This is a genomic window from Rhizobium sp. TAL182 (genome assembly GCF_002117725.1).
In the GTDB taxonomy this organism is placed as follows: Bacteria; Pseudomonadota; Alphaproteobacteria; order Rhizobiales; family Rhizobiaceae; genus Rhizobium; species Rhizobium esperanzae.
In genome coordinates, this window is sequence record NZ_CP021024.1 from 2,702,585 (window position 1) to 3,147,568 (window position 444,984).

Genomic DNA, 444,984 nt, shown 5'->3' on the forward strand with positions numbered 1-444,984 from the left:
CAGAAGTATCTTGAGCCCGCCGGAACGCAGCCCGAGCCCATCCCGCTGAAAATCCGCCTGAAAAGCCACAGCCGCTATTCCCCCCTGCGCCTTACGGGCTCGACTCGGCCCTCCCCCCGGCGCGGCGGACGATAACCGAGAGGCTCATCCGCGTGAAGGGGACAAATATTCATATTACCTGTAATTGCAAAAATCCAGCGCCCGGCAGCGCCGATCGCCCCCGGCTTCCTCGCGATCAAGATCCCGGAAGAGCCGTCAGGCAACCGCCCGCTCCTTGCGCATGGACTGGATCTGCAGCAGCGTGTCGAGATTCTGGTTGACGCGGCAGTAGAACTCCTCGTCGATGAAGGGACGCAGCATGAAATCGTTGCCGCCGGCCTTCAGAAACCGCGCCGAAAGCAGCCGGTTCGAGGACGAGGAAACACCGATGATACGCAATTCGTGCGAGCCGATATGGGCCCGGATGCGCCGCGTCAGTTCAAATCCGTCGATATCGGGCATATTGTAATCGGTAATCATCAGACCGATATCGCGATTGACCTTCAGGGTCTCCAGCGCCTTGGCGCCGTTTTCGGCGGTGCTCACTCGGAAATTATAGCGCTTCAGCCGGCTCGACAGCAGCGCGCGCGCCGTCGCGCTGTCGTCGACGATCAGCACGTGATGGCGATGATTGGTCAGGAACCGGCAGATCGACTCCGCCAGAAGGTCGACGGCGAAAATATTGTCCTTGAGGATATAGTCGACGATGTCCTTGGCGATCAGCTTGTCGCGCATGCCTTCGTGGAAGGTGCCGGTAAAGACGATGGTCGGTATGGAGAGATCGACCAGATATTCCAGCGCCTCGCCGTTTTCGGCGCCGGGCAGGTTGATGTTCGAGATCGCCAGCGTGATCGGGTCGGAAGACTTGTCGTAGGAAAACTGCAGATCCTCGAAGCTCCGGCAGATCTCGACATCGATGTCGAACAGCTCCTTCAGGCGTTTGCTGATCATGGAGGTGAATACGTTCGAATCTTCCGCGACAATAATCCGCGCACCGGCAAACATTTCCCCGGAATATTGCATCCCCGAAATACCTAGAAACGCCATAAGCAAACCTTTGATGTAAATTCTGTCCCCGAGCCAATTCGATACATCAATTGATTTGAATAATTATTAATCAGCATCTGCCGCTGCGAAATGAACACGCGGCGAATGGTGCGCCTGCGATTTCTTTGCGGATATGATTAAGAGTCTGATTGAGAAAGCGAGATAGCGGACCAGCCTTCGTGTCATGAGCTTGATCATTGCAGCCTGGATGAACGTAGCGCATGCTGCTTCTATCATGTTGACGCCTGGTAGCGGGTGTCCAGATCATTCGATCTCTCCGCGTTTGTCGCACTAGAGTAATTTCCAGACATTCATGTTATGCGTCGTTGACGAATACCACATGAGACGTCCGATGCTGGAAACCAGATCAATAGCCTATGCTGTTGTCAGAACCCGAGGCCTTCTTAGCGTGCTGACGGTCTTGGCAGCGGGACTGCTCTCTGGTTGCGCCAGAATGCCGCCGGTATTCTCAGATGATGGCGCGACAATTTCATTCAAGGGTGAAAAGTTTAGGTATCGGGTTCCTGGTCAAACCGAAGTGTCTTGCGATTTTGATGATCAGCGAAAATTGGCAGTTTGTAACAGTGGCCTAACCTCCAAGTTGGTGGTGGCTGGGCTTCCCTTCCGTGGCGTCGTCTTAGTTGAATTCGATGGGCGGCGATTTAGGCCCGCCGAGCGTCGCTAAACGAGGTCCAAACTGGTTGCCGTCACGCTGCGGGCGATGCGGGTGTTCAGATGGTGGGGATACGCAGGCATTAATCAGACACTGACGGCAAACTCAGCGAGCGCCGGAAATGCGCCTCGATCTTGTGCAGCAATTCCGCACGCATCAGACGGTGAAGCGGACGGCGCCGACATTAGCTCGGCGATGTTCCATCTACACGACCGGCGGTCAGTCAATGATCTTCACATAGCACTCACGTAGCCTCATGCATTCTACGCGCAGCAACCGCTCCTTGCCGCCGCCGGTCCGCAGCAAGCTGCCGCTTTCTTGCTTTCTTCCGCCAGCCAGCGATCGCGCGGCTTACAGCTTGCCGGCCGTGGCGACAGCTCGACATGCACTGCGCCGGCGCGCAGAACCGGCGCCGCGGCACAATAAAGCTGCATCGGCCGCACGCCGTCGCTCACTTCGAAGGTAAGTTTGGCCGAACCGTCGAGCTGCACATGCTCCGTCACCTTGCGGACGATCGCATGGAATTTTCCGGCCGCCATATGCGTGCGCTCGCCCTCCTCGATGTCCCAGAGCTGGATGAATATCTCCGTCCATGCTTCCGGATTGGCGCCGCAATCAAGCGCCGAGAATTGGCCCGCCTTGACCTCGGTGATATGATAGCCCGGCTTCACCGGCCGGCCGTCATAGTGGAAAACCAATGGCGCGTCCTTGTCGCCGGAGAGCGCATCAAACAGCAGGCCGAGGCTGATCTCCTCCGCCTGAATTTTATTGTTGTCGATCGCATTCATCTGCGCTAATCCTCGTTTCAACGATTCAAGGATTATTGAAATATGGATCAACGTCAAGCCCTCGCCGCATTCGGCGCACTATCGCAGGAAACGCGCCTTCACATCATCCGCATGCTTGTCGTCTCGGGTCCTGACGGAATGGCGGCAGGCTCCATTGCCGACAAGGCGGAGGTTTCCCCTTCTAACGTCTCTTTTCATCTGAAGGAGCTGGAACGAGCTGGGCTAATCACTCAGCAGCGAGAATCCCGCTCGATCATCTACACGGCTAATTACGAAGCGCTCGGCGGCCTGATCCGTTTCCTGATGGAGGATTGCTGCGGCGGGAATGCCGAGATCTGCGCCCCCGCCGCCGCCGTTGCCGCATGCTGTGCACCTGCAACCAAGGAGGAACTGCAATGACCACGGACCGCGTTTACAATGTTCTCTTCCTCTGCACCGCCAATTCTTCGCGCTCGATCCTGGCGGAATCGATCCTCGAGACCGAGGGCAAGGGCCGGTTCAAGGCCTACTCCGCCGGCAGCCAGCCAAAGGGCGAGGTCAATCCTCTGGCGCTGAAGGAGTTGCAGGCGCTCGGTTATCCCGCAACCGGCTTTCGCTCGAAGAGCTGGGACGAGTTCGCCAAGCCCGACGCGCCGGAGATGGATTTCATCTTCACCGTCTGCGATACCGCCCATGGCGAAGCCTGCCCGGTCTGGATCGGTCACCCGATGACCGCCCACTGGGGCGTCGAGGATCCGGCCGCCGTCGAGGGCAGCGAGGTCGAGAAAGGCCGTGCGTTCGCACAGGCCGCCCGTTTTCTGAAAAACAGGATTATGGCCTTCCTAAGCCTGCCTTTATCCTCGATCGACAAACTGGCCCTGGAGCAGCACCTGCGCCAGATCGGCGCGATGGAAGGCACGACCGCAAAACCGGCAGGTGCCGGCTGATGGCTTCCTACGATCTATCGCGCCGACTGGTCGCAGAGACCCTCGGCACCGCCATGCTGGTCGCAACCGTGGTCGGTTCGGGCATCATGGCGGCATCGCTCACCGGGGATGTCGGGCTTGCCCTGCTCGGCAATACACTCGCGACCGGCGCAATCCTGGTCGTGCTGATCACCGTGCTGGGGCCGCTTTCCGGCGCCCATTTCAACCCGGCCGTCTCGTTGATCTTCGCAATGTCGGGTTCACTGCCCAAACGCGATCTCGGTTTCTATGTGCTGGCGCAGTTTGCCGGTGGCGTAGCCGGAACGATCTGCGCCCATCTGATGTTCAACCTGCCGCTCCTGGACCTGTCGAGCAAGATCCGCACCGGCGGCGCGCAATGGTTTTCCGAGGGTATCGCGACCTTCGGCCTCGTCGCGGTCATTCTCGCCGGCATCCGCTTCGAACAAAAGGCCGTCCCTTGGCTGGTCGGGCTCTATATCACCGCCGCCTATTGGTTCACCGCATCGACCTCGTTCGCTAATCCGGCCGTGGCTTTCGCCCGCTCCCTGACCGACACTTTCTCCGGCATTCGTCCGGTCGACCTTCCGGGTTTCTGGCTTGCTGAAATATCAGGTGCGGTCGCAGCCCTGCTCCTCTTCAACTGGCTGCTGCAGCCAACCGAGACATCCTCAACCCTATCCTCCGAGGCAAAATTATGAACGTCACTATCTATCACAATCCCGCTTGCGGCACCTCGCGCAACACGCTGGCGATGATCCGCAATGCCGGCATCGAGCCTGAGATCATCGAATACGTCAACACCCCGCCGTCGCGTGCGGAACTGGTCAAGATGATCGCCGATGCCGGCCTGACCGTGCGCCAGGCCTTGCGCGAGAAGGACACGCCCTACGCCGAACTCGGCCTCGGCAATCCCGCTCTGAGCAACGACCAGTTGCTCGACGCCATGCTCGCCCAGCCGATCCTGATCAACCGGCCCTTCGTCGTCACACCGTTCGGCACGCGGCTGTCGCGCCCGTCCGAGCTGGTCCTGGAAATCCTGCCGGAGACGCACAAGGGCGCCTTCACCAAGGAAGACGGCGAGAAGGTGCTCGATGCCGAAGGCAAGCGCATTGTCTGACCTTCCAGCCACTTCGCCGGCCCATCTTCACCAGCCGGATCTGGCGGCCTTGCGGCCGCCCTTCTCGATGCACATGCCGCGCATTCTCATCCTTTACGGCTCGCTCAGGGCCGTATCCTACAGCCGTCTGCTGGCACATGAGGCATCACGGCTGCTCGAGCATTTCGGCTGTGAGGTGCGGATCTTCGATCCCGAAGGCCTTCCCCTTCCCGATGGAGCGCCGGTCGCCCATCCGAAGGTGCAGGAATTGCGCGAGCTGTCAGCCTGGTCGGAAGGCCAGGTCTGGGTCAGCCCGGAGCGGCACGGCGCGATGACGGGGATCATGAAGGCGCAGATCGACTGGATACCGCTGTCGGTAGGCTCGGTGCGGCCGACGCAGGGCAAGACGCTTGCCGTCATGCAGGTATCCGGCGGGTCGCAGTCGTTCAATGCCGTGAACCAGATGCGCATCCTCGGCCGATGGATGCGGATGATCACCATTCCCAACCAGTCGTCGGTGGCAAAGGCTTTCCAGGAGTTCGACAGCGACGGACGCATGAAGCCGTCATCCTTTTACGACCGCGTCGTAGACGTCTGCGAGGAGCTGGTGAAATTCACATGGCTGACACGCGACGCCTCGGCCTATCTTACCGACCGCTACAGCGAACGCGGGGAAGAGGCCGATAAGCTCGAACGACGCGTTGGCGTCAAATCCATATGACGCCCGCCGGTTCCGAGCGGTCGTCGGTTGCCGCCATCCTCGCGCTCGGTCTGACGCAGATCATCGGCTACGGCACCCTCTACTACAGCTTCAGCATCCTCGCGCCCGACATGGCGCGCGGGCTCGATTGGTCGGCGCAATGGATCTTCGGCGCGCTGTCGGCGGCACTGCTGATCGGCGGCCTGGCAGCACCCGCCATGGGTATGTGGATCGATCGTTTCGGCGCGGGGCGGGTCATGACCGTTGGCTCGGCCATTGCGGCGGTCGCGCTTGCCGGCTGCGCCTTCGCTCCCGGCAAGGCCGCTTTCGTCGCTGCCCTGATCGCCGTCGAGACGACGTCGAACCTGGTGCAGTATGGCGCGGCCTTCGCCCTTCTCGTTCAGATCCGGCCGCGCGCGGCCCAGCGCAGCATCACCTATCTCACGCTGATCGGCGGTTTCGCCTCGACGATCTTCTGGCCGATCACCACCGCCCTGCACGCTCATCTCTCGTGGCAGAACGTCTACCTCCTCTTTGCCGCGCTCAATCTCCTCGTCTGCCTTCCCATTCACGCCTGGCTGGCCCGCGGCGCCGGCACCGCCGGCATGGGCGAGAAGAGCGGCACGGCGAAGCGAATCGAAGCCGGCCTCCCCACTGCGGCACGCAGGCCGGCCTTCATCCTGATGGTCACCGGCTTTGCGCTGCAAAGCTTCGTCAATGCGGCGCTTCTGGTCCATATGGTGCCCGTCATGTTGGCACTCGGGCTCGGCGCCATGGCCGTGATAGTCGGCACGCTTTTCGGCCCGTCGCAGGTGCTGAGCCGCTTCGTCAACATGGTCTTCGGCGGCGGCCTGCCGCAGCTCACGCTCGCTGTCATCTCCGCCGTGCTCCTGCCGGTGGCCCTTGTCATTCTCCTCCTCACGGCGCCATCCGTTGCCGGTGCAGTGGTCTTCGCCGTGATCTTCGGCCTGGGCTCCGGCCTCAGCAGCATCGTGCAGGGAACGCTGCCCTTGGCGCTCTTCGGAAGCGAGGGCTATGGTCAGCGGCAGGGGAAAGTGATGTCGGCGCGCCTCGCCGTCTCTTCGACGGCGCCTTTCGCGCTGGCCTTCCTGATGGGCAATATCGGCGTGTCCTGGTCGCTGTCGATCACCGCCGCGTTCGGCGCCGCATCCGTGGCGGCATTCCTCGCCATCCGGCCGCTGATGCGGACGTCGGCGCCGGCGCAAACGGCGCTGGCGCCCGGAGAGCCGTAGCTCCGTGGGGCCGCAGCCTTACTTGACGACCGCCGAGCCTTTGACGATGTCGATCGTCTCGCCGCCATCGAGCCCGATCCGGTCGCCGTCGGGTGTCGTCATGAAGCAGCCGGAGGAGCAGAGGCTTTCGGAAGCGCCGGCATCGACCACGACTTCGACGCGCTGTCCGCCCTCGGTGATGACGAGCACCACGGCTGCGGGATCGGTGTTGGTGATGGATGCGGCGTTGACCGCCGGCGCAGCAAGCAGCGGGACAAGCAAAAAGGCGACAAATCTTGCCATCATGTGCGGCGGCGCTGACGCGCCCTCCCCTCGAAAGATCGGTGCTGCCCTCGGCAGCGATCCCGATGGAAGGGATCATGCACATAGACCTGTGAATGATGGCTGAATACGCTGTTCAGCTCTCCGCTGCCCGCCCGCGCAGCTGGCGCACCGGCCGTTCTTCTTCCTCCACCGGTCTATCCTTGGAATTCTCATGGCCGTCATCATGCTCCTTAACCGCATTGGGAAGGACGAGGGCAGCCTCCCGATGGATGGTAAGGTCGCTCTGTGGCAGCGGGATTTCTATGCCTTCCGCCTTGAAGCGCTTGAGGATCTCGATCCTCAAATTGTTGCGCACCGTCAGACCGTCGCCCATGTCGGCGAGGAAGAAGCGAAGCTCGAAATCGAGCGAATAGGGGCCGAAGCGCAGGAATTCGACATGCGGCTCGGGATTGCGCATGACGAGCGGTATCTTCGCCGTCAACTCCAAGAGAATATCCATCACCTGTTGCGGATCGGCGTCGTAGCTGACGGAAACCGGGATTTCCGAGCGACCGATCTTGTTGCGATGCGTCCAGTTGCCGACGAGGCCGTTGATCAGTTCCGAATTCGGCACGATGATCGCCTGCTTGCGGAAAGTCTCGATCTCGGTAGCGCGCACCGAGATCCGCTTGACGATACCTTCGGCCGTGCCGGAGACGACGTGATCGCCGACCTTGAACGGCCGCTCGACCAGCAGGATCAGGCCTGACACGAAGTTGGAGACGATGTTCTGCAGGCCGAAACCAATACCGACCGAAAGCGCCGATGCGACAAGCGCGAAGCTCGACAGATCGATGCCGGCGGCGGAGACGCCGATGATCGCGGCAATGCCGACGCCGAGATAGCCAATGCCTGTCTTGACCGAGTTTCGCACGCCGAGATCGACATGGCTTCGCGCCATGACATTGCCGTCGAGCCAGCGCTGCAGCCAGCGCGTCAGCAGATAGACGCCGGCGAAGAGCAGGATGCCGGTGCAGATTCCGAGCAGCGAGATGCTGATGCCGCCGAGCTTGACCTCGGTGAACAGCCGGAAGGCGATAAGCTGCAGATCCTGTACATGGAAGCCCCAGAGCAGCAGGATCAACGGAATGCCGACGAGCAGCGCCACCGCATACATGGCAAGGCCAACGAGCAGGCCGACCTGGTCTATCGCCACCGGCCCGAGGTTGAAGCGCCGCGCCAGGAAGCGGGCGAAGAAGGTATCGCCGAAGCTCTCCTGCCGCGAGATCGCCTTGCCCGAGAGCAGGCCGACATACATGGTGGCGACGACCGCGCCGGTGATGATGAGCTGCGTAGCGACAAAGCGGGCAAGTCCGACGTAGCCGGCAAGCGCCGTAACGATCAAAGCGGCACCGACGACACGCAGGATGATTGCCATGCCCCGCGGCCAATGTCTGCCAGGCGCGTCGGGATCGCCGCTTCTCGCCAGCATCGGCTTGCTGAAGGAGACGGCGATCAGGATGATGCCGATGATCAGGGCAGCGATCAGGCTCCGAACGACGGTCAGCACCAGCGGTGAGCCCATCGCCTCGCTGACCGTGCCGAAGAGATAGTCGAGCCCGTTGACGACAGCCATCGCCGAGAGACAGTAGCCGATCGAGCGGGCGCCGAGATTGGAAAGCTTCACCAGCCGCCAGTGCGGTTCGCTCGGCGCGAAAATGGCGTTGACGAAGCGGCCGACGAAATAGACGAGACCGATCGTGCCGAACAGCGCGCCGATAACAGGCGCAATATCCGGCCGCAAAACATTGAAACTGTTAAGGAAGAAAAAGGAGGTAACAAGCAGGACCGCCAGCGCCAGCGTTCGGATCAGCGTCGACCAGAAGGCGATCGACAACCTGCCGATATAGGAGGGGTTCTCGACCGCCTCATCGCGGCGCAAATAGGAGCCGAACAGCCGGTAGCTGCCGGAAAGCAGGATGAGTGCTGAGGCGAGCGACAGGAAGATCGCGGCGAACAGTGGGAATCGCTTAAACTTCCAGACGAATGAGGCCCAGCTCGCCAAAGCCTGTGAGAATTCGCTGATCTCGTGCACGAAGGCGCTCGCGGCATCGTCAAGCACCGAGACGGAGATTTCCGTGCGCCTGAAAAGCGTATCGGCGAAAAGCTGCCGCCGCATCTCGATGATCTCGTTCATGAGCTTCGTCACGGCGATCGACAGGTTTTCGGCGTCACCGGTCACCGCATTGATCTGCGCGCGCTCGGCGGCAAGCGCGTTACGCTCGTCGGTGACGATCTGCGCCTCGGGCGGCTGCCCATCCTTCGGCGGCTCGCCGATCTCGGTCAGCCGGTTCTTGATCTGGTCGAAACGCGGTCTCAGGTTGACCGATATGGTGATGACGGCGCGGCTGAGCTCATCGGCCTTGGTCGCAAGCCCGACCAGCGCATCGTCATTATCGGCGTTCTCCTTGACGCTGTCCTGAAGCGAGCCAAGCTGGACCTTCGCCTTCTCGATCTCCTTCGCCGCCTGGGCCGAAGGCGTATCGACAAGCGGCGCCTCTGCTGCTGCCTGCGGCTGCGGTTCCTGCGCGAAGGCTGCTGCGCTCTCGAAATGCGCACCGGCGAGCGCCAGCGTCACAAGAAAAATGGTGCGAAGCAGGATGGATCTCAGCCGCAAAAAGGCCTCCGGAAAGGTTGTCATCGAAATTGAATGCTCGCTTTTCATCGCAAAGAAAGGCGACAGAAAGGCGGGAGATGCCTAAAGCGCCCTGCACCGAGCTTGTCCATGCAGCGCACGTTCGTCCAAACAGCTCAGAACCCCGCGCCGGGCTTGGAGAGATAGTCGAGTTCTGCTGCCGTCGATTCCCGCCCGAGCATGGCATTGCGGTGAGGAAAGCGCCCGTAGGCGGCGATTATCTCACGGTGTCGGATCGCATAATCGAGATATTCCTCGTCGCCGAGCGCGGTGAACAGGGCCACCGAACGGTCCTGCTCGTCGAGGTTCTCGGCATGTTCGAACGGCAGGTAGAAGAAGGTTCGGCAAGCATGTTCCACCGCCTGGTCGGCGCCGGCCGCAAGCGCAAGCTTCGCTTCGCGAAGCGCCAGCCCGTCGGTAGCAACGGCAAGCCCCGAGCCGCGATAGATGTTGCGGGGAAACTGATCGAGCACGATGACGGCCGCCAGCCGGCTCACCGGATCGGCCCGCCATTCATCGCCGACGCCTGCGGCAAGCGCCAGATGCGTATCGCGGAAAACATCCCGGATCTCGGCATCAAGTTCCGGCGGCGGACGAAACCATAGCTCGCGGCCGCATCGAACGAACCAGAAATCGTAGACCTCCCGGGGTGTGCGGATCGCCGTCATGCCTTCCTCCCGTAGCGTTAGGTTTGATGATGTTATGCCGGCAAGCTCTTGTAGAAATAGGACAAGGTGTGCCGTGTGGCCTCCTCATCCGCCCTACGGGCACCTTCTCCCCGCCGGGGAGAAGAGGGGATCGAGACATTGCCGCGAATCCCTTCTCCCCAGCGGGGGTCCGAAGGACGGGTCGAGACCGTGGCTCGACCCCGGTCGATGGCGGCAGCCGGATGAGGGGGCCACTCCCTTCATGATGTCCTCGCCTCTACCTATTTCTCCTCATGCAACGAAAATACCAGCATCGCCCTCGTCCCGTCATGCCCGGGATCATAAGCGAAATCCGACTTCAAGCTCGCGGCCATCGCCGTCAAAATCCGTGTGCCGAGCCCCGTCCCCCTGGCCGCGCCCTCTGGATCAAACCCCGCTCCATCATCCTCGACGATGACGCGCAATTGCCCGTCCGTCTGGTCGACAAAAACGCGGATCTCGCCCGAGACGCTGTCGGGATAGGCATATTTGAAAGCATTGGTGACGAGCTCGCTGACGATCAGCCCGAGCGTGATCACCTTGTCGGTCGCCAGATTGACCGGCTTTGCGGTCAGCACGATACGGTGCGGCCGCTTGTCGTCGCGCATCGAAGCTTCAAGCTCGGTTAGCAGACTGTTCAGATATTCATCGACCTGCACCGAACCGATCTGCCGGTTGGTGTAGAGCCGGCGATGCACGCTCGCGATCGCGTTGATACGCATCTGCGTTTCGTGCAGCGCGTCGATCGCCACCTGGTCCTTGGTCATGGAAGATTGCATGCGGATCAGCGCGCCGACAAGGCCGAGGCTGTTGGCGATGCGGTGATTGACTTCGGCCAGCAGCAACTCGGCATGATCGCGCTGCTGACGGATCACCTCCTGCGCCTGCGCCGTCTCGCGGCGGAAGCGCGCCCGCTCCAGCGCCTGTTCGAGAGCGGCGGCGAGCAGGTCGAAATAATCGGCCGAAATTCCCTTCAGCATGTAGTCATCGGCACCCGCCTTTAGCGCCGCGACCGCGATGCTGGTGTCGTCCGACCCCGTTGCATAAATGACCGGCGGATGATCCGGCACGGACGTGATGCAGGGCAGAATATCGAGTCCAGTCTCGCCGCTCAGGAGATGATCGAGCACGACGGCGTCGATGCCGCCCTCGGCGATCCGCGCAAGGCCGGCAGAACCATTCTGCGCCCACTCGACCGAAAAGCCGCGCCGCGCAAGGTTCTTCTGCATCAGGAGAGCGAGCCCCTCGTCGTCGTCGATATAGAGGATGTGGATCAAGGCATCCGCATCGCCGCTAGAATTGCTCATTCCGTCTCCCGGCGTTCTCTCTAAGCAACGACGGCCGCAAGGTCCGAGTCGTCAGCATGGGCACTGTCGTATTGCATTGCCCGCCTGAGGTAAACATCGCTCATCCCTCGCTCTTGTCGCAGGCGACGCTAGCTCTTCTGGAATTTCCGATGGCCGGAGACTTCGGCGCCCGCCTCCTTCGGCAATTGCAGGAAGCGCAGCGACGAGACGATGCCGATCGCTCCGACCACGACGAAGGCCCATCGGAAGTCGGCCAGAACGGGATTGTCGGCGCCTCTGAGAGCCGAGGAAATGTTGAGCGCGGCGGCGGCCACCGCAACGCCGAGCAGCATGGACATCTGCTGCAACATGCTCGACAGCGTCGAGGCTGAGCTTCGCTGCGCCGGGCCGATATCGGCAAAGGCGAGCGTGTTCAGCGCCGTGAACTCCATCGATCGCGACAGGCCGGCGAGAAAGAGCAGCGCATGGATGAAAAACGGCGGCGTGTCAGGCGTCAGGAAACCGCAGGCAACGATCGAAAGGGCTGCAATCAGCCCGTTGAGCCCGAGAACGGTACGGAAGCCGAAGAAGCGTAAGAGCGGCGTCGTCACCGCCTTCATGCTGAAATTGCCGAGAAAATAGACGAGCAGATAGGTGCCTGCGGCAATCGAGCTCAGCCCGAAGCCGAGCTGGAACAAGAGAGGCAGAAGGAAAGGCGTCGCGTTGATGGCCGTTCGGCAAGCCGTGCCCGCCGAGAGCGTCGACATCGAAAATGTCTGGACGCGGAAAGCCGAAAGATCCAGCAGCGGATTGTCGACGGCAAGGAAATGCCGCGTCGCCATGACCGATAGGACGATGCCGGCCGCGAGCATTGAGATGACCGGCCAAAGCCCGCCCTCCCATTTGGCTGAAAGCTCCAAGGCCGCGAGCAGCAGGGTCAATCCGGCCGCGCTCAGGATAAAGCCGCGAATATCCAGCCGACCGGGATCAGCCTCGCGCCGTTCGGGCACAAAACGCAGCACCAGCCCCATGCCGATGATGCCGATCGGAATGTTGATCAGGAAGTTCCAATGCCAGCTGGCATAGGTGGTGATGAAACCGCCGAGCACAGGGCCGACCACGGGGGCCGTCAGCGCCGGCCAGGTGATGAGCGCAATCGCCTGGACGAGTTCGGACTTGCGGGCGTTCTTCAGCACGATGATGCGCCCGACCGGAGTCATCAATGCGCTGCCCGCCCCCTGCAGCGCACGCCACAGCACGAATTCCGTGAGGCTGCCGGAGAGCCCGCAGAACAACGACGCGACCGTGAAGACGCCGATCGACGTCAGGAAGACACGCCGCGCCCCGAACCGGTCGCCGAGCCAGCCCGACAGCGGAATGAAGGCGGCCATCGTCAGCATATAAACGGTGATGCCAATGCTCATCGACACCGGCTGCACGCTGAAGCTCGCCGCCATCTGCGGCAGCGAGGTGGCGACGATCGTGCCGTCGAGGATCTGCATGAAGAAGGAAACGGCAACGACCAGCGCCACGATCTTCGCCTGGCGGCCGCCCGCCACCTCTTGCCCCTGCTCGCTCGTCTCTGCCGTGGTCATCGATCTGCCAATGGAAATTCCGGGTGTCGCGACAGGGAACGGAAAGGAAGCTGATCGGAGGTCCGCCGCGGGAGGCGCGTACAAACCGCGCACTGGCTGAATACGCCCGTTGCGTCAGTCCGGAAAGGCTAAATCTCGCACTGCGACGGAATATTCCCGATGCGGCCCGTCCACTCAAGAAAAAGGCCCCACCGAAGCGAGGCCAAGTTTGAACCGTTCCGGGAAAACAGGAGCGGCGTTGAGGTCCATATCCCGCGAGCTCTCCCGCAGCGAGGCCAGATTTCGCCGTATCGGTACGCTTGCGAATGAAATTTCCCCAGATCACCCGAAAGACCGCTCCTGGAGATAGGTGAACTACCTGTGCACTGCAGCAACGATTGTCACTTGCAATGTTTATAAAAATAGATATCACTAAACATATTGCTAAACATGATGAGTGAGGAGTTCATGTGAGCATTCTCTGAAATGGGTGAACGTGCGACGCTGGCGGGAGCCGGCCTTGGTTCTGGGAGGAACTTATGCAGAAAACATCGAAAGCCCTTTTGGGGCTGGCCACGGCGCTTGTCACGTCGTCGGCATTGCCCAATCTCGCCAAAGCCGATGAACTGACGCTGTGTTGGGCCGCCTGGGACCCCGCGAATGCGCTGGTCGAGCTATCGAAGGATTTCACCGCCAAGACTGGCACGCAGATGAAGTTCGAATTCGTTCCCTGGACGAGTTATGCCGACCGCTTCCTCAACGAGCTGAATTCCCATGGCAAGCTCTGCGACCTCATTATTGGCGACAGCCAGTGGATCGGCGGCTCGGCCGAGAACGGCCACTACGTCAAGCTCAACGACTTCTTCGACAAGGAAGGCATCAAGATGGATGACTTCGTGCCGGCGACGGTCGTCGGCTACTCGGAATGGCCGAAGAACACGCCGAACTACTGGGCGCTGCCGGCCATGGGCGATGTCGTCGGCTGGACCTATCGCAAGGACTGGTTCGAGAAGCCGGAACTGCAGAAGGAATTCAAGGCGAAATACGGCCACGATCTCGCGGCCCCGAAGACCTATGACGAGCTGAAGCATATCGCCGAGTTCTTCCAGAAGCGCCAGATCGACGGCAAGACCGTCTATGGCGCCTCGATCTATACCGAGCGCGGCTCCGAAGGCATCACCATGGGCGTGACCAACGTCCTCTACGACTGGGGCTTCCAGTACGACAATCCGAAGAAGCCTTATGACATGGAGGGCTTCGTCAACTCGGCCGACGCGGTCAAGGGCCTCGAATTCTACAAGTCGCTCTATGATTGCTGCACCCCGCCCGGCAGCTCCAACGTCTACATGGTCGAATCCGCCGACGCCTTCAAATCCGGACAGGTCGCCATGCAGATGAACTTCGCCTTCACCTGGCCTGGCCTCTACAAGGACGAGAAGGTTGGCGGCGACAGGATCGGCTTCTTCCCCAATCCGGCTGAAAAGGCGCATTTCGCCCAGCTCGGCGGCCAGGGCATCTCGGTGGTTTCCTACTCCGAGAAGCGCGACGCCGCCCTGCAATACATCAAGTGGTTCGCACAGCCCGATGTGCAGGCCAAATGGTGGGAGCTCGGCGGGTTTTCCTGCCTGAACTCCGTCGTTAACGCGCCGGATTTTGCCAAGAGCCAGCCCTATGCCCAGGCCTTCCTGGACTCGATGGCGATCGTCAAGGATTTCTGGGCCGAGCCGAGCTATGCTTCGCTGCTGCAGGCCATGCAGAAGCGCGTCCACAACTACGTGGTCGCGGGCAACGGTACCGCCAAGGAAGCGCTCGACGGCCTGGTGAAGGACTGGAGCGACGTGTTCAAGGACGACGGCAAGATCTAGTGTCGGACGACGGGACAGGCGGAATCCCTCCGCGCGCCATCCTCACCAGGATGGCGGCCCGGATCGGCAGACGAGCCGGGCCGCCAGATCTTCCAAATCGCAATAGACTGGGTGAAGAATTGACAATTTCCCATTCCTCCATTGTCGAGAAGGCGGCCGATGCGACAGCAAGGGCAACGCCGGTCTCGGTCGCCCGGCGCGTCCGCGGCCTCTCCGACAGGGCAATCGCCTGGCTGTTCATTGCGCCGGCCATCACATTGCTGCTGGCGATCAACATCTTCCCGCTGCTATGGGCGCTCTATCTCTCCTTCACCAATTACCGCGCCAATCGGCCGAATGCGCCGGTGCAGGGCGTCGGCCTCGGGAATTACGAGCGCGTCCTCAACGATCCCGACATCTGGCAGGCGATGCAGACCACCGCACATTTCGTCTTCTGGACGATCCTGCTGCAGACGGTGATCGGCTTCACGCTCGCCTACCTGATCGACCGCAAGTTTCGCGGCCATGCCTTCTGGACGACAATCATCCTAATCCCGATGATGCTGTCGCCCGCTGTGGTCGGCAATTTCTGGCGCTTTCTCTACGAGCCACAGATCGGGCTCTTCGCCTATGCCGTGTCGCTGGTCTCAGGCATTCCGACTTCCGATATCCAGATGCTCGGCAATGTCTCTTTGGCGCCCTGGGCGATCATCATCGTCGACACCTGGATGTGGACGCCCTATGTGATGCTGATCTGCCTCGCCGGCCTGCGCTCGATCCCTGACTATATCTACGAGGCGGCCGAGGTCGACCGCGCTTCGCCGGGGCGCCAGTTCTGGTCGATCACCGTCCCGATGGCCCTGCCCTTCATCATGCTCGCCGTGCTCTTCCGCGGCATCGAGAATTTCAAGATGTTCGACATGGTGACACTGCTCACCGGCGGCGGGCCAGGCTCGGTCACCGAAGTCGCCTCGATCACGCTTAAGCGCGCCGCGTTCGAAAGCTGGGCGACCGGCCGGGCCTCGGCCTTCGCCATCATCCTCTTCGTCGCGGTGTTCGGCCTCGCCAACATTTACGTCAAGGCATTGAACAAGGTGAAGCAACGATGAGTGCCGCTAACTCCGCCCATTCGGTCGTTGAACCGAGCCTGTCCAACAAGCGCATCGCCGGCACCATCGTCGTACTGTACGCGCTGATCACCCTCATCCCGCTCGTCTGGATCTTCCTGACCAGCATCAAGTCGCCGCCGGATTCGATCAGCTATCCACCCAAGATCGTCTTTACCCCGTCGCTCGAGGGCTATTGCAACCTGTTCACGACGCGCACCCGGCAGACGCCGGATTATATCGCCTCGCTGCCGGCGCCGGTCGGCACTTGCGATGAGGTGACGCGCAAGCGGAACATGGTGATAGCAGGCCCGTCGAATTTCGTGCCGCGCTTCGTCAATTCGCTTGTCATCGCCTTCGGCTCCACCTTCCTCGCGGTCTTCCTCGGCACGCTCGCCGCCTATGGCTTTTCCCGCTTCAAGGTGCCACTCGCCGACGACCTGCTGTTCTTCATCCTGTCGACGCGCATGATGCCCCCGATCGCCGTCGCCATCCCGATCTACCTCATGTATCGCGAGCTCGGCCTGTCGGACACGGCGCTCGGCATGATCCTGCTCTACACCGCGGTCAACGTCTCGCTCGCCGTCTGGCTGCTCAAGGGCTTCATCGACGAGATCCCGCGCGAATATGAGGAAGCGGCGATGATCGACGGCTATACGCGGCTGCAGGCCTTCCGCAAGGTCGTGCTGCCGCAGGCAACGACCGGCATCGCCGCCACCGCGATCTTTTGCCTGATCTTCGCCTGGAACGAATATGCGTTTGCCGCCCTGCTGACCTCAGGCGACGCCCAGACCGCACCGCCCTTCATCCCGACGATCATCGGTGAGGGCGGGCAGGACTGGCCGGCCGTTGCCGCCGGTACGACGATCTTCCTGATCCCGATCCTCGTCTTCACCATCCTTCTGCGCAAGCAGCTGCTGCGCGGCATCACCTTCGGAGCCGTCCGCAAATGAACCATCTGATCCAAACACGCACCCCTGCCCGTCCGAAACGGCCGTTCTTCCTGCGGCGCGGCCCGATGGAGGCCATCGCCACCGTGCTGATCGGCCTCGGCTTCCTGATGCTGTTCCAGCCCTTCCTGCTGGTGCTCTACACCTATTCGCTGGTCACCCTGCTTGCAGGCACCGTCATGTTCATCATCGTTTCGAAATTCGCGGAGTGAACCATGGCGGACATCCGGATTGAAAATCTCCGCAAGGAATTCGGCAGCTTCGTTGCCGTTCAGGATTCGAGCTTCACCGTCCATGACGGCGAGTTCCTGGCGCTGCTCGGTCCATCAGGCTGCGGCAAGACGACGACGCTTCGCATGATCGCCGGCCTCGAGCTGCCCTCGAGCGGCAAGATCTATCTCGACGGGGAGGACGTCACCTTCAACCGCGCCAGCGCCCGCGACATAGCCTTCGTCTTCCAGCTCTTTGCGCTCTACCCGCATATGAATGTGCGCAAGAATATCGGCTTCCCCTTGCTGTCACAGGGCATGCCCAAGGCCGAAATCCGTCAGCGCGTCGAAGAGACCGCGCGGCTCCTACAGATCGATCATATTCTCAACCGCTCAGTCTCCGGCCTTGCCGGCGGCGACCGGCAGCGTGTGGCGCTCGGCCGCGCCATCGTCCGGCGCCCGAAATGCTTCCTGATGGACGAGCCGCTCGGCACGCTCGACGCCGAGTTCCGCGAGGTCATGGTCCACGAGCTGCGCGAACTGCACAACCGCATCCATGCCACCACCGTCTACGTCACTCATGACCAGCACGAGGCAATGGCGATGGCCGACAAGATCGCCGTCATGAACCATGGCGTCATCGAGCAGTTCGGCACGCCGCAGGAGATCTATGCCAAGCCCGCGACCATGTATGTCGCCGATTTCATCGGCTCGCCGCCGATGAACTTCATGCGCTTCACCTCGGGCCTGAAAAGCGGCGACACGTCCATCGTGATCGATGGAGTCGATGTCGCTGTTCCCGAGATCCATCAGGACATGGCCGAGAGCGAGCTGGCGCTCGGCGTGCGGCCGGAGCATATCCGCTTCAGCGATGCGTCGCCCCTTCGCGGCGCCGTCTACGGCAGCGAATATCTCGGCACCAATCAGGTCGTGGCTGTCGAAACTCGGGGCAGCCTTATAAAGGCCCGCGTTCCCGCCAATCGCACCTTCCGGATCGGCGAGACCGTCGGCTTGGAATTCAACCCGGTAAAACTCACGCTCTTCGACTGCACGTCGGGCCGCGCGGTGCCATCGCAGCTTTATCAGGAGACCCGGCATGGCTGACGTCGTCCTTAGGAACCTCGCCAAGCGCTTCGGCGATACTCAAGCTTTGGCCGATCTCGATATGTCGATCCGCGACGGCGAATTCGTCGTGCTGCTCGGTCCCACAGGCGCCGGCAAGACCACGACGCTGCGGCTGATCGCCGGCTTGGAAAAGCCGGACAGCGGCCGCATCGAAATCGGTGGCCGCAATGTCGCCACTGAGGCGCCCGCCGAACGCGATGTCGCCTTCGTCTTCCAGCAATATTCGCTCTATCCGCACATGACGGTCTACGACAACCTCGCCTTCCCGCTGAAGGCGCCTGTGCGCAAGCTGAGCGCCGAGATGATCGACCGCCGCGTGCGCGAGGTCGCGCGCATGGTCCGGATCGACCATAAACTCGCCAACCGCTCGACCAGGCTTTCCGGCGGCGAGATGCAGCGTGTCGCGATCGGCCGGGCACTGGTGCGCCGGCCGGCGATCTATCTGATGGACGAGCCCCTGTCTTCGCTCGACGCCAAGCTGCGCGCCGAACTCCGCCTGGAGCTGAAGCGCATCCAGAAGGAGTTGGGCTCGACGCTGCTCTATGTCACCCACGACCAGGTGGAAGCCATGACCATGGCCGACCGTATCGGCATCGTTGCCGAGGGCCGGCTGATGCAGGTCGGAACGCCGCGCGAAATCTACAGCAATCCCGCCAACCTGCATGTCGCCGCCCGCCTCGGCCAGCCGCATATCAACCTTCTGCCGGCGGACCTGCTTCCCGGCGGTCAGCCGCCGGCTGGTACAAAAACAGTCGGCGCCCGCACCGAACATCTCGATATCATTGTCGGCAAGGACACCAATGCCGAGATCGACTGGATCGAGCATCTCGGCGACCAAAACCATCTCCATATTAGAGCTGGCAATCACAAGCTCGTCACACTTGCAGATCCATATCTGGCGATCGCGCCGGGCGACCGGATCAGCCTGACGCTGCGCGATCCGCTTTATTTCGATGCGGCTGGACAGCGCCTATCCTGACCGGCAAACACACATGACGACGGCATGAAAAACAAACAGACGGGTCTCAATCGATGAAACACTTTTTCAACCGCAGGGAAACCATCGTTACCGAAGCTCTGGACGGTCTGCTTTTGACGAGCGGCAACGGTCGTCTCGCCCGCCTCGACAGCTTTCCCGACATCAAGGTGATCCTGCGCGCGGACTGGGACAAGTCGAAGGTGGCGATCATCTCCGGCGGCGGCGCCGGCCATGAGCCTTCGCATGCTGGCTTCGTCGGCAAGGGCATGCTGACGGCAGCCGTCTCCGGCGAAATCTTTGCGTCCCCGAGTGTCGATGCCGTGCTGACGGCGATTCGCGCCGTGACGGGCCCTAAGGGCGCCCTGCTGATCGTCAAGAACTACACCGGCGACCGCCTGAATTTCGGCCTCGCCGCCGAAAAGGCGCGCGCCGAAGGCTTTGACGTCGAGATGGTCATCGTCGCCGACGACATCGCCATCCCCGGCATCAACCAGCCGCGCGGCGTCGCCGGCACGCTGTTCGTCCATAAGATCGTTGGCTATCACGCCGAAAGGGGCGAGGACCTGACAACGGTCACAGCCCAGGCCAGAAGTGCGGCTGGCGATATCGTCTCGCTCGGCATGTCTCTCTCCACCTGCAGCGTGCCCGGCCAGGCGCATGAGGACCGTCTCGGCGCTGATGAAGGCGAACTCGGCCTCGGCATCCATGGCGAGCCCGGCCTTGAGCGTATCGCCATGCAGCCAGTCGCCGATATCGTCGCCACCATGGTGGCGCGCCTGTCGCCTGCGCTGCGCGAGGGGGCAAGTCACGCCCTCCTCATCAACAATCTCGGCGCCGTGCCGCCGCTCGAAATGACCGTCATCGCCAATGCCGTGCTGTCCTCATCGCTTGGCCGCCGCATCCGGCTGATCATCGGCCCAGCGCCGATGATGACTGCGCTCAACATGAACGGTTTCTCGCTGTCGCTGATCCGGCTGGATGCCGCGCGTGAAGCGGCGCTGACGGCTACGGTCGAACCGCATGCCTGGGTGCCGGCCGTCGAGCTCCACGAGATCCAGATCATCGCCGCGCCGAAAACATCAGCCGGATTGAACGGCGCGGCAGTGGCCGGGGAGAACAGCCGCAACCGTCGCCTGATCACGGCGCTCTGTGAGCATCTGATTTCGCAGGAAAGCGAACTCAATAGGCTGGACGGCCGCGTCGGCGACGGCGATACCGGCTCGACGGTGGCGACGGGCGCCCGCAGCGTGCTTGCGCGCCTGGACATGCTGCCGCTCGACCGGCCGGCGGCAACGCTCGCCTCGCTTGGCGATATTCTCCGTACCAGCATGGGCGGATCGAGCGGCGTGCTGCTGTCGATCTTCTTCACAGCGGCGGCAAAGGCGATGGCCGACAAGGCCGATATATCGGCAGCCCTTCTTGCCGGGCTCGACAGGATGACGTTCTATGGTGGAGCCTCAGTCGGCGACCGGACGATGGTCGATGCGCTCTCACCTGCCCTGCAGGCGCTCGCATCCGGCGATGTCGGCGCAGCCGCAAAGGCAGCCGCAGCGGGTGCGGAGTCGACGAAGACGATGACGAAGGCGAGAGCCGGACGCGCCTCCTATGTCGGAGAAAGGGATCTGGCGGGGGTTGCCGATCCCGGTGCGGTCGCCGTTGCTGGCGCGTTCGGCGTGGTGGCAAGCCTGGCCTGAGCGGCGTAAAGTTTGAGAGCCGCGCGGGAGATGTGGCGACAGGGAGGACGGCAGTGCTGGCGGAACCGATGCTGGTGGCAGGATTGATCGAGGTGTGCCGCGCGACGATCGCGGAGAATACCGATCACCTTTGCGCGCTCGATCGCGCCATCGGCGATGGCGATCACGGAACCAATATGCGGCGCGGCTGCGAGGCGGTGAGCGCCGAGGGCGAGAGCCTGTCCAACCTGCCCTTCCCCGACGCGGTGGAAAAGATCGGCCTGGCGCTGGTGATGAATGTCGGCGGTGCGGCCGGCCCGCTTTACGGCACGTTGCTGATGGAGATCGGCCGCGAGCTTCGCAAAAGTGAGGAAGCGGCCGATTTTCCGCAGGTGCTGAAACACGCGATCGACGCGGTGGCAAGGCGCGGACGCGCCCATACGGGCGACAAGACCCTACTCGACGTACTCTATCCCGTACATGCGGCACTGGCGAAGCGATCACCACTCGGTGACATCGCCCGCAAGGCCGAACGTTCCGCCAATAGGACCGCCGCGATGAAGGCAATGCGCGGGCGTGCGGCTTATCTCGGCGACCGTTCGATCGGCCACGTCGATCCCGGCGCGTGGAGCTGCGCGTTGCTGACCACTGCGATCTGCCGCTATCTCGGGGAGCAGCGGCCCCAATGAATGCAAGGACCGACATGACTGCTAAGACCGCAAACGTGGGTATCGTGATCGTTTCCCACTCGCCGCTGGTGGCACGCGGCATAGCCGACATGGTGCGCCAGATGGTCGGCGACTGCGTGCCGCTCGCTTGGTCGGGCGGCAATGTCCACGGCGAACTCGGTACCGATGCTGGCGGCATCCTGAGGGCGATCGAAGCCGCCTGGTCCGATGCCGGCGTCGCCGTCTTCGTCGATCTCGGCGGCGCCGAAACCAACAGCGAGATGGCGATCGAAATGCTGGGGCTTCCCCGTTCGGCGCTCGTCTCCATTTGCAACGCGCCTTTGGTCGAAGGCGCCGTCATCGCTGCTGCCGAAGCGTCGGGGGGCGCGTCACTGGCCAAGGTCGTCGCTACAGCCGAGGAACTGTCCCCCTGATGACGAACGGATTGCGTATTGAAAAACAGGAGCCTGGTCCATTGCATGTGAACTGCCAGACGGAGGTGGAAGTCAAGCACGGCGTCGGGCTGCATGCCCGCCCCTCCGTCACCTTCACGCGGCTTGCCAAGTCCTTCCCTTGTTCGATCGAGGTCGCAGTCAACGGCAGCGACGTTTGGCTGAACGGCAAGAGCATCATCAAGATCATGAATGCGAGAATCCGCAAAGGGTCTGTCCTCCGGATCCGCGCCGACGGCATTCTCGCCGAAGAGGCGATCCGTGCGCTGAAGGAACTCATCGAGCGCAATTTCGATGAGGAAAAGAAACATGGCCGAACCGCTTAGGCTGAAAGCAAAGAGCGCATCCCCGGGCGTCGCATCCGGCCCGGCCTTTCTCGCGGAGGAGCCGAAAGCTCCTTCCGCCGCCGAGCGGCCGGACGCCGATCTCCCGCCTCAAATCGCCGGCGGATTCGGCGCGCTGGAAAAGGCGATCGATATCTCGATCGGCGAACTCGAGCGCCTTGCCGAGGGCGCCGATGCCGAAAGCCGCGATATCATCGATTTTCAGATCGAGGTGCTGCGAGATCCAACGATCGCGGAAGCGACCGGCGCGCGTATGGAAAAGGACCAGAACGTGGTCTTCGCCTGGGTCGCCACGCTCGACGCCTATATCAGCGAACTCGAAGCGGCCGACGAGGAACAGATGCGGGCGCGTGCCGTCGATATTCTCGACATCAAGAACCGTGTGCTCGGCGCGCTCGCCGGCACCCCGGTTGCCGATTTCCCGGCCGGCTCGGTCTTCGTCGGCAAGGACATGGAGCCAAGTCGCTTTCTCGCCCACGACTGGTCGAAAGGCGGCGGCATCGCGCTGTTTGCGGGCAGCACCGCCGGCCATGTCGCCCTGCTCGCACGGGCGAAATCCGTGCCGATGGTTGTCGCCACCGGGCGCTTTTCAGCCGCAGACGGCGATCCTGTCAGTGTGGATGGCGACGCCGGTGCGGTCATTCTGCAGGCGGGCGGCATGCTGATCCCGCCGCCGGCACCCACTCAAGTGCCTGCCGTCGACACGCAAACCGTAAGCGGCGAGCTCCGCACGGCGGACAGCGTGCCGATCCTCATCTCCATCAACATCAACGATCCCGCCGAGATCGACGCGCTCGATCCGGCAACAGCGGGCGTCGGCCTGATGCGCTCGGAATTTTCGGTCACTTCGCTCGCCGATGCCGCCAACGAGGAAAGGCAAGTGGCGATCTATCGCCGTGTGCTGGAACAGGCGGGGGAAAAGCCAGTGATCATAAGAATGCTCGACATCGGCGGCGATAAGCCGCTCACCGGCCTCGAAGACATGCTGATTCTCGAACCGGGCCTGCGCGGCATCCGGCTGCTGCTTGCCCGGCCGGAAATTGCCCGTGTGCAGGCCCGCGCCCTGCTGCGCGCCGCCGTCTACGGCAAGCTCTCGGTGATGCTGCCGATGGTGACTTTTCCCGAGGAAATCGACAGGATGCGCGAGATATTCCGGGAAGAAGCCGAAAGGCTCGGCCGCCGTTCGCTGCCACACCGGATGCCGCCGATCGGCATGATGGTTGAGGTACCATCGGCCGCATTGATGCTCGACACCTTCGGGTCGGCGGCGTTCTTCTCGTTCGGAACCAACGATCTCACACAGTATCTTGCCGCATCCGCCCGCGACGACATCAACGTCGATGCCGGCAAGGCCGCACCCGCCGTGCTCCGGCTTATTGCCCAGGCGGTGAAGCTTGCCGCCGGCAAGCCCGTTAGCATCTGCGGCGATATGGCCGGCGATCCCCGCTATCTCTCCGGGCTGCTCGCCGTTGGCCTCCGGCATTTTTCCGTGGCGCCGGCCCGGCGTCCCGCGATCAGCTCGGCAATCATCGGTCTCAATGCCGATGGCACAAAGGCAGCCGGAGAATAGAATGGCGCGCGAAGACACCGAAGACGCCATTATCGTCTACAAGTCCATTCTGGCGCAGATCATCGACAACAGGCCATCGGGCACGCGCCAGCGCCTGGCGACGGCGCTTGGCAAACATCGCAGCTTCGTTACCCAGATCACCAGTCCGACATATGCGACCCCGCTGCCGGCGCGCCATCTGGCAACCATCGTCCGTGTCTGCCATTTCAGCGCCGCTGAAGAGGAGCGCTTTCTCGAAGCCTATCAGGCTGCCCATCCCGGCAAGCTGCCGGATCTCGGCCATTCTGAGAAATTGCGGCACCTGTCGCTGATGGTGCCTGACTTCGGTGACGATCGCAAAAACCGCCTGCTCGAAGAGGCGATCTCCGATCTTGTGCAGAAGATCGTCGCGATTTCAGAAGCGAGTGAGCAGTGAACTGACGTGGCGTAATGCTTGGCTCTGGGAGGGGCTTGATGAAGAAGTTCATGAACACTGCGGAAACCATGGTCGCCGAAAGCGTCGAAGGCTTCGTGCGCGCCCATGAGGCCTTCGTGGTGTTCGGGGCCGAGCGCAAATGCATCCGCCGCCGCCACCTCACGTTGGGCAAGGTGGCGCTCATCTCAGGCGGCGGCGCCGGCCATGAACCGATGCATATCGGCTTCATCGGCCAGGGAATGCTGGATGCCGCCTGTGTCGGCCATATCTTCACCTCGCCGACACCGAGCCAGATCATTGCCGCCATTGAGGAGGCGGACACCGGCGCCGGCTGCCTGCTCGTGGTCAAGAATTACGATGGCGACCTGATGAATTTCGAAATGGCGATCGAGATGGCCGGCGACCGCCACAGCCTCGACATGGTCGTCGTCAGCGACGATATCGAGACGTCGAGAACAGGCGAAGGCCGCGGCCGGCGCGGCGTCGCCGGAACGCTGATCGTCGAAAAGCTCATAGGTGCCGCGGCCGAACGCGGAATGTCGCTTGCCGAATTGAAGCAGCTTGGCGAGGGATTGAACAGACGCTACCGCTCGATGGGTGTGGCCCTGAACGGCGTGACAGTGCCGCAGACCGAACGCAAGACATTTGCGCTCGGACCCGGCGAAATGGAAATGGGCGTCGGCATCCACGGCGAGCCCGGCCATGTCAGGCAGCCCTTCGCCGCCGCCGACGCCATCATCGGACATCTCTGCGAAACCATCGCCGATGACATCGCGGCAGCGCCGGGCATGCGAGCCCTGCTGTTCGTCAACGGCCTCGGCGGCACGCCGCCCGCCGAACTCTACCTCGCCTATAACAGCGCCCGCCGTTTCATCGAGGAAAGAGGCATTCCGATCGAGCGCTCGCTTGTTGGAACCTACGTCACCTCGCTCGACATGCAGGGGCTGTCTGTCACCCTTGCTTTGCTGACCGACGAGGAAATCGCTCTCTGGGACGCGCCGGTGGCGACGGCGGCACTGCGTTGGCCGTAACCGCAATCCAGAAATATCAGATGGAAAGCGGCGCCGAGGCCGCACCGCACCTGCCCTCCGCGGCAGCGGCAGCCAGCCGCCGATGCGAAACGCGCCGGTCGAGAGATAGACGAGGTCGAGCACGTGCCAGTCGGCATGGCTGAGCTCGCTGCGGGAAAGCACCGGCTGCGGATCGACCGTCAGCGCCCTTCAATACCGCTCATCCCAGAATGCGTCGAACCATCCGGCTCCTCCGGCGGCTTCACCGCTGCGACGGAGAAATTCGCCTAAGCCTGGGCCGACGGCACCGGCCTTTTCGAAACACCACTTGCACCGTTGCGATTTAATCGGATGCGATATATATAGTTATTAAAACCCCGGACAGGATAGAGCCATGATCACGTCTAAAACCGCAGAAAAGCCCGACACGGCTGCGCCCGCCTTCAACGAGGCCGGCAGCAGGAAGCTGTCGACCTTCCTGTGCTTCGCGGTCTATTCGGCCAATCTCGCCTTCGGCCGCGCCTACAAGCCGATCCTCGACGCGCTCGGCCTGACCTATACGCAGTATATTGCCATGGTGGCCCTCTGCGAGGAGGACAACCAGACGGTTAGCATGCTGGGAGAAAAGCTGTTCCTCGAATCCAACACGCTGACGCCCATTCTGAAGAAGCTGGAGTCGGCCGGCTTTATCACCCGCCACCGCGATCCCGCCGATGAACGCCAGGTGCGTGTCAGCCTGACGCCAGCGGGGCGCGATCTTCTCGAAACCAATCCCGGCTCAGCCCTGATCGACGCCACCGGCCTTGGCGACGATTTCCCCGTCGTGCAGAAATCAGTGACGCGGCTGCGCGACAACCTGCTACGGGCGCAGGCGGAGCTGCAAAAATCATGATCGCGGCACATGTCTTCGCCTAGTGACATGCCCGAGATCGCAATCGGTGCATTGATCGGGAATGGGAGCGTTCTTCTCGCCAGGCGAAGTTCGGAGCGCAGGATGCACCCGGATCGGTGGAGCCTGCCGGGCGGTCACGTCGAAGACGGCGAAGATGCCGAAACCACACTGCGCCGGGAATTGCTGGAGGAAATCGGCGTGACGCCGCAGCACTGGCTGTTGGCCGGAGAGTTCGCTTCGGAAAGCCCGCCCGGGGCATCCGCCACCTTCCATGTCTATCGCGTCGACCGATGGCAGGACTCTCCGCGACTTATCGGCGATGAACACACGGCGCTCAGATGGTTTACTGCCGCGGAGGTAGAACGCGAAACCGAACTGGCGCCGCCTCAGCTTGGTGAAATGCTCTTAAACCTGCTCAGACCGCAAACGAACCGGCAGGCATGATGACGGAAAAGAAGTGGCGCGCCCCTACAGAGCGCGCTGCCTTCCCTCCGCAAGCGCGTCTTCCTCCATCATCTCGGCCGCCTTGGCATACCCGCCACCCATTCCGTCGAGGAAATGCAGGTGCGAATCCGGCTGGCCCGACGGCACGAGGCAGGTCATCAGCGCATGCGATTGGCGGTGCAGCCCGAAATCGATCTCGCCGCGCGCCCGCGCTGCAACGAGCATGGCTTCGACGCTGTCGATCTGGTCCGGCGCGCAGTCCAGCGTCAGGCGCAGGCCGTCGTCGAACTTGCGGAAATCCGAATTGGAGGCGACCTCCGACCAGCGTTTCGCGCTGACTTGCTTCTCTCTTGCCATAACCGTCCTTCCGGAAAGCGGATGGGACCGGCGCGGCGCGGCATCGAAAACCGCGAGCACACGTCTTGCCAGCGCCGCAAAGATCTCCGGGCGCGTGTGGTCGCGCGGCTCGACCAACAACGACAGGATCTCGCCGCGCTGGCTCGGAAATGGCGCCGAGTCGCAGCTCAAGCCCGTCAGGTCAGGCCGCATCGCATAACGGCCGGGCTTCACCAGAAAGCGGCCATTCTTGATCTGCCGCTCCGCCCATTTGAGCCCGCCTCCGGCAAACATCGCATAGGTCGCGCTCTCGGAAGCGGCGTAGCGCGCGATCCTGACGTCGCGCCCGTTGGCACGGATTTCGCCAACGGTGACGAGCCCGACACGCAGGTCGAGATGAAGCTCGGCTTTGGCGAAGCCCGCGACGTCACGCAATGCCGAGGTCGCCGCCATGATGCCGTTCGCCGGCAAGGCGAAGGCTGCTCCGTCTCCGCGAAACACAAAGGGAAAATTGAACGAACCCCGGGCGTTGCCGAGGGCGGCGATGATCGATGCGCCGGCATAATTGACGTCTTCATAGCGTCCCGATCGGATCGCCGCGGTTGAGCTGACGACATCGGTGATGCCGATCAGCCAATCGTCAGGCAAAGGCTCGTAGACATCGGGATCGAGGACAAGCGAAAACTCGTCATAGGCCCGGCGCGGCTCCGCGTGGCTGTTGCTCATGGCATGTTCTCCGGATCGGCAGGTCTGGCTGCTGGCTCAGAAGCGGGTCTGCCGCCGATCGGCAGACCCCCGCTTGAAAGTGACGGCGCGAGGCCGGCCCTTCTTGTTCAGATAAGCTTGGTTTCGACGTCGATATTGCCGTGGACCGCCTTGGAGTAAGGGCAGATGTCATGGGCCGCCTCGATCAGTTCCTGTGCAATCTCACGGTCGATGTCAGCAAGGCTGACATTGAGCCGTGCACGCAGGAAGTAGGAGCCGTTATCGCCGTTGAGCGTAATTTCGGCATCGACCTCGGGACCGGCCGGCAAGGTGATCTTCCGCTGTGCGGCGGCGAGCTCGATGGCACCGATATAGCAGGCCGACCAGGCGGCCCCGAACAGGTTTTCGGCCGCCGGATGCGGCTGCGGCAGCTTGATGTCGAGCGTACCGTCGCTGCTGCGTGCATAGCCGTTGCGACCACCGGCGATGTGGGTCTTGCCGGCGAAAAGAAGCTTCTCAGTCATTGTCGTACCCTTTCGGTCTGATGATTTTTAACGTATCCGATTAAATCGGATGCGCGTTAATACGTCGAACCGAATCCGATGTCAACACCATTCCGATTTAATCGGATACGATTTATCTTGCCGGAAGATTGGGCCAGCCGCGCAGGCAGGCTGGACCGGTTGCGCATTCACGTCTTGTCCGGGAAGGAGGCCGCCTATAGGCTTGCCTCGAGGCTCGGGGGTCACGAGGAAGACGGAGAGTTGAGATGTCCTCCATAACCGAAGGCAATGCGGGACAATATGGCGACAGCCGCAAGCTCGCCGCCCGCGCCAGGCTCCATACCGAATATACCATCGCCGAAACGGGCTGGTTTCCATGGGTTGCCGCGCAACTGCCTTTGAAACCGGCAGATCGCGTTCTCGACGTCGGCTGCGGGCCGGCATGGTTCTGGGCGGCAACGGCGGGTCTGCTGCCGGAGAATCTGCAGCTGACGCTCGCCGACCTTTCGCCAGGCATGGTCGACGAGGCAGTGGCGCGCTGCGGCGCACTGCCCTTCGGTTCCGTTCGAGGCTGCCGAGCCGATGCCGCCACACTTCCCTTCGAAGACGGCGCCTTCGACCTCGTGATCGCCATGCATATGCTCTATCACCTGCCCGACCCCGCCGCCGGCATCGCGGAGATGGCGAGGGTGCTGAAACCGGGCGGCTTTCTCGCGGTCACCACCAACGGCATCGGCAATATGCGCGAGATCTATCGCCTGACGACCGTCTTCGGCAGCGCGCCGACCGATCCGGCAGCCGTAGCCTTTGGATATGACGCCGCCGAGCAAATGATGCGGACGCGATTCGGAAACGTCGCCATGTCGCAGTATCCGGCAAGCATGCGGATCACCGAACCCGAGGATGTCTTCCTGGCCCTGACCTCTTATCCGCCCGGCGAAGGCGCCGGCGAGCCTCAGCTCAGCGGTTTTCGCAGGGCGATCGCCGATGCCTTCAGGCAAGGCAGCGGCGCGCTCGATGTCAGCAAGGAGACCGGGCTGTTCCTCAGCAGGAAAACGGCCTGATCGGATCGCCGTCTTTCAGGAACGCGTCCGGCCGAGATCGCCGAGAACAGTGCCGGCGGTGAGCGTGAAGAATTCCCGGAGATTGCCTATCACGTAGCAACCGCCTCCACCCCCGAACGTATGCCGAGGAAGAAATCGACGAGAGGATGCGGCGCCTGGTCGTTGAAGCAGAGAGCAAGACCCGCGGTTGATTCCTGAGCAGCGCTTTCGCTGCGGGGAAACATGGCGGTTTCGTAGCTGGCGAGCGCCGCCTCGATATCGTCATGAGCGAGGATCGCCTGGGCCAGGTCCGCGCCGTCGCGCATGGCGAGATTGGCGCCCTCACCGGCGAAAGGAGACATCAGATGCGCGGCATCGCCGATCAGGGTGACACCGGCCCTGCGACCCCAGCGAAGGCCGACGGGCAAGGCAAAGAGCGGCCTTGCAACCAAAGGCGCCTCGCTCCCGGCGATGAGATCGACGAGCGACCGGTCCCAGTCATCGAACCGCGCCAGCACGTCTCCGAGCAGGCCTCCGGCCTTCGACATGACTTCGGCCGACCACTCGGCCGGCGCCTCGAAGGCAGCGTAGCTGCAGATCATATCGCCCGGCTCGCGGTGAGCCAGAATGCCCTTGCGTTCGGAAAGCGCCATCATCGTCCCCGTCCCGACGATCTCGGCCTGCTCCGGAAACCGGGCGGAGACCTCCGTCAAACGCGCTTCCGCAAAAGACAGGCCGGTATAGACCGGCTCGCTATCGGTCAGCAGCGGCCGCACCTTCGACCAGGCGCCGTCGGCGCCGATCAGCACGTCCGTCCGGACCGATAGCCCGTTCGCGAAGCTGACGATATAGGCGCCATCCGCCGCGGCAGCGACAGCAGTGGCGCGATGCCCCCACCGGATGATCCCTTCCGGCAGCGATGCGATCAGCATGGCCCGCAATTGGCCGCGCTCGACTTCGGGACGCAGATCGTTGCCGGCTTCCGCGAGATGCACCCTGCCCGCCTTGTCGAGAACGCGAAAGGCATCGCCTTCCTCTAGGACGATCTTGCGAAACTTCTCGTAGAGGCCGGCCGCCTCGAGCGCCATCTGGCCGGTCTCCACATGCATATCGAGCATGCCGCCCTGATGCCGCGCGGAGGGGGAGGCGTCGCTTTCGAAGATGCGCACATCCATTCCGTGGATATGCAGGATGCGGGCGAGTACAAGGCCGCCGAGGCCGGCGCCGAGAATGTTGATCATGCTTTCGTCTCCGCACGTCGTGTCGCAAGAACGCCATTGATCAGCACATCGAATCCCCAATCCAGCCGGTCGCCGCCGCCTGAAAGCAGATCGCCGCTGAGCCGCGTGATATTGGGCAGCGCCTCGGCATCGGCCACTTCGATCGCCACCGTCAGCGAGGAGAACTCCGATGGCGAGCGTGACGATGCCTTCCAGGCGGCCTTTTCGGCGGCCTGCGCCGTGGCGTAGAGCAGCAGCAGATCGACCGCCCATGCCGCATCGGCGTCCGGCACGCCACCCTCGTTCAGGAGCGCCAGAATCGTCTCGACAAGTGCGAGGTAGTTCGCTCCGCTCGGCATGGTCGACATTGCCATCCGCGCCAGTTCCGGATGCTCGAAAAGCACCGCCATATAGCTGCGAAGCGTGCCTTTCAGCCGGCCGCGCCAATCCGCTGACGAAGAAGGCACGGCAACGCCCGCAAGCAGCGCATCGAGGATCTCGGCGTGAAGATCCTCGGTGTCGCTGATATAAACGTAAAGCGACGCAGGCCCGGTATCGAGCACGGCGGCCACACGCCGCATCGTGACCTTCGCCAGTCCTTCCTGATGGAACAGGTGCAACGCTGCTTCAACGATCCCATCGCGGCTCAAAGCCGGCTTGCTCGGCCTCTCGCGCCGGCTCCCGGGCTGTCGCGCCATTGACCTATCTCCATTTACGAACATGTTCGTAACAAACATGTTCGTCAATGGATGTCAACCAGCAGAACCGGAGATCACCGTTCGAAACCTGACGGATTTGTGGGCTGTCGGCCGCTGCAGCGCCGGAGCGGCGCTCAGACCTTCTCTTTTTTCCTGGTCTTTTCCTTCGGTTCGACCGGCGCATCGGGCGTCGGCGCCAGAAGCTTGCGCAGCGATGCGATCTTGTCCTTCACCAGCGGCCGGAAGCGCGTCGCGCGATAGGGCATGTCGGCGGCGCCGTAGCCTTCCGGCCCGTCATCATTGCCGCGATGGATTTCCGCGAGCTTCACCCCGATGAACGTGCCGTCGACATAGTGGGTATATTCGCCCACCCAGCGGATCGTATAGATCTCGCCCTTACGGATCAGCTGGTCGATGCTGACATGCTTGAAGGTGTCGTTGATGCAGACCACCTTCTGGCCGACATGAAATTCATAGCTCATGGATCAAACTCTCAAACGGCAATCCGCCTCGCCGTTCTATAGCGCGCCCGGCGGCGGGGATGAACCCTTTTCTGCCGGCGGACGTCATGCAGCGTGACTGCGCCTCTCTCCGACAATGCCACAAGTTCAGTCGCAATAGACCTTGCCGCTCTTGCGGGAGCGCAGATCGAAGTGGAAGTGGTTCCAGTGTTCCGGGTTGCTGCCCGGCCCGAGCACCGTGTTGAAATAGCGGCAGCTATCGGTGCGTACCGCCTTCAAGAGCCGGCCCTCGCGATAGGAGAACAGGCCTTTCTTGCGCACGTCGATCGCGTGGCCGTTCTTCAGCACGAACTTGCCGACGTCGATAGCATTCCCGCGGGCGTGTTCCGACATCGGATTATATCTCTGCCGGCTGTTGTTCATGCGCCGGCAGGAATAGCCGCCGAGCGGCTGGATCGTCTTGATGCCGCTCCAGTAGCGAAAGCGGGCCGACGGCGCCAACTCGTTCTTCACCCACTTGGCGAAGGCGAGCGTCACCTGGCAATTCAGCGTCACCGCCGGCTGCACGCCGATATTGCCGGAAAGGCCCTTTAGCGAGACCGGATAAGGGACCTGGCAGGCCGGCCCTTGCGAGATCGGCGGCTTCTCGTCGAAGAGCACGCCCATACGCTTCAGTTCGCGCCGGCAGGCGAGCTCGGAAGCCGGCATGACGCTCGGGTCGACCGGTGCTGCGGGCTCGCTCATCATCGGATTGTTCGGCCGGAGCATCGCGACTTCTTCGCTCTCGTCCTCTTCGGGAACGCGGGTCGGCTCCAAGACAGGGCGGCCGTCATTCCAGGCGGGAGCTCGGCTCATCTCGGCCTGGGCTGCCGGCTGCGGCATTGCCCGGGGTGCGGACTGGCGCACTGGCTGATTGATCTGAGCCGGACTGTCGGTGCCGATGCCGTCGACGACAGGTTCGCTGGCGTTGCCCTCGGCGATCTGCTGCTGCTGTTCCTGCGCCAGCCCGACGACCGGTTCGGCCCCGAGCTCTTCATCCATGTTCACACCGCCGGACGGGACAGCAAGGTTCTGCGTGCCGCCCCAGTTGCCGTTCGGCTGGCCTGCCGCCAGCGCCTCGTCGCTGTCGATCATCGGCAGCTTGCGGCCATGGGATTCCGGCGCGGCCAGCGTCTGCGGCGCCTGTGCCGTGTGCCCGGCGCCGGCAAGGTTCGGCGTATCGAGATAATCGACCGAGCCCTGACTGCTGCCAACAGGCCCGCCGGAAACAGGATAAGAGGCCTGAGTTTCCGCCGGCGCAAGGCGCTCCGCACGCGCCATACGCGCGGCACCGCGAGACGGTGAAATCGAACTGACCCGGGTGCCATTGTCGACATTGGCCGGCGGCACCAGCCCATCGCTGATCGAACAGGTGGTCAGCGCCGCCGAGAGCAGCACGGGCAGGAAGGCTCGCCGCGGAAAGGAAACAAACGCCATACTCTTATCGCTTCCATGGGCCGGCCGCAGAGTGACCGAAAAAACTCGGTCCAATTTTAATTAAAAACGGTGAATGAAAACTTACCGGCACAATCTGAAGGCGGTGGGAATTGAAAAAGGCCGGTCGCCCGGCCTTTGATCTTTGCTGTTTTTCATGCTGCCCGTGTGTATCGGGTTTCGGTCGGACGCCCCGCCTCGCGCAGGCGGAAATTCGCAAGCAGCGTCTTCAGCTGCGTACTTTCGTCGGCAAGCGTGCGGCTGGCCGCCGTCGTCTCCTCGACCATCGCCGCGTTCTGCTGCGTCATCTGGTCCATGTGATTGACGGAGCTGTTGATCTCGTTGAGCCCCGTCGACTGCTCGCGCGCCGCCGTCGCGATCGAGGCGACATGGTCGTTCACCTGGTTGACTAGCGCTTCGATCTCCAGCAGCGCGTCACCCGTCGAGCGCACCAGCGCAACCCCGCCCTCGACTTCCGCAGCCGACCGGCTGATCAGTTCCTTGATCTCCTTGGCCGCATTGGCGGAACGCTGCGCAAGTTCGCGCACTTCCTGGGCGACGACGGCGAAGCCGCGGCCCGCCTCGCCGGCCCGCGCAGCCTCGACGCCGGCGTTCAGCGCCAGAAGATTCGTCTGGAAGGCAATCTCATCGATAACAGAGATGATCTGGTTGATGCGGCTCGAGGATTCCTCGATCCGGCCCATCGCGGTTACGGCGTTGCGGACGATGTCGCCGGAGCGGCCGGCGCTTGCTTTGGTTTCGGCCACCATCTCGCGCGCCTCGTTCGCCCGCTCGGATGCGGTCTTGACCGTCGCGGTGATTTCGTCGAGCGCTGCGGCCGTTTCTTCGAGTGCGGCCGCCTGCTGCTCCGTGCGCCTCGACAGATTACCGGTCGCCTCGCTGATGTCGGACGCGCTGTCGTTGACGACGCGGCTCGATTCGGCGATCGCATGGATGACGCCGTTCAGCGCATCGACGGCCGCGTTGAAGTCGCTGCGCAGTTTCGCGTAGTCGTCACCGATATCGCCGATCGAAACCGTCAGATCGCCGCTTGCAAGCTTCTCCAGGCCGACACCGAGCGCCTGCATCGCGCGGCTCTGCCGCTCGGAAGCCGAGCGCAGGCTCGCCTCGTTGCCACGGCGCTCGTCCTCGATCTGGCGCTGCCTTTCGTCTTCGCGTCCGCGCAATGCGCTACGCTCGTCGACAGAGTCGCGCAGAACCAGCAGCGCCTTGGCCATCTGGCCGATCTCGTCGCGACGGTCAGCGCCGGCGATCTCGACCGATGCTTCCTCGGCGGCAATCGCATTCATCGCCGTCTTCAGTCGGGCAATCGGCGCCGTCACACTGCGGACGATGGCATAGGCGATCGCGATGGTGGCGGCCGCGCCAAGCAGGCAGAGCGCTGCAGCCCAGATCGCATTCTGGCGATAGAGCGCCGCCAGGTCATCGGCATAGACGCCGGTGCCGACGATCCAGCCCCAAGGCTCGAAACCGGCGACATAGGAATATTTCAGCACCGGCTCGTCGGCGCCCGGCTTCGGCCAGTAATAATCAACGAAGCCCTTGCCGTCCTTCTTCACCTTGTTGACGAACTCGACGAACAGGAACTTGCCGGTCGGGTCCTTCATCTGGGAGATATCGGTGCCGTTCAGTTGCGGCTTGATCGGATGCATCACCATAGCGGGGCGCATGTCATTGATCCAGAAATAGCCGTCGGCGCCGTAGCGCATGGCGCCGATCACGTCCTTGGCGGCCGCCTGCGCCTGCTCACGGGTCATCGTACCAGCCTGTTCCATCTTGTAATATTTGTCGAAGATGCCGAGAGCTGTCGCCTCCATCTTCTCCAGCCCGGCCTTCCGCTCCGCTTCCAGCTCGGAATAGGAATAGTTCAGAAAGAAGACCATCGTCGCCGCGAGCACGGCAAGCGTGAAGCCGACGAGGCAGTAAAGACGGGTGGAAATCTTGACGTTACGCATGAGGGTTCCCGGCGATTCTTGGATATGAGACCGCTTTCATTGTGAACCACCGGAATTACTGGAGCGTAAAGTTTTATTAGAATGCGGTTAAATAACGTAAGGTGAAGTGGCGGTTGTAAAATTCAACCCGCTGAAATCGAATGAGATTTCAGCTCGATGACGGCCGCGATATTTGCACCGCCGCCTTCGCTGGCACCGAAAGGGATTGGTCCACGCAACGAGTTCGCCTAACGTGGCTGCAGAATCGTAACACCCAGCCTGAAGGAAACTTCCATGACCGATGCCGCCAAGCCGCGAGGCGAACTGACGCTGCGCACGCTCGCCATGCCGGGCGATGCCAATCCGGCCGGCGATATTTTCGGCGGCTGGGTCATGGCGCAGATGGACCTTGCCTCCGGTATTCGTGCCGCCGAGCGCGCCAAAGGCCGCGTCGTCACCGCCGCCGTCAAGGAAATGGCCTTCGAGCTGCCGGTCAAGATCGGCGATACGCTTTCGGTCTATACCGATATCGACCGCGTCGGGCGCACATCGATTACGCTGATCGTCGAAGCCTGGGCGCACCGCTCGCGTTATGCCAAGATGGAAAAGGTCACCGCCGCCACCTTCATCATGGTGGCACTCGACGAAGAGGGCAAGCCCAAGCAAGTCCCCGAGGAGTGACAGGCCGGGATCGACACCATGGAAACGGTCAGCTCGCCGGAGGTCTTCCTTCATATCAAGGTGGTGATGGGCATGGTCATCAGCCTTTCGCTCGCCAGGCTGTTGACCGGCGTGGCCGGTATCGTCCAACACCCGGCCAAGGCGCGGGTCTATGTCGTCCATCTCGGCTGGGCGCTGTCCTTGTTCCTCTTCATCATCCATATCTGGTGGTGGGAATATCGCCTGCAGGCCGTGCCCGTCATCGGCTTCGGCATCTATCTCTTCCTCGTCTGCTTCTGCAGCCTGTTCTTCCTGCTCTGCGCCCTGCTCTTCCCGGCGAGCCTCGATGAATATGGCGGCTACGAGGAATATTTCATTTCGCGGCGTAAATGGTTCTTCGGCGTCCTCGGCCTGATCTACGCCGTCGATATCCTCGACACGGCGATCAAAGGTCCGGAGCGCATCCTCTCGCTCGGCTGGGAATATCCCGCCCGTAACATCGTCTACATCCTGCTCTGCGCCCTCGCCGCCTGGACCGCGAACCGCCGCTTCCACACAATCTTCGTCATCGCCAACCTGCTCTACCAGGTGAGCTTCATCTTCAGGCTTTATGATGTGTTGGAGTGAGGCCCGGTCCCGCGAAGCGGGAGCGATCGATCCGGTGAATCGATTGCAGGGCCGAACGCCCTGAGCGAAAGCGAGGGGCCGGGCAGCGGCAAATTCTCAAACCTTGCTGGAAGGTCGCGCCCTCTCTCCAGCCTCATCCTGGAGGTGCCCCCGCAGGGGCCTCGAAGGACGGGGCTGGCCTCCGCTTCGCCGAGTCCGGATGCTGGCGTGACGCCAAGCCACCCGCCCCCGTGGTTCGAGACGGCCCTTCGGGCTCCTCACCATGAGGGCTGGTCGTCGTGCCGTCCCGCCCCTCTCACACCTTCAAAAACTGTGATCCCTTATCAAAGCCCAGCCCGGGAAATATCTTCCCCGTCAGATCGTCCACACCGACATCGAACTGCCGGTAGAGCATCGCCGCCGCCACCTCGCGCACGTCGGCCGTCGGCATCAGATCGCGGTCGTCGAGCAGCTGGCCATCGCCGATCCCCGGCCAGCGGCCGAGGATGCGGCCGCCGTTGATCGCGCCGCCGGCAAGGACAGCGCAGCCGCCGGTGCCGTGGTCGGTGCCGGCGGAGCCGTTCTGGCGAACGGTGCGGCCGAATTCCGTCATGGCAAGCACCACCGTCTTTGCCCAGATCTCGGGCCCGAGCGTCGTCTTCAGCGTGTTGATCGCCTGAGCGAGATCCCCTGCCGGTCGCTTGAATTGGCCGGCCTGGCCGATATGGGTGTCCCACCCGGTGATCGAGAAGCTGGCGATGCGGTAATCGCCCTTCAGCATGTTGGCCGCGAGCGCCGCGACGTCGCCGATCTTCTCGCCGCGCTCGCCGTCCGGCTCGATCATCATCGCAGCGCCGTCGGCGCGCGTCGCCTCGGCAAGTGCCTGGGCGAAGGGCGGATCACCGGCATAGAGCCGCGCCAGGAACTGCATCTCGTCACGCGCCGGCGCCAGATTGGAATCCGATGCCCAGACGTCGACATTGTTCGGCCCGGAGAGGATCAGCTCCGTCGACGTGTGGACGTCGATCGCCTTGCGCGCATCCGAGCGGGGGATGACAGCGAGCGCCCGGTTCAGCCAGCCAGTCTTTTCCTCGGCGACATGTTCGCCGCCGGATTCAAGCATGTCCTGCCCGTCGAAATGGCTGCGCTGGTCGCGATAGGGCGTCGACACAGCATGGACGAAGGCGAGCTCTCGGCTCTTCCAGAGCGGCATCAGGTCGGCGGCGGCGGGATTGAGGCCGAAATGCCCGTCGAGATCGAGAAGTCCGCTGTCCGGCGTCAGCGCCAGGGTCGGCCTGAGCGCGGCAAAACCGGCGTCGCCGTAAGGCTGCACCAGGTCGAGCCCGTCCATCGCGCCGCGCAGCACAATGGTAACGAAACGATTATCGCCCGGCATCGCCGCGAAGGTGACCGGCGTGAAGGCGGGGGCGGCGGCAAGACAGCAGGCCGAGGTCAGAAAGCCGCGGCGGGAAAGCAAGATCCGGTTCATTGGGAGCCTCCTATCGGCGGTTGAATTCCGGCGATGCCAGCACCAGCGTCAAACCGCTGACCTTGTTCGGCGCCTGCGACACCACGCGGATCGTCTCGTCGCGCGCGGCATCGGCAAGCGTCGATCTCAGGAACGCGCGCGGATCCTCGTCGCGGCCGAACTGCGCCGCGGCCCGCCTTGCCCAGGCCAGACGCTCGGCGAGCTGGCTGCCGGTGATCCAGGCGGAAAAGCCTTCCTCGAAACCGGCAGGGCTCGGCGGCAGCCAGATCGGCTGGCCCATGCGCTTCAGCGCCCCCTGCCCCAATGCCCGCGCCGCCCGAAAGGCCTTGAGCCGCTTGTCCCTCGCCTCTCCGGCGGGATCCGTCGTCACTGGCGCTCCCGCCATGCCAGGCGTATTAGCAGCCATATCGCCCTCGTCCGTTCCCTGCTGATTGGCTGCCAGGAAGCTGCCGACGACGCCGTTGACCGGCCCCGCATTCAGCGCCCTCAGACCGGCAACAACAAAATCGAACGGCTGGCGCGCCTTGGCGCCCTCGTTCTGCCAGGCGGCCGGATGGTCGAGCATGGCGGTGTAGACGGCGGTGAGGTCGCCATCCGTCTTCTTCCACGCGGCCGCCATATCAGAGACCATCCCCTCGTCTGGTTGGTCGGAGACGAAATGCACCGCGAGCTTGCGGCTGATATGCGCCGCCGTCTTCGGATGGACCGAGAGGTCGTCGAGCATGTCGAGATAATCCTCGCGCGAGCGCCGGCGCCCGCCATAACTGACGCCGAGCACCTGATGCTCGCCGGGCTCCGAAATGTTCGGCCGAAAGGCGATATCCATCTCCTTGCGGTCGATAGTGAGTCCCGTCAGCACCATGGCCGCGGCGGTAACATCCGCCTGGGTATAGCCGCTGCCGGCCCCGAGCGTGTGCAGTTCCAGGAGCTCGCGTCCGAGATTTTCGTTCAGCCCCTTGTTGCGCTTGACGCCGCCGGCCGAATCCGGCCCCAGCGAATCCGCCTGGTCGAGGTAGATCAGCATGGCGGGATGAGCGGTGGCGCTGCGCAGGAGATCGCCGAACCTGCCCGAAATGAACGGCCGGATTGCCTCGGCTTCGTAGAGCGGCACGATAAGGCGCATCGGCAGGCTCTTGTTGGCGCTGGTGGAGAAATGATCGGTCCAGAAGGTCGAAAGCCGCTCGTAAAAGCCGTGGGGCGACAGCACCGCCTGCATCAGCCGCAGGTTCGCATCGTGCTGAAACTGCTGCTGCGCCTGGCGCTGCACAGCCTTACGCATCTCGCGCCGCGTCGGATCGTCAGTGACCGTCTTGGCATCTTCCCGGATCTGCTTCAGCTGGTCCTGCAGGCTGAGGATCGCCCGGTGACGCATGTCGGGGCCGCCGAGCGGAAAATCCGGCGTTGCCGCCGCGCCTTTGGATAACTGCCCGATCAGCTCGTCCTTGCTTTGCGGCGCCACCTCGCCCGGCCGGAAACCATAACCGAACCGGATCGCCGCCATCGTCGGGAAAGAGAGGCTCATGCCCGATCACCTCCTGATCACTTGATGGTGACAGGCTGACAGCCGATTGCGACGGGAATCTGCAGGAAATGCGGCGATATCACGACATGGACGATTTGTAATCTACTGAAAAGGCTCAGGTTTCATGCGCGGAAGATGAAGGATGCTCCGATTTATTGTCGTAGGCGGCTTCAGTTTCAACCCGCCGACGGCCCCGGTCTTTCATTCAGCAAGCGCTTTCAAACGCGGCTCCCGCCAACGCCCCTCGCGATGAGGCTCTCTCTGGCCTTGGCGACATCCTCCAGCTTTCCTCATGCTGAGGTGCGCAGCCCGAAAAGGGCGGAGCCTCGAAGCACGCGCCTCAACGTTGCTCCTTGCATCTTTTCGCCGCCGCACCGCCTCTTCATCGCAACAGGCGCATCCGGCCGACCGTCTCAAGCTACCCTGCCCCGGCACGCCCACGCCACCGAAGCGAACGATCGCGGCCCATCCGGCTCGCCGGCCTCATAGGCGGCCCGAATGGCGGCGTCGACGGCCTTTTTCTTGTCCGGCTCGAGTCCCGCAACATACCTGCCGAGCGGCCCTTCGCCGGCTGCGATCGGCTGCCAATAATCGTCGAAGGAAAGATAGTCCATCCGCACCAGGAGCGAGGTTTCCTCGACATCGGAAAGGCCCTGCGCGATGAAGGTCTGTTTCATTTCCCCCGGCCGCATCATCGGCTGAAAACAATATCGGCGGCGCAGCGGCAGCGCGTCCTCGTCGAGCATGACGGCAGTATCCCACAGCATCCGCATGTTTGACATACCGCCGTAATGGTCCCAGACGGCGGCGGCGACCACGCCGCCGGGGCGGACGACGCGAGCCATCTCGGCCACCGCCTTGCCCGCCTCCGGCACGAAATGCAGCATCAGCAGCGAAATCGCCCTGTCGAAACGGCCGTCCTCGAAAGGCAAGGAGCAAGCATCCGCCTGTTGGAACGATATGCGTGGATCGGTATTGGCCCGTTTCGCCGCCTCGACGAAGACAGGAGAATAATCGATGGCGGCGATCTCCCGCAGGCCGGGCGTTTGCGCAAGCGTGAACGCCAGGCTGCCGGTGCCGCAGCCGACGTCGAGCACGCGATCGCCATCCGCCAGCCCGGCAAAATCGATGAGCATCGGCGCCAGCTTCCGGCTCCACCGGCCCATCAGCCGCTCATAACCATCCGCACTTTCGACATGAAAACTCGACGGCATTGAAGCCTCCTCCCCCAAAGGACCGTGGCTGATTATGAACGTGCCGCCGGCGGCCGCAAGCGGATAATCGCTGTCGGTCCGCCGGATCTCCTTCTCCCTCATCCTCGGCCCTGCGCCAAGGATCTGCCGCCCGTCAACCGCCGCGGAACGCGTCAGCCGCCAGCCTTGTGCAGAACGCTCCAATCAAACCCGCCTGCCCAATCGGCGTAACGGTGCCAGCCAACGTCAGGAAAATCGCGGCGAAGGGAGAGAATGTCGGCGTCGTAGCCGGTGCGGTCGAACCATTCATACATCAGCGCCGCATCCTCGCTCTGCTGCCGCATCGCGGCAATCGACAATTCCTGATAGCCGATCGGACGGCCGAGCACTTCCGACAGGACTTTCACCTGCTCCTCGCCGGACAATTCGTCACCGGCAATGTCGAAACGCCTGCCGAACACCTGTTCGCGCCGTTCGGTCAGGGCCGCAACGAAGGCGCCGATATCGGCAAGGCAGATCTGCTGCAACACGCGCCCGGGCGGCAGGGCTGCGGCGTAGACGCCCTGGCGCAGCCCGTCGATAGCCCACGCCGCCACGGTGTTTTCCATGAAGGCGACGGGCGCGCTGATCGTATAGGGAATGCCGAGCCCGGCAATATGCTGCTCGACCAGAAACTTGCTGTCGAAATGCGGAATGCCGGTCTTTCTGTCGGCGTCGGCGACGGAGGAATAAATCAGGTGCCCTATACCGGCAGCCTTCGCCTCATTCGCGGCGGTGATGCCCTGGCGGGTTTCCGCATCCGTCCCGGCCTCGTAGCTATTGCCCATCAGGAACATCGTGTCGACACCGCTCGCAGCCTGCGTCACCGACCCGGCATCGTCGAGATCACCGGCGACGACTTCGACTCCCGCCGCGGCCAGGCGCCTGGCGCTGTCGCTCTCCGGTCTACGGCAGATCGCCCTGACGCGGTGGCCCCGCGCCAGCAATGCGCGGGCGACCGCGCCGCCCTGCTGTCCGGTCGCGCCCGTTACCAACACGCTTCTTGGCTTGCTCATGTCTCTGCTCCTTGTCGTTTGGCGATGAGCCAGAGGTAAGACTTGCCGCATTGAACCATAATGGCCTAAGATTGAGAAACATCGTGCCACTGGTGAATACAATGCTCGATCTCAACGACATCGTCGTCTTCGCCCGTGTCGTCGAGGCCGGCAGCTTCACCGCCGCCGCCCGCCTGCTCGCCATGCCGAAGACGACGGTCAGCCGCCGTATCGCCGCGCTTGAGCGCGAGGTCGGCGTGCGGCTCCTGCAGCGGACCACCCGCAGCCTCAGGCTGACGGATGCGGGACGCCTCTATTACGAGGAGAGCAGTGAGGCGCTTCGCACCCTCGAGCAGGCGAACCTTCGGCTGGCCGAGGCGCGGGCCGAGCCAGCCGGCACGATCCGCATCTCCGCGCCCGTCGGCTTCGGCGGCCATTTCCTCGCCGCTGCGATCGTCGACTTCCTCGCGGCCTACCCGAAGACCAAGGTCGAACTGCGCCTGACCGACGACAGGCTCAATCTTATCGAGAACGGCATAGACCTCGCCTTCCGCACCGGCATTTTGGAAGATTCGACGCTGATCGCCCGCAAGCTCGGCTCGACCTACAGGATTCTCTGCGCCAGCCCGGACTATCTCGCCCGCTGCGGCACGCCCGGTCGGCCGGCGGACCTCACCGGCCACGACTGCGTCATCGCCGGTCCGTCGGCGGCCAATGTGCCCTGGGTGCTGGAGAGCGCGGACATCCGGGAAACAGTCACGGTATCGGGACGGTTCGCCGCCAACGAGATGCAGGCGGTCATGGCCGCTGCAATTGCCGGCTACGGTATCGCGCAACTGCCGCATGGCCTCGCCGAGGCCTGCATCGCGGACGGCCGACTGCGCCGCGTCCTTGATGATTACACGACGCCGACCGGCGGCCTGCATGTCGTCTACCCCAGCAGTCAGCACCTGTCGCCTTTGGTCAAGGCCTTCATCGACCTCGCCGCCACGCGGCTGAACGCGGGGAATGGCGCGAACGATGACCTGGCGGTCATATTGCCATAGATCCGTATGCCTCCCGTCACTGCCAAAGAAAATCCGGTCCGGTGCTCTGCGACGTCAGCTTGAGAGTGCCGTCCGGCTGAACGACATAGGTCTCGAAGACGCGGTAGCCGAACTGGCCGAGAAAGGTGTTCTTGACAACCGTTCCCGCGCGATACGGCGAATGAATCACCTTTCCGCCATAGGTGAGACTACCGGGAACCGCCTGCGGTTCGCCGGCCGCGCTGGCACAGGCTGTCAGCGCCGATAGAACGGCAATGAGCGCATGCTTCATCAGGCGACCTCGAGGTTGACATTGTTGCCAGACGCCTCGATCTCTTCGACAGCCGGGCGGTCAGAGGACGGCATTGCTGCCATCGAAGTCCCTGCGCAAAGCCTGTGCCCGCGAGAGCGCGCTGGCGATCCTGTCGTCGGTGAAGGGTTTGGGGATGATGTCGAGTGCACCTTCCATGCCATTTCCGACATTCTCCGGACTGCCGGTGACGAAGATGACATCGATGCCGTAGCGGTCGATCAGCCGGCGGGCAAGCTGCGCGCCGCTGACCCCGTCCGCGAGACTAAGATCGACGAGCGCGACGTCGCTTTTCGGAGCATAGGCGAGGGCCTGCTCAACGGTCGAAACCGGTCCGACGGTCTGGTGTCCGGCATCCTGCGCGATACGTTCGAGCTCCAGGGCGATGAGGCCCTCGTCTTCAACGATCATGACTTTCATGGATCCCTCCTCCAGGCTCGCCGGTGGACACATCCCCGGTCACCGTCCAAACGCAACTCCCGCTCGAAAGTTTCCCCCGCAAAGGAGGGACGTGCGAAAAATGGTAAGCAATTCGGTAAGGGCATCGGCAGCTACCGCTCGATGCTGCCGTTGCGCCGGATCTTCCGCTGCAGGAGTAGAATGCCGTAGAGCAACGCTTCGGCCGTCGGCGGGCAGCCGGGAACATAGATGTCGACCGGCACCACTCGGTCGCAGCCGCGCACGACGGAATAAGAATAATGGTAATAGCCGCCCCCATTGGCGCAGGAGCCCATGGAGATGACGTAGCGCGGTTCCGGCATCTGGTCATAAACCTTGCGCAGCGCAGGCGCCATCTTGTTGCACAGCGTACCTGCCACGATCATCAGGTCCGACTGCCTCGGGCTTCCGCGCGGGGCGACGCCGAAGCGCTCGACATCGTAGCGCGGCATGGACATCTGCATCATCTCGATGGCGCAGCAGGCAAGACCGAAGGTCATCCACATCAGCGAGCCGGTGCGCGCCCAGGTGATGAGTTCGTCGGTGCTGGTGACTAGAAAGCCTTTGTCGGCAAGCTCGGCATTGATCGTCCCCATCGTCGGGTCGCCCTGCCGCTGTTCACCGGGGAACTGGAAATTGCGCGGGGCCGAGTGCGGTTGCGTGAAGGACGGCATCGTCTTCTCCTGTGAGCCGACCTCAAACACAGCGCGCACGACAAAGTTCCAGCCGCGCCCGTCCCGGTACGATAACGGACGGGAGTTTTTTTCATAAGTTTTCCAAGATGCGGCGCTCAACGCCAAAGCGATCGCCCGCCCTATCACTGGCCCTTGTCGAGGAACCAGCCGATGGCAGCATCGTTCCGGCATCGGGAAAGCGGCAATTGCCGCACGGAGTGAATACGGGTGATTCCCTCCTCACCGTCCGTGTCGACCGTACAAGAATGAGAGCTGATCCTGAACGCGGCTCAGGATTTCCCCTTGGCGCTTTCCTCCCGGAACGCCGCTTCACCGGCATCGGAGACCTCGACCCATTTCTTGTCGGGCTCGGCGTCGGCAACGTAACTGTCGTGCCAGTTCCACCATTTGTAGGTCGGGGTCTGCGGATAGCCCGCAGGCGAATCCTCCCAGACTTCCTGGCGTCCGAGCGGCGTGATGTCGAGATAATTCCAGGTGCCGCCCATCTGCTCGTCGCCGCGGTTATTGACGAAATAGGTGCGGAAGATGCGCTCGCCGTCGCGGTAGAAGACATTGGTGCCGTGCCATTCGTCGACGCCGAAATCCTTGTCGAAGTCGTCGGTGATCGTCACCCACGGCATCGTCCAGCCCATCCGTTCCTTCAGCCGCGCTATGTCGGCCTGCGGCGCGCGCGAGGCGAAGACCAGCGTCGTGTCACGGGCGTTGAGATGGGCGACATGGGCGACCTGATCGGCAACCATCGAGCAGCCGCGGCAGGCATGCTCGGGCCAGCCGAAGACGCCGGGCTCGTAAAAAGCGCGGTAGACGATGAGCTGGTGCCGGCCTTCGAACAGGTCGAGCAGGCTGATCCTGCCTTTCGGCGCTTCGAAAGCATATTGCTTTTCGACGGCCATCCATGGCATGCGCCGCCGCTCGGCGGCAAGCGCGTCACGGGCACGCGTATGCGCCTTTTCCTTCACGAGAAGTTGCCTGTGAGCCGCCTCCCAGGCCGCCTGCGACACGACGGGCGGCCCCTGCATGGCCTGCCCGCCCTTTCCATTCCCGGCTGTTGCAGTCATCGCTTCAATCTCCTCTTTAGGGCGAGTTCCCGCGCCTCCTGTCCGAAAGCCGGTGCATCGCGATTGGTCGGAGATAGTTTCGCATCGGGCATCGAACAGTGGGAGTAACAACTGTGTCTGTTATCCCACGGCCAACGCAGTTGGTCCGTAGGCCAACGCAGTTGGTCCGTAGGCCAACGCAGTTGGTCCGTAGGCCAGCGCAGTTGGTCCGTAGGCCAGCGCAGTTGGTCCGTAGGCCAGCGCAGTTGGTCCGTAGGCCAGCGCAGTTGGTCCGCAGGCCAACGCAACGGCTCCGCCCGCGGTCGATGAAACCTCCTCAACCAACACAACAGTTGCCAAAAGCCACATGTTGACGGAAGCTTCACCACGGCCATTGGATCGCGTGACATGACGACAGAATCCACCTTCACGGAGCAGGCAAGGCATGGCAGCGCCAGGATCTGCCGCGGCTGCTGGGATCAGATGCATATGCCGATCCCGATCGGCGGCCCGCTCGCGCTTCCCTTCCGCGCCTTCGGCATCACCCGCAGCAAGATGAATCCCGATATCTGCACCATCTGCGAGCGCTCGTTCCAATATGTGAAGAAGCAGCGCCAGATCACCGTCGATGCCACCATCCTGTTCGCCGACATCAGGGGCTTTACCGATCTTTCCGAGCGTATCGAGGCGGTGCGCTTGAGCGAAATCGTCAGCCTGTTCCAGGATCGCTGCGCCCAGGCGATCTGGGCGCATGACGGCATCGTCAACAAGCAGATGGGCGACGGCCTGATGGCGATCTTCAATTTTCCGATCATCAGCAAGGATCACGCCGCCGCGGCGATCCTGGCGGCGCAGGCGATCCAGCGAAACTGCGCCGCCGCGCTGAATAGCCTGGCGCCCGACGCCCTGCCCGGCCGCTCCATCGGTGTCGGCGTCGGCATCCATTCCGGCGAGGTGCAGATCGGCGAATTCTCCAGCTTCCGCAGCGACTTCACCGCCATCGGCGGCGTCGTCAATCAGGCCGCGAGACTTGAATCCCAGGCAGCGGCCGGCGAGATCCTGATCTCGGCGGAAACGGCATCGAAAGCTCCCGACCGCACGGCAGGCGCCGAAACCCGCGTGCTTGCGCTGAAGGGCATCGAACAGCCGGTGCGGGCGAGCGTGCTGATCAAGCACTGAACGACGGCGATTGCCGCCTACCCAAAGCATCATCGCGCCGCCAACATGGCAGCCGCAGTTTCTCACGCTGTGATTGCGAAACAGAGTCGATTACCGGCCGGCTAATCCTCCGGAAACAAGCATCGCTTATCTCTAACCTATTTTAATAGCAGGCGTTTCTCATGGGCAGTTTTTCTCTGTATCACTGGTTGATCGTCTTGATCCTGTTCGGCGTGCCATTGTTCTTCGTCTTCAGAAAACCGCTGGTTGGGCCGAACCGCTTCGGCGACCGGCCGCAGGCCATGGGTTTCGGCCAGGCGATTGGAAGCTATTTCAAGAACTATGTGAACTTCAGCGGCAGAGCGAGCCGATCGGAATTCTGGTATTCGGCACTCTTCGTCTCTCTCGTCGCCATCGCTTTGCTTGTCGTAGATCGGAGCGAAACCTTGAACCGGATCTGGTCGCTGGCCACGTTTCTTCCGTGGATCGCCGTGGCCGCCCGACGCCTTCACGACGTCAACCGAAGCGGATGGTGGCAGCTTCTTGGACTATTAGTTCCCATTGGATCGATTGTCGTCCTCGTATGGTACTGCAGGGCGTCGACAGTGGATGATTCCAGGGAAGCCGTTTTTGCTTGAGCAAGGTGTCAGGATGGTCCTCGCGGCTTGAGCGGGTCCGAGGCACCGATCATCGTCGTTACGCGGACTGCGGGGTGCGCGGCCCACTTCTGACGGCATCCGGAAGGGACCGGCGAGGTTGGCAAAAGCCCGCCTCTGCCTCAGTACTTCATGTTCCGTAATTCAGGAAAATCATAGTAACGCAGCCGCTTGTCATGGCAGCGAGGGGCATTTTTTGACAGGTCCACAATCATGTTGTTTTTCAAGGTAAGGCCGATATAAGACCAGTTTGAGTTGCTCCGCTCCGTGGTGCGCGTGCAATAAGCATAGATCTGCTTTTCCGGATCAAGCAGAACGAGGCTGGAAATCTCGGCCTTCACGAAGTTCCCCGGTTTAATGGTTCCCCGCAGAGCGTCAACGTACTCGTGTCGGACTGCGCTGGAAGGCGGCCGCTGGGAGTCTGCGACGGATTGCGCCACCGCGGTTTGGCCGCCGCCAAGTGCCAGCAGGGCAGCGCCAGCAAGGAATTTGACCTTCATTCAGTTGAATCTCCCGTATCGAGGTCGATAGATCGGCCTTTTCCAAAAGGCTGTGGCTGCAAACGGCAACTCACAGCCCGTACTTCGAGGCTCCGCCCTGCGGGCCGCGCACCGCCGCATGAGGAAGGTTGGGAAGCCGCGCCGCCGCTCGCCAAAGCCTGGAGCGGCGACGCGGCCCGAGCCTTCGCGCTTGCGTCAGGTCTTCATGCCGTTCATCTCAGGAAACGGGTAGTAACGCAGCCGCTTGTCTTTGCAGCGATTATCATTCGCCGTCGCGCCTAGGATTTGGCCATCCGTGAAGGAGACGCCGAGATAGGCCCAGTCTCCCCAGCTGCGCTTGGGCACCACGCGTACACAGTAAGCATAGATCTTCTTTTCGGGATCAAGCAGCACAACGCTCGAAATGCGCGCCCAGACGACCTCACCCGCTTCGTGTCTATAACTTCTCTTGAATACGATGTTGATGAAGTTCTGCCGGACGTCATTCGAAGGAGGCCGCTGGGAATCTGCAACGGATTGCGACACAGGGGCGTTGCAGCCGGCCAGCATCAGCAGGGCAGCGCAAGCAAGGACTTTTATTATCATTCAGTTGGATCTCCCAGAATCGGAGCGTAATAAACGCCGCTCATTCCTACAAACACAGCGGGAACAATATTTGCAATACACGAAAATAAAACTTATTCACCCTGCGAATGTGACTGCGTAACCGTGGATATGGCTGAGTCACTCGACTTATACCGGAGGGTTCGAAATGGAGCTTGCGGTCCCATTCTCATCGTCGGCGATCGCCACGCCAGCTTCCAGCGCCGCGAGAATAAAAGCCTGTCGCACCGTCTCCGCCGGCATCCGCCCGGCAAGCCAGGCACGGCAAAAATCGATCGCCCTCTGCTGATGGACGCCGCCATTGACCGGCCAGTCGGAGACCAGTGCGTAAAGCGCGTCCTGCGGTGACCGGAGAACCAGCCGTTCGCCGGTATCAAGATCGATCGAAATCGGTTTTTTCCAAAAGGCGGAATGGTCGCTAATGGCAGTCGCACCCGAAGCTGAATGGACTGCAAAGTAACTGCGGAAAGCCGATCACGGTTCCACTGCGGGGTCGGGTGGGAGCGCGAAGAGAGCCGCATCCTGAGGTCCGGAAGCCGAAGGCTGGAGCCTCGAAGGGCGAGGCGGGTGCGCTCGCCCTGGCGGCCTGCGCGCCGTGCCATTAACCCGGCAGCTTGCAACCCTTGCTCATGCCGGCGGACTGCATAGCGGAAACCTTGCCTTTTGAGGCGGCAATTTCGCCTTCCTTGTCGCCTCCGGCAACGCTGCCAATCGGGACGCCAACGAGGAAGACACCAAAAGCGTCGCCGTTCGCCGCGCTGATCTGCTGCTTCGATAAGTCGTCCAGCTTGGCCCGCTCCTTCTTGAGTTCGGCAGCGAGAGCTTCGCAGCTGAGGTTCGTATAAGCCGCCATTGGAATATCGACCTGCACGATGGCGTCAGGACGTTTGGCGCAGCCGGAGAGTGCCGCCGTCGCCGCGCATGCGATGATGATCTTTTTCATGAATAGTCCCCAAATTCCCGCAATAGCTGTAACATTGCCGCCTGCCTTGCGGGAGGCAACGCGTCCTTCAACCACAGACTTTTTCTTTACTCGCTCAAGAGCTGATGCGAGCTCTCAGCACTCACCATTATTCACCAATCCGAACGATTCATTCGTTTCCCTTTTGTACTCTTTCCCTCTTCCCTTTCGCGCTGACTCTCTCCATATTCGCGCCATGGCCAAAGCTCCGAAAAAATCTCCGACCTCGAATGGTTTCGAGGAAGCCCCGCAATCGTCCTTTGAAGGCGCCCCCCTCTCCGGCTCCGTCGCCGATTGGGTGAAGCAGCTGGAGGCCGATGCAGAAGCCTCCGGCGTCGAGAGCCAGCGCGAGATTGCCTCGAAAGCGGGCAAGCACCGCAAGAAGGTGGAGAACGAAGCACGCAAGCATTCGGAAGCCGTCAGCGTCAACAAGAAGGCGACGGTGAGCAAGACCGCGCGCGGCGTCTCGATCGGCGGTTCCTCCGACCCGAAGACGCGCGCCGCCGCCGGCCTGAACCCGGTGGCGGGTCTCGACATTTCGCTCGAGGATGCCGGCAGCATCTCGCCCGGCGGAGTCACCGCCACCGTGGAGGCGCTATCGAAGCTGATCGAGAGCGGCAACCCGCTGCACAAGAACGGCAAGATCTGGACGCCGCACCGCCCTGCCCGCCCGGACAAATCCGAAGGCGGCATCACCATCCGCATGGACTCGGAGTACAAGCCGGCCGGCGACCAGCCGACGGCGATCCGCGATCTCGTCGAGGGCCTGCAGAATGGCGACCGCAGCCAGGTGCTGCTCGGCGTCACCGGCTCCGGCAAGACCTTCACCATGGCCAAGGTGATCGAGGAAACGCAGCGCCCGGCCGTCATCCTGGCGCCGAACAAGACCCTGGCCGCCCAGCTCTATTCCGAGTTCAAGAATTTCTTCCCCGACAATGCGGTGGAATATTTCGTTTCCTACTACGATTACTACCAGCCGGAAGCCTATGTGCCGCGCTCCGACACCTATATCGAGAAGGAAAGTTCGATCAACGAGCAGATCGACCGCATGCGCCACTCGGCGACGCGCTCGCTGCTCGAACGCGACGATTGCATCATCGTCGCCTCGGTCTCCTGTATCTATGGTATCGGCTCGGTCGAGACCTATACGGCCATGACCTTCCAGATGAATGTCGGCGACCGTCTGGACCAGCGCCAGCTGCTGGCCGATCTCGTCGCCCAGCAATATAAGCGCCGCGACATGGATTTCACCCGCGGCTCCTTCCGCGTTCGCGGTGACACCATTGAGATCTTCCCCGCCCACTTGGAAGACGCGGCCTGGCGCATAAGCATGTTCGGCGACGAGATCGACGCCATCACCGAGTTCGATCCGCTGACTGGCCAGAAGACCGGCGATCTGAAATCGGTGAAGATCTACGCCAATTCGCACTATGTCACCCCGCGCCCGACGCTGAACGGCGCCATCAAGGCGATCAAGGAGGAGCTGCGGCTGCGCCTTGCCGAACTGGAGAAGGCCGGCCGCCTCCTGGAGGCTCAGCGCCTGGAGCAGCGCACCCGCTACGATATCGAGATGCTGGAAGCCACCGGCTCCTGCCAGGGCATCGAGAACTATTCGCGCTACCTCACCGGCCGCGACCCCGGCGATCCGCCGCCGACGCTGTTCGAATATATCCCCGACAACGCCATCGTCTTCATCGACGAGAGCCATGTCACCGTGCCGCAGATCGGCGGCATGTATCGCGGCGACTTCCGCCGCAAGGCGACGCTGGCCGAATACGGCTTCCGCCTGCCCTCCTGCATGGACAACCGGCCGCTGCGCTTCGAGGAATGGGACGCCATGCGCCCCGACACGATCGCCGTCTCGGCCACACCAGGCAGCTGGGAGATGGAACAGTCGGGCGGCGTCTTCGCCGAACAGGTGATCCGCCCCACCGGCCTGATCGACCCGCCGGTCGAAGTCCGCTCCGCCCGCACCCAGGTCGACGACGTGCTCGGCGAGATTCGCGAGACCGCGGCCAAGGGCTACCGCACCCTCTGCACCGTGCTGACCAAGCGCATGGCCGAGGACCTGACCGAATATCTGCATGAGCAGGGCGTGCGCGTGCGCTACATGCACTCCGACATCGACACGCTGGAGCGTATCGAAATCATCCGCGACCTGCGCCTCGGCGCTTTCGACGTGCTCGTCGGCATCAACCTGCTGCGCGAGGGCCTCGACATTCCCGAATGCGGCTTCGTCGCCATCCTCGACGCCGACAAGGAAGGCTTCCTGCGCTCCGAGACCTCGCTGATCCAGACGATCGGCCGAGCCGCCCGTAACGTCGACGGCAAGGTCATCCTCTATGCCGACAACGTCACCGGCTCCATGCAGCGCGCCATGGACGAAACCGCCCGCCGCCGCGAAAAGCAGATGGCCTATAACCTCGAAAACGGCATCACCCCGGAATCGGTCAAAGCCAAGATCTCCGACATCCTCGACTCCGTCTACGAGCGCGACCACGTCCGCGCCGACATCTCGGGCGTCTCCGGTAAAGGCTTCGCCGACGGCGGCAACCTCGTCGGCAACAACCTGCAGGCCCATCTCAACGCGCTCGAAAAAAGCATGCGCGACGCCGCCGCCGACCTCGACTTCGAAAAAGCCGCCCGCCTCCGCGACGAAATCAAACGCCTCAAGGCCGTGGAACTTGCGGCGATGGACGATCCGATGGCGCGCGAAGAGTCGAAGGCGATGGAAGGAAAGGCCCGCGGCAAATCCCCTTCTCCCCAGCGGGGAGAAGGTGCCCGAAGGGCGGATGAGGGGGCCACACCCTCCTACTTCGCCAAGCCGACCCTCGACGAAATGGGCCACGACCCCACCACCCCCGCCGGCAAGAGCCTCTTCCGCAAGAACGACCTCGACGAGATGACGGTCGGCCGCACCGAAAAACCGGTGATCGGCCGCGTGCCGGAGAAGCCCGACGCCTCAAAGAGCACGAAGCGCTTCTCGCCACTGCTGGAAGGCCAGCCGGAACGCGACGACGACGTGCGGCCGGTGGTGCGCGGCCGCGTAGGCGCCGGGAGCTATGAGGATGCGGGCGAGCAGAAGCGCAAGGGGCGGACGAAGGGGAAGACTGGGCGGCCGGGGCGGTAGCTCAGCGGGCTGCTCGCAAAATTACTCTATTGCCGCTCCAACCGCCCTGCTGAACGCCTGTCTCGTCGTGGCGCATCAGAGGACCATTCTTCGAGCGTAACGAATCTTATCAACCGATTCTGCATACTCTCAATTGCCGAGCTATTTGTGTGGCGAGCTTTCAACTTCAGCCTCTCAAAATATTCTTTAGCAAGTATTTTCGCTTCATCCTGGCGCCGATGCTTCACCAATGCACCAATGTGCCCTTTTGACAATGTCACTATTGGGTATTCATCAATAGTAAGTGTTGGCTGCGCATCCATCAGATTCAGTGTCTTTACAGCAGTCTTTATAAGATCTTTTGTAGTTGAATCATAATATGGCCTCTGCTGCGCCAATCTTAATTGAAGGTCCGCAAGCGCATGAATCGCAAATGGATTTCCAGAAAAAGCTCGGATTGAATTCTGAAGCATCCCAATGGCAGGATCCAGTCGATTGATGCCGGCGAGATATAAGCCGTACTGAAGCCAAAAATGGCCATCAAGTTGGAATTCCACTTCGAAATCTGAGTATATTTCCGTACCCCTGCCCCCAGTACCGGACGATATTTCGGAAACAAAATCCTTATTTAGTATGAACTTGAAAAGATAGGAGTCCTGTCGAGAAACGCTTTTTATTATGGGCATTCTATATTTTACATATGTCTTTAATATCGCCTTAGTCACCTCCTGCATCTCGTCGAAAGACACCAAATCATCAAATATGTGTCGCATGTAAAGATCGTGCCGCGCCAAAAAACGCCCAGACTCCGATCGAGCAATAATTCCTTCGAGAGCCTCCAATGCTCTTTGAAACTCCCGCTTCGGCGCTAAATTTTGATAAGCTTCGAGCGCTAATTCCAGACTTACGCCTACCCGTGCAAGCGTAGAGATGCCGATAATAAGAAGAAGTTTTTTTGTGTCAGTATCGGGAAGACTGCGATATTCATCGGCGATGATTTCATTGAAATTTTTGGAGTCGGTTGCTTCTCTCAACGCAATTAGAAGCTGGCTTCTAGATCTCGTCAATTCCCGATATTGATCCGCCCTCTCCATCTTTCGGAAACGGGGAGCAGGAACATACTGCAGGATTTTCTCAATCAGAGGATCAAAATCATTGCGGCTAAATTTTTGGAAATCGGAAGTTATACACAGATCCGAATAGTACCTCCCGAGATGGTCGGACCACTCACTTTGCCTAGACGACGAAACGACCAGTATCCTCCCCGCATCCAGCGATAATATAGACTCCCGGAAGCCATCACCATAAAGGAATAAGTCGCCGACATATACAATCACCAGCCCATCATGAAGGCGATTCAGAAGCTTAAATGCCTTGGTCGTTGAAACGGCATCCTTACTCAATTCGTAGATTGGTGTATTCGGATTTTTAAGACCAAATTGAACTAGTGCCATCATGGTTGCGGTAGTTTTGCCACTGCCTGCCGGTCCCAGGACCGTAAACATTCGATCTGCCCGAGAAGCACAGCCAGACAACTCTTTCTCGATATCAGAGAATCCTTCTAGCTTCACTGGAATGTCAGAGGCTGCGATAGTCCAATCCGGGCTAAAACCTTGAAGAAATTGTCGCGCCTTTTGCGCAATGTCGGCCGACGATAGGCCTTTAACACGATTAAATGTATCAACCGCGTTTATCGGTCTTAAAAAATGAGCCGTCGCGATATCGTCGTGTGAGAGCGTCGATAAAACAGCCTCCGAATAGCCAGCGGTCTTCTCCAAAATATCAACTGATTTCAGCCCATCTGGAAACTGCGAAGCTAGCCAGGTCACAAAATCTTCTAATCTCCCATTGATATGAACCAAACCTTTCGCACGAAGGCTTTTCAGCTGAATCTCAGAGAGATCCTCGGGAGTTATAACAAAACCGCGTCCGGCTACAAATTTTCCGTCACGCTTAGCTCTCTCGATTTCGGCCTTGAATATGGGTTCTGATAGTGTAGTGCCTACAAAAACAGGGCATGCAGATATATAATCACTTCCAGCTCGTTGATACCAATGATGCTTACCCCCTATTAAAGCTCTAGAATATTCTTCTTCAGTAAAGATAAATCCATGCTCTTTCTTTAATATATCGCCATGGAGATGTACGACATGCAAAAATCTATCTGCCTCAAACTCAGACGCCGAATCAACCATACCATTGTAAAAACGCCGTATTTGAGCAGACCGGCTATTAATATTTTGCAAAGTATCATCAATATTAAATGTATACACCCGTTTCCACGTGTAATTAAACAGCCTCTTAAGGACGGAACAGTTCGACTGTATTCCTCCGAATATATACTTAAAATTTGCTGATCACTTAGGTATTCCCCCCTTACCGCATCCAATACATCTTTAAGGCTTTCGCCATCATAAGGAAGAGATGCACGGCGTGCCAATACTTCGGCTAGCTGCTTACCGACTTTAACATTGCCGCCCTTCGCGTTGCGGCTTCCAGCCGAAGCTCCGGCCCCCAGTATCAAAATTACGTCGCCGAATTCGATTTGCGTCTTGAGAAAGCTCGCATCAGCCGCTTCTATTTGCATTGACCACACCCCCATAATTCAACGCAACCTAGTCGAGTATTATTAAATTGTTCAAGCGATATCTGAGCTGTTCACGCTTTTAATTCAATCTCCTCGCTGCTCGAAAGCTTCAATGCTTCATTCGCTCACGCGGCTTCGTCAATGTCGCCCGGGATGGCGGCATTCATGCCTTCATTCTCGACACCTGCGTTCACCCGACATGCGCCACCGGGGCATCGCGACGCGGCTGATCAGGGAGGCCACGCGGAGCCCGCGAGCGCGGCGCCGAATGGCTGCATGTCGATTTCGAGCCGCACCTGACTTCCTTCTATCGCGCCTGCGGCTTCCGGCGCACCGAGTCCGGCCTCATCAAACTGGCCTAGCCACCTTACCCACCACCAATCCTCGCCTCCCCCTTCACCAGCGCAAAATAAATCCGCTCCACCCGACAGGCCGCACTTCGCGCGCTCACCTCATACCCGGCCGCCGGCCAGCCGCGGCGCGGGCTGCCGTCGGCTGATATCAGCCAGTACCAGCGCTCGTCGGAGCCGCTGAGATCGATCTTGAAGATCCGCCCCATGCAGGTTTCGCCGTCAAAGCCGATGAAATCGTCGCCAGGCTTTTCCTTCCAGGCGTGGCGCCATTTGCCCTTCGGCTTCTCGCCGCTGACTATCACCTCCCAGTCCTTCCAACCGTTATAGTTCGATCGCGCCGTCAGCGACCCGTCATAGGGCTTCTGGTCGAATTCCATGCAGGCTTCCAGGAAAACGGCGACGGACTCACAGACCGTTCTCCACGCATCGTCATCGCGGGATGTCAGCCTGTAGGCGAGCTCATCGGGCACATTGCCCAGTGCCTGGGCGATGGCGAAGACCACGCCTTCCCTGGTCGCCGGTCGGCCGTTCGCCGTGATGTCGAGATAGGTGCAGAGGAATTCCGCCACCTCGTCTGCGATCGCATTGATGACATCAGGCTTTCGGCGCTTGCCGATCTGATAGCCGCCGAAATCCCGGATCCGGCGCTGCGTCTGCCTGCGAAGGGCATTGTTGAGGAACGACCGTAACAGCGTTCCGGCATCGTCTGGCATGCGTCGTCCTCTCCTCGTGAGGATGTGTTTGCCGCATGGTTTCGTGAATGGCTCCCGCCCGAGCCGGTGAATCACAGCGATTCCGGAGGCAAGACCGCCACCGCCTTGCCTGACTTGCCCTAGAGCAGCGTCGGCTCCGGATCGTCCTCGACTTCTTCGATGATCTCAGGGCCGTCATTCCTGGGCGAGCCGACGCCCCGGCCGATCTTCCACATCGTCATCAACTCGGCCGGGAAAGGCCTCATCAGATCGTTCGGATCCGGCTCCGGCGACAGCCAGCGTTCATAATCCTCGCTATGCAGGATAACAGGCATGCGGTCATGGATCTCAGCCATCATCTCGTTCGGCTCGCAGGTGACGATGGCGAAGTTGCGGGTCGAAATGCCGTTCTCATCTTTCCAGCTTTCCCAGATGCCGGCGAGCGCGAAGGCGGAGCCGTCCTTCATCGCGATCGCATAGGGCTGCTTGTTCTTGCCCGTGCCATGAATGTCCTTCCACTCAAAGAAGCCGTTGATCGGCACCAGGCACCGGCGCGAACCATATGCCGCGCGAAACATGCCATTGGAAGCGATGCTCTCGCAGCGGACATTGACCGGCGGCGGCCGGCCGCCTGATTTGGCCCAGGAGGGCAGCAGACCCCAGCGTGCCGACGCGAAGATGGGGCCCGTTACATCAGGCTCGCGCACGACGTCCCTGATGATGATGGGGTAATTCAGCGACGGCGCGCCGTTCCATCGGGGAAAGCGATTTCCCAGCCCGTCAATATCCCCGCCCCTGACAGCAAATGGGAAATTGCAGATCAGCTCCTCAAGCGAGGTCTTGACGAATATGCGTCCGCACATGGAACCCTCTCTGCCGGTGGAATGTCAGATGTTCTCATTATGTTCCGGGGTGACAGGGTGTCAACGACGCCTCAGTTGCGCCCCTGCGGGAATGCCCGCGCCTCATATGTGTAACATGTGCTGCAGCTTCGAACCAATCCACCGTGATTGATCCGCAACCTCCCGGCCCTAGCTTCTGCTCTCGGCCGGCTCGAACGGAGAAAACCACCCATGCTGGAACTGCGCACCGACCCCTTCCCCGCCGCCGACGAACTGAACGCCCTCTTTTCTGCCGCTTGGGGCAGCCAGCACAGCCGGGATTTCGCCGAAATCCTCTCCCGCAGTCTCGCCCATATCGGCGCCTATAACGACGGCAAGCTCGTCGGGTTCGTCAATGTCGCCTGGGATGGCGGCCTTCATGCCTTCCTCCTCGATACGTCGGTCCATCCCGATATGCGGCGGCAGGGCATCGCGACGCGTATGGTCAGGCAGGCTACGAGCATCGCCCGTGAGCGCGGCGCTGAATGGCTGCATGTCGATTTCGAACCGCAGCTGACCGGCTTCTACCGCGCCTGCGGATTTATCCCGACTGCGGCGGGCCTCATCAAGCTCGCATGAGAGATTTCACCGGAAGCCGTCCGCAGGCGCAAGCCCGTCGTCAGGCGGGAAAGCGACGCCGATAGTCAGGGCGCCGACGCGCAATGCCATAGCGCGTCAGGCGAAGACAATTTTTCACGCTTGCACCGCGAGCTTATCTCCGCACAGGACGCTTATGAATTAAAAGACTACATACGACTTTTGGTTTGCAAATTCGAAGTCCTTCCGCAGTATTTCAGCCTTACTTTTTCGTTAAAAAATCAAGAAAAAATCACAATTTTTCATTGAAAACTTCATTTGTGATTGGCATAAATCCCCGAGAGGTTGTCGTCCGTTGAAACCAACAGTTCTTTCGCGCTCTTCTCAGGCAATTTCGCCAATTATTCCTTCGCGGTGAACAATGGCGATCACATCCTGACGAGCGCTGCCGAAGGGACGGATACGCTGACAGACGTCGAATTCGCCCGCTTTGCCGATGGCATCTACGATTTCGCCACGGAAAGCTTCACGCCCAAAAGCAACGCCGCGCCGACCAATATTCAGCTCTCGAAAACCGCCCTCTCCGAGGATACACCGATCTGGACCACGGTTGGTCTGCTCAGCGCCAAGGATGCCGACGGCGACACCCTCACCTACACGTTGCTCGACGGCGCCGACGATCACTTCCGGCTGAAGGGCAACCGCATCGTCAGCTCCAAGGCATTCGACTACGAGACGGCCAAGTCGCACACGATCAAGGTCGCCGTCTCCGACGGTAAGGTCACGGTCGCAAAGGAGATCACGATCAACGTGCTCGATGTCAACGAAGCCCCGGTCAACCAGGCGCCGATCAAGCTCTCGTTCTCGCGCAGTTCGATCTCCGAGAATGTCGCAATCGGCACCTCGGTCGGCCTTCTCTCAGCCGTCGATCCGGAAGGCGGCACGGTGAAGTGGCGGCTGATGGATGATGCCGACGGCATCTTCAAGCTCGTCGGCAACAAGATCCAAACGAAGGCTGCGATCGACTTCGAAAGCACCCACAGCCTGACCTTCACCGCCCAAGCCTATGACGCGGCCGGCAACATCACCAGCCACGACTTCACCCTCGGCGTGAAGGACATTTTTGAGCCGTCGAGCCTGCTGCACGATGCTTTGATCTAATCACGACTGGATTTCTGCCAGACGCCGATATGCGTCATGATCGGCTTTCAACGCCGGTGGGGCTCGCAGCCTTGCGAGCCCCACAGCGGCAATCTAAGGCGTTTGCCTGCCGCCACCAGCAGGAGATGCAGAGGGCGCAGCCACGTCGAGGCATCTCAGAAAATGCCGCTCCACCTCGATGCTCGTTTCGGCTATGATTCTCCGCCCATCGGAGGAGAGCCTACATGCGTCTACCCACCGTTATCCTCGCCCTCGCCATTTCGGCGTTCGCGGCCCTGCCCGCCTTGGCGGAGACCTACAAGACGCCGAAGGCGCTGCTCAAGGCGCTTTACAGCTACGACACCGACAGGAGCGATGCCGAGGCGCCCTCGCCCTATTCGATCTTCTTTTCCGACCATCTGAACAAGCTTCTCCAGGCCGATCTCGACAACACGCCCGAGGGTGATGTCGGCGCGGTCGATTTCGATCCAGTCATTGCAGGCCAGGACGGCGAGGCGAGCAACGTCAGGATCGGGCAACCGATCCTGTTGGACGACAAGGCCGAGGTGGAAGTGCAGTTCGACAACGGCAAGGAGGTGACGCTTTTCTACACCCTCGTGCGCGAGCATGGCGGCTGGAAGGTCGACGACATCGCTAATCAGCAGGGCGATAATCCCTGGAGCCTCAGTGCACTGCTGGGGGATGCGCAGTAAAACCGCAGGCGCTAAAGAGCGCCCTCATGGTGAGGAGGCCCAAGAGTCCGTCTCGAACCACGAGGGCGGGCGCGCGAACGCCTTAACTGCATTCCACAAGCCCTATGCAGAATCGAAGGCAATGGCGCCGGTGGCCGCCTCTGTCCTTCGCGGCTTCGCCCTGCGGGCTACGCACCTCGGGATGAGGCGGAACAAAGACGGCGCCAGGAACACCGGAGGCAGGCTCTGCGATCCTCTTCACCATGAGGGCTGATTGATGTGGCCTGCCGCTCCGCAAAATCCATGCCCGGCCACCGAAGCACCGCTCATCCCGTTTCGGCACGGAATCCCGATATGGCACATCGGCGCAAGTATCTGCTAACTTTTCGTCAAGTAACTGAATCTTCGGCATTTCCTGTCGTTATAAAGGTCATGCCACAATAATGGCGCTTGCATTTTGACCGAAATGATGGCACCAATCCACCTACTCGGGCATTTGCATGCCGGTGACTGGACTGATGTGGTATCTCTTCCGTTACGGAAGGGGCGCGGGAATACCCGCCTGCGTAGACGTTCTTTCCCCGTACGTGACTTCTCCGACTGACCCTTCGTCCCCAACCCCAATCGGGACGAAAGCTAAAGCCGTCCGCTTCCTCTCGGGGGCGCGGATAAACACAGACTAAGGGAAAAGGACTATCCCAATGGCCACCAAAGGCATCGTAAAATTCTTCAACCAGGACAAGGGTTTTGGTTTCATCACGCCGGACGGCGGCGCAAAGGACGTTTTCGTCCACATCTCCGCGCTGCAGGCTTCTGGCATCCAGTCGCTGCGCGAAGGCCAGCAGGTCACCTTCGACACCGAGCCGGACCGCATGGGCAAGGGCCCGAAGGCTGTCAACATCTCGGCTTCGTAAGCTAGATTATCGCTTCGGCGGCAGGAACGGCGCTCTGAAAGGGGCGCCGTTTTTGTTTGCCACGCTTGGATTTGTCGATCGCAAGGCCAGGTGTTATATGCGCCCTTAATGATGATCTCGCCGGAGCGGCGATGCAGGGCGCCAACATTGAGGCGCCGTGGCTACAAGGAACAATGGACCGTCGATGACTGAGAAGAGGCCGATATTTGCGGTGGCCCCGATGATCGACTGGACGGATCGGCATTGCCGTTATTTCCACCGCCAGATCAGCCGGCAGGCGCTGCTCTATACCGAGATGGTGGTGGCCGACGCCATCATCCATGGCCCGCGCGAGCGGTTGCTCGGCCACGACGCCGCGGAACATCCGCTGGCGCTGCAGCTTGGCGGATCGGATCCGGTCAAACTCGCCGAGGCGGTGAAAATCGCCGAACCCTATGGCTACGACGAGATCAACCTCAATGTCGGCTGCCCCTCCGACCGCGTGCAATCGGGCACCTTCGGCGCCTGCCTGATGCTGACGCCGGAGACGGTGGCCGAATGCGTCGCGGCGATGAAGGCGGTCGCGACCGCGCCCGTGACGGTGAAATGCCGGATCGGCGTCGACGAGCAGGAGCCGGAAGAGGCGTTGCCGGAACTCATCACCCGCGTTCTCGATGCCGGCGCCGATGCGATCTGGATCCATGCCCGCAAGGCCTGGCTGAAGGGCTTGAGCCCGAAGGAGAATCGCGAGATTCCGCCGCTCGACTACGAGATCGTCTACCGGATGAAACAGCGCTGGCCCGATGTGTTCATCGGCATCAACGGCGGCATCCGCACGCTCGACGAGGCCGCCCAGCACCTCGCCCATGTCGACGGCGTCATGCTCGGCCGGGCCGCTTACCAGAACGCGGCGATCCTCGCCGACGTCGACCGGCGCTTCTTCGGCGCGCCGGCGGCCGAGCCCGACTGGCAGGCGCTGTGCGACCGGATGATGGCCTATGCCGAGCGCCATATCGCCGGCGGCGGCCGGCTGCAACAGGTTGCCCGGCACATGGTCGGCCTCTTCACCGGCCTGCCCGGGGCGCGTCGCTATCGTCAAATCCTCTCCACCGACGCGGTAAAAAACGGTGCCGGACCGGAGGTGCTGGCGGCAGCCTTCGCCGCAGTGGATTTCTCCGGGACGGAGCCGGCGGCGGTCAGCGCCTGACGTAACGGAACGTTGTCTGTGTTTCCACCGGCAAGTGATGGCCGGCGCCTGGAGCGGGCCTTCTCAACGAGCCGGTCGCGGTCGCGCGCTCATTCGGTAAGTCGCGGCTGTCGGGCAACAGTCATCATAACCGCGGCATCGGCAGCAATATCTTCTTCTCGATCCGGCCGGCCACCGAAAACACCAGAATCTCCGTCTCTTTGCCGATCCTGCTGCCATCCATCAGTCTGACGATATCGTCGACGCCGCCGACCGGGCTGCCGTCGATGGCGAGGATGTAATCGCCCTCCTGCAGCCCGCCCTTTGCCGCCGGCCCCTCCGGTTCGACCCTGCGGACGCGGACGGATGTCGTTTGAACCGTACCGGCAGCAAGTGCGACCCGTAGCGGCAGCACGATCGTGTCGCCTGCTATGCCGATGAAGGCGCGCCTGACCTGACCATAGCGAAGAATCTCCGACACCACGAAATTGGCGGTGTTCGATGCAACGGCAAAGGCGATGCTCTGTGCGCCCTGGATGACGGCGGTGTTGACGCCGATAACCTCGCCGCCGGAAGAAACCAGCGGCCCGCCGGAATTACCCGGATTGAGCGCGGCATCGGTCTGGATGACATCCTCCATCAGCCGGCCGCTGGCCGCCCGCATCGACCGGCCCAGCGCCGAGACGATACCGGCAGTGACGGTCCATTCGAAGCCCAGCGGATTTCCGATCGCGATCGCGATATGGCCCCTGCGCAGGCGCTGGGAATCCCCGAGCCTCGCCCAGGCGCCGGTGCTGGCATTGGCGCGAATAAGAGCGATATCGGTATCGATATCCCGGCCGAGCACCCGACCTTCGGTGACGAATCCATCAGGCGTCGTGATGCGAACCACTTTGGCGTCGTCGACGACATGGCTGTTGGTAATGATCAGGCCGTCAGGCGAGACAGCGAATCCCGACCCGTGCCCCTGCCGGCCTCCCACCCGCTCGATCCGGCTGACCGCCGGGCCGACCGTGTCGATTGCTGCTGCGATCGACTGCGAATAGGCATCGACCAGCGCCCCGTCTTTCTGGGGCGCCATATCCTTATCCATGTAACCCATGTTCTGATCCTCAGGCGGCAGACGGCCGTCCCGCCGCCGGCAAAGCAATCGCGGATGCGATCGTCGCCATGACGTTGTTGTGAGGAATTAGATGGTTGGGCGTCGATCCCCGTTCAAGTGAGCGCCAGGCGCTGCATCCGGCGCAACATAATCCAAGGCGAAATACACCTACCCGAACGTATAGATTGCACGAACGGGAATAAAGTGGCTCATTGCGGACATTGCCCGTTAGTTCGGCCGCCTTCACTGCGCTGCCGAGCTACCGTGATCAAGGAATGTCGTAGCGCGAAGCAGTCGGGCAAGGACCGCCCCATTGCGTCGCCGCCACCGGTTAACAGGGCACTGCGCGTCCTGGAAACTGACCATGCAAACTTCTGTCATATCAATAGAGTAGAACGAGGCATTCAATAAGCACATCATCATATTGTCGATTCCATCCCCAGGCGCGACTCTCCTATTGGCGTCACGGCGCTCGTGGCGCTGCCGATCCCGCCTGCAGCAGCCTGTTTAGCCAATCCAACCCACAAGGAGCCATGAGATGAGCACAGTCACAACGAAGGACGGCGTCGAGATTTTCTACAAGGACTGGGGACCGAAGAGCGCCCAGCCGATCATGTTCCATCACGGCTGGCCGCTGTGCTCCGACGACTGGGACGCGCAGATGCTGTTCTTCCTCGACAAGGGTTACCGCGTCGTCGCCCATGATCGGCGTGGCCACGGCCGCTCCACCCAGGTGGCCGACGGCCACGACATGGATCATTACGCGGCCGATGCCGCAGCCGTCGTCGAGCATCTCGATCTCAGGAATACCGTCCATGTCGGCCATTCCACCGGCGGCGGCGAAGCGACCCACTATGTCGCCCGCCACGGCCAGCCGCAGGGCCGGGTCGCCAGGCTCGTCATAATAGGCGCCGTACCGCCGATTATGGTGAAAACCGATGCCAATCCCGGCGGCCTGCCGATCGAAGTCTTCGACGATCTGCGCAGGCAACTTGCGGCCAACCGCACCCAATTCTATCATGACCTTCCCGCCGGCCCGTTCTACAGCTTCAACCGGCCGGGGGCGAAAGTGTCGGAACCGGTCATCAACAATTGGTGGCGCCAGGGCATGATCGGCGGCGCCAAGGCGCATTACGACGGCATCAAGGCCTTCTCGGAAACCGACTTCACCGAAGACCTGAAGATCATCACCGTGCCGACCCTCGTCATGCATGGCGACGACGACCAGATCGTGCCGATCGCCGACTCCGCGCTGCTTTCGTCCAAGCTCCTGCAGAATGCGACGCTGAAGGTCTATGAGAAATTCCCGCACGGCATGTGCACGACCCATGCCGATATCATAAATCCCGACATCCTCGCCTTTATCAAAGGCTGATCCGACGTGTCGTCGGGCGCCGGCGAGGCGCCCGGCGGCCGCGCCGCTTTTTGGCAAAACGGTTTTATCATGAAACCGTTTTCGTCGATTTGCGTTTAGCGGCCATGAAAAGAGAACGTGAACCCTCATCAAAGGCTTACCGGCAGGATCGTTTCGAAAATACCGAGCGAGCCGCAAAGGAAACCATCGAGGCGGAGCAGCGGGCTCGCCGGGAAAAGACCAAACGCCTGAAAGAGCTGCGCCTGTCGCAGCTGGGCAGTAAGGATCCCGCGGCCAAATAGAGATCTTCTGCCCGCCTATTCAGTCCGATCGAGGCGCCGGTTGATTTCAGCTCCACCCCGGCGCCGCGTCTTGCCGCGGCTCCCATATTGTTCTGATTTCGGACGTTCGCCCATCTTGCGAAGCAAAGGCTGCGAAATTATCTTTTTTGCACAATAGCGATTCACGGCATCCCAAAAGGGCTGATTGCGATGTCAGACAAGCTTTTCAGCACGCGTGACGAACCACTCGCCTCCGCAGATCTCGATATTTGCAGGCGTGTACATGAAGCCCTGTGTAGCGGGCTTAATATTGATAGAGCAGGCGGGGAAGCCGATCGTCTCGGAGCCCTGATCATCGAGCTTTATCGGCAGGGGGTGCATGATGAAGACCAGCTTCGACTGCTTGCCGGCGGGAAGCGGGTCTGACGGCGCGTGTCAGTTTCCCCGCGACACCTCTGCCCGTGATCCTCGTTTCAGACGCACAAAGGGTGCGCTAACGCTCTGAATCTAATTATGTATCGGCTCGAAAATCTATTCCGATTTCGAGCCGATACGCTAGCCATTTTCGGTGATTTAGAGGCCGGTCGCCTCGGGACTCGTTGCTGTGGCCGAGGTTTCTGTTGAATCGACAGCCGGCGCCGACTCGGTCGTTCCCGATACTTCTTCCGTGCTGCCCGTCTCGGCTTCCGGCGTTTCCGCGGTCGCGCTAGGATCTGTCGTCTCGCTGCCCTCGGCGGTTTCGCCAGCCGGAGTCTCGGTTGCCGGAGTCTCCGTCGTCGGGGTCTCCGTCACCGGTTCTTCCGCGACCGGCGCCGCAGCCGCCAACGCGTCTCTCATCTGGTCGATCGTGCCGACAGCCGTGCCGATGCCGAGCGTGTCCTTGGCCCAGGCCAAAGCTTCGGGGGTGAGCGTGCCCGTCTTGGTCGCCGAAGCCAGTGCTGCCCTCAGAGCGGCGTCGCCGAGAACAGGATCGTCCGCCGGCGGGGCAACCCCGTTGGCCAGCTCATATTGAGCGTAAGCGGTAGCGTACGCCGCAATTGCAGCCATACGCGGATCCGCCGTCTTCATGAGGGCATGGAAATTGCGTTTCAAGGAATTGAGACCGGCAAGCTGTGCTGCGGGTTTCTTGGCCGACTTTTCCGCGGGCGCCTTGACGGAGGTCGTCTTCTTGGCGCCGCCCTTCGTGGTCACGCTCTGCTTGGTCGTATTCGCCTGGCCCGTCTTGCCGCTGGACTTGTTCGAGCCATGGCCGTTCTCCGTCTTCCCGCCTGAGCTGGAGCTTCCCTTTCCGCCGCCGCTGCTATGGCTGCCGCCGCCACTGCCACCGCCGTTGCCACCCCCGCCACCGCCGTGATCACCACCGCCACCCCCGTGACCACCACCGCCACCGCCGTTGCCGCCACCGCCACCACCTTTTGCGAAGGCGGGCGATGTATCGGTAAAGACGATGTTGAGGGGCGCAAGCGCAAGACTGGTGGATAGACAGAGAAGGCCGATGATTCTGGAGAGCTGCATGGTCGTCTTTCTGACATTAAGGTGACGCGTTACATGTCAGGCATTGAAGCAGCAGCTCCATAAGAACCAGTTTAAGATCTACTTGCAATTTGAACTTCCTCCAGATTCCGGTCGTCGATAGCGTCCCTTGCGCGCTTTCAGAGAGGTGTAGCGCAGGAGAACCGCCGATCGCAATGATTCGGCCGCGCAGTTCATTGCGTTAGCGAATGCGCACATAGTCGGGTCCTGACCCCAAGAGAAACTTATTTTCTCGGTCCGCGTTATCCCTCCATACTTCCGTGACTCGAGGTGAGTGACATGAACAGATTCGCCATCATTGCCCTATCGATAGCGACGGCATTCTCCGGGACGCCGGCTACGGCAGGCCCAGCCTTCGTGCCCAGTCCGGTACAACAGGCGGTGCAGCCAACGCCTGACGGCAGCGATGCCCGGATCATCGCGGTCGGCTGCAACAACTTCACGAACTGCCCAGGCCAGTTCGATAATGGTCGGAGGTGGTACCCGAGGCGCCACTACTACCGCGATCGCCACTACTACCGCGATCGCGACTACTATCGGGACGACCGCTATGGCTGGGACCGCCGCTACGATCGCAGATGGCGGCGTCACCACGACAATACCGGCGCCATTATCGGCGGCTTGGCGGCCGGTGCCATCATCGGCGGCATCATCGCCTCGCAGCCTCGCGCCGCCTACAGCTCGCGCGGATACAGCTCGCACGCCGAGTATTGCTACGCCCGCTATCGGTCGTACCGCGCCTGGGACAATACCTATCAGCCGAACTACGGCCCGCGCCGTCAGTGCCGGTAATCCAGCCTGTGGCGCTGCAGTAAGCCCCGCGTCACCGCGCGGGGCTTTGTGCTGTCGCGCAAGCCCTTCCCAGCGGCTCTCAGTCATGCTTGTCTAGCCAGGATCGAACCTTCCGAGCGGCTGCATTTGCAAGGTGACCTATGACCTCAGGAGACGCCGCAACACCCTCCGGCTGCGTGACCCTGCTTGCGCCGGATTTGGAAAACCTGTTGGGCTTCGAAGCAGCGCTTGCGGCCGGTTGGTCTCCCGACCCGCGCCGTGCCGGCGACCAAGCCTATATCGGCGGAGAACTCCAGCGGCTGCGCCAGGACAAATTGAAATTTCTCGACGATCTTAGTCCGGGCGACAGACAGCGCACCGTGTCCGGGTCGCCGCTGACGGTTCTTCTCTTCTGGATCTGGGATGGCGAATTCTGCGGCAGCATCAACCTCCGCTTTCTTCAGGGCACAGAGCAGCTGCCGCCCGAAGTCTCGGGCCATGTCGGATATTCGGTCGTGCCGTGGAAGCAGCGCAGCGGCCGCGCCACCGCAGCGCTCGGCCTCCTGCTCGATGTGGCGGCAAAACAAGGCCTCACCCGCCTCGTCGTTCTCTGTGACGAGGACAACGACGCCTCGCGGCGTGTGATCGAGCGCAACGGCGGGCAATTCTTCATGCGCGGTCCGCACCCTTCCGACAGGCCTAAGCGAACCAAACTCTATTTCTGGCTACATCCCGGACCGGCGCCTGAAAACACATCCGAGCGCTAGAGACGGACGGAGCAAGGCCGTCGCCCTTCTCCGTCCGTCCGATCAGCCCAGCTCGGGGTGGGCTGAGCACTCGATCAAAAGGCAGTCGCCGGCTTCGGCTTCTTCTCGGTCCATTGCGGCGGCGCGCCATATTTGGCGGCCACCATCCCGACCAGCCCAGGTTCGCGGCCGAAGGCGTCGCAGGCGACGTATTTCGGTTTTCCCCCGAGCCAGGATTTCATCCGCTGGCGCGAGGGAACCCGGAGGTCCAATCCCTTCGGCTCCCTGCCTGCAATCAGCATACGGGAAAATTCGCTGCTGAATTTCCCGGCAAGGGCGTAGGCATCGCCCACCTCGGAAACGCGCGGGTTGTTCTGCAGCGAATTCGCGCCCCGCGCCCAGACCATCGCCGCGCGCTGCGCGCCCGACTTGTCGACCGCCTCGGCCTCCACAGCCAGCCCGCCGAGCCCGACCGGCAGGCGCGGCACGCCGACCGGCAGCGCCAAGCCGGTGCCTACGGTTACGACAGTGGAAACCCCTGCCATTGTCTTGTTGGTTGGCACGATGTCGGTGACGACGGAGCGGATCGTCAGATCCGCGGGCTCGCCTGACGCCACCATCTGATACCGGTCCGTGAGGGAAATGCAGAGTGCCCGGTCGAGCGCATTGGAGACCATCGCCCGGTCTTCAGGCGACTTGATGCGAGTCGCGGCGCTGAAGGCGAAGCTCGTCGGTTCGATCGCGACCGTCTTTATCGGAGCGAGGCTGAGACCATCGACATAGACGCGCGATTTCGAGAGTTTGCCCTTGGCCGGCCCGAGATGAGAGTAGGACGTCAGCGTCCCGCCCTCCTTGAGCGGAACCGAGCTGCAGCCGGCAGCAGCCACGGCAAGCGCGAGCGGCAGGACTAGCGAAAAGGCCCTCGACACCCGTTTTGAAAGAAATGAAGTAAATCGATTGCTGCGCACTCCGCTTGGCCTCCGTCGCCGTTGATATCAGGCGAAGGTGGTGGCGAAGAATTGCCGCAGCATTACATTACTCGCGGCAACGCAGACTGCCGGAACAATTCGACCTATCCCAGTTGGATCGCCACCTCGGCCCCGGCAGCCCTGCGCTCGATGCGGACCTCGCCGCCGTGGTTCAGGACGATCTGCTTAACGAGGCTGAGGCCGAGCCCTGCCCCCTTACTTTTCGGGGTGACGCGGTAGAAGGGCTCGAACACCAGCTCCCGGTGCTCGGCCGCAATGCCCGGCCCCTCGTCTGCGACGCTGATCCGCCCGCCGCCGGCTGCCGACACAGAGACAGTGATCATGCCGCCGCCGCCGCCATGATCGATGGCGTTGCGCAGGAGGTTGCTTACCGCCCGCGGCAGGGCCGAAGGACTGCCCTTGCGTTTCAAGCTTTCGACCTCGCTCTGAAACGTGATCTGGTAACCGGCGCCGATCGCGAGCGGCGCAAGATCGGCCACCACGGTCCGGGCGATTTCGACCAGATCGACGGTCTCATGGAGATCGGTCGCCTGGTCGTTGCGCTCGAAATCGAGCAGCTGTTCGGCCGTCTCGGCCAGACGCGCGACGTCGTCGAGCAATCGCCGGCGCTCCTGCCCCTCGGCCGTTCCATCGATCCGCGTCTGCATGATGGCAATCGGCGTCCTCAGTTCATGCGCCGCATCGATCAGGAAGTGCTGCCGCTTGCGGTGCTCGTTTTCCAACCGGTCGAGCGCCTCGTTGAAGGCGATCACCAGCGGCGCGACCTCCCTCGGAATGCCTTCCAGCGGCAGGCGCGCATCGTAGCGGCGCGGTTCGATTTCCGATGCCTTGCGGGCAACTTCGCTGACGCTGGCAAGCCCGCGCCTGATGATCCTGGGAACCGCCAGAAAAACCGCGGGCAAGGCGACGGCAAACAGCGGCACGTAGATCGGATAAACCGCGCCCATCAGGGTAAGAACCGGCCAGCCTTTGTCGGCGACGCCGCCGAACAGCACCCGGAGTTCGCCGACCGGGGTCTCCGCGCTCTCGACCGAGGCGATCTCGTCCGTGCCGGCCGCCCCTCTGATGTCGGCCCCTTCGAACAGATAGGTCAGACGCGCAAGTTCGCTATAGGCTGCGGGAATTGTCCCATAGGATACGAAGGAGCCGTTCGTCGTGGCCGCGACATACCAGAGCCCGTCATATTCTCGTTTCAGCGCGTCGAGCTCCGGCGTATCTTTGACTTCGAGTCGCCCTTCGGCATCGAGTGAAACGGCCGGCGCCAGCACTGATGTGATATGGTCCTCCAGCGCGACATTCGGCGAGAGGATCGTCGCACCATAGAAGCAGAGCCCGATGGTGACGGCCGTCACCACGCCCGCGAAGACGAGGCTGAGCTGCCAGCTGAGCCGCCACCAGAGCGAAGGATTGGACTTGCTCCCCCCGCCAATCATTCTTCCCTCATGAGATAGCCGACGCCGCGGATATTGTGGATCGAAACCTCGGCCCCGGCATCGGTTAGCCGCTTTCGCAGCCGCGATATATGCGCATCGAGCGCATTCGACTGGATTTCTTCCTCATAATTGTAGACCGCCGCCTCCAGCGTCGAGCGCAGCACGGTCTTCTCCTTGCGCTTGGCGAGGGCGGCGAGCACCAGAAGCTCGCGCCGGGGCAGATCGAGCGGCGTATCGCCGACGGTAACGCTGAGATGTAAGGGATCGATCACCATCCGCCCGGCCGTGATCTTGAGTTCGGAAAGGTTCGGCTGCCGGCGCAGCACGGCCCTGAGCCGCGCCATCAGCTCTTCGACCAGAAACGGCTTGCCGAGATAGTCGTCGGCACCGAGATCGAGCCCTTCCACCCGCTGCTTCGGCTCGTTCAGCGCCGTCAGCACGATGATCGGCGTATCCCTCCCCGTTCGCCTGAGCTCCGGAATGAACCGCAGCCCCTCGCCATCAGGCAGGCGCCGGTCGAGCAGGATCGCATCATAGTGGTTCTGCCGCGTCAGCTCGACGGCATCGCCGAGATGCATTGTGTGATCCGTCACGATCCCATGCTTGCCGAGCGCCGCCGACAGCGCCCCGGCCAGCTCCCTCTCGTCCTCGATCAACAGAATCCGCATCGCCCACCATTCCTTGCGCCCAAGTTTCGGCCGCAAGGGTTGCAGCAACATTGCGGAACTTGAAAGGCAACCGGTCATGCTGCCGCAATTGTTGCAGCCGAGGATCGGGCATCCCAATCCAGGACGTCAGCATGATCCGCTTCAAATCCATCCTCCGTGTCCTCGAGACTTACTTCCTCTCCGCCTTCATCCTCGCCAGCCTGCTGGCGGGGCCGCTGGTTATATTGTTCGTGAGGTAGATCCGCTGGTGACCAATAAGCACGACCGGATATTTTTCGTAGAAAGTGAAAAAAGCGTCCCACCGTGTGGCCCCCTCATCTGCCTGCCGGCATCTTCTCCCCGCTGGGGAGAAGGGACCAAGCCGCACGACTCCCCTTTCAACCGAAATGTCGAAGGGGCGAGGCGCTGCCACGATTCCCCTTCTCCCCGCGGGGAGAAGGTAGCCCGAAGGGTCGGATGAGGTGGCCACACGGTAGATCTTTCAATTATCCTTTTCCTACGTCATGCGCCGGCCGCCATTCTCTCCCGCACCTCCAGAAACGCCGCCGTCAGCCGCGCCAGCACCGGCGAAGTCACCGTCCCGTTCGCCCCGCCGACCGGATCGACGATGTGGATCTGCCGGAGATCCTCCATGAACTCGTCCCAGAGCGGCTGTCCGCCCTCTTCCAGCAACTCGGCGCGAATGCTGAGATCCTCGCTCACCGGCAGGTGACGCCTGCCCCAGGCGCCGATCATGGCGAAGAGGGGAACGAGCTGGATTGCCGGTTCCGTCAGACTGTAGATTGCTTTCTGGCTATGGCTCGGATCGTCACGCTTGCTGATGAAGCCAAGCGAGAGCAGCCGCTTCAGCCGGGCCGCCAGGATATTGGAGGCGATCCCCTCCTCCGAATGAGTGAGCAGATCGCGGAAATGCCGGCGGTTGCCGAACATGATGTCGCGGATGATAATCAGACTCCATCGGTCGCCCAGCACCTCCATCGTCAGGTTGATCGGACAGCCGGACCGCAATTCTAAATCCACGAAGCATCTCCTATGAAAACCAGTTGCATTATAGGATCACTTGTGCGAGATAACAACTAGTTTCAATCAGCAATCAGATGGAGGAAAGCATGTCCAAGGTGCGCGTCGCAGGGTTTTCCGTTTCCGTGGATGGTTTCGGCGCCGGGCCGGAGCAAAGCTTGAATGATCCGCTCGGAAAGCGCGGGCCGGAAATGTTTCAGTGGTTCTTCCACACGCGCACCTTCCGCGCGATGATGGGTAAGGACGACGGTTCCACAGGCATCGACGAGGATTATGCATCCCGCGCCATGGCCAATTTCGGCGCCTTCATTCTCGGGCGCAACATGTTCGGCCCGATCCGCGGCGAATGGCCCGACGATGCCTGGAAAGGCTGGTGGGGTCCGAACCCGCCTTACCACGCGCCGACCTATATCCTCACCCATTATCCACGCGAACCGCTCGTCATGGAGGGCGGCACCACCTTCCACTTCGTCACCGGCGGCATTCATCAGGCGCTCGACCAGGCGAAGGCGGCGGCCGGCGATAAGGATGTGAAGATCGGCGGCGGAGTGGCGACCGTCCGCCAATATCTGCAGGCGGGTCTGATCGACGAGCTGCATTTCGCCGTTTCGCCCGTCGTGCTCGGTAAGGGCGAAGCGATGTTTGCAGGCATCGATCTTCCCGCGCTGGGCTTCCGCGTCACCGAGCATGTCGCCAGCGAAAAAGCCACCCATCTCGTGCTGGCGAAATAACCGAGCTATTGGTTCAGTCGGCGATCTCTCCAGCGTGAGCGGTGTCGGAAACACATTCGTCCCGACGCCTGGACGATGCGGCTGTCCAAGGTCATCTCGCCCAGCGTCAACAGCGTCACATTTTGCCCATGCTTTTCATGGCGTTTTCCATGTGCATCTTGCAGTCGTCCATCTTGTTGGCCGTCATGGAATCCTTAGCCATCATCATTTCCTTGGACGCCATTTCCTTCTTTTCCTTCATGGCCGGATCGGTCATGGCGTCCATGTCGGACTGCATTTTCATCATCGACGCCTCGTCGCATTTCATCATCGCATCCTGTGCAAGGACAGGCAGTGCGGATGCGGCGGCGACAACGATGGCTGCAGCTGTGCGTTTCAACATTGTATTCTCCTCCTTTTGGGCAGCGTTGCCCGTTGCAAATGGTGGAATGCAAGTTCCCAAGAACGTGCCGCGGCGCGGGATGAAGACATGCATAAATCAAGGACCTGAGATTATCCCGGCATCACCCGGTAGACGCATGCCATCCCCTCGACGCCCCGAAGCGGAGCCTCGAAAGCGACCAGCCTGTGGCCGGAGAGCAGCCGCCTGACGTCAGGCGCCGAAAACAGGGCTTCGGATAGACAGATCTCGCCGGCCTCGGCCAATGATTGCACCCGTGCCGCGACATTGACGGTCTGCCCGAAATAATCGAGGTTGTCGTTCAAGGTCACGGCGATCGACGGGCCGCAATGGGCGCCGATCTTCAGAATAATGCTGGGGTCGCCATGCTCCCCGTTGAAGCGTTCGATTTCCTCGAGCATGTGCAGAGCAGCCGAGATGGCGTCGCTCGGGCGGGAGAAGGCAGCCATCACCGCGTCGCCGATCGTCTTGACGATTGCGCCCGAATGCTCCTGTACGGTGGCGCCGAGCAAGGCGAAGTGTTCACGCACCAGTGCATAGGCATTGAGATCGCCGAGCCGCTGGTACATCGCGGTCGACCCCTTGAGATCGGTGAAAAGAAGCGTCACCTGGCGAATGCCGAGGCCCTCCCTTTCATCAACGCATTCGGAGCGAAACAGCCGCCGAAATGTCTGGCGCGCAAGCAGCATTCCGCCCGACATGTAAGGATCGAAATCGAGAACGGGCTTGATGGCCTGCGCCAGAATCTCGGGCGGCCAGTTGATGAGAAGCAGCGAGCCACGCACGGCAGCCGAGTTCTCGACTTCGACGATGACCGGGCCGGGCCGAACGGCTGAGGACGAAGGGCAAAAATGCCGACCGTCATACCCGATCCTGAGGAGTGCCGGCGCCGTAGCGGGCTCGCCTGCCACCGGCAGCGCAAAGCTCGCCTGGGTCTCGACATTGATGCCGGCGAGCGCACCCGGGCCGAGTTCAGCCCTGATCGTCGTGACCGAACCCGGTGCCAGGAAGGAAAGGCCGCGCACCAGCCCTTTCAGGACGTCGAGAAAGCGGACCTGCTGACCGGGCAGTCGCGCATCGCTGAGAAACCGTGCCTTCCAGTGAAAATCCTCGATCGAGAGCGAGCCGGGATCATGAAAAGACAGCCGGCGCAGCTGCGGCGACACTGTGAAGGTGACCTCGATGAAATCGTCGAGATCGGTTTCGCCGGAGACGTCGCACAGGCCGCAGACATAGTGAGTCTTCAGCGTCCTCAAGGCGCCGAAACTGTCGAGCACCATTCCGGATTGGGGACACACGACGTCCCAGCGCATCTCGAACAAACCGCTGCGCGTCGCATGGAGAAAGAGATCGATGCTTTCCGCCTCCGAAATGGCGCCGTCGTGCGCGAAGGCCAGCGGGTTGATGCGGTAGAGGGACAGATCGTCACCGCTGCGGATCAGGTTTTCGAATTTGGCGATGCCCCGCGGGCTCCAGGATCGGACCTGCCGGATCTCGGTCATCTTGCTCTCAAGGAGCCGTTCCTGAACGTCAGTCATCTGACGCCTCGCAAAGTTCGGCCGGGCCCTGCGACCGGGGATCGCCGCAATTATAGCAGACGCTCGTCCGTGCGGATCAATCGGAGCCTGGCCGAGCAGAAGTCTTACGGATTAGCCCGGAAAGGCGACGCTGGGGTTTTCAGAAGCTTTTCCCGCTCGACATCGCTTATCTCGGCATTCGCTATCTGCGACATCCGGACTGTGTCAGCGGACCATGACGCTCAGCAGTCTTGTTCTCGACCTGTCGTCAATTAAGCGTGTCCCTGCTTCGGCTGCTTTCGTGAAGAAATCCGTGTACTTGGCCGGTCGCTCATAGCAGTGCTCCGCAATGCGATTAGAAAATGCGAGGGATTATTCGTATTTTTGACGCAGCGCAAGAACCTCATCATTCCAAGGAGCCCTCCAATGACGACACTGACCACCGCGCCGCTCGCGCCTCTCCTCCTCCGCCTGTTCGCCTGAGCGGGCGCTCCGCAGCGAAGTCTGCACTTCTCTTGCGCTCAGGCACTCACTCCTACCGTCGTTCGCCCTCAACTGTGGGAACGACGCCGTGCGGTTGCCTCTCTTCTCCCCAGCGGCGAGAAGATGCCGGCAGGCAGATGAGGGGGCCACACGGCGCATCCTTCACTGCCTTGGCCACCGACGCCGATGTCCGCTTCCAGGGTTGCCGGGCTGCCCGCCACGACGACCACATCCATATTCAGATCGAGTGAGCGCATTCGAGCGCCAGCCCGGATCGGGCGCCGCAACCATCCGTGGCAGCGCCTCTTTCCAGCTGCCGGCCGATTGACTATTTTCGCTGTCCATATCCCTGAATGAGAGGTTTGCTTGTGAGTGTCGGCCTGATTGCCCTACTTGATGATGTCGCAGCGCTTGCAAAGGCGGCCGCTGCTTCCCTGGACGATGTCGTCGCTCAGGCGGGCAGAGCCGGCGCCAAAGCCGCCGGCGTCGTGATCGACGACGCTGCCGTCACGCCGCGTTATGTGACCGGCCTGTCGGCGGCGCGCGAACTGCCGATCATCGGGAAGATCGCCGTCGGCTCCCTCAAGAACAAACTTCTGTTCCTCCTGCCGGCAGCACTCGCCCTCAGCCTTCTCCTGCCGCAGGCAGTGACGCCGCTGCTGATGCTCGGTGGGCTCTACCTTTGCTACGAAGGCGCCGAAAAGGTCTACGAGCTGGTCGTGCCGCATGCCGCCCATGCCCACGAGGCGGAGCTCGAGACGATCAGCATCGATCCCAAAACCTTTGAGGACGAAAAGGTCGCAAGCGCCGTCAGGACCGACTTCATTCTGTCGGCCGAGATCATGGCGATCACGCTGGGCTCCCTGTCCGAGTCGGGGCTGGCGATGCAGGCGCTGGTTCTCGCCCTGGTCGGCACGATGATCACCGCCGCCGTTTACGGCGTCGTCGCGTTGATCGTGAAGGCGGACGACTTCGGCCTCTGGCTTGCCCAGCGCTCTTCCCGCTCGCGGACAGGGGCCTTCCCGCGCATGCTCGGACGCGGCCTTGTGCAGGGCATGCCCTATCTTCTCCAGGTGCTGGGTCTGATCGGGACGGCGGCGATGATCTGGGTCGGCGGCGGCATCATTGTGCACGGCGCCGAAAGCTTTGGCTTTGCCTGGCTGAGCCATCTGCTCCACGATGCCGGAGAAGGCGCCGCGCATGCAATGCCGGCCGTCGGCGGCGTGGTTTCCTGGCTGGTCCAAGCTGCTGGCTCAGGTCTCGTCGGCATCCTCCTCGGGCTTGCGGCCATCCCGGCCGTCGGCTACGCCGTTGCGCCCGCATGGCGGTGGTGCGCAGCACGCCTGCGCAGGATGAGGACTGCGTAAGCGCGGGACAGCAGATGTTGCTTACGTCGAAGCGCCGGCATCATCAACCGGCGTCCCTTTCATCATACGCACGCTGCGCCGCAAAAATTGCGTCCATGTTCTGCTCTGCCCAATGGCTGAGTGCCGAAACCGTATCCGTCAGCGTGCGCCCGAGCGGCGTCAGCGCATATTCGACGGTTACCGGCACGGTCGGAAAGATCGTGCGCGAGATCAGGCCATTGCGCTCGAGCCTTCTCAGTGTCAGCGACAGAACCTTCTGCGATATGCCCTTGATATCGCGCCGGATGTGATTGAAACGCACCGGCCCGCCTTGCAGCCGGTCGAGGATCAGCAGCGCCCATTTGTCCGCCAGGCAGTCCAGCACCAGCCGCGTCGGGCAGCGATCCTCATAAACATTGTAGCTCTGCTCTGTCGTCGTCATTCCATCCTCCCCTTCCCGCCCCGGGTTTCCCGCAGGAAACCAGGTGAGAAAAAAGTGCTCTCTTTTCCGATCCCGTTTTCTCTGTATGTATCCTATGGAAAGATAGTTTCCAACAGAAACCACGGAGAGTGATATGAGCAGCAAAATTCTGGTTCTCGGCGCGACGGGCACCGTCGGCCGACATGTGGTCGATCGGCTTTTGGCGAAGGGCGAAGCCGTCAAGGCCGCCTCTCGCGCCGGCAAGCCGGTAGCCGCCGCCGAGGGCGTCGCCTTCGACTATGCCAGGCCTGGAACTTTCGGCCCGGCCCTCGAGGGCGTCGACCGTGCCTATGTGTTGCTCGCCTCCGGCTATGTCGACTCCAAGGGCCTGCTGCTGCCGGTGATCGAAGCGGCCGCAGCCCGGAAGGTGAAGGTCGTGCTCCAAAGTGTCATCGGCGTCGATGCCGACGACTCCATTCCCTATCGCCAGGTCGAGATTGCGCTGGAAAAATCCGGCACGCCCTATGTCATCCTTCGCCCGAACTGGTTTTCCGACAACTTCCACACCTTCTGGAAACCAGGCATCGACCACGGCCAGATTGCGCTTCCCGCCGCCGAAGGCAAATCGAGCTTCATCGACGCCCGAGACATCGCGGCAAGCGGCGTGGCGGTGCTCACCTCCTCGTCTTTCGACGGCAAGGCCTTCAACCTGACCGGCCCGGAAGCGCTCTCCTATGCCGAAGCCGCCGCCATCCTCTCCGAAGCGATCGGCAAGCCCGTCACCTATAACGCCGTCTCCGACGAGTCCTTTATCGAAATGCTGACGGGGGCCGGCGTGCCGGCCGGCTATGCGAGCTTTCTCGCTTCAATCTTCTATCCCGTCCGCCAGAACTGGACAGCCATCGTGACCGGCGACGTCGAGACGCTGACCGGCAAGGCCCCGCGCTCGCTGAAGACCTACGCCGCTGATTACGCCGCGGCGCTGAAGGCGTAATCGCCACCCTGTCGTCGTCATGCTCGGCCTTGTGCCGAGCATCTGCAACCGGTGCAGCAGATCCTCCACGCAGGCCGAGGATAGCATCGAGAGTGGCGCTGCGGCACTTCTTCTATCGGGATGGAAAGCGGCAGCCGCAGCTCCGATCATGTCATCGCCGGACGAGGGCGGCCACCCCACCTCAGCAACTCAGGTGCTCGACATCAGCCGCCAGCGACAGCGACACTTATCGCAACGGCAGCTCGAAGCTCCGTTTCAGCGTTTCCATCGGCACATCGGTCTTGACGTTGAGGACGCTCGGAATGCGCGTCAGGTGGTCGGCCTGAAAACGCCAGTAGCTGTGCAGATCGGCAGTGACGATCCGAAGCACGGCATCGCACTCCCCCGCCGTCAGGTAGCATTCCATCACCTCCGGAAACCGCCTCACGGCTTCGGCAAACCGCAGCGTGACCTCGGCATCCTGGGTCTTGAACCACACACGGGCAAAAACCGTCAGCCCCGCCCCGACCTTTGCGGGATCCAGCACAGCGACATAGCGATCGATGATCCCTGCCTCTTCCAGCAACCGAACACGGCGCAGGCAGGGCGAGGGCGAAAGCCCCACCTCCCGTGCCAGCTCGACATTCGAAATGCGCCCGTCGCGCTGAAGGACGCGGAGAATATGGCGGTCGATCGCGTCCAGATGAACTGGCATTTTATATCCCATCAGATGCGCCACTGCGCCACAATATGCCAATCTTTCACAGTTTCCGGAATGTTTCGCAAGCTCATTGCGCACAACTTGGCCTATCGTTCCACCCAATCGATATGGAGAAGCTGATGGCAAGAAAAATAGAAAAAATCGTGCTCGCTTATTCGGGCGGGCTGGATACCTCAATCATCCTCAAATGGTTGCAGGAGGCTTACGAATGCGAGGTCGTGACCTTCACCGCCGATCTCGGTCAGGGCGAAGAACTCGAGCCGGCGCGGGCGAAGGCGGCAATGTTCGGGGTCAAGGATGTCCGCATCGTTGATCTACGTGAGGAATTCGTCCGCGACTTTCTCTTTCCGATGCTGCGGGCTAACACACTCTACGAGGGTCAGTATCTCCTCGGCAGCTCCATCGCCCGGCCGCTGATTGCCAAGCATCTGGTCGCCATAGCCAAGGAGATCGGCGCGGACGCCGTTGCCCACGGCGCGACAGGCAAGGGCAATGATCAGGTCCGCTTCGAACTGGCCGTCAATGCGCTCGATCCGTCAATCAAGATCATTGCTCCGTGGCGTCAATGGAACATCCGCTCCCGCACGCAGCTGCTGGAATATGCCGAGAAGCATCGGATCCCTGTCCCGAGCGACAAGCGTGGCGAGGCACCGTTCTCGATCGACGCCAACCTGCTGCACACTTCGACGGAAGGCAAAATTCTTGAAAATCCAGCGGAGGTCGCACCCGATCATATCTATCGGCGCACGATCGATCCTGTCGACGCTCCCGATGCCCCTGAGATCGTCACCGTCGGCTTCGAGAGCGGGGACCCTGTTGCCGTCAACGGCAAGGCAATGACACCGGCAGCCTTGCTGACTGAACTCAATGAATTGGGCGGCCGGCATGGCATCGGGCGGCTCGATCTGGTTGAAAACCGATTTATCGGCATGAAGTCGAGGGGCCTATACGAGACACCGGGAGGAGCGATCCTGCTTGCCGCGCATCGCGGAATTGAATCGATCACGCTCGATCGCGCCGCCGCGCACCTGAAGGACGAGATCATGCCACGCTACGCCGAGATGATCTACAACGGCTTCTGGTTCGCGCCCGAGCGGGAGATGCTGCAGGCCCTGATCGACCGAAGCCAGGTCTTCGTGAGCGGCGAAGTGGCGATGAGGCTCTATAAGGGAAGCGCCTCGGTCATCTCTCGCACGTCGCCCTCCTCACTCTATTCCTCAGACCTCGTCAGCTTCGAGGAAAGCTCCATCGCCTATGATCATCATGATGCCGAAGGCTTCATCAGGCTCAATGGATTGCGGCTCAAAAGTTGGGCGGTCCGCAATATACGGTGAGCGGCTGATCTTAACTCAGCAGCGCCATCTCTCAGCATCTGCCAATGCCTTCATCGAGGGCATTGCTCCCAACGCTTCAAGTGCTTGTTGGAGCGCACTATGCGGATCTCGCTCGCGGCCGAACCACTGCCCAATCCATGGGAAAAACCGAGGAAGCTAATTTCAAACGATTTTAAAAAGCTACGAAAAAGCTAATCGATTTTAATTTTATCATTCAAATTTTCTTGTTGCGGCGCGAGAGAATTTAACCATTAATTTCCGCAGGTGCTCAGTATGTTCGTTGGAGGAACCCGCATGACTGTGACATTTCCGCTGACCGAGAAGCGCGACGCCGAGGCGTTGCTGAAGCACTTGACGATGCACAAACTTAGCTGTCCGGGAAACTGCGTCGTATCGCTCAAGGTACATGTCGCCCACGTCTCATCCTCTCATACAACGGCACTCGGCACCGCCCGTACCGCCTGGTAGGGTTGAATGTTCCCAGCTTTGCCGGGGTGTCTGGGTTCTGATGGCGGCGGCGTTTGCCGCTGAGGCTCCTTCCCCCTCATCTGCCTGATCCAACTCTTCTGCCAGCGGAGGAAGCGGAGCCAGATGCTATCATTTCCTTCCTGTAGAAGAAGGAGGCAGGCGTCGACGTCTCACGAAAAATCTTGGAATACCAATCGCGGCTGACAGTCATTGCTGTGCCGGTAAAAATTCCTATTCTTGGCGCCGCCGATGGCGATGAAAAACCGGCGCTGCGGCCGCACGATAGGAAATTAGATCTCGTCATGACTATTCTGACACCACTGACCTATCTCAAACAAGGCGTGCTCGCTGCGGCCATGATGCTGGCGGCAATGATGACATTCCTGCCTCAGGCGCATGCAGAGCCATGCGAACAGGAAACTTTCGAACAGGCGACATACGTCGTTTGCACGCTGGAAGCAGGAAAAGCCGATCTGCGCCTGTTCTGGAAAGATGCCGATGGCGAACCATACCGCGCTTTTTCAAACCTCGCCGAAGCCCTTCGCTCCGAGGGGAAAACGCTGGCCTTTGCCGTCAACGCCGGAATGTACCGGGCCGACTTTTCGCCAATGGGACTGTATGTCGAGAACGGCGGGGAATTGAAACCTCTCAACACGGCAGGGGCCGGAGGCTCTGCCGGTCAGGTTCCGAATTTTTATAAGAGGCCGAACGGCGTGTTCTTTCTTGATGAAGCAGGCGCCGGCATACTTCCGACCGACGAATTTCTGAAGCGCGCCCCTAAGGTGCGGTTCGCCACGCAGTCCGGCCCAATGCTCGTCGTCGCTGGAAAGCTGAACCCGATCTTCATCTTCGGCTCGACAGACCGAACCCGCCGAAGCGGTGTCGGCATCTGCACAAGCGGCGCAGTTCGCTTCGCGATCAGCGAAGACAGCGTCAATTTCCACGATTTCGCACGACTCTTCCGCGACCGGCTGAAATGTCCCGACGCGTTGTTTCTCGATGGTGGACGCGGGGTCGGACTCTTCTATCCGGCAATGGGCCGCAACGACCGCTCCTGGCACGGCGGCTATGGCCCGATCTTCGGCCTTGTGGAATAGGACGCGAGGCATCCCGCGTTCATCGCGCTCCGCGGTCCCGTCACACGGCCTTTGAAATGAAGAAGCAGGCCACAGGCCCCTTGGACGGCGGCGGCCTGCAGGCAGCATGATGCGGATTTCGAAAGGATTGCATCTGACATCGTCACGGGCCGACCGGATCAATAGGCAAGCGGCAATTGCGGTCACCGCGCGATTAAGGCACGATGCGGTGCTTGAAGGAGAGCAGCAAGTGAACTCACGCTCATGCTGACAGGCTCATGTCATTGCGGCAAGGCGAGCTGGACGCTCCAAGGCGATCCTGGATCGATCACCGCGTGCAACTGTACCCTCTGCCGACGCTACGGCACGCTCTGGGCCTATGATTACGAAGGAGAGCGTATTGCGCTCACCGGCCAGACCGCCTCCTACACCCGCTCCGGCAGCGAGACGTCATCCCTCGAAATTTTGTTCTGCCCATCCTGCGCTTGCGTCTTGAGCTGGCGCGGTCTGCGCCTGCAAAAGGATGGCCGCCGCCGCATGGCGGTCAACATGCGGCTTGCACCTCCGGAACTCGTCGCCGATCTTCCCATCGATCACTTCGACGGGCTGGACACATTCAAAGACCTTCCCTCCGACGGGCGATGCGTACGCGATCTCTGGTTCTGACAGGCTGGCACCTGTCGGCCTCGGGCGGGCAATGGCGCCTCAACCGCGCCGAGCCGCCTCGATCGCCGCGACATCGATCTTTCTCATCGTCATCATCGCGTCAAAAGCACGCTTTGCCTGATCACCACCCGCCGAGAGTGCTTCTGAGAGGACGCGCGGAGTGATCTGCCAGGACAAACCCCATTTGTCCTTGCACCAGCCACACTCGCTTTCCTGGCCGCCATTCCCGACGATGGCGTTCCAGTAGCGATCGGTTTCTTCCTGATCCTCCGTAGCGATCTGAAACGAGAAGGCTTCACTGTGTTTGATTGCAGGGCCGCCGTTCAGACCGATGCAAGGGATACCCGCGACGGTGAATTCAACAACCAGAACGTCTTCCTGTTTACCTTCAGGATAATCTCCCGGCGCACGCGTGACAGCACCCACAGCGCTGTCGGGAAAGGTCGCGGCATAAAAGCGGGCGGCATCCTCAGCGTCTTTGTTGTACCATAGGCAGATCGTGTTCTTTGCCATTGCGCGGTCCTCTTGGTTTGCAATTCCCACTCAAATAAGAGGGAGATCGCCTTTCTCCAGCTCATGTAGGTTATTTCGGCAAAGGCTCTTCGGTTTGATCCACGCACACCCGGCACGCTTGCGGTGTTCGCATCGCAAAAAGCGTGTCAGACTGTGCAATCTGCGCATCGTCTGCGCGCCGATTGAAAGGGCCGAAGCCATGCACAAGTTCACCGTTACCCTCACCCGCGAAATCGAGGCGGATACAGCCGAGGAGGCAGCCTTGCTCCTGTACCAGGAACTTTCGAAGGGACCCGTCCCTGACCGCTACTCGGTCACCGACGAGACGAAGGTGACCACGGAGATAAACCTCGACCGGAACAAGGCTGATGAATTCGCCAGCATCGATCACACCGCCGATCCCGGCAACTGGTAAGGCCAGGCGTTCACAGGCACGGTCGCAACAAATCCCCTGCTTTACGCCGGGAGCGCAAGTGCGGTAGGTGCAGAATGCCGTTCCGGCGCGAACCCCGGATGCAAGCGGCCGCTCTACCGGAAATATGCCAGCCAAGGAAAACACGTGACCTCACCTGTCAAAATAGCCGTCGCCGGCGCGAACGGCCGCATGGGTCGCACCATACTGCCGCTGCTCGCGGCCGATCCGGCTTTTGCGGTCATCGGCGGCATCGGCCGTCCCGGCTCCGCCGGTGACGGGCTGATCGACCGTGGGGCAGCAATCGCAGCCGCCGACGTGATCCTGGATTTCACGACGGGAAATGCCGCTGCCGAACTCGCCGGCCTCTGCGCCTCTGCAGGCGGGCCGGCCCTGGTGATCGGAGCGACCGGTTTCGAGCCGGATGAGATCCAAAGGATCGCCGCCGCCGCCCGAACGATTCCGATCCTGCGCTCCGGCAACTTCTCCATTGGCGTCAACATCCTGGTCGGCCTCGTCGCCCAGGCGGCGCGCGCTCTTCCCGCGCATGGCTGGGATATCGAAATCCTCGAAGCCCACCACAACAGAAAGATCGATGCCCCGTCCGGTACGGCGCTGATGCTCGGCGAAGCGGCCGCCGAGGGGCGCGGCGTTTCCCTGGCATCTGTCGAGCGGCGCGGGCGTGACGGCGTCACCGGCGAGCGGCCGACCGGCGAGATCGGCTTCGCCGTCCTGCGCGCCGGCGGGCTCGTCGGAGAACACAGCGTCCTGTTCGCCGCCGCCGACGAAGTCGTGACGCTGTCGCATTCGGCTCTCGATCGCGGCATGTTCGCCCGCGGCGCGCTTGCCGCCGCCCGCTGGATCGCAGGGCGCGCACCCGGCGAATACAGCATGCGGGATGTGCTGGGCCTGACGGCTGAAAGCGCGAATAGAGAATGAACGGAGGCTTGAACCACCTCCTTGAATCAAGGTCTACACCGACGCATCCAGCCTATCGAGGATCGCCGCCGCGACGGCAACTTCGGTTCCGGCGAGGCCCACGGAACAGAACAGTGTTATCTCTTCGGGCGATCCTCGCCCCGCCGCTTTCCCGGCAATGATCTCGGCGAGGTCAACCAGACGGCCATCGCTGCCGGAGCCCGCCAAGAAAAAGGGCGATGGGTATGCGCGCGCCTGTTCGAGAGAATCCGTCGCGATCACGGCCGCGGCGTCGGCGACATCCAGGCCGAGTTCGTACCCGTGAAGCGTTTTCGGGCCGACAGTGTTGACGTGCGCGCCGGCCTTTAAATCGCCGGCGTGGAGGACGGGCGTTTGGCTTGTCGTTGCGCAGATGACGATGTCGGCGTCTTCAACGGCTTTCGAGACGCTGTCGACGGGCTCAACCTCGAGCCCCAGTGCGAGTTGCATCTCGCTTGCAAAGGCAACACGATTTTTCTCGTCACGGCTGTAAACGCGGGCGCGATTCGCGCCTGCGCGCCGCTGCCGACGATGCCGACGATCTTGGCGTCTGGCGCACCGAGATGCCGGATCGCGAGACCTCCGATCGCACCGGTCCTGAGGCTCCCGAGGCGCGATCCGAGAACGATGCCTTTGAGCTTGGCGTCGTCGGCCGACCATACGGCGACGATCTGCGCATGCTCGGGCCCATCGAATGTGTCGTAGACGCGAAAGCCCGCAAGCGGTTTCTCGCCCAGGATACCGCCAACGGTAAAAACGAGATCGCCTCGGTCAGCAAACGACACATGATGCCTCGGCGGCGAGATCAACCGGTTGGCGGCCCTGGCATGGAAGGCGGTCTCCAGCGCATCGATCGCGACCGCCATCAACCCGCTATCATCAAGATGCTTGTCCATCAGGATTTTCATCACGGCAACCTCCGATTCAGGCGGCATCCTGCAACCCCAATCCCGCTTGAGGTCAAGAGGCCGGATGGCCCGCCGCGCCGCGACGGCCTAACCCACCAGCCGCCGCGCCATCATGACATCGTCGATCTCCCGGCCATCCTCCAGCACGCCGCCGGGGATACGGCCGATCTCGGCAAAACCTTGCCGCTGGTAGAACCGTATCGCCGCCGAATTTTCGGCGCTGACGAAGAGTTCCAATTGACGGATGCCGATATGGCGCGCGTGATCGGAAATCGCCTCCAGCAGTTCGACGGCAAGGCCGGTTCCGCGCAGCTTGGCTCTGATATAGACCATGACGACCGTGGCCCGGTGGGCCATCTTGCTCGATCGCTGCCGAAACAGGCCCATGATGCCGACGGGTTCGCCCTTCTGAAAGGCGATGAAAACCGGCTCGTTCAGCCGATCGCGCCACTCCTGCAGAGACAGAATTTCCCAGTCTTCGTAGCGGCTTGCAAAGGAGGACGGCTCGGCACGAAGCGCTTCCAGACGGATATGCCGGAAAGCCTCCACCTCGTCTGCGCCTATGAGCTTGATCGTCACGCCGTCTGCATCCATCTCCACCTCCCGGACTATCGGAGATATGTCATCGCAGCCGGCTGCAGTGGATGCAACCCGGAAGCGCGAGTTCGATTGCCGCCTGGCCCTACCGCGGCCCCGCCAAGACTCAAGAGAGCCTCATTATGAGGTGCGATCCGCAGGATCGCCTCGAAGGACGAGGCGGGTCTGTCGGCGGGTGATGAATGCAAGAAGCGGCGTTGGGCCGCGTGCTTCGAGGCTCCGCCCTCCGGGTGCTGTGCGCCTCAGCATGAGGGAGGTTGGAGGATGCCGCTCCCTTGGAGTGGCAGGCGTTGGAGGATATCGCGCCCGACAAGTGGGAGGCCTGGGCGCGAACACTGCTCCAAACTCCCTCAGCCCTGAAGACATAGGAATTGGTGAGGGAGCAGAAGTAGTACCCGCAGCCGCCTCAAAGGAAGAGGCGCGCGGTACGCTGTTAAACAAAGGGCAGTGCCAACTCCACCTACTGCGCCGGCGTTCCCACCCGGCCGCCTTTGCGCACGCCTGATTGATCGGGCTGCGCCTCCGGCTGATTGCCAAGCCGCAGATCCCATTGGCTGGGAGGACGCATAGCGGGCTGATCTGTCCTCGGTTCGCGGGTCGACCGCACAATCAGATCATCCGGTTCGAAGGCCGTCTGATCGCCAGGCCTCTCCATCTGAACCGGTGCAATCTGATAGAAGACGACGAGAAGAATTATCCCGACTACCGAGCACACGAGCGCATAGAGAATGAAATATTTCAGTGCATATCCCTCGCTGATCGACAGAGCTGCCTTGATAGCAGCGCGAATGATATTGCCGACATTATTGATAGATACTTCAAAAGAAGGCAATAGATTTTAGACGATCTTTGAACATTTTCGAGAGCAGGCTGCATAAAATCAACATCTACTGGAGAAAATCGCTTAATTCCTCCCGCAGTGCTTGATTTATTCAATATCGCGACAAAGACGGCGAGCGATAAACCAACAGCTCAACCTCGCTTATATCGCATCCGGAATTCACGGGGGCTGCAGCCCTCGCGCTCACGAAAGACGCGAGAAAAATAGAACGGGTCTTCGATGCCGACCATGGCTGCGACGGTTTCGATCTTCTCGTCTGACGTGGCGAGCAGCTGCTTGGCATGGTCTATACGCGCCCGAAGCTGGAAGTCCTTGGGCGGCATGCCCGTTTCAGCGATGAATTTCCGCCGCAGCGTCGCCGGCGATATGCCGTGCTCCGCGGCAAACGAGGCAAGGTCGAGCGGCTGCAGCGCCCTGCCCCGCAGCGACTCGACGAGATCGCCGGTCGCGTCCTCGCCTTCGCGACCTGCAGCAGCGCTCGCCTGCCGCGCGGTGGCGATGACAATGCCATGGAGCGCCAATGCCGCCGAGGCCTGCCCGAGATGGCTGTCGTCGACGAGATCGGCATGCAGCCGCGCGAAGAGCCGCACCACCTCCTCGATCTGGCGTAACCTCACGAGTGGATGGCGCTCGCCAATCAGCCGCATCCGCAGGAAATCCCGTGTGAACGAGCCTTCGAACAGCGCCCAGCGCTCGTCCCATCCGGTGTCGTCGGGCCCATAGGAATGGAGACGGTTCGGAAACAGCCAGAAGAGCGCCGGCCCTTCCACGCGCTGGCGCCCGCCGACGGTTGTTTCGAGAAAGCCCTGCCCGCGCTCCACCAGCACGGCCGCAAAACTCGGCAGCTTCCTGTCCTTCACCGCATGGCGCGCATGCTGCCTGCCGCTGCCGATCACGGCAAGCCCGCCTGCCGCAGCGAGGGGAGATCGATAGATGGCGTCAGCTTCTCTCATGAGCGAAAAATCCAGCTGCAACTTTCCTCCATGGCGATTGGCTCACGTAACAAGCAAGCTGGAGGCAGGAAAAGTCAAAGCAGGAATGAATGAAATGTCAATTGCTGTGAATGCCGCCGGGATGGGAGTGACGCAAACGCCCCTCGCCGCCCATGGCAAAACAATCCCCGCTGAAAGGCTCGGCCCGCTCGCGCCGACCGATCCCGGTATCGGTATCGAGGCCATTCGCCGCCGCTATGAGGAGGATGGTTATGTCTGGCTGAAAGGCCTCCTGCCGCGCGCCGAAGTGATCGACTTCCGCCGTTGGGTCTTCACCCACCTCGCCGAAACCGGCCTGCTGGCGCTCGGCCATGATTTCGCACTCGGCATCGCGGCCGCCGAAGGCTTCGACTGGAATCTCGCCAACCGCCGCCTAATGTCGATCGTCCGCTCCGCCGCCTATGAAGGCTTCTGCGCCCAACCGCGACTCGTCCGCTTCATGGACGTCTTTGTCCAGGGCATCTCCTATCTCCATAAACGCAAGCTGATGCGTTATGTCCAACCCGGCACGGCGGTGGCCACGCCCGCCCATTACGATCTCGTCTATCTTCGCGGCGGCACCAGTCGCCTCGTCACCGCCTGGATCCCGATCGGCGACATCCCGGCCGAAATGGGCGGCCTCGTCTATCTCGAAGGCTCGCATGCGCTCGGCCGCAGGATGGAGGCGGAATTCCAGGCGAACAGCGGCACTCTCTCGCCGGAAGACCGGATCAGCGCCTATAACAATCACATGGCCGAAGGCGGCTGGATCTCCAAGGATCTTCCCGATATGGCCGAGCGCTTCGACGCCCGCTGGCTCGCCGCCGATTACGAGGTCGGCGACGTCGTGCTGCACTCCCCCTACATGATCCACGCCGCCACCAACAACGAGGACCGCGCCGGGCGCCTGCGCCTCTCCACCGACATCCGCTTCCAGAACGTCGCCGACGAAATCGACGCCCGCTGGAACAACCACTGGAGCCTGGGGGATATGCTGTAGGGCTTTGGCTCCGCGCCGCAATGCTTCAGCCGAAGCTATACCCGCCTGGGATCGATTTTTCGCGAACCAAGACAGCGACGGCGATATCGGCTAGACTTGCCGGGCCGGCAAGCTTGCCTGGAGGCGGTCCCCGGTGACCGGCGGGCGCTCGGCGCAGGGGGACCCCGCATGTCGGCAATCGCATCTTTGTTTCAGGAAGCCGCCCGGCTTGCGGCCGGATTTCGCGAGAGCGCGCCGGCCCGCCATGTCCCCCGGCACGACTACGCCGCCTCGCTCGCCACCTTCGATGAGCCGTTGCCGGCGGCCGGCGCCGATATGGCCGATGTCATCAGGCAGCTTGCCGCGGACGCCGAGCCCGGTCTGCATTTCACCACGGGCCCGCGCTTCTTCGGCTGGGTCATCGGCGGCTCTCATCCGGTCGGCGTCGCGGCCGATTTCCTGACCAGCGCCTGGGGCCAGAATGCCGGAAACCACGTCGCCGCCCCGGCCGCGGCTGCCGTCGAAACCATCGCGGCCAGATGGCTTCTTGACATCCTGCAGCTGCCAGCCGAAAGCTCTGTGGGCTTCGTCACGGGAGCCACAGTCGCCAATTTCACCTGCCTTGCCGCCGCCCGCGGCGAGGTGCTGCGCAAGGCAGGCTGGGATGCGGATGCCAAAGGCCTGTTCGGCGCGCCCGAGATCACCGTGCTGATCGGCGACGACGCCCACACGACGGTCTTCTCCGCACTGCAATTCCTCGGCCTCGGTCATGACCGCGTGCTGCGCCTTCCGACCGATCCAATGGGCCGGATCGATCCGGCCGCACTCGGCGACGCGCTTGCCCCGGTCAGCGGCCCCTGCATCGCCATCCTCCAGGCCGGGCAGATCAATACCGGCGGCTTCGACGATTTCATCCGCTTGATCCCGGCCCTTCGGGAAAAAGGCGCCTGGGTGCATGTCGACGGCGCCTTCGGCCTCTGGGCACAGGCATCAAAGAAATTCAGCCACCTCAGCCGCGGTGTCGCGGCGGCCGACAGCTGGGCGACGGATGGTCATAAATGGCTGCAAACGCCCTATGACTGCGGCTATGCAATCGTGCGCAACGAGCTTGCCCACCGCCGCGCCATGACGATCGCCGCAAGTTACCTGCCGCTCGCAGCCGAGGGCGAGCGCGATCCTTCCCATTACGTGCCGGAGCTTTCCCGGCGCGCCCGCGGCTTCGCCACCTGGGCAATGCTGAAACATCTCGGCCGCGATGGCATCGCCGCCCTCATCGACCAATGTTGCGCGTCGGCCCGCCTGCTGGGCGAGCATCTCCAGCGCGAACCAGGTATCACTATCTTAAACGAGATCACGCTGAACCAGCTCATCCTCCGCTTCGCCGCCGACCGCCCGGAAGATGAAAGCGACGCGATCACCCGCAAGACCATCGCAAAAATCCGCGACGACGCCACCCTCTTCGCCGGCGGCGCCAAATGGCGCGGCCGCGACGTCCTGCGCCTCTCCGTCACCAATTTCCAGACGACCGCAGACGAAGCCCGGCTGGCCGCTGACAGCATCATCGCTGCCTTCCGGAGTGTCAGCCGCGGCTGACGCCTGCGCTGACTGGCATTGTGTCGGGCCGGCCAATTCATTGTGTATGGCGCGATGCTGCCAGGTGCCCAGCCACCCGCCCCCGCCCCGGTCCTTCGAGGTTCCGGCCTCTGGCCTGAGGGGCCTCGAAGGACGAGGTCGGCCACCGCCGGCGCCGGCGAAGTTCCACACGCGGTAGCGGATCGGCTATTGACTCATCTCCGAGCAAAGGTACCGTCCTCTCTTCTGGATTGCGGATATGAAACCAGCACCCCCTCACTCGCTGTTCTCAACGGTCTCCCATGTCTCGACATCTCCCCGCGATTGCCGCTCTTCTCGCTCTGATCCCGGCCGCCTCCCATGCCAGCGAGGCACGTGGCGAATCCACGCCTCTTCCGGCGAAGGGCTGCGTGGAGGTCAGCGGGACTGCTCTGTCGGCAATAGCCAAAGGCCCGGCTTATGCGGCAGCGGAGATCAAATGCGGTGCAAAGCTGTCGCTGGTGCTTCGGCGCCAGACCGGAATGAACGGAAACCTCCCCGTCTGGACCGTGCTCGACCAGATAACGATCTCAAAACCGTCGCCCCGCCACGAGCTTCTGCAGCCGGCCTATTGCTCGTCCAGCCGGTTTCCCGACGTCGCCATCTTTGCGCTCGGCAGGATGGTGGAGCAACCGGATGGCTCCTATCGATCCGAGAATGTGGTCAAGGCCTGGCGGTTCGACATCAGGCGCGAAAGGCTGGCAGGCATTCCCGTCGACGGCGTGATATGTGCGTTGGACGGGGTTGATTGACCGTCGTCGTCCTCTCTCCGGCGTCATCCTGGGGCGCCCCGTAGGGGCCTCGATCGCCACCATGAGCTATTGGATTTACTGAATCAGCGGAAAGGTGAGATTTCCCGCTTCATCGTCGAACGGCAACGACCGAGCTGGTGCGGTAACGTGACAGCTGGACGCGGTTGGATTGGTTGCCGCCGAAGAGATAAACGTACTGGCGTCGTTGGTCGAAGTGGTCGAACAGGCTGACGTGGAAGCGCCTGCCGCTTCGAATGACAACGACATCTCCCCGCCTTGCCGAGCGGAAGAAGACGGGCTTGCCAAAGCTTTTCCAGGAAACTGCCATATTGGGATTGGGCGGCGGCTGGCGGGACGATCGTTTGGCGACGAAGGCGAGGAAGGCTCCGCACCACGACGTTCTGCGGGGATTGATACCGAGAAACGAAATGGAGCGTTCGTGCATGCGATTATATTTCGAAGCCGTGACGAGCATGTCGGCCTCACACGGCACGGCAAAAACCGTGAGGGCTATGACGAGAATAATTTTCATTGTTTCTCACCATTGTTTGAATAATTTGGAACATCCGAAATGTGGCGAAGAAAAAATCGCGGCCGGAACGTATATTTGAATCATGGCAGCAATTAGAAGCAATTTGACCGCGTATTTTTTCAGAATTTACAGAAACAAAACTTTACGTAGCCTGCAGAATCGCCATGAAAACAGGGAATCTGGCAGCATTCAAACGCTCCATTGGCGAAGCCGGACGATGGAAAGTTCGGTCCTGGAGCAACGAGATACCCGCGCAATGAGGATACTCACGGCGAGCCACCCACCGACACCTCACAAAGAGGCACAGGCAAGGCTATTAGCCGAGAGGCGATTTATATTTCAGGACCGCGTGGAATACTTGGATCTGCGCAAAAACTATTGCAGACCGGCTGCCTTCAATCTGGCCAGGCCGCGAAACTCAGGCTTTGGCTGAAATTGCACTCAGCTCCTCGAGATCGAGATCCCGTTCCAGCTCCTGCAGCGTCTCGTCATCTATATCACCGGCGCGATGGAGCCGAATGAGTTCCCGGCGTCCGGTTGCAACCGCCTCGAGAACGACATCGAAATGAGCATGGAGCACCGGGATATAATGTTCCGTTCTGGCGGCGTAATCCACGATCGCCGTGGCACGGCGCTGGTACCGTTCGAGCAATTGTGGGTGGATAAGATTTCCCTCGAGGTCGTATGCCAGGTTTTGAATGGTTCCAAGCTGCGCCTGCGCCATGGCGGCTTCGGCCTGACTCATTGTGAGACGCGCTCTCTCCGTCTCCGGCTCCACCAGTCGTGCCCAGGCAATAATCCGCCCCAAACTCGTTCCCTGGACGAGCACGGTTCCGACAATGACGGAAAAAGATGTTGCGAGGATGAAGTCGCGGCCGGGGAATTCTTCCGGCAGGCTGAGCGCCAGGGCGAGCGTCACCACACCGCGCACGCCGGCCCAGCTGAGGACGGTGGCGCCGCCGGCGCCCAGCGGCTTGGCGCGTTTGAACCCCAGCGGCGCGCGGATGACGACATCTGAGGCGAAGACCCACGCAAAGCGGGCGATCACGAGCGTCACGAGGATTGCCAGCATCGGCAGTCCCATGGTGGCGATCACTGTGGCGAAACCGCCGCCGCGCTCAACGACATCGCGCAGCGACAGCCCAATCAATGTGAATACAGAAGCTTCCATCAGGAAGATCATCACAGTCCAGAACGACGTGCCTCGCATGCGCGTTGCGGCCGAGAATACAGTGTGCTGGTGCCAGGAGGCGATCAGACCCGTAGTAACGGTGGCGATGACGCCGGAAACGTGCAGCAGTTCGCCGAGCAGATAGGAAATCCAGGCGAGCAGCACGGTGGCGGCGATGATGAGATATTCGTCGCCCAGGCGCCGGACGAATTTCACCCACGCCGTTCCGACAACGACGCCGACGACCGCGCCGCCGAGCGCCAGCACAAGGAAGCTGGCAGCCGCCTCCACCGCGCTAAAACTTCCCGTTGCGGCGGCGGCGACGGCAAAGCGAAAGAGAACCAGCCCGCTCGCATCGTTCAGCAAACTCTCGCCTTCCAGCAGTATCTGCAGCCGTCGCGGCAGCTTGACGCGCTCCAGCACGGCACGAGCCGACACCGCATCAGGCGGTGAAACGATCGCGCCAAGTGCTGCACAGGCGGCCCAGGGAAGTGACGGAAAGAGAAGATGGGTCACGACGGCGACGACGGCACAGGTGAAGAACACCGCTCCGACGGCCAGCGAGGCGATGCCGATCATATGGCGCCGCAGCCGCACGAGAGCAATGGCCCAGGCTCCGTCCATCAAGAGCGGCGGCAAGAAGATAACGAGCACCAGCCCGGGATCGACAGTAATCGCCGGCAGCCCGGGCACGAAGGCCAGCAGAGCGCCGCCGGCCAGCAGCGCCACGGACGGCGGCAATCCCAGCCTGTGGGCAGCGTAGTGCAGCGCGATGATTGCGAGCAACATCGCAATGACCAGCTCGAACAATTGAGTGGGTTCCATCTCGCTTGGCCCCGGCCTGATACTGATTTCGGATGCCTACTACATAATTTTCGGGACCGAAAACGATTCATTCTGACCGTCTTGCGGCAGCCATGCCGGACCGGCCTCCATGCTCGCTTCGTCGCGAAAAGTTTGCACCGGTACAAATTTACTTGCCCTTCTTCAATGCGGCATATGTTTCCGTCTGTAAGCAAGCGACGTGAGCGGGGAAACATGACTTCAGCACGTGCAGATAAGACCGGTGATGTCGCCAGCCGGACCGGCTTTGTCGGATTGGTCGTCGGCGCCGTCGGCGTCGTCTATGGTGATATCGGCACCAGCCCGCTTTACGCCTTTCGCGAGGCGCTCAGACCGTTCACGGCCGATGGCGTCCACGAATTCGAGATAATTGGTCTTATTTCGCTGATGATCTGGACGCTGACGATCATCGTGACCTTCAAATATGTGCTGTTCCTTCTCAGGGCGGACAATGACGGTGAAGGCGGTACACTCTCGCTTCTCGCCCTCCTGATGAAAAAGATGGGGCGAAACGTGCCCGTGCTGTTCTTCGCCGGCCTGATCGGATCGGCACTTTTCATCGGCGACGCGATGATCACGCCTGCCCTGTCGGTGATGTCCGCTCTCGAGGGCTTGAAGCTGATTACCCCAGCTTTCGCCGAATACGTTCCGCCTCTGTCGGCGGCGATCATGATCGTTCTGTTTGCCGCCCAGTCACGGGGGACCGCCGCTGTTTCGATGTTTTTCGGGCCGATAACGGTCTTGTGGTTCCTTGCCATGGCGGCAGGTGGCGTGATCCATATCGGCGACGATTGGAGGATTCTGGCCGCAATCAATCCTATCAACGCGCTCTCGTTCCTCGCTCATGCCGGCACCGTTGGGCTCATCGTCCTCGGCGCGGTCTTTCTGACAGTCACGGGCGCCGAAGCGCTTTATGCCGATCTCGGCCATTTCGGGCGACGCCCGATCCAGACGGCATGGTTCGTGCTCGTTTTTCCGGCATTGCTGCTGAATTACCTCGGGCAAGGCGCGCTCGTTCTCAGCCAACCCGCAGCGATCGCCGATCCGTTCTTTCTGATGTATCCCGATTGGGCCTTGCTGCCAGTGGTTCTTCTGGCGACGCTCGCAACCATCATCGCCAGCCAAGCCGTGATCACTGGCGCGTTTTCCTTGGCCCGCCAGGCGGTTCACCTCGGCTTTCTGCCACGGCTACGGATCAAGTTCACCTCGGAGACCAATACCGGCCAGATTTACGTGCCGAGTGTCAATCTCCTCCTGCTGACCGGCGTGCTGGTGCTGATCTTTTCCTTTGGCGACTCCGAGTCACTGGCAACGGCCTACGGCATCTCGGTGACTGGAGCCATGGTGATCACAACCATGCTGGCCTTCCAGTTCCTTCGCGCCGCTTGGGGATACTCCTTCATGCTTGCATCTGCAGTGCTTTTGCCGCTCTTCATCATCGAAGTCGTCTTCCTCGCGGCCAACCTGCTGAAAATCCACGACGGCGGCTGGGTTCCGGTCGCCCTGGCGCTGGCGATTATGATTTTGATGTGGACATGGACCCGCGGGCAGACCTACCTCAAGAGACTGCGGGCCAACAACGAGATTCCGCTCGATTCCTTCATTCGGTCGATCGAGCGGAAGTCGGACCATTCACCGGTTACCGTTCCGGGAACGGCGGTTTTTCTAACAAGCGTGCCGGACCGGACGCCGAACGTTCTGCTCCACAATCTCAAGCACAATCACGTGCTCCACGAACAGAACGTCATCCTGACTGTCTGGACCGAGGACGAACCCTATGTTCCCGACAACAGGCGCATCAAGATAAGCCAGCTCTCGCCGCGTTTCGTGCGTCTCGACATCACTTTCGGCTTCATGGACGATCCCGACGTCACCAGGGCGCTGGCTCTCTGCCGGGAGGGAGGCTTCAAGTTCGAGATCATGAAAACGTCCTTCTATCTCGGTCGCCGCAACCTCGTCAGGACGCCGAACACCGGCCTGCCCGGCTGGCAGGAACGCATATTCATGGCGCTGGAGGGCTTTGCCATCGATCCCTCCGATTACTTCAACCTGCCGTCAAACCGCGTCGTCGAGCTTGGCGAACAGGTTGCCATATAAAGTCTGATGGCCTCGCCCTGCTTCGCGCCGACAGCCTCGTCACCGTCGATCATTGCCGGGATTTAACTGGCAGTCCCGGCCTATCCCCCTTACACGCCAGATCTTGAGACAAAGGAGGACATATGAAGAGGCGGACTCTTGTACTTGGCGGCGCCGCGATTGCCGCATCGTCGGTTGTTGCGACGGCAAACTGGCCGCGGCGGCATGTCATGGCGGCAGCCAGGACATTCGACTGGAAGGGCACTGATTTTCTGAGCGGCGGCACCAAGTCTGTCGCCTTGGAAAAGCTGCCCGCGCCGCTGTTCCGCACTCGCCCGAATTGCGTCGTGACCATCGCCCAGACCCTTGGTCCCTGCCATGTCAACGACGTCCCGGCCCGCCAGGACATCTCGGAAGGAGAAGCCGGACTGCCGTTGCGGCTGGCCCTGCGTATCGTCCATGCAGCTGATTGCCGGCCGGTTGAAAATGCCGACATCGAAATCTGGCATACCGATCACCGTGGCATCTATTCCGGCCGAGAGGCTGCGAAGATGTGTACACTTGGTGATGCCAAGGCGATAAGCGGGCTCGCCTTTCGCGGCCGCCAGCTGACTGACAAGGCCGGGCAGGCAAGGTTTCTGACCGCCTATCCCGGATGGTATAGTGGCCGCACGCCGCATGTTCATTGCCGCATCCTCGTGGACGGCAAGGAGCTTCTCGTCAGCCAGGTCTATTTCGATGATGCCCTGAGCGACATCATCTATGGTGAGCATCCCGACTATCGTGGACGCCCCCGCCGCGATACGCGCAACGACGACGACGGCCTCATTCCGCAGGACGCCACCGATCACATCTTCGATTTTGAAAAATTTGATGGCGGCGTGCTTTCCGCCACGATTACGATCGGCCTCTCTTCCTGAGCCGATGGCGGCGAGCGACAGGAGAGCCCTTTCCCCGAACGCTGCTCGACGACCTCTGATGCCGCCACGGCTTCTCGCCGCAGCGGCGATGCGCCCGGCTATCCTCAGTGCAGCACGCCGTGTTGAAGCATAGAGACGATCAGCGGGTCAGCTTCTGAATGATGCAACGGCTGAGGCGTGATCTCATGGTGTGAAATTTCGCTGCCGTTCTCCGGGCCGGCAAGATCAGCGGCTTCGATGGTGACGCCGTGATCGCCGTTGCCAAGTGTCAACCCGTGCTTTTCGGCAGCCGCCCTGCCGAAGTGACGGAGCAGCAGCGTTTCATCCGATACACCGTTTTCCCAGATGGGATTGTCGTGGCGGGCGCCGACCTTATCCGCTGCAATCTTGTCGGCAGCAAGTTTCAGGTCGTTGTGGGATGTGAGCCCGGTGTCCGATACGAGGCTGATGCTCGCATCGGCGGCGGCGAGACTGTCGGCGCTTGCAAGCGTGGTAGGACCTTCTTCGATGATCGTGTTATCGCTGACGGGAAAGGTGCCTGCAGCGATGATCGAGGGGGAGATGCTGTATGGCGTGACATCGCTCGCGATGAAATTGTCATGGAAGGATCCGGATGCCGGCCGATCGACCTTCAATGCCGCCTGGGTCAGGTCATCGAAGAGGTTGCCGTAGATATCGATGCCCTCGCGAACATAGGTCGTCGTGCCGGCGGAGCTGACCGACACGCCCCAGACGCCGTCATGGATATAGTTGCCTGATATATCGTAGTTGCGTGTATCGCCCGTGTCGCCGAGACCGATGGCGTAAGACCAGCTGTAGCCGCCATAGCCGGATATATCGTTGTCATGGATGGCAATATCCGTGCCGGCTTGCGCGCTGATCCCGAAGCCGCCGCCGAGGATGGTGTTCCCCTCGATCACCGCGTCCACAGGCCGGATGAGCGTCAGTACTCCCTTCGGCGTCACCGCACCCGTCTGATCGAGATAATTGCCGGTGATGACGATGTTGCTGCTGTCGTTTAGCTGGACGGCATCCGCCGCAGTGCCGTGGGCGTTGGTGACGGTGTTGTTGAGGAGAGTGACGCCGTTGATCTTCTCAATCCAGATGCCGTCGCCGTTGACGTCGTTGATCGTACTGTTTTCAATGGTGATGTTGGAGCCGGTCCGGAAGGTGATGGAACCGGATTTGGACAATCCGGTATGATCGACCTCGACATTACGAACGGTCCAATTTGAGACATAACCACCATAGATGGCTGCGCCGCCGGTATCCGAGATCTTGATATTTTCGATGACGATGTTCGACGTATAGAGACTATGAATTGCATCATTGGGGCTATGAATGACAGGCGCGTCGCCGACCCCGTAGCTGCCGATGGTGATCGGGGCATCGACGGTGCCGGAATATTTCAGGTCGAGCTGGTCGTTATATACGGTGCCGGCCGCGAGCAGCACGCTGTCGCCCGGCTGTAGCTTTAGGTTTTCCACCGCCCAGAATGATGCAAAAGGCGTGTCCTCGCTGGTTCCGGCATTGGCGTTGGAGCCCGTCGCTGAATTCACATAATAGATTGTCATATCGCCTTGTTCTCGCATTGTCGCGCAACCGTCTGGCTCGGCTGCAACGAGTGGATCGGATGCGGTAGGGACTGAAGGCCATATCAAACACGACCTTCGATTGCCGTTACGGCGTCGACAGGCATTGGCCTGCCTTGCTCCAGAGAGGCGCCTTGCGGAGGCTGCGCCTGCGAGAATACAACCTTCGAGAAAATAATCTAGAGAACAGCGACTAAAAGGTGAATGAACGGTAACGTGCCATGCTGTCACGGAGGGTCGGGGCGAGGTTACGCGTACGGTCAACCCTCATTCGAACCGCCGCCCTCGTCCTTCGAGGCTTATGGGCACCTTAAGGTCGGGCGCGAAGCGTCGAAGGACGAGGGCGGGCGATCAGCCCGCCACCTAACTCAGCTCAGCAAGCCATCGAGATGGACGAAGACGGTCAGCGTATCCCCGTCGCTGTGATGCGAGGTCCCGTCATTGATCCCGTAGCTGAAGGATTCGCTCACGTGTCCGCCATGATCGGGGAGCTTCGTCTCATCAAGTGTATAGGCATAATTGCCTTCCCGGTCCACGTGGATGACGCCGTATTCGCCGGTCAGCGTTAGACCGTGCTTGCCGACGCTTTCGTCACCGAAGCGGCGGAGCGCCAGGGTCCCGTTGTCCGAGCTGTCGTTCTTGAGGAGATTACCGTGGTGCGCATCGCCGGTATCGGTGATGATCTTCAAATTGTCGTGGACGGCGACGACCGCCGGATCCACGTTCGCATCCGTCATTGTGGCAGCCTTGGCATCAGAACTCGCCAGCGCCGTCTCGACATTGGTGACCGTGTGGTTGTTGCTGATGGAAAAGGTGCGTGCGTCGGCGATAGCCGGCGATATGCTGGTCGCCTCTACGCCGCTCTCGACCGAATTGTTGTAAAAGGAGCCGGACGCCGGCCTGTCGACCTTCAGCGCCGCCTGCGTGAGGCCGTCGAAGACATTGTCGTGGACTTTGATATTCGCGCGGACATAGCTGGGGCTGTCGGCAGGATCGGTAATGACCACGCCCCATGCGCCGTCATGAATGTGATTTCCCGATATATCATAATCCCGCGTGTTGCCCTGATCACCGAGACCGATGGCGAAGGACCAGTCGTAACCGTGAAATCCCGATATGTCATTGTCGTGGATGGCGACGTTCTTGCCCGCTTGCGCGCTGATGCCGAAGCCGCCGCCGCTCAGAGTATTGTCCTCGACCACCGCGTTCACCGGCCTGATGAGCACAATGACGCCTTTAGGGCTATCGGCATGCGTCTGGTCGAGATGATTGCCCCGGATCACGATGTCGCTGCTGTCGTTCACCTGGACGGCATCGGCCCTGGCGCCGTGGCTGTTCGTCACGGTATTGTTGAGAAGTTTGACGCCCTCGACCTTTTCGATCCAGAAGCCGTCGCCCTTCCCGGCCGAGATCTTGCTGTTCTCGATCGTGATGTCCTTGCTATTGCGGAAATTCACGGAACCTACTTCGCGCGACAATCCCGCCTTGTCGACTTCCACATGGCGAACCGTCCAGTTCGAAACACTGCCGCCAGAGATGGCAGAACCACCGCTATTTGTTATCTTGAGGTTCTCGATAACAATGTTCGACGCATAAAGGCTATGAATGCCATCACCGCCACTATGGATGACGGGTGCCGCCCCCGTCCCGTAACTGCCGATCTTGATCGGCGCGCTCTCGCTGCCCGAATATTTGATATCGAATTGTTCGTTGAACACGCTCCCCTTGGCGAGCAGCACACTGTCGCCTGGTTTCAGTGCTAGGGATTCCACTTTGGACAAAGTCGCAAAAGCCGAGTTCTGGTTCGTCCCATCGTTGCGGTCGGAGCCAGTCGCTGAGTTCACATAGTAGATTGTCATATCGCCAATGTTGCCCTGTTCGTCGGATCGCTATGTCACCACTGAGACCGGCCGGGATCGGCCGATCGCCTGCGGCGGGGGCAACCGTCCACGGCAAGAAGGCGAGAAGATGTTATCAATGCGGCAGCGGACCGGTTTACGGGCTTTACTCCACAGGCAATGGCGCCGGGTCCGATAACGCGCTGAAAAGCTGCAACTAGAATCGAAAAACCAGCGACTTGAAGGCGAATAAATCGGAGAACGGCGGGGCGGCAGATATCTCTCCTTCAGGCTGCACCGCAGTGATTCTGCTCTCGCTTGCGCTCAAGCTACAGCGCCACGCATGCCGATCAGCCACATGGTGAGAAGACCCGAGGGGCCGTCTCGAATCATGGGGCGGGTGATCATCTCAGCGCCATTTCCCCCTCGCCTGCAAAGCCGAAGTCAGCGGCAGCCGCGCGGCGGCAATCGCCGGCAGGGCGCCGCCGAGTATGCCAATGGCAAGGCCCAGCAGGCCGGCGGTGAAGACCACGTCCGGAGTGACGTCGAGCTGAAAGGCCATCCTGGTATTGTTGGCGCCCATGGTGCTTGCCTGCCAACCGTCGAAAGCGAGCTTGGAGGCGAAGACACCGAGGCCGGTGCCGGCCACCGACAGGAGCACCGCCTCCACCCAGGTAGCGGCGAAGGCCGGCAGGCGGGCAAAGCCGAGGAGGCGCAGCGTCGCGATTTCGACGCTGCGGTCGGAAACCGAACTCATCATCGTATTCAAGGCGCCCGCCGCCGCACCAATCGCCATCAGCAGCGCGATCGGCCAGCCGAACAGGCGGATCAGGCTTTCGGTGCGCTCGGCCTGGCCGGCGTAGAGATCAGCCTCGGAAACGATTACGAGCGGCGCGCCGGGCAAGCCCGAAAGGCGATCACGCAATGCCGCCAGTGCTCTTGCGGGATTGCCTCCGCCGTCGAGCCGCACACGCAGGCTCTGCACTTGCCCCTGTCGGTCGAAAGCCGATTGCACCACCTCCAGATCCGCCCAGATCTCGGATTCAAAGGCGCTGCCGCCCGAAGTGAAATGCCCGACGATCCTCCAGTCGAGTGCGCCGAACCGGATCGTCTCGCCGACCGCAAAGCCGGGAAAGGTGTCGGCGATGCGGGCGCCGACGACGATCTCGCGCGCGCCTTGCGAAAACAGCCGCCCACGCGAAAGCCGCGCGCGTTCACGCAAGCCGGGGCCTGCCGGATCCATGCCTCTGAGCGACAACGTCTGCTCGACGCCTTCCCCTTGCCTGACATCGACGGGAACGACGGTTTCACGCGACAATGCCGGCCCGCCCGCGCCATCGCGCGCAATCCCGCCATCGCCGCTCATGGCCGCAAGGCTGCGGATTGCCTCGGCCGGCACCTCCGAACCAGTCTCCTGGTTGGTGCCGCCGCCGAGAATAACGGCAATAGCAGGCGAGCCGGCGCCGGCGAGCGCGGCCTCGAAGCCGCGCGCCATCGCCAGGAAACCTGAGAGCACCGCCACGACGAGGGCGACCGACAGTACCATCGACAACGAGATCCAGAGCCGCCGCGGCAGGCTGCCAAGGTTTACTCTGATCATGAGAAAGGTCTGCTTGAGTGTTGATGACATTGGGTTATCTCGCTCTGAAGGCGTTGACGATGGGCAGGCGCACGGCGATCACCGCAGGCAGCAGTCCGGTCAGCAGGCCGAGCCCCGCTATAATGGCGAGAGATTTCGCAAGCACGCTCGTGCCGAAGACGAGGCCGAACTCCGGTCCGATGGAAAAAGTCGCAAGCTTGGCGAGCACAAGTCCGCCTGCGCCGCCGACAAGAAAGATAAACAGTGTCTCGCCAAGAATGAGCGCGAGAATCCGCGGACTGGAAAAGCCGAGTACCTTCAAGACGCCGATCTCGAAACGCCGCTCCCTCACCGCAAAGAGCATAGTGTTGACCGCGATCATGAGGATGGTGACGAAGGCCGCTCCCACGACGAGGCTCACGATCAGGCTGATATCAGCGAATTGCCGGAGAAACGCTTCAAGGAACTGCTTTTCCGACTGCGTCCTCGTCTGCGCCGCCGAATTGGCGAATAGAGCATCGATCCGCGCTGCCAGCACACTTGGTGACACGCCCGGGCGCGGACGTACCACGAAAGCGTCAACCGTATCCTTGTCGCGCGCACGAGCCGCATTGAGGGCGTCGTAGCGGGTGAGCATGAAATACGTATCGGTGCTGGCATCCGCCCCCTCAAAAATACCCGCGATCGTGAAGCTCCAATTGCGGCTGCCGTCAGCCCTGGCAAGCTGCCCGGTAAAACCGATGCGCTGGCCGATCGACCAGCCCTCGGCTTCCGCCAGTGCCCTGCCGACCAGCACCCGATCACCGGCCTCTTCCAATGCCGCGATCAACTTCGGCGTCAGTTTGAGCTCGTCGCCGTTGGCCGCGGCGATCGCCTGTGGATCGACGGCACTGACGGCAACCACATTCTTTTGGACCTCGACGAAGCCCCGCATACGTGCGGTATAGGCGACTGCGGCGACATCGCCGTCGGCCGCGATCCGGTTGAGATAAGCAAGCGGCAGCGGCAGCCCGCGGCTCGATTTGTTGAAGACGCCGAGCAGATTGTCCCTGGCGCCGGCCGCGCCTTGGCTGCCGCTGACGAAGCTCGCCGCGAGCCCGTAGATCAGGAAGGCGATGCCGACTGAAAACATCAGCAAAATGGCGCGCAGCCGCTTGCGCCAGATATTGCGCCGCATGAGCTGGAAGAAGGTCATCGGCCCGCCCTTTCCTCGCTGACGAATTCACCCTTGTTGAGACGCAGCGTGCGCCGGGCAAAGGAAGCGGCCTCGGGATCATGCGTGACCATGATGATGGTCTTCTGAAGCTCGCGATTGAGAAAGCTCAGTATCTCCAGGATATCATCGGCCGATTTGCGATCGAGATCGCCGGTCGGCTCGTCGCAAAGAATAAGATCGGGATCGGTGACGATGGCGCGGGCAATGCCGACGCGCTGCTGCTGCCCGCCCGACATGCTCGACGGAAACTGCCGCTGGCGGCCCGCAAGTCCGACGAGATCCATGACCGTATCGACGCGAGCCCGCCGCTCCTTGCGGCCGAGCGGCTTCAACAGCAGCGGCAACTCGATATTCTCCGCCGCATTCAGCGGCGGCAACAGATTGTAAAACTGGAAGACGATGCCCATGGCATGTGCCCGCCAGACCGCCCTTGCTCCTTCGCCCATCTGCTCGAGACGGCTGCGGCCGACTCTGATTTCACCGTCATCCGGGCTGTCGATACCACCGAGCATGTTGAGCAATGTCGATTTCCCGGAGCCAGAGGGTCCCATGACAGCAACGAAATCGCCGCGCGGAATGGAGAGATCGAGCCCGGAAAAGATCGGAATTGTCTCCGCTCCGGTCCTGAAGGACTTCCTGACGCCAGCAAGGGCGATATAGGGTTCTGCGGTGTCGGTCATGGTTCTGCTCCTTGGTTGTTTATTCATCGGAGTCGCGGCGCCAAAAATGGAGAAGAGACCTGCCGCGCCCGGCACAGTTCTTTTCACCCACGTAGGCATCTGCATCCGCCGAACCCCCGTGGCCAGCCCCGTCCTTCGAGGCCTGCGAGCACCTCGGGATGAGGCTGGAGAAAGGTGCGGCCCGCAGCGCCCCTCATCCGGCTGCCGCCACCTTCCCCCCGCGAGCGGCGAGAAGGGGACATGCCGTGACCTCTCCGTGCCCAATTCACACTACGCGAGGCACGTCCCCTCTCCCCGTCAGAACGGGGAGAGGGTTAGGGTGAGGGGCAGCCATCGGCGCGATCCGATCAGCCCTCATCCTGAGATATGCAGGCCAGCGGCCGGAGCCTTGAGGGACGAGGCCGGGTGATGAGCCTCCTCGCCCACCACCAGCCGAATGCGCGCCGCCATTGCAGGCCGCATGCCCGGTGGCGGCGAAGAGGGCGACAGGCGCAATGTCACCGTGCCCTTCTCCTTGGAAATGACCGGCGCAATTTTCGCCACTTCGACCGTGAATGGTTTATCGGGGAATCCGTCGAGCACCGCCTCTCCTTTGAGACCCGGACGCAGCAGCGCCATATTGGCTTCGGCCACATCGGCATCGATGACCAGACTTGCGGTATCGGTGATGGCAAGCAGGCTTTCGTTCTCCCGCACGCTATCCGCGCGAGACAGCACGGTGTCGCCGACATGCGCATCAAGCCGCGTCACGGTGCCGGAAATTGGCGCCCGCACGGTCAGCGCCTCCATCTGCTCGCGCGCCCTGTCGATATCGAGCTTCGCTTTTTCGAGATCCTGCCTTGCCTGTGCCGCGGCATTCCCGGCCGTATCGAAGGCGGTGCGCGCCGCCTCCAGCGCCTCGGCCGACATAGCGTCGCGCCCAGCCAGCCGCTCTGCACGATCCAGCGAGGACCGCGCCTGGACGAGCGCAATATTCCCAGCCTCCAGCGCCAGCTCCGCCGCCCGCCCCGCTATATAAGCGCCTCGGAGCGCGAAACGTCCACCGGCATCATCAAGCCGAACGAGCACTTGGCCTGCCACGACCGGATCGCCCGCCTCCACCTCGATGGCGACGATCCGCCCCTCATATTTGGAAAAAACGGTGGCGATGTCGGGCGCCACGACATAACCGGAGCCCGTGATCTCGCGGCTTGGCGTACCCCGGTTCGGTGCGACGATGCCCGGAGTTGGCGTGGCGTCGTCAATCGCCGCGTTCTCAGGCAAAGCCGTGATTGGCAACGCCGCTCCACCAGCCGATAGAACTGCGTCACCGCCCATAAACTTTGCAAGGGTAGCGATCCGCTCCAGCGCATCCGGCCGATAAAGAAGAGCCACCGCCAGCGACACCACCCCCGCAAGGGCCAGTATCGCCGATACTCCCCGCCGCCGGGCTCTCCGCTCCGGCGGCTCAATCTCGAAGACCGTGGGCTCGACCGACAGCGATCTGAGCCTGGCGGCAAGGTGTCGTTCATGTTCCGATGTCGTGTTCATGCCGACAGAATGGCCGCCGGCGAAAAAACCGCGACCTGGAACATGTTTCAGGCATGCCTCGATCGCGATTGAGTACGTGGTGGCCGCACTATTGGCGGCCGTGACTGCGCATGCGCGCCTCACCCAACAACTGTATTGCCGTGTGGCACCCCCCTCTGCCCTGCCGGGCATCTCCCCCACAAGGGTGGAGATCGGCAAGAGCTTGACCATCGGTCCCTCTCAAACGGCATCGACAATTACAATGCTTTCGTTATTTTTGGGGCTTTAGTTGTTTGAGGAAGCTATCTCGCCCAGCCAATTTCCCCTTGTGGGGGAGATGCCCGGTAGGGCAGAGGGGGGTGTCCCACGGCACGCCCGCCACAACAATCGATGGCGAGTCCTACAGAAGAGCAAGGCCGGGTGGCCCCGCACCTCACCTCTTCCTCTGCCGCCAAGTCACCGGCGTCATATCGGTCACGCGCCGGAACTCCCGATTGAAATTCGACTTCGTCTGGAAGCCGACCTCGAACATCACCTCGGTTACCGATTTTTCGGTGGCGGAAAGCAGGCGGCAGGCCTCGCCGATCCTGTAGTCGTTGACATATTGCGAGACGTTCTTGTCCATCGTCCGGTTGATCGCCGCCGAGATCTGGCGGGCGGGGATTCCGGCCTTGCGGGCGAGCCGGTCGAGATTGAGATTGGCGTCGCGATAGAGCTTTTTTGCCTCCATCAGCGCGTCGACCATCGCGATCGTCTCCTTGTCCTCGCTGGTATCAGACCTCGGCGCCACCTCTGTTATTTCCGGCGGCACCCGGCTGCGGCTGGCGGCTGCCGCAGCAATGCCGAGGATAACGAGGGCGGCGAGATTTCCCACGCTGATCAGCGCCAGCGCCCGCTCGCTATGCGCCGAGATGAAATCGAGGAAGACGAAAGTATCGACAGCGGCCGAGAGACAAAGCGCGGCTGCCGTGAAGATGATTGCCCGATAGGCCGGCACGGCGCCTTCGAAGGGCGCGAGCCGCAACGCGTCCGCCCCCGGGCGCATCAATAGCAGGATCGTCACGGCGTAGCCGACGAAGACGAGCACCAGCGCCACGTCGATCGCGTCCCGCCAGAAGGTTACCAGCAGCAGGATGAGGATAGCGGGCACGGCATGCAGCCCGAGCCGCGCAGCAAGCGACCGCCGGCTCGTCCTCACCAGCCTGGAAACCCCGGCATAGGCAAGCGGCGGCACCACTGCTGCAATCACGGGCGCAACCAGCCCCACCCCCTGCACGCCATAGCCCCAACGCAGGCCGGAAAGCGCGGATTGCAGCGCCGAAACCAGGATCAGTGCCAGAAAAGGCAGGTTCGGCGCCACCTCCTCATCGCGCCTGAGAACAGTGGCGAAGAGGATGAGCAGCAGGAGAGCGACGACGAAGGGAAGCGGAATGAAGATCATGGGACTCCAAGATCGGAATGACGAACGGCGCCATCATCACCGAGTCCACCGCCCGGCGCGACCTCCATCATGTTTTAGGACATATTTTATGTGGGAATTTTTGGATTGGCGGCCGCGGGGTTCGAGCGAGCCATGAACGCCGGATCAGACGCGCTCCAGAAACGCAAGCACGCGGGCAGTGAGCAGCGCGGTCGCATCCGCGTCATATGCCGGAAGCGATCTGTCTGCGAAGTAGTGCTGGTCGCCGGGATAGAGGAAAAGCTCCGCGTCCGCGACCTTCGCTACAATCTCGCGAGCGGCATCGATGTCACCCTCGCCGACGAAGATCGGATCGTTGTCCATGCCGTGGATCTGGACCGGGACGCCCTCCGGCCAGGGTCCGAAGGCCCACTCGCCGCTGATCGGCAGGCAGGAATGGAAAAGCAGAGCCCCGCAGGCTCCAGGCCGCGTCTGTGCCAGCTTCTGCGCTGGCAGCACCCCAAATGAGAAGCCGGCATAGACCAGTTCGGGAGGCAGTTCGTCGGCGAGCCGGACGCCGTGTTCCCTGATGGCGTCGAATCCGATCTCGCCGACATAGGCGAGACCCTCCTCGATGCGATCGAACGTGCGTCCGTCAAACAGATCGGGCGTGTGAACGATGTGGCCCGCCGCCCTGATGTCGTCTGCGAAGGCACGCACTCCAGGGGTCAACCCTTGTGCGTGATGAAACAGCAAGATCTCAGCCATAAGGCGTCTCCCGTCGAGGTGTTGGCCCGCTCGATAAGAAAGTTCAGAGGAGTTCAGACTGGGCCTGCGGCAGTCATCTCAGGCGTCGCGCTCGGCCCCCCGATGAATATTTAAGGGGCTGCTCCGAAAAAGGCGAGCCGCGTAACGATCGTATATTGCGATTCCGATACCATCAGTGCCACGAAGACCAGCACCAGCACCGGCGGCATCAGGATGGCGTAGACGAGTGCCAGCCGCTCCCAGGCCATATGCATGAAGACCGCGACGATCAGCCCGGCCTTCAGCATCATGAACAGAAGGATCAGCGTCCATCTGAGATAACCCTGAATGCCGAAATAATCGACAAGGTAGGAAAAGGCGCTGAGCACGAAGAGCAAGCCCCAGACGAAGAGATAGAGCCGGATCGGATGCTGCTGTCCAGTGTGTGCTTGTGCATGCACCGTTTGGGTTTGGGCATGCGCCGTTGTCTCGCTCATGACGACCTCACCACAGATAGAAAAACGCGAAGATGAAGACCCAGACCAGGTCGACGAAGTGCCAGTAGAGGCCCATGATCTCGACGGCTTCGTAGCGGCCTTTCCGGCTGGTAAAAAAACCGCGCCGTTCCACGTCGAAATCGCCCCGCCAGACCTTTCGGGCGATGATGAGCAGGAAGATGACGCCGATCGTGACGTGGGTGCCGTGGAAGCCGGTGATCATGAAGAAGGTCGATCCGAACTGGGCTGCCCCCCACGGGTTCTCCCAGGGGCGCACGCCTTCGGTGATCAGCTTCGTCCATTCGAAAGCCTGCATGCTGACGAAGGTTGCGCCAAGAAGTGCCGTCAGCAGCATCAGTATCGCGGTCACCCGGCGGTCACGCCGATAGCCGAAATTGACCGCCATCGCCATGGTGCCGCTGCTGGAGATCAGCACGAAGGTCATGATCGCGATCAGGATCAGCGGCACATCCTGGCCGCCGATATGCAGCGCGAAGACCTCGCTCGGATTGGGCCAGGCGACGGGCGTCGACATGCGGGCAGTCATATAGGCGATCAGGAAACAGCCGAAGACGAAGGTGTCGCTGAGCAGAAAAATCCACATCATCGCCTTGCCCCAGGAGGCGGTCTTGAAGGCGCGCTGGTCCGAGCTGAAATCGGCCGCGACTCCGCGAAGGCCCGCGGGCCTGAGGTCTGCCTCGCCGTGTGTCTGGACAGAGTGTGCCATCTGCAAATCCCCTAGCTTATCAACGTGCGGCAGAGATCGACGAAATCATTCGCCCAGCCGGCAAAGAGCGCGAAGAGCAAAAGCCAGACGGCGAGCATGAAATGCGAATAGATGGCCGAAAGGTCGACGCTGAGCCGCAGTCTCTCCGGCGCGACATCGGCTGCGAACGCCTTGACCGTCGTATGCGCGAGGACGGCAAGCCCGCCCAAAATATGCAGCCCGTGCAGGCCGGTGAGCATATAGAAGAAGCTGTTGGCGGGATTGTCGGCCAGTACGTAGCCGGCCGCCGTCAGTTCCCGCCATGCCTGGATCTGCCCGGCGAGAAAGAAGACGGCAAGAGCAAGTCCTGTCGCAAGCGCCGGCCGCAGGCTTTCCATACGACCATGCTGTGCTTCACGTTTGGCCCATTGCAGCGCGGCGCTGCTCAAGGCCAGTGCCGCGGTGTTCACCCAGAGCAGCCGCGGAACCGGCATCCCCCACCAGTCCGCCGATGCCGCGCGCATGAAATAGGCGCTGACGGCAAGGCTGAAGACGGCGCCGACGACGCCGAGAAACACGAAGAGGCCGATTTTCACCGCAGGCACGGGCGCCCGGTCTACACCATGATGGTCCGGCAGCTGCACCGAGCCGGTTTCCAGCCAGGGCTTCGAGGTCAGCCGCTGCCCGGCCAGCCACCAGATCATGATGGCGGCGATGGCGGCGAGGAAGATCAGCACGACGCTCATGCCGGGACCTCTCGCGTCACGCCGTCGCTTGCCGGCACATTCTGCGGAATGAAATCTTCGGCCGCGCCGGGCACGCTATAATCATAGGCCCAGCGGTAGACGACGGGCAGATCCCTGCCCCAGTTACCGTGTGGGGGCGGCGTCTGCGGCGTCTGCCATTCGAGCGTCGTCGCCCGCCAAGGATTGCCGCCTGCCTCCCTGCCCCGGAAAAGGCTCCAGACCAGATTGAACAGGAAGACCATCTGCCCGGCCCCGACCACGAGCGCCATGACGGTGATGAAGATATTCAGCGTGTGGGCCGACGGTGGCACGAAGGCCGTTTCTCCCATCTCGAAGTACCGGCGCGGCACACCGAGCAGACCGAGATAATGCATCGGAAAGAAGATCGCATAGGTGCCGAGGAAGGTGATCCAGAAGTGGATATGGCCGAGTGTCTCGTCCAGCAGGCGTCCCGTCACCTTCGGATACCAGTGATAGATCGCCCCGAAGATAACAAGGATCGGCGCAACCCCCATGACCATGTGAAAATGCGCGACGACGAACATCGTATCCGACAGCGGCACGTCGACGACGACATTGCCGAGGAAGAGGCCGGTTAGGCCGCCATTGACGAAGGTGACGATGAAGGCGAGCGCAAAGAGCATCGGCAGCGTCAGATGGATATCGCCGCGCCACAGCGTCAGCACCCAGTTGTAGACTTTGATGGCCGTCGGGATGGCGATGATCAGCGTCGTGGTGGCGAAGAAGAAGCCGAAGGCCGGGTGCATGCCGCTGACATACATGTGGTGCGCCCAGACGACGAAACTCAAGCCCCCGATGATGACGATCGCCCAGACCATCATCCGGTAGCCGAAGATGTTCTTACGCGCGTGCGTGCTGATCAGATCCGAGACGATGCCGAAGGCCGGCAGCGCGACGATATAGACCTCCGGATGCCCGAAGAACCAGAACAGATGCTGGAACAGGATCGGGCTGCCGCCACCATGCTGCAGCTGCGTGCCCATCTCGACGATCGCGGGCATGAAAAAGCTGGTGCCGAGCACGCGGTCGAGCAGCATCATGACACAGGCGACGAAAAGGGCCGGAAAGGCCAAGAGTGCCATGACGGTCGCGGTGAAGATGCCCCAGACGGTGAGCGGCATCCGCATCAGCGTCATGCCGCGGGCGCGGCCCTGCAGCACTGTCACCACATAGTTCAGGCCGCCCATGGTGAAGCCGATGATGAAGACGATAAGCGAGGTGAGCATCAGCAGGATACCCCAGTCCTTGCCGCCTGGTGTGCCTGACAAAACGGATTGCGGCGGATAAAGCGTCCAGCCGGCCCCTGTCGGGCCGCCGGGCGCGAAAAAGCCGGCGACGAGGATCAGCACCGCAAGCAGATAGATCCAGTAGCTCAGCATGTTTGCATAGGGAAACACCATGTCGCGGGCGCCGACCATCAGCGGAATGAGGTAATTGCCGAAGCCGCCGAGGAAGAGCGCGGTGAGCAGATAGATCACCATGATCATGCCGTGCATGGTGATAAACTGATAATAGTGATCGGCATCGATGAAGGCGAAATAGCCGGGAAAGGCGAGCTGAATGCGCATTAGCCAGGAGAGCACCAGCGCCACCAGGCCGATCGAGATGGCGGTCAGCGAATATTGGACGGCAATGATCTTGGCGTCCTGGCTGAACACATATTTGGTCCACCAGCTGTGCGGATGATAAAGCTCGACATCCTCGACTTCGGCGGTCGGGATGACACCTGCGCTGCCAGACGGAATCTCGACCATGATATCTCCTCCTATACCCGCCGGTTGGTTAAACCGGCCCTGCGGCCTCCGGCCGTCTTCCGGCCAGTTCAGTTCGCCGGCGGCGGCTCTCCCGATGACGCCGTCAGCTGGGTGAATGTCTGCTGCTGCCCGAGCCAGGTCTGATAGTCCGCGTCGCTGTCGACAATAACGGTGCCGCGCATCTGCGGATGACCGACGCCGCAAAGTTCCGCACAGAGGATCTCGAACGTGCCCGTGCGCGTCGGTGTCAGCCAGAAATAGGTGACCATGCCTGGGATCATATCCATCTTCGCGCGGAACTCCGGCACGTAGAAATCATGGAGCACATCGACGGAGCGCAGCAATATGTGCACGGGCTTGCCGATCGGCAGATGAAGCTCGCCGCCTTCGACGATGATGTCATCGAGGCCGTTTGCATCATTTTTGTCGAGGCCCAGCGGATTGTCGGAAGTGACGTCACGCGTCTCGGCACGGCCGAGCTTTCCGTCCGCACCCGGCAGGCGGAAGCTCCACAGCCACTGCTGACTGACTACTTCGACCGATGCGGCATCGGCGGGTACTGTGATGAACTGGTTCCAGACGATCAGGCCGGGCGCCAGCATTGCCGCAACGCCAACCGCCGTTCCCGAGGCCAGAAGCAATTCCAGCCTGCGATTTTCAGGTTCATAATGCGCTCGATTGCCCGGTCTGTGGCGGAAGCGGAAGACGCAATAGGCCATGAAGGAAACCACTGCCACGAAGACGATGCCGGTGATCCAGAAGGTGATGACGAGCGTGTTGTCGATATAGCTCCAGTTGGACGCGATCGGCGTCCACCACCATGGGCTCAGCACATGGAACAGCACGGAGCCAACGACAACCAAGACGAGAACCAGCACAACAGCCATTTCCGCCCCTCCTGGACCGACCGACCGTGAAACCGCACTCCAAACGCGTCGAGTTTATTATCGCACAAATAGAAAATGTCGGCAATTACGGCGATTTAGGCATGCGCCGCTGCCGGCAAGCCGTCATTTGGAGTATTGCCTGTCATTGGGAATATTGTTTGAGATAGGCGATGAGATTGGTGATCTCCTGGTCATCCTTCACTCCTGCGAAGGCCATCTTGGTGCCCTTCACCTTGGCTTTCGGATTGTGCAGATAGTCGCGCAACGTCGCCTCGTCCCAGACGAGACCACCCTCGCCGGCCGCCTTCATCGCCGCAGAATAAGCAAAATCAGGATGCGTTCCGGCCTTTCGGCCGAACAGCTTGTTCAGTGACGGCCCCACCTTGTTCGTATCGGACTCGGCGACATGACAGGTGGCACATTTCTTGAAAACGATGGCGCCGGCCGTCGCATCCCCCTCCTGCGCTCCAGCGTCGAAAGGGAAAAGGGCAATGACGGATGCGGCGATCAGCAGAATAACACGGTAATCCACGGCAAACCCCATCCTCCTCAAGGTCGCCAGCCACTCTCACCCTCGGCCATCATTCGCGCGGTGGTGGTGGTTGCCATGGATTAAAGTTAGTCCTTTGCGGATGCAAGTCAATCGCTTCCACGATTGCTGCCACCTGGGCGCAAACCGATAGCCTGCGGCCCCGACACCAATACCGGATCCGAAACCCGGCCGGCATACGGTGATCTGCTGGAGAATGGCGCCGCGCCATCCAACTTATACTCCGATCGAAAGCGCCTCTTGCACCGCCAATTCGGCCATGGCAAGCGCCGCGTCGCGGGTTTTGGCGGCAGCGATGAAGCGGCCGTTATGGCAGAAGCTCGCGCCCTCGACGCCGCAGACCGCCTCCAACTCACTATTGGTAAGGCCGGCCCAGGCTGCCGGCAGATCGGCCCGGAGCTCGAACCCGTCGTCGCCACGGCGAATGCCGGTCACGCACCAATCCTTTTCGCGCGGGTGGACGACGAACAGCAGGTGATCGGCGCCGGCCTTGACGATCGCGGGACGGAAGGGCATCCCTCGCGGCAATTCCAGAATGCGCCCCTGCCCAGCAGCCTGGATCGCCCGATACACGATCGCCTCGGCCCGCAGTTTTGCGGCCCTCTGGGCGATCCCGGCATCGATGAAACTGCGGGCAATGGCCAGCGCCGCATGGAAGGCACGATCGTCAGCCTCGGGTTCCTCCGCATCGAATACCGGTTTCAGGGTCTCGAGCAGCGCCGGCAGCGTCAGGCCAGCCAAAGGCCCCGAGGGGCTGAGCGCGCCATTGTCGGTCAGGTCGATCGGCAGCACGAAACCGGTGTCGAAAGCCGTGTGCAGGGCCTCGACATGATGATCGGGAAGACCGGCAGCTGCGAGATATTCGCGGCCATAATGTTTCCAGATCAGGCCGAACGAGCTGTAGGGCTGGCCATCGTCGCGCAGCGGCGCGCCGCGCTGATGATGATCGAATATGCCGGCGGCAGGATCATAGGCTCCTCCGACATCATAGATGATCCGGTCCGGGGCTGGTGTGATCCATTCCGGCGCCCGGCTGCGGATCAGACGCGCCTGCGGGAAAAGCCGCGTCAGAATGACGCTCGACAGCAGCTCGTCGGCATGGAAACCACCGGAATGGGTAACGAGGAAATCGGGGCTCATCGAAGCTATGCGCCTTGTGGTTTGGCGGAGAATCCGCTTGCGGGTCTGAACGAGATAGCCGTTGCCGGCCGCTATCTCAACCCGCCTTCGCGCATTCTGCATAGTGTCGGAAGGTGACCGGGCAGCTTTGAAACGATATGTGTGGAGCAAAGGCCTAAGGCAGCGCCGGTCCCGGCTCTGCTGCAACGAGCGCGCGGCCCGCCGCTGCGCCGATGTGCAGGCAGATCAGCCCGATCACGGCGAGAGAATTGATCAAAAGGACCTCGGCGACGACGGCTGCCGAAAACGCGCCATCGCCGGACGGAAGCACTACCGTCGCTGCAAAGAGCACGGCTTCATACGCAACGAACCCGGTAATAAAGGCGCCGGCCATGGTGGCGGCAAGGCTGTCCTTACGGCGAACCGCGCCGAGTGATGCCACAAGCGATGCAAATGCGGCGATACCGATCGTCAGCCCCCAGGCAAAGCTGTCGAAGGTCTGGGGATAGTCGAGTATGAGATATCCGACCGTCTGGTTGGCAAGCCAGGCGAGCAGCACCGCCATTATCGCCATCTTCCGGGGAAGAACGACCGCCGAGACTGCCGCCAGGGCAACGAAAGGCGTGACGCAGGCAAAAAACAGGCTGAGAGCGACGCTGGCGCCAGCAATGACCGTGACCCAGGCGACGGCGAAACCGGGAGCTGCCGGACGCAAAGGAAGCTGATTTCGTTCGAGCATGTCTAAACTCCGTTCGACCGGACGCATACATTCCGGGAAATCATAAGCCAGTCCGGGAAAAAGGCCAACGAGTTCATGACGGCCGTCGCCACCTCGCCGCCTCCGTCATAAGGCATCCAGCGGGATCTTCAAATACCGGCGGCCGTTCTCCTCTGGTTCCGGCAGCCGGCCGCCGCGGATGTTGACCTGCAGCGCATGCAGCATCAGCTTCGGCTTGGGCAGCGTACGGTCGCGCGCTTGACGCAACGCCACGAAGCCGGCCTCGTCCATGCCTGAAATATGCGGATTGGCGCGCTTTTGGGCTGCGACCGTGCTTTCCCAGCGCGGGTGACGACCGCCCGGCTGATAATCATGGCCGGAAAAGAGGCGGGTCTCCTCGGGCAGCGACAGGATCGCCTGGATCGAGTGCCAGAGGGCGGCCGCACTGCCGCCCGGAAAATCCGCGCGCGCAGTCCCCGAATCCGGCGTGAACATCGTATCGTGCACGAAGGCGGCGTCGCCGACCACATAGGTCACCGATGCCAGCGTATGGCCGGGCGAAAACATCACACGGGCAGTAAGACCGCCGATTTCAAACGTGTCGCCGTCGGCAAACAGCCGGTCCCACTGCGAGCCGTCGGTCGCGAGCGCCGGCCAGTTATAGATCTCCTTCCAAAGCCTCTGCACATCGGTGACATGGACGCCGATCGCCGTCGGCGCGCCAGTCCTTTCGTTGAGATAATGGGCGGCGGAGAAGTGATCGGCATGCGGATGCGTGTCGAGGATCCACTCGACCGTCATCCGTTCGCTCTCGATGTAAGCAAGGATGGCATCGGCGTTCACCGTTCCCGTCGCGCCCGACATCTCGTCGAAATCGAGCACCGGATCGATGATGGCACAGCGTTTCGTCACCGGATCTGAAACGACATATTGCACGCTGCAGGTGCGGGGCTCGAAAAAGGCCCTCACCTGAAGCCGCCGGCTTGCCGCTTTTTCGAGCCAGCGGCGTGCGCCGGCAAGATCGAAGCCGAGGCCTTCGCCGAAGGTCTGGACATCCGCCGGCTTCATCCGCCCGTCGAGCACCTCGCCCAGCGCATAGAGCGTCAATGCCCTCGTGCCGCTCTTGCAATGGGCGAAGACCGGTCCCTTCGCCTCAGCCATGGCCGCCTGAAAGGCGCGGATATCGGCCTCGGTAATCTCATTGCCGTTCACCGGCACGAAACTGTAGGAAAGTCCGGCAGCGGCAGCGGAAATCTTTTCTGCAGCATTGCCTGGCTGGCCCGCCTCCTCGCCGTCGGGCCTGGCGTTGATGACGGCGGCGAAGCCCTCCTTGGCGAAATCGGCAAAATCGGCTGGATCGGGCTGCCCCGCCACCGATAGCCGCTCATTGACCCTCACGGGCATCATCGAAGCCTCCGCGCCGCCCTGATCACGCAGTATCGCACGTATAGCGGTACAATCTCACAAGTATATTGCCGAGCGCAAGAATAGAGGCGCCTGCTCTCGCGCTCGCCCGGCCCTTCAAAACGACAGCGTCGCCGCCCCTTGCTTGATCTCCGCATGCATGGCACTGGCGCCGACGATGACGACGCCGTCGAGCAGATCGTCATGCGCGTAACCTCCCGGCGGCGTGAAGGTTTCCCACAGGCCGAATGCGCCACCGGTCTCGACGGCCGTGGCATGGATGACGATTCTCGCGCCGAACGGCGTCTTCGCAATCCGCTCCCCGCCAGCCAAGAAACGACGGCATTTTTGAACTCGATATATCTACCTACCCCTACGGCGACATCTGATGAGGCTGACGTCCTTACGCCCGTGGTTCGTTGATCATTGCCTCGATATTGTATCCATCGGGATCGAGGACGAAGCAGGCATAATAGTTTCCGGCGTATTCCGGTCTCGGACCGGGCGCGCCGTTATCCCGCGCTCCGGCCAGAAGGGCCGCCTGATAAAAGGCCGCGACCTCCGTCCTGTCTCGCACCCGGAAAGCGACGTGCAGACGCGTGAGCGGCGGCTTGTCGTCGGTGCGCTGGATCTCGAACAGGCTGCCGCCGACATCGAAGGCCCAGAACACGCCCTCCTTACCGAAGGATCGGCGATAGCCAAGGGGCTCGAGAGCGCTTTCGTAGAATGCCTTGCTCTTCTCGAGGTCACTCACAGCGATGGTGATGTGATCGATCATCTCATCTCTCCCATTCCGTTCCTGTCATGATTGATGCTCTCCCTTCGAGCCTCTCACGCGCATCTCCCGATGGCAATGCGAACCGGCCGCAATCAGTCCTTGCTGCCGCTCGACATCGAATGTTCCGTCGGTTTATGGTCTGCGGGAAGGGACCGGATATGCGCTAATGCCTTACGCGATCAGCCTCAAATGTCTGAACGACACCGCCTCGCCGGTTTTCAAGCTCTGGGATGAAGCCGCAACATTCGAAGAGACGGCTTCGATGCGGGCTTTGAACTACCCGCCTCATATCACCCTCGCCGTTTATCAGGAGATTGCGGTCGACCGGTTGGCAGAGGCAGCCGAGCGTGTTTTCCGCATCCCCCCTGCCGTAACGTTAAGTTTTTCAGGCATCGGTTACTTTGAGAACGAATTCCTGGTCTTATGGGCGCGGCCGAACCACGACGAGCGGCTCTTCCAGCTGCATGCGGCGCTTCACTGGGAAATCGATCCCGTCCACTGTCACGAGCACTATCGGCCGCGCAATTGGGTGCCGCATTGCACGATCGCCACCAAAATCCCGAAGGCAAAATCGCAGGCGGCGATCAACTGGGCGAATCGGAACCGGATGAAATTCCGGGTGACTCTCGATGCCGCAGACTGCGTGAGATTTCCGCCCGTCGAAGTCCTGAGCGAAATCGGACTGGCGTCGCAATGATCGTGGACAGTGCCGGCGCTTTGGCGAGGCCCGCGCCTCTCAAAAGAACGCGGGCAGGGATGGGTCATAACGCGTTTGCCAAGCGCGGCTGCGTGAAGTCAATCCCGGCCCTGCAGGCGATCCATCACCTGGAGCAACAGATCGGCGCAAACCTTCGTCGGTTCGTCCTCAGCGCATTTCAGGTCGATCCGGGTATTTCCATCCTCGATCTGAAAACGGGCCGCCTTGGACAGCGGCGGCAGGCGATGATCGCGGTAACCACGGAAGCCCATGTCGCCTCTCGAGCCGTGCCACCGGTAGTCGGGGCGGTCTCGGGACTGCTCATCCGGCCCGTGACGCATCATCCTCTCATCATCAGGCGCAGGCGGGGGTGGCGATGCAGGCTCGTTCGCTGCGGGTGGCTCGCCGGCGGGTGGGGCGAGCGGTTGTTGGGCGAAGACGGTGGTGGCCGATGCTGCAAGGGCAAGACCGGATAGCAAGAGTCTTTGCATGGGATGTTCCTTTCAGAGAAGACGCATGCCTTAAACACCGCGGCGCGGCTTTAGTTCACGCCCCGTAGGCGCTTGTGATCGAAATCAGCAGCGCGGCTACGTTTGACGCCGTGCTGCGAGAGGAAGCGCCATGCGCTTGCCCACCGCTTCGAATTTGCCGACGCAGAGCTGACCAGAACTTCGTGCCGCTCAGGGTGCCAGCGCTTCTTTCGCCTCGCCTCTGCCTTGTTGCGCGACTATGCTCAACGCCGATTCGCTGTCCGCGACGAGGGCGTGCGGAAACGAGATATCGAAGGAGAAGACGATGACGGACGCCAAGAGCGGCATTACCGGGCTGCGGCCGCAAATCACCGTGGTGGGCGTCGGCGGCGGCGGCGGCAATGCGATCAACAATATGATCGCGGAAAAACTGGCAGGCGTCGAATTCGTCGCCGCCAACACCGATGCCCAGGTTCTTGCCACCTCCAAGGCATCGCGCCGCATCCAGCTCGGCGCCAATGTGACGGAGGGCCTCGGCGCCGGTTCCCTGCCGGAAATCGGACATGCGGCGGCAGAAGAATCGCTCGACGAGATCATGGATCACCTGGCAGGATCACACATGTGTTTCGTCACCGCCGGCATGGGCGGAGGAACGGGCACGGGCGCAGCCCCTGTTATCGCACGTGCCGCACGGTCGGCCGGCATCCTGACCGTTGGCGTCGTCACCAAGCCGTTTACGTTCGAAGGAAATCGCCGCATGCGGACGGCGGAGGCTGGCATCGAGGCGCTTCGTCAGGCTGCCGATACCGTTATCGTCATTCCCAATCAGAATCTCTTCCGCATCGCCGATGCGAAAACCACCTTCGCCGATGCCTTCATGACGGCCGACCGCGTGCTCTTTGCCGGCGTCGGCTGCATCACCGATCTCATCGTCAAGGAAGGTCTGATCAATCTTGATTTCGCCGACGTGAAGTCGGTCATGCAGGGCATGGGCCGCGCCATGATGGGCACCGGTGAAGCCGCCGGCGAAAGCCGGGCGATGAAGGCGGCGGAAGCGGCAATCGCAAACCCGCTTCTGGATGATATCTCGATGAAGGGCGCCAAAGGCGTGCTGATCTCGATCTCCGGCGGCTCGGATATGACCCTGTTCGAAGTGGACGAAGCGGCAAGCCGCATTCGCGACGAAGTGCAGGACGACGCCGATATCGTCGTCGGCGCGATTTTCGACCGCAGCCTCGACGGCAAATTCCGCGTCTCGGTGGTGGCAACCGGCCTGGAAGGAAACGCTCTATCCGCGTCCCCTTCTCACGCGCCCGCCGAACCGATTCAGACGCGCACGCTGCAGTAATACGGTCGCTGTTACCACGGCTCGCTCATGGCGGGGCTGCCGGATAAACGTTGCCCTGCCAGTGGGAATGGGCGGGGCAACGTCGGTACTCGGCCTGTGAAGGCCAATGGCACGAAGAGCATGCCCAAGGCGGCTAATAGGTGAAAAATTCCCGATAGCGGTGAACCAATTTAGCTGGCTGGTAAATAACGCGGATAACCCGTCACCCCAGCAAACTCCTGATCCTCGCCGCATCCTCCGCCGTCGCCGGATTATACACCACCATGCTCAAATCCGGCCGACCGTCCACCTGAAAGGCCGAATATTCGAAAGAGAGCAGCCCGAGCACTGGGTGCTTGATGTGCTTGGCGCCCTCGCCGTGGGTCCGCACGTCGTTGTCGCGCCACATGGCCAGGAATTCCGGGCTCTTGCGGCAGAGTTCGTTGACCAGCGGCTCCACCTCGGCGGCGGCACCGGCGCGCGCCGCATCCACCCGGAAGGCGGCGACGACGAAGCGGGCTACGCTTTCCCAGTCATATTGGGCGGCGCGCACACGCGGATCGAGGAAAATGAAGCGCAGCACGTTGCGCTCTTTCGGCGGCAGCGCGCCGTAATCGGTGAGCAGCACGGTCGCCGCCCGGTTCCAGGCGACGACGTCCCAGATCGCGGTGCGGATGAGCGCCGGGCACGGATCGAGCGCGTCGAGCACGCCCTGCAGGCGCGGCGTAACGCCTTCCTCTTTGCGATAGCGCACCTCCGGCAGGCGGCCGAGACTGATGAGGAAGAGGTGTTCGCGCTCGATATCGGTCAGCATCAGCGCCCGCGAGATCCGGTCGAGCACGTCGGCGGACGGCGCGCCGCCGCGACCCTGCTCCAGCCAAGTGTACCAGGTCGGGCTGATATTGGCGCGGCTCGCCACCTCCTCGCGGCGAAGCCCCGGCGTGCGGCGGCGCTCGCCGGCAAAGCCGAGGGCAGCGGGATCGAGCTTGGCGCGGCGGTCCTTGAGGTAGGCGCCCAGCCGATTCTCGGAGGTGACGAATTCGCTCATCCTGTTAGCCATTATACCATGATAAGATCACTACTTTACCATGATATCAGCCTGCTCGATATCTGTCTCCCGTCAAATCAGGAGATATCGACATGCGTGTATTCGTCACAGGAGCCACCGGCTGGGTCGGCTCGGCCGTCGTCAAGGAGTTGATCGCCGCCGGCCATCAGGTTCTCGGCCTCGCCCGCTCGGACAAGGGAGCGGCGGAACTGGCGGCCGCCGGCGCCGAGGTTCAGCGCGGCACACTCGACGACCTGGAGGGTTTGAAGCGCGGTGCAGCCGAGGCTGACGGCGTCATCCACACGGCATTCAACCATGATTTCTCGAATTTCGCCGAGAATTGCGCCGCCGACCGGCGCGCCATCGAGGCGCTCGGCGAAGCCCTCCGCGGCTCCAACCGACCGCTACTGGTCACTGCGGGACTCGGCCATGCGCCGGGCCGCATCGGCACGGAGAAGGACCCGCCGATGCCGACGACGCACACCTATCCCCGCGCCTCCGAAATCACTGCGGTGTCGCTTGTGGCCCGCGGCGTGCGCGCCTCCACCGTCCGGCTGCCGCCATCCGTGCACGGCCATGGCGATCACGGCTTCGTGCCGATCCTCATCGAGACGGCCCGGCAGAAAGGCGTCTCCGCCTATGTAGGCGACGGGGGCAACCGCTGGCCGGCCGTGCACCGGCGCGATGCCGCCCGCGTCTACCGCCTGGCGCTGGAGCGCGGCGCCGTGGGCGGTCCCTTCCTGGCGGTCGCAGAAGAGGGCGTACGGTTCCGGGAGATTGCCGAACTCATCGGCCGGCGGCTCAGCGTGCCGGCCGTCTCGCTGTCGCGGGAAGAGGCGGCGGAGCATTTCCGCTGGTTCGCAATGTTTGCCGGCTTCGACGTGCCGACCTCCAGCGCTCATACCCGCGCCCTCCTCGGCTGGCAGCCGACGGAGCCCGGCCTGCTTGCCGATATCGACCACCCGGCCTACTTCGGTGGGTAGCTTCAGCCTGAGGGGGAGAGATATCGCGCCAACGCTCACGAGAGCTTCATCCTGAAGTGACCCGAAGAGGCCCCGATGGATGGGCGGGTGGGCTGGCGGTGGATGGATGCAAGAAGCAATGTTGGAGCCGCGTCCTTCGAGGCTCCGGCCTTCCGCCTACGCACCTCAGGATAGGGAGCCGTGGAGAAGGCCGCACCGGTAGGAGGCGCTGCGGACACCACGTCAAATGAGGCGGCATTGGCGGGCGCCGCGCCGTCCAAGTGAGCCTCATCCTGAGCGTACCCCGCAGGGGCCTCGAAGGACGAGCCGGGCGCCTCAGCGCATCCGCCCCTCATTCATATCGGCGGGATCGTAGTTGATGTCCCAGTCCTTCTCGGGCTTCTTCTTGCCGGGCGGGTGCTTGTTCACCGTGGCGTCCTCGGAACCGGTGATCACGGTCGGCTTGGCGCTCGCCACACCGCTGGCTTTGCGGTGGGCCCGGGATTTGGCGAACTGGCCGGCTGCGTCTTTTTCGGGATTGGCCATGTCATTCGCCTTTCTGCTTCATCGCGTCGGAAATGTCGTTCATTTCGGGATCGCGATTGTTTTCGCCATTGGCGTCGCGGTTTTTGTCTGGGTCGTCCTTGGCTTTGAGATAACCGCGCGGCCTATTGCCCTTCGGTCCTTCCCAGCGGGGGGACTGGTCGGTCGTGCCGGGGGCGCCATCCTTGGGTGTCGTCATGCCCATCTTCGTTTCTCCTTGTTGAGTAGGGAAAACCGGAAACATGGCGAAGTGTTCCGGTATCACCGGATCGAGGCGAGCGTGGCGCAACAGAACGCGAGGAAGGTGACCGCGGCATTGGCGGCATGCGAATACTCCCACTGGCGGCGCAGGCTCTCCCAATGTTCCGGCTGCACGGTCCAGTTCTTCGTCGCCGCATTGGCCGGCCGGGTGAAGATCATAAAGATCCGGGTGAAGATCATAAAGATGAGGAGGTTGACCACGATCAGCACGGCGGCAGCGATCGACAGCACCATGGCCGCTCCATCGGCTCTGAGGGCCGCGGCGTTGCCGATATTCGCGAGAAAAGCGAGCGGCAGCATGAGGCCGACGATCCACCATCCGGCATAGGCCCGCTGAGCGATAAAATAATCCGCCTTCCCATGCCGATCTTGTTTGGGAGCGAGAGAAGGTGGGCGGCAGGCGCCAAGACCGCTAAGCCCGTGATGATGACGGCAAGGAATCTCATGTCTGAGGAACCGACAGCCGGACGAAGGGTTCCCCGAAAATATGGAACCGTGTCGGCTCCCATCGGTTGGTGAAAGGTCGTAAACCTTAAAAAGAGGAGCCGAACATGAGCAAGACCAACGTTCGTGAACTTCAAAAACGCGCCGAACAGCAGGTCAGGAACACCAGCGCCGGCGGCCACCTCGGCGGCACCTATTTCGGCCAGCAACCAGACGGAAAAACAGCGTCTGACACCACCAACGACAGCGCCAAGGCAAGGCCGAACGATGGGCGTAATTGAGGCGGGACGCCTTTCCTATCGCGTTTGCGGTGATGGGATAATTGCGAAAGGGCGCGCTATGGGGCACCTCCGCGGCTCGCCCCTTCCTCCGTCCCTGTTTAATCTTCGCCAAAAGCAACAGCGTATCGCAACGACCATGAGGAGACGCCCAGCCCGAAGGGGCGGAGAGCACCTTGCCGGGCTACCTTGAACGGAAACGCCCCTGCCCTAACTTTCGCGGACGGCTAGCCGACCATAGCGGGACTAAAGCGGAGGGGCGACGTGGCATCCTATTCGATTGACGAAGCGATCCGGGAGCTCACTCCGGTTCTCGGCAAGGCGGCGCCGGCGGGCGCCGTCAGCGGCGAGTGGATCGCCACCACCATGCAGGCCGGGCATTCCTCACGCACGGGCGGCTATCGCGATGCCGGAGGAACCCTTGTCAGCGAGGAATCGACCAAGCCGCTTGATATTATCGAGGATGTGATCGAGAAGCTCGATGCGGCCGCATCGCACCGCTTCAACAAGGTGGTGATCCGCTGGAAGAAGGCGAAGCTTCCCTTCATGCGCGGCGAGATCACCATCGACACTACCTATGATCAATCGATCGTTCCGCGCGGGCCCGACGACCCGGTCTATGAGGCGGCCGCGGCCACGCGGCGCGCCTTCTGGCAGACCCGCGGCGGCGTGCGGGAGGGCTTCGCTGCCAAGCGCGAAACGGCCAACGTCCATAACCAGACGAAATGGTTCGGCCCGCACCGCCGCATCCTTGCCGTCGATGCGCCGGAAAAGCTCATCCTCGCTACCGACGGCCTCTCCACTGCCTGGGCAGGCATTTCCGAGCCTGAAAATGGCGTCGAATGCGAGCTCTTCATGGAATTCGATCCTGCGACGCTGGATTCGACCGGAACGGCAAACTGGGCAAATCTCTTGATCAATCTCGGCGATCTCGTCGCTGACGGCCACCGCGTTGCCCGTGACGTTGAAAAACACGGCGCCATCCTCTTCTGCCGGCTGACGGAGGATTATGCGCCGCTGACCCGCATCATCCTGAGCTGCGACCCCAGCCGCATCGACGGCTTGCCCTTCGGCTCTGTGCCGCTGATCCGCGCGACACCGGTCGCCGAAGCTGAGATCGAAGGCCGCGACCCTGACGAGGACTGGGGGGCGACGGCGGCGCGCCAAGCGCTGGCCAAGCGGGGGATCAGACTTTAGAGCCGATCATTTCATCGACATGTCATGAAACTTCTTGTCCCGGATCGGCTTTCTACAACGAAGCCAAACAAGGAGCTCCAAATGTCCGGCGAAGCCGATAATGATAAAACCGCCATCGTTCCAGTTCTGAACCCGTCAGCAGCCGAACAAGCCGCCACTGCGTCCGTGCTCGAGGACATGCAGAAAGCAAGCCTGGAGAGCGGCCAGCCGGAGGCGGCGGCCGTGTTGTTCTCCTGGGAGATCGATCCGCCGGAACTCGCCAAACTGATCTCCGAGGCGATGACACTGCCGATAGTCCTGTGGTCGACGGGCATGACCCTGACCTATTCCCTTTGGCTGTCTTCGCTGCTTCCCGCACGCGAGACGATCGGCTCGATCAGGCAAAGCGCGGATTACGCTTAGCAACTTCAGCTGACTACGGCCACGCCCCTAGCCCCTGCAAGCTCCGCCTCTCCGCCCCCGTTCCACGGAATATTTGCGGAATGAAGGGCGGGTAGAGAATGCTGGTCGTGAGCACAGACCGCCTCAGCCAAACAAGAAGTCGCCCGAGTTGAAATTGGCAAGCCCGCCAAGGGTCGTGATGTTGTCGAATTCAGCGACCAGCACCGCGCCGCCGGCTGAACTTGGGTTCTGATCGTAGTAGACCGCCACATGGCCGAGATCCGTATTGTGGAATACGAACAACGCCCCTGTGGTTATGTTGCTGTAACCGTTGATGGTGCTCTGGACGGTTGCGTTCGTGACGCTCACGTCCGTTTTGACGCCAATCTCCGTTCCGGCAACATTGATCGTGCCGTTGTTTCCTACCTTCACATTGTCCACGCTTGTATTGTTGTTGCCGACGGCGAACTCGAACGTGCCGCCTCCGACGTCCAACTGGAACTTATCCACGGTTGTGCTATTCGTCCCAGCATTGAAGTCAGTCATATGGTTCGTGGTGGTGGCAAACTTTTGGAAAAAGAAGGTGTCATTTCCCACGCCCCCGGTCAGGGTGTTGTTGCCAACACCGCCGTTTAGGGTGTCGTTGCCGTCTTGGCCGAAAAGAGTGTCATCACCTCCCAGCCCGAACATCATATCGTTACCGCCACCGCCGTAGAGCACATCGTCGCCCGTTCCACCGGTCGGATTGTCCACTGAGTTGCCATTGCCACCGGTGATAATCGTGAACGTCTCGGTCTTTTCGAAGGCCGGTCCTATAGGATCTCCGGTCTGCGTTGCCGTTACCGTCACTGAAAATGTACCGTTCGTCGATAGCGCATCCGAACTAAGCGTATTGCCGGTTATTGAAAACAAGCCAGGGTTCGACTGCGAAGCAATGCTGAAGCTGAATCCACCCGTGTCGGGATCAGTCGCCGTCAGCAGACCACTGAACTCAAAACTATTGAAGTTGACGCTGTCCGCCGGGACGACAGGCGTCAGCTTGATGTCAGTCGGTGCCTGCCGAGCTGGTCCATCATCTGCGCCGGTGATGGCGACGACGATATTGTGGCTGGCGGTGCCGTCGAGCGAGCTGACGCTCAGCGTGTCGCTGACCGCGTCGCCCTGGTTGAGCGCCTGCGTCGCCGCCCGGCTGTTGTCGAGCGTATAGGTCCAGCTGCCGCTGGCGGCATCGAAGCTGAAGCTGCCATAGAGGCCGTTGAGTGAGGCCGGGGCGGCAAACACCGCCTCGCCGTCGTCGACATCGCTGACCGTCAGCTTGCCGGAGGCACTCGGATCGCCGCTGCCGGCCGCCCCCGCCTCGACCGTCGCCCGGTCGTCGGTGACCGTCGCATCGACGACGATCGAAGCCGCATCGTTGGCGCCGGTGATGGCGACGACGATATTGTGGCTGGCGGTGCCGTCGAGCGAGCTGACGCTCAGCGTGTCGCTGACCGCGTCGCCCTGGTTGAGCGCCTGCGTCGCCGCCCGGCTGTTGTCGAGCGTATAGGTCCAGCTGCCGCTGGCGGCATCGAAGCTGAAGCTGCCATAGATGCCGTTGAGCGAGGCCGGGGCGGCAAACACCGCCTCGCCGTCGTCGACATCGCTGACCGTCAGCTTGCCGGAGGCACTCGGATCGCCGCTGCCGGCCGCCCCCGCCTCGACCGTCGCCCGGTCGTCGCTGACCGTCGCATCGACGACGATCGCAGCCGCATCGTTGGCGCCGGTGATGGCGACGACGATATTGTGGCTGGCGGTGCCGTCGAGCGAGCTGACGCTCAGCGTGTCGCTGACCGCGTCGCCCTGGTTGAGCGCCTGCGTCGCCGCCCGGCTGTTGTCGAGCGTATAGGTCCAGCTGCCGCTGGCGGCATTGAAGGTGAAGCTGCCATAGATGCCGTTGAGCGAGGCCGGGGCGGCAAACACCGCCTCGCCGTCGTCGACATCGCTGACCGTCAGCTTGCCGGAGGCACTCGGATCGCCGCTGCCGGCCGCCCCCGCCTCGACCGTCGCCCGGTCGTCGCTGACCGTCGCATCGACGACGATCGAAGCCGCATCGTTGGCGCCGGTGATGGCGACGACGATATTGTGGCTGGCGGTGCCGTCGAGCGAGCTGACGCTCAGCGTGTCGCTGACCGCGTCGCCCTGGTTGAGCGCCTGCGTCGCCGCCCGGCTGTTGTCGAGCGTATAGGTCCAGCTGCCGCTGGCGGCATTGAAGCTGAAGCTGCCATAGAGGCCGTCGAGCGAGGCCGGGGCGGCAAACACCGCCTCGCCGTCGTCGACATCGCTGACCGTCAGCTTGCCGGAGGCACTCGGATCGCCGCTGCCGGCCGCCCCCGCCTCGACCGTCGCCCGGTCGTCGGTGACCGTCGCATCGACGACGATCGAAGCCGCATCGTTGGCGCCGGTGAGCGAGATCGAGACATTTGCCTCGCTCAACGTGCCATTGCCGAGCCGTATCGCGTAGACGAAACTATCTTTGAGGATCTCACCGGCAGACAGCGTGTTGATATCCGCGCCCGAGCCCGCGATGCCGCTTCCATCGCTAATACGGTATTCAATCTTTCCATTGTTGATCCTGACCCAATTGCCGAGCAGAGTCGTCTCCCAGGCAGATGCCCCATTCGCTCCGACGTCTTTCGCAAGAAGCTCATAGTCAGTGGTAATTGGATTGCCGTCTCCGTCTTCGACCGAGAAGAGGGATTTGGCATTCCCACCAAGATCGTTCGACATCACGTCAAGGGTTATGGTTTTGGTGGCCGCATTGTAGAGCTGGAGACTGAGCAGCTGATCTTCCGTCCAGATGTAAGAGTCATCCTTCGCCTGTGGCGTATTGGTGAAAGAAGTCGTGCTGCCACCGGTGCTTTGCGTAGCCATTAAAAAACCCCCATAACACAAAACAAGTAACCGGGAACTGATTCAAGACTATTCAGGCCAACACGGCACGCATGAACGCGCGGTCACCTCGGTATTGTCGAGGCAAACACCATTTTTCTTAAACAAGAACCGGAATACTCCCCACTCCTAATAAAGTGTTAACATATATACTGTGAAATGAAAGGCGATTTTCTTGCGACGGTTAATTTCTCCCCGAGTTCACTGCGAGAGAGGCCTCTTGTCAGCGCGGCACGCGTGACGGCGATCGCCGAGGCTGAAGTGGTAGACCTCGTCCTGACGGGCAATGGGGTGCGACGGCGCGCGAGCGCGTTGGCGAAGCGCAGGCTCAAACGTCAGAGCGTTTCCGCTTTCCTCGATCAGGTCAGCACCGGCTGAATCCATGCCGATCATTTCATCGACATGTCATGAAACTTCTTGTCCCGGATCGGCTTTCTACAACGAAGCCAAACAAGGAGCTCCAAATGTCCGGCGAAGCCGAAAATAATGCTAAAACCGCCATCCTTCCAGTTCAGAACCCGTCAGCAGCCGAACAAGCCGTCACTGCGTCCGTGCTCGAGGACATGCAGAAAACAAGCCTGGAGAGCGGCCAGCCGGAGGCGGCGGTCGTGTTGTTCTCCTGGGAGATCGATCCGCCGGAACTCGCCAAACTGATCTCCGAGATGATGACACTGCCGATGATCCTGTGGTCGACGGGCATGACCCTGACCTATTCCCTTTGGCTGTCTTCGCTGCTTCCCGCACGCGAGACGATCGGCTCGATCAGGCAAAGCGCGGATTACGCTTAGAATTGGGCCGATTGCGGCCGAGCACGCCCCCAGCTCCTGCAAGTCCCGCCTCCGCCCCCCGTTCCATCGAATATTTGCGGAATGACGGGCGGAGAGGTGACGAGCGGCTGTGCGGCGGCGCTCGTCAAGTCTGGCGCAATTGCATCATTCGTTGATGTCAGGCTCGACGACCCGAGCCAGATTGCGTAGCGACTCCTGCCAGCCGAGATAGCAGGCTTCGGGCGGGATGAGATCGGGCACGCCGGCCTGGGTGATATCCACCTCAGTGCCGACCGAGACTTTCTTGAGCGTCACTGTGACTTCCATTTCGCCCGGCAGGTTCGGGTCGTCGAACTTGTCCGTGTAACGAACGCGTTCGCCCGGGACGAGTTCACGAAATTCGCCGCCAAAGGCGTGGCTGTTGCCCGTGGTGAAGTTGCGGAAGGACATTCTGAAGGTGCCGCCGACGGCCGGCTCCAGGTGATGCACAGTGCAGAGGAAGCCGTTCGGCGGAAGCCATTTGGCGAGCGCATCGGCCTCGATGAAGGCCCGATAGACCTTCTCCGGGCTGGTGGCGAAAACGCGGTGCAGTCGTATGGTGCTTGGCATGGTCGTGATCCTTTAATGGACGGAATGAACGAGCTAAGGACGGACAAATCCTCACCGATCCGACACGGGATCGATCTTTTCTTCAAGAAAAATCACTCGGGGTATGCGTGTGTCAGCTCGGCATGCCCTCGAACTGCGGAAGATGGAGCGGCGTTGCCCAGGCCAACCGCCGTTTGGTGAACATCTCGATCCCCGGCTGTATCAACTCGGGCCGGTCGAGGCTGCCGAGTGTAACAAAGACAAGGCCAGGGAAACTTTCGAGGTTGCTGCTGAACAGCCTTGCGCCGCAATCGGGGCAGAAGTTGCGGTCAAGCCCCTTGCCGGAATCGGCAATGTAATGAAACGCTTTCGGCGTGCCGGCCATCAGCGTGAAATCATCCTGCGGCACGGCGAAGAAGGTGGCGGCCTCGCCGCCCGAGGCCTTCTTGCAATCCAGACAATGGCAGTCGGCGACAAAGGTCGGATCGGTATCCAAGGCGAACTGCACCGCACCGCAGGCGCATTTCCCGGTATATTTCCTGCTCATGCCTGGCGCCTTTCATCTGGTGTAGGAATGTCGGCAGGCGTTGCCATTGGACTCAGGCCGCGGCCTGCTCGCCCAACGCGTTGAGCAGCAGGCGGGCGGCCTGCTTCGACGAGGCCGGGTTCTGCCCAGTGATCAGCTGATCGTCCTGGACGACGTGTACGGCCCAGTCTTCCGTCGCCGAAAACTTCGCCCCCTGCTCTCTCAGCACGTCTTCGAGCAGATAGGGCACGACCTCGACGAGCTGCACGGCGGCCTCTTCGGAGTTGGTGAATCCGGTCACCGTCCGACCCTTTGCGATCGGCCCGCCGTCCGGCGCCTTGACCTTGGTCAGAATCCCCGGCGCGTGGCAGACGAGCGCCAGCGGTTTTCCCGCGGCAAGCGTCTCCTCGATCAAGGTGTGGGCGTTGTGGTCGTTCGTCAGGTCCCAGAGCGGACCATGCCCGCCGGGAAAGAACACGGTGTCGTAATCGGCCTGGTCGACGTCAGACAGCCTCAACGTGTTTGCGAGCGCAGCCGTGGCCACCGGGTCGCGTTCGAATCGGCGTGTGTCTTCCGTCTGAAACGCCGGCTCGTTGCTCTTCGGATCGAGCGGAGGCTGACCTCCTTTCGGCGAAGCGAGCACGATCTCGGCGCCGGCGTCACGGAAGACGAAATAAGGGGCGGCGAGCTCCTCGAGCCAGAATCCCGTTTTCCTGCCGGTGTTTCCCAGCTGGTCATGCGATGTGAGAACCATGAGAATTTTCATTGCCCAGCTCCTTCGGCCGGCCGGAGGACAAAGTCTCCCGCGCCCGGTTTAACGGTGAATACTGCCTGCAATCTCATGCTGAATGGGGAGAAATCATAGATCGACTGCACCCGCGATACAAGCTTTCCTTGCGCCAGCAGCAGGTGCCGCTTAACCCGCTCCTGCCAGCTCTGTGAGTTTTGGGGCTCGGCTGTATGAAGAAGGACGGATTGCCCATAGGATCGATGATATCGCGTTGGCTATTCCAGGGATCTGAAAAGTGAGCAAGCCGAATTACCGGGATATCGCCCGCCAGGCCGGCGTCGGGACTGCCACGGTCGAACGGGTCCTGAACGGGCGCGGCGGCGTGCGCCCGGAGCTGGTCGAAAAGGTGATTATTGCCGCCCGCTCTCTGGATTATCCCCGCAAGCTTCCGGACACCCATCGCGGCCTGCTGCGGATAGAGGTGCTGATGGTGCGTCCTGAAACGACCTTCTATCAGAGGCTCTCCGCAGCGTTCGAGAGAATCGCGGCAACCCTCGACCCGCTGGTCATCGTGCATCGCAGCTTTACCGAGGAGATGAAGCCGGAAGAAATCGCGCGCCGCATCTTGTCGGCCGGCCTGCGGCGCGCAAGCCTGATCCTGGCGGTGCCCAGCAACCCGGTGATCGGCGCGGCCGTCGAGAAGGTCAGCGCCCAAGGCTTGCCGGTAGTCCATGTCGTCACTCGCGCCTCGGAACATACAGGCGAATTCGTCGGCATCGACAATTATGCCGCCGGCCGGACGGCAGCGCTCTTCACCAGCCGAATGGCACGCTGGACCGGTCCCGTCTTTGCGATCTGTCATCCGATCTATCAGGTGCACCGCGATCGCATCCGCGGTTTTTCGGACTATTTTCTTGAGCACCCCGGCGCCACCAGCTTCCAGTGCCTGGGATTCGGTCTCGACGAAGAGTATCTCGGCGCTGAACTCCTGTCCTCAGCATTACGGATGTATCCTGACCTTGCAGGCCTCTACAATGCCGGCGGCGGCAATTCCGCGCTGATCGATGTGCTGCGGCGGCATGCGCGCGAACGCGGCATCTTCTTCGTCGGGCACGAGCTCACCGACTATACGCGCAGCGCCTTGCAGGACGGCATCATGGATGTGGTTCTCGACCAGGCACCCGAGGCGCAGGCCAGGCGATCGCTCGATCTGATCCTGCGCCGGATCGGTTTGACCGATATCGAGCCGGATCGGGCGCCCATCCGCTTCATAACAATTACCAAGGAAGCGCTTTGATCTAATTTGATCAAGAATGGCTTCGGCACGGCGGCGGTCTCCTGCTACTTTCAAGGCGGAGAGGAGAGCCGATGCGTCGACAGCTGCGACATCTCGGCGCGAATGCGCTCTCCTCCGATCAAGATGCATATGCGGGCCGACGGCTCCGTCCGCCCGAAGGAGAGAGCAATGGACGATCTGAAATTCGGCACGCGCAACAAGCGCGGCGACTGGGCGCCGAACCAGCCGGCCGAAACCGCCCCGCTGTTTGCGTTCCCGCTGCGGCTGATGGCGATCCTGAAATGGCTGCCGCATTACTTCTTTCCCTGGAACACGATTTTTGCCGCCTGCGCCGTCGCTTACTGGGCCTGGGTCATTCCGCCGGTGGAAACAATGCGCACGCTCGGCATCGGCTGGATCGCCTGGCTCTATGCCGTGAACGCGATCTGCGTTTTGCTGTTCTACGGCGCTTTCGAAGTGCATCTCTATGTGCTGAAGCGGCAGGAAAATCGTTTCAAATACAACGGAAAATTTCCGTCCGAGCAAAAGAACAAGGCCTTCTGGTTCGAGCGCCAGAACGTCGACAACATGCTGCGCACCTTCCTGTCGGGGGTGACGATCTGGACGGCGATCGAAGCTGCAATGCTCTGGGCCTACGCCAACGGTTACGCCCCCTGGTTGAGCTTCGCGGAGCACCCCTGGACACTTGCCCTCGTTGCGCTCGTCGTGCCGATCATTCACGAGTTCCACTTCTTCTGCATCCATAGGCTCATCCATACGCCCTTCCTCTATAAGTGGGTACACTCGGTCCACCACAACTCGGTCAATCCCTCGCCCTGGTCGTCGCTGTCGATGCATCCGGTCGAGCACCTGCTCTATCTCGGCACGGCGTTCTACCACCTGATCCTGCCGTCCAATCCGGTCATCATGCTCTACCAGCTGCATTATGCCGGCTTCGGCGCCATTCCCGGCCATGTGGGCTTCGACAAGGTCGAAATCGGCGGGGACAAGCTCATCGATAGCCACGCCTATGCGCATTACCTCCACCACAAATATTTCGAGGTGAACTACGGCGACGCCCTGATCCCGCTCGATAAGTGGTTCGGCACCTGGCACGACGGCTCGGCCGAAGGCGAGGCGCAGATGCAGGCGCGCTACCGCCGGCGCAAGGAAAAACTCGCCGCCCGCAAAGCGCGCATGGAAGTCACGGGAGCAGCCGAATGAGCTGGATTACTGCTTGCAAGCTCGACGACATCGAGCAGGAAGGCGCCATCCGTTTCGATCACGGCAGCCGCACCTACGCCATCTATCGCGGCCCCGACGACAGCGTCTATTGCACGGCCGGCCTCTGCACCCACGAGGCGATCCATCTCGCCGACGGACTGGTCATGGATTTCGAGGTCGAATGTCCGAAGCATTCCGGCGCCTTCGATTATCGCACCGGGGAAGCCTTGAGGCTGCCCGCCTGCGAGAATCTGAAAACCTATCCGACAGAGGTGATCGATGGAGAGGTTCGCGTGGCTCTGATCTGAGCCCGCAACACAGGCAGGCCTGAACAGCCTCCGGAATGGATCGGGCGGCCCGGCGCCCCTTGGGAGGAAAACATGAAATCAATCTGTGTGGCGGCCATCCTGGCCGCCCTGACGACGACTGCTGCCTCGGCCGAGACGATCGGCGTTTCGATGCAGAGTTTCGACAACAATTTCCAGACGCTGCTGCGCGAAGGGCTGCAGGCACGAGCCTCCAAGCTGAACGCCGTCAGCCTTCAGATCGAGGATGCGCAGACCGACGTCTCCAAACAGCGCAGCCAGGTCGATAACTTCATCGCATCGGGAGTGGACGCGATCATCATGACGCTGACCGATACATCGGCCGCCACCGGCATCAGCGAGGCCGCCCGAAAGGCGGGCATTCCGCTCGTCTACCTCAATCTCGAACCGGAAAATATCGACAGACTGCCCGAAAAGCAGGCCTATGTCGGTTCGAAAGAAACGGATTCCGGAAGGCTCGGCGCCGAAGCCGCCTGCGATCTGCTGAAGAAAGAGGGCAAGGCCAGCGACGCCCAGGCTTACATTCTGATGGGCGATCTCGCGCATCAGGCCTCGCGCGACCGGACCTCGTCCGTCAAGGCGACGCTTTCGGCAGGCGATTGCAAGGGCGTGACCATCGCCGACGAGCAGACCGCCGCCTGGACGCGCACGAACGCCATGGATCTGACCACGAACTGGCTCACGGCAGGTCGTCCGATCGACGTGATCTTCGCCAACAATGATGAGATGGCGCTGGGCGCCATTCAGGCGCTCAAGGCATCCGACGTGTCGATGGACGACGTCATCGTCGTCGGCATCGACGCGACGCAGGACGCACTGGCGGCGATGGCGGCGGGCGATCTTGACGTGACCGTCTTCCAGAACGCCAAACAGCAGGCGGCAAGCGCCGTCGACGCAGCCGTCGCGCTTGCCCACGGCAACAGCGTCGACAAGGAAGTATGGGTGCCCTTCGAACTGGTCACGCCCAAGAACATGACCGAATACGCCAAGAAGAACTGATCCCCCGGCCGGCATCTCCTCCTCACGAGCGCCGGCCGCTCTCTTTATGGAGTACGCCATGGACGGTATCGTCATCATCGGTGCGGGCGAGTCCGGAACCCGGGCGGCCTTCGCACTGCGCGAAGCAGGCTATCACGGATCCGTTACGCTGGTCGGAGCCGAACCGCATTTGCCCTACGAAAGGCCGCCTCTGTCGAAAGCCGTCGACCGTGCGGTGCAGATGAAGCTGATCTGTGCGGCAGATGCGCTTGATGCAGCGGGCATCACCTATCTCAAGGGGTTGTCCGCCGCCAAGCTGGATGCGGCCACCGCGACCGTGACGTTAAGCGACGGTCGGCTATTGCGTTATGAAAAGCTGCTTCTGGCGACTGGCGCGCGGCCAAGGCGGCTTGCCTGCCCCGGCGGAGAGCGCGCGCTCGACTTCCGGACCCATGCCGATGCCGAAGCGATCTTTTCCAATGTCGTCCCGGGCCACAGCGTCGCGATCATCGGGGCGGGACTGATCGGGATGGAGCTCGCAGCAGTGCTTCGCGGAATGGATGTATCGGTCAGCGTCATCGAAGCCGCGCCGAAACCTTTAGGCCGCGCCGTTCCCGCCCGCTTTGCCGAAAAGCTGCATGCCCGACACGCTGCCGAAGGTGTGCGTTTCCACCTCGATCGCGGCGTTGCGGCAATCGGCAATGACGGCGTCACCCTCAGCGACGGCAGCGTGGTCCCCGCCGATCTCATCGTCAGCGCCATCGGGGTCCTGCCCGAGACTGCCCTGGCGGAAGCGGCGGGGCTGGCAACAGGCAATGGAATTCTGACGGACCGGCATCTTCGCAGCAGCGCGCCGAAGATTTACGCGGCAGGCGATTGCGCGGCGGTCGCCCAACCAGGCGGAGGGCATGTCCGCTATGAAAGCTGGCGCAACGCCAGGGCGCAGGCCGAAACGGCAGCGCGGAACATGGCCGGCGCCGCCGAGACTTTTACCGCCATTCCGTGGTTCTGGTCGGACCAGTATGATCTTGGCCTTCAGGTGGCGGGGCTGCCGCAGCCCGGGCATCAGACGGTCCCACGTGCGACGGTGGCGGGCGAGCTTGAATTCTATCTCGACGAAGGCCGCCTCGTGGCCGCCGCAGGCCTCGGCATCGGCAACGGCCTGGCCAAGGATATCAAGCTTGCTGAGATCCTGATCGCAGCAGGCATCAGCCCCGCGGCTGCGGAACTCTCCGACCCGGGATTAAACCTCAAGACCCTTCTGAAAAGCGCGCGGGCCGCATGACGCAGAAGCTGCTGGTCTTTCAGTCGCTCTGGGCCATGGAGCGCCGGCACACGGACGGGTTCGAGCCCACACTCGATGAAAACGTCGCGATGATTTCCGATGCGGGCTTTGATGGCATCAGCGCGCACTACACCAACCGTGCGGATGTCATTCGGCACGAAGCCATCCGGGGCACGGGCTTGAAGATCGAAGCGGTCTGCTTCCCCCGCTGCGTCGAGGATTTGCGTCTGCCGCTGGAACTTGCTGCGACCTTTCCGGTCAGCCACATCAACCTGCAGCCCGATATCCGCCTCCGCCGTATCGAGGATTGCCTGCCGATTCTCGATGGCTGGATGCGGCTCGCCGAAGATACGGGTATTCCGGTATTCATCGAAACCCATCGCGACAGGATGACGACGGACCTGTTCTTTACGCTCGATCTGCTCGATCGACGTCCCGATTTGCCGTTGCTGGCCGATCTGTCGCATTTCCTGGTGGGTCGCGAATTCGCCTTTCCGGTTGATGAAGAAAATCACGCGCATGTCAGGCGCATCCTGCAGAATGCCCATGCTTTTCACGGCCGTGTCGCTTCCCGCGAGCAGGTGCAGATCGAAATCTCCTTTCCGCACCACCGGCCCTGGGTCGATCTCTTCCTGCAGTGGTGGGACTACGGCTTTCGCCATTGGCGATCACGCGCAGCCGATAACGCCGAGCTGGTCTTTACCTGCGAATTGGGGCCTAAACCCTATGCGATCACCGGCAGAGACGGTAACGACTCGACGGACAGATGGGCCGAAGCTCTCGCGCTGCGCCAGATGGTGCGCGAACTGTGGGCTGCCATTGCCTGAGCCGCAGCGCACGAACTTTTGATGGCGGCAGCCATTTCGTCAGACCAGTGCGCTCGCATCCACAGCCGCACGCGCATTGGCAGATGTTGGGGATTGTTAATCAGAAATGCCTAATGTATTTCTTGACGTGCACAAGTTGTGCGGCAGTTAAGTTGCTATAATATCTGGTATGACATCCAACTGGGGAGAGCCTCCGACATGGGGAAAATTCCTGCTGCCCGCTTGGCCCTCGAAAAAACGGAGGCGATAACTTCGGGCCTAATCGACCGGCTTTTGTTCTTTGATCGCGATTTCAACCCCGTTGAAAATTTGCTTGGCAATGCGCTGCCCGCTTCTGTCAAACCAGCCGCGTCTTTTTGGGAGCATTTCCCGGAGCTGGACAAATCGGCAATCATGCTCGCTTTCCGTTCACTGGATGACAGCGCCCAGCCTTTGCGAATAACAGGCGCACTCGGCGGATCACATGACCTGACGATCTATCGGATCGGTGATCTGTTTGCCGTGGTCCGATCCGAGGAGCAGGTTGACGACGAGCGCGCCACGCTTTTACATCTCGCCACCCACGATCCGCTGACCGGACTGCCGAACCGGCGCCAGTTCAGCGAGGACCTGACTGGGTTGTTGCAGGAGACCGCCGGATCGGGCGAAACTCTAGCATTGATGCAACTCGACCTGGACGATTTCAAGCCAGTAAATGACACGCTGGGGCATGCGGCTGGCGACAAACTTCTTCAGTCGGCTGCAAGGCGTATTCAATCCTGCCTTTCCAGCAATGACAGAGCCTATCGGTTGGCAGGTGACGAATTCACGGTGATATCCGTGGGCGCGGCCAAGGCGCACCGCTTGGCGGAAGATCTGGTTGCTGCGTTCAAAAAACCTTTCCTGATAAATGGCATCGCGGTCTTTGTCGGTACCAGCATCGGCATATCCAGTGCTCCACGGGACGGAACAAGTCCGGACCAGCTTATGAAGGCTTCTGATCTCGCGCTCTACACTGCCAAGAAAGAAGGACGCGGTCGGGCAAAGGCCTTCGACGTGACAATGCTTGAATTGCTGGAGCAACGGGAACTGCTGCGCCGCAGCCTGCGCATGGCGCTCGCCCAACAGCAATTCTATGTCGAATACCAGCCCATTGCCGAGGGCGACTGCATTGTCGGCTTCGAAGCGTTGCTGAGATGGCGCCACCCCCTGCTTGGAAAAATTCCCCCGGCGGTATTTATTCCGATGGCAGAGGCGGACGGGATGATGCCTGATATAGGCGCTTGGGTTTTGGAGCAGGCATGTCGTGAGGCCATGAAGTTGCCGGAGAACTACATAGTCGCCGTCAATCTGTCCGTGGCCGAATTCTTGACAAGCGGCCTCACCGACCGGATTTCCCAGACGCTGGACCTGGTCGGACTTCCGCCCGATCGTCTGGAGCTCGAAATAACGGAAAGCGTGCTGCTCGAGCGGACCGTCAACAACATCGATACGCTCAACACCCTTAACCTGCTGGGTATACGAATTTCGCTTGATGATTTCGGTATGGAATATTCTTCCCTGAGCTATCTGAAGACATTCCCTTTCGACACGATCAAAATCGACAAATATTTTATCACCGATCTCGAGACCGATCTGAAAAGCCAGGCAATTGTCCGCTGCATCGTGAACCTTGCACATGACCTCGACATGCAAGTGACAGCAGAGGGGGTCGAAACCTCTGGTCAGGCGGAATGGTTGCGCGGCGTGGGTTGCGACAGGCTTCAGGGCTATTTGGTCAGCAGACCGCTTCCCGTGGAGGCAATTGACGAATTCATAAGCCGGGCGGAAACATCCCAAAGCCAAGCTCGGCCGTAGGACGCGCACGACTTTCGCGCGGTTTTTGGATAAAAATGCAAATCTGACGCTCCAGACGGACGATTGGAGGGTGTATTGGAAGAGGAAGCATCACGCTTCGACGATCCGGCATTTTCGCCGATGGTATCGCTTGAGATGAATGTCGCGGTGTTCAAATCTCAATGGCAGTTTTGCGACGAGATCACCGAATATCTCTCCGACATTCTCGGCCAGGGTCACAGCGATCCCGCTCGCTACTCCAACTTTCTTTCGGTCGCGGCAAACGAGCTCATTGAATTTGCCTTCCGCGCGACGGACAGGAGGGGAAGGATAAGCTTCAGCCTCTATCGCAGCGCGACATTCAATCGGCTGAGAATTGCATTTCCTTACGAGGAAGAAATTGGCCGCAAGCATGCGAAGCCAAGATCATCAGGGAAAATACAGCCCTTCGACAGCGGGTCCGGCCACTTGGTCGCAAAGTCGGACAGGACTGCTTTGCTCGACAATTTGGCAGCAATTTTCGGCGCCGTGATCCGCGTCGAGAAAGACGACGCGGATGGGATCGAAATCATTGCGGATTTCCCCTCGGCCGAGGACTTCCAATGAGCCTTCTTCCCCTGTCCTTCACCGTGCGGTCTGATCCGACAAATCAGGAGCTCGTGCTGTCCGGCAAGATGCGGCCGGAAAGCGCCGCCGAGATTGCCGATGCCCTTGAGCTGGTACGGCAAGGTTTGGAAAGATACAGCGGTGTTGTTTATCTCAATGTCAAACGCCTGACGCACATCAATATGACGGCCTTCACCGCCCTGGCCGATGTCATCGCGGCAGGCTGCCGAACAAGGCCCGACCGGCAGATCAAGATCATTACGTCGAGCGTGATGGCATGGTCTGCCTCGCTGTTCGAAATGCTGGCGGCAGCGCAACCCAACCTCTCCGTCGAGGTCTACGATTCCGCCTTTTATCCGGGGCAAAGCTTTGTCGAGGACGAGAGCTTCATTCCCATTCTGCGCACGCAGACGAAAATGACATGGAGGCACGAACGCGAACTCTTGCCACGCCATGGTCTGCGCAACGGCCTGATCATGGCCGATATCTGTTGCGGCATTGGTGATTTCGCAGCTCTGGTACAACGCGAATTCAACCCGACGCGCCTTGTCGCACTGGACCACTCCGTACGCAGTCTCGACTATGCCCGCAAGGTCGCCACCGAGTTCGGCCTGGAAGGCATCGAGTACACTTATGGCGATGCGTCTCAGATGCTGCTTCGAGACAATCAATTCGAGTTCGTGACCTGCCGGCACTCGCTACAGATTTTCGACCGGCCCGAAATGCTCCTGCGGGAGCTTTATCGCATCTGCAAGCCCGGTGGTCGTGTCTACATCACGAACGAAAAGAATTCGCATTGCCTTGGCGAGCCACACTCGGAATCGATAAGATGGACTTACGAGGAGGTGGCGAAATTATTCAGGCACTTCGACATGGATGTCGAGATGGGACCGAAAAGCCGCCATCTGCTGCTCAATGCCGGATTCGACGACATCAAGGTCGACTGCTTTATGGTGACGAATCTTGACGGCGATCCCCAGGACTTTGCAGACATCATCGAAGCCTGGGAAAATGTCTATGCAGGCGAGATGGCCGTCCGCCGCGGCGACTCGCCGGATTTCATTCGCAGATTCCGGCAAGGATTCAAGGATCACGTCTTTGCCGCTCTTCACCCTAAGGGTTACGCAGGCTGGCCGATCTGGGCAGCCTCTGGTCGAAAGCCGCTGTAATGGACGGGGGATCATCGAAAGGACCGGTGGGACTGAGCTCATTTCGGGCGAAATTCATCCTGGTCGTCGGTGGAGCCGTTCTCTTCGACTTGCTGGTCAGCGGTGGCCTGGCGCTTTGGAATGTTCAGAGGCTGTCGCGTGACGCAACGCTCGAAGTCGGCCAGGGCCTCGAAGCCGCCAGCCAGGAATATATACGCACCTACGCCGATTCGACCGCAGCCCAGGTGAACCTGCTCCTGCGCCAGGTTCACAACGACGTCGACACTTTGGCAGGCGTGCTGCAGGCGCAGATCGACAACCCCGCCCGCAATTCCGATGTCGGCGCGGCGATCGCCCGCACGTCGCCTGGCAGCATCAGTCTGTCTTACGACGAGAAAGGGAAGTGGTCTCAGAACGCGCCCGGCTCCGCTTCGGTCGTCAGCGTCTGGGGTTACCTGCTCGGTGAGGACCATCAGCCGAAACCCGACATCAGGCGCGATATAGAGACAAGCGCGGTTCTCGATCTCGTTGCGCCGAGCCTGCTGCAGCACGGCGCTTCAAAGCTGCAGATGTATTACATCGGACCGAGGGAACGACCGATCTTCAGAACGGCACCCTACACCGACCAGGCTCAGACCTTCGACCGCCTTTATCCCGGGCACAACGAAGCTGATTTCTGGAACTTCTTTTTTCCTGGTCTGTATGAGTCCTGGCAGGGCTGGGCCAGGAACACGAAGACGCGACCGGTCGCAGACGATATCACACAGACGGCTCCTTATACCGATGCCATCACCGGCAAGCTGATCGTCAGTTTCTTTCATCCACTCTGGACCGCCGACCGGAAGGACGTCGCCGGAACGGCCGGCGCCGACATCACGCTCGACCAGCTCGCCCAGACGGTCGAAAACGTCAAGGTGGCCCAATCCGGCTTCGGATTCCTGGCAATGTCCGACGGAAACGTGGTCGCGATCAACAGCACCGGGGAAAAAACGCTCGGTCTGCGTTCCGCAAGCGGCGCGAGCGGAACAGGCGTGACCGGGCTGGAGCGTTCCTTGAAAGGAAGCGGCCAGCCTGCGATAGCGAAACTGGCGCTTGACCGGGAACAGGGCATTCAACATCTGCTGCTGCAGCGGGACGGCAACGAGGTCCCCTATATCGTCATCGTCAAGAAACTGCCCGCGACCAATCTCTGGTCCAGCGGCCCGGTTCGGCAAGAGGCTATGTTGCTGGGCGTGGTGGTGCCGGAACGGGAAATCGACGCCTCCCTCTATGCCGCCCAGGCGAAGATTTCCGAGGCCACCAACCGGATCGTGATCTATCAGATCCTGGCGATCTTGATGTCGCTGCTGATCGTGACGATCGCGGTGTTTGCGGCTTCGAAACGTATAACGAGCGGGATCAGCGCACTTGCGGGGGCCGCCAAGCGGATTCAGGCGCAGGACTATTCGGTCAGGGTGGCGATAACAAGCAAGGATGAGGTCGGCGCGGCCGGTGAGGCCTTCAACCGGATGGCCGAACAGATCAGCTATCATACTGAAAATCTCGAGCAACTCGTCGACGAACGAACCGCCCAGATCGAAGATCAGAAGGAAGAGATTTCGACGCTGAATGCGCAGCTCGAGCGAGAAAATCGTCGTCTGGGAACGGAGCTCGCCGTCGCCGAGAGAATCCAGCTCATGGTTTTGCCGCTGCAACAGGAGCTCGAGGAATTTCAGGACATCGAGATCGCCGCCTATATGCGACCTGCGGAAGAAGTCGGCGGCGATTATTACGACGTCTTGAAGAACGGAAAGCGGTTGAAGATCGGCATCGGCGACGTCACCGGCCACGGGCTCGAAAGCGGCGTGTTGATGCTGATGGTCCAGTCTGTCGCTCGCGCCCTTCAGGAAGCGGGGAACACCGACGCCGTCAAATTTCTGGCGAATCTAAACAGTGCCCTGTTCAAAAACATAGTCAGGACCAGGATCGACAAACATCTCACCCTGGCCTTTCTCGACTATGACGGCAAGGAGATGATCTTGTCGGGACAGCACGAGGAAGTTGTCATCGTGCGGTCGAACGGCGAGATCCAACGCATCGACACCATGGATCTCGGCATACCGATCGGATTGGAAGCCGATATTTCCGCCTTTATCAAGACCCGTGAAATCGCCTTCGAGAAGGGCGACCTCATACTCCTGCATACGGACGGCGTGACAGAAGCCGCAAACGATGCGGGAGAGCTGTTCGGCATCGAACGTCTCTGCAGCGAAGCACTTCGCTTGAAAGGTCAGAGTGCCGAGAAAGTCGTTTCTGAAATTGTCGCGACGCTGATGCTCTTCGTCGGATCGCAGAAGATCTATGACGACATCACGCTTCTCGCATTACGGCATAGGTGAGACATGGCGTCCACAATATACGGCATCGAATCTCTGGCGGACATCAGCCTGGATTCCGGTGCTCGCCTGACATTAAGCGATGGGCCGCTTCAGCTTAGATGGAAGCATTCGGGAATGACTTCGGACTTCATAGCGGAGATCATGGCGTTGCCCTACTCCCGGTCGAGGAAAGATTACCTGCAGGCGCATCATGATATTGGATACCTCAGCAACGAGCTGATCGAAAATGCGGTCAAATTCCGACGGCCTGGCGAGATCCTCATCGAAGCCGGCATAATCGATGGAAGCTTTCTTATCAGGGTGAAGAATGCCATCGACAGCGCGACAGCGTCTCGCTTTCAGCAGCTCCTGCATCGCCTTCAATCGAAGGAACCCGGTCTACTTCTTCTTGAGCAAATCGAAATCAACGCCATATCGCCGGAAAGCGGTTCCGGTTTGGGCCTGCTCACCCTTTTGAGCGATTACGATGCGAGAATGGCATGGACATTCGAAGAGAATAAGGACGAGCATATCATACTGACGACGACTGCAGCTGTGGCGATGCCCCCCTCCTCCAATCTGTGAGCGAAGAATGGAAATCAGCGACGAAAACTTCCGCGTGTGGGCGGAAAAAAACGAGGTGTATTTTGATGGCGTCTTCCGCCTGGCAGGCCCGGACGCCTATGCGCCGATCTATTCACTGATAACAGGCCTGCTCCATGAGGGGCACAAACAGGTGACGTTCAACCTGACGGGCCTTGAATTCCTGAATTCGTCGGGCATCAACCTCCTGGCGAAGCTGACAATCGAAGCCAGAAAGATGGGCGACCTCCTGCTCATCGTCAAAGGCACCAATCAACATCCGTGGCAGGCAAAATCCCTCCCGAATCTGAAGAAGCTGCACCCGCTGCTCGATTTGCGCCTGGCGTGATTTGCGGCAAACAACTCTCCTTCTTCATTCCTCTCTCGGGCTGACCCGCGGGAGATGCAGTCGCGCGCAATAATGCCAACGACCGCGGTGATGCCCCACCAGATCGACCCTCCCGCGTCGACCCCACCAGTTGGCCGCGACGAATAGCGGGTGCTCTGCTCCCACGTTGTCCTCGGGTCACAATCTGTGATCGTCTATCAGTGGACGAGCAACGGGAATTTTCTCCATGAAGCTGATGCTGCGGAGCACGATTTCTCACCCATCCGGATGATTGTAATCACTGGTCCGATCTATAGTTTAGAGCAGGTTTTTGGCGACGCCACGCGACTAGTCGACGATCGGGCTCGGATTTCGCGAAGAACTCTTTTTGCAAAGAGCATGCCCGAGCAAGCAGATGTGGCAGGTGTAAAGGAACTTTCGTGGCTGGACTAGCTTCGAATAGTCCGAATGATGTTTAAAGGTAACAACATGCGTAAAACAGTAGCAGTCGGCCTGGCAGCTCTGATTGCCATGTACCTTCTCGGCGGCACGAGCGCGAGACATGAGATCTTTCCTTGGCCGCAACTTTCCGCGGCGAAGAAAATGGTAACCGGAGAGCAGACGGCAGCTCCAAGCCGTTATACTTTCGACGATAAGGAACGACTCATTGCCGATGAATCAAAAACCGCTGTGACCTGCCCGACTCAAACTGATCGAACTGCTGTCCTACTCATTCTTGGCCAATCGAACGCGGCCAACTACGGTGGACAACGGCACCGATCGGATTATGGCGCTCGCGTTGTAAACGCCTTTGACAAACGGTGCTTCATCGCGGCGTCGCCGCTTCTTGGCTCGACCAATACCAAGGGAGAGTACTGGACGCTTCTTGGGAACAAATTGATCGCGTCGGGACAAAACGACAGCGTCGTCCTCGCACCTCTCGCATACGGCGGATCAGAGGTCGCACGATGGGCGACAGGCGGTGACCTCAATTCTATGCTTGTCGATACAATGAAACAGCTTCACGATTCCGGTTATCGGATAACGAGCGTCCTCTGGGTGCAAGGAGAGGCAGACCTCGTTCACGGCACCACCGGGGAAGCCTATCAAAAACATTTCATGTCGATGGTCGACACATTGCGTCAGCACGGCGTCGAAGCACCCGTTTACATCTCGATCGCATCGAAATGCCTGGAACCGAGCAACGGTGGCTTCAAGGAGCACATTCCCGACAATGCGATCGTACGGGCGCAACTGGCCCTATCAAGAAGTGGCCACGGTATCCGAGAAGGCGTCAATTCTGACGCGTTACTCGATGGAGACGACCGCTACGACGATTGCCACTTCGGGGGCACAGCCGGAGAGAAAGTGTCTCAGGCCTGGCTGAACCTTCTGCGTGGCGAGAGCCACCTGGAAAGCTCGCGATAGTCTTCCCTGAACCGGTTCTGGCGCCTTCGCGAGCTTCGACCATGGCCGCCCGCAGGTCGAATCCCGGATGCTTCTTCTGGGACCATAGCCGGGGCCCTTCGCCAGACCTCCGTCCGATGTGCAGAGCGCGATAGCAATCTATCCTCCAAGTCAGATCTCGTCGTGCAGTTGCACGGCATCTGGTCTCATTGGAGGAAACGATGCGGATAACAACTTTAGCGTCCCTGGCCGTGCTTTCGCTGACGCTTGCAGCAAGCCCGGCAACGATTGCGGGGCTCGACATGAGCGCACTGGCAAAGGACGGCGGGAACGGCGGCGGCAATGGTGGTGGCAACGGCGGCGGTAACGGCGGTGGCCACGGAAACGGTGGCGGCCACAACAGCGGTTCAAACCACGGCAATTCCAACTCGTCAGCCGTGAGAGGCAAATCGTCCGAGGCACCGGGCAAGTCCAAATCGGGCAAGTCAGACACCGCAACGACCAGCACCAAGGAGAAGAACCTGTCGGCGCAACTTGCGGGCCTGAATTCCTTGAAACGAAATTACAGGGCGTTGATGCATACATCGGACCCGCGCATGGCTGCCATATCGGCCTATGCCGTGGCTTATGCCCAGTATGAAATTGACAACGGTATCGAGCCTGCGGCCGACGATCCCCTGCTGGGCGATCAGGCGCTGGAGGACGCGTTGGCTTCCGCAACGAAAACCGGTCAGGTCAGCCCGACGGTCCTGGATGAAGCCAAGACTATTCTCGGGGTTGGCGATGCCGACGGCAAGATTGATCAGATCCGCACCTCGCTGGAAAACGCCGCGTCGGCGGCGCCAGACGAATAGCCACATGGCGAGATGTGAGAGGTGCGAAGCCGACTCTGGTAAGCTTCGCACCGAACTGAGAGCATTTCCGTTTCTGTCTGCGTCCGGAAATGCTCTATTTTTTTGCCAATTTTCCAGCGGTCCAAGCCTTCTTATCGGCCATTATGCATTGGCCAACTCAGCTTTCAGATCGGCGAAGGCCTCTCTCACATAGTCAGAAAGGGACTTTTGTCCCTGCTCTTCCGCCCAGCGGTCGATCGCAAGGCGCAACGCGCCGACAGACACCATCGCCACCACGCGCAGCGCCCGGCGTCGCTCCGCCTGCGGCCAGATTTCGCACAGCACCTCGAATGTCGCCTGCTCCATCTGCAGATATTTGGTCTGGTTGCTAGACGCAGCGTCTATTTCGGCGGCGATGGAGGCTATTCGACGCACTTTGCCGGGATCGGAAATCGCCTTGGCGCTCCGGACATCGCGCTTCTTGGAATCGGCGCTTATGCGCCGCGCTGGTTCATGAAACCGGTCCATATGGACCCTGCCGAAGCAGTCGTCGCGCACAAGGACTTGGGCGCAAAACTGAGCATCGGCATGCACTTCGGTACTTTTCAGCTCGCGGCCGAACCCTTTGAGCAGGCTCGGGCGAGCCTGCGGGAAGCCTTGGAGAAAGAGGGGGTAGATAAGGACAGTTTCGTCACCCTGCAGGAGGGAGAGACCCGTGTTTATGACATGGAACGCAGTGGGGAGGCCACTCTGAAATCAGGAGCGGGGCCGGCGCTCGAAGAGAATTCGAATATGCAACTTGACAACCCAGATAGTCGCTCATCCCAGTGCTCGTCATGGGGATCCAGAGCGCCCAAGTGCTTGGGCGCGGGAGACTCGCTTCCACCCCAGGTGAGTGGTGCCGACGCGCGGTGGCTGGATTCCTGTCACATCAGCCCTGAGGGACAGAAGAAGGGAGGAGAAGTGACGCCCCGCAGGGTCTCAAGGACGAGGCGGGTGCAACGACGGCGGGAAGGGCTACCACATCGTCAACGTTCTGTGTGCCGCCTCTCACCCCTCCAACTCAACAATCGCACATCCATACCCCCCAAGCTCCAGCCTCCCCATCACCCTCTTTTCCCCATCCAGCAGATCCCGCCCGGCTGGCACACCACCCACCGTCACAGCCTGATCCATATAATTCTGCACGAACAGCAGCCGCCGCTCTTCGTTCATCCTCATCGTCACCTCCACACCCTCCGGCAACCCGCCGACCAGCGGCTCGATGCCGGCTGGCGCAAACAGCCGTTCCGTCAGCGCCTCGGTCAGCTCCGGCGTGAGATAGGTGCCGAGATAGACCACCTGCCCCCTGCCGACCTTGCGGGAGGTCGCCATGGGCTGGCCTTCGGCGTAGCGGTTGGACCAGGCGGCGATGACTTCGACATCGGGGGCGATGGTGAGGTTTTCGTAGAAATGGCCGGCGGCCATTTCGCGGTTGCCGATCTTGAAGCGGCGGACGCGGCGATTGCTTTCGGCCGGTTTGTTCGGCGGGATGACGAGGCCGCCGGAGCGCTCCATCACGTCGAAGAGGCCGTTGGCGCCGGGGGCGGCGAGGCGGCCGAAATCTTCGACGCGCACGCCGGTCAGCTTGGAAAGCGCGGTGCCGGGAGCCGTCTCGCGGATGACGTGGTTGTCTTGCGTGCGGGTGCCGGTGCGCGCGCCGATGACGACAGTACCGCCTGATGCGGCGAAGGCTTCGAGCCTCGCCGTCCATTCGTCCTTCCACATCACCCAATGCGGCACATAGAAGAGCTTCAGCTTGGAAAGATCATCCTCGGGGTGGATGAAGCCGCAGGCAATACCGCGATCGTAGCAATGCTGATGCAGCAGGATCGCATCGTCCTGCGGGCTCGGCAGGCCGATCGGATAGGTCTTGTGGGCTTCCTGATTGTCGAAATCGGAGCCGGCGATGCCGACATCCATGCGCACATAGGTGCCGAGGATCTTCGGCTGCAGCGCCGTCATCTCGGTCGCGAAGCGCGTGGCCTCCTCATAGCGGTGGCGGCCGATATCGTCATGGTCGATGATGCCCATCCAATAGATCTCGGCGCCGAAATGGGCGGGCCGCCAGCGGAAGAACATCAGGCCGTCGGCGCCGTGGGCGACCGAGGAGAGCGCCATGCGGCGCAGTTCGCCCGGCTCCGGCGTCAGCGTGCAGAAGCCCGGCTGGCTGCCGAAGCCCGATTGCTGTTCGGGCACGATGTAATTGCCGGAAAAACCGCGGCAGATATCGAGGTGCAGCGCCTGCACCTTGGCGTGGTTGCCGAGCCGCATGAACTCGTCATAGAGCATCGGATAGATGTCGTAGCCGACGAAATTGAGATCCTTGCTGAACTGGCCGCGGAAATCGATGTCCCGCAAGCCGCCGAGATTGTGGAAGACGAACCAGGAAGGCTTCACCGCGCGCAAAATCTCCACCTGGTCGTGCTGGAAGCGCGCCGTCGAGAAGGCGAGGAAGCGGTGGTAATCCTGCAGATGGCCGGGGCTCGGGAAGGTCGGGCCGAATTCGATCGGCAGCACCACCTGATCGAAGCTGTCATAGGCCGTCGCCCAGAAATCGCCACCCCAGGCGGCGTTGAGCTTTGATATCTCGCGGTATTTATCGGCGAGGAAGGCCTGGAATTCGCTGAGCGTCGCTTGGGAAAAGCTCTCCGGCATGCTGGTGTTCAGCTCGTTATCGGTCTGCCAGCCGACGACATGGGGATTGTCGCGATAGTGCTCGGCCATCGCCCGGGTGATGCGCTTGCTGTGCTCGCGAAAGACAGGGCTTGCCGTATCGCAATGCTGGCGCGAGCCGTGGCTCATCGGTCGGCCCTTGCCGTCGACCCTTAAAATTTCAGGCTGTGCCGCCGTCAGCCAGCGCGGCGGCGTGGCCGTCGGCGTGCACATGATCGTATCGATGCCGTGGCGCCCGAGGATTGATATGGCGCGGTCGAAGAGATCGAAATCATAGGTGCCGAGCTTCGGCTCCAGAATGTGCCAGGCGAATTCGGCCATGCGCACGACATTGAAGCCGGCTTTCGCCATGCGCTCGGCATCGCGCTCCCAATAACTTTCGTCGACATGCTCGGGATAATGCGGCACACCGACGAGGAAGCGGTCGGTCTGGACGGTGTTCCATGCGGAGAGGGTCTTGTCGGACACGGGCGGTTCTTTCCTGATTATTTGTCGAGGATGGGCTTGCGGGCGCTGAGCGTGCGGCCGCCATCGGTGGTGAAGAGATAGAGCTCGTTCGCATCGAGCTTCAGCGCCACCTTCTGCCCGGCGGCGAAGGGCGCGACGTAAGAGAGCTGCGCGGTGATGTTGCCGGTGCCGCTTTCCGATGCGATGGTGCGGAGATTGCCGGCATCGACATAGAGAATGGTCTCGCGGCCGAGATGCTCGACGAGGCGGACCTCGCCATGGATGGCCCCTTCCTCGCTGCCCTCGGCCACCACCGAGATCGCCTCCGGCCGCACGCCGAGCGTCAGGCTGGAGCCCTGCACAAGCGACGTCGGCTGCGAGAGCTCCACCGTCAGCGGTGCAAGGCCGGGCGCGGAAACCATCACGCTGCGGCCGGAGACGGCGTCGATGGTGACGCCGAGGAAATTCATTCTGGGCGCGCCGAGAAAGCCGGCGACGAAGGGATTGTCGGGGTTGCGATAAAGCTCCAGTGGCGAGCCGACCTGCTCGATGATGCCCTTGTTCAACACGACGATGCGGCTTGCCATAGTCATCGCCTCCACCTGGTCGTGCGTGACATAGACCATGGTGGCGCCGAGCTCGGCATGCAGGCTGCTGAGTTCGACGCGCATCTGGGTTCTGAGCGCCGCATCGAGGTTCGACAGCGGCTCGTCGAACAGGAAAACCTCCGGCGAGCGGGTGATCGCCCGGCCGATCGCCACGCGCTGGCGCTGGCCGCCGGAAAGCTGCTTCGGGCGCTTGTCGAGCTGGTCGCTGATCCGGAGGATCTTGGCGGCGCGGGCAACGGCCGCATCGATCTCGGCCTTCGGGCGCTTGGCCATGCGCAGGCCAAAGCCCATGTTCTCCGCCACCGTCATATGCGGATAGAGCGCGTAGGACTGGAAGACCATGGCAATGCCGCGATCGCCCGGCTCCTGCCGCGTCACATCGCGGCCGTTGATCACGATTTGGCCGGAGGAGATGGTCTCCAGGCCGGCGATGCTCTTCAAGAGCGTGGACTTGCCGCAGCCCGATGGCCCGACCATGACGATGAACTCGCCCTGCGTCACGGAAAGATCGATGCCGCGCAGCGCGTGATAGGCGCCGTAATTCTTGTTGATCTCACGAAGTTCGAGGCTGGTCATGTCCTGGCCCTCTCTTGTTGAAACGGAAGACACCGGCTCATCCCTTCACCGCGCCCATGGTGAGGCCGGCGATGAAATGCCGCTGCATCAGGAAGAACATCACGACGGGCGGCACCGCGACCACGATCGTGCCTGCTGAAACCAGGTTCCAGGCCGAGACCCACTCGCCACGCAGATTGGCAAGGCCTGCCGTCACGGGCTTGACGCTGTCGCTGACGGTCAGCACCACGGCCCAGAAATAATCGTTCCAGACGAAGGTGAAGATCAGGATGGCAAGGGCGGCGAGCGCCGGCCGCACCAGCGGGATCACTACATGGATTAGCGTCTGGAACGGCGAGGCGCCCTCGGCGCGGGCCGCCTGGAACAGCTCATCCGGCAATGCGGCGATGAAATTGCGCATGAAGAGTGTCGCGAACCCCGTCTGGAAGGCGACGTGGAAGATGATCAGCGCCACGGTGGTATCGATCAGGTCGAGTCGCACCATCAGGTCGCGCACCGGGATCATCATGATCTGGTGCGGCAGGAAATTGCCGCCGACGAAGAGCGCGAAGATCAGAATGTTGCCGGGAAAGCGGTAGCGCGACAGCACAAAGCCCGCGAGCGTCGACAGCATCAGCACGCCGATCACGGAAGGGATGGTGATGATCAGGCTGTTGAGGAAATAGCGCGCCATCGGCGTGTCGGTGAAGACGGCCCGGTAATTGTCGATGAGGCCGATCTCGGTCGGCCAGCCCCAGAGATTGCCGCCCATCACGTCCGCCGTCGAGCGGAAGGACGTGAGGATGATCGCAAAGAGCGGGCAGAGCCAGAGGATGAGCACGAGGACGACGGCAGACACATAGAACCGGCGCTGCCAGGTGGCGCTTTCCGGAATGGGACGAGGATACATCAGCCTCCCCTCTCTTCGCTGCGGATGATGTGGGTGAGATACCAGGCGATGAAGAAGGCCATGATCACGAAGAGCACCGAGGCGATCGCCGCGCCGTAGCCGAAGCGGTAGGAGAAGATCGACTGCTCGTACATCTGGTAGGCAAGCACCGAGGAAGAGCCGAACGGCCCGCCCGCCGTCATCACCGAGATCATGTCGAAGGAGCGCAGCGCACCGACGACGGTGACGGCAATGGCGATGAAGGTGACCTGCGTCAGCTGCGGCAGCACGATGTGGCGCAGCATGTTCCAGCCCCTCGCCCCATCGACGCGCCCTGCCCCGATCAGCTCTTCGCTCAGATTGTTGAGGCCGGCGAGATAGAGCACCATGCAGAAGGTGATCTGCGGCCAGAGGGCTGCGATGACGATCGCGAAAGTGACGAAATGTTCGTCGGAAAGCACGGCCGGCGCAACCGCCCCGAAGGCCCTGAAGATTAGCGCCAGGAGGCCGAACTCCGGCGTATAGACCCAGGTGAAGACGACGCCCACCGTCACCGAGGCCAGCACCAGCGGAATGAAGAACAGTGATTTCAGGATGCGCATGCCTGCGATTTTCTGGTTGACCAAGAGCGCGATGGCGAGCCCGATCGGCGGTGCCGCCATGAACATGACGAGCCAGATCAGATTGTTCTTCAACGACACGTAGAATTGCGGATCGCTATAGAGCTCGATGTAATTGCCGAGCCCGATCCACACCATCGGCCCGAAACCATCCCACTCGTGAAAGCTGATCCAGACGCTGCGCACCGCCGACAACAGGATGACAGTGAAGAACAGCGCGATCGCAGGCGCGATGAGCAAAGTCGGGGTAAGCCACCAACGCTGGCGGCGCCATAATGTCTGCATCTCTGGAGCCTCAAATTATCTTGGGAGCGGGCTGATGCCCCAAAGCTGTTGATAAAGCCGTCTCGCTCTCCTGCCGTCATGCTCGGGCTTGTCCCGAGCATCTGCCCCCGTTCAATTGGGCAGCAGATCCTCGGCACAAGGCTGAGGATGACGTCGAGTGAAGGGCACGGCCGTCGACAAGCCGGGAGCGATCAGCCACCCTTCAGATCTTATAAATCCGCTTCCGCGTCCCCTCGAGCCGCGTAAGGATGGCCTCACGCCGGTCGGGTTTAGCCATGAACTCCTGGAAGCCGACCAGGCCGGCCTGGGCCATGTCCGGGTCGCTGTCGCGGTCGTAATATTGCGAGGTGCCCTGCACCGTCTTCATCGTCTCGACAGCGATATTGACGAGCGGATCCTTACTCGGCGGCAGGTCGTGGCGCGGCGGCACATTGCCGCCCGGTTCTAGATAGGCCGCCAGGTTCTCCGGCTTGTAGAAATAGGCGAGGAAATCGCGCGCGCCCTGCTTGTTCTTCGCCTTGGCGGGGATATGAACCGAATTGACCGAGAACTCCTCGAAATGGCCGATCTTGGGATCGAGCACGGGAAAGGTCGCGTAGGCGAGCTGCGGCAGATCCGCCTCGGTGAAGGCGGAGCGCAGGAAGGCGCCGAGGTTCATCATGCCGGCCTTCTTCTGGGCCAGAAGTGCTGCGGCCTCCTGCCAGCCGAAAGAGGTATGGTTCGGCGTGAAAAAGCCTTTCGATATCATCGCTTCCCACTGGTCGAAGACCGGCGTCAGCGCCGGATCGAGATAGCTCATCTCGCCGTTCATCAGCGCCATGTGCCTGTCCAGCCCATTGATGCGCAGATTCATCTGATCGAACCAGCCGGCCGCCGGCCACAATTCCTTGGTGCCGATCGCAACCGGGGTGATGCCGGCCGCCTTGCACTTGTCGCCATAGGCCATGAAGTCCTCGGCGGTCTTCGGCACCGTCAGGCCGTATTGATCGAACACATCCTTGCGGTAGAACATGCCCCAGAGCGTGCCGCCCGTGGGCAACCCATATTGTTTGCCGTCATCGGTGACGGCGCCGGCGGTCGCGCCCAGCACGTCCTTGTATTTCTCCTTCTCGAAGAGATCGGAAATATCGTCGAACAGGCCGCGCTTGACGAAGGCGCGCATGCGGTTTCCCGAAAACCAGAAGCAGATGTCGGGCGCGCCGGCGACGAGATAATTGCGGATCGCCGTCTTGTGCGCCTCGTGGTCCATATTGTTGATGACGACATTGACGCCGGCTTCCTTGCCGAAGCCCGCCGCGATCGACTTCAGCGCATCGAGTGCGGCGCCGTTATTCTCGGATGAGATGACGGTGACTTCCTGCGCCTGTGCGATCGCAGGCATCGGAAAGCTGCCCGTGACCGCCGCCGCCGAAACCACCCCCGCCCCTTTCAGGAAGCTTCTGCGGGTGGTTGAGGGAAAATGCTTTAAGAATACCATTGAATTCCTCCCGGTTGATCGATCAACACCGCCTGGCCCGAGCCGCCTCCTCCTTGGAACGCGCTCGATCAGGCATTCAACGCGCCGACCCGGTGCCCTGACCTCCAACGTACAATCCCGCTGGCTCTGTTGATCGGCGGCCGAACTTATGCATAGATTGTGCAACCCCGCAATAATTAATTTACAAAATTAAGGAATGCATCGTGAAGCTGAAAGGCGACCAGACCACGGCGAGAGCCATGAACCGACGCCTCATCCTCAACCTTCTCCGCCGCGAAGGACCGAGGAGCCGCGCCGATATCGCGACCGTGATCGGCCTGAGCCCCGCCGCGGTTACCTTCGTCGTCGCGGATCTCTTGGAAGAAGGCATCGTCACCGAGGGCAAGGCAGTGCCCGGCCCCGCCGGCCGCCGGCCGATCCCGGTCGAGATCAATTACGAGCATTCGCTCGCCCTCGGCTTCAAGCTGATGGTGGATTCGGTGGAATGCGTGGCGACCGATCTCGCCACCAATCCCGTCGCCGCCATGCGTGTGGGCCTCGAGGGCCATGATCCGGATTATGTCGCAGACCTTTTGGCGGACACGGTCCCCGAACTGGTAAAGCTCTCCGGTCGGCCGAAAGCGAAACTCGCCGGCATCGGCATCTCCATGCCCGGCGTCATCAACCACGAACAGACCGCCTGCGTACGCAGCCATCGCTTCCAATGGGACAACGTTCCGCTGGCCGCGCTGGTGGCAAGCCGCGTCCACGTGCCGGTCTGGCTGGAGGACGATACGAACGCCTATGCCATCGCCCAGCAGCTCTTCGGCCTCGGCCGCCAGCACCGTAACATGGCCGTGCTCGCCGTCGGCGTCGGCATCAGCTGTGCGCTGGTCATCGACGGCAAGCTCTATCGCGGCGCAAACGGTGCCGCCGGCAAATTCGGCCACACGCTGTTCGAAGAGAACGGCCGCCTCTGCGAATGCGGCAAGCGCGGCTGCCTGATGGCCTATCACTCCGAACTCTCGATGCTACGCCGCTGGCGTGAGGCGACCGGCCGCGGTGACGAACTCGGCCTCCCCGAACTCCGCGAAGCGCTTTCATCAGGCGACACGACCGCCACCGCCCTCGTCGCCGAATCCGGCCGCGGCATCGGCACGGCGCTCGCCAACCTCGTCAACATCACCGATCCCGAAGTCATCGTCGCCGGCGGCGAAGCCGTCTCGCTTGGCGATCCGTTCCTTACCCCCCTCCGCGAAGCCCTCGCCGCCCGCACCTTCCGCGCCGCACCACCGCTACTCCCCGACTGGGAAGACAATTCCTGGGCGCGGGGAGCGGCGGCGCTGGTGACCCAGAAGATCTTCGACTTTGAATCGTCGGGCGGGGTGACGGATATTGCGACACTCGGCGTGAGAGGTTCGACGTCGGCGGCTTGAGGGTGAGAGCGACGGGATCTCTCTTGCCGGGGAGCGGTGCGGCATACCCCCCTCCGCCCTGCCGGGCATCTCCCCCACAAGGAGGAAGACCGGCAAGAGGTTGGACCATCGTTCCCTCACCGCCGCAGCGCAGCAGCTATACGGTCTTTGCTTGGGAAGCCATTGCGCCCAGCCGATCTCCCCACCTGTGGGGGAGATGCCCGGCAGGGCAGAGGGGGGGCACACGGCACGACGAAAAAGGCTAGCCCCCTGACCACCTCTCTCCCGGCCATCTCCCAGGCCTCGTTGCAATTCGCGCTCACGCGACTACCTTTCATGCGAGGCCACTTTCCCAAAGAGAACATCACGCGAGCAAGCCATGTGCCGAAACATAAAACCACTGTTCAACTTCGATCCGCCTGCAACGGACGAAGAGATTCATGATGCCGCGCTCCAGTTCGTGCGCAAGTTCAGCGGAACGACCAAGCCGTCGAAGCGCAATGAGGCTGCCTTCGAACGCGCGGTCAGTTCGATCGCGGCTTGCGCCCGCGAACTGCTCGACTCACTGGAGACGTCTCAACCGCCTCGCGATCGCGAGGAGGTCGCAGCGAAGGCGCGTGCGAGATCAGCGATGCGGTTCGCGTAAGCCAAGCCTCGTTCTCGCAGGCAATCTCAGGCGGGCAGATACACGCGCTTACAAAAATGAGGGTTTCCCGACACATACCTGGTTCAATCATCGACTGAAATGGCGATGCGGCTAATTGGCCGCCAATTCAGGAAGGATGACACGATGAAAATGATCCAGGCTATGGCGCTCGCCCTTGCTCTCGGCACTGCAGCGCATGCGGAGCAACCGCTGCAGCGCACCGATCTCGTCAGGAGCGATATCGACGTACCCGGCCACGAGGCCGTCCAGGTGCGGGTCGATTTCGCCCCCGGCGTTCTTGCGCCGAGACACGCGCATCCGGGCGAAGAGATCGCTTACGTTCTCGAGGGGACTCTTGAATATCGGCTCGACGGCAGGGAGCCGGTGACGCTCAAGGCCGGCCAGTCCCTATTCATCCCCTCCGGCGTGGTGCACTCGGCAAAGAACGTCGGCAGCGGCAAGGCTTCGGAGTTGGCGACCTATATCGTGCGCAAGGGCGAGGCACTGGTCGTGCCCGCCAAGTGAGGCCGCGTCAGAATTGCGGCGGGCGCAGGCAGCGCTCGCCGCGGGGATTTCTAGCCCGCCCGCCCCTCGTCCGACTTGAGGATGATGCAGGAGTGCGCTGTCTATTGCTGCGACTGCGCCGGCGGCGGTGTGCCGATCTTGTCCAGGACCTTCTTGGCCAGAGCCGGGTCGCTCTGCGCCGCCGTCAGGATAGACGAGTACTCCTCGACAGAGATAGCGTTGGAGGCTTTGACGGTATCGACCATCTGCTTCTTGGCCTCCTCCTGCAACTTTTGCTTGGCGGCTTCGTCCTTCGTCGCGTCGATCTTGGCCGAATATTCCTGCCTGACCTTATCGACCTGCACATAGGCAACGGCAAAGGCCTCGAGTTTCTGATCACTGACAGGGGCAGCCGCACCGGTACCACCCTGTCCTTGCATCGGCGCCTGGCCCTGTGCGGGCGGCTGCTGTTGCGCCTGGGCAAGCTCGGTCGCGGATGCCGGGCTGAGAGCAAGCAGGCTGAACACCGCGGCGGTCATCGTTGCGAGGGATGTGTAACGAGTGATCATTTTCATTCCTTTTCCGGTGATTTTGGACGGCAGCAAGACCGCCTCGGTCGATCGCTCAGCCGCTCGAAAGGCTGGCGAGGTCGCAACGATGAAGCCTGAAAAGGGCTCAGTGCGGCGATAACAGGGCCATTTGCTGACGATTGAGGGGCAGTTTTGTGGCCCGAAGTCAGCCGCTACTTCGCAAACTTTCGCGCGCCCATCACGCAGAGAATAACCGCGACCGTCACGCCAAGCATGGCCCACGTCACCGGCTCGTGCAGCAGGGTGGCGGCGAGCGCCAGGCCGAAGAAGGGCTGCAGCAGCTGCAACTGGCCGACGGCGGCGATCCCGCCCTGCGAGAGGCCGCGATACCAGAAGATGAAGCCGATCAGCATCGAGAACAGCGAGACATAGGCAAGGCCGATGAGCGCCGGCGTTTCGATGCCGGCGAAACTCGCCGGCCGGTAAACGTACGCGACCGCGATCATGATCGGCAGCGACAAGACCAGCGCCCAGGATATCACCTGCCAGCCGCCGAGCGTGCGCGACAATCGGCCGCCCTCGGCATAACCGAGACCGCAGGCGAGGATTGCCCCAAGCATCAGCAGGTCGCCGACCGGCGAGGCCGTCAGGCCTTGCATCAAGGCAAAGCCCGCCACCAGCGTACTGCCGAGAACCGAGAACAGCCAGAAGGCCGGCTTCGGCCGCTCGCCGCCGCGGATGACGCCGAAGGTGGCCGTTGCAAGCGGCAGCAAACCGACGAAGACGATCGAATGGGCTGATGTGACATGCTGCAGCGCCAGCGCGGTCAGCAGCGGAAAGCCGACCACGACGCCGAGCGCGACAACGGCGAGCGAGAGGATATCGCGCCCGGCCGGCCGCTTTTCACGAAAGACGATCAGCAGGCCGAGAGCCAGCAGCCCAGCGATCGCCGCCCGCGTAACGGTCAGGAAGACCGGATCGAACTGCGCCACCGCCACGCGCGTCGCCGGCAGCGAACCGCTGAAGATCACCACACCGATCAAACCATTGACCCACGCTGTCGTCATTCGCTCCATCATGCACTCCTTCCGAGATGTACGCCGTCGACGCCCTGCGGCCTTGAGAAAACGGCATGCATAACAATAACCTGAGGCGCGTTAGCTGAATCGAATTCGCAAGAACGGGCCGTCCAGCCTTATCCGCCAATACCGATAGCCACGACAGTGACGCTCTGATACGATTTCGCAAAACTGTTATGGTCCAAAGGGCAGTACGGATGAACGATGGGATAGCGGGGCGCACCCGCGTTGAAATGGTGATGGCGACGATCCGGCAGCGCATCGCCGGGCGCAGCCTGACACCGGGGGCAAGGCTGCCCTCGGTGCGCGGGCTCGCGGCCAGCATGAAGCTCTCGACCTCGACCGTCGTCGACGCCTATGAGCGCCTGGTCGCCGAGGGTGCGATCCTTTCACGGCCGGGTTCCGGCTTCTATGTCGCCAACCAGGCGGCCCCCTTCGCACTGGCCGAGGCTGGGCCGAAGCTCGACCGCGCCGTCGATCCTTTCTGGATTTCGCGGCAATCGCTGGAGGCGGATGAAGCCGATCTGAAGCCCGGTTGCGGCTGGCTGCCACCCTCCTGGCTGCCCGGCGAGGGCATGCGCCGGGCGCTCCGAACGCTCGCCCGCGCCGAGGGGTCGGCCCTTGCCGATTATGGCTCGCCGCTTGGCCTGCCGCCGCTGCGCCAGCTGATTTCGCGACGCATGGGCGAGCGCGGCATCGAGGCCTCGCCGGATCAGGTCCTGCTCGCCGAGTCCGGCACGCAGGCGATCGACCTGCTCTGCCGTTTCCTGCTCGAACCCGGCGATAGGGTGTTGGTCGATGACCCCTGCTACTTCAACTTTCATGCATTGTTGCGCGCCCACCGGGCGAAGATCGTCAGCGTGCCCTACACATCCTCCGGTCCCGATCTCGAACTCTTCGCGCAGACGCTCGCCGAACATCGGCCGCGGCTCTACATCACCAACTCCGCCATCCATAATCCGACGGGCGCGACGCTTTCTCCCGTGACGGCCCACCGGGTGCTGAAGCTCGCCGACCAGTTCGATCTTACCATCATCGAGGACGATATCTTCGCTGATTTCGAATACACGGCCGCACCTCGCCTTGCCGCCTTCGACGGGCTCGAGCGCGTCATCCATATCGGCAGTTTTTCGAAGACGCTTTCGGCCTCCGCCCGCTGTGGCTTCGTCGCCGCCAGGCCCGAATGGATCGAGGGCCTCACCGACCTCAAGATCGCCACCTCCTTCGGCGGCGGCCGGATGACGGCCGAGCTGGTGCTCAACGTCTTGAGCGACGGCGGCTATCGCAAACACATGGAAATACTCAGGCAGCGGCTGGCGCGCGCCATGACCGAGGTCTCGGCCCGCCTGAAGGGCTTCGGGATAAAACCGTGGCTGGAGCCCCAGGCCGGCATGTTCCTCTGGTGCCGCCTGCCTGATGGTATCGACGCGGCTGATGTGGCGCGGGCGGCGTTGGAAAAGCGGATCGTGCTGGCGCCGGGCAATGCGTTCAGCCTGTCGCAATCGGCGACGAGTTTCATGCGGTTCAATGTGTCGCAGACGTTGGATGCGAGAGTGTTTGCGGTGTTGGGGGATGTGTTGGGGAGGTAGGATTAGATCGAGGGCCTCATCGCACACCCAATCATGCACTTCGCTTACGCTCCGAAGCCGGAAGACCCCTCCCCAACCCCTCCCCACCAGGGGGATTTGCGGCGCCCGCGCAGCAAATATCAGCCTTTTCGCGGATGAACGACGAAGTGGGAAGCGCCGGTGCGGCAAGTTAAGCCCCTCCCCCTTGTGGACCCTTGTGGGGAGGGGTTGGGGCGGGGTCTTCTACCACCCCAATCAAAACGACCTATTAAGCGCCTTATCGTTCTCCAGCCGCGTCACACAGCCCTCCAGCTTGGCGAGCAGCAGGTCGAAGTCGAGTGGCTTCGTGAGATAATCCGCAGCACCGGCGCGCAGACCGGCGAGCGTGTTTTCCCGGTCTGTCAGCGCCGTCAGCATGATGAAGGGAATGTTGGAGAGCTCCGGGTGATTGATCTGGATTTCCGCCAGAAGCTGGTGCCCATCCATAACAGGCATGGAAATATCGCTGATGACGATATCAGGCCATTTCGACAGGATCATTTCCAGGCCCTCTGCGCCGTTCGAGGCCTCGAGCGTCCTGTAGCCGGCTTCGTTCAACTCTTCGACGAGGAGATTTCGGATATCGACTTCGTCTTCTACGCACAGGACTGTAACCATACGCTCTTTCCTTAAGCTGCGATTTGTTGATCCGACAATAGAAACTCTATTGGCAGAAAGATGGTAAATGTTGTGCCCTTGCCAAGCTCACTCGTCACCTCGACGGTGCCGCCGTGCGGTTCGACGACCTGCTTGACGACGTTCAGGCCAAGGCCGGTTCCGGCAATCCCCGTCGCGCTGCGGGCGCGATAATAAGGTTGAAACAGTTTCGGCAGATCATCCGTATCCATGCCGATGCCGCTATCGGCAATGGCGATTTCCACCAATTTCCCACTAACCGTGGCGCGAGTTATCGCCGGTCTGTTGCCGATCATGATCGTGCGTGCCCTGGCTCCACCAGGATCAGCGTGATATGCGATGTGAGCCTGACCTTCAATACTCGCAACCTTTTGATGGCGCCCCTTCCCTCGAAATTGACACGCAAAAGTTGACGGACGGTGAATTGCTATCGGCAGGTATTTGCGTGGCCGGAGCCGCCGGCACCCAAGAGAGCCTCATCCGGAGGCGGGGCCTCGAAGGACGAGGCGGGTGTGCTTGCGGTCGAGGGATGCAAGAAGCAGTGTTGAGGGCGTGCTTCGAGGCTCCGCCCTACGGGCTGCGCACCTCAACATGAGGGAGCGTTGGAGTTGCCGCGCCACAACAGCGGGGCATCGGAGAATATCTCACCGCAACCGCCAAGGAGGGCCACGCCGGCTTCCAAGAGAGCCTCATCCTTGTACGTTCCCGCTGCTGTATAATGCGGCTGTGCGACGGAGATGCGTGTCATCCCAGAGTTTTGAACTCGTGCCTCAGCAAGCATCTCCGTCGCCATGTCTTCGCTCGAACGGTTGATTGGGCCTTGAGCCCGCGTTGCAAGGAGGAGCAGTCATGCATGTCCCGCAAGCTTTCATGGTCGGCATTGATGTCTCGAAGGCCCATTTCGATGTGGCTGTCGAAGGCAAACGCGTTGTCCGTTTCGACAATGATGTGCCGGGCCGGGCCGCTCTGGCGACGGCGATAGCCGGCGCCGAGCTGGTCGTCGTCGAAGCCACCGGCGGTTATGAGATGGCGCTCGTCAGGACGCTGATGGCCGCCGGCATTGCCGTCGCCGTCGTCAATCCCCGCCAAGTGCGCGATTTCGCCAGGGCCAGCGGGCGGCTGGCCAAGACCGATCAGGTCGACGCCCGCGTCATTCTCCACTTCGCCAGAGCGATGCGGCCGGCACAGATCCCCCATATCGACGACGGCCGCATCGCGCTTGCTGCCCTCGTCGCCCGCCGCCGGCAGCTCATCGACATGGCGGTCGCCGAGAAGAACCGCCTCGAACATGCCCCGCAAGCCGTCGCCGCGCTGATTGGCGAGACCCTCGCCGCCCTCAAGAGCCAGCTCGCCCGCGTCGATGCCGCCATCGCGCTTGCCATCGAGGCCGAGCCCGACATGGCCGCACGCCGCGACCTGCTGCTGACCGTGCCAGGCATCGGCGAGGTCGGCGCCGCCGTGCTCATCGCCGAACTGCCCGAACTCGGCGCCATCGACGACAAGAAGCTCGCAGCCCTCGTCGGCGTCGCCCCGGTCGCCCACGACAGCGGCACCTGGCGTGGCCAGCGCCACATCGCCGGCGGCCGCGCCACCGTCCGATGCGCTCTCTACATGGCAACGCTCTCGGCCATCCGTTGCAGCCCGGCCATCAAGGCCTTCCACAAAAGACTGCGCGATGCCGGCAAACCACCCAAGGTCGCCCTCGTCGCTGCCATGCGGAAATTCATCGTCATGATCAACACGATTATCAAAAGACGAACCCCATGGAGCGAACCCCAACAACACGGTTGCTGAGGCTCCGCGAAGGGCGAGGCGGGTGCGCTGACGCCGGCTTCTTGTAAGGAGCAGCCCCCCACCCCGGCGGCGCAGCGCTCACGGCCGGCGCACGGCGCGGATCTTGCCGCTGTTGCCTCCGCCACAGAAGAAGCAGCCGGCGCCGTCGGATTCGAGCCCGGAGACGCCGGCGCCGTCCGGCATGTCGAGCCGTTCAAGCACCTCGCCCGTCTTCGGATCGATGCGTCTGACGTCGCTGTCGTCGCCCTCCCAGGTGCCGTGCCAGAGCTGGCCGTCGACCCAGGTGACGCCTGTCACGACGCGGTTGGATTCGATGGTGCGCAGGATCTTGCCGGTTTCGGGATCGATCTGATGGATTCTGCGGCCGCGATGCTGGCCGACCCAGAGCGTGCCCTCGGCCCAGGCAAGGCCGGAATCGCCGCCATTGCCTGGGGCCGGGATGGTGGAAAGAATCTGGCCGGTCTTCGGGTCGATCTTGTGAATGACGTCCTCGGCGATCTGATAGAGGAATTCGCCGTCGAAAGCCGTGCCGGCGTGGGAGGCGACCTCGATCGACCGCACCACCTCGCCGCTGTCGGGGTCGAGCGCATTCAGCCTGTCGCCTGAGGCGAACCAGACATGCCGGCCGTCGAAGGTGACGCCATGAACGCGCTCCGCGCCTGGAAAGGGTCCATATTCACGCAGAATGGTCGCAGCCGATGTCTTCATGTCTTCCTCCATGTCGGTTGACCCATACTAGTCGCTCGGCAGCGGTCCCGGGAGTAACAAGATCGTCGGGAAAGAGGAGAGCGGCGGGCTCATCCAGCGGCGTGCCCGCCCGCGTCCGATCGCTTGCACCTTCTCCTCGCCGGCGAGCGCATCCAGCGCTCGCTGCACGGTGCGCGGACTGGCGCCGAGAGCGATTGCCAGCGCCGAACTCGACCACGCTTCCCCATCGGCGAGGAAGGCAAGCACCGCCGCATGCGGCCCTTCGACGAGCGGGGCAAGCACTGCAACCTCAGAAGCGCCGGCAGGAGAAAGGGCAAAACCGCGCTTGGTAGCCGAGACTTCCGCCAGGCCGGCCAATTCCGCGCGCAGCCGACCGATCTCGACACGCAGCCGGGCGCGATGCGATTCATCGGCATGCTTGCCGCGGAAGGCGCGTGCGATCAGCGCGCCCCGCGACACATCCGCCGGCCAGGCTTCGGCAAGCGCACGAGCGAGCGCGAAAAGCACCGGCCGGCTCGCGAGCGGCACCACCGCTCTCGCCGTGCGCACGACATGGCGGCAGGCATCGACGACGAGCGTGCCGCCGGAAAAGAGCGCCTCCACCTCGGCAAGCAGCAGCGGCTGGTCATGCCCACGAGAAACCAACCGCGCCGCCGGCAGATCGAGCACATGTCCAGCGGCTTCGACCTCCGCCGTCAACACGGGCATATTCGCCCGCTCGGCCGCAAGCTGTGCCCGTTCGAGTGCTGCGCGGGCCGCATGCGTGCGCAGGCGCCGAACGGCGATCTCAACCGCAACAAGCTCATGGGCGGCCCGCAAGGTCGGCGGCAGCGGCGTCGGGTCGAGCGCGGCCAGCGCCTGCTCGGCTTCGTCGAGGCGGCCGATCAGCACCAGCCGGCGAATGGCGATATTGCCGGCATGGGCGGCGTTGACCCGGTCGCCATGCGCTTCCAGAACCTTGCGCGCCGCCTCCAGCGTCTTCGGCGGCCAGGTGAGATCGCGCGAGACGAGCGCGATCTCTGCCTCGGCGACGACACAGCGGGCGCGAGCCACCGCCTCCCGCGGTCCGAAAGCACGCACGGCACTCTTCAGCAGCGCCTTGGCGCGAATGAGGTCACCGAGCTGTGCCATGGCGATGCCTCGTAGCGCCAACGCCGGCGCATCGTCGCGCAGCGCCACCCGTTTCAGCGCGCCGAGCATATCGCCCGATGCCAGCGCCTGCGCAGCAGCCGTAATCAGCGAGTCCATTCAAATCCCGTCACACTTGTCACTCCCGGCGTTTGTCCCTTCGGCCGTAATCTCCGCTCAACGGCAGGCAACCGAGCCGGATGCTACGACGAGAGACAGGCAAAGGAGAAGACCCATGACGGCAATGCTGAACGCAACCCGCGAGCAATGGCTGGCGGCGAGACTCGATCTGCTCGAGGAGGAAAAGGAACTGACGCGGCAAAGCGATGCGCTGGCGGCCAAACGCCAGCAGTTGCCGCGTGTGAGGATCGACAAGGACTACCGCTTCGATACCGAAGGCGGCGGTGCTTCGCTGAAGGATCTGTTCGGCGGGCGTTCGCAGCTCCTGATCTATCATTTCATGTTCGGGCCGGATTACAGCGCCGGATGCCCCTCCTGCTCCTCGATCGCCGACGGCTTCAACGGCTTCTTCATCCACCTGGAAAATCACGACGTCGCCTTCTGGGCCGTCTCGCGCGCGCCGCTCGCAAAGCTTGAGGCCTTCAAGCGGCGCATGGACTGGAGCTTTCCCTGGGCTTCCTCGGCCGGCAGCGATTTCAACGCCGATTTCAGCGTCTGGTTCAGCCCGGAGCAGCAGCGTCTCGGCGAGATCGAATACAACTACCGTCGCGAACCGCCCGCCTCGGAACCGCCGGCGGGCAAGGCTGTGCCGGAATGGCAGTCGCGCGGCAGCGACGAACCCATCGTCCAGATCGCTTCGATGACCGGCACCGACGTTCCCACCTACGCCCGCGACCGCCCCGGCGTCAGCGCCTTCGAACTCATCGATGGCGACGTCTACCACAGCTATTCCAGCTATGCGCGCGGGCTCGACGGGCTCTGGGGCATGTATCAATGGCTCGACCGCGCGCCGAAGGGCCGCAACGAAATCGGCATCTGGTGGCGCCACCACGACCGCTACGGCAAGGAGTGACTGTCATGGCACTCTTCGCTCACGTCCCGAAACGGGCTGACGCCAACCCCTCCCTCGACACAGACAACTGGCTGTCGCTCGCCGCCGCCGCTGACGAACCCGCCGGCGAGCTGGCCAAACCCGCTCTCGCCGCTGATTTTCTGTCTCTCGCCGCCGCCCCGACCTTCGCGATCATGGCGCTGCTGACGGCCGCAACCGGCAGCGCCGACGTGATCTGCACCACCACGCCCGATAACTTCCCGCTGACCGGAATGGTGCCGATGTACCTGCTGATGACCGGCTTCCACCTGGCTCCGTGGCTGCGCCTTGTCAGTGGGGGCATGAAGCGATGCTGATAGTTCACCCGCTCGCCTGTGCTCGTCACACGAACGGAGGAGAGGGCGTGCCACACGGCATGCCATACAAACCTCCAGCATCTGCACCATCCAACCCGCCTACCAAAACCGGTGCCGGCTGCCCAGCGCCAGCCGCCGGCGCGGGTACGTCCTCGGCGCAGCGGCGCCGATCGCCAGCACAGCAACCGCGATGAGACCGAGGAGGAGCGGCGCCGAATACCTGTGCCGCGATCGGAGCCCGCCATCGATCCGGGCGGCGTCGGTGGAGGGCCAGTAGAGATTGCCGTCGCTTTCGGCGGCGCGCGGCGCCCGCTTGAAATAGGCGGCCATCAGCCGGCCGAGAGCCCTGGCGGCAAGATGGGGCACCAGCAGATGGGCAAGCCGCGTCGCAGTGGTGACCACGCCGACCGTGGTGGTGGCGCGCGGCGACCTGGCGACGCCGACGATCGCCTCAGCGACGCGGCACGCATCGAGAACCGGCGGCGGCGCGGTGACCTGGCGGCCGACATAATTGGCGCCATGCCTGAGGCCCGGCGTATCGACAAGGGCGGGATAGACGTCGCATACGTGAATGCGCGGCTTGTCGGCCACCTCCGCCCGCAGTGCTTCGGAGAAGCCGCGCAGGCCGAACTTGCTGGCGCTATAGGCCGCCGCTTCCGTGAAAGCGGAGTTCCCGAATGACGATCGCTCCTTGCGTATCCGGCGCGCCGGCCCGGGAAATGCGACTCATTTCCCGCCATTTACGAGCGTTGCCTCGCGTGCCGCTTCAGCAAGCGTCGCCGGCCAAGCGCGCCATTCCATTCCGGTTGTGATTGTCTTGCGCACCGAAACTATGCGATGACCGATCCATCATGAGATGCAATGGATAAAGGCGCGGCATGAAGAAGATCGGTTTTCTCTCGTTCGGGCACTGGACGCCCTCGCCTCAATCGCAGACGCGTTCGGCGGGCGACGCACTGCTGCAGTCAATCGACCTTGCCGTGGCGGCCGAGGAGCTTGGCGCCGATGGGGCTTATTTCCGCGTGCACCATTTCGCCCGGCAGCTCGCCGCGCCCTTCCCGCTGCTTGCCGCCGTCGGCGCCAAGACCAGCCGTATCGAGATCGGCACGGCGGTCATCGACATGCGTTACGAGAACCCGCTCTATATGGCCGAGGATGCCGGTGCTGCCGATCTCATCGCCGGAGGGCGGCTGCAACTCGGCATCAGCCGCGGCTCGCCTGAACAGGTGATCGACGGCTGGCGTCATTTCGGCTATGCGCCGCCGGAAGGTCAGAGCGAGGCCGAGATGGCCAGGCATCATGCCGAAGTTTTCCTCGAAGTGCTGCGCGGCGAAGGCTTCGCCAAACCGAACCCGCGGCCGATGTTTCCGAATCCGCCCGGCCTGCTGCGTCTCGAGCCGCATTCGGAGGGCCTGCGCGAGCGCATCTGGTGGGGGGCGAGCTCCAACGCCACCGCCGTCTGGGCAGCCAAGCTCGGCATGAACCTGCAGAGCTCGACGCTGAAGGACGACGAGACCGGCGAGCCGTTCCACGTCCAGCAGGCCGACCAGATCCGCGCCTATCGCGACGCCTGGAAGGAAGCCGGCCACACGCGTCGGCCGCGCGTCTCGGTCAGCCGCAGCATCTTCGCGCTGGTCGACGAACGTGACCGCGCCTATTTCGGTTACGGCAACGACGAGGGCGACAAGATCGGCTTCATCGACGAGAAGACCCGGGCGATCTTCGGCCGCAGCTACGCCGCCGAACCTGACGTGCTCATCAAGCAGCTTGCGGAAGACGAGGCGATTGCCGAGGCCGATACGCTACTGCTCACCGTGCCCAACCAGCTCGGCGTCGCCTACAACGCCCACGTCATCGAAGCGATCCTCACTCACGTCGCTCCGGCGCTCGGCTGGCGCTGACGGCGAGGCTTGTTGGCGCGAGCATTCGATTTGGGCAGTGGTGACTCGAAACGGCAGCTGTCGCCGACCACCATCATTTCGATGCGCCCGGGACCTAACTGGCGCGGCCGACGTTGATGGTGCGAGCCTTGAATCGGTCAAATCGCGACCGAGTTAAGGCTGCAGTTGAATCGCTCGAGTTGCCTTCATGCCGCGCACGAACCTGAACGATATCCTGATCTTCATGGCCGTCGTCGATGCCGGAAGCTTTATCGCCGGCGGCCAGGCGATGGGCCTCTCCCGTTCGGCAGCGGGAAAGGCCGTCACCCGTCTGGAAGAGCGGCTCGGCGCGCGCCTGCTCAACCGGACCACGAGGACACTGAGCCTGACCGATGAAGGACGAGTGTTCTATGACCACGGGCTGCAGATCCTGGCATCGGTCGACGAGGCGGAAGCGAGCATTGGGGGGCAAAGCGGTGTGCCGCGAGGCGTGCTCAGGCTCGCCGCTCCCAATGTCTTCGGATCGCTTGTCGTGCTCCCTTTGCTCGAGAAATATCTTCGCACCTGGCCCGACGTGCAGGTCGAAGTGAGCCTCACCGATCGCCCGGCCGAGCTTCTCGAGGATGGCTTCGATCTGGCGATCGCGATTGGCGCGACGCCGTCGGCGGCCGACAGCCGGTTGATCACGCGCGTGATCGCCAGTGACAAGGCGCTACTCTGCGCCTCGCCCTCCTACCTCACCGAACGCGGCATGCCCCGCGATATAGCGGATCTCGCCGCCCATGACTGCCTGTTCTTCACCAGCCGCGGCCAAAGGCAGGGTTGGCGCTTTCGCAGCGGCGGCGGCTGGATCAAGGCCCAGGGGCGCAGCCGCCTGAGGCTCGACAGCGGTGAAGCCGTTCGCGACGCCGCCCTGGCCGGCCTCGGAATCGCCCTTCTTCCGGACTTCGTTGCCGCCGCCGATTTGACCGCCGGCCGTCTCCGGCAGGTCCTGCCCGACCTCGAAACCGACGACACGAAGATCGTGGCGCTCTATCCCGACAAAGGCGTATTGGAGCCGCGGGTGCGCTGCTTTATCGATCTGATGATCGAGGAAATCGGATAAGGCTAGAGCCTGCGCGGGGGACTCATGCCATGGCCTTGTCAAAACCACGGAAGCTCTTGAGCGCCAGCGGAGCGAGAGTCGCGGCGAGATAAGCGAGCCCGCAGAGGAGCACCGCTGAACCAAGCCCGATCGTGCTGATCAGCGCGCCGCCGACGAGGCCCCCGAAGGGGATGAGGGCAAAACAGAGGGCGGTATTCATCGCGGTGACGCGCCCGGTTAGCGGCTTGGGGATACGCTCGAAGATCACCGCCGACAGAATGGGGTTGAGGAAACCCGAGGCAAAGCCCGCGATTGCGAGCGTCGCAAAGACGGAGCCGAGCGCCGCATCGACCGCGAGCACCAGAAAGCGCGGAAATCCGGTCAGGAGGAAGGCCACGGTATAGACGATCAGACGCGGCATGCGCTCGCCGATGACAGCGGCGATCGCCGCGCCCGCGATGGACGAGCCGGAGAAGGCGGCGAACATCGCTCCGAGCAGCTCCGGCCCATGACCGGCGTTCTTCGTCCAGACGGGCAGCAGCACGGCGTGATAGGCCTGATCGAGCAGATTGGTGATCGCCACCATGGTGACAATGCTGACGAGCACGGCGTCGCTGCGCAGAAAGCGCCAGCCTTCCCGGAGATCGTCGACATAGGAAGGCACCCTGCCCCGCCGAGCGTCCAGCGCGGCGGGCAACTCCGGAGCGCGCCGCATGCCGGGTATGCCGGTCGCGACGACCAGCGCTGCGGCGGCGAAGGTGGCGGCGTTGACGAGGAGCGCCTGCCCCGGGCCTATCAGCCCGATCAATGCGCCGGCGCCGGCAGCGCCCACCGTCGAGGCTAGCCGTTCGATGGCGCTGGAGACGCCGGTCACCCGTTCGAGCGGCACGGCCGCCAGCGCAGCGATATCGGGAACCATCGCTTGCTTGGCGGCATCGGAGGGGCCTCGCAGCACCCCCATGACAAAAACAACGGGCAGCAGCACCGGCACGGTCAGCATGCCGAAGAGATCGACAATCGGCACCAGCCCGACCACAATAACGGAAGCAGTGTCGCAGATGATGGCGATGCGCTTGGCGCCGATGCGGTCGATCAGCGGCCCGCCGAGCGCCTTGGCGAGCACATAAGGCAGCATCTCCATCATCGCCGTCAGACCGGTCAGCACGGGGCTGCCTGTAGCGCTCAGCACCAGCCAGGGAATGGCGATGGTCGATAGCCGGCTGCCGGAAAGCGAAAGCGTCTCTGCGGCGGCAAGTGCTCGGAAAGGCTTGCCTTTTCTCACGGCTCGTCCTCCCGCTCGCGGTGCGGCAGGCGGCCCGGATAGGGGAAAGCGTGCAGCATGACATAGAAAGGAACCATGTCAGGATTCCGGGACGCCGCCTCCCCCAGTGGTGGGGCGGCCCGCATGGCTTCCAGGATGATATCGCTCAGCCGTTTCGTCAGGGCCTCGGCCTGGTCCGCCGTCATCGGGATGATGATGTCGTCGGCCGCCGTCGCCTTGCGCCATTCCGCCGGCAGCTCGGCATATTCCTCCAGCGCCTGCTGCATCTGGCCGACCTGCAGCGAGAGGGCCGCCTGGTTGAAGGCCATGTCGAGATCGAGCGCCTCGCCTTCGGCTTCGCTCGGGGGGACCGAGGTCAGCTCGTGGCTGGCGCGCCACCAGCGGTCGCGTCGCGAGGCATGCGGCGCTTCCTCGATGAAACCATATTGGGCGAGCTGGCGCAGATGATAGCTCGTCACGCCGCTGTTCAGGCCGAGCCGGACGGCGAGCTGCGTCGCCGTGGCGGGGCCGTCGATCCTCAGCATGCCGAGCATGCGCAGCCGGACGGGGTGGGCCAGCGCCTTCAGTGCGGTCGGTTCGGGCACGACACGGCTGACTATGCGCGAGGCAACAGCATCTGCGGCAGGTTCGGAGTTCTGCTCTTTCATGATCCCATCATATGATCGCAAACATATCTTTGCAAAAGTTTCTTTGCAAACTCTCTTCCTAAGGAATATTTGAAAACGATCTTCGGCAGTGGCTGGAATGATCACGCGCCATACGAGTGATTAACAATCATGATTCTTGTGAGCGCCAAACATGGCATGGCGGGCGCATTCGGGCAGCGCCATCTCGGGGCTCAATCCTCGGCCAAAGTGAAGACGGCACAGGGCTCGGCGATGCCGCGCAGGGTGTGCTCGCCGAGCCGCGTCAGCGCGGCCTCGGTATTCGCAGCCACCGCGCCTGAGATCAGCACGCTGTGGCCGAGCGGCTTGCAGAGCCCTTCCAGCCGGCTGACCAGATTGACCGCCGGGCCGATGGCAGTGAAATCTAGCCGGTCGGCGGCGCCGATATTGCCCCAGAGGATTTCGCCGAAATGCAGCGCCGCACCGAAGGGCAGCTGCGCCAGCCCCTGCGCCCGGCGCATCTGGTCGAGATGGACCATGCCGGCGCGGCAGGCGGCGACAGCCCGAAGCGCCGCCTCGCAGGCCTCCCGATCAGCTCCGGCCTCGTTGCCGGAAGCGGCGGTGACGGGAAAGATCGCCAGCACGCCGTCGCCGATGAATTTCAGCACCTCGCCACCGAAGGCGTGCACGGCGCCGGCAACGCGGTCGAAATAAGCATCGAGCGCTGAAATCATCGCCTGCGGCTCCGTCACCTGAGAAAGCGCGGTGAAATCCCGCAAATCGGCGCAGAGAAGAGCGGCGCGAATGGTTTCACCGGTGCCACGGGCAAGCGCACCCGACTGAACCCGAGCCGCACTGCGCCGACCGAGATAGGCTTCCAGCAGTGCTGCCCGCGCCTCCCGTGCCGCAAGGGCTGCGAGCGGCGCGACGGCAAAACGCGCGACCTCCTGCAGCCGCGCGGCTTCATCAGGAGCAAATTCGTCCGCCCCTTCCCCCTTGGCGATGCCCGCCCAGCCAAGCATGGCGCCGTCCTGAGAAGCTCCAACCCTCTCCTCCCAAACCGGCCCGAGCCCGGCCAGCCATTCGCGCCCGGCATCGCTTTGAGGTGCGGCGGCAAAACCCAGCGCCTCGATGACGGCTCCGGTTTCGGCCCGCCACAGCCAGGTACGCCGCGCGATGATCGGATGCGGCACCGAAAGTGTCAGCGCGCCGCCGGAAAGCGCCAGACCATCGGCCAGCAGCCGGCGCCCGAGCTCGGCCAGAAACCGTTCGGGACCGGGCGAAGCCGCAGCCTCGTCAATCAGCCAGGCAAGAGAGGAAGGCAGATCCATGGGTTAACATTGGCATTGCAACAGGACGTGGGCAACCCCGGGACATCAGCCCACGGACACTCCTGCGGCCTCTGAGGAGGTCTCCGGTCTCCGCCTGTTGGCAACCAAAATCTCCTCCGTCATGCTCGGCCTTGTGCCGAGGATCTGAGATGATCCAATTATGCGTATGAAAATAAACGGTTGTCGTCCAAACAATCGCCCTGGTCAGATACTCGGCACAAGGCCGAGCATGACGGAGGAGATTTTGTCGGCAAACCGAGGACACCTCTGGTGTCCGGAGGATTTCCTATCGGCACTTGCTCTCGCCGAGTCCCTCCTCAACCCTGTCAACCCCACCGCCCGACAACTCTGTGGAAAACCATTCGCCACGGTGGAAAACAACCGAATAAACACGTTTAAATTGCGCGACATTGATTCGATTATGTGCCAGCTTGTCATCAGCGATTGAGGGGTTGCGATGGGCACGACATACTGGCCGAAAGACCCGCTTGACGGGAATGACATGACGCTATTGACGTCGATCCTTCGGCGGTGGTGTGCGCGCTATGGGATCGAGTTTACGGCCGAGGAAAGCAAGCGGAAGGCGAAGGAACTCATCGAATGGTTCGAGTTCGGCGTCAAGGATCCGGCCGAGCTCGAAGAGCTGATTGACGGAAAGCACTGGCTCGTCAGCCGCATCTGAGCGCGGTCGTTATTTCAACAGATAAAGGCCGGGCGAAACATCGCACCGGCCCTCGTTCGTCCGCTTCTGTCCAAGGCTTTTAGTAGTCATCCCGCCAGCGGCGTTCGCGGTCCCAGCGCCGCTCATAGCGCCAACGCGGGCCATCCCAATCGCGATGACGCCGCTCCCAGCCCCAGCGGGGCGGACCGCCATAGAAAGCTACAGGCGGCGGGCGGCGCCAGTTGCGCCGGCATTCGCCCCAGCGGGTCAGGTGCCAGCCGCGACCACAGGCGTAGTCGACCTTTGTGACAGTGCTCTCAACCTTGATTGCCCCGATCGGCATCGCCTGAGCTGTGCCGATCGAGAGGCTGCCAGCGAGCAAGGCAGCCGCGATAGAAAGTGCCTTCATCGAAAACTCCATTTCATCCAGCCGCAATCACCTTAGGACCACCAAATTGAACTGGAGATGAACTGCACGTTCATGTTTACCGACGAAAAAGCAGCACTTTCTTGACCGCGGCGGATCGTTCTTCCCGCAGCGTCAAGCGCTTGAGGAACATCCCGCCGCCTGTCGAAAACCGTTCATCTCCTGCCGTAAAATGGATCTGGGCCAGGGTTCCGCCCGGCGGCGACCTCGGTGAGCCGTCCGAGGTAATGCGCCCAGCCTTCCTCATGGCCAGCGCATTGCTCCGCACTCGGCAGGCCGCTATGGGTGAGCCGCAAAAGCGTCCCGCCTCCCTGCTCGATCAGGTCGATCTCGACCAGACTCGATCCCGGCGGCACCACCTCGCTGCCGTCCCAGCCGAAGCTGTAGGCAAGCCGATGCACCGGCACCACCTCGCGAAACGAGCCGCGCGCAAAGCGGGCGCCGGTGACGTTGACGAGATAGAGCCCGCCGGGCTCCGGCTCGACCTCGGCTTCCGTCCCCATCCAGCGCAGGATCTTCTCCGGATCGGTCATCAGCGCAAACACCGCCGCCGGCGGCGCCGCAAGATGCGCCTCACGGCGCACGACGAAAGATTCTGGCATGTCTCTCTCCCATGGTTGCTGCCCCGGTTCGGGGGAACGACACATCCTGCTGTTTTGACGTGAGTGTCCTCAGCGAAGCATGTAGGCGTGAAGATACGCCTAGCAAGGGCGGGCATCCTGTAACGCGCGCTTAGCGTGAGACCCTCACCGGCCTCGGCGCGGCAACCTGCGGGCACCTCAGAATGAGGCTCGCTTGGGTTACAACCCGCACCCATCCGGAAACCATCTTACCTATTGCCAGCCCGCCGCCTTGCCCCTATTGTCCGCGCCGTTCTCAGGGCGGGGTGAAAGTCCCTACCGGCGGTATGCAGTTTCGATTGCGAGCCCGCGAGCGCCTTCCTCGGAAGGGTCAGCAGATCAGGTGAGATGCCTGAGCCGACGGTCATAGTCCGGATGAAAGAGAACGTGCGCTGCTGCTGCCCTCCAGGCTGGCGGCGGATGCTCGTGATCGCCTTGGGTGACGTGTCTGTACGCCAAAGGAGATTACTATGACACCCACCCGTTATGCCTTCGTCAAAGCCGGCTGGCACGCCGATATCGTCGACCGTGCGCTTGAAGGCTTCCAACAGCTTGTTCCCGCCGAACAGATCGACGTATTCGACGTCCCCGGCGCTTTCGAAATGCCGCTGCTGTCGCGCGATCTTGCCGCGACCGGACGTTATGCCGCCGTCATCGCCGCCGCCTTCGTCGTCGACGGCGGGATCTACCGCCACGAATTCGTCGCCCAAGCCGTCGTCGATGGCCTGATGCGTGCAGGCATGGATACGGGCGTGCCGGTGCTATCCGTTTCGCTGACGCCGCACCACTATCAGGAAACCGAGCATCACACGCAGATCTACCGCGCCCATTTCGTCGAGAAGGGCCGCGAGGCGGCACGCGCCGCCCTGATGATCGGCAAGACACGTGCCGCTCTTGCGGCCTGAAGCAGGTCGCGCAAAAGTGTGCAGCGGTTTGCGGCAACATGCGTGAAAACAAAAACCTAAAGCGCAAAGAGCGAATCTGAAAGATCGCGACGCGCTTTAGCAGCCGCGCGACAGGCGGCGGGATCGGCCCGCCGTCTCTTCTGCTCCGATAGAATAATTGATTCGACGCCCCGAACGCGCTGTGGTCCACTCGACCCCGACATGTATCGCCATTCTTAATGCGTCCAAACCCTGAGGAGCTGAAGATGAGCAATGCAGTGCGCAGTGACCCCCCCACCGAATCCACGAGAACACGACCGGTCGACACCAAGCTCGAAGTGGTCGTCATCCCCGTTTCCGACGTCGACCGCGCCAAACGTTTCTATGACGGCCTGGGCTGGAGGCTCGACGCCGACTTTGCCAATGATGCCGATTTTCGGGTGATCCAGTTCACCCCGCCGGGCTCCGGCTGCGCCATCATCTTCGGCAGGAACGTCACGGCCGCCGCCCCCGGCTCCGCGCAAGGGCTCTACCTCATCGTCTCCGACATCGAGGCCGCGCGGCGCGATCTCATCGCCCGCGGCGTCGAGGTGAGCGAGGTCTTCCACGACGCATCGGGCGTCTATGCCGGCAAGGACGAGCCCTATCTCTTCGGGCGCCTGCGCATCGCCGGCCACGACCCCGAGCACCGCAGCTACCGTTCCTTTGCCTCGTTCAAGGATCCCGACGGCAATGGCTGGCTGTTCCAGGAAGTCACCACCCGCCTCCCCGGCCGCATCGACGCCGATGAGACGGCCTTCTCGACATCGAGCGACCTTGCGGCGGCACTCCGCCGCGCCGCCCAGGCCCACGGCGAACACGAGAAACGCAACGGCGGCAAGTATGATGAGAACTGGCCGGACTGGTACGCCGAATACATGGTCAGCGAACAGGCCGGCAGGCAATTGCCGTTGTAGGTGGCGGCGGCAGACGTTGGGAGCACCCGGCTCGCCTTCAAACCCCTCATGGTGGGCTTCTTTCCTTTTAAGCGTGCCGTGTGCCCCCTCTGTCCTGCCGGACATCTCCCCCACAAGGGTGGAGATTGGCAAGTGGCCTGACCGTCGCTCCCTCCCAGCCGGCAGCGACAATCACGACGCTTTAGTTGTTTGGGGAAGCCGTTACGCCCAGCCGATCTCACTCCTTGTGGGGGAGATGTCCGGCAGGACAGAGGGGGGTGCGACACGGTGTCCTCTCATCCCAAGTCGCGCCGCAGCCACGCCTCACCGATCGAATATATCCCGCCACTGCTTCTCGCCGATCAGACAATCCGTCGTCGGCGCGTCCGCAGCGATCCTCTCCACCCCAGGCGACGGAGAAATGCCGCTGATCTCGAGCACCAGCTTGCGGCGCACCGCGATGGCGAAATCCTCGATCTTGTGGACCGGCAGCACGAAGCTGCCGGGGCCGCCGATCACGCAATCGGCGTAATATTTGTCGAGCCCGCCGGGGGCATCGGAAGGACGCAGCATGATGGTCAGGCCGTTGATGATCATGCCTGACGCCACCGCCTTGTCGCGCGCGGGTATGACGGGATCGCCGGAATTGTTAGGGCCGTCGCCGGAAACGTCGATCACCTCGCGCCTGCCGCGAAAGGGACCGGTGGCGATCATGCTGGCGCCCTGATCGATGGCGGTGGAGATCGAGGTGCGCCGTTGCGTGGCAATCGGCCGGGCGTCGAGCTTGCCTGCAAAGGCGATCGCATCCGCCTCCGTCTCGATGACCTGCCAGTCGATCATCGAGTCCTGGACGACATAGCCCGCCCATTCGAAGTAGCTGATGGCGATGCGGCCGGTGAGCCCGCCCTTGACCGCATCGATGAATTCCTTGTGCTTGAGCGCCTCGACATATCCATCGCGCTGAATGCCAATCTCCTCGAAATCCATTGACCGCGAGGTGTCGACGGCAAGCACCAGCGTCACATCGACCTCAGCTGGCACGGTTTCAGCGGCCGGCACGACTCCTGAAACACCCATGAGCACCGCAAGCGTTGTCAGCATCGGCAAATCCCCGCGCCACCCCAAGCCGACAGACTTTACCACAGCTTGGCCGGGGCAGGATGCACGGTGAGGCGCTGGGCTTCAATTTTCGGTGATGAAAATGCGTCGCGTCTCAACGGCACCGATTCCAAAACTCTCAATGCAATGGCAGCCACAGCGGGGTGTTCCATGCCTTAAGCGCTTCGAGGAAGACCTGCAGGCGCAAGGGCAGGAAGCGGCGGGTAGGATAGACGGCATGCACGAAAATTTCCGGCGACGACCACTCCGGAAGAAGGCGGATGAGTTCGCCTCTTCGAATCTGCTCGTCGCAATAGGTCGAAGGCAGGAGACCGATACCGTGGCCGCGATAAGTGAAGGCGCTGACCGCATCGAAGTCCCGGCTCGAGACCGGCCCCGACACACGCAGGTCCAGCGATTTGCGGCCGCTGACGAGATGCCATTCCGCTTCGCCGTTGCGGCCGTTCAGGAGTACGCAGCGATGCTCCGTCAGGTCTTCCGGTTTGGCGGGAATCGCCCTGCCCTTCAGATATTCCGGGGCCGCGACCAGATAGCGCACGCTCTTGCCGAGCCGCTGCGCGATCATGGACGAATCCTTCAGGTCGCCGAAACGGATTCCGACATCGATATTCTCCGCAATCAGGTCGAGGAATAGATTGGTGACGAAGAGATCAACCTGGATATCGGGATAGGTCTTCAGGAAGGCGGATATGAACTCATAGAAGACCTCCTGCCCGAAGATGACTGGCACCGAGATCTTCAAGAGGCCTTCCGGCTTTCTCTGCGTTTCGCTCAGCGCCTGCTCAGCATCGAGGAGGTGGGACAGCGGCTCGCTGCACCTGTCGTAATAAGCCCGCCCCTGCGCGGTAAGGCTGAGTTTGCGGGTCGTACGCTGCATCAGGGTTACGCCGAGCTGTTCCTCGAGCGAGGTCACTTTACGGCTGACGGTTGAAACAGGCATGCCGAGCGAATGGGCCGCACGGCTGAAGCTGCCGTACTGCGCCACCTTCACGAAGACAGCGATGTCATTAAGGTCCGCCATGCCCCACTTTTGCATCAATGCAAAAGAGAATCCAGATATTTCCATCTAATCGCGCAATCGGGTTTTCGTCATATTCACTCTGCGAAAACAAGCAACAGCTGATGGCGTCGCGATCGCGGCGGCCCCATCTCGGGCGACCTCGCCTTCGCAAGGCCCGCGTTGCCCGAACCAGATCAATGGAGTTCAACATGACTACACATAAAACTGTCATCGTTACGGGCGCCTCCCAAGGTATCGGAGCAGGCCTCGTCAACGCCTTCGTCGAGCGCGGCTACAACGTTGTCGCCACCTCGCGCCAAGTCAGCGCTTCGGATGCTCTCAACGCTTCCGACAGGCTGGCAGTGGTCGACGGCGACATCGGCGATCCCGAAACCGCGGCGCGTGTGGCCAAGGCGGCGATCGACCGCTTTGGCTCGATTGACGCCCTTGTCAACAATGCCGGCATTTTCCTCACCAAGCCCTTCATCGATTACACGATGACGGATTTCCGTAAGCTCTCCTCTACCAATCTCGAAGGCTTCATCCACCTCACTCAGCTTGTCATCAGGCAGATGCTGGCCCAGAAGACAGGCGGCAGCATCGTCAGCATTACCACCCCGCTGATCGACCATCCGATCGCCGGCTTCTCCGCCTCGGTTTCGATGATGACCAAGGGCGGCATCGATGCGATCTCCAAGAACCTGGCGATGGAATATGCGAGCGATGGAATCCGCGTCAACACGGTCGCTCCGGGCGTCGTCGACACGCCCTTGCATAAGGATAATCCGAAGGAGTTCCTGAAGACGCTCTCGCCGATGTCAGGCATTTCCGACGTCGCCGAAATCGTCGATGCGGTGGTCTTCCTGACCGAGGCTCCGCGTGTCACCGGGGAGGTGCTGCACGTCGACGGCGGCGCACATCTGGGCAAATGGTGACCGGAACGAAAGCGCCGGCAGCCGGCGCGGAACAGCGGCTGCAAAAGCTCGGCATCGTCCTGCCGCCGCCGCCCACACCCTTCGGCGCCTATGTTGAGGCGACGAATTCCGGCAACCTCGTCTTCTTCAGCGGGATGTTGCCGGTTGTCGGCCATGAGCCCCGCTATATCGGCCGCGTCGGCGGGGCGCTGACGGTGAATGAGGGCCGCAAGGCTGCCGAGACGGCGACCCTCAGCGGGCTTGCGGCCGTCAGGGACTATCTCGGTTCGTTGGACAAGGTGGCGAAGGTCGTCAAGCTCGGCGTCTACATCGCGACGGAAGGCGACTTCCGCGACCACCCCAAGGTCGCCGACGGCGCATCCGAACTGCTGCTCCAGGTCTTCGGTGTAGACAAACTGTCCGGCCGGGTGGTCCTTGGCGTTGCCAGCCTGCCACTCGGCATGCCGATCGAGATCGAGCTCGTTCTCGAGGTTGTGGATTGACGAGGGACGGGGGGCGCCTCAGCGCGGCCCCGTCCCCATGGCTACGTCGGAGAGTGGCAGCGCAACCTCACCCTGCCGCCAACAACAGCACATAGGCAACGACGCTGACCATCAACCCGCGAAAGGCGAAAGTTACACAGCGATATTTGCTGCGCGCGATCGTCGAGAGGGTGTTGGCATTTTCTAGATATTGGTCGAAAAGATAGCGCTCGTCTCGCCGCACGGCGGCATCGAAAAACAGGTCGCGGTGCTTCGGCCAGGCGCCCCAGAAGAGCGAGGTCGAGGTGCCTAAATGACGCGGCAGCACAACCAGAATAGCTGAGAGAATGGAGAAGACCGAGGCTGCGGCAAGCAGGCCGGAGAAAAGCATACTTCCCGGCGTACCGCCCGTATAACGTGCCAGGCTGAAAACCGCCCTCACCTCGCTGGAACTCACTAAAAAGGCGAGCATGAAAGTAAAGATGTAGGCAGCCTTTTGGTCGGATATCTTGACCTGATCATAAAATATGTCGTTGATTTTCTTGATGTGGTCGAAATACTCGGCACTGACGTCCCCGCTCGACGGCCTGCTCAGCATAACCTCCGTAGCACTCTCGAATTCGCTCACCTGAATACTCCATCCCCTAAAGTGTTCCCCTGATATTACACTTTGAAACGAAAGCAAGAACACGTGTGCAACACGCTTGACTTTTTCACTCTACACCGACAAAGGGGAAAGCGGGGATGGGGTCGAGATCATGCGGGGTTACTCCAATAACATCTGTCGCATCGGGCTGGCGCTTGCGTTTGTCGTACCCGGTTTCGGGCTGCCGGCGATGGCCGATCCCGTGCCGCGCGCCACGCCGATCGCCGGCTCGGTCATTGCCCGAAAGACCGGCGAGGAAGTGCGATTCATCGACGTGTCGGACTGGCGCGTCGTCGACATCAACCAGGATCTCCTGACTGGAGACGTACTGCGCACTAACGCCAACGGCCAGCTCGCCATCGTCTTTTCCGATCACACCCAGGTCCGCCTCGGCCGCAATTCGTCGCTGCAGGTCAAGAAGATGGCCGCGAGCGGCGACACCGTGCTCGAGCTTCAGGCCGGCACGATCTGGGCCCGCGCCCAGCGCGGCGGCCAGGCCCTGACTGTGGAAACACCGGCCGCCGCAGCCGCCATCCGCGGCACCGACTGGACGATGACCGTCAAGGGCGACCAGACCTCGATGATCGTGCTCGAAGGCCGGGTGGCGCTCTCCAACCCGCAGGGCAGCGTCGAGGTGAACCAGGGCGAAGGGGCGGTCGCCACCATCGGTCAGGCGCCGCGCAAGATCGTCAGCGTCAATCCCGACGATCGCGAACAGATGCTCTTCTATCTCACCCTCCGCAGCGGCTTTACCATGATGCCTGCCTCGCCGCTGCCGACGGCGACCATGCGCAGCGAGCGTGGGCGCATCGCCGCCGTGCCGGCGCAAAACCGCAGCGCTGCAGACTGGCTGACGCTTGCCGAAGTACAGCTGACGTTCGACAGCGCCAAGGATGCGCTGGCTTCCCTCGCCCGCGCCCGCGCCCTGCCGCTTTCGGCCGCCCAGCGCGCCCGCGGCGAGCTGCTCGAAGCCCTGATCGCTGGTGAGCAGATGCGTTATGCCGAGGCCGCCAAGCTTTTCGAGAAAGCGCTGCCGCATCTCGATCCGCAACGCCGCGCCGTTGCAGCCTATGGCGGCTATTATTCGCGCTCGCTCGCCGATCCGCAACGGGTGGAAAATCCGCCGGCCGATGCAGCCATCGGCCCGAACGGCGCTATCGCCAAGGCCTATACTGCCGGTTTCCTGCAAGATATCCCCGCCGCCATCGAGGTGCTGAAACAGGCCGAAAAGCAATATCCCAATGATCCGACATTGCCGGCGCGGCGCGCGCTGTTGGCCCAGCTCATCGACGACCGCGTTCAGATGAAGGAAGCGGTCGATCGATCGCTTTCGATCGATCCTCATGATCCCGACGGCCTGCAGGCGCGGGCGCGCTATCGCCAAGGTTATGAAAGCGACATCCAAGGGGCGCTTGCCGATCTCAACCAATCGCTTGCCGACATGCCGGGCTCGTCGATGAATTGGAACGATCTCGGTTTGCTCCAGTCTGACCGCGGCGCCGATCGCGAAGCCGAGGCAGCCTACAAGAAGGCGATCGAGCTCGATCCCGAGGATCCGGTCGCACACGCCAATCTCGCCATCCTCTATCTCGACCAATCCAGGATGAAGGAAGCCAAGCGCGAGATCGACACCGCCCTTGCCGTCGACCCCTCCTTCGACCTCGCCCTGCTTGCGCGCGGCCGCTACTACATCCAGAACGGCGAGACCGACAAAGCGCTCGACGATCTGCTGGCCGCCGCGACCGCAAATCCCGGCCTTTCATCCGCTCAGCTGGGACTCGCCATCGCCCATCTGGAAAAGGGCGATCGCATTCCCTTCAACCAAGCGGTCGACAATGCCGACCGGATCGACAAGAACGACCCCGATATCTCCGCCTTCCGCACGGCCGTCGATATCGACGACTACGATGCCGATGGCGCGATCCGGAATGCGCAGGAATATCTGCGCCGCTCGCGCGCCCGCGGCGGCGATTACAGTGCCCTCGGCGCCAATGCGAGCGCCGGCTCGACCCTGAACGACGCCTTCCGCCTGCAGGGACTGGATGCCTGGGGCCGCTTTTATGGCGATGCCGTCTTCGATCCTTTCAAAGGCACCGGTTATATCGACCAGTCGATCAAGGGCAGCATCTTTCCTTTCGTCAACGCGACGAGCTTCAGCGACGACAGCGTCAGCCAATATAGCATCAACACGTCGACCTATTCATCCTTCATTCAGGGCCTGCTGCTCTCTCCGCACATGCTGTCCGGCCGTTCGCGTTCGGTAACGCTTTTCGATGTGCCCTTCATCGAAGGCTCGCTCGGCGGCGGCATCAACAGTGTCGACGGCCACACCCGCCGCATCGCCGAAGCCGAGATCCAAGGCTATTCGAACGAAACCATTCCAATAAGCTTCCGCGCCGATATGACTTGGCAAGAGTTGGCGCTCGATCGCGACTATCGGGATTTCGGCAACGTTCAAACCGATAACAAGTTGCTGAGCGCCGACGGTTATCTAACCGCGACGGTCACGCCTGATGATCGCGTGGTAGCCTTCGTCAACCATGCCAAGAATGATGGAGCGCTGAGCGCACTATCCTCAAACACCGGGTTCATGGAACTCCTGTTCGGTGTTCCTTTGCCGCTGCCTCTCTACACAACAGAGGAAACGGCACGCGAAGGCACATATGCCGGCCTCGGCTGGAGCCACACGTTTGCATATGAAAACGTGGTGAATGGAGCGCTGCTTTATTCCGGAAGCAAGTCGAAGACGAGCGACGCGCTTGATGTCGACCTGGATCCGCTGTTTATCCGTGCAGGGGTTCCCTTCATCATTCCCTTCACCGATGTCACTCAGGAGACCGAATCCAAAACCTATATCGGCGCTCTGAGCCATTCCATAGGCGCCGGACCTTTGACATTCCGCTACGGCATCGAGGGCGGCTGGATGGATATCAACAGCACGGTCGATAAGACGCTCCTGGGCGTGACAGCGCCTCCCGATCACACCGAGAGCACCATCGATATCGGCCGCGCCTACGCCGATGTGCTGCATGAGATCACGCCGGATCTCAAGGGCGAATACGCCTTGTTCGCCACGCACCTCGAGGGCGACGGCACCGATATCACCCGGCTGGAGCCGCGCTTCGGCCTCGCCTGGGCGCCGGTTCAAAACCACTGGCTGCGGGCCGCCTTCATGCGTCAAAGCTTTGATACTGGAATTCCGACGCTTGCCCCGATCGGCATCCTCGGCCTGCAGGCCAATCAGTTTTCCGCCGATCCGCAGGGCTATACGGATACGGTCGCCCTGCAATGGGATGCCGAATGGACCGACCGCTTCTTCACGTCGGTCGAATACCAGCATCAGGAACTGCACGATTTCTCGGTCGATTTTCCGCTGATCTCGCTTCCCTCCGATACCAGCCTGCCGATTTCGCGCGGCAGCATCGATCGCGCTTCCGTCACTGCCAACGTCGCGCTCGGCAACGGTTTCGGTCTTTCAGCCACCTATGCCTATATGGATTCGGAGAACAGGGATCCGCTCGAACCGATCTATGGCGGCCCTCTTCCCTTCATACCGCAGAATTCCGGGCAGATTGCCCTGACCTGGGTGAATGAGGCCAAGGTCAAGGCGACGGTTGCCGCGAACTATATCGGCGAGCGCGACGGCGATCGGTTCGGCACCAAGCTCGACGATTACTGGAGCCTCGACGCCCACCTGGTCTGGGAACCGTTCGACAAGCGCATCGAGCTGGAAGCGGCCGCCTATAACCTGCTCGACGAGGATTTCGAGGTCACGCCCGGCGTGCCCGGCTGGGGCCGCGCCTTCAAGGGCACGCTCAAAGTCCGCTTCTGATGCGGGTGCGGGACAAGCATCGGCAGGCCAGGCAGATCAGAGGCCGTCATCTGAGGCTGCTGGTGCTGTCGCTCACCACGCTGATCGCCATCTCGCTGCTGTCGCGCCTGCCCGCCTGGTCGCTGCTGGAGCTCAGAAGTTTCGATTATCTCTCGACCGTCGACGATCCCCGTCCGCCACCTGGCGGACCCGTCATCGTCGCGATCGACGAACCGTCGCTTGCCGATATCAATGCGCAATGGCCCTGGCCGCGCGGCCTGCATGCCGATCTCATCAGCCAGTTGCGCGCCGCGGGCGCCCGCGTCATCGGCCTCGACATCATCATGGCCGAGCCCTCGAACCCGGATAATGACGCCGCGATCACCAGGGCCGTCGGACCCGATGTCGTGCTGGCTGGCGACGAGACGCTGATCGAGACGCCACAGGCCTCGCAACTGATCCGCGCCACACCCCTGCCGCAGCTGACCGACGCAGGCGCCGTCACCGGCATCGCCTCGATCGATCTCAGCGGCGACGGCATCTTCCGCCGCATTCCGGGCTACGAGGATGGCTTTGCCGCCATGCTTGCAAAGGCCTCGGGAGTGGCGCCCGAAGCCCTGCCGGCTGGTCGGCTTATCCAATCCTTCGGCCCGGCCCGCAGCTATCCCACCGTCTCCTATTATCAGGCGCTCGACCCGAAGAACCTGCTGCCTCCCGATTATTTCAAGGATCGGGTCGTGCTCGTCGGCCTCAGCCTGCAGAATGCGCCTGCTATCGATAAGGGCGGCGTCGACGCCTTCGCGACCCCCTATACCGTTCACACCGGCAAGCTCGTCTCCGGCGTCGAGATCCAGGCGACGATCTACGACAATATCCGGCGCGGCCTGTCGATCGCCGAGGCCCGGCTGCCGACGGTTGCCGCCTGCATTCTGATATCGGTGCTGCTTGCCGCCGCCACCGTCTGGCGCTCGACGGGATGGTTGACGGTCGTGAACAGTGCGGCCGCCCTCCTCGCCTTCGCGGCCGTCAGTGCCGCCTGTATCCGGCTGGCCCATGTCTTCGTCTCGCCGCTTGGGCCTACGGTCGCCTATATCTCCGTCGTCTTCGGCCAGGCCGCTTTCGATTTTGCCGAGGAGCGCCGCAACAAGCGCCAGATCACCCGCGCCTTCGCCCAATATATCTCGCCCGATCTGGTCAAGCGCCTGTCGAGCGATCCCACGCAGCTGAAGCTGGGGGGCGAGCGGCGCACGCTCTCGGTGCTGTTCTCAGACGTACGCGGCTTCACCACCATCGCCGAGACGCTGAAGGACGATCCGGAACAGCTGACCGGCCTGATCAACCGGCTGCTGACACCGCTCTCCGATGTGGTGATGGATCACGGCGGCACGATCGACAAATATATGGGCGACTGCATCATGGCCTTCTGGAACGCGCCGCTCGACGATCCCGACCATGCGCTTCACGCCGTGCGGGCCTCGCTCGCCATGCAGGCGGCCATATCGAGGCTGAATGGCCAGCTGGAGCGGGAAGCGGCCGCACTCGGCAGCAAGCCGCACGTCCTGAAGATGGGCGTCGGCATCAACACCGGCGAATGCATCGTCGGCAACATGGGCTCGACCCGCCGCTTCGACTATTCCTGCCTCGGCGACAGCGTCAACCTCGCCTCCCGCCTCGAAGGCGCCTCGAAGAATTACGGCGTGGCGCTGCTACTCGGCGAGGAAACCGCAAGGCTGGTCGCCGATACTTACATCATCGTCGAACTCGACCGCATCATCGTCAAGGGCCGCACGGTCCCCTCGCCCGTCTTCACCGTCGTGCACAAAGCGGACGCCAAAGCGCTGGCGGCTCATCAGGCCTTCATCGACGCAAAATATGCCGGGACGCTTGCACCATCGGATGTCATCTTCGAAAAACTGGCCGGCGATATCCCCGAGCTTGCCGCCTATTACGCGATCGTGCAGGATGCACTGGTTAGCGATGGTGGGGAGTAAGTCGGGGACTAATTCCACCGGCGGGCGGCTAGATGGATGAGCAGCGCTTATTCGATCTAACGGTAATGATGGCGTCCTACAAATCGCTTCAAATCCGTCCTCGTTAGCATTGGCAGGTCGCGGGGGGACGGCTATCTATTCGGAGCCACCAGACCGGAGCTCAAGGATCGCCTTTCCGGAAACCAGCTTTTTGATGGCCAGCGTGTTTTCGGCACCCGATGTTTTTGCTGGGATTTCGATCTGAAGCTGCCGTCCAGAAAACAGAAGCGGGTCATTTAGGTGCGGCGATGAAACAACATTATGGTCAATCAACACATCTATGTCCTTGCTGACATGACGCGCGGTAAATTCGGACAAATTTCGGGAGCCGTCGGAAGTAAGGGTCAGCCGGATTCGATTCTCTTGGCTTGACCGCGCAATCACTTCTCCGCGCGACCTGCAATTGAACAGTTTCTGCTATTGCGCGAACCGCCCATGAGACTGAGCAAGAAAAGACAAACGCAGCCATTTTTGTTCCCATTCGATCACTCCGATCCCGGCCTCGTTCTAGTCGCATGCCCCCTTGACGGCGGCGCCTTAAGGAGTAACGACCCGCAACTTCGCGACCTCAGGTCCAACCACCGCGATGAACAATCCGGGGTCGCCGAGAGCCCGCGCCGATAGCATCGCCCCATGGACGGAAGCCATCAGCATCTGGGCCTGCTGTTCCGGCCTGTCCAGCCGGAACAGCCCCTGCTCGACGCCGGCCTCCAGCACCGAGGTCAGCCATGCCGCCAGATTTCGGAAGTGGGCGCGCACGCGTGATGCCACCTCGTCGGGCAGCATCTGCATTTCGCCGGCAAGCATGGCGCAGACGCAGAAGGGCTGCGCGGCGTTCTCGATGCAGGAACGCCAATAGTCGATGTAGAACTGCAGCTGATCGGCAGGGCTTGCCGCCTGCTCGCGCAGCGACTGCAAGCCCGCCGCCGCCTGCCTGGTGTAACGATCCACCAGCACAGAGACCAGCTCGGCCTTTGTCGGAAAATGATGGTGGATGCTCGCCTTACGAATGCCGATCGCATCCGCAATGTCAGCATAGCTGAAGCCGTTATAGCCGCCCGCCACGATGAGCGACTGGGCAATATCGAGGATCTTATCCGATGTCGAAGCCATTGATTTCATGCAGTCGCCTACCTTCTGGTAGGGAGATTGTCAAGCACCTAGTGCTCCGTTTCCCTTCACAACAAGGTGTACGGAATCCGCATTGACTCCACTTTGCAGCCTTCCTACTAGTAGGTAGACAAAAACGGAGCCTGCTCATGCAAACCGAATCTTCGAACCAGTCCGACTGGTTGCGATCCTACTATTTCTTCCGCGCCGCATTCTCGGTCCTCTGGATTGCCGCCGCCATTGTCTTTGCCGGCCAGCCTGGCGTGGCGGCCTTTCTGCTGGTGATCTATCCCCTGTGGGATGCGCTCGCCAATCTGCTCGACGCCCGGGTCAATGGCGGCCTGCGGACCAATTCGTCGCAGACGCTGAATGTCGTGGTCAGCACGGTCACCGCGCTCGCCGTCAGTATTGCGCTTGGTAAGAGCACCCATGCCGTCCTCGCCGTTTTCGGGGCCTGGGCGATCCTCTCAGGCCTATTGCAGCTCTATACTGGTGTGAGGCGCTGGCGCACTGAAGGCGCCCAATGGGTGATGATCCTGAGTGGCGCGCAATCCGCCCTGGCCGGCGGCTTCATGATCGGCCGATCGCTCGGCACGGCCCCGCCGACGATCCTCGATATCGTGCCTTATGCGGGTTTCGGCGCATTCTACTTCCTGCTCTCCTCGATCTGGCTTGCCGTCGCGGCCTATCGCAGGGCGCACGCATAGGCACTATCCGGCTCTTGCGGCGGTAGGCTTGCCGCCGCTGGAAGCCGGGCACGACGCACTCATGATCTCGGCGATGCAAGAGATTTGCGGAAGACGATGACATTCTTTCGCGCTATGAAGGGCAATCACAGTCCCGCGCCCAGCCTCCGAGGTCACTCCCATGGCTTTGAAAGTTCTCTTCATTGGCGGCACCGGCCAAATTTCCTATCCTTGCGTCGAACGCGCCGTTGCCGCAGGCCACGATGTCAGCGTCTACAATCGCGGCTTGAGAGACGCCGCCCTGCCCGCCGGTGTCACCTCGATCGTCGGCGAATTGGGGTCGAGCGCTTACGCCGATCTCGCCAGGACCAATTATGATGTCGTCTGCCAGTTCATCGCCTTCACGCCGGATCAGGTCGCGCGTGATATCGAGATCTTCTCGGGCAATTGCGGCCAGTACATCTTCATCTCCTCGGCTTCGGTCTACGAAAAACCCCCGCGCCACTACGTGATCACCGAGGAGACGCCGGCGATCAATCCCTACTGGCCATACAGCCAGGCCAAGATCGCATGCGAGGAACTGCTCAAGAAGTCCGATAACCTCGCCTGGACGATCGTCCGCCCCAGCCACACCGTCCGCACCGGCCTGCCGATCATGATGGGCGACAGCGATATCATGGCAAGACGCATGCTGGACGGCGACCCCATCATCGTGGCAGGCGACGGCCACACGCCCTGGACGCTCACCCGCTCGGTCGATTTCGCCGTGCCTTTCGTCGGCCTTTTCGGCAAAGAGGCGGCGCTAAAAGAGATTTTTCACATCACCTCCGATCGTGCGCACCTCTGGAACGATATCCAGAAGACCATCGCAAGATTGCTGGGCGTGGAAGCCAAGATCGTCCACGTGCCGACGGACACGCTGATCAAGTACAATCCGGAATGGATCGGCCCGCTCCTCGGCGACAAGGCCTGGACGGCCATTTTCGATAATTCCAAGGTCAAGCGCGTGGCGGGCGATTTCGCCTGCGCCGAGAGCCTGGATGAAATCCTGGCAGACTCGATCATGCACCTCAGGCAGCGCCTTGCTAAGGGCCGGCCGCCGAGGGATGAACTCGATGGGCTGATTGACAGGATTTGCGCGGAGCAAGGTGGGCTTGGTTAGGATACGGCAGGCAGCGAGTGGTGGCGACAGCGCACTCGCCCGCGGCTGGATTCCTGTGACAGGCAAGGGAGTTTGGAGCGACGTTCTCGCCCATGCTCCTCCCCTCTCGTTGGAACGCGGCATCCTCCAACATCCCTCATCCTGGGCCCGCAGGCCAAAGGCCGGAGCCTCGAAGGACGCGCTCCACCGCTGCTCCTTGCCTACATCCGATGCCGGCGCACCCGCCTTGCCCTTCGAGGCCCCTCACGGGGCACATCAGGGTGAGGCTCTATCGACCACTCGCACCTATTCCAGCCGCCGCGCCTCCACCGGAGCCTCCTGCTTGAAGCCGTCGAAGAAGCGCCCGCCATGCAGGGCAAGTTCCCGATCGGCGAGAGCCAGGAGCCAGGCGCCGTCACCCTGCACCGCCAGCCTGAACGCGGCATCGAATTCCGCGGCCAGTTCCGCATCGAGCTTCATCATGAGCCGCGGCGCCCACTTGCCGCGGCCGGTCCATGCGCCGCGCCCAAGCAACATCATATCGGCGACCTTCTGGTAGAGAGCCGCCGCGATGGCAGCGATTTCTTCAGGCGGTCGGTCGCCGCGCAGGTCGTCGGCGAGATCAGTGACTTGATAGCGCAGCATATCGTAGCTCGGGCCATCGAGAGGCTTCGGCCCCGCGGCAAGAACGCCCGCCGCCTTCGCCTGGATGAGGCGCCCACGCTCGACATCGGGTCCGATAATGCTGCCTGTCGCAACCATATTGACCATGACAGGACAGCCGCTCTCCGCGTCTTGATGGAGATAATGCGCCAGCGTCTGCGGATCATGGACGAAGGCTTCGACCGGAAAACCGTTTTCAGTGAAGGATTCCCGCCAGGCTCTGCCGAGCGACGAAAACACGACGACGAGATCAATGTCCGAAAAGGCAGCCCCCTCGCCGCGCATGATGGATCCGGAAACATAGGCGAAGGCGGCCCCGGCATAGCGGCTGGCGAGAGAGCGGCAGGCGGCGGCGCGCGCCCGCTCGGCAAGAATCTGTTTCTGGATATCGTCCACGTTCTCGTCCTCGAATGCGGGAGACGAGCGGCAACAAAAAACCCGCTCGTTTCCGGCGGGTTGGTGTCTTCTGCAATGAACGGAATTCAGTTCACGCGTCTGCCACCCACCGCCAAACGGTGGTCGTAGACATCGTGGAGACTGCGAAAATCCTGCTCATGGACGCAAGTTATCGCCCGCCGGCAACAGCGTCAATCCGCCAAGCACGCTTCCCCGCCGCACTGTTTTCCGTCTAAGATGCGCCCAAAGACTCGTTGAACAGGAAGGCCCGCCATGCCCCATCCCGCCACCGTCATTCCGCGTCCCGCATCGGTTTTGCTGCCGGTCGAAGGCAGCGACGAGCGTTTCCCGGTGCGCCGCGTCTATTGCGTCGGGCGCAATTATGCCGACCATGCGATCGAGATGGGTCATGATCCCAGCCGCGAACCGCCCTTCTTCTTCCAGAAGAACGCCGATAATCTGCTGCCGCCCGGCAATGCCTTTCCCTATCCGCCGCTGTCGAACGACGTGCATTACGAGGTGGAATGCGTGCTGGCGCTGAAATCGGGCGGCGCGAACATCCAGGCCGAGAATGCACTTGACTGCGTCTACGGCTATGCCGTCGGCATCGATTTCACCCGCCGCGACCTGCAGGGCGAGGCCAAGAAGCTCGGCCGCCCCTGGGAGCTCGCCAAAGCCTTCGAACATTCCGCCCCTGTCTCGGCGATCGTTCCGGCAAGCCGTCTCGGCCATCCCGCCGACGGCCGGATCTGGCTGGAGCAGAACGGCAGGCGCGTGCAGGACGGCGACCTCAACCAGATGATCTGGAAGGTGCCGGAGATCATCGCCGAACTGTCGAAGCTCTTCGTGCTGGCGGCCGGAGACGTGATCATGACCGGCACGCCGGCCGGCGTCGGCGCGGTTGCCAGAGGGGACCGGATCACCTGCGGCATCGACGGCGTCGCAAAGCTGTCGGTCGACATCGTCTGAGGAGAGGTCCATGCCCGTCTACGCGCTTGGCGGCCTGACGCCGAAACTGCCGCCCGCCGGCCTTCACTGGATCGCGCCGGATGCGCATGTGATCGGCGATATCGAGCTCGGCGAGAATGTCGGCATCTGGTTCGGATCGGTGCTGCGCGGCGACAATGAGAGGATCACGATCGGCGCCGGCACCAACATCCAGGAAGGCGTCATGGCCCATACCGACATGGGCTTTCCGCTGACGACGGGCAAGGGCTGCACCATCGGCCACCGCGCCATCCTCCACGGCTGCACGCTCGGCGACAACGTGCTGATCGGCATGGGCGCGACCATTCTTAACGGCGCCAGGATCGGCAACAACTGCCTCGTCGGCGCCAGTGCGCTGGTGACGGAGGGCAAGGAATTCCCCGACAATTCCCTGATCGTCGGCACGCCGGCCCGTGTGGTGCGGGTGTTGGATGAGAAGGCTGTCGAGGGTATCCGCCGTTCGGCGGAAAATTATGTAGCGAATTGGCAGCGGTTTGCGCGGGATCTCAGGGCGATTGGGTGATTGGCGGTGGCCGTGGCGCCCTCGTCCTTCGAAGCGCCGGCTGGCAACCTCGGCCCAGCCACACGGCATACAACCCTCATCCTAGGATGCGCAGACTAAGGGCCGGAGCTTCGAAGGCCGAGGCGGGTGACAGGCGCTTCCAATCGCTTACCAAACACCCGGAATCCAGCGCCAGCGCACCCGTTCCATATACTCCGCATATCCTTTAAGCCCTTTGCGCAACTCCGCCTCCTCTCCCAGCGTCCGGCCAAAGAGCACGACGACGAGCAGCCCGACGGGGATCAACGCATAGAGCAACCCGAGTGACAGCGCCGTTCCGGCGGCAAGCAAAATGGCGGTTGCATAGCCGGGGTGGCGGATCACGGCATAGGGCCCACCGTCGATCACCTTGTGGTCGCGGTCGGTCTGGATGCGCACCGTCGGCTCGAAATGCCGGTTGAGCGATTGTGCCCAGGTGAGGCCGAGATAGCCCGCGCCCATCACGAGATAACCGAGGACAACGACCCACCAGGGTTGCGGCGCCCAGTGGAAACGGCCGTCGTCGAACGCGCCGATCGGAAGAATGGCAGCAAAGAGAATGATCGTCAGCGTCGCGACCACGGCATCCCAGCGCTTGGTTCCCTTCTGATATCGGCTGCGCGCCGCGAACAACTCCGAATTCGTCCGCGAGATCCAGACGAGCGCGATTGCTGTCAGCGCCAGGAAGAGGCCGAGAAAGATCCAGCCGCGCGGCCAGGCGAACGTGCCGGCGGGCCAGAACAGTGCGGCAACCATCACCGCGACGGTTATCGCGAGCGATCCGAGCGACGGCGCCGCCGCAAACGAGCGACGCAGCTGGCTGTGTTCCTGCGTCATGACCGTTTTCCGCTCCACCGGGCAAGCGCCTTCTGCTGTCTGCAGCGGCGGCAAAAATCCGACAGTCCTACGCCTGATTTAGGAAGTGAAACGCGCGCAACAACCCGTGGCAAAGCGGCAAATGAAACCGCCTCCGATAACAGACGTCATTGTTTCCGCAGTTGCGTGGCCGGAGACTGCCGTTGCGGCAGTGTTGGATATTGTTGAAAAACGCCTATTCGGCCGCTTCCAGAAACTGGTTCTCTCCCGACGAAGCGGCAAGCGCTCGGACCCTGGCTTCGGTCTTGGCGATCAGCTGATAGAACTCGTCCTGCGCTTCGACATCCAGCTGAATGACGGCATTGACGTCATCGGGGGTATCGCAAACACAGGCGACCGCCGAAATGGGACAGATGCCGCCGGGATAACGCTTACCGGTCCCTGTATAGGCGCGACGGCCCCAGCGCTCGGAATAGACCGTTTCCTCCCGATCGAGATGGAGGATCGTGCCTTTACAGGCGGTCACGATGGCCGCCTTGCCGTAAGCGAACCAATGATAGTTCAGCTTCCGGAGAATATATTTGCCAGTGATGTCTTCGCCAGCCAGTTCGGCAGGGTCTTCTATCATTCGGATCATGAGAGCGTCCTCAACATGAGAGCAATATCCGTCATCTCTACTTGCCTCGCAAGCCGAAAAGTGCAGCTTTTGTAGTAGCTTAGTCACAAAGTGTTTCTGATTCTTACATCTTGCATGCGCCAGGCAGCTTGCCGGCCATGCAATCCATCGTCGAATTTCCCGCCTTTGCACCTGATTCCGCCTTTTCCAGAGGGCAGCCATGCCGCCTTGCGTTTTCCCGCTGACGCCCAATATTTGAAATCCTGGATCGGCAGCATCTCCTCCACAGCTGCGTCCGAGCCCACCAAGGTCGGCATCAGCACCTCGATCGGCTCGGAACCAGACAATGCCTGGGTTGCCGCCCGCCAGTCGCAGATCTCGGCCGATCAGCAGGCATCGAAGGGACTGCGGAGACGAATGGTGCGGGCACTCTCATTCCGCATCCGGATCTGCTCGTCGACGAGGAGCAGCATGGAAAGCGGCATGGGCATGCGCGATCGGGCGAAGGAGAAGAGGCCGGGGAAGCAGCGGAACAGCCGCTCCTGTCCGGTGAAAGCGAGCGGATCGGCACCCGCATTTCGACAAGGATACGCCTTTCGGCGAGCGCGTCGCCATCCTCTGACGAAGTCCCGCTCCGCCGTGTCACAGCCCGTCCACAAGCTGAGCCTCGATCGCCGCCTTGTCGATGACCGACCAGACCTCGATGATTTTTCCGCCGCGAAATTCGTAGATCACGTTTTCGGTGAAGGAAAGGCGCCTGCCGTTCACATCGAGCCCGAGAAATTTTCCTTTCGGCGAACAGTCGAAGCCAAGCCGGCAGGCAACGTAAGGCGGATCTATAAGAAGCATCCGCACATTGAAAGAAAGATCGGGAATCAGATCGAAATCCCGCACCAGCATGGCGACGTAGCCCGCAAGCCCAAGCCGTCGGCCATTATGGACCGCATCCTCGTCGACGAACTGGCCGAGATCGGGCCAGTCCTGCCGATTCAGGCAGGCGATGTAGCCTCGGTAGAGATCGGCAAGTTCGGTTTTGGTCACAGACGAATTCCTTGCGCGGCTGAAGCATTCGGCAGCGGCAACGAGCGCGCCGCGCTGCGGCTTTCAGCTCAGGAGAACTCGCCGGCGCGGGGACCGGCAAGCGTCACGCGCCAGCCGGTGCGCGACTGGAAATCCTGGGTGGCCAGAAACGTGTAACCCGTCGTGCGCCAGGGCTTCACGACGCTGGTCAGATTGTCGAGCACATAATCGCCGCCGGCCGTGCGGGCAATCAGAACGACGTGGTTCTGATCATGCGGTCCGATCACCACGGAAAGCGCCAGCCTGTTCGATGGAAAACCCGCCTCGATCAAGTCCTTCATCTTCTGCAGCGCATAATCCTCGCAGTCGCCACGGCCGGCAACTGGCAGTGACCAGACATCCCCATTTCCGGATGACGAGCGATCTTCCGCTGAAACGATACGTCCGTTTACGGCACGATTGACCTTTTGAAGAAGCGCTATTCCCGCCTGCTCGTCCAACTGTTGCGCCACCGTCCTGCCGCACAGCCACTTGTACTTGGCGCAGGCCGCAGCGAATCCCACCGGTGCGCCGATGCTTCGCGTCACGGGCAGCGACGATCCCGCAACTGCCTGAAAATGCGGAACAATCACCAAAAATACCGCAAGAGAAAGGAGACGCTTCATGGCCGATTCCCTCTGTTCGTCACGGGAGAATAACACAGCCAGTATAAAAATTTATTAAAATTTTATACTTGTGAATTTAACTGTATTTGATGATTGGAACAGATTAACCATTGTTTATTCTTCATATTAATCCCTTGTTAGTATAAACGTTCTTCCAATTAACGGTTAATTAACCTTGGGAGACGAGTGAAATGATCGGCAGAGCAGCAAAATTCAGCCTCGCTGTGGCGTCCCTTCTGGCAAGCAGCAGCTTGGCAACGGCAGCCCCCACAGTTGTTAATTGCAAGGCCGCAGTCCGCGGCACCCTCGAATACAGGCTGTGCATGCCCACGCGGGCAATACAGACCGACAGCAAGTTTGGTCCGAACGATAAGGATCGCAGCAGTCACGACGCGGGTGGCAAGAAGACATCCAGCGCCAGCTCGCACGCCAGCAATGGCAACGGTGGCGATGACGGGGACAGCAAAGACGTCGGCCAAAATGGCGGCAGCGGTGATCAGGGCGGCAGCGGCGACCAGGGCGGCAGCGGCGATCAAGGCGGCAGCGGTGACCAGGGCGGCGGCGGCGATCAAGGCGGCAACGGTGACCAGGGCGGCGGCGGCGACCAGGGCGGCAGCGGCGACCAGGGCGGCAGCGGCGATCAAGGCGGCAGCGGCGACCAGGGCGGCGGCGGTGACCAGGGCGGCAGCGGCGATCAAGGCGGCAGCGGCGATCAAGGCGGCAGCGGCGACCAGGGCGGCAGCGGCGACCAGGGCGGCAGCGGTGACCAGGGCGGCAGCGGTGACCAGGGCGGCAGCGGTGACCAGGGCGGCAGCGGTGACCAGGGCGGCAGCGGCGGCAAGGGTGACAAGGGCGACAAGGGCGACAAGGGCGACAAGGGCGGCAAGGGCGGCAAGGGCGACAAGGGCGGCAAGGGCGACAAGGGCGACAAGGGCGGCAAGGGCGACAAGGGCGGCAAGGGCGGCAAGGGCGGCAAGGGCGACAAGGGCGACAAGGGCGACAAGGGCGACAAGGGCGACAAGGGCGACAAGGGCGACAAGGGCGGCAAGGGCGACAAGGGCGACAAGGGCGGCAAGGGCGACAAGGGCGACAAGGGCGACAAGGGCGACAAGGGCGACAAGGGCGGCAAGGGCGAGGAAGATCACGGCCATGGCAAGGGCGGCAACGACGGCACGGGCAGCAGCGGCAATGGCGATGCCGGCAAGGGCGGCAACGACGGCGCGAGCAGCGGCGGCAACGGCGATGCCGACAAGAGCGGCAACGACGGCGCGAGCAGCAGCGGCAATGGCGATGCCGGCAAGAGCGGCAACGACGGCGCGGGCAGCAGCGGCAATGACAGTGTCGGCAAGAGCGGCAACGACGGCGCGGGCAGCAGCGGCAATGATGGTGCCGGTAAGGGCAGCAACGACGGCGCGGGCAGCAGCGGCCATGACGGCGCCGGCAAGGGCGGCAACGACGGTGCGGGCAGCAGCGGCAATGATGGTGCCGGCAAGGGCAGCAACGACGGCGCGGGCAGCAGCGGCAATGACGGCGCCGGCAAGGGCGGTTCCGGCAAAAACTGATCGGAACGATTGAGGCGGTTTGCCCGCGCCACTCGGCTGGCCGGCAGAGCGGGCGAACCCTTTTTTCCTGATGCTCGCGCTTGTCGCGAGCATCTCCGTACGGTCGACACGAGGCAGATCCTCGAAGCTAGCGAAAGCTAGCGCGAGGATGACTCGGACGGAAAAAGGTGGTCAACAAGTGGAGGGCCGGTTTGCCGGCCTTATCTTTTTGATCGCCCTATCGTTGGCAACGGAACGGTTTCCCGTCTTACGCCGCGCAGGCCTCGCACAACCCGCGGATCTCGATCGTGGTCTTCTCCGGCTTGAACTTCTGCCCACGCACCCAGCTCATCAGCCGGTGGTCGACCTCGTGGTCATGGAATTCCATCACCTGGCCGCAGCTTTCGCAGATGGCAAAGGCGACGATGCCGTGGCTGTGGCAATTGTCGCCCGGATGGGCGCAGGCGACGAAGGAATTGATGCTTTCGAGCCGGTGCACGACGCCATATTCGAGCAGTTTCTCCAGCGCCCGGTAGACCTGCAGCGGCGCGCGAAAACCATGGTCGCGCAGCTTGTCGAGGATGGTATAGGCGCTGAGCGGCCCCTCGGCCTTCTCAAGCACCTCGAAGACCAGCGACTGGTTCTTGGTGAGTTGCGGTGTTGTCATGAGCCTTGTCCTTGCGCAAGCGCGCGGCGCCTGACGGGAAGCAGGCTGAGAATGAAGAGGATCAGCGCCGCGACGACGATTGAGGGGCCGGACGGCGTGTCGTAGGTCAGCGAGCCGAACAGCCCGCCGACGACGGCGGCCGCTCCGATCAGCGAGGCGAGCACAGCCATGATTTCCGGCGTGACCGAGAAGCGCCGTGCGGCCGCCGCCGGAATGATCAGCAGCGAAGTGATCAGCATGATGCCGACGATCTTCATGGCAATGGCAATGACGACGGCCATCAGCAGCATGAAGAACAGCCGCGCCCGCTCGGGTCTCAGCCCCTCGGCCTCGGCAAGCTCGGCATTGACGGTGGCAGCCAAGAGGGGGCGCCACAGCCAGGCGATCGCCGCCAGCACGAACAGCCCGCCGCCCCAGATCAGCGCAATATCGGTGGTGGACACGGCCAGGATATCGCCGAACAGGAATGCGATGAGATCAATCCTGACCCAGCTCATGAAGGCGACCATGACGAGGCCGATCGCGAGCGTCGCATGCGAGAGGATGCCGAGCAGCGCATCGGCCGACAGCGCCTGGCGCTTCTGCAGGAAGAGCAGCAGCACCGAGACGAGCGCGGCGACGGCGAAGACCGCCAGCGTCAAGTTGAGTTCGAACAGCAGCGACAATGCGACGCCGAGCAGCGCCGAATGGGCGATCGTATCGCCGAAATAAGCCATGCGCCGCCAGATGATGAAGCAGCCGAGCGGCCCGGTCGTCAGCGCCAGCCCGATGCCGGCAAGGATGGCGCGCACGAAGAAATCGTCAAGCATGGCGGCCCTCCCCGCTGCGGGAATGGGCGTGTTCATGAGCATGATCGTGCCCATGATGATCGTCATGAGCGTGCGCATGCCCATGATCTTGGCCATGTGCATGCTCATGGGAATCATGAGCGTGCTCATGCGGGTGATGTCCATCTTCGGGATGGCAATGATCCGTCACGGAGCCGTCCGCATGCAGCACGCGCCCATCCGGCAGGTGCGTATGATCGTGGTGATGGCTGTAGACGGCGAGCGTCTGGGCCGCCCGGCTGCCGAACAGGCGTACATATTCCGGGCTGCGGCTGACGGCCTCGGGCGTGCCGCGGCAGCAGACATGGCCGTTGAGGCAGATCACCGTATCGGTCTCGGCCATGACGACATGGAGATCGTGCGAGATGAGCAGGATGCCACAACCGCTGGCATTGCGGATCGATTTGATCAGATCGTAAAGCGCGATCTCGCCCGAGAAATCCACTCCCTGCACCGGCTCGTCAAGCACCAGCAGGTCAGGCTTGCGAGCAATTGCCCGGGCCATCAGCGCCCGCTGGAACTCTCCGCCGGAAAGATGCTGCACCTCGGCGCCGATCATATGGGCAATGCCGGCGGCTTCGAGCGCCGCCTGCATATCGCGCTCCGGCAGCGGCCCGGTCAGCGTCATCAGCCGGCGCACCGTCAGCGGCAGCGTCCAGTCGATCGAAAGCTTCTGCGGGACATAGCCGACCTTGAGGCCGGAGAGACGCTCGACCCTTCCCTCGTCGGGCTTCAGCACGCCGATCGCCGCCTTGGCGCTCGTCGATTTGCCCGAGCCGTTCGGACCGATCAGCGTGACGATCTCGCCGCGCGAAACGGAAAATTCGACGCCGCGCACCAGCCAGCGGCCGCCGCGCAGAACGCCGACATCTTCGAGCGAAACCAGCCGTTCGCCCTTGGTATTTGCGGGAGAGAGCATCAAATTTTCCGAAAGCGCTGTTGCATCCTGCTATTGCACACGTTATAGCATAACGCAATTGATGTAATAACATAACACTTACAATTCAAGCGGAGCATATGATGAAACGCGCCTTGGGGCCTACCCTGCACAGCCTGGCCCTCAGAATTCCGGCTACGCTCGCCATCCCGGCCCTTGCGATGCCCGCCTTGCTCTTTGCCGGCACGATGCAGGCAGCCGATGCGCCCGTCGTCGTCACCTCGATCAAGCCGATCCATTCGCTGGTTGCGGCAATTATGGAGGGCGTGGGCGAGCCGGAGCTGATCGTCGATGGCGCCTCCTCTCCGCACACCTACAGCATGAAGCCTTCGAACGCGCGGTCGCTACAGGAGGCCAAGGTCATCTTTTGGGTCGGCCCGAACCTGGAGGCTTTTCTCGAAAAGCCGCTCGAAGCTTTGGGCTCGAACGCCAGCGTCGTCGAACTCGACAATGCGCCAGGCCTGACCAAGCTGCCCTTCCGCGAAGGCGGCGCCTTCGAGCCACATGACGACGGGGACCATGAAAATGCCTCCGGAGATGACCATGGTCACGATCATGCGGCTGAGCCCGGACATGACGATGGCCACGCGCATGATGAGGATCACGAAGAACATGAACACGGCCATGGCGCCTTCGATACGCATCTCTGGCTTGATCCCATGAATGCGAAGGCGATGGCCACTGTCATCACTACCACGCTGGTCGCCGCCGATCCCGCCAATGCGCTGACCTATCAGGCCAATTCTAAGGCGCTTGATGACAAGCTGACGGCGCTGGACAAGGAGATCGCTAACACCGTCGCGCCCATCAAGGACAAGCCCTTCGTCGTCTTCCACGACGCCTACCAGTATTTCGAGCACCGCTACGGCATCCGCGTCGCCGGTTCGATCACCGTCAGCCCGGAAACCATTCCCGGCGCCGAGCGCGTCTCGGAAATCCACCGCAAGGTCGGCGAACTCGGCGCAACCTGCGTCTTTGCCGAGCCGCAATTCGAGCCGCGCCTCGTCAAGGTCGTCATCGAGGGCACGAGCGCCAAATCAGGCGTGCTCGACCCGGAAGCGGCGACGCTCAAGGCCGGCCCCGATCTCTACTTCACCCTCATGCGCGGCATTGCCGATAGCATGAAGGGCTGCCTTTCCAGCGCATGATCTTCATGCGACGCCCTGGAAAGAGCTGAGGCGGAAAGAGGCGGATGACCCCGTTCCGCCTTTTTTCGGCATCAATTATGTAATGATATAACATTAACATCAATGAGGCTCCCATGGACAACAGACTTCCGGTCACGGTGCTCTCCGGCTTTCTCGGCGCCGGCAAGACGACGCTGCTCAACCATGTGCTCGCCAATCGCGAGGGCCTGTGCGTCGCCGTCATCGTCAACGATATGAGCGAGGTCAACATCGACGCCGCACTGGTGCGCGATGGCGGCGCCAATCTCTCGCACACCGAGGAAGAGTTGGTCGAGATGACCAATGGCTGCATCTGCTGCACGCTGCGCGACGACCTGTTGAAGGCGGTGCGCGATCTCGCCGATCAGGGCCGCTTCGATTACCTGCTGATCGAATCCACAGGCATCGCCGAGCCCCTGCCCGTCGCCACCACCTTCGAATTCCGCGACGAGAATGGTCGGAGCCTTTCCGACGTCGCAAGGCTGGACACGATGGTGACCGTGGTCGACGCCGCCAATCTGCTCGCCAATTACGCCTCGGCCGATTTTCTCGCCGACCGCGGCGAAACCGCAGGCGACGGCGACAACAGGACGATCGTCGACCTGCTGGTCGAACAGATCGAATTTGCCGATGTCGTGGTGCTGAACAAGATCGGCACGGCAAGCGAAGAAGCCCGCGACGCCGCGCGCAAGATCATCGTCGGCCTCAATCCGGATGCCAAACTGATCGAGGCGGATTTCGGTAAGGTTGCGCTGAAGGAGGTGCTCGGCACCGGCCGTTTCGACATCGGGAGGGCCGAGACCCATCCGCTCTGGTACAAGGAACTGCACGGCTTCAGGGATCACGTGCCGGAGACCGAAGAATACGGCATTCGCTCCTTCGTCTATCGCGAGAAGCGGCCCTTCCATCCGGCAAAATTGCAGGCCTTTCTCGACAGGACATGGCCGGGCGTGGTGCGCGCCAAAGGCTTCTTCTGGCTGGCGACGCGGCCGCACCATGTCGGCGAGGTCAGCCAGGCGGGCGCGATCGTCCGCACCTCCATGATGGGCCTGTGGTGGGCTTCCGTGCCGCGCGAACAATGGCCGGAGGAACCCGGCTTCCTCCGTGCCATCGGCCCCTATCTCGACCCCGTCTGGGGCGACCGCCGCCAGGAAATCGTCTTCATCGGCGCCGACCCGATGGACGAGGCTTGGATCAGGAGCGAACTCGACGCCTGTCTGGTGCAAAGCGATGCCTTCACACCCGAACACTGGCGCAACCTGCCCGACCCCTTCACCAGCTGGAGCCGGCAGGCGGCATGAAGGCGACAGCGATCAAACGCTATCGCTGCGTCTGCGAGGAATGCGATCCATTGCCGCCGATCGAGGGGCTGCATCCGTTGACGCATGACGTTGTCGATGAGACGCCGCGAAAAGCCAGGGGATTGCTCAGGGTCATCGCGGAACAGATAGTGCCGTTGCGCCGAAAAGGCGGCCGAAGCCGCGCCAATCAGCGTCCGACGACAATACTGGAGATCACCCCGCTGGTAACGCCGATCAGCAGGAAATCGTTGTCGGCGCGGACCCAGCGATAGCCGCGGGGCGGGGGCGCCAGGCGGTAGCGGCGGTAGTCGTTGACGTCGCGAAACTGGCGACGTTCGCGGGCGTTGACACGATATCCCTTCTTCCAATGCGGCCGCACGACGGTCTTCTTGACGATCACCTTCTTCTGGACGACGACAGGCGGGCGACGCAAATCATCCGCGCTGGCTTGGTAGGCGATGATCGGCGAGAGAAGGAAGGAAGCGGAAAGAAGGGGTGCGAAGAGCTTTTTCATGTGGGGTTCCTCATGTTGGGCACAGGAGCAAACTAGGCCCGAAAAGATGAACCGAAACTGAAACTTAAATTAAACTTTGGTAATGGATTCCGATGCCTGCGGGGTGAAATTAATATTTCAGTTTAATCTTATATATCCCGGTAAACAGCCGTTGTTCCCGACAGGACGCAATCGACGCATAGTCTGGAAGATCGGATTCGATTTTCTGCGGAATTGGGCGCAGATTCAAATAACGGAGCGTTGCTTCGCGCCTTCGATCGAGCGCCTGGCGCCGTTGGACCGCCGCGCGGGATCGCTCCACTTAAGAGATGATGGAGGAAATCATGCCCGGCATCAGTATGCGTTATATTGTTGACGACGTCGACGCCGCATTGGAATTCTACACGCGGCATCTCGGCTTTTCGGTCGCGCTTCACCCGGCCCCGAGCTTCGCCATTCTGACAAGGGACGGTTTTCGGCTGCTCGTCAGCGGCACGACCGGACCGGGCGGCGCCTCCCAGGCAATGCCCGACGGACGAAAGCCGGAGCCCGGCGGATGGAACCGCATCCAGATCGAAGTCGCCGACCTCGAAGCCGAAGTCACCAAGCTGCGCCAGGCGGGCGCGCATTTTCGCAACGACATAGTCCAGGGCATCGGCGGCAAGCAGATCCTGCTGGAAGACCCGGCCGGAAACCCTATCGAGCTTTTCGAAGCGCCGAAGCGATAAGCGCCGCGGCATCGCAAGAATGGCGGCCGCGCCTTGCCAGCTCTGTGCGAGCGTGTAGTTTCGGACTCGCATCAATTCAGGGGTAAGCAAAATATGTCCGAATCCGCGGGCGGGCTCTTCGACTTTGTCGGGATACTAGCCGTGTTCTTTCTCGTCGCTGCCAATGGTTTCTTCGTCGCCGCCGAATTCGCACTGGTTTCGATGAGGCGCAGCCGTGTTGCCGAACTTGTCGCGGCCGGTCACATGAATGCCTCCGCTCTCCAGCGCGCCATCGACAATCTCGACGCCAATCTCGCCGCCACCCAGCTCGGCATCACCATCTCGTCATTGGCTCTGGGCTGGGTTGGCGAGCCGGCACTCGCCCATCTGATCGAACCGTTGCTCTCCTGGCTGCCTGAGCCATGGGTAACGACCGGCGCCCATACCGTCGCCATCGTCATCGCTTTCGTCATCATCACGGCGCTGCACATCGTTCTCGGCGAGCTCGCGCCTAAAAGCCTGGCGCTGCAGCGCAGCGAGGCCACCTCGCTTGCGGTCGTGCGTCCCCTCGGCCTCTTCCTGCTATTGTTCAAGCCGGCGATCTTCACCTTGAACGGTATGGGCAACCTCGTGCTGCGGGCGGTCGGCCTTCGCGCCGGAACCGGAGAATCCTCGTTCCACTCGCCGCAGGAGTTGAAGTTGCTGGTCGCCGAGAGCCAGGAGGCAGGTCTTCTGAACCAGGTGCAGCAGCAGCTCGTCGAGCGGGTATTCAACATCGGCGACCGGCCGATCTCCGACATCATGACCCCGCGTCTCGACATCGAATGGTTCGATGCCGACGACAGCGAGGCGGAGGTTCTGAAAACGATCCGAGAGTGCAGCCATGAGCAGTTGCTGGTCGCCCGCGGCTCGATCGACGAACCGATCGGCATGGTGCTGAAGAAGGATCTTCTCGATCAGGTCCTCGACGGCGGCAAGATCAGGCCGTTGGAGGTGATCAAGCAGCCCCTGGTGCTGCACGAGGGTAGCAAGGTCGTGCGCGTGATCGACAGCTTCAAGGCGTCGCCCGTGCGCCTTGCCATCGTCGTCGACGAATATGGCAGTCTCGAGGGCATCGTCACCCAGACAGACCTGCTCGAAGCCATCGCCGGCGATCTGCCGGGCGCCGACGAGGAGCCCGACATCGTCGTGCGGGAAGACGGTTCGCTGCTGATCGACGCAATGATGCCGGCCTTTGACGCCTTCGAACGGCTGGGCCTCAAGGATCGCCCCGACGCTGATTTCCATACGCTGGCGGGCTTCGCACTGCATCAGCTTCAGCATATCCCGGAAGCCGGCGAAACCTTCCTCTTCGAAGACTGGCGCTTCGAGGTGCTCGACATGGACGGCATGCGCATCGACAAGATGCTCGCGACCCGCATTCCCGCCGGAGGAGCAGAGGCTTGATCAATTCATCGCCAGCGTCCAGAGCATGCCTGCGATCGCACAGCCGAAGAGCGTCGTGATAACTGAGGTCTTGAAGCGGAAGAGTGCGATGGCGGCGGTGGCGGAGAGCACGATTGCCGCCGGTACGGCAGATTGCAGCTCGGGAATATCGAGCCGCAGGTTTCCGAAACTGACCTGCGCGACTTCGGCAAACAGCGTGTGCAGCCCGAACCAGATGGCGAGGTTGAGAATGACCCCGACCACCGCCGCCGTGATCGCTGACATTGCCCCGGCAAGCGCCACATTGCCGCGCAGCTTTTCGATGAAGGGCGCACCGAGGAATATCCAGAGGAAACAGGGCACGAAGGTTACCCATGTCGTCAGGATCGCGGCAAAGGTGGCGGCAAGCATCGGATCGAGCGAGCCGGGATTGCGAAAGGCGGCCATGAAGCCGACGAACTGGAGCACCATGATCAGCGGCCCCGGCGTGGTCTCGGCCATTCCGAGACCGTCCAGCATCTCGCCGGGTTTCAGCCAGCCGAAATGCTGCACGGCCTGCTGCGCGACGTAGGCGAGCGCGGCATAGGCGCCGCCGAAGGTGACGACCGCCATCTTGCTGAAGAAGAGGCCGATCTGGCTGAAGACGTCACCTGGTCCGAAGAACGTGTAAAGGACGGCGACCGGCACCAACCAAAGGGCAAGCAGTATAGCCGATATGCGCAGCGACCAGGCGAGGTTGGCGCGCGCATGCGCCGGAATACGCTCGCCCAGCGCCGATTCGGCATCCGACAGCACCGCGCCGCTTGCGGCCTTGTGGCCGCCGCCCGCCTTGAAGGCGTCGAGGCCGAGCCGGCCGCCGAAGAAGCCGATGATTCCCGCGGCCAGCACAATCAGCGGGAACGGAACGTGGAAGAAGAAGATGGCGATGAAGGCGGCGGCCGCGACGGCAAGCATGACGCGGTTTCTCAGCGCCCGGCTGCCGATGCGGATGACGGCCTGCACGACGACGGCAAGGACGGCCGCCTTCAGGCCGAAGAACAGGCCAGCGACGATGCCGATGCTACCATAGGCCGCGTAGATATAGCTGAGGCCGAGGATCGACAGGAAGCCCGGCAGCACGAAGAGCACGCCGGCGACGAGACCGCCGAATGTGCGGTGCATCAGCCAGCCGATATAGACGGCGAGCTGCTGCGCCTCGGGCCCGGGGAGCAGCATGCAATAATTCAAGGCATGCAGAAAGCGGTGCTCGCCGATCCATCGCTTCTCGTCGACGATGATCCGGTGCATGACCGCGATCTGGCCGGCCGGGCCGCCGAAGCTCAAGGCGGCGACGCGCAGCCACACCCGGAAGGCCTCCCCGAACGAAACGCCGTGGTGATGCCCCTCGCCCGCGTCCTTGTTGCCCGCCTGTCCGGCGGGCGCATTCTCCGTCATGTCGATCATCTCATGCCCTCTTTTTCGGTGCGGGCCAGTTGTGGGTCTCTTCGGTCGCATCGCGGCACCAGCGGAAGAAGGCATCGTAGAGAAGCATTCCGGCCTCGAGCTGCTCCAGATCGTCGGAATACATTCTGGAGAGGCCGAGCGAGACAGCAAGCAGACCGGACGCCTCGGGCGCGAGATCGAGCCTGGCTGTATCCGCCGCCCTGACGATCTGCGCCAGGCGCAAGAGCGGTTCGGATGCCAACCCGAACTCCTCGACCATCACGTCGAAGGTGCAGAGCTCGCCGCGATGACTCCAAAACACGTCCTCGATGTCGAAGGTCGCAGCCTCGAAGCGCTCGCCGACAGCGACAACCTCAGGGGCCGGCACGAACAGGAAGACGGCATTCGGATCGATGAAGCGCCGGATCAGCCAGGGACAGGCGATGCGGTCGATTTTCGGCCGCGCCCTGGTCACCCAGACGGTGCGCCCCTGCGCGTCACGGCGCGGCAGCTTCGCCTCGGGCACCGCTGGTCCGGCCGCGGCCCAGGCTTCGAAGCCGCCTTGGAGGCTTTCCGCCTCAATTCCCGCATGCCTGAGATAGGCGGCGACACCATGGCTGAGCTTGGCTCCCCTGTGGCAGACCACGACGACGGCATCGGCATCGATGCTATCGGCCCAGGACGCAACCTCGGCGTGATCGCGCCGGATCGAGCCCGGCACCAGGCGTGGATCGAGCGCGAAATCCTCGTCCGTGCGGACGTCGATGATGCAGGGCGCCCCGGGAGTTCCGATGAGGCGGCTGAGCTTATCGGGAGATATTTCGAGAAATGACGGCATGACGCGTCCCTCCGTTGATCGGTTTTACCGGACGCGATTCTTCGGCATGTCGCCTCGTGGGGTGATCGCAACCCCAGACCGAAAGCATTGGCAAAGACACCCCGTCCTGTCAAGGACGAGACTTACGCTGCGGTTATGTCCGTCTATACGGCGGCTGTGCCGTGCGTATGACAGCCAGCGATCTCCTCAGGCTTCACCCCCCCGCAATTGCCTTTCGCCTGCCGCTCAAGAAGCCGCTCCAGCCCGAAAACCCCGCCAATACAAACGCTTCGCCCCCAGAATGGAACAAAAGTCCCACTCATCCATTTCTTCCTCACCGAAAGAGGAGAAAGTACCATGACGTACGACCCCAATAATGCCAACGATCCGAACCGCCCGCTGAACCCGAACCTGGACCTGCGCACGACGCCGACGGCGCGCAGCAGCAATACGTGGGTTGTTTGGGTTGCTGCATTGGCCGTGATCGCTGTTGCTGCATTCGCCTATTCGCAGTGGAGCAGCACATCTCCCGGCACTTCGCCGGATACGACAGCCTCCACGACGCAGTCCGAGCCGGCCCCGGCTAAACCGATCGCTCCGACCGACAACAGCGCAACGCCTGCTCCCGCACCTGCACCGGCCACCCCGCCGGCCGCTCCTGCCCAGCAGTAACCGCTCCGGTCGTAAGAAGCCGCGCTAGATGCCTCCTTGGCGTATCCGGCAGGACACGCCAAGGAGGATCTATGCATCGAATAGCGTATGATCCTGGGGCGACCCCAGCCTCAGGGTCACGCGGCCGGCACCAGCTTCTTTTCTGCGGCCAGCCCTTGAATAACCGCAATCGGCACTTATTTAGAGATTATTAAATTTGTCTCTGACGGCTGACCACGGATGTACTGGCAGCCGTCATTGAGACAGATCGAGGAAGGTCGGTGCGAGTTTCGCCCGGCCTTTTTTCTTGGGGAAGACCGAGCGATTTCACGGTCCCCGCGTGAAGCGTAACCTGCAGCCCGATATTAATTGGGAATCCTGTTGTAGAAGGACTGCGGATCGTACACGCACTCATAGTCGAGAACGCACATCTTCCCGTCCCCATCCCTCACCGTTGCAGTGTCGTACTTGTCACCCAGATTGCATCGGGCCGGCGGATAACGGAAGCTGCGACCGCCGATGCCCATACGCACGAAAACGGCTTTGTCCTTACGGATGATTTGCGCAAGCTCCTTGCAGCTGTGATCCCTGGCATTGACCTCTACCGCCTCGACGGCAAGGGCTGCGGACGGAAACAACAGGGCGAAGGCCAAAAGGACGCTTTTCATGGGAACTCCTGGATGCGAGAGCGTGATGGCGGCAAAAAAACGAGAGCGGTTTCGGATGATATCCCACGCAACTGAAAACGAATTCTGATTTCAGGGAAAATTATAGGGCGACGCCGGGTCGAACACGCAGGCATAGTCCAGAACGCAAGCCCTCCCTTCGGCATCGCGAACGCTTGCGGTACTGCGCTTGTCGCCCATGCCGCATTGCGCCGGCGGGTAGCGGAAGCTGCGGCCGCCGAGGCCGACACGGACAAAGACCTTCTCGTTCTGTCGGATGATCTGCGCAAGCTCGCTGCAGCTGTGGTCCCCCGCTCTGACCTCCATTGCGCTGGCGGCAAAGGCCGGCAGCGGCAAGGATAAAGCCACGACGAATATGACGGTTCTCATGGACCACTCCCGTTAACGAGGGTGAGATAGGATGCGCAGGTCGACGCAGCCAGTCATGCCGAGACTTGCCCGCTGGCCTCGAAACGAGACCATGCGCTGACGCAATTCAATCAATCTTATCAAGAGATTTGGTGGGTGATGTAGGGCTCGAACCTACGACCCGCTGATTAAGAGTAATCAAGGGTACCCTGCATCGCCTGAAAAACAAGGAACGTGGTTTCCAGTGGCCGCCTCCCGCCGCCGTAAAAACACGGGAACATAAAGTGAATTGGAAACCGTTCGTGGGGATTAATCACATTGATCCATCCGACTCTCGCTCCGCCTGGAGGATATTTATGCCGCTACCAATTAGCGGCTAAAGCACATCCCCCAAATTAATCAAAGTTTCTTCGCCAGAGACGCCGGGGGCTATATAGAGCTCATGTTTCGCGCCTACGTTTGCGAATTCAATATGTGGTCCACAGTCCCAATGCATCAGACGAAGACCGACACCACCGCCATTTATATGCGTCCGGCATGCCCCGGCGTGGTCGCGTACTCGCCTGGTCTGGACCGGTCTGCCCATAACGCGGATGTCAGCGATGCCGATGTCGGCGACAATCTGCGCACACAGCTCGAAAGTCGTTGAGGAGTAGTGCTGCGTCCCAGCACAACCGTGCCCGCAAAGCGAATCAAAGAAATCACTACCGATGGTGAACTGTCTGAGATCGGCAATGGCAGCACCTTGATCGATAGACTTTTTTAACGCGAATGCCCCCAGAGACACTGCAAAATGAATATCTTCTGCCGAGCTTGCATTCCGCCAAAGTTCTTCAGCAACAGAGATATCTACTAGGTCAACGATATTCTCCAAGATCTTTACCTGACTGGTGAATTGAAAGGGCAAAGGGCCATACACAGGCGCTGGATTGTGCGAGGCCGCATCAACAATCGAGGTGACGTCATAAACCCGAACACCGCCGGCATTCATTGATGAACCGACGTACCAAGTGCTACCCGATTCATTTTTAGCCCCAACTGAAACGAAAACTCTCTGAGTTTCCGTGGCCAATCTAGCCGGACCAAGACCTGGAGGCAGCGGAGGCACGGACGAGAAGTACGAAAAATCATAGACCTCAAATGTATTCAACTCGTGAGGGCGCGCGGCACGATCCAAGAGGATCAGATACTGCTTGTAAAGATCATTTACGGAATAGATGTGGGCGAGCCCTTCGGCGTTGAGGAATTCCTCAATGCTCTCTATGCTCGGATAGTCGACGCCAAGAACATCCTCCGCGTCGTCCGATACAACGATCTTCAGTGGAACATCTTCCAGCGTGAGAACCGAGAAATGCGTCATGCGATCGATTATCTCTTGAGAGACACCAGAGATTCCATATCCGTAGTTGGGGACAGCCAGTAGAGCCGTGTCGACATATATGTGAAGCATTAGTCGTTTCTGATTTTGCTCTTGCGCTTTCGGGCGGCCGCTTGAATAATCCTACCGACATCCTGTTGTGACTGCTCAAAAAAGTCTTTTGGCCAGTTCAAAATGGCACCAAACTCGCTTATCTCGACAGGAGTTAGCCCGCTGACACTGCCTTTTTTTTCGGAGAAGAGTATATTCACAAGAGGTCTGACGTTGTCGCTCGGAGCGGTCGCGATACGCAACCTCAGTCGATCAACTAGGTATTCACTGTGGGTTTCTAGAATGGTCTGCTTTCCGTCTAAAGCTAGCGCCAAGAAAAAATCTGCCAAACGCGCCTGGACCTTTGGGTGCAGATGTAACTCCGGCTGTTCAAAAACAAGCAAACTACCTCGAGGAGCTAGCAGCGCCATCACCACGATTGGGAGCACTTGACTAACACCTACGCCGACATTTGTGAGATCGTGAAGCCTGACTTCATCTCCCACAGACACACGCATGCGGTTACCGAATACCCCCGCGTCCATAGTCTCCACCGAGGTCGCGACGCCGAGATACTCTAACCACGAGGCGGCGGCAACTTCGAGGATATCTAGCCGCTCGACTGACAAGGCAACGTAGTCCGTTTCACTCTTCCCATCTGGCGGACTGTGGTACGCAACGTGGTTTCGCTTATTAATCTCAAAAACAGCCGCCGTGTGTTCACCGCGATATCCCACATCTGTAGTACTCTCGAGCGCCTCGGGTTGGTACACCGGCCGTGGACTATCTCTTAGTGGCCCAAGGTACCTGATGCCAAACTTGAAAAAGTCGGTTATATAACTTCCAGCATAGTCGATACCTTGGGATCTTCCTCCCATATACTGGAATTCTGGCTTTCGTTCCGACGACGCGATATCCTTAACGGCCGCCTTCAACCGTGTAATGTCCGCGAGATTGGGGTCTGACTGGTCGAGATCACGAAGCGATGCGAGAAGGCCCGCAGGCCTCCTGATAAAACGTGACAGTTTTTCTTGAGCGTCAGACAACTGAACCGGCTCAGCACCGCCAGTAAAAGGCTCAGCTCCGTGAGCGATAAGCCATTCATTGATGGCAGAGACGATCTTAGGGGAGAGCGTTTCCTCCGAAGAGACACGATGGGTGGCTAGAAGCGAAGTTTGCCGGAAAAGCGCATCGATTAAAGCATCTATCTCTACTTCAGTCTGGTTGAATTTGACGACAGCAAACTCAGGAAGAAAGTAGGAAACGTAGCCACCCTCAATCGTGCCCTCCGGTTTGCTGTCGATCAATTCACGTTCAGTGTCGGGGTCTGTGTCGATTTCGTAGGGGAAGCGACTAGAGGTGCCTCCTCTGAGAAAATCGCAATATAGAAATACTTGTTCTTCGTCGTGTTTTCCTAGCAACCGCAATGACGTGCTAATGAGATCCGGACTAAGATTCCTTTCTTGGACATGGGCCTCCCGGAAATCATCCGTTTCTGGAAGGCCATATTGAAGAGAGAGCGATATAGCCTCCCACCCAGGACCGCCCATTTGCAGCCCATAGTTGCTCGATCTGGACCAATGAGGTCTTCCCTGATACGATAGTTCGTGGTTCTTTATCTCAATATTGAAGTTGATCGCGAAGTCATCGCGGGCTGCCTCGTGGTTTTTCACGTCCCTGAAAGATCCCATGCGAAGGATCGGGCCGTTGAGAGAAATAGCTCTGTCCTCCGGGCCGTATTGAAGAGTTTGCTTCAATACAAGGATACTTTGTATAAGAGTGCTCTTCCCACTGCTGTTGGCGCCCGCTAGTACGTTGACCATGGAAAGATTCAACGGCGGCAGCTCTTTGAAAGCTTTGAAATTATTTAGGGACCAATGCGTAAGCATCTAGAGTTTCTCATCGAAGGCGAGTTTTTGCGAAGCTTGTAGCCGAAACAGATTAATCGTTAGTAGCCCTGCTGCGCAAGAATCAACTTGTGCTGACACTTCCCCCCCCCGGTGCGCAACCTCGACGGATGGAGAGGAGCCACCTACCTGCCTTCTAGAGCTGAGTTCAGTTGCGGACCATGGATTGCGGGGTTATTCCAACTCGTAAACCCCAGCGTTGTCCTGCTCCTCCCTCAAGCCCTTATACGAGGGGTGGCGCAGCTTGCCGTCATGCGTCCACGACCGATATTCGATCTCGGCAACCAGCTTCGGCTTTATCCAGATCAGGTTCTTGCGCCCACCGGAATATTTGACGGCCGGTTTGGTCGCCTTGATCTTGTCCATCGTCGCGCGAAGCTTCAACGCCTCGTCTGCCTTGAACCCCGTCCCGACCGATCCGACGTAAACCAGCTCATCACCCTTCCGAGCAGCCAGCAGGAGCGCGCCGATGTTCCCGAACGCCGCGTTGGAGCGCTGATAACCGACGATCGCGAAGCCGTCGCTCTGGATGCATTTGATCTTCAGCCAGTCGCCGTACCTGCCGCCGCGATAGGTGCTGTTCCGATCCTTTGCGATGATGCCTTCAAGACCATGCTCGCAGGCGATGCGCAGGAGCGTATCCCCGTCCGCCTCGATCTCCTCGGATAGCCGGATGGCTTCTTCGCCGCCGGTCGGCACCAGCCCCTCGAGGAGATGGCGCCGCGCGGTGAACTCCGTCTCGGTAAGGTCATGACCATCGAGATAGAGCAGATCGAAGACCATACAGACCGATTCCCACGATATCCGCTTGCCGCCCTTGCCGCCGAGCGACTGCTGAAGTTTGCCGAAATCAGACCTGCCGAGATCATCGAACACGACCGCCTCGCCATCCAATATCGCCGTCGAGACAGGAAGGCGCTTTGCGGCCGCCAGGATCGCGGGGAAGCGGGCCGTCCAGTCGTGCCCGCCCCGCGTCAGGATGCGGACGCCCTTGGGCTCAATGTGGACAGCCAGGCGGTAACCGTCCCATTTCACCTCAAACGCCCATTGCCGCCCCTTCGGCGGCCGCGGCTTGAGGAGCGCCAAGCACGGATCAATGCGTGCCGGCATAGGGTCGAGAGTAAGTTGATGCTGGGCCGGATCACGCTTCTTACGTGGCCGGCTGCGGATCGGCGCCTCGGCTTCACCGAGCAACGGCTTGGAAGGCTTGCGAGGCGGCTTTGTCATACCGCCAGTTGATCAGCCAATTCTCAAAAGGCAATTGACCCAGATTGAGTATTGACGCTCCGTAAGTACCGGCGGGGAAAACAGTTCGGCTGCCTTGACCTGCTGAGGGAGGGTTATATCTAAATAAGTAGTCTCCCCCCATGGAATACGGAATGTGTAGTCGCGTTTATATCAAAGAATCGCTTCACGACCTCGCGCGTAGTTTCCCTTTCGCCGGGCAAGGCGAGCTTGACGGCTTGGTTGACCGCATCCCTCGATACAACGGCTCACCAAGCCAAGTTTATCCGATCATCATCCAAGAAGCAGCGCCGGAAACCGGTATCGTTGCCCCGGTCTTTGCAATAGCAAAGTGGGGGCTGGTGTCGGCATCTAGAATGCCCAGCGACCGGCGTCTCCCATTGGTTGATGTCCGCTGCGAAAAGATTGCCTCACACAAACTCGCCGGGCCTGCCTACCGGTCTCGCCGCTGCTTGATCCCAGTCAACGGATTCTTCGGGTGGAAATCATTCACCCACAGCCGAGAAAAACAACCCTATGCCATCGCGATGAAGACGGACGTTCTGTTTGCTATTGCCGGTATTTGGGAGGTCTGGCGCCACCCAGCTGGCATCGATATCCGTACCTTCGCCGTCATTACCTGCGCGCCGAATGAGATGATGAAGACGCTCGGTGAACGAATGCCAGTTATTCTCCGTCGGAACGATTATGCGCGCTGGCTATCTCCTGATCCAAATCCATCCGACCTGATGAAGCCATACGAGGCCGAGCTTATGACCATGTGGCCGATCGGCGTGGGCATCGACAACTTGAAGAATACCGGCCCCGAGATCATCAGCCCGGTTAATTTTGGTGAGCAGCGTCAGGTGACTCGTCAGCTTCGCTGAGGGGCGCGGAGGTCCGCAGTCCATTCTGCCACGACATCAGCCGCCCTCAAAAAAGAAATCGAGGATTATTGACTCCATCGCGCCCGTGAACATAATAAGAACATCGGCGAGGCGGCCGCCAATCTGAAAACTTGATTATGGAGCACGGATATGCGCGAGCAGCCGATCGGCGAAGCCGTGGAACAGGACGAGCGTGAAGCGGTGATCGCCTATCACCGCGGCGATATGCGGGCGGCAATAGCAACATTGCTGGACGATGTTCGCCACCTCCGTCGGCAATTGGCGCTGACCGAAGCGCAATGGGGCGAGGAATGACGCGCGGCTGGCGGCCGACCTATGACCGAGACTGACAATGCCGGAAATGAACTATTCAAAAAAGCTGCGCGGCTGGAGGCTGAGCGATGCGGACGAGGCCGGCCAGCTGCTGGAAGTCACCTGCCAATTCTGCAGGACCACCTACCGTTATTTCCCCCGGGATCTGTTGAAGCTGACGGCGAATGTCAGCCTCGATCGACTGCCAAGCCGGTTCCATTGCCAGCGCTGCGATCGGGCAGACTATATGGTGCTCAAAGTGGTTCAACTCTGGGGCTCCGAATACGGCAAGCTCGAGGTGCGGCGTCTGGTCAGGATCACGAACGTCAAGAAGCCGATATGGGAAGATGGGGTATTATAAGATGGCCGATCGCCGAGATAATCCCCTCGCCCGCTGGCGCTTGAACTCCCACCTGCCCCATCACGTGATCATCTATTGGGGGAACTATAATTCCGGCGAGTCTGCTCACCAATTCCGCCAGCGACGCGAGATAATCAATTCTGCGCTGGCTATGGACCGGTTTTCCAAGTCCTATTCCGCTTCGGTCGAATGGGATCAGTATCTTGTTTTCTGCTTCGGAAGTCGCGAAGCTGCGACGCAATTCAGGGACCGTTGGAACGGTCAATTCATCGATACGGACGAAGTGAGCAGAAAAGGCGTGTGGACGCCAAGGGAGGGTGATGTGTGCAATTTATACCGGATGATGAGCAACCAGCAGGCCATCCGAGCGATCACGCGGGCGATGATCGACAGCACCGGCAACATGGAGCCGCAGCAAGAGATCTGGCCCGACAGAGTGGCACCGATTGTTCGCAACACGCCCGCCGGGCGGGAACTCGCCAACGTTCGCTGGGGACTGCCGAGCTCTTCGAAGGCTCTATTCGATGCAGCGACCAAACGCGCTGACGGATTGCGTAAGAAGGGGAAGTCGATCGATTTCGACGAGCTGCTGAAGATGGAGCCGGACGGTGGGACGACCAACGTTCGCAACGTCAGCAGCAAGCATTGGAAGCGCTGGCTTGGCGTCGAGAACAGGTGCGTGGTGCCGTTCACACGCTTTGCCGAGCCCGACCCGGCGAACAAGCCGGATGGCGGCAGGACGCCGAATGCGTGGTTTGGCGCGCCTGATGAGACTCTGATGTTCTTCGCGGGGCTTTGGGTGCCGCAGTGGACGTCCGTGCGGAAGATCAAGGAAGGGCTGATCACGACCGATCTTTTCGGCTTCCTCACCACGGAGCCAAATGCAGTCGTTGCGCCGATCCATCAAAAGGCGATGCCTGTCATCCTCGGCGGCCAAGAAGAAATCGAGACGTGGCTCACTGCGCCCTGGGAAGAGGCAAGCCGGCTGCAGCGGCCGCTGGCAGATGACAAGATCATCCTGCTGCCGGCCGCGGAACCATTGACCGTAGCTGACCCGCAACTCACTTTAGTTTGAGCAAATGAGCATCACAAACCATTCAACCGCGCCCGGCTCGACTGTGCACTTTGAGCACTATTGCAAGGAGGTCGGCTGCAAGAAGTGGGGCGGCTTCGGTCACAGCCCATCCAAGGCGATCCCCGTCCGCTGGTGGTGCTGGGAGCATTTCCCGTACAAAAGCTATGAGCAGGAACAGGCGCTGAGAAGAAAGCTTGAGGCGGCCGAGCGAAATGATTGATGACACAGTCCCGTGCCTTGACCGCTGCCGCTGCGGACGCCAGCCGTTAGCGTCCTACGGACCCATCTCGGTTATATCATGCCGGAAGTGCGGGGAGACAATCACCGTCGAAACGGCGCCGTTTTTCCGCAACCCTGCCACGCAACGTGAGCAAGAGGCCTGGCGGGCGGCGACCATATGGAACGAACTCAGGAGCCGGAGCTCATCGAGATGATTGCTCGATTGATCCTCTGCGCCTCATTGACGGCGGTCGACGGCGACACTGTGAAATGCGACGGGCAGAATATGCGGCTGCTGGGGGAAGGAGTTCCGTTCGTCTCGGGCATAGACACGCCGGAGATCGGATCGCACGCGAAGTGCTTGAAGGAACGGAAGCTGGCGCTGATCGCCAAGGGAAGGCTGAAGGAACTTCTGGCTGAAAAGGGATTGAGGATCGAATGGAGCGGCGCGGTGGACAAGACGCCATCGCACCGGCCGCTCATCAACATCTATCGAACGAACGGGGAAGAGATCGGGAAGAAGCTGCTCAACGAAGGATTCGCCAGGACATGGAGTCCGCGACACCGCAACGATTGGTGCAGTTGAAGCGGCCACGCCCGGAGTGATGGCTTAAACTGGAAAGGCCGCCTGCAGAGCGGCCCTCCTTCTTTCAAAAGTGCGTGGCTTCGTTCAGCCAGCGGATTTGATGCTCGTATTGCAAAGGCTCCAATAGCCGCCGCCCTTCTGGATCCACTTCAGATCGCCAAGCGTACCGGCATCCTTCGCGGCATGGTAAGCGTCGACGCAAGTATGAAGACGGCCCTTGGCCGGCGTCTCGCTCGAATATTTCTTGTCGATCGCCTTCGGGAACTTAACGCTCTTCGGCGCCGCGGTTGTCGGCTTTGCAGGCTCTTTTTCGGTTGTTTTTGCGATGTCTGCCTCGTCTTCCTTGTCGGCGGCAGCAGCCTCCGCGCCACAGAACTTGGCGCGGAAATCGTTCCACTTCATGTCTTTGGCGGAGCCGTCAGCTTTGGCCGCCTGATATTTCGTGCTGCATTCCTTCATCGTCAGCGCGTGTGCCGGCGACGATATGACGAAAGCGGCAAGCAACGAGCCGGCAGCAGAGAGAAGCAATTTGTGCGACATGTGATTGGCCTCGGTCGATGATGTTGACGTATCAGTCTTCTCTTCCGCCCGAGTTACGGCGACGACGGCGGAAGGGCTCCATTGAGGCCACTCCTCAATGAACCTCCCATGAACAGTAGTGCTGGACAAATCATCGTCAACCGCACCCGCGCTCGTGGGCAGCAAGACCTGAAGTCGACATAAGCCTTTTGGATAGATATTCGATTTGCCCCGATATGGTTACAATCTTCGCGCGAAAGGGCGGAGATGGGGGCATGCGTCGCGATTATCGCGTTCCGCAGAGGAGATCGGTGCTGTTCAAGGCCCCGGGTTTGGTCATTGGCGCGGTCGTATTTGGTGCGGCCGGCGGCTGGACCGCGAGCGACATGCTGGCCTCATGGAGCGCTTCTGGCGGCGCCGGACAATCGTGCAAGATCAAGGGCAATATCAGCATCGAAACAGGCGAGCGTATCTTCCACGTGCCTGGGCAGCGATACTACGCACAGACGAAGATCAGTCGCCAGTATGGCGAACGTTGGTTCTGCTCGGAAGCCGAAGCCTGGGCGGCCGGCTGGCGGAAATCGAACGTGTGATATGGCAAATTCATTTTATTGAGGTTTTTCGTGCCGCCTTGGCAGCGAAACGACTGGTGCGACTAGCTCAAGCGTACGAAATCGTACCGGAACCGGGCCTATCGCTTTTCGTTAGAACGACGGGATCGCACGGGTGGCCCCTGCAAAGGATCCTTTGAATTGTTCGAGTAGGTCCCGTGCGATTTCTACTTTCCCAGATCAGAACTGCCCCGTCTCGGCGGGGCATTTTTTTTGCTTACCGGCTTGTCAACCAGGCGATCGCCGCAGCCCCGAACTTGGTGATGATAAAGGTGAGAGCCGAGGCCCCTATCCCGACGATGGCGAGCGCCCCGATGCCGCGTTGCCTCCACATTTTCACGGCGTCGGTCACCGGCTTCATATCCCTGACGTCGTCCTGAACCGCGGCGGAACTGAGCTCCACCTTGCTCACGCGGTCGACGATCTCGTCCATACGGCGATGCATGGACGCGCGGCTGGCATCGGCTTTTTCTTCCGATCGACGGACCCCTTCCAGGATGATGTCGACCTTCGCTGTCAGCATTCCGATTTCGCGGTGCATTGAACCATCATCCGTTGGCGTCAAATCCCCACCCCCAATGTGTCGTGTCTGGCTTCAGCGCGAGCCGTAGCGCGTCTGCATATCGCGGCCCCATCCAGCGCAATCGTCGGCCTGGCGGTCTCTGTTCTCGGCCAGGATCTGCCAGCGCTTCTGGACGATCACCCATGGCTCATCACCAGGTCGAACACGGCCCATCTTCGCCACACAAGCCTCAGGAAGGTCAGGGAACGGCACCGACGCCCTCGCCTGCCCTTCGACAGCGGCAGCAACGGAGGCACGCTCGTCGAGCCTCTGACAGCCGGCCAGCAAAGCAAGCATCAGTATCAGTGCTGATCGAGCCAAAGCCGATCCTCCTCGGTTGGCCGCGACAGCTTGCCGTTCTTCGCGGCTTCCGCCAGCAGGCGCTCCACCTCGGCATTAGCTGCGTCATTCGCCTTCTGCGTGGCCGCTGCGCGCGCTGTCGCCTCGGCCGCAGCTCTGTTGGCTTCCGCGTGCAATCGCCGCTCTGTGGCAAGCTGCGAGGCAATGGCGTCGCGCTCGAACTTAGTGACCATCTCAGCGGTTGCTTGCCTTGCCACGGATGCGTCGTGCGCAGCGAGCCAGATCCGGAACCCGACAAAGAAAAAACCGATGATGGCCACTCCCAGGACGAGGCGTCCGATCTTGGACCCGGCAAGCCAGACGAGGATTGACCACATGTCAAAGCCCAGAGACGCAGAGCTCGGCTTCGCCGATGCGCTGGGCGTCGCCCATCTCGCGGCGCTTCACGAGGCCGTTCACCACTTGCCCCCCTGCCCGGTTCCATTTGGTCTGGGCTTCGCAGGCTTCCCGGAATCTCCCTTGGCGGGCGAGTTCCATTGCGGTCGAATTGACCATGCCGCCGACACCGAAATTGTAGGCGCCGGAAAGCTGCGAGGCCTGGACGCTGACCGGGAACGACGTGTAGGCAGGCACCTTCTTGACGAGCGGTTGATAATATTCGGCGAAGAGATCGTCCTCGAGCATGGCCTCGCACTCGGCAGGGGAGAACGACAAGCCGGCCTTGACCGGCTTTCCGTTGATCCGGGTCTTGCCGTAGCAGATGTCATAGATCTTCGCGAAGGGGTCCCAATGCGACGTCAGCACTACGCCTTCCCATGTTTCAATCAGCGCCTTTTTGGCGAGGATGACGGCCGGCGGGTGAACCGTCGGCGATGTGTCCTTCGCGCTCTGCCATCCGCCTGCTGCAGCAGCGATGAGCGCAGCAGCGATCGCCGCCTTGCCGCGCTTCGTCGAGACGATCTTATTTATCGGCATGGAGGTTTCCTTGGTCTTTGACGCGCATCAGGGGCGCCGCCAGGAGGAAGGCGACGGAAAGCCAGCGCGGGATGACGCCATCAAGGTATGGGATGATGTACGGCGCGTATTCCGACAGGAGGCTCAGATAGACGCACCACATCGAGGCCGAGCGCGTGAGGACGCGCCAGGCGTTCGGGATCAGCTTCATGGGATGTTCCTATTCCGAGAGGTGGATAGCCTCGGGCGGTTCGACCTGGACGATCAGTCTTCGGTGACGGTCGATGCGGTCGTCAGGCGAGGCGTGACGCCGCTGGATACCGAGATGTTCGGCGTGACGGTGCCGGAATACAGGAGTTTGCCCGCGCCCGACAACGCCGTACCGATAGCGAAATGGGTGATGGTGTTGGTGCCAGCCGTCGCGGCCGGGAAGACGATGTCAGCGGCCGGCGACACCGAATTGCCGGTCACCGTGAAGCCGCCGGAGGTGCGGGCGACGGCGACGCGAGCATAGGAGGTGTAAGTCGCCTCGCTGGTCGTCTGGTCGCCGGCCTCGCCCGGATCCGCCGTGTGCAGCGACACATAGAGGTTGGTAAGCGGCGACGATCCGGCATTGTCGGCGATATTTGCGATCGCTGTAGCATTGAAGATCAGCTTCAGCAGATCGTTTTCGAAGGTATTGCCCTTAGACATGGTGGTCTCCTGGAGTTATGAGCGGGGGAATGCTGCCGTTGGCGGTGTGAAGCCGGAATCTGAGGCATAGCGAGCGACGCCCTTGGTGATGCGGACCTCGTCGAGCCAGCCGTTCATGTCGACGATGCCGCCGGCTGTTTGGGCTCCGAGAGCCAACGCCGTTCCGTCATTAACAATGGCTGAGTTCGCGGGTGTTGCGCTGCCTCGCATAACGCCGTCGATGTAGACGCGGATTTTTCCGGTTGCATCATGATCGACGGCGACATGGTACCAGACCCCGGTTGTCATTGCCGTTCCGGTTGTGGTGACCGTCGTGAAGTTCGAACCGGCCATGGATATCTGACCACCGGACGCGGTCCCTGTCAGGGTCCAGCCAGCACTACCGGCTTGACCCATGATGCCTCGGTTAGATGAGTCTAGAACATTCCACCGAACCCAGCATTCAATGGTCCACGGCGAACTGTTGGTCGAACCTAGCTGCCAGTCCAGTGAATCCGGAGATTCAACACGGTCACCTGTGCCGTCAAGCAACAACGAGGCCGATCCGAATTTGAACTGCGCCGTGTCAAGCTGCGCATTCCCAACGAACGTCAGGGAATGCGCAGCGTTGCTCTCGTCTGTCGAGCTTGTCGCGCCGTCGGCGCCGTTGAAGCCGCAAAGCAGCACAACGCTGGAGAAGTATGGATCAGAGTCAGCAACAGCCGCCGCAGTGCTTGTGCCGGCGGCTGAACCAACAGCTGCCGCTGCAGATGCGCCGACACCCGATGCAGCTCCCGCGCCGACGGCGCTTGCTGTTGCCGCGGCGGCGGACGCCCCGACAGCCTGTGCCGTGCTGGAGCCTGTTGCGTCACCAGAGCCATCGCCGGGAAGCCCAGCCACAGCTTCAGTGGTGGAGGCGCCCGATGCCGCGGCGACGGCATCAGCGACGCTTGCGCCAACTGCAGCCGCGGACGCCGCGCCACTGGAGGCCCCGACCGATGCAGAAGCGGCTGCGCTGACGCCGGTAGCCGCGCCAACACCCGAAGCCGCGCCAACGGCTGCGATGCCCGCCTGGCCTACGGCCGCCGCCGCACCCGCGCCCGAAGCCGCGCCCACCGACCCTGCCCCACCGAAGCTGATGGTCTTTTCGGCGACATAGCCGCGACCCACGAGCGCGCTGATCTGATAGACGCGGAACGTCAGCTCGTCCGGCATCGAGCCGAAGTCGGTTGTGATGTCGGCATCGAGATAGGTCTTGCTGTTGGTGGTTGCCGTCAGCGTCCGCTTGACCGTCGAGCCGTCCATGATGTCGATTTCGAACGCCAGCGTCGCTTCGCCGAGGGGGCTATTGTCCGATCCCGGCAGGATGGAACCGGCATAAAGGCGGGAACGCCAGTCCCAGGACAGATCGATATCCGAGCCATCGATGACCGCATTCAGGTGGAGCGGCGGGAAAGGCATTTCCGCCCGACCGATGAGGGTGTGCGATTCCGTCGGCACCGATGTGATCGGAAAGGCGTCGGTCGCGGCCTTGTAGAAAATCTCGTCGCCGAGCTTCGTCACGTCGCCCGAGAACCTGACATGATGACCGGTCTGGAGCAGGACGAAATAATCACCCGCCGCAAGGGAATCAAGGAACGCTTGATAGAACGGCGACGACCAGACGATGTTCGATATCGTGGCGATCTTGTCGGTGACGGAAACCGTCTGGAAGTGGATCAGGATCCACCGCCCCGCCTTACCGATCAGCGCCTTGTTGCCGCCGGCCAGCATCTGGGCCTCGGTGATCGTCGCCAGATCGTCCGTATCGCCCGACAGGATCGCGACTTGGAGCACGCTCGTATGGTCGATCGCTTCGATGGTGGCGTCAGGCGAACCCGTCAGGGCCTTCAGGACGCCAATGACGGGCGTGACTCCATAGCGGGAGGTCACCACGCTGTAGCTCTGTCCATCGAACGAGCGGTAAAGCGTCGCCCCTTGAAACGCGGTGTAGCCGTAGCCGGACATCATCGCATACTGGCGCACCGCCGCGCCGCCGAGGTCATCGCCGAGGCTCAGCAGCGGCGCGTCGAGATACAGGAACCGTGTCAGCCTTGATGGGTCCGCCAGATCAGGCAGGTTGATGTCGATGCCGGCAAAACTGGCATCGATCGCCTGAACATACTGGGTGACGGTCAGTTCCTGTGTGAACAGCTCGCCCGACAGATTGGCTTCGTTGATCTGTCCGATGATCGTGAAGCCTTCGAAATCGAACTGCACGATGTCGGCGGGCTCGAGATAGAACTTCTCCGGCGCCAGCGTGAAGGAATAGATGTCCAGCCCGAAATTGGAGCGGTAGACCTTCGTGGTGACCGCCTGCATCGCCTGTTCCGACGACAGCACGAAGTTGGTCGACACGTCCTCGACCCGATCCGAGCGGGTGACCGAATAGATCCCGACCGGCCGCCGGTACTCCTGATCGGTACGCTCGAAATTGGCGTTCCTGTCGATGTAGGAGATGCGCGCGCCGGCGAGCGACTGCTCGTCGGAATCCATCGTCTTCTGGACGTTGAAATCCGCCTGCTCGACGATGGCGTCCGCATCGATCGTATCGTCCAGAGCAAACGAGCCGTCGCGCTTCGCCTTGACATATTTACGCTTGCCGTCGGACGGGACGATCTTCACGTCGAAGATGTTGTTGGCGTCCTGCTCGGCATTGTCGAGCGTCGTGTCCGAGGAATAGACGACGCCATAGCATTCGCCGCCGGTGAAGCCGTCGAAGATCAGGTCCGATGACGAGAACTTGCCGCGATACTCCGCCAGCTTGGTGTAGATGTTCTGCAGGTCGGAGGTCGGGATCGTCGCCTGCGGCAGCGTCCAGCGGGTCATGCCGGGGTCGGTGGCTACCGAATATTCGGTTACGAAATAGCCCATGGTCTGATCGTAATAGTCGTAGCCGCGATCGACATAATCGTCTTCGTCTATGACCAGAGAGGCGGAGCCGTCCGACAGGTCGATTAGATAGATTTCACCATCGCCGCCGAAGACACGACCAGCGGCATACCCTTGGCGAGTCTTGAACTGGAACTGGCCCCCAGTCTCGTAGACGCGGTAGTTGATCCGAAGCAGGGTAATGCCGGTGGCAACTGAATAGACCGTGCCTCCCGTAGAGGACACCTTGGTCAGCGTGCCGTCGGCCTCATAGAAGACGATCCTGCCGTCCGAGAAATCATAGGCCACGCCGCGGCAGTCAGTGCCGGTGAAGACGGTCGATGCAGAGACTACTGCAGCCTGGGAGAATTGCGCTTTCCAGACGACGTTGTCCTCTCCGCCGCCGACGTCAGCGACGACGAAGAATATGATCGCCTGGCCGCCGATGACCGGCCCGAGCGCGAGCGACGATGTTTCTCCCGAACCGGCAGCGGCGACAGGATTGGAGAACTGATGCGCGATGTTGGTGAGCGTGCCGGCGGTGATGTCGGCGATCGTCACCATCATCCGGGCGTTGCCGTTGTCGATCGTGCCGAGCGCATCGGAATAGACGATGTATTTGGTCGCCACATCACTCGCGATCAGCTGCGCCGCCATGGGATAGGGCTCGAATGTCGTCCCCGACTCCTCAAGGTTGGCGAGTAGGGTAACGACCTGCCCCGTGACGGTGTTGATCAGGGCCATGCGGTAGAGACCGAGGCTGGTCTCGGTCAGGGCGCCGACGATATAGTCCGAGCCGTCGAGCGATACCCAATAGCCGGTGTAATAGATCGTCGTCGAGTGGATCAGCTTGGCGCGGCAGACCTCGGTATTGGTCGCGATGTCGAAGGTGACGACATAGACGTCTCCCGTCGCATTGTTAAAATCCGAAGTGTAATAGTGGTTCCGCACCTTATCGATGGCGTGCTCATGCGCGCCGCTGCCGTCGAAGGTCGCGCCGAAGGTCAGCGTCGCCTCTTCGTGGGATAGCGTGCTGACTGTTGCGACGGTCGCCAGTTCCGCCGTGAAGGATGGAAGCTGGTTGCCATAAGGGGCGATGTCGAAGCCTTCGAGCACCGCATAGGAGAGCTTCGGCCAATAGGTCGGATGCGACAGATGGGAGCTGAGCAGCGGATCGAGTGCCGACTGGTTGCCGCCATAGAAGCGGATGGTGCCGGGGAAGCTTCGCGTCGGGGCCTCGGTGCGATAGATGTACGCATCGTTGGCCTTCAGGTTGATCAGCTGGACCGTGCCGCCGAGCGAGGTCTCGCAGAAGCCGAGCACGAGATTGACACGGGTGGCGGTGTCGCTCTGCGAGACGCTTCCCAGCAGATCGGGATCGACGATGAGCTGACCACTTACCGGAAAGGTGCCGATCCCCTGCGGGATCTTGTCGCCCAGCGGCGACGGCAGGCCGATGGTCGTCTCGGTGCTGGTCTCGGTCGTCGTGACGACAGGCTCGGTCGACGTGTTGAAGTTGCCAAAGGCAACGCCGTACCGAAGTTCTTGACCCCAACCCGCCATCAGATGCCTCTGTTAATAGCCCAAGACCCAGCCGCCGCCGGAGTCGTCATCATCTTGCTGCGGTGCCTGCACCGGTACGACCTGCACGACATTGAAGGTCAGATCGCCGGTCGGCAGGTCCTCGAAGGCAAACCGCCGAGCGATATTGGAAAACCGGCCGCAGCCATTGGCGCCGGTCGACTTGTCGCAGCCGGCATGGATCAAAGCCGTGTCAGATGCCGCCACAGGCGCGCGCAGCGGCTCCCAGAGTTTCACCGTGTTGGTGGCGTCCACCCATCGCCGGACGGCATAGGAAAAGCCCTCGTTCTCGCCGGAAGTGAATTTGATTGCCCCGTTGGCGTAGAAGTCGTCGGTGGCGGCTGGTCGTGCCCCTGTGATCGTGAAGGTGAAGGCATCGGTATAGGCGGCAACCGCAACGCTGTCCTGCCACGAGCCGGCGACATTGACGCCGCAGCCGACTTCCCCGAGGTTCCACTGGCATCCGGGCTTATAGACCTTCAGCATCAGCTCGCGCTGCGCCCGCTCGGCCGCCCTGACGTCGAGTGTCGCCTTGCGGCTGTCGGTCGCGATCACCTGCCCGACATACCACTGGAAGCCGATCTCGATATTTTCCAGCGAGGAATGGTCGATGATGTAGAGGCGGATGCGCGCCTGGTCGAGCTTGCGCCGCGCCGCGGAGTTGAAGAGGATCGGCGTTCCGTCGTCGATCGGCAGCACCAGTTCGACCGACGGCGGGTCTCTCCCGTCCGTCACCCGGATATTGCCGATGTCGAACCCCGGCTTCCCGAGATAGAGGTGGCCGTCGACCGTGACGTTCTTGCCGAAGTTGTTGAGGAACACGTCGGCCCCGTCGATGGTTGTGACACGGCATAGCCAGCCGAGCGTCGTCACCGTCGATGCTGCGGCGTTCTTTAGCGCCGCGGAGGCAGACCTCATTCCAGCACCTCTTGCGCGTCGAAGCTCTGGATGGAGCCGTAATTGGCCGATTGCGACGACATCTGCAGGCCGGCGAAGTCGTTGCGGAACCGGACCGGGAAGTAATATTCGGTCGGGCTTGCTTCCGAGCCGACCGTCACCACCTCCCCCGCCGACAGCGCGCCGGACAGGGTGATCAACCCGTTCGTCTGCGTGGCGCCGGTATCTTCCGAGCCGTCGACGAACACCTTAAGTGTGCCGGAGGCGATGTAACGGATGGTCCGCGAATAAGGATTGCCGCCGATGTCATAGCGCTTGATGATCTGCGCCGTGGTCTCGCCGCCGGCTGCCGTCAGGATCATCTCGTCGACCAGCTGGTGATTCCACGGATCCTTGAGCAGCCAGGAATAGAGTGGACCGCGCCTCCCCATGTAGAAATCCAGCATTTGGCGGATCTGGTCGTCGTCGAGCTCGGCGATCGAGAAGTCGAACCGCCAGCGCGGATTGGCCCTGCGGGCGTTCCGGCGCTCGAAGCCGCCCGATACCGACGTGATCGCCGTCAGGAACTCCGGACCCGAGGTATAGCCGACCGCCAGCTTGTCCGAGAGGATGGCGTTGGGATGATCGACCATTTACGACCTCACGACCTGCTGCACGACGCGGCGGAACTCATCGGCCTGCGCCTGGCGCGACCGTTGATCCAGGGCAGCGCCGCCATTGAAGTTGACGTGGAGATTGATCGGCCGCTCGGACTTGCCTTGACCGCCTTCGGCTCCGCTCCGGCCATCCAACACCTTGTTGTCGTCGACGACGATCACCCGCTCGGTGTTCTTCTTGAAGAACTCGACCTTCTGGTCTTCCCCCGGCATGATCTGGCCGCCGGTGGCGAAGCCATGTAGGCCGGGGTTCCTCTGGGTACCGATCACGCTCGGGCTGATGTTGTAGGTGCCATAGCCGATGGCACCCGTGCCATTGGTGTAGGTGATGCCAATTCCGGTATAGATCGAGTTGTAGTTCGGCGAGCCGCCCGACCCCTGCGACCCGGAGCCCGAGCCGAAGCCGCCGCCTCCACGGGACGAACCGCCGCCGGAAGAGCCGTAAGAGACGCTGGCGGTCGAGCGCGCCGCCACCGCCACCGACGTGATGCCGGATTCGACCGCCTTCAGGCAGGCGACCATTTCCGTGAAGTCGCTCTCATAGGTCTCGAAATAGTTGGTGTGGATCCTGAGTTCCTGCAGGGTGTTGTAGACGTGGTCCTCGATCAGCGAGAGCGTGTCGCGACCGCCGGACAGGATCGACGCCGTCGAGTCCGCATTGGTGACGTTGCCGGCGCCGCCCATGGTGAGCAGTTCCGGCCCTTTTTCGCCGACGAGGTAGGTCTTGCCGGCATCGGTCGGGCCGCCTGCAGCACGGGCGCCGCCATAACCGAGCGTCAGGTCCATCATGGCCTGGTCGTATGGATCAACGAGACCGCCGCCGCCATAGGTGCTGTAATTGCCATTGCCGCCGGACACGCCGACGGTCTTGCCGCCGCCGACGTCATAGGACTGGTAGGAGAAATCAGCGACGCCGCCATAGACGTTGACGCCCTTGGTGCCGCCGCCGGCCGTGGGAACGGTATATTGCTGGATGCCGATCGAGATCGTCCGGTTCGGGATGCCGGCGATCGAGGCGGACAGCGACTTGACGCTCGACTCCAGCTCCCCAACGTGCAGGTTGCCCTTGATCATCTTGTCGATGAACAGATCGACGGAAGCGGTGTCGCCGCCCAGCTGATGCAGGCTTGCTCGGATCAGTTCGAGGCTCTCATGCGCAGTCTGCGCGGTGATGCGGCCTTCATTAAGGGCACCGAAGACCTTCTGGATCGAGGACGCCGCAGCGGCGATCGCGCCGGCAGCATTACTACCGACGTCCCATCCGAACACGTCTTTGACGGGCGTCTTTGCGGCGGCGGCCAGCGTCTCCTGTGCCTGCTTCAGCTCCGTCTTCATATTGCGCAGCTGGCTGCCGGACTGCTCGAAGGTCGCTAGCGTCGATCGGCGGGAGTCCTTCAGTTGCTGGTTCATGTCGATGATGGTGCTGGACGCCTGTTTTCCGGCGGTGGCAACGCTACCGACGGCGGTGCTAAGGCTGTTCGCGCCCTGGATGGATGAGCCGAAATCGAGGTTGGCAAGATCGTCGAACCGGGAGCGCGCCCGGTTGGCGCCGATGCGATCGACGATCGAACTGCCGAGATCGCGGATCGGCGTGTCCGACATGATCTCCTCGATCTTTTTATTCCGCTGCTCGACGACCTTGCTCAACGCATCCAAATAGGGATTTGAGAGCGGCGCGATCGTCTGGTCGGATGCGCCGATGCTCGGGATATTGAGGCCGGGGATCTTGTTGAAGGCCGCGATGATGGAGTCGACCGAATCCGAGGAGACCTTGACGAGCGTGTTCAGCTTCTCGATTGCGATATTGACCGCGCCGGTGAACGCCGCGCCAACGATGTTCGGCAACTGGTCGAAGATCATGGCGATATCGTAGCCGGCCGCCCGGAAGGCGTTGATCACCTTTTCGGCGATATCGACGGCCGCGGACGAGAGCTTATCGAAGGCGTAGAACAGCGGAGCCATCAGCGTCGATACGGCCGGACCGAGGGCGGACCGCAGCCCGTCGCGGATCGTCTGGAAGGTCGCGGTCGCGACTTCGCCCCACGACACCGTTTCGTGAAGCGCGTTCCTTGCCTGCTCCCTGATATCGGCAAGGCCCAAGGCGATTGGCGCCAGCAGCATACCCCATTTGCCGAAGCGCAATGCGGCGCTGCCGGCCATCTCAGCCGTTTCGCGCAATGCGGTGACCACACCGCCCTGCCCCATGTAGATCTGGCCGATCTGCGAGCCCTGCTGGGCCATGACCATCAGCGGGTTCATGCCCGATGCCAGTGACACGGCGACGTCGTTCAGCTGGAAGATCAGGTTGCGGCGCTGGAAGGATGCCATGCGCACCGCGGCATTGTCGGCCACGATCGCACCGGTATGCCCCTTGATCGCCTGGATGGTGGAGAGCGCCGCCTGACGCTCCCTCGACATGGCCGCGCTCATCTCGTTGGCGGAAATGGCTCCGAGCCGATGCGCTTGCCGGATCTCGTCCTGCGTCTGCTTGTAGCGCTGAAGGACGGCAAAGGTCGGATTGTACTTCGCCCTCAGCGCGTCCTGAGCCTGGGCCATCACCTGGAACGAATCCTGCGCCGACTTCGCCGCCCGCCGTGTTACCTGGGCCATCTCGTCGATGCGCTGCTGTGCGGTGACGGCGGCCTGGCCGATCTCCTGAAACTCGCGCTTGACCACGCGGCCGCCGGTCTGCGCGCCGGACGGATCGATATAGAGCGATACGCCTTGTTCCATTGCGTCAGACCTTTGGTTTCTGCGGCTTGCGGGCGCGGACCCATTCGAGGAAGGCCGCGTCCATGTCGATGATGACCCGGCAGAGCTGAGACCTCAGATCGAAGTCTTTCAGCCCGATCAGATCGGCATAAGCTTGGATGTCGGAAAGCACGATGTCGGAGAGACCGCCGAAGGATGGCCGGCGGGTCTTGGAAAGGACCTGGAATGCCTTCCAGAAGAGAGCATTGCCCTGCTCCGGCATCACCCGCCGGTTAAGCGCTGCCGGACGCTTGCCGGTGTCCCTCTCGATGTCCTCAAGGAATTCCAGCTGATCGCCCCACTCGAGATGCCAGAGCAGGGCCTCGATCAGTTTTTTGCGGCTTCGTCTTCCTGAGCCTTGCGGAAGTTGGCGAGGTCGCCGCAATCTTCCTGGAACAGGGCGAAGACGCGGCGGAAGGCGGTGGTTTCCATCATCGCCACGAAATTGTCGTCGGTGGTCTCGATCGCCTTGCCGCCGGATTTCGCGGTCGTCGACCAGCGCAGCACCACGGTCGAAGCGTAGAGCCGGATGATATCGGAAAACTGCTTGGCGGGATCGATCTGGCCGAGCTTCGCCTCGCGCTGATGCCGCTGCGAGAGCTTGGTGAAGGCCTGGGTAAACTCTTCGTTGTCGTCGCCGGCAATCTTCGAGATGATCGTCACATCGCCATAGGGCGTGGCATAATGGAAGGTGACGCCTTCCTCGAGCGCGATGGCGCGGTCGACCGGTACGAATCCATCAATCTGCATATCGGGAGTCCTTTTGTCGGGATGGGTGGCCGTGGCAAGCCCGACACCTGCCACGGCCGAGCGTGCACGCTATTCGCTGTCGGGGGATTTCTGCTTCTTGGCTCTGACCGCCGCCTTTTTGGCGATCAGCAATTCGGCGAAGTGATCGGGGACGGAAGCTTCGACGCCCGCCTGAAAGGATCGCTTGTTGATCCCGTCCGGGTAGCCGTCGAAGTCGTAGGAAGGGATGACGCGGACGTTCATCAGGAGACCGCGCGGGTAATCTTGATCGAGCAGTTGTCGGCGGGCGAGCCGGCCGTCGAATAGATCGCCTGGAAGTCCATGTTGACCATGACGTCCTGGTTGTTGCCGGGCGTCGCGGCATCACCCGAGGTCATGTAGAGCTTCGGCAGGCTGATCGTGTATTTCTCACCCGTCACCGAGCCGACCGTGAAGGACAGCGCCGAGGCCGTGTGATTGTCGAGCAGGTCGAGCACCGCCTTGTTCTCGAGATAGGCTTCGATCGAGCCGGTGACGACATGCTGGCCGAGACCGACGCCGGCCAACTGATCGGAAGCGATCTTGTCCTGGGCCCGCAGATTGTTGTTGAGGTTGAGCCGGATCGACCGGACCGTCAGCGCCGGGGAGACGCCGCCGATCGACAGCGATGCGAAGTCCGACGAGCAGTTCATCACCGCCTTGGTGTTCGCAGCCGCATAGGTGGCGCCGGAGAGCGCGGCCGCACCAGCCGAGAAGCCCCGGCCCATCAGCGTCATGTTGCCGGTGACGATCTGCTTGGCCTGGAAGTTCAGCGTCGTCGTGTTGATCAGGCAGCCCTTGTAGCGGCGGTAGACGTCGGTGGCGCCGGTCTCGAAGGTCTTTTCGAAGGTGAAGGCGTGCCGGTCGCGGCCGTTCTTCAGGACGTTGGAGGCCCACGTGCCGAGCAGCGCGCTTTCGAGCAGAGCGTCGAAGGTGCCATAGGTCAGCTCGAAGTCGAAGCCGCCGGAGACCATCTGCCCAACCTTGGTGACGTCAGGGACGTTGCCATCGGGGCGGATTTCATTGGAGGTGACTGTCTGCTTCTCGCCGACGATGGACTCGCCGGTAAAGCGGAGGTTCTGGAACGACGGAGAGGATGGCGTCGTGCCTTCGGTCGATTCCGTGACGAAGGCAAGGCGGGTGCCCGAGGTATCTGCAATGCTCATGATGGGTTCCTTTCACCAAAGAAAAGCCCGTCAACCGGGCAGTGCTGCTACGCGTTATGCTCGTCACGCTCGAAGGGGCATGCGATGGTCCAGATGAGGAACGGCGGCTCTTCCTCCCGGCTCATCAGATACGGGATGCGGCAGCGGACCCCGCCGAAGGTCACATTGCGGAAGACGGTCATGGCCGCGTCGGCGATCGGCCGGATGGTTGCCGTCCCTGCCCCGCCCGGAATCGCTATCTGGATCATGATGACGCCGACATGGCGGACCAGGTTGCTGCCCGGGCTGCCGAAGCTGATCTGCTCCGCTTCGCCGTCGAGGATGGTCAGCCGGACGGAATTGGTATCCCGCACGAATTCGAACTTCTGGCCGTCATAGCCGACCTTCATCGACGCATTGGCGGCGTCCCAAGCCGTCTTGAACCGGCCTTCGATGGCCTGGCGCTCGGTTTCGTAGCTCATCGCAGTTGGCTTTCCAGTTCAGCGAGGGTGAGCGCCACGACGCCCGCCGGCGCCTGCTTCGACCAGCCGGTTTCGAGACGCCGCGCATAGGGCAGATTGTTCGACAGCCAGATCACTCGATAGGGCGGAACGGTATTGATGACCGCGGAGCCCTTGGCGATGGTTCCCGAGCCGCCCTTGTCGGTGGCGTCGGAGACGGATCTGTCGGCCGTGTCGATCGAGACGTTCCAGTTGCCGCGGAACCGGCCGGTATCGACGGGCGATTTCAGCACGACGCCGCTCAGCGCCTGCAGGGCGAGCTTCTGCGTCACCAGTTGCATCGCCTCGTCCGTCAGCTCATTCGCCAGCCGTTCGAGGCTGAGAGCGAACTGAAAGGCGTTCTGGGCCATCCTCAGTCGTCTTCCGTCGTGGTGCGGTCGACATATTCATGCTGCAGCCAGGTGAGCGCGCCGAGCATTTCATAGACGTTCTCGTGATGGCCGCCCCATGCGGAGACCCGGCCGCCATCCGAGGCGAACCCGGTTCCGACGAAGCTCTGCAGCTGGCCGGCCTTCGCCATCTCGACCAGCTCTTCCAGAACCTGGATAAGCCCCGCCTGCGGCTCACCGCATTTGGAGGGCGTAAGTCCGTTCAGGCTGATAACATTGCTCATGTTGCAATCACCACATAGAGTGCCCCGGCACCGACAATATCGCCGGCCGCCTTGATGGTCCGGGCGACGCCGCCGACCGTGATCTTGTCGTTTTCCTTCGGCGCGGCCGAAAGCTCGATCAGGAACATCACGACATCAGCCGGTCCCGCGACATAGGTCGGGAACATGTCCTTGATCGTGCTGGCGATGCCGCCTTCGACAGTGCCGCCGGTCGCGATCACCGCCCGGCCGGTGGCTGTCGTCATTGTCTCGCTGTATTGCCCCGTGGTGGGGTTGTAGGCGCCCTGCGTGACCTTGGTGAGGGTGCAGGACTGCACGACGCCCGAAACCTCTGCAGCGACCGCTGTGAAGGCTTCCGCGGCGATGGCTGCAACGGTCGTGCTCATGGGTCAGGCCCTGATCAGCGTGCCGGAGCCCGACGTCGCGCCCGGCTGGCTGTTGGTGAGGCCGTAGAGCAGGCCCTCGATCGTCAGGAAGCGGTCGCGCGGCGAAGCGCTGGCCATATACTCGGTCTCGGTCTCGACCGGCCCGGCCTTCACCCGCTTGCGGGCAATGGCGTTGCCGCGGGCATAGGTCGGCAGCAAATCGGTCCCGCCGAGGTCGAGAATAGTCGCCTCGTATTCGGCTTCCTTGACCTGCTTCGGAATGGTGTTCGACGGGATCTCATAACCGTCCTCGTCGATGACGCCGGTGGTGAAGGACGGCGTCAGGAAGTTGACCGGCAAGTCCTGGCTTGATGTGCGGGGCCATGCGAGAGCCTGGTTGCGATCGGAGCGGAAGCCCTTCCATTTGCCGCGATAGGCGCGATCGAGATACTGCGTCGCCTTGCGCATGGCGATCTCGATCACCGGGTCGGCATAGACCGACGTGTAGGTGAAGCCGACGGAGTCCGCATAGGCCTTGAACTCGGCGAGCGTGGCGTAGCTGTCGGCATTCGCGCCGCCTACCGTAGCGTCTAGAGCCATGTCCTGCCCTTCCCCTGCGTTGATGTGTACGCCTCGATCAGAGACCGGGTGATATTTTCGATGCCGTAGGCTTCCATCTCGATGCCAGGCTTCTTCTCGCCGATATGGTCGCAGAGGAATTGCCAGACGTGCACCGCCTCATGGAGGATCGTCAGGATCACCTCCAGCGCGTCCCGCTCCGCCTCGGAATGGATGCAGACGAGGATGATTGCCTCGCCGGTCGTGTCGTTGCGAAGCCATTGGGTATGGCCGCCGGCGTTCGGGATGTCCGGCCAAGAAGCAGTCCCGTTGACGCGCTTCATCTCGTGGTTCCAGGCCGTCTCGCTCGGGCAGAAGCCGATCGCCACCGGCTGCCAGCCGCGATCAATCCAGACGACCCGATCGAGAGCCATTGTTTTACTCCGCAGCCTTCAGAGCGTTGTATTGAGCGAGCAGCTTATCGCGGCCGGTCTTCGGATGCGGCGCTTTGCCGGCCGCGGCCTTGATGGCTGCGTGCAGCTGTTCGTCGCTTAGATCGATGCCGGTGTCCGTACCGCCGCCGTTGGCGCCAGCCTGAGCAGCGATCGCGGCCGCAATCTCGTCCGGCGTGCTGCGCGAGGCATAGCCGCTGGGCGGGTAGTTCGCAGCCAGGTAGCCGGCAGCCACATACTCCTCAACTGTCGGCCCATCTTCGCGCAGAGCGACAGTCTCGCTCTTCGGCGCATAGACGGCGTCGACGATCTTAAAGCCGGCGGCGACCAGTTCGGCCTTGCGCTCCGGCGATACCGGATGAGGCTCATATGCGATCGGTTTCTCGGTCATTGTCGGGGTCTCCGTTCAAGGGCGAGAGGCGGGACCGAAGCCCCGCCCCTCAGATCGATCAGCGGCTCTTGACGACGATACCAGCCAGGTCCTTGTCGGCGGTGACCGCCTTGTCCCAGTTGGTACCAGTGCCGAGGGCGGTGTCGTTCGGGTTGGCGCCGCCGTTGGAGGTGTCCCACTTGAAGCCCTTGAGACCCGCGTTGTAGGCAAACTCGCCCTGCAGACGGGTGATCAGATTTTCCTTACCGGTGACGTCGTCAATGACCACGTCGTTGGTCTCCGTGACTTCGCCGAGGATGGCGTTGGCGGTGAGACCGAGGGTGTAGTAATCGGTGACGGCCGGCGAACCCGAGGTGACCTTCAGGTTATCGGAGTCGGTGACGATTACCGGGCGGTTCAGCGTGACAGGCGTGCCGGTCTGGACGTTGAAGTTCGAGAGGCCGTCGATGTTTGCCGTGATCTGCTGCTTGACGAGGTCGAAGTAGACCTTGGAGTGCATTACCCAGCAGACGACGCGCTCGGCGCGGTCACCAAACTTCGACAGGCCGTCGACGAGGCCGGTGGTCGTCACGGTGCCGCTAGATGCGATCGTGTGCATGAGAGCGCCGGACGAGACGTTGACCAGCGCAGCGCGAGCTGCAAGCAGGCCAGCGTTCAGCATATCGAGCTGCTGCGCAACTGCGATCTGCTCACCGAGGATGCCGGAGAACTCTTCTTCGTCGTAGCGGGCGAAGATCTTGCGGAAGCTGTCGCGGGTCTGGTCGACAGGGCCGATCTTACGGTTCAGCTTGACGCGGATGAATTCGTCCTGCGTCATCTTCAGGGCGGTTGCATCGGAGGTCGACGTGGTGTCACGACGGCTGATGAGCCCCGAGATGCTCTTGAAGAATGACTCATACTCGTAGTCGCCGGCCTTTTCCGTCGTGGTGAGCACGATGGCGCCGTTCGAAGCCGCGTTGAAGAGATTGCCCTGCTGGACAAGCGTCTCGGTCGCGCGGGTCTTCATGTATTCCTGGTAGACCTTGAAGTCAGAAGCGAGGCCCGTAGCCATGGTTGTTTCCTTTCAGAAGAAGCGGGATTGGGGATGTCTTCCGATCAGTCCGGGAGGGCCTTGTACTTGTCGAGGCCGTGCTCGCGAACGAACGCGCCGCGTTCCTTCTCGGACTTGAAATCGGACTTCTTGGTAATGGCGGATCTCCCGCCCTTGCTGTCAGGAAGCTTCCCGCTTCCGCCTGCCCCGCTACCCTTGAAGAGCGACGGGTATTTCTCGAGGGCTTCCTTAGCGAGATCGTCGAAGGTCGCCGTACCGTCCTTGGAAGAGCCGGCGAGCGGCGTCACGCCGTCCGCGGCCACGATGTTGATGACGCGCTTGTCGCCGTCGCGATCGAACTTAATGCGGTTGGAGAGGCGATCCGGCAGAAGATCGATGCCTTCTTCCGTTGCCCCTGCCTTGGTCAGAGCAGCCATGAGCGAGGTGTTGATGATGGCGCTGCGTTCGGACGCGCGTGCCGCCTCGAGCTCGGACGCCAGGTCGGCCTTTTCCTTTTCCCATTTGGTCTGATGCTGCTTCAGGAGGGCGTCGAAGTTGCCTTCCTTCTCGTGCTTCTGCCGTTCCGCCTCCTCGGCGCCGGCGATCAGCTCGGAAATCTCCTCCGGGGACTTGCCGGTGCGCTGCCAGGCCTTGATGTCCTTCTCGTATTTCTTGCGGGTTTCGCGCTCGGTCTCCAGCGCCTTCTTCAGGCCGGAGTTATCTTCGAGCCCGTCGACCGACAGGACGAACTTGCCATCCTTCTCGGCGTAGAGATCGCGGTGCGCTTCGGAGACGTCATCGAGGGAGTCGACAGAGAATTTCAACGGCATGTGGTTCAGCCTCTCGCTGGTTGCTGGGCATCGCGCCCATGAAAAAACCGCCGCGGCTTCACACCGGGCGGTCGGGTCGGGTTAGAGGTTGGTCGGGATTACGGCTTGAGCCAATCCAACGTCGGATAGCCCAGCCATTCTTTCGTCTGCCCGCTCATCGAGCGCGTCACGTCGCGGATGATCGGGTTTGCGATCGACCAGGCTTCCGTGAACGCGTTGACCTCGCTCCACGGTGTCCGGTCGAAGAAATGCGATTGTGCGCCGTCCATCGGCACGCCACAGAGGACGATGCGATCAAAGCCCTGCTCCATCGCCACCTTGACCGCGAAGAGGCCGGAGGATCCGGATGAGCTCATGCCGGGCCACCGGTAATCGATGACGATGTCGACCGGGAAAGCGCCGTTGCGTCCCATCTGGGTGTTGCCGTCATGGGCTACGAACACTTTCGGGCGCTGGTAGCCTTTGGCGTCCCGCCCGGCCATCCACTCGGAATATTTCTCGGGATGAAGCGAGACAGCGAAATCGATCTCGCCCGAGTAATGCGCCAGCATGTCGTTGATGGCGATGGTCGCGTCAAAGGGACCGAACTCCTTCGCCTGTTCCAGATCATCCCAGACACATTGGGCGCCGCCCAGGACGATGCAAGTCTTCACTGGCATACCATCACCACGTCGCGGTGGTAGCCGCCGAGGTTCGCACGCGCCCCATCCTTGGCGCTTGCGACGTGCTCGGACGTGTAGCTGCCGCCTGAGCGGAGCACGCAAGATTGCATCAACGATGTTCCTTAAATCAGATGAGGCGGGTCAGCTTCCCGCGTGCGAGGCAATGCCCGCAATAGATGACCTTCGACCCACCGAACGGCACCCCGTCCCGGATCATCCGGCCCTGCTTCATTTCAAAGCTGAGCGCCGTGGCGACGCCCGTGTCCTTTTCGCATTCGCTGCAGGTGAGCACTTCCGGCTCGCCCCGTTTCCTTGCCCGATACGCCTTCGGCTTCGCCTCACCGTCGCCGGCAGGTCCACCAGGAATAACCCGAAAGCGTTGGGGTTCGTCAGCCATCGTCAGGAGAAGGCTCCAGGCGGGGTGGTCATCTCCACCGCCTTGATTTGCCGATCAGACAGCGGCGTCCCGTTCTCCCAGGAGCCGCGAAGCATCACCAGATGGAAATAGACTTCCGTCGTGTCGCCGATCTGCTTGATTGGACGATCCGGATAGAGCTCGTTGTAACGCCGACGAGCGGCTTCGACCTCGGCTGAAGGATCAGCCATTTGCCACCTCATCAATTATGGCGCGGAAGGCTCTTGCCGTCCGCGGACCCATCTGCTCAATCATATATGCCCAGAGGGCGTGCTTTTCCAGAACATTTGCCATGAAGGCATTGGCGAAGGCTTCCGCCGCGTGCGCCGCAGTCACCTGGCCGCCCCTGCCATCGTCGCGATATGACGGGAACTTGCTGTAATATAGCTTGCTGTGACCGTAGCCGCGACCGAGATCGGTAACCGATCCGAGAAAGTCCCTCATGTTGCCGAGAGCGTACATGTCGAGCAGAAGGTCGTCGGTAACCCTGTAGCCAATCTCCTGGTGCCGGCGCAGCAGCTCGCGCTTGATCGTGTCCATCGCCCGATCGAAGTCGCCGGTCGTCATCAGCCTGGCGAACTCGGAAACGGCGTCATCATTGCCGCCCATCAAGTCGCGCAGATGCTCGGTTGCCTTCGCCGGCACGTCTGATGCCCTCACCTGCCACGCCATCAGCGCGCGCCGGTCTTCGGCGATGGCATCGGCCATAGCGGCGGAACGCAACGTTCGGATCGTCCGCCCGTCGGCATCGATCGCATGCCCGTATTCATGGGCGAAGGTCCCGACCCACTTCGCGCTGTTCTCAGCCGTCCGCCAGTCAGCCGGGATCGACATCGAATGATCGTCGAACCGGTAGAAGCCGCCGGTGTCGGTGTCGTTCAGCTTGACCGGCGTGGTCTTTTCGAAGGCCTTAACATAGCGCTCGTCGAGATCCTTGCCGAGCTTGGCGGCATAGATGCGCTCGAACTCGTTGCGCCCCTCGATTGCGGTCTTCTTCGGCGTTGGAGCCGGCTTTGCTTCAGTCTTAAGCTTGCCGCCGAATGCCTTCTCCCATGCATCGCCCTCCCGCTGGCGCAGCTGGTCGAGCGTGTATTCCTGCCCCTTGGTGTCGATGAACCGATCGAGCTCCAGACCGCCGGCCCGGAACAGCTTGGCCTTGGTCGGCCCGAGGATGTCGTCCTGCACCTCTTTCGGCTGGCGCCTGAGCCATTCGGAATAGGTGACCGAGGCCGCGACCTGGCCGTCCATCGAAGCGCGCGTGCCTTCCGGCGCCTCCTTAAGGTTGATGCCCAATTCCTTCCACGACATCAGCACCGGCGCAGTGGACGATCGGCAGTTGAGATGCGCCGGCGGCCGAGGACCGCTGTCGAGTGGATAGACCTTGCCATCACGGCCGCGGCAGACAGCGCTGGTGCGCGCGTCCAGGGTGGACACCCAGCGGACGCCCTTGATGACGCTCGCATTCTCCTTGTAGGTCTCATTGCGGGCGATCGTCGCGGTATGATTGACCGCCGTCCGGACCGTGGCCTCCGCCCCGCGCCGCGACACCTCGAGGATGCCGTCGCGATACTGTTGCGCCCGCGTGCCCCTGATGTCCCTGACGATCTGATCCGTCGTCCGCCCTTCGACATAGCCCATGCGGATCGTGTCGCGCAGACGGCGGTAGGCGCCGGCCTCCAGATCGGCATACCAGTCCTTCAGCAGCCGGCCATCGAACGGACGCGCCATCACCGCCGCGTAAAGCTGGGCGCTCGTCGGCTTGATCAGATCCAGACGCACCGGCAGCGCCTTGCCGAGCAGATTGATCTGAAAATCCCGCTCATAGGACGACAGCGCCTTCAGTTCGTCGCTCAGCGACGACGTCGCCCGTCCATAGGCTTCGGCGATGATCGACCGGACCGAATCCAGCAGCAGCTCCAGCCGGCGCTGGGTGAAGCCCTGATCGCCGATGCCGCGCTTCACCAGTTCGTTGACGAGCCGATCGTCGACGCGGTTCAGCAGCCCGACGACCTTCTTGACCACCGACGAGGTATAGCGCAGCAGCCCGATCTGATGGCGAACCGAGGCGTCGAGGGCTTCCTCATTCGCCGTCGGCATTGTCGTCCTCTGCCGGCGGCTTGATCAGGCCGAGCGATTCCGCGTCGCCTTCAATACGCTCGGCCTCTTCCTCGGGATCGATGTCGCCCATCAGCACACCGCGGCGGATCAGCTCCTTGATGAAGGTCTCGCGGCTGATCTGGCCGGCATTGACCGCGGCGAGCAGCGTCGTCAGGTCGGTCGCATCGCGAAGGGTGATGCCGAAGTCGGTGTTGACGGTGATCGAGCCGCCCTTGTCCTTGCCCAGCCCCTCATATTCGGCCATGTAGCCGAAGGCCTGCTCGAGCGCATCCTTGAGGTTGTCGGCCATCATCGCGAGCGGCGAATTCATCTTCGCCTGGTCGATCGCCTCCCCGGTTGCCGTCTGCGATCCAGGCTTCGGGGTCAGCAGCTCGAGGCCCTGGGTCTGCATCTGGAATTCGAGATCATCGAGATCGTTGCTGCCGGCCTCGATCGCCTTCCCGGAATGCTCGACATACTTCATGTCGGCGTTTTCAGACGTCGTCCGGGTGAAGCTGTTCGCACCGACGACGAGCCTGTCCTCTTCGCCAAAGCCCTTGGCGAACAGCATCGGGACGCGGGCGACATGCAGGATGTTGCGCTGGTCGCTCGATGACTGCCAGTGCGCCAGGTTGAGATAGGCGAGATCGGACAGCGGCGGCTCGCCCATCATGAAGCCGGTGCGGTTGGCGTAGAACGGAACGAGGGTGATGTCCTTGAGGCTGGTCATGCCGGACTCGGTCAGGACCCACTCTTCCTTGCCGTCGACCTTCTGCTGGCGATAGACGCGGAACATGACACCGAGCTCGTCCCGATCGAAGACGCGGACCTGTTGAACCTCGATCTGCCCGAACTCGTCATCAGGGTCGTCTTCCACCGCCGTCTCCAGGATGCGAACCTGGGTCAGGACGTGGTGACCGGCGATCACCTTCGACTTGAAGCCGATCAGCGAACAGGCCTCGATCAGCACCAGATAGGGCCGGCGGCCGCTGTCGATATCATCCTTGCGGGTGGCGCCTTCCTGCGCCGGCGGCATCTCGACGAGGATATAGGAGATCCCGTCATTCATCCCGGCTTCGAAGACCGCATAGGCGAAGTTGTTGAGCCCCTGCCCGGTCAGGTCGATGTTCTCGGCATAGGTCTTCAGCTTGGCCGGGACATCCTCGCCCATCTGCACCGGCTTGGTGAAAACCTTGCCGGACATGTCCCTGACGGTTTTGCGATAGCCGTTGAACAGGAAGGTGCGGTTCACCCGGTCGTTATAGGCGCCCTCGCTCTCGGCGTTCTCCTGCGGCAGATAGGTCTTGCCGGCCTTGCGCATGGCATCGGTGCCGCCCATCAGAGCCCGCGGCAACGCGCGCTTCTGCTCGGCATCCTGATAGATGTCTGTCGGCTTGGCGACGGTGTTGCTCATATCCGCAGTTCTTCCGATGTCGTGACGTGTTTTCGGGGCGGGTCGACGTTGGTCAGCATGAGAGAATCCGCATAGTCCGGGCTGTTGATCCCGCGCCGCTTCAACTCTTCCTTCTTCTCGATGACGATCTTGCCTCGGTCATTGCGCCCCCATTTGACGAGGGACAATTCCAGGCAGAGCTGATCGCTTTCCTTGTCGCCGGACGGCAGCGCCATGAGCTCGTCGACAGGGTGCTCTTTGCCACCCTTGCCTTCGAGGAACAGCACGTGCTCGTGCGTCCGCTGCAGGGCCGTACGGGCAAGCCACCAGACCTCGGCCTTCAGGTTGCCGAACATCTCTTCCGATGTCCGACCGTCCGGCCATTTGCGTTGCGTTGGCGGCAAGCCGGTGTTGACCGGCACCACTCGCAATCCCGTTTTCGGGTTCTTCATCAGCGTCGACGAGACGCCGGCACCAACGCCAGGCGCATCGAAGTTCAGGGTGGACGCGGCCGCCTCGGAGGCAATAGCCAATCCCCAATGCGCCGTTTCGGTCGTGTCCGGATCCCGGCGGGACTTCGGAGGGTCGACGACAGGACCGCGCCGAGCAATCGCCACCGACTTCGCCTTGCCGGCGCCGACGTCGAGCCCGACAACAGCGACGGCGGACGCCTTCAGGCGAGGCTCCAGAGCCTTCAGCCGCTTGGCGCTCTCCACCCATATGGCGGGGATGCAAATGCCCTCCACCGAGGCGCTGTAGTCGATATCGTACTCGCTCGCCCACGTCGTCGGGTCGGAGAAGCTGGCTTCCTTGTTGGCGGCCCATTCCTCGGTCTTGCGCGGATCGTCGCGCCAGTGCAGCCGCATGATCTGGTGCGGCTTCATGATCGAGTGGCGCTTGCGGGCGAAGAGATTGCCCATCCCGTTGACCGACGAGACCCAGATCACGCAATCGGTGTTGCCCGACAGCGCCTTCTCGACCGTCTCGGCGTTCGGGACGAATGCCGCCTCGTCGACGACATACATCGAGGATCGACCACCGCGGCCCATGTCCTCCCCACCCTCGCCCGAGATGACCGAGCCGGTCTCCGGGTTGGAGATGCGCATGTAATTGTCGTGCTGCGACCAGTTGAAGCCATCCGGCATCATCTCCGGCGGCAGCCGGCGCATCATGATCCGGATCTTGGCGAAGATGCTGTCCGGGTTGTCCTTCTTGTCGACGTAATCGACCTTGCGGGAGCCGAACGTCGCTTTGAAGCCAGGATTGAACAGCCATTGATGCAGCGCCACACCAGCGGTCAGATAGGTGGCGCCGGTGTCACGGCTCTTTTCGATCAGCCCTTCTTCGGCGGCATTCACCCGCTCGAGCAGCCACAACACGACCTCGCGCTGCTTTGGCCAGAGCTTGAATTGAACGTAGGCGCCGCCTGGCTTGCCTACCAGGCGAGGGTCGTAGGTCCAGACCCACTTATTGAACCAGTAGACGATATCGCGGGCGCAGCGCTCTTTCTCTGCCTGCCAGCCGCCGGCCTCGGCCTCGACCCGTTCCCGCTGCTCGCGCTCTGCCTGCTTCTTCCGTTTCGCTTCGAAGAGAGCGAGATACTCACGCTTCTGCCCCAGGCTCATCTTCGCCAGCACCAGCTGCGAGGGCTGCAATGCGAGCATCGATTTCCTCTTCAGTCAGGTTGGCGTATTCGATCGGTCCACCATTCGGACCGGAGTGCTCGCGCTTCACAGGGGCATAACTGCCCTGCATCTTGTTGGCCTCTGCGATTGCAGCGATGGCCGTACGGCGATCATCCTTGGCGGAGGCATCGAAGATCATCTTCAATGCCGCGAGCCTGTCAGCGGCGCTCCATTCGGCTTTCTCGGCCACTCTGGATGTGATCTCTTCGACGCGCTTAGAAATGTTTTGATTTGCTTTAAGCGTGGAAGCATTGCCGCGGTTCGGCTTGAACCCTGCCCCGACATACGCCTCGTCGGCCGTCATGCCCTTGGCGAGCGCCTGGGCGAACTTCTCATGCCGTGCATTCTTCAGGACTGGCATCACATCCTCGAAAGGTTCGCCTTGCCTTGCTTCAGCCGTCGAATGAATAACCGGGGCCGGCTTGGTTCCGAGCCGCGAGCAAGGCCATTGAAACGCGGGCGGGCGCGTTCTAAGGAGTGCCCCGTAGACTGGTTTAGAACTTGACGCCGGCCGACTTCAGCACGGCCTCGGCGGTCTTGATGACCTTGCCCCATTGCTTTTCTGTGGTCGGCTTGGTTTTGGTGACGGCATCGAGCTTGCGCTTGGCCTCTGCGGCTGTGGTCTTCGCCATCAGCATTTCCCTTCGATGATCCGGTATCCGGCGAGCTTGAGCTTTCCGTTTTCGCCCATGACCCAGAAGTCGATCCGCATCGGCTGTCGGCACTTCGGCGGTGCCGGGATCTGCTTTTCAGCCGTCGGCAGCGGGCCTTCCGGCTTCACCTGTTCCTGTTTGGCCTGAGCCATCGAAAGGAACGAGATAAGGACAAGAGCGCCGAGGGTGAGGATGACGAGGACTGCGAGCGCACGGATCATGGCGAACCTCCTGTGGAGAAGTCGAACAATGTGAAAAAAGCATTCGTCGCTCGCGCGATTTTAGCGATTTCAGGTTGCGCGACCACTTCCAAGACTCAATCAGATGTGGCCTGCTGGTAGGTGACAATTCATCAACAGCTGGGAGCTAATCGATGACTGAACAGATCAAGGTAAACGGCCAGTTCGAACTTCCGGTCCCTACCGGCGACATTCTGCGCGCGGTGATCGTTGACGTCGATATTGAGCCGCCAAACGGCAGCGTCCTGATTTACGGGATGACGTCACCATCCGAGATGACCCCGATACAGATCGACGGATCGCAAAAGGATATCAAGCTGCCGTTCATCAATGGCAACATCGCAATTACCCACCTGGGCAAAGTCACCAAGTGCTCGGTCATCACGAAAGGGTTCGTGGATAACGTGCGTCGCCTCTAAGGAAAAGCCCGCCGTGGCGAACCGGCGGGCTGTGATGATTGCGGAGGGAGGATTCGAACCTCCGGCCTCCAGCTTATGAGGCTGGCGAGCTACCGAGCTGCTCTACTCCGACAGACGGAACTTGGAACATTCTTCAGGCGTTTGCAGTTCGGTTCGCCACGAAACCGGGAGGTATCCATGGCAGACGACAAGAAGAACGTTGGACGCGATCGCAGCCGCGTTGCCGCCGGGCAGTCCTACGAACTCAACTACTTCAAGCGTAAGCACGGCCTCACTGAGGACCAGGCCCGCAAGATCATCAAGGAAGCAGGCAATTCGCGAGAGAAGGCGAACGAGCTGGCCGAGCAAGTCAAGAAGGACTAAAGCGCTGGATGGGTAGCGGTTTGCGGCGAAAGCCTCCCGCACTTCCCATACCTGCGGAGCGCTCCACTCCATGATTGCCCGCATGGAGACGGGATATTGGTTGCAGGCTCCGGAGTTGAACCGGATATTTCGCGGTTATGAGCCGCACGGCTTACCGTTTGCCCTGCCTGCGTGATCTATGCTGCCTCTAACTGGAGCTTTGCCCGTCGTCGCGCTTCACGTTCGCGCCGGCGGTTGGCTTCCTCGAGGCGTTTATTGAGGGCGGCCAACTCTGGACTTTCGAGATCCAGTATCGGCCTTGCATCCGATGCCATCCAGTGCGGAGCGCTTCGCTCGCATTTCTTCGACGTTACATCGGATTGATCGCTTTCTCCCTCATTTTCGGACAAGCCGCAATCCTCACTGTTCAACCGAACAAGCACAACACGGTTGAGATTGTTCGCAATAGTTTGACAATGAAGTTGGATTTGCCGCCGCAACATTCGGTCGTTCATGTCGTTTTCGGCCGCGAAAGCAGATATTTTCATCCCTTTCCTCACCTTAATCCACGACCAGGCATACACAAGCTTCCGGGCGGTTTCGTCAAGCATCGAGTTGATCCAGCCGAAGACTTCCTCCATTCGCGCCAGATCTGCCGCCGACGCGCTCTCTCCGTAGCGCGATGCATCGAAGCCATACGCCTCGTCATAGCGCCTGACGACCTCCGGCATGGCGCTCCCGTATTGTTTCGGGCCGCGGTATGCCGGCACTAACCGGAGCGTATCGGCCATCTCGATGATCCGCGTCTCGACAGCTTTCCATGTCCATGCCTCATAGTTCATGCCGCTTCTCCAATCATGTCCAGAAGGTCGCCCTGCAGGGGCTGGAAAAATTTGATGCCGATCAACACGCGGAGAACATGAGTTGTCGGGATTCCGCAGTTCATCGCCTTGGCCTTGCGCCGGAGGCTGCCGAGGTCGATCGAATTGAAGTCGTCGACAAGAGAGGGCGAGCGAAGCAGCGCCGGGTTGCGCGCCAGCAGAGAGGAGACCGCTTTCAGCATGTCGGCATAGAGCTCGGCCGCATTCGCCTTGTTGCCGGTCATCAGCATGAAAACGAGCTTCAGGTGATCCTCGCCATGATCGGCGCCGATCTCGCGCACCGTCGGCTTGCAGTAGCATTCGAACGGCTTGCGGCTCGTCGGGCTGTGCAAATGACCGTCGAAGAGCTTCACGCCGCATTGGCGAGCCACGCGATAAATGTCACAGCGATTGGCCGCGGATCCGTTCATACGCCACCCCGCATCATGCTTTTGTGCGCCCGGTCGACGGCCGCCTGGATGACTGCCAGGCCGCAGTGATCGTATTTCCCCACGAGGTCGTCCAGCTGCATCAGCCTGGCGTGCAGCTCTTTCCTGTCGGCCGGCATTGCGGTCTTGCTGCCGTGGACGAAGCGCGCTGCCCGTTCCCACCTGTCTCGGGCGGAGTCGATCTGGTCGGCGATCTCTTCGTCTGTCATGCCGCCCTCCACAGGATAGCTTTTTGATCGGCCGGGATGCGGTGCTTTCCACGGGCCATGGGGTGCTTCGGCGCTCCGCTATCGGTCTTTCCCCAGCACCAGAGATCAGGGTAAGGCGCGTCGCCGGATTGGATCTCCTCGACGACATGATCAATCCAAAGAGCATCCCAGGCGATCGCGCCCCAGCAGACGAAGACCTGCGCTGCTGCCTTTGCTTTTTCAATGACGTGCGGAAGGTTCACGAAGTGCAAATCGTCGCGCACATCCCATGCGCCACCTTCGATCGTCGCTACGATGCGCCGGCACTCGGCTGGGCTCGACGTGCAGAAGGGATAGAGGTTCACCGCGTCGTAGCCGCCGAAGCCGGCCGTATAGAACCATTTATTCCACCAGATGGACGTCGGGTCGTCTTTCATGGCGTCAGCGGTGGACGGGTTGCAGCCGATCACGCAGGCGCGCGGGCCATCGTTCCACCGTCGGCTCAGGGTAAGCCGATTCTTGCCGTGGAATTCGGCGTCATAGATCGGGCCGTTGCCGAAGAGATCGATCATGTCACCAGCCCGTTCCGGAAGGCGAACGCGACCAGCGCCGTGTCCTTGTAGATGTCGAGCTTCCGCATGAGCGCGAGCTTGTGGCTATTTATGGTATGAGGAGAGCGGTCAAGGACGATCCCGATCTCTCCTGCCGTCTTGCCGTCGCAGATGAGCTGCAGAACTTCTTTTTCGCGAGGGGTGATGTGGATGCTCTGGGACGCCGTCATTGAGTGATCTCCTCCCCAACTGGAATCTGCAGCATGATCGGCGCCGGCCCGTCTATGGTCGGGACACGCGGCATGGTCACCGAAGCGCCTGAGAAGGTGACCCGCGTTACGCGATCGGGATGAAAGGCCCGCTTGTGCGGCGCGGCGTCGGCGTATCCCATTGGGTGACGAGACGCCTGCCTTGCCGGGAACCTCTCCCGGTGCCGAAACGCCATGTTGATGACGGTGTTCTTCTTCGACCCGACGATCTCGGCTATGGCTCTTGCCGACAGCCCTTCATTCCAAAGCTTCTCCGCCTTGGCGATGCGTTCTTCTGTCCAGAATAGGTCCGTCATGGAAGCAGCCCCCTCGCCTTCAGTCCTGCGATCGCTCGGACAGCATAGAGGCATGTCGTGTGATCCCGCCCGAACAACCTGCCAAGTTCAGGGTAACTGATGTCAGGCTTAACGATCGTCTTAAGCTCCCACATGATGAGCTGTCGGTGGTCGACGAGTGGATGTGTCCGACGCGGGCCACACAGATCCTTCATAGTGATGCCGAGTTCTTTGCAGCGCCGGCGCATGTAATCTTTGGTTGGGTGCATATTACGCTTCCGCCACTCGGCCATGTGGGCGTCGAACTGCATATCGCCCCATTGCCACATAGGAAGCCATCGAGGAGTTCTCTTGACCGCCGTGGCGACAGACGATGGAGCCGGCTTCTTCCGCACTGGCGGCCTCAACAGCCGCTGCCTGATGATATGCGCCTGCCGGATGTTCTCTGCTGCGGAGGAGTATTGTCTGACGGTGGTGATCATGCCGCCGCTCCCTTGGTCTCAACCTCGACTGTTTTCCCGCCCCCGCGGAACAACTTCCGATCGGCAGCGGCAAACTTCGCCTCCTTCACGCTGCCGCCGGCGATCTCACCGGAGCAGACCAGGTTGCCGTTGAGGTATGCGAGGACATGGTGAAGCGCGGCCTTGGTGGCGGCGAGCTCGTCGGGGAATACCTGCGGCCGATCGCCCTCTGCCATCAGCGGCTTCGGTTTTGCATCCCGAGCAAAGCGCATCATGCAGCGGAAGCCGCCGGGAACTGGTTGGGAGTAGGCGCTAAAGCGGTTCATTCTGCTGCCTCCAGATACTCAGCTTCTGGCTTTGCTTTCGGCTTCGGGGCTGCGTCCGCCATGATGGCGCCGACGCACGCTTTCATTTTCGCCACCGACACAGCATTGCCGATCTGCTTGATCTGCTCGGTCTTGGTGCCGGCGAACTCGTAGGTCGCTTCTTCGGTGTTGAAGCCCATTGCTGCCGCTAGTTCGTGCGGCTCGAGCATGCGAAAGAGGATGTCGAACTCAGGCCCGGGCTCGACCAGGTTCACATGCCCCGTGGCCGTGATTGCCGGCGCCGGCTGCTCAATGTCATGTACCCGAGGTGACTGCCCTGCCCGCTCACCGAATTGAGCGGCGATGAAGGCTAGTTCCCCCCGGTTCGCCGTCGTCAGGGTTGGAAGCGGATCGCTGTCGACATTGCGCGCGCGATTGCTGCCGTCGGAATGGGTGATAGGAACCACCATTCCAAATCGGCCCTTGCTGGTGATCGTCGGCAAGGTCTCGTCGACGCTGTTGCAGGTCTCGCCAGAGCCGGATCCGTAGTAGGGAGAAATGAGCGCGTGCGCGCCGCCGGTGGGCGCCGTGGGGATCGGGTCGGACACGCCACGCGGTGATCCGCCGGAAGCTTGCGAGAGGACGAACGGCTCGATCAGCATTGGCCGAGCGCAGCCCGGCCGTTCGTTGTTCGCCGCTCCGCCGGTTGTTATGGTCGGAAGAGGGTCATCAGCCGATCGCGCCGCGCCGCTATTGTGCTGTGATAGAACCATCGCCTCCGCCAGCCAGACGCCACCCTTCGTGTCGAGCGTCGGGATGAGGCCTTCCGAAACTCCTTCGGCCTTGTTGCCCTTACGCCCGTTCATGATGATCGGCTCTGCCACAGCGATATGGCTTGCAGCCGACGTCATGGTCGGCAACGGCGCGGCGGCGCTGCCTGGCGATGTCGCCTTCTTCATGTTGACGATGACGGGCTCGGCAATGGCCATCTGGCTGCCGCCGGCGGTGATCGTGGGCAATGGCTGCTCGACGCCCCGAGGGCGCGGCCCTGCCCCTTCCTTGCCATGTCTGGGCGATACAATCACCGGCTCGGCGATCCCAATATGCATTCCGTTGGCGGCGATGGTCGGCAAAGGCTGGTCGACGCCCTGGGCGGCCATGTGGTTGCGAAGAATGACGAGATACGGCTCTGGCCAGCCGAATTTGACGGCGCCGGCATAGATGCGCGCCAGCGTCTTCGGAGCGAGCGGCTTCTTGCGATTGAAGATCGACCGGCCCTTTATCTTCCAGTCAATGATCTCGCGCGCAGGCCGCCAAGGCTTTGCCGCAGAGAACAGGTCGGCATTCACCTCATCCCGCTTCTTGTGCGTCGGCATCGGCCAATGGATCTTGCGACCGTCGGACCGGCCCATGAGGATGAAGCGCTGACGAGTAGTCGCGTCGCCGTAGTCGGCTGCGTTCAGCTTGCGCCATTCCAGTTCGAACCCGAGGCGCCGCAGCGTCTCGGTCCAGGCGTGGAAGTATTCACCCTTCCTCGAAGCGATCGGCCGGCCCGTCTTCATATTGACCGGGCCCCAGCCGACGAACTCCCAGACGTTCTCGATGATGATCCGCTTCACCCGCAGCTCGGTCAGCCAGGTGATGATGTGCCACGGATCGCTTCGCTGCTGGTCGCTGGTCGGCTTTCCGCCGCGCGCGACCGAATGATGCGTGCAGGTTGGCGATGCCATGAGGAGATCGAGATAGCCTTCCGGCACCAGGATGTGCGGGCGAACCGTGGAGATGTCCTGGACGAAGTGCCGGGCCTCCGGGTGGTTCTTCTGGTGCGTCTCGATCGCCGTCGGCCAGTGGTTGACGCAGACCAGCTCCATTTCGAGGCCAAGCTCGGAAAGCGCGCGCTGCGCGCCGGTCGACGAGCCGCCGGCACCGCAGAGGAGATCAGCAACGAGCATCTTGCGCGCCATTAAAACAATTCCTTTTCACGCTCTGGAACGATGGAGACGTAGCGGGTGAAAGCAGCATCGAAATTGACGCGCTCGACGATGGTGGGATCGCCCCACCGGACCTTGATCGCCGCGATCTCGGCGATGCCTTCGATTTCGGACCCGAAGACGGTGTTGATCACCTTCCAGTCCTGTGGAGTGGCCGCGACCTTCTCCATCTCCTTCTTGTATTTTTCCGGCCGGTAGAGGGTGATCACCGCGTCATAGTCGGCTCGAGCGTTCTCGCCGCCGTAAAGGTCTTTGGCGATCGGCCGGGGATTCTGTCGCTTGCCGCTCTCCCCGTTCCTCTGGTTGAGGATGAGCACCGATGCGGCGACCTCGTCCGCAAGGGCTTTGAATTCGACGGTCACGTCACCGGAGATCCGGTCAGCCGAGAGCTTGTCGTTCTTCGGCTTCACCTTGCCGATGTGGTCGAGCACGATGAATGGCGTTTTGCCGTTGGACATCTTCTTGATGAAGCGCCGGGCGTATGCCGTCAGGCGGTCGACGCCTTCCCGCTGGCAACGGATGATTTCGAACGGCTGGCCATTGATCCAATTGGCGAACGAGACGCAGCGATCTTGCTCTGCCTGGGACATTAGCCTCATCGGCTCCCGCTGCTGCCGGCCGCTGATCTGGTGAACCTGAGAGATCATCTGACGGACGCACTGCGCTGCGGATTGGTCGTAGGAGAGGAACAGGACCGGGTGGCCCTCGCGCACAGCGTGATAGATGAGCTGCATCGTGAGGGAAGATTTCCCCTCGCCCGACGATGACAGCAGCCCATAGAGGTTTCCGGCTTCGAACACCGGCTCCGACAGAACCCGGGCGATCTCCGGCAGCGCGATCGGGACGCCGATCAATCGGTCGCGCTTGGCGGACGCCTGGAAGGCGGAAAGATATGATGCGCCGGGCGATGAGACGGACTTCGTCTCGGTGAACCTGGCCCGGAGCTCCTTCAGCCGGTTTTCCAGCTGCTCGATCTCGTCGCCGATCGTCAGGAGGCCATGCCCCTCGTTCGCGAAGTCCGTCATGTATTTGGCTTCCTGCGCGATCTGCCGGGCCATGACCTGACCCTTTATGATCTGCAGTGAAGGTTCGAACTGTGCCTTGCGGGCCGGGCTGGCGCCGATCAGGAAAAGGTTCTCGACATATTCGAACGGGGTGAAGGGCAGCTTGTCGATAACGCGGGGAAGGAACGGCTTGAGCGTTACCGGAATCGCCGACTGATGGCCGGCGGCGAGCTCGCAGATCTTGGAAAAGACGATCTGATGAAGGCCTTCGACGAAATCCGACCACTCGAGGCCGCATTCCGGCAGCAGTTCATTGGAAACGAGGATGCATGCGAGAACCGTCTTCTCGGCTTCGAAAACATCGTCCTCGGTAATGCGATCCATGAGTTTTCGAGAGAGAGCGTTCATATAACCGCTCCAGGAACTGAAAAAAGTTGCCCGGTTAAGCGAGGCCGACTCTTGAAACAAAAAAACCGAGAAAATAGATTGTCCGCCGGCGCTGGATTCCGGCGCCATCCTTGTTGATCACCAACGTTTTCAGTGAGGTAGCAATGAACTCTAACTTTAACCGCCCCGTTTATCTGAAGGAACGGGAAGGCTTGGTTCGGGAGATATTCTCTCTGGCGGACGCCATTGATTTTCTCGAAGATTGGCCTGAGCGCGACCGAGACCTCATCCACGAGGCAACCCTCAAAACCTGCTACATGGCCCATGATGGACATAAGCCGCTTGAGGTAGCTCGCGACGCCATCCGCGCGTTCGGGAATAAGAAGGGCATCTTGATGAAGCAGCCGGCGGTTCAGCCGTGGATGATCAAGACCCCGACCGGCGGTGGTCGCGTTTCTGCCTGAACGGCTCGCGTAAGTGGAGAGGCTGCGATCGCGGCCTCTCTCATCAGCCATAGCAGAGGTGATGCTGCGGCTGCTCGCACCTGGGCCTTTGGTCGCAGATGCACCCCCGACCTTGGTCCCATACCTGGAATTTACGGAACGCGTGAGGCGGCTGCGTATTTCTTCTGCGGTCAGCACGCCGGAGGAGACAAGATGAGCAGCGATCTGTGGGACAAGCCAATAGAGTTGATGATCGATCCCGATCATTTCCGAAGCGTCGGCAACTCGCGCGATGCTGTAGCGTACCTCATGAGCTCGTGGCCCACAAAAGGAGGTAAGTCCTTTTCCGCTGCTCGACGAGCCTGTCTCGGCGCGATCGACGGGAAGGTTGACAGCGCGACAGCCAAGCTCGCCTTCATTCGCGCGGCCCGGGAAGCGGGCATCCTCAGACCTTGATCGACGTTGTGTCTTCATTGGCATCATGCGGCCACCTCATCTGATCGATGAGGATCGGTGCGCCGCTGGGCAATGGTCCCCTCGCCCGGAACAGTTCTTGCACGGTTACTAATATGTTCACCGTGGAGAGGCCTGATGTCATGAAGTGGCACACACCTGGAGAATTCAGCCCGCTGATGCTCGTTGTGAACGGGCCGGAAAAATACAAGCTTGTCGCGAGCCTTTGGGAGGCGGCCCAGATGCTCACGGCTTGCTGGCCGCTCGACGACGGGGAAGAGTATCTTACAGCGGTGAAGGCTTGCCGGGATGCGATCCACGGGGACCTTCCTGCTGAGGACGCGCGGTACGCGCTTATCCGTGCCGCCGACGAAGCTGGAATTCCGGTGATCACCGTCGTTCACTGAGTTGCGGAGCCCGATCATGCTAAGGCCCTCTCGTTCCGCTGCTTGCGCAGCGCCATGAGCGGCTCCTGGTACCGGCCGGCGTGAACCTTCATGTCCCGCACGCCCCAGCAGATCGCCAGAGCGCACGCCTCGGCGGCGTTATGGGCAAGCGTCTTCTGCGTAGGGAGCTTGATGCCGATGCGCTCGCATTCGGAAACGGCCGCCGACTTCCAATCCTTCTTGCCCTTGTTATCGAGCGCCGGCTTGAAGTTCTGGCCGTAGAAGCTCTTGCGCCATGTGCCGGGCGGGAGCGTGCCATAGGGAATGCCGAAATTCGCGATGGTCGAGACGATCGCGGTTGTCGCGATCCATGGATAGAGCATAGCGTCGGCGCTGGTATTGCCGATCTTGGCGAGCGACTGCTCCTCGAGCACCACCCAATCGGGCTTGCCGTGCTCGCGGATGAGCGCCGCAACCTTCAGGCCGATCTGGTCTCCGGTGTAATAGTGGTCGGCCTTGTCGGGCATCTGGAACACGCCGCATCTGACGTGGGAGAAGTTCCGGTCCTGCTTCTGCTGATCCGGATCGAAGATTGCCCAGCCAGTCGATTTTGACGGGTCGAAGCCCCAGATGATCGTCATGCGCGCCTCATGGGAGAGAAAGAAATTTCCGGTCATTCGCGACCGGAGAGTTGGGCGGCTCAAGGCTGGGAGGTGCCGAGCCGCCTGGAGGTTCAGTGCTTCACGACTGAGAACGGGTCGAAGCCGCTCGCTGGCGGTTCTTCGCGCGTCGTTTCCGCCTGGATCTGCTTGAGGATGTCCGGCAAGTCGGTTTCGTATTCCTTCTTGCCGGCGTCATAGGATTCCAGGAACATCTTGTCGTCGACGCTTCCGGCATCATAACCGGAGACGCGATCGAGACCGAGGAGGCCAGCCTTGTATCCCTTGGCGCGGATCATGCCTTCCTTGTCGACGCGGTCGACCTTGGCGAGGAGATCGCCCTTCGTGGACGGGATGAGGCCGAGCCATTCGAGGTTTTCACGATCAGATTTCAGCCGGTCGACCGGCTTCTGATCGTCCTCGCCGAAATGAGCCTTCAGGTAATGGTCGAACTTCTGCCCGGTGAAGGTAGGATCCGCCGCCTTGGCAACCTTTCGATTGGCCGATTTCTTCGCAGTCGCTTCCCGCCGCTCGGTTTCGGCCGCGAGCTCGTTGCGGAAATAGTAAGCGAACAGCTTCTGCCGTTTGTCGTTGATCGCCTTCGTGCCTTCACTTGCCGCTGCCATTACCGTCACCTTCCTTTTGCTTGCCTGACTCTCGTAGCCAGAGCTTCAATGTCAGTTTCCAGAGCCGCAACTTCAGCCATAAGATCCTCGCAACTATCACCCTTGCACCTCGCTCTGACGTCCTTCACCTCAGCCTGCATCACGCGGATTTTCTCATCCCAAAGGGAGATCCATCCGGCGAGGATGCCGTTGACCAGGCCCCAGCCTGGGCTTTTGATTTCACCTTGAAGAAACCTGCGGAGCTGGCGCGCGGTGAGACCGCAACGACTTGCCACCCTCTCCATTGCGTTCATCTGGTCGCCAGAGCCCCGGCTCTCGGCCTCGATCATCTTCCTTGCGAAGTGATCGGCTTCCTTGGGGCCGAACGCATCGACTGAAACTAACATCGCTTTCGACTTTCCCTGGTGGTTGATGGTTGACAAAATTCGGTCTGAGATTTCCCTGTTCATGCTCGGCTCTCCTGATATTTTTATTCATAGATCAGGAGGAACTGACGGACCCAGGACGCTACTCAGACCTCCCGAAACGCGTACTCTGAACAAGAGCAGCAAGGCGCCGAAGCTGGCAGGCGTGGGCGCCGAAGCTGTTCAGAATCCAATGAAACTTCATCCGATCGTCCTACTTGGTTGTGCCGAATGACTGCTGGTAGGAAACCCGGGCGCTAAGCTTGGAACCCGACGCGCCTTGGAACTTGTGTGTGAAAATCTCCCCTTTCTGGGGGAACGGAATTATCTCAGCGCTGACAGGATTGCCGTCGGCATCAGCCGGAACGGCCGAGCGCTTAATCAGAAAGCAAACCGCGAAGACGGCGGCGGCGTAAATCAGAAAGGCGAGGAGCGCGGTCACCACTTGTCCTCCTCAACCCAGCAGTCGGGCGTGCCGTTGTCGTAGTCGAGATCGTCGACCCGCGGCGACCGGCTGTAGCGGCGGCCAAAGAAGATCAGGGCCGCAAGGGTGACGGCGGCGCCGGCGCAGTAGAGAAACCCGCTGATGAAGTCGCTCATGGTGCGCGCTCCAAAATGGAAATGGATCGCGGCGCGCGCGGATACCAACTGATCTTCTCGCGGCGCTTGAGGTCCGTCAGAATCCGGTGAGTGCCAGATCGGGATGCGAGGCCCAAGTGCACAGTGATCTCGTTGATAGTCGGAGACGCGCCGGCATTGTCGCTCTGGTAGGCTCTGATGAACTCGAGGGCCTGGGCCTGCCTCACGGTCAAGCCGCTGGCTACGGCCTTCTTCTCGCTCATGATGCGATGGACTTCTGCAGCAAGCGCCGGATCGCCGTCGATAAGCTCGCGAGCCACGGAGGAGATGTCGGTCACGATACCCTCTCCTTCACAGCGACGGGCTTGGTGTAGCCCTTGCACGCCTCGCAGTGGCGCTCGATGAACTCAGGGATGGAAAGGACCCGATCGCATGCCGAGCAACGGTGGAACGTCACGAAGCGATCGGTCTTGCTCAGGGTCTGGCGAGCCGCGTCGATGGAACTGGTCATGCGCCGCTTCCGACGTCATCGAGGGTGAAATGAGTTGCCGTCTCTCCGGCTGCCACGCGTGTTCCACCGTTTGTCTCGGCCAATGTCGCGTCTTGGAGGTCGCTGCTACCCGTTTGCGTGCTCGGCGGATCGACCCATCCAGTCACTGCACCCGTGGACGCCGAACCCGGCGAATTCGGATGTTCCGGCACGATGAAATCCTGCCAGGCGACAGGAACCTCGTTGACGGCAAGCCCTGCCCAGCGAGCGGGGCTGAATTTCGTCTGCTCAAGCCAATAGGACTTGATGACACGGCCGCACTGCGTCGCCAGCCAGACCGGCGCGATGACCTTCTCGTCAAAAGACTTCTCTTCGCCCTTGACGGTGCGGACGACCATCACGGTCTTACCGCGAGGGGCTTCGTCGATGTTGAAGGACCAGGTCATGCCGCGCCCCTTTCTGCGAGCGCTTCGTCGACAGTGACCTGCCAAGCGATGAACGGCATCGACAAAAAGACCGGCCAAAGCAGGAACATGAGCGGCATGGGGTTACCTCAGGTAAATGTCTTTGAGGAGGTACGCGACGAAGAGCGCACCGATGATGGCGGCAGGGATGACGGCCATGTCCTGGAGAGTGCTCATGCCGCGGTCTCCGACGCTGCCTTGAACAGGTCAGGGCGTAGGACCTCAAAGGGGATGCCGGTAACGCGGCTGACGTCGCCGATGCGCTCGGCCGGAACTTTGTCCCACTGGGCGACAGCGCCGCGCGTGATGCCGATCTCGCGGGCCAGGCGCGCCAGTGGCATCCTGTCTCGAACGGCGTCCATTCCTTGCAGCTTCTGCACTTCGGCACTCCCTGACTAGCGAGAATGACCAAGATGTACAGTTTAACTAACGGCGCGTCAAGTGAGACTATCGAAGATTTTGTACAGGCAGACGGCTATGTTCTCGCCATGGAACTAAACCAACGAATCTTTGCAGCCCGGTCAGAAGCCAAGATGACCCAGGAGCAACTGGCCAACGCCGTCGGGAAAACCCGCGGCGCCGTTGCGCAATGGGAATCCGGCGAAGTCCGGCCGCGCCATACGACGCTGGTGGCGATCGCCGAGGCGACGAAGAAACCGCTTCACTGGCTGGTCAATGGGACCGGAGACGCCGACGCTCCATCAGCGCCCCGCATCGGCCTCGAGGTCGTGGGCGAGGTTGCCGCCGGCATGTGGAAAGAGGGAAGCGTTCGCTTCGAGCGCACCTATGAGCCGGTCGCCACGCACCCGGACTATCCGGGCTATGGGCAGCGGCTCTATCGCGTCTCCGGGAACAGCATCAACAAGATCGCCGCCAACGGCGAATATCTCCATGCCGTGGAACTCCACGCAGGCGGGATCCAGCCGGAGCATGGGGATTTGGTCATCGTGCGCCGGCTGCAGCACGGCCTGGCCGAATACACGGCGAAGACCCTCATCTGGGAGAATGGGCGGGTGCTCCTGCGGCCGGAAAGCTTCGACCCGGACTGGCAGACCGACATCGAGCTGGACGGCGACGAAGACACCGAGATCACGATCACCGATATCGTGATCGCCAAGTGGTCGCCGATCGAGCGGCGGCGGAAGACTTCGAAGTAATCGGCGCGCTGATCTCGCCAGGCGCGCATCACCTTCAGAATTGGGTTTCGAAATACCCGATCGCGGCGTTGAGCATCACCGTGACGATCTCGGAATCGTCGCTCTCGTCCGCATCCTTTGCCATCTTCAGAGCAGCGAACGCCCCTGCGAATGTCAGGGCCGGGCCGTCCCATGCAGCAAGCGAACGGCGGGCTGGGCGGTAGGTTTTTTCTGCATAGGCGTCGGCCGCTGTGTCATCATCAACAGGCGCATTGGCATTGTAGTCAGCCATCCCGGCTCGCAGATCTTCAATTGCTGTAAGGATCGGATCGGTACCGTGGAAACGCATGAACGATGATGCCTGCAGAGATTTCGTAGTTTCTGGCATTTTGGTTAATTACAACCCCCCGTAAACGCATCGGATGCGTCAGCCCATCTTTGCGGTAAAGCCGTTGCGAGGAAGACGGCGCGCGCTGCGCCGTGTTCAATGAAGAAGGCAGCGCCCAACTACCTACTTCGGCTTAGGTCCTTAAGACCTTTCTTACACAACTATTACTACCAATTTTGCTGGGCGCCCCGAATTCAAACTCAGAATAACACCCGACCTGAAGCGGAAAATGCAGGAGTCCGCCCGGAGAAATAAGCGCTCCATGAATGCGGAGATACTGTCGCGCCTGGAATCCACCTTCCCGGAAACTATCGAAATCGAGCCGGTCACAGCCCTTCGCGAGATCGTCGACCGGGCCACGTCGCTGATGAAACTCTTCGAGGAAGAAGATTAATCATCGGTGATCGGCGCCCCGTTCCGAAACACACGCATCCCTTTCAAATTCTGCGGAAATTGATACGCTTCCCTCGTCGATCGCTGGGGAGGGTTGTATGCGACAGCATGTTCGTTTTGCGGGCGCCATAGGATTGGCGGTATGCCTCGCGTGGCCGGCGGCGGCCGAGGAATGCCAGTTCGATAAAACCGCGGCCGATGCCAGCTTTAACCAGGCGCTCGAAGCCATCGTCGCCCATCAGGGTTATGCCTGGGCATGTGCGCCCTACATCGGCGACGGCCTGGCTCAAAGCAACACGGTCAACATCGAAATGCTGCTGCGCGATTCCGGCTTCAAGCCTGCAGACGCGATCGCCAAGGCCGGCGACCTGGACGCCCAAGCGAAAAAGGGGGCAGAGCTCCACCCGATCGGCTCTGCAGGGGCGACGCGCCAGGAGGTCGTAACCGCCTGCTCGCAGCTCATGGACGAGCAATATCAAAAATTCCGCGCAGCCCGGGCGGACATGATCAAGGCGCAGTGCGCGGACGAATAGCGCCTTATTGCACTGACGCTGCTCTGCCGCCGCATCTTGAGCCGTCGGCAGCAATGTCGCCTTCGGTGGGGCAGTTTCCGGAATATGGCTGCTGGCCGCCCTGGGCTGGCCCGCCGCCGTTATAATCCCTCATGACCCTGCCTATGCGCCGGCCATCGGCATAGATCCTCGTGTTCTGAGTTTGGGGATTGAACGGCTGGGCGATGTGGATCGCCTTGTTCGCCTCCATCGCGTTCCCCGCCCCGAATGTGATCGTATCGCGATTGTTCATGTAATCCGCGCAGCCCGACAGAACGACTGCGGTCACGCAGCAGATGAGCAGCTTGTTCATTGAAGTCCCCACCCCAGAAATACTGAGACCAATGAAACTCACAATTGCATCAATGTCAAAAGCCTACTGAGAGATAAATCTTCTCTTCAGTGACTGATCCCTTTCATATCTACTCTTCCTTCGTTTTGAAGGCTGGTGAGGGAGGGTTCCGGCCATAGCTTCCCCCTACCCCATGGAACCAAATCCATGAGGCGGGGGAGCTGCAGCCATGTCTTCCTGAAGGCCGGAGCCGGGATGGGACACGTGCCAGAGGGGCCGTTCGCTTCGCCCTCGTCCTGATTTTCTGACAGCGCACTTAAGGACTTTCGCTTCCCGCGCCGTGGGCTTCGTCAGCTCGGGAGTTGCACCCGGTCGCCCATCACTGACGACAGAGATACGCCTGCAGATTTTCATTGTCCAGTCTTACTAAACTTTTTTCTCAGCACCTCTTGCGTTGTGTATAGTTAGACTTTACATTGAACCTCATCGAAAGCGGGACGAAGAAGCCAAGGCCGATCTTCTGCTGGAACTGAGGGAGATCGCCGTGCAGCACATTCGCCAGATCGGTACCGAGCAGAGCAGGCGCGACGCCCGCTGGAGCGCAGCCCGCACGCTCACTGACTGCGACGCATACATGGCGATCGAAGCGCAGCGCATGGGTGCTCACGGCTTCCTCTTCCTGCAGCGTCCAGAGCATTCGGTCCGCGGTCCTTCGTGGATGCGCGGCGCGACGACATCGGTCGCCGAGCATTATCGCTATGCCCGGAAGATCATGGGCATCACCGATGAGGATCAGCTCTATGCGTGACCTCATCAAGATTTGCCTGCTCCAGGAAGATGCAGCGGCTGAATACGCCGCCGGCAAAGAGCGCCGCGAAGGGCGGCATGCGATCTGCCTCCGGGATTACATCGCATTCAACGTCCGCTGCGGCGCGAAGCTCGCGGCCATGGCTCGGGTGGCCATGAACATCACCGACAGCGATCAGCTTTACGCCTGAGGAAGACGAGAAACCGACATGGGCAAGGTAAACACCCAGATGAATTTCCTGTGCGGGAAGTGCAAGAAGTTCTTCGCCAACGATGAAGCTGTCAGGACGCACATAAGGGCCAAGCACGTCGGCCACCGTGTCAGCATCTACCGCGCTGTGTCCGCGATCGACCTTCGGGAGGATGACGAGCCGTCATTCGCCGATCGCGCCATCGAAGCCTCCATAGCTCTCGCGTCCGGTCAGCATACCGATGATGCGTGGCTGCTTGGGGAGGGCTGACCGGTGACCGACATCCAAGCCCGCCTCGCCGAAATCAACCGCCGGACCGCCGAGGCCCAGGCGTCGCGCGACCGGCAATTCTACGCCCTCGTCGGCTACCACATGCTGGTGATCATCGGCGCCCTCTTCGTCTTCGTATCAATCCCGAGCTGCAACGAAGGTCTTCGCCTGCAGTATCTCGCAAACCAGGAGAACGTCAGCCATGGATAAGATCATCGACCAGGATGCATGGCAGTCTCTCGGCTCCGTCGAGGGCGGCCTGCTCGCCGGCCTGAAATCGGAGCAAAAGTGGAACGGCAAGCCCATCATTCGCCGCGGCGTCTATTCGTGCGTGCCGATCGAGGACTATCACAGCAACATTGATCTCTTCGACGGCTTCTCGATATCGAGCTCGGGACTTCGCGCCGTGCTGCGCCGGCCGTCCGAATACTGGGCCTACTCGCCCTACAACTCCGACCGGTTCGAAGACGACAGTTCTTCATCGCTGGAGTTCGGCAAGGCTGCCCACATGCTCCTGTTGGGCGAGCACGGCTTCAAGGAACGCTATTCGCTGCGCCCGGCCACCTACCCCGACGGCAAGGGCGGAGACAAGCCCTGGAGCGGCCAATCGAACTGGTGCAAGGCGTGGCTCGCAGATCAGGCCGAAGCAGGCAGGGTCGTCATCACCGAAACCGAGATCGGCCACATCCGCCACATCGCCAATGCTCTCGAACGGAAAGAGGCAATCCGGCTCGGCATCCTGAACGGTCGCATCGAGCGAAGCGTGTTCTGCAAGGATGGCGATATCTGGCTGAAGGCCCGGCCCGACGTCGTTCCGAACGACAGCGGCGACTTCGTCGACCTCAAGACCGCCGCGTCGGTCGACGACGAAAGCCTATCCAAGGCCATTTTCAATCACGGCTATCACGTGCAGGCCGGTTTGCTTCGGATGATCGTCCGGCAGGTTCTCGGCGCAGACGCATTCTCGAGCTTCACCTTCGTCTTCGTCGAGAAGGCCCCGCCCTACGACGTCCGCGTCATGCAGTTAAAGGACGAGGATATCGACCTCGGCGAGCGCCAGGCGCGCGTCGCGATCGAGACGGTCAAGCGCTGCCTCAAGGAAGGCGTCTGGCCGGGCTTCGACGGGTTCGATCGCGAGATGGTCGGCTATGCCGAAATGCCGGCGTGGGCAAAGACCCGCATCAAAAACCAATTGGGGATCGCGGCATGATCTTGGACGTTGATTACGGCGAACCGGACGAGCCGGTCGTCACCATCCGCATGACGAAAGCGCAGGCCGAATGGGCTCAGTCCGGCCTCTCCGACATCGCCTGCTGGGCGCGCGGCTTCAATGCCGCCCTCAAGGAAGGCGAAAGCGACAGGTCTCCGATGGGTCTGTCCGAAATCCGAGAACTCAACATCGCGCTCAAGAAGGCGCTGGACAAGGTAGATCAGCGATGAACCAGCTTGCAGAACGCACCGAACGCCTTCCTATGGATTCGGTCGGCATGTCCACAGGCGCGACCGGCGCCAAGATTGCCCCGCAGAACCTGGCCGAAGTCGTCAAGTTCGCCGAGGTCATGTGCCGGGCTGATATCGCGCTGCCGAAGCATCTTCGCGGCAACGCCGGCGCCTGCATGGCCGTCGCGCTGCAGGCGCTCGACTGGCAGATGAACCCTTTTGCCGTCGCCTCCAAGTCCTATCAGGTTAACGGCACGATCGCCTATGAAGCGCAGCTTATCGCGGCAGTCGTCAACACGAGGTCGGGCATCAAGGGGCGCCTGAAGTATCGATACGAAGGCAGCGGCGCCGACATGACATGCACCGTGACCGGCATCATCGATGGTGACGAGCTTGAATACACGACGCCGCCGATCGGCAGCATCACGGTCAAGAACTCGCCCCTTTGGAAGTCGGACCCGCAGCAGCAGCTCGGATATTTCGCAGCCCGCTCCTGGGCGCGCCGGCACACGCCGGAAGTCATCCTCGGCGTCTATGACCGTGAGGAGGCCGAGCAGTTCCATGGCCCCGACAACGCCCGCGATATCACACCGCAGCCGTCCGTCATGCAGCGATTGCGCCAGAACGCCGCGCAGCAGCCCGAGGGCGAGCGAGAAGGCTTCGACAGTTCGTTCGTTCATTCTGAGACCGAAAGCGCTCTGACGGGCGAAATACTGGACAATCACGAAACAACCAACCCCGGCGCCTCCCCGTCGCCGGACGCAGATGCGGCCTTGTCCCCCGCCTCATCTGCCGGCGTCACGGAGTCCGCCCCCTCCTCCGTGACGTCACCCATTCCTGATGCATCGGTTTCCGATGGCGGACCAGCATCAGGAGACGACCCGGCCGGCGGCGAGACCACCCCTTCTCTGCCGCCGGCGGGTTCAAGTCTTATCGACTGCGCTCGGGAAATGCTTTCGCTCACCGTCATGAGCTATTCAGACGACGAAGAGCGGGAAGCTGCCCTCAGACAGTGTGCGGACGAATGGAAGGACAAGCTGCCCTACGAGCGGGAGAAAGTCTCTTCCATCCTCGTCAGCGCCAAGGCTGTCGCCAGCCAGAAGCGAACGCTGATCGAGGCCAGATCTTTCCTTGCCGGGGTTCTGGACTGCAATGTTGAAGACCTGGAGAGCCCCAATGGCTGATCGCCCCATCCTTTTCAGCGCGCCGATGGTGCGCGCCCTGCTCGCCGGCACGAAGAGGCAAACCCGGCGGATCATCAAACCGCAGCCGCCGGCGGATGTCGTGCGCCATTGCTGGTACGATGCGCCGTTGTACGGGTTCACCCGCGACCACGATGTCTCGAAGGATTGGCATGTGGTTCGGCTGCTCGCCTACAAGGGCGACCGGCTTTGGGTGAAGGAAAACCACGCCATCGTGCCGCGCACCGCTTATCGCATGAGCGAAGGCGTCCAGCAGACCTTGCGGCCGGACGATGATCACGACGCAGCGGTCTACGCCGCCGGCTGGGAGCGGTCGAAGCCGGGCCGGTGGCGCCCGTCGATCCACATGCCCCGCTGGGCGTCCCGGCTGACGCTTACCGTCACCGATGTACGCGTGGAGCGACTGCAGGACATCAGCGAAGACGACGCTGTCGCAGAAGGCATTGAGTTCGACCCTCGATGGGACCCGGTTGGGCAATGCAAATGGCGGCACTATGGGAAAGAGAGCGGAGGGATTTATCCGCCGTCCGCTTCCTACGGCACTCTTTGGGACAGCATCAACGGCAACGGCTCCTGGGACGCTGATCCTTGGGTGGTCGCCTACACCTTCACCGTCCACGCCGGCAATATCGACCAGATCGCGAGGGCGGCATGATCCCCTATCCTCTCCAGTGGCCCGAGACGATGCCGCGCTACACCAGGCTGCGGGAGGCCGGTCAGTTCCGGACGACACTGGGCGGCGCGATCAACAACGTCAAGGACAGCCTGAAGCGCTTTGCTGCCGACAGCGGCAAGCCTCTGGCGAACGTTGTGATCTCCAGCAATGTCACGCTCGGCGCCGACAAGCCGTCAGATCCAGGCGTGGCCGTCTGGTTTGTCTGGGACGGCATGACCGTGTGCATCCCGGTCGATCGATACGCTAAGGTCGAAGCAAACCTGCAGGCGATCCATCACATCATCGAAGCGAGGCGGACTGAGCTTCGTCATGGCACGCTTGCGCTCGTCCGCGCGACATTCACCGGTTTCATGGCGCTCCCGTCGCCGGCTGGAAGCCATTGGTCGGAAGTGCTCAATGTCAGCCGTTCGGCCACGCTCGAGGAAATCACGACTGCCTATCGGCGTAAGGCAAAGGCAGCCCACTCAGACGCCGGCGGCAGTGACGCGGCGATGACCCGCCTGAACGTCGCGCGTGATCAAGCTTTGAAGGAAAGGGCGAAGTAATGGCCTCGCAGATCCGCCGGCCGCCAACGGCCTTCTCGCTGGACCCGTCAGATCGCTCCCAGAAGCGCATCGTTGACGATCGGCACCTTGCCTTCATCCGAACCCTACCTAGCGTCCTGTCGGGCCGTATGGGCTGCGAGGCATGCCATATCCGCTATGGCGATCCGATGTACCGGAAGAAGCATACCGGCAAGTCTCAAAAGCCGGATGACGCATGGACGCTTCCGTTGACGCCCGATGAACACCGGGACCAGCACTCCACCAACGAAAAGCAGTGGTGGCTTGATCGCGGCATTGATCCTCTTCGGCTCGCCCAGAGGCTTTACGAGGTCAGCGGCAATCGCGAGGCAGCGCTCGCCATCATCAACCAGCACACGGATGGGAAGTGAAATGTCAACCGACACCACAAAAGCAAAGCATGCCGCTTCCGAGTTCTTCGCGCGCGTGGGCCAAGGCGAGAGCGAAGGCGATGTAATCATCGATCTAGTCGGGAGCGCCATTCAGTCGGAGCGCTATCGTTGCGCGGGAGAGGCGCGTCGTGCTGCCTCCGAAGCTGTGCGCGAAGGTCTTCGCAATCTTCTTCCCGACGCCGTTTATGAGGCCCGCCATCGAGGATCCCACCCCATGACCGACATCACCACCCGCCTCCTCTCCATGTCAGAAGCCATGTACTTTGACCGTGGCCAAGAGGAAGTCGATGCGCTGTTGCTGGAAGCAAAGAGTGAGATCGAGCGGCTTAGGGCAATAGCGAATGCCGCCGAAGCCTACGTTGCCTCTGTCAACGGCGAACCAGAAAAAGATTGCTGGGACACCGAAGACGGCAAGGAAGCTCCAGGCGCTGAACGGTTCGCCTCTGATTGGGCGTGGCAGGAATACGACGCCAAGATGCAGAAGGCTTTCGATGATCTCAGGGCCGCCCTCATTCCAGAGCAGAAGGGTAAGCCCGGGTCCGAGGCGGAGAGATGAAGATCGGCGCCCGCCAACTCCAGATGCTCAAATCGGTCGGCACCACCAGCGCGCTCGTCGTTCCTTGTCCCATCAGCCGCCGCCTTTGCGAGATCGGCCTAATGAAGTCCGACGAACCGGACGGCAGCTTTGCCCACGTGACGCCGGCCGGATTGCGCGCTCTTGCCGACGCTGCGGAAGCTGGGCGCGTCGACCTGTTCAAAATGCCGGAGAAGAAGAGATGACGGCCATCCTTAAGCTCATCGCCGAAACCGAGTCATGGCGGATGTTCCATAAATCCCGAGGCTCGCACATCGAAGCCGCCGCATGCGCGATCCGTCTCAAGGCTCTTCGTGATGCACTCGACGCCAATAGGGGGGAGCGATGACAGTCCGTCGCCAGACCACCATCCCGGCCGGCAGTTGGCCGCCGCGCATGACGGCGGACATGGCAGCCGGATATTGCGGGGAAAAGCACGTCGAGGACTTCCTCGAGCGCGTCGGCACCACATATCCACACCCGCGCGTAGTTGACACCACCCGGCGGAAATTCTGGTATCGTGACGACTTGGACCGCGCGATGAACATCGGCGCCGTCGAAACCGCCTCAGGCATTGGAGCGAAATTCCGTGACAAGATCAGGGAAAAGCGGAACGGTCGAACTGCCTAAGCATGTCCACCGCGTCATAAAGCGCCGCAAGAACGGCGCTGAGACGGTTTATACCTTCTATACGAAGTTCCGAAACACCGCCGCAGCGTGGCCGTCGCTGCCCTTACCGGCGCCCCTGGAACGTGACTTCCAGAGCCGTGTCGCCATCTGCGAAGCGCTCGAGCGCGACGATAAGGGCTTCCTGCTGGACGGCAAACGGCTCCCCGATCACGTGGAAAAGGAATTCTGGCCGGCCGCCGAAAAGGCTTTCGAGGCTCAGCTGAAGCGGGGGCGAGAAGGCGTCAAAGATTTCAAGTCGATGGTCGAGACGTTCCAGGATGACGCCAATCCTTTCTGGTCGAGCCTGTCCGCCTCCACGCGCCGCGGCTACACTTCATCCGGGAGAATGATCATCGAACTGGTCGGCGACGAGCTGCCGGCCGATCTGACGACCGTAGACGCCCAGCAGATGATCGATGAGCTCGGCGATACTCCTGCGACCGCCAATCAATTCCGCGCCTTTCTGTCCCGCCTGATGGCATGGGGCATTCCTCGCGGATATTGCTCAAGCAATCCTGTCGAGCACACCGAGAAAATCCCTGGCGGAGAGCCTTGGGTCCCGTGGCCGAACTGGGCTTTCGAGATCCTGTTCCAGCACGCGCCTTTCCACATGCAGATGATCGCCATGTCGGCATTCTTCACAGGCCAGCGCCAGGGCGATGTCATTGCGATGGTGAAGCCGAAGGCCGGGGAAACGACAATCGCTGTCAAGGCGCAGAAGACGAAGAAGACGGTCTGGATCCCGATCCATTCGGCTTACCGGAAATGGATCGAACGGGTTCCGTCGAACGACAGCGTCATGCTTCATGCGGGATCGCGCACAAAATATTATAAGACCGCCGACGGCTTCCGGACTGAATGGCAGAAGCTGATGGACGAAACGCCTTTCAAGCGATTCCGCGAAGAGAGGATCGTCTTCCACGGTTTGCGGAAGAACGCAGTCATCAATCTGCTGGAAGTTGGCTGCACCGAGAACCAGGTTGGGGCGATCTGCAACATGTCGGCGCAGATGGTTCAGCACTACGGGCGGGAGGTCGCTCTGAGGAGTTTGGCCAAGGACGCGATGAAGCTCATGGAGGCCCGATGGAGCGAGATCGAGCCGGCCGCATTCCGGAACAGGAACGGAACGTGAATTGGAAACAGTTTCCAATTTGTTGGAAACCGGTGTCCCGAAAATGCCGCTAACTATTTGAAATTATGGTGGGTGATGTAGGGCTCGAACCTACGACCCGCTGATTAAGAGTCAGCTGCTCTACCAACTGAGCTAATCACCCGTTCCCGCTTCGCTGCGCGGTGTGACGGGGCGTATAAACAGGATCGGCAGGCTTGTCCAGCGCATCAACGAAAATTCTTTGGTTAATCTCAAAGATTTTTCCGCAGCGCCGAAATGCGGCGCACAATCCTGGAAATCGGAATCGATCTTCGAGAGGGATGACGCGCCAATTCAAGATGATAGAGCGTCCCACCTGCCGGAGCGCGGCGCTCGCATAACTCAAAGATCGAGTGTGCCACTCGCCAGCCGCACCGCTTGGCCGCCGATCCGTGCGTTGGAAATCGTTCCGCCTTCGACATCGATATGCAGGTGGATGAAGGATGGACGGCCCATCTCGACGCCCTGCTCGATCATGATCGGGTGGTGCCCGTCCGTCAGCCGGTCAAAATGGCGGATTGCGCCGGAGAGCGCGGCCGCCGCCGCGCCGGTGGCCGGATCCTCGACGATGCCCATACCGCTGGCAAACATGCGCGCATGGAACTTTGCCACGTGGTTCACGCCGCCGCGGCAATAGACATAGGCCGAGGCAAGCGCGCCATCGGCGAAGGGCACGATCTTTTCCCAAAGCTGCGGATCGAATTCCACCCGTTGCGCCGTGCCGACATCGTGCACCGGAATGAGCAGAAACGGGACACCGGCGCTCCAGACCGAGGGGACGTGATTTTCGAAGCCGATTTCGGTGACCTTCAACGACAGCGCATCGGCAATACCGAGCTTGTCGAGCGGCATGACCGCCTGCTGCGATTTTCGCGGCAGGTCAAATTCGGCAAAACTCGCCTCACCTTCTCGCAGCCGCACCGCGCACCGCACCGGCCCGACATTTTCCTCGAGCACCGTAACGAGATCGAGCGCCGCTGCGCCGTGAGCCCGCTCGGCCAGCGCCACCGCCGTGCCGACAGTGGGATGACCGGCAAAGGGCAGTTCGCGGCCCGGCGTGAAGATTCTGAGCTTCGCCGCGTAGGCAGGATTGGTCGAAGGCTGCACGAAAACCGTTTCGGAGAGATTGATCTCCCGGGTGATCGCCTGCATCGCCTCGTCACTGAGATTGTCGCCGTCGAAAACCACCGCCAGCGGATTACCCGCAAGCTTTCGATCGGTGAACACGTCATAGACGCTGTAGCTTCGCGCCACATCGGCCTCCTTGAATCGATCGTCCCGCCGCCAACCTGCCCGACCATGCGACCGAGTGCAAGGCGCTAACTCGGGTAAGAACAACCCGTCTCCGGCACGAGACGTCGGCACTCGGCAATTTGCACGGGATCGTTAATGAAAATCGATTTTTTCTCGGAAGCGCTTGACGAGTGTGGCACCCCCTCTGCCCTGCCGGGCATCTCCCCCACAGGTGGGGAGATTGGCTGGGCGCACTGGTTTCCCCAAACAATAGGACGAGGTCGGCCTCCGATTGCCGCGCCCTATGCGCCCCTCTTTCCGAAATACCAGTCAATCACCGGCAGCATGGCGATATTATACGGATACGCGTTCCGGTCAGCCGAACGGATCGCCACCGCACCCGCGATCTCCTTGTCTTCGGCGACCAGCATGTGGGCCTCGATCCGCTCGACCATCTCGTCGGCCGTCAGGTCGAAGCGGAACAGCCTCAGCAACGTCACCGTACGCCTGGCGTGGCTGGCGAAGAGACCCTGCCCCGCCACCGAATCGGAAAGATCGAGGCCGGTTTCCTCGTGGACCTCGCGGCGCATGTTGGCCTCGATGTCACAGCGCCCGTCGAAAATATCCTCCGGTTCAAGCGAGCCGGCGGCGAAATAGACCTGGCCGGGATTGGCGGTGTGCGCCCCCATGCGGATCGCCACCAGCGCGCCGTCGGAGCTTTCGAGCACGGGATAGGCGAAGATGTGCAGCCCGCCTTGGCGCTGCGGCTGACGGCGCCAGTACATGAAGGCGGAAAAAGGCGTGACGTAGCCCTCACCTGAAATTCCCTCCTCGCCAAGCGACAGCCGCTGCTGGAAGATCAGGCGCCCGTCGAAGAGCGCCGGATTGGCGGCGATCTCCCTCACCCAGTTTTCGCGGATCGCCGTTTCCTCGGCGGCGACGAAAGGATGCGTGCCGGGCAAGATGCGGAGATCAACGCCGGCGATGGGGAAGACCGTGCTCTCCGGCGGCCAGCCGGCGAAATCACCGGGAAAATCAGTGTTCGGAAAACTTCTGCTCAAATTCGTTTTCATGTTCGCTTTCAGGGGAGATCCAGTGTCATGACGACGGGGCAATGGTCGGAGGCCTTCGGCCGGTCCCAGCCGGTACGGGGATAACGCTCCACCTCCTGCCCCGGCGGAAAGATGGTGCGGTAGGGTTGGCCGCTGCGGATGATCTCAGGCGCGCGGCCGGCATTATGGGCGGCAAGTGCGGGCGAAAGCCAGATATAATCGAGCTGGCAAAGGTGCTGCTCCTGCGGCCCGCGCGCATGATAGAGCGTCCAGCGGTCGAGGGGCTGACGACGGCGTACGACATTTTCAGCAAAGCTGTCATGGCTGAAGACGTCGAGCGCGCTTTCGGTCTCCACCTGATGCTCGAAATGATAACCGGCGCCACGCCGCCCAACGACGTCGACGCGCTCCTGATAGTCGTTCATGTCGCCGCTGATGGCAAAGCTCTTCGAAGCTGTATGGCCGGCGCCGAAGCGGTCCTCGATGATGCGACGCACGGCGCGCGCCTCGGCGCGACGGAGCGGCAGTGTCGATTGCCGCCCGTCCAGCCCATCGCGCGGATTGCCCATTGACTTGAAATGCACGACATAGAGCGAGAAAGGCCTGCCGCCGATCAGGAGGTCGAGCTCCAGGCAGTCGCGCTTGAAGATCTTGTCGTCGATACGGTTGGTAAGCGCCAGTTCCTCGTCGAAGAGATCGAAATCTCGATAGGTCGTCATCGCATGGCTTCTGATATCCTTGAGCTCGATCTTCTGGCCGTCGCGCGTTTCCTCGCGCATCAAGACGGCGACATCGATGCCGCGGCTGTCATTGCCCTCAACCAGGAATTTCTGCCGATAGCCGTTTCCGACCATGCGGAAGAGATAGCCGTATTCGAACGCCTGAAGAGCGGCCATGTTGTCGATTTCCTGCAGGCAGAGAATATCGGCGTCGGCATCCGCGATCGCCAGCGCCGTCATCTGCCTCGTATCATCGGTGGCGGCGATCACCCGCGCCTGCTCGAGCTGCTGATAAACGCCCTCGCTGTTCACCTCGAAAAGCTTGATGACGCGGTCCTGGCGCAGCTGGTTGCGGAAGCCGGTGAAATCGAAACGGGTCAGCAGGTTTTCGACGTTGAAGGTGGCGAGGCGAAGCGACATGGAATGAGTCCGGTTGCAGGCGCTACCTTAACCAGCAGAAGCGGCAGGAAAAGATGGCGAGGCCAAGAAAAGTGCGGACAGCCGAGGCTTTTGAAGCCGAAAGCGACCAACTGCGACTTGGATGGCTGACATTCTCCCACTGGCCTCTGATCGTTTGCCGCGGACGGCTATTGCCAATTCGCACGCGGGGGCATTTCATGAAACGAATTCTGGCATCACTTGCAGTTCTGGCGCTCCTTGCCGACGCCGGCCCGGCGCTCGCCGACACCTATGGCGCCATCGCCTATTCGCCGTCATCAGGCACCACCGGCTGGTCCCATGCCTATGGCAACAGAGGCGCCGCCGAAACCGTCGCGAGGCGCAATTGCGACGACAGCGCAAATGACTGCCGAATCGCCATCTGGTTCTGCAACGGCTGCGGCGTGGCCGCCGTCGGCTATCGCGGCGGCGGGGGCTCCGGCTGGGGTTACGACCGCCGCGAAGCCGAGCGCCAAGCGATCGGCAGCTGCAGCAGGCAGACCGGCGGCTGCCGCATCATCCGCTGGCAGTGCTCGGGCAGAGAATAAGCCGACGTGGCCTGAAAACGACCGCGGCCATCGGTCCGCACACCGTGGCGGGTAGCAGCAATGTCATGTGCAGCAGTCTTTAATATGGCCCATGCTTCGGGGGGATCTTAACCGCTTGTTCTGACTCTACTGTAAATCGCACCCACCATAATGAGACTTCGTGTCGCCCTTTTCCGTAATCGAAATAATCCACCGGTAGACCAGCCGCGAGCTTGGCATCCGCCTCGGCCTTTCGTTCCGCCATGCATGAGTTATCGAGCATTGAAGCGACTTTTTCCGGATCTTTGTTTGAAACAAGATACGATTTTGTGGACCGCTCCAAGCACTTGCCCAATGCCCCCGCGGCTGACCCGACGCGACGTATCTCCGGTGTGTCATAGGGTGAAGTAGCACACGACGCTAGAGCCGTTACAATACTCAGAATAATGCCCGTATATCGCAATCTTATCCCCCGCTCACATTGAAATTGAGTCTCAGCGTTGCCTCGCTGCCACTGGAGCCTATGTTTCAACACCCGCGATCGAAGGCCATCGCTCAAGACCGTGCCATCATCCGCAGCTCCAAAGTGGATCTTGAATCAGCTTCGACCTGCGCCGTTACTTCGCAATCGATTCATCGATCGCAGGATCTGCTCTAGTTCGAAGCTGGAAAATATTCAACCAGTTGGCGATTCGAAAGAAGATACCAGGAACTTTCAACCCTATATTGTTGAGCTTCGACCGTATCACCGCAGAAGCAAGGCCCGGCCTTCCGACATGACGGCGACGTCGGTTGCGAGCGCCATCGCCTCGCTCTGGTCGTGGGTGACGTAGATCATCGTTGCACCCGAGCGCTTATGGAACTCGCGGAAGGTTTCCTCCATCTCCTGCTTCAGGTGCCGGTCGAGATTGGCAAGCGGCTCGTCGAGCAGCACGACGGCGGGCGAAGTCACCAGGCAGCGGGCGAGCGCCACGCGTTGGCGCTGGCCGCCCGAGAGATCGGCCGGCCGCCGCCCGGCATAGTCGGCGAGCCGGACGGTGGAAAGCGCCTCGCTGACCTTTGCCCGGTAGGCCGCGCCCGAGATGCCGCGAACCTTGAGGGGATAACCGACATTATCGGCAACGCTCATATGCGGCCAGAGCGCATAGGACTGGAAGACCATCGCCATGTTGCGCTTCTCGGGCGGCAGCGATTGGGCGGCATCCGCCAGCAGCCGCTCGCCGAGATGGATCGAGCCGTCGGAGGGCGTCTCGAAACCGGCGATCATCCTCAGAACCGTCGTCTTGCCGCAGCCGGAAGGCCCGAGCAGCGCCAGGAAACCGCCCTCGCGAACATCGAGCGAAAAGTCGCTAACGGCGGCGCGTCCGGTGCCGAAATCCTTGGCCAACCGGTTGAGGATCAGTTGCGCCATGGGACCACTCCTTTCGGCAGTCGCTTCGCCAGGAGTTCGAGCACCAGCATCATGACGACGACCATCAGGACGGCGAGCACCGAGAGCGCAGAGGCAAGGTCGGAACTGCCGCTGTCGTCGAGATTGTAGATGGCGACCCCGAGCGTCTGGGTGCCGGCCGACCAGAGCAGTGCGGAGATCGTCAGCTCGTTACAGGCGATGAGAAAGACGAGGATGACCGATGCGCCGGCGGCGGGCGAGATCAGCGGCACGACGATATCGCAAAGCCTGCGGAAGAAGCCGGCGCCGGAAAGCCGCGCCGCCTCCTCCAGCGCCGGATCGAGCTGATGGAAGGCGCTGACGAGGGGTTTCAGGCTGACGGCGAAGAAGGAGGAGAAATAGGCGATCAGGATGATCCAGATCGTGCCGTAGAGCGAGACGTTGAGGACCGGGATCGGTGCGGCGAAAACCAGGATGAAGGCCACCGCCATGACGATGCCCGGCAGCGAATAGGGTATCTCGATTAGGCTAGCGACGATGCGGGAAACGGTATCTCTCCGTCGCGTCAACGCATAGGCCGCAAGCACCGTCACGACAAGGAGACCAAGCGCCGTAGCGCCGGCAAGCGACAGTGAATTGATAAAGGCCGTGCGCGTCACCGCCTGCCGGAACAGGATCTCCTGAAAAGCGTGCAGCGACATGGTCTTGAAGGTGAGCGGCACGCCATAGGCCGGCACCAGCGCGCCGGCGACGAGCGCGAAGAAGGGTGCGGCCAGCATGAAGAACAGGATGGCCCAGAGAAGCGGCGTAGCAAGGAAGCGCCAGGCGCCGAGCTGGAAAGCGGCACTTGCCCCTGACAGGCCGATGACACGATAGTCCCGGCCTCTGAGCGCGCGGTCCTGGATCATCAGCCCTGCGACCGAGATCATCGCAATGATGCCAGAGAGCACGGCGACATCTCCGAAGGTGCGGCTGGTGAAAGCTGAGAATTTGGTGAAGATGAGCGTCGGCAGCGTGTAGATCGAGGCGGGGATGCCGAGAATGGCGGGGATGCCGAAATTGCCGGTGCAGGAAACGAAGGAGATCGCCGCCCCGGCGGTAATGCCGGGCAGAGAAAGCGGCAGGATGATATCGCGGAATACCCTGAGACTTGAGGCGCCAGAAAGCCGTGCGGCCTCCACGCCGTCACGCGGCAGCGTCATCAGCCCTGCCCTGAGCGCGAGATAGACAAGCGGCGCATGCTGCACGCCATAGAGCAGGGCGATGCCGCCCACGGAATAGAACGGCTGCGGCGAGCCCAGCGGCGGCGCAAGCGAGAGCGCCTTCAACAGCGGGCTCGACGGTCCCGACATCTGCACCCAGGCGAGCGCGGTCACCTGCGGCGGGATCATCATCGGCAGCACGAAGAAAAAGCTGAGCGGCCCCTTGCCGGGAAGATCCGTCAGCGTCAGCAGGAAGGCGAAGAGGCAGCCGATGGCAAGCGAGATGATCGTGCCCAAAACCGCGGTGACGAGGGTGTAACAGGTGGCCTGCCAGAGCGACGGCTCGCTCAGCACATCGACGACACCGCCGCTGGCGAAGGCCGTTATCCCGACCATGGCGAGACGGGCGAGCGGCAGCGCGCTGAGGATAAGAACGATGCTGACGATAAAAGGAAACAGCCAGGTGGGCTGGCTGTTTCCTGGTCTTGCATATCCCTGCATGAAAGGATCAGTTCGAGCCGTAAATGCCCGAGAAGGTCTTCAGATCCTGGTCGGTATTCTTGAGCGCTTCGGCAGCTTTGATCGGCAGGACCTTGATGGCATCACGCGCCGGGAAACCTTCCGGCAGCTTCATGCCGTTGCGGGCCGGGATGTACCCGAGCTTCAGGAAGCCTTCCTGGCCCTTTTCCGAGAGCACGTAATCGACGAACTTCTTAGCGGCCTCGGCATTCTTGGTGCTGGCGAGAATGCCGACCGGCTCGGTCACGGCCGAAACGCCTTCGCTCGGGAAGACGAACTCGACGGGCGCGCCCTTGGTCTTCTCGCGCATCGGCAGGTAATCGACGACCATGCCGTAAGCCTTCTCGCCCGAAGCAACCGACTTCAGGACGGCGCCGTTGCCACCGGCCGCGATCGCGCCGTTTTCGGCAAGCGCCTTGTAGAAGTCCCAACCGAGGCCGGGAACGGCGGCCAGCGTCTGTGCGTGGATGAGCGCGGCGCCCGAAGTGAGCGGGCTCGGCATGGTGACGAGGCCCTTGGCTTCCGGCTTGGTCAGGTCCTTCCAGCTCGTCGGCTTCATCGCGGCTGAGGTGTTGTACATGATGCCGGTGGTGATCAGCTTGGTCGAATAATAGTAGCCGTCAGCGTCATAGAGGCTGGCTTCGTACCCTGCGGCTTCCGGCGACTTATAGGCCAGCAGCTTGCCGTCTTCCTTGAGGCGCTCCAGCGTCACCATGTCCGCGATGAGGAGGATGTCGGCGACCGGATTGCCGGCCTGGATCTCGGCCTGCAGCTTGGCGATGATCTTCGGCGTGCCGTCGCGCACCCAGTCGACCTTGATATCGGGATTTGCGGCCATGAAGCCGTCGACCGTCGCCTGCGCGTCTTCGTTCGGCTGGCTGGTGTAGAGAACGAGGTTTGCGGCCGAAGCCGGAATGGCAAGGAAGCTCGCGGCGAGAAGAGCTGCGGCGGAAACGATCGTCTTCATGGGAGGGGTCCTCGGGAATTGCGTCACCCTCCCTTATTAGGGGTCGTTGACAGAGATGTGACAAGGCGCAGCGGCTGCGCTACGCCTTGAAACCACTGCATTGCCGTCGCCTCTCCGAGAGACGTTACTTCGCGGCCTCTTCGATGAGCTCCGCCACCTTCTGGGGCTGTGAAACCATCACGACGTGGGACGCGCCCTCGACCACGACGGTCCGCTTCGACCCTGCTCTCTCGGCCATGAAGCCAAGGGCTGCGGCCGGAATGTTCTTGTCGCCGGTGCCATAGACAAACCATGACGGCAGCTTCTTCCAGGCGGGCTCACCGGATTTTTCGGTCAGGGCTGCTTCCGTGACCGGTCGCTGGGCCGCCGCCATCAGGGCAGCCTGTTCGGCCGGCACGTCGCTGGCGAACTGGTCATGGAACTTGGCTTGATCGATAGAGAGATCGACGCCGCCTGCGCTGAGTTTTACCGGAGCCGCAAGCGCTCCGCTCAGCGTGCCGCCGGGAAACTTGCCGGCGAGATCGGCAACCGATTCCCCGGCATCCGGCGCGAAGGCGGCGACATAGACCAGGGACTTGACGTTGTCATGGCCGTTCGCGGCGGTCGAGATCACCTGCCCTCCATAGGAATGGCCGACCAAGACGACGGGGCCGGCAATGCTGCCGACGACATCGGACACATAGGCGGCATCGCCCGATACGCTGCGCAGCGGATTGGCGGCAGCAACGACCGAGAAGCCGTCCTTACGCAGGATCTCGACGACGCCGTTCCAGCTGGAGGAATCGGCAAAGGCGCCGTGAACGAGGACGACGGTCGGTTTGGCCGGCTGAGCGACGGCAGCACCGGAAAGAAGAGCGCCCGCCAGGGCGGCCACAGCAGCAAACTTGAACATGGGGCATTTCCTTTCGTCGTTGAGTTTCAATGGGAGCCGAACCGGGAGCCACAAGTTGCATTCCCTTCGACATGTTGTTTGCAAGCGATTTCTTTGTGCGATATCTAAATAGAGGACAACACGCCGAGCGTCAATAGCTTGCAAATAGATCGCGCACAAATTATATTGAGGTGAGAGGAGAGTGTGATGAAAGACACCCCAACGAATGATCTCGCCGACGTGCCGAAAGTCGATGAAATGCTTTGCTTTTCAATCTATTCGGCAGGCCATGCCTTCAACCAGCTTTACCGCCCCCTGCTCGACGAGTTGGATCTCACCTATCCGCAATTCCTCGTCATGACCGCCTTGTGGGCGCGCGACGACCGCACGGTGAAGGATCTCGGGGAAACGCTTTTCCTTGATTCCAGCACCCTCACCCCGCTCTTGAAGCGGCTGGAAAATGTCGGCCTCGTCACCCGCAACCGCAATCCCGCCGACGAGCGCCAGGTGCTTCTGCGCCTGACGCAGAAGGGGCAGGCCCTCAAGAGTCGCGCCACCCACGTGTTCGATTGCATCGGCAAAGCTGTCGGTCTCGACGTCGAGACCGTCGGCAGGATTCGCGATACGATCGCTTCGCTCCGCGACAATATTCACAAGAAGGACAAGGAAGCGAGCTGACGCGAGGCGTCCCTCACCGCGTCGTCAATCCTGCTACATCGGATCTCCTGGCTTTCGTCGAAGCCAACCGGTTAACTATTCTCGCGCGGCAGCAACGGAACGTAAGGCTTTCATCGTGAGGCCCTGCGTCCGGCGACCCTCCCCACAAGGGGGAGGCACTAACTTGGGGGCACCCTATCGCTCCTCCCGAAAGACCAAAGATTTTGCGGGTGCGGCAGTTTAAGCCCCTCCCCCTTGTGGGGAGGGGTTTGGGGCGGGGTCTTTAACCGGATAGCATCAGGCATGAGCGGTTTTCACCCAAGCATAAACCTGCTCTTGCCATTCCCCCGCTATGCGTTACGTCAATCGCATTTCGATGACGAGGAGGAGTTTCAATGGAATATCGTCTGCTCGGCCGTTCCGGCCTGAAGATTTCGACTTTGACCATGGGCACGATGACCTTCGGCGGCGTCGGCTGGGCGAAGATGGTCGGCGATCTCGGCGTCTCCGAGGCGAAGAAGATGATCGACATCTGCATCGATGCCGGCATCAATCTGATCGACACCGCCAACGTCTATTCCTCAGGCGAATGCGAAAACATCATCGGCGAGGCGCTCGCCGGCAAGCGGCCACAGGGCGTGCTGCTCGCCACCAAGGCCCGCTTCGGCATGGGCGACGGCCCGAACGACCGCGGCCTGTCGCGCTACCACCTGATCCGCGAATGCGAGGCGAGCCTGAAGCGCCTGAAGACCGATGTCATCGATCTCTACCAGGTGCATGAATGGGACGGCCAGACACCGCTCGAAGAGACGATGGAAGCACTCGACACGCTGATCCGGCAGGGCAAGGTGCGTTATGTCGGCTGCTCGAACTATTCCGGCTGGCACATCATGAAGGCGCTGGGCATCGCCAAAGAGCACCGCTACCAGCGCTTCGTCAGCCAGCAGATCCACTATACGCTGGAGGCGCGCGACGCCGAATACGAGCTGCTGCCGATCGCAATCGACCAGGGCCTCGGCGTGCTCGTCTGGAGCCCGCTTGCCGGCGGCCTGCTTTCCGGCAAGCATCGCCGCAACCAGGCAGCACCCGAGGGAACACGCCAGTTCGCCGGCTGGACCGAACCGCCGATCCGCGATGAAAACCGCCTCTGGAATATCGTCGAGACGCTGGTCGCGATCGGTGAGGAACGGGGCGTCTCAGCCGCGCAAATTGCCCTCGCCTGGCTGATCGGCCGCAAGGCGGTCACTTCGGTCATCATCGGTGGGCGCACCGAAGCCCAGTTCCGCGACAACATCGCCGCCGCCGAGCTGAAGCTGACGGAGGAGGAACGCAAGCGCCTCGACGCCGTCAGCCTGCCGGCGATGCTCTACCCTTATTGGCACCAGTTGAACACGGCGAGCGACAGGCTCGGCGAAGCCGACCTCGAGCTTTTCGGCCCGCATCTCCAGCCATAGCCCCGAGGCATTGCACGGCGGAGGATACGCGTCACAAAAGATGCACTTTATCAGTGCCAGCATGAGATCCCGCCACCGCCAGGGAGGTTCTCATGCTGAAGAATTACAAGGTCCTGAAGGGTATGGCGAGCGCGCTTGCCCTCGATGACGACAACAATCCCCATATCGAAATCCGCATCGAGGCGGCAGGCGTCAGCTACCGCATCGCGCTCAATGTCCGCTCGAAGACGTCGCCGCACGACCTGCTCTACGTCAATATCGTCGATTTCAAGCACCAGGCGCTGACGGAGGCGCTCGAAGCCCTGCCGATGGGCCTGACCGACATTCGCAAGGACCGCCCGGAGCTTGCGATCGATTACGTCCGCGGCGGGCTGGTCGAGCGAGAGGATATGGATGTCGCGCCCTTCCAGCTCTCCGGCCCGAAGAACGATCTGCGCGAGTTCATCGAGCCGATCGTCGAGGAAGGCATTGCCGATCCCGATATCCACTTCTATGCCTTCGGCGAGGCCTGGGGGCCTGAGAACAACAAGCCTGACGAATATTTCCACTTCGAGCCGGGCAACGGCATCCATGACATCCACATGAACCAGGGCGACAATGGCGGCTTCAAGGCCACCAACGGGCCGAACCAGGACGGCGCGCTGCTAGTCCATTTCACCGACACCGACGAATGGGCGGCGATCTTCCTTTGCTTCCAGTCACAGAACTGGAACACTGATGCGGCGACCGGCTATCCGGTGGCCGAGGATCGCGGCGGCCAGGGCCGTGGCGAAGGCACCCGCCGGCCGCAGCCGGTCGTCGCCTCGTCGCTGCGCATCATCGCGGCGCTGATCAACCCGGTGAACGGCGAAGGCGGCATCGAGAATGAGACGGTGACGATCATCAACCGCTCCGACATATCCGTCTCGCTCGATGGCTGGAAGCTGGAGGACGAAAACGGCCGGATGCAGACCCTGTCGGGAACGCTTGCCGCAGGCGAACTACGCACCATAGCACTCAACGCTGCCGCCGGCGGCCCGCAGCTCGCCAACCGCGGCGGTGACATCATCCTGCGCAACACCGACGGAGCAGTCGCCGACCGCGTCGGCTACGGCAAGAGCGAGACCGCGAACGAGGGGTGGACCACGATTTTTTGATTGGCGTTCTGCTTGGTTGATTTCCCAAGACGGTGGTGATGGAAGGATAACGCTTACCCTCTCTCTGAGAGAGGATGGCGGAAGTACTCCTCTCATCCTCATTCCTGTGCTCGTCACAGGAATGAGGATGAGAGGACGTGCCGTGCAGCCCCCTCATCCGGCTGCCGCCACCTTCTCCCCGCCGGGGAGAAGGGGTTGTGGCACCGTCTCGCGCTCATCCCCGCTATGGAAAAGAGGAGCGAGCGGCTTGCTCCCTCCCTTCTCCCCAGCGGGGAGAAGGTGGCCCGAAGGGTCGGATGAGGGGGCTGCACGGCAGAGCGCCTCTCAAGCAGTCACCCGCCAATCTCATCCGAGATCAGCTTGCCCAACCGGCCGATTCCATCCTCGATCATCTGCTCATTGGCGCAGGAGAAGCTGACGCGGAATGTGTTGGCGCCGGAGCCGTCGGCGAAGAAGGCTTTGCCGGGCACGAAGGCGACCTTGCCGGTTTCGAGCGATTTCGCCAGCAGCTTGGCGCCGTCCATGCCCTCCGGCAGCGTGATCCAGATGAACATGCCGCCTTCCGGCTTCGTCCAGCTGGTGCCCTTGGGCATGTATTTCTCGAGCGCCGCCAGAATGCAGTCGCGGCGATGGCTGTAGACCGCTTTGATCTTGGCGACCTGTTTGTCGAAACCGCGCACGGCGACATCCGATATCGCCATCTGGTTGATCGTCGAGGAATGCAGGTCGGCCGCCTGCTTCATCAGCACCAGCTTGCGGATGACGGGCGCATTGGCAACGATGAAGCCGACGCGAAGGCCGGGCGCCAGCGTCTTGGAGAAGCTGCCGCAATAGATCGTGCGTGTACCGTTGATATGGCCCTTGTCGGCGATCTCCAGCGCCAGGATCGGCGGGATCGGCTCGCCGTCATAACGCAGCGACTGGTAGGCCGCATCCTCGATGACGGCGATATCGAGCTCTTCGGCAAGCGCCAGCACTTTCTTGCGGCCATCGAGATCGACGGTTTCGCCGGTCGGATTGGAGAAATCTGCGGAGAGATAGGCGAATTTCACCTTGCCGCCGGCAGCGGCCGCGGCAACGCGATAGGACTCGGGCGTCCGGTTGCCGCTCGGCGTCAGCTGGTCATAGGCCGGTTCATAGGCGTTGAAGGCCTGCAGCGCGCCAAGATAGGTCGGCCAGGTCACGAGCGCGGTATCATTGGGCGACAGGAAGAGTTTGCCGAGATAATCGAGCCCCTGCTGCGAGCCCGAGACAATGAAGACATTGTCGAGTCCGCAGGGAATACCGAGCGCACCCATCTGCTCGACCAGCCATTCGCGCAGCGGCTTATAGCCTTCGCTGACCGAATATTGCAGCGCCGAGTTGACGGCCGCACCCGAGAAAATATCGGCATAGGCCCGCTGGAATTCCTCGGCCGGAAACAGCGCGGGATCCGGAATGCCGCCGGCAAAGGAAATGATGTCGGGCTGGTCGAGAAGCTTCAGGAGCTCGCGGATTTCGGATGCGCGCATGCGCGACGAGCGCGACGCAAACATGGTGTCCCAGTTCAGCATGGAGGTTTCCTCGTATTTTCTATATCGCCGACAAACCATGCGGCGGAAATTATGTCAACAATGCTGACCTATTTTCTTGTGATGGTGACAAGTCGGAGATCTTATTTCCAAGGCCTTGGTGCAAAATTCGCGCTGATGTCGCGGATTCACTTGATGGTAACGCTATCGACGATCGACGGCGCTCGATTCCGAATTTGCTGCTCGACGTCGGCCACATCGAGCGATTATCCCTCTGATCAAGCCGAAACCGCTGCTTCAGACCTTTCCAAGACCGGCTCGGCGGCGGTAGTGTCGCCCCACTATTCAATGTACTATCAAGGTGCCAGCAATGACCGTAACGTCGGCCTCTCCTGAAATCAAAATCGAATTCCACAAGTCCCCCGTCTCTGACGCCGACCGCATCCAGGCACTGGAGGCACCCGGCTTCGGCAAGATTTTCACGGATCACATGATCCTGGCACGATGGACGGCCGACAAGGGCTGGCACGATGCGAAGGTTACGCCCAGGCGGCCCTTGGAGCTCGATCCTGCAAGCGCCGTGCTGCACTACGCTCAGGAAATCTTCGAGGGCATGAAAGCCTACAAGGCAGACGATGGCCGGATTCTGCTCTTTCGGCCTGAAGAGAACGCACGCCGCTTCGCGCAGTCGGCGACCCGCATGGCCATGCCTCCTGTGCCCGAAGAACTCTTCCTGAAGGCGGTCGAAGCACTGGTCCGCGTCGACAAGGCCTGGATTCCGTCCGGCGACGCCAGCCTCTACCTTCGCCCCTTCATGTTCGCCAACGAGGCGTTTCTCGGCGTTCGTCCGGCTCAGGAATATGTCTTCTGCATCATCGCCTCACCGGTCGGCGCCTACTTCAAGGGCGGCGCGAAGGCCGTCTCTCTTTGGGTCGAAACCGAATACACCCGTGCAGCCAACGGCGGCACCGGCGCTGCAAAATGCGGCGGAAACTACGCAGCCAGTCTCGTGGCGCAAGCCGAGGCGTCGAAGAGGGGTTGCGATCAGGTCGTCTTCCTCGACGCCGCGGAGCATCGCTGGGTCGAAGAACTCGGCGGCATGAACGTCTTCTTTGTGATGAACGATGGATCGATGGTGACCCCGCCCCTTGGCGGTACGATCCTGCCGGGCATCACCCGGGCTTCCGTCATCGTGCTCGCAGAAGAAAGGGGCTTGCGCGTGGAGCAGCGTCCCTACTCCTTCGCGGAATGGCAAGAGGATGCCGCCAGCGGCAGGCTCGTCGAAGCCTTCGCTTGCGGCACTGCCGCAGTCCTGGCGGGGATCGGCCTGGTTCGACATGCCGGCGGCGAGTTTCTGGTCGGAGACGGACAGACCGGCAAGCTGACCAGCGAACTGCGCCAGCAGCTCGTCAGTCTACAGAAGGGCGTAACGAACGATGAGCACGGCTGGACGCGCCTCATCCCGGCCTGAACTTCAGACCTTCCACGCGAACGGCGGCGCCAACACCGACATGGTGGCGCCGCTCTCGGTCTCGCCCGCAAAGCCATCGGGCTGGCCGCAGTTCTCAAACTCGCCGCCGCCGATGCGATCATTTACGCGATCGCGAGCGCCACGACGCCGACATCCTGACTTGCGACACGTTTCAAGAATCTCGAACGTGCCGTCCACATCGATAAGAAGACCGACCATCGTGTGACCCAAGCGCTCGACTGCGGGGGGCAACGCTTCTATCACAGGGTGGGGAATGGTAACGGGCATCAGGGACAGCTGAACCGGCACGCACGGACGGCAGCGAATTCAATGGCGAAAATGACGATCTCGCTTCCGGATAATCTGGCGGATTACATCGCGCGCCGTATCGCAAGCGGCAGATACGACAGCGCCGACGCATTCATGGCGGAGCTGATCGTGAAGGACCAGGACCATCGTAAGCTCGACGACGACGAACTGCGCGAGATCCTGAGGCAGGCCGAGGAGAGCGGTATCAGCGACCGGCGCATTCCCGATATCCTGTTGGAAACGAAGGTGAAGCTGCGTGACATCAACCTATAGACTGACCCGAACGGCCGACGCCGTACTGTCAGACATCGACGAATATGCCAATCTGCATTTCGGCGAGGCGCAGGCGGATGCCTACCTTCTCGACTGGGACCGGATTTTCATACTTCTTTCGCGCGTGCCCTCCATGGGCGACGAGTGCGACGCGCTCGGCACCGGCCTGCGCCGCCTCCTCCATATGCGCCATGTCGCCTTCTACCGGGAAATACCCGACGGCATCCTCGTCATCGACATCATCGGCGCCGACCGGCTTGCCGAAAGACATCTCCAATCCAACCGACGACCCGGACCGGCAGCCCCCCATGCCCCATGACAGCACCTCCGCCTTCTACGACAATAACGCAGAGATATACGCCAACCGCGCACGCAGCCTGCCGAAACAGAAGCTCGACACTTTCCTTGCCCGACTTGCGCCGGGGGCCGCGATCCTCGAACTTGGCTGCGGCGGCGGCCAGGACAGCGCCTACATGCTCGCTCAAGGTTTCGACGTGACGCCAACCGACGGCTCACCCGAACTCGCGGCACAGGCCGAGGCGCGAATCGGCAGGAAGGTCAGTGTCATGCTGTTTGAGGATCTCAACGCTGAGGCCGCGTTCGACGGCGTCTGGGCCGAAGCGAGCCTCCTTCATGTCCCGAGATCGACCCTGCCCGACATCTTCGCCCGTATCCACCGCGCGCTCAGAACCGGCGGCATCCTTCACGCAAGCTTCAAGTCGGGAGAAGCCGAAGGGCATGATGGCTTCGGGCGCTATTACAACTATCCATCCGCCGATTGGCTGTCGGCGCTTCTGACGGCAGGCGGCTGGCGCAATCTCGCCGTCGAGGAAAGCGATGGTGGCGGATATGACGGCAAGCCGACCCGCTGGCTCGTCGTGAGTGCGCAACGATAAAGGTCGGCGCTTCGCCCCCGTGTTCGCCGGCGATCTGGCACCGTCGCACTTTCAGGTGAAACGCCACCCCCTTCGTCATTCCTCTGTCTGTCGCAGGAATGACCGACAGAGGGTAGTGCCCCCACATTGTCATTCCGGTTGTGCAAGGCGAAAGGCGGCCGCAATTCCACGCTTCCGCCGAAGAGGCGATCGAAAGACCGGTGCCGCTGTAACGGAACCATCCGCTGCCTCCATGGTTGAATCGCATATCTGCGCTCTTGCCGCTCGGAGCATGCCATGGCTGTACTTTCCCCCACCGATCGAGACGCGACCGCCTATCCGATACAGTCGCTCTTCGTCCCGTTTCCTTTCGTCTGCTTCACGCTTGCGCTCGCGACCGATATCGCCTTCTGGCAGAGCAACAACCTCATGTGGCAGAACTTCTCCGCCTGGCTGTTGTGTGCCGGCCTGGTGTTCGGCGTGATTGCGATCCTGGCTGGTTTGATTGACCTTGCGCGGCCCCGCACCCGTCCGCTGCGGGCGGCTTTCCCGTCTGTGCTTCTCTACCTGATCATCCTCGCCCTTGCCTTCCTGAACAGCCTTGTCCATGCCGGCGACGGATGGACTGCGGTGGTTCCTTATGGACTGACGCTCTCGGCCGTTACATCAGCGCTTTGCCTGGTGGCAGCCGCTGTTTCCGCCCGCAAATATGCCAGATTGGCCTGGAGGATATGATGATGAGGTCCCTCATTCTCGGCACCTCGGCTCTATCGCTTTTCCTCGGATTCGGCGCGTCGGCGCAGGACACCGAATTCGATCTGTCGCAGCAGATCGGCCCGAATCCGGTTCTGCCTGAGCCATCTTCCTCCCTGATATCTGATCTCAAGGTCGCGGAAGTGGTCGGCTGGAAGGAAAGAGAGACGCCTGCCGTTCCCGACGGCTTGAAGATCAGTGCCTATGCGAATGGCCTCGCCAATCCACGCACGGTCCATACCCTGCCAAACGGCGACGTCCTCGTCGTCCAGTCCCGCGGCCCGACCGGCGAACCGACCTCGCGGCCGAAGGATCTCATCCGCGGCTGGATCATGTCGATCGCCCACGGCGGCAGCGGTGAACAGAAAGAGAGCAATATCATTACCCTGCTGCGTGACACCAATCGCGACGGCACCGTCGACGAACGCCATGACCTGCTGAAGAAGCTCGATTCCCCCTTTGGCCTTGCCTGGATAGACAACACGCTTTACGTCGCCACGACGAGCGCCATCCTTGCCTACCCTTACGAACTCGGCCGGAACGAGATTACCGCGCAGCCGAAAATCCTGACGCCGCTTCCCGGCGGCCCGATCAATCATCATTGGACAAAGGATCTGGCCCTCAGCCCCGACGGCCAGACGCTCTATGTCTCGGTCGGATCGAATTCCAACATCGTCGAGAACGGGCTCGAAGCAGAAAAAGGCCGTGCAGCGGTCTGGCAGGTCGACCGGAAGACCGGCGCCGCCCGCGTTTTCGCCTCCGGTCTGCGCAATCCGAACGGTCTCGCCTTCAACCCCGAAACGGGTGCGCTCTGGACTGTCGTCAATGAGCGTGACGAACTCGGCCCGAACCTCGTTCCCGACTATATGACCTCTGTGGAGGACGGCGGCTTCTACGGCTGGCCGTGGAGCTACTACGGCAATCACGTCGACGCTCGCGTTCATCCACCCCGAACCGATATGATCGAAAAGGCAATCCCGCCGGACTACGCCCTGTCCAGCCATGTTGCCGCGCTCGGACTAACCTTCTCGATGAAGTCCTCGCTGCCAGCCGCATACGCCAACGGCGCCTTCATCGGCGAGCACGGCAGCTGGAACCGGAATAGCTTCAATGGCTACAAAGTTGTCTTCGTACCGTTCCAGAATGGCAGGCCATCAGGCAAGGCGCAGGACGTCATCACAGGCTTCATTCAGGGTGATCAGGCAAAAGGGCGGCCGGTCGGAGTGGGGATCGATGGGACAGGAGCGCTGCTTGTTGCCGATGATGCCGGCAATACCGTTTGGCGCGTCGCTTCATCCGACGGCAAAGTCACGCCGCAGCCAATTGGCACGGACCAGCTGTCGGGGACTCCGCAAGGCTCGACGAATTCGAAAACGGCGCGGACTTTCGATTCGAACCCCGGCGTCGGAACGGAAACGACGAATTCGACCGCCCAAACCCAGGAACATCCGGCCTCGGCCGACGAGCGCTTGACCCGCCAGGAACCACTTTCCGGAGTGCAGGACAAGTTTCAGCCTGTGCAGATGCAGATTGCCCCTGCGACCGGCCCCTAAAGACTTGGTGGAGGCCGAATTCGAAGAAGGACCGAGACGACATCTGGATAAACACGAAACGGAGATTTCAGGCATGCCGACCACATCCCGGAAGTTCAAACGACTCCTCAGCGCGCTGTCGCTCGCCGTGGCGATCCTTCCCCTGCCGCTCCAAGCGAACGCGCAGGCGCCGCCTGACAAATGTGTCGCCCCGCCACAGCCAAACCAGGGCCGCGGTTCAACGGATGACCATCAAGATCTCTCCAAGAAACTGGACGAATGCAACGGCGAACTCAGGCCCCCTCCCGTCGGCGACGCCGAGATGGTGGAGCCGGCGCCCGACACCGGTAATTCGCGCATCATCCGTCCGGGAGATATGCCGCCCAACACCAATCCGTCGAACAATTCCCATGATTAAGTTCACCGTCCAGAGATCTTTGTGTGGGCCGAGAAGGACAATCTCGCACACAATTGGCGGGTTTTTCTTCTTCAGCGGGAACCGAAAACCATCAAGAGGGTTCGGCCACAATCTGACGAAGCCGGCTAAAGCTGAACATGCCGCAGGTATCTCAAAAGCGGACGAAGATTGGAGGGGGAGATACCGAAGATCCCTTATTGACCACCTGTCTCCCTGGATGGATCGCCCGTTCGCTGGCCAGAAGTGGAGTTCACCGAATGAGCCAATTGGCAGATATGAAGAACGCCGAACTTCTCGAGCTCGCGGGGATCGGCCCTCGGTCCGTCGAGCAGATACGGTCGGCGATCAGAAAATTCAAACGTAACCGAACACACATCTCGGCGGCGCAGTCGAAGCAATGATCGACACTGCGGATCGGAGTACGGAATGAACGAGAAGGCTCGATTGGAAAGCGACATCGCAGCCCTGAGGCCGTGGTTTCACAATCTGCGAATTAACGGCGTTCAGACCGCGCCGGATCATTTCCTGGGTGACTATCCATCCTTCAAATGGGCCCACTTTCAGCAGGTCGTGCCTGAAGATCTCCAGGGATGCAGCGTTCTCGACATCGGCTGCAACGCCGGATTCTATTCACTTGAAATGAAGAGAAGAAATGCCGGACGGGTCGTCGGTATCGATTCCGATCCGCATTATCTCAGGCAAGCCGAGTTCGCAGCCAGACAGACAGGTGAGGATATCGATTTCAAGCTAATGTCGGTGTACGAGGTTGAAAAACTGAAGGAGAGATTTGACCTGGTCCTTTTCATGGGTGTCCTTTATCACCTGCGGCATCCGCTCCTGGCACTCGACCTTCTGCATGAGCATGTCGTAGGCGGCCAAATGCTGTTTCAATGCATGCAGCGGGGTGAAGAGGAAGTCGCGGCACTCAGCGAAAATTACGACTTCTTCAACACGACGATATTTGAGCAGCGCGGCTTTCCAAAAATGTATTTCGTGGAAGAACGTTACGCTGGCGACCCGACCAATTGGTTCATTCCGAACAAGGCGGCGGTCGAAGCGATGCTGAGAAGCGCCGGGTTTGTCATTCGTGCTAATCCGGAACGTGAAGTTTATCTGGTGGAACATGGAAGCCGCCATCCGATGGCGGAACCGCCTCCGTCACTTTGCTGAGAAATTTTCCGACCCAGACTGCTTCGCAGTCAGGGTCCGATCAATTGCCGCAGGCGGTCCAGGTAACGTTTGATGGTATTTTCAATGCGCTCCGCCTCGGCGCCATCGACGCTGGCCCTCGCCTGCGACCACAGGCCTATCTGAAAACCGAGATAGCAGGGCTCAAAAAACTTGAGCACATCGTCGCGCAGATCGCAGTCCGCTTCCCGGCCGATGAGATCGGCAAGACGATCGCGCTCCTTGCTCGAGAATTCGAATTCCACGCAGGCACCCACGACGTCCCAGGCAATGTCCTGGCACCCGATCAGATCATGGGCCGCATTGTGGTCGAGTGCATCCGTCTTCATGATGCGCCCGGTGGTGGTCGTCAGCCATTCCCATGGGTGAAGCCGGTTGTCCGTATCGACTCGTCGCAATCGTCCGGCTAGCCGCTCGGGCGTGCCTATCATGCACCTCAATTTTTCCGCCATGTCCGATCCCCCCGCTTCCGCAATATTGAAAACAGCCATCTCACACAGTTTCTGAATCGACGCGCCGCCGTTTCGTGCCGGGAGGTGACGGGCACGAAAACCGAGATAACGTCCGAGGTGATCGATGATGTCGCGCCTGCTTGCACGGCTATGGTCGAGGGGCGTTCCATCCAGCCACTCCTCGACAATAAATCCGTAACAGGTGCCGGCAATCCTAGGAATAAAGCCGGCTTCGCTCAGCAAAGAGCCTCTTTGGGCCTTGTCCACATCGCTCCCGCAAAGCCCGGCAAACTTGACAAGCCATGCCCCTCCTTCGGCTTCCATCAGGAATTTGCGTTTTTCCATCTGCATATAGCTCGGCGGCCAATATGAAGGATCGCGATACCGAACAGCGCGCCATGCGCCACCCGACAGGTCCCGCCACGACGAACGCACGCCTCCGACAACATCGGCCGCCCATGTCTGCAGACGATGTTTCGGATCTCGAGCTTTGAGGGTCAGATCGTCGAAGCTGACGACATGGCGTGGCCGACCTCGCCAACGGGTCCGATGCGGCCCGCTTGCATGCGGGCCCGGTTCACCCGTGTGGCTCGGGAAAAAATGAAGCCGACCAGACGCGACGCCGTTCACCTGCAACCAGTCCGCAACGCAGCCAAACGAGCTCCCCGACAGCCCCGGCCCCTCATCGACGATGGCGAAATCGGTGTCACGGTCGGCGAGAATGCGCTTGGAAAGAGCCGGTGTGACGCGCAAGCATCGCTCGAAGGGATGGCCAGTCGGGCGCAGCGAATAGGCCGGCTCGGCACCCAAGGCGGCGGAAACCAGAGCCGCCAGTCCGGTCCCGATGCTTCGGATCCCGAGGACTACTGTTTTAGGCGTCAAATTTGAGATCGAAGCCGCCTCGATATAGCTCTCGGGATACAAAGCATAAAAGGCGTATCCCTCGGCGCGCTTCATCCGCACCGGATCGGCACTGGAGAGAGATTCGAGTTTGGCTGTCCAATCCTCTGGAAAGGACAAAACGCCGGCAAATCCGTTTCGCCACGATTGCATGATCGCGCGTGCCTGCATGCGCAGAAGTTTCGCGCCTGCGTCCTGAAGCTCGGACATATCGTCCGCGCCTTTTCTCCCGAATTCCTGATCGGCCAATCCCTGAACCAGTTCTCCAGTCAGGATAAACGCTCGAACCAGAGTTTCGTGGCGCTGCCGGCTCGCCTGCATTTCGAAGCACGCCATCATCATTCGTGAAATCGATGCGTGTACTGCTGCCGCATTCTCGATGTGCTCGACATCGCCATAGACCAGCATCCGGTCCTCCTTCTCTGCCGCAATGCCTGCCTGAACTCGTCGGATGATCTTCAGACGCGATTGAAATAATCGGGAGGGCTGGGAACTGTGGCGGCTCCCGCTTGTTAGCTTTGTAGATGCCTCAGCAAGCAGCCCTTGGAGGGAACCATGCGTTCGAAATCCATTCGCGTTGGATTGGTGGGAGTTGGCAATTGCGCCTCGTCATTGGTTCAAGGACTTACCTACTATGATAACGCCCGGGAAAACGAGCCGGTTCCAGGCCTCATGCACATTGATCTCGGCGGATATCACGTGCACGATATTGAGATATCCGCAGCCTTCGATGTTGCGGCTTCAAAGGTAGGGCGCGATGTCGCGGAAGCGATCTACGCCGAGCCAAACAACACGCAACGTTTCGCAGATGTCGCTCCGCTTGGCGTGGAGGTGAAACGCGGCAGGACGATGGATGGGATAGGGAAGTATCTTAAGGATCGGATCGAGGAATCGACGGAGCCGCCGGCGGACGTGGTGGAAATCCTCAGGCGAACCCGAACGGACGTGCTGGTTTCCTATCTTCCCGTTGGCTCGGAAGAAGCAACGAAGTGGTACGCCGAACAGGCACTGGCGGCGGGTTGCGCCTTTATCAATTGCATCCCGGTATTCATAGCCTCCAAACCGGAATGGCAGCAGAAGTTCGCTGCCCGAAAGCTGCCGATCATCGGCGACGATATCAAAAGCCAGGTGGGGGCAACGATCGTCCACCGAATGCTCGTCAATCTCTTCCGCGAACGGGGCGTCCGTGTAGATCGGACCTACCAGCTCAATTTCGGCGGAAACACCGATTTTCTTAACATGCTGGAGCGCGAGCGGCTGGAATCGAAGAAGATCTCCAAGACCCAGTCGGTCACCAGCCAATTGGATATTCCGCTTCCAGCGGACGATGTACACGTCGGACCAAGTGACCACGTCCCGTGGCTCACCGATCGCAAATGGGCTTATATCAGGCTCGAGGGCACCACTTTCGGCGGCGTGCCGCTCAACGCAGAGCTCAAGCTTGAGGTGTGGGACTCGCCCAATTCCGCCGGCGTGGTCATCGACGCAATACGCTGCGCGAAACTGGCCCTCGACCGGGGCCTGGGCGGAGCTCTGACAGGGCCGTCGAGCTATTTCATGAAATCACCGCCGCAACAATTCACCGATTACGAGGCCCGCCGCCGAACGCAGAATTTCATTGATGACCAGGAGGATGTTCTGCGCGGAGCCGCGGAATGACGGCAACGTTCTTCCTGGTACGTCACGCGGCACACGACAATGTCGGGAATTTCCTGGCGGGCCGTACAGCCGGTATCTCGCTGGGCGAAGCCGGCCGCTCGCAAGTTCAGCGTCTCGGGCAGAGGCTGCGGCGCGAGGACATCAATGAGATCTACACCAGCCCGCGCGAACGAACACGGGAGACGGCAGAAGGTATCGCATCAGCCTGTGGCCTGTCTCTACCGCGAACCGACGATGCTTTGGACGAGGTGAATTTCGGCAACTGGTCCGGAAAGACGTTCGACGTTCTCAATGACGATCCCCTGTGGCGCCGCTGGAATAACACACGCAGCCTCGCCCGCACCCCAGGAGGCGAGACCATGCTGGAGGTCCAGACCCGAATTTTCGGCCTTATGGAGAGCCTGACCAGGGGCGGGAATGAGAAGCGAATAGCTCTTGTGTCTCATGCCGATGTCATCAAGGCGGCTGTCAGTCATGTTCTGGGACTGCCGCTCGATGCTTGGCCGAGGTTTGATATTGCGCCCGCCTCCGTCACGACGGTTGTGATCGGCGACTGGGGGGCAAAAGTGATGACGCTCAACGAAGTGACCTTATAACCCGTTCGTTAAATCCTGCCCGGGGAAGTCAAATGATCGAAGCTGCAATGATCTGGAACGAGCCGAACAACAAATCGCACTGGGATCCTGAGATCGATCCCGAATGGAGCCTGTTTGCGCAAATGGCAATCCTGGCGGCCGATGCCATCGCAGCCAAGAATCCGGACCTGACGAAGGTGCTCGGCGGAATATCCCCAATCGACCCTTTCTTCATCAGCCGCATGAAGAATTACGGCGTGCTCGATCACCTCGATGCCGTCGCGCTGCATGGTTTCCCGCTCGACTGGAACCTCTGGCAGATTCATGACTGGCCGGAGAAAATCAACGAAATACGCGCAGTCACTGATCTGCCGATCTGGGTCAGCGAAGTGGGCGTCTCGACCTTCGGCGCGGAGGAAGTGCAGTTGTGGGGCCTGCAAAGAACTGCCGAGTTGCTCAAGGGCAAAGTCGAGCGCTGCCAATGGTACAGCCTCTACGACCTCCCTCGATCATGGGAGGCAACAACGCGTCATCGCGAAGCCGAAGGCTCCTCCTACTATCGGCACTACTATATGGGCATTCTACGCGAAGACGGAACGCCCAAACCGGCGCTTGACGAATTTGCCAAACACACGCCGGATTTCGGACTGGTCCAATGGTTCCACTTCGAAGACCCGCGGCTGGATGAGGCTGCTGCTTGGATGAGACGGCTGGGCGTGAAATCTGTGCGCACCGGACTTTCCTGGGCGGACCGATTCCGGCCCAATGCCCTCGAGTGGTTCGACCGACAGATGCAAGCCCTCGAAGATTTCGACGTAACGGTGACATTCTGCTTCACGCCGGAGCATAGAGGTATTGCGCCCCACCATACCAGTCCGCCCCTGGTGCCTGAAGAATTCGCCGGCTTCTGCGAAGAAATGGTTGAACGTTACGCGCCACGCCAGGACAGCGGATATGTGTCGCGCGTTGCCAAGTCAGCAGCCCGATTGCTGGGGCTTGAATCACCTGCGTCCCTCGGAGCCGGCTAAACCCAGGCTCTGGGCTATCCTGCCGATCGGCCCCCGGGAATAAGCGACTCCCTGATAGCATGCCAAGGCAGCACGAGCCCACAGAATGTAAAGTCTGGGGCTGCGCAAGAAAACCGCGATCGCAAAGACGCGATGGCTCCAAAAGCTGATCCAATAGCGCATGATGTAGACCGCCATGCGCTGCCGAGACAGGCCATGGCTGCCGGCACGGACGCGTTTGCGCGGGCGCATACCCATACGCGGCCAGCTCAACCGGAATGCGAGGCCCTCGCGACGCTGACGGAACCCGGCGGCCTGAGTGGCTATAACAAAGTCGGAATCGACAGAAGACAGTGCGATCCTCTTCTCAGCGATCCCCGCATGAATCGCATCCAGAAGTGCATTTGAGCGGACGATCACCACGTTCGTTCCTCTTCCATCAGAGGAGTAGGGTTCCTTCCAGGCATCCCCGAAAGCGATATCGGCCGTTTCTGCAACAACGTCGTCGCAAAAATTGCAGGCGGAATTCTGGAAAAAGCCTGCACCCCAGTCCCCATCGACCAGATGCCACCAGTCTTGGGCGCACGTCTCTCCGTTTTCGAGTGTCAGCTGAGCCCGATACCAATTCGCAGGCCGATCCTGGGTTTTCTTCCTGTAGTCGAGCCGTTTAACCTTCCTGATGTCCTGCCCCATCTGCCACGCGAAGCTCTCGGCCATGCGCGCGCTTTTCATGTGGCCGCAAAACAGCCCAAGCGTGAAGGCAATTCGCTCTTTCAATACCGGGTCACCGGCACAGGCCAGTCGTACCGCCTTGATGAAACAGGGAATGCCAACCACGGCATACCGGCCCGGCGCCTCACGAATGGAATGAAGCACGCCGGAAAGCTCGACAGGATAATATCGAGATTTGGCGCCTGCCTGAAGTTCCTGCAGATTGCGCGACAGCGAATAATGAAACAGGCGTCCTTCCGATTGCGGATCATCGCTCTCCTTGACGTGAGCAACACAGTCGACAAGCCCCAGACGCAGCAGTTCCGCCGCCATCCAGGTGACCATGCCGCCGGAGCTGCCGTTCGAACGATATTCCCCTTCCTCGACATGGCCGACAAAAGCGGCCTCGAAACGCCCCAGTAGAGGGTCTCGATTTTTCGCACCGGCAAAATATTCGGCCGCCAATTCGTCCTCGTCCTGGGCCACCGGCGAAAACGGGCAAATTCGCGCAAATTCTTCATCACCGCCCTGCAACCACGTCTTCGGGCCTGCCGGTTTCATTTGCCCGTACCGGTCGAGAGCCATGTGCACGTCAGGTCGCGCTGACCTTGCGACACAGGAGCCGCAGCCGATGCAGAAGCCGGGGCCTGCAATATCCTTGGGAGCGATGCCCGGCGCGAGCCGATTCTTCTGATCGGAGCTATTGCAAGGCATGGCTGAGATAGGCGTTGGATCTATCGCGCAGCGAAGATATCCGCTGCGAAATGCCCGTAGGAAGTGGGTTACCGAGGATAACATCCAGATGCGACGGGGTCTTATCCGCAGTCAGAACATGATGTTCAGCTCGGACGACCCGCGTTAGATCGCGAATCTTGTTGGAGCGATAATCGGAGAGGACACATGCAAACGGCTTCTCGTTGACAAGCGAGAACACGCATCCATGAAAGAAATTCGTCACGACAGCCTTTGCTTCGGAAATGAAGCTGGCGAAGTCCTCCGGGCTGGCATCAATCCATTGCTTGTCGGCCCAATCGTTCCGATAGCCGATGCTGACAAGCGGATAGTCCCGGTCTCCTGCCCACCGGCGCACTGCATTCTGAAACCACGTGGGAAAACTGTGCCCGTAGACGGCTATATAGGTTGCCGCCTCCCCGTCATCCCTGCTCGCGTTCATCGTCTGTGGAAATTGCAGGCACGGGTCGAGAACGAGTTCGGGCTCCAGTCCCAATGTTTCGTGGATGATCCGCTCCGAATGGAGGTCCCGCACCGAAATATGAGAAAACTTTCGCAGCTTTTCCGCCCACCCCTCCAGTCGCTCCGACCATGTCAGACTTCCAAACGTCGCGGCATAGGAGACAAGCCGCCTGCATCGCAGGCCTTCGCCGTAAAAAAGCGGATACCCGCCATACCAGGGATGGCGAAGGTTCCACACCTCGTCGCTGCCGACGACAATGAGCGGATAGTCGTCCATCGCGGCTGGGTTTTCCAAGGGAAAAGGCGATGAAAGAGGTAAGCTGGCAAACGAGTGAAAGAATTTCCGGATCTTCGCTTTGTAGAGCGGGTAGTCTTCCCTTGGCGTTGCGGCAGGAAGCAGCGGTTGCAGCGCGCATTGCCATTCCGCGCGGTTCACGCGATCGGACATGTGTTCCAGGAGAACGGCTTCTACTCCCATGGACGCGAGGCCTTCGGCCAGACAGCGTGCCTGCCAATAGGAGCCATAATTTATGCAGCGATGAAAGGTAAGAATTCCGGCCTTAGACATCTGATCCCTGAAGCAGATCGAATAGATCCCACTAACCGACCAGCTCCAGTTCCGTTCCCAACAAACCGAAGCTCGCCTCGTGGTCCGGGAGCAACTTTCTTCAGCATGTCGCAATGAATCAAATAACCCCCGGCTCAGCCGGGGGTTATCAGCAGTCGGGAGGCTGGAGCTTTAACCCGACCTCCCGTTTAAGCTAGCGAAACAGCTTAGTTGACCGACTTGTCGACCAGCTTGTTCTTGCCGATCCAGGGCATCATGCCGCGCAGCTTGGCGCCGACTTCCTCGATCTGGTGGCTGTCGTTGTTGCGGCGGATGCCCTTGAAGCGGGCCGCACCCGAGCGGTATTCCTGCATCCATTCGGAGGTGAACTTGCCGGTCTGGATGTCCTTGAGGACGCGCTTCATCTCGGCCTTGGTTTCTTCGGTGATGATGCGCGGACCGGTGACGTATTCGCCCCACTCGGCCGTGTTGGAGATCGAGTAGTTCATGTTGGCGATGCCGCCTTCATAGATCAGGTCGACGATCAGCTTCACTTCGTGCAGGCACTCGAAATAGGCCATTTCAGGCGCATAGCCAGCTTCGGTGAGCGTTTCGAAACCGGCGCGAATGAGCTCGACGAGACCGCCGCAGAGAACGACCTGTTCGCCGAAGAGGTCGGTTTCGCACTCTTCGCGGAAGTTGGTTTCGATGATGCCCGAACGGCCGCCGCCAACGCCGCAGGCGTAGGAGAGAGCGAGCTCAAGCGCATTGCCGGAAGCGTTCTGGTGAACGGCAACGAGGCAGGGAACGCCGCCGCCCTTCTGGTATTCGCCGCGAACCGTGTGGCCCGGGCCCTTCGGAGCGATCATGACGACGTCGACCGAAGCCTTCGGCTCGATCAGGCCGAAATGCACGTTGAGGCCGTGTGCGAAGGCGATCGCAGCACCGTCGCGGATGTTCGGCGCGATATCGGCCTTGTAGATGTCGGCCTGCAGCTCGTCCGGCGTCGCCATCATCATCAGGTCGGCCCAGCCGGCGGCTTCAGCAACCGTCATGACCTTGAAGCCGTCGGCTTCGGCCTTCTTGACGGTCGGCGAACCGGCCTTCAGAGCGATGACGAGGTTCTGGGCGCCGCTGTCCTTCAGGTTCAGCGCATGGGCGCGGCCCTGCGAGCCGTAGCCGATGACGGCGACCTTCTTGGCCTTGATGAGGTTGAGATCGGCATCACGATCGTAATAGACGCGCATTTGAAGTTCCTTCCCTTGTGCTTGTCCTGTTGACTGTCATTAAGGCGAAATCAGCCGAGAACCGGCATCTCCGCCAGAACCTTCTCCGTGCCGTAAAGCCGGAGGAAGGCGGTCACCGCCCTCTCCGCCTGGCGCGCGGTATCCTTGAGGCCGGGTTCCCCGAGCAGCATGCGTACATGCAGGTCAGACACAACAAGGCCGTAAAGCGTGTGATAGGCTTCGTCGGCATCGGAAAAACGCAGCAGACCTGCCCGCTTGCCGGCATCGATCAGCGCCATGGCGCGCCGGTCGATCTGGCGGCGCCCGCGTTCGAGCAGCAGTTTGCCGAGCTTCGAGCCGTCGCGGTTCGCCTCCGTCTTGTTGATTTGGCCGATCGCCAGTCGGTTCAGCGCCAGCGAGACGTCGCCTGCGAGCACCTCCAGCAGGTCACGCGCGAAAATGACGACATGGTCGTGCAGGCTCGCCGCCGTCAGCCTTTCGCCGTTGCGCTCGAAAGTGCGCACCTTGCTCGCCTGATAGGCGATCATTGCCGAGAGCAGCCCGTCGCGGTCGCCGAACCACTTGTAGAGGCTTTCCTTCGAGCAATTGGCAGCGCGCGCAACACCCGAGGTCGTCAGCGCTTTCTCGCCGCCATCAACGAGCAGCCGCAGCGCCTGCTCCAGAACGGCGTTCTGGCGCGGCGAAAATTCGCTCGGCTCTGCGGTTTCGACGGACACGGTCATGGCTCCCACATACGTACCGTACGGTACGGTTCGCTGGCTTTATGCGGCAATCCGATCGGGCCGTCAAGCAGGCCCGGAAGATTTTTATACGGGAAAGGCCGGTGCCGCACCAGAATTGGATAGGCGGACGCCGGATTGAGATTGCATAATGCTGCAGAATGTCATTTGCCGGGAGCCTTCCATGTCGCGTCTATCTGCTGCCCTTCTCTTAGCCGGAGTGATGCTCCTGGCAACGACGCCCTTCACCGGCCGCGCCGCCGCACAGTCGGAGAATGAGGTCTATAACCGCATCGAGGAATTGCACGGCGATGCTGCCGGCTTCGACCGGCCGCTGCGCCAGCTTGTTCTGGCCATGCGCTCCGGCGACGCCGAGACCATCGCCGGCCTTGCCGAATATCCGCTGAGCGTAAAGGCAGATGGCGAAACCTATGATGTCGAAAACGCCGAGGATTTCATCGAGAATTTCGACGATCTGGTGACTCCGGAGACCCGCAGCGCGGTCGGGCGCCAGCAATATGAGGATCTCTTCGTCAACAGCGAAGGAGTCATGCTCGCAAATGGCGCCGTCTGGATGGGTGCAGTCTGCGACGACAACGCTTGCGAGGAAAGCCATTGGGCGATCATCGCCATCAATAATTAGCCTGCGACATTTGTCTCGATGTCAGCCATCGCTGCGAAGCTTGCGCACCAACGTCTGAAGCTCCTTGAACGCTTCGTAACGCTTGCGGTGGAGATCTGAAATCTCGCCCTCTGACGGCTGAAAACGCTTTTCCACCCTGGTGAGCTCGCTCATTGCCTCGCCAACATCGGCAAATTGCCGGCCGGCGACAGCGCCGAGAATGGCCGCTCCCAGCAATACCGGCTCCTCGGCCTTCGTCGCCACTACCGGCTTGCCGCTCGCATCGGCGAGCACCTGGCGGACGAAATCGTGCTGGCCGGCCCCGCCGCTGATGACGATGTTCTCGACGGTCACGCCCGCCTCGGCCTGCGTTTCGATGATCTGCCTGAGGCCGTAGCCGATGCCGCAAAGCCCCGCGATGTAGAGCGCAACCAGGTTGTCGATATCCCGCTCCATGCCGAGACCGGCAATGACCGCGCGGGCATGCGGATCGGCGAAGGGCGCACGGTTGCCGAGGAATTCGGGAACGACGTGCAGCCCGGCCACCAGCTTGACCGCGTCGGAAGACCGGCCCGCCTTGGCGGTAGCCATGTCGGCAAGCAGGACCGGCAGCGCAACGCCGGCGCTCTTGGCGAGCTCCTTCGCCTCTCCGGCCGCCGGATGAAAGGAGAGAAGGTGGTCGATCGCCGCGCCGGCGGCACTCTGGCCGCCCTCGTTCAACCAGAGGCCCGGCACCATCGCCGAATAGTAAGGTCCCCAGACACCGGGCACGAAAGACGGTTCTGCCGTCGATGTCATCGTGCAGGAAGAAGTCCCGAAAACATAGGCAAGATTGGCTCGCGGATCGGTGCCGACGGTTCCGACACCGCCGGCATGGGCATCGATCAGCCCGGCTGCCACGGCCGTTCCCGGCCCCAGGCCGAGTTCCTCCGCCGCAGCCACGGTCAGCCCCTCGCCAAGCGCGGAGCCGGGCTCGACAATGATTTTGCCGATGCGGGCAAACCCTTCCCGGGCCAGCGTGCCGAGACCGATCTGATGGAAATAGCCGCTGTCCCACCGCTTTTCATGAGCGAGATAGGTCCATTTGCAGGTGACCGTGCAGGTCGAGCGCGACAGATCGCCGGTCGCCCGCCAGGTGAGGAAATCCGCAAGATCGAAGAATTGCCAAGCGGCATCGAAAACCTGGGGGCGGTTTTCTTTCAGCCAGAGAAGTTTGGGGGTTTCCATTTCGGGCGAAATACGACCACCGACATAACGCAGCACATCATGCCCAAACGCATTGATGCGCTCCGCCTGTGGGACGGCGCGGTGGTCCATCCACACGATAATATCGCGTTCCGGATCTTCCGAAGGCCCGACGGGAAGCGACTTGCCGCCTTCGCCAAGGACCACGAGCGAGCAAGTGGCGTCGAATCCCAGCCCGACTACGGAAGCCGCATCGATGCCGGCTGCGGTAACCGCCTCTCGCACGGCGGCGCAAACGGCGCTCCAGATTTCGCTGCTCGATTGTTCGACGATGGAACCGGCTTCGTGAAACAGACTGATATTCCGCTTGGCGGAGGCAAGCATGCTGCCGGCCATATCGAACAGGCCGGCCCGGGCGCTGCCGGTGCCCACATCGACGCCGATGACATATTTGGCGCCGGCTTCTGCGGTATGAGATGTGTCGGTCATGGTCTCTCGTTTCGGATCGCCAGGGATCGGGTTGATTAGCAGCTGCGGTCGAGTTCAAAGTCTGTTGCCTGGAAAGATCCCCGCCTCCAGGGACGCTGACATTACGCGGTCACGGCAACATGGCAAGGAGGCTGGGCGCTGAACGCGCCCTCCGCCCGGGGCGCCATCACAGCCTCCCTCCGACATTTTCCAGAATGGCGGTGAGCTCCCCCGCGCCTGTCGCAACGGCCGCAGCTCCGGCGGCATCGAGCACGGCGCGGCGACCGGGCCTCGGGTCGGCCGGATCGACGAATCCGATGGCCGTCATGCCTGCGGCGATTGCCGCCGCCACACCATGAACGCTGTCGTCGATCATGACGCAGTTGGCCGGCCGGGCCCGAAAGCGCTCGGCGCAATGCAGAAGCAGATCGGGGGCCGGCTTCGGCCGAGAGACGAATTCGGCGCTGAAGACGTCTTCGCCGAAGGCGCTCCAGAGATCGAGTTTGCCCAGGCTGTTGCGTAGCCGCCACATCGTGCTGTTCGACGCGACGCATTTCGGACGGTCGAGACTGTTGACGACCTCGGCAATGCCGGCAATGGGCGTCAGCGAGCGCGCGAATTCCTCGAAGAGATGAAGATGCCATTTCTCGAACAGCGCGGCGACGTCGATGATCTCGTATTCGCGCCGGCACATCTCGGCGATGATGCTTTCCGAATTGCCGGTGAATTTGACATGCGCCTCCGCCGCGCTGATCGCGATGCCGGCGCCTTGCAGCGTTTCCGCCAGCGTACGGCTGGCGATCGGCTCGCTGTCGATCAGCACGCCGTCGCAATCGAAGATCACGAGGTCGATGCTGGCCATGACGCCTCGGGTACCGGGATGATCGATGCGGTCATCGAGCACGCCTCACCTCCGCGCCTGCAGGGCGAGATCCGGCCGGTCCGTGGTGATCTGCCGGATCGGTTTGGCAAGCCAGTATTCGAGATCGCTCATCTCGTTCGGAACCCAGGCGCCGAGCCGGTCGAGCGGCACGAGCTTGGTGATCTCGTCCCACTTCGCCTGAAGCAGCGACTTCTCGACGGCGATGATATCCGAGTATTGCTTCATCAGGCTGAGGCCGCTCGCAAGGCCGAGACGCTCGGTCGACTTGGCGTCAAAGGACGACAGGGTGCGAATCCCGGGCGCGGCTTTGCGGATATCGGCAAGCACCTCGGGATGAAAGCTCGTCAGGATCGAGCGCTCCGTCAGACCAAACCGCTCGACGGCGGCGAATGCCTTGGCGGCCAGCCCCTCGTAGGGCGTGCCATCGGCATGCGTCTTCAGTTCGATATGAAGCTCGAGCGGCGTGTTCTTGAAGACGGCAAGCACCTCTTCCAAGGTGGGGATCACCTCCCCGTCGCTATCCTTGAGGCTGACTTCGCGATGTTTTCCCGGGCCGAGGGCGGCGACCGGCCCGCGCGCATCCGTCGTGCGTTCGAGCGTCGGGTCGTGAATAACGAGCATTTCGCCCGAGCGCGTCAGGTGGATGTCGAACTCCACGCCATCGACCGGCATTTGCGCAAGGTTGCGGAAGCCCGAAAGACTGTTTTCGGGCCAGAGATTGCGGCCACCGCGGTGGCCGATGATATGCACCATCGTCTGAATATCCTTGAGATTTGCGTATTACTTTCCGGAGTCCACCAGCCCCTTGGTGAACCAGCGTTGCATGAAGAGAATGACGGCCGCGGGCGGCAGCATGACGAGCAGCGCAGCGCTCATCGCAATGTTCCAGGCGGGCGCGGAGTCCGACACGGGAACGAGCTGCTTCAGCCCGAGCACGGCCGTTCCCATCTCCTTGTCGGTGGTGAAGAGCAGCGGCCACAAATATTGATTCCAGCCGTAAAGAAACAGGATGATCGAGAGCGCGGCGATATTGGCGCTCGACAGCGGCAGCAGGATATCCTTGAAGAACTTCAAGGGGCCGGCGCCGTCGAGCTTGGCCGCCTCGCAAAGCTCGTCGGGAACGGTCAGGAAGAACTGCCGGAACAGGAAGGTTGCCGAGGCGGAGGCGATCAGCGGCAGGATCAGGCCGGCATAGCTGTTGACCATGTTCCATTTCAACGAGGCTTCGATGCTGTATCCCGTCAGCCCTTCGACGACGCCGGAAAGACCGATGATGCCGGCCAGCCAGCGGATCGGCCCGGCGGCATCGGCGACCGCTTCATAGGTCGGGATGATGCGGACCTCGACCGGAAGCATCAGCGACACGAAGATCAGCCAGAACGCCGTCATCCGGAACGGGAAGCGGAAATAGGTGACGCCGAATGCGGCGATCAGCGAGATCGCCAGCTTGCCGACGACGATGCCGGCGGTGACGATGATCGAATTCAGGAACAGCTGCGAGAACTCGCCCTGCTGCCAGGCGGCGGCTAGGTTTTCGAAGAAATGCGAGCCGGGCAAAACCGGAAACGGCGCCTGCTGCACCTCCTGCAAGGTGAGCGAGCCGGCGACGAAGGCGAAATAGAGCGGCAGGCAGACGAAGACCGCGCCGATCAGCAATATGGCGTGGCAGAAGATCGAAAGGCCGAGATGGCGTTCGGGCATGGCTACACCTGGTAATTGACCTTGCGCTCGAGCGCGCGGAATTGAACGATGGTGAAGAGGATGGCGATCAGCATCAAAAGCACCGATTGCGCGGCTGACGAGCCGAGGTCGAGCTGCACGAAACCATCCTGATAGACCTTGTAGACCAGGCTGTTCGTTGCCCCCGCCGGGCCGCCGCGGGTGACCGCGTCGATGATGCCGAAGGTTTCGAACAGGCCGTAGACGAAGTTCATCACCACGAGGAAGAAGATCGTCGGCGAGATCAGGGGAAGCGAAATGGTGAAGAAGCGCCGCACCGGTCTTGCGCCATCGAGCTTTGCCGCCTCCAGCAGCGAGGCAGGCACGGCCAGCAAGGCGGCGACGAGGAAGATGTAGTCGTAGCAGACATTCTTCCAGACCGAAGCGATCGTCACCAGAAGCTGCGCATCGAAAGGCCGCCGGTTCGGGTCCCATTCGAAGCCGAACCCATGCAGAAGCTGCGCGACCGGCCCCACCGCCGGATTGAACAGGAAGGCCCAGATGACGCCCGAAATGACAGGCGCGATCGCATAGGGAAGCAGGATGATGCTCTTGTAGATCCCCCTGCCCCTGATCACGAAATCGGTCGCGAAGGCAAAGAGACCGGCAAGCAGAAGCGTTGCGGCGTTCTGAGCAACGGTGAACCAGAGCGTGAACAGCGCGCTGCCGCGATATTCCGGGCTGGCGAAGAGATTGTAGAAATTCGTGAGCCCGACGAAAATCTGCGTGCCCCCGAAGGGATCGACCTGAACGAAGGCCAGCGATAGCGCCTTGTATGACGGTATGAAAAAGAAGAACAGGAGGATCAGCAGTTGCGGCGCAACCAGGCCGAAGGCGAGCCACGGCTTGTTGAAGTGGGCGGACTTCAATCCGGCCTCCGACGGCTGCCCGACCGAGCGGCCCGTCGACAGAAGATCCGGGATGCGAAGGCGCCGGGCGGCGCCTTCCATCTTTCCCAAGGTTCTACTTTGCTGCATGAAGCTGCTCATACTGGCGAAGGATCTGGTTTCCGCGGGCCGCCGCGGCATCCAGCGCCTGCTGTGGTGTCTTCTGGCCGGTCCAGACACCCTGGATCTCTTCGACCAGAAGCGCCATCGCCTGATTGTGATTGCCGAAGCGGAAGCCGCGCGAGTTGTCGGTTGGGGTACCGCGTGTGAGCTGGAGAATGGCGATCTCGCGGGTCGGGTGGTCCTTGAAATAACCCTCGGACTTGGCCTGCTCATAGGCGGCGTTGGTCACCGGCACATAGCCGGTCTGCTTGCTCCACCAGACCTGCGTCTTCGGTGAGGCAAGGAAGTTCAGGAAGGCGGCAGCACCGGCATATTCTTCCTCCGACTTGCCTTTCAGGACCCAGAGCGCGCCGCCGCCGATGGTGCTGTTCTTCGGCTCAATGCCTTCCTCATGCGGCAGGAAGGTCGCGCTCCAATTGAATTTCGCGCCGCTCTCGACGGCGGCATGCGCCGCGGTGGAGGCCACATAGGTCGAGCAGGTTCCGGAGGTGAACAGCTGGTCTGGCGAGAGCCCCTGCCCGGCGATCTGCAGGATGCCGGCGTCCATCCAAGTCTTCAAGCGCGTCACCTGACCGACCACCAACGGGCTCTTGTTGAAGATGAATTCGGTGTCGAGGCCGCCGAAGCCATTCGCCTTGGTGCCGTAAGGCTGGTCCTGGATCGCAGCATAGTTCTCGATCAGGCTCCAGTAGAAGTCGTTGGCAAGCGCCATCTGGCACTTCGAGACACCTTTCTCTTTGATAGCACGCAGCTGCTTGTCGAGCTCCTGCCAGGTCTCGCCCGGCTTGTCGAAGCCAGCTGCCTTGAAGTGATCGGCATTGTACCAGAAGATCGGCGTCGAGCTGTTGAAGGGCATCGCCGCCGGCTTGCCGTCGACCAGATAGAAACCGGCGACCGGCGCGACGAAATCATTCCAGTCGATCTGGTAGCCTTCCTTCTCCATCAGCTCCGGCGCCGGAATGATCGCGCCGGAATTGTACATGGTCAGAAAGCCGCGCTCGGCGGCCTGGATCAGCACGGGCTGCTGATGGACGCGATAGGCGGCCACCATTGCCGCCATGGTCTCTTCATAATTGCCTTTGCCGATGCCGACGACCTCGTATTTGTCCTGCGAGGCGTTGAAGTCCTTAATCAGCTGGTTGGTGATCTCGGCCAGGCGACCGCCTGCCGCATTCCACCATTCGATCTTGACACGATCGGCGGCGCTGGCGTGGCTTGCATTTGCCAATCCGAGCGTCACCAGGGCAGCGCCCGCCGCGAATGACCGGATCGTCCGCCCGATACGGGACCCTATCGAAGACATTGCCGTCATTTCGTTTTCCTCTCCATTGCCTTTGTTCGCCGACCGGTGCGTCGAGCGCCGATCAACCCCTCCCAGAGTGGCGATAAAACAAGGTTGGGGTCACTTGTTACAAATGTCAATAGCATGTTACAAATGTATGACGACCTCGGAGGAAGGATGCCATGGCCGCTATCGAACTGATCGACCTGAAGAAGAATTACGGACCGGTGCCCGCGGTGAAAGGGATCAATCTGACTGTCGTGGACGGCGAAATGATTGTGCTGGTCGGCCCATCAGGATGCGGAAAATCGACCTTGCTGCGGATGATCGCGGGGCTCGAAGCGATAAGCTCCGGGCATCTCAGGATATCAGGCAATGACGTTGGCCATGTCGATCCGGCCGACCGCAACATTGCGATGGTCTTCCAGAACTACGCGCTCTATCCTCACATGACCGTTCGGCAGAACCTTGAATATGGACTCAAGAACCGCCGCGTTCCTCGCCACGAGATCGACCGGCGGATCGCGGACGCCGCCGACATTTTGGAAATCGGCGAATTCCTCGAGCGACGCCCCCGTCAGCTCTCGGGCGGACAGCGCCAGCGCGTCGCCATGGGCCGCGCCATCGTCCGCGATCCCGCCGCCTTCCTCTTCGACGAACCCTTGTCCAATCTGGATGCGAAGCTTCGCGTTCAAATGCGTGTCGAAATTCGCAGGTTGCAGCGGCAGCTCAAGACGACCAGTCTCTATGTGACGCACGACCAGCTTGAGGCGATGACCCTCGCCGACAGGCTCGTCGTCATGAATGGCGGCCGAATCGAACAGATCGGGACACCGGTCGAGGTGTATCGCCGTCCCGAAACTGTCTTCGTTGCCGGCTTTATCGGTTCTCCGCCGATGAACCTGATCGATCTGGATGAACTCGGCCCCAGCGACCTCGCGCTTCCCAGGGACACGGATCTCGTCGGCATCAGACCTGGTGCGATCAACCTCGGCGCCGGATCGGAGCATGATCTCCGGTTCGATGCCCATGTCGAATTGATCGAAACCGTCGGCGATGAGAACAACGTGCATCTGCGCATCGACGACAGCCGAAAGCGCATCATCGCGAGCGTGCCTACCGATCGACATCTGCGGGAAAGCGATCGCATTTCGTGTCATGTACGCATGGAAGCTTTGCATCCCTTCAACAAGTCGACCGGCCGGCGAACCGACTGATCGAGGTGAAGCGGCTGACACGGCCCCCGGCGATTGACAAGCGCCGGGGATTTGAGATCCATGGCGTCGAAGCGGAGGCGCAGTTTATCGCATGTCACAGAACAGAAGTGCTTCTTTTGCGCCCGTAGCGCTCCCCGACGAGCAGATGCAGGTGCGCGTGGTCTGGCTCTATTACATGGAAGGACGCACCCAGGGTGAGATCGCAGAAGCACTTTCGACCAACAGGCTTCGCGTCAACAAGATCATCGCCGAGGCGCGCCGATCTGGCCTTGTGACGATCACCCTCAATTCCCGGCTGACGTCCTGTGTCGCCCTGGAGCAGCAGCTGGCGGCAGAATTCAACCTCAATCGGGCAATTATCGTACCGACGCCCGAGGATGCGCAACTGATCCCCGTCCTGCTCGGCCAAGCGGCCGCCGATTATCTCGTCCAGCTTCTGAACGGCGGCGGTATCCGCGGCGTCGGCGTCGGGTGGGGAGCAACGCTCCGCGAGATGGTGCGTCATATGCCTTCGCTGAGACGGCCTGATATCTGCGTCAATTCGGTCATGGGCGGGCTGACGCACGGCATCGAAATCAATACCTTTGACATTGCAAGCGATCTTGCCCGCCAGCTCAATGCCGAATGCTCCTATCTGGCTGCTCCGATCTATGCCGGCAGCCCGGAATCGCGGACGGCAATCGTCCGGCAGGATGTTTTTGAATCAGCCTTTCGACAGATCGAGACGAATGATGTCATCGTGCTCAGCATCGGCGACATGACGGAGCGTTCGCTGCTGATGCGCTACGGCTTGCCACGCAACATCAACATAGAGGAATTGCTCGCAGCCGGTGCCTGTGGTGACGTGCTCGGCCAGTTCGTCGATAAGATCGGGCGGCCGATCGACCATGCGATAAACAGGTGCGCGATCGCTCCCGAGCTGGAGGCCCTGCGCGTCATTCCCAATGTCGTCTTCGCGTCAGGCGGCCTGAACAAGGCGCAGGCGATCGCAGCCGTGCTGCTGTCCGGCCTGGGCAACGTGCTGATTTGCGACGAAGACACGGCACGACAGGCACAACAGCTTGCGCTCGAGCTCAGGACGACCGGCAGTTCGTAGAGCCGAACAGGCACGGCATCGGCAGCCTGGAGCGTAAATCCAAAAGCTTAGAGCGGTTCTGCAGTACCGTGAAAAGCTGAACCGCTCTAAGACGCTCTGGCGCAACCGGCCGGGATCGAGAGAGGTTCCGCCGGCATTACCTTGTCGATCGCATAAAGCCGCGCGAAACCGGCATCCTCAATGAGCGTCAGTCCCGCCGGCATCAAGCTGCCGACATAACGGTCGGGGATATCGGCATTGGCAATGAGGATGAAATCGAAACGCCTGCGCCAATCCGACAGATAGGGCGTAAAATCCATATATTCCCGCATCATTGCCGGGCATGAAAGTACGGCGATCGACACCAGATTGCCCTCGGGAACTGCGATATGGGACCATGGCGGCAGGACGGAAAGCGGCTGCTTGCCCTTTGCCGTGAAGAGCGTCGGCACGAAAGCATGCGAGAACGGCACGGCGAGCGTCGGCAGATGCCTGAAGGTATCCAATCCCCAGGCAAAGTGCCGATTGGAATGGGCAAGGCTGCTGGCGGTCTCCGGTTCATGCCCCAGAGGCAGCACGGCCGTGCCGGCGGGTATCTTTCTCAGCACAGCCTCGACAGCCGCGACATCTTTCTGCGCCAGCCACCAATTCCACCCGATCCAGCCGGCTCGGCCGAAGACCGCAAGATTGATGACCAGCGCCAGCGACAGCGCCTGCCGGCGTGTCAAATTGGCAAACGGGCACACCATCGCCATGGCGACGAGCGCCGTCATGATCGGAAAGCGCCAGCTGATCCAGCCGGTGCCGAGAGCGTGTCGCGGCGAAATACAGGAAAGAAGCAACAATCCGCAGGCGGTAACGGCAAGCCCCGCATGCACCTGCATGTCGCCCGTACGTGCGGCCCGCGTGCAGATGAGGATCAGTGGCAGAAACAGCACGACGTCCACCAAGGGAACATAGGTCGTGATGGCGGAGACAAGGTTTATCAGGATCAGGATGACGCCATCGTTCCAGGCAAGCCCAAGGCCGCTCCCCCCGGCATCTGGTAAAGCAGCAGTGCGGAGGTACAACGCGAGCGGCGGTAGGGCGCAGGCACTGATCGCCAGCACCAATCGGCCGGTAAGCCTCGCCAAAGCGGCCTTTGATCGCAATATGTCGATGCGCCAGGAAAATTCGAGGCCGCAGACGATCGCTATATAGAAGCCCAGCGAGAAAATGTGCATCACCGTCAGCAGCAGTGCGGCGGCGAGCCGCCAGGCAAAAATCCAGACCGGATTTCCGCCCTGCAGCCGCAGATCGATGCACGAGAAGAACAAGGCCATGCCGAGGCCGATCTGAAAATTGATGAAGCCGCCGATCATCGTCGAACACCAGCCGAACGACAGCATGGCGATCTGCCAATAGTGCCGGCCACCGAAGAGCAAGCGGTGCAGCCCGATCGCACCAAGCGGCGGCAACACGATCGCCAGAAAGAGCAATGTCCGCGCCAACCTGTCGGTGCCGACCAGCGGCCCCAGCCAGACGGCGAGAAGATCTATCCCGACATTGGTGAAGGTGCGGTTCCAATCGATCGCATAGATCTCAGGGAACGGCTGTTCGCCGATGCCGCCCGAAAGCAGCCAAATCCGGGCGTAGTGATTGGCGTAGTCGAGAACCGGCGGAAAGTGAAACAGGACGACCAATGCAGCCGCAAGCGCGACGAAAACGGCGATCGCAATGGTAGAGTCCTGCCGGGCGATCAAATCCTCCGGCACGGCCGCGGCATGAACAGGCGCAGCAATTCGATTCATTATTTGATCCGGTTGCTCTTTTGCGGCCGCGGCAACTCTGCCGGCGCGAAGGCCGAATCCAGCGCGGCGCGCCGGTCGCCGGCGCTCATTTCAGAAAAGGTCGTCGGCAGTTCGGCCTGGTCGCCGCCCCGCAGGATCGTCTCGACCATGAACATCGGCCGCCTCTTGCTCTCCTGCACCAGACGGCCGAGATACTCGCCGATGATGCCGATGCAGATCAGCTGGATGGCGCTGAAGGCGCTGACAGCGGCCATGATCGACGACCAGCCGGTGACGGTCTCGCCCTGCAGCCAGCGAACGAAGGTATAGACGAGCAACGCCATCGCCACACCGGCGCTGATCATGCCGAGCCATGTGGCAATGCGCAGTGGCGTCGTTGAAAAGCTGGTGATCGCATCGAGGGCGAAATTGATCATTTTGCGCAGCGGATATTTCGTCGTTCCGGCAAAACGGGCGTCCCGCTCGTAAGGCAGAGCCACCTGCCGGCCGCCGATCCAGCTGACCATGCCGCGGATGAAACGATCACGCTCCGGCATCGCCAGAAGAATATCGACGACGCGCCGGCGCATCAGCCGGAAATCGCCTGTATCGCGTGGGATGCTTACAGAAGCGAACCTGGAGAGCGTGCGGTAGAAAAGCGAAGCGGAGGCGAGCTTGAACCAGGTTTCACCCTCGCGACGTGTGCGCTGACCGTAAACGACGTCGGCGCCGCGCTCCATGATCGGCATCATCATCAACAACAGCTCGGGCGGATCCTGAAGGTCGGCGTCGATCAGGAGCACGTGCTCGCCCCGTGACGCCGAAAGACCCGCCGTCGATGCCAGCTGGTGGCCGTGATTGCGCAGGAGGCGAACACCGAGCACCTGCGGCACCTTGGCTGCCAGATCCGAAATGATCTCCCAGGTGCCATCCGATGAGCCGTCATCGACGAGAATGAGTTCGAAGGCGTCACCGGCGACGCTCTGAGCAGCGGCGGCGGCGCGGCGGCAGAATTCGCGCAGGCCTTCTTCCTCGTTGTGACAAGGCGCGACGATCGAAAGGAACGGTGTTTGCGTCATGCGGACGACGGTGCCTGCTTGATTGTTGGCGCCAGCCTAGCCGGGAAACGTCAAACATCCTTTAATGCGGGCCGGCAGCAGCCGCCGAACGTCCCTAGCGCTATTCCGCCGCGATGATCTCGCGCACGCCGTCGACATCGCGGGCCGGCGAAGCGCCGTAAAGGCGGCTGTATTCGCGGCTGAACTGCGACGGGCTCTGATAGCCGACCCGGTGGCCGGCCGTGCCGGCATCGAGACGCTCGACGAGCATCAGCCGGCGCGCCTCGTGCAGGCGAAGCTGCTTTTGATATTGGACGGGCGTCATCGCCGTCACCGACTTGAAATGATGATGGAAGGACGACACGCTCATATTGACGCGTTCGGCAAGGGTCTCGATGCGCAGCGGCCGCGCAAAATTCTCCTTCAGCCAGGCAACGGCGCGTGCGATCCGGTTGCTGTGGCTGTCAGCTGTGGCGATGTTGATCAGCCGCGCGCCGTGCGGCCCAGTCAGCACCCGATAAAGGATTTCCTGCTCGATCAGCGGCGCCATGGCGGGAATGTCGCCTGGACGATCGAGCAAGCGCAGCAGGCGGACGGCGGCATCCATCAGCTCCGGCGGCGCGACGTTCACCACCATCCCGCGCTGCCCGTCGGTATGGGCAGCCGGCCGCGGAACGTCGATGCGGCTGAGCAACTCCAGCAGTTTCTCGGAATCGATTGCCAGCGCGAGACAGAGATGCGGCACCTCGGGGCTCGCTTCCGTGACCCGCCAGGCGACCGGCAGGTCGAGCGAGGTCAGGAGATAGTCGCCGGTCCCGTAGCTGATCTGCTCCGTGCCGAGCTGCAGGCTTTTCGCCCCCTGCAGCACGAAGGCGAAACACGGGCGGTAGCTGCTGTGTAAGGGATCGCTCGGTTTGGAGCGGCGGCTGACATGAAGATTGCCGATGGCAGTCGCGAACTCACCGTCGCCAGGTGCAAAGCGCATCGCGATGTCGACGATTTCCTGATAGGGGCTGAAGGGCAAGGTCATGCGGCAACTCTTTCTGTCGATTGTCCGACGCCGTCGATACCGCTCCTATCTAGAGTGCCTTGGCAGTTTCGCAAACAGATAGGCGCCTCACTTTTGCAGGATCGTGCAAAAAGCTGAGAGGATTGCTCTAACCCTCTCCCGCCGTTCCGGGCAATAGTCCGCCATCCCGCTCAACCCCTCCCATAAACGAAAAGGAAGGTTCCCATGCCTATTGCAAGAGGCTACGCTGCCACCGACGCTTCCAAGCCGCTGACCCCTTTCACCTTCGAGCGCCGCAACCCGAACCCGGATGACGTCGTCATCGACATCAAGTTTGCCGGTATCTGCCATTCGGACATCCACACCGTCCGCAACGAATGGAAGAACGCCGTTTATCCGATCGTGCCCGGCCATGAGATCGCCGGCATCGTCTCGGCCGTCGGTTCGGCCGTCACCAAGTTCAGGGTCGGCGACCGCGTCGGCGTCGGCTGCTTCGTCGATTCCTGCATCGGCTGCGCCGAGCGCGACCTCGACCGCGAACAGTACATGCCGGGTCTCAGCGGCACCTACAATGACTTCGAAGCCGACGGCAAGACGAGGACGCAGGGCGGCTATTCCGACTCGATCGTCGTCAAGGAAGGCTATGTCATGTCCATTCCCGACAACCTGCCGCTCGACGCCTCCGCGCCGCTGCTCTGCGCCGGCATCACGCTCTATTCGCCGCTGCGCCACTGGAATGCCGGCCCCGGCAAGAAGGTCGCGATCGTCGGCATGGGCGGCCTCGGCCACATGGGCGTCAAGCTGGGCTCGGCCATGGGCGCCGATATCACCGTTCTCTCCCAGAGCCTTTCCAAGAAGGAAGACGGTTTGAAGCTCGGCGCCAGGGAATATTACGCCACCAACGACTCGGAAACCTTCACCAAGCTCGCCGGCACGTTCGACCTGATCATCTGCACCGTCAGCGCCGAGATCGATTGGAACGCCTATCTCGGCCTCCTGAAGGTGGACGGCTCCTTCGTGGTCGTCGGCGCTCCGGAAAATCCGATCCCGGTGCATGCCTTCTCGATCATCCCAGGCCGCAAGAGCATCTCCGGCTCGATGATCGGCTCGATCAAGGAAACCCAGGAAATGCTGGATTTCTGCGGCAAGCACAACATCGTCTCCGAGATCGAGAAAATCAACATCGACCAGGTCAACGAAGCCTATGAACGCGTCCTGAAAAGCGACGTCCGCTACCGCTTCGTCATCGACATTGCTTCGCTGGCGGCGTGAGGAAATTGAAGGCGGCTCCTTCGGGGGCCGCTGTCTAACCGGCGCGGACCACCTGCGACCGGCCGTCTCGAAGTGTAACATCAAGTCTGGACGGCTAGATAGGCCTCCAACGAAGCCACAATTTTCGGACTGGGGACTGTATCGAGATGGCGATCAAGTGCGCCATCAGCAATGACAGCGGCAAAAGGAATACGACCAAGGAAACTGCGTCTCGGTGGCATTCGCCGCCCCAGGAGGTATTTCCGAGCCCCAGATAATTGCGCAAAGCATAACAATCGCCCACCCCGTAAGTTGCGAGAAGAATAAGCAGCGGGACGTGCACAAGGTAGAGCGGGTAGGATATCTCGCCCATCCAGGTGGCTATGCGTTCGAATAGGGCGTTTCTTTCGAGACCCAAGCCAAACCAGATGATGACCGGGTGAGCGACGAATATCAGGAGCAGATAGTATTTTCGCTCGGTGAGGATGAATCCCGAATAAAGCACCACAAGAGCGGCCACCAAAATCCAGCCGGGCCACGCAGGAAGCCCGATGCGGAAGCCTTGCCGCCACAAACAACTGATAAGCACTCCGCCATAGAAAGATGCCAGCACCCGGGGAAAGCCTCCGACGATATCGCCCCAAACGGAGCCCGGCGGGTACCGAAAGTGCCACAAAGCCACAATGAATGCCGGCGTCGATAGCACAACGGCTGAAACGGCCACCCGGAAGCGAGCCCCGGTGAACAGGAAGACTGCGTTGGCCACGACTTCGAAGAACAATGACCACGCCGGGCCGTTGAAGGGCAGAATGCCAAGAACGGTGTCCGACGGAGCTGGAAGGATCAGCAGGCTGGTGACGGATGACGCGACAAAAGCGCTGACGCTCCAGCTTTCCAGATGACCAATCAATGGGATAACCGAAATGGCGCCTAACAATGTGCATACCAGGTAGACGGGATACAATCGCGCGATACGGTGATGAATGAAGTCTCGGCGGCCACCTGTCTGCAACAGGCTCTCGCCGTATCTTTCGGCCAAGACGAAACCGCTTAACATGAAGAAAAGATCGACGGCAGCATAAGCGACGGGAAACTTGTTGCTGGAATGATAGACGAGCACGAGTATTGCGGATGCTCCCCGCAAAAGATCGAGCATCCAGAAACGGTGTTTTCCTTGTACAATCACGTCGCTCGTCAAGCAGAGATCTCGCACGCTTTCTTCCGGACCACTGATCTATAATTATTCGAAGCAAAGGCCTTTGGCGAGCAGATTGCTCTACATCTGCTCACACTATACGCCGCCAACCATCTCCAAACGGGGATTCTTCTTAAATAGGCACGCCCCGCAACCGCAGCAGATACTCCACCCCGTTGAACGGATCAGGCCCCGAATGCCGGCGCAGGCGTGGCGGCCCAGTCATCGGGGCGTAGTGATCAAAAGCGGTTTCCACGGTCCCCGCCCCGCTGGTCAGCCCCGGCAATTGCTGCTGGACGCTCAACACGCCAGCAGCCTACCCCTCCTCCCGCATCGTTTCCCGCTGCGTGATCAGCCGGGCGCTGTGCTGGCCGCTCAGATAAATCCACAGCCAGCTCCAGGCGACGGAGAAGCGCGAGCGGGTGCCGATCAGGAAGTAGATATGGGCGAGGCCCCAAATCCACCAAGCGATCCAGCCTTTCAGCTTGATCCGGCCGAAATCGATGATCGCCGCACTCTGGCCGATCGTCGCGAGACTCCCCTGGTGCCGGTAACGGAAGGGCGCCGGCGCCGGCTTACCCGAAAGACGCGCGCGGATGACCTTGGCGACATAAGCGCCCTGCTGCTTTGCTGCGGGTGCGATACCCGGCACCGGCTTGCCGTCCTCGCGCATCACCGAGGCGGTGTCGCCGATGACGAAGACATCGGGCAGGCCGGGCGCGCTCAGATCCTTTTCGACGACTACACGCCCTGCCCGGTCGGCCGGCACGCCGAGCCAGCGAGCTGCCGGCGAAGCTGTGACGCCGGCGGCCCAGACGATCGTCCGGCTCGGGACGAAGGTCTCGCCGATCTGCACGCCGTCGGCGCCGCACTCCGTCACCGGCTTGCCGAGGAGGACCTCGACCCCGAGTTTCTCCAGCGCCTTTTGCGCATAGGCCGAAAGCTCCTCGGCGAAGGTCGGCAGCACACGCGGGCCGGCCTCGACCAGCACGACGCGGGTCTTGCGCGTATCGATGTTGCGGAATTCGTCCGGCAGGGTGAAATGCGCGAGCTCGGCGATGATGCCGGCAAGCTCGACGCCGGTCGGCCCGGCGCCGACGATGGTGAAGGTCAGCAGCGCATCGCGCACGGCCGGATCGGCCTCCATCTCCGCCTTCTCGAAGGCAAGCAGCACCCGTCGGCGGATCGTCGTCGCATCCTCCAACGTCTTCAGGCCGGGCGCCACCGGCTCCCATTCGTCACGGCCGAAATAGGCATGCGTCGCCCCTGTCGCCAGCACCAGCGTGTCGTAACCCAGAGTCATGCCGTTGCGTAACGAAACCGTCTTCGCGCCGCTGTCGACATCGGTGGCCTCGCCGAGCAGCACCGTCACGTCGGGCCGGTCGGCATAGAGGCGGCGGATCGGCCAGGCGATTTCCGAAGTGGAGAGAATGGTGGTCGCCACCTGATAAAGCAGCGGCTGGAAGAGATGATGGTTGCGCCGGTCGACGAGCGTGATCTTCACGCCTGCGCCCTTCAATCCGTTGACGAGCTGCAGCCCGCCGAAACCGCCGCCGACAACGACGACGTGATGATCGCTCATGCCCTGCCCCTTCTGCGCCATTTTGCTGAAAGCCAATGTGGGCTTCGGCGCAAAGGTTGCAACTGCCGTTTTGGAATGCCTCCCCTGCACCGATCGCAGTCGACCAAGCCCGCGAAGTTTGCGGAGCGGAAATCACGCGGAGTTATTGCTGCCCAGACTGGCCTCTGCTGATGTTCGATACAGACAGGCCGTCCGAACAGATCATGACGTCGATCGGCCTAGAACCAGTTCACAGCGCCGATGCGCAAGCGCCAATCAATAGGGACCGATGCACTGGCGACGGGGTCCATAATAGGGCTGGAAGGTATTATCGAAAGCCCTGTATGAACGATAACGCGCGTAGCACCAGCTCACATGGCTGCCGCCCCGCCCATAATAGACGGTCGATGCATAGTTCCGATAGGGCGGAGCATAATACCGGCCATAGTAGCGGTAAGGCGGCCCATAATATCGGTAAGGCGAGCCATAATACCGGTAAGGCGAGCCGTAATAGCGGTAGGGTGAGTCGTAATAGCCGTAAGGCGACCCGTAATAGCGGTAAGGCGAGCCGTAATAGGGCTGTGACAATGCGCTGCCGATGATGGTGCCGACGGCTAGACCGCCTAAGGCCCAGCCCAAGTTATCTCGTCGATGATGTCCGCCTCGGCCACGCCATCGTACTTGCTCTATCTGCTGCTGCTGTGCCTCGATCTTGGGTGGGTTCATAGCCGGAAACGCCTGAGCGGGCGTGATGCCAGGGGCACCTATGATCAAGCATAACGCGGCGACGGTTAGCTTTCTCATGACTGTTCTCCTCTATCCTCCAACTGGAGGAAATATCCTCCCCTCCTCCTGAACTAAAGGTGAACGCAATATGTCGAAAAACGTTCCGTAGCGAGACAAATGAATCGCTATCGCCGGCGCTGGAGATTGTCGGCTCCGCGTGCAATCGTGTTGGGCGCCCGGATCAGAGAAGTTTTCCCCCAGCATGAAAAAGCGACGAATATCTCCGTCGTTCATACTGCCATGCCTCGGCACATGACTGTTCATCGGACGTAACCCACGGGTATCGCCATTCCATGTTTCAACTCTTCCATCGAGATCGAAGCCGAGACGTCGAAGAGTTCCAGCTTGCGCACGATCTGCTTGTAGATGACATCGTAATGCTCGACGCGCGGCAGCACGATCTTCAGAATGTAATCGTGGTTGCCGGTCAACCGGTGCGCCTCGACGATCTCGGGAATATCGCTGATGATCCTGCGAAAACTCTCCGTCCACTCGTCCGAATGATGGGCCGTCTTGACCAGCGCGAAAACCGTCGTCGGCACGCCCATCCTTTCGCGGTCGAGCACGACGATGCGCCTGGCGATATAGCCGGTCTCCTCCAGTCGCTGGATGCGCCGCGAACAGGCCGAGACCGATAGCGACACGCGTTCGGCCAGATCGGTCACGGATATGCCAGCATCCTTCTGCAGCATGTCGAGAATACGTCTGTCGCGATCGTCCAGCATGTGCGTGAAGTCAACTCTGCGCCTTGAACTTGCGCAATCTTACCACACCACGCAAAATAGTGGCACAAATCTCGCGCGAAGAACAAATAACGCAAACATGCCGCGCCGGAAATACGGCATGATTTTCGAAACTCGAAGCATGGGAGCATAAAGAGATGGAAACGATCGGCCTGATCGGCGGCATGAGTTTCGAAAGTTCGGCGGTCTATTATCGCCTTGTCAACGAGATGGTGCGCGCCCGCAAGGGCGGCCTCGCCTCGGCCGAGCTCATCCTGCACTCGGTCAATTTCGAAGAGATCGTCGCTCTTCAGAAGGCCGGCGACTGGGCTGGCGCCACCCGCCGCCTCGGCGATGTTGCCGAACGCCTTCAGGCTGGCGGCGCCGGCTGCGTCCTCATCTGCACCAACACCATGCACCTGATCGCCGAGGAGGTCGCGGCAAGGATTTCCGTGCCGCTGATCCACATCATCGACGAGACGGCGAAATCGCTGCATGCCGCCGGCCGCAAGCGCCCGCTGCTGCTCGCCACCCGCTACACGATGGAGCACCGCTTCTACGCCGACCGCATGAAGAACCTCGGCCTCGACATCATGGTGCCCAACGCCGCCGACCGTACCACCGTGCACGACATCATTTTCAACGAGCTCTGCGCCGGCTGGGTGCACGACCGCTCGCGTGAGAAACTGATCGATATCATCGACCGCGCCATGGAAAACGGCGCCGACAGCATTATCCTCGGCTGCACCGAGATCTGCCTGATCCTCGATCCCGATCGCCTGCCGCTGCAGGGCTTCGACACGACGGCGATCCATGCCCGGGCAGCGGTGGAATTCGCTCTAGGCGCCGAGGAAGAGGCGGAAGAGGAAGCCGCGTAACGCCGCCGACAATTTAGTTGACTCAGTCAACCAAATGCATGACAAGGGTCTTCATACGGAGACTTTTGTCAGTGTGTTGACACAGTCGGCCAACCCTTCTTTCGTCATGCTCGGGCTTGTCCCGAGCATCTGCTTCCGGTCGATAGGGCAGCAGATCCTCGGCACAAGGCCGATGACGGCGAGCGAGGAGCGGGCCTTGTCAGCAAATTGCGAGATCTCCCCCTGGAGATCACCATGTCCGACATCGCCCTCATCGAAACCGCCCGCGACTTCAACCGCTTCTACACGAATTTCCTCGGCCTCCTGAACAAGGCCTATCTCGATTCGTCCTACACACTGACGGACGCCCGCATCCTCTTCGAAATCGGCTCACATGCAGGCGTCAGTGCCACCGCACTCGCCCGCGACCTTCATCTCGACCCGGCCTATCTCAGCCGCATCCTCAAGCGTTTCCGCGCCGAGAGGCTGATCGAGACCAGCCCCGACCCGGCCGATCTGCGCAGCCAGATCATCATTGTCACTGACCGGGGACGAGAAGAGTTCGAAGAACTCGGACGGCGCGCCAACGCGCAGATCGCCGCCCGTTTCGCCACGCTCGCAACCGGCGAGCCGCAGGCGGTCGTCTCGGCCATGAACACGATCCGCGCCCTGCTAGACCCGGCCGCGAAACCCGCGCCGGCGATCATCCGCGCCCATCGCGCCGGCGATATCGGCTGGATCGTCGAAAGCCAGAGCCGCTTCTATACCGAGGAATATGGCTGGGACCTGCGCTTCGAGGCGCTGGCCGCCGAAGTCGCCGGAAAGTTCCTCGCCAATTTCGATCCCGAGAAGGAATATTGCTGGATCGCCGAGCGCGGCGCCGTCAATGTCGGCTCGGTCCTCGTCACCAATGGCGGCGATGGCATCGCCAAACTGCGCCTGCTCTATGTCGACAAATCAGCCCGCGGCCTCGGGCTCGGCAAGCTGCTGGTCGACGAATGCATCCGCTTTGCCAAACAGAAGGGCTATCGCCAGCTTTCGCTCTGGACCAATGACATGCTGGAGGCGGCCCGCGGCATCTACATCAAAGCAGGCTTCCGCCTTGTCTCCGAGGAGAGACATAAGAAGTTCGGCCCCGAGGCGAATGGCCAGACCTGGGTACTCGATCTCTGAATTTGCTGCATCGCAGAAATTCTGCTTGATTTGGAAACGACCATTCCCTAATTAGGAGCCATGACCGTTGCCGACCTCACAACAGACCAAAAAACCCGCAGCCGCGGCCGTCCGCGCGAATTCGATATGGACGCAGCCCTCGATGCGGCCCTGCGGATGTTTTCCGAGCGCGGCTACCACGCCACCTCGATCAGCGAGCTGGCCGAGGCGATGGGCCTTGCCTCGGGCAGCATCTACAAGGCGTTCAAGGACAAGCGCGGCATCTTCGTTGCCGCCTTTGCCCGCTATCGCAAGCGCGGCCGGCGGCGCCTGGAAGCAATGATCGCGTCGGCCGAAACTGGCCGCGAAAAGGTCTTTCAGATGGTGATGTATTATACGGAGCTCTCGCATGGCGAGGCCGGCCGCAAAGGCTGTCTCATCGTCGGCGGCGCCAATGACTTCGCCTTGCTCGACGATGAAACTGCCGCCCATGTCGTCACTGCCTTTGCCGCCGACGAGAAGCTGATGGCCGATCTCATCCGCATCGGCCACGCCGACGGCACCATCCCGAAGAGGGTGGACCCTGATGCCGCTGCCCTCGCCTTTCTCTGCTTTACCAAGGGCTTGCGCGTCATCGGCAAAACAGGACGCAGCAGGCAGGAGATGGTCGCCGCAGCCGAAGCGGCGATGAAGCTCGTGACCTGAACGGGTGCGCCCGGACGATCGAAACAGCGGCATCCGGTCAAGGATCGGGTGGCCGCAGCCAGCATTCTTGCATTTAATTCTCATAATCTTTGAATACCGGAGTTTCTGATGAGCATTTCAGCCACCACGCCGGACAAGGTCATTCCAGAAGCGCTGTCCCCCTGGCTCACCTTCCTTTTTGCCGCCGCCTGTGGGCTGGTGGCCGCCAATCTCTATTACGGCCAGCCGCTTGCCGGCCCGATCAGCGCCGATCTCGGCTTCTCCCCCGCCGCAACCGGCCTGATCGTCACGCTGACGCAGATCGGCTACGGCCTCGGCCTGCTGCTGATCGTGCCGCTCGGCGACCTCACGGAAAACCGCCGGCTGGTGCTGCTGCTAATCGCCGTCTCTGCCGTGGCGCTGATCGGTGCCGCACTGTCGACGACGCCTGCGATGTTCCTCACCGCCTCGCTCTCCATCGGCCTCGCCTCGGTCGCCGTTCAGGTGTTGGTTCCCTTTGCCGCCAACATGGCGCCGGATGCCACACGCGGCCAGGTCGTCGGCAATGTCATGAGCGGCCTGCTCTGCGGCATCATGCTGGCGCGGCCCTTCGCGAGCTTCGTTGCCGAGGCCTCCTCCTGGCACATGGTCTATTACGTCACGGCAGCACTGATGCTCGTGCTCGCCATCGTGCTCCGCGCCAACCTGCCGGTCCGTATGCCGAAGACGAAACTCTCCTATGGCGAACTTCTTGCCTCCATGGCTCATCTGGCGCTGACCTCGCGCGTGCTGCAGCGCCGCGCCCTTTACCAGGCCGGCATGTTCGGCGCCTTCAGCCTTTTCTGGACGACGACGCCGCTGCTGCTCGCAAGCCCGGCCTTCGGCCTGACGCAGAACGGCATCGCCCTCTTCGCACTTGCCGGAGCGGCCGGTGCTCTCGCCTCGCCGATCGCTGGCCGGCTTGCCGACCGCGGCATGACCAGGATCGCCTCGACCTTCGCCATGCTGCTCGGCATGGCCTCCTTCCTGATCAGCAATTTCGCAAGCGATGGCTCGCTCACCGCCCTGATCCTTCTGACCGTGGCGGCGATCACGCTGGATTTCGGTGTGACGACCAATCTCGTCTGCGGCCAGCGCGCCATTTACGGCTTGAATCCGGAACACCGCAGCCGGCTGAACGGCCTCTTCATGGCCACCTTCTTTGCCGGCGGCGCGCTCGGCTCGGCGCTCGGCGGCTGGGCCTATGCGACCGGCGGCTGGACGATGACGGCCTGGATCGGCTTCGCCTTCCCGGCACTGGCCTTCCTGCTGTTCCTGACGGAAGGGCGCGGCAACAAAGCCTAGCTCTCTGCAGAATCGAAACGGAAGCGGGCGTCACGAACTGCTTCGTGGTTCGCTTCCGCCCAATTCAAGAGCTGCGACAGCGGCTGGTAGAGCGAACGGCCGAGATCGGTCATCGAATATTCGACGCTCGGCGGCTTGGTCGGGAAGACTTCCCGATGGACATAACCGTCCCTCTGCAGGTCGCGCAGCGTCTGCGTCAGCATGCGCTGCGAGATATCGGGGAGCATCCGCCGCAACTCGCCGAACCGGCAAGGCCGAGCCGCCAGCACCTCAAGCAGTAGCGTCGACCATTTGCCGCCGATATGCTGCATCATGTCCCTGACCGGGCAGTTGGAAAAATCGAGACCGGCGAGATCGATCTCGCGCCGCATTCCCGGCATCCTGCTCTTCAGACTCAGGACCTCGCCGCTCATCTGCTGGTTCCCTTTTGGTAACGTACAGCCGAAAAACTGCCTCCTTTACACCGCGAAGTCAATTCCTATTCTAGTGTTAGTCTCTTTTTGAGACCAACGTCAAAACGCAGAAGGAAATGACGTATGAGCGAAACCATCCTGGTCACCGGCGCCGCCGGACAGCTCGGCCAGCGTGTCATCCACCATCTCATCGAGACCTATAAGGTCGCCCCCACCAGGATTGTCGCGGCGACGCGTAGCCCGGAAAAGCTCGCTGGGCTGGCAAACAAGGGCGTCGTCACCCGCAAGGCTGATTTCGATGATGCGGCCAGCCTGGAGAAGGCCTTCGCCGGCGTCGACCGGCTGCTGATCATCAGCACCGACGCGCTCGATACCCCCGGCAAGCGCCTCAGCCAGCACAAGGCCGCCGTCGCTGCTGCCGTCAAGGCAGGCGTCAAGCACATCGCCTATACCTCGATGCCGGCCCCGGACGATTCGCTCGTCATCTTCGCGCCCGATCACCTCGGCAGCGAAAACGCCGTCAAGACAAGCGGCATCGCCTATACGATCATCCGCAACGCCTGGTACCACGACAATTACTTGCACGGGATGCCGCACAACCTGCAGGGCGGCAAATGGTACAGCGGCACGGGCGACGGCAAGATCTCGACCATTGCGCGCGACGACTGCGCCCTGGCGATCGCAGCCGCCCTCGCCTCCGGCACTTCCGAAAGCGCCACCTATACGCTGACCGGCACTGAACTGCTGACCAACCGGCAGGTCGCCGCCACCGTCTCCGAGGCCGCCGGCAAGCCGCTCGACGTGGTCGACGTCAATGACGAACAGCTCGGCCAGGGCATCCGCGGGGCCGGCCTCCCCGGCTTCATCGCCGACATGCTGGTCTCCGCCGACGCCAACATCCGCGCTGGCAAATTCGAGATCGTGACCGAAGACTTCACCAAGCTGACGGGTAAACAGCCGCAGCCGCTGAAGGATTTCTTCGTGGCGCATAAGGCTGCATTGACGGCCGCCGGCAGCGCTGGGGGCCATTGAGCACTTGGCTCATCCCTGCGCTTGCCGCAGGGATAAGGCTTTGAATGAGAAAAACTCATTGCCGCAAATGAGTCACTCGCGGGGCAGACGCGCCGTGGCTGGGTTCCTGTGACAAGCACAGGAATCCAGTGCGCCCAAGTCCTTGGGGCGCGGCAGACTCTATATGCACCGTGCGTCTCACCGCCAGAACGTCGTGACTCGATCCCCCTCAAGGCGCTAACGGCAACGACCTTCCTCAAACTTTCTGCCCACAAGCCCTGCAAAACCGCCGCACCGTTTCCGCCATGCCATATTCCAGCGCATCGGCGGTCAGCCCATGGCCGATAGAAACTTCGGCAAGATCGGGAATGCGCTTCACCAGATCAGGCAGGTTTGCGACGGTCAGATCATGCCCGGCATTGACGTCAAGACCGATCGCCAGTGCAGCGTCTGCGGTCTTTCTCAGCGCTTCGAGGATGGGAGCCGCCCGCTCGGGCGCGTCGTAGCAGCCGCCATAGGGGCCGGTATAGAGTTCGATCCGGTCGGCGCCGACCGCCTTGGCGATCTTGACCGCTTCCGCATCGCCGTCGCCGTCGGCAAAGAGTGAGACCCGGCATCCCATCTTTTTCAGCCGCGCGACGACGTCGGTGAGGAACGCCTGGTGTTTGCGGAAGTCCCAGCCGTGATCGGAGGTCGCCTGCGACGGGTCGTCGGGCACCAGCGTCACCTGCTCGGGTGCGGCGCCGGCACAGAGTTCGAGGAATTCCTCTGTGGGATAACCCTCGATGTTGAACTCGGCCTTTGGGAATTCGTCGTCGATCAGGTTGCGGATGACGGGTAAGTCGGAAAATCTTATATGGCGCTGGTCGGGGCGCGGATGCACCGTCAGGCCGCTGGCGCCAGCGGCAAGGGCGATTCGGCCGAGGGCTTCGACGCTCGGCCAGGGGAGATCGCGCCGGTTGCGCAGCATGGCGATGGCGTTGAGGTTCACGGAGAGCTTGGCTGGCATGGCGGATTATCCATCTCGGAAACGGGAGGCCCCGCTTTTAAGCCAAGTGCCCGGCGATGGCCAACGAGAATCGCAGATGAATGCGACGCCGATCATTGATGGATCGGCAGTACAGTCGTGAGGGACGTACCCGGCGGGCGCAGTGCGTGTTTTGCTAGAACCTTCGCGCAAAGCCTGCAAAACACACCGTCGCGTTGCTATCCCATTTAAAAGAGATTATTTTTAGCACTTATAAAAAAGATCGTTCACGCATAACGTGGACATTGTGTCGCGTAAACGTAGGCCGCGTACTGCTTCTTTCCCCATGTAAGACGCTCAGAGGAAACCCCACTCGCCGCGACCGGGAAGCAACTGGCAAATCCGCATGAGGTGCAACAAGATGCCCTAGGAGGGTTCATGCCAGACGGTTCCAAACGCCTGTTTGCTGCCGCCGGTATCGCTTCGGAGGCCCGGTCGAAATACCGGTTCCTGCCTTCTGCCGCGCTGCCGCCGGATCTACCGGAAGGTCCGGTGCCTATCGCCGATATGGCCAACGCATTCGGCGTTACGCACAGGACGCTGCATTTCTACGAAGAAAAGGGATTGATCTCGGCCAATCGCATCGGCCTGATGCGGGTCTATGGCCAGGACGACGTGATGCGCATGGCTGTCATCACCGTCTGCCGCGAAACGGGCATGCCGATCGCGGTTATCCAGGAATTGATGGACGAGCTTCGCAAAGCCGATTCGCAGGAATCGGCCGAGGCGATGTTTCGCGAGGCCTTGCAGGTGCGCAAGCGCGAGCTGACGGCCGAAATGTCGACGCTGCACCGCCAACTCCAGCAGGTCGGCGATCTACTGGATTTCGACGACGGCATGGAGACGCAGCCGCTCAACGACAATCAGGACAGTTCCAGCCTGACCGAGCAGGAACTGCGTTGCCTGGAATTGATGGCAGAGGGCTATTCCACCCAGCGCATCGCTCGGGCGCTCGACCTGAGGCATGACGAAACCAGGGATCTCGAAGCTGGAATCATCCTGAAATTCCGCGCCAACAACCGTTTTCAGGCGATCGCCAAAGCCGTCCTGCTCGGCATCGTGCAGGCTTGACGCACGGACAACGCCCCGACGGCCGCACCGCCCCTTCCACTTGATCGGGATCGCGACGCGATCGGGATCAGCGCACGATCGTCAGCGTCTCCGCCGCGCGTGTGATCGCGGTGTAGAGCCAGCGTTCCCGCGTGTCGCGAAAGGCCCAGCTCTCGTCGAAGAGCACGACGTCGTTCCATTGCGAGCCCTGCGCCTTGTGAACGGTCAGGGCATAACCATAGTCGAACTCGTCGTAACGCTTGCGGGTGTTCCAGGGGATTTCGCCTTCGACATCCTCGAAGGCCTGCTTGAGCAGCTTGATCTTCGCCGCCCCGCGATCCATGTCGTCGTCCTCCGGGCGGACGAGGAGATTGATGCCGGGCTTCGTCGTTTCCTTGGACGAGGTCATCACCTGCCACAGCGAGCCGTTGAGCAGGCCCTTGGCCGGATCGTTCCGAAGACAGACGAGCTTGTCGCCGGTCTGCGGATAATCGGCGCTGAAGCCCTTCAATTCGCGCAGACGCTGATTGTAGCGCCGCCTTGTCCGGTTGGTGCCGACGAGCACCTGGTCGGCATCGAGCACGAGCTGCTGCGTCACCTCGTTCTTCGAGATCACCTTGGCCGTGCCGTAGTCGCCATACATGATCTCATTGCCCTCGCGCACCTGCATGGCGAGCTTGATGATCGGATTGTCGCGCGCCTGCCGGTGAATATCGGTGAGCAGATAATCCGGGTCCTGGTTGGTGAAGTAACCGCCGCCCGAAACCGGCGGCAGCTGGCCGGGATCGCCGAGCACCAGGATCGGCGTGCCAAAGCTCATCAGGTCCTTGCCGAGCGCCTCGTCCACCATCGAGCATTCGTCGACGATGATCAGCGCCGCTTTCGCGACCGGGCTCTGCCGGTTGATCGAAAACATCGGCGCGATCGAGGTCTTGCCGGTTTCCTCGTCCTCCACCGCTTCCTCGCCGCGCGGGCGATAGATCAGCGAATGAATGGTCTTGGCGTTGGAGGCGCCGCGCGAGCGCAGCACCTGCGCGGCCTTGCCGGTGAAGGCGGCAAACAGCACGTCGCCGTCGACATTCTCGGCGAAATGCCGGGCAAGCGTCGTCTTGCCCGTTCCGGCATAGCCGAACAGGCGAAAGAGCGGCGAGCGCCCTTCGTTCAGCCATTTCGAAACAGCCTTCAGGGCTTCATCTTGTTGCGGCGCAAATTGCATGATCAGACGACTTGGCAGGATTCGCCTGACTTAGGCAAGGCGGAAACTGATACTGCGTGGCCGATGGCGGCAGACCCTTGCACTCACCCGTCCCAGCCCCGATCCACGCCGCCGCACATCGACGGGTCCTGCCCCATCGCATCGATCAGAAAATCCAGAACCGTCTTGACGCGCAGCGCCATGTTGCGTCGCGAGGGATAGACGACGGTGACCGGCAGCCGGCTCGGCTGAAAATCCTTCATCACCGGGATCAGCCGGCCGACGGCTATATCGGGTTTGGCGATGATGTGGGAGAGCACCGCAAGGCCCGCCCCGGCAAGGGCTGCCCTGTGGATGGCGACGGCGTTGCAGGCCGTCAGCCGCGGCGAGATCCTTACCGATATGTCTTCCGAGCCGTTCGAAAATGACCAGGTATTGGCCGCGCCCGCCCTGTTGTAACAGAGACATTCATGATCCTTGATGTCCTTCGGTACGCGCGGAGGAGCCCTTCGCTCGAGATAAGCGGGAGACGCGACGAGGAAGGCTGTCGTCCAGCCAATCCGGCGGCAGACGAGGCTGCTATCGGCGACCGGACCCAGGCGCACTTCAAGGTCCAGGCGCTCCTCAATCATGTCGGAGCTTTGCTCCCTGAAGAGCAGTTCGACTGAGAGCTTGGGATGGGCAGCGAGAAGATCGCCCAGCCGCTCGCTGAGATAAAGGCCGAGTGGTGCCGGAACGCTCAGCCTGACCTTCCCCGAAGCGATCGCTCCATCCGACCCGGCGGCATCGCCGAGCTCTTCCACCGCGTCGAGAATCCTCAGCGCCATCGGCATCATTCGCTCGCCTTCGGCCGTCAGCGACAGGCCGCTTGTCGTGCGATGCAAGAGGCGCATGTTGAAATGGCTTTCGAGGGCTGCGACCTGGCGTGAAACCGCCGGCTGAGTCACGTCGAGATCGTGTGCTGCCGCCGAAAACGATCCCGTCTCTACCACGCGCTGAAAGGTCCGTAATGCCGAAACGATATCCATGACAGCCCCCTCATACTTTTGCGCATAGGCTTTATGCCGCCAGACTAAGCGAGAATGGCTTTACAGTCCAGCAATTAAGGATATCTTTTATCCATAAGGATAATAACTGTCCTTAATTAGAGGAGGACGACATGACCCAGCGATTGAACTATGCCCAGCAGTCCCCCGAGCTTTTCAAGAAATTCATGGAATTCAGCATGGCGCTCCGCAGCAGCGTGATCGACGAGAAACTGCAGGCCTTGGTCGAAATCCGGGCTTCGCAGATCAACGGATGCGGCTTTTGCCTCGACATGCATGTGAAACAGGCAAAGATCCATGGCGAGAGCGAGCTCAGAATCTATCACGTCGCCATCTGGCGGGAATCGAACTTGTTCATTCCCCGTGAGCGCGCGGCACTGGCATGGACCGAAGCCCTGACGAAGCTGCCGGAGGGCGGCGTTCCCGACGAGATCTACGAGCGGGTTCGCGGCCAGCTTTCCGAAAAGGAAATCTCCGACCTGACCTTCGTGGTCATGGCTATCAATGCTTGGAACCGCGTCAATGTCGGCTTCAAGACCGTACCGGGCACGGCCGACAAGGCCTACGGCCTCGACAAGGCTGGCCTGAACTAACCCCTGCAATTCATTGAGAAGATTAAATTTGACGCTGCCGCGCCGCGACAGCGAAGGGAGATCCGTTATGAAAATCGTCGTCATCGGCGGAACCGGCCTCATCGGTTCGAAAACTGTCGAACGCCTGCGCAAGCGCGGCCATGAGGTGATTGCCGCCTCGCCGAACTCCGGCGTCAACACGATCACCGGGGAAGGGCTGGCGGAAGCGCTTGCCGGCGCAGAGGTCGTACTCGACCTTGCCAATTCGCCCTCCTTCGAGGACAAGGCCGTGCTCGAATTCTTCGAGACCTCGGGACGCAATCTTCTCGCCGCCGAAAAGGCCGCCGGCGTCAAGCATCATATCGCGCTTTCGGTCGTCGGCACCGAGCGCCTGCAGGAAAGCGGCTATTTCCGCGGCAAGCTCGCCCAGGAAAAGCTGATCAGGGCCTCGGGTATTCCCTACACCATCGTGCATTCGACGCAGTTCATGGAATTCCTGAATGGCATCGCCCAATCCGGCACGGTCGGCCAGACGGTCCGCCTGTCGCCGGCCTATGTGCAGCCGATCGCCTCCGATGACGTCGCCGACGCCATGGCCGACGTGGCGCTCTCCACCCCGGCCAACAAGACGATCGAGATATCGGGTCCCGAACGCGCTCGCCTCAGCGACCTCGTCGCCCGCTATCTAAAGGCGATGAAGGACCCGCGCACCGTCGAGGCCGACGCCGAGGCGCGATATTTCGGCGCAAGGCTGAACGATCAGTCGCTCATCTCCGACGACAATCCGCGGCTCGGTTCGATCACCTTCGAAGAGTGGTTTGCCAAATCAGCCGAGTCGAAGTGATTGGTTTGCCTCAGGACGCGGCCACTCGGGCGCGTCCTCTCCACCCCAGCAACAAAGGAGATTGCCATGATCAGAGCATCAATCATCGCCGCCGCGCTCGCCTTTCTGGCAGCCACCGGAGCTTCCGCCCGAGACAGCAGCAAATCTGCCAAGGTGACGCTCGTCTATGAGCACGAGCTGCCGAACGTACCCGGCAAGAGCATCAAGGGCGTGCTGGTCGAATACGGCCCCGGCGGCTTCTCCGAAGGCCATACCCACCCGGACTCGGCCTTCATCTACGCCACCGTGCTCGAGGGATCGATCCGCAGCCAGGTCAATGACGGCCCGGTCAAGGTCTATCAGGCCGGAGAAAGCTTCTCGGAAATGCCGGGCGACCGCCACGGCGTCAGCGCCAATGGCAGCGAGATCAAGCCCGCCCGCCTGCTCGCCGTCTTCGTCGTCGACACCAAGCAGAAAGAGCTGACCTTCCCGCTGCAGAACTGATGGTCGATCCTTGATCGCCCGCGCACGCCGATGCTTGCGCGGGTGGCCGACATGCTAAATCATGTGCCGCCCGCCCCTTCCGGAGACAGAGAGATGATCTACGACGCGCTGTTCGGCAAGCCGCTGATATCCCTCATCGTCGTCGGCTTTGCCGGCATCCTCGTCTGGTACTTCCTCTCCAGTCAGCGGCCGACCACGCGGCTGGTGGTGCAGATCCTCTTCTTTGCGGTGATGACGCTGATCCTCGCCGGCAGCGGCATCGAGCCCCATCGCTTTCAGGGATATCAGTCCGAAGACCCGCAGGCCTTGCTCGTCATCCTCGCCAAGTCGCTCTGGTGGATCCACCTGGCATGGGCCGTCATTGGTTTCATCAGGCTTTATCTGGTGCTGGAGGGAAGCCCGCGTGAGGCCCGCCTGCTCCAGGATCTCGTCATCGGCATCGTCTATATCGGCATGGCGCTCTCGATCCTCGCCTTCGTCTTCGGCGTGCCGATCGGAACCCTCGTCGCGACATCAGGCGTGGTCGCCATCATTCTGGGTTTGGCGCTGCAGAACACGCTCGCCGACGTCTTTTCCGGCATCGCGCTGACGCTCGGCCGGCCCTATGTCCTCGGCGACTGGATACTCTTGAGCGACGGCACGGAAGGACGCGTCGTCGAAAGCAACTGGCGCGCGACGCACATCCTGACCGGCGCCAACAATGTCGTCGTCCTGCCCAACAGCTTCCTGGCGAAACTCGGCCTGACCAATGTCAGCCGGCCGGACGAGACCCATCTTCTGATCCTGACCATCCGTATCGCCCCGACCCGGATGCCGGCATCGATCCGCCAGGTCATGCTCTCGGCGCTCACGAGCTGCAATTCGATCGTGCGCGAGCCGCCACCGGTCGTCGCATTGAAGGGGTTGGACGCCACCGCGCTCGAAGTCGAGCTGCAGTTCCGGGTGACGAGCCTCAGTCAGCGCGTGACAGGGCGAAATGAGGTGCTCGATCTCGTCTATCGCCATTGCAAATCCGCCGGCCTGCTTTTGGCCGTTCCACCCGCAGCCCAGGTGCTGACCGCCGATCTGCCGACGGAAGAAAACGCCAAGCCGCCGACCGTCACGCCGCTTGCGCTGATCGAAGCCATTCCCGTCTTTGCAACACTGACATCAGATGAGAGGCAGAAGCTCGCCGAGACCACGACTGTCCGGCAGTTCCGCAAAGGCGATGTGATCGTGCGGGAGAGCGAAATGCTGCCCTCGCTGATGATGGTGCGCGCCGGTATCATCGTGGCGCGTCGCGAAGGCGAAGAGCGCGGACGGTTTGCGCCAGGTGATTTCTTCGGCGAGACCGGCCTGCTCGCCGGCATGCAGGAAGTCTGCACCTTGGAGGCCCTGACCCCAGTGACGATCTATGAAATCGGTCAGGCGGCCTTCGCCCCGCTGCTTAGCGAACGCCCAGCCCTGGCCGAAGAGATCGCCGAAGCCCTCGCCGGCCGCGCCGAACGCTTCCGCGACGGCGTTAACCTGCCCCCGGAACAAGCACGCAACGCGCACGCAATCCTGAAGACCATCAGAACCATCTTCAGGGCATGATCAGCCGGCGCGCTGGAGGACCCATTGGAACGTGCCTTGCCAGATGTCGGCCGGTACCTCCTCGGACAAGGTGCCGACGAGATCGGAGAGCCGCACGGCCCTCAGCGTGTTTCGCCAAGCCTCGTCGGCTTCCCACATGACGCGCGCAACCGCGCAAGGCTTGCTGTCGCAATAGCCTGCCGGCCGGCACGGATTGTTCTCCCGGATATTCGTACAGGTGAAGCTGCGCGCCTTTCCCTCCACCGCCTCGACAATATCAAGGAAGTTGATCTCGGACGGGGATTTCGCAAGCCTGTAGCCGCCGCTCGGGCCGAGCGTGGTATCGACGAGCGAGGCTTGTGAAAGGCTTTGCAGCGCCTTGGAGAGATATTCCTTCGGCAGACCATGAAGCTCGGCGAGCGCCTTGGTGGAGAGATACCTGCCCTCGGGCAGGCCCGCGAGAATGGCGCAGCAATGCAGCGCCCACTCGACCTGGCTTTTCAAGATCATTCAGCAACTCGTAATGGCTGGTTCTGTGAACCACATTAAGGATATATGCTATCCGCAAATCGCTTTGATGTAAATGACTGCGATGACAGCGAAGACATCCACGGGGCTGGCCACCCGCGCTGGCCGCAGCAATATCTGCATCCGGCAAGTAATCGAGCCGGCCACCCGCCCTCGTGGTTCGAGACGGCCCTCGGGCCTCCTCACATGAGGGCTGATCGGTGTGCCTCACTGCAACCCGCCATTCTCCGCGAAAACTTTCGCTCAGCCGGAATAAAATTGCCTCGTCGCGTGTCTCATCTCAGGTATCGCAGCATTGCGTGCCCAACCTGAGGAGAGACATTATGACATCCGTGAAATTCCTGTCCGTCGCGACGGCAGCCGCCCTTGCCGCGACCGCTGCTTTCGCCGCCCCTCCCGTCAAGGAAGTCGAATCCGCCAAGGGCAAGGTGCTCGCCGGCGAAAACGGCATGACCCTCTACACCTTCAAGAAAGACGCCAAGGGCGTATCCAACTGCAACGGCGATTGTGCCAAGAACTGGCCGCCGCTGATGGCCGCTTCCGATGCCAAGGCCGATGGCGCATATTCGATCATCGAGCGTAAGGATGGCAAGAAGCAATGGGCCAAGGACGGTATGCCGCTTTATTACTGGGTGAAGGACAAGAAGGCTGGCGACATCACCGGCGACGGTGTCGGCGGCAATTGGGATGTCGCCAAACCTTGATCCCAAGAGAGCTGGCGTGAAGACACCCGCACCTGAAACGTTCGAGGGCCAGATCCTGGCCCTCCTGCCCTCGCTCAGGCGCTATTCGCGCAGCCTGACGCGCTCGGATGTCGACGGCGAGGACTTGCTCCAGGACTGTGTCGAGAAGGTCCTGGCGCGCCGCGGCCAATGGCGCGGCCTCAATCTGCGCGGCTGGGTCCTGACCATCATGACCAATCTCTATCGAAACGGCCGGCGCGGCAAGGCGCGCGACGGCCTGGTCGAGCTCGACGCCGCACAAGACGTGGCCGCTCCCGAACCGCCGGCCGATCCGCTGGAGCGCGCCCGGCTCGACGATGCGCTGAACAGTCTCTCGGAAGAGCACCGCGCCGTGCTGATGCTCGTTGTCATCGAGGGATACAGCTACAGCGAGGTCGCCGCCGCGCTCGAGATTCCGATCGGCACCGTCATGTCCCGGCTGTCGCGCGCCCGCCAGCGCATCGCCGAGCGGCTGAAGGCCGATAACGTCATTACGCTTTGGAGACCGAAATGAACGAGACCAACCCGATCGTCACCGAAGCCGATCTCCATGCCTATGCCGACGGCCAGCTGGCGGAAACGGCCCGCGCCCGCGTCGAGGCCTTCCTTGCCGACAATCCCGACGAAGCGGCGTTGGTCGCCGAATGGCAGGCGCAGAATACCGGCATCAAGACGCTGTTTGCAGGCTATGAGAAGGCGAAGGACACCGATCCCCAGCTCGTCACCCCGCCACGCGCGACCTCCTCCGCGCCGAAGCGCTGGATGGCCGCCGCCGCGGCCCTGCTCGTCTTCGCGCTCGGCACGGTCAGCGGCCATTATGGCCCCGCGCTTCTTCAGAAGCCGGACCTGCAGCTTGCCGGCTCCGAGACCCTGCCAAAACAGGCCGAGACCGCCTTCACCGTCTATGCCGCAGAGGTGCGCCACCCCGTCGAGGTCTTCGCCGACGAGGAGGCTCATCTCGCCACTTGGCTCGGAAAGCGGCTGGCGGTCGAAAATTTGAAGATCCCTGACCTGCAGTCGCTCGGCTTCAAGCTGGTCGGCGGTCGACTGCTGCCGGTCGACGGCAGGCCGGGCGCCATGTTCATGTACGAGAACCAAGCCGGCGAACGCCTGACGGTCATTGTTGGCCGCAACAGGGAAAACCGCACGACGAGCTTCCGCTTCGCCTCGTCGGGCAATCTCGAAACCTTCTACTGGGTCGACGGCGAACTCGGTTACGCCGTCACCGGCGAAGTCTCGCGTGAGACCCTACGTGGCGTGGCCGAGGAATGCTATCGGCAGTTTCCTTCTTGAGGGTCAGCGGTACGGATCGTTGGCGAGCTCGATCGGTTGCCCATGCGGCGTTGCTTCGGCTGCCCGCTGCCAGCTCTTCTGCAGGTCGAGAATGGCAGATGCATCCGCTATGCCGCGGCTGATAAGCAATTCGGAAAGCGTCGCCACCCAGCAGTCGAAATAATCGCTGCCGTCTTCGGCGCGGCCGGGCTTATGAAGTTCCCGAGACAGGAGCTCGGCCCATTCGCGCCAGGCAAATATCCCGTTCTCATGCAGATGCACGGTCATGGCGAAGGCTTCGGCGGCCCAAGGCTCGGGAAAGACCGGCCCGCCTTCCGGAGATTTCGGCAGACCGAGCGATTGGCTGAGCTCCGAGGGCATCTCACAAACGCTCAAGATAGCTCTCCCACGCATCGATAGAGACCGTCAGCGACGGATCCGCCCCCTCGCCCCAAATCTCGCCGCCGTCGAAGACGACAGTGTAGAGCCATTGCGGATTCTCGCCTCGGCCATGCGCATTGTCGTCGGGAAAGACGAAGGAGCCCTGCACCGCTTCGACGACGCCCATCTTGGCACGCGCATAGCGCGGCAGCCGCGTATGGGTCGGCGGATTGAAATTCCTCGTCCTCACCGCCTCACCGACCGCAAAGCGCGGCGCGGTTTCGACGGGACGATCGCAAGGCCCGCCCTTTGCCAGTACATCAGCCACCATCTCCGCTTTCAGCACCCGCTTCGGCGCAGCCCCATCCTGCAGCTTGTGGCCGGACAGCAGCTCCTCGCGCGTCGCAAAGCCGTGCCGCGCAAGCAGCGTCTCGACGCCGCGGATCCAGATCTCGTAGTAGCTGGCAGCGAGATAATCGGCCGGCGGGATATTCTCGCGCGCATGCCGGCTTTCATCGATCGTCCATGCACCAAAGGCGCCGCAGGAAAGCGTGATGCCGAGCGCCCGCTTTTCCCAGTCGGCATGGAAACAGGGCTCATCCTTTTCAGGCGCGACAGGCCCGAAGCCCATCTGTCCGCCGAGATCGTGCGGTCCGTTCATGGCAGAGCCTCCTGGCTGCCGGCAGCTGAAATCTTCGAGCTGCCTGCAATGGCCGTGCCGATCATCGCGTCTCGGCTAACGAGGCCGGCAAGTGCGGCCTCATCCATGCCTTCCGTGCCCGCCGGCCGCTCCGGAATCACGAGATAACGCAGCTCCGCCGTCGAATCCCAGACGCGGATCTTCTTGTTCACCGGCAGGGTCAGGCCGAATTCGGCAAGCACGCCGCGCGGATCAATCACCGCCCGTGAACGATAGGCCGGCGCCTTGTACCAGACCGGCGGCAGGCCGAGCACTGACCAGGGATAACAGGAACAGAGCGTGCAGACGATGAGGTTGTGGGTATCGGCCGTGTTGAAGACGGCGCGCATATGCTCGCCCTGCCGGCCGGTATAACCAAGGCTCGCTATCGCCGCCGTCGCATCGCGCCTCAGCCAGTCCGCGAATTCGGGATTGTTCCATGCTTTGGCCACGACATGCGCGCCGTTCCTCGGCCCCACCTTCGTCTCGTAAGTCTCGACAATCGCATCAATCGCCGCCGGATCGATCAAACCCTTCTCCGTCAGCAGCGTCTCCAGCGCTTTGACGCGCGCCTGCATGTCGGAGTAATGGTTGTCGTGGGCATGATCGTGGTGATGGTCGTGATCGTCATTGTGGTCGTCGTGCAAGGCAATATCCTCCCGGAACGGCGATCGGCCGCCCTGTTTCCTCAATGCGCGCGGCACGCTCCTCCTCTTCTCCCCAGCGGGGAGAAGGTGGCCCGAAGGGTCGGATGAGGGGGGCTGCACGGCACGCCCTTCATGATTTGCCCTTCGCTTGCGCTCCGTGCATTCGCGGCTCGCCGCTCCCCCCTCATCTGCCTGCCGGCATCTTCTCCCGCCGGGGAGAAGCGGAGTCGTGGCAACCTCTCGCCCCAATTCAAAGCAGGTCGGTAAAACCGTCTCCCTTCTTTCTACCATACACCACAACGCCGCCAAGCCCTTCTATCCCAATCAAACTTTTCCGCTAATCTCCCGCCATGAACATCCTGATTCTCGGTGCAACCGGCTTCATAGGCTCCGTCGTCGCGGCCCGGCTCGCCACCGATGGGCATGCCGTGACCGGGCTCGGCCGCAATCCCGTGCGGGCGCGTTTGAGGCAGCCTGCGATAAACTGGCGGCGGGCCGATCTGTCCCGCATGACGAAACCCGAGGACTGGGAGGATCTCCTGAAGGATCAGCATGTCGTCGTCAATTGCGCCGGCGCGCTGCAGGACGGTCTTTCCGATGATCTGGTGGCCACGCAGGCAGATGCAATGCTGGCGCTCTATGCCGCCGCAAAACGCTCGCGTCCTCTGATCGTGCAGATATCGGCAAGGACGGCGGGCGCCGCCGGCGATCTGCCTTTCCTCGCCACCAAGCGGCGAGCCGACGAGGCGCTGGCGGCAAGCGGCCTACCTCACCTCATCCTGCGCCCTGCCCTCGTTCTCGGCCGCAATGCCCATGGCGGTTCATCGCTCATCCGGGCGCTTGCCGCCTTTCCCCTGGCGCTGCCGCTCGTCCACGCCGAAAGCCCGGTCGAAACGCTTTCCGTGGACGATGTGGCGGAAGCCGTTTCGCGGGCGGTTTCAGGCGATCTGCGTGGGGATATCGTTCCTGCCGCCGACGAGGTGCTGACGCTTGCCGATCTCGTGCGCCTGCACCGGCAATGGCTGGGCCTGCCGCCCGCAAGCGTGATCGCTCTCGCCCCCTGGATTGCAAGGCCGGTAACTTGGCTCGCCGATGTCGCGGGCCTGCTCGGCTGGCGTTCGCCGCTGCGCTCGACGGCGATGACCGTCATGTCGGAAGGCGTTAAAAGCGCGAAGGGGGAGAGCGGCCTTGCCGCGACATCCGCCGCGGCAACGCTCGCGGCCAATCCTTCCGGCGTACAGGATCTCTGGTTCGCCAGGCTCTATCTGCTGAAGCCACTCGTCATATCGGGCCTGTCGGCTTTCTGGCTGCTCTCCGGCCTGATCCCGCTGCTGGTGGTGCCGAAGGCCTCCGCGCATTTCCTGCCCTTCATGCCCGAGGCGGGCGCAACGGCGCTGACGCTTGTCACCTGCCTCATCGATATCGCGCTCGGCGGCGCCGTCCTTGTCCGCCCGCTCGCCAGACGCGCCCTCCTCGGCATGCTGGCCGTCTCATTGGCCTATCTCACAGGCGGCACACTTCTCGAACCCGCCCTCTGGCTCGATCCGCTCGGCCCCCTCGTCAAGGTGCTACCGTCGATCCTGCTGACGCTCACGGCCCTTGCCACCCTGGATGAACGCTGATGCTTGAGCAATGGCTGCTGCTTGCCCATGTGATCGGCGCGACCGTTCTGTTCGGCACCGGTGCCGGCATCGCCTTTTTCATGGTGATGGCGCACCGCACGCGCGATCCCGCCTTGATCGCCCATGTAGCCGCGACTGTCGTCATCGCCGACACGATCTTCACGGCGACCGCTGCTCTTCTCCAGCCGGTGAGTGGCTATCTCCTGGCGCGGTCGATCGGTTGGGACCTCTGGGAAGGCTGGATGGCGCTGTCGCTGCTGCTCTATGTCGTCACGGGCCTGTTCTGGCTGCCGGTCATCTGGATCCAGATCCAACTGCGCGACCTCGCTCGCGCGGCGGCAAGCTCGGGAAGCGCCCTGCCGCCCAGCTACCACAGCCTCTATCGCGTCTGGTTCGTGTTCGGCTTTCCCGCTTTCTCGGCCGTTCTCGGCATTTTTTGGCTGATGCTGACGAAACCGTCGATTGCGCTATTTTAGCATCGGCCAGAGGCTCGCCACCAGAAGCACGGCCATGCTGATATTGAACCATTTCAGCCGCACCGGATCGGAAAGCCATTCCCTGAGCGCCGAGCCGAAGCCTGCCCAGGTCGAGACGCTCGGCACGTTCACCACCGCGAAAGCCAGACCGACGATCAACACGCTGGCGAGGTAAAGCTCGGGATTGGTATAGGTCGCCATCGCGGTCACCGCCATCACCCAGGCTTTTGGATTGATCCACTGGAAAGCCGCCGCCGACAGGAAGGACATCGGCGCCGCACCGCTCTTGCCCTCGCTGAGCGAGCGCGACGAAGCGATCTTCCAGGCAATCCAAACGAGATAAGCGCCTCCCGCAAACTTCAGCGCCGTATAGACCACGGGCATCGTGTGCAGCAACGCCCCGAGCCCGAAACCAACGCCGATGAGCAGCGAGAAGAAGCCGGCACCGATGCCGAACATATGCGGGATCGTCCTGCGGAAGCCGAAATTCACGCCCGAGGCGAAGAGCATCATATTGTTCGGGCCCGGTGTGATCGACGTCGTGAAGGCGAAGAGAACGAGGGCGAGAAACGTATCCAGCGGCATGCGACCTCCCGAAGCCGGCTTTTCCAGCAGCCCACTTTATTTAGGTCAGCATAACTGTCCTAAATCACCGATGCCATTGCATCATTGTCACGGTGACAGGATTACTTGAAAGATGGCGAAGCGGCCCAATCTCTTGAGCAGGAAGAAGAGCCATGCAGGACGACCCCATCCCCTCCGTAAAATTTCCGAACAGCATAGCCGTGCCGGCACTCGGCCAGGGAACCTGGGCCATGGGCGAGGATGCCGGCCATGCCAGGGCCGAGATCAAAAGCCTCAGAACCGGCATCGATCTCGGCATGACGCTGATCGACACCGCCGAAATGTATGGCGACGGCGGCGCCGAGGAGATCGTCGGCCAGGCGGTCAAAGGACGGCGCGACGAGGTCTTCATCGTCAGCAAGGTCTACCCCTGGAACGCCAGCCTGAAAGGCACGATCGAGGCCTGCGAACACAGCCTCGAACGCCTCGGCACGGGCCGTATCGATCTCTATCTCCTGCACTGGCGCGGCAACTATCCGCTCGCCGAGACCGTCGCCGCCTTCGAGATGCTGAAGGCCTCCGGAAAGATAGGCGCCTGGGGCGTCTCCAACTTTGATACCGACGACATGGAGGAACTGCTCGGCGTGCCCGACGGCGCCAATGTCGCCGCCAACCAGGTGCTGTATAACCTCACCCGCCGCGGCGTCGAGTTCGACCTTTTGCCCTGGTGCCGGAGCCGCGGCATCCCCGTTATGGCCTATTCGCCAATCGAGCAGGGACACGTCCTCCATCATCCGGAACTAATTCACATCGCCAAGGCCTATCAGGCGACACCAGCCCAACTGGCGCTCGCCTTTCTCCTGAAACGCGACGGCGTCATCGCCATCCCGAAGACCTCGAATGCCGAACGCGTTCGCGAAAACCGCGACTGTGTCTCGCTTGATATCACCGAGGAGGATTGGCAAGCGCTCGACGCCGCCTTCCCGCCACCGGCCAGGAAAAAGCCGCTGGAGATGCTGTGATCTACAGCGGCTGCCCAGCTAAAAAGCCCCTCATCCGGCTGCCGCCACCGTCTCCCCGCTTGCGGGGCGAAGCGGGTATGCCGCACCGGCTTCATCCACCTCAACGTTGTGTTTGGCACGTCCCCTCGCCCCGTTTACGGGGAGAGGGTTAGGGTGAGGGGCAGCTTATGGCACGGACCTGACGGCGGTAGCAGGCTCACATCCCCTGCGCACCACGGTTCATCGCCGCAATACCGGTGCGGCAGACCTCGATCAGGCCAAGCGGCTTCATGATCGCGATGAACTGGTCGATCTTGGACGACTTGCCTGTTATCTCCAGGATGAAGTGGTCGATCGTTGCGTCGACCACCTTGGCGTGGAAAGCATCGGCAAGCCGCAGCGTCTCGGCGCGGGTTTCGCCCTCGCCGATCACCTTGACCAGCGCCACTTCCCGCTCGATCGGGCGGTCCTGGCCGAGTTCGCGAGCCCGCACCGTCAGGTCGACGACGCGGTGAACAGGCACGATGCGTTCGAGCTGCGCCTTGATCTGCTCCAGCACATGCGGTGTGCCGCGGGTAACGATGGTGATTCGGGACAGATGCGCCTGGTGCTCGGTCTCGGAGACGGTGAGGCTCTCGATATTGTAGCCGCGGCCGGAGAACAGGCCGATGACGCGGGCAAGGACACCGGGCTCGTTGTCGACGAGAACCGAGAGCGTGTGGCTCTCGACTGCGGTCGTTTCCGGAGAGATGAAATAGGCAGAGCCCGTGGGCTGAAGGTGTGCGTTCATGGTCCTGGGGTTCCTCTGACTTTTTCTTAGACGAGCTGACGGCCCTTGGCGTCGATCGCATTGGCGACCGCTTCGTCAGTGGCTTCGTCGGGCAGCAACATTTCGTTATGCGCCTTGCCCGAGGGAATCATCGGGAAGCAGTTGGCGAGATTGGCGACGCGGCAATCGAAAATGACCGGCTTCTTGACCTCGATCATCTCGATAATGGCATCGTCCAACTCATCCGGCTTATCGCAGCGCAGGCCGACTGCGCCATAGGCTTCCGCCAGCTTGACGAAATCGGGCATCGCCTCCGTATAGGAGTGCGACAGGCGGTTGCCGTGCAGCAGCTGCTGCCACTGGCGCACCATGCCCATGTACTGGTTGTTCATGATGAAGATCTTGATCGGCGCGTCGTACTGGATCGCCGTCGACATTTCCTGGATGCACATCTGGATCGAGGCGTCGCCGGCAATGTCGATGACGAGGCTCTCGGGATGGGCGATCTGCACGCCGAGGGCCGCCGGCAGGCCGTAGCCCATCGTGCCGAGGCCGCCCGAGGTCATCCAGCGGTTCGGCTGCTCGAAGCCGAAGAACTGTGCTGCCCACATCTGATGCTGGCCGACTTCGGTCGTGATGTAGGTATCGCGGTCCTTGGTATGCGCAAAGAGCCGCTCCAGCGCATATTGCGGCATGATGACGTCGTTGTTCTTCGTATAGGCGAAGGAATTGCGCGCCCGCCAGCGGGCGATATCGCTCCACCAGCCTTCGAGTCGGTTCTTCTCCGGCTTCTTCGGCAGCGCCCGCCACAGGCGGACCATGTCTTCGAGGACATGGCCGACATCGCCGCGGATGCCGATATCGACGCGGACGTTCTTGTTGATCGAGGACGGATCGATATCGATATGGATCTTCTTCGAGTTCGGCGAGAAGGCGTTGAGGCGGCCGGTGATGCGGTCGTCGAAGCGGGCGCCGATGCAGACCATGACGTCGCAATCATGCATCGCCATGTTGGCCTCGTAGGAGCCGTGCATGCCGAGCATCTTCAGCCAGTTCTTGCCTGAAGCAGGATAGGCGCCGAGGCCCATCAGCGTCGAGGTGATCGGGAAATCGGTCAGCTCGACCAGTTCGCGCAGCAGCTTGGAGGCCTCGGGGCCGGAATTGACGACGCCGCCGCCGGAATAGATGATCGGACGGCGCGCATTCGCCATCAGCTCGATCGCCGCATGGACCTGGTTCAGGTCGCCCTGGATCTTCGGTTGGTAGCTCTTCTGGATCGGGTAATCGGCGGGCGGCGTGTAGGTGCCGGTCGCAAACTGCACGTCCTTCGGAATATCGACGACGACGGGGCCTGGACGGCCGGATTGGGCGATGCGGAAGGCCTCGTGAATGATGGCGGCGAGCTGGTTGACGTCCTTGACCAGCCAGTTGTGCTTCGTGCAGGGCCGGGTGATGCCGACCGTGTCGCATTCCTGGAAGGCGTCGGAGCCGATCAATGGGGTCGGAACCTGGCCGGTCAGGCAGACGAGCGGGATCGAATCCATCAGCGCGTCCTGCAGCGGCGTGACCGCATTGGTGGCGCCAGGACCTGACGTGACCAGCATGACGCCGACCTTGCCGGTGGAGCGGGCGTAGCCTTCGGCCGCATGGCCTGCCCCCTGCTCATGGCGAACGAGGATGTGCTTGATCTCGTCCTGCTGGAAGATCTCGTCATAGATCGGCAGGACCGCGCCGCCGGGATAGCCGAAGATATGTTCGACGCCGTTGTCCTTCAGCGCCTTGAGAACGATCTCCGCCCCCGTCATCCGATTGCCTGCCGCCTGATTGTCCGTGCTCATCTGTCTTTTCCGTTTGATGCTGGGATTTGAGTTTGTGGCCGGGAGCCCGATTTCGGGCACAAAAAAAGGCCCCGGAGGAGCCTGTCATCTAGCGCATGGGTGGCTATCGCCGGATGGTTACACCATCCTGCCCATGCGCCTTCCCACCACGATAAGAGCCGTTGCGATTTTCATGGCGGGAAGTGATAGACAGAAAATTTCGCAGCGTCAACGCATGCCGCAATAAAAAACTGCCCCGCGCCCGCGCCTCCCAAAATCGATAGGATGAAGGATTTGTTAAAGGATCGACTTTATCCTTTAACGCTACCGCAGGGAGTAGCCTTTGCTCAACAACGACTTGCGCATGTCTGGCAAGGCAGGCGAGCACGATCGACGCGACGGCCATACGCCGGGAAATCGCTTTCTCGGCCGCGTCGTTGCATGCAGCGGCTCCAGGGCGACCATTGCCGCCGTCGCCGAACAGGGCGGCACCGATCTCACCGAACTCTGGTCCGTCGGTCGGCTGATTTCGATCAGCGTCGGCCGTAACCGTGTCGTCGCCCTCGTCTATTCCATGAATACCGGCAGCCATGCCTGGGGCGAAGGCGAGGACAATTATTTCAAGATCGAGACGGAGCTTCTCGGCGAAGTCCGCGTCGATGAGGACGGGCGCGAGGAATTCTCGACCGGTATCTCGCGTTATCCCTATCTCGGCGCCATCGCCCATCGCATCCGCGCCGCCGACCTGATGCGCATCTATGATGCCGGAACGGGGACGACCGCCGTCATCGGCAAGCTGACGCAGGACGAAAGCATCGATGCGGCGATCCATATCCCCTCGATGCTCTCCAAGCATTTCGCCGTCGTCGGCTCGACCGGCGTCGGCAAATCGACGGCCGTGTCGCTGCTGCTGCACAAGGCGATCGCGGCGGATCCGAAGCTGCGCGTGCTGATCCTCGATCCGCACAATGAATTCGCCGCCGCCTTTCCCAAACACGCCGTCACCATCGATACTGATACGCTCGACCTGCCCTTCTGGCTGATGCGGCTCGAAGAATTCGCCGAAGTCGTCTTCCGCGGCCGCCCACCGGTGCCCGAGGAGCTCGACATGCTGCGCGACATCATGCCCGAGGCCAAGCGCGCCTTCCGCGGCAGCGACAACTCGCTGGTGCGCCGCACGACGGAAAAGAGTTCGATCACCGCCGATACACCGGTCCCTTACCGCATGGCCGACCTGCTGGCGCTGATCGACGAGCGCATCGGCCGCCTGGAAGGCCGTGCGGAAAAGCCCTCCCTGCGCTCGCTGAAGATGCGCCTCATCGCCGCAATCAATGATCCGCGCTATCACTTCATGTTTTCCAACAACACGATCAGCGACACGATCACCGACACCATCGCGCAGATATTCCGCATTCCCGGAGACAGCAGGCCGATCTGCACCTTCCAGCTTGCCGGCATTCCTTCCGAAGTGGTCAATTCGGTCGCCTCCGTGCTCTGCCGCATGGCCTTCGAGGTGGCCCTCTGGAGCGACGGCGCCATCCACATGCTGGTCGTCTGCGAGGAAGCCCACCGCTATATCCCCTCCGATCCCAGCCTCGGCTTCGTGCCGACGCGCCAGGCAATCGCCCGCATCGCCAAGGAAGGCCGAAAATACGGCGTCTCGCTTGGGATCATCACCCAGCGGCCGGGCGAGCTCGACCAGACGATCCTGTCGCAGTGCTCGACGCTGTTTGCCATGCGCCTGGCCAACGATCGCGACCAGGAAATCATCCGTTCGGCCATTCCGAATTCATCGATCTCGACGACGAGCTTCATCTCCTCGATCGGCAATGGCGAGGCGATCGCCTTCGGCGAGGCGATCAGCGTGCCGATGCGCATGCGCTTTTCCCGCGTCGAGGAAAATTTGCTGCCGAAGGCTGCCAGCGCCAACAGCAAGCATAGCGAGGAAGATCCGGATACGGTCGATCTGCGCAAGATCGTCACCCGCATGCGGGCGGTGACGGTCGGGCCCGATATTTCGAATTTCCAGCAGAGCGTTGCGGCATCCATGCCGGGTTCCGATGAGGCGGAGGAAGCCGACGAGGCTTTCGACACAAAACCCGTCCCCCCGCCCGCGCCGGCTTCGGCGCCGCTCGAATCCTACCGGCGCGAATTACTACCGCAGGCGCCGCGGCTGGACCCCGCCGAGCCGGCCCCGATCGATCCGCGGCTGGACGCGCTGCGCCGCGAACTGCGCCGCGAAGAGCCGGTCTTTCCCCGACCGCCGCCGCCGGCCGACCAGCCACCGATCACCCGCCGGGAACCAGGCCCGTCGCTGCGCGAAAGCATCCTGAAAAAGCCGCTGAGCAGCCTTTACAACAAGGATTGACGTTCAAGCTCGATCGGCGGCCGGGCGGCATCGAGCACGCGCTGCCGGTCCGCCGGCCCAAGCGCCAGGAGCGGCCGCGGAAGCTCCGCCCGGACATCCAGAAGATGCTCGGCCATCATATAGACCACGCGAATGCTTCCATACGCCTTGAACACCTCCCAGAGCGGCTGCAGCAGGCCATCGAGCCGGCGCGCCTCGCCGTCATTGCCGGCGATAGCCGCTTTCGTCAGAGCGAGCGCCGTGCGCGGAAGCAGGCCGCCGATGACACTGTACCAGGCGTCTGCGCCTGAAGAGAGCGCTTCGGCAGCACCCCAATCGCCGCTGTAGCCGATCGCGAGATCGGTCTTTTCCCGCAATAGCGCAAGCTCCCCTCTCAAATCGCCATCAACAGGCAGCGGCATCTTCACCGCCCTGATCGTCTCGATATCAGAAAGACGCTGCAGAAGCTCGCGGCTGAAGGTGAAGTGCGTCGTGCCGGGATTGTTGTAGATGCAGAGCGGAAGCCTGGTCGCCCTCGCCACTGTGCGGAAATGCTGGTAGGCCTCTTCCTGGGTCAGCGGCGTATAAGACACAGGCGCAAGCAGAAGCGCATCAGCGCCGGCAGCCTCGGCGTCCCTCGCGAGATCCACGGCACAATCCGTCCTCAGAGCGCCGGCGCCGACGAGGAGCGGAACACGGCCCTTGACGCATTCGACCGCCGCCGTCACGGCCCGCAGCCGCTCCTCGCGCTTGAGATAGGCGTAGATCCCGGTGCTGCCGAGAAGGCCGATGGAGGTCACACCTGCCTCGCACAGCGGTTCCAGCAAGCGGCAGAGCCCCTCAATGTCGACCCGGCCATCGGGATCGGCAGGCGTTGGCGGAAAGGCCGAGAGTCCATGGAACGGAGAAATGGCAGGCATGATGCGATCCTGATAGAAGTTGATTGCAACGACTGACGATATCGCCTCATCCTAAAGGGTCAATCGCTCCCAGCTGTCATCCATCTGATTGCGGAACCAGGTCATTTGCCGCTTGGCATATTGCCGTGTCGCCGCAGCCCCCTTCTCCAGCACCTCATCGCGCGTCATCTCGCCCCTCAGCATCGCCGCGATCTGCGACACACCGATGGCCTTCATGACAGGCGCGTCGGCCGGCAGGCCGAGCGCAAGCAACGCCTTTACCTCGTCTTCCGCACCCTGTTGCAGCATCTTTTCGAAACGGCCGTTGATGCGGGCATGCAGCACCGCCCGGTCCGGCAGAACGACAATTTTGCGGGCCCCGTCGGCATTGATCGCCACAGGCCCTGACCGACCCTGGAAATCAGCGATCGAGCGTCCCGTCGCTTTGATCACCTCCAACGCCCGGACGATGCGCTGGCCGTCCTGGCGGTTGAGGCTTGCCGCCATCGCGCGATCGACGTCAGAAAGCTCGGCGTAAAGCGCGTCCGGCCCCTCCTCCACGAGTCGCGTCCGCAATTCTTCCCGCAGGGCCTCGGGAATATCCGGCATGTCGGAGAGACCGCCGATCAGCGCCTTGAAGTAAAGCCCCGTGCCGCCGACGAAAACCGGTAGCTGCCCGGCGGCTCTGAGCGCCGGCAAAAGCGCCGAGACATCGCGCAGCCAGGCGCCTGTGGAATAACCGGCCCCCGCCGGCACGTGGCCGTAGAGATGATGCGGCACGCCTTGCATCTCCTCTTCCGACGGACGCGCGGTCAGCACTCGCAGCGTATCGTAGACCTGCATGCTGTCGGCATTGACGACCGCGCCGTCGTGGCGTTTGGCCAATTCGACGGCAAGCGCGGACTTGCCGCTGGCGGTCGGCCCGGTTATCAGGATCGCGTTCTCCACGCTCAGAAGGTTTTCCATCATGGCCCTCGTTGCCACGCTTGTTGCCAATCCGTCAAATCCTGTGCTTACTCCTGGCATCGCCGAACAAGCGGCTGAGGCAGTAACCGCTTCCGGCCTCTACTGGCTGGCCGACGGCGTTGCCTGCGACATTGCACTGCGCGAGGGCACGGATGCGCAAGCCGCCGAGGCCAATCTTCTCGCCGTCATATCGAGCGCCCCCATCGACCTCGTCATCCAGGAGCAGGACAGCCGCCGCAAGAAGCTGCTGATCGCCGACATGGATTCGACGATGATCGGCCAGGAATGCATCGACGAACTCGCCGCCGAAGTCGGCCTGAAGGAGAGGGTCGCCGACATCACCGCCCGCGCCATGAATGGCGAGATCGCCTTTGAGCCCGCCCTGCGTGAGCGCGTCGCCCTCCTGAAAGGATTGCCGATCTCGGTTGTCGACGAGGTCATCGCCAAGCGCATCACACTGACGCCGGGGGGGCCGGAGCTGATCGCCACGATGAAGGCGAAAGGTCATTACACCGCTCTCGTCTCCGGCGGCTTCACCGTCTTTACCAGCCGCATCGCCGCCACCCTCGGCTTCGACGAAAACCGCGCCAATACGCTGCTGGATGAGGATGGCATTCTCTCCGGCTTCGTCGCCGAACCTATCCTCGGCAAGCAGGCAAAGGTGGATGCGCTGAACGAGATTTCAGCAAACCTCGGCATTTCGCCACAGGAGGCAATCGCGGTCGGCGACGGCGCCAATGATCTCGGCATGCTGCAGCTCGCCGGCTCCGGTGTCGCCCTCCACGCCAAGCCCACCGTCGCCGCTCAGGCGCAGATGCGCATCAATCACGCCGACCTGACGGCGCTGCTTTATATCCAGGGTTACCGGAAGACCGATTTTGTGACGGCTTGAACGTCCGATTTCAACAGAAGACGGATGTATAACAAAGGCGGCGCGGCAACCCCTCTCCGCCCTCACCCTGTGCTTGTCACAGGAATGAGGGAGGAGAGGTTGAGCGAGAACAGGAAGGCGGCACCTAGTCGCCACCGCCGCAGTTCTCCTATTCCATCGGCACCGCCACGAACCGCAGATCGCCGTTTGCCGATGCGATCATCAGCTGGGCGTTGCGACGGCCTTCCTGTTTCAGCGATTTCACCTTGGCCGCGACCGCATCCGGGGATTTCATGAACTCCTGCGCCACCTCGACGATAACGTCCCCTGCCTTCAACCCCTTTTCGGCCGAGGCGGAGCCGGGCTCCACCTCCGTGACGACGACGCCGTCGACGCTTTCGGCGATGCCGAAAGCCTTGCGTGTTTCGGGACTGAGGAGCGACAGCGACAATCCGAGCACGTTCTTCGGCGTAGCCGCATCCGGCGATACCTGGCCCTGTTGGTGCTGGTCCGGCGCCGGTGCGCCCGGTGCGGGCGCTGCCTGATCGCCGGTATCCGGCTGATCCATATCGTTGTTCTCGTCGGGATCAGGGGTGATCACGCCGTCCTGCGAGCCATCGGGAGCTGCATCGCCGGATGCCGCCTGATCGCTGTCTTCGAGCCGGCCGAGCTTCACCTTGACGGTCTGCTCCTTGCCGTCGCGCAGCACCACGACGTCGACTTCTTTTCCGACCGTGCTTTCCGCAACGACGCGCGGCAGGTCGCGCATTTCATTGACCGCCTTGCCGTCGAATTTCAAAATGACGTCGCCCGCCTTGATCGAGCCGTCGTCAACGGGGCCGCCCTTGATGACGCCGGCGACCAGGGCGCCCTTGGCGGTGTCGAGCCCGAGGCTGTCGGCGATGTCGTCGGTTACCGGTTGGATGCGCACGCCGAGCCAGCCGCGCCGCGTCTCGCCATACTGGCGCAACTGCTCGACGACGCCGGAAGCAAGTTCGGACGGTACCGAGAAGCCGATGCCGATCGAGCCGCCGCTCGGCGAGATGATCGCGGTATTGATGCCGATCACTTCACCCTTCATGTTAAAGAGTGGGCCGCCGGAATTGCCCTTGTTGATCGCCGCATCCGTCTGGATGAAGTTGTCGTAGGGGCCGGCATTGATGTTGCGGCCGCGCCCGGAAATGATCCCGACCGTCACCGAACCGCCGAATCCGAACGGATTGCCGATCGCCATGACCCAGTCGCCGATGCGCATCTCGCTGGAATCGCCGAATTTCACCGATTTCAGCGGCGTCTTCGGCTCGACCTTCAACACGGAAAGATCGGTCTTCGTATCCGTGCCGATCAGCTTCGCCTTGAGCTTCGAGCCGTTGGCGAAATTGACCTCGATGTCGTCGGCGCCCTCGATCACGTGGTTGTTGGTGACGATATAGCCGGCCGGATCGATGACGAAACCGGACCCGAGCGAGCTGACATTATGGTTGGGGCCTTTGTTGCCCTGCTGTTTGTTGAAGAAGTCGTTGAAGAACTCCTGGAATGGTGACCCGTCAGGGGCGCGCGGCGCCGGACCGACCCCTTCGTCATCCTTCACGTTCTGCGAGGTCGAGATGTTGACCACCGCATCGAGCAAGCCTTCGGCGAGATCGGCAACGGAAGCCGGACCGTTGGTCGGGACGACGGTCTGAACCGGTGGCGTCTGCTGCGGCGCGGCAGATGCAGGTGGCGTGGGGGCAGCCGGAACAGGCGCGGCAACCCCGGGCGCTGCTGTTTCAGGCGTGGTTTGCGCGAAAGCAACCCCGCTCACGCCGGCTTGCGCCAGGATGGTGGCGCTGGCCAGAAGCGCGAGCGTTCGTCTGAAGGGCAAGCGAATCGTGGGGGCCATCAAGCTTCCTCATAAGGGGGTAAATGCGCATATTCAGCACCAGCATAAGGCGGAATGATGGAGGGTGAAATCACCTTTTCGCGAAATCCCCGTGCAATCTGACGGACCGTCACAAAAGCCCGGCTTGGCTCTTGAAATCGAAAAGGGCCGGCGCTGGGCCGACCCTTTCTCGATCTTGCAGGGAAACAGATCCCAGTGTTTTTCAGTTCGCCGGCTGTGCTGGCGCCGGAGCGGTTGTTCCGGGCGTTGCGGGAGCCGACGCAGCCGGGCTGGCCGGCGCGGCGCCGGCAGCCTTGTTGAAATAGCGGAAGAATTCCGAATCCGGCGACAGGACCAGCGTTGTGTCCTGCGATGAAAGCGCCGCCGAATAGGCTGCCATCGAACGGTAAAACTCAAAGAAACCGGGGTTCCTTGAGAAGGCCTCGGCGAAGATGCGGTTGCGTTCGGCATCTCCTTGGCCGCGCAGAATTTCGGAATCGCGCTGTGCGTCCGCAGTCAGCTCGACGACCTGGCGGTCGGCGACGGCGCGGCGGCGCTGGCCTTCTTCGGTGCCCTGCGCCCGCAGCAGTTCGGCCTCCGCCAGTCGCTCGGCCCGCATGCGGTTATAGGTGCGCTCGGAAACATCCTGAGTGAGGTCCGTCCGGCTGATGCGCACGTCGTCGAGCGTGATTCCGAGCGTCTCCGCATCGGCTTGCAGCTCGTTGCGCACCTCGAGCATCATCGCCACGCGTTCCCGGGAGAGCGCGGCTTCGATGCTGCGCACGCCGTAGACCCTGCGCAAGGCGGAATCGAGGCGCGTGCGAAGCCGCGCTTCCGCCGCCTCCCTGTCGCCCGATACCGTTTCACGGAAACGGCGCGCGTCGTTGATGCGGTAGATGAGGAAGGCATTTACCTCATAAAAGGCGCCGCCGGAAACCTGGACACGGATATTGTCAAGATCGAAGCGCAGCTCCTGCTTCGGCACGTACTGCACCCTGTCGGCATCGGCAAAGGCGAAAGGCAGCTTGAAATAGATGCCTGGGTCGGTCTTGACCGACTGGATTTCACCGAAGCGAACGACGATAGCCTGTTCGCGGGCGGTCACGACGAAGACCGAGGAATAGATTCCGACCAGCACGACCGCCAGGAGGATCAGAATTACGGGAAGTCTGTTCGACATGGGTCTCAGCCTCCCTGTTGCTGCTGCTGTTGTTGCTGCGTCGGCCTGCCGACCTCGTTGAGAGGCAGATAGGGCACGGCGCCGGCCTTTTGGTCGATAATCACTTTCTTGGAACCCTTCAGCACCTGTTCCATGGTTTCCAGGAACAGCCGCTCCCGCGTCACGTCAGGAGCCTTGGAATATTCGTCGTAGATCGAAACGAAGCGTTGCGCTTCACCTTCAGCCTCCTTGACGATCCGGTCCTTGTAGGCCGCTGCGGCTTCGCGGATGCGGGCCGCGTCACCGCGGGCCTGGCCGAGCTTCTGGTTGGCGTATTGGTTCGCCTCCTCCACGAGGCGCTGCTTGTCCTGATCGGCACGCTGCACTTCCTCGAAGGCATCGGCCACGTCACGCGGCGGCGCGACGTCCTCGATCGTCACGCGGTTGATCGCAATGCCGGCGCCGTAGCGATCCATCGTATCCTGGATGATGTTGCGCACTTCGGTCTCGATCGGTCCGCGATTGTCACGAAAGGCATCCTGAGCAGGGCGCCGGCCGACGATTTCGCGCATGGCGCTTTCGGAAACCTGCTGTAGCGTTTCAGCCGGATTTTCGAGACGGAAAAGATAGGATTTCGGGTCGTTGATCGTGTAGAGCACGGAGAACTGCACGTTGACGATGTTCTGGTCCCCGGAAAGCATCAGTCCAGCCGTCGAATTGCTGTTATTGCGTCCGCCGACATTCTGCTGCTGCTCCGTCACCTTCACGATCTCGATCGCGTCCATCGGCCAGATGCGGAAATGCAGGCCGGGCATGGAAATTTCTTCTCTCGGCTTGCCGAAGCGCAACTCGACGCCGCGTTCGTCCGGCTGGACGGTGTAGACGCACTGAATCAGCCAGAAAACGGCAACGATCGCCACGACGATCGTTGCCACGCCACCATTGAAACCGCCGGGAACGATATTGCGCAGCTGATCCTGGCCGCGCCGGATGATGTCTTCCAGATCGGGCGGTCCGCCCTTGCCGCCACGCGGGCGGTTCGGCCCCTGGCCCCATGGTCCCTGATTGTTACCGCCGCCGCCCCAAGGGCCGCCGCCGCCATTCTGATTGCTCCAGGGCATCAAAACCTCGTTATTCGTTAAGTCTTCCCCGCATCCGGGACCGTGGGGGCTGACCGGTGGATGCGTTGGTGACCGTTATAGGTATCACCGCACCCGCTTTCAACGCAGCGTGAGAAACTTGGTCAATTTAATTGGAAAATAGTTCATTTTCAGGCGCGCCGGCGTTCGTAGACGACGTAGCGCGTGGCATAGCTGTCCTTCTCGCCGGCCGGCACGGCGAGCGTCTCTCCCGCCTGCCAGATGGCGGGATCGATCGCCGGAAACGCCGCATCCCCTTCGAGGTCGGCTTCGACATGCGTGATGCACATCCGGTCGGCAAGGCCGATCGCCTGGGCATAGACTTGTCCGCCGCCGATAATGCAGATCTCGCCGGCGCCGGTTTCGCGTGCCAGCCTTTCGGCGAGCGTCAAGGCCTCGGGGAGCGAATGGGCCATGTCGACATCGGCATGATCGATCGTCGTCTGTCTCGAGATGACGACGTTCGGCCGCCCCGGCAGCGGCTTGCCGATCGACTCATAGGTCTTGCGGCCCATCACCACAGGCTTGCCCAGCGTCAGCGCCTTGAAACGCTTGAGATCGCTCGAAAGCAGCCAAGGCATGTCGCCATCGCGGCCGATGATGCCGTTGCGGGAAACGGCGACGATGATGGTCTTCAGGATGTCGGCCATGATTCCCCCGGATCAGACAGCGATCGGCGCCTTGATATTGGCATCCGCCTCATAGCCGATCAGCTCGAAATCCTCGAACTTGAACCCGAAGATATCTTTCACATCGGGATTGATGCGCAAGAAAGGCAGCGGCTTCGGCTGGCGCGTCAGTTGCAGCTTCGCCTGGTCGAAATGGTTGTGGTAGAGGTGGGCGTCGCCGAGCGTGTGGACGAAATCGCCCCCTTTGAGCCCCGTCACCTGAGCCACCATCATCGTCAAAAGCGCATAGGAAGCGATATTGAAGGGGACGCCCAGGAAAATATCGGCGGAGCGCTGGTAGAGCTGGCAAGAGAGCTTGCCGTCGGCCACGTAGAATTGGAACAGGCAATGGCAGGGCGGCAGCGCCATCTGATCCACCTCGGCCGGGTTCCAGGCCGAGACGATATGGCGGCGCGAATTCGGATTGTTGACGATGCCTTTGACAAGATTGGCGATCTGGTCGATATGGCCGCCGTCAGGCGCCGGCCAGGAGCGCCACTGAGCGCCGTAGACGGGGCCGAGATCGCCGTTTTCATCGGCCCATTCGTCCCAGATGGAAACGCCGTTCTCCTTGAGGTAGCCAATGTTCGTCTCGCCCCTCAGGAACCAGAGCAGTTCATGGATGATCGAGCGCAGATGCAGCCTCTTCGTCGTCAGGACGGGAAAGCCCTCCTCGAGATCGAAGCGCATCTGGTAGCCGAAGACCGAGCGCGTGCCGGTGCCGGTGCGGTCGCCCCGGTCGGAGCCCTTTTCCATCACATGGGCGAGGAGATCGAGATATTGCTGCATGTCGCGCTGATTCCGTTTTCTCCAATTTAAGCCTTCGCCTCGAGGAAACCAATCGCAGGCGGATATTTTCCCGTTCTTTCTATAGGCCGACATAAAGCTTTTATGACGTTTGCCCTTTCCTTGGACGGAAGAAATCACTATATCAGCCCTGCCGGCTTTCGGGCCGGCTATGGCAATAAATGAGCGGTGTAATAAACCTATTGGACCCGGGGGCGGTACCCGGCGCCTCCACCAAAAACCGGCGGAATCGAAGGCCGGCTTTTGATGGGGGCGAAACAGGATCGACAAGGGTGTAAAGATCGACTTTTTGCTCGGCATTGTACCGCCGTTATCGGGCTAAAATTGTAGTTGCAAACGACAACTATGCGGAAGCTCGTCTCGCTGCTTAATCGCGGTGTGACACTTCAATCAAAGTCCTAGTGGTTCGCACCTCTAGGCGGGGTCCGAAGGCACCTGGCAACAGAAGCCTTCACCTTCTCCCTCAGACTGAAATCATGTATGCTGATCTATGCGTGACTCGGCTCCGGACTTTCCCAAGGCGCCTGAACGTGCCATATACCTTGTGAAAAGACTTCAGAACCGACGAAAGACAGGAAAAGCATGGGGCAGGATCATATCCGCTACGACATTCTGGCGCAGGATGCACTTCGCGGCGTCATCCGCAAGGTTTTGGCGGAGGTAGCAACGACGGGCCGTCTGCCCGGCGACCACCACTTCTTCATCACCTTTCTGACCGGTGCCGCCGGCGTGCGCATCTCCCAGCACCTGAAGTCCAAATATCCCGAGCAGATGACAATCGTCATCCAGCATCAGTTCTGGGATCTCAAGATCACCGAGACGCATTTCGAAATCGGCCTTTCCTTCTCCGACGTTCCGGAGAAGCTGGTCATACCCTTCAATGCGATCCGCGGCTTCTATGATCCCTCCGTCAATTTCGAGCTCGAATTCGACGTGCCGCTCGCCGACGGTGAGGAACTGCCGTCCGGTGAGATCACCGCCTATCCCGTCGACGCGGCAGGAAAGCCCGATGAAGCCGCCGGCGCAAAACCGGCCGACGGCGAAGAGAAGAAACCGGGCTCCGTCGTCTCGCTCGACTCCTTCCGCAAGAAGCAGTGAGTTCAAAGGGAGGCTCAGCCTTCCTTTTTCATAAGGATCAAGCCTCGCGCATGAGCGCCGAAATCATCAATCTGCGTCAGTTCCGCAAAAAGCAGGCCCGCTCCGAAAAGGAGAAGCAGGCCGAGCAGAACCGCATTTCCTTCGGCCGCACCAAGGCCGAAAAGCAGCTCACCCGCAGCCTGAACGAGAAGGCCAACAAGGCTCACCGCGACGGACGGATCGAGACGGATGACGACGGCGCATGAAGCTTCACGCAAAGCTTGAAGAGCCGGAAACGAATCTGCGATCAGCCACTTGCGCGATTTTCTTGAATCGATCCGCCAAGTCGAGTCCGATGTGAACCGGCTGATGATCCGCAAGCACTCGGCAACACTGCATGGCCATCGCACCAGCTTTTCGCTGGAAGATGAATTCTGGGCCGAGCTGAAGACGATTTCGGCAAGCCGTTCGATGTCGCTTGCCGCCCTGATTTCCGAGATCGACGACCACCGTTCGCCGGACAGCAACCTGTCCTCGGCGCTGCGACTCCATGTGCTTTCGTGGGCGAAGACCGGCTGTGGCGGCCGGCCGTGACGCCGGGAATTCAAATAAAAACCTGAAACAATCTCAGGCGAGGCAAACCCAGCGCGTCTTCATTGCGCCTGAATGCCCGGCAGATTGTCGAAATCGAGCTGACCGGGCTGCATCTGCCCGGAGCGCCGGGCCGCCTCCGCCTCGGCGGCCGCCCTCGCCTGCGCATCGGCCCTGGCTTTTGCCTCCGCTGCACGTGCGGCCTCCGCCTCGGCAGCGGCCTTCTGCGCAGCCGCCTCCTTCGCCAGTGCGCGCAGCCGCTCTTCCTCCGCCTGCCGTTGCCGTTCGATTTCGGCCGCTCTGACGCGCTCGGCGTCATTGAAACGATAGAGCGCCACCTCGCGGCGCAGCCGCTGCTTTTCGAGCACGATCGCCTGCAGCCGCTCGACGCGCCGCCGCTCGCGCTCAAAAGCACGCAGCGACAAGTAGCTGGTGATATCGGTCACGTCCATCGTCTTGCCGGGTGACGGCAGCATGCCGGAAAAGTTCAGCCTCAGCGCCGGCTCGACACCCGGAAGCGCCTCCGCGCCTGGATTGAGGCCGATGCCGACCGTCGCGCTGATCCGCTCCTCCGGCAAGGCGATCTGTGCGTCGGCGGTTACCCGGGCCAGATCGTTGGCCACGGTCACATTCTGCACCCTGAGCGTTCCGTCGGTGACGTTGAAGGGAATTCCGAGCGGCGGCAGCTTTGCCTCGCCGTTGTTGAGCAACGTCTCGACGATCGGATGCACCTTGCCGGCATTGATCTGTTCCTGCATCGGGTCGGTGGCGGCAAGCAGCGGCGGAAGGATGGCAAGGTTCAGTCCGCGTATGCTCGTATCGCCGAGTCTCAGCTCCCCCGATCCATTGAGCGAGCTGGCGATCTCGCCAACCGTCTTGCCCGAGGCCTCCATCGACAGCGACAATCCGAACTTGCCGTTGGCAATCGGCGCGCCGTCACGCAGCCAGATGACCCCGGCAAGATCGGAATCGGCGAGCGTCAGCTTCGTCTGCAGGAAACCGGTGCCGTCGGCATTGGTGAAGAGCAGGTTGCCGGAGAGCTTGCCGCCATCCCAGTTGCCGGCCATGTCGTTGAGCTGCAACTCGTCGCCCTTATAGGCGACATTGCTGGTGAAATCGGATACTGCCGTTTCCGGCAGACCAGGCCAGAATTCCTTGGCCGACAGCTTCACCTTGACGTCGAGATCCTTGAAGGTGGGCAGGCCCAGCGGCGCCTTCGACAGCGTGCCGCTGGCCGGATCGACGATCTGGCCGAACACCGCCTCGCCGAGCCAGCCGGCATCTGCCTTGGCAAGCGTCAGCTCGCCGCTCGCCGTCGTCTTCGCAGCCTTGCGGTCGAAGGTCAGCGCACCGGAAAACGCGTTGTCGGCCGCATGTCCCTTGAGATCGGACAGGACGATCTTGTCGCTATCGACGGCGGCGTTGACCTGCATGCCGAACGGCAACCCCGTTCCGGTCTGCGGCAGGGCGATGCCGTTCATGATGAGATAGGGGTCGATATCGGCGCTGTCGAGCGAAAGCGCGATCTGACCGTTCATGAAACTCTCCGGCCGCACGTCAACCTTGCCCTTCGCGGTAAACGAGGTCCGATCGGTCGCAAAGGTCAACGCCGCATCGGCAGGATCGTTGCCCGACGCCTTCACCTTGAGCGTCAGGCGGCCGTTCGCGCCGACATCGACCGGCAGCGGGTCGAGCCCGGCCTGACCGAACAAGATCGACGGCACGGCGTTTTCGAGCGTCGCCTCGAGGCTCGTCGTACCGTTGCCGGTCAGCGCCAGGAGATCGGACATGCGGTAATCGAGGTTGACCCGGCTGCCGTTCGAGACGCCGGCCAGCGTCACCGTCAGCGCATCGCCCTCGTCGCCACCGAGCGTCAGCGCGCCGCGCAACGCCGTATTGCCGTACCAGCCGGCGTTGCGCACCAGCCGGTCGAGCACAGGGTGGTGTGGAAGATGCTCGCGCAGCATGGTGAAGAAGCCGCCGGGATCGGCCGATTTGAAGGTGATCTCGCCCGCACCCTTATAGTCGAGCAGCGAGCCTTCGGCCCGGCCGGTCGCCGTCAGCTCGGCGCCCGCGACATTCTTGACTGACAGCCGGTCGACCGCAAGCGCCCCGTCGGCGATCGTGAAGGTGGTCTCGACATTCTCGGCGTCGACCCCGAAGGCGGTGAACCTGTCGGCCTTGAGCTGTGCGGCGATCTTATGGTCGAGAACATTGTCGCCGCTCTCCTGCCCGGTCGCGAGCCCGGCCAGCGCCTGCAGCGCGTCAAGATCGAGCGTGTCGCCATTCAGCGCCACCGACAGGGTCGGCGTCTGGCCGGAGATCGCCTGCCGCTCCAGCCGGCCTTTCAGCGTCGCCGATCCGACGGCGATTTCGAGATTTTCGAAACGCTGCAATTCATGAGTCAGGCTGACATTGGCGGAAAAACCCGCCTGCCGCAATTGGCGGATGGCCGGGTCGACCGAGCCGGCCAGCCAGGAGGCTAGCCCCGTTGGCTGGTTCGAGGCCATCACGATCTGGCCGTTGAACGAGGGTTCTCCCTGAAGCAGGAGCTTGCCCTTGCCTTCCACTTGCGTGCGCCCCGGCAGCGTGCCGACGGCGCTGTCGATCATCCAGCCGGTACCGGCCGGCTCCAGCTCCAGTTGCACATCGCGTAGCGTCGTATCGCCGGCGACGATGGCCGGCAGCTTGACGCTTGCCTTGCCCGGCACCTGCGGAATCGGCACCTGCGCGACGATATCGATCAGAGAATTCAACCGCTGGCGCGCCGAAACCGCGGCATCCCGTGTCGTCTTGCCGGCCGCGCCCTGATTGCCGATGCGGTTCACGTCTATCTGCTGCCCGTCGGCGGTCAACAGGAATTCCGGCGCGTTGCCGGTATCGAGCGTCGCCTCCCCGGTTATCACATAGGGATCGTCCATTGGGCCGATCTCCATCCGGTATTCGGGAATGCGGATACGTTCATTGGTAAGCTCGAAGCGGCCCTTGAGCCTCGGCGGCTGCTCGTTCTTGTTGGCCGACCTGGCACTGTTGCGGTTTTCGATCGCCGCCGAAAGCTGGCCCTGATAGTTCGGCTTGCGGTCGACCAGCTTCAGTTCGCCGTCGAGATCGATACTGACCGGATGTTTGTCCGGCGACAGCTTCGTGCGCATGCGCAGCACACCCTTCTCGTCCGGCTGGCTGCTCGAAATCGAGAAATTGCCGTGCTCACCGTCGAGCGCCGCATCGCCTTCGACACGCCAGGGGCCGGCGAGCGATTTGGCCGACATCTCCGCATTCAGGCCAGTGATGCGACGCGCCCGGCCCGACTGGTCATCGAGGAAGTCGACTTCGCCACCGCTGACATGCACATTTTCGAGAACGACTGTTTTGGCCGGTATTTCGGCGCGGCTGCCGCGCATCCAGTCGAGTGTGCCGTCCTTGAGCAATCTGAGGCGCACCTTCGGATTGACGATGCGCATATCGAAGATCAGCGCCTCGCCGGAAAGGAAAGGCGCAAGCTCGGCATCCATCGAAAATTGTTCGACCTTGACGATCGGCGTGCCGTCGGCCTCTTGACCGACACGCACGTCATGCAGCGTGACCGACGGAAACGGCAGCAGACGGGCATCCACCGTGCCGTGGACGGTGACTTTCTTGCCGATGATGCGGCTTGCCTGATCCTCGAAGTTCTTGCGGAAATCCGTCCAGTCGATGAACAGCGGCGCAAGCAGCGCCACAAACAGCACTACGACGATCACTCCCCCCAGAAAGACGAGGAACCGGCCTACCAATGCAAGGATTCTCCATTCGGGATTGTGTTGCCGACACTGTTCAGGGTTCTATTGTCGACACTAACGCTATTCATGCGATGGGCAAGGCCCAAGTTCATGAGAATATTCCGTTTTCAGCCTTGATGGAAAATCTTGCCGGGATTGAAGATACCGTCCGGATCGAGCGCCTGCTTCACCTGTCGCATCAGATCCACCGAGCCTCCGAGCTCCTGCTCCAGAAAGGCCATCTTGCCTTGCCCGATCCCGTGCTCGCCGGTGCATGTTCCGTCCATATCGAGTGCCCGGCGGTTGAGCCGCTCAACGAAGCCCTCGGCCCTGGCGATGTCTCCGGCGCTTTTATCGTCGAACAGCAGCAGCACATGGAAGTTCCCGTCGCCGGCATGGCCGACGATAGGGCCGAGCAGCCCATGTTCCTCGATATCCGCCTGCGTTTCGGAAACGCAATCGGCAAGCCTCGATATCGGAACACAAACATCAGTCGAAAGTGCGGCAAGCCCCGGCGCCAGCGCCCTCGCGGACCAGTAGGCGTCATGACGCGCCTTCCAGAGCTTCGTCCGCTCCTCGGCATTTGCGGTCCAAAGAAACTCGCCCCCGCCGCATTCAGCCGCGATCTCAGCGAAGGCTGCCGATTGCAGCGGCACGGTCTCGTCTGTGCCGTGGAATTCGAGGAAAAGCGTCGGGCTTTCGGCATAAGACAACCCGGAATAGGCGTTGCACGCCCGCATCTGCACAGCATCGAGCAGCTCGATACGCGCCACCGGAATGCCCATCTGGATCGTCATGATAACGGCATCGCAGGCCGCCTTGATGCTCGGAAAGGCGCAGACGCCGCCGGCTATCTTCTGCGGGATTGCCTGCAGGCGCAGCGTCACCGAGGTCAATATGCCGAGCGTGCCCTCGGCGCCGACAAAGAGCCGCGTCAGGTCATAGCCGGCCGAAGACTTGCGGGCGCGCCGCGCCGTGCGGATCTCCTCACCGTTGGCGGTGACTGCCGTGACGGCAAGCACATTGTCCTTCATCGTGCCGTAGCGCACTGCATTGGTGCCGGAGGCCCGCGTCGACGCCATACCGCCGATCGAGGCATTGGCGCCGGGATCGATCGGAAAGAACAGGCCGGTATCGCGCAGATGGATGTTCAGCGCCTCGCGGGTGATCCCGGGTTCGACCGTGCAGTCGAGATCCTCCGGATTGACCTCAAGCACCCTGTTCATGCGGCTGAAATCGATCGAAATACCGCCGTTGACGGCATTGACCTGACCTTCCAGCGAGGAGCCGGTGCCGAAACCGATCACCGGCACCCTGTGCGCTGCACAGGCCCTGACCGCCATCTTCACATCATCGGCGTTTTCGGCAAAGAGAACGCCGTCGGGCAGTTGCGACGGAATATAGGTGGTCGTATGGGCGTGCTGTTCACGGAAGGACTGGCCGGTCTGGAAACGCTCGCCGAAGCTCTGTTTGAGAATACCGAGCACGGCGGATATCCCCGCCTCGTTGCGTGTTCCAGCCTTTGCGTCCTTCAGCGCCATCCCTTTGATCTCCCTGCCATTCCGCGTAGACGAGACCGCGTCCCGCAGACTACTGCGCCGCACGTCCGTTCAGACGTACATGGACGCTGTAGAACTTTAAAATTGCTGCATAATTTCGTCTTATATCGATTCCGATTTAAGGAGATATGCAGCAGGCTGGGTATGGGGCAAGTCAAAGCGGCTGTCCAGTTAAGATTGAGAAAAGATTTCACTCCCCTTTTGTTGTAGACCAGGGGCCATGGACAGGCCGGCCCGCGGCCGCCTCATACGATCGGGGGATTGAGGAGCGCAAAACCCTGCTGCCGTCGATAAGGGAAATAAGGATAAGGCGCTGTCACCGCGCTGACCGCGTCGAGCCTTTCGATCTGATCCTTCGACAGGCTCCAGTCGGCCGCGGCAAGGTTCTGCCTGAGCTGATCCTCGTTGCGGGCGCCAATGATGACGCTCGATACCGTCGGCCGGCCGAGCAGCCAGTTTATCGCGATCTGCGCCACAGTCTTGCCGGTCTCCGCTGCGATCGAATTCAGCACCTCGATGACGTCGAACAGCCTCTCATCGTCGACAGGTGGGCCGTATTGGGCTGTCTCGTGCAGGCGGCTTGCGGCCGGCAGCGGCTCACCGCGGCGGATCTTGCCGGTGAGCCGCCCCCAGGCGAGCGGGCTCCAGACGAGCGCGCCGACGCCCTGGTCGGCGCCGAGCGGCATCAGCTCCCATTCGTAGTCGCGCCCCGCCAGCGAATAATAGACCTGATGGGCGACATAACGCGGATAACCCCAGCGCTCGGCCGCGGCGAGCGATTTCATCAACTCCCAGCCGGAAAAATTCGAGACGCCGACATAACGGATCTTGCCTGCGGCGACGAGGCCGTCGAGGGTCGACAGCACCTCCTCGACCGGCGTCGAGGCATCGAAGGCGTGAAGCTGCAAGAGGTCGATATAATCGGTGCCGAGCCGGCGCAGCGCATCCTCGGTCGCGCGGATCAGCCGCGCCCGCGAGGTGCCCCAGTCCTGCGGCCCCTCGCCCATCGGCAGCGCGGTCTTGGTCGAAATCAGCACGGCATCCCGCCGGCCGCGGATCGCCTGGCCGAGCACCTCCTCGGAAGCGCCGGCCGAATAAACATCGGCCGTATCGAAGAGATTGACGCCGGCTTCGAGGCAGATGTCGACGAGCCGCCGCGCCTCTTCGGCATCGGTATTGCCCCAGGCGCCGAAAAGCGGGCCGCTGCCGCCGAACGTGCCCGCGCCGAAGCTCAAAACCGGCACCCTGAGGCCGGATGCGCCGAGATTTCGATATTTCATGATCTGTCTCCTGGGTTTCCTCTGAGATAGACCAGGTCCCTCCGTTGATATAGATTGCCTGACAGAATAGCATCTGTGACTTGAATTCATCAATGAGCCGTCAGGACATCAACCGCTCGGGCGAAATGGAAGTCTTCGTCAGCGTCGTCGAGCGCGGCGGTTTTTCCGCAGCCGCCACGGCGCGACGCATGACGCCGTCGGCCGTCAGCAAGCTCGTCGCCCGGCTGGAGGCGCGCCTCGGCGCCCGCCTCGTCAACCGCTCGACCCGTAAGCTGCAGCTGACGCCGGAGGGCTGCGCCTTTTATGAGCGCAGCATCGCCATCCTTGCCGATATTGCCGAGGCCGAACGCCAGGCTTCCTCGGGCGAACAGGCCTCGGGCCGCATCCGCATCAACACCAGCGCCTCCTTCGGTAATCATGTGCTGGCGCCGCTCGTGCCCGCCTTCATGGCGCTTCATCCCGGCGTGACGCTCGATATCACCCACACCGACAGGATTGTCGACCTGATGGAAGAGCGCGCCGACGTGGCGATCCGCACCGGCCCCCTGAAGAACTCCAGCCTGATCGCCCGCAAGCTCGGCGCCACCGGCAAGCTCATCGTCGCCTCGCCCGATTATCTCAGGCATCATGGCGAACCGCGCAGCGTCGCCGACCTCAGCCGCCATTGCCGCATCGGCTTTTCCTACGCCCGCGCCGTGGAGGGCTGGCCACTCAGCGAGAACGGCGAGACCGTGTCGGTGCCGATCACGCCAGGCTTGCAGGTTGGAGACGGCGAAGCCATGCGCCATCTCGCGCTCTCCGGCGCCGGTCTTGCGCGCCTGGCCGCCTTCACCGTCGGCGCCGATATCGAAGCCGGCCGGCTGGTGCCGGTGCTGGAAGCGGCCAATCCCGGCGATATCGAGCAATTCTATGCCGTCTACATGGGCCAGGGCGGACCGCTGCCGGCGCGCGTGCGCGCCCTGCTCGATTTCCTCGTCGGGCATGTTCGACTCTGATGAGATAACAAGGACTTGAGGCGGCGGCTTGAATCAAATTCGCATACTGCGTCACCGGAAGCCAGATTTCGCAATTGACCGCCCTCGCAGCCCCCGCCTATACCGAGGCCGCGCCGACCGGTTCTTGAGCCGGCCTCTCTTCGTCATGCCGGAGCTTCCTCCCACCCTCACCCTCAGGACTTGGCACCGGCCGGGAAACGGATTCATGCCACTCAACCACGCACGCCGCCTGCTGCGGGATGCCGGCCTGCCGAAATGGGCGCTGCTGCTCACGCTTTCCACGGCCTTCACCGTCTTTCTCGAACTCTTCGCCCTGCCCGCCTCGCTGCTGATCGGACCGATGGTTGCCGCCATCGCGCTGGCGCTGACCGTCGGCAAGGGAAAGCTTCGCGTGCCGCTTCTGCCGCTGCAGTTCGGTCAGGTCCTCGTCGGTCTGATGATGGCGCGCACCATCACCCCTGATATTCTCGGCGCCATGGCGAAGGACGCGCCGCTCTTCCTGCTGTTCGTCTTCTCGGTCATCGCCATCGCCACCGGCCTCGGCTGGCTCCTGACGCGCTGGCAGGTGCTGCCGGGAACGACCGCCGTCTGGGGCTCGTCGCCGGGTGCGGCCTCCGCCATGGTCATCATGTCGGAAGCCTATGGCGCCGATGCCCGCCTCGTCGCCTTTATGCAATATCTGCGCGTCGTCTTCGTCGCCGTCGGCGCTTCGGTGATTTCGCGCCTCTGGGTGGCGGCCGACGGCGGCGAGCCGCCGCCGCTCGTCCTCTTCCCCGCAGTCGACTGGCCGGCCCTTGCGGCGACGCTCGCCTTTGCCGGCTTTTGCGCCTATGGCGTACGCCGCCTGCGCATCCAGGGCGGAATGATCATCGTTCCGCTCTTTCTCGGCGCCTTCCTGCAGGGCGTGGGCCTCCTGAAGATCGAGCTGCCGATGTGGCTGCTCGCCACCGCCTATGCGCTCGTCGGCTGGAGCATCGGCCTGCGTTTCACCCGCTCGATCATCAGCCATGTGGCGCGCGCTCTGCCGCGGGTCGCCGCCTGCATCATGCTGCTGATGGCGCTCTGCGGCTGCATGGCAGCGGCACTGCACGTCTTCGCCGGCATCGATCCGCTGACGGCCTATCTCGCCACCAGCCCCGGCGGCGCCGATTCCGTCGCCATCATCGCCGCGTCAAGCGATGTCGACGTGCCGTTCGTGATGGCGATGCAGACCGGCCGTTTCCTGGTCATTCTGCTGATCGGGCCGGCGCTTGCCCGCTTTATCGCGCGCCGTTCCGGCCTTGCGGAAAACCCCGCCTAAGCATTGTCCACTGCCCGGGTGTAACGCCATAGGCTTTCTTGAAATGACGGTTGAAATGCGCTTGGTCGGCAAAGCCCGTCTCAGCCGCCACATCGGCGAAATTTTCGCCTTCGTCCATCAGCGCCTTCGCCTGCTGCAGGCGCCGCATCAGCATGTACCGGTGCGGGCTGGTGGCAAGGGCCGCGCGGAAATGTCGTGATAACGTGAAGCGGTCGAGGCCGGTGATTTTCTCCAGCTCGCCCGAGCGCACAGGCCGCAGCGCATGCGCCTCCAGGTAGTCGCGCGCTGCCCGCACCTGCTGCCAGGCGACCGTGCCCAGTGGCCGGCGGCGCACCTGCGAATGCCGCGACAGGCCGCCGGCAACGCGGCTGACGAAATCGCCGACGAAAAGCTCGTCCAGCTCCCGATCGAGTTCGCCGAGCGCTCCCAGAAGCACCTTCGCCAGGGCTCCGTCGCCGATGACCGGCTCCTCGACGAAGGGGAGCCCGATCTTCTCCGCCTCCAGGCATTCCATCAGCAGCGAAGGCTCCAGGTAGAGCATGCGGTAGTGCAGCCCGGCCTCCGTCGCCGCCCCGCCGTCATGCTCCTCGTCCGGATGCAAAACGATCACCTGCCCCGGCAGGCTGAAGCGCCGCTCGCCGCGATAGGTGAAGGTCTGGACGCCGTGCAGTGTCACGCCGAGCGCATAGGTATCGTGCCGGTGCGGTTCGAAGACATTACCGGAAAATTGCGCCTCGATACGCTCGATGCCGGGAAAGGCGGGCGCAGTCAGGATGCCGCTACCGGCGGGCGCGGCCAGCGTGCCGCTGCCCCCCTGCGGCTCGCACAAACGTTCAAGACCTTCGAAGACCTGCGGCGTTAAATTCTGGCTCAACGCGTTTCGATACCCTGATGAGAGAGACTGGAATGTTTGATACCAAAATTGCGATCGTCCTGCGAAACAATCTTGCCGGCTGGCAGAAGCTGAACGTCACAGCCTTCCTGTCGACAGGCATCGCCGGGCAGTATCCCGAAATCATCGGCGAGCCCTACAAGGACCGGGCCGGCAATCTCTACAACCCGCTGTCGATCCAGCCAATTATCGTGCTGTCCGCCGACGAAGCGACAATATCGACCATCCATCGCCGCGCGCTGGAGCGCGAGGTAACCTCCTCCATCTTCATCGAGGAGATGTTTGCCACCGGCCATGATGCCGCCAACCGCGCCGTCTTCGCCGAATATGCCCCCGACGACGCCAAGGTCGTCGGCATCGCATTGCGCGCCGGCAAGAAGATCGTCGACAAGATCACTAAGGGCGCGACGATGCAGCATTGATGCAATCGGCAGAAACGAAGAAGGCCGGGCGATGGCCCGGCCTTCTGTTGTCTGAAAGAGCGCCTGACTCAGCCCTGCGTGATCGGCGCGATCTGGATCTCGACGCGGCGGTTCTGCGCGCGGCCGGCCTCGGAGGCGTTGGAGGCGACGGGCTGGGACGGGCCGAAGCCGACGGCGGAGACGCGGCGCTGGTCGATGCCCTGGCCGCCGAGATAGTCGGCAACCGACAGCGCGCGGCGCTGCGACAGGTCCTGGTTATGCTGCAGGCTGCCTGTCGAATCCGTATGGCCGTTGACGTCGATCAGCGTGCGGTTGAACTTGCGCAGCACGATCGCCACCGAATTCAGCGTCGGATAGAAGCCCGGCTTCACGGCATCCTGGTCGACATCGAAGGTGATGTTCGAGGGCATGTTGAGGATGATGTTGTCGCCATTGCGGGTCACCGAAATACCGGTGCCTTCGAGCTGAGCGCGAAGCTCGGCTTCCTGCTGGTCCATGTAGTTGCCGATCGCGCCGCCGGCCAGCGCGCCGATACCGGCGCCGATCAGCGCTGCGTTGCGCTTGCCATGCCCGCCGCCGCCGACGGCCACGCCGACGAGGGCGCCGCCGAGCGCGCCGAGCGCAGCACCGCCTGCCGTATTGGAAACCTTCTGCTCACCCGTATAGGGATCGGTCGTCGTGCAGGCGCTGAGATAGCTTGCTGCGACAGCCAGAAGTACGAATTTCTTGATCATGGACAGGACGGTCTCCGTTCAAAACTGATGCGAGCAAATGGCAAGGATTACGGCAAGAAAATGAAGATGTTCTCTTGATAGGCGAATTTCAGGCGCCGAAACAGCAGCCATGTTGCAGCAATGCGCTGATATCACCAGTTTTAACGGCAGGCTCGACCACGTTGACAGTGGCCGAGGCGCGCAGCCGCAGGGCGGAGCCTCGAAGGTCGGGGCGGATGGCTGGGTGGTCGCCCCCTTAGAAATTCTGGAACAGCTGTCTGACCGTATCGTAAGTTGCGTTGGCGATGTTCAGCGATTGCAGGCCGAGCTGCTGCTGCGTCTGCAGCGCCCTGAGCCTGCTCGACTCCTCCTCCATATCGGCATCGACGAGCCGGCCGATGCCGGCGGTGATGTTGTCGTGCAGCTGGGTGGCGAAGTCGTTCTGCAGCTCGATGCGTTTTTCCAGCGCGCCGAAGGCCGAACCGACCGTCGTCAACTGCGTCAGCGCGGCATCGACGACACTGATCATCTCACCGATCTGCCCTTGCGTCGTCGCGGCCGACAGCGAAATGACGACCTGGCCGGCGGTGGTGCCATTTTTGCTGGTCATCAGCACGTAGTTCTGCGCGGTCCCAAGCTCGGTGGCGAAATAGGCCGAGGTCAGCACGCCGTATTCGCCCGAGCCGGTGGCGCGATCGTCGATCAGATAGCGCGCATCCTTGGAGCTCGTGGCCCCGACAGGCGTATTGTCGATATGGTAGCTCAGCATGCCGATGGAGACCGTGCCGTCGGCATTGCGGATGAAGGACGCCGGGATCTGGCGCGGCTGCGTCGGCGTCGCATCATTGTTGAGGATCACCCAGTTGTCGCTGTTGAAGGTCGCCGATTCCGAAACGCTGCGCAGCTGCTCCTGCAGCTGCTTGAGTTCTTCGTTGATCTTGTTCTTGTCGACCCCGTTCTCGGTGGCGGCGACAAGCTTGGCCTTGATCTCGGAGACGACGTCGATGACGTTCTGCACACCGGTATAGGCCGTGCCCATCGTCGCAGCCGCCATGCCGAGCGCATCCTGGATCGCCGAAACGGCCTTGTTGTCGGTGCGTGCGGTAGTGGCGATCGACCAATAGACGGCGTTGTCGGCCGCTTTGCCGACACGCATGCCCGTCGTGATGTGGTTTTGCGTGACCGTCATATTGCGATTGATATCGCGCAGCACATGGAGCGCCGCATCAACGGAGACGCGCTGATAAATACTCACGGGAACTAAACTCCAAAAAAACGCAACAGAACGCAACTGGACTACGAATGAACCATCCACGCAGACACTCATGTCCGGGGGCGCTGGATCCAGCGCATTGCGGCCTTCGAGAAACAGAGAAGACCAGTCGGTTCCTGATCACGATCATTGCCGCTTATGCTTAATAAACGGCTAAACTTCAGACGAAATTTATCTTGTTCCGCAAGACTTGATATACCATAAAAAACCCCGCCAAATGGGAATTTTGCGGGGTGTTTCAGTCGGGATCTAAGCTCATTCTGCAGCTTGCAGCTGTTCCTCGTCGGGTGCTGCGCGCCTACGGGTGGCGACCGCCATCTCCTCGTGAAGGCGTGCTTCCTCATGGGCGTGCGGCTTGGCGAAGCGGGCAAGCAGCAGATAGGCGACCGGCGTGATGAACAACGTCACCAGCGTCGCGAAACCGAGACCGCCGACGATTACCCAGCCGAGTGCCACGCGCGCTTCCGCACCTGCGCCATGGGCAAAGACAAGCGGCACGCCACCGAGGATGGTGGCGATCATCGTCATCATGACGGGGCGAAGGCGCAGCGCGCAGGCCTTCTCGATCGAGGACCGCACGTCCTCACCGCGATCGCGCAGCTGATTGGCGAATTCGACGATCAGGATACCGTTTTTGGCCATGACGCCGACGAGCAGCACTAGGCCGATCTGGCTGTAGATATTGAGACTGGAGCCCGTGATGATGAGCGCGAAGACGGCGCAGGCAAGGCCGAGCGGCACCGTCGACATGATGATCAGCGAGGACAGCACGCTTTCGAACTGGGCGGCCAGCACCAGGAAGATGATGACGATGGCAAAGCCGAAGGTCAGCGCCATGCCGTTCGAATTCTCTTCCAACGTCGCCGCTTCCGCAAGCGGCAGCAGACGGGAGCCCGGCGGCAAGATCGGCTCGGCGAGCGCGGTCACCTGTTTGACCGCATCGCCGAGTGACATGCCGTTCTTGAGGCCGGCGGTGATCGCGACGGAAGCGAGCTGCTGTTCGCGATTGAGCTGCGGCGCGACCGAACCCTCCTTCATCGAGGCGATGACCGACATCGGCACGATCTTGCCGTCGCCGGTCTTCAGGAACACGTTTTCGAGATCCGTGGGATCGTCGATCGGCCGTGTCGTCGAGGTCAAAAGCACGGGATAGGATTCGCCATCGACAAAGACGTCGACCACTGAACGCCCTTCGAGCAGCGACTGGATCGCCGTCGAAAGCCCGGTGATGTCGATGCCGAGATCCGAGGCGCGCTCGCGGTCGATCGCCACCGATACCTGCGCCTGGCTGGGCTCATTGGTCAGGCGCGGCGTATCATATTGGCCGGTGGCGTCGAGCGCCTGCACCAGCTTGGCGGCCGCTGCCGTCAGCGCCTGGTGATCGTTACCAACAAGCGCCATCTGCACGCCGCTGCCGGCGCCGCGGATGCGCAGGCTGTTGGACGAGATGGCGTTGCCACGCAGCGCCGGCACCTTCGCCGCCGCCTGGTTGATGTCGCCGACGATCTCGGCCTGCGTCCGATGCCGCTCTCCCCAGGGGGCGAGCGTCAGCACCATGAAGCCGCTGTTCAAAGAACCGCCCTGCCCGGAGATCGAAAAGACATTGCGGATGTCGCCGCTGTCGACCAGCGGCTGCAGATATTCCTCGACGAGCTGCATCTTGTCGCGGGTATATTCGAGGCTCGATCCCTGCGGCGTCGTCAGCCGCATCATCACCATCGACCGGTCCTCCTCCGGCGTCAGCTCGCTCTTGACCGTCGAGAAGGCGATCAATGCCGCACCGGCAAACATCACCGAGAAAAGGATGATGACGAAAGGTGCGTTGAGGCAGCCGTGCAGCGCCCATTTGTAGAGGTTGGCAAAAGCCCCGCCGACGCGGCCGAGCGCGCCGTGATCCTCGATCATCGGCTTCGTCAGCATGCGCGAGGCGAGCATCGGGCACAATGTCAGCGCCACGATCGACGACAGCCCGACCGAGAAGGCGAGCACGAAGCCGAACTCGCGGAAGAGGCCGCCGACCTGCCCCGGGAGGAAGGAAAGTGGGATGAAGACGGCCGCCAGCGTCGCCGTCGTGGCGATGACGGCGAAGAACACCTCGCGTGTGCCGAGCACGGCGGCCGCGCGCGGCCCCATACCCTCGGCGCGCCGGCGCACGATGTTTTCGAGCACCACGATCGCGTCGTCGACGACGAGGCCGGTGGCCAGCACGATGGCGAGCAGCGTCAGAATGTTGATCGAGAAGCCGACCATATAGATCGCAGCCAATGTCCCGATCAGCGCCACCGGCATGCTGACCGCCGGAATCAGCGTCGCCCGCCAGTCGCGCAGGAAGAGATAGATGACGGCGGTGACGATGACGGCCGCAAGCACCAGCGCCAGCACCACCTCATGGATCGCGCCCTGAATGAAGACGGCGTCGTCGCTCGTGATGGCGATCGTCGTTCCCTCGGGCAGCGTCTTCGACAGCTGCTCGACGGCGGCCTTGATGCCGGTCGAGATGTTGAGCGTGTTCGACTGCGCCTGGCGGATGATGCCGAGGCCGATGCCGGGCTTGCCGTTCGAGCGCAGCGCCGTTTCGCCGTCGCGGGGTCCGAGCGTCACGGTCGCGACGTCGCCCAACCGGACGCGGTCCTGCAACATCACATTGGAGAAATCCGCCGGCGTCTGCAGGTTGGCGGTGGCGCGCACGACGATATCCTGCGTCGTGCTCTTCAGCGAACCGGCCGGAACGTCGAGCGCGGCATTGTCGAGCGCCTTGGTCAAGTCGCCGATGGTGAGCCCGCGGCTGGCGAGCGCCCCCTGATCGACATCGACGCGGAAGACCTTTTCCTGGTCGCCATATTCCTCGACGTCGGCCACGCCGTCGACGGAGGCGAGGCGATCGATCACCTCGTTTTCGACGAGCTGCGTCAGGTCGTCCATGTTGAGGTTGGTGGAGGTGACGGCGAGGCGCATGATCGCCGAGGAATCCGAATCCGCCTTGACGATCTGCGGCGCATCCGCCTCGTCGGGCAGGTTCTGGGTGATGCGGCCGATCGCATCGCGCACGTCATTGGCGGCGACCGCGAGATCGATCGCATCGGAGAATTCGAGCGTCACCCGGCTCTGGCCGAAGGAAGAGGTCGAGGAGATCGACTTCAGGCCGCTGACGCGGGCGACCGCGCCTTCGATCACCTTGGTCAGTTCCTGGTCGATCGTCTGCGGTGAAGCTCCGTCGAAAGTGGTGCGCACGGTGACGACGGGACGGTCGACATCAGGCAGCTCCCGCACTTCGACGCCGACATAGGCTGCTAGGCCGGCGACGACCATCAGCGTGTTGAACACCAGCGCCAGGATCGGCCGGCGAACGAAAAGCGCGGTGAAGCTCTGCTTACCCGACGCTCGGTCCTGAGGCAATTCGGTCACGCTCATTGGGTCGCGACCTCCCCGTTCGCAGCGACATCGGCGGAAACACGCACTGCCCCGCCCTCACGCACGCGCTGCAGACCCTGCGTTACGATCTTGTCGCCGTCCTTGAGATCGGCCTTGACGAGAATGTAGTCGGGATTGCGCTGCACGATGCTCACCCGCACCTTGTGCGACTTGTCGTCCGTCACCTGCCACACGAAGGACCCTTGCGAATCCCACTGCACGGACTGCGGATCGACCGCCGGATATTTGTCGCCGGGGAATTTCATGCTGACGCTGAAGGACATGCCGGCGCGCAGCTCGTCGGTAGAGTTGTCGATGCGGGCGCGCAGGCGCAGCGTGCGGCTTGCCGCATCGATGCGGTTATCGACCGACTCGATCACGCCGGAAAACACCTGCCCCGGCTTCGCCACCGACATCGCCTCTACCGGCTGGCCGACCTCGACCGTATTCGAAAAACGCTCCGGCACCCAGAAATCGACAAGGATTTCCGAACGGTCGTCCAACGTGACGATCGGCGTTGATGTCGTGACATTGTCGCCGATATTGACCGGCACGATGCCGACGATGCCGTCGATTGGGGCCGTGATGTTGCGCCGGGCGAGATTGAGCTCGGCGGCCTGCAGCTGCAGCCGCGCGCCCTGCTCGGCGATCTCGGAATCGAAAACGTCCATGCGAGACACGCTGGACTTGATGTTGTGATAGAGATTGGACTTCTCGACCGCGGCTTTCACCGCCACATCCGCCTGGCCGCGAGCGATCACCTGCTCCTCGCTGTCGAGCTTGGCGAGAACCTGCCCAGCCTTCACCCTGTCGCCCGACTTGATGAGGATTTCGCGGATCGTCCCCGACGCCTGCGGCGTCACCGCGACGGAACGGATCGCATCGCCTGTACCGATGGCATTCAGCCGGTCGTTGACGACGCCTTGAACGACGGCCTGCGTCGCGACGAGAATGGCACTGTTGCGCCCGCCGCCGCTGCGGCGGTTCTGTCCCTGTCCCTGCCCTTGGCCCCGTTGCCCCTGCGCCCCGGCGGAAGCACCGGCATCGGCGGTTTCAGGAGCTTTAGGCACGATCATCGAAACGAGGCTATCCGGAATGCCTGCATCGCGCATCTTATCGCCGGCGCCGGGCGCAAAGAAAACCCACGCGGCAAAACCGGCAATGATGACGATGAGCGAAAGTATAAACTGCTTCCAAAAGGCCATTCACGTCTCCGGAGGGACTCGAGGTTGGACCAGGGTCGGTCGAAAGAGGCGCTGCGGGATCAAGCTTCCCATCTGATGCGACAATATCGCGCTTTTACAGCTTACCGACAAGCATAAGCACCCGGCATTACCGATTTGTAATATCAGCGAAGAATGGGAATAATCCGGCCGCTCACTTTTGCTTGAATGGAGCTCGCAAAGGTCTTCGATGCTGCCGGTCTATGGACGAAGATCACCAAAACCCATGAAAAATGAGGGGCGGAAATCTATCGGCGCATCGCCCATCGCAGGCCGATCATCGCAGCGATTCCCAGTATTGGCCAAACCGCCCAGAAGGTTCCACTCCAGGTGAGGACGTTGATGCCGATAATACCGAGCGCCGTGATCGCGAGTGTCACCATCCTACGGTCGAAACGCGCCTGGTCACGATTCCAGGCAAGCGCTGCAATGACGATGAGCGCAAGCAGCGGAAAGCGGGCCCAGAAAACTCCGTTCCATGTGAGGAGATTGATGCCGACGAGTACGGCGGCGATGACGCCGAGCACACTGAACAGCCTTCGGCCGTAGCCGGCAGCTGGTCTTGCCTCGGCGGTAACCGGAGCCGCCGGCTGGGGCCGAACGGTGGTGGGTCGTTCCGCAGGCTGCGCCTCCTCGCCTCCGTCGCCGATCTTGACCGCATAGCTCGGCACGCCCTCGTCGACATTCTTCACCGTCAGCGGCCCGAGAAACTCGAAACCAACAGCTACCTTGTTGCGCACCTGATCGTAAACGGTGCTCGATATCACGATGCCGCCGGGGGCGGCCGAGGCCTGCAGCCGCGCGGCGATATTGACACCGTCGCCATAGATGTCACCGCCGTCGACAATGACGTCGCCGAGATTGATGCCGATGCGGAAAAGCATGCGCCCGTCGCTTGGACGGCGGGCATTGAAGCCGGCGAGTTCGTTCTGAGTATCGACAGCGGCGCGCACGGCTTCGACCACACTCGGGAACTCGGCGATCAACCCGTCGCCCCAAGTGTTGACGACACGTCCGCCATGGCTTTCGATCAGGTGTCCCATCGCCTCGCGGCAGCGCTTCAGCGTCGCAAGCGTCCCCTCCTCGTCGGCCCCCATCAGCCGCGTATAGTCCTGCACGTCAGCACAGAAGATCGTCGTCAGCTTCCGCCGCGTTTCACTCATGGTCACTCGCCTTTGCTATCGGCCCCGAAAGGTCGCTGCAAAGCCGGAATTGGGTTGAATGGGGACCAATATGAACGATTGCAGCGGCGGTAAATTACGCAGCCTTTGTATTTGTTGCCATCAATAATTGTCGATCGCCACCGGATGCGGACGAAAGGATGGACGCTTACGACGCGCTTAAGCCCGCGCGCCGAAAAAACCGATCATTGAACAATCTTGCGCGGGCTCGCCGTATGTTCCTTCGCCACGGTGCTCGAGCCGTCGATTTCCTGAAGCAACACGTCGTAGCCCCAGAGATCGGCGAGATGTTGCAGGACGAGCTTCGTGTCACCTTCCTGCAGATAGCAGCCGTTCATGACGATATGCTGCAGCAACAGGCGGCGGTCGCCGGCGAGATCGACATCGACGATATCGATGGCCGGATCGGTCCAGCCGATATCGTATTCGCGGGAGAGCTGCCGGCGAATGCGCAGATAGCCTCGCTCATTGTGAATTGCCGAAACCAGCACACCTTCGGTCTGTTCCGGGTCGTCGTAGAGATGGAATAGCCGCAACCGCCGGATCAGGTTCGGGCTCAGGAACTGGCTGATGAAACTTTCGTCCCGGTAATTTGCCCAAACGTCGCGCAGAACCCCCATCGCGTCGCCTCGTCCCGCAATATCGGGAAACCATGCCCGGTCCTCTTCCGTCGGCTTCGTGACGATCCTCTCGATGTCCTGCATCATCGCAAAACCAAGCGCATAGGGATTGAAACCCGAGAACCGCCGATCGTCGTAGTTTGGCTGGAAGACGACATTGGCGTGCGACTTCAGGAATTCGAGGAAGTTCCCGTCGCTGATCTGCCCCCGCTCGTGAAGCCGGTTCATGATCTGATAATGGACGAAGGTGGCGGTTCCCTCGTTCATCACCTTGGTCTGCCGCTGGGGATGGAAATATTGCGCGACATGGCGGACGATGCGAAGGATCTCGCGCTGCCACGGCTGCAGCCGCGGCGCGGATTTCTCCAGAAAATAGAGGATGTTATCCTGCGGGAGACCGAGCGCGGCCCGGCGCTTTTCCAAACCTATGTCACCCGCCTTCTTCGCCTTGCCAACGGGAACCGTGCGCCACAGGTCGTTGAACATCTGCTCCTCGTGGGCGCGACGCTCCTGTTCCCGCTTCTCCTCCTGGCGAAGGTCGATGGTGGTCTTGCCGGCATATCGATGCACCCCATGCGACATCAGCGCATGCGCCGCATCAAGCGTTCTTTCGACGGCCGTCTCGCCGTAACGCTCTTCGCAGCGGGTGATATAACCCTTGGCGAAATCAAGGTAATCGAGAATTCCCTCGGCATCGGTCCAGAGCTTGAAGAGATAGTTATTCTTGAAGAAGTGATTGTGGCCGAAGGCCGCATGGGCGATGACGAGCGTCTGCATCGTCGCCGTGTTTTCCTCCATCAGATAGGAGATGCAGGGAGAGCTGTTGATGACGATCTCGTAGGCAAGGTCGCGCATCCCGCGGCGGTAGAAGGTTTCATGATGCGCAAAGTGTTTTCCGAAGGACCAATGGCGGTAAAAGAGCGGCATGCCGGTTGAGGAATAGGCATCCAGCATCTGCTCCGAGGTGATGACTTCGATCTGGTTCGGATAGACATCGAGGCCGAGTTCACCGAGCGCGATCTCCTCGCACGCATCATGGACGCGCTGCAGCGTTGCAAAGTCCCAGTCGGCTCCCTCGAACAAGAGCCGCTCTCTTGGCCTCACCGTCATGGTCATGGCGTCACCTTCGGCTGTGCGTCACGTTTCTGGAAGAGATCGTGGAAAACAGGGAATATTTCGCTTCGCCGGCATACCTTGCGCATCGAAAGCGGCAGCGGTTCGGAACGGATCCCGTCATAGAGCATCCAGAGGGGCGATCGCGATACTGAAGAATCGCCGCCTTCCTCGCCGACCTCGATATAGGCGAAATACTGGCACAGCGGCAAAATCTCGCGCAGCAGTTGCCCGGTCAGATTTCCGTCCGAATGGGCATTGTCGCCGTCCGAGGCCTGGGCGCCATAGATATTCCACTCCGCCGGGTCGAAACGCGCCGCGATGATCGCCCGCATGGCGGCAAGCGCGCTCGACACCAGCGTGCCGCCCGTCGCCGGACCGTAGAAGAAGGTTTCCTCGTCGACCTCTTCTGCCCTGTCGGTATGGCGGATGAAGACGATTTCCACTTTCTTGTAGCGTTTCGACAGGAAAAGGTAGAGCAGCAGGTAGAACCGCTTCGCAAGGTCCTTCATGTGCTCCGACATGGAGCCCGAGACGTCCATCAGGCAGAACATCACCGCTTTGGCGACAGGCTTCGGCTCGTTTTCGAAGCGGCGATAGCGCACGTCGAGCGGATCGATATAGGGAATGCGCCGGCTTTTTTCCGTCAGGGATTTGAGTTTTGCCTCAAGCGCCAGACGGGCCTCTTCCTCCTCACATTCCTCGATCTGCCGCTGCAGGGCTTCGATCTCTTCGCGGCGTGGGCGGCCAAGCGCAACGCGGCGCATCATCGCCAGCTTCGTGGTGCGACCGACGGCAATGTTGGCAGGGGATCCCGATACGGAATAACCGGCCCGGAACGGAGTTTCCTCCTCCGTTTCGGCTAGGCGCCGCTTGGCAAGGTCTGGCAATTCAAGGTCATCGAGGAACACATCGAGGAATTCCTCCCGCGTCAGCACGAAGCGAAAGCCGTCCTCACCGTCGCCTTCGCCTGCATCTTTTGGTTTTCCACCCTTCCCACCCGGCGGCCGCGGAATGATGTCGCCTTCGACGAAAGCCCGGTTCCCCGGCAGGATGTGGTCGGCGATGCCGCCTTCGCCCCGTCGAAAGCTTGGTTCGGCCATTCCATCGATCGGCAGGCTGATCTCCCCACCGTCGAGCACGTCTCGAATGTTTCGATTTTGCAGCGAACGTTTCACCGCCTGCTGCACGGCTCCCTTCATGCGTCGAAGGAACCGCTGACGATTTTCCAGACTTTTACCGCGCGGATTTAGCCGCCGGTCGACAATGTGCATAATGGCTCCGCATTAACTTGCCTGTTTGACGCGCATGTACCATTCGACGAGGCGCCGAACCTGCCGTTCCGTGTAACCTCGCGCGGCCATGCGCGAGACGAATTCGCTATGCTTCTTTTCTGTTTCCGAATCCTTCTTCGATCCGAAGGAAATGACCGGCAAGAGATCTTCGACCTGCGAAAACATACGCTTCTCGATGACTTCCCGGATTTTCTCGTAGCTCGTCCATGACGGATTTTTTCCGCCATTGGCCGCCCGCGATCTCAGCGAGAACTTGACGATTTCGTTGCGGAAATCCTTCGGATTGGCGATTCCCGCCGGCTTTTCGATCTTCGTCAGCTCCTGATTGAGGAGCTCGCGGTCGAGAAGCTGACCGGTATCGGGATCCTTGAAGTCCACATCTTCGATCCAGGCGTCGGCATAATCTACATAGCGGTCGAACAGATTCTGTCCGTAGTCCGAATAGGATTCAAGATAGGCCTTCTGAATCTCGTTGCCAATGAACTCTGCGTAGCGTGGCGCAAGATCGGCCTTGATGAATTCCAGATAACGCTTCTCGACATCGTCGGAAAACTGCTCGCGACGGATCGCCTGTTCCAGCACATACATCAGATGGACGGGATCGGCGCCGATATCCGTAGTGTCGTGATTGAAGGTGGAGGCGAGCACTTTGAAGGCGAAGCGGGTCGATATTCCGTCCATGCCTTCGTCGATGCCGGCAGCATCCCGGTATTCCTGGACACTGCGGGCGCGCGGGTCGCTTTCTTTCAGGCTCTCCCCGTCATAGGTGCGCATCTTCGAGAAGAAGGTCGAATTCTCGTGCTTGCGCAGGCGCGAAAGGACGGAGAAACGCGCCAGCATTTCGAGCGTTGCCGGGGCGCATGGCGCGTCCACCAGTTCCGATCCCTCGATCAGCTTTTCGTAGATCTTCTGTTCCTCTGTCACCCTCAGGCAATAGGGAACTTTGATCACGCAGATACGGTCGATGAAAGCCTCATTGTTCTTGTTGGCCTTGAAGGTCTGCCACTCCGCCTCGTTCGAATGCGCAAGGACGATGCCGGAGAAAGGTATGGCGCCGATATTCTCGGAGCCGATATAGTTGCCCTCCTGCGTTGCCGTCAGCAGCGGATGCAGCATCTTGATCGGCGCCTTGAACATCTCGACGAATTCGAGCACGCCCTGATTGGCGCGGTTCAGTCCGCCCGAATAGCTGTAGGCGTCCGGATCGTTCTGAGAATAGGTTTCCAGCTTGCGGATATCCACCTTGCCAACCAACGAGGAGATGTCCTGGTTGTTCTCATCTCCAGGTTCGGTCTTGGCAATTGCGATCTGGCGCAGTCGCGAGGGTTGTATCCTGACGACGCGGAACCGGGAAATGTCGCCTCCGAAATCGTCGAGCCGCTTCAGACACCACGGGCTCATCAATCCGTTCAGACGCCGCAGCGGGATTCCATACTGCTCCTGCAGGAGCGAACCCATCGTCTCCGGGTCGAAGAGGTTGAGCGGGCTTTCGAACACGGGGCTGATCTCGTCACCGGCCTTCAGCACGTAGATCGGATGAACCTCCATCAACTGCTTCAGCCGCTCCGCCAGCGACGACTTGCCGCCGCCGACCGGACCGAGCAGATAAAGAATCTGCTTGCGCTCCTCGAGCCCCTGCGCCGCATGCCGAAAGAAGGAGACGATGCGTTCGATTGTCTCTTCCATGCCGTGAAAACCCGCAAAGGCGGGATAAACCCGGATAGTCCTGTTCATGAAGATTCTGCCGAGGCGGGCGTCCTTGGCAGTGTCCACCATCTGCGGCTCGCCTATTGCAGCCAGCAGGCGCTCGGTCGCGTTCGCATAGGCGATCGGTTCGGTTTTGCAGAGATCGAGATATTCCGAAACCGACATGTCGCTTTCGCGGCGCGCTTCATAACTGCGTGTGAACGCATCGAATACGGATTCACTCAGCATGGGACCTCCATTAAGGTTATGCCGCAGGCTCTAAGCCGTATAACCATCGAGATGGCCACGGCGTTCCTAAGAATCAATAGTTTCGTAGGTATATTCGACGCTGACCGGCCGTTTGTAGCAATGCACAAAATTGTGCATTCACCGGTAATTTTTTTACTCCGCGAAACTGTTTCCCATTGTAGTTGAGAAAAGGGTCATTGGCATATCAGCACATTTAGCGACGTGACATGAATGTCAAAAAGGTGTGCAATGGCGCCGGTGATTCGAGCCGTGGAAATTCGGCAATCGGCCCGCCGGTGAGAGCAAGCCGGCTCTGACAGCAGGGCACCCAGCGCGCTCCCGCAGCATGGGACCGGGCGAACGTCGCCACGCGCCCGGTATGTTCCTATCATACGCTGGCACTTTTAGCCGTTGAATGCCTTCTCCAGCGCAGCCACATCGATCTTGACCATGCCGAGCATGACTTCGGTGACGCGCCTTGCCCGCTCGCGATCTTCGTCGGCGATCATCTCGGAGAGAGCGCGCGGGACGATCTGCCAGGAAAGCCCCCAGCGGTCCTTCAGCCAGCCGCAGGCCTCCGGCGTGCCGCCATTGGCGAGGAAGGCATCCCATATCCGATCGATCTCCGCCTGGCTCTCCAGCAGGATCGCGATCGAAAAGGAATGATTGAAGCTGTCGAGCGGACCGGCCTTCATCGCCAGGAAGGCCTGGTCGCCAAGCGTGAACTCGATCAGCTCGACGCTGCCGGGAGGACCGCTCGGCGTTTCCGCCGGAAGTACGGTGGTGCGGCCGATCCTGGAATCCGGAATGATCGACACGTAGAATTCGACGGCTTCGCGTGCCTGCTCCGCGAACCAGAGATTTGAAATGACCTTGGGCATGGACAGCCTCCTTAGTTGGCGAGTATCCCGGACTTCTGTACGATGCTTCGAGGACGTCTGGTCGCCGCCCGTTCCGACAGGCTGCAATCGGAATTTTTTCGCCGCCCACACCGCTGCAATAGCGGTGATTCCAGAATGAAAGCAGAACATCTTTTCTGGTCTTTCCTTCCCGAATCACTACATTACGCGCCATGAGCAATAGTTTCGACGATATTCCCTTCTTCGACGAAGAGCCGGGCGAAGTGGCGCGCAAGCCGCAGCCGTCTGTCGCAACTGCCGGAAGGCCAGCCGCCGGCGGCGGCATCGCCGCACGCGCCATGGCGGCCCGTGACGGCGGCAAGCGGCCGGATTATCTCGCCGGATTGAACCCGGAACAGACCGAAGCCGTCGAAACGCTGGAAGGCCCCGTCCTCGTGCTCGCCGGCGCCGGCACCGGAAAGACGCGCGTGCTGACGACCCGCATCGCCCATATCCTCAATACCGGCCGCGCCTTCCCGTCGCAGATCCTCGCCGTCACCTTTACCAACAAGGCCGCGCGCGAGATGAAGGAGCGCATCGCCCTGCTCGTCGGCGGCGCCGTCGAAGGCATGCCCTGGCTCGGCACCTTCCACTCGATCGGCGTCAAGCTCCTGCGCCGCCATGGCGAGCTCGTCGGCCTGAGCTCCGGTTTCACCATTCTCGACACCGACGACGTCGTGCGCCTGATCAAGCAGCTGATCCAGGCCGAAGGCCTCGACGACAAGCGCTGGCCGGCCAAGCAATTCGCCGGCATGATCGACACCTGGAAGAACAAGGGCCTCGGCCCCGCCGATATCCCCGAGGGTGATGCCCGCGCCTTTGCCAATGGCCGCGGCCGCGAACTCTATTTCGCCTATCAGGCGCGCCTGACGACGCTGAACGCCTGCGATTTCGGCGACCTGCTGATGCATCCGATCACGATCTTCCGCAAGAACCCGGATCTCCTGAAGGAATATCACGGCCGCTTCCGTTATATCCTCGTCGACGAATATCAGGATACCAACACCGCCCAATATATGTGGCTGAGGCTGCTGGCCCAGCGCGCCAAGGGCGAGCCGCAGAATGTCTGCTGCGTCGGTGACGACGACCAGTCGATCTATGGCTGGCGCGGCGCGGAGGTCGACAATATCCTGCGCTTCGAGAAGGATTTCCCCGGCGCCAAAGTCATCAAGCTGGAGCGCAACTACCGTTCGACCGAACATATCCTCGGCGCGGCCGCCCACCTGATCGCCCACAATGAAGGCCGCCTGGGCAAGACGCTATTCACCGACCGCGCCGATCCCGACGACGTCAAGGTGCAGGTTCACGCGTCCTGGGACTCCGAGGAGGAAGCCCGCGCCATCGGCGAGGAGATCGAGCAACTCCAGCGCAGCAAGCATCTGCTGAATGACATGGCGATCCTCGTGCGCGCCTCCTTCCAGATGCGCGAATTCGAAGATCGCTTCGTCACCCTTGGCCTTAACTACCGCGTCATCGGTGGCCCGCGCTTCTATGAGCGCCTCGAAATCCGCGATGCCATGGCCTATTTTCGGCTCGTCGCACAACCGGCCGACGATCTCGCCTTCGAACGCATCATCAACACGCCGAAGCGCGGCCTCGGCGATACGACGGTGCGCGCGCTACATGATTATGCCCGCGCCCGCGACGTCCCGATGCTGGCGGCCGCCGCCGACATCATCGAGACGGACGAGTTGAAGCCGAAGGCGCGCAAAGCCCTCTTCGACGTGATTCAATCTTTCCGCCGATGGCAGGAACTGCTTGAAAACACACCGCATACCGAACTTGCCGAGCAGATCCTCGAAGAGTCCGGCTATACCGACATGTGGAAGAACGACAAGAGCGCGGAAGCCCCGGGCCGTCTCGAAAACCTCAAGGAACTGATCCGCTCGATGGAAAGCTTCGAGTCGATGCGCGGCTTTCTCGAACACGTCTCCCTTGTGATGGATGCCGAGACCAACGAGAACCTCGACGCCGTCTCGATCATGACGCTGCATTCTGCCAAGGGCCTGGAATTCGACACCGTCTTCCTGCCCGGCTGGGAGGAAGGCCTGTTCCCGCATCAGCGCTCGCTCGATGAAAGCGGCCGCGCCGGCCTGGAGGAGGAACGCCGCCTCGCCTATGTCGGCATCACCCGCGCCAAACGCCGCTGCCACATCTGGTTCGTCTCCAACCGCCGCATTCACGGTCTCTGGCAATCGACCCTGCCCTCGCGTTTCCTGGACGAACTGCCGGAGAGCCATGTCGAGGTCGCCGAGATGGAGCAGAGCTACGGCGGTTACGGCCGCGGCGGCTACGGCCAGTCCCGCTTCGACAAGGCCGAACCCTTCGCCAATTCCTATTCGACCCCCGGCTGGAAGCGCGCCCAGGCCAACAAGACCGATGCCACCCGCGACAATTGGGGCACCCGCTCCGGCCACGCCGTCGAACGCATCGGTTACGGCGAAAGCGGCCCGAAAGGGCGCATGATCGACGGCGAACTGGTGGCGAAGTCCACGTCCACGGAGCCGTCGCGCTTCACCCTCGGCGACCGCGTATTCCACATGAAGTTCGGCAACGGCAACATCACCGGCATTGAAGGCAACAAGCTGACGATCGATTTCGATCGCGCCGGACAGAAGCGGGTGCTGGACGGGTTCGTCGAGCGCGTGTGATTTTGCGGTGATACCGCGTGGGAGCCCTTATCCGAACATCCGCATACTGCTGAGCCCGAGAATATCGTTCAGCAGGGCGATCCCCATTCCGACGGCGACGATCGACAGCCCGATCAGGAACAGTCGCCGATCCCGGTCATATTTTGCGGCGAGTAGGGAGTCGCGCGCGAGCAGATCTGCAAACACCTTCACCTGAATGGCGATACCGACAATCAGGAACGACATCGGCAGCAGATCGACGCGGCTCCAGTCATTGGGATTGGACACCCAGAGACTGATGAAATTGAGGGAGAAACCAAGAATGATCCCGGTCGCCGTCAGCGACCCGTTGCGGAACGTCGCATCGATCTTTTCATCTGCTTGAGGCTCGGACATGGCTTCAATCTCGATTTGCTGATGAGCCAAGAAAGGCAGAAATCGCGGCGGCGGGCAAGGTCGAGCGGACGCGGCCGCCGAAGAAGGCGCTGCAGCGGCTGGGCCGGTAAACCGATGACGGCTGACACCGGGTAAATGAGACTCTGCCGGGGCGATCCGCACTGTAAAACCTCCGCCTTCCCGCCGTTTCGAGAGGAGAGTCGCCGCAATCAATATCCATGGTTGTATTAGCGCATGCTTTTTCGACCAATCACTACCGCAGGTACGAGAATTAACACTTGCGCACCCGTGCTGGGAAATCCACTAGTGGTGTGTTCGGTGCATTTGGTATTTGCATTGTAATAACGCGAAGGGATTGGCCTTGATGAAAGCGCTGCTGCTCGTCGATATCCAGAACGGCTTCTGTCCGGGCGGCAATCTGCCGGTGCCGGACGGCGACAAGGTGGTTCCCGTCGCAAACCGGCTGATCGACAGCGGTAGATACGATCTGATCGTCGCCTCGCAGGACTGGCATCCGCCGGGCCACGGCAGCTTCGCCTCCGCCCATCCGGGTGCCCGCCCCTTCGAGATGGGCGAATTGTCCGGCAAGCCACAGATGATGTGGCCCGACCACTGTATCCAGGGTACGCTCGACGCCGAACTGCATCCGGAACTGAGGTCCGAAGAGATCGACCTAATCCAGCAGAAGGGCGAGGATCCCAGGATCGACAGCTATTCGGCGTTCCGCGACAATGACCGTGATGCCTCGACCGGTCTTTCCAATTTCCTCCGGGAACAGGGTGTCACCGATCTCGACGTCTGCGGGCTGGCGACCGATTACTGCGTCAAGTTCTCGGCGCTCGACGCGCTCGAGATGATGCCGGGCGTGCGCGTACGCTTCATCGAGGACGCAAGCCGCGGCATCACGCCCGAAGGTGTTGCCATCGCCATTGACGAGATGAAGGCGCATGGCATTGCTGTGATCAAAAGCGCAGATGCCTTGCGCCAATGAGCTTGCGATCACCGACTACTTCAACAGATAGACATCGAATGTCTCATCGCTGCCGGCAACGGGGCCGAAGCGCTTGACGAGAGTCGTCTCGCTCCGGAATGCGGAAATGTTCTCTGGCGTCAGGGATAGCAGCCAATTGTAACTTTCGCGCAATGCGACCGGCGCGGTAATCCGGTCAAGCCGCTGTGAGAGAAGAATGACGACGGGGGCATGCTCGCTCTGCTGCAGTTGCCGCGCCGTCTGCAGAATGTCGGCAAGGCTGAGCGAAAGCCGCGCATTGCGGGTATAGTGCACGATGGCACCGAACCGCTCCTCCCTTAGAAGGTAGGTGCGATTGGAAACGTAATAGGGCAAGGCTTCCACGAGATAGTCGGGATCAGCCACGATGATCGCATCCTTGAGATCAGGACGAGATTGAATGAACGAGCCGAGATCCCGGGCTCGGCTGAGCGGCATGTCGGTGAAAAGGAACCGATGGACCTTCTCGATGCCGGACGCGACCTGCAACGCGAGCAATATCATGAAGCACAGACGCCCGATCTTCACGACGACGCCGGCAGCTTCGGTGCCGGCAACATCGGCGAGGCCCGGCCGAGGCGGCAGGGTCAAAGCGGTGACTGCGATCATGAAGACCAGCCACAGTGCCTGATGCCTGTAGCTACCTGGATAGACGAGCGTAAAAAGCAGGGAAAGCCCGAGGAGAACGAGTGCTGCTGCGAACATCGCCGGTCGTCGGTTCGCCAGCCCCAACAGGCTGCCATAGATGAGCACGGCCATAAGCGACGCGAATATCCGGGCGAACAATGGATCGGCCAAGACCAGTGCAACGATCCGATCGGGGTAGAACGCCATGAAGTAGGAATTGGTGGCGACAAGCGCCGAAAGGACAAGCAAAGCGAAATTCTTGCCCGCAAGATCGTTCTGCCCCGCATCATTGAAAGTCGGATAGACCGTCATGACGCAGAGAACAATGCCGATGGCGGCAATGGCAGCAGCTGTCACAAAGGCCCGATATGCGCTCAGAGGGGGTCTTGGCCGCGCCAGAACCAGATCGAAAAACCAATAGGCGAGGAAACCTCCGACGAGCACCACCGAATGGACGTTGGTATTGGCCAGCAAGGCGAACAGCAGGCCGAGCAATATCCCATTGCGTAGGCCTTTCTCCCAATTCAGGACGATAAGGAAGACCACCAGCATGCTGATGCCGTAATTTCGCGACATCGCGGCATAATCGAAAATCGAAAAGCTGCTGAACAGCGACAGCAGCATGATGGGAAGGGGCAATTTCAGCCGGAAAACGAGAAGATATGCCGCGGCCGCCGCAATCGTCAGTGCGGCGATTTTCAGGACAACAGGTGAGCCGACCATGATATAGGCGGCGCGCAGCAGGATATACCAGAGAGCAGGATGCCCCTCACCATGCAACTGGCGAAGCATAGCGGCGAAATTGTCCCCCTGAAGAGCCAGCGACAATGCGCGAACCTCATCACGCCATACCGTTTCGGACCAGCAAAGCGCAGACGCCAGCGCAAGCCAGACGAGAAACAGCATCGCCTTGCCGAGCCTGGCGGATCGAGGTTCATCAATAACAGAGACAATCAGGGCCAAATGACACCAACCTGGTGAAGGAAAGCGCCGATCGTATCGCCGCAGACATAATTTGGCGTTAAGTAGGCCTGCCGCCTGATTTTCAGACGCTGGATTTCTGCTCTCTCTCAAGAAGATGAATATCTTCGGCCACGTCTTCCATTCTCTTCAATAGGGCAGCCTGAGCATCTCTCAGCCCCTGATTGTAGAAGTACGGGCCAATCTCCTCGGTGAAAAAGTCGAGCAGGAATTCGGCCGGCAGGGTGCCGATGGGATCCAGTTCCCGGTCGAAATAAGCGCGGATGCGCGAAACGATCTCAGCCTTTTCTTCCCTGGAAAATCCGATCTTCTGCATGCCTGCCTCTCCGACAAATGCAATCACCATGTTGATGCTTCAGGGAAATCGATTGGTCAATCAACGAAATTCAATTGCCGCGGAAGACCATAGCCCATAAGGGAAATCTGAATTTCCAACAGGACACCCACATGAATCGCGCCGACTTTGTTGAAGGTTTGCGGGGCGGCTCGGCCGTTGCGCTGGCATCGGCGCCCTTCGGCGCGCTGTTCGGAGCGCTCGCGGTTGAAAACGGCATGTCGCTTTCGGAGGCCGCCTTCATGAGCGCCACGGTCTATGCCGGTGCCAGCCAGATGGTCGGCATCGAACTCTTCGGCCACAAGGTCCATGCCTGGCTGATCGTGCTGTCGATCCTCGCCGTCAATTTCCGCCACGTGCTCTATTCGGCGGCCTTAGCGCGCTACATCGGCCATTTCACCTCGGCGCAGAAATTCTTCACCTTTTTCCTGCTCGTCGATCCGCAATTTGCCGCGGCGGTCAAGCGCGGCGAAGCCGGCAAACCGCTCACCTTCGCCTGGTATCTCGGCTTCGGAATCGTCATCTACATTCCCTGGGTGCTGATCAGCATCGCCGGCGGCATGCTCGGCGGCTTCATCGGCGATCCCAAGGCGATCGGCCTCGATATCCTGCTGCCGGCCTATTTCCTCGGCATCGTGCTCGGCTTCCGCAAGCGCGACAATTTCCTGCCGGTGGCGCTCGTCAGCGCGGTGGCATCAGTGCTCGCCTATCGCTATGTCGGCTCGCCCTGGCATGTCAGCCTGGGTGCGGCCGCCGGCATCGTGCTGGCTGCCCTGCTGCCGCTGCCGCGCGAGGTGCCGGATCTCGAAGCCGACGCCCTTCAATCCGAAGTGCACGAGGTCTGAGCCATGGAATTCGATCTCCACATGGCGCTCGTCATCCTCGCTGCGGCGGTCGCCACCTTCGCCACCCGCATCGGCGGCTACATCCTCATCACCCGAATGAAGAGCATTCCCCCGCGCGTGGAAGCGGCGCTGAATGCCGTGCCGGCCGCCGTGTTGACGACTCTTGTCGCACCAGCCTTCTTCATCGGCGGCTGGGAATCGAAACTGGCGCTGATCGTCGCCCTCTTCGTCGGCCTGCGCATTTCCCATACATGGATGCTGGTTGCGGCCTGGGTGGTCGTGATGGCATGGCGTTATACGATCGGCGCTTGAGCCCTGCCCTACGCCTGAAAGATGCGCGGCCTCGCAGACCGAAGCAGTGCTCCGCCGCCTCTTGTCTAATATTCGAGCGGCAGCGTCGCGTTTTCGAGCCACGCCCTGACGTCGTGGTCGTGGATGAGCGGCATCAGCGCCTCGCATGTGCGGCGGTGATAATCGTTGAACCAATGCAGCTCATCATGGGTGAGAAGCTCGGGAATGACGAGGCTGCGGTCGATCGGGCAGAAGGTCAGCGTCTCGAAGCCGAGCATCGGCATGTCGCCGCCTTCGATCTCCTCGGCGCCGCGCACATAGATCAGGTTCTCGATACGGATGCCGAAGCTCCCCGGCCGATAATAGCCGGGCTCGTTCGAAAGGATCATGCCGGGCAGCAGCTCCTGTGTCGAAAGCCTGGAGATGCGCTGCGGTCCCTCATGCACCGAGAGATAGGAGCCGACTCCATGGCCTGTGCCGTGGGCAAAATCGGCGCCTGCCCGCCACAGTGCGATGCGCGCCAGCGGATCGAGGTCGCAGCCGCGTGTACCCTTCGGGAAACGTGCGGTGCTGATCTGGATCATTCCCTTGAGCACCATCGTGAAGAAACGGCGATGCTCCTCTGAAACCGTGCCGATCCCGACCGTGCGGGTAATATCGGTCGTGCCGTTGATGTATTGCGCGCCGGAATCAATCAGGAAGAGTTCGCCCGCCTCGATCATCCGGTTGGTCTCGGTGGTGACGCGGTAATGCATGATCGCCGCATGTTCGCCGGCGCCCGAGATCGTATCGAAGGAAATGTCCTTCAGCGGGTTCTGCATGCTCTGGCCGACACGGGCGCGCACCGCCTCCAGATGTTCGGCGGCGGCGATCTCGCTTACGCTGCCCGGTTTCTCCTGCGACAGCCAATAAAGGAACTCCACCATCGCGGCTCCATCCTGCAGATGTGCAGCGGCCGAGCCGTTGATTTCGACGTCGTTTTTCACCGCGCGCGGCAGCTTGGCGGGATCGGCGCCCTCCACCACTTCACCGCCAGCCCGGCGGATGATCTCCGCCAGTGCATGAGAGGCGATATCAGCATCGATCAGCACGCGGCCGCCATCCCTGGAAACGACAGCAAGCCTCTCTTCGAGCGCCGAAGGCGGCAGCTGCGTGCAGATCTGCCCGAGATAGGCCTCGGGCTCGATGCCTGTCTTGCGCTTGTCGAGGAAGAGTTCGGACCGCCGGTCGGCATGGATGATGGCGCGCGCCAGCGGATGCGGCGTGTGCGGCACGTCGGCGCCGCGGATATTGAAGATCCAGGCAACCGACGAGGGATCGGCGATCAGCACCGCAGCGAGGTTTTTCTTCGAAAGATCGGCTGATATCGTCGCAATCTTATCCTTCGCCAGCACGCCGGCTTGGGCGACATTCTGGATGGTGACGGCGCCGAGCGGCTCGGCCGGCCGATCGCTCCATAACCGGTCGAGCGGATTGTACGGCAGGAACACCAATCTCCCGCCGATCTCAGCGAGCGCCCTTTCCAGGCGCCGTACCTCCGCACCCGCGTGCAGCCAGGGGTCGATGCCGAGCCTCAGCCCCTTGCCTCCGTTTGCGGCTAGCCAGATATGGGGGGGCTCGTTGACCAGATCGCCGCCCGAGAACACCGAGCCGTCGACCTGTTCGGCGAGTTGCGTCACATAGCGCCCGTCGACGAAGACGATCGCCTGTGTCCGCAGGATCAGCGCGATACCCGCCGAACCGGTGAAGCCCGTCAGCCATGCCAGGCGCTCGGAGCAAGCCGGAACATATTCTCCGTTGAACTCGTCGGCGCGGGGTACGAGGAAGGCGTCGATGCCGAGCGAATCGAAAGTGGCGCGCAACGCCGAAACCCGTTCCTTGCCGAACTGTGGCGTGGAGGTGACCTCGAAAGACTGGAACATGCTGGAAATCCGAATGGTTGAAACGAATCCGGTTAATGGGATGCGAGCCATGTTAGCGAAATTTCAATCGATAGGGAGAAAAAGCGACGAAATGAGTCGAAGTCACTGCGAACGCTCGGCATTTTGACAGAACTGTGACGCCAGAAGTTAATTTGGCACGCTTTATGCATTAGCCGCATGGCTCCCATGAGGAAAACCCTCTGCCTCCGCATTTCAGAATAGCTATATAGGCGCCATCGAACGGTTCGCATGAACCCAGCAACCAAAGGATTTTTTGAAATGACCGCCTCTCTCTCGCGCTTCGCATACAGCAGCCCGGTACAGGCTGGCGAACGCCAGACCGTGCGTCACGTGATCGGCGCCCGCCGCCCGCAGAACGAGGACAGCCTCAAGCTGCTCGGTGCCGGCCAGCGCGTCACGCGCCACCAGGGCGCCCCCAGCTACGCGTTCTAAGCTTAAAGCCTGTCCGTCTCCTCCCTCCCGGACCGGCCCATTGGAATGCAGTAGAGCCCGCTCGAGCGCTCCTCCTCCTTAGAGCTCGCGGGCATTGACCGGATAGACCGGTCCAAGGCGGTGCCACTGGCACCGCCTTTTTTGTTTGAGCGCCCGAAAGCGGTTCCTTTTCGATGGAGCGCAAACCTCTCCGCTCGCTCATTCCTGTGTTCGTCACAGAAATCCAGTGCGCCCAAGTCGTTGGGCGCGGACGACTCTCTCCAAAATATGATGAGTCATTCACCGCGCGGACGTGCGGTGGCTGGATTCCTGTGACAGGTAAAGGAATGAGGTAGAAGGCGGAAAGCCGGCGCCCTGAGCAAGCGTGCAGCAGGCCGAGCACTCACCTAATGCAGAACTCAAGGCCGATCAAAATGGATCGTCACCCAGCCGTTCCGCCAGATCGTCCTGACGTGCCGGAGCCTCGCACCGCTATAGGCGGCGATCACCTTCCATCGCTGCGCTGCCAGAATCCCCGACAGAATCACCGAACCACCCGGCGCAAGATGGGCGGCAAGCTGCGGCGCCATTCGGATCAGCGGCCGGGCGAGGATGTTGGCGATGATGAGGTCAAAGGGACCATGCTCGGAAAAAGCAGTCGAGTGAAAACCTGGCGCGGTTCTGGTGACGATGCCCGAGGCGATGCCGTTGCGGCGAACGTTTTCGGCCGCCACCCGCGTCGCGATCGGGTCGATGTCGGTGGCGAGCACCGGCATGTTCTTGAGCTTGCGCACCGCAATCGCCAGCACACCGCTGCCGGTGCCGAGATCGAGCGCGTTGCGGACGCGGCGGGATCGCACCACACGATCGATCACTTCGAGGCAGCCGGCGGTCGTGCCGTGATGGCCGGTGCCGAAGGCTTGGCCGGCATCGATCTCGATTGCGATATCGCCGGGGCGGACCTTGTCGCGGTCATGCGAGCCGTGTACCAGAAATCGCCCCGCCCTGACGGGCTTCAGTCCTTCCAGGGATTTTACTACCCAGTCGACGTCGGGGATGACCTCCCGCAGCAACTGAGCATCGGGAAAGGCGTTTTTCAGCGCCGTCTCGACGCGGGAGCGTACCTGCGCCTCGTCCTCGGCCATCATGTAGACGGAGGCTTCCCAGATATCCCTCTTCTCGTCGACCTCGGTGGTGCCGATGGCAAAGTCTTCCTCGCCGAAGACTTCGGTGAGGAGATCGAGGATTTGTTCGGCCTGACTTTCGGTCGTCGACACGTAAAGGCGGATTTCACTCACGATAGGCGGTCTTTCCCGTTTCCGTTGCCCGCCATCGGTCGAGTCAACGCTCCATCACGCTGAAACCATCACCCTTTGCTGACGAGATTCTCCAGCTTCTTTACCGCCGTGTCCGGGTTTTCGCCATAGGCGATCGTTCCGGAAAACCGTCCGGCCGAATCGAGCAGGAAAACCGAGGCGGTATGATCCATCGTATAGTCGCCATTCGGATCCTTCTCATCGACAGGCACCTTCTTGGCATAGACGCGAAACCCCTTGATGACGTCGGCGATCTTCTCGGGCGGGCCTGAAATGCCGGTGATACGCTTAGACACGTTGGAGACGTACGCGTTCATGATTTCGGGCGTGTCGCGCTCAGGATCGACGGTCACGAAATAGGCCTGCAGCTTGGTTCCGTCCGGATCAACCTTCTCCAGCCAGCCGTTCAGCTCGAACAACGTCGTCGGGCAAACTTCGGGGCAATGGGTGAAGCCGAAGAAAAGCGCTGTCGGCTTGCCGCGCAGCGCCTGCTCTGTGATCGGCTGTCCGCTCTGTGAGATTAGGGTGAATGGCACGCCGAACGGCGCCTCCGACACGACATCGGAAGACTTGTTAGGATAGAGCGTGATTGCGCCGAGAACACCGGCAACGATCAGCACGGCGACCCAGATGACGATACGGAATGTCTTCATTTCTTGAACCTCGATCGCGACGCGCTTGCGCGTTCCGCGTGATTATAGTCTCGGCCCCATACGCGCAATTCAAGAATGTGTTTTCTGACCCGTGATTAATTGTCCCACCGGCTAAGGCCGCCCGCAATGGGAGATCCACCGATCGGCATCGGGAATGGAACTAAAAATGTTGTTCCTTCAACAACTTGCCGCGAATGCCTACCAGCAGCCTGAAGATAAACATCGTTAGGAAAGACTTAAGCCGTCATATCTATATTCAGCAATGCGTGCGGCCCGATCGAGCCGTTCTGACATGAAGTCTGCCGAGTGGCGAAAACCCCGGACGTCCGCATGAGGGTAGGAAAACATAAACCCGAGCGGTTTGTGGAGGGGTCTTTTTTATGACGAATTCATCAGTGCGCGGGAGCCTGTCGGTCAGCCAGAGGCTCTGGACGCTCGGTGGCGCAGCCTTCCTTGGTTTCGGAACGATGCTCGGCGTCGGCTGGTACGAAAACATGCGTGTCGACGCCGCCCTGTACCGTGCCGGCGAGATTCAGGCGAACGTCAATCACATCGATGCCATGCGGGTTGCGAATCTGACGATGGTCCTGGCCGCCATGGACATCATCGTCGACAAGGACGACAAGGTGGTCGAGCCTGCGCGCCTCAAGCTGATCGGCGATTCACTGACTGCCCTTTCCGGCGGTTCGAAGGAAATGCGCCTTCTTGCCGACGAGATGCGTGACGATGGCTTGTTGAAGAGTTACGACTCCGATGTCGCCGCAATAGGCAAGGCAATCCAGGTCGATCTCGTCGCCCTTGTTCAGCAGGGAGCGCCCGATGCCGAGTTCGACAAGATCGACGACGCGATCGACGGTGCCGGCGAAGAGCTGACTGCAACACTCGACAAACTCGCCGCTGACGGAACCGTCTTCGCCCAGCAGCATGTCGAACTTGCCAATGCCGTATCGCGGGAAGCCCTCATCCTGCAGGTCGGCCTGGGCATCTTGGCCATCCTTACCATGGCTGTCCTGCAATATATTCATGGGGGTTCGATCCGGCGTGGCATCGGCGCCGTGCGCGAAAGCATGCAGCGCATCATGAACGGCGACCTGATCAGCGACGTTCCGGAAAAGAACCGCGGCGATGAGATCGGCGAAATGGCCCGCGCCGCCGACGGCTTTCGTCTTGCCGCCATCGAAAAGCGCGACCTCGAAACCAAGAGCCAAACCGAGAGACAGCGCAGCGACGCCGAACATCGGGAGCGTGAAGCGGCAAAACTCGCCGATGCCGAGGCGCTGAACGCCGCCGTCACCGCCCTTGGCCACGGCCTTACCCGTCTGTCGGAAGGCGATGTCACCGTTACGATCGATCAGCCTTTCCGCGAGGAACTGGAACGCCTGCGCCGCGATTTCAACCAGACGACGGCGACATTGCGCAAGGCGATGAGCGACATCGCGGTGAACAGCAGCTCGATCGAGGCAAACAGCCGCCAGATGCGCGCCGCCGCCGACGATCTCGCCAAGCGCACCGAGCAGCAGGCCGCCTCGCTGGAGGAGACCTCAGCCGCTCTCGATCAGATCACCGCCACCGTCCGCAACGCCACCAGCCGCGCCGAAGAAGTCGGCCACATGGTCTCGCACACCCGGCAGAATACCGCCAAGTCCGACATCGTCGTCGGCGATGCAATGGCCGCAATGCAGCGAATCGAAGGCGCTTCCCGCGAGATCGGCAAGATCATCAACGTCATCGACGAAATCGCCTTCCAGACGAACCTCCTGGCGCTCAACGCCGGTGTCGAGGCAGCGCGCGCCGGCGAGGCTGGCAAGGGCTTCGCCGTCGTCGCCCAGGAAGTGCGCGAACTCGCCGGCCGTGCTGCGGGTGCTGCCAAGGATATCAAGGCCTTGATCGGAAAATCCGGCGAGGAAGTGAAGATCGGCGGCGAACTGGTGACAGCCGCCGGTGAAGCGCTTCGCCAGATCGGTGAAGATGTTCTGCGCATCGACGAACATGTTAAATCAATCGTAACCTCTGCGCGCGAACAATCGGTTGGATTGAACGAAATCAATACTTCGATCAGCCAGATGGATCAGGTCACGCAGAAGAACGCGGCCATGGTGGAAGAGACGAATGCCGCAAGCCATACGCTCGCCATCGACGCGGAAAACCTGACGCAGCTGGTCAAGCAGTTCAAAACCGGCGAGGGCATGAGCGCCCGGCAAACGCCGCGAGAGGCAACCGCCGCCTCGCATTCGAGACCTTCTCCCGCACGCAGCCTGATCGGCAAGGTCGCGGGCGCATTCAACGGCGGTTCCGCCGCCAAAGCCATCGCCGCTCCCGCCGGGGACAACTGGGAAGAATTCTGATCATGAACAACAACGCCATCAAGCAATCGGGCGCCTATCTCGAAATCGTTTCGTTCCATCTGGGCGACCAGGAATTCTGCATCGACATCATGGCCATCCGCGAAATCCGCGGTTGGGCGCCGGTGACGCCGATGCCGCATACCCCGCCCTACGTTCTCGGCCTTATCAACCTGCGCGGCGCGGTGATCCCGGTCATCGACATGGCCTGCCGCCTCGGCATGAAGATGACCGAGCCTTCCGAGCGCTCGGCGATCATCGTCACCGATATCGCCGGCAAGCTGGTCGGCCTGCTGGTCGAGCAGGTTTCCGACATGATGACCATCAAGAGCGAAGACCTGCAGCCGCCGCCGGAAATCATCCCGGAAGCCCAGCGCGCCTTCTGCCGCGGCATCGTCGCGCTTGAGAAAACCATGGTCTGCTTCCTGAACCTCGATACCGTCATTGCCGACGAGCTGAATCAGGCGGCTTGATATTCACCATAGTGATGTTGAAAGGCCCGGTTTGTCCGGGCCTTTGGTTTTATACGGCGCGCGAGCAGGCATAGTCAGATTGTATTACAAGCCCCTCCCCAACCCTCCCCACAAGGGGGAGGGACTAAACCGAAAGCCCAGCCTCGCTCCTCCCGAAACGCCGAAGATGTGGAAAGCGAGTGCGACAGGTTAAGCCTCCCTCCCCTTGTGGGGGTCCGGAGGACGGGTCGAGACCCGTGGCTCGACCCCGGACGGGTTTGGGGCGGGGTCTTTTATGATGAAAACCCCACCTACGGCTTCCCATTCTTCCAAGTCACGCTCTGCCCATAGAGCGGAATGGTCGAGATCGACATCTTCGCCGAACCATCGGTCAACTCGCGCGAATGGGCGAGATAGATCAGCGTGTCGTTGGTCTTGTCGTAGATGCGGTTGACAACCAACGTCTTCCAGATCAGCGACATCCCCTGGCGAAACACTTCGCTGCCGTCCTTGGAGAGGTCGATATCGCCGATCTCGATCGGCCCGGTCTGGCGGCAGGCGATGGAATTGTTGGACGGATCCTCGAACCAGTTGCCGTTCTTGAACCGGTCGATCAGGCTGCGATCGAAATAGGTGACGTGGCAGGTGACACCCTTGACCTCGGGATCGGAGAGTGCCTCGACGATGATGTCGTTGCCGATCCAGTCGACCCCGACCTTGCCGACGACTTCGGCCGAGGCGGCGCCCGTTGAAATGGCAACGAAGGAAAATGCGGCGAGAAAAAACATGCGCAGCTTGGACATGGCGGCTCCCTGGATGATCCGCATTCTAGATAAGCATGCCCCCAGGCTTTGCAAGAAAGCGCCGCTGCAGGATCAGATTCAGCCCTTCCGGCAGGTGCAGGGCGCGTAGCCCTTCGCCGTCAGGCGCCCAGGCGTCATGCCGATCAGCGCCGGGATCGCTTCCACGGCTTTCGCCTTGACCGCCTTCGCCATCTCGATCGCCGCTGCCGCACAGATCGCGGCATCCTCGGCGGCGTTGTGGTGCATGAAACGCAGACCAAGATGGTCGGCGATCAGGTTCAGCCGATGCGAGAGGAAATGCGGCCAGATCCGCTGCGCCATTTTCAGGCTGCAGAGATAGGTGAGTTCCGGATAGGATTGCCGGTAGAGATCGAGGCTCGCCCGCCAGACGCTAAAATCGAAGGCCGCGTTGTGCGCGATCATCGTCGCGCCGCTGATATCATCGTAGAACTCGTCCATCACCTCGGGGAATTCCGGCGCATCCTCGACATGCTCCGGCCGGATACCATGGATCGCGATGTTCATCCCAGAAAACCGCATCTCGCGCGGCCGGATCAGCCGCTCCTCGACGCGCGTCACCCGCCCCTCCTCGATCCAGGCAAGGCCGACCGAGCAAGCGCTGCCGCGCTGCTCGTTGGCCGTCTCGAAATCGATGGCGATGGTCGTCAAAGACAAATATCCGAATCGTCTACCGCTACCGGCATAATCATAGCGGAAGGCGAAGGCAAATTTCGGCCTGTTGACATCTGCACGCGGATGGGGAAACTCCGCGCATGATCAACTCTGTGGCCCTTACCATCCACCATATCGCCTCGACCTTTCCAGGGTACGCGGGAGCGATGGTGCGTCACTAGCCGTCCGATCATCCCGAAAACCCTGCCGAGGCGAGCAGGGTTTTCGAAAATCCTGCTCTCCTCCCTGAAACCGAAGGAGAGCATCTCATGTCAGAAAACAAAGAGAATGAACCCCGCGACCGAGCGCGCCTGCCGGACGGCGTCGTCGTGCGCGCCGTACGTCTTTCCGATGCTGAAGAGATCACCGATCTTATCAACTTACCGGGCTACCGGGCCGGCACCCTGCGGCCGCCCTACCAGCGGATTGAAGACGTTCGCAAGAACATGGAAAGCCCCTCGCCCGGCGCGCTCAACCTCGTCGTCACCCTGAAAGGCAAGATCGTCGGCAATTGCGGCCTCAACCGCCTTAGCGGCCGTCGCCAACACGTCGCCAGCCTCGGTATGGGCGTCCATGACGACTTCACCGGTCGCGGTTTCGGCCGCATCCTGCTTGGCGCGATGGTCGATGCCGCCGACGACTGGCTCGACATCAAGCGGCTCGAACTGACCGTCTATACCGACAATGAGGCTGCGATCGGCCTCTACGAGAAGTTCGGCTTCGAAAAGGAAGGGCTTCTGCGCTCATTCGGCTACCGCGCCGGCCAATATGTCGACGCCTATACGATGGCGCGGCTGAGGAGCTGAAATAAAGGCCGATCGACACCGACCTTGAACCGCCAAGGAGGGCCTGCCAAACGCTCCTTTACCATCCTGGCCTTGTGCCGAGGACCTGCTGTGTATCGATCGCTGCAGGTGCTTGGGACACGGCCGGGATGGCGCCGCAGAACCCCCAAAGCTCCCTACCCGCCAATCAGCGCCAGCCACTCGTCTTCGTCCATCGTCTGGACGCCGAGTTCGCGGGCCTTGTCGAGCTTCGAGCCGGCGCCAGGGCCGGCGACGACGATATCGGTTTTTTTCGACACCGAGCCCGCTACCTTGGCGCCGAGACCTTCGGCCCTCGCCTTCGCCTCGTCGCGGGTGAATTTTTCGAGCGAACCGGTGAAGACCACCGTCTTGCCGGCGACGGGGCTGCCTGACGTGACCGGCTGTTCGGCCTCCGCGGGAGTCACCTCCTCGAGCAGGCGGCCGATCACCTCGATATTGCGCGGCTCCTTATAAAACTCGACCATGGCGCGCGCCACGACCTCGCCGATGCCCTCGATGGCGTTGAGATCGTTCCAGGCATCGCCGGAAAGCGTTGCCGCCTCCTTCATCGCGGTCGCAAAAGCCTCATAGGAGCCGTAGGAGCGCGCCAACAGCTTCGCCGTGGTCTCGCCGACATGGCGGATGCCGAGCGCATAGATGAAGCGATGGAGCGCGATGCTGCGCCGCTCGTTGATCGCCACATAGAGCTTGCCGACGCTGACCTTGCCGAAGCCGTCGATATTTTCCAGCTTGGTGAGCGAGGATTGCTGGCGCTTCTCCAGCGTGAAAATCTCAGGCGCCGTGCGGATCTGCAGCGACGGATCCTCGTTTTCAAAGAAGAAGTCGATCTGCTTCGAACCGAGCCCCTCGATATCGAAGGCGTTGCGCGAAACGAAATGCTTCAGATGCTCCGTCGCCTGCGCCCGGCAGATAAAGCCGCCGGTGCAGCGGCGCACCGAATCCATCTTGCCGGTTTTCTCGTTCACCTCGCGCACGGCATGCGAACCGCAGACCGGGCAGGTCTTTGGGAATTCATAAGGCTTCACCTCGGCGAGGCGCTTCTCCATTACGACATCGAGGATCTGTGGAATGACATCGCCGGCGCGCTGGACGATGACGGTATCGCCCTCGCGGATATCGTGCTCCTCCGACCGAATACGCTCACCGCTATTGCCAATGCCCTTGATGTAATCCTCATTATGCAGCGTCGCATTGGTGACAACGACGCCGCCGACCGTGATCGGTTTCAGCCGCGCCACCGGCGTCAGCGCCCCGGTGCGGCCGACCTGGATCTCGATCTTCTCGATCTCGGTAAAGGCCTGCTCGGCCGGGAATTTATGCGCCGTCGCCCAGCGCGGCGAACGCGAGCGGAAGCCGAGGCGCTGCTGCAGTTCCAGGCTGTCGACCTTATAGACCACGCCGTCGATATCGTAATCGAGATCCGGGCGTTTGAGGCCGATCTCGTCATAATGCGCCAGGATGTCGGCAACCGAATTCAGCCGCTTCATCAGCGGATTGACCGGAAAGCCCCAGTCCTTGAAGGTCTGCACCATGGCGAATTGCGTGTCGGCCGGCATGTCCGACATCTCGCCCCAGGCATAGGCGAAGAATTTCAGCTTGCGGCTCGCCGTGACCTTGGCGTCGAGCTGGCGCAGCGATCCGGCCGCCGTGTTGCGCGGATTGACATAGGTCTGCTTACCCTCCGCCTCCATCTGCCGGTTCAGCGCCAGGAAATCGCTCTTGGCCATATAGACCTCGCCGCGGATTTCCACGACTGCGGGAACGCCCTTCGGCAATTGGTTGGGTATTTCGGCGATCGTCCGGATATTGGCGGTGACGTTTTCGCCCGTGGTGCCGTCGCCGCGCGTGGCGGCCGTCGTCAGCCTGCCGTTCTCGTAGCGGATCGACATCGAAAGTCCGTCGATCTTCGGTTCGGCGGTAAAGGCGATCGACTGGTCCGGCAGCCGGCCGAGGAAGCGATAGACGCTGGCGACGAAATCCTGCACGTCCTCCTGCGAAAAGGTGTTGTCGAGTGACAGCATCGGCCGCGCGTGAACGACGGGCGAGAAAGTGACCGAAGGCGCAGCACCGACCCGCCGAGACGGGCTGTCCTCACGGATCAGCTCGGGAAAACGCGCTTCCAGCGCATCGTTGCGGCGCTTCAGCGCATCGTAATCCGCGTCCGAGATTTCCGGCTGGTCCTTGCCGTGATAGAGCGCATCGTGATGCGCGATCTCTTTCGCCAGCCGCTCGAGCTCGGCAGCGGCCTCTTCGATCGTCAACGTGTCGACGGCGGAACCTTCGGTGGACATGGAACATCACTCCAGAGAATCTGGCCAGAAATCTGCATTGTTTTTAGAGCAAAATCGCCGGATGAAAAGGGAGGCTGCGTATGCCGCATTGCGAAGATTGACAACTGCCCTATTCCCAATCCCGCGCGTTGCGCAGCCGGATGCCGCTGACATGAAGGCCGGTGGTCCAGAGGCTCGTCAGCGGCCGCAAACTGTCGACCACCCGCAGATCGACGGCGCGGGGCGCGAACTCCTGGTCGGGGCGTGAGATGGAAGTCCGCTCGATGGGAACGACGCGTCCGCGGGCCACCCACATGCCAGCATCGCCGATATCCTCGAAATCCTCAACCGGCATCTCATAGCGGTGGATCGTTTGCGCTTCGAGCCTTTCCAACCACCGACGCTCGATGAAGGCCGCTGCCCGCGCGTTGCCGAGCCATTGCCGGCGCTCGGCTTCGGACGTCTCGGATGTTGTCCATATCAGGATGCGCGGGCAGTCTCGGGGAAAGAGATACATGAAATCGTGGTCGGCATCGATCGCCCAGACGAGCGGACCATTCAACCATTCCATGCCCGTCGGGCGGACCGAGGGAATACGAACCGGGCGCGGCTCGAATGCTGCGATATCAGGATCATCACTGAAATGAAAAAGGCGCATGGCAACAGATCGCCGCTGATCGGAATGACGCGCCTAGCGCGAAGCGGAATGTTTGTCACCGCGTCGCGCAGTGAATGACTCTCTTTGCTGAAAAAAGGGCTCCCCGTGCCGCCCAAGGCTTGGGCACCCTGCATCCCTGTGTGACGAGCACGGAGAGGAGGGAGATAGAGGTCGGCATTCGCGCTAGATTTCATCGCTGAAAGCAAAAGCGCTAATCGCAACAGCGGCAGCTCGAAACCGGACTCACTATCGTCGGCCGAAGCGGTCAGCCGTTGCCTGCCAGCAGCCGCTTCGCCGCCGCCCTCGCCTCTTCCGTTACCGAAGCACCGGCCAGCATGCGGGCGATCTCTTCGGTGCGATCCTTGTGCGCCATCGTCGCCACGCGTGTGGCGATTTTTTCCGATCCATCGGCCACCGGTCCCTTGGAAATCAACAGATGCGTTGCCGCCCGCGCCGCGACCTGCGGCGCATGCGTGACCGACAGCACCTGAACCCGCTCGGACAGCCGCTTCAGCCGCTGGCCGATCGCATCGGCCACCGCGCCGCCGACGCCGGTGTCGATTTCATCGAAGACGAGCGTCGGGGCCGAGCCGCGATCGGCGAGCGCCACCTTCAGCGCCAGCAGGAAACGCGACAGTTCGCCGCCCGAGGCGACCTTCATGATCGAGCCGGGGCGCGTGCCGGGATTGGTCTGGACATTGAACTCGACGACGTCGATGCCTTCAGGCAGCGCCTCCCGCGCATCCGTGGTGATCTCGACCATGAAACGCGCGCGTTCGAGCTTCAGCGCCGGCAGTTCGGCCATTACGACGGCAGCCAGCGCAGTGCCGGCTTGATGGCGCTTGTCGGAAACCGAGCGCGCCGCCGAATCGTAATTCTCTCGCGCCAGACCGACCTCCGCTTCGAGCCGCGCAAGCCGCTCCTCGCCCGCATCGAGGTCGGCGAGATCGGCGATCATGCGCACCGCCAGCGCCGGCAGTTCGGCGACGGGCACGGAATATTTGCGTGACGCGGCTCTGAGCGCGAAAAGCCGCTCTTCCACCCGCTCCAGTTCCCTCGGATCGTATTCGGTCTTGCGCAGCGCTGCCTCAACTTCCATCTGCGCATTGGAAAGCTGGTCGAGCGCGGCATCGAGCAGCGTCACCGTCTCTTCGAGCAGCCCGGGCGCTTCATGGCTCTTGCGCTCCAGCCTGCGCACCAGCGAGGCGATATGCGGCACCGGCGAGGCATTACCGTTGAGGAATTCGGAGGCTTCGGCGATGTCGCCGGCGATTCGCTCCGCCTTCATCATTCTCTGCCTGCTTTCGGCGAGTTCATCCTCCTCGCCGTCCTGCGGCGAGAGTTTCTCGAGCTCTGTCACGGAGGAACGCAGATAGTCGGCCTCGCGCGCCGCACTTTCCACCTTCTCACGATGCTTTTTCAGCGTCCGCTCGCTGTCGCGCCAAAGACGGTACAAACGGGAGACCTCCGCAACCTCATCGGTAAGGCCGGCAAAGGCATCGAGCAGGTTGCGGTGGGCATTGGTGTCGACAAGAGCGCGATCATCGTGCTGACCGTGGATCTCGACCAGCATCTGGCCGGCCTGGCGCATCAGTTGCACACTCACCGGCTGGTCATTGACATAGGCCTTGGTGCGCCCATCGGCTGATTGCTGACGGCGGAAGATCAGGTCGCCCTCGTCGTCGATGCCGTTTTCACGCAGGAGCACGCGCGCCCCGTGGTCCATGCCGACATCGAACACTGCCGTCACTTGGCCCTTGTCTTCGCCATGGCGCACCAGACCGCCGTCACCGCGCCCACCGAGCGCCAGCGACAAACTGTCGAGCAGGATGGATTTGCCCGCTCCCGTCTCCCCCGTCAGCACGGAAAGGCCGGTCTCGAAGGCAAGATCCAGCCGCTCGATCAGGACGATATCGCGGATCGAAAGCTGGATCAGCATGGGATTTAGGAACCGAGCAGGAGTTTCTTGCCTGCCGCCGCGATCCAGGAGCCCTTGTTCTCACGCGGCTCTGCGCCACCTGTCTGCAGCAGCTTGTAGGAATCGGCGTACCACTGGCTGTCCGGATAGTTGTGACCAAGAACGGCTGCGGCGGTCTGCGCCTCGTCGACGATACCCATGGCGTAATAAGCCTCGACGAGACGGGCCAAGGCCTCTTCGATCTGGTTCGTGTTCGGATATTTCTCGACGACGATGCGGAAGCGCGAGATTGCGGCGAGATATTCCTTCCGCTCCATATAGTAGCGGCCGATCTGCATTTCCTTGCCGGCGAGCTGATCCCGGGCATAACGGATCTTCGCCTGGGCGTCGTCGACATATTCGGAGTTCGGATAATTGTCGATCACAGCCTGCATCGCCTCGATCGTCTTGGCCGAGGCGCGCTGGTCCTGGGTCACGTCGACGATCTGTTTGGAATAGGTGAGACCGATGAGATACTGCACATAGGCAGCGTCCTGGGACTTCGGATATTGCGACATGTACCGATTGCCCGAGGCAAGCGCATCATCGAGCTTGCCCTGGCGGTATTTGACAAAGGTGCTCATGACAAGCGCCTTGCGCGCCCATTCGGAGAATGGGTTCTCGCGATCGATCGCATCGAACTTGCGCGCCGCTTCCGCCATGTTGCCCGCCTTCATATTGGCAAGGCCCTGGGTGTAGAGCACGTCAGGCGGATCGGTTTCGAGGCCAAGCTTGGTGATGTCGATATCGGGATCCGACTGGCAGCCGGAGATCGAGGCGCCTGCGCTAAGCACCAGAAGCGATGCGAACAAAGCGCGCGCTGTCTTCATCATACCTTCAGATCCTGCATAAGCCATTCAAAAGAACCCCACTGCCGCCGCTCGCTCCACGACAGCCACGCCTCGCTGGCGTTTCTAGCCACAAATGTGCATCAAGAGCAACGCAATGATAAGGCATTAACGCATTTTTGTGGCAGCCGCCGCCGGATTGGCCGGCTTTTCCTCTTCTCTCCAACCTGTGGCAGCTAAGCAACTGCGAGAAAACGCCTATCACCACAGACTCGGGCCGACATAAAAAAACCGCCTCCGGGAAAGAGGCGGCCTGGTCTTGAGAATATGCTGGAGGTCATGCCGACCAGGGAGCGAATTCCGAAGCGCTGACGGCGATCAGTTCACGAGCGGCAACGCGCTGGCGCGGCGTCGAGGTCTCGACCACCTCGTAGGCAGAGGGATCGGCGAGCAGCGCCTTCAAAGCATTGGCATTCATCTTGTGGCCGCCACGATAGGATCGGTAGCAACCGATGAACTGGACGCCGGCGAGCGACAGGTCGCCTACGGCATCAAGCGTCTTGTGACGGACAAACTCGTCCTTGGCGTATCGCAGGCCTTCGACATTGATGACCGTATTGTCGTCCGAGATGACGACGGAATTTTCAAGCGAGGAACCGAGTGCATGTCCCGATGCCCAGAGACGCTCGACATCACGCATGAAGCCGAAGGTGCGGGCGCGGGAAAGTTCGGACTTGAAGACGGCGGCGTTTATGTCGCCGGCCCACTTCTGCCGGCCGATCAGCGGGCATTCGAAATCGATTTCGACTTCGAAGCGCGTGCCGTCATAGGGACGGAATTCGCTCCAGGAGCCGCCATGCTCGATCCGCACCGGCTTGGTGATGCGGATATAGCGACGCTTGACGCCGAGCGAGACGAGACCGGCCTGCTCGATCGCTTCGACGAAGGGCAGCGAGCTGCCGTCCATGATCGGCATTTCTGCGCCCTGCACCTCGATAATGACATTGTCGAGGCCGAGCGCATAGACGGCGGCCATGACATGTTCGATCGTCGCGACTGAATGCGTGGGTGAGAAGCCGAGCACCGTGCAGAGGTCTGTATTGCCGACCTGCGAGGAGACGGCCTTCAGTTCGGTGATGTCACCATTATCATGCAGACGCTGGAAAACGACGCCGGTGTCCGCTTCGGCCGGGTTCAGGGTGATCGAGACGTTCGCACCAGAATGAACGCCGATGCCCGAGAGCGTCACGGGGCGCGATACCGTCGTTTGAAAACCCAGCAAGCCAATAGCCATAAAATCTGCCTTTATTTTTCCGCTCCAGCGGTTGGTGCCACGGCGCGGTTATCATTCCTTCTGCGGAAAGAGTCTCGTCCAGACGACTTCCAGCGCAGTTTTCTTGCGCCATATTTACGTGCGCCGGCGCTGCAATCCAAATCACTGTTTCTTTCGTTTTGTTACGAAGTCACACAATTGATATCGCTCAGGAATTCCCGGCCGAAAAACAACAATGCCCGGGACCTGGATCCCGGGCATGAACGGTGCCGAAGCACCCGATATTTCAGTTCGACTGGCGGCGCAGGAATGCCGGAATTTCCAGCTGATCGTCTTCCTGCATCATGCGAGCCTGCGGAACCGCGCGACCCTGATCGTCGAGATTGCCGCGGCGCGGCGCATAGAGGCTTGCCTCCGGCGACAACGGACGGCGCTGCTGTGACGCGGCCGGCGGTGCGGCGGTCATGTCGGCGGCAACGGCGTCATCGTCGCGGCGGCCAAGCGAATTGGTGATTCGCTTGAGCAGGCCCATTGGGCCGCGCTCTTCCTGCTGATGCGCCGAAGCCGGCTGCGTGCGGTGGTCGAGTTCAGCCTGGACGACCGGCGGGAAATCCTCGACCTTCGGCATACGCACCGGTTCAGCCGCCTGCCGGATAATCGGCTCCTGTCGGATCGGCTGCTGCTGGATGGGCTGCTGGACGGGCTGGCTCATCACCGGCTGGCTCATTACCGGCGCCGGAGCCTGCTGTTGCACCTGCGGACGGATCGCCGGAGCTTCCGGTGCAGGCGCGAAGATCTTGCTCTGCGGACGGAAGACTTCCTGCTGCGCAGCAGGCTGCTGGACAGGGGCGCTAGCACGCGGGGCCGGAATTTCGAGCTCACGTTCCACCTCGGCTTGGCGGATGGTCTGCGCGATCGGATCGGCGGCCTTCGGTGCCTGCATCACCGGGGCAGGCTGAACTGCGGCCGCTGCCGGAGCAACAGCCGCGGAGGGACGGATAGCGGGCTTGGCGGCCGGCTGGAAGTTGCGCTCGGCGGCTTCGCTGATCGCCCGGTCGATACCGGTCGCGACGACCGAGACGCGGATGATGCCTTCGAGCGATTCGTCGAAAGTGGCGCCGAGGATGATGTTGGCGTCCGGATCGACTTCTTCGCGGATGCGGGTCGCAGCTTCGTCGACTTCGAAGAGGGTGAGGTCGCGACCGCCGGTGATGGAGATCAGCAGGCCCTGGGCACCCTTCATCGAGGTTTCATCGAGCAGCGGGTTGGCGATTGCCGCTTCGGCTGCCTGCAGTGCACGGCCGGAGCCGGAGGCTTCGCCGGTGCCCATCATCGCACGGCCCATTTCGCGCATCACCGAGCGGACGTCGGCGAAGTCGAGGTTGATGAGGCCTTCCTTCACCATCAGGTCGGTGATGCAGGCGACGCCCGAATAGAGAACCTGGTCGGCCATGGCGAAAGCGTCGGCGAAGGTCGTCTTGTCGTTGGCGATGCGGAAGAGGTTCTGGTTCGGAATGACGATCAGCGTGTCGACAGACTTCTGCAGTTCCTGGATGCCCATCTCGGCGAGACGCATGCGGCGGCCGCCTTCGAAATGGAACGGCTTGGTGACGACGCCGACCGTCAGGATGCCCTTGTTGCGGGCGGCCTGCGCGACGACAGGAGCAGCACCCGTACCGGTGCCGCCGCCCATGCCGGCGGTGACGAAGCACATATGCGTGCCGTTCAGGTGATCGATGATCTCGTCGATGCACTCTTCGGCGGCCGCGCGGCCGACTTCCGGCTGCGAACCGGCGCCGAGGCCTTCGGTGACGTTGGCGCCGAGCTGAATGATGCGCTCGGCCTTCGTCATCGTCAGCGCCTGCGCATCCGTGTTGGCAACGACGAAGTCGACGCCCTGGAGGCCTGCGGTGATCATGTTGTTGACGGCGTTGCCGCCGCCGCCGCCGACGCCGAACACGGTGATGCGCGGCTTCAGCTCGGTGATGTCAGGCTTTTGCAGCTTGATGGTCATGGTACCTGTTCCTTCTCTCTCTGGCCGCATCGCCACGCCGGCCAATTACGCAAATTTCAGAAGCTTTCCTTCAACCACTGGCCCATGCGGGCGATGCGGCTGTTATTTCCCCCAAGCGACATGAGCAGACCGCTCTGTGACGCATGTGTCTCCATGTCCGCGACCTGCGGATAGATCATCAGGCCGACGGCCGTCGAAAAGGCCGGGCCCTTGGCCGCCGTCGGCAGTCCCGAGACGCCCATCGGCCGGCCGATGCGGACGTTGCGGGCCAGAATGCGCCGCGCCACCTCGGCAAGGCCGGTCAGCTGGCTCGCGCCTCCCGTCAGCACGACGCGTTTTCCGACGATCGGGCTGAAGCCGGAACGCTGGATCCGGTCGCGGATCAATTCCATCGTCTCCTCGATCCGGGCCGATACGATGCGCGAAACCAGCGCCCGCGGCACCTGAGACGGCTGGTCGCGATCGTCCTCGCCGATCGGCGGGATCGAGATCAGCTCGCGCTCGTCGGAGGAATTCAAGAGTGCGGAGGCATGCACGACCTTCAGCCGCTCTGCATCCTCGATGCGGGTCGAAAGGCCGCGCGCGAGGTCGGTGGTGACATGATGGCCGCCGAGGCCGACGGCATCGGTATGAACGAGCTTGCCTTCGGCAAAGACCGAAATCGTCGTCGTGCCGCCGCCCATGTCGATCGCCGCGCAGCCGAGCTCGACCTCGTCGTCGACGAGAGCGGCAAGACCGGATGCATAAGGCGTCGCGACAATGCCTTCGACCGACAGATGCGCGCGGTTGACGCTAAGCTCGAGATTCTTCAGCGCCGAGCGCTCCGCGGTCACGACATGCATGTCGACGCCGAGCGCATCGCCGTACATTGCCAGAGGATCGCGAATGCCGCGCTCGCCGTCGAGCGAGAAGCCGGTCGCCAGCGAATGCAGCACCGAGCGGTCCTGGCGCAGCGATTGCTGGCAGGCCGCCGACAGCACTTTCTTGAGGTCGTTAAGCTCGACTTCCTGGCCGCCGAGATCGATCGTCGCGGTGTAGATATCGCTGCCGAGGCGGCCGGCCGTCAGGTTGACGATCAGGCTTTCGACGGTCAGCCCCGCCATACGCTCCGCCGCATCGACGGCAAGACGGATGACGCCTTCCAGCGCATCGAGATCGGCGATGACGCCGGTCTTGATGCCGCGAGAGCGCTGATGACCGATGCCGATGATCTCGATATTGTGCGTGCGGCCCGGCAGGATCTGGCTTTCCTCGCGCGGCGTCAGCCGGCCGATCATGCAGACGACCTTGGTCGAGCCGATGTCGAGCACCGAAACGACATGCGACCGCTTCGACGAAAGCGGCTTCAGGCGCGGCAATCCAAAATGGGATGAACCGAACAAGCTCATATATTCTGCCCCGCCTTCTTCAATTCCTTGGTACGCTCCGTTACCGCCGCCTGCCGGCGGACTGCCGCGTCCGGCGTCAGCTGGATCGCGGTCCTGTCGGGCAATCTCAGATCCACCGCGGCGATATCCCGCTCCAGGAGCTGATGTTCCTTATCGAACTTCGAAAGCGTCGCCAGCGCCTGATCGATGCCGTCTTCCGGCAGCTTGACGATGACGCCGTTATCCATGTGCAAATCCCAGCGACGGCCTGATATCCATACGTAAGCCTTCACGCGGGCCTTCACGTCGGGCCACTTCGAGAAGGCGTCGCCGAGGGAAGCCGCCGCGGTCTCGGCGTCGCGGCCGACGACGAGCGGCAGCGACGAAAACTTGTTGTCGCGAAGCGGCGCAATGACGCTGCCGTTCTTCTCGATCAGCGAAAGCTCCTGCCCGTGCTGCCAGATCGCATAGGCCTCACGCTCCTTGAGCTTCACTTCGATTGTCCTCGGATAGACCTTTCGAACCTCGACATTCTCGACCCAGGGAAGATGCGCGATCTTCCGGCGGGCCGCATCGACGTCGAGCGCCACCAGTGAGGTCGTGCCATCAAGGCCGATCAGTTGCAGGATCTCGATTTCGGAGGTTTCCGAATTGCCGGAGACTTTCACATCCTCGATCGCAAAACCTGCGGCCGTCGTCGTAGCCTGCGCAACGGCTTCGGTGTGACCGCCGAGTGACATGCCGTAGAGGCCGGTCGCAGCCAGGAAGGCAAGCGCCGACACCGTCCCGGTATGGGCCGGAATGTAGATGCGGCCGCTGCCGAGACTGATCAGGAAACGAGTGACGCGGCGCAGCGGACGCGGCAACACGAACCGCTCTTCGGCTTCCACGATCGGAAGCACGGCATGATGGCTGGGGCGCCCTATCCTCTTGACCGTCAACGCAAACAAGACGCGTCCTCCACCATCCACCGGAGAAACTCACCAAAGGAATAGCCGGCATGACCGGCCATTTCGGGCACGAGCGAGGTAGGAGTCATGCCTGGCTGGGTATTGACCTCCAGCCAGATGATTTCGCCGTCTTCGGAGAAACGATCGTCGTAACGAAAGTCGGACCGACTGACGCCGCGACAACCGATTGCCTGATGCGCCCTTAGGGCCAATGTTTGTATTTTTTGGTAAATATTCGGTGAAATTTTCGCCGGGATGACGTGTTTTGAACCTCCCGCCGCATACTTGGAATCGTAATCATAAAAATTGTGTCCCTGCGGCACCACCTCGGTGACACCGAGCGCAGTTTCGCCCATGACGCCGCAGGTGAGCTCGCGGCCGTAGACATAGCGTTCGACCAGCACCTCTTCGCCATAGCGCCATTCGGGCGAGCTGACGACCTGGGGCGGATGCGCCTGATCTTCGGTGACGATCACGACGCCGAAACTCGAGCCCTCGCGCACAGGCTTCACCACATAAGGCGGCTTTATCGGATGTATCGAAGGAAAGGCGAAACGGTTGATGACCTGCGATTCGGCGACGGGGATGCCGGCCGCGGCAGCGACACGCTTCGCCTTGTCCTTATCCATTGCCAGCGCCGAGGCAAGCACACCTGAATGCGTGTACGGGATCTCCAGATATTCCAGGATGCCCTGGATGGTCCCGTCCTCACCGAACGGCCCATGAAGCGCATTGAAGACAACATCAGGCCTCAATGCGGCAAGCTTTTCGGAAACATCGCGGGCGACATCGATCGTGGTTACCTTGAAGCCTTCGGCTTCGAGGGCCTCTGCGCAAGCCTTTCCCGAGGAAAGGCTGACAGGCCTTTCCGAGGAAAATCCGCCCATCAGGACAGCGACATGCTTGCGACTCATCAACACCCCCAAAAATAACTTCCACTTTTGAAATCGACGCTTGCGCGAAGCTGTCTGCGTCGTTTCGCGCCTTTGTCAGGCCTCACATGCATTAGAGCATCATTATGGTTAATGAAGTGTTTACTTTCGTTAACTCCTGGCACGGAACTTCGCGGCCTTTTAACTTTTGCTCATTGTGCGACCAATCCCTCGCCGCCCGAAAATGAACCTGCGCGGGAGTGAAAATGCTCATACGTTCAATCACATACCCAATCGCGCTCACCCGTGATGGAATCGGCCACAGAATCGGGTGTCATCTCTCCGCCGGATACCGGCAACAGTGAGGCGGCGGCCGGCGCTCGAATTGATTAATGCCGAGAGCATCGGTCACCGCTTTTCTATTGATGCCGATACCACTTCCGGTTAGCGAAGGCGCATGGGTGAGCAGGGAGAAGATCATGCGATGCCTCGTCACCGGCGCCGCCGGCTTCGTCGGTAGTCCGCTCGTCAAACGGCTGCACGCAGAGAAGACTTGCGAGCTCGTGGCCACCACGAGATCCCAGACCTCTGCCTTTCCGCCGGATGTAATGCATTTTCCGATTGAAATAACCGACGGAACCGATTGGACGCCAGCGCTTGAAGGCGTCGACGTCATCATCCATCTCGCCGCCCGCGTTCACATCATGGACGACCGCGCGGCCGATCCGCTAGCGGAATTCCGCCGGGTCAACACCGCCGCCGCGCTCAATCTCGCCGAACAGGCTGCTAAGGCGGGCGTGAAGCGATTCGTCTTCGTCAGCACCATCAAGGTCAACGGAGAAGAGACCGACCGGCCGTTCCGGCACGACGACAGACCGAAGCCGATTGATCCCTACGGCATTTCGAAGCTGGAATGCGAAATTGGCCTGCGCGAAATCGCAACGCGCACCGGCATGGAAGTCGTCATCATCCGGCCGCCGCTGGTCTATGGCCCCGGCGCACGCGGCAACTTCGCGCTGCTCACCAATCTTGTCCGCAAGAAACTGCCGCTCCCCTTCGCTTCGCTGAAGAACCGCCGCACACTGGTCGCGGTGCAAAATCTCGTCGACCTGATCATCACCTGCGCGACACATCCCGCCGCTGCAGGCGAGACCTTCCTTGCCGGAGATGGTGAAGACCTCTCAACGCCTGAGCTCATCAGGGGAATTGCCGCGGGACTGGGGGTCAAGCCGATGCTGGTCCCCTTCCCGCCTGCACTGCTGCACATGGCGGCGAAGGCAGCCGGAAAGGAAGCCGTCTACCAGCGCCTTTGCGGTTCGCTGCAGGTCGACATATCCCGGGCGCGCGAGGTTCTGGGCTGGTCGCCCGTCGTCACCCCGCGCGAAGGCCTCAAACAGGCAGTCGAATAGTTTATTCGCTCGTCACGCCCTGGAACGGGCGCACTTCCCGGCCGGGCATGAAGACGCCGAGGCGCTTAATTTCCCATTCGAGCTTGATGCCGTCTTTCTCGAAGACCTCACGGCGCACCTGCTCGCCGAGATATTCGAGATCGTAGCCGGTCGCCTGCCCCATATTGATCATGAAATTGCAGTGAAGCGACGACATCTGCGCGCCGCCGATCACGAGGCCGCGGCAGCCTGCCTCGTCGATCAGCTTCCAGGCCGAATGACCCGGCGGATTCTTGAAGGTCGAGCCGCCGGTCTTTTCGCGAACTGGCTGCACCGTCTCGCGGTGATTGCGCACAGCGTCCATTTCGGCGCGGATCTGGGCGCGATCTTCCGGATAGCCCTCGAACAGCACCGAGGTGAAGATCAGATCGGCGGGCGCCTTTGAATGCCGGTAGGAATAACCCATCTCCGCATTGGAAAGCACATGCTTGTTGCCCTTGCGGTCGACGGCGTTGACCTCGATCAGCCGCTCACGCGTCTCCACGCCATTCGCGCCGGCATTCATGCGCGCCGCGCCGCCGATACCGCCCGGTATGCCATAGAAGAAATGGAAGCCGCCGATGCCATTGTCCATCGCCATTGCCGCGACATGCTTGTCGGGGCAGATGGCGCCGGCGAGGATGCGATTTTCGCCGGCAAGCTCGACGAAGCCGAAGCCCTTGGCCGATAGGCGTAGCACCACGCCCGGAATGCCGCCGTCGCGCACCAGAATGTTGGAGCCGACACCGACCACCGTCAGCGGCACCTCTTCGGGCAATATCTTCAGGAAGGCAATGAGATCGTCGACGTCATGCGGCTGGAACATCAGTTCGGCCAGACCGCCGGCCCTGAACCAGGTGACGCGGTCCATGGGGGCATCCGGCGTGATACGGCCGCGGATATCCTTTACACCATCCCCGAGAGACGCGAGAAGCTTTTCCCCATTCACCTGTTTCATGCGGACTTTCCCGATAGGCCTTCCAATTGCTTGGGCAGTGCTGCTGCCCATGATGTGATGCTCCCAGCCCCCAACAGAACCACGAAATCACCAGGCTTTGCAACCTCCGCAACCATTTGCGGCAGAAGCTCCGCCGAAGCGAGGAAGCGGGCGTCGCGATGGCCGCCGGATTTGATGCGCGAGACGAGCGACATGGAATCGACCCCTTCGATCGCATCCTCGCCTGCCGCATAGACGGGCGCCAGAAAAATACTGTCGGCATCGTTGAAGCAGGCGGCGAATTCCTCGAACAGGCTCGCGAGTCGGGTGTAACGGTGGGGCTGATGGACGGCGATGATGCGCCCCTTGCAGGCCTCGCGGGCCGCCTTCAGCACCGCCTTGATTTCGACCGGATGGTGGCCGTAATCGTCGAAGATCTGCACGCCGTTCCATTCGCCGGTCAGCGTGAAGCGACGCTTGACGCCGCCGAAGGAGGCAAGCCCCTTGGCGATATCTTCATTCGATATGCCAAGCCGGTTGGCGACTGCGATCGCCGCCGTGGCGTTGGAAATATTGTGGCGACCGGGCATCGGCATGACCAGTCCCTTGAGCTCGCTCCTCTGGCCGGTGCGACGGCGGCGGATCTCGACGTCGAAGATCGAGCGCGTGCCGTCGATGCGCACATTCTTGAAGCGCACGTCGGCCTGCGGGTTCTCGCCATAGGTGATGATCTTGCGGTCCTCGATGCGGCCGACCAGCGACTGCACCTCGGGGTGATCGAGGCACATGACGCCGAAGCCGTAGAACGGCACATTCTCGACGAACTGCCGGAAGGCGGCGCGCACGGCGTCGAAACTGCCGTAATGGTCGAGATGTTCGGGATCGATATTGGTTATGACGGCGACATCGGCGGGCAGCTTCAGGAAGGTGCCGTCGGATTCGTCGGCCTCGACCACCATCCACTCGCCCTCGCCCATGCGGGCGTTGGTGCCGTAGGCGTTGATGATGCCGCCGTTGATGACGGTCGGATCGAGCCCGCCGGCTTCGAGCAGGGTTGCGACCAGCGAAGTGGTCGTCGTTTTGCCATGGGTGCCGCCGATGGCGATCGCATTGCGGAAGCGCATCAGCTCGGCGAGCATCTCGGCGCGGCGCACCACCGGCAGCAGCTTTTCGCGCGCGGCGATGAGTTCCGGGTTGCTCTTCTTGATCGCCGTCGAAACGACGACGACTTCGGCATCACCGAGATTTTCGGCGCGATGGCCGACGGAGACCTCAATGCCTTTATCGCGCAGTCGCTGCACATTGGCGCCGTCCGATTGATCCGATCCCTGCACCTTGTGACCGAGATTGTGCAGCACCTCGGCGATACCGCTCATGCCGATACCGCCAATGCCGATGAAATGGACGAGACCGATCGCCTTCGGCAGTTTCATGCGCGTGTCCTCTTGAATTCTGAGACTGTCTTGCCGGCGGCAATAGCCTCAACCATGTCGGCAAGCAAGTTCGCCGCATCCGGTTTCCCGGCGAGCTTGGCCGCCGCCGCCATGTGCGAAAGCTTGTCCGGATCGTTCATCACATGGCTCAGTATAGAGGCGATGCGTTCAGGCGAAAGCTCCGACTGAGGGATCACCTTCGCCCCGCCGGTCGCAGCCAGTGCGGCGGCGTTCGCCGCCTGATCATGGTCGAGCGCATGCGGATAGGGCACCAGAATGGCCGGGCGTCCGATGACGGAGATTTCCGAAACAGTGGAAGCACCGGAGCGGCAGATCACCAGATGTGCCTGGGCAAGACGCTCCGCCATGTCGTTGAAAAATGGCGCTATATCGGCTCCCATCTCCAGCTTGGCGACGCAGCCGCTGACCATCTCCATATCCTCAGGGCGCACCTGCTGCGTCACCCTGAGCCGCGCGCGCAGGCCGTCCTCGAGCAGGCTGATCGCCGTCGGCATGGACTTGGAAAAATACTGCGCGCCCTGGCTGCCGCCGAAGACGACGAGATTGAAGGGCTCGCCGGGATGCGAAGGCAGGTAAGGCCGCTCGGCTGCGGCAAGGATCGCCGGTCGCACAGGATTGCCTGTTGCAACTGTCTTGTCAGAAAAAGCATCCCCGCTTTCTGATAGAAAGCCGCCGGCAATCGCCTTGACGCGCGGAGCCAGCGCCTTGTTGGCCCGGCCCATGACCGCATTCTGCTCATGCAGCATCGAGGCGACGCCGAGCCGCGTGGCGGCCAGCAGCGGCGGCACGGTGGGGTAACCGCCGAAGCCGACGACAATCACCGGCTTCAGCCGCTGGATCAGCCTTTTGGCCGCTCGCATGCCGCTCCATAGCGTCCACAGCGAGCGGGCGACGGCGACCGGGTTCTTCGAGCCGATCGTCGCCGACGGCACGACATGGATCTGCTCGGCCGGGAACTTGCCGGCATAACGCTCGGCCCGACTGTCAGTCACCAGGTGCACCGAATAGCCGCGCTCCTTCAGCTTGAAGGCCAGCGCCTCCGCCGGGAACACGTGGCCGCCGGTCCCTCCGGCGGCAAGCAGCACGATGCCTTTGCTCATGACCTCTTACTCCGCGGGCATGCCGTGCGGGACGCGGAAGAGGCTCCGGTCCTGCGCACGTTTTTCCGGGCGGTGGCGCGTCAGCGCGAGAATAAAGCCCGCGGTAACGCAGATCGCCACCATGGAAGAACCGCCGTAGGAAATCAGCGGCAGCGTCATGCCCTTTGCCGGCAGCAACTCAAGATTGACGCCGATATTGATGATTGACTGGATGCCCATCTGCAGCACCAGGCCCGCGACGGCAAAGCGATTGAAATCATTGCGCTCGCGATAGGCATGCGAGAGGCCGCGCAGCACCAGCACGGAAAACAGCGCGACGAGCGCCATGCAGAAGACGATGCCGAATTCCTCGGCCGCGACCGAGAAGATGAAGTCGGTATGCGCATCCGGGATGATACGCTTGACGATGCCTTCTCCCGGTCCCTGACCGAACCAGCTGCCGCGGATAATCGCCTCACGGGCGGTGTCGATCTGGAACGTGTCGCCCTCGCCGGTCATGAACTTGTCTATGCGCAGCGCAACGTGCGGAAAGACGTAATAGGCACTGAGCAGGCCGCCGGCGCCGCCAATGCCGAGCAGCATGATCCAGATCCACGGCATGCCGGCCATGAAGAACATGCCCCCCCAGACGGCGGTCGTCAGGATGGTCTGGCCGAGGTCGGGCTGCGCGACGAGAAGGGCCGCAACGATGCCGAAGAGGATAATGGCAAAGAGATTACCGGGGATTTCCGGCTGGCGCGCATGCTCGGCAAATAGCCAGGCGCAGACGACGACGAAGGCAGGTTTCATGAATTCCGACGGCTGAATGGAAAGGCCGGCGATCCAGATCCAGCGCCTGCCACCCTTGACCTCCTGGCCGACGAACAGCACCAGCACCATCATGGCGAGCGAAATGATCAGGAGCAGGATCGCGGTTCGCCGCACCTGGCGCGGCGTCAGGAACGATAGCCCGAGCATGACGGCGATCGACGGAATCATGAAGGCGGCATGGCGCTTGACGAAGTGAAAAGGCTCGAGCCCGATGCGCTCGGCAACCGCCGGAGATGCCGCAAACGACAGCATGAAGCCGATGCCCATCAAGAAGATGAACATCGCCAGGAAGAAGCGGTCGATGGTCCAGAACCAATCGGCCAGAGGCCCACGTTCCGCGCGGCTTACCATGTCATTTCTCTCCTGTTGCCGGTCCGATCAGCATCGTCATTCCGTCAAGGGCGGCCACGTGGCTGACGAAGGCATCACCCCTGACTTCGAAGTTCTTATACTGGTCGAAGCTTGCGCAAGCCGGGGATAACATCACGGCGGAAGAAGCAGCTTCGTCGCGCTCCGCATCGGCCGCCGCATGCGCGACTGCGCGCTCCAGCGTGCCGGAGATCTCGTAGGGCACGGCCTCGCCGAGCGTGGCGGCGAACTCCGCGGCTGCCTCGCCGATCAGATAGGCCTTGGCGATACGTGGGAAATAGGGCGCGAGCGTCGAGATGCCGCCTGATTTCGGCAAGCCGCCGGCGATCCAGTAGATGCGATCATAGCTCGACAGCGCCGGCGCTGCCGCCTCGGCATTCGTCGCCTTGGAATCGTTGACGAAGACGACGCGGCCTCGTTTGCCCACAGGCTGCATGCGGTGCTTGAGGCCGGGAAAGGAGGCAAGGCCGGTGCGAATATCGTCGGCGGACACGCCGACGGCAAGGCAGGCGGCGACCGCCGCCGCCGCGTTCTGCGCATTGTGGCTGCCGCGCAGCGTCTGGATGCCGTCGAGATCGGCAAAGGGCAGCATGGCGCCGCCGCCGGCCTGAACGAGCCTGGTGCCCTCGGCATAAATGCCTGATGCCACCGCGTTACGGCGCGAGATGCGGACCACCTTGACACCTGCCCGCTCGATCCGGTCGGCGATTAGCGCCGAATGGCTGTCATCGATGCCGACGATCGCGACATCGCTGCCGGCGACCAGCCGCTCCTTGACGTCGGCGTAGTGCTGCATCGTGCCGTGGCGATCGAGATGATCGGGCGTCAGGTTGAGCAGGATGCCGGCGGAAGGGTTCAGCGTCGGCGCCAGATCGACCTGATAGGAAGAGCATTCGACGACGAAATAGCGCCCCGCCTTCGGCGGATCGAGCGTCAGCACCGCCGTGCCGATATTGCCGCCGAGCTGGGTGTCGTAGCCTGCGGATTTCAGGATGTGGGCGATCAGCGCCGTCGTCGTCGACTTGCCGTTGGTGCCGGTGATAGCGATGAAGGGGCAATCCGGCGCATGAGCGCGGCGCTCGCGCACGAAGAGCTCGACGTCGCCGACAATATCGACGCCGGCCGCCCGCGCCAGGTCGACAGTCCAGTGCGGCTTCGGATGGGTGAGCGGCACGCCGGGCGACAGGACGAACAGCGCATGCTGGCTCCAGTCGATGCCGTGCAGGTCCTCCGTCCGGATGCCTTCCGCCGAAGCCTTGGCGACGCTGTCGGGATTGTCGTCCCACGCGGTCACCTCGGCGCCGCCCGCGACCAGCGCGCGGGCAGTGGCAAAACCGGAACCGCCGAGCCCGAAGAGCGCGACCTTCCTGTCCTTGAGCGTCGTGACCGGAATCATCGCCGCCTCACCGGAGCTTCAGCGTCGAAAGGCCGAGCAGGGCAAGGCCGACGGCGATGATCCAGAAGCGGATCACCACCTGGCTCTCGGTCCAGCCCTTCTTCTCGAAATGATGATGGATCGGCGCCATTAGGAAGACGCGCCGGCCGGTCATCTTGAAGAAGCCGACCTGGATGATGACCGACAGCGTCTCCATGACGAACAGGCCTCCGATGATCGCCATGACGATCTCATGCTTGGTGGCGACGGCAACGGTGCCGATCGTGCCGCCGAGCGCCAGCGACCCGGTATCGCCCATGAAGATGGCGGCGGGCGGCGCGTTGAACCAGAGGAAGCCGAGGCCGGCGCCGATGACGGCGCCGAGCACGACGGCAAGCTCACCGGTGCCGGGCACGAAATTGATCTGCAGATAGTTCGCAAACACCACATTGCCGGCGAGATAGGCGATGACGCCGAAGGAGGCGGCCGCGATCATAACAGGCACGATGGCAAGCCCGTCGAGGCCATCGGTCAGATTGACGGCATTGCCGGCGCCGACGATGACGAAGCCGCCGAAGACGACGAACATGATGCCGAGATTGATCAGGAAGTCCTTGAAGAAGGGAAAGGCGATCGAGGAGCCGAAGGTCGAGCCGGCGGTCCCCGAGGCAAGGGCGGTGCGCATCATGAAGTAGACGGCGATGCCGGCGATGACGAATTCGATGCCGAGGCGCGCCTTGCCGGAGAAGCCCTTGTGGCTCTGCTTGGTCACCTTGAGATAATCGTCATAGAAGCCGATTGCGCCGAAGCCCAGCGTCACCAGCAAGGTGGCGACGACATAGACGTTGGAAAGATCGGCCCAGAGCAGCGACGCCCCGACGATGCCGGCCAGGATCATCAGCCCGCCCATGGTCGGCGTGCCGGCCTTCTTGAAATGCGTCTGCGGCCCGTCCGCGCGGATCGGTTGGCCCTTGCCCTGCCGGATGCGCAGCGAATTGATGATCGTCGGCCCGAACAGGAAGACGATCAATGCGGAGGTGAAGAGAGCGGCCCCTGTGCGGAAAGTGATATATCTGAACAGATTCAGAAACTTGAAATATTCCGACAGTTCGACAAGCCAGATCAGCATTCAGGGCCCCTTGTTTACCCGATCAAAGTTCGCGTTGCGTGTCGGCAAATGCCGGGAACTTGTCAAGGAGCGCGGCGACGATCTTGCCGAAACCGATGCCCAGAGACGATTTCACCATCAACACGTCGCCCGGCGCGACCGAGTCCAATACATATTCCGTCAATTCGCTCGTGTTCTCGCGGTATTCGACTTGCACGCTTTCCGGCAATGAGTCCTTCAGCGCGGCCATCTCGGCACCCGCAAGCCAGACATGTTCGATGCCGGCGGCAAGCAGCGGCCCGGCAAGATCGGCATGGACCTTCTCGGCATATTCGCCCATCTCCAGCATGTCGCCTAGCACGGCGATACGGCGGCCGCGCGCGGTCGGCTCGGCGGCCGCCAGCAGCGCGATCGCCGCGCGCATCGAGGCCGGATTGGCATTGTAGCTCTCGTCGATCAGCGTGAAACTGCCGCGACCGCCGCCGATCGAAAGCCGGTGGCGCTTGCCCCTGCCCTTTTCCGGCTTCAGCGTCGCAAGCGCCTCGATCGCCTTCTCCATATCGGCGCCGACGATCCTGACGACGCCGAGCGCCGCCAGCGCATTCTCGGCGATATGACGGCCAGGCGCGCCGATCGCGACCTCCAGCGTCTCGCCGCCGATCGTCAGCCATAGCGTCGAATTCTCGTCCGCGCCGTTGAATTCCGCGAGCCGGAATTCCGCCTTGGCGTGCTGGCCGAAGGAGTGAATGTTCTCGATGCCGAGCGACTGCGCCGTTCGATCGAGGAAATTGAACTGGTCATTGTCGCGGTTGAGCACGACATGGCCGCCGGGCTCGAGCCCTTCGAAGACTTCCGCCTTGGCGGCGGCGATCTCCTTGATGCTCTTGAAGTTGCCGAGATGCGCCGGCGCGATCGTCGTGATGACCGCGACATCGGGACGGATCATCGCTACCAGCGGCCGGATCTCGCCGGGATGATTCATCCCGACTTCGAAGACGCCGTAATCGGTATCACCAGGCATCCGCGCGAGCGTCAGCGGAACGCCCCAGTGATTGTTGAAGGAAGCGACGGAGGCGTGCACCTTGCCCGACGGCGACAGCACGTGCCGCAGCATCTCCTTGGTGGTCGTCTTGCCGACAGAACCGGTAACGGCGATGATTTTTGCTCGCGACCGCTCGCGGGAAGCCTGCCCCAGACGCCCGAGTGCCGCCAGCACGTCGTCGACGACGATCATCGGCACCGTCAGGCGGCCAAGGGCGGGAAGCCTCGCTTCGCTGACGACGAGAAGCGAGGCACCGTTCGCTATCGCCATCGACGCATAGTCGTGACCGTCGACGCGGTCACCCTTGATCGCGAAAAACGCCTCGCCTGATGTAATCGAGCGGCTGTCGATGGAAATGCCGGTGATGCCTTCGGGCAAGGTGCCGAAAGGGCGCCCCGCCATCGCTGCGATCATGTCTTCGGTCGTCCAGAGCCAGCTCAAGATTTCAGTTCCTCCAAGGCCTTGCGCACCTCCGCGTGGTCCGAGAACGGCAGTGTGACGTTCCCAATCGTCTGCCCTTCCTCATGCCCCTTGCCGGCAACGATCAGCGTATCGCCGGATTTCAGCATGCCGACAGCCTCACGGATAGCCGTGGCGCGATCGCCGATCTCGGAGGCTGAGCTCGCTGCCGCCATAATCTCCGCCCGGATCGCAGCCGGCTCCTCCGAACGCGGATTGTCGTCGGTGACGATCACGACATCGGCAAGGCGGCAGGCGATTTCGCCCATGATCGGCCGCTTGCCGCGGTCGCGGTCGCCGCCGCAGCCGAAGACGACGACGACACGGCCGGTGGTGAAGGGCCTCACCGAATTCAGCACATTTTCCAACGCATCCGGCTTGTGGGCATAATCGACATAAGCGAGTGCGCCATCTTGGGTATGGCCGACCAGTTCGAGGCGGCCCGACGCGCCGACCAGTTTCTCGAGCGCCGCCATCGCGACCTTCGGCTCGACTCCCGTGGACATGGCAAGTCCTGCCGCAACCAGCGCGTTGGCGACCTGGAAATCGCCGGCCAGCGGAATGTCCACCTCGAAGATCTCATCGCCGATATGGATCTCCGCCGTCTGCTTGTGGCGGAAATGCTCGACGCGTTTCAGAGACAGATATTTCCCCTTGCGCCCGACGGTGCGGACGTCATGACCGGCATCGGCAGCCGCCTTGATTGCCTGCGCCGACCACGGATCGTCAGCGAAGACGACCGCCGGCGAGCCCTTCGGCAGCAGCGTATCGAAAAGCCGCATCTTGGCGGCCATATAGTCTTCGACCGTCGGATGATAATCCATGTGGTCGCGGCCGAGATTGGTGAAGGCTGCGGCGGCGAGCCTGACACCGTCGAGACGGCATTGGTCGAGGCCGTGGCTGGAAGCCTCCATCGAGGCATGCGTAACACCCTCGTCGGCGAGCTCCGCCAGCAGTTTGTGCAGCGACACCGGATCCGGCGTCGTCAGTGCGCCATATTCATTGCGCGTCGGCGAAACGACACCTGTCGTGCCGATCATCGCGGCTGCATGGCCGGCATGTGCCCAGATCTGGCGGGTGAAAGAGGCGACGGAAGTCTTGCCGGCCGTGCCCGTGACGGCGACCATGGTCTCGGGCTGCCTGCCGTAAAAGCGGGAGGCGGCGATGGAAAGAAAGCGGCGCGGTTCCTTGACCGCAAGCACCGGGATGGGAGCATCGACAACCTGGGAGGTGATCGCGATGGCGGCCCCGCGGCTGGCGGCATCCGCGATGAAACCCGCGCCATCCGCCTTGGTGCCGGCGACCGCGACAAAAGCATTGCCCGGTTCGACCTTGCGGCTGTCCGAAGACAGGCCTGAGATATCAAGCAAGCCTGCCGGGCCTTCGAGCTGTACTTCAAGTTCCGGAAACTGATCTCCGGCCAGGTCTCGCAATTTCATCGAACGCACTTTTCTCTCTTGAAGCCGGTTCACCCCTCGCGAATCGGCGTCGGTATTCATTCACACTCAATAAGACACCAGCAAGGCCGAACCGCCCTCCCCAAATTTCGGCTCAATGCCGAGAATGGGAGCCGCGCGGCGGATGATCTCACGAGCGATCGGGCCGGCGGTACCGGCGGAGATCGTTCCACCATATTGCTTTTCGCCTGTTTTCGGCTCGTCGCAGAAGGTGATGACGACATATTGGGGATTATCGATCGGGAAGGCGGAAATGAAGGAGTTGAAGTTGAGCGTCGCGGAATAACGCCCGTTCACCACCTTGTCCGCCGTACCGGTCTTGCTGCCGACGGCAAAGCCCGGCACACGGGCGACGCGTCCCGACCCCTTGTAACCGTTGAAATCGAGAAGATAGCGGATCTCATCGCTGGTCGACTTCTTGAGGACCTGCTTGGCAACCTGATCGGCCTGTTCGCGGGTGCGCGGCAGGAATGTCGGCTCGATCAGCTTGCCGCCGTTGACAAGGGCGGCAGCCGCCACGCCCGTCTGCAGCGCGGTCGTTGAGACGCCGTGGCCGAAGGAAATCGTGATCGAATTGATCTTCTTCCAGACGCGCGGCTGGCTCGGCATCTTCACTTCGGGCAGTTCGGTCTGCATCTTCGTCAGCAGGCCGAATTTGGTCAGATAGTCCTTCTGCGCGTCGATGCCGACAAGGTCGATGACGCGCGCCGTGCCGATGTTCGATGAATACTGGAAGATTTCGGGAACGGTCAGCCAGCGGCGCTGTCCGTGAAAGTCATGGATGGTGAAGCCGCCGATATAGATCGGCTTGCTGGCGTCGAACGTATCGGACATCTTCACCTTGCCGCTGTCGAGCGCCATCGCCAGCGAGAAGGTTTTGAAGGTCGACCCCATTTCGAAGGTGCCGTTCGTCATCCGGTTGAGCCAGCCTTCCTTGGCGCCCTCCTGCGGATTGTTCGGATCGAAGTCGGGTGCCGATGCCATGCCGAGCACTTCCCCGGTGTGCACGTCGATCACAGCGGCGCCGGCCCCCTTTGACTGGAAATTGTTGACGGCGTTGACGACCGCATCGCGAACGATGTTCTGCACGCGCAGGTCGATCGACAGCCGCACCGGCTCCAGCGGCTGGTCGCTCGTCATGCCGACCGAGGCGAGATCGGCGAGCCCCTGGTCGTCGATAAATTTCTCCATGCCGGCCACGCCGCGGTTGTCGATGTTGACATAGCCGAGGATGTGCGCCGCGGTTGAGCCGCCGGGATAGAAGCGGCGCTTCTCCGGCCGAAAGCCGATGCCGGGAATGCCGAGCGCCAGGATCTGGCTCTGCTGCTTCGGCGTCAGCTGCCGGCGCAGCCAGGCGAAATGCGAACTCTTGACCGAAAGCTTCTTGTAGGTGTCTCTGACGTCGAGCTCCGGCAAAACAGTTGCAAGCTTCTCCACCGCCTCATCAACGTCAACGATCTTGTTCGGCTCGGCAAACAGCGAGACCGTGCGGATGTCGGTCGCCAGCACCTCGCCATTGCGATCGAGTATGTCGGGCCGCGAGGCCATCAACCGGTCGGGCGGCAGGATGCTGGAGACGACCTCCTGATCCTTCATGGCATATTCGACCAGACGGCCGCCGATGACGACATAGACACCCATGAAGCCAAGGATCAGCAGCCCTACACGGCTTTTTGCCTGCCCTGTCTTCTTCTTGCGCGACCCCTCGATGGCCACGCCGGCGGAAGGGCCGCCGAAGCGGTTATAGACGCCGGTGGAGAAATGCGCCTGGCTCTTCAGGACCATGATGCGGGAAAGAAACGACATTATTCCACCGACCCCGTTTCGATCTCGTCTGCCTCGTCTGCCACCACACCACGCTGCTCGGCTGCGTCACGCTGCTCGGCTGCGCCGTGCTGCTGTACTGCGCCCCGTGGCATCGGCACGGGCTGCGCTTTGCCGGTCGTGCCTTTGGCGCTGGCCACGGCCGCACCCTTGGCGCCGGCTTTGGCCTCCGTCACATCCGGTACCGGAACCTCGGACTTCAGCATCGGCAGCTCCTTCGCATGCACGAGCGCCGTCGAATCCGTCGGCTGCAGCTGCAATTCCGCATTGTAGGCATTGACCAGCCGCTCCAGCCGGTTCGGCTGCGATTGCAGCGCCCAATCGGCCTTGAGAAGATCGATCGTGTCCTTCTCGAGCTTGATCTCGGCCTCGAGGCGATGAACCTCCTCGAGCTTCAATTCGGCGCGATGCTTGATCGTGTAGGTGACGGCGGCAGTCGCCGTCATGACGCCGATGAGCACAAGATCGAACGTTTTCAGCATATCAACCTCCGAGCTTTCCGAGAGAGGCAAGATTGGGAAACCCGAAGAGCGACATATCCGCCGCCTCGGCGGCCGCGTCCGTCCGCTGGCCGGCGCGCAGCTTGGCGGAGCGGGCGCGCGGATTGGCTTCAGCCTCCGCCTCGCTCGCCGAAACCATCGTCTTGCCGATCGCCGTGAAGGTCGCCGCCCGCTCATGTGCGGCCGGCAGGTGCCGCGAGCCCGTCGCCTTGCCGGCGCGGTCGGAGAAGAATTTCTTGACGATGCGGTCTTCAAGCGAATGAAAGGTGACGACGACGAGCCGGCCGCCGGGCTTCAGAGCTCGTTCCGCCGCAAACAAAGCCTGCGCCAGCTCCCCGAGCTCGTCATTGACGAAAATGCGCAAGGCCTGGAAGACGCGCGTCGCGGGATGGATCTTGTCCTTCATCTTGCGCGGGGTGACCAGTTCGATGAGGCCGGCAAGATCGCGCGTCGTTTCGAAGGGCTTTTCCTCGCGCCGCTTCTCGATCGCATGTGCGATTCGCGGCGCCTGGTTTTCCTCGCCGAGAAAATGGAAGATGCGGATCAGATCCGCGACCTTGGCGCGATTGACGACATCGGCGGCCGAAACGCCTGTCCCCGACATGCGCATGTCAAGCGGTCCGCTCTTCTGGAAGGAGAAGCCGCGCTCGGGCTCATCGATCTGCATGGAAGAGACGCCGATATCGAGCACGACGCCGTCGAGCCCGCCTTGCGGCGCATGATCGGCAAGATTCGAGAACTGCGCATGAATGAGCCGGAGGCGGCCGGCATGAGCGGCAACCATCGCCTGGCCCGCGGCAATCGCTGTGGGATCACGATCGAGCGCAATCACCTCGGCGCCGGCCGCAAGGATGGCCGCGCTATAACCACCCGCACCGAATGTACCATCGAGAATGAGCTTGCCGGGTGCGGGCGAGAGCGCTGCGAGGACCTCATTGAGAAGAACAGGAATGTGACGAACCGGTCCGCCACCGGCATCAGTTGAACCTCCGCCAGGATTCGTCGCCATTCCGTTCCCTCGTTCCTTCAGGAACGCTTGCCCGCCAGCTTGCGCTCCCCTCGTGCCTGCGCCTGCGCAGCCAAGAATGCCTGCGGCTGCCAGAGCTGAAAATGATCCGCTCGACCGACGAAGGTCACTTCGTCCGAGATGCCGGTGAAGTCGCGGATGAAATCCGTGACCATCAGCCGCCCCTCGGCATCGAGCTTCATGAAGACCCCGCCTCCGTGGATCAGAAGCGACATCGCGTTCGCATCCGGCGAAAACGGATCTTCCGCAGCAATCTGCCGCTCGAATCTTTCGAGAAGATCCGGGCCGCCGATGCTGATCGCCGGAAACACAAAGTCCTGGAAACAGTAAAGCTCCTGAACGTTGCGCTGCGCCAGCACGGAACGGAACGCCGAAGGCACGGAAACCCTGCCCTTGGCATCGATCCTGTTGGTCGCGTTCGAAAGGAAGCGGCTCATGACTCGAAACATCCGTTCCCGCAGGGAGCCGGACAAAAAGACGCCCGAAAGTCCCAATATCAGGCACAGCTTCGCAAGCCGGATGAGCCGAATCCCACCCGACGCTTCTGGAAAAGAAGACGCCTTTGCTTTGCGATGAATGGGCAAATGATTGCCCTGATGCAGTGCGCATTTGGGATAACATGGGACCATATGGGCGTCAATGGGATACGCCCATTTTGCAACGGACGCATGATCAAACATTTATAAGCTGTTAAGTTTAACAAAGGGTTAGCGGTGCCATTTTACGACAGACACGCAATGATAGCGTCGCACAAAAACACGCCTAAAAGGCGCATGAATATGACCTGGCCCCTGCCGCGGTACGGATGTTAATCGCCAGTTGGCCTGTAAGCCGGGTTCTGTATGGCTCCGGCGTGAACCGGAACGTGGCAGCCATTCCTCTGGGACAGCGCTCGCACGCTGCCTCACGCAACCCACCCGGATGACTGGCCTGGAAACCGGCCGGAGAGCCTTTCGGCCCGCCGCGTCATCCCTATTCGGTCTTGCTCCCGGTGGGGTTTACCGTGCCATATCCGTTGCCGGAGATGCGGTGGGCTCTTACCCCACCCTTTCACCCTTACCTGTCATGACAGGCGGTTTGCTTTCTGTGGCACTTTCCCTGAGGTCGCCCTCGCCGGACGTTATCCGGCACCGTGTTTCCGTGGAGCCCGGACTTTCCTCACCCTACCGCCTTTCGGCATTGGTAAAGCGCGGCTGCCCGGCCAACTGGCAGGGCTCCCATAAACGAGAGAGCCCGTAATTGCTACCGAAATATGGGGGACAGGCTTAACGGAAATTAGGTGTGAAATCCGTGGAGTAGCCCTGTTCGCCGATTCTGCCCGACAAAAGCAGCTCCGCGCCGAGCCTGCCGATTTCGTCCGAACTCTTGGCCGAGGTGCCGGCGCAGCCCGTCAGCACCGCAATCGCGGGCGAAGAGGTATAGCCGATCATCGGATAGCTGCTTTCCGTAAACGAGACGACGCAGGCGGCCGTCGAAATCGAAAGCGGCGTCATATCGGGCACGAGGTCGGCGACGATGCGCTGCAGATGCGAGCGCACGCTCTCGCGCCCTTCGGTCCTGAACCAAGCCCGCATCTCGATGTCGTTGCGTAAGATCAGATCGTCGGGATCGCCGCCGATCTTCAGGTAGAATTTGCCATCGGGATAACGGATCGGCGGCAGCAGATAGATATGGATGCCGGGCACGTCGAGAATGAGCGACGGCATCGCCGCAAGGCGGAGCGCATCAGCCTCGCCGACCTCGAACAGCGTTATGGTCCGGCCATAAACCGTCATGTCAACAGGCCGTGGCAACAGATTCTCGGCAATGGAAAATCCGCCCGCCGCCAGCAGCACCTTTTCACCGCGATAGGTGAGGCCCCCGGCAGTCTTGACGGTCGCCAGCCCGCCCTCCTCGCGGATCGAGACCACATGATCCCGGATGACCGTCGCGCCTGCCCTTTCTGCCAGCATAGATTGCGCCTTGACCAGCTTGCGCGGGCTGATATGTCCGGCGCCCCTCGCCTCGAACACACCTGCACTGCCGGCGGGAAAGGCAAAGAAGGGAAATGCGGTCTTCAATCCGCCCGCGTCCAGAAGCCTGGTATCGACGCCGAGCGAAACGGCAGCCTGCCGAGTCCTTTCGAGATAATCGCTTCCATTAGGCGCGATGACGACGCAGCCGACCTCCCGATAGAAGTCGATGCCGCTCTCGTTCGCGATCTCGCCGTAGCGACCGATCGAGCGGTTGGCGAGCAGCGCCCAGTTGCTGTCGGGATCGATGGTGCGGGTAATGCGCCCCTCGTCGTAATGGCTGGCGAAAACGCCTTCATGCGCCTTGCGATCATCAGGCTCGTCCGGGCCGATCACTGCGACACCATCCGTCTGCCGCGCCAGATGCCGCGCGGCAGCGGCTCCCATCAGCCCGCGGCCGACGACGATGTATTTGAAATCGACTGCCATGATATTCCTCTCAAACGAAGATCGGCGTCAGCTCGCGGCCGAAATCCTCATCCCCGAGCCGCCCTTCCCTGAGAAGCACGGCCCCGAGACGCCCGAGTTCGTCGGAGGATTTGGCCGCGACAAAATTGCCGCCGGTCAGCACCGCGATCCGCGGCGACGGCGTGAAGCCGACGTAGGGATAACCGGTCGGCGTGAAATTCGCCACGCACGGAGCCGATGTAACCGGGCAGCCGGCCAGCTCCGGCATCAGTTGCAGGGCGATGCGCGAGAGATGATCGCGCTCGGCCACACTGCCGTCGGAACGGAACCACGTGCCGGCCTCTGCCAGCCGGCTGAAGGAAAGCGCCTCGGTATCGCCGCCAAGCTTCAGATAGAGCTTGCCGTCGGGATAACGCACCGGCGGCAGGATATAGATGTGATCCTCCTCCCGGTCGCCGAGCACGATGGTCGACGGCATGTTGCCGAAGATCGCCATCTCGCGCTCGCCGATTTCGTAGAAGACAACGGTACGCGCCATCACGCTCAAATCGACGGGACGCGGCAGCAGGGCATGGAAATTGCTGAAAGCGCCGGCCGCGACCAATACCCGCTCGGCGCTGTAGCCTCTCGCGCCGGCCGTCACCTCGACATGGGAACCTGCATCACGCACCGACGTCACAGTCGCCTCGATCAGCGCGACGCCGCCCTGTTCGGCGAGCCTGGCTTGCGCGCGCACCAGCGCCCGCGGATTGATGTGCCCGGCGCGCTTGCGCTCGAAATATCCGCTGAAATCAGGGCCGACGGCAAGATAGGGAAAACGCCGGTCGAGTTCCGCCGGGGCGACGATCTCGATATCGCTGCCGAGCGTCCCGCTGACGGTCAGCGCCCTTAGAAGAAAGTCCTGCTCGTCCTTGGGCGGGGGACCGGCAAAAAGGCAGCCGACTTCCGAAAAGAAGGAAATGCCGCTTTTCGCCTCAATGTCGCGGTAGCGCCCGAGCGCCCGCGCGGCGAAAGTTCCCCAGGCGAGATTGCCGTCGAAGGTGCGGGTAATGCGCGCTTCGTCATAATGGCTGGCAAAGACGCCGTGATGGGCCTTGCGATCCCCCGGCTCCGAAGGGCCGATCAGCGCGACACCTTCGGCCATGGAGGAGAGATGCCGTGCCGCCGCCGCTCCCATCATGCCGCGCCCGATGACGATGAACCTGAAATCGATTGCCATGTCTCACCTTATATCGAGGTGGCCACCTCGTTTCGAGGTGGGATATCACGGCGAGCAGTCTGATTCATATCGCAAAAACAGTAGCCGAAGACTTTCCTCCGATCCGGGTGGCGGCTCAGTCGAGCATCGCCAGGACCTTTCCGCAATACGTCTTCGACACCGGGTTCATGCGCGTTGCACCATGGCCGGCATTATATTTGAGGATGGTGTTGCAGGTCTGCCCGCCGCCGAGCTGGTGGGCGGCCGCCAGATACTTCATGCCGTATTTGATGTTAGTCTCGGGATCGAACAGCCCTTTGCGCGTGCCGGAATATCCCATCATCCTGGCCGTTGCGGGCTTGATCTGCATCAGGCCGATTTCGCCGGCGCTGCCGCGTGCCTTCGGATTGAAATTACTCTCGATGCGAACGACCGCCTGGGCGAGCGCCACCGGAACGTTGTATTCAGCTGCATATTTGTTGATCAGCGCAGCATAGGGAATGCTGTTGGAGAAATCGGGCATAGCATAACCGCTCTGGCGATCGACGGTTTTCAGCGGGATGGTTTCGGCCCTGACACCCCAGTCATCATTAGCCGAGGCAAAGTTATACCCCGCCAGCAGCATGCCAAGGCATGCCGCAGCACCAACAATCAAATTTTTCATATAGTTTCTTCACTCCGACCCAAAGAACTGCAGGACTGCGCGCCTCGCCGTCATCCGGATACATGCGATCAAGGACTGATCGCGTTCCACAGCAATTCTTATCGTTTCATTTGGCGGTCACGGTTACACTTGAAATCAGCCGCGAGCGCCGTTCAGCGGGCGTCCTTAGACCATCGCAATGAGGAGATAATAGGGAAATGATGTGGCGGGGCGGATTTCTCGCTTGTGGCGGCAAAACTGCCCGGAAATCCAGCTGCCGTCGTCAGGAAAATCGCGGTAGCGCCGACAGCAGCCGGTGCAGCGTGTCGATCGTCGAGAAATCGGCGATCCCGTCCACTCGTTCGGGCCGGAAATGGCGCTGGAAGGCTTCCACGTCGCCGGCGGTCTTTTCGGAGAATTCGCCCGTAATTTCAGTGCCGTAACCATAAAGCGACAGCATCGACTGCAGCGCTTCCACCGGCTGGCCGGCGTCCCCGCGCTGAAAGAAACGCCCGCCGGTGATCGTCGCCGGCTCGACCCAATGCCCCACACCCGCCCGATGAAGCTCGGCCCAGGGGAATTTCTCGCCCGGATCGACCTTGCGAATCGGTGCGACATCGGAATGCCCGAGCACTCTTTCCGGCGCGATCGACCAACGTTTGACACAGTCACGACACAATTCGATGACTGCTGCGATCTGTTCTTTCGGATAGTCGGGAAGGCCGCCGGGATGGCCGGCATTGGCGATTTCGATGCCGATCGACAGCGAATTGATATCGCTCTCGCCGTGCCAGCTGCTTTTGCCCGCATGCCAGGCGCGCCGCGCCTCCGGCACGAGCTGGATCACTTCGCCATTCTCGTGCACGAAATAATGGCTGGAAACCTGGCTCTCTTCCCGACAGAGCCAGTCGAGCGCGTCATCGGCCGTCGGCATCCCGGTATAATGCAGCAGGATCATGTCGGGACGCCGCCCGTCCGCCCGCTCGCCGTGGTTGGGCGACGGCCGCACGCAAGCGCCTCGATAATCGGCCTCGAAAGAGGTCATGCGGCGCGGCGTTCCTTCTCGATCGCCGCATAGGCTGCATTCAGCGCCGCCATGCGCTCATTGGCGATCAAATGAAACTCCTTCGGCACCCCACGCGAGATCAGTCGATCGGGATGATGTTCGCTGACCAGGCCGCGGTAACGGCGGCGGATCGTCGGAAAATCGTCGGAAGGCGACACGCCGAGCACCTTGTAGGGATCGCCGCCGGACGAGACGTGGCGAGCGGCGATCTGGTCGAAACGTGTCTCGCTCATTTCAAAGATTTCGGCGATGTGGCGCAAGAAATTCAGTTCCTTCTCATGGATCAGCCCGTCGGCCTTGGCGATATGGAAGAGACCGTCGAGCACGTCTTCCAGCACCGTGCAATTGGCTGCGCAGGTGGTGCAGAGCGTGGAGAGCCGCTCGGCGTAGGCCTCATAGCCGGCAACATCCTGACGCGCGAGGTTATAAAGTCTGGCGACATTCTTGGCTTGATCCGGCGGAAATTCGAAGATTTCCCGGAAGGCCTCGACCTCCCTCTCGCTGACGATGCCGTCGGCCTTGGCCATCTTGGCCGAAAGCGCGATGATCGCCACGGAGAACGCCACTTTGCGCCGGGTTTCGGGATCGCCTTCGAAAACCGTTCGGATCGCCTCGACGACCGCGGAAAGCACATTGCCCGCGGTATTGCCAATGGCATTCAACAGTTTTTCCCAGAAGGACATCGAAAATCTCTCGCACGCTTGTCAAGTATGGGAAGTCAGCTTGACCAAAGAATCTGAGCCATTGCAAGGCGACGATTGGTCGTAGGATCGAAAACAGTTTTCACAATTCGGTAATTATTGCACCGCAGCAAGCGGTCGGCCGCTTTCGCCGGATCTGCCAAGAGAGTGCCCGCACCATGTCACTCGATACTTAGCCGCCGATTTCCACAAACAGTTCCCCACAAGCAAAGCGGGCTTGAAACGATTATATCGATACTTCGCGCCGCCTTCGCCGTTGAACCCGGCCAAAAGCCGCTTCTTTCGTAAATTCTTTACTTTACAGAGCCCTTTCCCTGCCGCATCCATGCGCTAGCTAACGCTGCCGCACTGAACACCATAGGAGGGATCATGGCCAAACAGAAAGTCGCAATGCTGACCGCCGGAGGCCTGGCGCCCTGTCTTTCCTCCGCAGTTGGCGGCCTCATCGAACGCTACAGCGACGTCGCGCCCGAAATCGACATCGTTGCCTATAGGTCCGGTTATCAGGGCGTGCTGCTAGGTGATCGGATCGAGATCACCGGCCAAATGCGGGAAAGAGCGCCGCTGCTGCACCGCTACGGCGGATCACCGATCGGCAACAGCCGCGTCAAACTCACCAATGCCGCCGACTGCGTCAAGCGCGGCCTTGTCAAGGAAGGCGACAACCCGCTGAGGGTCGCCGCCGAACGTCTTGCCGATGACGGCATCACCATTCTCCACACGATCGGGGGCGACGACACCAATACCACGGCCGCCGACCTTGCCGCCTACCTCGCCGCCAACGGCTACGACCTGACCGTCGTCGGCCTGCCGAAGACGGTCGACAACGATGTCGTGCCCATCCGCCAGTCGCTCGGCGCCTGGACGGCCGCCGAAGTCGGCGCGCATTTCTTCGACAATGTCAGCAACGAGCAGACGGCCGCACCGCGCACGCTCGTCATCCACGAGGTGATGGGCCGCCACTGCGGCTGGCTGACGGCAGCCACCGCCCGCGCCTATCTTCAGCGCACCAGCCGCAACCAGTATGTCGACGGCCTGATGATGGACGCGCATCTGAAGAGCATCGACGCCGTCTATCTACCCGAAATGGCTTTCGACCTCGACTCCGAGGCCGCCCGCCTGAAGGACATCATGGACCGCGCCGGCCATGCCACCGTCTTCGTCTCGGAAGGTGCCTGCCTCGACGCCATCGTCGCCGAGCGTGAGGCTGCCGGTGAGACCGTCAAGCGCGACGCCTTCGGCCACGTGAAGATCGACACGATCAATGTCGGCGCCTGGTTCCAGAAGCAGTTCGCCAACCTCCTGAACGCCGAGCGTTCGCTGGTGCAGAAATCGGGCTATTTCGCTCGCTCGGCCCCGGCCAATGGCGACGACCTCAGGCTGATCCAGAGCATGGTCGATCTCGCCGTCGAAAGCGCGCTCAATAAGATCTCCGGCGTCACCGGGCACGACGAAGCGCAGAACGGTAAGTTGCGCACTATAGAATTTCCTCGCATCAAAGGTGGCAAAGCTTTTGACCTGTCGACGGCATGGTTTGCCGAAGTCATGGACAATATAGGGCAGAAATACAAAGAAGCATGATTGACGGACGGTTAATATGGTGTCTTTGCTTGTTCCCGACGGGATAGGAGGAGATTCCATGTCGCTTGAAGCCTGGCTCGCTTTTGCTGCCGCATCCGCCATCATGCTGGCCATACCGGGGCCGACGATACTGCTCGTCGTTTCCTATGCGCTCGGCCATGGCCGCCGGACGGCCTTTGCGACGGTGAGCGGCGTGGCGCTCGGCGACTTCACCGCCATGACAGCGTCCCTCTTCGGTCTCGGCGCGGTGCTCGCCACCTCCGCCGCTCTCTTCACGCTTTTGAAGTGGATCGGCGGCGCCTATCTGATCTGGCTGGGAATCAAGCTCTGGCGGGCTCCGGTGATTGGCGAGCCGGTCGCCGATAACGACAATCTGCCGGAGGAAAAGTCGCTGAAGATCTTCCTTCACGCCTATATCGTCACCGCCCTCAATCCGAAGAGTATCGTCTTCTTCGTCGCCTTCGTGCCGCAGTTCCTCAACCCGGCCCTGCCCTTCTTCGGGCAGATGGCGATCATGGAAGCGACCTTCCTGGTGCTGGCGATCTTCAACGCCGCCACCTATGCTTTTCTCGCCCATTCCGCTCGCGGACTGATTCGCAAGGCGAGCGTCCAGCGCGCCGTCAACCGGACCGGCGGCACTCTGCTGATCGCTGCAGGCGCCGTCACGGCTGGGTATCGCCGTATTGCGGCTTAAAAATCCGGGTATCGCGCTATTGCAGCTTAGAAATATTCCGTGGTTGCCGGAATGCAACGAATAAGTTAATGGGGTCATCGGGTTTAAGCTTTTTAGTAACTTTTATAACGCTGCCGGGGCGGCGCGATTTCACGAAAGTGACGGAATGGTAGCGATCGGATTGTCCGGCCTGAAACGCGGTCTTGTCGTTTCCACGATGCTCTGCTGCGGCGTGATCACCGGCTGCACGAGCGTCGAATATACCTCTCAGGCCGAACTGACAGCTGCTCAGACAGTGGTGCCGACGCCGAAGCCCGGCGAAGATGCGATGCTCGCCGCGGTCCCGACAGCGGAAGGTGCTGCCGGCCAGGCAATCGCCGGTACCGGTCTTCCCCAGGCAGCTCCCTCGCTCACCGCAACGGCTATGCCGACTGCGCCGGGCTCCCAGCCTGCCGATCTGACCATGCAGGCCGGCATACAGCCAGCCGCCTACGCGCAGATCCCGTTGACGCCTGAGATGACGGCGATCCAGTCCGTCGTGCCGACGCCGCGCCCGGGAACCCCCGCGCCGCCGGCAACGCAGCTTGCCTTCGCCGCCACGCCGCAGAACAGCGCGCTTGCAGCACTTGCCGCAGTCGACACCACGCCGCGCTCCATGGATTACGGCTTCGACGAATCAGGACCGATCGATCCGCCGACGGCTCCCCCGATGTTCAGCGACGACGACAGGGACGATGCGCCGACGGTCGAGAAGAGCTTCGTCACCAAGCTCATCCAGAAATATTCGAAGATCTACGAAATTCCCGAGACGCTGCTCCACCGCATCGTCCATCGCGAGAGCCGCTACAATCCGAAGGCTTACAACAAGCGCGGCTATTTCGGCCTCATGCAGATCAAATACAACACCGCCAAGTCCATGGGCTATGACGGTGCGCCGGGCGGCCTCTTCGACGCCGAGACCAACATCAAATATGCCGCAAAATATCTGCGTGGCGCCTGGCTCGTCTCCGACAACAAGGAAGACGACGCCGTCCGCCTCTATGCGCGCGGCTATTATTACGACGCCAAGCGCAAGGGCATGAACGACGTCGCCCAGGGTAATTACTGAACCGGGCAGCTGCCGAAACAACCCAATTGAAACAGCGGTCATAGCCTACGGCTGCGGCTGAGCCTGCCGTTGTGATCCGGCCTGCTGTTGCGGCGCTCCCGATTGCGGCAACGCCGCCAGGATCGCCTTCAGAAGCGTTTGCGGCTGATAGCCGAGCCAGCCCGGCGTCAGCCCGAGCCGGACGACGACCAGATTGGCGGAAGGGACGATCGCCATGCTCTGCCCGTCATGCCCCGTGAGCCAGAACGTATCCTCTGGCAACCCGAACGCGGCGCTGGAGCCACCGGGCGCGAGCCAGGCCTGACCTTGCGTATACCGGCCGTTCGAGGCCGCCGTCGGGGTGCGCATGGCGCCGACGAAGCCCTCCGGCAACAGCCGCTGGCCGTTCCACACCCCATCCTGCAGCAGGAACTGCCCGAAGCGTGCCCAACCATGCGCCGTCGCGTAGAGATAGGAGCTTCCGACAAAGGTGCCGCGCGCGTCGAGTTCGAGGACCGCACTCGTCATGCCGAGCGGCAAGAAGAGCGCGTCGTGCGGATAGGAGAAGGCTGCCGGCGCATTGCCGACTCTGTCCATCCAGATGCGCGACAAGAGCACCGCCGTGCCGCTCGAATAGCGGAAGCGCTGACCCGGTGCCGCCTCCATCGGCGCATTGGCCGGCAACGACACCATGTCGGGGTCGAGATAGAGCATGCGCGTCACGTCAGCGACGTTGCCATAGTCTTCGTTGAACGCCAGGCCGCTCTCCATGCCGAGCAAGTCGGATACCGTGATCCTGGCGCGCTGATCGTCCTTCCACTGCGCCAGCAGATGATCATCGTCGAAGGAAATCTTGCCATCGAGCATCAGCCGGCCGAGGATGGCCGCATTCACCGTCTTCGTCATCGACCAGCCGATCAGCGGCGTCTTCGCTGAAAATCCGGAACCATAGGCTTCAGCGACGATTCGGCCATCGCGCACCACCACGATCCCCCGCATGGCCGGGCCGGCAAGCCCTGTATCGTTAAGCACCGCAGCGATCTTTTCGTCCCGACCGCCGACACCCTCGCCTTCCGGCCACAACGCCGCGTTCGCCTCCATTCTGGCCGGCGCGTCGAAAGCTACCGCATTCACCGCCGCCTCGAAATCGCCGTCGGGCACGCTCGTGCAGCCGAAAGCGCCGCGGTAGAGTGCGTGGCTCGAAGCAAACAGCCCCAGGAAGCGCGCGGTCACACGGTTGCTGTCGCGGTCGACGCTGACGCGCACGAGCCGCAGCAGCGGATTTCCCGGCGCCTGCACGTCATCCGCCAGGACGTCTTCGGCGTTACGGCCGGCAATGAAGACATTGGAGCAAACGATCTTGGCGGCATAGCCGTCGCCGACGCGCAGAAGCTCCGGCGGCCGGACGAACAGCCAGGCAGCGCCGGCAACGACGATGAGAACGACAAGGAAAGCAAGCGCCTTCAGGATACGCAGGACAAATCGCATGGCATTCCTCCTAATGCCCGGAGAGAAGCAGGAATTCCGCCTGCCGGAAAGGGCGCAACGCGAAGAATATTCCGTCACCACGATCACTTTCCGAGGAGGGCAGTGTTTTCGAAGGGCGCAGGCCCACAGCCTGCGTCATCAAACTGTAGCAGTGGCGCGCTACACGCCCTGAACGCTAAAAAGGTGACAGACTCATGTCAGAATTTGCACCGGATGCCGGCTTCCGCAAGAACCGGAAACTCAAGGACGCCCTTCTCCGCCACAAGGCTTTTTCGAAGGAGGGCTTCTCCGAGCGTCTCTTCGGTCTTCTCTTCTCCGGCCTCGTCTATCCGCAGATCTGGGAGGATCCGGATCTCGACATGCAGGCGATGGAGCTGAAGCCCAATCATCGCATCGTCACCATCGGCTCCGGCGGCTGCAACATGCTCGCCTATCTCTCCAAGGCACCGGCCTCGATCGACGTCGTCGACCTCAACCCGCACCATATCGCCCTGAACAAACTGAAGCTCGCCGCCTTCAAGCATCTGCCCGATCATACGGATCTCGTCCGCTTCCTGGCGATGCCGAACGAGAAGTCGAACAGCCGCGCCTTCGACCGGCATCTTGCCGCCAATCTCGACGAGGCGACCCGCAGCTATTGGAACGGCCGCAAATTCGGACGCCGCCGCGTCACCGTCTTCGACCGCAATATCTATGAAACCGGCTTGCTCGGCCGCTTCATCGGCGCAGCCCATCTCCTTGCCCGTCTGCACGGCGTCAAGCTGCGCGAAATGACCAAGACCCGCTCCATCCGCGAGCAGCGCCAGTTCTTCGACGAGCAGATCGCCCCCCTGTTCGAAAAGCCGGTCGTACGCTGGATCACCGGCCGCAAAAGCTCGCTCTTCGGCCTCGGCATTCCGCCGCAGCAATATGACGAGCTCGCAAGTCTTGCCGCCGATCATTCGATCGCGCCAGTGCTGAAGCATCGCCTGGAAAAGCTCGCCTGTCATTTCCCGATGCGCGACAACTATTTCGCCTGGCAGGCCTTCGGCCGCCGCTACGGCACCGAAGAAGAAGGCCCGCTGCCGACTTATCTGAAGCCGGAGCACTACGAGGTGATCCGCGCTAATGTCGACCGCGTCAACGTCCACCACGCAAGCTTCACCGAACTTCTGGCCCGCGAGCCGGCGGCCTCCCGCGACCGTTACATCCTGCTCGACGCGCAGGACTGGATGACCGACGGCCAACTGAACGACGTCTGGCGGGAAATCACCCGCACGGCGCGCGAAGGCGCGCGCGTGATCTTCCGCACCGCAGCCGAAAAGAGCATCATTGAAGGCCGCCTGCCTCCGTCGATCCGCGATCGGTGGGATTACTTCGAAGAGAAATCGCGAGAGCTGATGGCGCTCGATCGCTCGGCGATCTACGGCGGCTTCCACATTTACGGGAAGAAGGCGTGAGCAAGGTCGGCACCGAGACGACAGGAAACAGCAACGAACATGCCAGCCTGATGGATGGCATGTACCGCTACCAGCGCCATATCTACGACCTGACCCGCAAATATTACCTCCTCGGCCGCGACCGCACGATTCGCAATCTCGACGTGCCTGATGGCGGCACGCTGCTCGAAGTCGGCTGCGGCACCGGGCGCAACATGGCTTTGGCGCACAGGTATTTCCCGAGTGCCAAGCTGTTCGGCCTCGACATTTCCCAGGAAATGCTGATCTCGGCGCGCAAGACCTTCGCTACGAAAGCGACGATCCCGGAATTCCGCGTCGGCGACGCCACGGCGTTTACGCCGCGCGAATTCGGCGTCAGCGGCTTCGACCGCATCCTGATTTCCTATGCTCTGTCGATGATCCCGGACTGGGAACGCGCCGTCGATGCGTCTATCGCCGCACTCAATCCCGGGGGCCAGCTGCATATCGTCGATTTCGGCCAGCAGGAAGGCCTGCCGCGTTGGTTCCGCCGCATGCTGCAGACCTGGCTTGCGAAATTCCACGTCACTCCACGCGCCGATCTGCAGGAGGTCTTGGAAGCGCAGGCCGAGGAACACAATGCGCGATTGTCCTTCGAAACAGTCGGCGGCGGTTACGCCTGGCGGGCGGCCATCATCGGCAGGCGCTTACAATTCGCTTGAAACTAACCGATTTTTTACGTTGATATGATGAAAAGAGGGTTATTCCTCTGCTGGGCTCGTCATTTTCGAAGGTCAGGCTGTGGGGCAAAGAGATCATTCGGTTCACGACGGGATACCCATGCGCCGGCTTTTGTTTTGCGTTCTGCCCCTGGCCAGCCTGCTGGCGGGCTGTTCCTCCTCCGGTCACGACTATCTTGAAACCGCATCGATCAAACCGAAGACGCGCTTCCAGGACACCGATCCGCAGGATTTCGGCCCGAAGCATCCGCAGCAGAATGCAATCCACGGCATCGACATCTCCAAATGGCAGGGCGATATCGACTGGGCGACGGTGAGGAATTCCGGCGTCGCCTTCGCCTTCATCAAGGCGACGGAAGGTAAGGACAGGGTCGACCCGCGCTTCGATGAATATTGGCGCGAGGCGCGCGCCGCCGGCATCCCGAACGCCCCCTACCATTTCTATTATTTCTGCTCCTCGGCCGATGAGCAGGCCGACTGGTTCATCCGCAATGTGCCGAAGGAGGCCATGCGCCTGCCGCCGGTGCTCGACGTCGAATGGAACGCCGAATCGAAGACCTGCCGCTACCGCCCCGACGCGAAAACCGTACGCTCCGAAATGCAGCGTTTCATGGACCGACTGGAGGCCTATTACGGCAAGCGCCCGATTATCTACACCTCGGTCGATTTCCACCGCGACAATCTCGCCGGCTACTTCCAGGACTATCATTTCTGGGTCCGCTCGGTGGCAAAACATCCCGAGGTGACCTATTCCGACCGCCGCTGGGCCTTCTGGCAATATACCTCGACCGGCGTTATTCCCGGCATCAAGGGGCCGACCGACATCAACGTCTTTGCCGGCAGCGCAAAGAACTGGAACAATTGGGTCGCGGCCGTTTCCAAGGATCGAAATTCTTAGTAACGTCTTTCAATCTTTCTTGCTTCCGTCACATTCCTCTGTGAAAGCGACGGACATCCATTTGCTATAAGGACCGCATTCATGCACCGCTCGCTCACAAGCCGCTCTGCACTCGCCCTCCTGTTTGCCCTCGCTATTGCAGGCGGCGCGGCCGCCCAGCAGGCGCCAGCGGCCTCGGCTCCGGCAGCCCCCTGCGGCGGCGATCTGTCTGCCTTCCTCCAGGGCGTCAAGGCTGATGCGGTCGCCGCAGGCGCCAGCGCCGCAGCCGCTGACGAGGCGCTGGCCGGCGCCGAAATCGATCCCAAGGTCCTGAGCCGGGATCGTGCCCAGGGCGTCTTCAAGCAGACCTTCCTCGAATTCTCGCAGCGCACCGTCAGCCAGGCCCGCCTCGACATCGGCCGCCAGAAGATGAAGCAATATGCCGACGTGTTTGCCCGGGCCGAGCAGGAATTCGGAGTTCCCCCAGGCGTCATCACCGCATTCTGGGCGATGGAAACCGATTTCGGTGCCGTCCAGGGCGATTTCAACACCCGCAATGCCCTGGTGACGCTGTCGCACGACTGCCGCCGCCCGGAGCTCTTCCGTCCGCAACTGATCGCCTTGATCGAGATGGTCGAGCACGGCGACCTCGATCCCGCCACCAATACCGGCGCCTGGGCCGGCGAAATCGGCCAGGTCCAGATGCTACCGCGCGACATCATCGCCTATGGCATGGATGGCGACGGCGACGGCCATATCCACGTGAAGCAGAGCGGCCCGGACGCCGTCCTGACGGCGGCGAAATTCATCCAGCACCTCGGCTTCGAGCGCGGCCAGCCCTGGCTGCAGGAAGTCACCGTGCCCGACAACCTGCCCTGGGAGAAATCCGGCCTCGGCGGCACGATGAAGGCCGGCGAATGGTTCGCGCTCGGCGTCAAGCCGCGCGACGGCAACACCGCTTTCGGCGATCTCGAAGGCGATCTCGTGTTGCCGCAGGGCCGCATGGGACCGGCTTTCATCGCCTACCCGAATTTCAAGATCTATCTCGAATGGAACAAGTCGTTCATCTACACGACGTCGGCCGCCTATTTCGCCACCCGCCTTTCCGGCGCCCCGACCTATCTCAAGGGCGCACCGGAACAAGGGCTTGCCAACGACCAGATGAAGACGCTGCAAACCAAGCTGCAGTCGCTCGGCCACGATGTCGGCGAGATCGATGGCATTCTCGGATCCGGCACGCGTATCGCGATCCAGAAGGAACAGCAGCGCTTGGGCATACCGGCCGACGGCTGGGCGACGCCTGCCCTTCTCAACGCTCTCTGATCGCCACTGACACTCCCGCCGCTCGTTTCGCAAGAAACGGGTGGCGCCGCTTATCCCCCGCGTTAAAGCATAATGGTGAGGAGCGCCGCCGGGTCTAAACGATGCGGCTTTGGATGGAGGAAGACGGCATGGACAGCAGAATGAGTGCCTGGATCTGGAGCCTGCTGCTCCTGCTTGGTCTTATCTGGGGCGGCTCCTTTTTCTTCGCACGCATCGCCGTCCAGCATATCCCACCACTGACGCTCGTCTTCCTCCGTCTGCTGCTGGCCGGGCTGGCGCTGCACGTCTATATCGCCGGCCGTTTCGATATCTATCCGACTCTGAAAGCCCGCTGGCGCGAATTCCTGATCCTAGGGCTGATCAACAATGCCCTGCCGCATGCGCTGATCTTCTTCGGCCAGACCCGCATCGGCGCCGGCCTTGCGGCGATCCTGAACGCGACGACGCCGATCTGGACCGTGCTGATCGCCAATTATCTCACCTCCGACGAAAAGCTGTCCTCGGCCAAGATCGCCGGCTGCCTCGTCGGCCTCACCGGAACGATGGTGCTGGTCGGCCCCGGCCTGTCGGCCAGCGGCCAAGCCCCCCTCTGGGCGCTGCTGCTTCCCGTGCTTGCCGCCATCTCCTACGGGTTCGCAGCCACCTACGGCAAGCGATTCAAGGACGTTTCGGCACCAGTCACCGCAGCCGGCCAGTTGACCGCGTCCTCGCTGATCACTTTGCCGCTGTCGCTGCTGGCCGATCGCCCGTGGACACTCTCCTTGCCGCCGCTCGATGTCCTGCTCGCCGTCCTGGCGCTGGCGCTGTTGTCGACCGCCTTCGCCTACATTCTCTATTTCCGGATCATGGCGGCGGCAGGCGCGACCAACGCCTCGCTTGTCACCCTGCTGGTGCCGCCAAGCGCCATCCTTCTCGGCGTGATTTTCCTCGGAGAACGGCTGGCGCTGGGCGAATTCGCCGGTATGGCGCTGATCGGTTTCGGCCTCGTCATCCTCGATGGCCGCGCCTACCGCCTGCTGGTGAAAGCCGCGTGAGAGCTGGTTGTATATTCCTATGTCTTCAACCGATTGTCGATCTGCCCTGTTTCAGGCACATAGGTAAATTCCCAATCGCCCGACTTAACGACGCGTTAAAAACTGTGAACAAAAATAAACGCGAAATTATCTCGTTTTATCAACAGCTTGTTAGAACTGCATTCGACTTATGCACCGGCCGCTTCGGCAGCGCAGCATAAAATCCGCTTTTCAACCGACATATTTCAGACATAATATTGGCCGGTTAACGCGAGGAGACAGACATGGGACTCACGCAATCCTTGAATGTTCTGTTGGTCAGTGCAGCGTTTGCTTTCGTCCTGTCCATGCTCTTTATCTGAGCTGACGGGCTGGTAACGCTGATAGTGCCTAAACTCCCCTGATCAATCCGCCAACGAGAAAGCGCATGTCCCGCCCGACATGCGCTTTTTCACTTTTGAACGTCTGGAAGAATCAAGCGGCGGCGCCCGCGCTCTTTGCCGCCCGGCGGGAGTAGCCGAGATTGTCGAGCACCGCGGAAACCAGCGGTGCGCGGTTCATCGTATAAAGATGGAAATCACCAATGCCTCGGCGGACGAGATCCTCGATCTGCTCGGCAGCAACTTCGGCCGCGACCTTTGCCCGATCCTCGGGCTTATCGTCGAAGCCCGCGAAGCGCTCGTCGAGGAAGGCGGGGATGACCGCGCCGCAGGCGCCGGCGAAACGCTTCAGCTGCGTCAGATTCTGGATCGGCATGATGCCGGGCACGATCGGGATCGAGATGCCGGCGGCGCGCACCCGCTCCAGGTAGCGCTCGAAATTGTCGTTGTCGAAGAAGAATTGCGTCAGCGCCCGGTCGGCGCCGTTATCGGCCTTGCGCTTCAGCATCTCGATATCGGCGGCCGTATCACGGCTTTCGGGGTGCTTTTCCGGATAGGCGGAGACCGAAATCTCGAAATCACCGACCGACTTGAGGCCGGCCACCAGTTCCGCAGCATTGGCGTAACCGCCGGGATGCGGCTGATAGGGCGCGCCGACGCCGCCAGGCGCATCACCGCGCAACGCCACGAAATGCTTTACTCCGACCTTGCGAAACGTATCGATCATTTGATGCGTTTCCTCCTTCGTCGCACCGACGCAGGTCAGGTGCGAGGCGGTGGCAAGCGGCGTCTGCGACAGGAAGCGCGTCACCGCCGAAAGCGTCGGCGCCTTGGTGGTGCCGCCGGCGCCATAGGTCACCGACACGAAATCCGGGTCCCAATCCTGCAGCTTAGCGACGGTATCCCAGAGCTGCCCTTCCATTTCTTCCGATTTCGGCGGAAAGAATTCGAAGGAGATTCCGAAGTTGCGCCCGCGTCCTTCGTTTTTCAAAGCCATGTCATACTCTCCCGGCAATTGTAGGTTCGGCGCCTTCGCTTAGTTGCGAAGCCATGAGGCGCCTCGGATCGCGCGCGAGCCAGACGGTGACCGTCAACCCCTGCCCGCCCTGCTGACCCGGATGAAGATCGACGACCTGCTCGACGTCGAGCCCGGCCTTGCGCAGCCAGTCGGACATCGCCTGGTGCGAAAAGCCGAGACGGACATGGGCATGTTCGTCACGAAGATATTCGAGCGTGTGCGGCGCGAGGTCGATGACCACGAGCCGCCCGCCCGGCCGCAGCATGCGCGCCGCCTCCGCGATCGCAATCTCCGGCTGGTCGAAGAAATGCAGCACCTGATGAATCGTCACCAGGTCGAAATCCTGCCCCTCGAACGGCAGGTTGAGGATATCGGCGTGGCGCACCGTCGCCTTGGTGATACGCGACTTGTCGAGATTAGCGCGCGCCACGCTCAGCATGTCGCGGCTGGCGTCGACACCGATAGCGCGGCGATAGAGCCCAGACAGGAGTTCGAGGATGCGGCCGGTGCCGGTGCCGAGATCGAGCAACGAATCGATCGGCTGGTTGCCGAGCAGGCGGATGACGGCGGCGTCGACCTCCTCATCAGCCGCGTGCAGGCGGCGAAGCTCGTCCCACTCCGCGGCGTTGCGGCTGAAATATGCCTGCGCCCGCTCGGCCCGCTGGCGCTTGACCTGCGAAAGCCGTTCGCCATCGCGAAGAATGGTCGGATCATTCTCGGAGACATGTTTCAGCAGCGCCCGCACGAGCATGGCCGCCTTGCCGTCCTGCTTGAGGCGGAAATAGGCCCAGGCGCCTTCTTGGTAGCGTTCGATCAGTTGGGCCTCGCCGAGCAGCTTCAGGTGGCGGGAGATGCGCGGTTGGGATTGACCGAGAATTTCGGTAAGATCGGTGACCGTTAGATCGCCACCGTCGAGAAGCGCCAGAAGGCGCAGACGCGTGGGCTCGCCGGCCGCCTTCAAGACGTCCACCAACCCATCCAGTCCCAGCTTCAAAGGTTCGCTCATCATTGGCCCAATCAAGATATAAAGATATCTTTATGTGATTTGAAAAGCGGTGGCAAGCGGCAATTCACACTGTTCGCGAAATTGCCTGCGCAAATTGCGACAGGGTCTGACATGAAAAAGCCCCGGCCGAACCGGGGCTTTCGCAAGCAGAAATGAAGCAGGATCAGCGTGTCAGGCGCTTATGGGCCTGACTGCCCGGGTTCAGCGCATCCGGGCCGAGACGGCGGATCTTGTCCTGCTCGTAATCCTCGAAATTGCCTTCGAACCATTCGACATGGCCCTCGCCTTCGAAAGCTAGGATATGCGTGGCCAGACGGTCGAGGAACATGCGGTCGTGGCTGATGATGATGGCGCAGCCGGCGAAATTCTCAAGCGCGTTTTCGAGAGCGCCGAGCGTTTCCGTATCGAGGTCGTTGGTCGGTTCGTCGAGCAGCAGAACGTTGCCACCAGCCTTCAGCATCTTGGCGAGGTGCACACGGTTGCGCTGACCACCCGAGAGATTGCCGACCTTCTGCTGCTGGTCGCCGCCCTTGAAGTTGAAGGCGCCGCAATAGGCACGCGAGTTCATGTCGAACTTGCCGAGCTTGATGATTTCGGCGCCGCCGGAGATTTCCTCCCAGACCGTCTTGTCGGCGGCCAGCGCGTCGCGGCTCTGGTCGACATAACCGAGATGCACGGTCTCGCCGATGCGGATCGAGCCGCTATCCGGCTTTTCCTGGCCGGTGATCATCTTGAACAAGGTCGTCTTGCCGGCGCCGTTCGGGCCGATGATGCCGACGATGCCACCCGGCGGCAGCTTGATCGACAGGTCGTTGATCAGCGTGCGACCCTCGAAGCCCTTGGTGATGCCTTCCAACTCGATGACCACCTGGCCGAGCCGTTCGCTCACCGGGATGATGATCTGCGCGTCGCCGGGACGCTGCTTCTCGGCCGCCTCCACCAACTGCTCGTAGGATTTGATACGCGCCTTCGACTTGGCCTGGCGAGCCTTCGGGCTGGAAGCAATCCATTCCTGCTCGCGGCTGATCGCCTTCTGGCGCGATGCCTCTTCGCGGTTTTCCTGCAGCATGCGCTTGGCCTTGGCCTGCAGATAGGCGGAGTAGTTGCCTTCGTAAGGGATGCCGCGGCCGCGGTCGAGTTCGAGGATCCAGCCGGTGACGTTGTCCAGGAAGTAGCGGTCGTGGGTAATCATCATCACGGCGCCGGGATAGTCGCGCAGATGCTTCTCGAGCCAGGCGATGGTTTCGGCATCCAGATGGTTGGTCGGCTCGTCGAGCAGCAGCAAATCCGGCTGCGAGAGCAGCAGGCGGCAGAGTGCGATGCGGCGGCGCTCACCACCGGACAGGCTGGTGACCTCGGCATCGCGCGGCGGGCAGCGCAGGGCTTCCATCGCCATCTCGACCTGACTTTCCAGATCCCAGAGGTTCTGGCTGTCGATGATGTCCTGGAGCTTCGCCCCCTCTTCCGCGGTCTCGTCCGAATAGTTCATCATCAATTCGTTATAACGATCGACGATCGCCGTCTTCGCGGCAACACCTTCCATGACGTTCTCGAAAACCGTCTTGGTGGGGTCGAGTTTCGGCTCCTGCTCGAGATAGCCGACCGTGGCACCCTCGGCGAGCCAGGCTTCGCCGGTATACTCCTTGTCCTGGCCCGCGATGATGCGCAGCACAGTGGATTTACCGGCCCCGTTCGGTCCGAGGATGCCGATCTTGGCATCCGGGTAGAAGGAAAGGTGGATGTTCTCCAGGATCTTCTTGTTGCCATAGGCCTTGTTGAGGCCGGACATATGATAGATGAATTGACGTGCCATGCTGCGCTGCTCCGGGCGGGAAACTTCGTTTCGTGCCGCTATGTAGGCGAAACAGCGCCTGTGAGCAACGCCGAAACCCGTTTACGCCGGATTCCGGTCAGAAGCCCGCCGCATCGACAACGCCCTCGTCACAGCCGAACGAGGTCTTTCCCGCCCCCTGGATCAGATCGGCAAGGCCCGCGCTTTTTGCCGATGCCGCTCCCGCATCCTGGGACAGGCCGATCGTCAACTCGCTGATCACCCTGACATTGCCAGCTCGCCGGCAGCTCATCTTGACGCGCTCGCCCGCACCCGGCCCGAAGCTCTTGTCGAAAGCAGCCTTGATCGCTTCGGCCTTGACCGTCTTGCCGATATTGGCGGCAAAGAGATCGCGCACGGCCGATGCGTTGAGAGCATCCACCAGATGGACACCGACGCCGAAATAATCCTCCACACTCAATTTCGTGCAGGTCCCATGCTTTGTCCATTCGTGCCGTTCAAGGCCGGACTGCGTGCCGGGCATCGCCTTTGCCAGCGCCGCCTGCGTTTCGGCCGAAAGCGTCACTTCCGGCAATGCAGCCCATTTACCATCCTTGTCGGCAGCCTTCTGGTCGTCGCTGACGCCGCAATAATCCTGACGCATCGGCCAGAGGCCGTGCAGCGAGAAATTCGTTGCGTCGTGGCGCTCGCCGGTCTGGCTGGCGCATTCGGGCTTCTTCTGGTTCGTCTGGCAGAAGGCGGGCTGCCAGCTCGCAGCAAGAATGAAACGAGTACGGCCATCAGCCTCCTGCGCCATGGCAGCGCCGGCAAGGATCATCGACACGGTGAACGTCAAGGTACGCAACTGCATGCTGCTCATTTCAACCCCCATATAAGAACAATGCACGAACAGATAAGCACAAAGAGTAAACATCAGCAACCCTGAATCGCAACGTTCCCGTATTTTGTTATCGATTGCATCTAACGCTTTAAAGTCACACAAAGGACGTTCCATCACTTTGAGTTGAAGCATGATTCCTCAAATCGATTTCGCATTAAGAAATTATGCGCTAGCGATCTGTTCTGCTGCGGCAGGGAGGATCCGAATGTTTTCTGAAACGCAATGGCTCTCCGTGCCGGGAGCATCGCTGGCCTATCACCATGCCGAGGCCACCGGCCCCGCTTGCGGCATTCTGCTGATATCGCATGGCTTGGCGGAGCACTCGAAGCGGTATCGCCGCTTTGCCGAGGCAATGGCGGCGCGCGGCTATCACGTTTATGCCCACGATCACCGTGGCCATGGCGAGACGACAGCGCCCGATGCCCCGATCGGCCGCTTCGCGCGGCGCGATGGCGTCGGACGGGTGATCGGCGACATCATTGCCATGCGCGCTCACGCGGTCTCGCGCCATCCCGGCCTGAAGGTGATCCTCTTCGGCCATTCGATGGGTGGCCTCATCGCGCTCAATGCCGCCGTCACCGCCCCGGACGACTTCAACGCGGTCGCCGTGTGGAATTCGAATTTCGCCGTCGGTTTTGCCGGCCGCGCCGCCCAGGCGATCCTTATCGCCGAACGCATGCTGAAAGGCTCGGACGTCCCGAGCGGCCTCCTGCCGAAACTCACTTTCGCAGCCTGGGGCCGGTCCATTGCCAACCGCCGCACGGAATTCGACTGGCTGTCGCATATGCCCGGCGAAGTCGACAAATATGTCGCCGACCCTCTTTGCGGCTTCGATGCCTCGGTTTCGCTCTGGCTCGACGTCTTCGAACTAACCTTCCGCGCACCGCAAAAGATCCATCTCGACCGGCTGCGGCGCGACCTGCCGATCCATCTGGTCGGCGGCGCCGAGGATCCGGCGACCGAGCGTGGAAAAGCGGTAGCCTGGCTGTCAAACCATTTGAAAGACCAGGGCTTCTCCCGTATCAGCACTGAGATATATCAGGACACACGGCACGAAACGCTGAATGAGATCGGCGCAGAGGCAGCCATTGCCGCCTTCGCGGACTGGTGTGACGGCGCGGTCGGCAAGGGCCGGAACGGCCAAAATCCCGGATAACGAGAATTCCACCATGAGCAGCACCTCCGCCCGGCCCGTTTCATCCCCCTCCGACGTGACGACGGGGCTTGCGCTGATGTTTCTTTCGGTGATGTTCTCGCCGCTTATCGATATCTTCGCCAAGCTTGCCGTCGTCACCGTGCCCTCCGCCGAGGTCACCGCCGGCCGTTTTGCGGTGCAGGCATTCTGCATGCTGCCGATCGTCATATGGCGGCGCAGCTTTGACGATTTCTCCTGGCGCCAGAGCCTGTTCCATGCCATCCGCGGTCTGATCATCACCATTTCGATGATTTGCTTCGTCACCACGCTGAAATATATGGCGGTCGCCGACGCGATCGCGATCTTCTTCGTCGAGCCGATCATCGTGACGATCCTCGGCGGCATTTTCCTGAAGGAAACGATCGGCTGGCGGCGCTATACCGCTTGCGGCGTCGGCTTCTTCGGGGCGATGCTGATCATCCAGCCGAGTTTCAACGAAGTCGGCTACATCGCGCTCCTGCCCGTCCTCACCGCGCTCTGCATCGCCATTTTCGTGCTGATGACGCGCGTCCTGTCGCACAAGGAAGATCCCTGGGCAATGCAGTTTCAGATGGGCATCTGGGGCCTGATCTTCTGCGCCGTCCTGCTTTTTGCCGGCGATGGCAGCGGCTCCGATATCTTCGATCCCGTCATGCCCGTAGGCAACGCCTGGTTCTATGTCGCCGGCGTCGGCGCCATGGCCGCGATAGCGGGCATCTTCGGCGTCTACGCCTATCGCGCCGCACCGGCTTCGACGCTGGCGCCGCTGCAATATTTCGAGATCGTCTCGGCCACGATCTTTGCCTGGCTTGTTTTCGGCGACTTTCCGGATGCGATCAAATGGCTCGGCATCATGATCATCATCGCCTCCGGCATCTACATCCTCTGGCGCGAGCGCCGCTTTGCTTCCAAACCCGTATCCGATACATCTGAGGTGACGCTGGCGCCGTAGATTGCCTGGGAGGACCATGACCGAGAGCCTGACGAAAAAACCGCCGCTTGCCGGTATCCGGGTGATCGAGCTCGCCCGCGTGCTCGCCGGTCCCTGGGCCGGACAGATGCTCGCCGATCTCGGCGCCGATGTCATCAAGGTCGAAAATCCCGATGGCGGCGACGATACGCGCCAATGGGGCCCGCCCTTTGTCGAAGGTGCCGACGGCGAAAATCTCTCGGCCGCCTATTACCATGCCGCCAATCGCGGCAAACGCTCCATCGCCGCCGACCTGAAAAGCCCGGAAGGCCAGGATCTCGTCCGCCGGCTGGTCTCCACTGCTGACGTGGTGATCGAGAACTTCAAGGTCGGCGGGCTCGTCAAATACGGGCTCGATTACGACAGCCTGCGCAAACTGAACCCGAAGCTCGTTTATTGCTCGATCACCGGCTTCGGCCAGACCGGCCCCTATGCCAATCTGGCCGGCTACGATTACATCGTCCAGGGCATGTCCGGCTTCATGTCGATTACAGGCGAGCCGGACGGCCAGCCGATGAAGGCAGGCGTGGCGATCGCCGATATCTTCACCGGCATCTATGCCGTCTCGGCGATCGAGGCGGCCCTGATCCATTGCTTGAAAACAGGCGAAGGCCAGCTGGTCGACATGGCGCTGCTCGATGTGCAATCGGCCGTGCTCGCCAATCAGAACATGAACTACCTCGTCTCCGGCGCTGCACCGACCCGGCTCGGCAACGCCCATCCGAATATCTCGCCCTATGAGGTCGTGCCGGCGGCCGATGGCTACCTCATTCTTGCCGTCGGCAATGACGGCCAGTTCGCTCGCCTCTGCGGCATCCTCGGCCTTGAGGCGATTGCCGGCGACGAACGTTTCGCCACCAACAGGGCCCGGGTCGGCAATCGGGCCGAACTGCGCCGGCTCGTTTCGACCGAGACGCTGAAATGGCAGAAAGCGGATCTGTTGAAGGCTTGTGAGGAGAACGGCGTTCCTGCCGGCGCGATCAATACGATCGAGGAGATGTTCGCCGATTCGCAGGTGCGCGCCCGCGGTCTGCGCATCGACCTTGCGGATGCCGCGGGCACACTCATCCCGGGGGTCAGGACGCCGGTGGTGCTGTCCGAGACGCCGCTGCATTACGCCAGGCCGAGCCCGCGCCTCGACGAACACAGAGAAGAAATTCTGGCGGAGCTCGCCGAGCGCGAGAGGGAGGCATCGTCATGAAGAGGACCGGTGGAGAACTGATCGTCGAGGCGCTGAAAGCCAATGGCGTCAAACGCCTTTCCTGCGTGCCCGGCGAGAGCTTTCTTGCGGTCCTGGATGCCCTGCGCGATAGCGATATCGACGTCCTCGTCTGCCGTCAGGAGGGCGGAGCGGCGATGATGGCGGATTGCTGGGGCAGGCTGACCGGCGAACCCGGCATCTGCATGGTCACCCGCGGCCCCGGCGCCACCAACGCTTCAGCCGGCCTGCATATATCAAGACAGGACTCGATCCCGATGATCCTCTTCATCGGTCAGGTGCAGCGCGAAGCCCGCGAGCGCGAGGCCTTCCAGGAGGTCGAATTCCGCCGCGCCTTCACTGAATTCGCCAAATGGGTGGGCGAGATCGACGATGCCGCCCGCATTCCCGAATTCGTCACCCGCGCCTTTGCGATCGCCACCTCCGGCCGCCCCGGCCCCGTGGTGCTGACGCTGCCGGAGGATATGCTGCGCGACGAAGTCGAGGCGCCCGGCGCCAAGCGTCACACGAGCGTCGAGGCGCATCCCGGCCGCAGCCAGATCGACGATCTCTATAGAAGACTGCTGAAGGCCGAGCGGCCGATGGTGATCCTCGGCGGCACGCGCTGGGATGAAGATGCCGTCGCCGATTTTGCACGATTTGCCGAGCGTTTTCAGCTTCCCGTCGGCTGCTCCTTCCGCAGGCAGATGCTGTTCGATCATCTCCATCCCTGTTACGCCGGCGATGTCGGCATCGGCATCAATCCTGTCCTCGCCAAGGAAATAAAGGAAAGCGACCTGCTGATCCTTCTTGGCGGCCGGATGTCGGAAATGCCGTCCTCGTCCTATACGCTGATCGATATCCCCTACCCCCAGCAATCGCTGGTGCACGTCTATCCCGATCCTTCCGAACTGGGACGCGTCTACCGCCCGGATCTCGCCATCTGCGCCGCTCCCTCCGATTTCGTCGCCGCACTCGCCGATCTCGAAGCGCCGGCCGAGCCGCACTGGGCGGAGCGCACTGAGCGCATGCACCAGGCCTATCTTTCCTGGTCGAAACCGCCGGCAACTGGTCCGGGCGCCGTCCATATGGGCCCGATCATGGAATGGCTGGAAGCCAATACCGGGCCGGACACGATCTTCACCAACGGCGCGGGCAACTACGCCACCTGGCTGCACCGCTTCCATCGTTTCCGCCGTTTCAACACCCAGGCCGCCCCCACCTCCGGCTCGATGGGCTACGGCCTGCCGGCGGCGGTGGCCGCCAAACGGCTCTTTCCCGAGCGCGAGGTCATCTGCTTTGCCGGCGACGGCTGCTTCCTGATGCACGGCCAGGAATTCGCCACTGCCATCCGCTACGGCCTGCCGATCATCGCGATCGTCGTCAACAATGGCATGTACGGCACGATCCGAATGCATCAGGAGCGCGAATATCCCGGCCGCGTCAGCAGCACCGATCTCACCAATCCCGATTTCGCCGCCCTTGCCCGCGCCTATGGCGGCCATGGCGAGACGGTGGAGCGGACGGAGGAATTCGCCGCTGCCTTCGAGCGGGCGCGCCGCAGCGGCAAGCCGGCAATTATCGAAGTCAAACTCGATCCTGAGGCAATCACGCCGACACGGACGCTGTCGGAAATCGCGCAAACAAAAAGCCGGTAGGTTTCCCCACCGGCTTTCTAAGACAGAACGACCGATACGTCAGTCGATCGCGGCCGTAACGATGAACTCGACCTTGTATTTCGGCGCTGCGAGCTTGGCTTCGCTGGTGGCGCGGGCCGGCGGATTGGCCGGATCGATCCAGGCTTCCCAGGCGGCGTTCATCTCGGCGAAATATGCGATGTCTGAGAGATAGACGAGGGTCTGGAGGATCTTCGACTTGTTGCTGCCTGATGCGGCCAGCAGGCGATCGACCTCGGCAAGTGCGGACTTGCACTGATCGGTGACGCTTTCGCCCTCGCCGACCTGGCCTGCGAGATAGATCGTGTTGCCGTGAATGACGGCGCCGCTCATGCGTGCGCCGACGTCGATACGCTTAATGCTCATTATCGTCTCCTGAGTGAATGGAAGTGGCGGCGCTGCGCAGCAGCGCCTAAAAATCAGCGCCTCGTACGACGCTCAATTGCGGATATGGTGGGTTTTCTGGTAGATCGCCGTCGACCGCGCGCCCGAGCGGCAGTAGCCGAGCATTGGCCGCGGGAATTCGTCCAGCGCATCGACCATGCCCTGCACCGCCTCCTCGGTCACGCCCATCGGCCCGACAGGCACATGGGTGATCTCGAGGCCGAGTTCTCGCGCGCGCGCCTCGATGACTGAGAACGAGGTCTGATCCGGGCTCTCATGGTCGGGGCGGTGGCAGACGATCGATTTGAACCCCAGCGCCTTGATCTCGTCGAGGTCCTCGAGCGTGATCTGGCCCGAAACCGAATATTCATCGTCGATCTGGCGAATATCCATCGTCCTGTCTCCTGATAAATCGTGGGCTGAAGGTCTACGACGGAGGCCGGCGAGCGTCAACAACACTTCACTCAGAGGAAGGCAAAGCTCAGCACGTAGCTGCGGTTTTCACCTGGTGCCAGCATATTGAATTCGCCGGCCGCCTCGAGCTCGTCACGCGATACCCAGCGATGCGACACCGGCTCGATGCCGATAATATGGGCCGGCGCCTTCTGGTTCCGCCAGACCTGCAGATAGGGCAGCGTGTCGGCGCGAAAGCGCACGCGGAGCGTCCTGCCGCCGATCGCCGCGATCGGTCCGAGGCGGACTTCCGCCAGGCCGTCTTCCGTTGCCGGCGCCGGCACACAGAAGATGCCGCCCGGCTCCTCGCCGAATGCCCAGGGGACACCGCCATTCTCCAGCATCCGGCCTTCGAGCCGCGTGCCCTCGTCCAGCCATTTGCCGCCGGTGTTCATGTGATACATCAGGAAGGTGGGCACCGTCCGGTCGCTGGTATTGACGACCCGGTCCTCGAGCCGAACCTCGCCGGTCGCCCCATCGATCCGCCATAGCCGCTCGATGCGCTGCGACAGTCCCTCGACGGTTACAATGTCGATATCAGCACGGCATTCGGCATTGCCGTTCTCATACCTCGTCCACAGCACCTTGGCCGCATGGCCGGAGGCCGATCCGTGCAACGGATAGACCTTGCCGTCCGCCCGCCCGGCGATCGGCTGGCGGTGACGGATATGGTCCGGCCCGCAGGTAAAGAGGAAGCCTTCGAGGGAGTGATCGATTCGCGGATCGCCATCATCGGGAATGGCCCGCTTCGGGGCGATGTCGACGCCCTCGACGATGCATCCGGCGATGTCCAGCACCGATGTTTCATCGAGCATCAGGCGCGGCCCGCTTGCGGCGGCAAATTCGATCATCGCAGTCTCCCAGGGATTTATCGGCCGGCGTAGGGTTAGGTTTTGCGCCGTCTTTCGTCAATCGGGCGCTTTTCGCCCCTTGTGTTTTTGCCGCAACCGTGGATTTTGCGGAACGGACACAAGGATGCAAACGTTTATGAGTAAAAGGAAATCTTAGGGATTTTCATATTTTGTTCAGCACGGTTTCATAAATTCCACACTAGCGTCAAAATTCGCGGGTGTGTGTCGGCCCAGTCACTGTTCGAGGTGTGAGACGTGAATCGCTTTTTGAAGTCGGCATTTTCGCTTGCGGCCGTGCTGGCAGCCGTTGCGGCTGCAGCACCGCAGGCCGGCGCGCAGCAGTTTCGTGACCGTCGCCAGAGCGATGTCGTGCTGGTCACGCCGAACGGCGAAATCCTCGATTATGTCCCCCGCGGCTTTGCCTATGCCCGCGATCGCAGCGGCAACCGCGTGCTGATCGACGCCTACGGCAACGTCGTCGCCACCGAAATGCGCGCCCGCGGCTACTATCCGCCCCGGCCCGGCCCGCGCGAGGTCTATGCCGACCAGGGCGGCAATGATCCCTACTATGCCGACGACAACCCCTATGGCGATACGCGTTATTCCGAGCGCGGCGCCGTCACCGGCGGCATTCCGCGCGACGCAGCGATCGAGCGCCTGCCGCTCGGCGAGGAGCCCTATCCGGACGACAACAGCATCGGCAATCCGCAGTCGGGCGACGATTACGCCTCGATCGATCCCGATCAGCAGATCCCGCCCGCCGACGCGCCGAAGGCAGCACCCGACGAGCCCGTGATCACGCTGAAGAACAAGTCGAAGCCCGAGATCGTCGCGCTGCAGGTCTTCCTCGACCGCGCCGGCATCTCTCCCGGCGTCATCGACGGGCATATGGGCTCGAACGTCACCAAGGGCATTTATGCTTACGACCAGATGACGGGATCAAAGCTCGACCCCAATGACACCGATGCCATTCTGGAAGAGCTGCGCATGAACGGCGGCCTGCCCGTCGTCAGCTATACGATCACGCCGGCCGATGCCGCTGGTCCCTTCGTCGCGGAGATCCCTGAAGATTATTCGCATAAGGCGCTGCTGCCGTCGCTCGCCTATACCTCGACCACAGAAATGCTGGCCGAGCGTTTCCATATGGACGAGGCCTTCCTCAAGGAAATGAACCCCGGCGCCGATTTCAGCGTTCCCGGCACGGTGATCAAGGTCGTCAATCCCGGCGAAGCGAAGACCGGCGAGGTCGCCCGCATCATCGCCGACAAGGGGCGCAAACAGGTTTTCGCCTATGACGGCGCCGGCAATCTCATCGCCGCCTACCCCGCTTCGATCGGCTCAACCGACACCCCCTCCCCGTCCGGCACGGTGACGGTCGAGCGCGTCGCGTTCAATCCCGGTTATACCTACAACCCGAAGATCAACTTTCAGCAGGGCGCCAACGACAAGATCCTCAACATTCCCCCAGGCCCGAACGGCCCGGTCGGCACCGTCTGGATGGCGCTTTCCAGGCCGACCTACGGCATCCACGGCACGCCGGAGCCCTCCAAGATCGGCCGCACCCAGAGCCACGGCTGCATTCGCCTGACCAACTGGGATGCGACCGAGCTTGCGAAAATGGTCAAGCCCGGTGTGACGGTCGAATTCGTCGACTGAGCCAAAGCCAGACTGATCACAAACGATAAGGCCGCCGGATCGCTCCGATGGCCTTTCTGTTCCATGCTTGGGTATTCAGGCCGCCGTCGCCATGCGGGCTGAGGCTGTCAACCGAACAGGCACCTTGCGCATGATTTCCTCGGCGAAACAGGTGGCGTTCTCACGCGCCTTGTCGAGATTGCTGACCCGCGTGGGGTCCATGGTCTGCAGCGTGCCGCCACAGTCGAAGATGTCGCGGAAGGCCGAACGTTCGATGATTGCCGTGTCCAGCACCGGCACGTGCCGCTCGCTGAGCAGCGACTTGACGAGCTGCAGCGCCCGGGTCGTCACCATCGAGTTGACGCGGGTCAGCACCACCGAATGGCCGATCTTTATGCCGGCCTTCTCGTCCAGATATTGCAGCAGCTCGAGCACCTGCGCGCCGCCGCGCGCATCCATGGCACAACCCTGGATCGGGATCAGCACGTGGTCGGAAAGGCCGACGGCGGTGGCAAGCAGCGGATTGCGTGCGCCCGGCAGGTCGACGATGAAATAGTCGGTATTATGCTTGTTCTCGCTGATATGCTGCGGCAGCGAGGCGGTCGTCACGAAATCGATCACCGAAATATTGGGCACGTGCCCTGATATCTCGTGCCAGCGTGAAATCCAATGCTGCGGATCGGCATCCAGAATGGTCACGCGATAGCCCTGACGGGCAAGCTCGGTCGCGAGCAGGAGAACAGCGGTCGTCTTGCCGGCGCCGCCCTTGGTGTTTGCGAAAGTGATGACAGGCATGTTCGGTCCTCGAAGGGAAAATGGCGCGAGCCGGCATCGCTCTTTTGCGCACCGTCGGAGCATCGTGCGGTTAAGCCATCCTTTCCAATCATGGTTAACAAATCCTAAACGCGCGCGGTGAAATTGCAGCGGGCATTTTTCACATCCCTAAAATTCAGGATGCCCCAAGACAAGAAGGCCCGGAAAGTAAGAGCTTTCCGAGCCAATCTGCAGGTCGGCTGATCTTATCAGAAGCAGTCCCTGAAAAGTGCCTTGGTATTTTCGAGCGTCATCGGCACCGGGTTACCGCCAGCACTCGGATCCTCGATCGCCATGGCCGACAATTCGTCGATGCGGTCGGGGGCGATTCCCATCGCCGTCAGCGTATCCGGCACGCCGAGATCGGAACGCAGCTTCAGCACATAATCGTAGAAGCCGTCGAAACCGCCCGAAATGCCGAGATAGGCGGCCGCCCGGCCGATCTTCTCCTCGATGACAGCGCGGTTGAAGCGCAGCACCGCCGGCATGACAACCGCATTGGTCAAGCCGTGATGGGTGTTGTAGACCGCGCCGATCGGATGCGACAGCGCATGGATGGCGCCGAGCCCCTTCTGGAAGGCGACGGCGCCCATGGCGGCGGCGGCCATCATGTTGGCGCGGGCTTCGAGATCCGTCCCTTCCTTATAGGCACGCGGCAGGAATTCCTTGACGAGGCGCATGCCTTCGAGCGCGATGCCGGCCGACATCGGGTGATAGAACGGCGAGGAATAGGCTTCCAGGCAATGGGCGAAGGCATCCATACCGGTTCCGGCGGTAATGATTTTCGGCATGCCGACCGTCAGTTCCGGGTCGGAGATGACGACGCCGGGCAGGAACTTCGGATGGAAGATGATCTTCTTCACATGCGTGACGGAATTGGTGATGACGCTGGCGCGCCCGACTTCCGAGCCAGTTCCCGCCGTCGTCGGCACGGCGACGATCGGAGCGATGCCTTCGAGGCTCGCACGCGTCCACCAGTCGCCGATATCCTCGAAGTCCCAGACCGGCCGCGTCTGGCCGGCCATGAACGCAACGCACTTGCCGAGATCGAGGCCCGAGCCGCCGCCGAAGGCGACGACGCCGTCATGGCCGCCGTCCTTGAAGGCCTTGACGCCGGCATCGAGGTTCTTCTCGTTCGGGTTCGGGTCGACGTCAGCGAAGATCGCCCGGCCGAGGCCGGCATCTTCGAGGATATCGAGCGCGTTCTTGGTGATCGCCATCGAGGCGAGGCCGCGGTCGGTGACGAGCAGCGGCTTTTTGATGCCGAGGCTCTTGCAGGCGTCGGCCAGTTCCTTGATGCGGCCCCGGCCGAGCTTGACCGATGTCGGATAGCTCCAGTTTGCGATGATGTTGCTGCTGCTCATGCTGTCACTTTCTTCAGGTGGAAGGATTTCGGACGCGTCAGATTCTGGAAGCCGATGATCGAGAGCGAGCCACCGCGGCCGGTCTCCTTGACGCCGGTCCAGCAGAGCGCCGGATCGAGATAATCCGCGCGGTTCATAAAGACGGTGCCGGTTTCGATCTCCCGGCCAAGCCGCGCCGCCCGCTCGACATCCTTGGTCCAGAGCGAGGCGGTCAGCCCATACTGGCTGTCGTTCATCAAAGCGAGTGCTTCCTCGTCGCCCTTCACCTTCATGATGCCGACCGCCGGACCGAAGGTCTCCTCGCGCATGAAGGCCATGGAATGGTCGACATCGATGAGGACCTGCGGGGCGAGATAGGCGCCGCCGTCGTCCTGAGGGAAAAGCTTGGGATCGACAAGCGCCTTGGCGCCCTTCGCGACCGCATCGGCAATCTGCTCGCGCACGACCTTGGCGAAACGCTTATTCGCCATCGGGCCGAGCGAAGTCTCGGGATCGAGCGGATTGCCGAGCTTGTAGTTCGACACCCAGGCGACCGATTTCTCGACGAAGGCATCGTAGAGCGATTCATGCACATAGATGCGCTCGATGCCGCAGCAGCACTGGCCGGAATTATAGGTCGCGCCGTCCATCAACGTGTCGACGGCCGCATCGAGATCGGCGTCTTCCATCACATAACCCGGATCCTTCCCGCCGAGTTCGAGGCCGAGGCCGGTGAAGGTGCCGGCAGCGGCCCGCTCCATCGAGCGGCCGCCTTCGACCGATCCGGTGAAGTTGACGAAATTGAAGCTACCGGCGGCAATCAGCGCCGACGTCGTCTCATGATCGAGGAAAACGTTCTGGAACACATCCTCGGGAACGCCGGCCTCGATAAAGGCCTGCACCAGCCGTTCGCCGACAACAAGTGTCTGCGAAGCATGTTTCAGCACCACCGTATTGCCGGCCATCAATGCCGGTGCGATCGTGTTGATCGCCGTCATATAGGGATAGTTCCACGGTGCGACGACGAAGACGACGCCATGCGCTTCGCGTTCGATACGGCGCTCGAAACGCTCGCTCTCCT

At 61.5% G+C, this 444,984-nt stretch carries 461 protein-coding genes, 3 tRNA genes, 2 other RNA genes, 11 pseudogenes and 1 riboswitch (2 of these 478 only partly in view); of the genes and pseudogenes, 199 read left to right on the forward strand and 278 right to left on the reverse strand.

From position 1 onward, the window contains the following. From Tal182_RS13570 to Tal182_RS13585, 3 genes are all read right to left on the reverse strand, one after another. On the reverse strand, window positions 1-69 hold the start of the coding sequence (locus tag Tal182_RS13570; RefSeq protein WP_064803258.1) for a diguanylate cyclase. The gene continues 1,263 nt to the left of window position 1, outside the view; the window shows 69 of its 1,332 coding nt (coding positions 1-69); it begins with the start codon at window positions 67-69; its stop codon lies off the left edge, out of view. A gap of 186 nt (window positions 70-255) precedes the next feature. Further along, complete coding sequence (locus Tal182_RS13575; RefSeq protein WP_064803260.1) at window positions 256-1,086, reverse strand: response regulator; 831 nt, start codon at window positions 1,084-1,086, stop codon at window positions 256-258. A 936-nt stretch (window positions 1,087-2,022) separates the two neighbouring features. After that, window positions 2,023-2,547: a DUF6428 family protein gene (locus Tal182_RS13585; protein WP_085859746.1), complete on the reverse strand. Its 525-nt coding sequence runs from the start codon at window positions 2,545-2,547 to the stop codon at window positions 2,023-2,025. Window positions 2,548-2,589: 42 nt separating this feature from the next. Here Tal182_RS13585 and Tal182_RS13590 point away from each other — a divergent pair, with 42 nt between their 5' ends. Genes Tal182_RS13590 through arsK form a run of 6 tightly spaced genes read left to right on the forward strand, consistent with a single transcriptional unit; the run spans window position 2,590 to window position 6,522 of the window. Next, the gene (locus tag Tal182_RS13590) at window positions 2,590-2,946 is read left to right on the forward strand and encodes a metalloregulator ArsR/SmtB family transcription factor (RefSeq protein WP_064810602.1); all 357 of its coding nucleotides are present in this window, start codon (window positions 2,590-2,592) and stop codon (window positions 2,944-2,946) included. Next, window positions 2,943-3,473, forward strand: a complete 531-nt coding sequence (locus Tal182_RS13595) for an arsenate reductase ArsC (RefSeq protein WP_064803264.1) — start codon at window positions 2,943-2,945, stop codon at window positions 3,471-3,473. Before Tal182_RS13590 ends, Tal182_RS13595 begins: the two co-directional genes overlap by 4 nt. After that, window positions 3,473-4,171, forward strand: coding sequence for an MIP/aquaporin family protein (locus Tal182_RS13600; RefSeq protein WP_085859747.1), 699 nt, complete (start codon window positions 3,473-3,475; stop codon window positions 4,169-4,171). The genes Tal182_RS13595 and Tal182_RS13600 overlap by 1 nt, the downstream gene beginning before the upstream one ends. After that, window positions 4,168-4,590, forward strand: a complete 423-nt coding sequence (gene arsC / locus Tal182_RS13605; protein WP_085859748.1) for an arsenate reductase (glutaredoxin) — start codon at window positions 4,168-4,170, stop codon at window positions 4,588-4,590. Before Tal182_RS13600 ends, arsC begins: the two co-directional genes overlap by 4 nt. After that, complete coding sequence (arsH, locus tag Tal182_RS13610) at window positions 4,565-5,290, forward strand: arsenical resistance protein ArsH (protein WP_085859749.1); 726 nt, start codon at window positions 4,565-4,567, stop codon at window positions 5,288-5,290. The genes arsC and arsH overlap by 26 nt, the downstream gene beginning before the upstream one ends. Then, a complete protein-coding gene (arsK, locus tag Tal182_RS13615) occupies window positions 5,287-6,522 on the forward strand; it encodes an arsenite efflux MFS transporter ArsK (RefSeq protein ID WP_085859750.1) in 1,236 nt (411 codons plus the stop codon). Before arsH ends, arsK begins: the two co-directional genes overlap by 4 nt. Window positions 6,523-6,540: 18 nt before the next feature. Here arsK and Tal182_RS13620 read toward each other — a convergent pair whose 3' ends face one another. From Tal182_RS13620 to Tal182_RS13640, 5 genes are all read right to left on the reverse strand, one after another. After that, window positions 6,541-6,807, reverse strand: a complete 267-nt coding sequence (locus Tal182_RS13620; RefSeq protein ID WP_085859751.1) for a hypothetical protein — start codon at window positions 6,805-6,807, stop codon at window positions 6,541-6,543. Window positions 6,808-6,919: 112 nt separating this feature from the next. Then, window positions 6,920-9,442 carry a mechanosensitive ion channel family protein gene (locus Tal182_RS13625; RefSeq protein WP_085860930.1) on the reverse strand — a complete coding sequence of 841 codons (2,523 nt, stop codon included), beginning with the start codon at window positions 9,440-9,442 and terminating at the stop codon, window positions 6,920-6,922. Between the two features lie 134 nt (window positions 9,443-9,576). Beyond that, complete coding sequence (locus tag Tal182_RS13630; protein ID WP_085859752.1) at window positions 9,577-10,128, reverse strand: DUF924 family protein; 552 nt, start codon at window positions 10,126-10,128, stop codon at window positions 9,577-9,579. Window positions 10,129-10,388: 260 nt separating this feature from the next. Then, on the reverse strand, window positions 10,389-11,453 hold the full coding sequence (locus Tal182_RS13635; protein WP_085859753.1) for a histidine kinase dimerization/phosphoacceptor domain -containing protein: 1,065 nt from the start codon (window positions 11,451-11,453) through the stop codon (window positions 10,389-10,391). Window positions 11,454-11,581: 128 nt separating this feature from the next. Further along, window positions 11,582-13,027 (reverse strand): MFS transporter, encoded by a 1,446-nt coding sequence (locus tag Tal182_RS13640; protein WP_085859754.1) that lies wholly within the window; start codon window positions 13,025-13,027, stop codon window positions 11,582-11,584. A 518-nt stretch (window positions 13,028-13,545) separates the two neighbouring features. Here Tal182_RS13640 and Tal182_RS13645 point away from each other — a divergent pair. The 13 genes from Tal182_RS13645 to Tal182_RS13705 all read left to right on the forward strand — a co-directional run bounded on the left by Tal182_RS13645 (window position 13,546) and on the right by Tal182_RS13705 (window position 25,372). Beyond that, window positions 13,546-14,871, forward strand: coding sequence for an ABC transporter substrate-binding protein (locus Tal182_RS13645; protein ID WP_085859755.1), 1,326 nt, complete (start codon window positions 13,546-13,548; stop codon window positions 14,869-14,871). A gap of 119 nt (window positions 14,872-14,990) precedes the next feature. Beyond that, the gene (locus tag Tal182_RS13650; protein ID WP_085860931.1) at window positions 14,991-15,959 is read left to right on the forward strand and encodes a sugar ABC transporter permease; all 969 of its coding nucleotides are present in this window, start codon (window positions 14,991-14,993) and stop codon (window positions 15,957-15,959) included. Continuing rightward, the gene (locus Tal182_RS13655) at window positions 15,956-16,909 is read left to right on the forward strand and encodes a carbohydrate ABC transporter permease (RefSeq protein ID WP_064803278.1); all 954 of its coding nucleotides are present in this window, start codon (window positions 15,956-15,958) and stop codon (window positions 16,907-16,909) included. The genes Tal182_RS13650 and Tal182_RS13655 overlap by 4 nt, the downstream gene beginning before the upstream one ends. Beyond that, the gene (locus tag Tal182_RS13660; protein ID WP_064803280.1) at window positions 16,906-17,118 is read left to right on the forward strand and encodes a hypothetical protein; all 213 of its coding nucleotides are present in this window, start codon (window positions 16,906-16,908) and stop codon (window positions 17,116-17,118) included. Before Tal182_RS13655 ends, Tal182_RS13660 begins: the two co-directional genes overlap by 4 nt. A gap of 3 nt (window positions 17,119-17,121) precedes the next feature. Beyond that, window positions 17,122-18,219, forward strand: a complete 1,098-nt coding sequence (locus tag Tal182_RS13665) for an ABC transporter ATP-binding protein (protein WP_085859756.1) — start codon at window positions 17,122-17,124, stop codon at window positions 18,217-18,219. Next, a complete protein-coding gene (locus Tal182_RS13670) occupies window positions 18,212-19,219 on the forward strand; it encodes an ABC transporter ATP-binding protein (RefSeq protein WP_085859757.1) in 1,008 nt (335 codons plus the stop codon). The genes Tal182_RS13665 and Tal182_RS13670 overlap by 8 nt, the downstream gene beginning before the upstream one ends. A gap of 53 nt (window positions 19,220-19,272) precedes the next feature. Then, on the forward strand, window positions 19,273-20,913 hold the full coding sequence (locus tag Tal182_RS13675; protein ID WP_064810609.1) for a dihydroxyacetone kinase subunit DhaK: 1,641 nt from the start codon (window positions 19,273-19,275) through the stop codon (window positions 20,911-20,913). Window positions 20,914-20,981: 68 nt separating this feature from the next. Then, window positions 20,982-21,581, forward strand: coding sequence for a dihydroxyacetone kinase subunit DhaL (dhaL, locus tag Tal182_RS13680; RefSeq protein WP_085860932.1), 600 nt, complete (start codon window positions 20,982-20,984; stop codon window positions 21,579-21,581). A gap of 14 nt (window positions 21,582-21,595) precedes the next feature. Further along, window positions 21,596-21,994: a dihydroxyacetone kinase phosphoryl donor subunit DhaM gene (dhaM, locus tag Tal182_RS13685; protein ID WP_064806193.1), complete on the forward strand. Its 399-nt coding sequence runs from the start codon at window positions 21,596-21,598 to the stop codon at window positions 21,992-21,994. Next, window positions 21,994-22,338 (forward strand): HPr family phosphocarrier protein, encoded by a 345-nt coding sequence (locus Tal182_RS13690; protein WP_064803287.1) that lies wholly within the window; start codon window positions 21,994-21,996, stop codon window positions 22,336-22,338. The genes dhaM and Tal182_RS13690 overlap by 1 nt, the downstream gene beginning before the upstream one ends. Continuing rightward, entirely contained in the window at window positions 22,322-23,926 is a 1,605-nt protein-coding gene (locus Tal182_RS13695) for a putative PEP-binding protein (protein WP_085859758.1), read from the forward strand. The genes Tal182_RS13690 and Tal182_RS13695 overlap by 17 nt, the downstream gene beginning before the upstream one ends. A gap of 1 nt (window position 23,927) precedes the next feature. Next, window positions 23,928-24,341 (forward strand): hypothetical protein, encoded by a 414-nt coding sequence (locus Tal182_RS13700; protein ID WP_064803291.1) that lies wholly within the window; start codon window positions 23,928-23,930, stop codon window positions 24,339-24,341. A gap of 38 nt (window positions 24,342-24,379) precedes the next feature. Further along, the gene (locus tag Tal182_RS13705) at window positions 24,380-25,372 is read left to right on the forward strand and encodes a dihydroxyacetone kinase subunit DhaK (protein WP_064803292.1); all 993 of its coding nucleotides are present in this window, start codon (window positions 24,380-24,382) and stop codon (window positions 25,370-25,372) included. 39 nt (window positions 25,373-25,411) lie between these two features. Here the strand turns inward: Tal182_RS13705 and Tal182_RS32740 are convergent. Then, a pseudogene (locus Tal182_RS32740) lies at window positions 25,412-25,620 on the reverse strand (acetylxylan esterase); the annotation flags it as partial. A 125-nt stretch (window positions 25,621-25,745) separates the two neighbouring features. On the opposite strand from Tal182_RS32740, the gene Tal182_RS13715 reads away from it, so the two are divergent. Together Tal182_RS13715 and Tal182_RS13720 are read left to right on the forward strand one after the other, a co-directional pair. After that, window positions 25,746-26,243: a MarR family transcriptional regulator gene (locus Tal182_RS13715; protein WP_085859759.1), complete on the forward strand. Its 498-nt coding sequence runs from the start codon at window positions 25,746-25,748 to the stop codon at window positions 26,241-26,243. Window positions 26,244-26,270: 27 nt separating this feature from the next. Beyond that, complete coding sequence (locus Tal182_RS13720; protein WP_085859760.1) at window positions 26,271-26,687, forward strand: NUDIX domain-containing protein; 417 nt, start codon at window positions 26,271-26,273, stop codon at window positions 26,685-26,687. A 24-nt stretch (window positions 26,688-26,711) separates the two neighbouring features. On the opposite strand, the gene Tal182_RS13725 is transcribed toward Tal182_RS13720, so the two are convergent. Further along, window positions 26,712-27,749 (reverse strand): DUF3095 family protein, encoded by a 1,038-nt coding sequence (locus Tal182_RS13725; RefSeq protein WP_085859761.1) that lies wholly within the window; start codon window positions 27,747-27,749, stop codon window positions 26,712-26,714. Window positions 27,750-27,856: 107 nt separating this feature from the next. Next, complete coding sequence (locus Tal182_RS13730; RefSeq protein ID WP_085859762.1) at window positions 27,857-28,252, reverse strand: Ohr family peroxiredoxin; 396 nt, start codon at window positions 28,250-28,252, stop codon at window positions 27,857-27,859. Between the two features lie 245 nt (window positions 28,253-28,497). Between Tal182_RS13730 and Tal182_RS13735 the strand changes: the two genes are divergently transcribed. Next, window positions 28,498-29,295 (forward strand): class I SAM-dependent methyltransferase, encoded by a 798-nt coding sequence (locus tag Tal182_RS13735; protein ID WP_085859763.1) that lies wholly within the window; start codon window positions 28,498-28,500, stop codon window positions 29,293-29,295. A gap of 89 nt (window positions 29,296-29,384) precedes the next feature. On the opposite strand, the gene Tal182_RS13740 is transcribed toward Tal182_RS13735, so the two are convergent. From Tal182_RS13740 to Tal182_RS13760, 5 genes are all read right to left on the reverse strand, one after another. Next, window positions 29,385-30,515, reverse strand: a complete 1,131-nt coding sequence (locus Tal182_RS13740; protein WP_085859764.1) for an NAD(P)/FAD-dependent oxidoreductase — start codon at window positions 30,513-30,515, stop codon at window positions 29,385-29,387. Then, window positions 30,512-31,192, reverse strand: a complete 681-nt coding sequence (locus tag Tal182_RS13745) for a TetR/AcrR family transcriptional regulator (RefSeq protein WP_245344769.1) — start codon at window positions 31,190-31,192, stop codon at window positions 30,512-30,514. Before Tal182_RS13745 ends, Tal182_RS13740 begins: the two co-directional genes overlap by 4 nt. Window positions 31,193-31,326: 134 nt before the next feature. Continuing rightward, on the reverse strand, window positions 31,327-31,674 hold the full coding sequence (locus Tal182_RS13750) for a hypothetical protein (protein ID WP_008535048.1): 348 nt from the start codon (window positions 31,672-31,674) through the stop codon (window positions 31,327-31,329). A 126-nt stretch (window positions 31,675-31,800) separates the two neighbouring features. After that, window positions 31,801-33,129 (reverse strand): extensin family protein, encoded by a 1,329-nt coding sequence (locus Tal182_RS13755; RefSeq protein ID WP_085859765.1) that lies wholly within the window; start codon window positions 33,127-33,129, stop codon window positions 31,801-31,803. 152 nt (window positions 33,130-33,281) lie between these two features. Beyond that, complete coding sequence (locus Tal182_RS13760; protein ID WP_085859766.1) at window positions 33,282-35,102, reverse strand: methyl-accepting chemotaxis protein; 1,821 nt, start codon at window positions 35,100-35,102, stop codon at window positions 33,282-33,284. Window positions 35,103-35,375: 273 nt separating this feature from the next. Between Tal182_RS13760 and Tal182_RS13765 the strand changes: the two genes are divergently transcribed. Both Tal182_RS13765 and Tal182_RS13770 read left to right on the forward strand, forming a co-directional pair. Then, window positions 35,376-35,762, forward strand: coding sequence for an acyl-CoA thioesterase (locus Tal182_RS13765; RefSeq protein WP_064803309.1), 387 nt, complete (start codon window positions 35,376-35,378; stop codon window positions 35,760-35,762). Between the two features lie 18 nt (window positions 35,763-35,780). After that, window positions 35,781-36,368: a hypothetical protein gene (locus Tal182_RS13770; RefSeq protein WP_085859767.1), complete on the forward strand. Its 588-nt coding sequence runs from the start codon at window positions 35,781-35,783 to the stop codon at window positions 36,366-36,368. Between the two features lie 295 nt (window positions 36,369-36,663). On the opposite strand, the gene Tal182_RS13775 is transcribed toward Tal182_RS13770, so the two are convergent. The 4 genes from Tal182_RS13775 to Tal182_RS13790 all read right to left on the reverse strand — a co-directional run bounded on the left by Tal182_RS13775 (window position 36,664) and on the right by Tal182_RS13790 (window position 41,606). Then, window positions 36,664-37,836 (reverse strand): DUF1501 domain-containing protein, encoded by a 1,173-nt coding sequence (locus Tal182_RS13775; RefSeq protein ID WP_085859768.1) that lies wholly within the window; start codon window positions 37,834-37,836, stop codon window positions 36,664-36,666. A 10-nt stretch (window positions 37,837-37,846) separates the two neighbouring features. Next, window positions 37,847-39,358, reverse strand: coding sequence for a DUF1800 domain-containing protein (locus Tal182_RS13780; RefSeq protein WP_085859769.1), 1,512 nt, complete (start codon window positions 39,356-39,358; stop codon window positions 37,847-37,849). Window positions 39,359-39,771: 413 nt separating this feature from the next. Further along, complete coding sequence (locus Tal182_RS13785; RefSeq protein ID WP_085860934.1) at window positions 39,772-40,572, reverse strand: class I SAM-dependent methyltransferase; 801 nt, start codon at window positions 40,570-40,572, stop codon at window positions 39,772-39,774. Window positions 40,573-40,724: 152 nt separating this feature from the next. Further along, window positions 40,725-41,606, reverse strand: a complete 882-nt coding sequence (locus tag Tal182_RS13790) for an NmrA/HSCARG family protein (RefSeq protein ID WP_085859770.1) — start codon at window positions 41,604-41,606, stop codon at window positions 40,725-40,727. Between the two features lie 101 nt (window positions 41,607-41,707). Here Tal182_RS13790 and Tal182_RS13795 point away from each other — a divergent pair, with 101 nt between their 5' ends. After that, window positions 41,708-42,631 carry a LysR family transcriptional regulator gene (locus Tal182_RS13795; RefSeq protein ID WP_085859771.1) on the forward strand — a complete coding sequence of 308 codons (924 nt, stop codon included), beginning with the start codon at window positions 41,708-41,710 and terminating at the stop codon, window positions 42,629-42,631. A gap of 16 nt (window positions 42,632-42,647) precedes the next feature. Here the strand turns inward: Tal182_RS13795 and Tal182_RS13800 are convergent, their stop codons facing one another. The 5 genes and pseudogenes from Tal182_RS13800 to Tal182_RS13815 form a co-directional block, all read right to left on the reverse strand. After that, the gene (locus Tal182_RS13800) at window positions 42,648-42,902 is read right to left on the reverse strand and encodes a hypothetical protein (RefSeq protein ID WP_085859772.1); all 255 of its coding nucleotides are present in this window, start codon (window positions 42,900-42,902) and stop codon (window positions 42,648-42,650) included. A 60-nt stretch (window positions 42,903-42,962) separates the two neighbouring features. Continuing rightward, window positions 42,963-43,340, reverse strand: a complete 378-nt coding sequence (locus Tal182_RS13805; RefSeq protein ID WP_085859773.1) for a response regulator — start codon at window positions 43,338-43,340, stop codon at window positions 42,963-42,965. Window positions 43,341-43,471: 131 nt separating this feature from the next. Further along, window positions 43,472-44,032, reverse strand: a complete 561-nt coding sequence (locus Tal182_RS13810; protein ID WP_064810629.1) for an NADH-quinone oxidoreductase subunit B — start codon at window positions 44,030-44,032, stop codon at window positions 43,472-43,474. 143 nt (window positions 44,033-44,175) lie between these two features. Beyond that, window positions 44,176-44,289 (reverse strand): annotated as a pseudogene (locus tag Tal182_RS32745) (DUF4087 domain-containing protein); the annotation flags it as partial. A gap of 33 nt (window positions 44,290-44,322) precedes the next feature. Next, window positions 44,323-45,111: a DUF899 domain-containing protein gene (locus Tal182_RS13815; RefSeq protein WP_085859774.1), complete on the reverse strand. Its 789-nt coding sequence runs from the start codon at window positions 45,109-45,111 to the stop codon at window positions 44,323-44,325. 387 nt (window positions 45,112-45,498) lie between these two features. Between Tal182_RS13815 and Tal182_RS13820 the strand changes: the two genes are divergently transcribed. Together Tal182_RS13820 and Tal182_RS13825 are read left to right on the forward strand one after the other, a co-directional pair. Further along, window positions 45,499-46,269: an adenylate/guanylate cyclase domain-containing protein gene (locus tag Tal182_RS13820; RefSeq protein ID WP_085859775.1), complete on the forward strand. Its 771-nt coding sequence runs from the start codon at window positions 45,499-45,501 to the stop codon at window positions 46,267-46,269. Window positions 46,270-46,430: 161 nt separating this feature from the next. Then, a complete protein-coding gene (locus tag Tal182_RS13825; RefSeq protein WP_085859776.1) occupies window positions 46,431-46,886 on the forward strand; it encodes a DUF805 domain-containing protein in 456 nt (151 codons plus the stop codon). Between the two features lie 140 nt (window positions 46,887-47,026). On the opposite strand, the gene Tal182_RS13830 is transcribed toward Tal182_RS13825, so the two are convergent. The 4 genes from Tal182_RS13830 to Tal182_RS13845 form a co-directional block, all read right to left on the reverse strand. Beyond that, entirely contained in the window at window positions 47,027-47,404 is a 378-nt protein-coding gene (locus Tal182_RS13830) for a hypothetical protein (RefSeq protein ID WP_085859777.1), read from the reverse strand. Window positions 47,405-47,599: 195 nt separating this feature from the next. Next, a complete protein-coding gene (locus Tal182_RS13835; protein ID WP_085859778.1) occupies window positions 47,600-47,989 on the reverse strand; it encodes a hypothetical protein in 390 nt (129 codons plus the stop codon). Window positions 47,990-48,136: 147 nt separating this feature from the next. After that, window positions 48,137-48,430: a DUF982 domain-containing protein gene (locus tag Tal182_RS13840; RefSeq protein WP_348628994.1), complete on the reverse strand. Its 294-nt coding sequence runs from the start codon at window positions 48,428-48,430 to the stop codon at window positions 48,137-48,139. 178 nt (window positions 48,431-48,608) lie between these two features. After that, entirely contained in the window at window positions 48,609-48,950 is a 342-nt protein-coding gene (locus tag Tal182_RS13845; RefSeq protein ID WP_085859780.1) for a hypothetical protein, read from the reverse strand. A gap of 214 nt (window positions 48,951-49,164) precedes the next feature. Between Tal182_RS13845 and uvrB the strand changes: the two genes are divergently transcribed. Next, window positions 49,165-52,098: an excinuclease ABC subunit UvrB gene (uvrB, locus tag Tal182_RS13850; RefSeq protein ID WP_085859781.1), complete on the forward strand. Its 2,934-nt coding sequence runs from the start codon at window positions 49,165-49,167 to the stop codon at window positions 52,096-52,098. Window positions 52,099-52,124: 26 nt separating this feature from the next. On the opposite strand, the gene Tal182_RS13855 is transcribed toward uvrB, so the two are convergent. Further along, window positions 52,125-54,350 (reverse strand): SIR2 family protein, encoded by a 2,226-nt coding sequence (locus tag Tal182_RS13855; protein ID WP_125461482.1) that lies wholly within the window; start codon window positions 54,348-54,350, stop codon window positions 52,125-52,127. 445 nt (window positions 54,351-54,795) lie between these two features. Here Tal182_RS13855 and Tal182_RS13865 point away from each other — a divergent pair. Continuing rightward, window positions 54,796-55,026 (forward strand): annotated as a pseudogene (locus Tal182_RS13865) (GNAT family N-acetyltransferase); the annotation flags it as partial. A gap of 5 nt (window positions 55,027-55,031) precedes the next feature. Here Tal182_RS13865 and Tal182_RS13870 read toward each other — a convergent pair. Beyond that, on the reverse strand, window positions 55,032-55,730 hold the full coding sequence (locus tag Tal182_RS13870; protein WP_085859784.1) for a hypothetical protein: 699 nt from the start codon (window positions 55,728-55,730) through the stop codon (window positions 55,032-55,034). Between the two features lie 119 nt (window positions 55,731-55,849). Beyond that, window positions 55,850-56,572, reverse strand: a complete 723-nt coding sequence (locus tag Tal182_RS13875) for an SOS response-associated peptidase (RefSeq protein ID WP_085859785.1) — start codon at window positions 56,570-56,572, stop codon at window positions 55,850-55,852. 210 nt (window positions 56,573-56,782) lie between these two features. On the opposite strand from Tal182_RS13875, the gene Tal182_RS13880 reads away from it, so the two are divergent. The 5 genes and pseudogenes from Tal182_RS13880 (at window position 56,783) to dusA (ending at window position 61,059) form a co-directional block, all read left to right on the forward strand. Continuing rightward, entirely contained in the window at window positions 56,783-57,169 is a 387-nt protein-coding gene (locus Tal182_RS13880; RefSeq protein WP_085859786.1) for a GNAT family N-acetyltransferase, read from the forward strand. A 333-nt stretch (window positions 57,170-57,502) separates the two neighbouring features. After that, window positions 57,503-58,288 (forward strand): annotated as a pseudogene (locus Tal182_RS13885) (cadherin repeat domain-containing protein); the annotation flags it as partial. Between the two features lie 224 nt (window positions 58,289-58,512). Next, window positions 58,513-58,980: a DUF3828 domain-containing protein gene (locus Tal182_RS13890; protein ID WP_085859787.1), complete on the forward strand. Its 468-nt coding sequence runs from the start codon at window positions 58,513-58,515 to the stop codon at window positions 58,978-58,980. A gap of 680 nt (window positions 58,981-59,660) precedes the next feature. Further along, the gene (locus tag Tal182_RS13900; protein WP_064803342.1) at window positions 59,661-59,873 is read left to right on the forward strand and encodes a cold-shock protein; all 213 of its coding nucleotides are present in this window, start codon (window positions 59,661-59,663) and stop codon (window positions 59,871-59,873) included. 184 nt (window positions 59,874-60,057) lie between these two features. Next, window positions 60,058-61,059 (forward strand): tRNA dihydrouridine(20/20a) synthase DusA, encoded by a 1,002-nt coding sequence (gene dusA, locus Tal182_RS13905; RefSeq protein ID WP_085859789.1) that lies wholly within the window; start codon window positions 60,058-60,060, stop codon window positions 61,057-61,059. Window positions 61,060-61,183: 124 nt separating this feature from the next. Here dusA and Tal182_RS13910 read toward each other — a convergent pair whose 3' ends face one another. Further along, window positions 61,184-62,140, reverse strand: a complete 957-nt coding sequence (locus Tal182_RS13910; RefSeq protein WP_085859790.1) for a trypsin-like peptidase domain-containing protein — start codon at window positions 62,138-62,140, stop codon at window positions 61,184-61,186. 538 nt (window positions 62,141-62,678) lie between these two features. Here Tal182_RS13910 and Tal182_RS13915 point away from each other — a divergent pair. The 3 genes from Tal182_RS13915 (at window position 62,679) to Tal182_RS13925 (ending at window position 64,201) form a co-directional block, all read left to right on the forward strand. Further along, window positions 62,679-63,515 (forward strand): alpha/beta hydrolase, encoded by an 837-nt coding sequence (locus Tal182_RS13915; protein WP_085859791.1) that lies wholly within the window; start codon window positions 62,679-62,681, stop codon window positions 63,513-63,515. Window positions 63,516-63,565: 50 nt separating this feature from the next. After that, window positions 63,566-63,796: a hypothetical protein gene (locus Tal182_RS31725; RefSeq protein WP_085859792.1), complete on the forward strand. Its 231-nt coding sequence runs from the start codon at window positions 63,566-63,568 to the stop codon at window positions 63,794-63,796. A 189-nt stretch (window positions 63,797-63,985) separates the two neighbouring features. Continuing rightward, window positions 63,986-64,201 (forward strand): hypothetical protein, encoded by a 216-nt coding sequence (locus tag Tal182_RS13925; protein ID WP_020921603.1) that lies wholly within the window; start codon window positions 63,986-63,988, stop codon window positions 64,199-64,201. Window positions 64,202-64,348: 147 nt separating this feature from the next. Here Tal182_RS13925 and Tal182_RS32525 read toward each other — a convergent pair whose 3' ends face one another. Beyond that, the gene (locus Tal182_RS32525) at window positions 64,349-65,290 is read right to left on the reverse strand and encodes a hypothetical protein (protein WP_085859793.1); all 942 of its coding nucleotides are present in this window, start codon (window positions 65,288-65,290) and stop codon (window positions 64,349-64,351) included. Between the two features lie 297 nt (window positions 65,291-65,587). Between Tal182_RS32525 and Tal182_RS13935 the strand changes: the two genes are divergently transcribed. Together Tal182_RS13935 and Tal182_RS13940 are read left to right on the forward strand one after the other, a co-directional pair. Continuing rightward, complete coding sequence (locus Tal182_RS13935; protein WP_064803349.1) at window positions 65,588-66,100, forward strand: BA14K family protein; 513 nt, start codon at window positions 65,588-65,590, stop codon at window positions 66,098-66,100. A 140-nt stretch (window positions 66,101-66,240) separates the two neighbouring features. Beyond that, the gene (locus Tal182_RS13940) at window positions 66,241-66,846 is read left to right on the forward strand and encodes a GNAT family N-acetyltransferase (protein ID WP_085859794.1); all 606 of its coding nucleotides are present in this window, start codon (window positions 66,241-66,243) and stop codon (window positions 66,844-66,846) included. Window positions 66,847-66,920: 74 nt separating this feature from the next. Here Tal182_RS13940 and Tal182_RS13945 read toward each other — a convergent pair whose 3' ends face one another. The 4 genes from Tal182_RS13945 to Tal182_RS13965 form a co-directional block, all read right to left on the reverse strand. Beyond that, window positions 66,921-67,793 carry a DUF3313 domain-containing protein gene (locus Tal182_RS13945; protein ID WP_085859795.1) on the reverse strand — a complete coding sequence of 291 codons (873 nt, stop codon included), beginning with the start codon at window positions 67,791-67,793 and terminating at the stop codon, window positions 66,921-66,923. Between the two features lie 104 nt (window positions 67,794-67,897). Continuing rightward, a complete protein-coding gene (locus tag Tal182_RS13950; RefSeq protein ID WP_094299097.1) occupies window positions 67,898-69,247 on the reverse strand; it encodes a HAMP domain-containing sensor histidine kinase in 1,350 nt (449 codons plus the stop codon). Next, on the reverse strand, window positions 69,244-69,915 hold the full coding sequence (locus tag Tal182_RS13955; protein ID WP_020921608.1) for a response regulator transcription factor: 672 nt from the start codon (window positions 69,913-69,915) through the stop codon (window positions 69,244-69,246). The genes Tal182_RS13950 and Tal182_RS13955 overlap by 4 nt, the downstream gene beginning before the upstream one ends. Before the next feature lie 501 nt (window positions 69,916-70,416). Then, entirely contained in the window at window positions 70,417-70,935 is a 519-nt protein-coding gene (locus tag Tal182_RS13965; protein WP_085859797.1) for a helix-turn-helix domain-containing protein, read from the reverse strand. 89 nt (window positions 70,936-71,024) lie between these two features. Between Tal182_RS13965 and Tal182_RS13970 the strand changes: the two genes are divergently transcribed. Continuing rightward, window positions 71,025-71,666, forward strand: a complete 642-nt coding sequence (locus Tal182_RS13970; protein WP_085859798.1) for a dihydrofolate reductase family protein — start codon at window positions 71,025-71,027, stop codon at window positions 71,664-71,666. Window positions 71,667-71,781: 115 nt separating this feature from the next. On the opposite strand, the gene Tal182_RS13975 is transcribed toward Tal182_RS13970, so the two are convergent. Together Tal182_RS13975 and Tal182_RS13980 are read right to left on the reverse strand one after the other, a co-directional pair. Then, window positions 71,782-72,141: a hypothetical protein gene (locus Tal182_RS13975; protein ID WP_245344770.1), complete on the reverse strand. Its 360-nt coding sequence runs from the start codon at window positions 72,139-72,141 to the stop codon at window positions 71,782-71,784. Window positions 72,142-72,158: 17 nt separating this feature from the next. Then, the gene (locus tag Tal182_RS13980; RefSeq protein ID WP_085859799.1) at window positions 72,159-73,604 is read right to left on the reverse strand and encodes an adenylate/guanylate cyclase domain-containing protein; all 1,446 of its coding nucleotides are present in this window, start codon (window positions 73,602-73,604) and stop codon (window positions 72,159-72,161) included. An 830-nt stretch (window positions 73,605-74,434) separates the two neighbouring features. On the opposite strand from Tal182_RS13980, the gene Tal182_RS13985 reads away from it, so the two are divergent. Continuing rightward, window positions 74,435-75,433, forward strand: a complete 999-nt coding sequence (locus Tal182_RS13985) for a DUF808 domain-containing protein (protein ID WP_085859800.1) — start codon at window positions 74,435-74,437, stop codon at window positions 75,431-75,433. A 43-nt stretch (window positions 75,434-75,476) separates the two neighbouring features. Here Tal182_RS13985 and Tal182_RS13990 read toward each other — a convergent pair whose 3' ends face one another. Then, on the reverse strand, window positions 75,477-75,854 hold the full coding sequence (locus Tal182_RS13990) for a helix-turn-helix domain-containing protein (protein WP_085859801.1): 378 nt from the start codon (window positions 75,852-75,854) through the stop codon (window positions 75,477-75,479). Window positions 75,855-75,987: 133 nt separating this feature from the next. Between Tal182_RS13990 and Tal182_RS13995 the strand changes: the two genes are divergently transcribed. Beyond that, on the forward strand, window positions 75,988-76,827 hold the full coding sequence (locus Tal182_RS13995) for an SDR family oxidoreductase (RefSeq protein WP_085859802.1): 840 nt from the start codon (window positions 75,988-75,990) through the stop codon (window positions 76,825-76,827). A gap of 226 nt (window positions 76,828-77,053) precedes the next feature. Here Tal182_RS13995 and Tal182_RS14000 read toward each other — a convergent pair whose 3' ends face one another. Continuing rightward, window positions 77,054-77,521 (reverse strand): Lrp/AsnC family transcriptional regulator, encoded by a 468-nt coding sequence (locus tag Tal182_RS14000; protein ID WP_085860935.1) that lies wholly within the window; start codon window positions 77,519-77,521, stop codon window positions 77,054-77,056. A gap of 125 nt (window positions 77,522-77,646) precedes the next feature. Here Tal182_RS14000 and Tal182_RS14005 point away from each other — a divergent pair, with 125 nt between their 5' ends. The 4 genes from Tal182_RS14005 to Tal182_RS14015 all read left to right on the forward strand — a co-directional run bounded on the left by Tal182_RS14005 (window position 77,647) and on the right by Tal182_RS14015 (window position 81,071). After that, the gene (locus Tal182_RS14005; protein ID WP_085859803.1) at window positions 77,647-78,861 is read left to right on the forward strand and encodes an argininosuccinate synthase; all 1,215 of its coding nucleotides are present in this window, start codon (window positions 77,647-77,649) and stop codon (window positions 78,859-78,861) included. A 294-nt stretch (window positions 78,862-79,155) separates the two neighbouring features. Continuing rightward, entirely contained in the window at window positions 79,156-79,329 is a 174-nt protein-coding gene (locus Tal182_RS32255; RefSeq protein ID WP_164517789.1) for a hypothetical protein, read from the forward strand. Window positions 79,330-79,649: 320 nt separating this feature from the next. Then, the gene (locus Tal182_RS14010) at window positions 79,650-80,426 is read left to right on the forward strand and encodes a phosphodiester glycosidase family protein (protein WP_085860936.1); all 777 of its coding nucleotides are present in this window, start codon (window positions 79,650-79,652) and stop codon (window positions 80,424-80,426) included. A gap of 243 nt (window positions 80,427-80,669) precedes the next feature. After that, on the forward strand, window positions 80,670-81,071 hold the full coding sequence (locus Tal182_RS14015) for a GFA family protein (protein WP_085859804.1): 402 nt from the start codon (window positions 80,670-80,672) through the stop codon (window positions 81,069-81,071). 39 nt (window positions 81,072-81,110) lie between these two features. Here the strand turns inward: Tal182_RS14015 and Tal182_RS14020 are convergent, their stop codons facing one another. Continuing rightward, on the reverse strand, window positions 81,111-81,584 hold the full coding sequence (locus Tal182_RS14020; protein ID WP_085859805.1) for a VOC family protein: 474 nt from the start codon (window positions 81,582-81,584) through the stop codon (window positions 81,111-81,113). Between the two features lie 199 nt (window positions 81,585-81,783). Between Tal182_RS14020 and Tal182_RS14025 the strand changes: the two genes are divergently transcribed. Continuing rightward, entirely contained in the window at window positions 81,784-81,999 is a 216-nt protein-coding gene (locus tag Tal182_RS14025; RefSeq protein WP_011425842.1) for a hypothetical protein, read from the forward strand. A gap of 144 nt (window positions 82,000-82,143) precedes the next feature. Then, the gene (dapB, locus tag Tal182_RS14030) at window positions 82,144-82,935 is read left to right on the forward strand and encodes a 4-hydroxy-tetrahydrodipicolinate reductase (RefSeq protein WP_085859806.1); all 792 of its coding nucleotides are present in this window, start codon (window positions 82,144-82,146) and stop codon (window positions 82,933-82,935) included. Window positions 82,936-82,968: 33 nt separating this feature from the next. Here the strand turns inward: dapB and Tal182_RS14035 are convergent. From Tal182_RS14035 to Tal182_RS14050, 3 genes and pseudogenes are all read right to left on the reverse strand, one after another. Then, window positions 82,969-83,864, reverse strand: a pseudogene (locus tag Tal182_RS14035) (ornithine cyclodeaminase family protein). Window positions 83,865-83,948: 84 nt separating this feature from the next. Next, a complete protein-coding gene (locus tag Tal182_RS14040) occupies window positions 83,949-84,455 on the reverse strand; it encodes a GNAT family N-acetyltransferase (protein ID WP_085859807.1) in 507 nt (168 codons plus the stop codon). A 975-nt stretch (window positions 84,456-85,430) separates the two neighbouring features. Next, window positions 85,431-86,252 (reverse strand): AraC family transcriptional regulator, encoded by an 822-nt coding sequence (locus tag Tal182_RS14050; RefSeq protein ID WP_085860937.1) that lies wholly within the window; start codon window positions 86,250-86,252, stop codon window positions 85,431-85,433. A 94-nt stretch (window positions 86,253-86,346) separates the two neighbouring features. Here Tal182_RS14050 and Tal182_RS14055 point away from each other — a divergent pair, with 94 nt between their 5' ends. The 3 genes from Tal182_RS14055 (at window position 86,347) to Tal182_RS14065 (ending at window position 89,612) form a co-directional block, all read left to right on the forward strand. Beyond that, window positions 86,347-87,270 carry a phytanoyl-CoA dioxygenase family protein gene (locus Tal182_RS14055; protein WP_085860938.1) on the forward strand — a complete coding sequence of 308 codons (924 nt, stop codon included), beginning with the start codon at window positions 86,347-86,349 and terminating at the stop codon, window positions 87,268-87,270. 168 nt (window positions 87,271-87,438) lie between these two features. After that, window positions 87,439-88,842 (forward strand): pyridoxal-dependent decarboxylase, encoded by a 1,404-nt coding sequence (locus Tal182_RS14060; protein WP_085859809.1) that lies wholly within the window; start codon window positions 87,439-87,441, stop codon window positions 88,840-88,842. A 281-nt stretch (window positions 88,843-89,123) separates the two neighbouring features. Then, complete coding sequence (locus Tal182_RS14065) at window positions 89,124-89,612, forward strand: hypothetical protein (protein WP_164517790.1); 489 nt, start codon at window positions 89,124-89,126, stop codon at window positions 89,610-89,612. A 109-nt stretch (window positions 89,613-89,721) separates the two neighbouring features. Here the strand turns inward: Tal182_RS14065 and Tal182_RS14070 are convergent, their stop codons facing one another. Further along, window positions 89,722-90,144 (reverse strand): TIGR02594 family protein, encoded by a 423-nt coding sequence (locus Tal182_RS14070; protein WP_064803389.1) that lies wholly within the window; start codon window positions 90,142-90,144, stop codon window positions 89,722-89,724. A 418-nt stretch (window positions 90,145-90,562) separates the two neighbouring features. Beyond that, on the reverse strand, window positions 90,563-92,140 hold the full coding sequence (locus Tal182_RS14075) for a Na+/H+ antiporter (RefSeq protein WP_085859810.1): 1,578 nt from the start codon (window positions 92,138-92,140) through the stop codon (window positions 90,563-90,565). Between the two features lie 213 nt (window positions 92,141-92,353). Here Tal182_RS14075 and Tal182_RS14080 point away from each other — a divergent pair, with 213 nt between their 5' ends. Both Tal182_RS14080 and Tal182_RS14085 read left to right on the forward strand, forming a co-directional pair. Next, entirely contained in the window at window positions 92,354-94,255 is a 1,902-nt protein-coding gene (locus tag Tal182_RS14080; protein WP_085859811.1) for a potassium transporter Kup, read from the forward strand. Between the two features lie 122 nt (window positions 94,256-94,377). Continuing rightward, complete coding sequence (locus Tal182_RS14085) at window positions 94,378-95,154, forward strand: protocatechuate 3,4-dioxygenase (protein WP_085859812.1); 777 nt, start codon at window positions 94,378-94,380, stop codon at window positions 95,152-95,154. 104 nt (window positions 95,155-95,258) lie between these two features. On the opposite strand, the gene Tal182_RS14090 is transcribed toward Tal182_RS14085, so the two are convergent. The 20 genes and pseudogenes from Tal182_RS14090 to Tal182_RS14190 form a co-directional block, all read right to left on the reverse strand. Beyond that, complete coding sequence (locus tag Tal182_RS14090) at window positions 95,259-96,728, reverse strand: right-handed parallel beta-helix repeat-containing protein (protein WP_170965901.1); 1,470 nt, start codon at window positions 96,726-96,728, stop codon at window positions 95,259-95,261. 386 nt (window positions 96,729-97,114) lie between these two features. Then, window positions 97,115-98,605 carry a right-handed parallel beta-helix repeat-containing protein gene (locus Tal182_RS14095; RefSeq protein WP_085859814.1) on the reverse strand — a complete coding sequence of 497 codons (1,491 nt, stop codon included), beginning with the start codon at window positions 98,603-98,605 and terminating at the stop codon, window positions 97,115-97,117. Between the two features lie 388 nt (window positions 98,606-98,993). Next, the gene (locus tag Tal182_RS14100; protein WP_085859815.1) at window positions 98,994-100,214 is read right to left on the reverse strand and encodes an ABC transporter permease; all 1,221 of its coding nucleotides are present in this window, start codon (window positions 100,212-100,214) and stop codon (window positions 98,994-98,996) included. Between the two features lie 4 nt (window positions 100,215-100,218). Next, entirely contained in the window at window positions 100,219-101,358 is a 1,140-nt protein-coding gene (locus Tal182_RS14105; RefSeq protein ID WP_085859816.1) for an FtsX-like permease family protein, read from the reverse strand. Further along, window positions 101,355-102,059 (reverse strand): ABC transporter ATP-binding protein, encoded by a 705-nt coding sequence (locus Tal182_RS14110; protein WP_085859817.1) that lies wholly within the window; start codon window positions 102,057-102,059, stop codon window positions 101,355-101,357. The genes Tal182_RS14105 and Tal182_RS14110 overlap by 4 nt, the downstream gene beginning before the upstream one ends. 354 nt (window positions 102,060-102,413) lie before the next feature. Next, window positions 102,414-103,589, reverse strand: coding sequence for an efflux RND transporter periplasmic adaptor subunit (locus tag Tal182_RS14115; RefSeq protein WP_245344771.1), 1,176 nt, complete (start codon window positions 103,587-103,589; stop codon window positions 102,414-102,416). Window positions 103,590-104,001: 412 nt separating this feature from the next. Continuing rightward, window positions 104,002-105,009: an AraC family transcriptional regulator gene (locus Tal182_RS14125; protein WP_085859818.1), complete on the reverse strand. Its 1,008-nt coding sequence runs from the start codon at window positions 105,007-105,009 to the stop codon at window positions 104,002-104,004. Window positions 105,010-105,153: 144 nt separating this feature from the next. Beyond that, window positions 105,154-105,735 (reverse strand): dienelactone hydrolase family protein, encoded by a 582-nt coding sequence (locus tag Tal182_RS14130; RefSeq protein WP_085859819.1) that lies wholly within the window; start codon window positions 105,733-105,735, stop codon window positions 105,154-105,156. 110 nt (window positions 105,736-105,845) lie between these two features. Next, window positions 105,846-106,211, reverse strand: coding sequence for a cytochrome C oxidase subunit IV family protein (locus Tal182_RS14135; RefSeq protein ID WP_064803412.1), 366 nt, complete (start codon window positions 106,209-106,211; stop codon window positions 105,846-105,848). 7 nt (window positions 106,212-106,218) lie between these two features. Continuing rightward, a complete protein-coding gene (locus Tal182_RS14140; RefSeq protein WP_064810664.1) occupies window positions 106,219-106,938 on the reverse strand; it encodes a heme-copper oxidase subunit III family protein in 720 nt (239 codons plus the stop codon). A gap of 11 nt (window positions 106,939-106,949) precedes the next feature. Then, entirely contained in the window at window positions 106,950-107,663 is a 714-nt protein-coding gene (locus tag Tal182_RS14145; protein ID WP_085859820.1) for a cytochrome c oxidase subunit 3, read from the reverse strand. Further along, window positions 107,660-109,438, reverse strand: coding sequence for a cytochrome c oxidase subunit I (ctaD, locus tag Tal182_RS14150; RefSeq protein ID WP_085859821.1), 1,779 nt, complete (start codon window positions 109,436-109,438; stop codon window positions 107,660-107,662). The genes Tal182_RS14145 and ctaD overlap by 4 nt, the downstream gene beginning before the upstream one ends. A gap of 68 nt (window positions 109,439-109,506) precedes the next feature. Next, window positions 109,507-110,325 carry a cytochrome c oxidase subunit II gene (locus Tal182_RS14155; RefSeq protein ID WP_064803420.1) on the reverse strand — a complete coding sequence of 273 codons (819 nt, stop codon included), beginning with the start codon at window positions 110,323-110,325 and terminating at the stop codon, window positions 109,507-109,509. Between the two features lie 142 nt (window positions 110,326-110,467). Further along, entirely contained in the window at window positions 110,468-110,857 is a 390-nt protein-coding gene (locus tag Tal182_RS14160; protein ID WP_170965900.1) for a cytochrome c family protein, read from the reverse strand. Window positions 110,858-111,091: 234 nt separating this feature from the next. Then, window positions 111,092-112,015 carry an MYG1 family protein gene (locus Tal182_RS14165; RefSeq protein WP_085860941.1) on the reverse strand — a complete coding sequence of 308 codons (924 nt, stop codon included), beginning with the start codon at window positions 112,013-112,015 and terminating at the stop codon, window positions 111,092-111,094. A gap of 154 nt (window positions 112,016-112,169) precedes the next feature. Further along, the gene (locus tag Tal182_RS14170) at window positions 112,170-112,733 is read right to left on the reverse strand and encodes a hypothetical protein (RefSeq protein WP_085859823.1); all 564 of its coding nucleotides are present in this window, start codon (window positions 112,731-112,733) and stop codon (window positions 112,170-112,172) included. A 105-nt stretch (window positions 112,734-112,838) separates the two neighbouring features. Further along, window positions 112,839-114,119: a bifunctional sulfur transferase/dioxygenase Blh gene (gene blh / locus Tal182_RS14175; RefSeq protein ID WP_085859824.1), complete on the reverse strand. Its 1,281-nt coding sequence runs from the start codon at window positions 114,117-114,119 to the stop codon at window positions 112,839-112,841. Window positions 114,120-114,233: 114 nt separating this feature from the next. After that, window positions 114,234-114,332, reverse strand: a pseudogene (locus Tal182_RS14180) (peroxiredoxin); the annotation flags it as partial. Beyond that, a pseudogene (locus tag Tal182_RS14185) lies at window positions 114,333-114,475 on the reverse strand (cupin domain-containing protein); the annotation flags it as partial. Between the two features lie 44 nt (window positions 114,476-114,519). After that, complete coding sequence (locus Tal182_RS14190; RefSeq protein ID WP_085859825.1) at window positions 114,520-114,894, reverse strand: VOC family protein; 375 nt, start codon at window positions 114,892-114,894, stop codon at window positions 114,520-114,522. Window positions 114,895-115,060: 166 nt separating this feature from the next. Here Tal182_RS14190 and Tal182_RS14195 point away from each other — a divergent pair, with 166 nt between their 5' ends. Next, the gene (locus tag Tal182_RS14195; protein ID WP_064803431.1) at window positions 115,061-115,591 is read left to right on the forward strand and encodes a 2'-5' RNA ligase family protein; all 531 of its coding nucleotides are present in this window, start codon (window positions 115,061-115,063) and stop codon (window positions 115,589-115,591) included. Between the two features lie 98 nt (window positions 115,592-115,689). Here the strand turns inward: Tal182_RS14195 and Tal182_RS14200 are convergent, their stop codons facing one another. Next, entirely contained in the window at window positions 115,690-116,082 is a 393-nt protein-coding gene (locus tag Tal182_RS14200) for a hypothetical protein (RefSeq protein ID WP_085859826.1), read from the reverse strand. A 304-nt stretch (window positions 116,083-116,386) separates the two neighbouring features. Here Tal182_RS14200 and ftsZ (Tal182_RS14205) point away from each other — a divergent pair, with 304 nt between their 5' ends. Continuing rightward, window positions 116,387-117,409, forward strand: coding sequence for a cell division protein FtsZ (ftsZ, locus tag Tal182_RS14205; RefSeq protein ID WP_011425876.1), 1,023 nt, complete (start codon window positions 116,387-116,389; stop codon window positions 117,407-117,409). A gap of 202 nt (window positions 117,410-117,611) precedes the next feature. On the opposite strand, the gene Tal182_RS14210 is transcribed toward ftsZ (Tal182_RS14205), so the two are convergent. Next, a complete protein-coding gene (locus tag Tal182_RS14210; RefSeq protein ID WP_085859827.1) occupies window positions 117,612-118,436 on the reverse strand; it encodes a helix-turn-helix transcriptional regulator in 825 nt (274 codons plus the stop codon). A 92-nt stretch (window positions 118,437-118,528) separates the two neighbouring features. On the opposite strand from Tal182_RS14210, the gene Tal182_RS14215 reads away from it, so the two are divergent. Beyond that, window positions 118,529-119,419: an SDR family oxidoreductase gene (locus Tal182_RS14215; protein WP_085859828.1), complete on the forward strand. Its 891-nt coding sequence runs from the start codon at window positions 118,529-118,531 to the stop codon at window positions 119,417-119,419. A gap of 315 nt (window positions 119,420-119,734) precedes the next feature. Here the strand turns inward: Tal182_RS14215 and Tal182_RS14220 are convergent, their stop codons facing one another. From Tal182_RS14220 to Tal182_RS14230, 3 genes are read right to left on the reverse strand one after another with little or no spacing between them, the layout of a single operon-like run. After that, complete coding sequence (locus Tal182_RS14220; protein ID WP_085859829.1) at window positions 119,735-119,944, reverse strand: hypothetical protein; 210 nt, start codon at window positions 119,942-119,944, stop codon at window positions 119,735-119,737. A gap of 1 nt (window position 119,945) precedes the next feature. Further along, window positions 119,946-120,146 carry a hypothetical protein gene (locus tag Tal182_RS14225; RefSeq protein WP_064803441.1) on the reverse strand — a complete coding sequence of 67 codons (201 nt, stop codon included), beginning with the start codon at window positions 120,144-120,146 and terminating at the stop codon, window positions 119,946-119,948. Between the two features lie 56 nt (window positions 120,147-120,202). Further along, window positions 120,203-120,502 carry a hypothetical protein gene (locus Tal182_RS14230; RefSeq protein WP_245344772.1) on the reverse strand — a complete coding sequence of 100 codons (300 nt, stop codon included), beginning with the start codon at window positions 120,500-120,502 and terminating at the stop codon, window positions 120,203-120,205. Window positions 120,503-120,753: 251 nt separating this feature from the next. On the opposite strand from Tal182_RS14230, the gene Tal182_RS32260 reads away from it, so the two are divergent. The 3 genes from Tal182_RS32260 to Tal182_RS14240 all read left to right on the forward strand — a co-directional run bounded on the left by Tal182_RS32260 (window position 120,754) and on the right by Tal182_RS14240 (window position 122,523). Then, a complete protein-coding gene (locus tag Tal182_RS32260) occupies window positions 120,754-120,927 on the forward strand; it encodes a hypothetical protein (protein WP_088395674.1) in 174 nt (57 codons plus the stop codon). 261 nt (window positions 120,928-121,188) lie between these two features. Continuing rightward, window positions 121,189-122,121, forward strand: a complete 933-nt coding sequence (locus Tal182_RS14235) for a hypothetical protein (RefSeq protein ID WP_085859830.1) — start codon at window positions 121,189-121,191, stop codon at window positions 122,119-122,121. An 81-nt stretch (window positions 122,122-122,202) separates the two neighbouring features. After that, on the forward strand, window positions 122,203-122,523 hold the full coding sequence (locus Tal182_RS14240) for a hypothetical protein (protein ID WP_085859831.1): 321 nt from the start codon (window positions 122,203-122,205) through the stop codon (window positions 122,521-122,523). 123 nt (window positions 122,524-122,646) lie between these two features. Here Tal182_RS14240 and Tal182_RS14245 read toward each other — a convergent pair whose 3' ends face one another. After that, on the reverse strand, window positions 122,647-125,412 hold the full coding sequence (locus Tal182_RS14245; protein ID WP_085859832.1) for a VCBS domain-containing protein: 2,766 nt from the start codon (window positions 125,410-125,412) through the stop codon (window positions 122,647-122,649). 255 nt (window positions 125,413-125,667) lie between these two features. On the opposite strand from Tal182_RS14245, the gene Tal182_RS32265 reads away from it, so the two are divergent. Together Tal182_RS32265 and Tal182_RS14255 are read left to right on the forward strand one after the other, a co-directional pair. Continuing rightward, window positions 125,668-125,808 carry a hypothetical protein gene (locus tag Tal182_RS32265; protein WP_164517791.1) on the forward strand — a complete coding sequence of 47 codons (141 nt, stop codon included), beginning with the start codon at window positions 125,668-125,670 and terminating at the stop codon, window positions 125,806-125,808. 86 nt (window positions 125,809-125,894) lie between these two features. Continuing rightward, a complete protein-coding gene (locus Tal182_RS14255; protein WP_085859834.1) occupies window positions 125,895-126,218 on the forward strand; it encodes a hypothetical protein in 324 nt (107 codons plus the stop codon). Between the two features lie 144 nt (window positions 126,219-126,362). Here Tal182_RS14255 and Tal182_RS14260 read toward each other — a convergent pair whose 3' ends face one another. From Tal182_RS14260 to Tal182_RS14270, 3 genes are all read right to left on the reverse strand, one after another. Then, window positions 126,363-126,806: an SRPBCC family protein gene (locus Tal182_RS14260; protein WP_064803462.1), complete on the reverse strand. Its 444-nt coding sequence runs from the start codon at window positions 126,804-126,806 to the stop codon at window positions 126,363-126,365. A 112-nt stretch (window positions 126,807-126,918) separates the two neighbouring features. Then, window positions 126,919-127,332: a GFA family protein gene (locus Tal182_RS14265; protein WP_085859835.1), complete on the reverse strand. Its 414-nt coding sequence runs from the start codon at window positions 127,330-127,332 to the stop codon at window positions 126,919-126,921. A gap of 52 nt (window positions 127,333-127,384) precedes the next feature. Beyond that, window positions 127,385-128,077, reverse strand: coding sequence for a type 1 glutamine amidotransferase domain-containing protein (locus Tal182_RS14270; protein ID WP_085859836.1), 693 nt, complete (start codon window positions 128,075-128,077; stop codon window positions 127,385-127,387). A 259-nt stretch (window positions 128,078-128,336) separates the two neighbouring features. Between Tal182_RS14270 and Tal182_RS14275 the strand changes: the two genes are divergently transcribed. The 14 genes from Tal182_RS14275 (at window position 128,337) to Tal182_RS14345 (ending at window position 143,054) form a co-directional block, all read left to right on the forward strand. Beyond that, on the forward strand, window positions 128,337-129,338 hold the full coding sequence (locus Tal182_RS14275; protein ID WP_085859837.1) for a LacI family DNA-binding transcriptional regulator: 1,002 nt from the start codon (window positions 128,337-128,339) through the stop codon (window positions 129,336-129,338). 168 nt (window positions 129,339-129,506) lie between these two features. Further along, window positions 129,507-130,541, forward strand: a complete 1,035-nt coding sequence (locus Tal182_RS14280; RefSeq protein WP_085860942.1) for a sterol desaturase family protein — start codon at window positions 129,507-129,509, stop codon at window positions 130,539-130,541. Then, on the forward strand, window positions 130,538-130,849 hold the full coding sequence (locus Tal182_RS14285) for a MocE family 2Fe-2S type ferredoxin (protein ID WP_004676509.1): 312 nt from the start codon (window positions 130,538-130,540) through the stop codon (window positions 130,847-130,849). Before Tal182_RS14280 ends, Tal182_RS14285 begins: the two co-directional genes overlap by 4 nt. 72 nt (window positions 130,850-130,921) lie before the next feature. Beyond that, window positions 130,922-131,866 carry a substrate-binding domain-containing protein gene (locus Tal182_RS14290; RefSeq protein ID WP_085859838.1) on the forward strand — a complete coding sequence of 315 codons (945 nt, stop codon included), beginning with the start codon at window positions 130,922-130,924 and terminating at the stop codon, window positions 131,864-131,866. Between the two features lie 58 nt (window positions 131,867-131,924). Continuing rightward, the gene (locus tag Tal182_RS14295; RefSeq protein ID WP_085859839.1) at window positions 131,925-133,130 is read left to right on the forward strand and encodes an FAD-dependent oxidoreductase; all 1,206 of its coding nucleotides are present in this window, start codon (window positions 131,925-131,927) and stop codon (window positions 133,128-133,130) included. After that, the gene (locus Tal182_RS14300) at window positions 133,127-133,957 is read left to right on the forward strand and encodes a xylose isomerase (protein WP_085859840.1); all 831 of its coding nucleotides are present in this window, start codon (window positions 133,127-133,129) and stop codon (window positions 133,955-133,957) included. Before Tal182_RS14295 ends, Tal182_RS14300 begins: the two co-directional genes overlap by 4 nt. A 198-nt stretch (window positions 133,958-134,155) precedes the next feature. Beyond that, complete coding sequence (locus Tal182_RS14305; RefSeq protein WP_085859841.1) at window positions 134,156-135,793, forward strand: EAL domain-containing protein; 1,638 nt, start codon at window positions 134,156-134,158, stop codon at window positions 135,791-135,793. 75 nt (window positions 135,794-135,868) lie between these two features. Next, window positions 135,869-136,378, forward strand: coding sequence for a hypothetical protein (locus Tal182_RS14310; protein WP_085859842.1), 510 nt, complete (start codon window positions 135,869-135,871; stop codon window positions 136,376-136,378). Next, window positions 136,375-137,547, forward strand: a complete 1,173-nt coding sequence (locus Tal182_RS14315; RefSeq protein WP_085859843.1) for a class I SAM-dependent methyltransferase — start codon at window positions 136,375-136,377, stop codon at window positions 137,545-137,547. Before Tal182_RS14310 ends, Tal182_RS14315 begins: the two co-directional genes overlap by 4 nt. Beyond that, window positions 137,547-139,904 (forward strand): SpoIIE family protein phosphatase, encoded by a 2,358-nt coding sequence (locus Tal182_RS14320; protein ID WP_085859844.1) that lies wholly within the window; start codon window positions 137,547-137,549, stop codon window positions 139,902-139,904. Before Tal182_RS14315 ends, Tal182_RS14320 begins: the two co-directional genes overlap by 1 nt. A gap of 3 nt (window positions 139,905-139,907) precedes the next feature. Beyond that, on the forward strand, window positions 139,908-140,468 hold the full coding sequence (locus Tal182_RS14325; protein WP_085859845.1) for a hypothetical protein: 561 nt from the start codon (window positions 139,908-139,910) through the stop codon (window positions 140,466-140,468). Window positions 140,469-140,475: 7 nt separating this feature from the next. Next, the gene (locus Tal182_RS14330) at window positions 140,476-140,814 is read left to right on the forward strand and encodes a hypothetical protein (protein WP_085859846.1); all 339 of its coding nucleotides are present in this window, start codon (window positions 140,476-140,478) and stop codon (window positions 140,812-140,814) included. Window positions 140,815-141,282: 468 nt separating this feature from the next. Further along, a complete protein-coding gene (locus Tal182_RS14340) occupies window positions 141,283-142,221 on the forward strand; it encodes a sialate O-acetylesterase (RefSeq protein WP_085860943.1) in 939 nt (312 codons plus the stop codon). 200 nt (window positions 142,222-142,421) lie between these two features. Next, on the forward strand, window positions 142,422-143,054 hold the full coding sequence (locus Tal182_RS14345) for a hypothetical protein (protein WP_085859848.1): 633 nt from the start codon (window positions 142,422-142,424) through the stop codon (window positions 143,052-143,054). Between the two features lie 141 nt (window positions 143,055-143,195). Here the strand turns inward: Tal182_RS14345 and Tal182_RS32750 are convergent, their stop codons facing one another. The 6 genes from Tal182_RS32750 to Tal182_RS14375 form a co-directional block, all read right to left on the reverse strand. Beyond that, on the reverse strand, window positions 143,196-143,627 hold the full coding sequence (locus Tal182_RS32750) for a hypothetical protein (protein ID WP_245344773.1): 432 nt from the start codon (window positions 143,625-143,627) through the stop codon (window positions 143,196-143,198). Between the two features lie 456 nt (window positions 143,628-144,083). Next, window positions 144,084-146,216 carry a beta-galactosidase gene (locus Tal182_RS14355; RefSeq protein WP_085859849.1) on the reverse strand — a complete coding sequence of 711 codons (2,133 nt, stop codon included), beginning with the start codon at window positions 146,214-146,216 and terminating at the stop codon, window positions 144,084-144,086. A 17-nt stretch (window positions 146,217-146,233) separates the two neighbouring features. Beyond that, a complete protein-coding gene (locus Tal182_RS14360) occupies window positions 146,234-147,379 on the reverse strand; it encodes an ABC transporter ATP-binding protein (protein WP_085859850.1) in 1,146 nt (381 codons plus the stop codon). A 37-nt stretch (window positions 147,380-147,416) separates the two neighbouring features. Next, on the reverse strand, window positions 147,417-148,268 hold the full coding sequence (locus Tal182_RS14365) for a carbohydrate ABC transporter permease (RefSeq protein WP_085859851.1): 852 nt from the start codon (window positions 148,266-148,268) through the stop codon (window positions 147,417-147,419). Continuing rightward, a complete protein-coding gene (locus Tal182_RS14370) occupies window positions 148,268-149,152 on the reverse strand; it encodes a sugar ABC transporter permease (protein ID WP_085859852.1) in 885 nt (294 codons plus the stop codon). Before Tal182_RS14370 ends, Tal182_RS14365 begins: the two co-directional genes overlap by 1 nt. A 202-nt stretch (window positions 149,153-149,354) precedes the next feature. After that, on the reverse strand, window positions 149,355-150,629 hold the full coding sequence (locus Tal182_RS14375) for an ABC transporter substrate-binding protein (RefSeq protein WP_085859853.1): 1,275 nt from the start codon (window positions 150,627-150,629) through the stop codon (window positions 149,355-149,357). Window positions 150,630-150,832: 203 nt separating this feature from the next. On the opposite strand from Tal182_RS14375, the gene Tal182_RS14380 reads away from it, so the two are divergent. The 3 genes from Tal182_RS14380 (at window position 150,833) to Tal182_RS14395 (ending at window position 153,194) form a co-directional block, all read left to right on the forward strand. Then, entirely contained in the window at window positions 150,833-152,044 is a 1,212-nt protein-coding gene (locus Tal182_RS14380) for an ROK family protein (RefSeq protein WP_085859854.1), read from the forward strand. A gap of 358 nt (window positions 152,045-152,402) precedes the next feature. After that, the gene (locus Tal182_RS14390; protein WP_085859855.1) at window positions 152,403-152,669 is read left to right on the forward strand and encodes a DUF2277 domain-containing protein; all 267 of its coding nucleotides are present in this window, start codon (window positions 152,403-152,405) and stop codon (window positions 152,667-152,669) included. 144 nt (window positions 152,670-152,813) lie between these two features. After that, entirely contained in the window at window positions 152,814-153,194 is a 381-nt protein-coding gene (locus Tal182_RS14395) for a cupin domain-containing protein (RefSeq protein ID WP_085860944.1), read from the forward strand. Window positions 153,195-153,295: 101 nt separating this feature from the next. On the opposite strand, the gene Tal182_RS14400 is transcribed toward Tal182_RS14395, so the two are convergent. Next, a complete protein-coding gene (locus Tal182_RS14400; RefSeq protein WP_064806220.1) occupies window positions 153,296-153,742 on the reverse strand; it encodes a DUF4168 domain-containing protein in 447 nt (148 codons plus the stop codon). Window positions 153,743-153,915: 173 nt separating this feature from the next. Then, complete coding sequence (locus Tal182_RS14405) at window positions 153,916-154,779, reverse strand: DMT family transporter (protein ID WP_085860945.1); 864 nt, start codon at window positions 154,777-154,779, stop codon at window positions 153,916-153,918. A gap of 179 nt (window positions 154,780-154,958) precedes the next feature. Here Tal182_RS14405 and Tal182_RS14410 point away from each other — a divergent pair, with 179 nt between their 5' ends. Then, a complete protein-coding gene (locus Tal182_RS14410) occupies window positions 154,959-156,371 on the forward strand; it encodes a PLP-dependent aminotransferase family protein (RefSeq protein WP_085859856.1) in 1,413 nt (470 codons plus the stop codon). 234 nt (window positions 156,372-156,605) lie between these two features. Here Tal182_RS14410 and Tal182_RS14415 read toward each other — a convergent pair whose 3' ends face one another. After that, a complete protein-coding gene (locus Tal182_RS14415; protein WP_064803518.1) occupies window positions 156,606-157,007 on the reverse strand; it encodes a response regulator in 402 nt (133 codons plus the stop codon). Window positions 157,008-157,018: 11 nt separating this feature from the next. Beyond that, window positions 157,019-157,270 (reverse strand): annotated as a pseudogene (locus Tal182_RS14420) (sensor histidine kinase); the annotation flags it as partial. Between the two features lie 604 nt (window positions 157,271-157,874). On the opposite strand from Tal182_RS14420, the gene Tal182_RS14425 reads away from it, so the two are divergent. Further along, window positions 157,875-158,819, forward strand: coding sequence for an IS110 family transposase (locus Tal182_RS14425; protein WP_085859857.1), 945 nt, complete (start codon window positions 157,875-157,877; stop codon window positions 158,817-158,819). A 78-nt stretch (window positions 158,820-158,897) separates the two neighbouring features. On the opposite strand, the gene Tal182_RS14430 is transcribed toward Tal182_RS14425, so the two are convergent. Together Tal182_RS14430 and Tal182_RS14435 are read right to left on the reverse strand one after the other, a co-directional pair. After that, the gene (locus Tal182_RS14430) at window positions 158,898-159,527 is read right to left on the reverse strand and encodes a PQQ-binding-like beta-propeller repeat protein (RefSeq protein WP_064803522.1); all 630 of its coding nucleotides are present in this window, start codon (window positions 159,525-159,527) and stop codon (window positions 158,898-158,900) included. Between the two features lie 27 nt (window positions 159,528-159,554). Beyond that, complete coding sequence (locus Tal182_RS14435; protein WP_085859858.1) at window positions 159,555-160,775, reverse strand: helix-turn-helix domain-containing protein; 1,221 nt, start codon at window positions 160,773-160,775, stop codon at window positions 159,555-159,557. 115 nt (window positions 160,776-160,890) lie between these two features. On the opposite strand from Tal182_RS14435, the gene Tal182_RS14440 reads away from it, so the two are divergent. Both Tal182_RS14440 and Tal182_RS14445 read left to right on the forward strand, forming a co-directional pair. Continuing rightward, complete coding sequence (locus tag Tal182_RS14440; protein ID WP_085859859.1) at window positions 160,891-161,688, forward strand: thioredoxin family protein; 798 nt, start codon at window positions 160,891-160,893, stop codon at window positions 161,686-161,688. A gap of 5 nt (window positions 161,689-161,693) precedes the next feature. Beyond that, window positions 161,694-162,023: a hypothetical protein gene (locus tag Tal182_RS14445; RefSeq protein ID WP_085859860.1), complete on the forward strand. Its 330-nt coding sequence runs from the start codon at window positions 161,694-161,696 to the stop codon at window positions 162,021-162,023. A gap of 99 nt (window positions 162,024-162,122) precedes the next feature. On the opposite strand, the gene Tal182_RS14450 is transcribed toward Tal182_RS14445, so the two are convergent. Next, on the reverse strand, window positions 162,123-162,722 hold the full coding sequence (locus tag Tal182_RS14450; protein ID WP_280952460.1) for an SDR family NAD(P)-dependent oxidoreductase: 600 nt from the start codon (window positions 162,720-162,722) through the stop codon (window positions 162,123-162,125). A gap of 179 nt (window positions 162,723-162,901) precedes the next feature. Between Tal182_RS14450 and Tal182_RS14455 the strand changes: the two genes are divergently transcribed. After that, window positions 162,902-163,924 carry an LLM class flavin-dependent oxidoreductase gene (locus Tal182_RS14455; RefSeq protein WP_011425924.1) on the forward strand — a complete coding sequence of 341 codons (1,023 nt, stop codon included), beginning with the start codon at window positions 162,902-162,904 and terminating at the stop codon, window positions 163,922-163,924. A gap of 187 nt (window positions 163,925-164,111) precedes the next feature. Next, the gene (locus tag Tal182_RS14460; RefSeq protein WP_085859861.1) at window positions 164,112-165,008 is read left to right on the forward strand and encodes a LysR family transcriptional regulator; all 897 of its coding nucleotides are present in this window, start codon (window positions 164,112-164,114) and stop codon (window positions 165,006-165,008) included. A 22-nt stretch (window positions 165,009-165,030) separates the two neighbouring features. Here the strand turns inward: Tal182_RS14460 and Tal182_RS14465 are convergent, their stop codons facing one another. The 3 genes from Tal182_RS14465 to Tal182_RS14475 all read right to left on the reverse strand — a co-directional run bounded on the left by Tal182_RS14465 (window position 165,031) and on the right by Tal182_RS14475 (window position 168,205). After that, window positions 165,031-166,269, reverse strand: a complete 1,239-nt coding sequence (locus Tal182_RS14465; protein ID WP_085859862.1) for an MFS transporter — start codon at window positions 166,267-166,269, stop codon at window positions 165,031-165,033. Beyond that, complete coding sequence (locus Tal182_RS14470) at window positions 166,266-166,916, reverse strand: helix-turn-helix domain-containing protein (RefSeq protein WP_085859863.1); 651 nt, start codon at window positions 166,914-166,916, stop codon at window positions 166,266-166,268. The genes Tal182_RS14465 and Tal182_RS14470 overlap by 4 nt, the downstream gene beginning before the upstream one ends. Window positions 166,917-167,107: 191 nt before the next feature. Continuing rightward, window positions 167,108-168,205 carry an adenylate/guanylate cyclase domain-containing protein gene (locus tag Tal182_RS14475; protein ID WP_085859864.1) on the reverse strand — a complete coding sequence of 366 codons (1,098 nt, stop codon included), beginning with the start codon at window positions 168,203-168,205 and terminating at the stop codon, window positions 167,108-167,110. 457 nt (window positions 168,206-168,662) lie between these two features. Between Tal182_RS14475 and Tal182_RS14480 the strand changes: the two genes are divergently transcribed. Further along, window positions 168,663-168,887 carry a hypothetical protein gene (locus tag Tal182_RS14480; RefSeq protein ID WP_020921685.1) on the forward strand — a complete coding sequence of 75 codons (225 nt, stop codon included), beginning with the start codon at window positions 168,663-168,665 and terminating at the stop codon, window positions 168,885-168,887. A gap of 79 nt (window positions 168,888-168,966) precedes the next feature. Here Tal182_RS14480 and Tal182_RS14485 read toward each other — a convergent pair whose 3' ends face one another. Both Tal182_RS14485 and Tal182_RS14490 read right to left on the reverse strand, forming a co-directional pair. Next, entirely contained in the window at window positions 168,967-169,275 is a 309-nt protein-coding gene (locus Tal182_RS14485; protein ID WP_011425935.1) for a hypothetical protein, read from the reverse strand. A gap of 173 nt (window positions 169,276-169,448) precedes the next feature. Beyond that, window positions 169,449-169,895, reverse strand: coding sequence for an SRPBCC family protein (locus Tal182_RS14490; RefSeq protein WP_064803540.1), 447 nt, complete (start codon window positions 169,893-169,895; stop codon window positions 169,449-169,451). Between the two features lie 266 nt (window positions 169,896-170,161). Beyond that, window positions 170,162-170,304: riboswitch (FMN riboswitch) on the forward strand. A 79-nt stretch (window positions 170,305-170,383) separates the two neighbouring features. Here Tal182_RS14490 and Tal182_RS14495 point away from each other — a divergent pair. Both Tal182_RS14495 and Tal182_RS14500 read left to right on the forward strand, forming a co-directional pair. Beyond that, on the forward strand, window positions 170,384-170,818 hold the full coding sequence (locus Tal182_RS14495; protein WP_011425937.1) for a 6,7-dimethyl-8-ribityllumazine synthase: 435 nt from the start codon (window positions 170,384-170,386) through the stop codon (window positions 170,816-170,818). A 245-nt stretch (window positions 170,819-171,063) separates the two neighbouring features. Continuing rightward, window positions 171,064-171,753, forward strand: coding sequence for a VOC family protein (locus tag Tal182_RS14500; RefSeq protein ID WP_085859865.1), 690 nt, complete (start codon window positions 171,064-171,066; stop codon window positions 171,751-171,753). A 303-nt stretch (window positions 171,754-172,056) separates the two neighbouring features. Here the strand turns inward: Tal182_RS14500 and Tal182_RS14505 are convergent, their stop codons facing one another. Both Tal182_RS14505 and Tal182_RS14510 read right to left on the reverse strand, forming a co-directional pair. Then, complete coding sequence (locus tag Tal182_RS14505) at window positions 172,057-172,833, reverse strand: DUF1194 domain-containing protein (RefSeq protein WP_064810710.1); 777 nt, start codon at window positions 172,831-172,833, stop codon at window positions 172,057-172,059. Between the two features lie 136 nt (window positions 172,834-172,969). Beyond that, window positions 172,970-173,872, reverse strand: a complete 903-nt coding sequence (locus tag Tal182_RS14510) for a LysR family transcriptional regulator (protein ID WP_085860946.1) — start codon at window positions 173,870-173,872, stop codon at window positions 172,970-172,972. Between the two features lie 188 nt (window positions 173,873-174,060). Between Tal182_RS14510 and Tal182_RS14515 the strand changes: the two genes are divergently transcribed. Both Tal182_RS14515 and Tal182_RS14520 read left to right on the forward strand, forming a co-directional pair. Continuing rightward, window positions 174,061-174,786: an SDR family oxidoreductase gene (locus tag Tal182_RS14515; protein ID WP_064806228.1), complete on the forward strand. Its 726-nt coding sequence runs from the start codon at window positions 174,061-174,063 to the stop codon at window positions 174,784-174,786. Beyond that, the gene (locus Tal182_RS14520) at window positions 174,780-175,268 is read left to right on the forward strand and encodes a RidA family protein (protein ID WP_085859866.1); all 489 of its coding nucleotides are present in this window, start codon (window positions 174,780-174,782) and stop codon (window positions 175,266-175,268) included. The genes Tal182_RS14515 and Tal182_RS14520 overlap by 7 nt, the downstream gene beginning before the upstream one ends. 67 nt (window positions 175,269-175,335) lie before the next feature. On the opposite strand, the gene Tal182_RS14525 is transcribed toward Tal182_RS14520, so the two are convergent. Continuing rightward, window positions 175,336-175,875 carry a Pycsar system effector family protein gene (locus Tal182_RS14525; protein ID WP_064803548.1) on the reverse strand — a complete coding sequence of 180 codons (540 nt, stop codon included), beginning with the start codon at window positions 175,873-175,875 and terminating at the stop codon, window positions 175,336-175,338. Between the two features lie 130 nt (window positions 175,876-176,005). Between Tal182_RS14525 and Tal182_RS14530 the strand changes: the two genes are divergently transcribed. Next, window positions 176,006-179,725, forward strand: coding sequence for a FecR domain-containing protein (locus tag Tal182_RS14530; RefSeq protein ID WP_085860947.1), 3,720 nt, complete (start codon window positions 176,006-176,008; stop codon window positions 179,723-179,725). Further along, window positions 179,725-181,695, forward strand: coding sequence for an adenylate/guanylate cyclase domain-containing protein (locus Tal182_RS14535; RefSeq protein ID WP_085859867.1), 1,971 nt, complete (start codon window positions 179,725-179,727; stop codon window positions 181,693-181,695). Before Tal182_RS14530 ends, Tal182_RS14535 begins: the two co-directional genes overlap by 1 nt. Before the next feature lie 135 nt (window positions 181,696-181,830). Here the strand turns inward: Tal182_RS14535 and Tal182_RS32755 are convergent, their stop codons facing one another. Both Tal182_RS32755 and Tal182_RS14545 read right to left on the reverse strand, forming a co-directional pair. Continuing rightward, window positions 181,831-182,052, reverse strand: a complete 222-nt coding sequence (locus Tal182_RS32755) for a hypothetical protein (protein ID WP_245344774.1) — start codon at window positions 182,050-182,052, stop codon at window positions 181,831-181,833. A 219-nt stretch (window positions 182,053-182,271) separates the two neighbouring features. Next, on the reverse strand, window positions 182,272-182,856 hold the full coding sequence (locus Tal182_RS14545; RefSeq protein WP_064810717.1) for a TetR/AcrR family transcriptional regulator: 585 nt from the start codon (window positions 182,854-182,856) through the stop codon (window positions 182,272-182,274). A gap of 137 nt (window positions 182,857-182,993) precedes the next feature. Here Tal182_RS14545 and Tal182_RS14550 point away from each other — a divergent pair, with 137 nt between their 5' ends. Beyond that, window positions 182,994-183,551: a DUF308 domain-containing protein gene (locus tag Tal182_RS14550; protein WP_085859868.1), complete on the forward strand. Its 558-nt coding sequence runs from the start codon at window positions 182,994-182,996 to the stop codon at window positions 183,549-183,551. 160 nt (window positions 183,552-183,711) lie between these two features. Then, entirely contained in the window at window positions 183,712-184,692 is a 981-nt protein-coding gene (locus Tal182_RS14555; RefSeq protein ID WP_085859869.1) for an SDR family oxidoreductase, read from the forward strand. Between the two features lie 285 nt (window positions 184,693-184,977). Here Tal182_RS14555 and Tal182_RS14560 read toward each other — a convergent pair whose 3' ends face one another. After that, entirely contained in the window at window positions 184,978-185,730 is a 753-nt protein-coding gene (locus Tal182_RS14560) for a nucleotidyltransferase domain-containing protein (RefSeq protein WP_085859870.1), read from the reverse strand. Window positions 185,731-186,003: 273 nt separating this feature from the next. Here Tal182_RS14560 and Tal182_RS14565 point away from each other — a divergent pair, with 273 nt between their 5' ends. Together Tal182_RS14565 and Tal182_RS14570 are read left to right on the forward strand one after the other, a co-directional pair. Beyond that, complete coding sequence (locus Tal182_RS14565; protein ID WP_064803565.1) at window positions 186,004-186,699, forward strand: fumarylacetoacetate hydrolase family protein; 696 nt, start codon at window positions 186,004-186,006, stop codon at window positions 186,697-186,699. 10 nt (window positions 186,700-186,709) lie between these two features. Then, entirely contained in the window at window positions 186,710-187,240 is a 531-nt protein-coding gene (locus Tal182_RS14570) for a gamma carbonic anhydrase family protein (protein WP_085859871.1), read from the forward strand. Window positions 187,241-187,387: 147 nt separating this feature from the next. Here Tal182_RS14570 and Tal182_RS14575 read toward each other — a convergent pair whose 3' ends face one another. From Tal182_RS14575 to Tal182_RS32270, 3 genes are all read right to left on the reverse strand, one after another. Beyond that, complete coding sequence (locus Tal182_RS14575; protein ID WP_085859872.1) at window positions 187,388-188,095, reverse strand: isoprenylcysteine carboxylmethyltransferase family protein; 708 nt, start codon at window positions 188,093-188,095, stop codon at window positions 187,388-187,390. Between the two features lie 214 nt (window positions 188,096-188,309). Beyond that, window positions 188,310-188,711 (reverse strand): hypothetical protein, encoded by a 402-nt coding sequence (locus tag Tal182_RS14580; RefSeq protein WP_064810724.1) that lies wholly within the window; start codon window positions 188,709-188,711, stop codon window positions 188,310-188,312. Between the two features lie 83 nt (window positions 188,712-188,794). Continuing rightward, window positions 188,795-189,037, reverse strand: coding sequence for a hypothetical protein (locus Tal182_RS32270; RefSeq protein ID WP_164517747.1), 243 nt, complete (start codon window positions 189,035-189,037; stop codon window positions 188,795-188,797). On the opposite strand from Tal182_RS32270, the pseudogene Tal182_RS32760 reads away from it, so the two are divergent. Next, a pseudogene (locus Tal182_RS32760) lies at window positions 188,946-189,312 on the forward strand (hypothetical protein). The gene Tal182_RS32270 and the pseudogene Tal182_RS32760 sit on opposite strands and share 92 nt — an antisense overlap. Before the next feature lie 20 nt (window positions 189,313-189,332). Here the strand turns inward: Tal182_RS32760 and Tal182_RS14590 are convergent. Continuing rightward, window positions 189,333-189,731: an ester cyclase gene (locus tag Tal182_RS14590; RefSeq protein WP_064810726.1), complete on the reverse strand. Its 399-nt coding sequence runs from the start codon at window positions 189,729-189,731 to the stop codon at window positions 189,333-189,335. A gap of 68 nt (window positions 189,732-189,799) precedes the next feature. Continuing rightward, complete coding sequence (locus tag Tal182_RS14595; protein WP_085859873.1) at window positions 189,800-190,375, reverse strand: transglutaminase-like cysteine peptidase; 576 nt, start codon at window positions 190,373-190,375, stop codon at window positions 189,800-189,802. 323 nt (window positions 190,376-190,698) lie between these two features. Here Tal182_RS14595 and Tal182_RS32765 point away from each other — a divergent pair, with 323 nt between their 5' ends. Then, window positions 190,699-191,937, forward strand: a complete 1,239-nt coding sequence (locus Tal182_RS32765; RefSeq protein ID WP_348628977.1) for a hypothetical protein — start codon at window positions 190,699-190,701, stop codon at window positions 191,935-191,937. Window positions 191,938-192,184: 247 nt separating this feature from the next. Here the strand turns inward: Tal182_RS32765 and Tal182_RS14605 are convergent, their stop codons facing one another. Genes Tal182_RS14605 through Tal182_RS14615 form a run of 3 tightly spaced genes read right to left on the reverse strand, consistent with a single transcriptional unit; the run spans window position 192,185 to window position 194,329 of the window. Continuing rightward, entirely contained in the window at window positions 192,185-192,583 is a 399-nt protein-coding gene (locus tag Tal182_RS14605) for a Fur family transcriptional regulator (protein WP_064803581.1), read from the reverse strand. Further along, the gene (gene znuB / locus Tal182_RS14610) at window positions 192,580-193,392 is read right to left on the reverse strand and encodes a zinc ABC transporter permease subunit ZnuB (RefSeq protein WP_085859874.1); all 813 of its coding nucleotides are present in this window, start codon (window positions 193,390-193,392) and stop codon (window positions 192,580-192,582) included. The genes Tal182_RS14605 and znuB overlap by 4 nt, the downstream gene beginning before the upstream one ends. Next, window positions 193,385-194,329 (reverse strand): metal ABC transporter ATP-binding protein, encoded by a 945-nt coding sequence (locus Tal182_RS14615; RefSeq protein ID WP_085859875.1) that lies wholly within the window; start codon window positions 194,327-194,329, stop codon window positions 193,385-193,387. The genes znuB and Tal182_RS14615 overlap by 8 nt, the downstream gene beginning before the upstream one ends. A gap of 101 nt (window positions 194,330-194,430) precedes the next feature. Between Tal182_RS14615 and znuA the strand changes: the two genes are divergently transcribed. Then, on the forward strand, window positions 194,431-195,495 hold the full coding sequence (gene znuA / locus Tal182_RS14620; RefSeq protein ID WP_085859876.1) for a zinc ABC transporter substrate-binding protein ZnuA: 1,065 nt from the start codon (window positions 194,431-194,433) through the stop codon (window positions 195,493-195,495). Between the two features lie 113 nt (window positions 195,496-195,608). Then, the gene (locus Tal182_RS14625; protein WP_085859877.1) at window positions 195,609-196,814 is read left to right on the forward strand and encodes a GTP-binding protein; all 1,206 of its coding nucleotides are present in this window, start codon (window positions 195,609-195,611) and stop codon (window positions 196,812-196,814) included. A 187-nt stretch (window positions 196,815-197,001) separates the two neighbouring features. Here the strand turns inward: Tal182_RS14625 and Tal182_RS14635 are convergent, their stop codons facing one another. After that, complete coding sequence (locus Tal182_RS14635) at window positions 197,002-197,328, reverse strand: RcnB family protein (RefSeq protein ID WP_085859878.1); 327 nt, start codon at window positions 197,326-197,328, stop codon at window positions 197,002-197,004. 323 nt (window positions 197,329-197,651) lie between these two features. Between Tal182_RS14635 and Tal182_RS14640 the strand changes: the two genes are divergently transcribed. Both Tal182_RS14640 and Tal182_RS14645 read left to right on the forward strand, forming a co-directional pair. Continuing rightward, window positions 197,652-198,035, forward strand: a complete 384-nt coding sequence (locus Tal182_RS14640) for a VOC family protein (protein WP_085860948.1) — start codon at window positions 197,652-197,654, stop codon at window positions 198,033-198,035. 93 nt (window positions 198,036-198,128) lie between these two features. Continuing rightward, complete coding sequence (locus Tal182_RS14645; RefSeq protein WP_085859879.1) at window positions 198,129-199,460, forward strand: hemolysin family protein; 1,332 nt, start codon at window positions 198,129-198,131, stop codon at window positions 199,458-199,460. Here Tal182_RS14645 and chrA read toward each other — a convergent pair whose 3' ends face one another. Both chrA and Tal182_RS14655 read right to left on the reverse strand, forming a co-directional pair. Further along, window positions 199,461-200,882: a chromate efflux transporter gene (chrA, locus tag Tal182_RS14650; protein ID WP_085859880.1), complete on the reverse strand. Its 1,422-nt coding sequence runs from the start codon at window positions 200,880-200,882 to the stop codon at window positions 199,461-199,463. It abuts the gene before it with no gap. A gap of 1 nt (window position 200,883) precedes the next feature. Continuing rightward, window positions 200,884-201,699: a chromate resistance protein ChrB domain-containing protein gene (locus tag Tal182_RS14655; protein ID WP_085859881.1), complete on the reverse strand. Its 816-nt coding sequence runs from the start codon at window positions 201,697-201,699 to the stop codon at window positions 200,884-200,886. Between the two features lie 336 nt (window positions 201,700-202,035). Between Tal182_RS14655 and Tal182_RS14660 the strand changes: the two genes are divergently transcribed. Continuing rightward, window positions 202,036-202,350, forward strand: a complete 315-nt coding sequence (locus Tal182_RS14660) for a hypothetical protein (RefSeq protein WP_064810736.1) — start codon at window positions 202,036-202,038, stop codon at window positions 202,348-202,350. Between the two features lie 344 nt (window positions 202,351-202,694). Here Tal182_RS14660 and Tal182_RS14665 read toward each other — a convergent pair whose 3' ends face one another. The 5 genes from Tal182_RS14665 to ligD all read right to left on the reverse strand — a co-directional run bounded on the left by Tal182_RS14665 (window position 202,695) and on the right by ligD (window position 207,905). After that, window positions 202,695-202,997 carry a hypothetical protein gene (locus Tal182_RS14665; protein WP_085859882.1) on the reverse strand — a complete coding sequence of 101 codons (303 nt, stop codon included), beginning with the start codon at window positions 202,995-202,997 and terminating at the stop codon, window positions 202,695-202,697. A 90-nt stretch (window positions 202,998-203,087) separates the two neighbouring features. Next, the gene (locus tag Tal182_RS14670; protein ID WP_085859883.1) at window positions 203,088-203,384 is read right to left on the reverse strand and encodes a hypothetical protein; all 297 of its coding nucleotides are present in this window, start codon (window positions 203,382-203,384) and stop codon (window positions 203,088-203,090) included. Between the two features lie 355 nt (window positions 203,385-203,739). Continuing rightward, complete coding sequence (locus tag Tal182_RS14675; protein WP_085859884.1) at window positions 203,740-204,813, reverse strand: hypothetical protein; 1,074 nt, start codon at window positions 204,811-204,813, stop codon at window positions 203,740-203,742. Then, window positions 204,813-206,660, reverse strand: coding sequence for a DUF3696 domain-containing protein (locus Tal182_RS14680; RefSeq protein WP_085859885.1), 1,848 nt, complete (start codon window positions 206,658-206,660; stop codon window positions 204,813-204,815). Before Tal182_RS14680 ends, Tal182_RS14675 begins: the two co-directional genes overlap by 1 nt. Window positions 206,661-206,852: 192 nt before the next feature. Further along, a complete protein-coding gene (gene ligD, locus Tal182_RS14685; protein ID WP_085859886.1) occupies window positions 206,853-207,905 on the reverse strand; it encodes a non-homologous end-joining DNA ligase in 1,053 nt (350 codons plus the stop codon). 152 nt (window positions 207,906-208,057) lie between these two features. Here ligD and Tal182_RS14690 point away from each other — a divergent pair, with 152 nt between their 5' ends. From Tal182_RS14690 to Tal182_RS14720, 6 genes and pseudogenes are all read left to right on the forward strand, one after another. Beyond that, on the forward strand, window positions 208,058-208,789 hold the full coding sequence (locus Tal182_RS14690; RefSeq protein ID WP_085859887.1) for an SOS response-associated peptidase: 732 nt from the start codon (window positions 208,058-208,060) through the stop codon (window positions 208,787-208,789). Window positions 208,790-208,939: 150 nt separating this feature from the next. Then, a pseudogene (locus tag Tal182_RS14695) lies at window positions 208,940-209,139 on the forward strand (hypothetical protein). Window positions 209,140-209,141: 2 nt separating this feature from the next. Continuing rightward, a complete protein-coding gene (locus Tal182_RS14700; RefSeq protein WP_085859888.1) occupies window positions 209,142-209,462 on the forward strand; it encodes a hypothetical protein in 321 nt (106 codons plus the stop codon). 322 nt (window positions 209,463-209,784) lie between these two features. After that, the gene (locus Tal182_RS14705; protein ID WP_085860949.1) at window positions 209,785-210,537 is read left to right on the forward strand and encodes an SOS response-associated peptidase family protein; all 753 of its coding nucleotides are present in this window, start codon (window positions 209,785-209,787) and stop codon (window positions 210,535-210,537) included. A gap of 4 nt (window positions 210,538-210,541) precedes the next feature. Beyond that, window positions 210,542-210,757, forward strand: coding sequence for a hypothetical protein (locus Tal182_RS14710; protein ID WP_085859889.1), 216 nt, complete (start codon window positions 210,542-210,544; stop codon window positions 210,755-210,757). A gap of 210 nt (window positions 210,758-210,967) precedes the next feature. Continuing rightward, on the forward strand, window positions 210,968-211,342 hold the full coding sequence (locus Tal182_RS14720; RefSeq protein ID WP_085859891.1) for a nuclease: 375 nt from the start codon (window positions 210,968-210,970) through the stop codon (window positions 211,340-211,342). A gap of 84 nt (window positions 211,343-211,426) precedes the next feature. Here Tal182_RS14720 and Tal182_RS14725 read toward each other — a convergent pair whose 3' ends face one another. Further along, window positions 211,427-211,882 (reverse strand): hypothetical protein, encoded by a 456-nt coding sequence (locus Tal182_RS14725; protein WP_085859892.1) that lies wholly within the window; start codon window positions 211,880-211,882, stop codon window positions 211,427-211,429. Between the two features lie 254 nt (window positions 211,883-212,136). Between Tal182_RS14725 and Tal182_RS14730 the strand changes: the two genes are divergently transcribed. Then, window positions 212,137-212,454 (forward strand): succinoglycan biosynthesis protein exoi, encoded by a 318-nt coding sequence (locus Tal182_RS14730; RefSeq protein ID WP_085859893.1) that lies wholly within the window; start codon window positions 212,137-212,139, stop codon window positions 212,452-212,454. A gap of 235 nt (window positions 212,455-212,689) precedes the next feature. Here Tal182_RS14730 and Tal182_RS14735 read toward each other — a convergent pair whose 3' ends face one another. The 32 genes from Tal182_RS14735 to Tal182_RS14880 form a co-directional block, all read right to left on the reverse strand. Further along, window positions 212,690-212,995 (reverse strand): DUF1515 family protein, encoded by a 306-nt coding sequence (locus tag Tal182_RS14735; protein WP_245344776.1) that lies wholly within the window; start codon window positions 212,993-212,995, stop codon window positions 212,690-212,692. 72 nt (window positions 212,996-213,067) lie between these two features. Then, a complete protein-coding gene (locus Tal182_RS14740; protein ID WP_245344777.1) occupies window positions 213,068-213,355 on the reverse strand; it encodes a hypothetical protein in 288 nt (95 codons plus the stop codon). After that, window positions 213,337-213,711: a hypothetical protein gene (locus Tal182_RS14745; RefSeq protein ID WP_085859895.1), complete on the reverse strand. Its 375-nt coding sequence runs from the start codon at window positions 213,709-213,711 to the stop codon at window positions 213,337-213,339. Before Tal182_RS14745 ends, Tal182_RS14740 begins: the two co-directional genes overlap by 19 nt. 1 nt (window position 213,712) lies before the next feature. After that, on the reverse strand, window positions 213,713-214,309 hold the full coding sequence (locus Tal182_RS14750; protein WP_085859896.1) for a lysozyme: 597 nt from the start codon (window positions 214,307-214,309) through the stop codon (window positions 213,713-213,715). Continuing rightward, window positions 214,296-214,499 (reverse strand): hypothetical protein, encoded by a 204-nt coding sequence (locus Tal182_RS14755; protein ID WP_085859897.1) that lies wholly within the window; start codon window positions 214,497-214,499, stop codon window positions 214,296-214,298. The genes Tal182_RS14750 and Tal182_RS14755 overlap by 14 nt, the downstream gene beginning before the upstream one ends. Window positions 214,500-214,552: 53 nt before the next feature. Next, window positions 214,553-214,981 (reverse strand): hypothetical protein, encoded by a 429-nt coding sequence (locus Tal182_RS14760; RefSeq protein ID WP_085859898.1) that lies wholly within the window; start codon window positions 214,979-214,981, stop codon window positions 214,553-214,555. Window positions 214,982-214,996: 15 nt separating this feature from the next. Further along, window positions 214,997-219,433, reverse strand: a complete 4,437-nt coding sequence (locus tag Tal182_RS14765; RefSeq protein WP_085859899.1) for a LamG-like jellyroll fold domain-containing protein — start codon at window positions 219,431-219,433, stop codon at window positions 214,997-214,999. A gap of 12 nt (window positions 219,434-219,445) precedes the next feature. Further along, a complete protein-coding gene (locus Tal182_RS14770) occupies window positions 219,446-220,369 on the reverse strand; it encodes a DUF2163 domain-containing protein (protein ID WP_085859900.1) in 924 nt (307 codons plus the stop codon). After that, on the reverse strand, window positions 220,366-220,980 hold the full coding sequence (locus tag Tal182_RS14775) for a DUF2460 domain-containing protein (protein ID WP_085859901.1): 615 nt from the start codon (window positions 220,978-220,980) through the stop codon (window positions 220,366-220,368). Before Tal182_RS14775 ends, Tal182_RS14770 begins: the two co-directional genes overlap by 4 nt. Beyond that, a complete protein-coding gene (locus Tal182_RS14780) occupies window positions 220,981-223,737 on the reverse strand; it encodes a phage tail length tape measure family protein (protein ID WP_085859902.1) in 2,757 nt (918 codons plus the stop codon). It abuts the gene before it with no gap. A 4-nt stretch (window positions 223,738-223,741) separates the two neighbouring features. Continuing rightward, window positions 223,742-224,140, reverse strand: a complete 399-nt coding sequence (locus Tal182_RS31740) for a hypothetical protein (protein ID WP_125461484.1) — start codon at window positions 224,138-224,140, stop codon at window positions 223,742-223,744. Continuing rightward, window positions 224,083-224,505 carry a hypothetical protein gene (locus Tal182_RS14790; RefSeq protein ID WP_085859904.1) on the reverse strand — a complete coding sequence of 141 codons (423 nt, stop codon included), beginning with the start codon at window positions 224,503-224,505 and terminating at the stop codon, window positions 224,083-224,085. The genes Tal182_RS31740 and Tal182_RS14790 overlap by 58 nt, the downstream gene beginning before the upstream one ends. A 69-nt stretch (window positions 224,506-224,574) precedes the next feature. Next, on the reverse strand, window positions 224,575-224,748 hold the full coding sequence (locus Tal182_RS32275) for a hypothetical protein (protein ID WP_164517793.1): 174 nt from the start codon (window positions 224,746-224,748) through the stop codon (window positions 224,575-224,577). Further along, the gene (locus Tal182_RS14795; protein WP_085859905.1) at window positions 224,748-225,689 is read right to left on the reverse strand and encodes a phage tail tube protein; all 942 of its coding nucleotides are present in this window, start codon (window positions 225,687-225,689) and stop codon (window positions 224,748-224,750) included. Before Tal182_RS14795 ends, Tal182_RS32275 begins: the two co-directional genes overlap by 1 nt. A gap of 47 nt (window positions 225,690-225,736) precedes the next feature. After that, window positions 225,737-226,150: a hypothetical protein gene (locus Tal182_RS14800; protein ID WP_085859906.1), complete on the reverse strand. Its 414-nt coding sequence runs from the start codon at window positions 226,148-226,150 to the stop codon at window positions 225,737-225,739. Further along, the gene (locus tag Tal182_RS14805; RefSeq protein ID WP_085859907.1) at window positions 226,147-226,539 is read right to left on the reverse strand and encodes an HK97 gp10 family phage protein; all 393 of its coding nucleotides are present in this window, start codon (window positions 226,537-226,539) and stop codon (window positions 226,147-226,149) included. Before Tal182_RS14805 ends, Tal182_RS14800 begins: the two co-directional genes overlap by 4 nt. 2 nt (window positions 226,540-226,541) lie before the next feature. Further along, entirely contained in the window at window positions 226,542-226,802 is a 261-nt protein-coding gene (locus Tal182_RS14810; protein WP_085859908.1) for a hypothetical protein, read from the reverse strand. Beyond that, window positions 226,799-227,188, reverse strand: coding sequence for a hypothetical protein (locus Tal182_RS14815; RefSeq protein WP_085859909.1), 390 nt, complete (start codon window positions 227,186-227,188; stop codon window positions 226,799-226,801). The genes Tal182_RS14810 and Tal182_RS14815 overlap by 4 nt, the downstream gene beginning before the upstream one ends. Before the next feature lie 3 nt (window positions 227,189-227,191). Further along, complete coding sequence (locus Tal182_RS14820; RefSeq protein ID WP_085859910.1) at window positions 227,192-227,767, reverse strand: DnaT-like ssDNA-binding protein; 576 nt, start codon at window positions 227,765-227,767, stop codon at window positions 227,192-227,194. Continuing rightward, window positions 227,758-228,159 (reverse strand): hypothetical protein, encoded by a 402-nt coding sequence (locus Tal182_RS14825; RefSeq protein ID WP_085859911.1) that lies wholly within the window; start codon window positions 228,157-228,159, stop codon window positions 227,758-227,760. Before Tal182_RS14825 ends, Tal182_RS14820 begins: the two co-directional genes overlap by 10 nt. 4 nt (window positions 228,160-228,163) lie before the next feature. Then, entirely contained in the window at window positions 228,164-228,568 is a 405-nt protein-coding gene (locus Tal182_RS14830) for a hypothetical protein (RefSeq protein WP_085859912.1), read from the reverse strand. Window positions 228,569-228,626: 58 nt separating this feature from the next. Next, complete coding sequence (locus tag Tal182_RS14835; RefSeq protein ID WP_085859913.1) at window positions 228,627-229,619, reverse strand: major capsid protein; 993 nt, start codon at window positions 229,617-229,619, stop codon at window positions 228,627-228,629. Window positions 229,620-229,663: 44 nt separating this feature from the next. Further along, window positions 229,664-230,428 (reverse strand): hypothetical protein, encoded by a 765-nt coding sequence (locus Tal182_RS14840; RefSeq protein WP_085859914.1) that lies wholly within the window; start codon window positions 230,426-230,428, stop codon window positions 229,664-229,666. Window positions 230,429-230,526: 98 nt separating this feature from the next. Continuing rightward, on the reverse strand, window positions 230,527-231,087 hold the full coding sequence (locus Tal182_RS14845; RefSeq protein WP_125461485.1) for a hypothetical protein: 561 nt from the start codon (window positions 231,085-231,087) through the stop codon (window positions 230,527-230,529). Window positions 231,088-231,217: 130 nt separating this feature from the next. Continuing rightward, window positions 231,218-231,487, reverse strand: coding sequence for a hypothetical protein (locus Tal182_RS14850; RefSeq protein ID WP_085859916.1), 270 nt, complete (start codon window positions 231,485-231,487; stop codon window positions 231,218-231,220). Between the two features lie 2 nt (window positions 231,488-231,489). Beyond that, a complete protein-coding gene (locus tag Tal182_RS14855) occupies window positions 231,490-231,696 on the reverse strand; it encodes a hypothetical protein (protein ID WP_085859917.1) in 207 nt (68 codons plus the stop codon). Then, window positions 231,689-233,602 (reverse strand): minor capsid protein, encoded by a 1,914-nt coding sequence (locus Tal182_RS14860; RefSeq protein ID WP_085859918.1) that lies wholly within the window; start codon window positions 233,600-233,602, stop codon window positions 231,689-231,691. The genes Tal182_RS14855 and Tal182_RS14860 overlap by 8 nt, the downstream gene beginning before the upstream one ends. After that, the gene (locus tag Tal182_RS14865) at window positions 233,586-235,016 is read right to left on the reverse strand and encodes a DUF4055 domain-containing protein (RefSeq protein ID WP_085859919.1); all 1,431 of its coding nucleotides are present in this window, start codon (window positions 235,014-235,016) and stop codon (window positions 233,586-233,588) included. The genes Tal182_RS14860 and Tal182_RS14865 overlap by 17 nt, the downstream gene beginning before the upstream one ends. Then, window positions 235,013-236,659 carry a hypothetical protein gene (locus Tal182_RS14870; protein ID WP_085859920.1) on the reverse strand — a complete coding sequence of 549 codons (1,647 nt, stop codon included), beginning with the start codon at window positions 236,657-236,659 and terminating at the stop codon, window positions 235,013-235,015. The genes Tal182_RS14865 and Tal182_RS14870 overlap by 4 nt, the downstream gene beginning before the upstream one ends. Beyond that, window positions 236,598-237,041 carry a hypothetical protein gene (locus Tal182_RS32770; protein ID WP_085859921.1) on the reverse strand — a complete coding sequence of 148 codons (444 nt, stop codon included), beginning with the start codon at window positions 237,039-237,041 and terminating at the stop codon, window positions 236,598-236,600. The genes Tal182_RS14870 and Tal182_RS32770 overlap by 62 nt, the downstream gene beginning before the upstream one ends. Before the next feature lie 133 nt (window positions 237,042-237,174). After that, a complete protein-coding gene (locus Tal182_RS32280; RefSeq protein ID WP_164517794.1) occupies window positions 237,175-237,312 on the reverse strand; it encodes a hypothetical protein in 138 nt (45 codons plus the stop codon). After that, window positions 237,312-237,554 (reverse strand): hypothetical protein, encoded by a 243-nt coding sequence (locus Tal182_RS14880; protein WP_085859922.1) that lies wholly within the window; start codon window positions 237,552-237,554, stop codon window positions 237,312-237,314. The genes Tal182_RS32280 and Tal182_RS14880 overlap by 1 nt, the downstream gene beginning before the upstream one ends. A 152-nt stretch (window positions 237,555-237,706) precedes the next feature. On the opposite strand from Tal182_RS14880, the gene Tal182_RS14885 reads away from it, so the two are divergent. Continuing rightward, a complete protein-coding gene (locus tag Tal182_RS14885) occupies window positions 237,707-237,991 on the forward strand; it encodes a hypothetical protein (protein WP_085859923.1) in 285 nt (94 codons plus the stop codon). Window positions 237,992-238,029: 38 nt separating this feature from the next. Here Tal182_RS14885 and Tal182_RS14890 read toward each other — a convergent pair. After that, window positions 238,030-238,104, reverse strand: a tRNA-Met gene (locus tag Tal182_RS14890). Window positions 238,105-238,168: 64 nt separating this feature from the next. Here Tal182_RS14890 and Tal182_RS14895 point away from each other — a divergent pair. After that, window positions 238,169-238,354 (forward strand): DUF3606 domain-containing protein, encoded by a 186-nt coding sequence (locus tag Tal182_RS14895; RefSeq protein ID WP_085859924.1) that lies wholly within the window; start codon window positions 238,169-238,171, stop codon window positions 238,352-238,354. Window positions 238,355-238,451: 97 nt separating this feature from the next. Here the strand turns inward: Tal182_RS14895 and Tal182_RS32285 are convergent. The 11 genes from Tal182_RS32285 to Tal182_RS14945 form a co-directional block, all read right to left on the reverse strand. Further along, window positions 238,452-238,526: transfer RNA gene (locus tag Tal182_RS32285), tRNA-Met, on the reverse strand. A 4-nt stretch (window positions 238,527-238,530) separates the two neighbouring features. Further along, complete coding sequence (locus Tal182_RS14900; RefSeq protein ID WP_085859925.1) at window positions 238,531-239,175, reverse strand: DUF6362 family protein; 645 nt, start codon at window positions 239,173-239,175, stop codon at window positions 238,531-238,533. Then, entirely contained in the window at window positions 239,172-239,624 is a 453-nt protein-coding gene (locus Tal182_RS14905; protein ID WP_085859926.1) for a hypothetical protein, read from the reverse strand. Before Tal182_RS14905 ends, Tal182_RS14900 begins: the two co-directional genes overlap by 4 nt. Further along, on the reverse strand, window positions 239,621-239,851 hold the full coding sequence (locus Tal182_RS14910; RefSeq protein ID WP_085859927.1) for a hypothetical protein: 231 nt from the start codon (window positions 239,849-239,851) through the stop codon (window positions 239,621-239,623). The genes Tal182_RS14905 and Tal182_RS14910 overlap by 4 nt, the downstream gene beginning before the upstream one ends. Then, window positions 239,848-240,402, reverse strand: a complete 555-nt coding sequence (locus Tal182_RS14915; protein WP_085859928.1) for a DUF1643 domain-containing protein — start codon at window positions 240,400-240,402, stop codon at window positions 239,848-239,850. Before Tal182_RS14915 ends, Tal182_RS14910 begins: the two co-directional genes overlap by 4 nt. Then, window positions 240,399-240,611 carry a LuxR C-terminal-related transcriptional regulator gene (locus tag Tal182_RS14920; protein WP_085859929.1) on the reverse strand — a complete coding sequence of 71 codons (213 nt, stop codon included), beginning with the start codon at window positions 240,609-240,611 and terminating at the stop codon, window positions 240,399-240,401. The genes Tal182_RS14915 and Tal182_RS14920 overlap by 4 nt, the downstream gene beginning before the upstream one ends. Continuing rightward, entirely contained in the window at window positions 240,608-240,946 is a 339-nt protein-coding gene (locus tag Tal182_RS14925) for a GcrA family cell cycle regulator (protein ID WP_085859930.1), read from the reverse strand. The genes Tal182_RS14920 and Tal182_RS14925 overlap by 4 nt, the downstream gene beginning before the upstream one ends. After that, complete coding sequence (locus Tal182_RS14930; protein ID WP_085859931.1) at window positions 240,943-241,407, reverse strand: helix-turn-helix domain-containing protein; 465 nt, start codon at window positions 241,405-241,407, stop codon at window positions 240,943-240,945. The genes Tal182_RS14925 and Tal182_RS14930 overlap by 4 nt, the downstream gene beginning before the upstream one ends. Continuing rightward, window positions 241,404-241,712: a hypothetical protein gene (locus tag Tal182_RS14935; protein WP_085859932.1), complete on the reverse strand. Its 309-nt coding sequence runs from the start codon at window positions 241,710-241,712 to the stop codon at window positions 241,404-241,406. Before Tal182_RS14935 ends, Tal182_RS14930 begins: the two co-directional genes overlap by 4 nt. Then, the gene (locus Tal182_RS14940; protein ID WP_085859933.1) at window positions 241,709-243,655 is read right to left on the reverse strand and encodes a DNA cytosine methyltransferase; all 1,947 of its coding nucleotides are present in this window, start codon (window positions 243,653-243,655) and stop codon (window positions 241,709-241,711) included. Before Tal182_RS14940 ends, Tal182_RS14935 begins: the two co-directional genes overlap by 4 nt. Beyond that, a complete protein-coding gene (locus Tal182_RS14945; RefSeq protein ID WP_164517795.1) occupies window positions 243,655-245,070 on the reverse strand; it encodes a DnaB-like helicase C-terminal domain-containing protein in 1,416 nt (471 codons plus the stop codon). Before Tal182_RS14945 ends, Tal182_RS14940 begins: the two co-directional genes overlap by 1 nt. 167 nt (window positions 245,071-245,237) lie before the next feature. Between Tal182_RS14945 and Tal182_RS14950 the strand changes: the two genes are divergently transcribed. The 3 genes from Tal182_RS14950 (at window position 245,238) to Tal182_RS14960 (ending at window position 246,376) form a co-directional block, all read left to right on the forward strand. Further along, window positions 245,238-245,537 carry a DUF982 domain-containing protein gene (locus Tal182_RS14950; RefSeq protein ID WP_085860950.1) on the forward strand — a complete coding sequence of 100 codons (300 nt, stop codon included), beginning with the start codon at window positions 245,238-245,240 and terminating at the stop codon, window positions 245,535-245,537. 192 nt (window positions 245,538-245,729) lie between these two features. After that, window positions 245,730-245,972 (forward strand): DUF982 domain-containing protein, encoded by a 243-nt coding sequence (locus Tal182_RS14955; RefSeq protein WP_085859935.1) that lies wholly within the window; start codon window positions 245,730-245,732, stop codon window positions 245,970-245,972. Between the two features lie 140 nt (window positions 245,973-246,112). Beyond that, the gene (locus tag Tal182_RS14960; RefSeq protein ID WP_085860951.1) at window positions 246,113-246,376 is read left to right on the forward strand and encodes a DUF982 domain-containing protein; all 264 of its coding nucleotides are present in this window, start codon (window positions 246,113-246,115) and stop codon (window positions 246,374-246,376) included. A 14-nt stretch (window positions 246,377-246,390) separates the two neighbouring features. Here Tal182_RS14960 and Tal182_RS14965 read toward each other — a convergent pair whose 3' ends face one another. The 9 genes from Tal182_RS14965 to Tal182_RS14995 form a co-directional block, all read right to left on the reverse strand. Further along, on the reverse strand, window positions 246,391-246,996 hold the full coding sequence (locus Tal182_RS14965) for a hypothetical protein (RefSeq protein WP_125461486.1): 606 nt from the start codon (window positions 246,994-246,996) through the stop codon (window positions 246,391-246,393). A 92-nt stretch (window positions 246,997-247,088) separates the two neighbouring features. Then, window positions 247,089-247,640 (reverse strand): hypothetical protein, encoded by a 552-nt coding sequence (locus Tal182_RS14970; protein WP_085859937.1) that lies wholly within the window; start codon window positions 247,638-247,640, stop codon window positions 247,089-247,091. 5 nt (window positions 247,641-247,645) lie between these two features. Then, the gene (locus Tal182_RS14975) at window positions 247,646-248,089 is read right to left on the reverse strand and encodes a hypothetical protein (RefSeq protein WP_085859938.1); all 444 of its coding nucleotides are present in this window, start codon (window positions 248,087-248,089) and stop codon (window positions 247,646-247,648) included. Window positions 248,090-248,258: 169 nt separating this feature from the next. Beyond that, complete coding sequence (locus Tal182_RS14980) at window positions 248,259-248,486, reverse strand: hypothetical protein (RefSeq protein ID WP_085859939.1); 228 nt, start codon at window positions 248,484-248,486, stop codon at window positions 248,259-248,261. Beyond that, window positions 248,483-248,644, reverse strand: a complete 162-nt coding sequence (locus Tal182_RS32290) for a hypothetical protein (protein WP_164517796.1) — start codon at window positions 248,642-248,644, stop codon at window positions 248,483-248,485. The genes Tal182_RS14980 and Tal182_RS32290 overlap by 4 nt, the downstream gene beginning before the upstream one ends. Continuing rightward, the gene (locus Tal182_RS14985; protein WP_085859940.1) at window positions 248,641-248,961 is read right to left on the reverse strand and encodes a hypothetical protein; all 321 of its coding nucleotides are present in this window, start codon (window positions 248,959-248,961) and stop codon (window positions 248,641-248,643) included. The genes Tal182_RS32290 and Tal182_RS14985 overlap by 4 nt, the downstream gene beginning before the upstream one ends. Beyond that, window positions 248,958-249,134, reverse strand: a complete 177-nt coding sequence (locus Tal182_RS32295) for a hypothetical protein (protein ID WP_164517797.1) — start codon at window positions 249,132-249,134, stop codon at window positions 248,958-248,960. Before Tal182_RS32295 ends, Tal182_RS14985 begins: the two co-directional genes overlap by 4 nt. After that, window positions 249,131-249,559, reverse strand: a complete 429-nt coding sequence (locus Tal182_RS14990) for a hypothetical protein (RefSeq protein WP_085859941.1) — start codon at window positions 249,557-249,559, stop codon at window positions 249,131-249,133. The genes Tal182_RS32295 and Tal182_RS14990 overlap by 4 nt, the downstream gene beginning before the upstream one ends. 191 nt (window positions 249,560-249,750) lie before the next feature. Continuing rightward, a complete protein-coding gene (locus Tal182_RS14995) occupies window positions 249,751-249,939 on the reverse strand; it encodes a YdaS family helix-turn-helix protein (protein WP_064832499.1) in 189 nt (62 codons plus the stop codon). A 42-nt stretch (window positions 249,940-249,981) separates the two neighbouring features. Between Tal182_RS14995 and Tal182_RS15000 the strand changes: the two genes are divergently transcribed. Further along, window positions 249,982-250,734 carry a helix-turn-helix domain-containing protein gene (locus Tal182_RS15000; protein ID WP_085859942.1) on the forward strand — a complete coding sequence of 251 codons (753 nt, stop codon included), beginning with the start codon at window positions 249,982-249,984 and terminating at the stop codon, window positions 250,732-250,734. A 34-nt stretch (window positions 250,735-250,768) separates the two neighbouring features. Here Tal182_RS15000 and Tal182_RS15005 read toward each other — a convergent pair whose 3' ends face one another. Then, window positions 250,769-251,101 carry a hypothetical protein gene (locus Tal182_RS15005; RefSeq protein ID WP_125461487.1) on the reverse strand — a complete coding sequence of 111 codons (333 nt, stop codon included), beginning with the start codon at window positions 251,099-251,101 and terminating at the stop codon, window positions 250,769-250,771. A 262-nt stretch (window positions 251,102-251,363) separates the two neighbouring features. Here Tal182_RS15005 and Tal182_RS33105 point away from each other — a divergent pair, with 262 nt between their 5' ends. Continuing rightward, a complete protein-coding gene (locus Tal182_RS33105; RefSeq protein WP_281063606.1) occupies window positions 251,364-251,495 on the forward strand; it encodes a hypothetical protein in 132 nt (43 codons plus the stop codon). A 97-nt stretch (window positions 251,496-251,592) separates the two neighbouring features. Next, the gene (locus Tal182_RS15015) at window positions 251,593-252,027 is read left to right on the forward strand and encodes a hypothetical protein (RefSeq protein ID WP_085859945.1); all 435 of its coding nucleotides are present in this window, start codon (window positions 251,593-251,595) and stop codon (window positions 252,025-252,027) included. Between the two features lie 4 nt (window positions 252,028-252,031). On the opposite strand, the gene Tal182_RS15020 is transcribed toward Tal182_RS15015, so the two are convergent. Beyond that, the gene (locus tag Tal182_RS15020) at window positions 252,032-252,358 is read right to left on the reverse strand and encodes a hypothetical protein (protein WP_085859946.1); all 327 of its coding nucleotides are present in this window, start codon (window positions 252,356-252,358) and stop codon (window positions 252,032-252,034) included. Between the two features lie 523 nt (window positions 252,359-252,881). Here Tal182_RS15020 and Tal182_RS15025 point away from each other — a divergent pair. From Tal182_RS15025 to Tal182_RS15085, 15 genes are read left to right on the forward strand one after another with little or no spacing between them, the layout of a single operon-like run. Next, the gene (locus Tal182_RS15025) at window positions 252,882-253,145 is read left to right on the forward strand and encodes a hypothetical protein (protein ID WP_085859947.1); all 264 of its coding nucleotides are present in this window, start codon (window positions 252,882-252,884) and stop codon (window positions 253,143-253,145) included. After that, window positions 253,138-253,335, forward strand: coding sequence for a hypothetical protein (locus tag Tal182_RS15030; protein WP_085859948.1), 198 nt, complete (start codon window positions 253,138-253,140; stop codon window positions 253,333-253,335). The genes Tal182_RS15025 and Tal182_RS15030 overlap by 8 nt, the downstream gene beginning before the upstream one ends. Window positions 253,336-253,353: 18 nt before the next feature. Then, a complete protein-coding gene (locus tag Tal182_RS15035) occupies window positions 253,354-253,605 on the forward strand; it encodes a hypothetical protein (RefSeq protein WP_245344778.1) in 252 nt (83 codons plus the stop codon). 3 nt (window positions 253,606-253,608) lie between these two features. Beyond that, the gene (locus Tal182_RS15040; protein WP_010014281.1) at window positions 253,609-253,815 is read left to right on the forward strand and encodes a hypothetical protein; all 207 of its coding nucleotides are present in this window, start codon (window positions 253,609-253,611) and stop codon (window positions 253,813-253,815) included. Continuing rightward, complete coding sequence (locus Tal182_RS15045) at window positions 253,808-254,815, forward strand: PD-(D/E)XK nuclease-like domain-containing protein (RefSeq protein WP_085859949.1); 1,008 nt, start codon at window positions 253,808-253,810, stop codon at window positions 254,813-254,815. Before Tal182_RS15040 ends, Tal182_RS15045 begins: the two co-directional genes overlap by 8 nt. Further along, window positions 254,812-255,045, forward strand: a complete 234-nt coding sequence (locus Tal182_RS32300) for a hypothetical protein (protein ID WP_164517799.1) — start codon at window positions 254,812-254,814, stop codon at window positions 255,043-255,045. The genes Tal182_RS15045 and Tal182_RS32300 overlap by 4 nt, the downstream gene beginning before the upstream one ends. Further along, window positions 255,042-256,229 (forward strand): recombinase RecT, encoded by a 1,188-nt coding sequence (locus Tal182_RS15050; RefSeq protein WP_164517800.1) that lies wholly within the window; start codon window positions 255,042-255,044, stop codon window positions 256,227-256,229. The genes Tal182_RS32300 and Tal182_RS15050 overlap by 4 nt, the downstream gene beginning before the upstream one ends. After that, window positions 256,222-256,902, forward strand: coding sequence for a hypothetical protein (locus Tal182_RS15055; protein ID WP_085859951.1), 681 nt, complete (start codon window positions 256,222-256,224; stop codon window positions 256,900-256,902). The genes Tal182_RS15050 and Tal182_RS15055 overlap by 8 nt, the downstream gene beginning before the upstream one ends. Further along, a complete protein-coding gene (locus Tal182_RS15060) occupies window positions 256,899-257,468 on the forward strand; it encodes a J domain-containing protein (protein WP_085859952.1) in 570 nt (189 codons plus the stop codon). Before Tal182_RS15055 ends, Tal182_RS15060 begins: the two co-directional genes overlap by 4 nt. After that, window positions 257,468-257,857 carry a hypothetical protein gene (locus Tal182_RS15065; RefSeq protein ID WP_085859953.1) on the forward strand — a complete coding sequence of 130 codons (390 nt, stop codon included), beginning with the start codon at window positions 257,468-257,470 and terminating at the stop codon, window positions 257,855-257,857. The genes Tal182_RS15060 and Tal182_RS15065 overlap by 1 nt, the downstream gene beginning before the upstream one ends. A gap of 1 nt (window position 257,858) precedes the next feature. Beyond that, entirely contained in the window at window positions 257,859-258,434 is a 576-nt protein-coding gene (locus tag Tal182_RS15070; protein ID WP_085859954.1) for a hypothetical protein, read from the forward strand. After that, window positions 258,431-258,658, forward strand: a complete 228-nt coding sequence (locus Tal182_RS15075; protein ID WP_085859955.1) for a hypothetical protein — start codon at window positions 258,431-258,433, stop codon at window positions 258,656-258,658. The genes Tal182_RS15070 and Tal182_RS15075 overlap by 4 nt, the downstream gene beginning before the upstream one ends. Beyond that, on the forward strand, window positions 258,655-258,801 hold the full coding sequence (locus Tal182_RS32305; RefSeq protein WP_164517801.1) for a hypothetical protein: 147 nt from the start codon (window positions 258,655-258,657) through the stop codon (window positions 258,799-258,801). Before Tal182_RS15075 ends, Tal182_RS32305 begins: the two co-directional genes overlap by 4 nt. Before the next feature lie 47 nt (window positions 258,802-258,848). Beyond that, window positions 258,849-259,082 (forward strand): hypothetical protein, encoded by a 234-nt coding sequence (locus Tal182_RS15080; protein WP_085860953.1) that lies wholly within the window; start codon window positions 258,849-258,851, stop codon window positions 259,080-259,082. After that, on the forward strand, window positions 259,042-260,253 hold the full coding sequence (locus tag Tal182_RS15085) for a tyrosine-type recombinase/integrase (protein WP_085859956.1): 1,212 nt from the start codon (window positions 259,042-259,044) through the stop codon (window positions 260,251-260,253). The genes Tal182_RS15080 and Tal182_RS15085 overlap by 41 nt, the downstream gene beginning before the upstream one ends. 66 nt (window positions 260,254-260,319) lie before the next feature. On the opposite strand, the gene Tal182_RS15090 is transcribed toward Tal182_RS15085, so the two are convergent. The 4 genes from Tal182_RS15090 to Tal182_RS15105 form a co-directional block, all read right to left on the reverse strand. Beyond that, window positions 260,320-260,395: transfer RNA gene (locus tag Tal182_RS15090), tRNA-Lys, on the reverse strand. 218 nt (window positions 260,396-260,613) lie between these two features. Then, on the reverse strand, window positions 260,614-261,525 hold the full coding sequence (locus Tal182_RS15095; protein WP_064803601.1) for a PhzF family phenazine biosynthesis protein: 912 nt from the start codon (window positions 261,523-261,525) through the stop codon (window positions 260,614-260,616). 281 nt (window positions 261,526-261,806) lie between these two features. Then, a complete protein-coding gene (locus Tal182_RS15100) occupies window positions 261,807-262,577 on the reverse strand; it encodes a hypothetical protein (protein WP_064803603.1) in 771 nt (256 codons plus the stop codon). Between the two features lie 8 nt (window positions 262,578-262,585). Continuing rightward, window positions 262,586-263,695 (reverse strand): endonuclease/exonuclease/phosphatase family protein, encoded by a 1,110-nt coding sequence (locus Tal182_RS15105; protein WP_085859957.1) that lies wholly within the window; start codon window positions 263,693-263,695, stop codon window positions 262,586-262,588. A gap of 197 nt (window positions 263,696-263,892) precedes the next feature. On the opposite strand from Tal182_RS15105, the gene Tal182_RS15110 reads away from it, so the two are divergent. After that, window positions 263,893-264,261 carry a DUF4189 domain-containing protein gene (locus Tal182_RS15110; protein WP_085860954.1) on the forward strand — a complete coding sequence of 123 codons (369 nt, stop codon included), beginning with the start codon at window positions 263,893-263,895 and terminating at the stop codon, window positions 264,259-264,261. Between the two features lie 742 nt (window positions 264,262-265,003). Here Tal182_RS15110 and Tal182_RS15115 read toward each other — a convergent pair. The 4 genes and pseudogenes from Tal182_RS15115 to Tal182_RS15130 all read right to left on the reverse strand — a co-directional run. Beyond that, window positions 265,004-265,651 (reverse strand): annotated as a pseudogene (locus tag Tal182_RS15115) (ABC transporter ATP-binding protein); the annotation flags it as partial. After that, window positions 265,639-267,333 carry an iron ABC transporter permease gene (locus tag Tal182_RS15120; protein WP_085859958.1) on the reverse strand — a complete coding sequence of 565 codons (1,695 nt, stop codon included), beginning with the start codon at window positions 267,331-267,333 and terminating at the stop codon, window positions 265,639-265,641. The gene Tal182_RS15120 and the pseudogene Tal182_RS15115, both read right to left, overlap by 13 nt. 7 nt (window positions 267,334-267,340) lie before the next feature. Continuing rightward, window positions 267,341-268,318, reverse strand: coding sequence for an ABC transporter substrate-binding protein (locus tag Tal182_RS15125; RefSeq protein ID WP_085859959.1), 978 nt, complete (start codon window positions 268,316-268,318; stop codon window positions 267,341-267,343). A gap of 124 nt (window positions 268,319-268,442) precedes the next feature. Then, complete coding sequence (locus tag Tal182_RS15130; protein ID WP_085859960.1) at window positions 268,443-269,210, reverse strand: alpha/beta hydrolase; 768 nt, start codon at window positions 269,208-269,210, stop codon at window positions 268,443-268,445. 186 nt (window positions 269,211-269,396) lie between these two features. On the opposite strand from Tal182_RS15130, the gene Tal182_RS15135 reads away from it, so the two are divergent. The 3 genes from Tal182_RS15135 to Tal182_RS15145 all read left to right on the forward strand — a co-directional run bounded on the left by Tal182_RS15135 (window position 269,397) and on the right by Tal182_RS15145 (window position 272,436). Continuing rightward, the gene (locus Tal182_RS15135; RefSeq protein ID WP_064803612.1) at window positions 269,397-269,867 is read left to right on the forward strand and encodes a MarR family transcriptional regulator; all 471 of its coding nucleotides are present in this window, start codon (window positions 269,397-269,399) and stop codon (window positions 269,865-269,867) included. A gap of 374 nt (window positions 269,868-270,241) precedes the next feature. Further along, window positions 270,242-271,300: an aldo/keto reductase gene (locus Tal182_RS15140; protein WP_085859961.1), complete on the forward strand. Its 1,059-nt coding sequence runs from the start codon at window positions 270,242-270,244 to the stop codon at window positions 271,298-271,300. A 92-nt stretch (window positions 271,301-271,392) separates the two neighbouring features. Then, window positions 271,393-272,436 (forward strand): DUF2278 family protein, encoded by a 1,044-nt coding sequence (locus Tal182_RS15145; RefSeq protein ID WP_085859962.1) that lies wholly within the window; start codon window positions 271,393-271,395, stop codon window positions 272,434-272,436. Window positions 272,437-272,768: 332 nt separating this feature from the next. Here Tal182_RS15145 and Tal182_RS15150 read toward each other — a convergent pair whose 3' ends face one another. Then, complete coding sequence (locus tag Tal182_RS15150; protein WP_085859963.1) at window positions 272,769-273,989, reverse strand: PLP-dependent aminotransferase family protein; 1,221 nt, start codon at window positions 273,987-273,989, stop codon at window positions 272,769-272,771. 60 nt (window positions 273,990-274,049) lie between these two features. Here Tal182_RS15150 and Tal182_RS31745 point away from each other — a divergent pair, with 60 nt between their 5' ends. After that, window positions 274,050-274,343 carry a hypothetical protein gene (locus tag Tal182_RS31745; RefSeq protein ID WP_125461488.1) on the forward strand — a complete coding sequence of 98 codons (294 nt, stop codon included), beginning with the start codon at window positions 274,050-274,052 and terminating at the stop codon, window positions 274,341-274,343. Continuing rightward, on the forward strand, window positions 274,318-275,418 hold the full coding sequence (locus Tal182_RS15155; protein ID WP_064803619.1) for a branched-chain amino acid aminotransferase: 1,101 nt from the start codon (window positions 274,318-274,320) through the stop codon (window positions 275,416-275,418). The genes Tal182_RS31745 and Tal182_RS15155 overlap by 26 nt, the downstream gene beginning before the upstream one ends. A gap of 3 nt (window positions 275,419-275,421) precedes the next feature. Here Tal182_RS15155 and Tal182_RS32310 read toward each other — a convergent pair whose 3' ends face one another. Continuing rightward, window positions 275,422-275,637 carry a hypothetical protein gene (locus Tal182_RS32310; protein WP_064816676.1) on the reverse strand — a complete coding sequence of 72 codons (216 nt, stop codon included), beginning with the start codon at window positions 275,635-275,637 and terminating at the stop codon, window positions 275,422-275,424. A gap of 111 nt (window positions 275,638-275,748) precedes the next feature. Here Tal182_RS32310 and Tal182_RS15165 point away from each other — a divergent pair, with 111 nt between their 5' ends. The 7 genes from Tal182_RS15165 (at window position 275,749) to Tal182_RS15195 (ending at window position 280,748) form a co-directional block, all read left to right on the forward strand. Beyond that, window positions 275,749-276,000 (forward strand): hypothetical protein, encoded by a 252-nt coding sequence (locus Tal182_RS15165; RefSeq protein ID WP_064810748.1) that lies wholly within the window; start codon window positions 275,749-275,751, stop codon window positions 275,998-276,000. Further along, complete coding sequence (locus Tal182_RS15170) at window positions 275,984-276,319, forward strand: type II toxin-antitoxin system RelE/ParE family toxin (protein ID WP_064810749.1); 336 nt, start codon at window positions 275,984-275,986, stop codon at window positions 276,317-276,319. The genes Tal182_RS15165 and Tal182_RS15170 overlap by 17 nt, the downstream gene beginning before the upstream one ends. After that, on the forward strand, window positions 276,309-276,896 hold the full coding sequence (locus Tal182_RS15175) for a class I SAM-dependent methyltransferase (protein WP_085859964.1): 588 nt from the start codon (window positions 276,309-276,311) through the stop codon (window positions 276,894-276,896). Before Tal182_RS15170 ends, Tal182_RS15175 begins: the two co-directional genes overlap by 11 nt. A gap of 276 nt (window positions 276,897-277,172) precedes the next feature. Beyond that, window positions 277,173-277,610: a DUF2231 domain-containing protein gene (locus Tal182_RS15180; RefSeq protein WP_064803625.1), complete on the forward strand. Its 438-nt coding sequence runs from the start codon at window positions 277,173-277,175 to the stop codon at window positions 277,608-277,610. Beyond that, a complete protein-coding gene (locus tag Tal182_RS15185) occupies window positions 277,610-279,181 on the forward strand; it encodes a sorbosone dehydrogenase family protein (RefSeq protein WP_085859965.1) in 1,572 nt (523 codons plus the stop codon). The genes Tal182_RS15180 and Tal182_RS15185 overlap by 1 nt, the downstream gene beginning before the upstream one ends. Before the next feature lie 73 nt (window positions 279,182-279,254). Then, window positions 279,255-279,578, forward strand: coding sequence for a hypothetical protein (locus Tal182_RS15190; RefSeq protein ID WP_085859966.1), 324 nt, complete (start codon window positions 279,255-279,257; stop codon window positions 279,576-279,578). A gap of 426 nt (window positions 279,579-280,004) precedes the next feature. Beyond that, window positions 280,005-280,748: a TIGR04290 family methyltransferase gene (locus tag Tal182_RS15195; RefSeq protein WP_085859967.1), complete on the forward strand. Its 744-nt coding sequence runs from the start codon at window positions 280,005-280,007 to the stop codon at window positions 280,746-280,748. 29 nt (window positions 280,749-280,777) lie between these two features. Here the strand turns inward: Tal182_RS15195 and Tal182_RS15200 are convergent, their stop codons facing one another. After that, window positions 280,778-282,526: a hypothetical protein gene (locus Tal182_RS15200; RefSeq protein WP_085859968.1), complete on the reverse strand. Its 1,749-nt coding sequence runs from the start codon at window positions 282,524-282,526 to the stop codon at window positions 280,778-280,780. A gap of 147 nt (window positions 282,527-282,673) precedes the next feature. On the opposite strand from Tal182_RS15200, the gene Tal182_RS15205 reads away from it, so the two are divergent. From Tal182_RS15205 to Tal182_RS15215, 3 genes are read left to right on the forward strand one after another with little or no spacing between them, the layout of a single operon-like run. Then, window positions 282,674-283,777: an inositol-3-phosphate synthase gene (locus Tal182_RS15205; RefSeq protein ID WP_085859969.1), complete on the forward strand. Its 1,104-nt coding sequence runs from the start codon at window positions 282,674-282,676 to the stop codon at window positions 283,775-283,777. Then, complete coding sequence (locus Tal182_RS15210) at window positions 283,774-284,373, forward strand: histidine phosphatase family protein (protein WP_085859970.1); 600 nt, start codon at window positions 283,774-283,776, stop codon at window positions 284,371-284,373. Before Tal182_RS15205 ends, Tal182_RS15210 begins: the two co-directional genes overlap by 4 nt. A gap of 32 nt (window positions 284,374-284,405) precedes the next feature. Then, window positions 284,406-285,380, forward strand: coding sequence for a beta-xylosidase (locus Tal182_RS15215; RefSeq protein WP_085859971.1), 975 nt, complete (start codon window positions 284,406-284,408; stop codon window positions 285,378-285,380). Here the strand turns inward: Tal182_RS15215 and Tal182_RS15220 are convergent. The 4 genes from Tal182_RS15220 to Tal182_RS15235 form a co-directional block, all read right to left on the reverse strand. Then, entirely contained in the window at window positions 285,354-286,655 is a 1,302-nt protein-coding gene (locus tag Tal182_RS15220; RefSeq protein WP_085859972.1) for a Coenzyme F420 hydrogenase/dehydrogenase, beta subunit C-terminal domain, read from the reverse strand. The two genes, Tal182_RS15215 and Tal182_RS15220, sit on opposite strands and share 27 nt — an antisense overlap. A 115-nt stretch (window positions 286,656-286,770) precedes the next feature. After that, window positions 286,771-287,832: a polysaccharide pyruvyl transferase family protein gene (locus Tal182_RS15225; RefSeq protein WP_085859973.1), complete on the reverse strand. Its 1,062-nt coding sequence runs from the start codon at window positions 287,830-287,832 to the stop codon at window positions 286,771-286,773. 206 nt (window positions 287,833-288,038) lie between these two features. After that, window positions 288,039-289,058 (reverse strand): ketol-acid reductoisomerase, encoded by a 1,020-nt coding sequence (ilvC, locus tag Tal182_RS15230; RefSeq protein WP_004668557.1) that lies wholly within the window; start codon window positions 289,056-289,058, stop codon window positions 288,039-288,041. Between the two features lie 50 nt (window positions 289,059-289,108). Then, window positions 289,109-289,780, reverse strand: a complete 672-nt coding sequence (locus tag Tal182_RS15235; RefSeq protein WP_170965878.1) for a TetR/AcrR family transcriptional regulator C-terminal domain-containing protein — start codon at window positions 289,778-289,780, stop codon at window positions 289,109-289,111. 181 nt (window positions 289,781-289,961) lie between these two features. Here Tal182_RS15235 and Tal182_RS15240 point away from each other — a divergent pair, with 181 nt between their 5' ends. Beyond that, window positions 289,962-290,420, forward strand: a complete 459-nt coding sequence (locus Tal182_RS15240) for a hypothetical protein (RefSeq protein ID WP_085860956.1) — start codon at window positions 289,962-289,964, stop codon at window positions 290,418-290,420. Between the two features lie 21 nt (window positions 290,421-290,441). Here the strand turns inward: Tal182_RS15240 and Tal182_RS15245 are convergent, their stop codons facing one another. The 6 genes from Tal182_RS15245 to Tal182_RS15270 form a co-directional block, all read right to left on the reverse strand. After that, window positions 290,442-292,073, reverse strand: a complete 1,632-nt coding sequence (locus Tal182_RS15245) for an FGGY-family carbohydrate kinase (RefSeq protein WP_085859974.1) — start codon at window positions 292,071-292,073, stop codon at window positions 290,442-290,444. 166 nt (window positions 292,074-292,239) lie between these two features. Then, the gene (locus Tal182_RS15250) at window positions 292,240-292,956 is read right to left on the reverse strand and encodes an HAD-IA family hydrolase (RefSeq protein WP_085859975.1); all 717 of its coding nucleotides are present in this window, start codon (window positions 292,954-292,956) and stop codon (window positions 292,240-292,242) included. Between the two features lie 3 nt (window positions 292,957-292,959). Continuing rightward, window positions 292,960-293,688 (reverse strand): glycerophosphodiester phosphodiesterase family protein, encoded by a 729-nt coding sequence (locus Tal182_RS15255; RefSeq protein ID WP_085859976.1) that lies wholly within the window; start codon window positions 293,686-293,688, stop codon window positions 292,960-292,962. 27 nt (window positions 293,689-293,715) lie between these two features. Further along, window positions 293,716-294,636, reverse strand: a complete 921-nt coding sequence (locus Tal182_RS15260; RefSeq protein ID WP_085859977.1) for an ABC transporter permease subunit — start codon at window positions 294,634-294,636, stop codon at window positions 293,716-293,718. A 2-nt stretch (window positions 294,637-294,638) separates the two neighbouring features. Then, window positions 294,639-295,604, reverse strand: coding sequence for an ABC transporter permease subunit (locus tag Tal182_RS15265; RefSeq protein ID WP_170965883.1), 966 nt, complete (start codon window positions 295,602-295,604; stop codon window positions 294,639-294,641). A 13-nt stretch (window positions 295,605-295,617) separates the two neighbouring features. Next, window positions 295,618-296,976, reverse strand: a complete 1,359-nt coding sequence (locus Tal182_RS15270; protein ID WP_085859978.1) for an extracellular solute-binding protein — start codon at window positions 296,974-296,976, stop codon at window positions 295,618-295,620. A gap of 152 nt (window positions 296,977-297,128) precedes the next feature. Between Tal182_RS15270 and Tal182_RS15275 the strand changes: the two genes are divergently transcribed. Both Tal182_RS15275 and Tal182_RS15280 read left to right on the forward strand, forming a co-directional pair. Then, window positions 297,129-298,163, forward strand: coding sequence for a sn-glycerol-3-phosphate import ATP-binding protein UgpC (locus Tal182_RS15275; protein ID WP_085859979.1), 1,035 nt, complete (start codon window positions 297,129-297,131; stop codon window positions 298,161-298,163). A 91-nt stretch (window positions 298,164-298,254) separates the two neighbouring features. Further along, the gene (locus Tal182_RS15280; RefSeq protein ID WP_085859980.1) at window positions 298,255-299,259 is read left to right on the forward strand and encodes a sugar-binding domain-containing protein; all 1,005 of its coding nucleotides are present in this window, start codon (window positions 298,255-298,257) and stop codon (window positions 299,257-299,259) included. Window positions 299,260-299,345: 86 nt separating this feature from the next. Here the strand turns inward: Tal182_RS15280 and Tal182_RS15285 are convergent, their stop codons facing one another. The 3 genes from Tal182_RS15285 to Tal182_RS15295 form a co-directional block, all read right to left on the reverse strand. After that, on the reverse strand, window positions 299,346-301,028 hold the full coding sequence (locus Tal182_RS15285; protein WP_085859981.1) for a hypothetical protein: 1,683 nt from the start codon (window positions 301,026-301,028) through the stop codon (window positions 299,346-299,348). Next, on the reverse strand, window positions 301,028-302,086 hold the full coding sequence (locus Tal182_RS15290) for a glycosyltransferase family 2 protein (protein WP_064810765.1): 1,059 nt from the start codon (window positions 302,084-302,086) through the stop codon (window positions 301,028-301,030). The genes Tal182_RS15285 and Tal182_RS15290 overlap by 1 nt, the downstream gene beginning before the upstream one ends. A 100-nt stretch (window positions 302,087-302,186) precedes the next feature. Next, a complete protein-coding gene (locus tag Tal182_RS15295; RefSeq protein ID WP_085859982.1) occupies window positions 302,187-303,095 on the reverse strand; it encodes an AraC family transcriptional regulator in 909 nt (302 codons plus the stop codon). A gap of 204 nt (window positions 303,096-303,299) precedes the next feature. Here Tal182_RS15295 and Tal182_RS15300 point away from each other — a divergent pair, with 204 nt between their 5' ends. Continuing rightward, a complete protein-coding gene (locus tag Tal182_RS15300) occupies window positions 303,300-304,346 on the forward strand; it encodes an NAD(P)-dependent alcohol dehydrogenase (RefSeq protein ID WP_085859983.1) in 1,047 nt (348 codons plus the stop codon). A gap of 94 nt (window positions 304,347-304,440) precedes the next feature. Here the strand turns inward: Tal182_RS15300 and Tal182_RS15305 are convergent, their stop codons facing one another. The 4 genes from Tal182_RS15305 to Tal182_RS15320 form a co-directional block, all read right to left on the reverse strand. Then, window positions 304,441-305,523: an acyltransferase gene (locus Tal182_RS15305; protein ID WP_085860958.1), complete on the reverse strand. Its 1,083-nt coding sequence runs from the start codon at window positions 305,521-305,523 to the stop codon at window positions 304,441-304,443. Between the two features lie 313 nt (window positions 305,524-305,836). Further along, entirely contained in the window at window positions 305,837-307,102 is a 1,266-nt protein-coding gene (locus Tal182_RS15310) for an NAD(P)/FAD-dependent oxidoreductase (RefSeq protein WP_085860959.1), read from the reverse strand. Between the two features lie 255 nt (window positions 307,103-307,357). Continuing rightward, window positions 307,358-307,885: a BA14K family protein gene (locus Tal182_RS15315; RefSeq protein WP_085859984.1), complete on the reverse strand. Its 528-nt coding sequence runs from the start codon at window positions 307,883-307,885 to the stop codon at window positions 307,358-307,360. Window positions 307,886-308,127: 242 nt separating this feature from the next. Further along, window positions 308,128-308,592, reverse strand: a complete 465-nt coding sequence (locus Tal182_RS15320) for an Lrp/AsnC family transcriptional regulator (protein WP_085859985.1) — start codon at window positions 308,590-308,592, stop codon at window positions 308,128-308,130. A 155-nt stretch (window positions 308,593-308,747) separates the two neighbouring features. Between Tal182_RS15320 and Tal182_RS15325 the strand changes: the two genes are divergently transcribed. From Tal182_RS15325 to Tal182_RS15340, 4 genes are all read left to right on the forward strand, one after another. Continuing rightward, on the forward strand, window positions 308,748-309,467 hold the full coding sequence (locus Tal182_RS15325) for an aspartate/glutamate racemase family protein (protein ID WP_085859986.1): 720 nt from the start codon (window positions 308,748-308,750) through the stop codon (window positions 309,465-309,467). Window positions 309,468-309,701: 234 nt separating this feature from the next. Beyond that, on the forward strand, window positions 309,702-310,619 hold the full coding sequence (locus Tal182_RS15330) for a helix-turn-helix domain-containing GNAT family N-acetyltransferase (RefSeq protein ID WP_085859987.1): 918 nt from the start codon (window positions 309,702-309,704) through the stop codon (window positions 310,617-310,619). A 60-nt stretch (window positions 310,620-310,679) separates the two neighbouring features. After that, complete coding sequence (locus Tal182_RS15335; protein WP_085859988.1) at window positions 310,680-311,303, forward strand: TetR/AcrR family transcriptional regulator; 624 nt, start codon at window positions 310,680-310,682, stop codon at window positions 311,301-311,303. A gap of 108 nt (window positions 311,304-311,411) precedes the next feature. After that, on the forward strand, window positions 311,412-312,626 hold the full coding sequence (locus tag Tal182_RS15340) for an MFS transporter (protein WP_085859989.1): 1,215 nt from the start codon (window positions 311,412-311,414) through the stop codon (window positions 312,624-312,626). Here Tal182_RS15340 and Tal182_RS15345 read toward each other — a convergent pair. Beyond that, window positions 312,623-313,039 carry a helix-turn-helix domain-containing protein gene (locus tag Tal182_RS15345; protein WP_085859990.1) on the reverse strand — a complete coding sequence of 139 codons (417 nt, stop codon included), beginning with the start codon at window positions 313,037-313,039 and terminating at the stop codon, window positions 312,623-312,625. The two genes, Tal182_RS15340 and Tal182_RS15345, sit on opposite strands and share 4 nt — an antisense overlap. Window positions 313,040-313,162: 123 nt before the next feature. On the opposite strand from Tal182_RS15345, the gene Tal182_RS15350 reads away from it, so the two are divergent. Continuing rightward, on the forward strand, window positions 313,163-314,071 hold the full coding sequence (locus tag Tal182_RS15350) for an SDR family oxidoreductase (protein ID WP_085859991.1): 909 nt from the start codon (window positions 313,163-313,165) through the stop codon (window positions 314,069-314,071). A gap of 235 nt (window positions 314,072-314,306) precedes the next feature. Here the strand turns inward: Tal182_RS15350 and Tal182_RS15355 are convergent, their stop codons facing one another. Then, complete coding sequence (locus tag Tal182_RS15355) at window positions 314,307-315,059, reverse strand: pyridoxine 5'-phosphate synthase (RefSeq protein ID WP_085859992.1); 753 nt, start codon at window positions 315,057-315,059, stop codon at window positions 314,307-314,309. Between the two features lie 396 nt (window positions 315,060-315,455). Between Tal182_RS15355 and Tal182_RS15360 the strand changes: the two genes are divergently transcribed. Further along, window positions 315,456-316,148, forward strand: a complete 693-nt coding sequence (locus Tal182_RS15360; RefSeq protein ID WP_064803686.1) for a MerR family transcriptional regulator — start codon at window positions 315,456-315,458, stop codon at window positions 316,146-316,148. A 67-nt stretch (window positions 316,149-316,215) separates the two neighbouring features. Here Tal182_RS15360 and Tal182_RS15365 read toward each other — a convergent pair whose 3' ends face one another. Further along, a complete protein-coding gene (locus Tal182_RS15365) occupies window positions 316,216-317,343 on the reverse strand; it encodes an ATP-dependent RecD-like DNA helicase (protein ID WP_085859993.1) in 1,128 nt (375 codons plus the stop codon). 83 nt (window positions 317,344-317,426) lie between these two features. Further along, window positions 317,427-318,350, reverse strand: coding sequence for a LysR family transcriptional regulator (locus Tal182_RS15370; protein ID WP_085859994.1), 924 nt, complete (start codon window positions 318,348-318,350; stop codon window positions 317,427-317,429). A 131-nt stretch (window positions 318,351-318,481) separates the two neighbouring features. On the opposite strand from Tal182_RS15370, the gene Tal182_RS15375 reads away from it, so the two are divergent. From Tal182_RS15375 to Tal182_RS15390, 4 genes are all read left to right on the forward strand, one after another. Then, entirely contained in the window at window positions 318,482-318,961 is a 480-nt protein-coding gene (locus Tal182_RS15375; RefSeq protein ID WP_064682658.1) for a carboxymuconolactone decarboxylase family protein, read from the forward strand. Window positions 318,962-319,028: 67 nt separating this feature from the next. Further along, window positions 319,029-319,784: an SDR family oxidoreductase gene (locus Tal182_RS15380; RefSeq protein ID WP_064810776.1), complete on the forward strand. Its 756-nt coding sequence runs from the start codon at window positions 319,029-319,031 to the stop codon at window positions 319,782-319,784. Between the two features lie 66 nt (window positions 319,785-319,850). After that, a complete protein-coding gene (locus tag Tal182_RS15385; protein ID WP_085859995.1) occupies window positions 319,851-320,267 on the forward strand; it encodes a cupin domain-containing protein in 417 nt (138 codons plus the stop codon). 93 nt (window positions 320,268-320,360) lie between these two features. Then, window positions 320,361-321,842 carry a cyclic nucleotide-binding domain-containing protein gene (locus Tal182_RS15390; protein WP_085859996.1) on the forward strand — a complete coding sequence of 494 codons (1,482 nt, stop codon included), beginning with the start codon at window positions 320,361-320,363 and terminating at the stop codon, window positions 321,840-321,842. On the opposite strand, the gene Tal182_RS15395 is transcribed toward Tal182_RS15390, so the two are convergent. Beyond that, a complete protein-coding gene (locus Tal182_RS15395; RefSeq protein WP_064803698.1) occupies window positions 321,843-322,331 on the reverse strand; it encodes an Rrf2 family transcriptional regulator in 489 nt (162 codons plus the stop codon). 341 nt (window positions 322,332-322,672) lie between these two features. On the opposite strand from Tal182_RS15395, the gene Tal182_RS15400 reads away from it, so the two are divergent. Genes Tal182_RS15400 through Tal182_RS15410 form a run of 3 tightly spaced genes read left to right on the forward strand, consistent with a single transcriptional unit; the run spans window position 322,673 to window position 324,364 of the window. After that, on the forward strand, window positions 322,673-323,053 hold the full coding sequence (locus Tal182_RS15400) for a hypothetical protein (protein ID WP_085859997.1): 381 nt from the start codon (window positions 322,673-322,675) through the stop codon (window positions 323,051-323,053). 16 nt (window positions 323,054-323,069) lie between these two features. Next, on the forward strand, window positions 323,070-323,585 hold the full coding sequence (locus Tal182_RS15405) for an RNA polymerase sigma factor (RefSeq protein ID WP_085860960.1): 516 nt from the start codon (window positions 323,070-323,072) through the stop codon (window positions 323,583-323,585). Further along, on the forward strand, window positions 323,582-324,364 hold the full coding sequence (locus Tal182_RS15410; RefSeq protein WP_085859998.1) for an anti-sigma factor: 783 nt from the start codon (window positions 323,582-323,584) through the stop codon (window positions 324,362-324,364). The genes Tal182_RS15405 and Tal182_RS15410 overlap by 4 nt, the downstream gene beginning before the upstream one ends. Window positions 324,365-324,367: 3 nt before the next feature. Here Tal182_RS15410 and Tal182_RS15415 read toward each other — a convergent pair whose 3' ends face one another. The 3 genes from Tal182_RS15415 to nthA are packed head-to-tail and all read right to left on the reverse strand — an operon-like array spanning window position 324,368 to window position 326,050. Beyond that, entirely contained in the window at window positions 324,368-324,739 is a 372-nt protein-coding gene (locus Tal182_RS15415; RefSeq protein ID WP_085859999.1) for a nitrile hydratase accessory protein, read from the reverse strand. Beyond that, entirely contained in the window at window positions 324,726-325,385 is a 660-nt protein-coding gene (gene nthB, locus Tal182_RS15420) for a nitrile hydratase subunit beta (RefSeq protein WP_085860000.1), read from the reverse strand. Before nthB ends, Tal182_RS15415 begins: the two co-directional genes overlap by 14 nt. Next, window positions 325,382-326,050 carry a nitrile hydratase subunit alpha gene (gene nthA / locus Tal182_RS15425; protein WP_170965880.1) on the reverse strand — a complete coding sequence of 223 codons (669 nt, stop codon included), beginning with the start codon at window positions 326,048-326,050 and terminating at the stop codon, window positions 325,382-325,384. Before nthA ends, nthB begins: the two co-directional genes overlap by 4 nt. A gap of 350 nt (window positions 326,051-326,400) precedes the next feature. Between nthA and Tal182_RS15430 the strand changes: the two genes are divergently transcribed. Together Tal182_RS15430 and Tal182_RS15435 are read left to right on the forward strand one after the other, a co-directional pair. Beyond that, window positions 326,401-327,672: an SDR family oxidoreductase gene (locus Tal182_RS15430; RefSeq protein WP_085860001.1), complete on the forward strand. Its 1,272-nt coding sequence runs from the start codon at window positions 326,401-326,403 to the stop codon at window positions 327,670-327,672. Further along, entirely contained in the window at window positions 327,672-328,148 is a 477-nt protein-coding gene (locus Tal182_RS15435; protein ID WP_085860002.1) for a DUF2269 domain-containing protein, read from the forward strand. Before Tal182_RS15430 ends, Tal182_RS15435 begins: the two co-directional genes overlap by 1 nt. Here the strand turns inward: Tal182_RS15435 and Tal182_RS15440 are convergent. Then, window positions 328,140-328,733 carry a LysE family translocator gene (locus Tal182_RS15440; protein WP_085860003.1) on the reverse strand — a complete coding sequence of 198 codons (594 nt, stop codon included), beginning with the start codon at window positions 328,731-328,733 and terminating at the stop codon, window positions 328,140-328,142. The genes Tal182_RS15435 and Tal182_RS15440 overlap by 9 nt on opposite strands. Window positions 328,734-328,885: 152 nt before the next feature. On the opposite strand from Tal182_RS15440, the gene Tal182_RS15445 reads away from it, so the two are divergent. Further along, window positions 328,886-329,734 carry an aldo/keto reductase gene (locus tag Tal182_RS15445; protein ID WP_085860004.1) on the forward strand — a complete coding sequence of 283 codons (849 nt, stop codon included), beginning with the start codon at window positions 328,886-328,888 and terminating at the stop codon, window positions 329,732-329,734. A 196-nt stretch (window positions 329,735-329,930) separates the two neighbouring features. Here the strand turns inward: Tal182_RS15445 and ilvN are convergent, their stop codons facing one another. Both ilvN and Tal182_RS15455 read right to left on the reverse strand, forming a co-directional pair. After that, window positions 329,931-330,503 (reverse strand): acetolactate synthase small subunit, encoded by a 573-nt coding sequence (ilvN, locus tag Tal182_RS15450; RefSeq protein WP_011426035.1) that lies wholly within the window; start codon window positions 330,501-330,503, stop codon window positions 329,931-329,933. A 26-nt stretch (window positions 330,504-330,529) separates the two neighbouring features. Beyond that, entirely contained in the window at window positions 330,530-332,320 is a 1,791-nt protein-coding gene (locus tag Tal182_RS15455) for an acetolactate synthase 3 large subunit (RefSeq protein ID WP_085860005.1), read from the reverse strand. A 322-nt stretch (window positions 332,321-332,642) separates the two neighbouring features. Here Tal182_RS15455 and Tal182_RS15460 point away from each other — a divergent pair, with 322 nt between their 5' ends. After that, window positions 332,643-334,667: an ATP-binding protein gene (locus Tal182_RS15460; RefSeq protein WP_085860006.1), complete on the forward strand. Its 2,025-nt coding sequence runs from the start codon at window positions 332,643-332,645 to the stop codon at window positions 334,665-334,667. Here the strand turns inward: Tal182_RS15460 and Tal182_RS15465 are convergent. Further along, a complete protein-coding gene (locus Tal182_RS15465; RefSeq protein WP_085860007.1) occupies window positions 334,652-335,566 on the reverse strand; it encodes a dihydrodipicolinate synthase family protein in 915 nt (304 codons plus the stop codon). The two genes, Tal182_RS15460 and Tal182_RS15465, sit on opposite strands and share 16 nt — an antisense overlap. Before the next feature lie 51 nt (window positions 335,567-335,617). Next, a complete protein-coding gene (miaA, locus tag Tal182_RS15470; RefSeq protein WP_170965881.1) occupies window positions 335,618-336,514 on the reverse strand; it encodes a tRNA (adenosine(37)-N6)-dimethylallyltransferase MiaA in 897 nt (298 codons plus the stop codon). On the opposite strand from miaA, the gene serB reads away from it, so the two are divergent. Continuing rightward, window positions 336,513-337,403, forward strand: a complete 891-nt coding sequence (gene serB / locus Tal182_RS15475; RefSeq protein ID WP_085860009.1) for a phosphoserine phosphatase SerB — start codon at window positions 336,513-336,515, stop codon at window positions 337,401-337,403. The genes miaA and serB overlap by 2 nt on opposite strands. Before the next feature lie 148 nt (window positions 337,404-337,551). Here the strand turns inward: serB and Tal182_RS15480 are convergent, their stop codons facing one another. From Tal182_RS15480 to Tal182_RS15500, 5 genes are all read right to left on the reverse strand, one after another. Then, a complete protein-coding gene (locus Tal182_RS15480) occupies window positions 337,552-339,264 on the reverse strand; it encodes a Do family serine endopeptidase (RefSeq protein ID WP_085860010.1) in 1,713 nt (570 codons plus the stop codon). Window positions 339,265-339,466: 202 nt separating this feature from the next. Beyond that, the gene (locus Tal182_RS15485; RefSeq protein WP_064810790.1) at window positions 339,467-340,423 is read right to left on the reverse strand and encodes a protease modulator HflC; all 957 of its coding nucleotides are present in this window, start codon (window positions 340,421-340,423) and stop codon (window positions 339,467-339,469) included. A gap of 5 nt (window positions 340,424-340,428) precedes the next feature. Next, the gene (gene hflK, locus Tal182_RS15490; RefSeq protein ID WP_085860011.1) at window positions 340,429-341,523 is read right to left on the reverse strand and encodes an FtsH protease activity modulator HflK; all 1,095 of its coding nucleotides are present in this window, start codon (window positions 341,521-341,523) and stop codon (window positions 340,429-340,431) included. Between the two features lie 149 nt (window positions 341,524-341,672). Then, window positions 341,673-342,191 carry a dihydrofolate reductase gene (locus Tal182_RS15495; protein WP_085860012.1) on the reverse strand — a complete coding sequence of 173 codons (519 nt, stop codon included), beginning with the start codon at window positions 342,189-342,191 and terminating at the stop codon, window positions 341,673-341,675. A gap of 12 nt (window positions 342,192-342,203) precedes the next feature. Further along, a complete protein-coding gene (locus tag Tal182_RS15500; RefSeq protein ID WP_085860013.1) occupies window positions 342,204-342,998 on the reverse strand; it encodes a thymidylate synthase in 795 nt (264 codons plus the stop codon). Window positions 342,999-343,109: 111 nt separating this feature from the next. On the opposite strand from Tal182_RS15500, the gene ssrA reads away from it, so the two are divergent. From ssrA to Tal182_RS15520, 4 genes are all read left to right on the forward strand, one after another. Then, window positions 343,110-343,472: a transfer-messenger RNA gene (gene ssrA, locus Tal182_RS15505) on the forward strand. Window positions 343,473-343,598: 126 nt separating this feature from the next. Further along, the gene (locus Tal182_RS15510) at window positions 343,599-344,114 is read left to right on the forward strand and encodes an SspB family protein (RefSeq protein ID WP_064803733.1); all 516 of its coding nucleotides are present in this window, start codon (window positions 343,599-343,601) and stop codon (window positions 344,112-344,114) included. Between the two features lie 50 nt (window positions 344,115-344,164). Further along, window positions 344,165-344,359 (forward strand): DUF4169 family protein, encoded by a 195-nt coding sequence (locus Tal182_RS15515; RefSeq protein ID WP_085860014.1) that lies wholly within the window; start codon window positions 344,165-344,167, stop codon window positions 344,357-344,359. Window positions 344,360-344,462: 103 nt separating this feature from the next. After that, on the forward strand, window positions 344,463-344,687 hold the full coding sequence (locus tag Tal182_RS15520) for a ribbon-helix-helix domain-containing protein (protein WP_085860962.1): 225 nt from the start codon (window positions 344,463-344,465) through the stop codon (window positions 344,685-344,687). A 59-nt stretch (window positions 344,688-344,746) separates the two neighbouring features. Here the strand turns inward: Tal182_RS15520 and Tal182_RS15525 are convergent, their stop codons facing one another. The 3 genes from Tal182_RS15525 to Tal182_RS15535 form a co-directional block, all read right to left on the reverse strand. Next, window positions 344,747-348,457 carry an AsmA family protein gene (locus Tal182_RS15525; RefSeq protein WP_085860015.1) on the reverse strand — a complete coding sequence of 1,237 codons (3,711 nt, stop codon included), beginning with the start codon at window positions 348,455-348,457 and terminating at the stop codon, window positions 344,747-344,749. Between the two features lie 113 nt (window positions 348,458-348,570). Further along, complete coding sequence (locus tag Tal182_RS15530) at window positions 348,571-349,983, reverse strand: FAD-linked oxidase C-terminal domain-containing protein (RefSeq protein ID WP_085860016.1); 1,413 nt, start codon at window positions 349,981-349,983, stop codon at window positions 348,571-348,573. 263 nt (window positions 349,984-350,246) lie between these two features. Beyond that, the gene (locus Tal182_RS15535; protein WP_085860017.1) at window positions 350,247-351,281 is read right to left on the reverse strand and encodes an aldo/keto reductase; all 1,035 of its coding nucleotides are present in this window, start codon (window positions 351,279-351,281) and stop codon (window positions 350,247-350,249) included. 92 nt (window positions 351,282-351,373) lie between these two features. Between Tal182_RS15535 and Tal182_RS15540 the strand changes: the two genes are divergently transcribed. Both Tal182_RS15540 and Tal182_RS15545 read left to right on the forward strand, forming a co-directional pair. Continuing rightward, window positions 351,374-352,276 (forward strand): LysR family transcriptional regulator, encoded by a 903-nt coding sequence (locus Tal182_RS15540; RefSeq protein ID WP_085860018.1) that lies wholly within the window; start codon window positions 351,374-351,376, stop codon window positions 352,274-352,276. Window positions 352,277-352,481: 205 nt separating this feature from the next. After that, window positions 352,482-353,576 carry an AbrB family transcriptional regulator gene (locus Tal182_RS15545; protein ID WP_085860019.1) on the forward strand — a complete coding sequence of 365 codons (1,095 nt, stop codon included), beginning with the start codon at window positions 352,482-352,484 and terminating at the stop codon, window positions 353,574-353,576. Here Tal182_RS15545 and Tal182_RS15550 read toward each other — a convergent pair. Then, a complete protein-coding gene (locus tag Tal182_RS15550) occupies window positions 353,536-354,450 on the reverse strand; it encodes an AraC family transcriptional regulator (protein ID WP_085860020.1) in 915 nt (304 codons plus the stop codon). The two genes, Tal182_RS15545 and Tal182_RS15550, sit on opposite strands and share 41 nt — an antisense overlap. A gap of 32 nt (window positions 354,451-354,482) precedes the next feature. On the opposite strand from Tal182_RS15550, the gene Tal182_RS15555 reads away from it, so the two are divergent. After that, complete coding sequence (locus Tal182_RS15555) at window positions 354,483-354,890, forward strand: DUF2000 family protein (RefSeq protein ID WP_085860021.1); 408 nt, start codon at window positions 354,483-354,485, stop codon at window positions 354,888-354,890. Between the two features lie 68 nt (window positions 354,891-354,958). On the opposite strand, the gene Tal182_RS15560 is transcribed toward Tal182_RS15555, so the two are convergent. The 9 genes from Tal182_RS15560 to Tal182_RS15600 all read right to left on the reverse strand — a co-directional run bounded on the left by Tal182_RS15560 (window position 354,959) and on the right by Tal182_RS15600 (window position 368,535). Continuing rightward, window positions 354,959-355,624 carry an OmpA family protein gene (locus Tal182_RS15560; RefSeq protein ID WP_011426055.1) on the reverse strand — a complete coding sequence of 222 codons (666 nt, stop codon included), beginning with the start codon at window positions 355,622-355,624 and terminating at the stop codon, window positions 354,959-354,961. Window positions 355,625-355,859: 235 nt separating this feature from the next. Then, a complete protein-coding gene (locus tag Tal182_RS15565) occupies window positions 355,860-356,858 on the reverse strand; it encodes a flagellin (protein WP_064810799.1) in 999 nt (332 codons plus the stop codon). 273 nt (window positions 356,859-357,131) lie between these two features. Next, a complete protein-coding gene (locus tag Tal182_RS15570) occupies window positions 357,132-360,287 on the reverse strand; it encodes an efflux RND transporter permease subunit (RefSeq protein ID WP_085860022.1) in 3,156 nt (1,051 codons plus the stop codon). Beyond that, entirely contained in the window at window positions 360,284-361,492 is a 1,209-nt protein-coding gene (locus tag Tal182_RS15575) for an efflux RND transporter periplasmic adaptor subunit (RefSeq protein WP_085860023.1), read from the reverse strand. Before Tal182_RS15575 ends, Tal182_RS15570 begins: the two co-directional genes overlap by 4 nt. Window positions 361,493-361,758: 266 nt before the next feature. Further along, complete coding sequence (locus Tal182_RS15580; RefSeq protein WP_064810802.1) at window positions 361,759-362,673, reverse strand: adenylate/guanylate cyclase domain-containing protein; 915 nt, start codon at window positions 362,671-362,673, stop codon at window positions 361,759-361,761. 203 nt (window positions 362,674-362,876) lie between these two features. Continuing rightward, a complete protein-coding gene (locus tag Tal182_RS15585; RefSeq protein ID WP_064810803.1) occupies window positions 362,877-364,427 on the reverse strand; it encodes a SpoVR family protein in 1,551 nt (516 codons plus the stop codon). Continuing rightward, window positions 364,424-365,698: a YeaH/YhbH family protein gene (locus tag Tal182_RS15590; protein ID WP_085860024.1), complete on the reverse strand. Its 1,275-nt coding sequence runs from the start codon at window positions 365,696-365,698 to the stop codon at window positions 364,424-364,426. The genes Tal182_RS15585 and Tal182_RS15590 overlap by 4 nt, the downstream gene beginning before the upstream one ends. Before the next feature lie 12 nt (window positions 365,699-365,710). Further along, entirely contained in the window at window positions 365,711-367,654 is a 1,944-nt protein-coding gene (locus Tal182_RS15595; protein ID WP_064803761.1) for a PrkA family serine protein kinase, read from the reverse strand. A 404-nt stretch (window positions 367,655-368,058) separates the two neighbouring features. Then, window positions 368,059-368,535 (reverse strand): VOC family protein, encoded by a 477-nt coding sequence (locus Tal182_RS15600; RefSeq protein WP_064803763.1) that lies wholly within the window; start codon window positions 368,533-368,535, stop codon window positions 368,059-368,061. Window positions 368,536-368,726: 191 nt separating this feature from the next. Here Tal182_RS15600 and Tal182_RS15605 point away from each other — a divergent pair, with 191 nt between their 5' ends. Beyond that, window positions 368,727-371,204 (forward strand): UvrD-helicase domain-containing protein, encoded by a 2,478-nt coding sequence (locus Tal182_RS15605; protein ID WP_085860025.1) that lies wholly within the window; start codon window positions 368,727-368,729, stop codon window positions 371,202-371,204. 27 nt (window positions 371,205-371,231) lie between these two features. Here the strand turns inward: Tal182_RS15605 and Tal182_RS15610 are convergent, their stop codons facing one another. Next, window positions 371,232-371,579 (reverse strand): hypothetical protein, encoded by a 348-nt coding sequence (locus tag Tal182_RS15610; protein WP_064810806.1) that lies wholly within the window; start codon window positions 371,577-371,579, stop codon window positions 371,232-371,234. 364 nt (window positions 371,580-371,943) lie between these two features. Here Tal182_RS15610 and pncA point away from each other — a divergent pair, with 364 nt between their 5' ends. After that, window positions 371,944-372,570, forward strand: coding sequence for a bifunctional nicotinamidase/pyrazinamidase (pncA, locus tag Tal182_RS15615; protein WP_064806245.1), 627 nt, complete (start codon window positions 371,944-371,946; stop codon window positions 372,568-372,570). 15 nt (window positions 372,571-372,585) lie between these two features. Here the strand turns inward: pncA and Tal182_RS15620 are convergent, their stop codons facing one another. Both Tal182_RS15620 and Tal182_RS15625 read right to left on the reverse strand, forming a co-directional pair. Beyond that, entirely contained in the window at window positions 372,586-374,178 is a 1,593-nt protein-coding gene (locus Tal182_RS15620; protein WP_064810807.1) for a hypothetical protein, read from the reverse strand. Window positions 374,179-374,260: 82 nt separating this feature from the next. Continuing rightward, window positions 374,261-374,512, reverse strand: a complete 252-nt coding sequence (locus Tal182_RS15625; protein ID WP_085860963.1) for a DUF2164 domain-containing protein — start codon at window positions 374,510-374,512, stop codon at window positions 374,261-374,263. 131 nt (window positions 374,513-374,643) lie between these two features. Here Tal182_RS15625 and Tal182_RS15630 point away from each other — a divergent pair, with 131 nt between their 5' ends. Continuing rightward, window positions 374,644-375,375 (forward strand): AzlC family ABC transporter permease, encoded by a 732-nt coding sequence (locus Tal182_RS15630; RefSeq protein ID WP_064803772.1) that lies wholly within the window; start codon window positions 374,644-374,646, stop codon window positions 375,373-375,375. A 3-nt stretch (window positions 375,376-375,378) separates the two neighbouring features. Beyond that, complete coding sequence (locus Tal182_RS15635) at window positions 375,379-375,687, forward strand: AzlD family protein (RefSeq protein WP_064803774.1); 309 nt, start codon at window positions 375,379-375,381, stop codon at window positions 375,685-375,687. 65 nt (window positions 375,688-375,752) lie between these two features. On the opposite strand, the gene Tal182_RS15640 is transcribed toward Tal182_RS15635, so the two are convergent. Further along, on the reverse strand, window positions 375,753-377,588 hold the full coding sequence (locus tag Tal182_RS15640; RefSeq protein WP_085860026.1) for an aminopeptidase P family protein: 1,836 nt from the start codon (window positions 377,586-377,588) through the stop codon (window positions 375,753-375,755). 249 nt (window positions 377,589-377,837) lie between these two features. Between Tal182_RS15640 and Tal182_RS31760 the strand changes: the two genes are divergently transcribed. Further along, entirely contained in the window at window positions 377,838-378,041 is a 204-nt protein-coding gene (locus tag Tal182_RS31760) for a hypothetical protein (RefSeq protein WP_064810809.1), read from the forward strand. Between the two features lie 398 nt (window positions 378,042-378,439). On the opposite strand, the gene Tal182_RS15650 is transcribed toward Tal182_RS31760, so the two are convergent. Continuing rightward, on the reverse strand, window positions 378,440-379,318 hold the full coding sequence (locus Tal182_RS15650; RefSeq protein ID WP_064803782.1) for a 50S ribosomal protein L11 methyltransferase: 879 nt from the start codon (window positions 379,316-379,318) through the stop codon (window positions 378,440-378,442). A gap of 68 nt (window positions 379,319-379,386) precedes the next feature. Next, window positions 379,387-379,989 (reverse strand): SCO family protein, encoded by a 603-nt coding sequence (locus tag Tal182_RS15655; RefSeq protein ID WP_064810812.1) that lies wholly within the window; start codon window positions 379,987-379,989, stop codon window positions 379,387-379,389. A gap of 380 nt (window positions 379,990-380,369) precedes the next feature. On the opposite strand from Tal182_RS15655, the gene Tal182_RS15660 reads away from it, so the two are divergent. Together Tal182_RS15660 and Tal182_RS15665 are read left to right on the forward strand one after the other, a co-directional pair. Next, window positions 380,370-382,334, forward strand: a complete 1,965-nt coding sequence (locus tag Tal182_RS15660) for a HAMP domain-containing methyl-accepting chemotaxis protein (RefSeq protein ID WP_085860028.1) — start codon at window positions 380,370-380,372, stop codon at window positions 382,332-382,334. Between the two features lie 2 nt (window positions 382,335-382,336). Next, the gene (locus tag Tal182_RS15665; protein ID WP_004668786.1) at window positions 382,337-382,804 is read left to right on the forward strand and encodes a chemotaxis protein CheW; all 468 of its coding nucleotides are present in this window, start codon (window positions 382,337-382,339) and stop codon (window positions 382,802-382,804) included. 290 nt (window positions 382,805-383,094) lie between these two features. On the opposite strand, the gene Tal182_RS15670 is transcribed toward Tal182_RS15665, so the two are convergent. Both Tal182_RS15670 and Tal182_RS15675 read right to left on the reverse strand, forming a co-directional pair. Next, window positions 383,095-383,586, reverse strand: a complete 492-nt coding sequence (locus Tal182_RS15670; RefSeq protein WP_064806246.1) for a CreA family protein — start codon at window positions 383,584-383,586, stop codon at window positions 383,095-383,097. A gap of 78 nt (window positions 383,587-383,664) precedes the next feature. Further along, window positions 383,665-384,255: a 3'-5' exonuclease gene (locus tag Tal182_RS15675; RefSeq protein WP_064810814.1), complete on the reverse strand. Its 591-nt coding sequence runs from the start codon at window positions 384,253-384,255 to the stop codon at window positions 383,665-383,667. 272 nt (window positions 384,256-384,527) lie between these two features. On the opposite strand from Tal182_RS15675, the gene Tal182_RS15680 reads away from it, so the two are divergent. Then, window positions 384,528-385,064, forward strand: coding sequence for a GNAT family N-acetyltransferase (locus Tal182_RS15680; protein WP_085860029.1), 537 nt, complete (start codon window positions 384,528-384,530; stop codon window positions 385,062-385,064). Between the two features lie 155 nt (window positions 385,065-385,219). On the opposite strand, the gene ligA is transcribed toward Tal182_RS15680, so the two are convergent. The 9 genes from ligA to Tal182_RS15725 form a co-directional block, all read right to left on the reverse strand. Beyond that, a complete protein-coding gene (gene ligA, locus Tal182_RS15685) occupies window positions 385,220-387,376 on the reverse strand; it encodes an NAD-dependent DNA ligase LigA (protein WP_085860030.1) in 2,157 nt (718 codons plus the stop codon). Window positions 387,377-387,485: 109 nt separating this feature from the next. Then, window positions 387,486-388,013, reverse strand: coding sequence for a DUF6886 family protein (locus tag Tal182_RS15690; protein WP_085860031.1), 528 nt, complete (start codon window positions 388,011-388,013; stop codon window positions 387,486-387,488). A 265-nt stretch (window positions 388,014-388,278) separates the two neighbouring features. After that, window positions 388,279-389,952: a DNA repair protein RecN gene (gene recN / locus Tal182_RS15695; protein WP_085860032.1), complete on the reverse strand. Its 1,674-nt coding sequence runs from the start codon at window positions 389,950-389,952 to the stop codon at window positions 388,279-388,281. Between the two features lie 5 nt (window positions 389,953-389,957). Beyond that, the gene (locus Tal182_RS15700) at window positions 389,958-390,827 is read right to left on the reverse strand and encodes an outer membrane protein assembly factor BamD (RefSeq protein WP_170965882.1); all 870 of its coding nucleotides are present in this window, start codon (window positions 390,825-390,827) and stop codon (window positions 389,958-389,960) included. Window positions 390,828-391,095: 268 nt separating this feature from the next. After that, window positions 391,096-392,052, reverse strand: coding sequence for a UDP-3-O-acyl-N-acetylglucosamine deacetylase (gene lpxC, locus Tal182_RS15705; RefSeq protein WP_064810819.1), 957 nt, complete (start codon window positions 392,050-392,052; stop codon window positions 391,096-391,098). A gap of 265 nt (window positions 392,053-392,317) precedes the next feature. Beyond that, window positions 392,318-394,045: a cell division protein FtsZ gene (gene ftsZ, locus Tal182_RS15710; RefSeq protein WP_085860033.1), complete on the reverse strand. Its 1,728-nt coding sequence runs from the start codon at window positions 394,043-394,045 to the stop codon at window positions 392,318-392,320. Window positions 394,046-394,101: 56 nt separating this feature from the next. After that, window positions 394,102-395,433 (reverse strand): cell division protein FtsA, encoded by a 1,332-nt coding sequence (gene ftsA, locus Tal182_RS15715; RefSeq protein WP_064803798.1) that lies wholly within the window; start codon window positions 395,431-395,433, stop codon window positions 394,102-394,104. Then, window positions 395,430-396,362 (reverse strand): cell division protein FtsQ/DivIB, encoded by a 933-nt coding sequence (locus tag Tal182_RS15720; protein ID WP_085860034.1) that lies wholly within the window; start codon window positions 396,360-396,362, stop codon window positions 395,430-395,432. The genes ftsA and Tal182_RS15720 overlap by 4 nt, the downstream gene beginning before the upstream one ends. Beyond that, a complete protein-coding gene (locus Tal182_RS15725; protein WP_085860035.1) occupies window positions 396,350-397,276 on the reverse strand; it encodes a D-alanine--D-alanine ligase in 927 nt (308 codons plus the stop codon). The genes Tal182_RS15720 and Tal182_RS15725 overlap by 13 nt, the downstream gene beginning before the upstream one ends. Before the next feature lie 437 nt (window positions 397,277-397,713). Here Tal182_RS15725 and Tal182_RS15730 point away from each other — a divergent pair, with 437 nt between their 5' ends. Next, window positions 397,714-398,643, forward strand: coding sequence for an SDR family oxidoreductase (locus Tal182_RS15730; RefSeq protein WP_085860036.1), 930 nt, complete (start codon window positions 397,714-397,716; stop codon window positions 398,641-398,643). A gap of 1 nt (window position 398,644) precedes the next feature. On the opposite strand, the gene murB is transcribed toward Tal182_RS15730, so the two are convergent. The 18 genes from murB to Tal182_RS15820 all read right to left on the reverse strand — a co-directional run bounded on the left by murB (window position 398,645) and on the right by Tal182_RS15820 (window position 418,133). After that, window positions 398,645-399,619, reverse strand: coding sequence for a UDP-N-acetylmuramate dehydrogenase (gene murB / locus Tal182_RS15735; RefSeq protein ID WP_064810823.1), 975 nt, complete (start codon window positions 399,617-399,619; stop codon window positions 398,645-398,647). Continuing rightward, entirely contained in the window at window positions 399,616-401,031 is a 1,416-nt protein-coding gene (gene murC, locus Tal182_RS15740; protein ID WP_064803806.1) for a UDP-N-acetylmuramate--L-alanine ligase, read from the reverse strand. Before murC ends, murB begins: the two co-directional genes overlap by 4 nt. Further along, the gene (murG, locus tag Tal182_RS15745) at window positions 401,028-402,152 is read right to left on the reverse strand and encodes an undecaprenyldiphospho-muramoylpentapeptide beta-N-acetylglucosaminyltransferase (protein ID WP_085860037.1); all 1,125 of its coding nucleotides are present in this window, start codon (window positions 402,150-402,152) and stop codon (window positions 401,028-401,030) included. The genes murC and murG overlap by 4 nt, the downstream gene beginning before the upstream one ends. 6 nt (window positions 402,153-402,158) lie before the next feature. Further along, window positions 402,159-403,313: a putative lipid II flippase FtsW gene (gene ftsW / locus Tal182_RS15750; protein WP_064803810.1), complete on the reverse strand. Its 1,155-nt coding sequence runs from the start codon at window positions 403,311-403,313 to the stop codon at window positions 402,159-402,161. A gap of 1 nt (window position 403,314) precedes the next feature. Beyond that, on the reverse strand, window positions 403,315-404,727 hold the full coding sequence (gene murD, locus Tal182_RS15755; protein ID WP_085860038.1) for a UDP-N-acetylmuramoyl-L-alanine--D-glutamate ligase: 1,413 nt from the start codon (window positions 404,725-404,727) through the stop codon (window positions 403,315-403,317). 7 nt (window positions 404,728-404,734) lie between these two features. Further along, complete coding sequence (mraY, locus tag Tal182_RS15760; protein WP_011426095.1) at window positions 404,735-405,835, reverse strand: phospho-N-acetylmuramoyl-pentapeptide-transferase; 1,101 nt, start codon at window positions 405,833-405,835, stop codon at window positions 404,735-404,737. 22 nt (window positions 405,836-405,857) lie between these two features. Further along, window positions 405,858-407,297, reverse strand: a complete 1,440-nt coding sequence (locus tag Tal182_RS15765; RefSeq protein ID WP_085860039.1) for a UDP-N-acetylmuramoylalanyl-D-glutamyl-2,6-diaminopimelate--D-alanyl-D-alanine ligase — start codon at window positions 407,295-407,297, stop codon at window positions 405,858-405,860. Next, window positions 407,294-408,814 (reverse strand): UDP-N-acetylmuramoyl-L-alanyl-D-glutamate--2,6-diaminopimelate ligase, encoded by a 1,521-nt coding sequence (locus tag Tal182_RS15770; protein ID WP_085860040.1) that lies wholly within the window; start codon window positions 408,812-408,814, stop codon window positions 407,294-407,296. Before Tal182_RS15770 ends, Tal182_RS15765 begins: the two co-directional genes overlap by 4 nt. A 6-nt stretch (window positions 408,815-408,820) precedes the next feature. Beyond that, window positions 408,821-410,578 carry a penicillin-binding protein 2 gene (locus Tal182_RS15775; protein ID WP_064803818.1) on the reverse strand — a complete coding sequence of 586 codons (1,758 nt, stop codon included), beginning with the start codon at window positions 410,576-410,578 and terminating at the stop codon, window positions 408,821-408,823. After that, window positions 410,578-411,078 (reverse strand): hypothetical protein, encoded by a 501-nt coding sequence (locus Tal182_RS15780; RefSeq protein WP_064810827.1) that lies wholly within the window; start codon window positions 411,076-411,078, stop codon window positions 410,578-410,580. The genes Tal182_RS15775 and Tal182_RS15780 overlap by 1 nt, the downstream gene beginning before the upstream one ends. 1 nt (window position 411,079) lies before the next feature. Continuing rightward, a complete protein-coding gene (gene rsmH, locus Tal182_RS15785) occupies window positions 411,080-412,105 on the reverse strand; it encodes a 16S rRNA (cytosine(1402)-N(4))-methyltransferase RsmH (protein WP_085860041.1) in 1,026 nt (341 codons plus the stop codon). Between the two features lie 17 nt (window positions 412,106-412,122). Then, window positions 412,123-412,560, reverse strand: coding sequence for a division/cell wall cluster transcriptional repressor MraZ (gene mraZ, locus Tal182_RS15790; protein ID WP_064803823.1), 438 nt, complete (start codon window positions 412,558-412,560; stop codon window positions 412,123-412,125). 374 nt (window positions 412,561-412,934) lie between these two features. Then, window positions 412,935-413,332, reverse strand: an RNA gene (gene rnpB, locus Tal182_RS15795) — RNase P RNA component class A. Window positions 413,333-413,388: 56 nt separating this feature from the next. Next, on the reverse strand, window positions 413,389-414,564 hold the full coding sequence (locus Tal182_RS15800) for an FAD-dependent oxidoreductase (protein WP_085860042.1): 1,176 nt from the start codon (window positions 414,562-414,564) through the stop codon (window positions 413,389-413,391). Between the two features lie 10 nt (window positions 414,565-414,574). Further along, window positions 414,575-415,762 (reverse strand): FAD-dependent oxidoreductase, encoded by a 1,188-nt coding sequence (locus Tal182_RS15805; RefSeq protein WP_085860043.1) that lies wholly within the window; start codon window positions 415,760-415,762, stop codon window positions 414,575-414,577. A 115-nt stretch (window positions 415,763-415,877) separates the two neighbouring features. Further along, window positions 415,878-416,405, reverse strand: coding sequence for a lytic transglycosylase domain-containing protein (locus Tal182_RS15810; protein WP_064803828.1), 528 nt, complete (start codon window positions 416,403-416,405; stop codon window positions 415,878-415,880). Between the two features lie 262 nt (window positions 416,406-416,667). After that, window positions 416,668-417,429, reverse strand: a complete 762-nt coding sequence (locus tag Tal182_RS15815) for an N-acetylmuramoyl-L-alanine amidase (protein ID WP_064803830.1) — start codon at window positions 417,427-417,429, stop codon at window positions 416,668-416,670. Continuing rightward, the gene (locus tag Tal182_RS15820; RefSeq protein ID WP_085860044.1) at window positions 417,426-418,133 is read right to left on the reverse strand and encodes a DnaJ family molecular chaperone; all 708 of its coding nucleotides are present in this window, start codon (window positions 418,131-418,133) and stop codon (window positions 417,426-417,428) included. The genes Tal182_RS15815 and Tal182_RS15820 overlap by 4 nt, the downstream gene beginning before the upstream one ends. 387 nt (window positions 418,134-418,520) lie before the next feature. On the opposite strand from Tal182_RS15820, the gene Tal182_RS15825 reads away from it, so the two are divergent. From Tal182_RS15825 to Tal182_RS15835, 3 genes are all read left to right on the forward strand, one after another. Next, window positions 418,521-419,732, forward strand: coding sequence for a pyrophosphate--fructose-6-phosphate 1-phosphotransferase (locus Tal182_RS15825; RefSeq protein ID WP_085860045.1), 1,212 nt, complete (start codon window positions 418,521-418,523; stop codon window positions 419,730-419,732). Between the two features lie 58 nt (window positions 419,733-419,790). Beyond that, complete coding sequence (locus Tal182_RS15830; RefSeq protein WP_064803836.1) at window positions 419,791-420,426, forward strand: LysE family translocator; 636 nt, start codon at window positions 419,791-419,793, stop codon at window positions 420,424-420,426. A 145-nt stretch (window positions 420,427-420,571) separates the two neighbouring features. After that, the gene (locus Tal182_RS15835) at window positions 420,572-421,513 is read left to right on the forward strand and encodes a lytic transglycosylase domain-containing protein (RefSeq protein ID WP_064803838.1); all 942 of its coding nucleotides are present in this window, start codon (window positions 420,572-420,574) and stop codon (window positions 421,511-421,513) included. A 45-nt stretch (window positions 421,514-421,558) separates the two neighbouring features. Here Tal182_RS15835 and Tal182_RS15840 read toward each other — a convergent pair whose 3' ends face one another. After that, window positions 421,559-422,980, reverse strand: a complete 1,422-nt coding sequence (locus Tal182_RS15840) for a serine hydrolase (RefSeq protein WP_085860046.1) — start codon at window positions 422,978-422,980, stop codon at window positions 421,559-421,561. A gap of 194 nt (window positions 422,981-423,174) precedes the next feature. On the opposite strand from Tal182_RS15840, the gene Tal182_RS15845 reads away from it, so the two are divergent. From Tal182_RS15845 to Tal182_RS15865, 5 genes are all read left to right on the forward strand, one after another. Then, window positions 423,175-424,419, forward strand: coding sequence for a DUF3419 family protein (locus Tal182_RS15845; RefSeq protein ID WP_085860047.1), 1,245 nt, complete (start codon window positions 423,175-423,177; stop codon window positions 424,417-424,419). Further along, entirely contained in the window at window positions 424,416-425,099 is a 684-nt protein-coding gene (locus tag Tal182_RS15850; protein WP_085860048.1) for a class I SAM-dependent methyltransferase, read from the forward strand. Before Tal182_RS15845 ends, Tal182_RS15850 begins: the two co-directional genes overlap by 4 nt. 118 nt (window positions 425,100-425,217) lie before the next feature. Continuing rightward, on the forward strand, window positions 425,218-426,015 hold the full coding sequence (locus tag Tal182_RS15855; protein WP_064803846.1) for a GH25 family lysozyme: 798 nt from the start codon (window positions 425,218-425,220) through the stop codon (window positions 426,013-426,015). 81 nt (window positions 426,016-426,096) lie between these two features. Next, entirely contained in the window at window positions 426,097-427,317 is a 1,221-nt protein-coding gene (locus Tal182_RS15860; RefSeq protein WP_085860049.1) for a lytic murein transglycosylase, read from the forward strand. A gap of 128 nt (window positions 427,318-427,445) precedes the next feature. Beyond that, on the forward strand, window positions 427,446-428,351 hold the full coding sequence (locus tag Tal182_RS15865; protein WP_085860050.1) for a DMT family transporter: 906 nt from the start codon (window positions 427,446-427,448) through the stop codon (window positions 428,349-428,351). A 453-nt stretch (window positions 428,352-428,804) separates the two neighbouring features. Here Tal182_RS15865 and metF read toward each other — a convergent pair whose 3' ends face one another. From metF to Tal182_RS15885, 4 genes are all read right to left on the reverse strand, one after another. Continuing rightward, window positions 428,805-429,707: a methylenetetrahydrofolate reductase [NAD(P)H] gene (gene metF / locus Tal182_RS15870; RefSeq protein ID WP_020921810.1), complete on the reverse strand. Its 903-nt coding sequence runs from the start codon at window positions 429,705-429,707 to the stop codon at window positions 428,805-428,807. A 1-nt stretch (window position 429,708) separates the two neighbouring features. Continuing rightward, window positions 429,709-430,734 carry a metalloregulator ArsR/SmtB family transcription factor gene (locus Tal182_RS15875; protein WP_085860964.1) on the reverse strand — a complete coding sequence of 342 codons (1,026 nt, stop codon included), beginning with the start codon at window positions 430,732-430,734 and terminating at the stop codon, window positions 429,709-429,711. 163 nt (window positions 430,735-430,897) lie between these two features. Next, the gene (gene ettA / locus Tal182_RS15880; RefSeq protein WP_011426118.1) at window positions 430,898-432,547 is read right to left on the reverse strand and encodes an energy-dependent translational throttle protein EttA; all 1,650 of its coding nucleotides are present in this window, start codon (window positions 432,545-432,547) and stop codon (window positions 430,898-430,900) included. A gap of 97 nt (window positions 432,548-432,644) precedes the next feature. Further along, window positions 432,645-433,385 (reverse strand): ribonuclease, encoded by a 741-nt coding sequence (locus Tal182_RS15885; protein ID WP_085860051.1) that lies wholly within the window; start codon window positions 433,383-433,385, stop codon window positions 432,645-432,647. Window positions 433,386-433,611: 226 nt separating this feature from the next. On the opposite strand from Tal182_RS15885, the gene Tal182_RS15890 reads away from it, so the two are divergent. From Tal182_RS15890 to Tal182_RS15905, 4 genes are read left to right on the forward strand one after another with little or no spacing between them, the layout of a single operon-like run. Beyond that, window positions 433,612-434,562: an alpha/beta hydrolase gene (locus Tal182_RS15890; protein WP_085860052.1), complete on the forward strand. Its 951-nt coding sequence runs from the start codon at window positions 433,612-433,614 to the stop codon at window positions 434,560-434,562. A 13-nt stretch (window positions 434,563-434,575) separates the two neighbouring features. Further along, window positions 434,576-435,532 (forward strand): DMT family transporter, encoded by a 957-nt coding sequence (locus Tal182_RS15895; protein WP_085860053.1) that lies wholly within the window; start codon window positions 434,576-434,578, stop codon window positions 435,530-435,532. Between the two features lie 16 nt (window positions 435,533-435,548). Then, window positions 435,549-436,751 carry a CaiB/BaiF CoA-transferase family protein gene (locus Tal182_RS15900; RefSeq protein WP_085860054.1) on the forward strand — a complete coding sequence of 401 codons (1,203 nt, stop codon included), beginning with the start codon at window positions 435,549-435,551 and terminating at the stop codon, window positions 436,749-436,751. Then, window positions 436,748-438,406 carry a thiamine pyrophosphate-binding protein gene (locus Tal182_RS15905; RefSeq protein ID WP_085860055.1) on the forward strand — a complete coding sequence of 553 codons (1,659 nt, stop codon included), beginning with the start codon at window positions 436,748-436,750 and terminating at the stop codon, window positions 438,404-438,406. Before Tal182_RS15900 ends, Tal182_RS15905 begins: the two co-directional genes overlap by 4 nt. Before the next feature lie 39 nt (window positions 438,407-438,445). Here the strand turns inward: Tal182_RS15905 and Tal182_RS15910 are convergent, their stop codons facing one another. From Tal182_RS15910 to Tal182_RS15920, 3 genes are all read right to left on the reverse strand, one after another. Then, a complete protein-coding gene (locus tag Tal182_RS15910; RefSeq protein ID WP_004668514.1) occupies window positions 438,446-438,790 on the reverse strand; it encodes a RidA family protein in 345 nt (114 codons plus the stop codon). Window positions 438,791-438,862: 72 nt separating this feature from the next. Then, window positions 438,863-439,201: a TIGR01244 family sulfur transferase gene (locus tag Tal182_RS15915; protein WP_085860056.1), complete on the reverse strand. Its 339-nt coding sequence runs from the start codon at window positions 439,199-439,201 to the stop codon at window positions 438,863-438,865. 71 nt (window positions 439,202-439,272) lie between these two features. After that, window positions 439,273-440,112, reverse strand: a complete 840-nt coding sequence (locus tag Tal182_RS15920) for a DUF4432 family protein (protein ID WP_085860057.1) — start codon at window positions 440,110-440,112, stop codon at window positions 439,273-439,275. Window positions 440,113-440,367: 255 nt separating this feature from the next. On the opposite strand from Tal182_RS15920, the gene Tal182_RS15925 reads away from it, so the two are divergent. After that, window positions 440,368-441,768, forward strand: a complete 1,401-nt coding sequence (locus tag Tal182_RS15925) for a L,D-transpeptidase (RefSeq protein ID WP_085860058.1) — start codon at window positions 440,368-440,370, stop codon at window positions 441,766-441,768. A 75-nt stretch (window positions 441,769-441,843) separates the two neighbouring features. Here the strand turns inward: Tal182_RS15925 and Tal182_RS15930 are convergent, their stop codons facing one another. From Tal182_RS15930 to Tal182_RS15940, 3 genes are all read right to left on the reverse strand, one after another. Continuing rightward, entirely contained in the window at window positions 441,844-442,542 is a 699-nt protein-coding gene (locus Tal182_RS15930) for a ParA family protein (RefSeq protein ID WP_085860059.1), read from the reverse strand. A gap of 227 nt (window positions 442,543-442,769) precedes the next feature. Continuing rightward, entirely contained in the window at window positions 442,770-443,924 is a 1,155-nt protein-coding gene (locus tag Tal182_RS15935) for an iron-containing alcohol dehydrogenase (protein WP_085860060.1), read from the reverse strand. Beyond that, window positions 443,921-444,984, reverse strand: the 3' portion of a protein-coding gene (locus tag Tal182_RS15940; RefSeq protein ID WP_064803870.1) for an aldehyde dehydrogenase family protein. It continues 322 nt past the right edge of the window; 1,064 of the gene's 1,386 nt are visible here — the last part of the coding sequence; its start codon lies beyond the right edge, outside the window; its stop codon occupies window positions 443,921-443,923. Before Tal182_RS15940 ends, Tal182_RS15935 begins: the two co-directional genes overlap by 4 nt.

Excerpts from the sequence above, each read along its gene's own strand:
- Tal182_RS13805 (WP_085859773.1), bottom strand. The coding sequence starts at position 43,340 with ATGAAAGTCATGATCGTTGAAGACGAGGGCCTCATCGCCCTGGAGCTC.
- Tal182_RS15815 (WP_064803830.1), bottom strand. The coding sequence starts at position 417,429 with ATGACCTCTTTCGAGGCCGATTATCGAGGCGCTTGCGTGCGGCCGTCG.
- ftsZ (WP_085860033.1), bottom strand. The coding sequence starts at position 394,045 with ATGACCATCAAGCTGCAAAAGCCTGACATCACCGAGCTGAAGCCGCGC.
- Tal182_RS14520 (WP_085859866.1), top strand. The coding sequence starts at position 174,780 with ATGGTGACCGGAACGAAAGCGCCGGCAGCCGGCGCGGAACAGCGGCTG.
- Tal182_RS15780 (WP_064810827.1), bottom strand. The coding sequence starts at position 411,078 with ATGCTGAAAACGTTCGATCTTGTGCTCATCGGCGTCATGACGGCGACT.
- Tal182_RS14020 (WP_085859805.1), bottom strand. The coding sequence starts at position 81,584 with ATGGCAAAGAACACGATCTGCCTATGGTACAACAAAGACGCTGAGGAT.
- Tal182_RS15220 (WP_085859972.1), bottom strand. The coding sequence starts at position 286,655 with ATGGCTCTCGACCGGTACGGGCAAATGAAACCGGCAGGCCCGAAGACG.
- znuA (WP_085859876.1), top strand. The coding sequence starts at position 194,431 with ATGAAACGCGCCTTGGGGCCTACCCTGCACAGCCTGGCCCTCAGAATT.
- Tal182_RS15825 (WP_085860045.1), top strand. The coding sequence starts at position 418,521 with ATGGCCAAACAGAAAGTCGCAATGCTGACCGCCGGAGGCCTGGCGCCC.
- Tal182_RS13740 (WP_085859764.1), bottom strand. The coding sequence starts at position 30,515 with ATGATCAACATTCTCGGCGCCGGCCTCGGCGGCCTTGTACTCGCCCGC.
- Tal182_RS15060 (WP_085859952.1), top strand. The coding sequence starts at position 256,899 with ATGATCCCCTATCCTCTCCAGTGGCCCGAGACGATGCCGCGCTACACC.
- Tal182_RS14820 (WP_085859910.1), bottom strand. The coding sequence starts at position 227,767 with ATGGCTCTAGACGCTACGGTAGGCGGCGCGAATGCCGACAGCTACGCC.
- Tal182_RS13750 (WP_008535048.1), bottom strand. The coding sequence starts at position 31,674 with ATGAGCTATGAATTTCATGTCGGCCAGAAGGTGGTCTGCATCAACGAC.
- ftsA (WP_064803798.1), bottom strand. The coding sequence starts at position 395,433 with ATGAGCTTGTTCGGTTCATCCCATTTTGGATTGCCGCGCCTGAAGCCG.
- Tal182_RS13655 (WP_064803278.1), top strand. The coding sequence starts at position 15,956 with ATGAGTGCCGCTAACTCCGCCCATTCGGTCGTTGAACCGAGCCTGTCC.
- Tal182_RS13795 (WP_085859771.1), top strand. The coding sequence starts at position 41,708 with ATGCTCGATCTCAACGACATCGTCGTCTTCGCCCGTGTCGTCGAGGCC.
- Tal182_RS15355 (WP_085859992.1), bottom strand. The coding sequence starts at position 315,059 with ATGCCAGCCAAGCTCTCCGTGAACCTCAACGCCATCGCCATGCTGCGC.
- Tal182_RS13935 (WP_064803349.1), top strand. The coding sequence starts at position 65,588 with ATGAACAGATTCGCCATCATTGCCCTATCGATAGCGACGGCATTCTCC.
- Tal182_RS14515 (WP_064806228.1), top strand. The coding sequence starts at position 174,061 with ATGACTACACATAAAACTGTCATCGTTACGGGCGCCTCCCAAGGTATC.
- Tal182_RS13815 (WP_085859774.1), bottom strand. The coding sequence starts at position 45,111 with ATGACTGCAACAGCCGGGAATGGAAAGGGCGGGCAGGCCATGCAGGGG.
- Tal182_RS15630 (WP_064803772.1), top strand. The coding sequence starts at position 374,644 with ATGAATCGCGCCGACTTTGTTGAAGGTTTGCGGGGCGGCTCGGCCGTT.
- Tal182_RS14295 (WP_085859839.1), top strand. The coding sequence starts at position 131,925 with ATGGACGGTATCGTCATCATCGGTGCGGGCGAGTCCGGAACCCGGGCG.
- Tal182_RS15260 (WP_085859977.1), bottom strand. The coding sequence starts at position 294,636 with ATGCCCGAACGCCATCTCGGCCTTTCGATCTTCTGCCACGCCATATTG.
- Tal182_RS14770 (WP_085859900.1), bottom strand. The coding sequence starts at position 220,369 with ATGAGGTCTGCCTCCGCGGCGCTAAAGAACGCCGCAGCATCGACGGTG.
- blh (WP_085859824.1), bottom strand. The coding sequence starts at position 114,119 with ATGATGCCCGTGAGGGTCAATGAGCGGCTATCGGTGGCGGGGCAGCCC.
- Tal182_RS15020 (WP_085859946.1), bottom strand. The coding sequence starts at position 252,358 with ATGAACAAGCTGCTCATCTGCTGCGTGACCGCAGTCGTTCTGTCGGGC.
- Tal182_RS15480 (WP_085860010.1), bottom strand. The coding sequence starts at position 339,264 with ATGGCCCCCACGATTCGCTTGCCCTTCAGACGAACGCTCGCGCTTCTG.
- ilvC (WP_004668557.1), bottom strand. The coding sequence starts at position 289,058 with ATGCGCGTCTATTACGATCGTGATGCCGATCTCAACCTCATCAAGGCC.
- Tal182_RS14775 (WP_085859901.1), bottom strand. The coding sequence starts at position 220,980 with ATGGTCGATCATCCCAACGCCATCCTCTCGGACAAGCTGGCGGTCGGC.
- Tal182_RS32260 (WP_088395674.1), top strand. The coding sequence starts at position 120,754 with ATGAGCAAGACCAACGTTCGTGAACTTCAAAAACGCGCCGAACAGCAG.
- Tal182_RS15190 (WP_085859966.1), top strand. The coding sequence starts at position 279,255 with ATGCCGACCACATCCCGGAAGTTCAAACGACTCCTCAGCGCGCTGTCG.
- Tal182_RS14410 (WP_085859856.1), top strand. The coding sequence starts at position 154,959 with ATGGTCCAAAGGGCAGTACGGATGAACGATGGGATAGCGGGGCGCACC.
- Tal182_RS14110 (WP_085859817.1), bottom strand. The coding sequence starts at position 102,059 with ATGACCGACACCGCAGAACCCTATATCGCCCTTGCTGGCGTCAGGAAG.
- Tal182_RS15270 (WP_085859978.1), bottom strand. The coding sequence starts at position 296,976 with ATGACGGCAATGTCTTCGATAGGGTCCCGTATCGGGCGGACGATCCGG.
- Tal182_RS14280 (WP_085860942.1), top strand. The coding sequence starts at position 129,507 with ATGGACGATCTGAAATTCGGCACGCGCAACAAGCGCGGCGACTGGGCG.
- Tal182_RS15635 (WP_064803774.1), top strand. The coding sequence starts at position 375,379 with ATGGAATTCGATCTCCACATGGCGCTCGTCATCCTCGCTGCGGCGGTC.
- Tal182_RS15225 (WP_085859973.1), bottom strand. The coding sequence starts at position 287,832 with ATGTCTAAGGCCGGAATTCTTACCTTTCATCGCTGCATAAATTATGGC.
- Tal182_RS15570 (WP_085860022.1), bottom strand. The coding sequence starts at position 360,287 with ATGAGCGTGACCGAATTGCCTCAGGACCGAGCGTCGGGTAAGCAGAGC.
- Tal182_RS13875 (WP_085859785.1), bottom strand. The coding sequence starts at position 56,572 with ATGTGCGGACGCATATTCGTCAAGACCTCGCTTGAGGAGCTGATCTGC.
- miaA (WP_170965881.1), bottom strand. The coding sequence starts at position 336,514 with ATGATGGAAAACCTTCTGAGCGTGGAGAACGCGATCCTGATAACCGGG.
- recN (WP_085860032.1), bottom strand. The coding sequence starts at position 389,952 with ATGCTGATCCAGCTTTCGATCCGCGATATCGTCCTGATCGAGCGGCTG.
- Tal182_RS15370 (WP_085859994.1), bottom strand. The coding sequence starts at position 318,350 with ATGGATATCGTTTCGGCATTACGGACCTTTCAGCGCGTGGTAGAGACG.
- Tal182_RS15315 (WP_085859984.1), bottom strand. The coding sequence starts at position 307,885 with ATGAGAAAGCTAACCGTCGCCGCGTTATGCTTGATCATAGGTGCCCCT.
- Tal182_RS14375 (WP_085859853.1), bottom strand. The coding sequence starts at position 150,629 with ATGGTATTCTTAAAGCATTTTCCCTCAACCACCCGCAGAAGCTTCCTG.
- Tal182_RS14745 (WP_085859895.1), bottom strand. The coding sequence starts at position 213,711 with ATGTGGTCAATCCTCGTCTGGCTTGCCGGGTCCAAGATCGGACGCCTC.
- Tal182_RS13800 (WP_085859772.1), bottom strand. The coding sequence starts at position 42,902 with ATGAAGCATGCGCTCATTGCCGTTCTATCGGCGCTGACAGCCTGTGCC.
- Tal182_RS14665 (WP_085859882.1), bottom strand. The coding sequence starts at position 202,997 with ATGAAAAGCGTCCTTTTGGCCTTCGCCCTGTTGTTTCCGTCCGCAGCC.
- chrA (WP_085859880.1), bottom strand. The coding sequence starts at position 200,882 with ATGATCGACATGACGGAGAATGCGCCCGCCGGACAGGCGGGCAACAAG.
- Tal182_RS15375 (WP_064682658.1), top strand. The coding sequence starts at position 318,482 with ATGACCCAGCGATTGAACTATGCCCAGCAGTCCCCCGAGCTTTTCAAG.
- Tal182_RS15485 (WP_064810790.1), bottom strand. The coding sequence starts at position 340,423 with ATGTCGAACAGACTTCCCGTAATTCTGATCCTCCTGGCGGTCGTGCTG.
- Tal182_RS14885 (WP_085859923.1), top strand. The coding sequence starts at position 237,707 with ATGACTGAACAGATCAAGGTAAACGGCCAGTTCGAACTTCCGGTCCCT.
- Tal182_RS14930 (WP_085859931.1), bottom strand. The coding sequence starts at position 241,407 with ATGATCACCACCGTCAGACAATACTCCTCCGCAGCAGAGAACATCCGG.
- Tal182_RS15920 (WP_085860057.1), bottom strand. The coding sequence starts at position 440,112 with ATGATCGAATTTGCCGCCGCAAGCGGGCCGCGCCTGATGCTCGATGAA.
- Tal182_RS14580 (WP_064810724.1), bottom strand. The coding sequence starts at position 188,711 with ATGATCCGAATGATAGAAGACCCTGCCGAACTGGCTGGCGAAGACATC.
- Tal182_RS14780 (WP_085859902.1), bottom strand. The coding sequence starts at position 223,737 with ATGGAACAAGGCGTATCGCTCTATATCGATCCGTCCGGCGCGCAGACC.
- Tal182_RS14165 (WP_085860941.1), bottom strand. The coding sequence starts at position 112,015 with ATGAGCCCCGATTTCCTCGTTACCCATTCCGGTGGTTTCCATGCCGAC.
- Tal182_RS15255 (WP_085859976.1), bottom strand. The coding sequence starts at position 293,688 with ATGGTGCATATCATCGGCCACCGCGGTGGCCGCAATCTCTGGCCCGAA.
- Tal182_RS13670 (WP_085859757.1), top strand. The coding sequence starts at position 18,212 with ATGGCTGACGTCGTCCTTAGGAACCTCGCCAAGCGCTTCGGCGATACT.
- Tal182_RS15625 (WP_085860963.1), bottom strand. The coding sequence starts at position 374,512 with ATGCAGAAGATCGGATTTTCCAGGGAAGAAAAGGCTGAGATCGTTTCG.
- Tal182_RS15810 (WP_064803828.1), bottom strand. The coding sequence starts at position 416,405 with ATGAAAAATTTGATTGTTGGTGCTGCGGCATGCCTTGGCATGCTGCTG.
- Tal182_RS13955 (WP_020921608.1), bottom strand. The coding sequence starts at position 69,915 with ATGCGGATTCTGTTGATCGAGGACGAGAGGGAGCTGGCCGGGGCGCTG.
- Tal182_RS15930 (WP_085860059.1), bottom strand. The coding sequence starts at position 442,542 with ATGCCTGTCATCACTTTCGCAAACACCAAGGGCGGCGCCGGCAAGACG.
- Tal182_RS14415 (WP_064803518.1), bottom strand. The coding sequence starts at position 157,007 with ATGGTTACAGTCCTGTGCGTAGAAGACGAAGTCGATATCCGAAATCTC.
- Tal182_RS15560 (WP_011426055.1), bottom strand. The coding sequence starts at position 355,624 with ATGATCAAGAAATTCGTACTTCTGGCTGTCGCAGCAAGCTATCTCAGC.
- Tal182_RS13660 (WP_064803280.1), top strand. The coding sequence starts at position 16,906 with ATGAACCATCTGATCCAAACACGCACCCCTGCCCGTCCGAAACGGCCG.
- Tal182_RS14455 (WP_011425924.1), top strand. The coding sequence starts at position 162,902 with ATGAAGAAGATCGGTTTTCTCTCGTTCGGGCACTGGACGCCCTCGCCT.
- Tal182_RS14140 (WP_064810664.1), bottom strand. The coding sequence starts at position 106,938 with ATGGCACACTCTGTCCAGACACACGGCGAGGCAGACCTCAGGCCCGCG.
- Tal182_RS32275 (WP_164517793.1), bottom strand. The coding sequence starts at position 224,748 with ATGAACGTCCGCGTCATCCCTTCCTACGACTTCGACGGCTACCCGGAC.
- Tal182_RS15135 (WP_064803612.1), top strand. The coding sequence starts at position 269,397 with ATGAAAGACACCCCAACGAATGATCTCGCCGACGTGCCGAAAGTCGAT.
- murB (WP_064810823.1), bottom strand. The coding sequence starts at position 399,619 with ATGAAACAGGTGAATGGGGAAAAGCTTCTCGCGTCTCTCGGGGATGGT.
- Tal182_RS13950 (WP_094299097.1), bottom strand. The coding sequence starts at position 69,247 with ATGATTGGCGGGGGGAGCAAGTCCAATCCTTCGCTCTGGTGGCGGCTC.
- Tal182_RS14075 (WP_085859810.1), bottom strand. The coding sequence starts at position 92,140 with ATGGAACCCACTCAATTGTTCGAGCTGGTCATTGCGATGTTGCTCGCA.
- Tal182_RS14865 (WP_085859919.1), bottom strand. The coding sequence starts at position 235,016 with ATGAGCAACACCGTCGCCAAGCCGACAGACATCTATCAGGATGCCGAG.
- Tal182_RS15165 (WP_064810748.1), top strand. The coding sequence starts at position 275,749 with ATGGCGAAAATGACGATCTCGCTTCCGGATAATCTGGCGGATTACATC.
- Tal182_RS14340 (WP_085860943.1), top strand. The coding sequence starts at position 141,283 with ATGCGTAAAACAGTAGCAGTCGGCCTGGCAGCTCTGATTGCCATGTAC.
- Tal182_RS14015 (WP_085859804.1), top strand. The coding sequence starts at position 80,670 with ATGCTGACAGGCTCATGTCATTGCGGCAAGGCGAGCTGGACGCTCCAA.
- ctaD (WP_085859821.1), bottom strand. The coding sequence starts at position 109,438 with ATGGTCGAGATTCCGTCTGGCAGCGCAGGTGTCATCCCGACCGCCGAA.
- Tal182_RS14570 (WP_085859871.1), top strand. The coding sequence starts at position 186,710 with ATGCCCGTCTACGCGCTTGGCGGCCTGACGCCGAAACTGCCGCCCGCC.
- Tal182_RS15670 (WP_064806246.1), bottom strand. The coding sequence starts at position 383,586 with ATGTCCAAGCTGCGCATGTTTTTTCTCGCCGCATTTTCCTTCGTTGCC.
- Tal182_RS15050 (WP_164517800.1), top strand. The coding sequence starts at position 255,042 with ATGAACCAGCTTGCAGAACGCACCGAACGCCTTCCTATGGATTCGGTC.
- Tal182_RS14260 (WP_064803462.1), bottom strand. The coding sequence starts at position 126,806 with ATGCCAAGCACCATACGACTGCACCGCGTTTTCGCCACCAGCCCGGAG.
- Tal182_RS15830 (WP_064803836.1), top strand. The coding sequence starts at position 419,791 with ATGTCGCTTGAAGCCTGGCTCGCTTTTGCTGCCGCATCCGCCATCATG.
- Tal182_RS13775 (WP_085859768.1), bottom strand. The coding sequence starts at position 37,836 with ATGAACCGGATCTTGCTTTCCCGCCGCGGCTTTCTGACCTCGGCCTGC.
- Tal182_RS14765 (WP_085859899.1), bottom strand. The coding sequence starts at position 219,433 with ATGGCGGGTTGGGGTCAAGAACTTCGGTACGGCGTTGCCTTTGGCAAC.
- Tal182_RS15725 (WP_085860035.1), bottom strand. The coding sequence starts at position 397,276 with ATGAGTCGCAAGCATGTCGCTGTCCTGATGGGCGGATTTTCCTCGGAA.
- Tal182_RS14080 (WP_085859811.1), top strand. The coding sequence starts at position 92,354 with ATGACTTCAGCACGTGCAGATAAGACCGGTGATGTCGCCAGCCGGACC.
- Tal182_RS32305 (WP_164517801.1), top strand. The coding sequence starts at position 258,655 with ATGACGGCCATCCTTAAGCTCATCGCCGAAACCGAGTCATGGCGGATG.
- Tal182_RS14005 (WP_085859803.1), top strand. The coding sequence starts at position 77,647 with ATGGCAAGAAAAATAGAAAAAATCGTGCTCGCTTATTCGGGCGGGCTG.
- Tal182_RS14690 (WP_085859887.1), top strand. The coding sequence starts at position 208,058 with ATGTGTAGTCGCGTTTATATCAAAGAATCGCTTCACGACCTCGCGCGT.
- Tal182_RS14995 (WP_064832499.1), bottom strand. The coding sequence starts at position 249,939 with ATGGACGCCGTTCGAGACAGGATGCCACTGGCGCGCCTGGCCCGCGAG.
- Tal182_RS14095 (WP_085859814.1), bottom strand. The coding sequence starts at position 98,605 with ATGACAATCTACTATGTGAACTCAGCGACTGGCTCCGACCGCAACGAT.
- Tal182_RS13695 (WP_085859758.1), top strand. The coding sequence starts at position 22,322 with ATGGCCGAACCGCTTAGGCTGAAAGCAAAGAGCGCATCCCCGGGCGTC.
- Tal182_RS15365 (WP_085859993.1), bottom strand. The coding sequence starts at position 317,343 with ATGCAATTTGCGCCGCAACAAGATGAAGCCCTGAAGGCTGTTTCGAAA.
- Tal182_RS13675 (WP_064810609.1), top strand. The coding sequence starts at position 19,273 with ATGAAACACTTTTTCAACCGCAGGGAAACCATCGTTACCGAAGCTCTG.
- Tal182_RS14305 (WP_085859841.1), top strand. The coding sequence starts at position 134,156 with ATGGGGAAAATTCCTGCTGCCCGCTTGGCCCTCGAAAAAACGGAGGCG.
- Tal182_RS14115 (WP_245344771.1), bottom strand. The coding sequence starts at position 103,589 with ATGAACACGACATCGGAACATGAACGACACCTTGCCGCCAGGCTCAGA.
- Tal182_RS15360 (WP_064803686.1), top strand. The coding sequence starts at position 315,456 with ATGCCAGACGGTTCCAAACGCCTGTTTGCTGCCGCCGGTATCGCTTCG.
- Tal182_RS13735 (WP_085859763.1), top strand. The coding sequence starts at position 28,498 with ATGTCCTCCATAACCGAAGGCAATGCGGGACAATATGGCGACAGCCGC.
- Tal182_RS14535 (WP_085859867.1), top strand. The coding sequence starts at position 179,725 with ATGCGGGTGCGGGACAAGCATCGGCAGGCCAGGCAGATCAGAGGCCGT.
- Tal182_RS15310 (WP_085860959.1), bottom strand. The coding sequence starts at position 307,102 with ATGAGCGATCATCACGTCGTCGTTGTCGGCGGCGGTTTCGGCGGGCTG.
- Tal182_RS15520 (WP_085860962.1), top strand. The coding sequence starts at position 344,463 with ATGATCCGCAAGCACTCGGCAACACTGCATGGCCATCGCACCAGCTTT.
- ftsZ (WP_011425876.1), top strand. The coding sequence starts at position 116,387 with ATGACGGACGCCAAGAGCGGCATTACCGGGCTGCGGCCGCAAATCACC.
- Tal182_RS14430 (WP_064803522.1), bottom strand. The coding sequence starts at position 159,527 with ATGAAGACATCGGCTGCGACCATTCTGCGTGAATATGGACCCTTTCCA.
- Tal182_RS32310 (WP_064816676.1), bottom strand. The coding sequence starts at position 275,637 with ATGGTCGGTCTTCTTATCGATGTGGACGGCACGTTCGAGATTCTTGAA.
- Tal182_RS13720 (WP_085859760.1), top strand. The coding sequence starts at position 26,271 with ATGCCCGAGATCGCAATCGGTGCATTGATCGGGAATGGGAGCGTTCTT.
- Tal182_RS32290 (WP_164517796.1), bottom strand. The coding sequence starts at position 248,644 with ATGAGCGACTTCATCAGCGGGTTTCTCTACTGCGCCGGCGCCGCCGTC.
- Tal182_RS15840 (WP_085860046.1), bottom strand. The coding sequence starts at position 422,980 with ATGCGATTTGTCCTGCGTATCCTGAAGGCGCTTGCTTTCCTTGTCGTT.
- Tal182_RS13620 (WP_085859751.1), bottom strand. The coding sequence starts at position 6,807 with ATGATGGCAAGATTTGTCGCCTTTTTGCTTGTCCCGCTGCTTGCTGCG.
- Tal182_RS14315 (WP_085859843.1), top strand. The coding sequence starts at position 136,375 with ATGAGCCTTCTTCCCCTGTCCTTCACCGTGCGGTCTGATCCGACAAAT.
- Tal182_RS15935 (WP_085860060.1), bottom strand. The coding sequence starts at position 443,924 with ATGAGCAGCAGCAACATCATCGCAAACTGGAGCTATCCGACATCGGTC.
- Tal182_RS13975 (WP_245344770.1), bottom strand. The coding sequence starts at position 72,141 with ATGCATGTCTTCATCCCGCGCCGCGGCACGTTCTTGGGAACTTGCATT.
- Tal182_RS13980 (WP_085859799.1), bottom strand. The coding sequence starts at position 73,604 with ATGACTGACGTTCAGGAACGGCTCCTTGAGAGCAAGATGACCGAGATC.
- Tal182_RS15395 (WP_064803698.1), bottom strand. The coding sequence starts at position 322,331 with ATGATCTTGAAAAGCCAGGTCGAGTGGGCGCTGCATTGCTGCGCCATT.
- Tal182_RS14440 (WP_085859859.1), top strand. The coding sequence starts at position 160,891 with ATGACGGCAATGCTGAACGCAACCCGCGAGCAATGGCTGGCGGCGAGA.
- Tal182_RS15585 (WP_064810803.1), bottom strand. The coding sequence starts at position 364,427 with ATGACCATGACGGTGAGGCCAAGAGAGCGGCTCTTGTTCGAGGGAGCC.
- Tal182_RS14365 (WP_085859851.1), bottom strand. The coding sequence starts at position 148,268 with ATGTATCCTCGTCCCATTCCGGAAAGCGCCACCTGGCAGCGCCGGTTC.
- Tal182_RS15535 (WP_085860017.1), bottom strand. The coding sequence starts at position 351,281 with ATGAAATATCGAAATCTCGGCGCATCCGGCCTCAGGGTGCCGGTTTTG.
- mraY (WP_011426095.1), bottom strand. The coding sequence starts at position 405,835 with ATGCTGATCTGGCTTGTCGAACTGTCGGAATATTTCAAGTTTCTGAAT.
- Tal182_RS13645 (WP_085859755.1), top strand. The coding sequence starts at position 13,546 with ATGCAGAAAACATCGAAAGCCCTTTTGGGGCTGGCCACGGCGCTTGTC.
- Tal182_RS15895 (WP_085860053.1), top strand. The coding sequence starts at position 434,576 with ATGAGCAGCACCTCCGCCCGGCCCGTTTCATCCCCCTCCGACGTGACG.
- Tal182_RS14970 (WP_085859937.1), bottom strand. The coding sequence starts at position 247,640 with ATGGCAGCGGCAAGTGAAGGCACGAAGGCGATCAACGACAAACGGCAG.
- Tal182_RS14480 (WP_020921685.1), top strand. The coding sequence starts at position 168,663 with ATGGGCACGACATACTGGCCGAAAGACCCGCTTGACGGGAATGACATG.
- Tal182_RS13575 (WP_064803260.1), bottom strand. The coding sequence starts at position 1,086 with ATGGCGTTTCTAGGTATTTCGGGGATGCAATATTCCGGGGAAATGTTT.
- Tal182_RS13600 (WP_085859747.1), top strand. The coding sequence starts at position 3,473 with ATGGCTTCCTACGATCTATCGCGCCGACTGGTCGCAGAGACCCTCGGC.
- Tal182_RS14795 (WP_085859905.1), bottom strand. The coding sequence starts at position 225,689 with ATGAGCATTGCAGATACCTCGGGCACCCGCCTTGCCTTCGTCACGGAA.
- Tal182_RS13630 (WP_085859752.1), bottom strand. The coding sequence starts at position 10,128 with ATGACGGCGATCCGCACACCCCGGGAGGTCTACGATTTCTGGTTCGTT.
- Tal182_RS14065 (WP_164517790.1), top strand. The coding sequence starts at position 89,124 with ATGTCTCGACATCTCCCCGCGATTGCCGCTCTTCTCGCTCTGATCCCG.
- Tal182_RS14130 (WP_085859819.1), bottom strand. The coding sequence starts at position 105,735 with ATGGCTGAGATCTTGCTGTTTCATCACGCACAAGGGTTGACCCCTGGA.
- Tal182_RS15235 (WP_170965878.1), bottom strand. The coding sequence starts at position 289,780 with ATGACCGTGTCCGTCGAAACCGCAGAGCCGAGCGAATTTTCGCCGCGC.
- Tal182_RS15120 (WP_085859958.1), bottom strand. The coding sequence starts at position 267,333 with ATGCAGGGATATGCAAGACCAGGAAACAGCCAGCCCACCTGGCTGTTT.
- Tal182_RS14400 (WP_064806220.1), bottom strand. The coding sequence starts at position 153,742 with ATGATCACTCGTTACACATCCCTCGCAACGATGACCGCCGCGGTGTTC.
- Tal182_RS32765 (WP_348628977.1), top strand. The coding sequence starts at position 190,699 with ATGCCCACGCGGGCAATACAGACCGACAGCAAGTTTGGTCCGAACGAT.
- ettA (WP_011426118.1), bottom strand. The coding sequence starts at position 432,547 with ATGGCACGTCAATTCATCTATCATATGTCCGGCCTCAACAAGGCCTAT.
- Tal182_RS13665 (WP_085859756.1), top strand. The coding sequence starts at position 17,122 with ATGGCGGACATCCGGATTGAAAATCTCCGCAAGGAATTCGGCAGCTTC.
- Tal182_RS14755 (WP_085859897.1), bottom strand. The coding sequence starts at position 214,499 with ATGAAGCTGATCCCGAACGCCTGGCGCGTCCTCACGCGCTCGGCCTCG.
- Tal182_RS15775 (WP_064803818.1), bottom strand. The coding sequence starts at position 410,578 with ATGTCGTTTCTTTCCCGCATCATGGTCCTGAAGAGCCAGGCGCATTTC.
- Tal182_RS14550 (WP_085859868.1), top strand. The coding sequence starts at position 182,994 with ATGCAAACCGAATCTTCGAACCAGTCCGACTGGTTGCGATCCTACTAT.
- Tal182_RS13870 (WP_085859784.1), bottom strand. The coding sequence starts at position 55,730 with ATGCCAGACGATGCCGGAACGCTGTTACGGTCGTTCCTCAACAATGCC.
- Tal182_RS14195 (WP_064803431.1), top strand. The coding sequence starts at position 115,061 with ATGCCTTACGCGATCAGCCTCAAATGTCTGAACGACACCGCCTCGCCG.
- Tal182_RS15605 (WP_085860025.1), top strand. The coding sequence starts at position 368,727 with ATGAGCAATAGTTTCGACGATATTCCCTTCTTCGACGAAGAGCCGGGC.
- Tal182_RS15865 (WP_085860050.1), top strand. The coding sequence starts at position 427,446 with ATGGACAGCAGAATGAGTGCCTGGATCTGGAGCCTGCTGCTCCTGCTT.
- Tal182_RS14330 (WP_085859846.1), top strand. The coding sequence starts at position 140,476 with ATGGAAATCAGCGACGAAAACTTCCGCGTGTGGGCGGAAAAAAACGAG.
- Tal182_RS15280 (WP_085859980.1), top strand. The coding sequence starts at position 298,255 with ATGTCACAGAACAGAAGTGCTTCTTTTGCGCCCGTAGCGCTCCCCGAC.
- Tal182_RS14090 (WP_170965901.1), bottom strand. The coding sequence starts at position 96,728 with ATGACAATCTATTATGTGAATTCAGCGACGGGCTCCAACGCCAATGCC.
- Tal182_RS13715 (WP_085859759.1), top strand. The coding sequence starts at position 25,746 with ATGATCACGTCTAAAACCGCAGAAAAGCCCGACACGGCTGCGCCCGCC.
- Tal182_RS15510 (WP_064803733.1), top strand. The coding sequence starts at position 343,599 with ATGGGGCAGGATCATATCCGCTACGACATTCTGGCGCAGGATGCACTT.
- Tal182_RS15700 (WP_170965882.1), bottom strand. The coding sequence starts at position 390,827 with ATGGCTTATGCAGGATCTGAAGGTATGATGAAGACAGCGCGCGCTTTG.
- Tal182_RS14500 (WP_085859865.1), top strand. The coding sequence starts at position 171,064 with ATGAGCAATGCAGTGCGCAGTGACCCCCCCACCGAATCCACGAGAACA.
- Tal182_RS13730 (WP_085859762.1), bottom strand. The coding sequence starts at position 28,252 with ATGACTGAGAAGCTTCTTTTCGCCGGCAAGACCCACATCGCCGGTGGT.
- Tal182_RS15855 (WP_064803846.1), top strand. The coding sequence starts at position 425,218 with ATGCGCCGGCTTTTGTTTTGCGTTCTGCCCCTGGCCAGCCTGCTGGCG.
- Tal182_RS13990 (WP_085859801.1), bottom strand. The coding sequence starts at position 75,854 with ATGACGACGACAGAGCAGAGCTACAATGTTTATGAGGATCGCTGCCCG.
- Tal182_RS15610 (WP_064810806.1), bottom strand. The coding sequence starts at position 371,579 with ATGTCCGAGCCTCAAGCAGATGAAAAGATCGATGCGACGTTCCGCAAC.
- Tal182_RS14240 (WP_085859831.1), top strand. The coding sequence starts at position 122,203 with ATGTCCGGCGAAGCCGATAATGATAAAACCGCCATCGTTCCAGTTCTG.
- Tal182_RS15590 (WP_085860024.1), bottom strand. The coding sequence starts at position 365,698 with ATGCACATTGTCGACCGGCGGCTAAATCCGCGCGGTAAAAGTCTGGAA.
- Tal182_RS13925 (WP_020921603.1), top strand. The coding sequence starts at position 63,986 with ATGTCAGACAAGCTTTTCAGCACGCGTGACGAACCACTCGCCTCCGCA.
- Tal182_RS15180 (WP_064803625.1), top strand. The coding sequence starts at position 277,173 with ATGGCTGTACTTTCCCCCACCGATCGAGACGCGACCGCCTATCCGATA.
- Tal182_RS15245 (WP_085859974.1), bottom strand. The coding sequence starts at position 292,073 with ATGACCGACACATCTCATACCGCAGAAGCCGGCGCCAAATATGTCATC.
- Tal182_RS15210 (WP_085859970.1), top strand. The coding sequence starts at position 283,774 with ATGACGGCAACGTTCTTCCTGGTACGTCACGCGGCACACGACAATGTC.
- Tal182_RS15665 (WP_004668786.1), top strand. The coding sequence starts at position 382,337 with ATGAACAACAACGCCATCAAGCAATCGGGCGCCTATCTCGAAATCGTT.
- Tal182_RS14285 (WP_004676509.1), top strand. The coding sequence starts at position 130,538 with ATGAGCTGGATTACTGCTTGCAAGCTCGACGACATCGAGCAGGAAGGC.
- uvrB (WP_085859781.1), top strand. The coding sequence starts at position 49,165 with ATGGCCAAAGCTCCGAAAAAATCTCCGACCTCGAATGGTTTCGAGGAA.
- Tal182_RS15545 (WP_085860019.1), top strand. The coding sequence starts at position 352,482 with ATGCCACTCAACCACGCACGCCGCCTGCTGCGGGATGCCGGCCTGCCG.
- Tal182_RS14920 (WP_085859929.1), bottom strand. The coding sequence starts at position 240,611 with ATGACGGCGTCCCAGAGCATCCACATCACCCCTCGCGAAAAAGAAGTT.
- Tal182_RS15300 (WP_085859983.1), top strand. The coding sequence starts at position 303,300 with ATGCCTATTGCAAGAGGCTACGCTGCCACCGACGCTTCCAAGCCGCTG.
- znuB (WP_085859874.1), bottom strand. The coding sequence starts at position 193,392 with ATGCTTGACGATTTCTTCGTGCGCGCCATCCTTGCCGGCATCGGGCTG.
- Tal182_RS14640 (WP_085860948.1), top strand. The coding sequence starts at position 197,652 with ATGCCCGGCATCAGTATGCGTTATATTGTTGACGACGTCGACGCCGCA.
- Tal182_RS14210 (WP_085859827.1), bottom strand. The coding sequence starts at position 118,436 with ATGAGCGAATTCGTCACCTCCGAGAATCGGCTGGGCGCCTACCTCAAG.
- Tal182_RS15430 (WP_085860001.1), top strand. The coding sequence starts at position 326,401 with ATGAACATCCTGATTCTCGGTGCAACCGGCTTCATAGGCTCCGTCGTC.
- Tal182_RS14555 (WP_085859869.1), top strand. The coding sequence starts at position 183,712 with ATGGCTTTGAAAGTTCTCTTCATTGGCGGCACCGGCCAAATTTCCTAT.
- Tal182_RS15885 (WP_085860051.1), bottom strand. The coding sequence starts at position 433,385 with ATGAGCAGCATGCAGTTGCGTACCTTGACGTTCACCGTGTCGATGATC.
- Tal182_RS15640 (WP_085860026.1), bottom strand. The coding sequence starts at position 377,588 with ATGTTCCAGTCTTTCGAGGTCACCTCCACGCCACAGTTCGGCAAGGAA.
- Tal182_RS15805 (WP_085860043.1), bottom strand. The coding sequence starts at position 415,762 with ATGGCAATCGATTTCAGGTTCATCGTCATCGGGCGCGGCATGATGGGA.
- Tal182_RS14245 (WP_085859832.1), bottom strand. The coding sequence starts at position 125,412 with ATGGCTACGCAAAGCACCGGTGGCAGCACGACTTCTTTCACCAATACG.
- Tal182_RS14055 (WP_085860938.1), top strand. The coding sequence starts at position 86,347 with ATGTCAATTGCTGTGAATGCCGCCGGGATGGGAGTGACGCAAACGCCC.
- Tal182_RS13900 (WP_064803342.1), top strand. The coding sequence starts at position 59,661 with ATGGCCACCAAAGGCATCGTAAAATTCTTCAACCAGGACAAGGGTTTT.
- Tal182_RS14060 (WP_085859809.1), top strand. The coding sequence starts at position 87,439 with ATGTCGGCAATCGCATCTTTGTTTCAGGAAGCCGCCCGGCTTGCGGCC.
- Tal182_RS15655 (WP_064810812.1), bottom strand. The coding sequence starts at position 379,989 with ATGAAGACATTCCGTATCGTCATCTGGGTCGCCGTGCTGATCGTTGCC.
- Tal182_RS32280 (WP_164517794.1), bottom strand. The coding sequence starts at position 237,312 with ATGGCGAAGACCACAGCCGCAGAGGCCAAGCGCAAGCTCGATGCCGTC.
- Tal182_RS15540 (WP_085860018.1), top strand. The coding sequence starts at position 351,374 with ATGAGCCGTCAGGACATCAACCGCTCGGGCGAAATGGAAGTCTTCGTC.
- Tal182_RS15150 (WP_085859963.1), bottom strand. The coding sequence starts at position 273,989 with ATGCTGAACTGGGACACCATGTTTGCGTCGCGCTCGTCGCGCATGCGC.
- Tal182_RS15015 (WP_085859945.1), top strand. The coding sequence starts at position 251,593 with ATGCGACAGCATGTTCGTTTTGCGGGCGCCATAGGATTGGCGGTATGC.
- Tal182_RS14915 (WP_085859928.1), bottom strand. The coding sequence starts at position 240,402 with ATGATCGATCTCTTCGGCAACGGCCCGATCTATGACGCCGAATTCCAC.
- Tal182_RS14405 (WP_085860945.1), bottom strand. The coding sequence starts at position 154,779 with ATGGAGCGAATGACGACAGCGTGGGTCAATGGTTTGATCGGTGTGGTG.
- Tal182_RS15900 (WP_085860054.1), top strand. The coding sequence starts at position 435,549 with ATGACCGAGAGCCTGACGAAAAAACCGCCGCTTGCCGGTATCCGGGTG.
- Tal182_RS15440 (WP_085860003.1), bottom strand. The coding sequence starts at position 328,733 with ATGCCGCTGGATACGTTTCTCGCCCTCGTTCTCTTCGCCTTCACGACG.
- Tal182_RS13705 (WP_064803292.1), top strand. The coding sequence starts at position 24,380 with ATGAAGAAGTTCATGAACACTGCGGAAACCATGGTCGCCGAAAGCGTC.
- Tal182_RS15690 (WP_085860031.1), bottom strand. The coding sequence starts at position 388,013 with ATGCGCCTTTTTCATTTCAGTGATGATCCTGATATCGCAGCATTCGAG.
- Tal182_RS15800 (WP_085860042.1), bottom strand. The coding sequence starts at position 414,564 with ATGGCAGTCGATTTCAAATACATCGTCGTCGGCCGCGGGCTGATGGGA.
- arsH (WP_085859749.1), top strand. The coding sequence starts at position 4,565 with ATGCCGAAGGCAAGCGCATTGTCTGACCTTCCAGCCACTTCGCCGGCC.
- Tal182_RS15555 (WP_085860021.1), top strand. The coding sequence starts at position 354,483 with ATGTTTGATACCAAAATTGCGATCGTCCTGCGAAACAATCTTGCCGGC.
- metF (WP_020921810.1), bottom strand. The coding sequence starts at position 429,707 with ATGGCTTTGAAAAACGAAGGACGCGGGCGCAACTTCGGAATCTCCTTC.
- Tal182_RS14435 (WP_085859858.1), bottom strand. The coding sequence starts at position 160,775 with ATGGACTCGCTGATTACGGCTGCTGCGCAGGCGCTGGCATCGGGCGAT.
- Tal182_RS14220 (WP_085859829.1), bottom strand. The coding sequence starts at position 119,944 with ATGGCCAATCCCGAAAAAGACGCAGCCGGCCAGTTCGCCAAATCCCGG.
- Tal182_RS14870 (WP_085859920.1), bottom strand. The coding sequence starts at position 236,659 with ATGCTCGCATTGCAGCCCTCGCAGCTGGTGCTGGCGAAGATGAGCCTG.
- Tal182_RS15575 (WP_085860023.1), bottom strand. The coding sequence starts at position 361,492 with ATGGCCTTTTGGAAGCAGTTTATACTTTCGCTCATCGTCATCATTGCC.
- Tal182_RS14710 (WP_085859889.1), top strand. The coding sequence starts at position 210,542 with ATGAGCATCACAAACCATTCAACCGCGCCCGGCTCGACTGTGCACTTT.
- Tal182_RS14490 (WP_064803540.1), bottom strand. The coding sequence starts at position 169,895 with ATGCCAGAATCTTTCGTCGTGCGCCGTGAGGCGCATCTTGCGGCGCCG.
- Tal182_RS14805 (WP_085859907.1), bottom strand. The coding sequence starts at position 226,539 with ATGGCCCAGAACGCCTTTCAGTTCGCTCTCAGCCTCGAACGGCTGGCG.
- Tal182_RS15000 (WP_085859942.1), top strand. The coding sequence starts at position 249,982 with ATGACCAAGATGTACAGTTTAACTAACGGCGCGTCAAGTGAGACTATC.
- Tal182_RS15915 (WP_085860056.1), bottom strand. The coding sequence starts at position 439,201 with ATGGATATTCGCCAGATCGACGATGAATATTCGGTTTCGGGCCAGATC.
- Tal182_RS14810 (WP_085859908.1), bottom strand. The coding sequence starts at position 226,802 with ATGAGCAATGTTATCAGCCTGAACGGACTTACGCCCTCCAAATGCGGT.
- Tal182_RS15055 (WP_085859951.1), top strand. The coding sequence starts at position 256,222 with ATGGCTGATCGCCCCATCCTTTTCAGCGCGCCGATGGTGCGCGCCCTG.
- Tal182_RS15145 (WP_085859962.1), top strand. The coding sequence starts at position 271,393 with ATGCTGAAGAATTACAAGGTCCTGAAGGGTATGGCGAGCGCGCTTGCC.
- Tal182_RS15580 (WP_064810802.1), bottom strand. The coding sequence starts at position 362,673 with ATGAGTGAAACGCGGCGGAAGCTGACGACGATCTTCTGTGCTGACGTG.
- Tal182_RS14625 (WP_085859877.1), top strand. The coding sequence starts at position 195,609 with ATGGACAACAGACTTCCGGTCACGGTGCTCTCCGGCTTTCTCGGCGCC.
- Tal182_RS15275 (WP_085859979.1), top strand. The coding sequence starts at position 297,129 with ATGGCCGCTATCGAACTGATCGACCTGAAGAAGAATTACGGACCGGTG.
- Tal182_RS15515 (WP_085860014.1), top strand. The coding sequence starts at position 344,165 with ATGAGCGCCGAAATCATCAATCTGCGTCAGTTCCGCAAAAAGCAGGCC.
- Tal182_RS14200 (WP_085859826.1), bottom strand. The coding sequence starts at position 116,082 with ATGCAAAGACTCTTGCTATCCGGTCTTGCCCTTGCAGCATCGGCCACC.
- Tal182_RS14170 (WP_085859823.1), bottom strand. The coding sequence starts at position 112,733 with ATGCTCGAACGAAATCAGCTTCCTTTGCGTCCGGCAGCTCCCGGTTTC.
- Tal182_RS15195 (WP_085859967.1), top strand. The coding sequence starts at position 280,005 with ATGAACGAGAAGGCTCGATTGGAAAGCGACATCGCAGCCCTGAGGCCG.
- Tal182_RS32770 (WP_085859921.1), bottom strand. The coding sequence starts at position 237,041 with ATGCCAGTCCTGAAGAATGCACGGCATGAGAAGTTCGCCCAGGCGCTC.
- Tal182_RS14395 (WP_085860944.1), top strand. The coding sequence starts at position 152,814 with ATGAAAATGATCCAGGCTATGGCGCTCGCCCTTGCTCTCGGCACTGCA.
- Tal182_RS14850 (WP_085859916.1), bottom strand. The coding sequence starts at position 231,487 with ATGGCTGACGAACCCCAACGCTTTCGGGTTATTCCTGGTGGACCTGCC.
- Tal182_RS15390 (WP_085859996.1), top strand. The coding sequence starts at position 320,361 with ATGATCTACGACGCGCTGTTCGGCAAGCCGCTGATATCCCTCATCGTC.
- Tal182_RS32295 (WP_164517797.1), bottom strand. The coding sequence starts at position 249,134 with ATGACCAGTTCCATCGACGCGGCTCGCCAGACCCTGAGCAAGACCGAT.
- Tal182_RS13635 (WP_085859753.1), bottom strand. The coding sequence starts at position 11,453 with ATGAGCAATTCTAGCGGCGATGCGGATGCCTTGATCCACATCCTCTAT.
- Tal182_RS14750 (WP_085859896.1), bottom strand. The coding sequence starts at position 214,309 with ATGCCGATAAATAAGATCGTCTCGACGAAGCGCGGCAAGGCGGCGATC.
- Tal182_RS13690 (WP_064803287.1), top strand. The coding sequence starts at position 21,994 with ATGACGAACGGATTGCGTATTGAAAAACAGGAGCCTGGTCCATTGCAT.
- ftsW (WP_064803810.1), bottom strand. The coding sequence starts at position 403,313 with ATGGTAAGCCGCGCGGAACGTGGGCCTCTGGCCGATTGGTTCTGGACC.
- Tal182_RS13835 (WP_085859778.1), bottom strand. The coding sequence starts at position 47,989 with ATGATAATAAAAGTCCTTGCTTGCGCTGCCCTGCTGATGCTGGCCGGC.
- Tal182_RS15205 (WP_085859969.1), top strand. The coding sequence starts at position 282,674 with ATGCGTTCGAAATCCATTCGCGTTGGATTGGTGGGAGTTGGCAATTGC.
- Tal182_RS13880 (WP_085859786.1), top strand. The coding sequence starts at position 56,783 with ATGCTGGAACTGCGCACCGACCCCTTCCCCGCCGCCGACGAACTGAAC.
- Tal182_RS15285 (WP_085859981.1), bottom strand. The coding sequence starts at position 301,028 with ATGAATCGAATTGCTGCGCCTGTTCATGCCGCGGCCGTGCCGGAGGAT.
- Tal182_RS15200 (WP_085859968.1), bottom strand. The coding sequence starts at position 282,526 with ATGCTGGTCTATGGCGATGTCGAGCACATCGAGAATGCGGCAGCAGTA.
- Tal182_RS14155 (WP_064803420.1), bottom strand. The coding sequence starts at position 110,325 with ATGGCTGTTGTGCTGGTTCTCGTCTTGGTTGTCGTTGGCTCCGTGCTG.
- Tal182_RS14860 (WP_085859918.1), bottom strand. The coding sequence starts at position 233,602 with ATGCCGACGGCGAATGAGGAAGCCCTCGACGCCTCGGTTCGCCATCAG.
- pncA (WP_064806245.1), top strand. The coding sequence starts at position 371,944 with ATGAAAGCGCTGCTGCTCGTCGATATCCAGAACGGCTTCTGTCCGGGC.
- Tal182_RS14835 (WP_085859913.1), bottom strand. The coding sequence starts at position 229,619 with ATGGCTACGGGCCTCGCTTCTGACTTCAAGGTCTACCAGGAATACATG.
- dhaL (WP_085860932.1), top strand. The coding sequence starts at position 20,982 with ATGCTGGTGGCAGGATTGATCGAGGTGTGCCGCGCGACGATCGCGGAG.
- Tal182_RS15410 (WP_085859998.1), top strand. The coding sequence starts at position 323,582 with ATGAACGAGACCAACCCGATCGTCACCGAAGCCGATCTCCATGCCTAT.
- Tal182_RS14145 (WP_085859820.1), bottom strand. The coding sequence starts at position 107,663 with ATGAGCGTCGTGCTGATCTTCCTCGCCGCCATCGCCGCCATCATGATC.
- Tal182_RS14070 (WP_064803389.1), bottom strand. The coding sequence starts at position 90,144 with ATGAAAATTATTCTCGTCATAGCCCTCACGGTTTTTGCCGTGCCGTGT.
- Tal182_RS14905 (WP_085859926.1), bottom strand. The coding sequence starts at position 239,624 with ATGAACGGATCCGCGGCCAATCGCTGTGACATTTATCGCGTGGCTCGC.
- Tal182_RS14675 (WP_085859884.1), bottom strand. The coding sequence starts at position 204,813 with ATGCTTCACATATATGTCGACACGGCTCTACTGGCTGTCCCCAACTAC.
- murC (WP_064803806.1), bottom strand. The coding sequence starts at position 401,031 with ATGAAACTGCCGAAGGCGATCGGTCTCGTCCATTTCATCGGCATTGGC.
- Tal182_RS31745 (WP_125461488.1), top strand. The coding sequence starts at position 274,050 with ATGCTGACCTATTTTCTTGTGATGGTGACAAGTCGGAGATCTTATTTC.
- Tal182_RS14040 (WP_085859807.1), bottom strand. The coding sequence starts at position 84,455 with ATGGATGCAGACGGCGTGACGATCAAGCTCATAGGCGCAGACGAGGTG.
- Tal182_RS15905 (WP_085860055.1), top strand. The coding sequence starts at position 436,748 with ATGAAGAGGACCGGTGGAGAACTGATCGTCGAGGCGCTGAAAGCCAAT.
- murG (WP_085860037.1), bottom strand. The coding sequence starts at position 402,152 with ATGAGCAAAGGCATCGTGCTGCTTGCCGCCGGAGGGACCGGCGGCCAC.
- Tal182_RS14265 (WP_085859835.1), bottom strand. The coding sequence starts at position 127,332 with ATGAGCAGGAAATATACCGGGAAATGCGCCTGCGGTGCGGTGCAGTTC.
- Tal182_RS13970 (WP_085859798.1), top strand. The coding sequence starts at position 71,025 with ATGTCCAAGGTGCGCGTCGCAGGGTTTTCCGTTTCCGTGGATGGTTTC.
- Tal182_RS14990 (WP_085859941.1), bottom strand. The coding sequence starts at position 249,559 with ATGACCTGGTCCTTCAACATCGACGAAGCCCCTCGCGGTAAGACCGTG.
- Tal182_RS13745 (WP_245344769.1), bottom strand. The coding sequence starts at position 31,192 with ATGGCGCGACAGCCCGGGAGCCGGCGCGAGAGGCCGAGCAAGCCGGCT.
- Tal182_RS15185 (WP_085859965.1), top strand. The coding sequence starts at position 277,610 with ATGATGAGGTCCCTCATTCTCGGCACCTCGGCTCTATCGCTTTTCCTC.
- Tal182_RS14545 (WP_064810717.1), bottom strand. The coding sequence starts at position 182,856 with ATGAAATCAATGGCTTCGACATCGGATAAGATCCTCGATATTGCCCAG.
- Tal182_RS14215 (WP_085859828.1), top strand. The coding sequence starts at position 118,529 with ATGCGTGTATTCGTCACAGGAGCCACCGGCTGGGTCGGCTCGGCCGTC.
- Tal182_RS14270 (WP_085859836.1), bottom strand. The coding sequence starts at position 128,077 with ATGAAAATTCTCATGGTTCTCACATCGCATGACCAGCTGGGAAACACC.
- Tal182_RS13590 (WP_064810602.1), top strand. The coding sequence starts at position 2,590 with ATGGATCAACGTCAAGCCCTCGCCGCATTCGGCGCACTATCGCAGGAA.
- Tal182_RS14595 (WP_085859873.1), bottom strand. The coding sequence starts at position 190,375 with ATGAAGCGTCTCCTTTCTCTTGCGGTATTTTTGGTGATTGTTCCGCAT.
- Tal182_RS15455 (WP_085860005.1), bottom strand. The coding sequence starts at position 332,320 with ATGAGCACGGACAATCAGGCGGCAGGCAATCGGATGACGGGGGCGGAG.
- Tal182_RS14825 (WP_085859911.1), bottom strand. The coding sequence starts at position 228,159 with ATGGCTCTCGATCGGGTCGTCTGGATTGATCGCGGCTGGCAGCCGGTG.
- Tal182_RS15320 (WP_085859985.1), bottom strand. The coding sequence starts at position 308,592 with ATGCTGGACGATCGCGACAGACGTATTCTCGACATGCTGCAGAAGGAT.
- Tal182_RS14290 (WP_085859838.1), top strand. The coding sequence starts at position 130,922 with ATGAAATCAATCTGTGTGGCGGCCATCCTGGCCGCCCTGACGACGACT.
- Tal182_RS14050 (WP_085860937.1), bottom strand. The coding sequence starts at position 86,252 with ATGAGAGAAGCTGACGCCATCTATCGATCTCCCCTCGCTGCGGCAGGC.
- Tal182_RS15530 (WP_085860016.1), bottom strand. The coding sequence starts at position 349,983 with ATGGCGCTGAAGGACGCAAAGGCTGGAACACGCAACGAGGCGGGGATA.
- Tal182_RS14845 (WP_125461485.1), bottom strand. The coding sequence starts at position 231,087 with ATGCCAGTGAAGACTTGCATCGTCCTGGGCGGCGCCCAATGTGTCTGG.
- Tal182_RS14325 (WP_085859845.1), top strand. The coding sequence starts at position 139,908 with ATGGCGTCCACAATATACGGCATCGAATCTCTGGCGGACATCAGCCTG.
- Tal182_RS15175 (WP_085859964.1), top strand. The coding sequence starts at position 276,309 with ATGCCCCATGACAGCACCTCCGCCTTCTACGACAATAACGCAGAGATA.
- Tal182_RS15445 (WP_085860004.1), top strand. The coding sequence starts at position 328,886 with ATGCAGGACGACCCCATCCCCTCCGTAAAATTTCCGAACAGCATAGCC.
- Tal182_RS15500 (WP_085860013.1), bottom strand. The coding sequence starts at position 342,998 with ATGCAGCAATATCTCGATCTCCTCGCCCATGTGATGGAAAAGGGCTCC.
- Tal182_RS15330 (WP_085859987.1), top strand. The coding sequence starts at position 309,702 with ATGTCCGACATCGCCCTCATCGAAACCGCCCGCGACTTCAACCGCTTC.
- Tal182_RS14605 (WP_064803581.1), bottom strand. The coding sequence starts at position 192,583 with ATGACAACACCGCAACTCACCAAGAACCAGTCGCTGGTCTTCGAGGTG.
- Tal182_RS14445 (WP_085859860.1), top strand. The coding sequence starts at position 161,694 with ATGGCACTCTTCGCTCACGTCCCGAAACGGGCTGACGCCAACCCCTCC.
- Tal182_RS14230 (WP_245344772.1), bottom strand. The coding sequence starts at position 120,502 with ATGCTGCCGCTCGCTTTTCTCGCGAATATCGGCAACGCCGCGGCCCTC.
- Tal182_RS14655 (WP_085859881.1), bottom strand. The coding sequence starts at position 201,699 with ATGCCGTCATTTCTCGAAATATCTCCCGATAAGCTCAGCCGCCTCATC.
- Tal182_RS13770 (WP_085859767.1), top strand. The coding sequence starts at position 35,781 with ATGGAAACGGTCAGCTCGCCGGAGGTCTTCCTTCATATCAAGGTGGTG.
- hflK (WP_085860011.1), bottom strand. The coding sequence starts at position 341,523 with ATGCCCTGGAGCAATCAGAATGGCGGCGGCGGCCCTTGGGGCGGCGGC.
- Tal182_RS14360 (WP_085859850.1), bottom strand. The coding sequence starts at position 147,379 with ATGACCAGCCTCGAACTTCGTGAGATCAACAAGAATTACGGCGCCTAT.
- Tal182_RS13995 (WP_085859802.1), top strand. The coding sequence starts at position 75,988 with ATGAGCAGCAAAATTCTGGTTCTCGGCGCGACGGGCACCGTCGGCCGA.
- Tal182_RS14025 (WP_011425842.1), top strand. The coding sequence starts at position 81,784 with ATGCACAAGTTCACCGTTACCCTCACCCGCGAAATCGAGGCGGATACA.
- dusA (WP_085859789.1), top strand. The coding sequence starts at position 60,058 with ATGACTGAGAAGAGGCCGATATTTGCGGTGGCCCCGATGATCGACTGG.
- dhaM (WP_064806193.1), top strand. The coding sequence starts at position 21,596 with ATGACTGCTAAGACCGCAAACGTGGGTATCGTGATCGTTTCCCACTCG.
- Tal182_RS15130 (WP_085859960.1), bottom strand. The coding sequence starts at position 269,210 with ATGTTCAAGTTTGCTGCTGTGGCCGCCCTGGCGGGCGCTCTTCTTTCC.
- Tal182_RS13830 (WP_085859777.1), bottom strand. The coding sequence starts at position 47,404 with ATGAAGGTCAAATTCCTTGCTGGCGCTGCCCTGCTGGCACTTGGCGGC.
- ligD (WP_085859886.1), bottom strand. The coding sequence starts at position 207,905 with ATGACAAAGCCGCCTCGCAAGCCTTCCAAGCCGTTGCTCGGTGAAGCC.
- Tal182_RS14790 (WP_085859904.1), bottom strand. The coding sequence starts at position 224,505 with ATGCAGATTGATGGATTCGTACCGGTCGACCGCGCCATCGCGCTCGAG.
- Tal182_RS15100 (WP_064803603.1), bottom strand. The coding sequence starts at position 262,577 with ATGAAAACGAATTTGAGCAGAAGTTTTCCGAACACTGATTTTCCCGGT.
- rsmH (WP_085860041.1), bottom strand. The coding sequence starts at position 412,105 with ATGGCGACGAATCCTGGCGGAGGTTCAACTGATGCCGGTGGCGGACCG.
- Tal182_RS15070 (WP_085859954.1), top strand. The coding sequence starts at position 257,859 with ATGTCAACCGACACCACAAAAGCAAAGCATGCCGCTTCCGAGTTCTTC.
- Tal182_RS14135 (WP_064803412.1), bottom strand. The coding sequence starts at position 106,211 with ATGAGCGAGACAACGGCGCATGCCCAAACCCAAACGGTGCATGCACAA.
- Tal182_RS14700 (WP_085859888.1), top strand. The coding sequence starts at position 209,142 with ATGCCGGAAATGAACTATTCAAAAAAGCTGCGCGGCTGGAGGCTGAGC.
- Tal182_RS15125 (WP_085859959.1), bottom strand. The coding sequence starts at position 268,318 with ATGAAGACGATCGTTTCCGCCGCAGCTCTTCTCGCCGCGAGCTTCCTT.
- Tal182_RS13760 (WP_085859766.1), bottom strand. The coding sequence starts at position 35,102 with ATGCGTAACGTCAAGATTTCCACCCGTCTTTACTGCCTCGTCGGCTTC.
- Tal182_RS15860 (WP_085860049.1), top strand. The coding sequence starts at position 426,097 with ATGCACCGCTCGCTCACAAGCCGCTCTGCACTCGCCCTCCTGTTTGCC.
- Tal182_RS15910 (WP_004668514.1), bottom strand. The coding sequence starts at position 438,790 with ATGAGCATTAAGCGTATCGACGTCGGCGCACGCATGAGCGGCGCCGTC.
- Tal182_RS14880 (WP_085859922.1), bottom strand. The coding sequence starts at position 237,554 with ATGATCCGTGCGCTCGCAGTCCTCGTCATCCTCACCCTCGGCGCTCTT.
- Tal182_RS14760 (WP_085859898.1), bottom strand. The coding sequence starts at position 214,981 with ATGTCTAAGGGCAATACCTTCGAAAACGATCTGCTGAAGCTGATCTTC.
- Tal182_RS15495 (WP_085860012.1), bottom strand. The coding sequence starts at position 342,191 with ATGGCCGACATCCTGAAGACCATCATCGTCGCCGTTTCCCGCAACGGC.
- Tal182_RS14940 (WP_085859933.1), bottom strand. The coding sequence starts at position 243,655 with ATGGCGCGCAAGATGCTCGTTGCTGATCTCCTCTGCGGTGCCGGCGGC.
- Tal182_RS15875 (WP_085860964.1), bottom strand. The coding sequence starts at position 430,734 with ATGAGCGAACCTTTGAAGCTGGGACTGGATGGGTTGGTGGACGTCTTG.
- Tal182_RS15380 (WP_064810776.1), top strand. The coding sequence starts at position 319,029 with ATGAAAATCGTCGTCATCGGCGGAACCGGCCTCATCGGTTCGAAAACT.
- Tal182_RS14320 (WP_085859844.1), top strand. The coding sequence starts at position 137,547 with ATGGACGGGGGATCATCGAAAGGACCGGTGGGACTGAGCTCATTTCGG.
- Tal182_RS14485 (WP_011425935.1), bottom strand. The coding sequence starts at position 169,275 with ATGAAGGCACTTTCTATCGCGGCTGCCTTGCTCGCTGGCAGCCTCTCG.
- Tal182_RS15340 (WP_085859989.1), top strand. The coding sequence starts at position 311,412 with ATGAGCATTTCAGCCACCACGCCGGACAAGGTCATTCCAGAAGCGCTG.
- Tal182_RS14855 (WP_085859917.1), bottom strand. The coding sequence starts at position 231,696 with ATGGCTGATCCTTCAGCCGAGGTCGAAGCCGCTCGTCGGCGTTACAAC.
- Tal182_RS33105 (WP_281063606.1), top strand. The coding sequence starts at position 251,364 with ATGAATGCGGAGATACTGTCGCGCCTGGAATCCACCTTCCCGGAAACT.
- Tal182_RS14470 (WP_085859863.1), bottom strand. The coding sequence starts at position 166,916 with ATGAAAGAGCAGAACTCCGAACCTGCCGCAGATGCTGTTGCCTCGCGC.
- Tal182_RS13820 (WP_085859775.1), top strand. The coding sequence starts at position 45,499 with ATGACGACAGAATCCACCTTCACGGAGCAGGCAAGGCATGGCAGCGCC.
- Tal182_RS15845 (WP_085860047.1), top strand. The coding sequence starts at position 423,175 with ATGTCAGAATTTGCACCGGATGCCGGCTTCCGCAAGAACCGGAAACTC.
- Tal182_RS15080 (WP_085860953.1), top strand. The coding sequence starts at position 258,849 with ATGACGGCGGACATGGCAGCCGGATATTGCGGGGAAAAGCACGTCGAG.
- Tal182_RS32525 (WP_085859793.1), bottom strand. The coding sequence starts at position 65,290 with ATGCAGCTCTCCAGAATCATCGGCCTTCTCTGTCTATCCACCAGTCTT.
- Tal182_RS14720 (WP_085859891.1), top strand. The coding sequence starts at position 210,968 with ATGATTGCTCGATTGATCCTCTGCGCCTCATTGACGGCGGTCGACGGC.
- Tal182_RS13810 (WP_064810629.1), bottom strand. The coding sequence starts at position 44,032 with ATGCCGTCCTTCACGCAACCGCACTCGGCCCCGCGCAATTTCCAGTTC.
- Tal182_RS15215 (WP_085859971.1), top strand. The coding sequence starts at position 284,406 with ATGATCGAAGCTGCAATGATCTGGAACGAGCCGAACAACAAATCGCAC.
- Tal182_RS15290 (WP_064810765.1), bottom strand. The coding sequence starts at position 302,086 with ATGACGCAAACACCGTTCCTTTCGATCGTCGCGCCTTGTCACAACGAG.
- Tal182_RS15140 (WP_085859961.1), top strand. The coding sequence starts at position 270,242 with ATGGAATATCGTCTGCTCGGCCGTTCCGGCCTGAAGATTTCGACTTTG.
- Tal182_RS13595 (WP_064803264.1), top strand. The coding sequence starts at position 2,943 with ATGACCACGGACCGCGTTTACAATGTTCTCTTCCTCTGCACCGCCAAT.
- Tal182_RS14660 (WP_064810736.1), top strand. The coding sequence starts at position 202,036 with ATGACGTACGACCCCAATAATGCCAACGATCCGAACCGCCCGCTGAAC.
- Tal182_RS14900 (WP_085859925.1), bottom strand. The coding sequence starts at position 239,175 with ATGAACTATGAGGCATGGACATGGAAAGCTGTCGAGACGCGGATCATC.
- Tal182_RS13700 (WP_064803291.1), top strand. The coding sequence starts at position 23,928 with ATGGCGCGCGAAGACACCGAAGACGCCATTATCGTCTACAAGTCCATT.
- Tal182_RS14345 (WP_085859848.1), top strand. The coding sequence starts at position 142,422 with ATGCGGATAACAACTTTAGCGTCCCTGGCCGTGCTTTCGCTGACGCTT.
- Tal182_RS31760 (WP_064810809.1), top strand. The coding sequence starts at position 377,838 with ATGAACCCAGCAACCAAAGGATTTTTTGAAATGACCGCCTCTCTCTCG.
- Tal182_RS15045 (WP_085859949.1), top strand. The coding sequence starts at position 253,808 with ATGGATAAGATCATCGACCAGGATGCATGGCAGTCTCTCGGCTCCGTC.
- ligA (WP_085860030.1), bottom strand. The coding sequence starts at position 387,376 with ATGTCCACCGAAGGTTCCGCCGTCGACACGTTGACGATCGAAGAGGCC.
- Tal182_RS13845 (WP_085859780.1), bottom strand. The coding sequence starts at position 48,950 with ATGAAAAAGATCATCATCGCATGCGCGGCGACGGCGGCACTCTCCGGC.
- Tal182_RS15075 (WP_085859955.1), top strand. The coding sequence starts at position 258,431 with ATGAAGATCGGCGCCCGCCAACTCCAGATGCTCAAATCGGTCGGCACC.
- Tal182_RS14505 (WP_064810710.1), bottom strand. The coding sequence starts at position 172,833 with ATGCTGACAACGCTTGCGGTGCTCATGGGTGTTTCAGGAGTCGTGCCG.
- Tal182_RS14815 (WP_085859909.1), bottom strand. The coding sequence starts at position 227,188 with ATGAGCACGACCGTTGCAGCCATCGCCGCGGAAGCCTTCACAGCGGTC.
- Tal182_RS13825 (WP_085859776.1), top strand. The coding sequence starts at position 46,431 with ATGGGCAGTTTTTCTCTGTATCACTGGTTGATCGTCTTGATCCTGTTC.
- Tal182_RS13915 (WP_085859791.1), top strand. The coding sequence starts at position 62,679 with ATGAGCACAGTCACAACGAAGGACGGCGTCGAGATTTTCTACAAGGAC.
- Tal182_RS14370 (WP_085859852.1), bottom strand. The coding sequence starts at position 149,152 with ATGCAGACATTATGGCGCCGCCAGCGTTGGTGGCTTACCCCGACTTTG.
- Tal182_RS14955 (WP_085859935.1), top strand. The coding sequence starts at position 245,730 with ATGAGCAGCGATCTGTGGGACAAGCCAATAGAGTTGATGATCGATCCC.
- Tal182_RS14575 (WP_085859872.1), bottom strand. The coding sequence starts at position 188,095 with ATGACGCAGGAACACAGCCAGCTGCGTCGCTCGTTTGCGGCGGCGCCG.
- Tal182_RS15110 (WP_085860954.1), top strand. The coding sequence starts at position 263,893 with ATGAAACGAATTCTGGCATCACTTGCAGTTCTGGCGCTCCTTGCCGAC.
- Tal182_RS14495 (WP_011425937.1), top strand. The coding sequence starts at position 170,384 with ATGACACCCACCCGTTATGCCTTCGTCAAAGCCGGCTGGCACGCCGAT.
- Tal182_RS13790 (WP_085859770.1), bottom strand. The coding sequence starts at position 41,606 with ATGAGCAAGCCAAGAAGCGTGTTGGTAACGGGCGCGACCGGACAGCAG.
- arsC (WP_085859748.1), top strand. The coding sequence starts at position 4,168 with ATGAACGTCACTATCTATCACAATCCCGCTTGCGGCACCTCGCGCAAC.
- Tal182_RS14910 (WP_085859927.1), bottom strand. The coding sequence starts at position 239,851 with ATGACAGACGAAGAGATCGCCGACCAGATCGACTCCGCCCGAGACAGG.
- Tal182_RS14925 (WP_085859930.1), bottom strand. The coding sequence starts at position 240,946 with ATGACGGACCTATTCTGGACAGAAGAACGCATCGCCAAGGCGGAGAAG.
- Tal182_RS14530 (WP_085860947.1), top strand. The coding sequence starts at position 176,006 with ATGCGGGGTTACTCCAATAACATCTGTCGCATCGGGCTGGCGCTTGCG.
- mraZ (WP_064803823.1), bottom strand. The coding sequence starts at position 412,560 with ATGAGCCGCTTCCTTTCGAACGCGACCAACAGGATCGATGCCAAGGGC.
- Tal182_RS14840 (WP_085859914.1), bottom strand. The coding sequence starts at position 230,428 with ATGCCGTTGAAATTCTCTGTCGACTCCCTCGATGACGTCTCCGAAGCG.
- Tal182_RS15600 (WP_064803763.1), bottom strand. The coding sequence starts at position 368,535 with ATGCCCAAGGTCATTTCAAATCTCTGGTTCGCGGAGCAGGCACGCGAA.
- Tal182_RS14425 (WP_085859857.1), top strand. The coding sequence starts at position 157,875 with ATGCATGTCCCGCAAGCTTTCATGGTCGGCATTGATGTCTCGAAGGCC.
- Tal182_RS14945 (WP_164517795.1), bottom strand. The coding sequence starts at position 245,070 with ATGGATCGCATTACCGAGGACGATGTTTTCGAAGCCGAGAAGACGGTT.
- Tal182_RS14190 (WP_085859825.1), bottom strand. The coding sequence starts at position 114,894 with ATGATCGATCACATCACCATCGCTGTGAGTGACCTCGAGAAGAGCAAG.
- Tal182_RS13890 (WP_085859787.1), top strand. The coding sequence starts at position 58,513 with ATGCGTCTACCCACCGTTATCCTCGCCCTCGCCATTTCGGCGTTCGCG.
- ilvN (WP_011426035.1), bottom strand. The coding sequence starts at position 330,503 with ATGAACGCACACCTTCAGCCCACGGGCTCTGCCTATTTCATCTCTCCG.
- Tal182_RS32255 (WP_164517789.1), top strand. The coding sequence starts at position 79,156 with ATGACTGTGACATTTCCGCTGACCGAGAAGCGCGACGCCGAGGCGTTG.
- Tal182_RS14475 (WP_085859864.1), bottom strand. The coding sequence starts at position 168,205 with ATGGATCTGCCTTCCTCTCTTGCCTGGCTGATTGACGAGGCTGCGGCT.
- Tal182_RS13755 (WP_085859765.1), bottom strand. The coding sequence starts at position 33,129 with ATGGCGTTTGTTTCCTTTCCGCGGCGAGCCTTCCTGCCCGTGCTGCTC.
- Tal182_RS14725 (WP_085859892.1), bottom strand. The coding sequence starts at position 211,882 with ATGTCGCACAAATTGCTTCTCTCTGCTGCCGGCTCGTTGCTTGCCGCT.
- Tal182_RS13910 (WP_085859790.1), bottom strand. The coding sequence starts at position 62,140 with ATGGGTTACATGGATAAGGATATGGCGCCCCAGAAAGACGGGGCGCTG.
- Tal182_RS14225 (WP_064803441.1), bottom strand. The coding sequence starts at position 120,146 with ATGGGCATGACGACACCCAAGGATGGCGCCCCCGGCACGACCGACCAG.
- Tal182_RS15065 (WP_085859953.1), top strand. The coding sequence starts at position 257,468 with ATGGCCTCGCAGATCCGCCGGCCGCCAACGGCCTTCTCGCTGGACCCG.
- Tal182_RS14670 (WP_085859883.1), bottom strand. The coding sequence starts at position 203,384 with ATGAGAACCGTCATATTCGTCGTGGCTTTATCCTTGCCGCTGCCGGCC.
- Tal182_RS14935 (WP_085859932.1), bottom strand. The coding sequence starts at position 241,712 with ATGAACCGCTTTAGCGCCTACTCCCAACCAGTTCCCGGCGGCTTCCGC.
- Tal182_RS13785 (WP_085860934.1), bottom strand. The coding sequence starts at position 40,572 with ATGCCGTCGAGTTTTCATGTCGAAAGTGCGGATGGTTATGAGCGGCTG.
- Tal182_RS14105 (WP_085859816.1), bottom strand. The coding sequence starts at position 101,358 with ATGACCTTCTTCCAGCTCATGCGGCGCAATATCTGGCGCAAGCGGCTG.
- Tal182_RS14735 (WP_245344776.1), bottom strand. The coding sequence starts at position 212,995 with ATGCTGACAGCGAAGGTCGACATCATCCTGGAAGGGGTCCGTCGATCG.
- Tal182_RS14255 (WP_085859834.1), top strand. The coding sequence starts at position 125,895 with ATGTCCGGCGAAGCCGAAAATAATGCTAAAACCGCCATCCTTCCAGTT.
- Tal182_RS15035 (WP_245344778.1), top strand. The coding sequence starts at position 253,354 with ATGGGCAAGGTAAACACCCAGATGAATTTCCTGTGCGGGAAGTGCAAG.
- Tal182_RS15770 (WP_085860040.1), bottom strand. The coding sequence starts at position 408,814 with ATGAATACCGACGCCGATTCGCGAGGGGTGAACCGGCTTCAAGAGAGA.
- Tal182_RS14730 (WP_085859893.1), top strand. The coding sequence starts at position 212,137 with ATGCGTCGCGATTATCGCGTTCCGCAGAGGAGATCGGTGCTGTTCAAG.
- Tal182_RS15385 (WP_085859995.1), top strand. The coding sequence starts at position 319,851 with ATGATCAGAGCATCAATCATCGCCGCCGCGCTCGCCTTTCTGGCAGCC.
- Tal182_RS15265 (WP_170965883.1), bottom strand. The coding sequence starts at position 295,604 with ATGGAAGGCGCCGCCCGGCGCCTTCGCATCCCGGATCTTCTGTCGACG.
- Tal182_RS15240 (WP_085860956.1), top strand. The coding sequence starts at position 289,962 with ATGTCGCGTCTATCTGCTGCCCTTCTCTTAGCCGGAGTGATGCTCCTG.
- Tal182_RS15295 (WP_085859982.1), bottom strand. The coding sequence starts at position 303,095 with ATGACCTTGCCCTTCAGCCCCTATCAGGAAATCGTCGACATCGCGATG.
- Tal182_RS15335 (WP_085859988.1), top strand. The coding sequence starts at position 310,680 with ATGACCGTTGCCGACCTCACAACAGACCAAAAAACCCGCAGCCGCGGC.
- Tal182_RS14615 (WP_085859875.1), bottom strand. The coding sequence starts at position 194,329 with ATGCTCTCTCCCGCAAATACCAAGGGCGAACGGCTGGTTTCGCTCGAA.
- Tal182_RS13640 (WP_085859754.1), bottom strand. The coding sequence starts at position 13,027 with ATGACCACGGCAGAGACGAGCGAGCAGGGGCAAGAGGTGGCGGGCGGC.
- Tal182_RS14100 (WP_085859815.1), bottom strand. The coding sequence starts at position 100,214 with ATGTCATCAACACTCAAGCAGACCTTTCTCATGATCAGAGTAAACCTT.
- Tal182_RS15325 (WP_085859986.1), top strand. The coding sequence starts at position 308,748 with ATGGAAACGATCGGCCTGATCGGCGGCATGAGTTTCGAAAGTTCGGCG.
- Tal182_RS14895 (WP_085859924.1), top strand. The coding sequence starts at position 238,169 with ATGGCAGACGACAAGAAGAACGTTGGACGCGATCGCAGCCGCGTTGCC.
- Tal182_RS32300 (WP_164517799.1), top strand. The coding sequence starts at position 254,812 with ATGATCTTGGACGTTGATTACGGCGAACCGGACGAGCCGGTCGTCACC.
- Tal182_RS14635 (WP_085859878.1), bottom strand. The coding sequence starts at position 197,328 with ATGAAAAAGCTCTTCGCACCCCTTCTTTCCGCTTCCTTCCTTCTCTCG.
- Tal182_RS15005 (WP_125461487.1), bottom strand. The coding sequence starts at position 251,101 with ATGCCAGAAACTACGAAATCTCTGCAGGCATCATCGTTCATGCGTTTC.
- Tal182_RS13780 (WP_085859769.1), bottom strand. The coding sequence starts at position 39,358 with ATGAGCCTCTCTTTCCCGACGATGGCGGCGATCCGGTTCGGTTATGGT.
- nthB (WP_085860000.1), bottom strand. The coding sequence starts at position 325,385 with ATGAACGGACCGCACGATCTCGGCGGACAGATGGGCTTCGGGCCTGTC.
- Tal182_RS13585 (WP_085859746.1), bottom strand. The coding sequence starts at position 2,547 with ATGAATGCGATCGACAACAATAAAATTCAGGCGGAGGAGATCAGCCTC.
- Tal182_RS15350 (WP_085859991.1), top strand. The coding sequence starts at position 313,163 with ATGAGCGAAACCATCCTGGTCACCGGCGCCGCCGGACAGCTCGGCCAG.
- Tal182_RS15680 (WP_085860029.1), top strand. The coding sequence starts at position 384,528 with ATGTCAGAAAACAAAGAGAATGAACCCCGCGACCGAGCGCGCCTGCCG.
- Tal182_RS14950 (WP_085860950.1), top strand. The coding sequence starts at position 245,238 with ATGAACTCTAACTTTAACCGCCCCGTTTATCTGAAGGAACGGGAAGGC.
- Tal182_RS14830 (WP_085859912.1), bottom strand. The coding sequence starts at position 228,568 with ATGACCGAGAAACCGATCGCATATGAGCCTCATCCGGTATCGCCGGAG.
- Tal182_RS13725 (WP_085859761.1), bottom strand. The coding sequence starts at position 27,749 with ATGAGCAACAGCCACGCGGAGCCGCGCCGGGCCTATGACGAGTTTTCG.
- serB (WP_085860009.1), top strand. The coding sequence starts at position 336,513 with ATGGCCCTCGTTGCCACGCTTGTTGCCAATCCGTCAAATCCTGTGCTT.
- Tal182_RS15820 (WP_085860044.1), bottom strand. The coding sequence starts at position 418,133 with ATGTCCTTCTGGGAAAAACTGTTGAATGCCATTGGCAATACCGCGGGC.
- Tal182_RS15345 (WP_085859990.1), bottom strand. The coding sequence starts at position 313,039 with ATGAGCGGCGAGGTCCTGAGTCTGAAGAGCAGGATGCCGGGAATGCGG.
- Tal182_RS15155 (WP_064803619.1), top strand. The coding sequence starts at position 274,318 with ATGACCGTAACGTCGGCCTCTCCTGAAATCAAAATCGAATTCCACAAG.
- Tal182_RS15595 (WP_064803761.1), bottom strand. The coding sequence starts at position 367,654 with ATGCTGAGTGAATCCGTATTCGATGCGTTCACACGCAGTTATGAAGCG.
- Tal182_RS14960 (WP_085860951.1), top strand. The coding sequence starts at position 246,113 with ATGAAGTGGCACACACCTGGAGAATTCAGCCCGCTGATGCTCGTTGTG.
- murD (WP_085860038.1), bottom strand. The coding sequence starts at position 404,727 with ATGATTCCGGTCACGACGCTCAAGGACAGGAAGGTCGCGCTCTTCGGG.
- Tal182_RS14510 (WP_085860946.1), bottom strand. The coding sequence starts at position 173,872 with ATGGCGGACCTTAATGACATCGCTGTCTTCGTGAAGGTGGCGCAGTAC.
- Tal182_RS15730 (WP_085860036.1), top strand. The coding sequence starts at position 397,714 with ATGCGATGCCTCGTCACCGGCGCCGCCGGCTTCGTCGGTAGTCCGCTC.
- Tal182_RS14300 (WP_085859840.1), top strand. The coding sequence starts at position 133,127 with ATGACGCAGAAGCTGCTGGTCTTTCAGTCGCTCTGGGCCATGGAGCGC.
- Tal182_RS15465 (WP_085860007.1), bottom strand. The coding sequence starts at position 335,566 with ATGCCTGCCATTTCTCCGTTCCATGGACTCTCGGCCTTTCCGCCAACG.
- Tal182_RS14680 (WP_085859885.1), bottom strand. The coding sequence starts at position 206,660 with ATGCTTACGCATTGGTCCCTAAATAATTTCAAAGCTTTCAAAGAGCTG.
- Tal182_RS15400 (WP_085859997.1), top strand. The coding sequence starts at position 322,673 with ATGACATCCGTGAAATTCCTGTCCGTCGCGACGGCAGCCGCCCTTGCC.
- Tal182_RS14390 (WP_085859855.1), top strand. The coding sequence starts at position 152,403 with ATGTGCCGAAACATAAAACCACTGTTCAACTTCGATCCGCCTGCAACG.
- Tal182_RS14085 (WP_085859812.1), top strand. The coding sequence starts at position 94,378 with ATGAAGAGGCGGACTCTTGTACTTGGCGGCGCCGCGATTGCCGCATCG.
- Tal182_RS14460 (WP_085859861.1), top strand. The coding sequence starts at position 164,112 with ATGCCGCGCACGAACCTGAACGATATCCTGATCTTCATGGCCGTCGTC.
- Tal182_RS14975 (WP_085859938.1), bottom strand. The coding sequence starts at position 248,089 with ATGAACAGGGAAATCTCAGACCGAATTTTGTCAACCATCAACCACCAG.
- Tal182_RS14125 (WP_085859818.1), bottom strand. The coding sequence starts at position 105,009 with ATGATCTTCATTCCGCTTCCCTTCGTCGTCGCTCTCCTGCTGCTCATC.
- Tal182_RS15435 (WP_085860002.1), top strand. The coding sequence starts at position 327,672 with ATGCTTGAGCAATGGCTGCTGCTTGCCCATGTGATCGGCGCGACCGTT.
- lpxC (WP_064810819.1), bottom strand. The coding sequence starts at position 392,052 with ATGGCTATTGGCTTGCTGGGTTTTCAAACGACGGTATCGCGCCCCGTG.
- Tal182_RS14800 (WP_085859906.1), bottom strand. The coding sequence starts at position 226,150 with ATGAGCTACGAAACCGAGCGCCAGGCCATCGAAGGCCGGTTCAAGACG.
- Tal182_RS14645 (WP_085859879.1), top strand. The coding sequence starts at position 198,129 with ATGTCCGAATCCGCGGGCGGGCTCTTCGACTTTGTCGGGATACTAGCC.
- Tal182_RS15835 (WP_064803838.1), top strand. The coding sequence starts at position 420,572 with ATGGTAGCGATCGGATTGTCCGGCCTGAAACGCGGTCTTGTCGTTTCC.
- Tal182_RS15030 (WP_085859948.1), top strand. The coding sequence starts at position 253,138 with ATGCGTGACCTCATCAAGATTTGCCTGCTCCAGGAAGATGCAGCGGCT.
- Tal182_RS15105 (WP_085859957.1), bottom strand. The coding sequence starts at position 263,695 with ATGTCGCTTCGCCTCGCCACCTTCAACGTCGAAAACCTGCTGACCCGT.
- arsK (WP_085859750.1), top strand. The coding sequence starts at position 5,287 with ATGACGCCCGCCGGTTCCGAGCGGTCGTCGGTTGCCGCCATCCTCGCG.
- Tal182_RS15890 (WP_085860052.1), top strand. The coding sequence starts at position 433,612 with ATGTTTTCTGAAACGCAATGGCTCTCCGTGCCGGGAGCATCGCTGGCC.
- Tal182_RS14965 (WP_125461486.1), bottom strand. The coding sequence starts at position 246,996 with ATGACGATCATCTGGGGCTTCGACCCGTCAAAATCGACTGGCTGGGCA.
- Tal182_RS13940 (WP_085859794.1), top strand. The coding sequence starts at position 66,241 with ATGACCTCAGGAGACGCCGCAACACCCTCCGGCTGCGTGACCCTGCTT.
- Tal182_RS14000 (WP_085860935.1), bottom strand. The coding sequence starts at position 77,521 with ATGCCAGTTCATCTGGACGCGATCGACCGCCATATTCTCCGCGTCCTT.
- Tal182_RS13765 (WP_064803309.1), top strand. The coding sequence starts at position 35,376 with ATGACCGATGCCGCCAAGCCGCGAGGCGAACTGACGCTGCGCACGCTC.
- Tal182_RS15660 (WP_085860028.1), top strand. The coding sequence starts at position 380,370 with ATGACGAATTCATCAGTGCGCGGGAGCCTGTCGGTCAGCCAGAGGCTC.
- Tal182_RS14565 (WP_064803565.1), top strand. The coding sequence starts at position 186,004 with ATGCCCCATCCCGCCACCGTCATTCCGCGTCCCGCATCGGTTTTGCTG.